The 455571-nt window shown below is 69.4% G+C and carries 431 protein-coding genes, 4 tRNA genes, 15 pseudogenes and 2 riboswitches (2 of these 452 cut by a window edge); of the genes and pseudogenes, 250 read left to right on the top strand and 200 right to left on the bottom strand.

All coding sequences use genetic code 11. The features are described 5' to 3' along the window. Positions 1 to 195, top strand: the 3' portion of a protein-coding gene (locus QE416_RS05690) for a DUF1990 family protein (RefSeq protein WP_267788951.1). It extends 300 nt beyond the left edge of the window; only the last 195 of its 495 coding nucleotides appear in the window; the start codon falls outside the window, past its left edge; the stop codon is at positions 193 to 195. A gap of 71 nt (positions 196 to 266) precedes the next feature. On the opposite strand, the gene QE416_RS05685 is transcribed toward QE416_RS05690, so the two are convergent. The 6 genes from QE416_RS05685 to QE416_RS05660 are packed head-to-tail and all read right to left on the bottom strand — an operon-like array spanning position 267 to position 3362. After that, the gene (locus tag QE416_RS05685) at positions 267 to 1121 is read right to left on the bottom strand and encodes an Asp23/Gls24 family envelope stress response protein (protein WP_307314288.1); all 855 of its coding nucleotides are present in this window, start codon (positions 1119 to 1121) and stop codon (positions 267 to 269) included. Between the two features lie 19 nt (positions 1122 to 1140). Next, a complete protein-coding gene (locus QE416_RS05680; RefSeq protein ID WP_307314284.1) occupies positions 1141 to 1728 on the bottom strand; it encodes a hypothetical protein in 588 nt (195 codons plus the stop codon). After that, positions 1725 to 2306 (bottom strand): DUF6286 domain-containing protein, encoded by a 582-nt coding sequence (locus tag QE416_RS05675; protein ID WP_267788946.1) that lies wholly within the window; start codon positions 2304 to 2306, stop codon positions 1725 to 1727. The genes QE416_RS05680 and QE416_RS05675 overlap by 4 nt, the downstream gene beginning before the upstream one ends. Further along, entirely contained in the window at positions 2306 to 2698 is a 393-nt protein-coding gene (locus QE416_RS05670) for a hypothetical protein (protein WP_267788945.1), read from the bottom strand. The genes QE416_RS05675 and QE416_RS05670 overlap by 1 nt, the downstream gene beginning before the upstream one ends. Beyond that, complete coding sequence (locus tag QE416_RS05665) at positions 2695 to 2883, bottom strand: DUF2273 domain-containing protein (protein WP_103207258.1); 189 nt, start codon at positions 2881 to 2883, stop codon at positions 2695 to 2697. The genes QE416_RS05670 and QE416_RS05665 overlap by 4 nt, the downstream gene beginning before the upstream one ends. Beyond that, complete coding sequence (locus tag QE416_RS05660) at positions 2880 to 3362, bottom strand: Asp23/Gls24 family envelope stress response protein (protein WP_267788943.1); 483 nt, start codon at positions 3360 to 3362, stop codon at positions 2880 to 2882. Before QE416_RS05660 ends, QE416_RS05665 begins: the two co-directional genes overlap by 4 nt. Before the next feature lie 300 nt (positions 3363 to 3662). Between QE416_RS05660 and fdhD the strand changes: the two genes are divergently transcribed. Next, a complete protein-coding gene (gene fdhD, locus QE416_RS05655; RefSeq protein ID WP_307314276.1) occupies positions 3663 to 4553 on the top strand; it encodes a formate dehydrogenase accessory sulfurtransferase FdhD in 891 nt (296 codons plus the stop codon). A 60-nt stretch (positions 4554 to 4613) separates the two neighbouring features. Continuing rightward, positions 4614 to 6938, top strand: coding sequence for an FdhF/YdeP family oxidoreductase (locus tag QE416_RS05650; RefSeq protein ID WP_307314274.1), 2325 nt, complete (start codon positions 4614 to 4616; stop codon positions 6936 to 6938). 123 nt (positions 6939 to 7061) lie between these two features. Here QE416_RS05650 and QE416_RS05645 read toward each other — a convergent pair whose 3' ends face one another. Next, positions 7062 to 8057, bottom strand: coding sequence for a glycerate kinase (locus tag QE416_RS05645; protein ID WP_307314270.1), 996 nt, complete (start codon positions 8055 to 8057; stop codon positions 7062 to 7064). 223 nt (positions 8058 to 8280) lie between these two features. On the opposite strand from QE416_RS05645, the gene purL reads away from it, so the two are divergent. The 4 genes from purL (at position 8281) to QE416_RS05625 (ending at position 12721) form a co-directional block, all read left to right on the top strand. Continuing rightward, entirely contained in the window at positions 8281 to 10620 is a 2340-nt protein-coding gene (gene purL, locus QE416_RS05640) for a phosphoribosylformylglycinamidine synthase subunit PurL (RefSeq protein WP_307314267.1), read from the top strand. A 48-nt stretch (positions 10621 to 10668) separates the two neighbouring features. Beyond that, positions 10669 to 10806 (top strand): hypothetical protein, encoded by a 138-nt coding sequence (locus QE416_RS05635; RefSeq protein ID WP_307314266.1) that lies wholly within the window; start codon positions 10669 to 10671, stop codon positions 10804 to 10806. 154 nt (positions 10807 to 10960) lie between these two features. Next, on the top strand, positions 10961 to 11953 hold the full coding sequence (locus QE416_RS05630) for a hypothetical protein (protein ID WP_307314264.1): 993 nt from the start codon (positions 10961 to 10963) through the stop codon (positions 11951 to 11953). A 33-nt stretch (positions 11954 to 11986) separates the two neighbouring features. Beyond that, positions 11987 to 12721 carry a hypothetical protein gene (locus tag QE416_RS05625; protein ID WP_307314262.1) on the top strand — a complete coding sequence of 245 codons (735 nt, stop codon included), beginning with the start codon at positions 11987 to 11989 and terminating at the stop codon, positions 12719 to 12721. Positions 12722 to 12846: 125 nt separating this feature from the next. Here QE416_RS05625 and QE416_RS05620 read toward each other — a convergent pair whose 3' ends face one another. After that, positions 12847 to 13074 (bottom strand): DUF3253 domain-containing protein, encoded by a 228-nt coding sequence (locus tag QE416_RS05620; protein ID WP_307314261.1) that lies wholly within the window; start codon positions 13072 to 13074, stop codon positions 12847 to 12849. 80 nt (positions 13075 to 13154) lie between these two features. Between QE416_RS05620 and QE416_RS05615 the strand changes: the two genes are divergently transcribed. Next, the gene (locus QE416_RS05615) at positions 13155 to 13886 is read left to right on the top strand and encodes a YqjF family protein (RefSeq protein WP_307314260.1); all 732 of its coding nucleotides are present in this window, start codon (positions 13155 to 13157) and stop codon (positions 13884 to 13886) included. 88 nt (positions 13887 to 13974) lie between these two features. On the opposite strand, the gene QE416_RS05610 is transcribed toward QE416_RS05615, so the two are convergent. The 4 genes from QE416_RS05610 to QE416_RS05595 all read right to left on the bottom strand — a co-directional run bounded on the left by QE416_RS05610 (position 13975) and on the right by QE416_RS05595 (position 18032). Next, complete coding sequence (locus tag QE416_RS05610) at positions 13975 to 14880, bottom strand: glycine betaine ABC transporter substrate-binding protein (protein WP_103207288.1); 906 nt, start codon at positions 14878 to 14880, stop codon at positions 13975 to 13977. A 137-nt stretch (positions 14881 to 15017) separates the two neighbouring features. After that, positions 15018 to 16022 (bottom strand): proline/glycine betaine ABC transporter permease, encoded by a 1005-nt coding sequence (locus QE416_RS05605; protein WP_307314257.1) that lies wholly within the window; start codon positions 16020 to 16022, stop codon positions 15018 to 15020. Then, complete coding sequence (locus tag QE416_RS05600; RefSeq protein ID WP_307314256.1) at positions 16022 to 17341, bottom strand: glycine betaine/L-proline ABC transporter ATP-binding protein; 1320 nt, start codon at positions 17339 to 17341, stop codon at positions 16022 to 16024. The genes QE416_RS05605 and QE416_RS05600 overlap by 1 nt, the downstream gene beginning before the upstream one ends. 385 nt (positions 17342 to 17726) lie before the next feature. After that, positions 17727 to 18032 (bottom strand): chorismate mutase, encoded by a 306-nt coding sequence (locus QE416_RS05595; protein WP_210075684.1) that lies wholly within the window; start codon positions 18030 to 18032, stop codon positions 17727 to 17729. An 80-nt stretch (positions 18033 to 18112) separates the two neighbouring features. On the opposite strand from QE416_RS05595, the gene QE416_RS05590 reads away from it, so the two are divergent. After that, positions 18113 to 19237, top strand: coding sequence for an AI-2E family transporter (locus QE416_RS05590; protein ID WP_307314252.1), 1125 nt, complete (start codon positions 18113 to 18115; stop codon positions 19235 to 19237). A gap of 638 nt (positions 19238 to 19875) precedes the next feature. Here QE416_RS05590 and QE416_RS05585 read toward each other — a convergent pair. The 5 genes and pseudogenes from QE416_RS05585 to QE416_RS05565 all read right to left on the bottom strand — a co-directional run bounded on the left by QE416_RS05585 (position 19876) and on the right by QE416_RS05565 (position 23800). Further along, the gene (locus QE416_RS05585) at positions 19876 to 20445 is read right to left on the bottom strand and encodes a beta-propeller fold lactonase family protein (protein ID WP_307314251.1); all 570 of its coding nucleotides are present in this window, start codon (positions 20443 to 20445) and stop codon (positions 19876 to 19878) included. Positions 20446 to 20716: 271 nt separating this feature from the next. After that, positions 20717 to 20971 (bottom strand): annotated as a pseudogene (locus QE416_RS05580) (beta-propeller fold lactonase family protein); the annotation flags it as partial. Between the two features lie 108 nt (positions 20972 to 21079). After that, entirely contained in the window at positions 21080 to 22366 is a 1287-nt protein-coding gene (locus tag QE416_RS05575; RefSeq protein ID WP_210075679.1) for an adenylosuccinate synthase, read from the bottom strand. A 302-nt stretch (positions 22367 to 22668) separates the two neighbouring features. Next, complete coding sequence (locus QE416_RS05570; RefSeq protein ID WP_307314247.1) at positions 22669 to 23253, bottom strand: TetR/AcrR family transcriptional regulator; 585 nt, start codon at positions 23251 to 23253, stop codon at positions 22669 to 22671. 3 nt (positions 23254 to 23256) lie between these two features. After that, positions 23257 to 23800, bottom strand: a pseudogene (locus QE416_RS05565) (hypothetical protein). A 192-nt stretch (positions 23801 to 23992) separates the two neighbouring features. On the opposite strand from QE416_RS05565, the gene QE416_RS05560 reads away from it, so the two are divergent. Then, positions 23993 to 24739, top strand: coding sequence for a Pr6Pr family membrane protein (locus tag QE416_RS05560; RefSeq protein WP_307314244.1), 747 nt, complete (start codon positions 23993 to 23995; stop codon positions 24737 to 24739). Positions 24740 to 24768: 29 nt separating this feature from the next. Here QE416_RS05560 and QE416_RS05555 read toward each other — a convergent pair whose 3' ends face one another. From QE416_RS05555 to QE416_RS05530, 6 genes are read right to left on the bottom strand one after another with little or no spacing between them, the layout of a single operon-like run. Then, complete coding sequence (locus QE416_RS05555) at positions 24769 to 25581, bottom strand: inositol monophosphatase (RefSeq protein WP_307314241.1); 813 nt, start codon at positions 25579 to 25581, stop codon at positions 24769 to 24771. Next, complete coding sequence (locus QE416_RS05550; RefSeq protein WP_307314239.1) at positions 25578 to 26300, bottom strand: glycerophosphodiester phosphodiesterase; 723 nt, start codon at positions 26298 to 26300, stop codon at positions 25578 to 25580. The genes QE416_RS05555 and QE416_RS05550 overlap by 4 nt, the downstream gene beginning before the upstream one ends. Then, entirely contained in the window at positions 26297 to 27382 is a 1086-nt protein-coding gene (locus tag QE416_RS05545; RefSeq protein WP_373458838.1) for an ABC transporter ATP-binding protein, read from the bottom strand. The genes QE416_RS05550 and QE416_RS05545 overlap by 4 nt, the downstream gene beginning before the upstream one ends. Continuing rightward, positions 27379 to 28200 (bottom strand): ABC transporter permease, encoded by an 822-nt coding sequence (locus QE416_RS05540; protein WP_210075666.1) that lies wholly within the window; start codon positions 28198 to 28200, stop codon positions 27379 to 27381. The genes QE416_RS05545 and QE416_RS05540 overlap by 4 nt, the downstream gene beginning before the upstream one ends. Next, positions 28200 to 29147, bottom strand: coding sequence for an ABC transporter permease (locus QE416_RS05535; RefSeq protein ID WP_307314237.1), 948 nt, complete (start codon positions 29145 to 29147; stop codon positions 28200 to 28202). Before QE416_RS05535 ends, QE416_RS05540 begins: the two co-directional genes overlap by 1 nt. Continuing rightward, positions 29147 to 30385, bottom strand: a complete 1239-nt coding sequence (locus tag QE416_RS05530; protein WP_307314236.1) for an extracellular solute-binding protein — start codon at positions 30383 to 30385, stop codon at positions 29147 to 29149. Before QE416_RS05530 ends, QE416_RS05535 begins: the two co-directional genes overlap by 1 nt. A 114-nt stretch (positions 30386 to 30499) precedes the next feature. On the opposite strand from QE416_RS05530, the gene QE416_RS05525 reads away from it, so the two are divergent. Both QE416_RS05525 and QE416_RS05520 read left to right on the top strand, forming a co-directional pair. Continuing rightward, positions 30500 to 31252: a DeoR/GlpR family DNA-binding transcription regulator gene (locus QE416_RS05525; protein WP_307314235.1), complete on the top strand. Its 753-nt coding sequence runs from the start codon at positions 30500 to 30502 to the stop codon at positions 31250 to 31252. A 40-nt stretch (positions 31253 to 31292) separates the two neighbouring features. Further along, the gene (locus QE416_RS05520) at positions 31293 to 31964 is read left to right on the top strand and encodes a peptidylprolyl isomerase (protein ID WP_307314233.1); all 672 of its coding nucleotides are present in this window, start codon (positions 31293 to 31295) and stop codon (positions 31962 to 31964) included. A 48-nt stretch (positions 31965 to 32012) separates the two neighbouring features. Here the strand turns inward: QE416_RS05520 and QE416_RS05515 are convergent, their stop codons facing one another. Then, on the bottom strand, positions 32013 to 33251 hold the full coding sequence (locus QE416_RS05515; RefSeq protein WP_307314231.1) for an alpha/beta hydrolase: 1239 nt from the start codon (positions 33249 to 33251) through the stop codon (positions 32013 to 32015). Between the two features lie 65 nt (positions 33252 to 33316). On the opposite strand from QE416_RS05515, the gene QE416_RS05510 reads away from it, so the two are divergent. The 5 genes from QE416_RS05510 (at position 33317) to QE416_RS05490 (ending at position 38765) form a co-directional block, all read left to right on the top strand. Next, positions 33317 to 33904: a TetR/AcrR family transcriptional regulator gene (locus QE416_RS05510; RefSeq protein WP_307314230.1), complete on the top strand. Its 588-nt coding sequence runs from the start codon at positions 33317 to 33319 to the stop codon at positions 33902 to 33904. 84 nt (positions 33905 to 33988) lie between these two features. Further along, positions 33989 to 35431 (top strand): argininosuccinate synthase, encoded by a 1443-nt coding sequence (gene argG / locus QE416_RS05505; RefSeq protein ID WP_210075656.1) that lies wholly within the window; start codon positions 33989 to 33991, stop codon positions 35429 to 35431. 183 nt (positions 35432 to 35614) lie between these two features. Beyond that, positions 35615 to 36220, top strand: coding sequence for a TetR/AcrR family transcriptional regulator (locus tag QE416_RS05500; protein WP_307314227.1), 606 nt, complete (start codon positions 35615 to 35617; stop codon positions 36218 to 36220). Next, a complete protein-coding gene (locus QE416_RS05495) occupies positions 36217 to 36831 on the top strand; it encodes a hypothetical protein (protein WP_210075652.1) in 615 nt (204 codons plus the stop codon). The genes QE416_RS05500 and QE416_RS05495 overlap by 4 nt, the downstream gene beginning before the upstream one ends. Then, on the top strand, positions 36828 to 38765 hold the full coding sequence (locus QE416_RS05490) for a YhgE/Pip domain-containing protein (RefSeq protein ID WP_307314224.1): 1938 nt from the start codon (positions 36828 to 36830) through the stop codon (positions 38763 to 38765). The genes QE416_RS05495 and QE416_RS05490 overlap by 4 nt, the downstream gene beginning before the upstream one ends. Positions 38766 to 38837: 72 nt before the next feature. On the opposite strand, the gene QE416_RS05485 is transcribed toward QE416_RS05490, so the two are convergent. Both QE416_RS05485 and QE416_RS05480 read right to left on the bottom strand, forming a co-directional pair. Beyond that, positions 38838 to 40280: a cell wall metabolism sensor histidine kinase WalK gene (locus tag QE416_RS05485; protein ID WP_307314223.1), complete on the bottom strand. Its 1443-nt coding sequence runs from the start codon at positions 40278 to 40280 to the stop codon at positions 38838 to 38840. Further along, positions 40280 to 41002, bottom strand: coding sequence for a response regulator transcription factor (locus QE416_RS05480; RefSeq protein WP_307314221.1), 723 nt, complete (start codon positions 41000 to 41002; stop codon positions 40280 to 40282). The genes QE416_RS05485 and QE416_RS05480 overlap by 1 nt, the downstream gene beginning before the upstream one ends. A gap of 133 nt (positions 41003 to 41135) precedes the next feature. On the opposite strand from QE416_RS05480, the gene QE416_RS05475 reads away from it, so the two are divergent. The 3 genes from QE416_RS05475 (at position 41136) to QE416_RS05465 (ending at position 44038) form a co-directional block, all read left to right on the top strand. Continuing rightward, on the top strand, positions 41136 to 42602 hold the full coding sequence (locus QE416_RS05475; protein ID WP_307314220.1) for an ABC transporter permease: 1467 nt from the start codon (positions 41136 to 41138) through the stop codon (positions 42600 to 42602). A 31-nt stretch (positions 42603 to 42633) separates the two neighbouring features. Beyond that, complete coding sequence (locus tag QE416_RS05470; RefSeq protein ID WP_267788880.1) at positions 42634 to 43341, top strand: ABC transporter ATP-binding protein; 708 nt, start codon at positions 42634 to 42636, stop codon at positions 43339 to 43341. A gap of 154 nt (positions 43342 to 43495) precedes the next feature. Next, positions 43496 to 44038, top strand: coding sequence for an SRPBCC family protein (locus QE416_RS05465; protein ID WP_307314216.1), 543 nt, complete (start codon positions 43496 to 43498; stop codon positions 44036 to 44038). Between the two features lie 7 nt (positions 44039 to 44045). On the opposite strand, the gene mnhG is transcribed toward QE416_RS05465, so the two are convergent. From mnhG to QE416_RS05430, 7 genes are all read right to left on the bottom strand, one after another. Next, entirely contained in the window at positions 44046 to 44426 is a 381-nt protein-coding gene (gene mnhG, locus QE416_RS05460) for a monovalent cation/H(+) antiporter subunit G (protein WP_115916374.1), read from the bottom strand. Next, the gene (locus QE416_RS05455) at positions 44423 to 44689 is read right to left on the bottom strand and encodes a monovalent cation/H+ antiporter complex subunit F (RefSeq protein WP_103207366.1); all 267 of its coding nucleotides are present in this window, start codon (positions 44687 to 44689) and stop codon (positions 44423 to 44425) included. The genes mnhG and QE416_RS05455 overlap by 4 nt, the downstream gene beginning before the upstream one ends. Then, the gene (locus QE416_RS05450) at positions 44686 to 45300 is read right to left on the bottom strand and encodes a Na+/H+ antiporter subunit E (RefSeq protein WP_210075634.1); all 615 of its coding nucleotides are present in this window, start codon (positions 45298 to 45300) and stop codon (positions 44686 to 44688) included. The genes QE416_RS05455 and QE416_RS05450 overlap by 4 nt, the downstream gene beginning before the upstream one ends. Continuing rightward, positions 45297 to 46853, bottom strand: coding sequence for a Na+/H+ antiporter subunit D (locus QE416_RS05445; RefSeq protein WP_115916378.1), 1557 nt, complete (start codon positions 46851 to 46853; stop codon positions 45297 to 45299). Before QE416_RS05445 ends, QE416_RS05450 begins: the two co-directional genes overlap by 4 nt. After that, on the bottom strand, positions 46850 to 47431 hold the full coding sequence (locus tag QE416_RS05440) for a Na(+)/H(+) antiporter subunit C (protein WP_307314210.1): 582 nt from the start codon (positions 47429 to 47431) through the stop codon (positions 46850 to 46852). The genes QE416_RS05445 and QE416_RS05440 overlap by 4 nt, the downstream gene beginning before the upstream one ends. Then, a complete protein-coding gene (locus tag QE416_RS05435; RefSeq protein ID WP_210075630.1) occupies positions 47428 to 50355 on the bottom strand; it encodes a Na+/H+ antiporter subunit A in 2928 nt (975 codons plus the stop codon). Before QE416_RS05435 ends, QE416_RS05440 begins: the two co-directional genes overlap by 4 nt. Before the next feature lie 95 nt (positions 50356 to 50450). Then, positions 50451 to 51500 (bottom strand): LacI family DNA-binding transcriptional regulator, encoded by a 1050-nt coding sequence (locus QE416_RS05430; RefSeq protein WP_307314205.1) that lies wholly within the window; start codon positions 51498 to 51500, stop codon positions 50451 to 50453. 77 nt (positions 51501 to 51577) lie between these two features. Between QE416_RS05430 and QE416_RS05425 the strand changes: the two genes are divergently transcribed. From QE416_RS05425 to QE416_RS05405, 5 genes are all read left to right on the top strand, one after another. After that, positions 51578 to 52819 carry a sugar MFS transporter gene (locus QE416_RS05425; RefSeq protein ID WP_307314202.1) on the top strand — a complete coding sequence of 414 codons (1242 nt, stop codon included), beginning with the start codon at positions 51578 to 51580 and terminating at the stop codon, positions 52817 to 52819. A gap of 203 nt (positions 52820 to 53022) precedes the next feature. Continuing rightward, positions 53023 to 53718: an endonuclease NucS gene (gene nucS / locus QE416_RS05420; protein WP_103208530.1), complete on the top strand. Its 696-nt coding sequence runs from the start codon at positions 53023 to 53025 to the stop codon at positions 53716 to 53718. Positions 53719 to 53761: 43 nt separating this feature from the next. Further along, positions 53762 to 54466 carry an HAD hydrolase-like protein gene (locus QE416_RS05415; protein ID WP_307314198.1) on the top strand — a complete coding sequence of 235 codons (705 nt, stop codon included), beginning with the start codon at positions 53762 to 53764 and terminating at the stop codon, positions 54464 to 54466. After that, positions 54459 to 55652 carry a hypothetical protein gene (locus QE416_RS05410; RefSeq protein ID WP_307314195.1) on the top strand — a complete coding sequence of 398 codons (1194 nt, stop codon included), beginning with the start codon at positions 54459 to 54461 and terminating at the stop codon, positions 55650 to 55652. Before QE416_RS05415 ends, QE416_RS05410 begins: the two co-directional genes overlap by 8 nt. A 52-nt stretch (positions 55653 to 55704) precedes the next feature. Further along, entirely contained in the window at positions 55705 to 57768 is a 2064-nt protein-coding gene (locus tag QE416_RS05405; RefSeq protein ID WP_307314192.1) for a bifunctional lysylphosphatidylglycerol flippase/synthetase MprF, read from the top strand. A gap of 63 nt (positions 57769 to 57831) precedes the next feature. Here the strand turns inward: QE416_RS05405 and QE416_RS05400 are convergent, their stop codons facing one another. Then, the gene (locus QE416_RS05400; RefSeq protein WP_056225145.1) at positions 57832 to 58038 is read right to left on the bottom strand and encodes a cold-shock protein; all 207 of its coding nucleotides are present in this window, start codon (positions 58036 to 58038) and stop codon (positions 57832 to 57834) included. A 321-nt stretch (positions 58039 to 58359) separates the two neighbouring features. Here QE416_RS05400 and QE416_RS05395 point away from each other — a divergent pair. From QE416_RS05395 to QE416_RS05370, 6 genes and pseudogenes are all read left to right on the top strand, one after another. After that, a pseudogene (locus tag QE416_RS05395) lies at positions 58360 to 58452 on the top strand (hypothetical protein); the annotation flags it as partial. 155 nt (positions 58453 to 58607) lie between these two features. After that, positions 58608 to 58970, top strand: a complete 363-nt coding sequence (locus tag QE416_RS05390) for an FCD domain-containing protein (protein WP_307317997.1) — start codon at positions 58608 to 58610, stop codon at positions 58968 to 58970. 49 nt (positions 58971 to 59019) lie between these two features. Then, on the top strand, positions 59020 to 59448 hold the full coding sequence (locus tag QE416_RS05385) for a GNAT family N-acetyltransferase (RefSeq protein WP_210075616.1): 429 nt from the start codon (positions 59020 to 59022) through the stop codon (positions 59446 to 59448). A 4-nt stretch (positions 59449 to 59452) separates the two neighbouring features. Continuing rightward, positions 59453 to 60757, top strand: a complete 1305-nt coding sequence (locus QE416_RS05380; RefSeq protein WP_307314189.1) for a sensor histidine kinase — start codon at positions 59453 to 59455, stop codon at positions 60755 to 60757. Continuing rightward, positions 60754 to 61431, top strand: a complete 678-nt coding sequence (locus tag QE416_RS05375; protein WP_267788860.1) for a response regulator transcription factor — start codon at positions 60754 to 60756, stop codon at positions 61429 to 61431. Before QE416_RS05380 ends, QE416_RS05375 begins: the two co-directional genes overlap by 4 nt. Before the next feature lie 214 nt (positions 61432 to 61645). Beyond that, a complete protein-coding gene (locus QE416_RS05370) occupies positions 61646 to 61978 on the top strand; it encodes a hypothetical protein (RefSeq protein WP_267788859.1) in 333 nt (110 codons plus the stop codon). Here QE416_RS05370 and QE416_RS05365 read toward each other — a convergent pair. Together QE416_RS05365 and QE416_RS05360 are read right to left on the bottom strand one after the other, a co-directional pair. Further along, positions 61965 to 62963: an endonuclease/exonuclease/phosphatase family protein gene (locus QE416_RS05365; RefSeq protein WP_307314185.1), complete on the bottom strand. Its 999-nt coding sequence runs from the start codon at positions 62961 to 62963 to the stop codon at positions 61965 to 61967. The two genes, QE416_RS05370 and QE416_RS05365, sit on opposite strands and share 14 nt — an antisense overlap. 83 nt (positions 62964 to 63046) lie before the next feature. Next, positions 63047 to 63313, bottom strand: coding sequence for a GlsB/YeaQ/YmgE family stress response membrane protein (locus QE416_RS05360; protein WP_210075605.1), 267 nt, complete (start codon positions 63311 to 63313; stop codon positions 63047 to 63049). Between the two features lie 226 nt (positions 63314 to 63539). Here QE416_RS05360 and QE416_RS05355 point away from each other — a divergent pair, with 226 nt between their 5' ends. Further along, complete coding sequence (locus QE416_RS05355) at positions 63540 to 64949, top strand: ferric reductase-like transmembrane domain-containing protein (protein WP_307314181.1); 1410 nt, start codon at positions 63540 to 63542, stop codon at positions 64947 to 64949. Positions 64950 to 65412: 463 nt separating this feature from the next. Here the strand turns inward: QE416_RS05355 and QE416_RS05350 are convergent, their stop codons facing one another. Next, positions 65413 to 66204 (bottom strand): hypothetical protein, encoded by a 792-nt coding sequence (locus tag QE416_RS05350; protein WP_210075601.1) that lies wholly within the window; start codon positions 66202 to 66204, stop codon positions 65413 to 65415. A gap of 162 nt (positions 66205 to 66366) precedes the next feature. Between QE416_RS05350 and QE416_RS05345 the strand changes: the two genes are divergently transcribed. Next, positions 66367 to 67428 (top strand): DUF3800 domain-containing protein, encoded by a 1062-nt coding sequence (locus tag QE416_RS05345; protein WP_307314178.1) that lies wholly within the window; start codon positions 66367 to 66369, stop codon positions 67426 to 67428. Between the two features lie 97 nt (positions 67429 to 67525). Here the strand turns inward: QE416_RS05345 and QE416_RS05340 are convergent, their stop codons facing one another. Continuing rightward, on the bottom strand, positions 67526 to 67765 hold the full coding sequence (locus tag QE416_RS05340) for a hypothetical protein (protein ID WP_210075596.1): 240 nt from the start codon (positions 67763 to 67765) through the stop codon (positions 67526 to 67528). 164 nt (positions 67766 to 67929) lie between these two features. On the opposite strand from QE416_RS05340, the gene QE416_RS05335 reads away from it, so the two are divergent. Next, the gene (locus QE416_RS05335) at positions 67930 to 68118 is read left to right on the top strand and encodes a hypothetical protein (RefSeq protein ID WP_210075595.1); all 189 of its coding nucleotides are present in this window, start codon (positions 67930 to 67932) and stop codon (positions 68116 to 68118) included. Between the two features lie 128 nt (positions 68119 to 68246). Here QE416_RS05335 and QE416_RS05330 read toward each other — a convergent pair whose 3' ends face one another. Then, positions 68247 to 68558, bottom strand: coding sequence for a helix-turn-helix transcriptional regulator (locus QE416_RS05330; RefSeq protein ID WP_210075593.1), 312 nt, complete (start codon positions 68556 to 68558; stop codon positions 68247 to 68249). A gap of 82 nt (positions 68559 to 68640) precedes the next feature. Here QE416_RS05330 and QE416_RS05325 point away from each other — a divergent pair, with 82 nt between their 5' ends. From QE416_RS05325 to QE416_RS16465, 5 genes and pseudogenes are all read left to right on the top strand, one after another. After that, a complete protein-coding gene (locus QE416_RS05325) occupies positions 68641 to 69585 on the top strand; it encodes an AAA family ATPase (RefSeq protein ID WP_307314172.1) in 945 nt (314 codons plus the stop codon). Positions 69586 to 69620: 35 nt separating this feature from the next. Next, complete coding sequence (locus QE416_RS05320; protein ID WP_307314171.1) at positions 69621 to 72008, top strand: S8 family serine peptidase; 2388 nt, start codon at positions 69621 to 69623, stop codon at positions 72006 to 72008. A gap of 316 nt (positions 72009 to 72324) precedes the next feature. Then, the gene (locus QE416_RS05315; protein WP_210075586.1) at positions 72325 to 72828 is read left to right on the top strand and encodes a hypothetical protein; all 504 of its coding nucleotides are present in this window, start codon (positions 72325 to 72327) and stop codon (positions 72826 to 72828) included. A 187-nt stretch (positions 72829 to 73015) separates the two neighbouring features. Next, positions 73016 to 73651 carry a hypothetical protein gene (locus tag QE416_RS05310; RefSeq protein ID WP_307314168.1) on the top strand — a complete coding sequence of 212 codons (636 nt, stop codon included), beginning with the start codon at positions 73016 to 73018 and terminating at the stop codon, positions 73649 to 73651. 83 nt (positions 73652 to 73734) lie between these two features. Then, positions 73735 to 73977, top strand: a pseudogene (locus tag QE416_RS16465) (recombinase family protein); the annotation flags it as partial. Here QE416_RS16465 and QE416_RS05305 read toward each other — a convergent pair. Then, positions 73858 to 74562 carry a hypothetical protein gene (locus QE416_RS05305; protein WP_307314166.1) on the bottom strand — a complete coding sequence of 235 codons (705 nt, stop codon included), beginning with the start codon at positions 74560 to 74562 and terminating at the stop codon, positions 73858 to 73860. The pseudogene QE416_RS16465 and the gene QE416_RS05305 overlap by 120 nt on opposite strands. A gap of 346 nt (positions 74563 to 74908) precedes the next feature. Continuing rightward, positions 74909 to 74995 (bottom strand) — tRNA-Leu (locus QE416_RS05300). Positions 74996 to 75149: 154 nt separating this feature from the next. Between QE416_RS05300 and QE416_RS05295 the strand changes: the two genes are divergently transcribed. From QE416_RS05295 to pknB, 7 genes are read left to right on the top strand one after another with little or no spacing between them, the layout of a single operon-like run. After that, positions 75150 to 75887, top strand: a complete 738-nt coding sequence (locus QE416_RS05295) for a DUF3662 and FHA domain-containing protein (protein ID WP_267788854.1) — start codon at positions 75150 to 75152, stop codon at positions 75885 to 75887. Continuing rightward, the gene (locus QE416_RS05290; protein WP_307314160.1) at positions 75884 to 76423 is read left to right on the top strand and encodes an FHA domain-containing protein; all 540 of its coding nucleotides are present in this window, start codon (positions 75884 to 75886) and stop codon (positions 76421 to 76423) included. The genes QE416_RS05295 and QE416_RS05290 overlap by 4 nt, the downstream gene beginning before the upstream one ends. A 9-nt stretch (positions 76424 to 76432) precedes the next feature. Then, entirely contained in the window at positions 76433 to 77671 is a 1239-nt protein-coding gene (locus QE416_RS05285; RefSeq protein WP_210075575.1) for a PP2C family serine/threonine-protein phosphatase, read from the top strand. Further along, complete coding sequence (locus QE416_RS05280) at positions 77668 to 79071, top strand: FtsW/RodA/SpoVE family cell cycle protein (RefSeq protein ID WP_267788851.1); 1404 nt, start codon at positions 77668 to 77670, stop codon at positions 79069 to 79071. The genes QE416_RS05285 and QE416_RS05280 overlap by 4 nt, the downstream gene beginning before the upstream one ends. A gap of 49 nt (positions 79072 to 79120) precedes the next feature. Beyond that, a complete protein-coding gene (locus tag QE416_RS05275) occupies positions 79121 to 80575 on the top strand; it encodes a penicillin-binding protein 2 (protein ID WP_307314155.1) in 1455 nt (484 codons plus the stop codon). After that, positions 80572 to 82347: a protein kinase gene (locus QE416_RS05270; protein ID WP_267788848.1), complete on the top strand. Its 1776-nt coding sequence runs from the start codon at positions 80572 to 80574 to the stop codon at positions 82345 to 82347. The genes QE416_RS05275 and QE416_RS05270 overlap by 4 nt, the downstream gene beginning before the upstream one ends. 31 nt (positions 82348 to 82378) lie before the next feature. After that, positions 82379 to 84079 (top strand): Stk1 family PASTA domain-containing Ser/Thr kinase, encoded by a 1701-nt coding sequence (gene pknB / locus QE416_RS05265; RefSeq protein WP_267788846.1) that lies wholly within the window; start codon positions 82379 to 82381, stop codon positions 84077 to 84079. Here pknB and QE416_RS05260 read toward each other — a convergent pair. Genes QE416_RS05260 through QE416_RS05250 form a run of 3 tightly spaced genes read right to left on the bottom strand, consistent with a single transcriptional unit; the run spans position 84051 to position 85653 of the window. Next, complete coding sequence (locus QE416_RS05260) at positions 84051 to 84707, bottom strand: aminodeoxychorismate/anthranilate synthase component II (RefSeq protein ID WP_307314151.1); 657 nt, start codon at positions 84705 to 84707, stop codon at positions 84051 to 84053. The genes pknB and QE416_RS05260 overlap by 29 nt on opposite strands. Continuing rightward, positions 84704 to 84859, bottom strand: a complete 156-nt coding sequence (locus QE416_RS05255; RefSeq protein WP_267788844.1) for a hypothetical protein — start codon at positions 84857 to 84859, stop codon at positions 84704 to 84706. Before QE416_RS05255 ends, QE416_RS05260 begins: the two co-directional genes overlap by 4 nt. After that, positions 84859 to 85653, bottom strand: a complete 795-nt coding sequence (locus QE416_RS05250; RefSeq protein WP_267788843.1) for a class E sortase — start codon at positions 85651 to 85653, stop codon at positions 84859 to 84861. The genes QE416_RS05255 and QE416_RS05250 overlap by 1 nt, the downstream gene beginning before the upstream one ends. 54 nt (positions 85654 to 85707) lie before the next feature. Between QE416_RS05250 and QE416_RS05245 the strand changes: the two genes are divergently transcribed. Then, positions 85708 to 85947, top strand: coding sequence for a cell division protein CrgA (locus QE416_RS05245; protein WP_210075563.1), 240 nt, complete (start codon positions 85708 to 85710; stop codon positions 85945 to 85947). 51 nt (positions 85948 to 85998) lie between these two features. On the opposite strand, the gene QE416_RS05240 is transcribed toward QE416_RS05245, so the two are convergent. Both QE416_RS05240 and QE416_RS05235 read right to left on the bottom strand, forming a co-directional pair. Beyond that, positions 85999 to 86673: a rhomboid family intramembrane serine protease gene (locus QE416_RS05240; RefSeq protein WP_307314147.1), complete on the bottom strand. Its 675-nt coding sequence runs from the start codon at positions 86671 to 86673 to the stop codon at positions 85999 to 86001. A gap of 270 nt (positions 86674 to 86943) precedes the next feature. Next, positions 86944 to 87501, bottom strand: a complete 558-nt coding sequence (locus tag QE416_RS05235; RefSeq protein ID WP_210075561.1) for a peptidylprolyl isomerase — start codon at positions 87499 to 87501, stop codon at positions 86944 to 86946. 100 nt (positions 87502 to 87601) lie between these two features. On the opposite strand from QE416_RS05235, the gene QE416_RS05230 reads away from it, so the two are divergent. Further along, positions 87602 to 88174 carry a hypothetical protein gene (locus QE416_RS05230; protein ID WP_056225083.1) on the top strand — a complete coding sequence of 191 codons (573 nt, stop codon included), beginning with the start codon at positions 87602 to 87604 and terminating at the stop codon, positions 88172 to 88174. Beyond that, positions 88171 to 88644: an aminoacyl-tRNA deacylase gene (locus QE416_RS05225; protein ID WP_307314143.1), complete on the top strand. Its 474-nt coding sequence runs from the start codon at positions 88171 to 88173 to the stop codon at positions 88642 to 88644. The genes QE416_RS05230 and QE416_RS05225 overlap by 4 nt, the downstream gene beginning before the upstream one ends. 3 nt (positions 88645 to 88647) lie before the next feature. On the opposite strand, the gene QE416_RS05220 is transcribed toward QE416_RS05225, so the two are convergent. Further along, entirely contained in the window at positions 88648 to 89079 is a 432-nt protein-coding gene (locus QE416_RS05220; RefSeq protein WP_210075556.1) for an NUDIX hydrolase, read from the bottom strand. Positions 89080 to 89155: 76 nt separating this feature from the next. On the opposite strand from QE416_RS05220, the gene QE416_RS05215 reads away from it, so the two are divergent. Further along, entirely contained in the window at positions 89156 to 90418 is a 1263-nt protein-coding gene (locus tag QE416_RS05215) for an acyltransferase (protein ID WP_307314139.1), read from the top strand. Between the two features lie 60 nt (positions 90419 to 90478). On the opposite strand, the gene QE416_RS05210 is transcribed toward QE416_RS05215, so the two are convergent. The 9 genes from QE416_RS05210 to dnaA all read right to left on the bottom strand — a co-directional run bounded on the left by QE416_RS05210 (position 90479) and on the right by dnaA (position 100635). After that, positions 90479 to 90551: transfer RNA gene (locus QE416_RS05210), tRNA-Ala, on the bottom strand. 13 nt (positions 90552 to 90564) lie between these two features. Next, positions 90565 to 90638, bottom strand: a tRNA-Ile gene (locus QE416_RS05205). 65 nt (positions 90639 to 90703) lie between these two features. Beyond that, positions 90704 to 91105, bottom strand: a complete 402-nt coding sequence (locus QE416_RS05200) for a DUF3566 domain-containing protein (RefSeq protein WP_103207439.1) — start codon at positions 91103 to 91105, stop codon at positions 90704 to 90706. Further along, entirely contained in the window at positions 91102 to 93732 is a 2631-nt protein-coding gene (gene gyrA / locus QE416_RS05195) for a DNA gyrase subunit A (RefSeq protein ID WP_267788836.1), read from the bottom strand. The genes QE416_RS05200 and gyrA overlap by 4 nt, the downstream gene beginning before the upstream one ends. Positions 93733 to 93768: 36 nt before the next feature. After that, entirely contained in the window at positions 93769 to 95808 is a 2040-nt protein-coding gene (gene gyrB / locus QE416_RS05190; protein ID WP_210075551.1) for a DNA topoisomerase (ATP-hydrolyzing) subunit B, read from the bottom strand. Positions 95809 to 95927: 119 nt separating this feature from the next. Continuing rightward, positions 95928 to 96416, bottom strand: a complete 489-nt coding sequence (locus QE416_RS05185) for a DUF721 domain-containing protein (protein WP_246078171.1) — start codon at positions 96414 to 96416, stop codon at positions 95928 to 95930. Next, on the bottom strand, positions 96409 to 97563 hold the full coding sequence (recF, locus tag QE416_RS05180) for a DNA replication/repair protein RecF (protein ID WP_307314132.1): 1155 nt from the start codon (positions 97561 to 97563) through the stop codon (positions 96409 to 96411). The genes QE416_RS05185 and recF overlap by 8 nt, the downstream gene beginning before the upstream one ends. A gap of 47 nt (positions 97564 to 97610) precedes the next feature. Beyond that, a complete protein-coding gene (gene dnaN, locus QE416_RS05175) occupies positions 97611 to 98762 on the bottom strand; it encodes a DNA polymerase III subunit beta (protein WP_141377057.1) in 1152 nt (383 codons plus the stop codon). Positions 98763 to 99213: 451 nt separating this feature from the next. Continuing rightward, complete coding sequence (dnaA, locus tag QE416_RS05170) at positions 99214 to 100635, bottom strand: chromosomal replication initiator protein DnaA (RefSeq protein ID WP_267788831.1); 1422 nt, start codon at positions 100633 to 100635, stop codon at positions 99214 to 99216. A 295-nt stretch (positions 100636 to 100930) separates the two neighbouring features. Here dnaA and rpmH point away from each other — a divergent pair, with 295 nt between their 5' ends. The 6 genes from rpmH to rsmG are packed head-to-tail and all read left to right on the top strand — an operon-like array spanning position 100931 to position 104001. Continuing rightward, the gene (rpmH, locus tag QE416_RS05165) at positions 100931 to 101068 is read left to right on the top strand and encodes a 50S ribosomal protein L34 (RefSeq protein WP_013584598.1); all 138 of its coding nucleotides are present in this window, start codon (positions 100931 to 100933) and stop codon (positions 101066 to 101068) included. Between the two features lie 8 nt (positions 101069 to 101076). After that, complete coding sequence (gene rnpA, locus QE416_RS05160; RefSeq protein WP_115916435.1) at positions 101077 to 101415, top strand: ribonuclease P protein component; 339 nt, start codon at positions 101077 to 101079, stop codon at positions 101413 to 101415. Next, complete coding sequence (yidD, locus tag QE416_RS05155; RefSeq protein ID WP_307314125.1) at positions 101412 to 101768, top strand: membrane protein insertion efficiency factor YidD; 357 nt, start codon at positions 101412 to 101414, stop codon at positions 101766 to 101768. Before rnpA ends, yidD begins: the two co-directional genes overlap by 4 nt. Before the next feature lie 2 nt (positions 101769 to 101770). Next, positions 101771 to 102844 (top strand): membrane protein insertase YidC, encoded by a 1074-nt coding sequence (gene yidC, locus QE416_RS05150; RefSeq protein ID WP_210075540.1) that lies wholly within the window; start codon positions 101771 to 101773, stop codon positions 102842 to 102844. 15 nt (positions 102845 to 102859) lie between these two features. Continuing rightward, positions 102860 to 103363, top strand: coding sequence for a R3H domain-containing nucleic acid-binding protein (locus QE416_RS05145; RefSeq protein ID WP_210075538.1), 504 nt, complete (start codon positions 102860 to 102862; stop codon positions 103361 to 103363). An 8-nt stretch (positions 103364 to 103371) separates the two neighbouring features. Next, positions 103372 to 104001, top strand: a complete 630-nt coding sequence (gene rsmG / locus QE416_RS05140; protein ID WP_210075536.1) for a 16S rRNA (guanine(527)-N(7))-methyltransferase RsmG — start codon at positions 103372 to 103374, stop codon at positions 103999 to 104001. A gap of 260 nt (positions 104002 to 104261) precedes the next feature. Here the strand turns inward: rsmG and QE416_RS05135 are convergent, their stop codons facing one another. Then, positions 104262 to 104438, bottom strand: a complete 177-nt coding sequence (locus QE416_RS05135) for a transposase (RefSeq protein WP_373458837.1) — start codon at positions 104436 to 104438, stop codon at positions 104262 to 104264. A gap of 87 nt (positions 104439 to 104525) precedes the next feature. After that, a complete protein-coding gene (locus QE416_RS05130; RefSeq protein ID WP_307314120.1) occupies positions 104526 to 104900 on the bottom strand; it encodes a VOC family protein in 375 nt (124 codons plus the stop codon). A 3107-nt stretch (positions 104901 to 108007) separates the two neighbouring features. Here QE416_RS05130 and QE416_RS05125 point away from each other — a divergent pair. The 3 genes from QE416_RS05125 (at position 108008) to QE416_RS05115 (ending at position 110324) form a co-directional block, all read left to right on the top strand. Beyond that, positions 108008 to 108925, top strand: a complete 918-nt coding sequence (locus QE416_RS05125; RefSeq protein WP_307314118.1) for a ParA family protein — start codon at positions 108008 to 108010, stop codon at positions 108923 to 108925. Beyond that, positions 108925 to 109896 carry a ParB/RepB/Spo0J family partition protein gene (locus QE416_RS05120; RefSeq protein WP_307314115.1) on the top strand — a complete coding sequence of 324 codons (972 nt, stop codon included), beginning with the start codon at positions 108925 to 108927 and terminating at the stop codon, positions 109894 to 109896. The genes QE416_RS05125 and QE416_RS05120 overlap by 1 nt, the downstream gene beginning before the upstream one ends. Positions 109897 to 109976: 80 nt before the next feature. Next, positions 109977 to 110324, top strand: coding sequence for a tryptophan synthase subunit alpha (locus QE416_RS05115; RefSeq protein ID WP_210075527.1), 348 nt, complete (start codon positions 109977 to 109979; stop codon positions 110322 to 110324). Positions 110325 to 110575: 251 nt separating this feature from the next. Here the strand turns inward: QE416_RS05115 and trxA are convergent, their stop codons facing one another. From trxA to QE416_RS05095, 4 genes are all read right to left on the bottom strand, one after another. Then, positions 110576 to 110899 carry a thioredoxin gene (gene trxA / locus QE416_RS05110; protein WP_056225032.1) on the bottom strand — a complete coding sequence of 108 codons (324 nt, stop codon included), beginning with the start codon at positions 110897 to 110899 and terminating at the stop codon, positions 110576 to 110578. Between the two features lie 62 nt (positions 110900 to 110961). After that, complete coding sequence (gene trxB / locus QE416_RS05105; RefSeq protein ID WP_210075525.1) at positions 110962 to 111948, bottom strand: thioredoxin-disulfide reductase; 987 nt, start codon at positions 111946 to 111948, stop codon at positions 110962 to 110964. 74 nt (positions 111949 to 112022) lie between these two features. Further along, positions 112023 to 113621 (bottom strand): murein biosynthesis integral membrane protein MurJ, encoded by a 1599-nt coding sequence (gene murJ, locus QE416_RS05100; protein WP_307314109.1) that lies wholly within the window; start codon positions 113619 to 113621, stop codon positions 112023 to 112025. Then, positions 113618 to 115864 carry a DUF6049 family protein gene (locus tag QE416_RS05095; protein ID WP_307314106.1) on the bottom strand — a complete coding sequence of 749 codons (2247 nt, stop codon included), beginning with the start codon at positions 115862 to 115864 and terminating at the stop codon, positions 113618 to 113620. Before QE416_RS05095 ends, murJ begins: the two co-directional genes overlap by 4 nt. A gap of 107 nt (positions 115865 to 115971) precedes the next feature. On the opposite strand from QE416_RS05095, the gene QE416_RS05090 reads away from it, so the two are divergent. The 7 genes from QE416_RS05090 to QE416_RS05060 all read left to right on the top strand — a co-directional run bounded on the left by QE416_RS05090 (position 115972) and on the right by QE416_RS05060 (position 124119). Beyond that, a complete protein-coding gene (locus QE416_RS05090; RefSeq protein WP_307314104.1) occupies positions 115972 to 117486 on the top strand; it encodes a methyltransferase in 1515 nt (504 codons plus the stop codon). A 54-nt stretch (positions 117487 to 117540) separates the two neighbouring features. Further along, on the top strand, positions 117541 to 118968 hold the full coding sequence (locus tag QE416_RS05085) for a CCA tRNA nucleotidyltransferase (protein WP_307314103.1): 1428 nt from the start codon (positions 117541 to 117543) through the stop codon (positions 118966 to 118968). Positions 118969 to 119168: 200 nt separating this feature from the next. Beyond that, positions 119169 to 119729, top strand: coding sequence for a hypothetical protein (locus QE416_RS05080; RefSeq protein ID WP_307314099.1), 561 nt, complete (start codon positions 119169 to 119171; stop codon positions 119727 to 119729). Positions 119730 to 119852: 123 nt separating this feature from the next. Continuing rightward, positions 119853 to 121139 carry a GAF domain-containing protein gene (locus QE416_RS05075; RefSeq protein ID WP_307314094.1) on the top strand — a complete coding sequence of 429 codons (1287 nt, stop codon included), beginning with the start codon at positions 119853 to 119855 and terminating at the stop codon, positions 121137 to 121139. Positions 121140 to 121217: 78 nt separating this feature from the next. Beyond that, positions 121218 to 121742 carry a hypothetical protein gene (locus QE416_RS05070; protein ID WP_307314092.1) on the top strand — a complete coding sequence of 175 codons (525 nt, stop codon included), beginning with the start codon at positions 121218 to 121220 and terminating at the stop codon, positions 121740 to 121742. A 276-nt stretch (positions 121743 to 122018) separates the two neighbouring features. Then, complete coding sequence (locus QE416_RS05065; protein ID WP_307314089.1) at positions 122019 to 123569, top strand: aldehyde dehydrogenase family protein; 1551 nt, start codon at positions 122019 to 122021, stop codon at positions 123567 to 123569. A 160-nt stretch (positions 123570 to 123729) separates the two neighbouring features. Next, on the top strand, positions 123730 to 124119 hold the full coding sequence (locus QE416_RS05060) for a DUF779 domain-containing protein (RefSeq protein ID WP_115916462.1): 390 nt from the start codon (positions 123730 to 123732) through the stop codon (positions 124117 to 124119). Between the two features lie 373 nt (positions 124120 to 124492). On the opposite strand, the gene QE416_RS05055 is transcribed toward QE416_RS05060, so the two are convergent. From QE416_RS05055 to QE416_RS05045, 3 genes are read right to left on the bottom strand one after another with little or no spacing between them, the layout of a single operon-like run. After that, positions 124493 to 125254, bottom strand: a complete 762-nt coding sequence (locus tag QE416_RS05055; RefSeq protein WP_307314085.1) for a hypothetical protein — start codon at positions 125252 to 125254, stop codon at positions 124493 to 124495. Next, on the bottom strand, positions 125251 to 125586 hold the full coding sequence (locus tag QE416_RS05050) for a type VII secretion target (RefSeq protein WP_307314082.1): 336 nt from the start codon (positions 125584 to 125586) through the stop codon (positions 125251 to 125253). The genes QE416_RS05055 and QE416_RS05050 overlap by 4 nt, the downstream gene beginning before the upstream one ends. Then, a complete protein-coding gene (locus QE416_RS05045; protein ID WP_307314080.1) occupies positions 125583 to 125975 on the bottom strand; it encodes a YbaB/EbfC family nucleoid-associated protein in 393 nt (130 codons plus the stop codon). Before QE416_RS05045 ends, QE416_RS05050 begins: the two co-directional genes overlap by 4 nt. Before the next feature lie 93 nt (positions 125976 to 126068). On the opposite strand from QE416_RS05045, the gene QE416_RS05040 reads away from it, so the two are divergent. After that, on the top strand, positions 126069 to 126884 hold the full coding sequence (locus QE416_RS05040) for a hypothetical protein (protein WP_307314078.1): 816 nt from the start codon (positions 126069 to 126071) through the stop codon (positions 126882 to 126884). A 477-nt stretch (positions 126885 to 127361) separates the two neighbouring features. Next, positions 127362 to 127469, top strand: a pseudogene (locus QE416_RS05035) (DUF779 domain-containing protein); the annotation flags it as partial. On the opposite strand, the gene QE416_RS05030 reads toward QE416_RS05035, so the two are convergent. From QE416_RS05030 to QE416_RS05010, 5 genes are all read right to left on the bottom strand, one after another. Next, positions 127470 to 128075 (bottom strand): response regulator transcription factor, encoded by a 606-nt coding sequence (locus QE416_RS05030; RefSeq protein ID WP_307314077.1) that lies wholly within the window; start codon positions 128073 to 128075, stop codon positions 127470 to 127472. Further along, complete coding sequence (locus tag QE416_RS05025; protein WP_307314075.1) at positions 128072 to 129181, bottom strand: sensor histidine kinase; 1110 nt, start codon at positions 129179 to 129181, stop codon at positions 128072 to 128074. The genes QE416_RS05030 and QE416_RS05025 overlap by 4 nt, the downstream gene beginning before the upstream one ends. Positions 129182 to 129200: 19 nt before the next feature. Further along, positions 129201 to 129998 (bottom strand): ABC transporter permease, encoded by a 798-nt coding sequence (locus QE416_RS05020; RefSeq protein WP_307314073.1) that lies wholly within the window; start codon positions 129996 to 129998, stop codon positions 129201 to 129203. After that, positions 129995 to 130930, bottom strand: coding sequence for an ABC transporter ATP-binding protein (locus tag QE416_RS05015; RefSeq protein ID WP_307314071.1), 936 nt, complete (start codon positions 130928 to 130930; stop codon positions 129995 to 129997). The genes QE416_RS05020 and QE416_RS05015 overlap by 4 nt, the downstream gene beginning before the upstream one ends. A 99-nt stretch (positions 130931 to 131029) precedes the next feature. Then, entirely contained in the window at positions 131030 to 131860 is an 831-nt protein-coding gene (locus QE416_RS05010; RefSeq protein WP_307314068.1) for a bifunctional 2-polyprenyl-6-hydroxyphenol methylase/3-demethylubiquinol 3-O-methyltransferase UbiG, read from the bottom strand. A gap of 102 nt (positions 131861 to 131962) precedes the next feature. Between QE416_RS05010 and QE416_RS05005 the strand changes: the two genes are divergently transcribed. Next, positions 131963 to 132904 carry a RimK family alpha-L-glutamate ligase gene (locus tag QE416_RS05005; RefSeq protein ID WP_210075501.1) on the top strand — a complete coding sequence of 314 codons (942 nt, stop codon included), beginning with the start codon at positions 131963 to 131965 and terminating at the stop codon, positions 132902 to 132904. Positions 132905 to 133008: 104 nt separating this feature from the next. Continuing rightward, positions 133009 to 134211: an O-acetylhomoserine aminocarboxypropyltransferase/cysteine synthase family protein gene (locus tag QE416_RS05000; protein ID WP_307314062.1), complete on the top strand. Its 1203-nt coding sequence runs from the start codon at positions 133009 to 133011 to the stop codon at positions 134209 to 134211. A 511-nt stretch (positions 134212 to 134722) separates the two neighbouring features. Here QE416_RS05000 and QE416_RS04995 read toward each other — a convergent pair. After that, a complete protein-coding gene (locus QE416_RS04995) occupies positions 134723 to 135784 on the bottom strand; it encodes an LLM class flavin-dependent oxidoreductase (RefSeq protein ID WP_267788776.1) in 1062 nt (353 codons plus the stop codon). A 123-nt stretch (positions 135785 to 135907) separates the two neighbouring features. Between QE416_RS04995 and sfnG the strand changes: the two genes are divergently transcribed. The 8 genes from sfnG to QE416_RS04955 all read left to right on the top strand — a co-directional run bounded on the left by sfnG (position 135908) and on the right by QE416_RS04955 (position 146148). Next, on the top strand, positions 135908 to 137038 hold the full coding sequence (sfnG, locus tag QE416_RS04990; protein ID WP_210075494.1) for a dimethylsulfone monooxygenase SfnG: 1131 nt from the start codon (positions 135908 to 135910) through the stop codon (positions 137036 to 137038). Positions 137039 to 137268: 230 nt separating this feature from the next. Further along, entirely contained in the window at positions 137269 to 138900 is a 1632-nt protein-coding gene (locus QE416_RS04985; RefSeq protein WP_307314056.1) for an ABC transporter substrate-binding protein, read from the top strand. Between the two features lie 119 nt (positions 138901 to 139019). Beyond that, positions 139020 to 140093, top strand: coding sequence for an ABC transporter permease (locus tag QE416_RS04980; RefSeq protein WP_210075490.1), 1074 nt, complete (start codon positions 139020 to 139022; stop codon positions 140091 to 140093). Between the two features lies 1 nt (position 140094). Beyond that, complete coding sequence (locus tag QE416_RS04975) at positions 140095 to 141177, top strand: ABC transporter permease (RefSeq protein WP_307314052.1); 1083 nt, start codon at positions 140095 to 140097, stop codon at positions 141175 to 141177. Then, a complete protein-coding gene (locus tag QE416_RS04970; RefSeq protein ID WP_307314051.1) occupies positions 141174 to 142865 on the top strand; it encodes an ABC transporter ATP-binding protein in 1692 nt (563 codons plus the stop codon). The genes QE416_RS04975 and QE416_RS04970 overlap by 4 nt, the downstream gene beginning before the upstream one ends. A 502-nt stretch (positions 142866 to 143367) precedes the next feature. Beyond that, positions 143368 to 143694: a dihydrofolate reductase family protein gene (locus QE416_RS04965; RefSeq protein WP_307314050.1), complete on the top strand. Its 327-nt coding sequence runs from the start codon at positions 143368 to 143370 to the stop codon at positions 143692 to 143694. 556 nt (positions 143695 to 144250) lie between these two features. Next, entirely contained in the window at positions 144251 to 145768 is a 1518-nt protein-coding gene (locus tag QE416_RS04960) for a hypothetical protein (RefSeq protein WP_307314048.1), read from the top strand. Positions 145769 to 145890: 122 nt separating this feature from the next. Continuing rightward, entirely contained in the window at positions 145891 to 146148 is a 258-nt protein-coding gene (locus QE416_RS04955) for a hypothetical protein (RefSeq protein WP_307314046.1), read from the top strand. Positions 146149 to 146265: 117 nt separating this feature from the next. Here QE416_RS04955 and QE416_RS04950 read toward each other — a convergent pair whose 3' ends face one another. Both QE416_RS04950 and QE416_RS04945 read right to left on the bottom strand, forming a co-directional pair. Continuing rightward, the gene (locus QE416_RS04950) at positions 146266 to 147366 is read right to left on the bottom strand and encodes a hypothetical protein (protein WP_307314044.1); all 1101 of its coding nucleotides are present in this window, start codon (positions 147364 to 147366) and stop codon (positions 146266 to 146268) included. Then, positions 147363 to 148532 (bottom strand): hypothetical protein, encoded by a 1170-nt coding sequence (locus QE416_RS04945; protein WP_307314043.1) that lies wholly within the window; start codon positions 148530 to 148532, stop codon positions 147363 to 147365. Before QE416_RS04945 ends, QE416_RS04950 begins: the two co-directional genes overlap by 4 nt. A gap of 190 nt (positions 148533 to 148722) precedes the next feature. Here QE416_RS04945 and rpsF point away from each other — a divergent pair, with 190 nt between their 5' ends. The 10 genes from rpsF (at position 148723) to QE416_RS04895 (ending at position 156377) form a co-directional block, all read left to right on the top strand. Continuing rightward, positions 148723 to 149115 carry a 30S ribosomal protein S6 gene (rpsF, locus tag QE416_RS04940; protein WP_058622540.1) on the top strand — a complete coding sequence of 131 codons (393 nt, stop codon included), beginning with the start codon at positions 148723 to 148725 and terminating at the stop codon, positions 149113 to 149115. A gap of 5 nt (positions 149116 to 149120) precedes the next feature. Next, on the top strand, positions 149121 to 149648 hold the full coding sequence (locus QE416_RS04935) for a single-stranded DNA-binding protein (protein WP_251509016.1): 528 nt from the start codon (positions 149121 to 149123) through the stop codon (positions 149646 to 149648). A 101-nt stretch (positions 149649 to 149749) separates the two neighbouring features. Further along, a complete protein-coding gene (gene rpsR / locus QE416_RS04930) occupies positions 149750 to 150004 on the top strand; it encodes a 30S ribosomal protein S18 (protein ID WP_055832386.1) in 255 nt (84 codons plus the stop codon). 10 nt (positions 150005 to 150014) lie between these two features. Next, the gene (rplI, locus tag QE416_RS04925; RefSeq protein ID WP_307314040.1) at positions 150015 to 150467 is read left to right on the top strand and encodes a 50S ribosomal protein L9; all 453 of its coding nucleotides are present in this window, start codon (positions 150015 to 150017) and stop codon (positions 150465 to 150467) included. 226 nt (positions 150468 to 150693) lie between these two features. After that, positions 150694 to 152064: an adenosylhomocysteinase gene (locus QE416_RS04920; protein WP_307314038.1), complete on the top strand. Its 1371-nt coding sequence runs from the start codon at positions 150694 to 150696 to the stop codon at positions 152062 to 152064. Further along, the gene (locus QE416_RS04915; protein WP_267788757.1) at positions 152061 to 153365 is read left to right on the top strand and encodes an amidohydrolase family protein; all 1305 of its coding nucleotides are present in this window, start codon (positions 152061 to 152063) and stop codon (positions 153363 to 153365) included. Before QE416_RS04920 ends, QE416_RS04915 begins: the two co-directional genes overlap by 4 nt. Beyond that, positions 153355 to 153786: a cupin domain-containing protein gene (locus tag QE416_RS04910; RefSeq protein ID WP_307314035.1), complete on the top strand. Its 432-nt coding sequence runs from the start codon at positions 153355 to 153357 to the stop codon at positions 153784 to 153786. Before QE416_RS04915 ends, QE416_RS04910 begins: the two co-directional genes overlap by 11 nt. Positions 153787 to 153899: 113 nt before the next feature. Then, the gene (locus QE416_RS04905; protein WP_307314032.1) at positions 153900 to 154766 is read left to right on the top strand and encodes an ABC transporter substrate-binding protein; all 867 of its coding nucleotides are present in this window, start codon (positions 153900 to 153902) and stop codon (positions 154764 to 154766) included. A 4-nt stretch (positions 154767 to 154770) separates the two neighbouring features. After that, positions 154771 to 155637 carry an amino acid ABC transporter permease gene (locus QE416_RS04900; protein WP_307314030.1) on the top strand — a complete coding sequence of 289 codons (867 nt, stop codon included), beginning with the start codon at positions 154771 to 154773 and terminating at the stop codon, positions 155635 to 155637. Then, a complete protein-coding gene (locus QE416_RS04895; protein ID WP_307314028.1) occupies positions 155634 to 156377 on the top strand; it encodes an amino acid ABC transporter ATP-binding protein in 744 nt (247 codons plus the stop codon). The genes QE416_RS04900 and QE416_RS04895 overlap by 4 nt, the downstream gene beginning before the upstream one ends. Before the next feature lie 188 nt (positions 156378 to 156565). Here the strand turns inward: QE416_RS04895 and QE416_RS04890 are convergent, their stop codons facing one another. Beyond that, the gene (locus QE416_RS04890; protein WP_307314026.1) at positions 156566 to 158263 is read right to left on the bottom strand and encodes a chaplin family protein; all 1698 of its coding nucleotides are present in this window, start codon (positions 158261 to 158263) and stop codon (positions 156566 to 156568) included. Between the two features lie 78 nt (positions 158264 to 158341). Then, complete coding sequence (locus tag QE416_RS04885) at positions 158342 to 159400, bottom strand: hypothetical protein (RefSeq protein ID WP_307314024.1); 1059 nt, start codon at positions 159398 to 159400, stop codon at positions 158342 to 158344. Positions 159401 to 159991: 591 nt separating this feature from the next. Here QE416_RS04885 and dnaB point away from each other — a divergent pair. From dnaB to QE416_RS04870, 3 genes are all read left to right on the top strand, one after another. Next, positions 159992 to 161359 carry a replicative DNA helicase gene (dnaB, locus tag QE416_RS04880; protein WP_103207564.1) on the top strand — a complete coding sequence of 456 codons (1368 nt, stop codon included), beginning with the start codon at positions 159992 to 159994 and terminating at the stop codon, positions 161357 to 161359. 44 nt (positions 161360 to 161403) lie between these two features. Next, positions 161404 to 162882, top strand: coding sequence for an ATP-binding protein (locus QE416_RS04875; protein WP_307314023.1), 1479 nt, complete (start codon positions 161404 to 161406; stop codon positions 162880 to 162882). Between the two features lie 678 nt (positions 162883 to 163560). Continuing rightward, complete coding sequence (locus QE416_RS04870; RefSeq protein WP_307314020.1) at positions 163561 to 166716, top strand: ATP-binding protein; 3156 nt, start codon at positions 163561 to 163563, stop codon at positions 166714 to 166716. 43 nt (positions 166717 to 166759) lie between these two features. On the opposite strand, the gene QE416_RS04865 is transcribed toward QE416_RS04870, so the two are convergent. Further along, complete coding sequence (locus tag QE416_RS04865; RefSeq protein WP_307314017.1) at positions 166760 to 167026, bottom strand: hypothetical protein; 267 nt, start codon at positions 167024 to 167026, stop codon at positions 166760 to 166762. 788 nt (positions 167027 to 167814) lie between these two features. On the opposite strand from QE416_RS04865, the gene QE416_RS04860 reads away from it, so the two are divergent. The 4 genes from QE416_RS04860 to QE416_RS04845 all read left to right on the top strand — a co-directional run bounded on the left by QE416_RS04860 (position 167815) and on the right by QE416_RS04845 (position 173597). Then, a complete protein-coding gene (locus QE416_RS04860; RefSeq protein WP_307314014.1) occupies positions 167815 to 169467 on the top strand; it encodes a zf-HC2 domain-containing protein in 1653 nt (550 codons plus the stop codon). 247 nt (positions 169468 to 169714) lie between these two features. Beyond that, the gene (locus QE416_RS04855) at positions 169715 to 170971 is read left to right on the top strand and encodes a hypothetical protein (protein WP_307314012.1); all 1257 of its coding nucleotides are present in this window, start codon (positions 169715 to 169717) and stop codon (positions 170969 to 170971) included. 470 nt (positions 170972 to 171441) lie between these two features. Then, positions 171442 to 171615: a hypothetical protein gene (locus QE416_RS04850; protein ID WP_307314009.1), complete on the top strand. Its 174-nt coding sequence runs from the start codon at positions 171442 to 171444 to the stop codon at positions 171613 to 171615. 452 nt (positions 171616 to 172067) lie between these two features. Continuing rightward, positions 172068 to 173597 carry a CoA-acylating methylmalonate-semialdehyde dehydrogenase gene (locus QE416_RS04845; RefSeq protein ID WP_307314007.1) on the top strand — a complete coding sequence of 510 codons (1530 nt, stop codon included), beginning with the start codon at positions 172068 to 172070 and terminating at the stop codon, positions 173595 to 173597. Positions 173598 to 173701: 104 nt separating this feature from the next. Here the strand turns inward: QE416_RS04845 and QE416_RS04840 are convergent, their stop codons facing one another. Continuing rightward, the gene (locus tag QE416_RS04840; protein WP_307314004.1) at positions 173702 to 175222 is read right to left on the bottom strand and encodes a PucR family transcriptional regulator; all 1521 of its coding nucleotides are present in this window, start codon (positions 175220 to 175222) and stop codon (positions 173702 to 173704) included. Positions 175223 to 175348: 126 nt separating this feature from the next. Between QE416_RS04840 and QE416_RS04835 the strand changes: the two genes are divergently transcribed. The 3 genes and pseudogenes from QE416_RS04835 to QE416_RS04825 all read left to right on the top strand — a co-directional run bounded on the left by QE416_RS04835 (position 175349) and on the right by QE416_RS04825 (position 178017). Beyond that, positions 175349 to 176680, top strand: a complete 1332-nt coding sequence (locus QE416_RS04835; protein ID WP_307314002.1) for an aspartate aminotransferase family protein — start codon at positions 175349 to 175351, stop codon at positions 176678 to 176680. Between the two features lie 4 nt (positions 176681 to 176684). After that, positions 176685 to 176945 (top strand): annotated as a pseudogene (locus QE416_RS04830) (hypothetical protein); the annotation flags it as partial. 97 nt (positions 176946 to 177042) lie between these two features. Then, positions 177043 to 178017, top strand: coding sequence for a Glu/Leu/Phe/Val dehydrogenase (locus QE416_RS04825; RefSeq protein ID WP_307313999.1), 975 nt, complete (start codon positions 177043 to 177045; stop codon positions 178015 to 178017). A 3-nt stretch (positions 178018 to 178020) separates the two neighbouring features. Here the strand turns inward: QE416_RS04825 and QE416_RS04820 are convergent, their stop codons facing one another. Further along, complete coding sequence (locus tag QE416_RS04820) at positions 178021 to 178761, bottom strand: FadR/GntR family transcriptional regulator (protein ID WP_307313996.1); 741 nt, start codon at positions 178759 to 178761, stop codon at positions 178021 to 178023. 149 nt (positions 178762 to 178910) lie between these two features. Here QE416_RS04820 and QE416_RS04815 point away from each other — a divergent pair, with 149 nt between their 5' ends. The 6 genes and pseudogenes from QE416_RS04815 to QE416_RS04790 all read left to right on the top strand — a co-directional run. Beyond that, positions 178911 to 180422: an ABC transporter substrate-binding protein gene (locus QE416_RS04815; RefSeq protein ID WP_307313993.1), complete on the top strand. Its 1512-nt coding sequence runs from the start codon at positions 178911 to 178913 to the stop codon at positions 180420 to 180422. 33 nt (positions 180423 to 180455) lie between these two features. Further along, positions 180456 to 181388, top strand: a complete 933-nt coding sequence (locus QE416_RS04810) for an ABC transporter permease (RefSeq protein ID WP_307313991.1) — start codon at positions 180456 to 180458, stop codon at positions 181386 to 181388. Then, positions 181388 to 182278, top strand: coding sequence for an ABC transporter permease (locus QE416_RS04805; protein ID WP_307313988.1), 891 nt, complete (start codon positions 181388 to 181390; stop codon positions 182276 to 182278). The genes QE416_RS04810 and QE416_RS04805 overlap by 1 nt, the downstream gene beginning before the upstream one ends. Continuing rightward, positions 182278 to 184032 carry an ABC transporter ATP-binding protein gene (locus tag QE416_RS04800; RefSeq protein WP_307313984.1) on the top strand — a complete coding sequence of 585 codons (1755 nt, stop codon included), beginning with the start codon at positions 182278 to 182280 and terminating at the stop codon, positions 184030 to 184032. Before QE416_RS04805 ends, QE416_RS04800 begins: the two co-directional genes overlap by 1 nt. Next, positions 184029 to 185438: an amidase gene (locus QE416_RS04795; RefSeq protein WP_307313981.1), complete on the top strand. Its 1410-nt coding sequence runs from the start codon at positions 184029 to 184031 to the stop codon at positions 185436 to 185438. The genes QE416_RS04800 and QE416_RS04795 overlap by 4 nt, the downstream gene beginning before the upstream one ends. 62 nt (positions 185439 to 185500) lie before the next feature. Next, a pseudogene (locus QE416_RS04790) lies at positions 185501 to 185903 on the top strand (DnaB-like helicase C-terminal domain-containing protein); the annotation flags it as partial. Positions 185904 to 186396: 493 nt separating this feature from the next. Here QE416_RS04790 and QE416_RS04785 read toward each other — a convergent pair. Beyond that, entirely contained in the window at positions 186397 to 187509 is a 1113-nt protein-coding gene (locus tag QE416_RS04785; protein ID WP_307313979.1) for a site-specific DNA-methyltransferase, read from the bottom strand. 170 nt (positions 187510 to 187679) lie between these two features. On the opposite strand from QE416_RS04785, the gene QE416_RS04780 reads away from it, so the two are divergent. Together QE416_RS04780 and QE416_RS16460 are read left to right on the top strand one after the other, a co-directional pair. After that, positions 187680 to 187952, top strand: coding sequence for a hypothetical protein (locus QE416_RS04780; protein WP_307313976.1), 273 nt, complete (start codon positions 187680 to 187682; stop codon positions 187950 to 187952). 67 nt (positions 187953 to 188019) lie between these two features. After that, on the top strand, positions 188020 to 189312 hold the full coding sequence (locus tag QE416_RS16460; protein WP_373458836.1) for a DNA adenine methylase: 1293 nt from the start codon (positions 188020 to 188022) through the stop codon (positions 189310 to 189312). Here the strand turns inward: QE416_RS16460 and QE416_RS04775 are convergent. Both QE416_RS04775 and QE416_RS04770 read right to left on the bottom strand, forming a co-directional pair. Beyond that, positions 189309 to 190376, bottom strand: coding sequence for a phospholipase D family protein (locus QE416_RS04775; protein ID WP_307313973.1), 1068 nt, complete (start codon positions 190374 to 190376; stop codon positions 189309 to 189311). The two genes, QE416_RS16460 and QE416_RS04775, sit on opposite strands and share 4 nt — an antisense overlap. A gap of 559 nt (positions 190377 to 190935) precedes the next feature. After that, positions 190936 to 191391, bottom strand: a complete 456-nt coding sequence (locus tag QE416_RS04770) for a VOC family protein (RefSeq protein WP_307313970.1) — start codon at positions 191389 to 191391, stop codon at positions 190936 to 190938. Between the two features lie 98 nt (positions 191392 to 191489). On the opposite strand from QE416_RS04770, the gene QE416_RS04765 reads away from it, so the two are divergent. From QE416_RS04765 to QE416_RS04750, 4 genes are all read left to right on the top strand, one after another. Next, positions 191490 to 192485, top strand: coding sequence for a YafY family protein (locus tag QE416_RS04765; protein ID WP_307313967.1), 996 nt, complete (start codon positions 191490 to 191492; stop codon positions 192483 to 192485). Between the two features lie 144 nt (positions 192486 to 192629). Next, positions 192630 to 193949, top strand: a complete 1320-nt coding sequence (locus QE416_RS04760; protein WP_307313963.1) for a hypothetical protein — start codon at positions 192630 to 192632, stop codon at positions 193947 to 193949. Between the two features lie 185 nt (positions 193950 to 194134). Then, on the top strand, positions 194135 to 194539 hold the full coding sequence (locus QE416_RS04755; RefSeq protein ID WP_307313960.1) for a hypothetical protein: 405 nt from the start codon (positions 194135 to 194137) through the stop codon (positions 194537 to 194539). A 1-nt stretch (position 194540) separates the two neighbouring features. Continuing rightward, a complete protein-coding gene (locus tag QE416_RS04750) occupies positions 194541 to 194768 on the top strand; it encodes a DUF2283 domain-containing protein (protein ID WP_307313957.1) in 228 nt (75 codons plus the stop codon). A 164-nt stretch (positions 194769 to 194932) separates the two neighbouring features. On the opposite strand, the gene QE416_RS04745 is transcribed toward QE416_RS04750, so the two are convergent. Next, complete coding sequence (locus tag QE416_RS04745) at positions 194933 to 196009, bottom strand: alkene reductase (protein ID WP_307313954.1); 1077 nt, start codon at positions 196007 to 196009, stop codon at positions 194933 to 194935. Positions 196010 to 196172: 163 nt separating this feature from the next. On the opposite strand from QE416_RS04745, the gene QE416_RS04740 reads away from it, so the two are divergent. Next, positions 196173 to 196325: a hypothetical protein gene (locus QE416_RS04740; protein ID WP_307313951.1), complete on the top strand. Its 153-nt coding sequence runs from the start codon at positions 196173 to 196175 to the stop codon at positions 196323 to 196325. 85 nt (positions 196326 to 196410) lie between these two features. Continuing rightward, a complete protein-coding gene (gene pdxH, locus QE416_RS04735; protein ID WP_307313948.1) occupies positions 196411 to 197052 on the top strand; it encodes a pyridoxamine 5'-phosphate oxidase in 642 nt (213 codons plus the stop codon). A 280-nt stretch (positions 197053 to 197332) separates the two neighbouring features. On the opposite strand, the gene QE416_RS04730 is transcribed toward pdxH, so the two are convergent. Further along, positions 197333 to 197740: a hypothetical protein gene (locus QE416_RS04730; RefSeq protein ID WP_307313943.1), complete on the bottom strand. Its 408-nt coding sequence runs from the start codon at positions 197738 to 197740 to the stop codon at positions 197333 to 197335. 265 nt (positions 197741 to 198005) lie between these two features. On the opposite strand from QE416_RS04730, the gene QE416_RS04725 reads away from it, so the two are divergent. After that, on the top strand, positions 198006 to 199163 hold the full coding sequence (locus QE416_RS04725) for a GTPase family protein (RefSeq protein ID WP_307313940.1): 1158 nt from the start codon (positions 198006 to 198008) through the stop codon (positions 199161 to 199163). Here QE416_RS04725 and QE416_RS04720 read toward each other — a convergent pair. Further along, positions 199150 to 200055, bottom strand: a complete 906-nt coding sequence (locus QE416_RS04720; RefSeq protein WP_307313936.1) for an N-acetylglucosamine-6-phosphate deacetylase — start codon at positions 200053 to 200055, stop codon at positions 199150 to 199152. The two genes, QE416_RS04725 and QE416_RS04720, sit on opposite strands and share 14 nt — an antisense overlap. On the opposite strand from QE416_RS04720, the gene QE416_RS04715 reads away from it, so the two are divergent. Continuing rightward, complete coding sequence (locus QE416_RS04715) at positions 200003 to 200317, top strand: hypothetical protein (RefSeq protein ID WP_307317996.1); 315 nt, start codon at positions 200003 to 200005, stop codon at positions 200315 to 200317. The two genes, QE416_RS04720 and QE416_RS04715, sit on opposite strands and share 53 nt — an antisense overlap. On the opposite strand, the gene QE416_RS04710 is transcribed toward QE416_RS04715, so the two are convergent. The 7 genes from QE416_RS04710 to QE416_RS04680 all read right to left on the bottom strand — a co-directional run bounded on the left by QE416_RS04710 (position 200275) and on the right by QE416_RS04680 (position 207216). Further along, positions 200275 to 201045 (bottom strand): glucosamine-6-phosphate deaminase, encoded by a 771-nt coding sequence (locus tag QE416_RS04710; RefSeq protein ID WP_307313933.1) that lies wholly within the window; start codon positions 201043 to 201045, stop codon positions 200275 to 200277. The two genes, QE416_RS04715 and QE416_RS04710, sit on opposite strands and share 43 nt — an antisense overlap. Then, entirely contained in the window at positions 201042 to 202802 is a 1761-nt protein-coding gene (locus QE416_RS04705) for a copper homeostasis protein CutC (protein WP_307313931.1), read from the bottom strand. The genes QE416_RS04710 and QE416_RS04705 overlap by 4 nt, the downstream gene beginning before the upstream one ends. After that, on the bottom strand, positions 202799 to 203809 hold the full coding sequence (locus QE416_RS04700) for an asparaginase (protein ID WP_307313927.1): 1011 nt from the start codon (positions 203807 to 203809) through the stop codon (positions 202799 to 202801). The genes QE416_RS04705 and QE416_RS04700 overlap by 4 nt, the downstream gene beginning before the upstream one ends. A gap of 35 nt (positions 203810 to 203844) precedes the next feature. Further along, positions 203845 to 204711 carry an amino acid ABC transporter permease gene (locus tag QE416_RS04695; protein WP_307313924.1) on the bottom strand — a complete coding sequence of 289 codons (867 nt, stop codon included), beginning with the start codon at positions 204709 to 204711 and terminating at the stop codon, positions 203845 to 203847. Next, a complete protein-coding gene (locus tag QE416_RS04690) occupies positions 204708 to 205352 on the bottom strand; it encodes an amino acid ABC transporter permease (RefSeq protein WP_056224894.1) in 645 nt (214 codons plus the stop codon). Before QE416_RS04690 ends, QE416_RS04695 begins: the two co-directional genes overlap by 4 nt. A 78-nt stretch (positions 205353 to 205430) precedes the next feature. Further along, on the bottom strand, positions 205431 to 206384 hold the full coding sequence (locus QE416_RS04685; protein WP_267788709.1) for a glutamate ABC transporter substrate-binding protein: 954 nt from the start codon (positions 206382 to 206384) through the stop codon (positions 205431 to 205433). Positions 206385 to 206445: 61 nt separating this feature from the next. Next, on the bottom strand, positions 206446 to 207216 hold the full coding sequence (locus QE416_RS04680) for an amino acid ABC transporter ATP-binding protein (protein WP_307313917.1): 771 nt from the start codon (positions 207214 to 207216) through the stop codon (positions 206446 to 206448). Between the two features lie 150 nt (positions 207217 to 207366). Here QE416_RS04680 and QE416_RS04675 point away from each other — a divergent pair. Beyond that, positions 207367 to 208440, top strand: a pseudogene (locus tag QE416_RS04675) (ROK family protein); the annotation flags it as partial. 150 nt (positions 208441 to 208590) lie between these two features. Here QE416_RS04675 and QE416_RS04670 read toward each other — a convergent pair. The 3 genes from QE416_RS04670 to QE416_RS04660 all read right to left on the bottom strand — a co-directional run bounded on the left by QE416_RS04670 (position 208591) and on the right by QE416_RS04660 (position 210474). After that, complete coding sequence (locus tag QE416_RS04670) at positions 208591 to 209523, bottom strand: nuclear transport factor 2 family protein (protein WP_307313914.1); 933 nt, start codon at positions 209521 to 209523, stop codon at positions 208591 to 208593. 237 nt (positions 209524 to 209760) lie between these two features. Next, positions 209761 to 210114, bottom strand: a complete 354-nt coding sequence (locus QE416_RS04665) for an SdpI family protein (RefSeq protein ID WP_307313912.1) — start codon at positions 210112 to 210114, stop codon at positions 209761 to 209763. A 57-nt stretch (positions 210115 to 210171) separates the two neighbouring features. Beyond that, positions 210172 to 210474 (bottom strand): hypothetical protein, encoded by a 303-nt coding sequence (locus QE416_RS04660; protein ID WP_307313909.1) that lies wholly within the window; start codon positions 210472 to 210474, stop codon positions 210172 to 210174. Between the two features lie 79 nt (positions 210475 to 210553). On the opposite strand from QE416_RS04660, the gene QE416_RS04655 reads away from it, so the two are divergent. Next, positions 210554 to 210691: a hypothetical protein gene (locus QE416_RS04655; RefSeq protein WP_307313906.1), complete on the top strand. Its 138-nt coding sequence runs from the start codon at positions 210554 to 210556 to the stop codon at positions 210689 to 210691. 32 nt (positions 210692 to 210723) lie between these two features. Here QE416_RS04655 and QE416_RS04650 read toward each other — a convergent pair whose 3' ends face one another. Beyond that, positions 210724 to 211509, bottom strand: a complete 786-nt coding sequence (locus QE416_RS04650) for a hypothetical protein (protein ID WP_307313903.1) — start codon at positions 211507 to 211509, stop codon at positions 210724 to 210726. A 94-nt stretch (positions 211510 to 211603) separates the two neighbouring features. On the opposite strand from QE416_RS04650, the gene QE416_RS04645 reads away from it, so the two are divergent. Next, on the top strand, positions 211604 to 212263 hold the full coding sequence (locus QE416_RS04645; RefSeq protein WP_307313899.1) for a HEAT repeat domain-containing protein: 660 nt from the start codon (positions 211604 to 211606) through the stop codon (positions 212261 to 212263). 9 nt (positions 212264 to 212272) lie between these two features. Here QE416_RS04645 and QE416_RS04640 read toward each other — a convergent pair whose 3' ends face one another. Both QE416_RS04640 and QE416_RS04635 read right to left on the bottom strand, forming a co-directional pair. Beyond that, the gene (locus QE416_RS04640; protein WP_307313897.1) at positions 212273 to 213307 is read right to left on the bottom strand and encodes a serine/threonine-protein kinase; all 1035 of its coding nucleotides are present in this window, start codon (positions 213305 to 213307) and stop codon (positions 212273 to 212275) included. Further along, positions 213304 to 213567, bottom strand: coding sequence for a DUF6458 family protein (locus tag QE416_RS04635; RefSeq protein ID WP_307313894.1), 264 nt, complete (start codon positions 213565 to 213567; stop codon positions 213304 to 213306). Before QE416_RS04635 ends, QE416_RS04640 begins: the two co-directional genes overlap by 4 nt. Positions 213568 to 213704: 137 nt before the next feature. Between QE416_RS04635 and QE416_RS04630 the strand changes: the two genes are divergently transcribed. Beyond that, complete coding sequence (locus tag QE416_RS04630) at positions 213705 to 214367, top strand: ArsR family transcriptional regulator (protein WP_307313891.1); 663 nt, start codon at positions 213705 to 213707, stop codon at positions 214365 to 214367. Between the two features lie 90 nt (positions 214368 to 214457). On the opposite strand, the pseudogene QE416_RS16455 reads toward QE416_RS04630, so the two are convergent. The 4 genes and pseudogenes from QE416_RS16455 to QE416_RS04615 form a co-directional block, all read right to left on the bottom strand. Continuing rightward, positions 214458 to 214682, bottom strand: a pseudogene (locus QE416_RS16455) (RCC1 domain-containing protein); the annotation flags it as partial. A 289-nt stretch (positions 214683 to 214971) separates the two neighbouring features. Further along, positions 214972 to 215301 carry a hypothetical protein gene (locus QE416_RS04625; protein ID WP_307313889.1) on the bottom strand — a complete coding sequence of 110 codons (330 nt, stop codon included), beginning with the start codon at positions 215299 to 215301 and terminating at the stop codon, positions 214972 to 214974. A gap of 21 nt (positions 215302 to 215322) precedes the next feature. Beyond that, positions 215323 to 215553 carry a hypothetical protein gene (locus QE416_RS04620; RefSeq protein WP_307313886.1) on the bottom strand — a complete coding sequence of 77 codons (231 nt, stop codon included), beginning with the start codon at positions 215551 to 215553 and terminating at the stop codon, positions 215323 to 215325. 90 nt (positions 215554 to 215643) lie between these two features. Then, positions 215644 to 216135: a hypothetical protein gene (locus QE416_RS04615; RefSeq protein ID WP_307313884.1), complete on the bottom strand. Its 492-nt coding sequence runs from the start codon at positions 216133 to 216135 to the stop codon at positions 215644 to 215646. 606 nt (positions 216136 to 216741) lie between these two features. Here QE416_RS04615 and QE416_RS04610 point away from each other — a divergent pair. The 3 genes from QE416_RS04610 (at position 216742) to QE416_RS04600 (ending at position 219762) form a co-directional block, all read left to right on the top strand. After that, a complete protein-coding gene (locus QE416_RS04610) occupies positions 216742 to 217941 on the top strand; it encodes an acyltransferase (RefSeq protein ID WP_307313881.1) in 1200 nt (399 codons plus the stop codon). 9 nt (positions 217942 to 217950) lie between these two features. Then, positions 217951 to 218097, top strand: coding sequence for a hypothetical protein (locus tag QE416_RS04605; RefSeq protein ID WP_210076720.1), 147 nt, complete (start codon positions 217951 to 217953; stop codon positions 218095 to 218097). A 177-nt stretch (positions 218098 to 218274) separates the two neighbouring features. After that, positions 218275 to 219762, top strand: coding sequence for an SDR family oxidoreductase (locus QE416_RS04600; RefSeq protein ID WP_307313879.1), 1488 nt, complete (start codon positions 218275 to 218277; stop codon positions 219760 to 219762). Between the two features lie 158 nt (positions 219763 to 219920). Here the strand turns inward: QE416_RS04600 and QE416_RS04595 are convergent, their stop codons facing one another. Both QE416_RS04595 and QE416_RS04590 read right to left on the bottom strand, forming a co-directional pair. Continuing rightward, positions 219921 to 220328 carry an NUDIX domain-containing protein gene (locus tag QE416_RS04595; protein WP_307313877.1) on the bottom strand — a complete coding sequence of 136 codons (408 nt, stop codon included), beginning with the start codon at positions 220326 to 220328 and terminating at the stop codon, positions 219921 to 219923. Positions 220329 to 220498: 170 nt separating this feature from the next. Then, the gene (locus QE416_RS04590; RefSeq protein ID WP_210076725.1) at positions 220499 to 221140 is read right to left on the bottom strand and encodes a TetR/AcrR family transcriptional regulator; all 642 of its coding nucleotides are present in this window, start codon (positions 221138 to 221140) and stop codon (positions 220499 to 220501) included. Positions 221141 to 221214: 74 nt separating this feature from the next. Between QE416_RS04590 and QE416_RS04585 the strand changes: the two genes are divergently transcribed. From QE416_RS04585 to QE416_RS04575, 3 genes are all read left to right on the top strand, one after another. Next, the gene (locus tag QE416_RS04585) at positions 221215 to 221847 is read left to right on the top strand and encodes an N-acetyltransferase (RefSeq protein ID WP_307313872.1); all 633 of its coding nucleotides are present in this window, start codon (positions 221215 to 221217) and stop codon (positions 221845 to 221847) included. A 103-nt stretch (positions 221848 to 221950) separates the two neighbouring features. Next, entirely contained in the window at positions 221951 to 222583 is a 633-nt protein-coding gene (locus tag QE416_RS04580; RefSeq protein ID WP_307313868.1) for an acyl-CoA synthetase, read from the top strand. Continuing rightward, positions 222580 to 222945: an amino acid transporter gene (locus QE416_RS04575; RefSeq protein WP_267788682.1), complete on the top strand. Its 366-nt coding sequence runs from the start codon at positions 222580 to 222582 to the stop codon at positions 222943 to 222945. The genes QE416_RS04580 and QE416_RS04575 overlap by 4 nt, the downstream gene beginning before the upstream one ends. A gap of 3 nt (positions 222946 to 222948) precedes the next feature. Here QE416_RS04575 and QE416_RS04570 read toward each other — a convergent pair whose 3' ends face one another. The 5 genes from QE416_RS04570 to QE416_RS04550 form a co-directional block, all read right to left on the bottom strand. Further along, entirely contained in the window at positions 222949 to 223986 is a 1038-nt protein-coding gene (locus tag QE416_RS04570) for a zinc-dependent alcohol dehydrogenase family protein (RefSeq protein WP_267788680.1), read from the bottom strand. A gap of 324 nt (positions 223987 to 224310) precedes the next feature. After that, on the bottom strand, positions 224311 to 227661 hold the full coding sequence (locus QE416_RS04565; RefSeq protein WP_307313862.1) for an OmpL47-type beta-barrel domain-containing protein: 3351 nt from the start codon (positions 227659 to 227661) through the stop codon (positions 224311 to 224313). Positions 227662 to 228045: 384 nt separating this feature from the next. Continuing rightward, positions 228046 to 229425, bottom strand: coding sequence for an adenylosuccinate lyase (gene purB, locus QE416_RS04560; protein ID WP_307313861.1), 1380 nt, complete (start codon positions 229423 to 229425; stop codon positions 228046 to 228048). A 27-nt stretch (positions 229426 to 229452) separates the two neighbouring features. Next, positions 229453 to 229959, bottom strand: a complete 507-nt coding sequence (locus QE416_RS04555) for a low molecular weight protein-tyrosine-phosphatase (RefSeq protein WP_210076739.1) — start codon at positions 229957 to 229959, stop codon at positions 229453 to 229455. 34 nt (positions 229960 to 229993) lie between these two features. Next, on the bottom strand, positions 229994 to 230398 hold the full coding sequence (locus QE416_RS04550; RefSeq protein ID WP_267788675.1) for a phage holin family protein: 405 nt from the start codon (positions 230396 to 230398) through the stop codon (positions 229994 to 229996). Positions 230399 to 230531: 133 nt separating this feature from the next. On the opposite strand from QE416_RS04550, the pseudogene QE416_RS04545 reads away from it, so the two are divergent. The 5 genes and pseudogenes from QE416_RS04545 to QE416_RS04525 all read left to right on the top strand — a co-directional run bounded on the left by QE416_RS04545 (position 230532) and on the right by QE416_RS04525 (position 235729). Then, a pseudogene (locus tag QE416_RS04545) lies at positions 230532 to 231609 on the top strand (histidinol-phosphate transaminase). A gap of 98 nt (positions 231610 to 231707) precedes the next feature. Beyond that, complete coding sequence (locus tag QE416_RS04540; RefSeq protein WP_307313854.1) at positions 231708 to 232838, top strand: thiamine pyrophosphate-dependent enzyme; 1131 nt, start codon at positions 231708 to 231710, stop codon at positions 232836 to 232838. After that, complete coding sequence (locus tag QE416_RS04535) at positions 232835 to 233812, top strand: alpha-ketoacid dehydrogenase subunit beta (RefSeq protein WP_307313851.1); 978 nt, start codon at positions 232835 to 232837, stop codon at positions 233810 to 233812. Before QE416_RS04540 ends, QE416_RS04535 begins: the two co-directional genes overlap by 4 nt. A 113-nt stretch (positions 233813 to 233925) precedes the next feature. Further along, entirely contained in the window at positions 233926 to 235254 is a 1329-nt protein-coding gene (locus tag QE416_RS04530; protein ID WP_307313848.1) for a dihydrolipoamide acetyltransferase family protein, read from the top strand. A 145-nt stretch (positions 235255 to 235399) separates the two neighbouring features. Further along, on the top strand, positions 235400 to 235729 hold the full coding sequence (locus QE416_RS04525) for a hypothetical protein (protein WP_307313845.1): 330 nt from the start codon (positions 235400 to 235402) through the stop codon (positions 235727 to 235729). A gap of 69 nt (positions 235730 to 235798) precedes the next feature. Here QE416_RS04525 and QE416_RS04520 read toward each other — a convergent pair whose 3' ends face one another. Beyond that, positions 235799 to 236710, bottom strand: coding sequence for a LysR family transcriptional regulator (locus QE416_RS04520; protein ID WP_210076750.1), 912 nt, complete (start codon positions 236708 to 236710; stop codon positions 235799 to 235801). A 232-nt stretch (positions 236711 to 236942) separates the two neighbouring features. On the opposite strand from QE416_RS04520, the gene QE416_RS04515 reads away from it, so the two are divergent. Further along, on the top strand, positions 236943 to 238055 hold the full coding sequence (locus QE416_RS04515; protein WP_307313844.1) for a PrpF domain-containing protein: 1113 nt from the start codon (positions 236943 to 236945) through the stop codon (positions 238053 to 238055). Positions 238056 to 238112: 57 nt separating this feature from the next. Next, positions 238113 to 239471 (top strand): SLC13 family permease, encoded by a 1359-nt coding sequence (locus QE416_RS04510; protein WP_307313841.1) that lies wholly within the window; start codon positions 238113 to 238115, stop codon positions 239469 to 239471. A 367-nt stretch (positions 239472 to 239838) separates the two neighbouring features. Here the strand turns inward: QE416_RS04510 and QE416_RS04505 are convergent, their stop codons facing one another. Beyond that, entirely contained in the window at positions 239839 to 241284 is a 1446-nt protein-coding gene (locus QE416_RS04505; protein ID WP_307313839.1) for an MFS transporter, read from the bottom strand. Positions 241285 to 241461: 177 nt separating this feature from the next. Here QE416_RS04505 and QE416_RS04500 point away from each other — a divergent pair, with 177 nt between their 5' ends. The 15 genes from QE416_RS04500 (at position 241462) to rpsN (ending at position 255395) form a co-directional block, all read left to right on the top strand. Next, complete coding sequence (locus tag QE416_RS04500) at positions 241462 to 242358, top strand: MetQ/NlpA family ABC transporter substrate-binding protein (protein ID WP_307313836.1); 897 nt, start codon at positions 241462 to 241464, stop codon at positions 242356 to 242358. Then, complete coding sequence (locus QE416_RS04495; protein WP_307313834.1) at positions 242355 to 243380, top strand: methionine ABC transporter ATP-binding protein; 1026 nt, start codon at positions 242355 to 242357, stop codon at positions 243378 to 243380. The genes QE416_RS04500 and QE416_RS04495 overlap by 4 nt, the downstream gene beginning before the upstream one ends. Next, positions 243377 to 244036 carry a methionine ABC transporter permease gene (locus tag QE416_RS04490; protein WP_307313831.1) on the top strand — a complete coding sequence of 220 codons (660 nt, stop codon included), beginning with the start codon at positions 243377 to 243379 and terminating at the stop codon, positions 244034 to 244036. The genes QE416_RS04495 and QE416_RS04490 overlap by 4 nt, the downstream gene beginning before the upstream one ends. A gap of 496 nt (positions 244037 to 244532) precedes the next feature. Beyond that, complete coding sequence (locus QE416_RS04485) at positions 244533 to 247139, top strand: putative Ig domain-containing protein (protein WP_307313828.1); 2607 nt, start codon at positions 244533 to 244535, stop codon at positions 247137 to 247139. A 251-nt stretch (positions 247140 to 247390) separates the two neighbouring features. Further along, positions 247391 to 248389 carry a metal ABC transporter solute-binding protein, Zn/Mn family gene (locus tag QE416_RS04480; RefSeq protein WP_307313826.1) on the top strand — a complete coding sequence of 333 codons (999 nt, stop codon included), beginning with the start codon at positions 247391 to 247393 and terminating at the stop codon, positions 248387 to 248389. Then, the gene (locus QE416_RS04475) at positions 248386 to 249201 is read left to right on the top strand and encodes a metal ABC transporter ATP-binding protein (protein ID WP_141378000.1); all 816 of its coding nucleotides are present in this window, start codon (positions 248386 to 248388) and stop codon (positions 249199 to 249201) included. The genes QE416_RS04480 and QE416_RS04475 overlap by 4 nt, the downstream gene beginning before the upstream one ends. Beyond that, on the top strand, positions 249198 to 250058 hold the full coding sequence (locus tag QE416_RS04470) for a metal ABC transporter permease (protein WP_307313824.1): 861 nt from the start codon (positions 249198 to 249200) through the stop codon (positions 250056 to 250058). Before QE416_RS04475 ends, QE416_RS04470 begins: the two co-directional genes overlap by 4 nt. 90 nt (positions 250059 to 250148) lie before the next feature. Next, complete coding sequence (locus tag QE416_RS04465) at positions 250149 to 250562, top strand: Fur family transcriptional regulator (RefSeq protein WP_103207737.1); 414 nt, start codon at positions 250149 to 250151, stop codon at positions 250560 to 250562. Next, the gene (locus QE416_RS04460) at positions 250543 to 251577 is read left to right on the top strand and encodes a permease (protein WP_307313823.1); all 1035 of its coding nucleotides are present in this window, start codon (positions 250543 to 250545) and stop codon (positions 251575 to 251577) included. The genes QE416_RS04465 and QE416_RS04460 overlap by 20 nt, the downstream gene beginning before the upstream one ends. Further along, a complete protein-coding gene (locus tag QE416_RS04455) occupies positions 251570 to 252427 on the top strand; it encodes a DUF1980 domain-containing protein (RefSeq protein WP_210076776.1) in 858 nt (285 codons plus the stop codon). The genes QE416_RS04460 and QE416_RS04455 overlap by 8 nt, the downstream gene beginning before the upstream one ends. After that, positions 252417 to 253841: a hypothetical protein gene (locus tag QE416_RS04450; RefSeq protein WP_307313821.1), complete on the top strand. Its 1425-nt coding sequence runs from the start codon at positions 252417 to 252419 to the stop codon at positions 253839 to 253841. Before QE416_RS04455 ends, QE416_RS04450 begins: the two co-directional genes overlap by 11 nt. Next, positions 253841 to 254539 (top strand): DNA-3-methyladenine glycosylase, encoded by a 699-nt coding sequence (locus QE416_RS04445; RefSeq protein ID WP_307313819.1) that lies wholly within the window; start codon positions 253841 to 253843, stop codon positions 254537 to 254539. The genes QE416_RS04450 and QE416_RS04445 overlap by 1 nt, the downstream gene beginning before the upstream one ends. 139 nt (positions 254540 to 254678) lie before the next feature. After that, positions 254679 to 254915, top strand: coding sequence for a 50S ribosomal protein L28 (gene rpmB, locus QE416_RS04440; protein WP_055832508.1), 237 nt, complete (start codon positions 254679 to 254681; stop codon positions 254913 to 254915). Then, a complete protein-coding gene (gene rpmG / locus QE416_RS04435; protein WP_013584775.1) occupies positions 254915 to 255085 on the top strand; it encodes a 50S ribosomal protein L33 in 171 nt (56 codons plus the stop codon). The genes rpmB and rpmG overlap by 1 nt, the downstream gene beginning before the upstream one ends. Positions 255086 to 255089: 4 nt before the next feature. After that, positions 255090 to 255395 carry a 30S ribosomal protein S14 gene (rpsN, locus tag QE416_RS04430; RefSeq protein ID WP_022878196.1) on the top strand — a complete coding sequence of 102 codons (306 nt, stop codon included), beginning with the start codon at positions 255090 to 255092 and terminating at the stop codon, positions 255393 to 255395. Positions 255396 to 255476: 81 nt separating this feature from the next. Here the strand turns inward: rpsN and QE416_RS04425 are convergent, their stop codons facing one another. Further along, positions 255477 to 256928, bottom strand: coding sequence for a LuxR family transcriptional regulator (locus QE416_RS04425; protein WP_307313817.1), 1452 nt, complete (start codon positions 256926 to 256928; stop codon positions 255477 to 255479). A 397-nt stretch (positions 256929 to 257325) separates the two neighbouring features. On the opposite strand from QE416_RS04425, the gene QE416_RS04420 reads away from it, so the two are divergent. Together QE416_RS04420 and QE416_RS04415 are read left to right on the top strand one after the other, a co-directional pair. After that, positions 257326 to 257613 carry an HU family DNA-binding protein gene (locus tag QE416_RS04420; RefSeq protein ID WP_013584778.1) on the top strand — a complete coding sequence of 96 codons (288 nt, stop codon included), beginning with the start codon at positions 257326 to 257328 and terminating at the stop codon, positions 257611 to 257613. A 77-nt stretch (positions 257614 to 257690) separates the two neighbouring features. Then, complete coding sequence (locus QE416_RS04415; protein ID WP_307313814.1) at positions 257691 to 259673, top strand: cytochrome c oxidase assembly protein; 1983 nt, start codon at positions 257691 to 257693, stop codon at positions 259671 to 259673. Between the two features lie 14 nt (positions 259674 to 259687). Here the strand turns inward: QE416_RS04415 and QE416_RS04410 are convergent, their stop codons facing one another. Further along, positions 259688 to 260767: a hypothetical protein gene (locus tag QE416_RS04410; RefSeq protein ID WP_267788620.1), complete on the bottom strand. Its 1080-nt coding sequence runs from the start codon at positions 260765 to 260767 to the stop codon at positions 259688 to 259690. A 42-nt stretch (positions 260768 to 260809) separates the two neighbouring features. Continuing rightward, positions 260810 to 261643, bottom strand: coding sequence for an NAD(P)/FAD-dependent oxidoreductase (locus QE416_RS04405; protein WP_307313811.1), 834 nt, complete (start codon positions 261641 to 261643; stop codon positions 260810 to 260812). A gap of 52 nt (positions 261644 to 261695) precedes the next feature. On the opposite strand from QE416_RS04405, the gene QE416_RS04400 reads away from it, so the two are divergent. Both QE416_RS04400 and QE416_RS04395 read left to right on the top strand, forming a co-directional pair. Beyond that, a complete protein-coding gene (locus tag QE416_RS04400) occupies positions 261696 to 262181 on the top strand; it encodes a MerR family transcriptional regulator (protein WP_267788617.1) in 486 nt (161 codons plus the stop codon). A gap of 9 nt (positions 262182 to 262190) precedes the next feature. Beyond that, positions 262191 to 263564 carry an ATP-dependent RecD-like DNA helicase gene (locus QE416_RS04395; protein ID WP_267788616.1) on the top strand — a complete coding sequence of 458 codons (1374 nt, stop codon included), beginning with the start codon at positions 262191 to 262193 and terminating at the stop codon, positions 263562 to 263564. A gap of 21 nt (positions 263565 to 263585) precedes the next feature. On the opposite strand, the gene QE416_RS04390 is transcribed toward QE416_RS04395, so the two are convergent. Further along, a complete protein-coding gene (locus QE416_RS04390; protein ID WP_210076792.1) occupies positions 263586 to 264239 on the bottom strand; it encodes a heme oxygenase (biliverdin-producing) in 654 nt (217 codons plus the stop codon). Positions 264240 to 264426: 187 nt separating this feature from the next. Here QE416_RS04390 and QE416_RS04385 point away from each other — a divergent pair, with 187 nt between their 5' ends. The 5 genes from QE416_RS04385 to QE416_RS04365 all read left to right on the top strand — a co-directional run bounded on the left by QE416_RS04385 (position 264427) and on the right by QE416_RS04365 (position 269719). Continuing rightward, complete coding sequence (locus tag QE416_RS04385; RefSeq protein WP_307313807.1) at positions 264427 to 265698, top strand: serine hydrolase; 1272 nt, start codon at positions 264427 to 264429, stop codon at positions 265696 to 265698. A gap of 7 nt (positions 265699 to 265705) precedes the next feature. Continuing rightward, positions 265706 to 266614: a DMT family transporter gene (locus QE416_RS04380; protein WP_307313805.1), complete on the top strand. Its 909-nt coding sequence runs from the start codon at positions 265706 to 265708 to the stop codon at positions 266612 to 266614. A 70-nt stretch (positions 266615 to 266684) separates the two neighbouring features. Beyond that, on the top strand, positions 266685 to 267014 hold the full coding sequence (locus QE416_RS04375) for a DUF3140 domain-containing protein (RefSeq protein ID WP_210076798.1): 330 nt from the start codon (positions 266685 to 266687) through the stop codon (positions 267012 to 267014). 88 nt (positions 267015 to 267102) lie between these two features. Then, positions 267103 to 268101, top strand: coding sequence for a magnesium/cobalt transporter CorA (gene corA / locus QE416_RS04370; protein WP_141378021.1), 999 nt, complete (start codon positions 267103 to 267105; stop codon positions 268099 to 268101). Between the two features lie 91 nt (positions 268102 to 268192). Next, on the top strand, positions 268193 to 269719 hold the full coding sequence (locus QE416_RS04365) for an amino acid permease (protein ID WP_307313801.1): 1527 nt from the start codon (positions 268193 to 268195) through the stop codon (positions 269717 to 269719). 336 nt (positions 269720 to 270055) lie between these two features. On the opposite strand, the gene QE416_RS04360 is transcribed toward QE416_RS04365, so the two are convergent. Together QE416_RS04360 and QE416_RS04355 are read right to left on the bottom strand one after the other, a co-directional pair. Beyond that, on the bottom strand, positions 270056 to 271237 hold the full coding sequence (locus QE416_RS04360) for a 4-hydroxybenzoate 3-monooxygenase (RefSeq protein ID WP_307313799.1): 1182 nt from the start codon (positions 271235 to 271237) through the stop codon (positions 270056 to 270058). Between the two features lie 164 nt (positions 271238 to 271401). Then, positions 271402 to 272154: an IclR family transcriptional regulator gene (locus QE416_RS04355; protein ID WP_307313797.1), complete on the bottom strand. Its 753-nt coding sequence runs from the start codon at positions 272152 to 272154 to the stop codon at positions 271402 to 271404. Positions 272155 to 272244: 90 nt separating this feature from the next. On the opposite strand from QE416_RS04355, the gene pcaH reads away from it, so the two are divergent. The 9 genes from pcaH to QE416_RS04310 all read left to right on the top strand — a co-directional run bounded on the left by pcaH (position 272245) and on the right by QE416_RS04310 (position 278112). Then, positions 272245 to 273057, top strand: coding sequence for a protocatechuate 3,4-dioxygenase subunit beta (gene pcaH, locus QE416_RS04350; RefSeq protein WP_210076814.1), 813 nt, complete (start codon positions 272245 to 272247; stop codon positions 273055 to 273057). Further along, on the top strand, positions 273054 to 273611 hold the full coding sequence (pcaG, locus tag QE416_RS04345) for a protocatechuate 3,4-dioxygenase subunit alpha (RefSeq protein ID WP_307313795.1): 558 nt from the start codon (positions 273054 to 273056) through the stop codon (positions 273609 to 273611). Before pcaH ends, pcaG begins: the two co-directional genes overlap by 4 nt. Beyond that, a complete protein-coding gene (locus tag QE416_RS04340) occupies positions 273601 to 274971 on the top strand; it encodes a lyase family protein (RefSeq protein WP_307313793.1) in 1371 nt (456 codons plus the stop codon). The genes pcaG and QE416_RS04340 overlap by 11 nt, the downstream gene beginning before the upstream one ends. Beyond that, the gene (locus tag QE416_RS04335; protein ID WP_307313791.1) at positions 274968 to 275741 is read left to right on the top strand and encodes an alpha/beta fold hydrolase; all 774 of its coding nucleotides are present in this window, start codon (positions 274968 to 274970) and stop codon (positions 275739 to 275741) included. Before QE416_RS04340 ends, QE416_RS04335 begins: the two co-directional genes overlap by 4 nt. Further along, positions 275741 to 276121: a 4-carboxymuconolactone decarboxylase gene (gene pcaC, locus QE416_RS04330; protein WP_267788601.1), complete on the top strand. Its 381-nt coding sequence runs from the start codon at positions 275741 to 275743 to the stop codon at positions 276119 to 276121. Before QE416_RS04335 ends, pcaC begins: the two co-directional genes overlap by 1 nt. A gap of 84 nt (positions 276122 to 276205) precedes the next feature. After that, positions 276206 to 276595 (top strand): ester cyclase, encoded by a 390-nt coding sequence (locus QE416_RS04325; protein WP_307313786.1) that lies wholly within the window; start codon positions 276206 to 276208, stop codon positions 276593 to 276595. A 134-nt stretch (positions 276596 to 276729) separates the two neighbouring features. Continuing rightward, positions 276730 to 277014: a hypothetical protein gene (locus tag QE416_RS04320; protein WP_210076823.1), complete on the top strand. Its 285-nt coding sequence runs from the start codon at positions 276730 to 276732 to the stop codon at positions 277012 to 277014. Continuing rightward, complete coding sequence (locus tag QE416_RS04315; protein ID WP_307313782.1) at positions 277011 to 277448, top strand: BLUF domain-containing protein; 438 nt, start codon at positions 277011 to 277013, stop codon at positions 277446 to 277448. The genes QE416_RS04320 and QE416_RS04315 overlap by 4 nt, the downstream gene beginning before the upstream one ends. A gap of 40 nt (positions 277449 to 277488) precedes the next feature. Further along, positions 277489 to 278112: a Pr6Pr family membrane protein gene (locus QE416_RS04310; RefSeq protein ID WP_267788597.1), complete on the top strand. Its 624-nt coding sequence runs from the start codon at positions 277489 to 277491 to the stop codon at positions 278110 to 278112. On the opposite strand, the gene QE416_RS04305 is transcribed toward QE416_RS04310, so the two are convergent. Together QE416_RS04305 and QE416_RS04300 are read right to left on the bottom strand one after the other, a co-directional pair. Then, the gene (locus QE416_RS04305; protein WP_267788595.1) at positions 278107 to 278811 is read right to left on the bottom strand and encodes an SGNH/GDSL hydrolase family protein; all 705 of its coding nucleotides are present in this window, start codon (positions 278809 to 278811) and stop codon (positions 278107 to 278109) included. The genes QE416_RS04310 and QE416_RS04305 overlap by 6 nt on opposite strands. A 20-nt stretch (positions 278812 to 278831) precedes the next feature. Next, positions 278832 to 279416, bottom strand: coding sequence for a YdeI family protein (locus QE416_RS04300; protein WP_267788593.1), 585 nt, complete (start codon positions 279414 to 279416; stop codon positions 278832 to 278834). Positions 279417 to 279541: 125 nt separating this feature from the next. On the opposite strand from QE416_RS04300, the gene QE416_RS04295 reads away from it, so the two are divergent. Continuing rightward, positions 279542 to 279898, top strand: coding sequence for a hypothetical protein (locus QE416_RS04295; RefSeq protein ID WP_267788592.1), 357 nt, complete (start codon positions 279542 to 279544; stop codon positions 279896 to 279898). Between the two features lie 193 nt (positions 279899 to 280091). Next, on the top strand, positions 280092 to 280853 hold the full coding sequence (locus tag QE416_RS04290; RefSeq protein ID WP_267788591.1) for an SDR family NAD(P)-dependent oxidoreductase: 762 nt from the start codon (positions 280092 to 280094) through the stop codon (positions 280851 to 280853). On the opposite strand, the gene QE416_RS04285 is transcribed toward QE416_RS04290, so the two are convergent. The 3 genes from QE416_RS04285 to QE416_RS04275 all read right to left on the bottom strand — a co-directional run bounded on the left by QE416_RS04285 (position 280780) and on the right by QE416_RS04275 (position 282327). Further along, complete coding sequence (locus QE416_RS04285) at positions 280780 to 281505, bottom strand: DUF6611 family protein (RefSeq protein WP_307313774.1); 726 nt, start codon at positions 281503 to 281505, stop codon at positions 280780 to 280782. The two genes, QE416_RS04290 and QE416_RS04285, sit on opposite strands and share 74 nt — an antisense overlap. Positions 281506 to 281731: 226 nt before the next feature. Then, the gene (locus QE416_RS04280; RefSeq protein ID WP_307313772.1) at positions 281732 to 282004 is read right to left on the bottom strand and encodes a hypothetical protein; all 273 of its coding nucleotides are present in this window, start codon (positions 282002 to 282004) and stop codon (positions 281732 to 281734) included. 249 nt (positions 282005 to 282253) lie between these two features. After that, positions 282254 to 282327 (bottom strand) — tRNA-Gly (locus QE416_RS04275). Positions 282328 to 282565: 238 nt separating this feature from the next. On the opposite strand from QE416_RS04275, the gene dcd reads away from it, so the two are divergent. After that, a complete protein-coding gene (gene dcd, locus QE416_RS04270) occupies positions 282566 to 283171 on the top strand; it encodes a dCTP deaminase (RefSeq protein ID WP_210076838.1) in 606 nt (201 codons plus the stop codon). A gap of 58 nt (positions 283172 to 283229) precedes the next feature. Here the strand turns inward: dcd and QE416_RS04265 are convergent, their stop codons facing one another. Next, entirely contained in the window at positions 283230 to 283994 is a 765-nt protein-coding gene (locus QE416_RS04265; RefSeq protein ID WP_307313769.1) for a MarR family winged helix-turn-helix transcriptional regulator, read from the bottom strand. 108 nt (positions 283995 to 284102) lie between these two features. Between QE416_RS04265 and QE416_RS04260 the strand changes: the two genes are divergently transcribed. Then, positions 284103 to 284624 carry a MarR family winged helix-turn-helix transcriptional regulator gene (locus QE416_RS04260; RefSeq protein WP_307313766.1) on the top strand — a complete coding sequence of 174 codons (522 nt, stop codon included), beginning with the start codon at positions 284103 to 284105 and terminating at the stop codon, positions 284622 to 284624. Positions 284625 to 284731: 107 nt separating this feature from the next. On the opposite strand, the gene QE416_RS04255 is transcribed toward QE416_RS04260, so the two are convergent. Further along, a complete protein-coding gene (locus tag QE416_RS04255; RefSeq protein ID WP_210076844.1) occupies positions 284732 to 286102 on the bottom strand; it encodes an MFS transporter in 1371 nt (456 codons plus the stop codon). A 127-nt stretch (positions 286103 to 286229) separates the two neighbouring features. On the opposite strand from QE416_RS04255, the gene QE416_RS04250 reads away from it, so the two are divergent. From QE416_RS04250 to QE416_RS04230, 5 genes are all read left to right on the top strand, one after another. Beyond that, positions 286230 to 287984 (top strand): DEAD/DEAH box helicase, encoded by a 1755-nt coding sequence (locus QE416_RS04250; protein ID WP_267788585.1) that lies wholly within the window; start codon positions 286230 to 286232, stop codon positions 287982 to 287984. Between the two features lie 492 nt (positions 287985 to 288476). Next, positions 288477 to 290351 carry a molecular chaperone DnaK gene (gene dnaK, locus QE416_RS04245; RefSeq protein WP_103207881.1) on the top strand — a complete coding sequence of 625 codons (1875 nt, stop codon included), beginning with the start codon at positions 288477 to 288479 and terminating at the stop codon, positions 290349 to 290351. Between the two features lie 10 nt (positions 290352 to 290361). Then, positions 290362 to 290976, top strand: coding sequence for a nucleotide exchange factor GrpE (locus QE416_RS04240; protein ID WP_116239535.1), 615 nt, complete (start codon positions 290362 to 290364; stop codon positions 290974 to 290976). A gap of 11 nt (positions 290977 to 290987) precedes the next feature. Next, entirely contained in the window at positions 290988 to 291968 is a 981-nt protein-coding gene (locus QE416_RS04235; RefSeq protein ID WP_307313764.1) for a DnaJ C-terminal domain-containing protein, read from the top strand. Positions 291969 to 292059: 91 nt separating this feature from the next. Beyond that, a complete protein-coding gene (locus QE416_RS04230; RefSeq protein WP_056224717.1) occupies positions 292060 to 292497 on the top strand; it encodes a heat shock protein transcriptional repressor HspR in 438 nt (145 codons plus the stop codon). Positions 292498 to 292656: 159 nt separating this feature from the next. Here QE416_RS04230 and QE416_RS04225 read toward each other — a convergent pair whose 3' ends face one another. After that, positions 292657 to 293250, bottom strand: coding sequence for a hypothetical protein (locus QE416_RS04225; protein WP_210076852.1), 594 nt, complete (start codon positions 293248 to 293250; stop codon positions 292657 to 292659). Positions 293251 to 293410: 160 nt separating this feature from the next. Between QE416_RS04225 and QE416_RS04220 the strand changes: the two genes are divergently transcribed. The 4 genes from QE416_RS04220 to QE416_RS04205 all read left to right on the top strand — a co-directional run bounded on the left by QE416_RS04220 (position 293411) and on the right by QE416_RS04205 (position 300033). Then, on the top strand, positions 293411 to 295138 hold the full coding sequence (locus QE416_RS04220) for an ABC transporter ATP-binding protein (protein WP_307313760.1): 1728 nt from the start codon (positions 293411 to 293413) through the stop codon (positions 295136 to 295138). Then, the gene (locus tag QE416_RS04215; RefSeq protein ID WP_307313758.1) at positions 295135 to 297306 is read left to right on the top strand and encodes an ABC transporter ATP-binding protein; all 2172 of its coding nucleotides are present in this window, start codon (positions 295135 to 295137) and stop codon (positions 297304 to 297306) included. The genes QE416_RS04220 and QE416_RS04215 overlap by 4 nt, the downstream gene beginning before the upstream one ends. 196 nt (positions 297307 to 297502) lie before the next feature. After that, positions 297503 to 298759, top strand: coding sequence for a glycosyltransferase (locus QE416_RS04210; RefSeq protein WP_373458835.1), 1257 nt, complete (start codon positions 297503 to 297505; stop codon positions 298757 to 298759). Between the two features lie 5 nt (positions 298760 to 298764). Then, complete coding sequence (locus QE416_RS04205; RefSeq protein ID WP_307313757.1) at positions 298765 to 300033, top strand: glycosyltransferase; 1269 nt, start codon at positions 298765 to 298767, stop codon at positions 300031 to 300033. A 130-nt stretch (positions 300034 to 300163) separates the two neighbouring features. On the opposite strand, the gene QE416_RS04200 is transcribed toward QE416_RS04205, so the two are convergent. Then, complete coding sequence (locus QE416_RS04200) at positions 300164 to 300421, bottom strand: hypothetical protein (RefSeq protein ID WP_307313753.1); 258 nt, start codon at positions 300419 to 300421, stop codon at positions 300164 to 300166. 87 nt (positions 300422 to 300508) lie between these two features. Between QE416_RS04200 and QE416_RS04195 the strand changes: the two genes are divergently transcribed. Both QE416_RS04195 and QE416_RS04190 read left to right on the top strand, forming a co-directional pair. Next, the gene (locus QE416_RS04195; protein ID WP_210076859.1) at positions 300509 to 301516 is read left to right on the top strand and encodes a GlxA family transcriptional regulator; all 1008 of its coding nucleotides are present in this window, start codon (positions 300509 to 300511) and stop codon (positions 301514 to 301516) included. A 795-nt stretch (positions 301517 to 302311) separates the two neighbouring features. Continuing rightward, the gene (locus QE416_RS04190) at positions 302312 to 304510 is read left to right on the top strand and encodes an ATP-dependent Clp protease ATP-binding subunit (RefSeq protein ID WP_307313751.1); all 2199 of its coding nucleotides are present in this window, start codon (positions 302312 to 302314) and stop codon (positions 304508 to 304510) included. A gap of 364 nt (positions 304511 to 304874) precedes the next feature. On the opposite strand, the gene QE416_RS04185 is transcribed toward QE416_RS04190, so the two are convergent. After that, positions 304875 to 305459: a nitroreductase family protein gene (locus QE416_RS04185; RefSeq protein ID WP_210076863.1), complete on the bottom strand. Its 585-nt coding sequence runs from the start codon at positions 305457 to 305459 to the stop codon at positions 304875 to 304877. 159 nt (positions 305460 to 305618) lie between these two features. Beyond that, positions 305619 to 306980: a glucose-6-phosphate dehydrogenase gene (locus QE416_RS04180; RefSeq protein WP_307313748.1), complete on the bottom strand. Its 1362-nt coding sequence runs from the start codon at positions 306978 to 306980 to the stop codon at positions 305619 to 305621. Positions 306981 to 307093: 113 nt separating this feature from the next. On the opposite strand from QE416_RS04180, the gene QE416_RS04175 reads away from it, so the two are divergent. From QE416_RS04175 to QE416_RS04165, 3 genes are read left to right on the top strand one after another with little or no spacing between them, the layout of a single operon-like run. Next, on the top strand, positions 307094 to 308875 hold the full coding sequence (locus QE416_RS04175; RefSeq protein WP_307313746.1) for a glycoside hydrolase family 15 protein: 1782 nt from the start codon (positions 307094 to 307096) through the stop codon (positions 308873 to 308875). Between the two features lie 40 nt (positions 308876 to 308915). Then, entirely contained in the window at positions 308916 to 309662 is a 747-nt protein-coding gene (locus QE416_RS04170) for a hypothetical protein (protein ID WP_307313742.1), read from the top strand. A gap of 15 nt (positions 309663 to 309677) precedes the next feature. Continuing rightward, positions 309678 to 310058 carry a VOC family protein gene (locus QE416_RS04165; RefSeq protein ID WP_307313740.1) on the top strand — a complete coding sequence of 127 codons (381 nt, stop codon included), beginning with the start codon at positions 309678 to 309680 and terminating at the stop codon, positions 310056 to 310058. An 8-nt stretch (positions 310059 to 310066) separates the two neighbouring features. On the opposite strand, the gene QE416_RS04160 is transcribed toward QE416_RS04165, so the two are convergent. From QE416_RS04160 to QE416_RS04140, 5 genes are all read right to left on the bottom strand, one after another. After that, positions 310067 to 311224: a hypothetical protein gene (locus tag QE416_RS04160; RefSeq protein WP_307313738.1), complete on the bottom strand. Its 1158-nt coding sequence runs from the start codon at positions 311222 to 311224 to the stop codon at positions 310067 to 310069. 131 nt (positions 311225 to 311355) lie between these two features. Next, on the bottom strand, positions 311356 to 312489 hold the full coding sequence (locus QE416_RS04155; RefSeq protein ID WP_307317858.1) for an ABC transporter permease: 1134 nt from the start codon (positions 312487 to 312489) through the stop codon (positions 311356 to 311358). Between the two features lie 5 nt (positions 312490 to 312494). After that, positions 312495 to 313379, bottom strand: a complete 885-nt coding sequence (locus QE416_RS04150; protein ID WP_307317856.1) for an ABC transporter ATP-binding protein — start codon at positions 313377 to 313379, stop codon at positions 312495 to 312497. A 271-nt stretch (positions 313380 to 313650) separates the two neighbouring features. Further along, positions 313651 to 314328: a response regulator transcription factor gene (locus QE416_RS04145; RefSeq protein ID WP_210076878.1), complete on the bottom strand. Its 678-nt coding sequence runs from the start codon at positions 314326 to 314328 to the stop codon at positions 313651 to 313653. Continuing rightward, complete coding sequence (locus QE416_RS04140; RefSeq protein ID WP_307313737.1) at positions 314321 to 315580, bottom strand: sensor histidine kinase; 1260 nt, start codon at positions 315578 to 315580, stop codon at positions 314321 to 314323. The genes QE416_RS04145 and QE416_RS04140 overlap by 8 nt, the downstream gene beginning before the upstream one ends. Before the next feature lie 144 nt (positions 315581 to 315724). Between QE416_RS04140 and QE416_RS04135 the strand changes: the two genes are divergently transcribed. Next, positions 315725 to 316297 carry an NADPH-dependent FMN reductase gene (locus QE416_RS04135; protein WP_307313735.1) on the top strand — a complete coding sequence of 191 codons (573 nt, stop codon included), beginning with the start codon at positions 315725 to 315727 and terminating at the stop codon, positions 316295 to 316297. A 257-nt stretch (positions 316298 to 316554) separates the two neighbouring features. Here QE416_RS04135 and QE416_RS04130 read toward each other — a convergent pair whose 3' ends face one another. Continuing rightward, complete coding sequence (locus QE416_RS04130; protein WP_307313733.1) at positions 316555 to 317400, bottom strand: exodeoxyribonuclease III; 846 nt, start codon at positions 317398 to 317400, stop codon at positions 316555 to 316557. Between the two features lie 354 nt (positions 317401 to 317754). Here QE416_RS04130 and pyrE point away from each other — a divergent pair, with 354 nt between their 5' ends. Beyond that, positions 317755 to 318333, top strand: coding sequence for an orotate phosphoribosyltransferase (pyrE, locus tag QE416_RS04125; RefSeq protein WP_210076888.1), 579 nt, complete (start codon positions 317755 to 317757; stop codon positions 318331 to 318333). A 443-nt stretch (positions 318334 to 318776) separates the two neighbouring features. On the opposite strand, the gene QE416_RS04120 is transcribed toward pyrE, so the two are convergent. The 3 genes and pseudogenes from QE416_RS04120 to QE416_RS04110 all read right to left on the bottom strand — a co-directional run bounded on the left by QE416_RS04120 (position 318777) and on the right by QE416_RS04110 (position 320051). After that, the gene (locus tag QE416_RS04120) at positions 318777 to 318920 is read right to left on the bottom strand and encodes a hypothetical protein (protein ID WP_307313731.1); all 144 of its coding nucleotides are present in this window, start codon (positions 318918 to 318920) and stop codon (positions 318777 to 318779) included. Between the two features lie 18 nt (positions 318921 to 318938). Continuing rightward, positions 318939 to 319770 (bottom strand): annotated as a pseudogene (locus tag QE416_RS04115) (HAD-IIA family hydrolase). A 110-nt stretch (positions 319771 to 319880) separates the two neighbouring features. Continuing rightward, positions 319881 to 320051 (bottom strand): CsbD family protein, encoded by a 171-nt coding sequence (locus QE416_RS04110; RefSeq protein ID WP_210075832.1) that lies wholly within the window; start codon positions 320049 to 320051, stop codon positions 319881 to 319883. Between the two features lie 191 nt (positions 320052 to 320242). Between QE416_RS04110 and QE416_RS04105 the strand changes: the two genes are divergently transcribed. Further along, on the top strand, positions 320243 to 321190 hold the full coding sequence (locus tag QE416_RS04105; protein ID WP_307313729.1) for an SDR family NAD(P)-dependent oxidoreductase: 948 nt from the start codon (positions 320243 to 320245) through the stop codon (positions 321188 to 321190). Positions 321191 to 321331: 141 nt separating this feature from the next. Here QE416_RS04105 and QE416_RS04100 read toward each other — a convergent pair whose 3' ends face one another. Next, on the bottom strand, positions 321332 to 321967 hold the full coding sequence (locus QE416_RS04100; protein ID WP_307313727.1) for a metal-dependent transcriptional regulator: 636 nt from the start codon (positions 321965 to 321967) through the stop codon (positions 321332 to 321334). Between the two features lie 9 nt (positions 321968 to 321976). Further along, positions 321977 to 323308, bottom strand: coding sequence for an Nramp family divalent metal transporter (locus tag QE416_RS04095; protein WP_307313726.1), 1332 nt, complete (start codon positions 323306 to 323308; stop codon positions 321977 to 321979). 222 nt (positions 323309 to 323530) lie between these two features. On the opposite strand from QE416_RS04095, the gene QE416_RS04090 reads away from it, so the two are divergent. Continuing rightward, a complete protein-coding gene (locus QE416_RS04090; protein ID WP_307313725.1) occupies positions 323531 to 324238 on the top strand; it encodes an RNA methyltransferase in 708 nt (235 codons plus the stop codon). A 212-nt stretch (positions 324239 to 324450) separates the two neighbouring features. Continuing rightward, the gene (locus tag QE416_RS04085) at positions 324451 to 325695 is read left to right on the top strand and encodes a monooxygenase (RefSeq protein WP_307313723.1); all 1245 of its coding nucleotides are present in this window, start codon (positions 324451 to 324453) and stop codon (positions 325693 to 325695) included. 70 nt (positions 325696 to 325765) lie between these two features. Here QE416_RS04085 and QE416_RS04080 read toward each other — a convergent pair whose 3' ends face one another. Continuing rightward, entirely contained in the window at positions 325766 to 327094 is a 1329-nt protein-coding gene (locus tag QE416_RS04080; protein ID WP_267788548.1) for an MATE family efflux transporter, read from the bottom strand. A gap of 104 nt (positions 327095 to 327198) precedes the next feature. Between QE416_RS04080 and QE416_RS04075 the strand changes: the two genes are divergently transcribed. Together QE416_RS04075 and QE416_RS04070 are read left to right on the top strand one after the other, a co-directional pair. Continuing rightward, entirely contained in the window at positions 327199 to 329178 is a 1980-nt protein-coding gene (locus tag QE416_RS04075) for a M13 family metallopeptidase (protein ID WP_307313721.1), read from the top strand. Between the two features lie 48 nt (positions 329179 to 329226). Next, on the top strand, positions 329227 to 330192 hold the full coding sequence (locus QE416_RS04070; RefSeq protein WP_307313719.1) for a serine hydrolase: 966 nt from the start codon (positions 329227 to 329229) through the stop codon (positions 330190 to 330192). A 6-nt stretch (positions 330193 to 330198) separates the two neighbouring features. Here QE416_RS04070 and QE416_RS04065 read toward each other — a convergent pair whose 3' ends face one another. Continuing rightward, positions 330199 to 331404 (bottom strand): MFS transporter, encoded by a 1206-nt coding sequence (locus QE416_RS04065; protein ID WP_267788542.1) that lies wholly within the window; start codon positions 331402 to 331404, stop codon positions 330199 to 330201. Then, a complete protein-coding gene (locus tag QE416_RS04060) occupies positions 331401 to 331925 on the bottom strand; it encodes a helix-turn-helix domain-containing protein (RefSeq protein ID WP_307313715.1) in 525 nt (174 codons plus the stop codon). Before QE416_RS04060 ends, QE416_RS04065 begins: the two co-directional genes overlap by 4 nt. A gap of 154 nt (positions 331926 to 332079) precedes the next feature. Between QE416_RS04060 and QE416_RS04055 the strand changes: the two genes are divergently transcribed. After that, a complete protein-coding gene (locus QE416_RS04055) occupies positions 332080 to 332355 on the top strand; it encodes a hypothetical protein (RefSeq protein ID WP_267788538.1) in 276 nt (91 codons plus the stop codon). A 14-nt stretch (positions 332356 to 332369) separates the two neighbouring features. After that, the gene (locus QE416_RS04050) at positions 332370 to 333260 is read left to right on the top strand and encodes an FHA domain-containing protein (RefSeq protein WP_307313713.1); all 891 of its coding nucleotides are present in this window, start codon (positions 332370 to 332372) and stop codon (positions 333258 to 333260) included. A gap of 216 nt (positions 333261 to 333476) precedes the next feature. Here the strand turns inward: QE416_RS04050 and purU are convergent, their stop codons facing one another. Next, on the bottom strand, positions 333477 to 334358 hold the full coding sequence (gene purU / locus QE416_RS04045; RefSeq protein ID WP_094735542.1) for a formyltetrahydrofolate deformylase: 882 nt from the start codon (positions 334356 to 334358) through the stop codon (positions 333477 to 333479). 119 nt (positions 334359 to 334477) lie between these two features. Then, a complete protein-coding gene (locus tag QE416_RS04040) occupies positions 334478 to 335632 on the bottom strand; it encodes a zinc-binding alcohol dehydrogenase family protein (RefSeq protein ID WP_307313709.1) in 1155 nt (384 codons plus the stop codon). A gap of 46 nt (positions 335633 to 335678) precedes the next feature. Here QE416_RS04040 and QE416_RS04035 point away from each other — a divergent pair, with 46 nt between their 5' ends. Both QE416_RS04035 and QE416_RS04030 read left to right on the top strand, forming a co-directional pair. Next, on the top strand, positions 335679 to 336251 hold the full coding sequence (locus QE416_RS04035; RefSeq protein ID WP_307313706.1) for a TetR family transcriptional regulator: 573 nt from the start codon (positions 335679 to 335681) through the stop codon (positions 336249 to 336251). A gap of 43 nt (positions 336252 to 336294) precedes the next feature. Then, complete coding sequence (locus QE416_RS04030; RefSeq protein WP_307313705.1) at positions 336295 to 337632, top strand: nitrate/nitrite transporter; 1338 nt, start codon at positions 336295 to 336297, stop codon at positions 337630 to 337632. Positions 337633 to 337728: 96 nt separating this feature from the next. Here QE416_RS04030 and QE416_RS04025 read toward each other — a convergent pair whose 3' ends face one another. Beyond that, positions 337729 to 338481, bottom strand: coding sequence for a GntR family transcriptional regulator (locus tag QE416_RS04025; RefSeq protein ID WP_307313703.1), 753 nt, complete (start codon positions 338479 to 338481; stop codon positions 337729 to 337731). Between the two features lie 86 nt (positions 338482 to 338567). Between QE416_RS04025 and QE416_RS04020 the strand changes: the two genes are divergently transcribed. The 5 genes from QE416_RS04020 (at position 338568) to QE416_RS04000 (ending at position 343742) form a co-directional block, all read left to right on the top strand. Continuing rightward, positions 338568 to 339527 (top strand): ABC transporter substrate-binding protein, encoded by a 960-nt coding sequence (locus QE416_RS04020; RefSeq protein WP_307313701.1) that lies wholly within the window; start codon positions 338568 to 338570, stop codon positions 339525 to 339527. Between the two features lie 52 nt (positions 339528 to 339579). After that, on the top strand, positions 339580 to 340560 hold the full coding sequence (locus QE416_RS04015; protein WP_307313700.1) for an iron ABC transporter permease: 981 nt from the start codon (positions 339580 to 339582) through the stop codon (positions 340558 to 340560). Then, positions 340557 to 341615: an iron chelate uptake ABC transporter family permease subunit gene (locus QE416_RS04010; RefSeq protein WP_307313699.1), complete on the top strand. Its 1059-nt coding sequence runs from the start codon at positions 340557 to 340559 to the stop codon at positions 341613 to 341615. The genes QE416_RS04015 and QE416_RS04010 overlap by 4 nt, the downstream gene beginning before the upstream one ends. After that, a complete protein-coding gene (locus QE416_RS04005; RefSeq protein WP_307313697.1) occupies positions 341612 to 342394 on the top strand; it encodes an ABC transporter ATP-binding protein in 783 nt (260 codons plus the stop codon). The genes QE416_RS04010 and QE416_RS04005 overlap by 4 nt, the downstream gene beginning before the upstream one ends. Before the next feature lie 661 nt (positions 342395 to 343055). Continuing rightward, on the top strand, positions 343056 to 343742 hold the full coding sequence (locus tag QE416_RS04000; protein ID WP_307313693.1) for a GNAT family N-acetyltransferase: 687 nt from the start codon (positions 343056 to 343058) through the stop codon (positions 343740 to 343742). 34 nt (positions 343743 to 343776) lie between these two features. Here QE416_RS04000 and QE416_RS03995 read toward each other — a convergent pair whose 3' ends face one another. Together QE416_RS03995 and QE416_RS03990 are read right to left on the bottom strand one after the other, a co-directional pair. After that, complete coding sequence (locus tag QE416_RS03995) at positions 343777 to 343986, bottom strand: multidrug transporter (RefSeq protein ID WP_307313692.1); 210 nt, start codon at positions 343984 to 343986, stop codon at positions 343777 to 343779. 4 nt (positions 343987 to 343990) lie between these two features. Further along, on the bottom strand, positions 343991 to 344803 hold the full coding sequence (locus QE416_RS03990) for an SDR family oxidoreductase (RefSeq protein WP_307313690.1): 813 nt from the start codon (positions 344801 to 344803) through the stop codon (positions 343991 to 343993). Positions 344804 to 345074: 271 nt separating this feature from the next. Between QE416_RS03990 and menC the strand changes: the two genes are divergently transcribed. From menC to QE416_RS03965, 5 genes and pseudogenes are all read left to right on the top strand, one after another. After that, the gene (menC, locus tag QE416_RS03985) at positions 345075 to 346208 is read left to right on the top strand and encodes an o-succinylbenzoate synthase (protein ID WP_307313688.1); all 1134 of its coding nucleotides are present in this window, start codon (positions 345075 to 345077) and stop codon (positions 346206 to 346208) included. Next, positions 346205 to 346906 carry a hypothetical protein gene (locus QE416_RS03980; protein ID WP_307313686.1) on the top strand — a complete coding sequence of 234 codons (702 nt, stop codon included), beginning with the start codon at positions 346205 to 346207 and terminating at the stop codon, positions 346904 to 346906. The genes menC and QE416_RS03980 overlap by 4 nt, the downstream gene beginning before the upstream one ends. Positions 346907 to 346964: 58 nt before the next feature. After that, positions 346965 to 348354: pseudogene (locus QE416_RS03975) on the top strand (glycine--tRNA ligase). A gap of 144 nt (positions 348355 to 348498) precedes the next feature. Next, positions 348499 to 349509 carry an ATP-binding cassette domain-containing protein gene (locus tag QE416_RS03970; protein ID WP_307313684.1) on the top strand — a complete coding sequence of 337 codons (1011 nt, stop codon included), beginning with the start codon at positions 348499 to 348501 and terminating at the stop codon, positions 349507 to 349509. Then, positions 349506 to 350309, top strand: a complete 804-nt coding sequence (locus QE416_RS03965; protein ID WP_116239503.1) for an ABC transporter permease — start codon at positions 349506 to 349508, stop codon at positions 350307 to 350309. Before QE416_RS03970 ends, QE416_RS03965 begins: the two co-directional genes overlap by 4 nt. On the opposite strand, the gene QE416_RS03960 is transcribed toward QE416_RS03965, so the two are convergent. Then, on the bottom strand, positions 350306 to 353158 hold the full coding sequence (locus tag QE416_RS03960; RefSeq protein WP_307313681.1) for an AAA family ATPase: 2853 nt from the start codon (positions 353156 to 353158) through the stop codon (positions 350306 to 350308). The two genes, QE416_RS03965 and QE416_RS03960, sit on opposite strands and share 4 nt — an antisense overlap. A gap of 164 nt (positions 353159 to 353322) precedes the next feature. On the opposite strand from QE416_RS03960, the gene QE416_RS03955 reads away from it, so the two are divergent. Further along, entirely contained in the window at positions 353323 to 357780 is a 4458-nt protein-coding gene (locus QE416_RS03955; protein ID WP_307313678.1) for an SCO7613 C-terminal domain-containing membrane protein, read from the top strand. A 61-nt stretch (positions 357781 to 357841) separates the two neighbouring features. Here the strand turns inward: QE416_RS03955 and QE416_RS03950 are convergent, their stop codons facing one another. From QE416_RS03950 to QE416_RS03940, 3 genes are read right to left on the bottom strand one after another with little or no spacing between them, the layout of a single operon-like run. Then, complete coding sequence (locus tag QE416_RS03950) at positions 357842 to 358279, bottom strand: hypothetical protein (RefSeq protein ID WP_307313675.1); 438 nt, start codon at positions 358277 to 358279, stop codon at positions 357842 to 357844. An 8-nt stretch (positions 358280 to 358287) separates the two neighbouring features. Beyond that, positions 358288 to 359001 (bottom strand): hypothetical protein, encoded by a 714-nt coding sequence (locus QE416_RS03945; RefSeq protein WP_307313673.1) that lies wholly within the window; start codon positions 358999 to 359001, stop codon positions 358288 to 358290. Between the two features lie 43 nt (positions 359002 to 359044). Then, on the bottom strand, positions 359045 to 359368 hold the full coding sequence (locus QE416_RS03940; protein WP_307313671.1) for a hypothetical protein: 324 nt from the start codon (positions 359366 to 359368) through the stop codon (positions 359045 to 359047). A gap of 383 nt (positions 359369 to 359751) precedes the next feature. Between QE416_RS03940 and QE416_RS03935 the strand changes: the two genes are divergently transcribed. After that, positions 359752 to 359982: a hypothetical protein gene (locus tag QE416_RS03935; RefSeq protein ID WP_307313669.1), complete on the top strand. Its 231-nt coding sequence runs from the start codon at positions 359752 to 359754 to the stop codon at positions 359980 to 359982. Between the two features lie 239 nt (positions 359983 to 360221). On the opposite strand, the gene QE416_RS03930 is transcribed toward QE416_RS03935, so the two are convergent. Continuing rightward, positions 360222 to 360797, bottom strand: a complete 576-nt coding sequence (locus QE416_RS03930; protein WP_307317853.1) for an HhH-GPD-type base excision DNA repair protein — start codon at positions 360795 to 360797, stop codon at positions 360222 to 360224. A gap of 512 nt (positions 360798 to 361309) precedes the next feature. Continuing rightward, the gene (locus QE416_RS03925) at positions 361310 to 362641 is read right to left on the bottom strand and encodes a glutamyl-tRNA reductase (protein WP_307313668.1); all 1332 of its coding nucleotides are present in this window, start codon (positions 362639 to 362641) and stop codon (positions 361310 to 361312) included. A gap of 100 nt (positions 362642 to 362741) precedes the next feature. On the opposite strand from QE416_RS03925, the gene hemE reads away from it, so the two are divergent. The 5 genes from hemE (at position 362742) to QE416_RS03900 (ending at position 366479) form a co-directional block, all read left to right on the top strand. After that, positions 362742 to 363779, top strand: coding sequence for a uroporphyrinogen decarboxylase (gene hemE, locus QE416_RS03920; protein WP_307313666.1), 1038 nt, complete (start codon positions 362742 to 362744; stop codon positions 363777 to 363779). Beyond that, positions 363776 to 365284, top strand: coding sequence for an NAD(P)/FAD-dependent oxidoreductase (locus tag QE416_RS03915; RefSeq protein ID WP_307313665.1), 1509 nt, complete (start codon positions 363776 to 363778; stop codon positions 365282 to 365284). The genes hemE and QE416_RS03915 overlap by 4 nt, the downstream gene beginning before the upstream one ends. A gap of 111 nt (positions 365285 to 365395) precedes the next feature. After that, entirely contained in the window at positions 365396 to 365797 is a 402-nt protein-coding gene (locus QE416_RS03910) for a hypothetical protein (protein ID WP_307313663.1), read from the top strand. Positions 365798 to 365800: 3 nt separating this feature from the next. Beyond that, positions 365801 to 366211, top strand: a complete 411-nt coding sequence (locus tag QE416_RS03905; RefSeq protein ID WP_307313660.1) for a phage holin family protein — start codon at positions 365801 to 365803, stop codon at positions 366209 to 366211. After that, entirely contained in the window at positions 366201 to 366479 is a 279-nt protein-coding gene (locus QE416_RS03900; protein WP_307313658.1) for a hypothetical protein, read from the top strand. Before QE416_RS03905 ends, QE416_RS03900 begins: the two co-directional genes overlap by 11 nt. Before the next feature lie 338 nt (positions 366480 to 366817). On the opposite strand, the gene QE416_RS03895 is transcribed toward QE416_RS03900, so the two are convergent. Beyond that, positions 366818 to 367606, bottom strand: a complete 789-nt coding sequence (locus QE416_RS03895; RefSeq protein ID WP_307313656.1) for a DUF4239 domain-containing protein — start codon at positions 367604 to 367606, stop codon at positions 366818 to 366820. A 137-nt stretch (positions 367607 to 367743) separates the two neighbouring features. Here QE416_RS03895 and hemQ point away from each other — a divergent pair, with 137 nt between their 5' ends. From hemQ to QE416_RS03865, 6 genes and pseudogenes are all read left to right on the top strand, one after another. After that, positions 367744 to 368415: a hydrogen peroxide-dependent heme synthase gene (gene hemQ / locus QE416_RS03890; RefSeq protein WP_267788499.1), complete on the top strand. Its 672-nt coding sequence runs from the start codon at positions 367744 to 367746 to the stop codon at positions 368413 to 368415. Continuing rightward, on the top strand, positions 368412 to 369413 hold the full coding sequence (hemC, locus tag QE416_RS03885; RefSeq protein ID WP_307313653.1) for a hydroxymethylbilane synthase: 1002 nt from the start codon (positions 368412 to 368414) through the stop codon (positions 369411 to 369413). The genes hemQ and hemC overlap by 4 nt, the downstream gene beginning before the upstream one ends. Beyond that, a complete protein-coding gene (locus tag QE416_RS03880) occupies positions 369410 to 370225 on the top strand; it encodes a uroporphyrinogen-III synthase (RefSeq protein WP_307313651.1) in 816 nt (271 codons plus the stop codon). Before hemC ends, QE416_RS03880 begins: the two co-directional genes overlap by 4 nt. Next, the gene (hemB, locus tag QE416_RS03875) at positions 370222 to 371205 is read left to right on the top strand and encodes a porphobilinogen synthase (RefSeq protein ID WP_307313649.1); all 984 of its coding nucleotides are present in this window, start codon (positions 370222 to 370224) and stop codon (positions 371203 to 371205) included. The genes QE416_RS03880 and hemB overlap by 4 nt, the downstream gene beginning before the upstream one ends. Before the next feature lie 74 nt (positions 371206 to 371279). Continuing rightward, positions 371280 to 372630: pseudogene (hemL, locus tag QE416_RS03870) on the top strand (glutamate-1-semialdehyde 2,1-aminomutase). A 75-nt stretch (positions 372631 to 372705) separates the two neighbouring features. Beyond that, on the top strand, positions 372706 to 372837 hold the full coding sequence (locus QE416_RS03865) for a hypothetical protein (protein WP_267788495.1): 132 nt from the start codon (positions 372706 to 372708) through the stop codon (positions 372835 to 372837). Here the strand turns inward: QE416_RS03865 and QE416_RS03860 are convergent, their stop codons facing one another. From QE416_RS03860 to QE416_RS03810, 11 genes are all read right to left on the bottom strand, one after another. Beyond that, positions 372838 to 373107, bottom strand: coding sequence for a hypothetical protein (locus QE416_RS03860; protein WP_307313645.1), 270 nt, complete (start codon positions 373105 to 373107; stop codon positions 372838 to 372840). 17 nt (positions 373108 to 373124) lie between these two features. Beyond that, the gene (locus QE416_RS03855; RefSeq protein WP_307313642.1) at positions 373125 to 373685 is read right to left on the bottom strand and encodes a hypothetical protein; all 561 of its coding nucleotides are present in this window, start codon (positions 373683 to 373685) and stop codon (positions 373125 to 373127) included. Then, entirely contained in the window at positions 373685 to 374203 is a 519-nt protein-coding gene (locus QE416_RS03850; protein ID WP_141378282.1) for a hypothetical protein, read from the bottom strand. Before QE416_RS03850 ends, QE416_RS03855 begins: the two co-directional genes overlap by 1 nt. Before the next feature lie 38 nt (positions 374204 to 374241). Beyond that, entirely contained in the window at positions 374242 to 374589 is a 348-nt protein-coding gene (locus QE416_RS03845) for a hypothetical protein (RefSeq protein WP_141378281.1), read from the bottom strand. Between the two features lie 2 nt (positions 374590 to 374591). Next, positions 374592 to 375941, bottom strand: coding sequence for a TNT domain-containing protein (locus QE416_RS03840; protein WP_307313640.1), 1350 nt, complete (start codon positions 375939 to 375941; stop codon positions 374592 to 374594). Beyond that, positions 375938 to 376252, bottom strand: coding sequence for a hypothetical protein (locus QE416_RS03835; RefSeq protein WP_056224595.1), 315 nt, complete (start codon positions 376250 to 376252; stop codon positions 375938 to 375940). The genes QE416_RS03840 and QE416_RS03835 overlap by 4 nt, the downstream gene beginning before the upstream one ends. 5 nt (positions 376253 to 376257) lie before the next feature. Then, positions 376258 to 376659 (bottom strand): YbaB/EbfC family nucleoid-associated protein, encoded by a 402-nt coding sequence (locus QE416_RS03830; protein ID WP_267788486.1) that lies wholly within the window; start codon positions 376657 to 376659, stop codon positions 376258 to 376260. Positions 376660 to 377029: 370 nt separating this feature from the next. Further along, positions 377030 to 377350, bottom strand: coding sequence for a hypothetical protein (locus QE416_RS03825; RefSeq protein WP_141378278.1), 321 nt, complete (start codon positions 377348 to 377350; stop codon positions 377030 to 377032). Positions 377351 to 378351: 1001 nt separating this feature from the next. Next, complete coding sequence (locus tag QE416_RS03820) at positions 378352 to 379665, bottom strand: TNT domain-containing protein (RefSeq protein ID WP_307313636.1); 1314 nt, start codon at positions 379663 to 379665, stop codon at positions 378352 to 378354. Continuing rightward, positions 379662 to 379976 carry a hypothetical protein gene (locus QE416_RS03815; protein WP_307313634.1) on the bottom strand — a complete coding sequence of 105 codons (315 nt, stop codon included), beginning with the start codon at positions 379974 to 379976 and terminating at the stop codon, positions 379662 to 379664. The genes QE416_RS03820 and QE416_RS03815 overlap by 4 nt, the downstream gene beginning before the upstream one ends. 5 nt (positions 379977 to 379981) lie before the next feature. Then, entirely contained in the window at positions 379982 to 380386 is a 405-nt protein-coding gene (locus tag QE416_RS03810; protein WP_307313631.1) for a YbaB/EbfC family nucleoid-associated protein, read from the bottom strand. Between the two features lie 83 nt (positions 380387 to 380469). On the opposite strand from QE416_RS03810, the gene cofD reads away from it, so the two are divergent. Continuing rightward, positions 380470 to 381435, top strand: coding sequence for a 2-phospho-L-lactate transferase (gene cofD, locus QE416_RS03805; protein ID WP_307313630.1), 966 nt, complete (start codon positions 380470 to 380472; stop codon positions 381433 to 381435). Between the two features lie 58 nt (positions 381436 to 381493). On the opposite strand, the gene QE416_RS03800 is transcribed toward cofD, so the two are convergent. From QE416_RS03800 to cofG, 6 genes are all read right to left on the bottom strand, one after another. After that, entirely contained in the window at positions 381494 to 382567 is a 1074-nt protein-coding gene (locus QE416_RS03800; protein WP_307313629.1) for a CU044_5270 family protein, read from the bottom strand. Next, the gene (locus QE416_RS03795; RefSeq protein WP_267788479.1) at positions 382560 to 383141 is read right to left on the bottom strand and encodes an RNA polymerase sigma factor; all 582 of its coding nucleotides are present in this window, start codon (positions 383139 to 383141) and stop codon (positions 382560 to 382562) included. Before QE416_RS03795 ends, QE416_RS03800 begins: the two co-directional genes overlap by 8 nt. Positions 383142 to 383229: 88 nt before the next feature. Beyond that, positions 383230 to 383865 (bottom strand): 2-phospho-L-lactate guanylyltransferase, encoded by a 636-nt coding sequence (gene cofC, locus QE416_RS03790; RefSeq protein WP_307313628.1) that lies wholly within the window; start codon positions 383863 to 383865, stop codon positions 383230 to 383232. An 88-nt stretch (positions 383866 to 383953) separates the two neighbouring features. Then, entirely contained in the window at positions 383954 to 384964 is a 1011-nt protein-coding gene (gene fgd / locus QE416_RS03785; RefSeq protein WP_307313625.1) for a glucose-6-phosphate dehydrogenase (coenzyme-F420), read from the bottom strand. Further along, complete coding sequence (locus QE416_RS03780) at positions 384961 to 386454, bottom strand: NAD(P)/FAD-dependent oxidoreductase (protein WP_307313623.1); 1494 nt, start codon at positions 386452 to 386454, stop codon at positions 384961 to 384963. The genes fgd and QE416_RS03780 overlap by 4 nt, the downstream gene beginning before the upstream one ends. Next, the gene (gene cofG, locus QE416_RS03775) at positions 386451 to 388952 is read right to left on the bottom strand and encodes a 7,8-didemethyl-8-hydroxy-5-deazariboflavin synthase CofG (protein WP_307313619.1); all 2502 of its coding nucleotides are present in this window, start codon (positions 388950 to 388952) and stop codon (positions 386451 to 386453) included. Before cofG ends, QE416_RS03780 begins: the two co-directional genes overlap by 4 nt. Positions 388953 to 389072: 120 nt before the next feature. On the opposite strand from cofG, the gene QE416_RS03770 reads away from it, so the two are divergent. Then, entirely contained in the window at positions 389073 to 389462 is a 390-nt protein-coding gene (locus QE416_RS03770; RefSeq protein ID WP_103208103.1) for a hypothetical protein, read from the top strand. Between the two features lie 159 nt (positions 389463 to 389621). Here the strand turns inward: QE416_RS03770 and QE416_RS03765 are convergent, their stop codons facing one another. The 3 genes from QE416_RS03765 to QE416_RS03755 all read right to left on the bottom strand — a co-directional run bounded on the left by QE416_RS03765 (position 389622) and on the right by QE416_RS03755 (position 392603). Further along, complete coding sequence (locus tag QE416_RS03765; RefSeq protein WP_210075931.1) at positions 389622 to 390440, bottom strand: TSUP family transporter; 819 nt, start codon at positions 390438 to 390440, stop codon at positions 389622 to 389624. 76 nt (positions 390441 to 390516) lie between these two features. Then, positions 390517 to 391335: an ABC transporter permease subunit gene (locus QE416_RS03760; protein ID WP_267788471.1), complete on the bottom strand. Its 819-nt coding sequence runs from the start codon at positions 391333 to 391335 to the stop codon at positions 390517 to 390519. After that, positions 391332 to 392603, bottom strand: a complete 1272-nt coding sequence (locus QE416_RS03755; protein WP_307313613.1) for an ABC transporter ATP-binding protein — start codon at positions 392601 to 392603, stop codon at positions 391332 to 391334. Before QE416_RS03755 ends, QE416_RS03760 begins: the two co-directional genes overlap by 4 nt. Positions 392604 to 392712: 109 nt before the next feature. Here QE416_RS03755 and QE416_RS03750 point away from each other — a divergent pair, with 109 nt between their 5' ends. The 3 genes from QE416_RS03750 (at position 392713) to QE416_RS03740 (ending at position 395041) form a co-directional block, all read left to right on the top strand. Further along, a complete protein-coding gene (locus QE416_RS03750; protein WP_307313608.1) occupies positions 392713 to 393801 on the top strand; it encodes an enoyl-CoA hydratase/isomerase family protein in 1089 nt (362 codons plus the stop codon). A 92-nt stretch (positions 393802 to 393893) separates the two neighbouring features. Beyond that, the gene (locus tag QE416_RS03745) at positions 393894 to 394820 is read left to right on the top strand and encodes a DnaJ domain-containing protein (protein WP_267788467.1); all 927 of its coding nucleotides are present in this window, start codon (positions 393894 to 393896) and stop codon (positions 394818 to 394820) included. A 38-nt stretch (positions 394821 to 394858) separates the two neighbouring features. Then, a complete protein-coding gene (locus QE416_RS03740; protein ID WP_210075941.1) occupies positions 394859 to 395041 on the top strand; it encodes a DUF5302 domain-containing protein in 183 nt (60 codons plus the stop codon). Positions 395042 to 395104: 63 nt separating this feature from the next. Here QE416_RS03740 and thiD read toward each other — a convergent pair whose 3' ends face one another. The 10 genes and pseudogenes from thiD to QE416_RS03690 form a co-directional block, all read right to left on the bottom strand. Then, on the bottom strand, positions 395105 to 396541 hold the full coding sequence (thiD, locus tag QE416_RS03735) for a bifunctional hydroxymethylpyrimidine kinase/phosphomethylpyrimidine kinase (RefSeq protein WP_307313606.1): 1437 nt from the start codon (positions 396539 to 396541) through the stop codon (positions 395105 to 395107). After that, positions 396538 to 397215: a thiamine phosphate synthase gene (locus QE416_RS03730; protein WP_307313604.1), complete on the bottom strand. Its 678-nt coding sequence runs from the start codon at positions 397213 to 397215 to the stop codon at positions 396538 to 396540. The genes thiD and QE416_RS03730 overlap by 4 nt, the downstream gene beginning before the upstream one ends. After that, positions 397212 to 398021 (bottom strand): hydroxyethylthiazole kinase, encoded by an 810-nt coding sequence (gene thiM / locus QE416_RS03725; RefSeq protein ID WP_307313602.1) that lies wholly within the window; start codon positions 398019 to 398021, stop codon positions 397212 to 397214. The genes QE416_RS03730 and thiM overlap by 4 nt, the downstream gene beginning before the upstream one ends. Further along, positions 398013 to 398104, bottom strand: a riboswitch (TPP riboswitch). It overlaps the preceding gene by 9 nt. A gap of 53 nt (positions 398105 to 398157) precedes the next feature. After that, entirely contained in the window at positions 398158 to 399426 is a 1269-nt protein-coding gene (locus tag QE416_RS03720) for a hypothetical protein (RefSeq protein ID WP_307313599.1), read from the bottom strand. 94 nt (positions 399427 to 399520) lie between these two features. Beyond that, positions 399521 to 400843 (bottom strand): S8 family serine peptidase, encoded by a 1323-nt coding sequence (locus QE416_RS03715; RefSeq protein WP_210075951.1) that lies wholly within the window; start codon positions 400841 to 400843, stop codon positions 399521 to 399523. Further along, positions 400840 to 401259 (bottom strand): hypothetical protein, encoded by a 420-nt coding sequence (locus QE416_RS03710; RefSeq protein WP_210075954.1) that lies wholly within the window; start codon positions 401257 to 401259, stop codon positions 400840 to 400842. Before QE416_RS03710 ends, QE416_RS03715 begins: the two co-directional genes overlap by 4 nt. A 293-nt stretch (positions 401260 to 401552) precedes the next feature. Further along, positions 401553 to 402218, bottom strand: a pseudogene (locus tag QE416_RS03705) (SDR family oxidoreductase). A 72-nt stretch (positions 402219 to 402290) separates the two neighbouring features. Further along, positions 402291 to 403631, bottom strand: a complete 1341-nt coding sequence (locus QE416_RS03700) for an HNH endonuclease signature motif containing protein (protein WP_307313594.1) — start codon at positions 403629 to 403631, stop codon at positions 402291 to 402293. 687 nt (positions 403632 to 404318) lie between these two features. After that, the gene (locus QE416_RS03695) at positions 404319 to 404675 is read right to left on the bottom strand and encodes a GntR family transcriptional regulator (RefSeq protein ID WP_210075959.1); all 357 of its coding nucleotides are present in this window, start codon (positions 404673 to 404675) and stop codon (positions 404319 to 404321) included. A 3-nt stretch (positions 404676 to 404678) separates the two neighbouring features. Next, the gene (locus QE416_RS03690) at positions 404679 to 406271 is read right to left on the bottom strand and encodes a D-alanyl-D-alanine carboxypeptidase family protein (RefSeq protein WP_307313589.1); all 1593 of its coding nucleotides are present in this window, start codon (positions 406269 to 406271) and stop codon (positions 404679 to 404681) included. A gap of 37 nt (positions 406272 to 406308) precedes the next feature. Continuing rightward, a riboswitch (TPP riboswitch) is annotated at positions 406309 to 406419 on the top strand. On the opposite strand from QE416_RS03690, the gene QE416_RS03685 reads away from it, so the two are divergent. The 3 genes from QE416_RS03685 to QE416_RS03675 all read left to right on the top strand — a co-directional run bounded on the left by QE416_RS03685 (position 406411) and on the right by QE416_RS03675 (position 409276). Beyond that, positions 406411 to 407046, top strand: a complete 636-nt coding sequence (locus QE416_RS03685) for an ECF transporter S component (RefSeq protein WP_307313586.1) — start codon at positions 406411 to 406413, stop codon at positions 407044 to 407046. Its footprint overlaps the riboswitch before it by 9 nt. Further along, positions 407046 to 408494: an ABC transporter ATP-binding protein gene (locus QE416_RS03680; RefSeq protein ID WP_307313583.1), complete on the top strand. Its 1449-nt coding sequence runs from the start codon at positions 407046 to 407048 to the stop codon at positions 408492 to 408494. The genes QE416_RS03685 and QE416_RS03680 overlap by 1 nt, the downstream gene beginning before the upstream one ends. Continuing rightward, a complete protein-coding gene (locus tag QE416_RS03675; protein WP_307313580.1) occupies positions 408491 to 409276 on the top strand; it encodes an energy-coupling factor transporter transmembrane protein EcfT in 786 nt (261 codons plus the stop codon). Before QE416_RS03680 ends, QE416_RS03675 begins: the two co-directional genes overlap by 4 nt. An 81-nt stretch (positions 409277 to 409357) precedes the next feature. Here QE416_RS03675 and QE416_RS03670 read toward each other — a convergent pair whose 3' ends face one another. After that, positions 409358 to 409852: a GNAT family N-acetyltransferase gene (locus QE416_RS03670; RefSeq protein WP_210075969.1), complete on the bottom strand. Its 495-nt coding sequence runs from the start codon at positions 409850 to 409852 to the stop codon at positions 409358 to 409360. Positions 409853 to 409976: 124 nt separating this feature from the next. Between QE416_RS03670 and QE416_RS03665 the strand changes: the two genes are divergently transcribed. From QE416_RS03665 to QE416_RS03650, 4 genes are read left to right on the top strand one after another with little or no spacing between them, the layout of a single operon-like run. Beyond that, the gene (locus tag QE416_RS03665; RefSeq protein WP_307313576.1) at positions 409977 to 410960 is read left to right on the top strand and encodes a hypothetical protein; all 984 of its coding nucleotides are present in this window, start codon (positions 409977 to 409979) and stop codon (positions 410958 to 410960) included. A gap of 46 nt (positions 410961 to 411006) precedes the next feature. Continuing rightward, positions 411007 to 411768, top strand: a complete 762-nt coding sequence (locus tag QE416_RS03660) for an SDR family NAD(P)-dependent oxidoreductase (protein WP_307313573.1) — start codon at positions 411007 to 411009, stop codon at positions 411766 to 411768. Continuing rightward, positions 411765 to 412541, top strand: a complete 777-nt coding sequence (locus QE416_RS03655) for an enoyl-CoA hydratase/isomerase family protein (protein WP_307313570.1) — start codon at positions 411765 to 411767, stop codon at positions 412539 to 412541. The genes QE416_RS03660 and QE416_RS03655 overlap by 4 nt, the downstream gene beginning before the upstream one ends. Then, the gene (locus QE416_RS03650; RefSeq protein ID WP_267788445.1) at positions 412538 to 413368 is read left to right on the top strand and encodes an NAD(P)-dependent oxidoreductase; all 831 of its coding nucleotides are present in this window, start codon (positions 412538 to 412540) and stop codon (positions 413366 to 413368) included. The genes QE416_RS03655 and QE416_RS03650 overlap by 4 nt, the downstream gene beginning before the upstream one ends. 162 nt (positions 413369 to 413530) lie before the next feature. On the opposite strand, the gene QE416_RS03645 is transcribed toward QE416_RS03650, so the two are convergent. Continuing rightward, entirely contained in the window at positions 413531 to 414388 is an 858-nt protein-coding gene (locus QE416_RS03645) for an HAD family hydrolase (RefSeq protein WP_307313568.1), read from the bottom strand. 264 nt (positions 414389 to 414652) lie between these two features. On the opposite strand from QE416_RS03645, the gene rlmN reads away from it, so the two are divergent. Next, a complete protein-coding gene (gene rlmN, locus QE416_RS03640) occupies positions 414653 to 415936 on the top strand; it encodes a 23S rRNA (adenine(2503)-C(2))-methyltransferase RlmN (protein ID WP_307313565.1) in 1284 nt (427 codons plus the stop codon). A gap of 28 nt (positions 415937 to 415964) precedes the next feature. Here rlmN and QE416_RS03635 read toward each other — a convergent pair whose 3' ends face one another. The 5 genes and pseudogenes from QE416_RS03635 to QE416_RS03615 all read right to left on the bottom strand — a co-directional run bounded on the left by QE416_RS03635 (position 415965) and on the right by QE416_RS03615 (position 422008). Further along, positions 415965 to 416579 (bottom strand): class F sortase, encoded by a 615-nt coding sequence (locus QE416_RS03635; protein WP_307313563.1) that lies wholly within the window; start codon positions 416577 to 416579, stop codon positions 415965 to 415967. An 11-nt stretch (positions 416580 to 416590) separates the two neighbouring features. Next, positions 416591 to 417598, bottom strand: a pseudogene (locus tag QE416_RS03630) (glycosyl hydrolase family 8); the annotation flags it as partial. Continuing rightward, positions 417598 to 418503: a DUF4397 domain-containing protein gene (locus QE416_RS03625; protein ID WP_307313561.1), complete on the bottom strand. Its 906-nt coding sequence runs from the start codon at positions 418501 to 418503 to the stop codon at positions 417598 to 417600. The pseudogene QE416_RS03630 and the gene QE416_RS03625, both read right to left, overlap by 1 nt. A 47-nt stretch (positions 418504 to 418550) precedes the next feature. Then, positions 418551 to 420479 carry a hypothetical protein gene (locus QE416_RS03620; RefSeq protein ID WP_307313558.1) on the bottom strand — a complete coding sequence of 643 codons (1929 nt, stop codon included), beginning with the start codon at positions 420477 to 420479 and terminating at the stop codon, positions 418551 to 418553. A gap of 53 nt (positions 420480 to 420532) precedes the next feature. Continuing rightward, entirely contained in the window at positions 420533 to 422008 is a 1476-nt protein-coding gene (locus tag QE416_RS03615; protein ID WP_307313555.1) for a glycosyltransferase family 2 protein, read from the bottom strand. 331 nt (positions 422009 to 422339) lie between these two features. Between QE416_RS03615 and QE416_RS03610 the strand changes: the two genes are divergently transcribed. Further along, positions 422340 to 422477, top strand: coding sequence for a hypothetical protein (locus tag QE416_RS03610; RefSeq protein ID WP_307313554.1), 138 nt, complete (start codon positions 422340 to 422342; stop codon positions 422475 to 422477). Between the two features lie 90 nt (positions 422478 to 422567). Here QE416_RS03610 and QE416_RS03605 read toward each other — a convergent pair whose 3' ends face one another. The 4 genes from QE416_RS03605 to QE416_RS03590 form a co-directional block, all read right to left on the bottom strand. Then, positions 422568 to 423278 carry a FadR/GntR family transcriptional regulator gene (locus QE416_RS03605; RefSeq protein WP_210076007.1) on the bottom strand — a complete coding sequence of 237 codons (711 nt, stop codon included), beginning with the start codon at positions 423276 to 423278 and terminating at the stop codon, positions 422568 to 422570. Between the two features lie 77 nt (positions 423279 to 423355). Continuing rightward, a complete protein-coding gene (locus tag QE416_RS03600; protein WP_210076009.1) occupies positions 423356 to 424789 on the bottom strand; it encodes a GntP family transporter in 1434 nt (477 codons plus the stop codon). 35 nt (positions 424790 to 424824) lie between these two features. Next, positions 424825 to 425724: an NAD(P)-dependent oxidoreductase gene (locus QE416_RS03595; protein WP_267788425.1), complete on the bottom strand. Its 900-nt coding sequence runs from the start codon at positions 425722 to 425724 to the stop codon at positions 424825 to 424827. A gap of 27 nt (positions 425725 to 425751) precedes the next feature. After that, a complete protein-coding gene (locus tag QE416_RS03590) occupies positions 425752 to 427191 on the bottom strand; it encodes a four-carbon acid sugar kinase family protein (protein ID WP_307313552.1) in 1440 nt (479 codons plus the stop codon). Between the two features lie 164 nt (positions 427192 to 427355). Here QE416_RS03590 and QE416_RS03585 point away from each other — a divergent pair, with 164 nt between their 5' ends. From QE416_RS03585 to QE416_RS03565, 5 genes are all read left to right on the top strand, one after another. After that, positions 427356 to 428231 (top strand): ABC transporter ATP-binding protein, encoded by an 876-nt coding sequence (locus QE416_RS03585; RefSeq protein WP_307313550.1) that lies wholly within the window; start codon positions 427356 to 427358, stop codon positions 428229 to 428231. Beyond that, complete coding sequence (locus QE416_RS03580) at positions 428228 to 429031, top strand: ABC transporter permease (protein WP_307313549.1); 804 nt, start codon at positions 428228 to 428230, stop codon at positions 429029 to 429031. The genes QE416_RS03585 and QE416_RS03580 overlap by 4 nt, the downstream gene beginning before the upstream one ends. A 151-nt stretch (positions 429032 to 429182) precedes the next feature. Next, positions 429183 to 430196: an aldo/keto reductase family protein gene (locus tag QE416_RS03575; RefSeq protein ID WP_267788420.1), complete on the top strand. Its 1014-nt coding sequence runs from the start codon at positions 429183 to 429185 to the stop codon at positions 430194 to 430196. A 797-nt stretch (positions 430197 to 430993) separates the two neighbouring features. After that, complete coding sequence (locus tag QE416_RS03570; RefSeq protein ID WP_307313547.1) at positions 430994 to 432628, top strand: DUF4407 domain-containing protein; 1635 nt, start codon at positions 430994 to 430996, stop codon at positions 432626 to 432628. Next, positions 432628 to 433107, top strand: a complete 480-nt coding sequence (locus tag QE416_RS03565; protein WP_307313546.1) for an NUDIX domain-containing protein — start codon at positions 432628 to 432630, stop codon at positions 433105 to 433107. Before QE416_RS03570 ends, QE416_RS03565 begins: the two co-directional genes overlap by 1 nt. 512 nt (positions 433108 to 433619) lie before the next feature. Here QE416_RS03565 and QE416_RS03560 read toward each other — a convergent pair. Further along, a complete protein-coding gene (locus tag QE416_RS03560) occupies positions 433620 to 434594 on the bottom strand; it encodes a zinc-binding dehydrogenase (RefSeq protein WP_307313545.1) in 975 nt (324 codons plus the stop codon). A 105-nt stretch (positions 434595 to 434699) separates the two neighbouring features. Here QE416_RS03560 and QE416_RS03555 point away from each other — a divergent pair, with 105 nt between their 5' ends. Then, on the top strand, positions 434700 to 435269 hold the full coding sequence (locus QE416_RS03555; protein WP_307313544.1) for a TetR/AcrR family transcriptional regulator: 570 nt from the start codon (positions 434700 to 434702) through the stop codon (positions 435267 to 435269). A gap of 17 nt (positions 435270 to 435286) precedes the next feature. Here the strand turns inward: QE416_RS03555 and QE416_RS03550 are convergent, their stop codons facing one another. After that, positions 435287 to 435601 (bottom strand): YbjQ family protein, encoded by a 315-nt coding sequence (locus QE416_RS03550; protein ID WP_210076028.1) that lies wholly within the window; start codon positions 435599 to 435601, stop codon positions 435287 to 435289. A gap of 144 nt (positions 435602 to 435745) precedes the next feature. Here QE416_RS03550 and QE416_RS03545 point away from each other — a divergent pair, with 144 nt between their 5' ends. The 5 genes from QE416_RS03545 (at position 435746) to QE416_RS03525 (ending at position 441324) form a co-directional block, all read left to right on the top strand. Then, on the top strand, positions 435746 to 436375 hold the full coding sequence (locus tag QE416_RS03545; RefSeq protein WP_307313542.1) for a GntR family transcriptional regulator: 630 nt from the start codon (positions 435746 to 435748) through the stop codon (positions 436373 to 436375). Continuing rightward, positions 436372 to 437898 (top strand): MmgE/PrpD family protein, encoded by a 1527-nt coding sequence (locus QE416_RS03540; RefSeq protein WP_307313541.1) that lies wholly within the window; start codon positions 436372 to 436374, stop codon positions 437896 to 437898. The genes QE416_RS03545 and QE416_RS03540 overlap by 4 nt, the downstream gene beginning before the upstream one ends. Positions 437899 to 438025: 127 nt before the next feature. Then, positions 438026 to 438925 carry a methylisocitrate lyase gene (gene prpB / locus QE416_RS03535; protein ID WP_307313539.1) on the top strand — a complete coding sequence of 300 codons (900 nt, stop codon included), beginning with the start codon at positions 438026 to 438028 and terminating at the stop codon, positions 438923 to 438925. 36 nt (positions 438926 to 438961) lie between these two features. Further along, entirely contained in the window at positions 438962 to 440146 is a 1185-nt protein-coding gene (locus QE416_RS03530; protein WP_307313537.1) for a bifunctional 2-methylcitrate synthase/citrate synthase, read from the top strand. After that, a complete protein-coding gene (locus tag QE416_RS03525) occupies positions 440146 to 441324 on the top strand; it encodes a thiolase family protein (RefSeq protein WP_307313535.1) in 1179 nt (392 codons plus the stop codon). Before QE416_RS03530 ends, QE416_RS03525 begins: the two co-directional genes overlap by 1 nt. A 183-nt stretch (positions 441325 to 441507) precedes the next feature. On the opposite strand, the gene QE416_RS03520 is transcribed toward QE416_RS03525, so the two are convergent. Beyond that, a complete protein-coding gene (locus QE416_RS03520; RefSeq protein ID WP_267788408.1) occupies positions 441508 to 441945 on the bottom strand; it encodes a GNAT family N-acetyltransferase in 438 nt (145 codons plus the stop codon). A gap of 144 nt (positions 441946 to 442089) precedes the next feature. On the opposite strand from QE416_RS03520, the gene QE416_RS03515 reads away from it, so the two are divergent. Further along, positions 442090 to 442701: a Type 1 glutamine amidotransferase-like domain-containing protein gene (locus tag QE416_RS03515; RefSeq protein WP_307313532.1), complete on the top strand. Its 612-nt coding sequence runs from the start codon at positions 442090 to 442092 to the stop codon at positions 442699 to 442701. Between the two features lie 127 nt (positions 442702 to 442828). On the opposite strand, the gene QE416_RS03510 is transcribed toward QE416_RS03515, so the two are convergent. Next, positions 442829 to 446578 (bottom strand): choice-of-anchor I family protein, encoded by a 3750-nt coding sequence (locus QE416_RS03510; protein WP_307313530.1) that lies wholly within the window; start codon positions 446576 to 446578, stop codon positions 442829 to 442831. 160 nt (positions 446579 to 446738) lie between these two features. Between QE416_RS03510 and QE416_RS03505 the strand changes: the two genes are divergently transcribed. The 3 genes from QE416_RS03505 (at position 446739) to QE416_RS03495 (ending at position 449613) form a co-directional block, all read left to right on the top strand. Beyond that, positions 446739 to 447476: a VIT family protein gene (locus tag QE416_RS03505; protein WP_267788404.1), complete on the top strand. Its 738-nt coding sequence runs from the start codon at positions 446739 to 446741 to the stop codon at positions 447474 to 447476. An 80-nt stretch (positions 447477 to 447556) separates the two neighbouring features. Continuing rightward, positions 447557 to 448735: an acyl-CoA dehydrogenase family protein gene (locus tag QE416_RS03500; protein WP_103208230.1), complete on the top strand. Its 1179-nt coding sequence runs from the start codon at positions 447557 to 447559 to the stop codon at positions 448733 to 448735. A gap of 89 nt (positions 448736 to 448824) precedes the next feature. Continuing rightward, positions 448825 to 449613, top strand: coding sequence for an enoyl-CoA hydratase-related protein (locus QE416_RS03495; RefSeq protein WP_307313525.1), 789 nt, complete (start codon positions 448825 to 448827; stop codon positions 449611 to 449613). Between the two features lie 4 nt (positions 449614 to 449617). Here the strand turns inward: QE416_RS03495 and QE416_RS03490 are convergent, their stop codons facing one another. Further along, positions 449618 to 450145, bottom strand: a complete 528-nt coding sequence (locus tag QE416_RS03490) for a MarR family winged helix-turn-helix transcriptional regulator (RefSeq protein WP_307313523.1) — start codon at positions 450143 to 450145, stop codon at positions 449618 to 449620. Between the two features lie 136 nt (positions 450146 to 450281). Here QE416_RS03490 and QE416_RS03485 point away from each other — a divergent pair, with 136 nt between their 5' ends. The 3 genes from QE416_RS03485 (at position 450282) to QE416_RS03475 (ending at position 453619) form a co-directional block, all read left to right on the top strand. Beyond that, positions 450282 to 451058, top strand: a complete 777-nt coding sequence (locus QE416_RS03485) for an electron transfer flavoprotein subunit beta/FixA family protein (RefSeq protein ID WP_307313521.1) — start codon at positions 450282 to 450284, stop codon at positions 451056 to 451058. Next, complete coding sequence (locus tag QE416_RS03480) at positions 451058 to 452023, top strand: electron transfer flavoprotein subunit alpha/FixB family protein (RefSeq protein ID WP_307313520.1); 966 nt, start codon at positions 451058 to 451060, stop codon at positions 452021 to 452023. The genes QE416_RS03485 and QE416_RS03480 overlap by 1 nt, the downstream gene beginning before the upstream one ends. Before the next feature lie 279 nt (positions 452024 to 452302). Next, entirely contained in the window at positions 452303 to 453619 is a 1317-nt protein-coding gene (locus QE416_RS03475; protein ID WP_307313517.1) for a cytochrome b/b6 domain-containing protein, read from the top strand. 127 nt (positions 453620 to 453746) lie between these two features. Here QE416_RS03475 and QE416_RS03470 read toward each other — a convergent pair whose 3' ends face one another. Beyond that, positions 453747 to 454316 carry a TetR/AcrR family transcriptional regulator C-terminal domain-containing protein gene (locus tag QE416_RS03470; protein ID WP_307313515.1) on the bottom strand — a complete coding sequence of 190 codons (570 nt, stop codon included), beginning with the start codon at positions 454314 to 454316 and terminating at the stop codon, positions 453747 to 453749. A 65-nt stretch (positions 454317 to 454381) separates the two neighbouring features. Between QE416_RS03470 and QE416_RS03465 the strand changes: the two genes are divergently transcribed. Together QE416_RS03465 and QE416_RS03460 are read left to right on the top strand one after the other, a co-directional pair. Then, the gene (locus QE416_RS03465; protein WP_307313513.1) at positions 454382 to 454978 is read left to right on the top strand and encodes a biotin transporter BioY; all 597 of its coding nucleotides are present in this window, start codon (positions 454382 to 454384) and stop codon (positions 454976 to 454978) included. Further along, a protein-coding gene (locus tag QE416_RS03460) for an energy-coupling factor ABC transporter ATP-binding protein (RefSeq protein WP_373458834.1) crosses the window boundary here: on the top strand, positions 454975 to 455571 show its 5' portion. Its footprint extends 108 nt past the window's final position; 597 of the gene's 705 nt are visible here — the first part of the coding sequence; it begins with the start codon at positions 454975 to 454977; its stop codon lies off the right edge, out of view. Before QE416_RS03465 ends, QE416_RS03460 begins: the two co-directional genes overlap by 4 nt.

Here is a 455571-nt window from a genome sequence, read left to right as displayed (position 1 = left end):
GGCACGCTGCCGGGACATCCCGAACGGGGTGAGGAACGCTTCACCCTCACGCTCATGCCCTCCGGCGAGGTGGTTTTCGCCATCGCCGCGTTCTCGTCACCGGGGCGCTGGTTCACGCGCCTCGGCGCTCCGGTCGGTCGGCGGGTGCAGTCCTGGATGACGCAGCGCTACCTGCGCGCGCTCGACGCCCGCTGACCCCGCGCTCGGTCCGCCGTATACGCGCCGAAGGCCCCGCCGAAGCGGGGCCCGTGGCTCTCCGGCCGGGGTCAGGAGCGAGGACGCTCGCCGTCGGCGACCGACCGCACGCTGTCCGTCGCGGGGGTCTGCTCGCCGGCACGCACCTCGTCAGCGGCGACCGCGATGTCGATCGCGGCGTCTTCGAGAGCCTCGGCGACGACGTCGCTCACGTCCGTGCGATCTCCGACGGATGCGCCGGGACGCTCGGGCTCGAGGCCCTCGGTCACGCGATCCGCGGCGACGAAGTCGGACTCCGCGTCGGCCGCGACGACGCGCTCGCGCGCTTGGCGGGCCGTCTCGCCCACGGCGGCCGCGGCTCCCGCGGCGACGTCCTTCGTCTGCGATACGGCGGCGTCGATGGTCTCGGAGGCACTGGCTGCGAGGTCCTTCGATTTCTCGCGTGCGGCGTCGACGGCCGCCGACGCGCGACCCGCGACATCCTTCGCCCTGGCCTTCGCGTCATCGACTGCTTCCGAAGTGCGGGCGGCGACGGCATCCGCCCGCTCTTCCGCTTCCTCGACGACGTCGCGATCGAACGGCCCGAAGACCCCGGTCACGACGACGTCGACGGCGATGGTGCCGCGACCGAGCGGCTCAAGGGCCGACTTCACCGCGGTGCGCACGGCACCTGCGACGTCTCGCAGTTTGTGCGGGTAGTCGATGACGAGCGAGATGGTCGCGGTGACCGAGTCGCCACGACCGGTGTCGATCTTCACCCCCGGAGCGGCGCTGGCGAGACCGACCCGCTCACGAACGGCATCCGAAGCTCGTCCGACCAGGCTGCCGAGCGAGTGAACCCCCGGAACCGCGCCTGCGGCGGTCGCCGCCAGGGTCGCCGCAGCATCCAGGTCGGGCGGGTCGATGGTCGCATCGATGGTGGTCATGACGGCTCCTCGTGGGGTGTCAATGAACGCGAGTGTTGTCGCGTGCGAGCCGAGCGCGAAGGCCCGAGTGGATGGAGATGTAGGCGCGCAGATTCTGGCCCGTGATCGCGGCCAGGTTCGTGACCAACGTGTCGACGTGCTCGGCGACCTCGCGTGGCGAGGTGTTCTGGCGCGGCGTCACGGCCACGTGCAGCACGGACTGCTTGCCGACCTCGCCAGCGGTGATGCGCGATGAGAGGATCTCGTCACGCTCGCCCAGCGCGTTCTTCAGCGCTTCGGAGGCGAACCCATCCGTGACCGTGACGCGTCCCTCGTCGCTCGCGCTGCCGGTGGACTGCAACGGTGCGTGGCGGCGACCGCGCACGGCGGCCGAAGCGATCAGGACGAGCAGGATCACCAGCACCACGATCGCGGCGACGGCGCCCCAGCCCGCGGACTCACGGCCCAGCGACTCGAGCCAGCCCTGGAATCCGCCCATGACCGAGGTCCAGGCGTCCGTGCCGCCCGGGAGCAGCCCGACGGCGAGGGCGAGAGCGGCCAGGCCCAGCAGCACGACGGCGACCAGGAAGAGAAGGAAGCGGTTCAGACCGCGTCGCGTCGCGTTCATCGGGACTCCTCGGTGTCGGGTCGGTGCACGCGCAGGTGCGTGCGCACGGCGGGCGAGAGCTTGTACGAGGTGACTTCTTCGTCGACGATGCGCTGCAGTTGCGCCTCGTCGACCGGGATGCCGACCGGGGGACGAACCGTCACGTCGACGGAGCGGTGGGCGACGCCCACGACGATGTCCTCCCGGGCGATGCCCGACTCGTTGCTGAGGTGCTGGGCGAGGGCGGATGCCACGACGCCGTTGTCGACGACGACGGCACGTTCTCCCCATGACATCTCGTGGCGCGAGAGGCGGCCGGGCTTGAGCGCGAGGACGAGAACGATCAGGCCCACGACGGCGAGAACGACCCCGCCGACGATGAAGGCGACCGGCATGAGCGCGGTCGGTGCCGCGACGACGGCGTTCAGCGCTTCACCGGGGGCGACCAGCAGGGGCTGGGCACCGGAGAGGCTGAGGATGATCTCGACCGCGGCGTACGCGAGGGCGACGATCAACAGCGCGACCACGACGAGCATGGCGGTGGTGCGGGGCGAGTGGGTCTCGCGACGCACGACGGTGCGGAGCACGGTGTCAGTCATCACAGCACTCGCTTTCGCTGAGGGGTGGAGGCACCCGAGATGGTGAGGTCGACGCGCGAGATCTCGCGCCCGAACAGGTGGGCCAGACGCGAGCGCAGCTCGGTCTGGGCGACGCGCGCGGCCTCCAGCACCGGAGTCGCGGCGCGCACGGCCTCGGTGTCGTCGAGGCGGGGGACGGGGAACGGGGTCGTCACGCGCACCGCCGCGGTGTCGCGGGCCGAGACGATCTCGACGCGGACGCTCTTGGCATCCACTCCGACGATGTCGGCGGCGGCCCGCTCGGCCGTCTTCTGCAGTACGCGGTCGGAGATGGTCACCCGACCGGCGGGGAGGCCGGGGCCGGCAACCGCGGTACGGTTGCCGACCCCGGGGGAAGCGGTGACGGTGGTCACGATGTGCTCCGACCCTTGAAGGCGTTGACGATGTTGCCGAAGTCGAGTTCACCCGCCGTGATGCGAGCGACGACCACGCCGATCGCCATGAAGAGGGCGACGAGGATGAAGCCCCAGAAGCCGAAGATCAGAGCGCTGAGGGCCAGTACCAGGCCGGCGAGAGCGCCCTTGGTGGAGGCGCTCACTGGACGCGCTTTTCGTTGCTGTCGTCGTCGTTGTTATCGTCGCCCGGGATGTGGACGTCGTTCACGTCGACGTTGACTTCGACGACCTCGAGGCCGACGAGGCGGGTGATGGCACCGGCGACGCGGGTACGGACCTGGTCGGCGACCTCCTGGATCGGGGCGCCGTACTCGACGACGATCGTGATGTCGGCGGCGGCCTGCGTCTCGCCCACCTCGACCTTGACGCCCTGCGTCAGATCGGTGGCGTTGATCGCGTCACGGATGGCGCCGAGCGCGCGGGCTCCGCCGCCACCCAGGGCGTACACACCGGCGACCTCACGGGTCGCGATGCCGGCGACCTTGGCGACGACGCCCTCGGCGATCGAGGTCTTGCCCTCGACGGGAGTGTCCTGGCCGCGGCCGTTGAGCGGACGGTTCACGCGCGACGCCGACTGGGGGACGTTCTGCGCAGCGGGGGTGGTGGGGGCGTTCTCAGCCATGTCCGTGCCTTTCGAATGTCTGGACCCGGGTGTCCGGGGTGGGCGCTTCGGCCTACATGACTAAGACGTACCGGGTCGAGGAATCGTCACGTCGGACTTGAAAAAGTTCCGCGATTCTGTATTCGAGTGAATGCGGATAGCCGGAAACCGCAGGATCTCGAGGGTGTGCACGCTCTCATAGCTGGCTCATGCTGGCATCCCTTCGACCGGTTGATTCGTGGCGAAAGAGCCCCCGCGGTGTCGTAGGCCCGGCGTACGCTCGACCCATGTCCCCCTCCAGCTCTCCGGTTCGGTCCTGACATGGGCCGCCTGACCGCCTCGCGTCGCGTGACGCGCCTCACGCTCGACGGCGTGAACAGACAGAGACCGGATGCCGTGGCCGTCGAGGAACCGCTCGAGATCCGTGTCGCCGGCACGCCCCTGGCGGTGACGATGCGCACGCCCGGGCACGACGTCGAGCTCGCGGCCGGTTTCCTCGTCTCGGAGGGCGTGATCAGCCGGGGCGAGGACTTCGCCCGCGCGATCCACTGCGGCGGGCCGGGCACCGGGGGCGCCGACGGCAACACCTACAACGTCCTCGATCTCACCCTCGCACCGGGTGTGGCCCTGCCTTCCCCCGACATCGCGCGCTCCTTCTATACGACGAGCTCGTGCGGGGTGTGCGGCACCGCCTCGATCGAGGCGGTCGAGAAAGTGTCGACGTACGACGTGTCCACCGACCCCTTGTCCGTCTCGGCACACGAGGTCGCCGCGTTCCCCGATCGCCTGCGCGAGCAGCAGAAGACCTTCGACAAGACCGGCGGCCTGCACGGTGCGGCCTTGTTCGAGGCGACCACCGGAGAGCTGCTGGTCGCCCGCGAAGACGTCGGTCGCCACAACGCCGTCGACAAAGTCGTGGGCTGGGCCGTACTCCACGATCGGCTCCCGTTGCGCGAAACGGTGCTGCAGGTCTCGGGCCGCGTCAGCTTCGAGCTCGTGCAGAAAGCCGTCATGGCAGGCATCCCGATGCTCTCCGCCGTCTCGGCGCCGTCGTCTCTCGCGATCGAACTCGCCGAGCGCGCCGGGCTGACCCTCGCCGCCTTCGTGCGCGGCAACAGTATGAACCTCTACACGCGCGCCGACCGTGTCCGTGTACCCGAGCCCGCGGCGTCCACAACCCCCTCCACCCAGAAGGTGGCGAGCGTACGCTGACGACCAGCGCTCGGTGTGTAGATGCCACCGACTCGGCGCCGAGATCCACGGAGGGTGAACATGGGTGAATCGTTCGGACTGATGACCGAGGAACCGCGCCAGGGCGGCCTCGGCCCGCGCATCGACGGCGAGTGGTCGAGCACCGGTCCCTACGAGCACCCCGCGGCCGGCTGGGGCGCGGCGCTGACCGTCGGCAAGGTGCTGCTCGAACAGCGCCAGCCGGTCGCCGGCACCAAGGCCATGTTCACCATGAACCACCCCAAGAGCGGCTTCGACTGCCCCGGGTGCGCGTGGCCCGACGACAAGGGCGTCACTCTCGACATCTGCGAGAACGGCATCAAGCACGTCACGTGGGAGATGACCCATAAGCGCGTCGGCAAGGAGTTCTTCGCCGAGCACTCGGTGAGCGAGCTGTCGCAGTGGAGCGACTTCGAGCTCGAGGACGCCGGTCGCCTCGTCGGCCCCATGGTCTACGACGCCGAGACCGACCACTATGTGCCCATCTCGTGGAACGACGCGTTCCGCATGATCGCCCACGAGATCACCGCACTGGACTCCCCCGACCAGGCCGCGTTCTACACCTCCGGCCGCCTGAGCAACGAGGCGTCCTTCCTCTACCAGCTGTTCGCGCGCGAACTGGGCACGAACAACCTCCCCGACTGCTCGAACATGTGCCACGAGGGGTCTGGCCGCGGGCTCACGGCATCCCTCGCCACGGGCAAGGGCACCGCCGACCTCGAGGACTGGGAGAACGCTGACGCACTGTTCATCCTCGGCGTGAACGCCGCCTCGAACGCCCCGCGCATGCTCACGAGCCTCGCCGAGGCGATCGACCGCAGCGCGCAGATCGTGCACGTCAATCCGCTGCGCGAGGTCGCCGGCACCCGCACGATCGTTCCGCACGAGATCGTCGACATGGCGACGTTCCACAGCACACCGACCAGCACGATGAACCTTCAGGTGCGCCCGGGCGGCGACCTCGCGCTGATCCGCGGCATGGCCAAGGTCGTGTTCGAGGCGTCCGAGACCGACCCCACCGCCCTCGACCAGGCGTTCCTCGATCAGTACACGACCGGGCTCGATGCCTACCGCGCACTCGTCGAGGCGACGAGCTGGGACGAACTGGTCGAGCAGGCCGGCCTGACAGAGGCCGAGATCCGCGCAGCCGCCGACGTCTACCTCGCCTCGAGGGCCTGTGTCATCAGCTGGTGCCTGGGCGTGAGCCAACACCAGCACGGCGTCGACACCGTGCGCGAGATCGTCAACCTCCTCCTGCTGCGCGGCAACGTCGGCCGCAAGGGCACCGGTCCCTCCCCCGTGCGCGGCCACAGCAATGTGCAGGGAAACCGCACGTGCGGCATCAACCACAAGCCCACCGAGGACTGGCTCGCCAAGCTCGACGAGGTGTGCGGCATCACCTCACCCCGCGAGCCCGGCCTCGACACGGTGCACACGGTGGCGGCCCTGCACCGCGGCGACCTCAAGGTCTTCCTCGGCATGGGCGGCAACTTCGTCCGCGCCGCTCCCGACACCACGCTCACCGCCGAGGGCATGAGCCGGTGCGAGTTGACCGCGCACGTGAGCACCAAGCTCAACCGCAGCCACCTCACGCACGGCAAGAAGGCCCTGATCCTTCCGTGCCTCGGCCGCACCGAGCGCGACGAGCAAGAGACGGGGCCCCAGTCGATCTCGACCGAGGACGCCATGAGCTCCGTCATGCTCTCGCTCGGATCCCGCAAGCCCGCGTCGCCGCACCTGCTGAGTGAGCCCGAGATCATCGCGCGCATCGCGCGAGCGACCATGCCCGATTCGGCGACGCCGTGGGAGTGGTACGTCGGCGACTACGACCGCATCCGCGACACGATGGCCAAAGTTCTGCCCGGGTTCGAGGGATTCAACGAGCTCGTGCGCCAGCACTACGGCTTCCGAATCCCCCAGCCGGCTCGCGAGCGCGACTTCCAGACGCCGTCCGGCAAGGCGGAGTTCTCGGATGCCGAGCTGCCCAATGTCATCCCCGAAGAGGCCGACGTGCTGGTGCTGCAGACCATGCGTTCGCACGACCAGTGGAACACCACCATCTACTCGGCCGACGATCGCTACCGCGGCGTCCGCAACATCCGCGAACTGGTGTTCATGAACCGACGCGACATGAAGGAGCGCGGCATCGCCGAGGGCGACCTCGTCGACATCGTCGCCACCTCTCGCGACGGCTCGGTCCGCAGTGTCACGGCGTTCCGCGCGCTGGAGTACGACACCCCGCGCGGCAGCGCCGCCGGGTACTTCCCCGAGTTGAACGTGCTGCTCGGCCCGGACGACTACAGCCGTCAGAGCGACCAGCCGCTGATGAAAGACATCCGGGTGCGGATTGCGAAGACCGGAGGCTGACGCAGGGTTCGCGCGACAGAATCGGACCGTCGCCCGAGAGTCATCCGGTTTCGGCAGTGGCCCACGACGCAGACGCGTCGATCCGCTACCGAGACCACCGGGGCGCGGGCCCGCAGCGACGACTCAGAGGTCGAGTTGCCAGAGGGCTTGCGTCGTCGTGACGCGCAGTGCGTCGGCAGGGTCGGTGAGGGCGTGCTCGGCGCCGACGACCTCGCTCATCGAGAAGACCCGCGAGCCGGCGGCATCCGCGGCGACGACCCCCGCGATGACGATGGCCGGCACCCGGTGGCGCGCGGCGACCGAGAGCACGTGCCCCGGCCCCTTGCCTGCGATGCTCGTCGCGTCGAACGTGCCCTCCCCGGTGAGGGCGAGATCCGACTCGGCGAGCGCTTCGCTCAGCTCGAGCGCCTGCGCGACGTAGGCCGCACCGTCGACGACCTCTGCACCGGCCGCGAGGAGAGCACCCGACAGACCACCGGCGGCCCCCGACCTCGGCACGATCGAAACGTCCAGTCCGAAGCGCTCGGCCCAGTCCGCGGCATCCGCCCGCAATCGCTCCGTCAGGCGCTCGACGAGTGCCGCGTCGGCGCCCTTCTGCGGACCGAACACCTTGGCCGCGTGGACGAACGTCGTGGTCGTGTCGGTGAGCACCGTCACCTGCCCGGGAGCGAACGGCACGTGGTCGCCCAGCGCCTCGATCGCGCCGCGGCCGCCGTCGGTCGCGGCGACGCCGCCGGTCCCCACCACGATCCGGACCGACCCCGAGTCGAGGGCGAGCCTGATGAGCTCGCCGACGCCCCGTGTCGTCGCGCCCCAGGAGTCGTTGGCCTCCGTACCCCCAGCGAGGACGAGCCCGGATGCCGCCGCCGACTCGATCACGGCGGCTCGGCCGTCGAGCCGCCAGGCGGCACGCACGGGTTCGCCGAGCGGTCCGGTCACCTCGTCGGAGACGTTCGCCCCGCCCAGGGCGTCGAGAGTACCGTCTCCCCCGTCGGCCATCGGCACGATCGCGATCTCGGCGCCGGGCCACCGCTCGCGCACAGCCAGGGCCATGGCATCCGCCGCCTCACGCGCGGTCAGCGTGCCCTTGAACTTGTCGGGGGCGATGACGATGCGCATGGTCTTTCCTCCGCTGACTGCGGACGGTGCAGCCCCGTCCATCTTGCCCGAGCCACCTCCACACCTCGGCGATCCGCACATCCTCAGCCCGAATGCGGGGAACCCGGCTGACTTTCCGCGGATCGCTGAGGTTATGCCCCCGGCTGCCATCGACCCCGGGCATGTCGGTGGACCCAACTAGACTGACTCCCGTCCGGCCCCTGCGATCTTGGAGCTCAGCCGCGTGACCACCCCGAACCCCGCCGCCCGTACCGCCCTCGCCGATACGGTTGAGAACGCGATCGCCACGCCCGAGAAAGAGCAGCCGTACGGCGCCCTCGGCCTCAAGAGCGACGAGTACGCCCAGATCCGCGAGATCCTGGGCCGTCGCCCCACGAGCGGTGAGCTGGCGATGTACTCGGTCATGTGGAGCGAGCACTGCTCCTACAAGTCGAGCAAGATCTATCTCCGTCAGTTCGGCCAGAAGGTCAGCGACGAGATGAAGACGCGCCTCATGGTCGGCATGGGCCAGAACGCCGGCGTGGTCGACGTGGGCGACGGCTGGGCGGTCACCTTCAAGGTCGAGTCGCACAACCACCCCAGCTACATCGAGCCCTTCCAGGGTGCGGCGACCGGCGTGGGCGGCATCGTCCGCGACATCATCTCGATGGGCGCGCGCCCCGTCGCCGTCATGGACCAGCTGCGCTTCGGCGCCATCGGCCACCCCGACACCCCGCGCGTCGTGCACGGCGTGACCAGCGGTATCTCGTTCTACGGCAACTGCCTCGGCCTGCCCAACATCGGCGGCGAGACGGTGTTCGACGCCGTCTACCAGGGCAACCCGCTCGTCAACGCCCTCGCGGTCGGCGTCATGCGCCACGAAGACATCAAGCTCGCCAACGCCACCGGCGTCGGCAACAAGGTCGTGCTGTTCGGTGCCCGCACGGGCGGCGACGGCATCGGCGGCGCCAGCATCCTGGCATCCGACACCTTCGCCGACGGCGGACCCACCAAGCGTCCCGCGGTGCAGGTGGGCGACCCGTTCGCCGAGAAGGTGCTCATCGAGTGCTGCCTCGAGCTCTACCGCGACAACCTGGTCGAAGCCATTCAAGACCTCGGTGCCGCGGGCATCTCGTGCGCGACGAGCGAGCTGGCCGCCAACGGCGACAGCGGCATGAAGGTCGAACTCTCGAAGGTGCTGCTGCGCGACCCCTCGCTGACTCCCGAAGAGATCCTCATGTCGGAGTCGCAGGAGCGCATGATGGCGATCGTCGCGCCCGAGAAGCTCGACGCGTTCCTCGCCGTCGTCGGCAAGTGGGACGTCGAGACCAGTGTCCTCGGCGAGGTCACCGGCGACGGCCGCCTCGTCATCGACTGGTACGGCGAGCGCATCGTCGACGTCGACCCCTCGACCGTCGCGGTCGATGGCCCCGTCTACGAGCGCCCGGTCGCTTACCCCACCTGGATCGACGCCCTGCAGGCAGATTCCGCCGCAAAGCTCTCTCGGGCGACGGATACCGAGACCCTTCGCGACCAGTTCACGACCCTCGTGGCGAGCCCCAACCTCGCCGACACCTCGTGGATCACGAACCAGTACGACTACTACGTGCTGGGCAACACGGCGCTGAGCTTCCCCGACGACGCCGGCATGATCCGCGTCGACGAAGAGACCGGCCTCGGCTTCGCGATCGCCACCGACTGCAACGGCCGCTATAACCAGCTCGATCCGTACAACGGTGCGAAGCTGGCGCTGGCCGAGGCGTACCGCAACGTCGCCGTCACGGGAGCTGTGCCCACCGCCGTCACCGACTGCCTCAACTTCGGCAGCCCCGAGAACCCCGAGGTCATGTGGCAGTTCAGCCAGGCCGTCGAGGGTCTGAGCGACGGCTGCCTCGAGCTCGGCATCCCGGTCACGGGCGGCAACGTCTCGTTCTACAACCAGACCGGCGACCAGCCCATCCATCCGACCCCCGTGGTCGGCGTCCTCGGCATCATCGACGACGTCGCCGCGCGCATCCCGAGCGGCTGGCAGGATGCCGGCGAGAACCTCTACCTGCTGGGTGTCACCGCCGATGAGCTCGACGGCTCGCAGTGGGCCGGCACGATCCACGACCACCTCGGCGGGCGCCCGCCGAAGGTCGATCTGGCACAGGAGCGCAAGCTCGCCGAACTGCTGCAGGCCGCGGGCTCGCAGTCGCTCGTCTCGAGCGCGCACGACCTGTCGTCGGGCGGCCTCGCGCAGGCCCTCGCCGAGGGCGTGATGCGCTTCGGCGTCGGCGCGCGCGTCTGGCTCACCGAGCTCATGGAGCGCGACGGTGTGGATGCCACGGCCGCCCTGTTCAGCGAGTCCACCGGCCGCGTGCTGGTCAGCGTCCCCCGCGAGGAAGACGTGAAGTTCCGGGGCCTGTGCGACGGCCGCGGCTACCCGGTGCTGCGCATCGGCGTGACCGACGTCGAGCCGGGCACCGAGGCATCCCTCGAGATCCAGGACGTCTTCACCGTCCCCGTGTCGGAGCTGCGCCGCCTGTCGACCGAGACGCTGCCCGCCGTCTTCGGGCCGACCGTCTCGGAGCCGGTGGTCTGAGGCCTCCCGCCCCACCCCCGCCCCCGGCACCTCGAGAGGAGACGCGCGATGACCGATGACGACGACGACATGACCGTGTTCAGCGACCAGCGTCAGAAGCGCGTCAAGATCACCGCGTGGATCGTGATCGGCGCGCTCGTGCTCACCGGCGGCGGCGCCACGGTGATCTCGCTGATCCTCGGCTGAGGCCGCCCGATCCTCGCGTGAGGAGCCACTTCCTGCCGCGGAGAGCCGCCGGGGCGACGGAGCGGCCCCGCACGGTGGTGCACGCGGGCTGACCGCTGCGGGTTCCGGCCCGACGCCCAGCCCGCTGTCGGAGGCCCGGCATAGCATGGGGACCGTGGAACCGCTGATGGCCCTTCTGGTCGACTGGTGGTGGATCGGCCCGGCAGCGGCCGGTGCGGGCACCGTCGGCTGGCTCGGCGTGCGCCGTTCGCGCCAGCACGCGCTTCCCGCCGGTGCGACGACCACGACCGGTCGAGCCGTCCGCGCCTGGTCGACGCGTCCCCTCGGCAAAGCCGCCGCGCGCCGCCTCGAACTCGACGCCGCCGTGCTCGACCTCCAGGTCGCGCGCACCGCCGTCACCCGCGGACGCGCCGACGTCAAGGTCGCCGACGCCGAGGTTGTCCGCGCCCAGGCCGAGCGGGCGGCATCCCGGGTCTCGTCCGACGCCGTCTCCGCGGCTCGCGGCCGCCTCACCGACGCGCAGCGCGACTTGCGGGCCGCGATGGCCGAAGTGCGCGCCCGCCGCGCCGGGGTGAAGGCCGCCAAGGCGATGCTGCCGGCGATCCGCTCGGGCAGCGCGCCGCTGCCCGTCGCCCGTCTGCTGGCCGAGCACGACGCGATCCTCGCGCGGTGGATGGCGTACGAGACCGACCCGGGTCTCGCCATCGACTATCCGCAGATGAGCGACTCCCGCTGGCCCCTTCTCGCCGACTTCCTGCGCGCGCACGAGAAGGCGCAGTGGCTGCGCCCCGCGTCGGTGCAGACGCGGCTCGAGCCGGCCGACTTCCTCGCCTATCGCGACGCCGTGCGCCGCGCCTCCCACGCCTTCGACCGCGCCGAGCGGGCGGCGCGCCGCAACGAGGGCGAGCAGCCGAGCGTCGAGGGCAACGACGCATGGAGTCGCATGGCATCCGATCTGGCCGAGACGGCCCAGCGCGCCCTCGCCCGCTCGATGGAGTCGATGGGCCGCGCGGCCGCCCGCAACTGGAGCGAGCGCGGTGCTAGACGCGCGCAGAAGAAGACTCCGGATGCCGGCGGCCCCCCGCCGCGGTCCGGTCCGGTGTGGCCTCCTCCCGCACGCGATCGGCCGCCCACGTCGTCTTCCTGAGAACCGCTGGGAGGAGCGGCGTAGCATGACGCTGTGGAGCACTTCTGGACCTTCGCCGGTAGCTACTGGTGGCTCGTCTTCCCCCTCTTCGGGATGACGATGGGAGCCGTCAACGCGCGCGTGAAGCACCGCGAAGTCACCGCCCGCCGCCGCCACCGGGAACAGCTCGAGCTGATCCGCGCACAGGGTGGCGCGGTCGCCGTCGCACCCACGAGCACCGTCGCCGCCGATGGACAGCAGCGCATCATCGCGGCACAGGATGCCGTCACCCACCGCTGGCTCGAGTACGAGCTCGACGCGTCCAAGCTCATCTCCTACCCCGCGATGAGCGACGGGCGTCAGCCCCTCACCGCCGCGTTCCTCCGGGCCAAGAAGGCGGCCGACAATCTGCGTCCCGACGACGGCGAGACGCTCACGCCCGAACGGCTGCGCGAATACCGCGACGCCGTCACCGACTACGAGGTCGCGTTCGAGGTGGCCGAGCGCGACGCGCGCCGCGTGAAGGACGCGGCCTTCACCCCCGACGAACGCAAACGCCTCGACACCGCGAAGCAGTTGCTCACCGTCGCGACCGACCAGGCCGCCACCCCGAACGAACGCCAGCTCGCCTACAAGCGCGTCCGCGAAGAGCTCGACGGACTGATCCTGCTGTCCAACGAGGCCGTCGACGTGCTCGAGAAGAAGGTGGCCCTCGAACTCCCGCGAACAGCGACCGCGCCCCCGGCATCCGCGCCCCCGGCCGAGACCGCGCCCGGCTCGGCCGCCTGACCGCGCTCGCGTCCGGGGGCTGGTGCGCCCCGAAATCGGAGAACCGCAGCAGAATCGGATGCCGAGACCCCTGGCATCCGATTTCAATGCGAATCTCCGATTCCACGAAAGCCGCAGCACACGCCTCAGCGCGCGCGACGGATCCGCACCGGCCCCCGGGCGGTGGTGACGTCGACGACCTCGCCCCTCTGGGTCACCTCGACCTCGCCCCGCTCGACCAGCGAGTGCGCCGCATCGCGTGCGGGCTGCATGAGGTCGCGCCAGTCGTCGCCGCCGACCGCGCGGGCGGCCTCCGACGGGCAGATCGTCTTGCTAGCGTCGCGCGCCGCGAGCAGTTCGCGGATGGATGCCACGAGCCGAGGATCTGCACCAGATGACGGGGCCATCTGTCCAGTGTCCCTCCGCGCCGGGGCGGCAGGGCCAGAATGACCCGGTGATCACCGAGCGCCACTCCCCCGACCTGCCCGGACGCGCCGTCATCGCGCAGCGCTGGAATCGCGCCGTCTTCGTGCACTGGCGCGTCGATCCGGCCGAGGTCGCGCCGCTCCTGCCGCCGGGTACCCGCCCCGACGTGCACGACGGTTCCGCGTGGGTGGGTCTCGTGCCGTTCGTGCTGAGCGAGTTCCGGTTCCTCCCGCTGCCGCCGGTGCCGCTTCTCGGGACCTTCACCGAGATCAACGTCCGCACCTACGCCGTCGACGATCACGGCCGCCGCGGGGTCGTGTTCCGCACACTCGAGGCCGAGCACCTCGCTCCCGTCCTCGCCGCGCGCGCCCTATTCGGCCTGCCGTACCGCTGGGCCCGGACGGGGGTGCGCACCGAGGGCTCGCGCATCGAGTTCCGGTCTCGGCGCCACGGGGCGCGGCATCCGGCGACCCGGGTGCGGGCGACCCTCGGCACGGACACGGTCGACACCCCCTTGTCGCGTTTCCTCACCGCCCGCTGGGGCTTCCACGAGCGACACCTCGGCCGCACGATCTGGGCCGCGAACGCGCACGAGCCCTGGCCGCTCGTCAGCGCCGAGCTCGACGTGCTCGACGACGACCTCGTCGCCGATTCCGGCTTTCCCCAGCTCGCTGGACGCACGCCCGATTCGGTGCTGGCGATGCCCGCCGACCACCCCGGCTTCATCACGCGTTTTACGAGAGCTCACGCGATCGAGTGAACCCGCGGCCAACGGGCCCATACGACGAAGCCCCCACGACGACGCCCCCTTCACCTCGAGGGCGAAGGGGGCGTCGTGGAGCGAGAGGTCAGTCGCGCTGCGTCGAGAACGCCGAGGGGTTCTTCTCGAGCCAGGCGTCCACGGCCTCGGCCTCGCGGCCCTCGCCGTACTCGTTGACCACGAGGTCTTCGAGCGAGCCGTACTGCTCGTCGTCGAGCTGGATGCCCTTGATCAACTCAGCGGCATCCGGGTACTTCTCTTCGAAGCCCGAGGTGCCGAGGAAGTGGAGGGCCTCGGGTTCGCCCATGAGGCCCTGCGGGTCTTCGAGGTCCTTGACGTCGTAGGCGTCATTGGCCCAGAACGGACGCCACAGCGTCACGGCGATGTCCTTCTTCGCCGCGATCGCGTTGTCGAGCTCGGTGAGCATCGCCGCGGTGGAGGACGTCACCAGCTCGAACTCGCCGTCGAGACCGTAGCCGGGAAGCATGGTCTCCTGCGTCTGGGTGGTGAGGCCGGCACCCGGCTCGATGCCGTAGATGCGGCCGTCGAAGCGCGCGGCGTTGCCCTTGAGCTGGTCGATCGAGTCGATGTCGACGTAGCTCGGCACCGCGATCGTGAGCTTGGCGTTGTCGTAATACGCGCCGAGGTCCTCGATCTTGTCGCCATAGCGGTCCATGTACGACTTGTGCGTGAGCTCGGGCCAGGCCGACGGGTAGATGTCGACGTCGCCCTGGGCGAGACCGGTGTAGAGCGGGCCCGCCTCGGTAAGGGTCTGCATCTCGACCTTGTAGCCGAGCTTGCCGAGCTGGTCTTCCAGCAGGTAGGCCGTGCTGAGACCGTCGGTCCACGAGGGTAGGAAGCCGAGCGTGATCGTGCCCTTCTCGCCGCCGTCGCCCGAGCCGCCTTCGGCCATGTTCCCGCTGGCGCAGCCGCCGAGCAGCAGGGCGCCCGCGGCGCCGAGGGCGAGAGCAGAGGTGAGGTGTCGCTTGTTCATTGCTGTGTTCTCTTCCGTTTCGTATGTGATTCCGTGGGTGCTTCCCCGGGTGAGGGGTCGTTCGCTGTCGCCGAGAGCTCGCCTGTGCGACGGAAATCGACCCCTCGCGCCGGAGAACGAGGGAGGGATGCCGGGACTCAGCGCCCCGACGACACCGGCGCGCGACGCGGCGAGGCCTTCTCGCGCTCGGCCTCGCTCGCGGCATCCGCCGAGGTGGTGTCGACGTGCGATGCCGCAGTGGCTCCGGCGGTGACGGCCGCGGCGGAACGCACGGCCCGGCGCCGAGCCAGCACGCCCAGCAACGAACCGCGGTTGTCGGCCCGGTTGCCGAGGGCAGCAGTGAGCCGGTCGAGGTACACGGCGAGGACGACGACGCTCAGGCCCGCCTCGACGCCCTTGGGCAGGTTGACCGTCGAGATCGACTGCACGACCTCTTTACCCAGGCCGTCGGCCCCGACGATGCCGGCCACGACCGCCATCGACAGCGCGAGCATGATGACCTGGTTGACGCCCGCCATGATCGTGGGCATCGCGAGCGGGAGCTGGATGCCGCGGAGGATCTGCCCGGGGGTGGCCCCGAACGCGTGTCCCGCCTCGACGGTCTCGGAGTCGACCCCGCGGATGCCGAGCTCGGTCAGACGCACCCCCGGGGGCAGAGCGAAGATGACGGTGGAGACCACGCCGGGTACGACACCGATGCTGAAGAACGTGATCGCCGGGATCAGGTAGACGAAGGCGGGCATCGTCTGCATGAAGTCGAGGATCGGCTTGAGCACCGCGCGGACGGTGGCGTTGCGTGCCGACCAGATCCCCAACGGCACCGAGATCGCCACGGCCACGATGGTGGCCACGAGAACGAGCGCCAGCGTCTGCATCGCCGTGACCCACTGGCCCATCGCGAGGATCAGGGCGAAGCCGATCACGGTCCCGAGAGCGAGCTTCCACGAGCGCAGGAGCCACGCGAGAGCCGCCGCGACGATGATGACCACGACGATGGGAGCGGCAAGCAGCACGTCGCTGAGCCCGCCGACGAGAAAGCGCACGATGAGGGCGACGACGTCGAACAGGCCCGAGAGGTTGTCGCGGACCCAGTCCACACCGGCATCCACCCATGAGCCGACCGGAATGCGGAAACCATCCATCAGCGCACCTCCTCGGTCTCGGATGCCGGGACCCCGGCATCGACGGGGGTCCCGTCGAGCGCCGCGTCGATCTCGGCGGAGGGAAGGGGCTGGGGCAGCACGGTGATCTCCTCGGTGGCGGTGGGACCGGGGCCGAGAGCGGCGAGCAGCGTCACGCGCGGGATGACTCCCGCGAGGCGACCGTCGGCGTCGAGGACGGCCAGGGGAAGGGGCGATTCGACCGACGGCACGAACAGGTTCATCAGCACGTCGTCGACGCCGACGCTCTGCGGCAGCGGCTTGAGCTTGCCGAGCAGCGAGTTCTCGCCGGCACGCACGAGCTTGATGGCATCCCGGTCGGTGATGATGCCGAGCGGCTTGCGATCGCGATCGGTGACGTAGACGGCCGACATGTAGGCGTCGCGCATCTGGCGAAGCGCCGTGCGAGGGCCCGCGGAGGCGTCGACACGGGGGCGCGGGCGCTCCATGACGTTGCCGGCGGTGAGCACGCGAGCGCGGTCGACGTCCTGCACGAACTGCTCGACGTAGTCGTTCGCCGGGTCGGTGAGGATGTCCTCGGGCGTGCCGATCTGGACGATGCGCCCGTCGCGCATGACGGCGATGCGGTCACCGAGGAACATCGCCTCGTTGAGGTCGTGGGTGATGAAGACGATGGTCTTCTTCAGCGTCCGCTGCAGCTCGAGCAGCTGCTCCTGCATCTCGCGGCGGATGAGGGGATCCAAGGCGCTGAACGCCTCGTCCATCAGCAGGATGTCGGTGTCGGCGGCGAGAGCGCGGGCGATGCCGACGCGCTGCTGCATCCCGCCGGACAGAGCGGAGGGCAGCTTGTCGCCCCAGCCCTCGAGGCCGACGAGCGCGAGGATCTCGTTCGCCTTCGCGAGGCGCTCGGCCTTGCCCACGCCCCGGAGCTCGAGGGGGTACGCGACATTCGCCGCGACCGTCCGGTGCGGCAGGAGCGCGAAGTGCTGGAAGACCATCGCGAGGCGGTCGCGTCGAAGCGAACGCAGGCGCGAGGCGCCGACGCCGGTGAGGGCGTCGCCCTTCACCTCGACGGTGCCGGCGGTGGCCTCGTGCAGGCCGTTCAGCATGCGGATGATCGTGGACTTGCCGGAGCCGGAGAGACCCATGATGACGAAGATCTCGCCGGGGAGCACCTCGAAGCTGGCGTCGATGACGGCGGCGGTCCCGTCGTCGGCCACATCTTCGCGACGGGCGCCGGAGCGGAGCTTGTCGACGGCGGCCTGAGGGGCGCGGCCGAAGACCTTGAAGAGATTCTTGGCGGCGAGAGCGGGCGCCGCGGAGGCAGGCGGATGGGTCACTGTGTGCACCTCAGCGGCCTCGGGTGGCCGCAGCGGTCACGCCCGGGTGGCAGCCGTCGGCGCTCTCCGGGGGTGGAGCACGTCAGCGTCGGATATCGGATCCGACGCTCAGGCCGCCGACCGTACGCTCGCCGGGCCGACTCCCCCGAGTCGTCACCGGCGACCGCGGACTGGTCTGGTGGGCGGTCCGAAATCGGACCTCCACCAACGTTTCACGGTGATGGAATCCCTGGCAAATCGCCCGTGAGCTTGCGGTCTCGGTTGCCCTGTGGCACGCGTGCGCGTGTGGGGGAGACGCTGATGACACCCACGACGGCCGACGCCGCGATGCGGGCCCGGGCGTGTCGCCGACCCCCTGCGCGCCTCCGCGGCGAGGGAGGACGCGTCAGTCGGCGTCCGGCTGCGCCGCGGCCGACCGGTGGTGCCGGATGACCTCGGCCACGACGAAGTTGAACCACTTCTCCGCGAACGCGGGATCGAGGTCGGCCTGCTCGGCCAATTGCATGAGCCGCGCGATCTGCTGCTCTTCGCGAGAGGGGTCGGATGCCGGCATCCCGTGCTTCGCCTTGAGGACGCCGACCTGCTTGGTGCAGCGGAAGCGCTCCGCCAACAGGAAGATCAGGGCGGCGTCGATGTTGTCGATACTGCCGCGGAGCCCCTGCAGAATCGTCGAAGGATCGGCCTCGGTCATGTGTCCTCCTCAATCGCTCCGACCCTACCGGTCGACGCAGGCGCCCGAGGACGACTCTCAGGGAGTCCTACAGTGTGAGCATGAGCCGATCCACGCGCCCCGACCCCACCGCCGAAGGCGCAGACGCCGGGGCCGCGACCTCGCGCGACAAGCCGGTCTGGTCCGCCCTCTCGCGCCCCTACGCCGCCGGGTTCTTCCTGACCCTCGGCGGCTTGACGGCGATCCTGCTCGGACTCGCCCTGTCGAACCTCTCGACGGTCCTCGTCTACATCGCGATCGCCCTGTTCGTGGCCCTGGCCCTCGACCCGCTCGTGCGCTTCCTCGTGCGCCGTGGGCTCGCACGCGCGTGGTCGATCGTGATCGTGTTCGGCGGACTCGCCGTCATCCTCGCCGGCGCCCTGTGGTTGCTCATCCCGCCGGTGGTGCGCCAGATCGAGCAGTTCGTCGGCGACATCCCGACCTTCGTGAACGACCTCATCGACAGCGACGCCGTGCGGTGGGTCGAGAACAACTTCGGCGACAGCCTGGGTGACGTCCTCAAGGAGGTGCAGGGCTTCGCCACGAACCCCGCCAACATCGCCGCGATCGGCGGTGGCCTCCTGCAGGTCGGTGTGAGCATCGGCACCTTCATCTCGGGTGCGATCATCGTTCTCGTCTTGAGCCTGTACTTCTTGGCATCCCTGCCGAAGATGAAGAACTCGCTCGTGCGCCTGACCCCCGCCCGCAGCCGCGAGACGGTCGCCGACATGACGGGCCAGATCACCGACTCGGTCGGTGGCTACCTCGCCGGCATGGTCGTGCTGGCGTTGTGCAACGCGGTCTTCGCCTTCATCGTCCTGACGATCCTCGGCCAGCCTTTCGCGGCGCTGCTCGCCGCGCTCGCGTTCGGCATCACGCTCATCCCGCTGGTGGGCTCGGTGCTGTTCTGGGCGACCGCGACGGTCTTCACGCTCATCGTCAGTCCGACCTCCGGACTCATCTTCGCCATCGTCTATCTGGTGTACATGCAGATCGAGGCATATCTCCTCACGCCCCGCGTGATGAACCGCACGATCTCGATCCCGGGTGCCCTCGTCGTGATCGGCGCCCTCGTCGGTGGCACGCTGCTCGGCTTGCTCGGAGCGCTCGTGGCGATCCCCGTGACCGCCTCGGTCCTGCTGATCGTCAAGCAGATCGTCATCCCGCGACAGGATGCCAAGAAGTAGAGCGGCGCGGCGCCGCCACCACGCATAAACGCTCTCCGCGCGCAGAAACACGCCGTCCTCGCGTTTCCGAGCGCTGATCGCGTTTATGCGTGTCGGTAGGCGCGAAACCCGGCGCGACCCGGATGCCGGGCAGTGCCGCCCAGCGGCGCCGCTCCCCACGCAGAAACGCTGTCCGCGCGCAGAAACACGCTGTCCTCGCGTTTCCGAGCGCTGATCGCGTTTATGCGTGTCGGTAGGCGCGAAACCCGCCGCGCCCCGGATGCCGGGCAGTGCCGCCCAGCGGCGCCGCTCCCCACGCAGAAACGCTGTCCGCGCGCAGAAACACGCTGTCCTCGCGTTTCCGAGCGCTGATCGCGTTTATGCGTGTCGGTAGGCGCGAAACCCGCCGCGCCCCGGATGCCGGGCAGTGCCGCCCAGCGGCGCCGCTCCCCCACGCAGAAACGCTCTCCGCGCGCAGAAACACGCTGTCCTCGCGTTTCCGGGCGCTGATCGCGTTTATGCGTGTTCGATGCGCGTGATGGGACCGCCGCCGGGCCCTCGCCGCGTGACGCCCCACGCAGAGACGCCGCGCTCGTGAACGCCGAACCCCCGCGCAGACGGACGCGAGGCGCATTCGCGCGCGGCCCGCACGCACCCGCTCAGCGCATCGGCAGCAGGCGCGTCGGCGACGGCGACGGGGTGCGGTGGCGAACCCGGCCCGGGATGCCGGTGCGGGTGTCGAGCGGCAGCGACACGATCTCGTACGCGAGCTGGCCCGCCACGAGCAGCGTGTCGTCGACGACCACGTGATGTCGGGGCCAGTGCGTCCCCGTCTCGGCGAGAGCGAGCAGCTGCAGCTCCTCACCGTGACCGCGGACCGACAGCACACCCACGGTGTCGCTGCCGCGGACCCCGGCGTAGATCGTGGCCCCGTCACGGCTGGCCGAGAGCTCGGCGGCCGTGTCGGTGTCGAGGGTGCCGAGAAGCGGCTGGCCCGAGAGCACGTGCCAGCGCCCGGCGCGGTCGGCCCCCAGGACGAAGACCTCGCAGCTGAGCTCGGTCACGACGTACAGATGACCCGAAGGATGCCAGAGCCCGTGCCGCGGGCCGCTGCCCTTCGGGAGGACGACCTCTTGCACGAGACGCAGGCCGTCGTCGACCTGGCGCCAGAACCGCACGAGGTCGAATCCCATGTCGGTCGTCGCGATGAGACCTCCGGGAAGGAACACCGCCTGGTGGGCTCGCGAGACGCGTGCCCCGGCGGCAGCCTCTTCGGACTCCGCGTCGGTGAGGGGGAACGTCGTCGTAGTCCGGGACGAGGTGGGAGTACTCGTCGCCCGCGGCCTCTCGGAGCGCGCGAGCGGCCGCCGCGAGGTCGGGGACGACGGCGCCCGACACCCGGGCACCGGTGGAGATGCTGCCCTGCTCGGACGAGGATCCGTGGGGATCGGCAGCTTCGGCGCAGATCACCGGGCCCGACGGTCGGCCCTGTGCGTCCAGCGCCATGCGGACGATGCGTCCGTCGCCCCAGCAGCTCGCGATCAAGAACGACGCGTCGGGCGAGACTGCGACGTGGCAGACCGCACCGCCGGCCTCGACGGGCGGGCCGAGAGGCGTCAACCGCGTATCGCTCGTACGGCGGAATGCCTGGACAGTACCGTCGAACTCGACGGCGGCGTACACGATGTCGTCGTTGGAGGGGTGGGCGGCCACCCACGACGGCGACCCGGGTACCTCGGCCGCGGTCGCGACCATGCCGAGGAGGCCACCGGCACCGAGCGCGTCGCGCTCCCCCCGCCTGCAGGATGCCGATGCCCTCCGCCGACCCGGTGTCGGGGGCGTAGGCGCCGACCCAGAAACGCATCAGTCGATCAGGTCGTGACGCACGATCACCTGGTCGCGGGCCGGGCCCACGCCGATGACGGAGATGCGCGTGCCGCTCATCTTCTCGAGCGCCAGCACGTAGTCCTGCGCGTTCTGCGGCAGGTCGTCGAACGTGCGGGCGGTGGAGATGTCTTCACTCCAACCGGGGTAGTACTCGAGGATCGGCTTCGCGTGGTGGAAGTCGGTCTGGTTCACCGGCAGGTCGTCGAACCGCTCGCCGTCGACGTCATAGGCGACGCACACCGGGATCTGCTCGAGACCGCCGAGGATGTCGAGCTTGGTCAGCACGAGGTCGGTGATGCCGTTGATGCGCGTCGCGTACCGCGTGATGGGGGCGTCGTACCAGCCGACCCGGCGCGGGCGACCCGTGGTCGTGCCGAACTCGAAGCCCCGTGAGCGCAGCCAGTCGCCGCTCTCGTCGAACAGCTCGGTCGGGAACGGACCCGAGCCGACGCGGGTCGTGTAGGCCTTGACGATGCCGACGATCCGGTCGAGCCTGTTGGGGCCCACTCCGGAACCCGTCGATGCCCCGCCGGCCGTCGCCGACGACGAGGTGACGAAGGGGTAGGTGCCGTGGTCGACGTCGAGCATGGTCGCCTGCCCGCCCTCGAAGACGACGACGTCGCCCGCTTCGAGCGCGTCGTTGAGAAGCAGTGACGTGTCGGCGACCATGGGACGCACGCGCTCGGCGTACGCCAACAGGTCTTCGACGATCTCGTCGGCCGTGATCGAACGACGGTTGAAGATCTTCACCAGCAGGTGGTTCTTCTGGTCGAGTGCCCCTTCGACCTTCTGCCGCAGGATGTTCTCGTCGAAGAGATCCTGCACGCGGATGCCGACGCGGTTGATCTTGTCGGCGTAGGCCGGACCGATTCCACGACCGGTGGTGCCGATCATGCGCTTGCCGAGGAAGCGTTCGGTGACCTTGTCGAGGGTGCGGTGGTACTGCGTGATGATGTGCGCGTTGGCGCTGATCTTGAGGCGGCTCGTGTCGAGGCCGCGCGCGTTGAGAGCCTCGAGCTCGTTGAAGAGCACCTCGAGGTCGACGACGACCCCGTTGCCGATCACGGGGGTGACCCCCGGGGACAGGATGCCGCTGGGCAGCAGGTGCAGCGCGTACTTCTCGTTACCGATGACCACGGTGTGCCCGGCGTTGTTGCCGCCGTTGAACTTCACCACCCAGTCGGTTCGTTCACCGAGCAGATCGGTGGCCTTGCCCTTACCTTCGTCGCCCCACTGGACGCCGACGATCACGATTCCGGGCATGTGCGCTCCTCGCGTCTGATTCCGGCGGTACACCCCATCCTATCGAGCGGGTGCGACACGCCCCGCGCGAAAGCTGCGGACCCGAGGTGCGCATGATGTCGCGCCACGCGATCGACGCGCGCGCGGAGCCGGTGCGAGCACCGGGGCATGCATCAAGACGAGGAAAGTCCCACCGTGGATGCGGATCGTGCGGCCTCCGCGGGCGCAGCCACCGACAAGAAGAGGTCACAGGGACGTGAACCGCCGGTAGTCGGTCGGGAGTTCGTCATCAGCCGTGCGTTTTGCACAGCATCCGCGCACCCTCACTCGCCCAGGCTGTCGAAATGCCGCGTGAGCACCCTCTCGGCGTCGTCGCCAGGGTCGCGGGAAGCGTTCCACAACAGATGAAGCGCGAGCCCGTCGAGGAGCGCGTGGAGCCGAGCCGTCTCGAGATCCAGATCGACGTCGGTTGCCAGCAGGCCCGCCTTCGACATGCCTCCCAGCGCCGCCGCGCACACGCGACCGACACCGTCATGGAGGTCTCTGGCATGTCCCCGCATGGTTTCGTCCGTCTCGGCCAGCCGGCTCAGCTGCATCTGCACCACGAGTTCGGTCCGCCGTACGTCGTCGAGAGGGAGGAGCTCCTTCATCGCCTGCAGAGCGCGCTCTCGGGCGGTGCCCGTCACAGCACTCAACCGGGTCGTGACGGCGTGGCGTATCCGTTCGAAGCAGAACTGGCGCAGAGCATCTTGCGTCGCGAACGCGCGCCGCAGGGATGCGGTGGCGATCCCGGCTTCATCTGAGACTTTCCTCACCGAGAGTCCGGTCAGGCCCTCGCGTTCCAGAACCCGGAACGCGGCCGCCGCAATCTCGTCGTTGCGGGCGTCATGGTCGATGAGGCGGGGCATAGTTCATCTTGCCTCCGCCGCGCGGGCACGTTTCGGCCAGAGGGAGTAACTGATCGCCCAGAGCAGGTCGACGACGACGATGACTCCGAGGACGGGGAAGATGCCGAGCAACTCGGCCGTGCGGGCGGGATCGGCGACCACGACGATAAGCCCCCCGAGGATGGCGGCCGTGATCACGGCGGCGAGGAGCGTACGGGCCACGTCTTTCCAGCAGGCGACCGCGTACGCCGCGCCCGACAGCGGCGCCGGCCGCGGCAACCCCACGAAAGCGCGCGGCGAATCTGGCATCCATCCACCCGATCATGCGGTGTCCGTAGGCAATGGATATCCCGATGTAGAGACCGGCCAGGCCGTGGTGCCAGGAAGCGGTTCCGCCGCGGAGAAGATCGACCGTCACGAGCACCAGCAGGACCACGTCGATGATCGGAGCGGCGATCAGCAGGGCTCCTCCGAGCCTGGGGCGGCGAAGGACGTATCGAGCAGTCAGGCCCGCGAGGATCGCAATCCAGAAAGCCACCTCGCAGACGAGGATTGCCACCAGAATCATGATCGCCTTTCCAGCATCTTTGCATTGTTAGCACGAGCGTACTAAATAAAAGGCGCATTTCGCGACCCGAACAATGCAGCCGACGTGCGGCCGGACGCCCCAGATGATGGGGATGCGAGGCCGCGAGAGCCGAGACGCGACGGCTGTCGCAACCCCTCCCCGCGGCATCCGGGCTCTGATTAGCCTGGGGCGATGCAGAGATCGCGCGGATGGGCGACCGGGTGGAACGCGGCGCGCGTGACCGTCGCCGTACTCATCCTCGTCGCGGTGGGAGCACAGTTCGCATCGTCGACGGCCGAAGCCGTTGCGCGCGGCCGCGATGTCGCGACGGTGGTCGCCAACTTCTTCAGCTTCTTCACGATCCTCTCCAACGTCTCGTCCGCGATCGTGATCGCGTGGCTCGGCGCCCGTTTCTTCGCACGCGGCCGTCGTGTCGAGGTCGATCCGCCCGCCCTGGCGACGGCCCTCGCGTTCGTGTCGACCTACATGATCGTCACCGGCATCGTCTACAACCTGCTGCTACGCGGCATCCCCCTGCAGCCTGAAACGGTCGCCTGGTCGAACGAGATCATGCACGTGTGGGGCCCGCTCTTCCTGCTCTTGGACGTGCTCGTCGGGCCCGGCCGGAGGCGCCTGCCCTGGTCGGCGGCATTCGCGGCAGCGATCTTCCCGGTCGCCTGGATCGTGTACACGCTGCTGCGCGCGCCGCTCATCACCAACCCGACGACCGGCGCGCCCTTCTGGTACCCCTACCCGTTCCTCGATCCGAGTACCGGGGGATGGGGCAGCGTCGCGGTCTACATCGTGGTCATCGCCGTGGCCATCATCGCTCTCGCCTTCGGCGTCGTCGCGATCGGTCGGGCACGCGGCATCCGGAGACCGCGCCTCTCCGATGTCGGGGCAGACGTCCGTGGACGTCATGCCGCCGGCCGCCGGTGAGAAGCGTCCGACGGGGAAGGTCGACACGATCAGCCTGGACGGTGAGCGCGCGGCAGGGCCAGAGCCCGTGACCACAACACGGACATCTCCTCGGCCACGAGCCCGGATGCCACGAGCACACCGCCGTGGCGGGGGAAGAGCGATCGGCGACCGTCCTCGTCGCGCACCTCGGCTCCGGCCTCGTGAGCGATGAGCACCGCGGCGAGGTGATCGATCGGGCTGAAACGGTGCACCAGGGCGGCGCATCCGCGGCCGGCGGCCGGCCCGAGGAGCGTCAAGGTTCCCGAGCCCATGACGCGGAGAGTGCAGAATGCCGCGGTGAGCGAGAGCGCGAGGGCGTCCATCCCGGGCCAGGGCTCGTGGCCCGCCAGCTCGGTGCCGACCACTCCCCCGCGCAGTCCTGCCCGCTCCGGCAGGAACAGCGGCATGCCATCGCGTCGAGCGCCCTGCCCGGCGACCGCATCGAACACCGCGTTCTGCCACGGCTCTGCCACAACGCCGACGAGCGGCTGATCGTCGACGGCGAGCGCGAGCGAGAAGGCGGTCCAGGGAACGCCGTTGGCGAGATTGGTGGTTCCATCGACGGGATCGAGGTACCAAGTCGGTACACCTGTTCTCGCACTGCCCCCGTACTCCTCCCCGACGAACGCATGGTCGGGGAAGCGGCCCAGCACGACCTCGCGCACTCTCCTCTCGATCGCGCGATCGAGCTCGGTGACGAGGTCGGCCGGATGCGCTTTGGCGTGCACCGCCGTCACCCGGTACGCACGCGTCTGGTCGATCGCCCATCGCGCGAGCTCCATGGCCAGTTCGTGGGCCGCCGACAGATCTGACGGGTTCATCGTCTCGGCTCCTTCGTCGCGGATGCCGATCGCGCAGCGATCATCGCCCGCAGTCGATCGAGGCGGTTGGTGGTGACGGTGTCGATTCCGAGGTCGAGCGCCCGGGCGAGGTCGCTCTCGTCGTCGATCGTCCATGCGGTCACCGGCAGGCCCAGGTCGTGAACGGCTTCCACGAACCGGTGATCGACGAGCGGAAACGGCGCGTTGATGAGAACCGGCGACAACTCCTCCAGGTCGAGTGCCACCGGGGGCTGCTCGTGGGCCCACGGAAGCCAGATACGCGCGTCGGCGTCCCTCTCACGCAGCAGCCGCATGGCCGCGAGGTCGCCGCACCAGTCGACGACGACGCCCGAGGCCGCGACGACCGCATGGGCCGCGGCGGCCGGGCGCACGGCATCCATGTCGATCACCAGGCGGCTGTCGGCGTCGGCGAACAGCGGCAGCACCTCGGCGAGGAGGGGCGGGCGGTGGTCGGCGTCACCGAAGGCCGCCAGCTCGGCGGTGCGCACCGTCTCGATCGCGCGCGGGTCTCCCCACAACCGGGCGAGGGTGGGGTCGTGCAGCACGACCACGTCGCCGTCGGCGGTGAGCCGCACGTCGATCTCGACGACGGCCGCGCCCTTGGCGAGGGCCGACCGCACCGCCGGAAGGGTGTTCTCGCGCAGGGCCCACGAGTCTCCGCGGTGCGCGCAGGCGCGGGACCCGGCGGGACGCGTCATGCCGTCACCCCCGCCCGGCGCTCGACGAGACGACCGTCGCGGTACACGAGCGCCGAGGCGATCGACGCATACCCGCCCGCTCCGACCTGGGGCGGCACCCCCGGCACGAAGGCGTCGAGGGTCGCGTCGTCACGGCGCAGCCGCACCCGGTGGAAGTGGCCGTGCGGCACGACGCGCTCGACGCGCGCCGGTCGCGCGCCGGGCCGGGCGTCGAGCGTGAAGACGACGTCTTCGGGCCGCACTCCCACGACGGCGGACCCCTCGACGATGCCGACGCCGTCGAACTCGCCCTCGATCCGGTTGAGCGATCCGATGAAGGTCGCGACGAACTCGGTCGCGGGCCGCTGGTACAGCTCTCCGGGCGCGCTGAACTGCTCGACGCGACCCGCGTTCATCACGGCCACGCGATCCGAGATCGACAGGGCCTCTTCCTGGTCGTGCGTCACGACGACCGTGGTGATGCCGAGCCTCTGCTGCAGGTCGCGGATCTCTTCGCGCACCTTGACCCGCAGTTTCGCGTCGAGGTTGCTGAGCGGCTCGTCGAGCAGCAGCACCTCGGGCTCCTGCACGAGCGCACGGGCCAGGGCGACGCGCTGCTGCTCACCGCCCGAGATGCGCGGCGGGCGCGAATCGCGGTGGTGCAGCAGGTTCACCAGCTGCAGCACGGCGTCGACGCGCTCGGCGACCTCGGCGCGCGGGAGGCGGCGCAGCCGCAGCGGATAGGCCACGTTCTTGGCCACGGTCATGTGCGGCCACAGCGCGTAGTTCTGGAACACCATCGCGCTCGGTCTCTTGTCGGGCCCGAGCCGGGTCACGTCGCGGCCCGCCATCTCGATGCCGCCCGCGTCGGGGGCGAGGAAGCCGGCGATCATGCGCAAGGTCGTCGTCTTGCCGCATCCCGACGGCCCGAGCAACGACACCAGCTCGCCCCGCTGCACCGTGAGATCGAGGTCGTCGATGATGGTCCGCCCGCCCAGGGTCTTGCGCAGCGAGGTGAGACGCAGCCCCTCGGAGGGGTCGGAGGCGCCCGCGGGGGCGACAGAGGTCGGATCGACCGCGATGGTCACAGCATGCTCCTTCATTTGAGCTGGAATCCTTCGGCCAGCTGACCGCCCATCACGTGCTTGCGCACGGCGAGCAGCAGCACCACCGAGGGGATGGCGAGCAGGATCGAGAACACGGCGGCGACCTGCTTGGGGAAGTTGAGGACGAGGGAGTACATCTCGGTCGGCATCGTCACGATGTCGGGGGCACCGACGAGATAGGTGCCCTGGGCCTCGTCGAAGGCGGCGAGGAAGGCCATGACACAGCCCACGAGGATGCCGGGCAGAGCCATCCGCAGCGTGACGGTCACGAAGACGCGCACTCGCGAGGCGCCCGCGTCGCGCGCCGCCTCTTCGAGCGACCGGGGCACCGACGCGAACGCTGCGGCCGGGATCCACGTCATGAAGACGATGGTGCCGAGCAGCTGCACGACCACGACCCCCGCGACGGTGTTCATCAGGCCGAGGGCGTAGTACAGCGAGGCGAGCGTGGCGAACAGGCCCATCTTCGGAAAGGCGTTCGTGGCGAACAGGCCGATCAGGAACAGCCGCCGCCCGGGGAACTCGAACCGCGCGAACGCGTACGCCGCCGGCAGGCAGATCACCGCCGCGACCACGACCACGATCGGGGTGATGGCGAGGGAGCTCTGGATCGACGACGCGAGCTGCGGGTCGGTCAGCACGGTCGACCACCAGCGCAGCGTCCATGAGTCCGGCAGCAGGTGCGGATACGTCCACGTGTCGGCGAAGGCGTGGGCGCCGAGCCAGACGAGCGGCCCGAGCACGAAGACCAGCAGGACGACGGCGAACAGCACGGCGGCCGAGGTGCGCAGGGCCGCGGCGAGCACGCGGGGCATCAGACCTTCCCCTCACGACGGGCGGTGCGGAAGTTTGCCCACACGTACAGGGCGCCGATTCCGGATGCCGCGGCGAAGACGACGAAGGCCATGACGATCGACTGTTGCGGTTCGTTGTACGACGTGAACGAGTTCGCCAGCGCCACCCCGAGCATCGTCGGGGCATTGGGGCCGGTGAAGTACGGCACCGTGTAGGAGCCGATCACCCCGATCGCGGTGAACGTTACGGCGATGACGATGGGCACCGCGCTCATCGGCACGAGGACGGTCCGCACGATGCGGACCGTTCCGGCCCCGGCATCTCGGGCTGCCTCGATCATGGCATCCGGGATCGACTGCAGACCCGACGTGATCATGAGCACGGCGAAGGGCAGCGACGTCCACGCCGAGCCGATGACGACGGCGACGGGGGTGAACGCCCACACCGGCGCGTCGAGGCCGACCGCCGCGAACAGGCTGGTCAAGAAGCCGTCGGCCGAGTAGAAGGTCAGGATCGCCCACGACGCGATGACGACGGGGATGAACAGCGGCACGATCGCGACCGCCGAGAGCAGCCGCGCCAGGAACCCGCCGTGCAGGCGCAGGAAGAGGCCGATGCCGCCGGCGAGCACGAGCACGATCACGGTGCTGGCCAGGGTGACGCCGAGTGTCAGGCCGAGGTTCTGCCAGAAGTCGTCGGCGCCGAACACGTCGCCGTAGGCGGCCAGCGTGGGCATGGCGCCGTCGGCGCGGTGGACGTTCTGCCCCACCGCGGCGATGACCGTGTTGAGACCACCGGTGAACCCGACGCTGAACGCGAGCGCGGTGATCACCGGCACGCCCACGAACAGGGCGATCACGAGCACCGGGGGAAGCGCGAGCAGGAAGCCGGCCGCCGCCGTCCGCCGAGCCGGATGGGCTCGACGGACGGCGGGGCGCGCCACCCGTTGTGCGGTGGCGGCGGTCATCACTTGCCGGGGACCTTCTGGGCCCACGCCTTGTTCATGTCGGCCGCGTTGGCCGCGAAGTACCCGGGGCGCAGGTTCGCGATGTCGGCGTTCGCGAACGTGGACTGCACCGACGCCGGCAGCTTGTCGAGCGAGATCACGGGGTAGCCCGAGATGCTGTCGGCGACGAGCGCCTGAGCCGTGGGCGAGAGCACCCAGGCGAGCAGCTTCTGGGCATCGGCCTGACGCGGCGACGCCGCGGGGATGCCGAGGTAGCTGGCGCCGCCGGTGAACGAGGGGTCCGAGATCTGGGTGTAGGCGATGTTCGAGGGGATCTGGCCGTTCTTCACGCCGGTCACGAACTGATCGCTCCACACGGGCGCCATCGAGATCTGCCCGCTCGACAGCAGGTCGAGCACCTGGCTGTTGCCGTTGGGGTAGACGCCCTTCTGGTAGACCGACGCGTTCAGGCCGGCGAGCGTGGCGAACCCGGTGCTCCACTCGCTCTCCAGATCGGGGGCGGCCTCGGTGGCGAGCTTGGTGCGGTCGTCCGCCGAGATGCTCTGGTCGAGCACGGTCGTCACGAACGAGGCGCCGCTGCCGCCCGTGCTGGGGGCGCAGTAGGTGAAGCGACCGGGGTTGGCCGCGATCCAGGCGAGCAGGTCGGCGAGGGTCTTCGGCGGGGTGGCGACCGTCTTGGTGTCGTAGGCGAGCACGACGCTCGATCCCCGGTAGGGCACGCCGCCGTTGCCGCCGGCCTGCACGAGAGCTGCGGGTACGTCGGAGAGCGCGGGCACCTGGTCGGCGGTCACGGGGGTGAGCAGACCCGATGCCGCGACCTGGGTCACGAAGCCCGCGTCGACGAGGTCGTAGCCGGGGTCCTGGTGCTGCACCGTCGCGGCGGTGAGCTTGGCCACGGTCTGCTGGTCGTGTGCGCCGTGCAGGTCGAAGTCGACCTTGACCGTGTAGCCGGGGTTGTCCTTCTCGAACGCGGGGATGAGCGTCTTCTGCCAGAGGTCCTGGATGTTGGTGTCGGCGCTGAGGAAGACGGTGAGGGTCTTGTCGGACCCGTCGGACGACGAGCCGTTCGAGCCGCTCTGGCTGCAGCCGGCCAGGGCGAGCCCGACGGCCGCGACGGCGGCGAGGGAGGCGATCAGGCGAGGACTTTTCACGGGGTTCTCCTGTGAGAGGAAGGGGTTCGGGTGCGTCGTCCCGTCGGTGGCGAGGACGAACGGTGTCACGCTAACTCGGCCGCTCATTTGTGGCGTAGCGTCGCGGGGAGGTTTCATATGAGCATCCGCAGCCGTTCAATCGGCGTTAATGTGAGCGCAAATGAGCATCGAGAGAGTGTGATCGACCTCAAAAGGAGTGCTGTGCTGACCCATCAACGCGAGGCGGCGATCCTCGAACGACTCGAGGCCGTCGGGAGCGTGACCGTCGACGAGCTGTCCCGCCTGCTCGACGTGAGCGGGACGACCATCCGTCGCGATCTCGAACGTCTCGAGCTGGGCGCCCGGCTGCGCCGTGTGCACGGCGGAGCGACCGTCGCCCGCACCCGGGAGCCGGGCGCGGACGGCGAGCTCGACGACGACACCCGCGAGAAAGAGGCCATCGCGCGCGCCACGGCGGGCTCGATCGCCGACGGTCAGGTGGTGCTGCTCGACATCGGCATCACCACGCTGCGACTGGCGCGGCACCTGCGCGGGCGACCGGTCACGGTCATCACGAACAGCCTCGCGGTGCTCGACGCCCTGCGCGACGACGACGTCGTGACACTGGTGCTGCTGGGCGGCATGATCGGCGCCAAGACGCGGACGCTCATCGGCCCGCTCACCGAGGAGTCGCTGGCCCGTGTGCACGCCGACGTCGCCGTGATCAGCAGCACCGGGATCAAGCCCGAGGGGGCCGTCGTGACCGACCTGACGCACGAGGCCAGCATCAAGCGGCGCATGCGCGAGGTCGCCGACCGGTCGATCCTCGTCGCGAACACGTCGAAGTTCCCCGGCAGCGGCTCGTACCGGATCGCGTCGCTGTCCGACTTCGATGCGATCGTGACGACCGACCGGGCGGATGCCACGACCCTCGCCGCCGCCGCTCGTGCGGGTGTCGAGATCGTCCGGGCGTGACCCGCAGCGCAGGTACGGCTCGAACCCTTACCCTGGTCGCGTGCGTACCCGACTGATCTCGGCGGCCCTCGCCGCCTCCGCCCTCCTCCTGCTCACCGGTTGCGCGAGCGCCCAGACGGCGCCCGCGACCGAAGCCTCGATGAGCGCCCCGTCACCCACGACCGCCGGCTGCGCGTACACGGCGTCGGGCCAGGCCGCCGCGCCCGCGACGGCGCCGCCGTCCGACGCCCGTCCGGCCGCATCGGTGAGCGCGGTGCTGCAGACCTCGGCGGGCGACATTCCGATGACGCTCACCGGCGAGCGCACGCCCTGCACCGTCGAGAGCTTCGTGTCGCTCGCCCAGCAGAACTACTTCACCGACACGACGTGCCATCGCCTGACCACGTCGGGTATCTACGTACTGCAGTGCGGCGACCCCACGGGCACCGGCATGGGCGGCCCGGGCTACCGGTTCGGCGACGAGCTCGACGGCACCGAGACCTACCCGGCGGGCACGGTCGCCATGGCCAACGCCGGCCCGAACACGAACGGTTCGCAGTTCTTCCTCGTCTACAAGGACTCGCCGCTGCCGGCGAAGTACACCGTCTTCGGCACGCTCTCGCCCGAGGGCCTCGCGGTCGTCTCGAAGATCGCGCAGGCCGGGGTCTCGGGCGGCGGCGCCGACGGCGCCCCGGCGACGGCGGTGAAGATCTCCGGCGTGACGATCGGCTGAGGCCGTCGGGCACCGGCGGCCCACCGGCGCTCTCGTGCGTCGGCCGCGTCAGCCGTCGTGACGCTGGAGCCAGTCCAGCGCGAGCTGCCGACTCGCCTCGGCCGAGGCGGTCAAGGTGCCCGTGGTGTCGCCGGTGCCGTGTTCCAGGCCCGGGTACTCGACGTACCTGTTCGTGATGCCGCGCTCGGTCAGCAGCTCGGCGAAGACCCGGGTGCGGTCGGCGAGCACGAGATGGTCACCGGTGCCCTGATAGATCAGGGTGGGCGGGGATTCCGCCGTGACGTGGGTCGCCGAATCGGTGAAGCGGTAGCGGTCGGGGTACTGCGCGGGAGGACCTCCCACGTACCACTGCTCGACCTGGCGAGCGATCGCGGTGGTATCCCCGATCCCGGTGAGATCGACCGCGGGGTACCCGGCGATCACGGCACGCACGGTGGGCAGCGCAGTCCCCGGCGGGGAGCAGCTCGACGCGAGGGTGTGGTCTGCCGACATGTACGCGGCGTTGACCGCGAGGTTGCCGCCGGACGACAACCCCAGCGTCGCGATGCGATCGGGATCGAGATTCTGTGTGCGGCCGTCGCCGGCGATCCAGGCGAGCGAGCAGCCGATGTCGTCGACCTGCGTGTCCCACGGGTGGTACGTCGACGAGGCGAGACGGTAGTCGACGTCGAGCACCGCGTAGCCGTGCTCGGGAAGGTAGCCCGTGTAGGCGTTCGGCCCCCGGGTGCCGGTCGAGAACCCGCCTCCGTGTATCGAGACCACGACGGGCCACCCCGCTCGTGGTGCCGCGCCCGGCGGAAGGTAGAGATCGGCCTGGAGCGTGGTGCTGCCCGCCGTTCCGAGCGTGACGGTGCGGCTCGGGCCGCTGTCGAGCCCGGTGAACGGGAGCACGGGCAGCAGTGGGCTCACCCCGAGCCCGAGCGAGCCGATCGAGACGGCCAGCAGCGCGGTGGTCGCGACCACGCCGACCGTTCCCGCGGTTGCGGTGGCGGTCAGCCAGAACGGAAGGCGGCGGATGCCGGGCCGCGACCGCCAGAGGACGACCGCGCACACGAGGCCGACCAGCGCGACGACGAGGTTCCAGATGCCGAGCGTGTCGCGCAGCAACCCGAAGACGAGCACCACGTACTGCGTCAGCTCCGTCTGGAGCAGCCAGATGGTCCACGGCACCGGGACGATTGCGAGCAGTTGCGCCAGAACCGTGTAGCCGATCGCGAGGAAGGCGAGGCAGGTCAGGATGACGCGGGCGGTACGGGACCGCACTCCATGCTCGCGGGAGGTCGTCACGGATTCACCGTAGCAGAACGAGTCGGTACCGTTCCATTAATGCGAACGGTCGCTAGAGTGGGCGCGTGGACCAGGCGGTGAAGATCAGAGGAGCCGCGCGGCCCCGAGCGGCGACCACCGATGCGATCCGCGACGCCTGCGTGGCCGAGCTCACCGAACGCGGGTATCACGCGCTGTCGATGGAGAGCGTGGCGAGGCGCGCCGGCGTGGGAAAAGGCGCCCTGTACCGCCGATGGCCCGACCGGGCCGCGATGGTGGTGGCCGTCGTCGAAGAGATCACGCGCATCCTCCGCCCCGACCTGGCTTTCGATGACGACGACCTCGAGAGCGACCTGACGCTCTTCGCGGCATCGGTCGATCGGTGGCTGCACGACCCGCGCATCATCGCCGACCTCGTCTCGGTCGGGGTGCGCGACGCCGACTTCTCGACCGCCCTCACCGCCGCGGTCGCGGCGGTCCTGGGACCCACGCGAGAGGCGCTGCGCGAGCGGGCCGCACGACGCGGCGATCCCGATCCCGCCGACGCCATGGCCGACATCACGGGTGCGGTCTTCTGGCGGCGCGCGGTGATGCATCAAGATCTGACCGACAGCGACGTGGCGCAGCTCGCACGGCGCGCAGCGCGCGGCGCGACGATGCCGCAGGTCGACTGACCTCGCACATCACCCTCGAGGCCGGCCACGACCACCTCGCGGTCGAGTCGGGGCGTGGCATCCGTCCCCAATAGAATCGAGGGCATGTCCAAGGTCTTGCAGTCCCTTCCCGTCGGCGAGCGCGTCGGCATCGCCTTCTCGGGAGGTCTTGACACCTCGGTAGCCGTCGCGTGGATGCGCGACAAGGGCGCCATCCCCTGCACGTACACCGGCGACCTCGGTCAGTACGACGAGGACGACATCGCCTCGATCCCCGGTCGCGCCACGCAGTACGGTGCCGAGGTCTCGCGTCTCGTCGACTGCAAGACGGCACTGGTCGAAGAGGGCTTCGTCGCCCTGGCGTGCGGCGCGTTCCACATCCGCTCGGGCGGACGCACGTACTTCAACACCACGCCGCTCGGTCGCGCCGTCACGGGCACGCTGCTCGTGCGCGCGATGAAAGAAGACGGCGTCGACATCTGGGGCGACGGCTCCACGTACAAGGGCAACGACATCGAGCGGTTCTACCGCTACGGCCTTCTCGCCAACCCCGCCCTGCGCATCTACAAGCCGTGGCTCGACGCCGACTTCGTCACCGAGCTCGGCGGCCGCAAAGAGATGAGCGAGTGGCTCGTCGCCCACGACTTCCCCTACCGCGACAGCGTCGAGAAGGCCTATTCGACGGATGCCAACATCTGGGGCGCCACGCACGAGGCCAAGACCCTCGAGCACCTCGACGTCTCGCTCGAGATCGTCGAGCCCATCATGGGCGTGCGCTTCTGGGACCCCGCGGTCGAGATCGAGACCGAAGACGTCACGGTCGAGTTCGAAGCGGGTCGCCCGGTCGCCATCAACGGCACGCGCTTCGCCGATCCCGTCGAGCTCGTGCGCGAGGCGAACACGATCGGTGGCCGCCACGGCCTGGGCATGAGCGACCAGATCGAGAACCGCATCATCGAGGCCAAGTCGCGCGGTATCTACGAAGCTCCCGGCATGGCGCTGCTGTTCCTGACCTACGAGCGGCTGGTCAACAGCATCCTGAACGAAGACACCCTCGCCACGTACCACGAGCAGGGGCGGCGCCTCGGTCGCCTCATGTACGAGGGTCGCTGGCTCGAGCCGCAGTCGCTCATGCTGCGCGAGTCGATCCAGAAGTGGGTCGGTTCGACGATCACCGGTTCGGTCACCGTGCGCCTGCGCCGCGGTGAGGACTACACGATCCTCGACACCGTGGCATCCGGAATGTCGTACTCGCCCGAGAAGCTCTCGATGGAGCGCGTCGGCGACGCCGCCTTCGGTCCCGTGGACCGCATCGGTCAGCTCACCATGCGCAACCTCGACATCGCCGACTCGCGCGCGCGTCTCGAGCAGTACGCCGCGATGGGCCTGCTGGGCGGTCCCACGGGTGAGCTCGTGGGCGATGTCGCCGCCGGTGGCGCGCAGGGCATCATCGAGTCGGCCGCCCCGCTCGACGCGGCCGGCGAGCGCCTGGCCGAGGCGACGGATGCCGCGGGCGAGGCCGCCGCGTTCGACTCCGGCACCGACTGACACGCACCACCTCGACGGAGCCCGCGACGCCTCGGCGCCGCGGGCTCCGTCGTTCTCGGCCGTCCCCTTCCGACGCACAGCGAGCGAGGGACCACGATGCGGAGCACAGGGCCGCACCCGTGAGCGAGAGCCGACGACGATAAGTTGCACACACGCGTGCACTTTCGGCGTACACTTGCCTCCGTGAGCACCCCCACCCGCCGCGACGCCGTCGAGAACCGCGCCGGCATCCTCGACGCCGCCACGGCCGCCATCGGCCACGACCCGCGCGCCTCGATCGACACGATCGCCCGCCGCGCCGGCCTCTCGCGCCGCGCCCTGTACGGCCACTTCGACGACCGCAACGCGATCGTGCGCGAGGTCATCGCCGCGGGAGCGGCCCGCTTCAACGACATCGCGGCCCGTATCGACGATGCCGATTCCCGCGTGGCGCTCGCGCGCCTGGCATCCGAGCTCTGGCGCGAAGCCGCTCATGTGCAGGCCGCGGCCGCCCTCGCCCTCGACGACGCCCACCTCTCCGAGACCTCCGACGCCCTCGCACCGCTGCGACGTCGCATCGACGGGATCGTGCGCCGGGGGCAGGAGGCCGGAGAACTTCGGACCGATCTTCCCGCGGCCACCCTCGCGCGCCTTCTCGAAGAGACCGGCCGCATGGTCGTGTCGCGGGTGGATGCCGGTTCGTCGACGGCCCGCTCGATCGCGGTATGCGCGGTCCTCAGCATCGCGGGACTCTCGTGGACCGAAGCCCGCACCCTGCTGGAGCAGCACCCCGACCTGGAGGCGCAGTGAGAGTCGTCCTGAACGCCGTCGCGAAGGGCCGCGCGCACAGTGCCCTGCCGGAGACGTCGACCTCGTACGAGACCGGCCGCGCGACCCTGGTCGTCGCCGAGACCGAGCAGCGCCCCACGGTGCTGGGCCTCGTGGCATCCGGTCGCATGAAGGTCGACAGCGGCACCGTGACCCTCGACGGTCGCTCCGACTCCTCGGGCATCCGCCGCCGGGTCGCGCTCGTCGATGCCCCCGTGGTCTCGGAACCCGAGTCGAACGTCACCGTCACCGGGGTCGTCGCCGAGGAGCTGATGTTCGCCGGCCACGCCCCGAATCCGTTCTCCGCCGCGCGCTGGCTCGAGGGCATCGGGCTCGAGTCGCTCGCGAACGTGGCCATCGGCAACGTCGAGCCCGCAGCCCGGGTGCGCCTGCTGCTCGAACTCGCAGCCCTCCGCAAAGACGTCGAGGGGCTCGTCCTGGTCGCCCCCGACCGCCACGGCGGCGAACCGCTCGCCTGGTGGCGTATCGCCGAGGAGTTCGCCGAGCGCGGGTACGCCGTGCTCGTGGTCGCGGGCCACGCCTCGAAGACCATGATCGACGCCCTCGACGAGACGGTGGAGGCCGCCCGATGAAGATCCCGCAGATGATCACGGCGGAGCTGCGCCGCCTCACCTCGACCCGCATGTCGGTGATCGCCCTCATCGCGTTGCTCGCGGTCCCCATCCTGTACGGCGGCCTCTACCTCTGGGCCAACCAAGACCCCTACGGCAATCTGTCGAACGTCCCCGTCGCCCTCGTGGTCGACGACCAGGGGGCCGACGTCAACGGTCAGCAGCGCAATCTCGGCGACGAGGCCGCCGAGCAATTGCTCGACAGCGACACCTTCGAGTGGCACCGCGTGTCGCCCGACCAGGCCGACGCCGGCCTGCAGGCGGGCGACTTCGACTTCGTCGTGACCCTGCCGGCCGACTTCACCGAGGCCGTCGCCTCGCTCTCGAGCTCGACGCCCCGTCAGGCCGACATCGAACTGCGCACGAACGACGCCAACAACTACCTCGCCTCTACGATCGGCACCCAGGCCGTGGCCCGCATCCAGTCGTCGGTGGCGAAGAAGGTCGTCGACGAGGCCGGTCTGACGCTGCTCGACGCCCTGAACACCATCCGGGTGAAGCTCGTGGATGCCACGAACGGGGCGACCCAACTCGTCGACGGTCTCGCGAGCGCGAAGAACGGCTCGTCGCAGCTCTCGACCGGCTCGACCACCCTGGCCGAGGGCGCCGCGAAGCTGGCCGACGGCAACGCGCAGTTGTCGGCGGGCGCGAATCAGCTGCGCGACGGAACCGTACAGTTGCGCGACGGCTCCGCCCGCGTCGCCGACGGCGCCCAGCAGGTGGCCGGAGGCGTCGACCGCCTCGACGCGGCGGCCCGCCAGGTCGGCTCCGTCGCCGGCGACGCGGCGTCGCAGCTCCCCCAGGCGCGCACCGACATCGCCAAGGCCCTGGCCGACGCGGGGCTCGACCAGGCCCGCATCGACCAGATCCTCACGCGTCTCGACCCCGTCGGAGATCGCCTCGCGGCCGCCAACTCGCGCGTGCAAGACACGGTCACGCAGATCGACCAGCTCGACGACGGCGCCCGCCAGGTCGCCTCGGGAAGCGCCACCCTGGCCACCGGTGCCGCCAGCGCCGCCGACGGCGCCTCGACGCTGGCCGACGGCGCCGCGACCGCGGCATCCGGAGCCTCCCAGCTCCGCGACGGATCCGCTCAGCTCCGCGACGGCGCGACCCAGCTCGACGATGGCATCGCCCAGCTCTCGACGGGTGCGACGCAGCTGCGCGACGGCCTCGCGGCGGGTGTGAACCAGATCCCGGACTCCGATCAGGCCACTCGCCAGGCACAGGCCTCGGCCATCTCTGACCCCGTCACGGTCGGCTCGACCTCGGTCACCAAGGCGCAGAACTACGGTGCGGGGCTGGCCCCGTTCTTCGCCGCGCTGGCCGGATGGATCGGCATCTACGCACTGTTCCTCATCGTCAAGCCGGTGTCGAAGCGCGCGGTCACGGCGCTGCGTTCGCCCTTCCGCGTGACTCTCGCGGGCTGGCTCACGCCCGCGGGGCTCGGCGCCCTGCAGATGGTGGGACTGTTCACGATCCTCGCCTTCGCGTTGCAGTTCTCGTTCGCGAACCCCTGGGCGGCCCTCGGCATCCTGCTGTTCGCCTCGGCGACGTACGCGGCGATCGTTCTCGCGCTGAACGTCTGGCTCGGGTCGGTGGGGCAGTTCCTCGGACTCGTGCTGATGGTGTTGCAGCTCGTCACCGCCGGAGGCACGTTCCCGTGGCAGACCCTGCCCGGGCCCCTCGCCGCCCTGCACCACGTGCTGCCGATGGGATACGTCGTGGATGCCATGCGGCAGGTCATGTACGGCGGAGACGTCTCGCGAGTCGGCCAAGACCTGCTGGTGCTCGGCGCGTGGATGGTCGGCGGCGTGCTGATCGCGGCGATCGGCGTCACGCGGATGACGCACCACCGCACGCTGCGCGACCTGCAGCCGAGCCTCATCGGCTGACGCGTCTCGCGAACCCGTCGCGGGGCACGCCATGTGACGCCGGGACCACCTGCCTCCCCCCGGCGCCCGAGCTCACACCGGAAGCCTCACCTCGAACACCGTCCGCCCCGGCCGACTCTCCACCGAGATCGACCCGCGGTGGGCGGTGACGATGGCCTCCGCGATCGACAGTCCGAGGCCCGTGCTCCCGGCATCGCGGTTGCGGGAGTCGTCGCCGCGTGCGAAGCGGTCGAACAGCCGCCGGGCGACGCCCGGATCGATCCCCGGGCCGGTGTCGGTCACGCGCAGCACGGCTTCCGCACCTTCGCGCACGAGCGACAACGTCACCGTCGTGCCCGCCGGCGTGTGCGTCTGCGCGTTGCGGAGCAGGTTCGCGACGACCTGTCGCAGGCGGTTCTCGTCGCCCGTGACCGAGATGAGGTCGTCGTCTGCGACATCGAGACGCCACTCGTGCGTCGCATCCGCCGCCTGCGCATCGCTCACGGCGTCGACGGCGAGCAGGGTCAGCTCGACCTCTTCGCGTCTCAGGGGCTGGCCGGCATCCAGTCTCGCCAGAAGCAGAAGGTCGTCGACGAGGGATGCCATGCGCTCGGCCTCCGACTCGATCCGGTCGAACGAGCGGGCCTGGGTCGGCGTCATGGGTGCGTCCTCGCCGAGCGAGAGCTGCGCGTAACCGCGGATGCTCGCCAGGGGCGTGCGCAGCTCGTGGCTCGCATCGGCGATGAAGCGTCGCAGCTGGTCCTCGCTGTGCTGCCGCGCCGCGAGGGAGGACTGCACGTGCCCGAGCAGGTCGTTCAGCGACGAGCCGACGCGTCCCACCTCGTTGTCGACGCGGGTGTCCGCCGGAGCGACCCGATCGGGGATGTCGACCGCGCCCGCGCTGAGCGACAGGGTCGACACGCGCTGCGCGACCGCGGCGACACGGTCGAGCGGTCGCAGGCTCCGCCGCACGAAGAGCGACAGCCCCAGGATCGCGACGATCAGCGTGACGGCTGACACCGCGACGAGGATGACGGTCAGCGCCGAGGTGGTCGCGGTGACATCCGCCTGGGAGCTGCCGACGAACACGGTCGCACCGTCGTTCTCGGCCGCGGCGACGCGGAACGCCCCGAGGTCGCCCCCGAGGTCGACGGTCGTCGGGGTCCGGTCGGTCGGCACCGCCGATCGCAGCAGCGCGACCTGTTCGTCCGTCAGCGCGACCACCGTGCCATCCGAGCGTGTGTAACTCGAGACGAGGACCCCGCCCGCACCGTCGACCACCGCTTGCAGGGTGCCGATGCGCGGCGCCGGGGCACCGGCATCCCGCTGAGGGGGACGCTCCCCGCCGAAGGGCCCGCCCGAGCCGTCGCGCCCCACGGCGAACGACAGACCCTCGCGCACCTGCTGGTCGAGCCGGTCGAGCGTGAAGGAGCGCAGTGCCACGACGGTGGCGACACTCATCACCAAGAAGGCGAGGCCGACGAGCACGCTCGTCCCCACGACGAGGGTGCGCCGCAGCGTCCATCGAACGCGCATCAGACGGTCTTGATCGAGTACCCCACACCGCGCACAGTGTTGATCAGCGGGTCGCCGAGAGTGTCGATCTTCTTGCGCAGGTACGAGATGTAGATCTCGACCACGCTGCCGTTCCCGCCGAAGTCGTAGCTCCACACCTGGTCGAGGATCTGCGCCTTGCTGAGCACGCGTCGCGGGTTCTGCATGAGGTAGCGGAGCAGGTCGAACTCCCACGCGGTGAGCTTGATCGGGATGCCGCCGCGCTCGACCTCGTACGACTCCTCGTCGAGCGTGAGGTCTCCGACGCGCAGCCGCGGATCGGCGTCGGCGACGACCGCGACGTGACGGCGGGCCATTCCCCGCAGCCGCACGACGACCTCTTCGAGGTTGAAGGGCTTGGTGACGTAGTCGTCGGCCCCGGCCGAGATGCCCGCGATCCGGTCCTCCACCGCGTCTTTCGCCGTGAGGAACAGCACGGGGGCGTCGTTGCCCGCGGCGCGGATACGGGTCAGCAGCTCCATGCCGTCGAGCCCCGGCATCATGATGTCGAGCACGAGCAGGTCGGGGCCGAACTCCCGGATCGTGCCGAGCGCTTCCTGACCGTTCGCGGCGGTGCGGGCGTCCCACCCCTCGTTCTCGAGCGCCATCCGCAGCAGGTCGCTGAGGTTCGCCTCGTCGTCGACGATCAGGGCCCGGACGGGGGAGCCGTCGGGGCGGGTGAGGGGCGCGGGACGGGATGCCATGACAGCCAGCATGCACGCTTCGAGACGCCGCCGTCGCTCGACATATCTCCTTCATAGGAACGGTGAGGCAGCGGTGAGGGTGCCGTTCTTACGGTCGACGCAACGGCCGCACCCCGCGTCCGGAAGGAGAAGCATGTACGGCACCTACCTGCGGCGCGAACTCGCCGGCCGAAAGAAACAGACCGTGATCGTCGCGGTCGGGCTCGCGATCGCGATCGCCCTCGTCATCGTCGTGAACGCCCTCTCAGCGGGCGTCCGAGATGCCCAGTCGCAGGCGCTGTCGTCGGTGTACGGAGTGGGCACCGACCTCACGGTGACCGGCGCGCAGTCCGAGCCGGGCCAGGGCGGCGGCTCGCGCTTCGACTTCGGCGCCGGCGAGGGAGCGAGCGCCGACGGCACCACCACCCTCAGCCAGTCGCGGCTGATGACCGACATGCGCCGCGGCACGCTCGACGCCACCGCCGTCTCCACGGTCTCGAGCCTCGAGGGGGTGTCGGCCGCCACCGGTGCACTGGCACTGACCAACACGACCTTCTCGGGCCAGGTCCCCGATCGCAGCGCGCAGTCGGGCACCGGATCCGGCCCGGGGCAGGGCACGGGCGGAATGGGCGCTCCTCCCGCGGGCGGACCGGGTGGCGACGGCGGCAGCGCCTTCGGCGTCGACTCCTTCAGCGTGCTCGGCGTGGACCCCGCGGCATCCGTCGGCCCGCTCTCCTCGGTCACCGTGGCCGAGGGCCGCGCGCTCACCTCGGCCGACGCCGACACCGACGTCGCTGTCGTCGACGCGACCTACGCGGCGAGCGCCGGGCTCTCCGTCGGCGGCACGGTCGAGGTCGCGGGCACGGCGATGCAGGTCGTCGGGATCGTCGCTTCCGCTTCGGCTGACGCCGACACCGCCGCGAACGTCTACCTCCCCCTCGATGTCGCACAGACCCTCGCCGGCACGGGGGATGTCGTCTCGACGGTGTACGTGCAGGCCGCGTCGGCGGATGCCATCGACGCGGTGCAGAGCGAGATCGCGGCCGCGCTGCCCGAGGCCACCGTCAGCTCGCAGTCAGAGCTCGCCTCGAGCGTCTCGGGATCGCTTTCGAGCGCGTCGACCATGATCACGAACCTCGGCACCTGGCTGTCGGTCGTCGTGCTGCTGGTCGCCCTTGCCCTGGCGGTGCTCTTCACCATCTCGGGCGTCGCGCGGCGCACCCGCGAGTTCGGAACGCTCAAGGCGATCGGCTGGTCGAACGGCCGCATCGTGCGTCAGGTCGCGGGCGAGTCCCTCGTGCAGGGACTGATCGGCGGGGCCGTGGGACTGCTCTTGGGTCTCGGCGGCATCCTGCTCATCGACGTCATCGCGCCCACGATCTCGGTGGCCGCGGAGACGACCGGTCCCGGCGGCCAGGGCGGACCCGGGGGCCCAGGCCCCGGCGGCTTCGGCCAGGCCGCGGCCCAGGCCACCGACATCGTGCTCAGTGCTCCCGTCACCCCGGTGGTCGTGGTCGCGGCGGTGGGGATCGCCGTTCTCGGCGGGGTCCTCGCCGGAGCCTTCGGCGGATGGCGAGCCGCTCGCCTCAGCCCCGCCGCCGCCCTCAGATCCGTCGCGTGAGCGGCATCCCCCATCTTTCGAAAGAGACATCATGACCCTCACCGCTCCCCCCTCCGTCGCCACCGCCTACCGACTCGACGGCGTCACCCGCACCTACCGCCAACGCGATCGCACGGTGCAGGCACTGGCCGGGGTCGACCTCGAGATCACCGTGGGCGACTTCGTCACCATCCAGGGACCGACCGGCGGCGGCAAGTCGACGCTGCTGCAGATGCTCGGGGCCCTCGACCGGCCCTCGAGCGGGTCGATCGTGCTGGGCGAGCTCGACATCGCGCGGGCGTCGAACGCGCAGCTGGCGAAGCTGCGCGCCGAAGAGATCGGGTTCGTGTTCCAGGGGTTCAACCTCATCCCGACGCTGACCGCCGCCGAGAACGTCGACATGGGCCTCGAGCCCCTCGGGCTGGGCCGCGACGAGCGCCGCGGCCGGGTGACGGCGGCCCTGACCCGCGTGGGCCTCGCCGACCGCGCCGATCACCGCCCCGGGGAGCTCTCGGGCGGTCAGCAGCAGCGCGTCGCGATCGCCCGGGCCGTTGCAAAGCGGCCCCGCGTGCTGCTCGCCGACGAGCCCACCGGCAACCTCGACGAGCGCATGCGCGACGAGATCCTCGACGTGCTGCAGGAGCTCAACGCCGAGGGGCTGACCCTGGTCGTGGTCACGCACGACTCCGCCGTCGCCCGCCGAGCCCGCCGTCGCTTGCGCCTGGCTCAGGGCACCGTAACCGACATCACCCGCGGCTGAGATCCCCGTACCGCGCGCGAGGGGCCGAGAATCGCGGCCGGGACAGGGCCCCGGCAATGATTTCCGGCCCCTCATGCGCGGGCAGCGCGTCAAGGGGAGCGGGCCAGAACCCCGCGGCGGCCTACAGTCGGATGCACGCCGACCGGAGGATGCCATGGCCGCCCGCAACACGCGTCTGATGCGCTGCACGCCCGACGACCTCTTCGCCGTCCTCTCCGACGGCTGGCTCTACCCCGTGTGGGTCGTGGGAGCCGCGCGGATGCGCGACGTCGACGAACAGTGGCCGCGCGAAGGATCGCGCATCCATCACTCGCTGGGCGTGTGGCCCGTGATGATCCACGATCAGACCGAGATCGTGGAGTGGGATCCCCCTCGTCTACTGCGACTGAGGCCGGAGGCCGGCATCCTGGGGCGAGGAGTCATCCGCATCGACGCCCGCCCCCACGGCGACGGCACGGCGGTGACCATCGTCGAGGAGCCGGTGTCGGGAGCCGCGTCGTTCCTGCCCCGCGCCCTGTGGAAGCCGATGCTCGTCGCACGCAACCAGGAATGCCTCAACCGCTTGGCGTTCTTGGCCGAGGGGCGGCGCGAGGAGCGCGAAGCACGCGAGCTCGACCACCGCACCGAGACACCCGACCCCGCCGAGGGCGTCGCCTCACCGCAAGCGCAGCAAGACGTCCGCGAGGCCGGGATCTGAGCGGGACTCAGCTCTCGGGGCGGGACTCCGCCCCGGTCGAACCGGGCTGCTCCGTGCTGTGGTGCAGTTCGTCGATGTAGAGGTTCTCTTCATCGGTCGTCCGGTTGCGGTAGGCCGCCCGACCGACCATGTGCGCGGCGAGGGGCGCCGTCGCGAACTGGATGAGCACGATCGGGATGCCGAAAGCGAGCGCCTCCCACGTGCCCGTCGCCAGCGCGACCGCAGAGACGATGAGAAGCACGCCGAGCACCTGCGGCTTGGTCGCCGCGTGCAGGCGCGTGGGCACATCGCGCCACCGCAGGAGGCCGATGGTCGCGGTGAGGCAGAGGATCGCACCGAGGAGCACGAGGACGAGCGCCACGGTGTCGAGAACGCCGTCGAGGGTCATCTCGGGTTCTCCTTCCGCGCGACGAAGCGGGCCACGGCGATCGAGCCGAACACGCCCACGGCCGCGATGATCAGCATTGCGGGCAGCGAGCGCGTGTGGTGATTGATGACCATGTCGGCGCCCAGGATGCAGAGCACCTCGGTGAGCAGCACGTCGGCGGCGACCGCACGGTCGAGGATCGACGGACCGATCACGAGACGGATCAGCGCCAGCACCGCGGCGACGGCGAAGACGACGAGGATGACCACGACGAGGATGTTCACAGTAGCGTCCTCCCATCGCGCGGCGTCTCGGCCCCGTGGCGGGCGTCGACGTCGGCCTCGGCGATCTTGGCGCGCAGCTCCTGCAGCTCTTCCTTCGAGCCCACGGCACGCGTGATGCGGGCTTCCCACCCGAGCACGACGCGGCGCTGGTGCTCGGCATCCGCGTCGCTGCGCACCCCGATGGTGTGCAGGAACAGCGTGCGGTTCTCGCGATCGACGTCGACGATGAGCGAGCCCGGGATGAGCGATGCCGTGACGGCGGTGTGCGCCATGATCACATCGTCGTCCACCCGAAGGGGCACGGCGATGATGGCCGCACCGGGCTGCCGCCGAAAATCGAGCACCTGCCACGCGACGATGAGGGAGCCCTTGATGACGGCGCCGAGGAAGGTGACGACGAAGACGAGGCCGTACCAGAGGTTGATGCGACCCGACAGCTCGACGGGAGGAAGGCGGAAGACGCGGGTGACGAAGACCGCCATGACGAGACCCGTGAGGAAGGCGAGCCAGGTGAACTGGCCCCACAGCAGCATCCACAGCGCGACCAGCCAGACCAGGAACGGAAGCTGGTGCAGGAAGAGCGACACCTGCGAACGGCGGGACGGGTTCATCTTTGACCCGCCTGTTCCTGGACCTGGACGAGGCTGACCCCGTCGGTGATGTCGACGCCCGCCCGCAGGCACATGTCGAGCAGCGGTCCGGCGAACACGGTCAGCGACACGGTGACCGCCACCATGCCGACGGTGGCGAGCGTCATGATCTTCGGCGTCGTGCGCCGCTCGGTCGAGATGGCGGCGGCGGGCGCGTTGCCGAGGTACGCGATGCGCTCGGTCGTCTCGGCCGAGTCGTCGTCTTCGCGCCAGAACGAGAGGTTCCACGCGCGCATGAGCGCGTACAGCGTGAGGATCGAGGTCACGATACCGCCGACGATCAGGACCATCATCACGGGTGTTCCCACCTGAGCCGCGGCGTCGAACAGCGCGTACTTGCCGATGAAGCCCGAGAACGGAGGCAGGCCGCCCAGGTTGATCGCCGGGATGAAGTAGAGCACCGCCAGCAGTGGCGCCGCGCGCATCAGGCCCTTCACCTTCAGGATCGAGGTACTCCCCGCCCGGCGCTCGATGAGGCCCACCGCGAGGAACAGCGTCGTCTGCACGATGATGTGGTGGACGATGTAGTAGATCGTGGCCCCCACCGCGAGCGGCGTGTTGATCGCCAGACCGAAGATCATGTACCCGATGTGGCTCACCAGCGTGAACGACAGGATGCGCTTGAGCTCGGCCTGCGCGACCGCGCCCAGGATGCCGACGATCATCGTCGACAGCGCGACCATCATCAGCAGGAAGTTGAGGTCGTTGTCGACGAACAGCTGTGTCTCGGTGCGGATGATCGCGTAGACGCCGACCTTGGTCAGCAGGCCCGCGAACACCGCCGTCACCGGCGCGGGAGCCGTCGGGTACGAGTCGGGCAGCCAGAACGACAGCGGGAAGACCGCCGCCTTGATCGCGAAGGCGAGCAGCAGCATGAGGTGCAGGATCGTCTGCGTGTCCTGAGGCAGCAGCGACATTCGCTCGCTGATCTGGACCATGTTGACCGTGCCGAGCGCGCCGTAGACCATCGCGATCGCGGCGAGGAAGAGGATCGACGACACCAGCGACACGACGATGTAGACGACGCCGGTGCGGATGCGCGACTCGGTGCCGCCCAGGGTGATGAGCACGTACGAGGCGACGAGAAGGATCTCGAAACCGACGTACAGGTTGAACAGGTCTCCGGCGATGAAGGCGTTGAAGATGCCCGCGCCGAGGATCAGGTACGCCGGGTAGAAGATCGAGACCGGGGTGTCCTCGTCGTTGTCGGCCGCGCCCTGGCCGATCGAGAACAGCAGGACCGCGAGGAGGACGATGCTCGTGACGACCACCAGCAGGGCCGCGAGCACGTCGACGTAGAGCACGATGCCGAACGGGATGTCCCACGCGGCGATCGCCACCGCGATGGGCCCGCTCGTGTCGACGGTGACGAGCAGGACCGCACCCAGCACGAGGACGGCCGCGAGGGAGGCGACCGACACGACGATCTGCGTCTTCTTGCGTCGTCCGAAGATGAGGTTGATCGCGGCACCGATGAGCGGAATGCCGACGAGCAGGGGCACGAGGGCGCTCACGAGCGATCACCGTCCTGGGGGTCGCGGGGGGCGTCGAGCGGCGACTCCGATTCACGCGACACCGCGACCCGGTCGACCGGAGCGTCGTCGACCAGCTGCGAGAGATCGCCCTGGTGCAGCACGCGGATGGGCGAGGCCACATCGCCGACGAAGTCGGTGGTGACGTCTTCGTCGTCGGAACGGGCCTCTTCGTCCATCGCGTCTTCGGGCTCGTCGGCCGCGCGGGTGCGCAGAGCCACGTCATCGGCGTCGTCGATGACCGTGTCGGCCTGACCGAGCTGCCAGGAGCGGTAGATGAGCGCGAGCAGGAACGCCGAGATGCCGAACGTGATGACGATCGCGGTGAGCGTCAGGGCCTGGGGCAGCGCGTCGGAGATGTCCGCGGCATCCGTCTGCCCGCCGTCGTAGAAGGGGGCCCGGCCGGGCGCGCCCATGACGATGAGGAGCAGGAGGTTGGCGGCGTTGCCGAGCAGCAGGAAGCCGATCAGCACGCGGGTCAGGCTGCGCTCGAGCATCGCGTACACACCGCACGCGAAGAGCACGGCCATGACGATGACGAGAACGAAGGAGATGGTCATGAGGGCGCCATCTCCGCATCTTCCGGGTGCTGCGACTGCCGGTCGACCTCGGCGCCGAGGCTGCGGAGCACGTCGAGCACCAGACCGATCACCACGAGGTAGACGCCCACGTCGAAGATCGTGCTGGTGACGAACTCCCAGTGCCCGATGATCGGCAGCTCGCCCTCGAAGGTGAAGCTCTGCAGCGGCGCGAACCCGAACACCATCGGCACCAGGGCGCACAGCACGGCGATCGCCATGCCCGCACCGAGCAGGCGTCCCGCGTCGGTCGGCGCGGCGGCGCCGAGCTCCCAGCGGCCGCCGGCGATGTAGCGCATGACCAGGCCCATTCCCGCGACCAGGCCTCCGGCGAAGCCCCCGCCGGGCAGGTTGTGGCCGGCGAAGAGCAAGTACAGCGACACGATCATGATCGAGTGGAACAGCACCCGGATGATGATCTCGAGCAGGATCGAACGGTTCTCGGGCTGCACCTTGGAGCCCGAGATCAGCCACGCGCGCGGGGCGCCGGTCTCGCCCACGCGTCGAGCGCGCACGCCGCTGTCGGTCTCGACGAGGGGTCGACGGCGGCCCAGCCCGACGCGAGAGCGCGCGGTGCCCGATCGGCGCGCGAGGTTGTCGCTGCGGTTGGTGATGAAGACGAGGGATGCCACGCCCGTGGCGGCGAGGACCAGCACCGAGAGCTCGCCCATCGTGTCCCAGCCGCGCAGGTCGACCAACGCAACGTTGACGACGTTGCGTCCGTGGCCGATCTCGTAGGCGAGGGGCGGCCACTCGAGGGAGATGGGGAGGTCTTGACGTGCTCCGGTCGCCACGATCGCGACGAGGGCCATGGTGAGCCCCACGCCCGCGCCGAGGATCGCTCGGGCGATCGGGGCCACCGACTCGTTCTGCTCCCCCATGCGGGCGGGGAGGCGCCGCAGCACCAGCGCGAACACGACGAGGGTCACGGTTTCGATGAGCACCTGGGTCAGCGCGAGATCGGGGGCGCCGCTGGTCGCGAAGAGCACCACCATCCCGAGCCCCGTCACCGAGACGAGCGCGACCCCGGTGTAGCGCTTTCGGGCGCGGACGGCCAAGATGCCGGCGGCGATCATGACAGGTGCCGAGATCAGCTGCGCGGGAGACTGCCAGGCGTCGAGCTGCGCGCGCCACTCGCGCGAGGCCAGTAGGGCCGTGCCCTCGGCGACCACGAGCACCACGAAGATCGTGCCGACGTAGAACGGCAACGAACCGCGCTGGAAGCGGGCGGTCACCCACTCCGAGGTGTGGTCGATCGCGCGGAGGGTGCCGTTGTACGCGTCGTTGGCCGTGAAGGGCAGCACACGAGGACGCTTGTGCAGCTGTGTCTTGCGCACCACCCAGAACACGCCCGCGCCCAGCGCCAGGGTGCCGAGCGAGATGAACAGCGCCGGCTCGAGCCCGTGCCAGAGGGCGAGGTGGTACGGATACTCGGGCGAATCGACCCCGGCCGTCGCCTCGGGGAGTCCGTCGGCGTAGGGAGCGAGCCAGTGGTCGACGATCGGCGCGAGGAACCCGAGGGCCAGCGTGGTCGCCGACAGCAGCACGGGAGCCGACAAGAACCCGATGGGCGGGTCCGGCCACTCGGTCGTCTCGACGTCGCGCTTGGTCCCGTACGCACCCCAGAGGAATCGGATGCCGTAGGCCGCCGTGAGCGCGGAGCCCAGGACGATGCCGACCAGGGCGACGATCCCCCACACCGCTCCCCCCTCGGCCTCGTGCAGCAGAGCGGTCAGCGCCGTCTCTTTCGCGACGAATCCGAGGGTGGGGATCACACCCGCCATGGAGAAGATCGCGACGAACGACGCCGTGGCCATGACCGGCGCCTGGCGGCCGAGGCCGGAGAGCTGGCCGATGTCACGCGTGTTGAGCTGGCGGTCGATGACACCGACGACGAGGAAGAGGCACGACTTGAACAGGGCGTGGCTGAGCAGGAGCGCGACGCCGGCGAGAGCGGCATCTCTCGTTCCGTATCCCAGCATCACCGTGAGAAAGCCCAGCTGGCTCACCGTGCCGAAGGCGAGGATGCGCTTGAGGTCGCGTTCGCGCAGCGCCTGGAAGCCACCGAGCAACATGGTGAAGACCCCGAGCGCGATGAGGGTCGGTCGCCAGAACGGGGTGTCGGCGAACCCGGGAGCGAGACGGGCGATCAGGTAGATGCCGGCCTTCACCATGGCCGCAGCGTGCAGGTACGCGCTGACCGGGGTGGGCGCGGCCATAGCGCCGGGGAGCCAGAAGTGGAACGGGAAGATCGCGGACTTGCTCAGGGCGCCGACCAGCAGCAGCAGGACCGCGATGTCGACGACCGCGCCCGTGGGAGGGTCGGCGAGGATCGCCGACAGGCTGGACGTGCCCGACTGGACCACCATGAGCACCACGCCGATGAGCATGACGAGCCCGCCGAGGGTCGTGACGAGCAGCGCCTGCAGCGCGGCACGGCGACTCGCGGAACGGCTGTGGTAGTAGCCGATCAGCAGGTACGACAGGACGCTCGTGGCCTCCCACAGCATCACCAGGACGACGAGATCGTCGGTGAGGACCAAGCCGTACATCGCACCGGCGAACCCGAGCAGGACCGCCGAGAACTGCCCCACGCCCCGCGTCTTGCCGCGGAAGTACCAGCGGCAGTAGAGCATGACGAGCGCCCCGACGCCGGTGACCACCAGGGTGAGGAGCCACCCCAGCACATCCATGCGCATCGACAGCGACACGTTCAACGCGGGGATCCACCGGTATTCCTCGAAAGGAATATCGCCCGAGAAGACCGCGGGGGCAAGGACCACGGCGTGGGCGAAGGCAAGGGCGGGGAGCACCGCGGCAACGTAGAACGCGCGGGCGCCGATGCGCGAGACGAGCCACGGCAGAAGAAGGGGGACGGCCGCGAAGGCGCCGAGGAAGATCAGCACGGTCGGGCCTCCTCGGGGTCGACGGGCGGATGCCCGGGCTCTCGGGGTGTCGTGACTATTCTATGCGGAGCATGAGAGTCCCAGCATCCGCGGCGTCATGTGGTACGCGGCGGGCCGGTCGTCGTTCCCTCTCGGAAGGCGCACCGCAGGTCGAGCCCTGAGGGCGTCTCGTCCTCGAGCATCGCCGCCACGGCCTCACCGGCAGCGCGGCCCTTCGCGGTGGCGGGCTGCACCAGGGTGGTCAGCACGTGCGGGGCGAGGCCGTCGACGACGACCCCGTCGAACCCGGTTACGCTCACGTCGTCGGGCACTCGCAGACCCGCTTCCTCGGCGGCGCGGATGACCCCGGCCGCGAGCAGGTCGCTCTGGGCGATGACCGCCGTCGGGCGGTGGTCGGGATCGGCGAAGATCGCTCGACCGGCGATGCTCCCCTCGTCGATCGAGCTGGTGGCGGCGGCCACGGCGGGAGCGTCGGGGAACACCTCCCGGGCCCCGGCCAGCCGGTCGGCGGTGACGTCGACCCGGACGACGGCTTCGTCGGAGATCCAGCCGCGGCGCCGAGCCGTGTCGGTGGGCAGGGTGACGATCACGACGTCTCGGTGACCGAGCGCCTCGAGGTGGCGCGCGGCCTTGCGCTGCGCCTCGGTGTTGTCGAGCAGCACCTGGGGCACGCCCTCGCCCGCATCGCCCTCGACCACGACGACCGGGATGCCGCGGCCCTTCACGATCTCGAGGGAGTCGCGCATGCGCGGGCTGCAGCCGATCAGCACCGCGGCGTCGATGGGAGCGGTGTGCAGCGAGGGTTCGCTCACCGTCTCGCCGTCGTCGCGAAGCAGCAGCAGCGCCGCCCCCAGGCGGGAGACGCCGTCGGCCAGACCGTCCATCATGTGGGTCGTGACCGGGTCGAGGAACGCCGTACCGAGGTGCTGGTCGAAGACCACGCCCACGATGCCGGAGCGTCCGCGACGAAGGGACGCGGCGCGCGGATCGGGCCCGGTGTACCCGAGGCTCTCGGCCGCCGCGAGCACTCGCGCGCGGGTCGCCTGCGAGGTCGGCGTCTTGCCGCTGAAGACGACGGACGCGGTCGACGCCGAGACGCCGGCCTCTCGGGCGACGTCGCTGATGGTCGCGCGACGGTTGCTCACGGGCCGATCGTACTCGCCGACGCGGGCGTCGCCGAATCGATTCGATGCGTGTCGAATCGATTCGGTACAGTGGCCGCATGCACTCGACGCTCACCCGGTCCCAGCTCGTCCGCTGGCACATCGCGATCTGCGCCATCTTCCTCGCGAGCGGGCTGAGCATCTCGACGTGGGCGTCGCGGGTGCCCGCCATCCGCGAATCGCTCGGCATCGAGAACTCCGGCGTCGGGCTGCTCCTGCTCGGCATGGGCGTGGCATCCATCATCGGTCTCTCGATCGCGCCGGCTGTCATGGCCCGCATCGGCGCGCGCACCGGCATGCTCGTCGCCCTGCTGCTCGTCGGCATCGGCCTCATGATCATCGGCTTCGGGGCCGACTCGCTGCAGTTGTTCGGGGTCGCCCTCGTGGGCCTCGCCCTGTTCGGGTTCGGCAACGGAACGGTCGACGTGATGATGAACGTCGAGGGAGCAGCGCTCGAGAAAGCCACCCGGCGCACGATCATGCCGCTGCTGCACGCCTTCTTCAGCTTCGGCACCGTCATCGGCGCGGGTCTGGGATTCGTTGCCGTCAGCCTGGGCATCCCCGTGGTCGCGCACTGCGCGGCGATGGGCGTGGTCATCATCGTGGTGGCCTTCGTGTCGGTGGCCAACGTGCCGCGGGCCGAGGTCGCGATGGACGCCCCCGCCGCCGAGGAGCGCGCCCACTGGCGCGAGCGTCTCGCCGTCTCGCTGCAGGCTTGGCGCGAGCCGCGTACGTACACGCTCGGGGTGATCATGCTGGGCATGGCGTTCGCCGAAGGCAGCGCCAACGACTGGCTCCCCTCGGCCGTGGTCTACGGCCACGGAGCCCCCGAAGAGGCAGGTCCTGCCGTGCTCGCGGTGTTCTCGGTCGCGATGACCGTGGGCCGCATCGCCGGGGGCCCCGTCGTCGACCGCCTCGGCCGTGTGCTCGTGCTGCGGGTGCTCGCCGGCACCGCCGCCGCGGGTCTGTTGCTGTTCATCCTCGCGCCCTACGGTCCCCTCGTCTTCGTGGGTGCGGCTCTGTGGGGCCTCGGCGCCTCGCTCGGCTTCCCGATCGGCATGTCGGCCGCCGCCGACGACCCCGCCAAGGCCGCCTCCCGCGTGGCCGCCGCGGCGACCATCGGCTACGTGGCGTTCCTGTGCGGCCCCCCGATCCTCGGGTGGATCGGCGACCACATCGGTCTGCTCAACACGTTGCTCATCGTGGTCGGGCTCATCGTGGCATCCGGTCTCTTCTCGGGCGCGGCCAAGCCCCTCGCCGTCGAGAACGAGCGGGCCGCAGAGCCGGCGCGCCGCGATTAGGCGACGCGGCCCCCAGCGGCCGCTGCTGCGTCGATGACTCCGGCCGCCTCGACGCGCATCTCGCTGTCGCGACGACGGCGCGGAACACTCGGGGTGACGCGACCCGTCGGACGAGCTACCCGGGGGCGGCGGCGCACCGCAGCCACGGCACGGTCTCTCTCGACGGCGGTGTGACGATCGTCTCGAGTTGCGACAATGGAGTCGTGCGCCTCGTCATTGCTCGTTGCTCCGTCGACTACACCGGTCGCCTGAAGACACATCTCCCCCTCGCGACCCGACTCATCATGGTCAAGGCCGACGGTACCGTTGCGTTCCATCGCGACGTCCAACACGCGCCCCTGAACTGGATGAGCCCGCCGTGCTCGCTCACCCTCGAGCAGCCCGACGAGGCCGACATCGAAGACGGCGTGATCGAACGCTGGCGCGTGACGCACGCGAAGAGCGGCGACGCACTGCTGGTGCGCATCCACGAGGTCATGCACGACACCGCCCACGACCTGGGCCTCGACCCCGGGCTCATCAAGGACGGCGTCGAGGCCGATCTGCAGCGCCTGCTCGCCGAGCAGGTGTCGGTGGTGGGTGAGAACCTCACGCTCGTGCGCCGTGAGTACCCCACCGCGATCGGCCCGGTCGATCTGCTGCTGCGCAATGACGACGGCCACGGCACCGTCGCGATCGAGGTCAAGCGTCGCGGCGACATCGACGGCGTCGAGCAGCTCACCCGCTACCTCGAGCTGCTCAACCGCGATCCTCTGCTCGCCCCGGTCACCGGCGTCTACGCCGCGCAAGAGATCAAGCCCCAAGCGCGCGTGCTCGCCACCGACCGCGGCATCCGGTGCCTCGTCCTCGATTACGACGAGATGAAGGGCGTGCAGTCGGGCGCCCCGCGGCTCTTCTGACGCGGCGAGCGCCGCGCGCGGGCAGCGCCGGTAGCGTGGACGCATGCCTGCACGCTCTCCCTTCTCCTGCGTCCTGTGGGACGTCGACGGAACCCTCGTCGACGCATCGGAGGGAATCCTCCGCCGGTTGACGATCACACTCGAGCACTTCGGACGCACGCCCCCCGTGCGGGGAGAGCTGTCGCACTGGATCGGTCCGCCGATGTTCGAGTCGTTCCAGGTGAACGTGGGGATGACTCCCGAGCAGGCCACCGAAGCCGTCACCTTCTACCGCGGGCTGAACAAGAGCGAGGGCTACACGGTGAGCGCGCGCCTGTACCCGGGCGTCGAACAGCTGGTGCACGACCTGCACGCGGCGGGCATTCCGCAGTCGACGGCGAGCTCCAAGCCCGAAGTACAGGTGGTCGCCCTCATGGACCACTTCGGCCTCGCTCCATCACTCGAGGCCATGGTCGGAGCCACCCTCGACGAGCGCACCCTGAGCACGAAGGCCGACGTCGTGCGCGAGGCGCTGCGCCGTCTCGAAGCCGCCGGGGCCGACACCTCGCGCCCCATCCTCATCGGCGATCGACACCACGACGTCGAGGGAGGGGTGGATGCCGGGGTGCCGGTGATCTTCGTCCGGTGGGGCTTCAGTTGGCCCCACGAGGCGGACGGCGCCCAGGCTGCCGTCGACGAGATCGACGAACTGCGTGCTCTTCTGCTGATCGACGACTCGTCGGGACCGGGCACCTCCGTCGGTGTCTGAACTCGAGGGGGTTGCCCCCGCGACGATCGCCCTGCTGGCGGCCGCACTCACCGTGGCGGCCATCGTCATCGCCGTGCGGCTCTGGCGCAGATCGCCCCGTGCTCGCGCCGCGGCCGCCCAGTCCGTGAGCGATGCCGCCGAGGCGCTGCTTCGCCTCGACGACGCCGTCATCGAACTGGAGCTGGCCTTCCGGGCCGCGGACGCGGTAGATGCCATCGACGAACCGACCGAGCTCCGCCGCGCCCGGACCGCCGCCCTTCGCACGCGCGATCGCGGGTTCGCCGACGTCTCGCGCCTCGAGACCGACACCGGTCTCGCTGTCCGGCGACGCGACGAGGCCCGCCGGTTACGCGCCCAGCTGGACGACCAGAGCGAACGCGTCGCTCGCACCCGCACGCAGCTCGAGGAGTGGGCCCGCACGCACCGGAGCGCGGCCGCGCTCCTGGCCGCCGCCCGCGGCCGCCGCGCACGACTGATCGAAACGACGGGCGACCCCGAGCCGCTCCTCTTCGTACTGCGCGAACGTTTCGCCCCCGAAGACCGCGACGATGCCGAGGCGGCCGGGCGGGCGGCATCCGACGCCCTCCGCGACGCCGACGACGCCATCGAGCGCGCCGCCTCCGAGCCGGACGGCCGCCACCTCTTGGACGCCTCCGCCGCCCTCGCCCGCGCCGAAAGACAGCTGCGCGCCGTCGAGGACGCGCACCGGGTCGCGATGCAGGCCGCCGAGAACGCGGCGACCGAGATCACCGCGGCGCGAGCCGAGATCGCGGCAGCGACGCAACTGGCGTCTCGCCGGCCCGGCGAAGCGGCACCCGACGCCGCTGAGCGCTTGGACGCCGCCGCACGAGACCTCGAAGCCGCGGCGACCGACACGGCCCGGCGACCCCGGCGCGCCATCGCCATCGTGGCCCGGGTACGCGAGCGAAGAGACGAAGCGCTGAGCGAGGCGATGACCCCGCGGCAACGCCTCGAAGCCGCACGCGCCGCTCTGCCGGGAACCCTGGCCTGCGCCCGCGCCGCCCTCGCCGTCGCCGACGCGCGCGACTCCGAGGCCCCGATCGCCGATCGCCTCCGGCTCGAAGACGCCCGCCGTCACCTCGCCGCCGCCCGCGCGGCGACCGATGCCGAGCAGGCTCTCGCCCACGCCCGCGCCGCGTGGCACTCGGTGTCCCGACCGAGCTGACCACCGACCCCGGTCCGCCGTCGCGCGACCCCCGTGCCCTATCGTGAGCGGCATGGGGCAGAACACGATGCGCCGACGGGTGCCGCAGCTCGCGCGCCGCCTGCCGGCCACGATCATGCTGGTCGGCATCCTGCTCGCCACAGGCGTCGCGACCGGCGCGCTCTGGCAGCCGTTCACCGCCTCCGACGCCTTCGACACGCTTGCGTACGGCCTGCCCGCCCTCGAGGCCGGCCGGTGGTGGACGCCGATCACCGGCACCTTCGTGATCAGCGCACCGTGGCTGTACCTCGTCGGCCTCCCGACCCTCGTCGGGATGGGGTTCCTCGAGGTCCGTCGCGGCACGCGCGTCGCGAGTGCGTACTTCGCCGTGGGCCAGCTCTTCTCGATCTTCGCCGCGTCCCTCTTCCTGTGGCTCGCGGCCTTCTTGTCGTGGCCTTGGGCGCAGGCACAGGCGATGACGCTCGATGTGGGTCCCTCCGGCGGTGTCTTCGCCTGCGTGGCGGCGGCGCTCGCGCTCCTGCCCTCCCCGTGGCGCCTTCGCGCGTGGACGGTCCTCATCGCGGGTCTCGCCCTCACCTTCCTCTACTACGGCTCACTCCCCGATCTCGAGCGCGTCCTCGCCGTCGCCCTCGTGCTGGGAGTCGACAGGTCGCTGCGCCCGCAGCGCGTGAGCGTGCGCGAGCAGCGCCTCATCGCGTTCGTGGTGCTGTGCGCCCTCGGCGCGTTCGAGATCCTGGGCTATCTCGCCCCGATGACCGGCCCCTTCGGTTCATCGGCGGCGGCCTCGGGCTCGTGGGTCGACGTAGCGGTCAATACGCTCGTCGTCCTCGTGATCGCCACAGCCCTCCGCCGCGGTCGACGATGGGCCTGGGTCGTGGTGATGCTCTACAGCGCGCTGAACCTCCTGTTGGTTCTTCTGCTCTTCGGCGTCCTCCTCCTGGAGGGTCTCACCCAGATCGAAGCGGATCTGGATGCCGACTTCACCAGCGTCCTGGCCTCCTCGGCGCTGTGGCTCGTGGCATCCGTCTACTTCTTCCTCGTGCGGGCGGCCTTCCGCGCCCGTCCGCGCGCGGCGCTCGGCGACTCCCCCGCTCCGTCGGTCGCCGAGGTGAAGAACGAACTGCACGCGACCGGCGGCGGCACGCTGTCCTGGATGACGACGTGGGACGGCATGTCGTACGCGCGCTTCGGCCGGGGCATCGTCGCCTACCGGCGTCGCTCCGGCGTCGCTCTGGCTCTCGGAGATCCCCTCGGTCCCGTCGGCACGCGCGCTCAGACCGTCCGCTCCTTCGTCGACGCCGCCGAAGCCGCCGGACTCGCCCCGTGCTTCTTCAGCGCGGGCGAGGCGACGGCCGATGCCGTCCCGGACGGATGGCGACGCATCGTCGTGGCCGATGACACGGTGGTCGATCTGCCCGGCCTGCAGTTCACCGGCAAGGCCTGGGGCGCGGTGCGCACCTCGCTCAATCGCGGCGAGCGCGAGGGCATGACCTTCCGCCTCTCGAGGCTCAGCGACGAGACGTGGGGGGTGCGACAGCAACTGCGTGCGATCTCGGAGAGCTGGGTCGGAGACAAGGGCCTGCCCGAGATGGGGTTCACCCTCGGCACCCTGCACGAAGCGGCCGATCCCGAGGTGCGTATCGCCCTTGCGGTCTCACCGCAGGGCGATGTGGACGGCTTCCTGTCGTGGCTGCCGATCTACGGCGAGGACGGGATCCGCGGCTGGACGCTCGACCTGATGCGCCGCCGCGACGGCGGCTTCGGGCCGGTCATGGAGTACCTCATCGGCGCATCCGCCCGCGAGTTCTCCGCCGAAGGAGCCCAGGTCATGTCCCTGTCCGGCGCCCCGCTGGCCCACGAGTATCCGGCGGATGCCGGCGCGATCGCCGACCTGCAGGACCGCATGGCCGCGATGCTCGAGCCCGTCTACGGCTTCGCCTCGTTGCACCGGTTCAAGCAGAAGTTCCACCCGCGCTACGAGACGATGTACCTGCTCTACCGCGACGAGGCCGATCTCACGCGAATCGGTGCCGCCCTGACGCGGGCGTTCCTTCCGCACGCGACGCTGGGGCAGTTCGCCGCCGCGGGCGTCGACCTCGTGCGTCACGAACACTGAAGGCCCCGGCCGACACGCGGAACGCGCACGACCGGGGCCGGACCGACCGGAGCCGGTGGAGGATCAGAGGGGGCGGATGTTCTCCGCCTGCAGGCCCTTGGGGCCCTGGGCGACCTCGAACTCGACGCGCTGGTTCTCTTCGAGCGAGCGGTAGCCGCCCGACTGGATCGCGCTGTAGTGCGCGAAGACGTCCTGGCTGCCGTCATCGGGCGCGATGAAGCCGAAGCCCTTTTCCGAGTTGAACCACTTGACCGTGCCCTGCGTGCTCATTCGTTCTGCCGTTTTCCGCTTGAGCCGGCGCCGAGCGCGCCGGTCTGTGCCCCCACGGTAACCGCCGGGGTCTGTTCTCGCACGGGTCCGTGACACAAACGTTGCGAGGCGCGAGATACGCGGAAACACGCCGTAAGCCCATACGACGCCCGGGCTGAGCAAGGCTCGAAGCCCGGGCGTCGACGGATCCCCCCGGATATGTCACGCGAGGCGTGACGGCGATCACTTTACCGGCGCGGGGGCCCGCGCGCGACACGAAAACGAAGAATCAGCAACTTCTTCCCATGTGCTGTGGTAACCGGAGGCCCTAAAATCCGGCTGATGGATAGTCGTCGGCGTGCTTCCGCCCTCGTCGACGAGGCCTACCGGGCCCTCGGCGAGGCGATCGTCGATGGTCGACTCCAGGCCGGCGACCGCCTGCGCGACGTCGAACTGGCAACCCTGATGGGGATCTCCCGCACCCCCGTGCGCGCGAGGCACTCCAGCGGCTCGAGCGGATCGGACTCGTCGAGGTCGCAGCCAACAGATACACCCGGGTTGCGGCCCTCACCGACCGTGCCCGCAACGACATGCGCGAGTACGCCGCGCACACCATCGCGGCCGCGATGCACGTCGCCCTTCCCCGATGCACCGATGAAGAGCTCCTCGACACCGCACGCTTCGTCGAAGAGATGCGTTCCGCCGAATCTTCGGAGCAGTACGTGCGCGCGGTCATGGATCTGGCCTCGCACCTCGTGGCCGTTTCACGCAATGTCGTCTTCCAGAAGACCTTCCTGCAGCTCGATCTCGTCCTCCGCCGCAACCTCGAGGGGTGGACGAGCGTCTCCGACGGCACCCGCGAGACGCTCTTCCGCCATTTCCACGACCAGGTCGCGCGCCGCGACACCAATGGCGCCACGTGGACGTTCCTCGCCCTGCACGGTTTCGCCTGACCGCACAAGAGCCGCGACCGACTCCGCCCGCGCCCGTTAGCGTGACGCCATGCCCCACATCGAGCTGCGAGACCTTCGAAACCACGATCGGGATGCCGCTTTCCAGGCGGTGTCGGCGAGCACCTCCGCGTGGCCCCGAGCGGCGTTCGCGGATCGCGAGGCCTTCGACGCATGGGCGGCGGACGACAAGGTCGACGCGCACGTCGTCGTCGAGGACGGCTCCGTGGTCGGGGTCGCCGCGGCGCTCGACGTCGACGGCGACCGCGAGATCCTCCTCGCCGTCTCTCCCTCCGCGCACGGCGACGCTCCCACCGAAGCCCTGCGTCTGCTCACGGCCCGCGAGGCGGAACGCCCCCTCTACGCGTGCGTCTCCGCCGACGACGAACCCTCGCACGCCGTCCTCGCCCGCATCGGTTTCGTCGAGCACGGGCGCGACGGCGACGACGTGGTCTACGTGCTGCCGCCGACGTTAGAGTGACGCGGTGCCGACGAGTGACGAAGATGCGAACCCCCGGATGGTGGATGCCGAGGGCTTCACCCGCGTCCTGAACCGTCCCCGGGCGATGGTGGCCTTCGTCGTCATCGTGTTCCTCGTCACCGTCGTCCAGGCGCTGTCCGACCCTCTCTCCGCCGTCCTCCAGGGCGACATCGTCTGGGATTACCGCATCCCGTTCGGTGTGGTGATCGCGCTCGTGATCGCCGGGTGCGCCGCGCAGAGCGCCTTCCTGCTCCTGTCCGCCCGGTTCCCCCTCGTCGCCGTGCTGGGGACGACTGCCTGCTACCTCGCTCTGGTCGCCGGGCTCGAGATCCCGCGCTGGCTCGGCGCCCTCCCCCTCGTCGTCGGCGTGGCCGTGTTCTTCCTCGCCGCCCAGAGGCGCGCCGCGGCGGCCATCGGGTGGACGCTCGCGGTGATCGGCGCAGCCGTCGGCATCCTGTCCCTCTGGTCGACGTCCACCGGGGCGCCGCCCGCCGTGGCGTGGAGCTTCGTCCTGAGTTCCGGGCTCGCCTTCGCCGCCCCCGTGGCCGGTGCCGCAGCACTCGGAATCTGGTGGGCTCGGCGCATGAACAGCCTGCGGCGAGCGCGCGCAGAACTCGCCGCCGCCGCAGCCGAGCACGAGGCCGAGCTCGAGAGGGCGCGCATGCGCGAGCGGGCGCGCATCGCCCAAGAGCTGCACGACGTCGCCGGTCAGCATCTCGCCGGTCTCCTCTCCCTGGCTGACGCGGCGGTCGACATCGACGTGCTCGACGCCGATCAGGCCGCCGCCCTCATCGCCGAGATGCGCGCAGAGGGCCGTTTCGCCTCAGCCAGCCTCTATGCGGCGCTGCGCGACCTGCGCGCCGAGAGCGACGCGCGCGCCGAACCGACCCTCGACCTCCGCTTTCTCGACGAGCTGCTCGACTACTGGTCGTCGCGGGGGATGCACGTGGTCGCCCGCGTCCACGCGGCCGTCGACGACCTCCCCGCGATGGTCTCCACGACCGCCTACCGCGTCGTCCAGGAAGCCCTGACCAACGCCTGCAAGCACGCCCCCGGCGCGCCCGTGTCGGTCGACGTGCGCGTCTCGCCGACATCGATCAGAGTGGCCGTCGGCAACGAGGCCGGCCGGGCCTCCGCGCCCTCCGATCTCCCCGCCGGACTCGGGTGGGGCCTCACGGGAATGGCCGAGCGCGTCGACCTCCTGCACGGTTCCCTCACCGCGGGCCCCGTCTCGACGGGCGGATGGGCGGTCATCATGGAGGCACCTCTGACGGCCTACGAACCCACGACCCCCCTTCTGACGCCGTGACGACGGCCGGCAACGACATCCGGGTCCTGATCGTCGACGACAACCGCACCGTGCGCCGCGGCATCCGGCTCCGGCTCGAGAACGCCACGGGCATTCGCGTCGCGGGCGAGGCATCCAACGGCCGCGACGCCGTGGTGCTCGCCCACGCGGAGCGCGCCGATGTCGTGCTCATGGACCTGCACATGCCCGGCATGAACGGAATCGAGGCCACGCGCCTGATCACGGCGGACGAGCAGGGCGGATGCCGCGTGATCCTGCTCACGAGCGAGGTCTCCGACGCGTTCGTCGTCGACGCCATCGAGGCCGGCGCGAGCGGCTACCTGCTGAAGGGGCACGACAGCGATCAGCTGCTGCCGGTCATCCGCGGGGCGGCGGCCGGAACGGCCACGATCTCTCCCCGCGTCGCCCCGAGACTGATCCGCGAACTGCGCGAAGCGCGGAGCGCTCCCGCCGAGCCGGAGCAGGTGGCTCTGCTGACGGCCGCGGAACGCAGGGTCGTGGGGTTGCTCAGCAGCGGAGTCACCTCGACCGACGACATCGCGAAGAGACTGAGCGTCTCAGTGAACACGGTCCGCAGTCAGACCGCCTCGGCGCTGCGCAAGCTGGATCTCGACGACCGCACACAGCTCGCCCTCTGGGGAGTGCGCAACGGGCTTCCACGCCCCCGGTCGTAGTCCGATCGGATGAAATCGCCGGACCCCTTCCCCTCCGCCACGTGTGCCCGGGCCGGCCGCGGCGAGCGCCCGATGTCGATCGGGGGCACACTGAGGGCACAGCGTGAGGGGACTCCGCTGCCGCATTCCGCGCGGGGTCGAACTTGTTGGGGGCGGCCCCGCGCGGCTCGCGGCGATCGTTGACCTCGCGGCGATGCCGTGTTGGGGTGGAGCGATGACGAGCGAATGGGCGTGGAGCATCTTCACCGTCGTCGGCGCGATCCTGTGGTTCTGGTCGATCCGGCTGACACTGCGGGCCTACCGCGACGAACGCCTGCCGATGTGGGCGAATCCCCGCAATGCTCCGGGTCGCGCCGTCGCGGCCCGTGCCTTCGGGACGGGCCTCGCGATGTTCGGGGCCGGTATGACAACGGGCGCCGTCGACACGGGGCCCTGGACCGCCGCGGTCCTGGCGGGTGCGTTCTTCGCCGTTGTTTTCGTCGCCCCCTACGCGATCTCGGTCGCCGTCCACAATTCCCGTGTGGACCGAGGTGTCACTGCGGCGTGAGCGTCGCGACGATGGGGCGGTGATCAGTGCCCGCGTCGTCGAAACCGTCGAGGACGGCGAAGCCGTTCACCCTCCACGCCGAGCCGACCAGCACATGATCGATCGGCGCGGCGAGGCCGACGGGCAGCCGCACGGGCCAGGTTCCCGCGGCGGCCGAACCCGCTTCGGCGGCGGCATCACGGCATCCGCCGATCGTCGCCCCGTCGACGCCGAGACCGGCGAAATGATCGACCGTGGAGTTGAGATCGCCCGCGACGATGACGTCGCTGTCGGTGCACCTGTCCGCGATCCATCCGAGGCCGAGCTCCCAGCGATCGGTGACGCCCGGCAGGGGTGGCATGGGGTGGGCCGCGACGAGGATCGGACCCGAGCCGTCGACCGACCTCCACACCCCGCTCGGCAGGCCGACCGTGGAACCCGCGTCGGCGTCGAGCTCGTACTCACCGAGAGCGCGGGAGATCAGAATCGAGGTGGGGATGACCTCGCCGTCCGGTGCCGCCGCGACCGTGTCGTGCGCCATCGAGATGCCCTCGCGATCCAGGATGATGGCTACCTCGGCCGCCGCGATCGCATCGGTCTCGGGGAGGCTGACGACGTCGGCACCGGTCTCACGCACCATCCGGGCGATGGTCTCGGGCGTGACCGAACCGCCGTACGTGTTCCAAGCCGCGATCGTGAGCTCCCCCGGCTGCACGGGCGCTCCCCCGCCGCGAGCGAGCAGCACCGCCCCGTTGCCCACGGACGCCATGGCGAGCGCGATCGAGAGGGCGGCGGCCACTCCCCATCGCCGACGCCAGACCGCGACGCCTGCGACCAGCAGGGCGGCGACCCCGAAGCCCAGAGCGAGCAATGCGCGCAGCGAGATCGCGTTGGCTACGAGAGGCAGGCGATGGATGCCGACCCCTTGCGGCCACACCACGACAAACGCCGCCACCGATCCCCCCGCGAGAGCGAGGAGGAAAGGGAAGCGGCGGTGTTTCGGCATCCCGCCCAGTAAAGCGGGTGACGGCCGAAGACGCGGAAAGGCCCGGGGCGCGGTCCAATCGCCCCGGGCCTTTCGCTGCAAGGTCAGCGCGCGGCGCGACGACCCACGATGAGGCCGTAGATGAGCAGAACGATGATCGAGCCGCCGATCGCGAGCAGCCACGTCTGGATCGAGAAGAAGTCCTGCAGCGGAGCGTTGAAGAGCAGACCACCCAGGAACCCGCCGAGCAGAGCGCCCACGACGCCGAGCAGCAGCGTGATGAACCAGCCGCCACCCTGCTTGCCGGGGAGGATCAGCTTGGCGATGGCGCCGGCGATGAGGCCGAGGAGAAGAAATCCGAAGAATCCCATGATGTGTTCCTTTCGCGAGTGTGAACCGATGCCCGCTCGAGGCGGGACTCTCGTTGCATCCAGCTTCCTCTCAGGAACGAGATTCGGGGGGTGGGTTGCGTAAGACGCGCATTTCTGGTGCAGTCGCGCGTCCGCGCGAACGGCGTCGTCCGGCCGGCGATCGACCGAGCACGGGATGCGAGACTGGAAGAGGCCGGCGCGCCCCGTCCCGACCGGAGGACGCCCCATGAGCAGCACCACCCGACCGTATGGTTCACCGTCTCTCGGCACGACGCAACGGGACCGCGACCGTTCCGTTCGCCGACGAGAGCGTGCCGAGCTCGCTCTGATCGCCCTCTGCTGGGTCTCCGTCATCGTCGCCGTGATGCTGTTCCTGGGGTCCGGGCGACCCGCGCAGGTGACCGATCTCGCGAGCGTGGTCACGGCCGCGGGGATCGTGACGGGCCTCATCGGCACCGACCTGCTGCTGCTCATGCTCGTGCTCGCCGCCCGCATCCCCTGGGTGGACCGCACCTTCGGGCAGGACGCCGCGATGAGGTTGCACCGCCGCCTCGGCAAGCCCGCGGTGTACCTCGTCTTGGGCCACGGCGCGCTGCTCACCGTGGGCTACTCCCTCCGAGACGGTCTGTCGCTCTGGCACCAGACGCTGTCCCTCTATTCGGGGGCCGACATGCTCCTGGCGCTGCTCGGCAGCTGCCTTCTGGTTCTCGTCGTCGTGACCTCTCTCGTCGTCGTGCGTCGCCGACTCGCGTACGAGGCCTGGCACACGATCCATCTCGTCAGCTATGCCGCCGTTCTGGTGGCGGTGCCTCATCAGCTCTCAGCCGGCCAAGTTCTCTCCGGCAGTACGCCGCAGAGCGTGTACTGGATCTGCCTCTACGTTCTGGCGTTCGGCTCGATCGCGTGGTTCCGCTTCGCCGCCCCGCTGCTCGCCACGGAAGAGCACCAGCTTCGAGTCGCCGGCGTCGAGACCCTCGCCCCGGACGTCTTCTCGATCCATCTCTCCGGCCGCGACCTGCCGCGGCTGGGCGCCCGAGGTGGGCAGTACGCGATCTGGCGCTTCTGGAGTCGCGGCACGTGGTGGCACGCACACCCGATCTCGTTCTCCGCGGTGCCGACCGACACGAGCGTCCGCCTCACCGTGCGCGCGCTCGGCCGCGGAACGGAGCGTCTCGCTCGGCTGCGGCCCGGAACGAAGGTCTCCGTCGCTGGCCCGTACGGGATCTTCACGGATGCCGCCCGCACCGCCCCGCGCCTGGCCGTCGTCGCCGCCGGGATCGGCGTCACCCCCGCACGTGCGCTGCTCGAAGACACCGGACTGCGCCCGGGCGAGGCGACGGTCGTTCTGCGTGCGACCGACCGCTCGCAGACCTTCCTCTGGGACGAGACGAGAAGCCTCGTCCAGGACGCCGGCGGCGCGGTCGTCGAGATGATCGGCAGCCGGCCCGCCGAGGAATCGTCGTGGATGCCGCTCGAGGCGATCGAGCGAGGGGCGACCATCGCCTCGGTCTTCCCCGAACTGCAGGAGTCGGACCTCTTCGTCTGCGGGCCCGCAGAATGGGCGGATCTGGTCGTCCGCGACGCGAGGGCCGCGGGCGTGAAAGACCGGCAGATCCATGTCGAGAGATTCGTGTGACCGTCACGCCCCGAACGTGCAAGAAGGGCCCCGGAGTAAATCCGAGGCCCTTCTTCGTTGTGTGCGCCTCCTGCGCTCCTACTGCAATCGGGAGCGCCACACTGCCCACCTCGGGAAGCTACGCGCTCAGGCAGGCGCGGAGCGCGCCTCACGAGACCGACCAGCCTTGCCGGTCGACAACCCAAGACCGAAGCGGTTGAGTGCAGAGGTAAATGCCGGCATCGTCGCCGACTATGCGGCCAAGATGCCCGTCCGCGCCATCGCTCGGAAGTACGGAATCAACGAGTGGACGGTGCACCACCGACTCAAGCGGACGGGGGTGATGAAGCGTCCGTACGCCATCCAGCCGGACACCGTCAATGCCATACTGCGGCTCCATACGGCGGGGCGCACAAACGTTGCCATCGCCCACTCGGTTGGTGTCTCCGAGACGTCCGTCCGCAACATACTCAAGAGACACGCGTCAGAGCTGTAGGAGGCTTGCTGGGAACCCTTTGATAGGGAGCGGAGCCTTCGCCCTCACTGCCAGGAGATGCGGGTTAGCCTTCCCGCCGTAGTCGAAAGGAAACGCTGCCTTGGCGACGGTGCCGACCCGGTCAGCAACGACGTCAAGGATGCGAAGGGTCTGCAGTTGGGTCAACCGAACTCCTCGGGTCATATAGGGCGCTTCGCTTACGAGACCTAGGGCGGCCTCGTCAGCTGTCGCAGGGGCGTCAATCTTCAGAAGTGCGACGTGCGCCTGAAAGTCGGCCTCACCGGCGGGGGTGCGAAGGTCTCCACGAAGATGCGTGAGTTTGTTCCTGATCCAGAGCACCGCCTTAATGTCCGGTGGCGCGACATCGATGCCGATGTAGTGACGGTAGAACAGCTCACACTCCGGCCACTTCCACGAGTTCTCGGTTCCGCGGGAACTGAGGGAAGCGCCAAAGCGCCGAAGAACCGCATTCGCCATGGCGTCCAGGAAGACCTCGTAGAGCGCGCAGGCATCCTTGATGACAGCGCTGGACAGCTGCCAGAAGTATTCGTCGGGCCACACACCGACGGCTTCCTGGAAGAGTTCAGCGACCAGCCCCTCATCGTGCTGCTCGGGGTCGAAGATCGCATCAGCACGCGCCTCGGCCGCGGCCCACTGAGCGTCGAGCCACTCACTCATACCGTGGTTCGTAGCAATCAGGAACGCTCGAACTTCTTCCTCCGGCATTCGCCACACGGAGTACTCCGCGGAGACGTCGTGCGAGGGGATGTACGTGACCATGACAGGCAGCGTACGGCTCGGCTGTGATCCCGCGCAGCTATTGTCGCTAGACACGTCGAGCATGCTCCCCGGGGTCATCAACGTCAGGGCCTAGGACTCCGGCCGGCGTACCCGCCTGGGCAAGCTACAAAGCCGGAGCAGCGCTCGGATCATCATCCGACCATGATGAGTGGCATGGATCAGTCAACGCAGCCCACCGTCATCGCGTGTGACGAGTCTGGTTCCGAAGGGGACAATCTGCTCGACGCTCGTGATCCCGCTTTCGTGCTGGCGAGCACCAGTCTGAGCATCGCTGACGCAGACGCACTCATGGATAGACTGCGTCGCGATATTCCGAGCCAGGCGCCTGAGTTCAAGTCGAAGATCGCATTACGCCAGAGGCACAGACCCGCACTCCTAAACGCCCTCGACAGTCTGGCTGACGCAGGGAACATCCATCTGGTGGACAAGTCCTACTTCGTCACTGCAAAGCTCGCCGATGTTCTGCTCGCAGGTGACTTCGTGGACATCGGCCTGCATGGCCGCGCACGCGCCGACTATCTAGCCAGCAACGCTGCGGCCGCAGTGGGCAGTCAACGGTGGGATGCCCTGCTCGCGTCTTTCGCGACGCTGCTAAGAGGCTATCGGCGCGCTGGGACCGAACGGCCCGCGCCGGATACGTTCTTCTCCGCCCTACGTGATGCGCGTGCGAACTGCTGGGACGGAACGACGGGCGTGATGCTGCATCGCATGTGGGCGGACCGCCTAAAGGTCATCGAGCTGGCCGCCGCGCCGGCCGCAGCGATGAGAGAGATCGATCCCATGTGGCCCTCATTGGTAGCCGTCGCCCAGGCCTGGACGATCCGTCTTGGGGATGTGCCGCTTGAGTTCGTCGCCGACAATTACGGCAGCATCGGCCCGGACTCAGTTGACGAGCTGATAGCTGCTGCTGGACGCCCGTTCCCGGTGCTCGGCCTTTGGCATCCCGGAGCAGATTTGCGTGGTGTCAGGTTCGTCGACTCGCGGAGCGATTCACGAGTGCAGGTCGCAGACATACTCGCCGGCGTAGGAGGGGAGATTGCCCGACTTGCATTTGCCGGCGTGTTTGACGATCCGCTGCAGATCCACGCGCACCCACTCTTGGACGCGAACGTAATGTGCGCCACTGGCTCACCCATCGACGCGCTATCTGAGCGCCGAGATTCCCCCTACCTGGAACAGTACCTACGCCAGAGGGGAGGCTAGTGAAGGTCGATACCTACGGCTGAAATCCCAGATGCTCTAGGAAGTTTCTCTTTCACACCACCATCGCCACGGACGCTCAGGCGGTCTCGAAGCTGGCCTATTCCTCGACTTCCACGATCTCGTACTCGGGATCTTCCTCTCCGTCTTGCGGGTAGTCACCGGGGTTAGAGAGGTGGAGAACTTCGGCGCCGGTGTGGAAGTTGTTGAGCTGGTCGGCAGCGTAGGCCTCAGCTTCGGCCTCCGTCTCAAAGATGGCGTCCTCGTCATCGAAGCCGTCATCGTCCCATTGAACCCTGAAGCCCATCTGACACCCTCCAGTCCTCAGCGAAGACGACATGCGTTATGCGTTGCCATCCTCACGTCAACGTAGGGCCCCGAGACAGGCCGCAGCAACTGGCGGCAGTTTCACACAGCTCGCTCCATCAGGATCCGGGTCTGCTGCACGGATAGGTGACATCTGATCTGGCTTGCCTGGGAAGGCGGGCCTGGAAGGATGCCATCGTGCCCAAGGCCTATCCGAAGGAGTTCCGCGACGACGTGGTGCGCGTCGCGGAGAACCGTGAGCCCGGCGTGACAATCGAGCGGATCGCCGCCGTGCAACAGACCCACACTCCGGCGCATGTATTCGGCCTGCTCCGGAGGGCGCGTCAGCAGGCTGACCGCCCAGTCAGGACGAGTCCGCGCAGCTGATCCTGATCAGTTGCGCGAGCGTCTCGGACGTCTGGCAGGTCACGCGGCTCGGATCCGTCGCGGCCAGCACAGACGTCACCACCCCGAACTAATCGGGGCTATCCGCGCCGGCAAGGCGCCAGAGTCCCTCACCGAGCGTCCGGGTCCGACTTCGGTTCAACCGAACTCAATCTCGCCGTCCTCAGGCGACCCGTCCGACGACGGACGACGTCGCTGATGTCAAGGTCGAGGGCTACGGCCAAGGCCGCGACCGTGAAGACGCCTGGGTTGGCGCTGCGTCCGTCCTCGATCTTCTGGATGGTCGACGCGTTCACCCCGGACCGCGCCGCCAGTTCCGCACGGGATAATTTGGCTTGCTCGCGTGCTCTGCGCAGCGCCGCGCATAGATGCTCCGAGCGATGCAAATTGAGCATTTTTTCACGTCGAAGGCGGCCGGACACGTACGCAATATTAGTACTTTTTTCCCATACCATGAACCGAAAGTGTTAGACTGCGAACATGGCTGGGCGTCACCTGAGGGACATGATCTCCGCATACGGGGAGAGGGACGATCTAAAATTCCGTCGCGCCGCCCAGGCGATAATTCAGGAAGAGGAAGCCAAGCGGCACAACGTCCTCGCCCGAGAGCTGCGAGGGATCCTCGCAGCCAACAGCGCGCTAGCCGTCACCGAAGAACCGGCACTTCCTGAGGTACCCGTCGACCGCGACTCGTCACTGCCACTCGCCTACACCAGCCGGCCGGACGCCATGCTGACTGACCTCGTCCTCGGTGAGCAGCCAGCAACATCGCTGAAGGCGCTTCTGAACGAGGTACGACAGTGGTCTCGGCTAGACAAGATGGGCCTCCCTCGCCGAAACCGTCTTCTGCTGTCGGGGCCGCCGGGCTGCGGGAAGACAAGCACGGTCGAGGCGCTCGCGGGTGAACTCGGTCGCCCACTCGTCACCGCGCGTGTAGAAGGGCTCATCTCCAGCTACCTCGGCGAGACCGCAGCCAACCTCAACAACCTGTTCGAGTTCGCCAGCTCTGGCCCGTACGTTCTCTTCCTGGACGAGTTCGACAGTCTGGGCAAGCGGCGCGACGACCCGAGCGACCACGGCGAACTTCGCCGCGTCGTGAATGCAGTCCTGCAACAGATTGACCGCTACGCCGGTCCGTCACTGATTGTGGCGGCCACGAACCATTCCGGCGTCCTCGACTCGGCCCTGTGGCGGCGATTTGACACCATCGTCGAACTTCCTCTGCCCACCGCAACCGAGATCGCCGAGCTACTCAGCCGGCTCCTCCCCGAGCTGTCCCTCGACGAAATACGCGGATTGGCGGACGAGTTGAACGGCCGTCCTCATGCTGCGGTCGAGTACTTCGCGTACTGGGTACGACGTTCTGCCGCCCTTGACGATGCAAGCACCCCCGACCCCGTGCACCTCCACCGCGCCCTATCTGAAACGCTTTCGCGGCCGTGGATGTAACGCACGGCGACCGAGGGATGCCATAGCATCCTGGCGTGGCCGACCATCTCCCGCTTCCTTCTCCGCTAACCCTCGACGGCGCCAAACGCCGCGAGGGCTTCCCTGACGGCGGCGGAGACTTCAGCCGCCGCGGACAGGCCACGACCCTGCGGGGAATCCTCGAGGGGCTCGAGTCACATTCGCCGGGGCTGTTCTCATTGAGCACCGATGACGATGTCGAAGACGACGGTATCGACGCTGACGATCTCGGCCGCCACGTGTTCAAGATCACCGGCAAGATGCCGTTCTCGACCTCCGGGCTCGGAGGATGGGAGCACAAGTTCGTACAACTTGCCTTCGCCCACGACCGCGCCTTCTACGCACTGAGCGATGCGGACTCCCGCGCGATACTCCGCACACTCATCGAGGGATACAACGAGGACCCCGAAGACTTCACCACGTCCTCCAAGGCGTGGCTGGACGCACTGGACAACATCACCGGCATCGAGCTGTACGGACGCGAAGACCGTACCGCGCCAGACCTTCGCTTCCCCGAGGTCGACGACGTGACCACCGTCGACGTCAGCATCTGGCCCACGTCCGTCGCCTCCCGTGGAGCACTGAAGGTCGCCAAAGAGCGCCTCGACGAGGTCGAGGCGCTGATCACCTCCGACACCGACGGACGCGTCCGCGTACTGCTCAGCGACGCGTCGAACCCGGATCGGATCCACCTGCGTGCGCAGGTGGATCGGGCGACACTAGACGCTCTGCTCAATCACTCGCTCGTCGAGCGCGTCCGAGGCCCATTGGCCATCGACGTGCGCGCGGAAGATCTCAGCACGGCGCCCCGCCCGACGGACAGCATCACCCCCGCCGGGGCGCCCATCGGCGTGATCGACGACCTCGTGTCGACCGCGAACCCCTGGATGCACAATGTCGTGCGGGCGACCCGTGACTTCCCTTCCTCAGGCGCGCTCGGCACCCCGACCACCCACGGCACGCACGTCGCTGCCATTGCCGCATGGGGAAGGGTGGCCGACCTCCTCGGTGGCACCGTGGACCGTGACCCGCGACCGATCTATGCAGCCCGAGTAGCTCACAGCAACGCGCAGGGACAAGCGGAACTCGCCGACGAGCCAACCCTGCAAGTCGAAAGTGCCATGCGCTGGCTCGCCTCCGAGAACGTACGCATCGTGGTCTTTGCGTACGCGCAGGCGTACGCCGACTCAGGGGCACTCCCGGCGGACCTCTCCGCAGTCATCGACATGCTCGCCCGAGAGCTCGACATGGTGGTCATCGTCAGCGCCGGCAACCTCACCGCACTGCCCTCTGGGACGCACTGGAAGACCGACTACCCCCAGTACCTGGAAGGCGAGAACGCGCGTATCGCCGCGCCGGGAACGGCCGCGCTGGCGCTTACGGTCGGGTCGATTGCCCACACTGACCAGGTCGACGTGTCGCGCTTCCCGGGCGGCGTCGGCATTGCCCCCGCAGGGAAGGGCGCACCCTTCTCCCGCACCGGGCCTACCGGCACAGGCCAGCAGAAACCTGAGTTCGGCGGGTACGGCGGCAGCTGGGCATGGAACCACGACACCGACGCCCTCCTCATCAACGACGCAAACGTCTCCGCCATCTCGCTTACGCCCGCCAGTGGAGGCCGCCTCTTCAGCACCGTGGCGGGCACGAGTTATGCTGCGCCGCACGTTGCGAACGAGATCGCGAAGATCGCCACGCGCTATCCGGCGGCCGGAGCCAATCTGTTGAGGGCGCTGACCGCTCTCTCCGCCGAGCCGCCGCACCACATGCCCAGCGTGCAGCACGCCGCGTACGGTGTCCCGCGCGCGGAGAACGTGCTCGAAAGCGAGGGCAGTCGCGCAATCCTCGTGCACGAAGGAATCATCGACGGAAACGCCTACCAAGTGATCGAGCTGCCCGTCCCGGAGCAGTTCGCGTCGGGTGCGTGGGAGCGGGAGCTGCGGGTGGCGCTCGCCTTCGACCCCGCAGTCCGCCGCAGCCGACGCGAGTACATCTCGTGCCACATCGACGTCGATTTCGTGCGCAACATCTCCCTCGATGAGATCAAGGAGATTTGGCGCCGCCAACCCACACGCGCGGATCGCCTGCGAGGTGCGGCGTTCCGAGACCTGCCCACGGGCCGGGAGCGACCAGGCCTTCTGCCCGGGGTGCAGTCAGTCAACTCCGATACCGTCTTCTGTCGCAGGTACCGTACGGTGGGGAACGCGTGGAGTGTGGACGACGAGACGTACTACCTCGTGTTGAGCCACACCTACAGTCCCTGGACGGAAGCTCAGAAGAAGGAGTACCCGACACAGGACTACGCCCTCGCGGTCGAGTTCCTGGCCGTCGGACAGCCACAGCTGGACTTGCACTCCCTGACGCAGGCTCAGCTGAACGCGCGAGTGCGGGGACGGGCTCGCTCTTGACTCATCAGGCCACCCCCTGGGGCTCGGATCCGTCCGCGTCCTTCAACGATCACACCGCAGGCGACTATTCGGTGAGGGAGAGTGCCCGAGGTAAGCGGCTCACCTTCCGCGGGACGTGCCCGTGGTGCGCTGGCTCCGTCGAGTGTCCCGTCGATCTTCAGCTGGTCCCGTCCAACGACGCCGGAGCATTCGTCGCTCAGGGTGCGAGCGAGTTGGTCCTCGTGATCGAATGCACGTGCACCGAACCCCACCCAGGACGACCCGATGGGCAGACGGGCTGTGGGCAGAGCTGGACCGTCGTGGTGGAGAAGGCAGCATGACCTATCGGGTGGTCAACGTGCGCCGCGCTACCGCAGATGAACTGGCCGCACGGAAACGGCTGAAGGAGATGGCGGCTAACCAGTTGCCGTCCGTCCGCAGCGCTGCCGAGAAATGGCGTAACGGTGTCGGGCTATCCGGCGGAGCCATCACAGTCGCGGGACTGATAGCTGCGCCTGAAATCGTGAAGGACGCCACCGCAACGCAACTGCAGCAAGGCGTCTGGCTCCTCGGCGCCGCCGTCGGCCTCGTGTTGGTGGCGATGGCGTGCGGCCTGCGTGCCTCATTCGGGTGGCCGGCGTTGCGCAACATCGCCACCGCTGACGCGTTACGAGAGTGGGAGCTCCGCGAGGTCACACGAAGTATCTGGTATCTGCGTGCCTCGATGATCGTCAGTATCGGGGCGGTGGTGGTGATCGCTCTTGCGGGCGCCGTCCTGCTGTTCGGTCTGGACTTGGCGACCTTCCACCTCACCGAGCCGGCTCCTGCACCAACGCCCTAACTCATCAGACCTGATGAAGTTTGGTCACGTGTTCTCGTGAGTGAACGCGGTGAGTCAGCGAGGTGAGACCTCCGGTTTGAGCCGGACCGATGAGATGGACCGGCTACCTGCTCGGGCCTCGGCACTCGACGACGAACTAGAGGCTCCCACGAGTGAGTACGAAGGCATCCATCAGAGCATTAGCGACTTGAAGCGCGACCTCAGACTTGCACAACGCTACAAGCGTGACCTGCAGAGTGCCGGCAACTCGTACGAGAAGAAACAGATTCACAACGACTGTCGGAGCCGCCTTGGCGATGGAAGCCCCTCGAAGCTGATCTCGCAGCTCGGTAGGGAAATCGATCGCTTGGGACGCGATGCTTCCAAGCTCGACCCTCGGCTTCGAGACATCGCCCGCAGAGGGTCGCTCGAGGTACACGCGATCGTCATCGACGGCAGCAACTTGGTCTACCGGGACGGGAAGCTAATCGGTCTCTTCGCGCTCCGCGCGCTGTGCGCGGAACTCGTCGACAAGTATTCAGTCACGGTCGTATTCGACTCGTCGACCCGACGGAGGCTGGGGCTCCTTGATGACGGCGCCTTGCGTGCGCAGCTTCCTGGACCATCGGTGCATGTTACCGCTCCCGCCACGAGCACAGATAAGACTGTTCTTGATTTGGCTGCGGAACCCACCATCTTCGTCATCAGTAATGATCGCTTCGCCGAATATCTCGAAAAATCGGCAATACGCGATGGTCGGATAATTCGGCACGAGATCCTCGACGCGCGCGCAATCGTTCGCGACATCGGGCTTGACCTTCGTTACACCGCACGGTTGCGATAGGTGCGAACACGAGGCTAACCTTCGTTTCCCACCTCACCCATCGGCTACCTCAACACGCTCGACCGCATTGACGGGAGAGAGAGATCCGCTCCATCACCATCGATCCCGAGCGTGCCTCATTCGTAAAGCTCGCGTTCGAGCTCTACGCCTCGGGAAAGTACTCCCTCGACGACATCACGACCGAGCTGGCGGATCGTGGGCTCAGATCACGGCCCACCGCCACGCGCCCGGCCGCACCGATCGTCGTTTCCAAGGTGCAGCGACTTCTCCGGGACCGTTACTACCTCGGCGAGATCGAGTACAAGGGTGAAACGTACGACGGGCGTCACGAGCCTCCGATCGATTCCGAACTGTTCGAGAAAGTTCAGACGCTGCTCGACGCCCGGAACAAGTCCGGCGAGAGGCGCATCAAGAACGACCACTACCTGAAGGGCACCATCTGGTGCGGACGGTGCCGTCTCGAAGACCGGATCATCAAACGCATGATCATCATGCGAGCCACCGGTCGAAACGGCGGCGAGTACGCCTACTTCTTCTGCCGGGGCGTCCAAGATCACACCTGCGATGCACCGTACTCCAACATGGAGCGGGTCGAGCGCGCCATCGAGGCGCACTACAAGACCATCCGTTTCAGCGGCGAGTTCATCGCCGCTGTGCGAGAGGGCCTCGAATCCGCTGTCGCCGACAAGGCCCGCGCCCAGCAACTGCTGCGGCAACAGCTTGAGAGCCAGCTTCGCCAGCTTGCGGTGAAAGAAGAGAACCTCATCGACCTTGCCGCTGACGGCGAGCTGCCGACCGCCCGCATCAAGGTCAAGCTGCATGAGATCGGCCGCACCCACACCAAGCTCACAGCACAACTCGACGCGGTCGAACTCGACCTTTCGGGAGGACTGGCGTACATCAATGCGCATCTCGACCTGCTGTCGGATCCACAGGAGCTGTACCGCCGAGCATCGGATGAGACGAGGCGCCAACTCAACCAGGCGTTCTTCCAGCGCATCTACGTCGTCAACGACGAAGTGATCGGTGACGAGCTGACTTCGCCGCTCGTCGAGCTTTTGGCCGCTGAACGCGGCTGGACGGCCCTACAAGCCGGACAGAGCCTTGAAACGGCCCCGGTTGGGGCAAGAGCCGAGCAGGCCCGCAGAAGCCCGGAAACAGCCGAAAAGGCCACCCCGAGGGGTGACCCTTTCGTTGGAACCGTAGGTGACTTACTTACCGCCCTGCAAAGCCAGGGCGATTGCAGTAAGCCTCCTATGGTGCGCGAGGGGGGACTTGAACCCCCACGCCCTTGCGGGCACTGGCACCTGAAGCCAGCGCGTCTACCTATTCCGCCACTCGCGCGTTGCGCGGCATCGAGGATGCCACGCGACCAACTTCCCGAGAATATCACGGCGGCCACCAGGTCACGAAACGCGGCTCCGAAGCCCGCGTCCATGACCTCCCCAGCCGCGCTGACTACGATGTGCCTACTGGTCTGCCTGCCTGAAGGAGTCTCGTGGGGCTACTCGACAGTTTTGAGAAGGGTCTCGAACGCGCCGTCAACGGTGCGTTCGCCAAGACCTTCCGCAGTGGCATCCAGCCGGTGGAGATCGCGTCCGCTCTGCGCAGCGAACTCGACAAGAAGGCCGTCGTCGTCACGCGTGAGCGCATCCTCGCGCCGAACACCTTCGCAGTGCGCCTCTCCCCCGCCGACGACGAGAAGATGAGCGCGCTTGGCTCGACCCTGGTCGCCGAGCTCGACACCCTGGTGAAGAAGCACGCCCGCACTCAGGGCTACTCGTTCGCCGGCCCCGTCGCCATCTCGATCGAGCGCGACGGCTCCCTGTCCACGGGCACGCTGCGCGTGGACTCGCAGACCACCGAGGGCCAGGTCGCCTGGCGCGGAGTCGTCGACATCGACGGCACCCGTCACCCGCTGACATCCGCCCGCACGGTGATCGGTCGCGGCAGCGACGCCGACATCACGATCCCCGATGCCGGGACGAGCCGCAAGCACGTCGAGATCCTGTGGGACGGCGAACGCGCCATGGTGCGCGACCTCGGTTCCACCAACGGCACGACCCTGAACGGTCGCAAGGTCTCCGAGGCCGCTCTTCCGCCCGATTCGACGATCTCGATCGGACGCACCAATATCGTGTTCCGTGTGGTCGCTCAGGCCCAGCCGCCGCGACGCTCTTCGGCGTCCGACGCCACGAGCATCTTCGACGTCCGGGAACGGGGACCCCTTTCATGAGTCAGCTGACTCTCCTCCTTCTGCAGGGCGGTTTCCTCGTCCTGCTGTGGTTCTTCGTGTTCGGCGTCGTGTACTCGCTGCGCGCCGACCTCTTCGGCGTCAAGGTGCGCAAGCTCCCCGAGCCCTCGGCATCCGCTGCCCCGGCGGCAGCCGCTCCCACCTCCTCGCCCGACGCGGTCACCACGCAGGTCAAGCGTCCCGCCGCTCCCGCCCCCGCGCCCGCCGGGGGGCTCGCGACCACGTCGGCGGTCTCGCGCATCGTCATCACGAGCGGCCCCAAAGCCGGGCTCGAGCTGCCGCTGGGCACCGAGCCGCTGACGATCGGCCGCTCCAGCGAGTCGGGTCTCGTCATCCGCGACGACTACACCTCCAGCCATCACGCCCGCCTCGTGCTGTGGGGGGAGCAGTGGATGCTGCAAGACCTCGATTCGACGAACGGCACCTCGCACGACGGCGTCCGCGTGGCAGCGCCGGTACAGGTCAAGGTGGGTGCTCCGATCAAGGTCGGCGCCACGACGTTCGAGTTGAGGAAGTAACCCTCACCCATGGTCTTCCAGGGCTCGAGCGCCGCCATCTCCCACACGGGCAAGGTGCGCTCCAACAATCAGGACTCCGGCTACGCCGGGTCCAACCTCTTCGTGGTCGCCGACGGCATGGGCGGTCACGCGGGCGGTGACGTCGCCTCGAGCCTGGCGATCGGCCGTCTGACCGAGCTCGACCAGCCCTTCGGCTCCCCCGCCCAGGCCGAGCACGCCATCCGTGATTCCCTCGCCGACACGGCGGCGGAGCTCATCGACACCGTGGCGCGCCGCCCGGAGCTGGCCGGCATGGGCACCACGGTGAGTGCTCTGGTCATGGTCGACGATTACGCCGTCATCGGCCACATCGGCGACTCGCGCATCTACCTGTACCGGGACGACACGCTCACGCAGATCACGGCCGACCACACCTTCGTGCAGCGCCTGGTCGACTCCGGTCGCATCACGCCCGAAGAGGCGCGGTACCACCCCCGTCGATCGGTGCTGATGCGGGTGCTCGGCGATATGGATCCCGATCCCGAGATCGACAGCTTCATCATGCCGACGCAGGACGGCGACCGCTGGCTCCTGTGCTCCGATGGTCTCTCGGGCGTCGTCGACGACGCGCACACGGCGAAGACCCTCGCTCTCGGACTGCCCCCCGCTCGGACCGCCGACGCTCTGCTCAAGCAGGCTCTCGATGGCGGTGCGCCCGACAACGTCACCGTCGTCCTCGTCGACGTCGGCGGGCAGCACCCGGTCTTCATCGGCACCCCGACCATCGTCGGCTCCGCCTCGAACCCCAGCGGAGTGGTCGTCCCCGCGGCGCGCCCCGGCCGATCCGGCTGGCTCCACCACGCCCGTCAGGTCGCGAACGAGCCGACGCATTTCGAGCCGGCGGCCGAGTTCCTCGAGGAGCTCATCGAAGAGGACCGCCGTCGTGCCCGCCGACGCCGTTTCGGCTGGCTCGCCGCCCTGATCCTCGTCCTCGCCGCCATCGGCGTCGGCCTGTTCGCCGGGTACAACTGGACGCAGACCCTCTACTACGTCGGCGCCGACAGCGACTCGGTCGTGATCTATCGCGGTATCCAGCAGTCCATCGGCCCGATCTCGCTGTCGACGGTCTACCAGGACACGAACATCCCGCTGGACGGACTGTCCGACTTCGATCGGCAGACCGTCAAAGCCACCATCTCGGCCCCGTCGCTCGGAGACGCCGAGAAGATCGTCGAACGCCTGCGTCCCGCGGCGGAGGGAAGCGGATGACCGATCAGAAGCTCACCCGATCCGGTGACTCCGTGTCCACCGACACGGCCGTCATGCGCGCGCTGAAGAAGATCCGCGTCCCCGCCAAGCAGCGCAATCGCGAGCTCGGTCTGCTCCTGTTCGCGATCATCGTCTACGGCGGCGCCGTCGTGCTGGTCCAGCTCGGCGTGAACAACACGGTCGAGACCGGCTACCTCACGATCGCCGCGATCCCCGCTGTGCTCGCCCTCGTGATGCACGTGGTGCTGCGCCTGCGCGCCCGCGACGCCGACCCCTTCGTGCTGCCGATCGCCACCGTCCTCACGGGTCTCGGTATCGCGATGATCTACCGCATCGACCTCGCCGAGAAGGCGAGCGGGTGGGATGCCACGGGCAACCGCCAGATCGCCTGGGCGGCCATCGCGATGGTCGCAGCCCTCGCCGTGCTGATCTTCGTGCGCAACTACCGCGTGCTGTTCCGGTACACCTACCTCTTCGGCCTCGTGGGCATCCTGCTCCTGCTGCTGCCGTTCGTGCCGGGCCTCGGCACCGACCAGAACGCCGACGTGTGGGTGTCGCTCGGCTTCGTGTCGTTCCAGCCGGGCGAGCTGGCCAAGATCTGCCTGGCGATCTTCTTCGCCGGGTACCTCGTGCGCACGCGGGAGAGCCTCACCTCGACCGGTACGCGCTTCCTCTTCATGACCTGGCCGCGCGCGCGCGAACTCGGCCCGGTGCTGATCATCTGGCTCGTCTCGCTCGGCATCATCGTGCTCCAGCGCGACCTCGGTACGGGCCTGCTGATCTTCGGCATGTTCGTGGCGATGCTCTACGTCGCCACGGGCAAGACGAGCTGGGTGCTGATCGGCCTCGTGCTGGTCGCGAGCGGCGCGTTCCTGGCATCCCGAGTCCTCCCCTACGTCAACGGCCGCTTCGCCAACTGGCTGAGCGCCTTCGACCCCGAGGTCATCAACCGCGACGGCGGCAGCTACCAGCTCGTGCAGGGTATCTTCGGCCTCGCGCACGGCGGCCTGTTCGGCACCGGGCTCGGCCAGGGTCGTCCCTACATCACCCCGCTGTCGCAGAGCGACTACATCGTGCCGAGCCTCGGCGAGGAGCTCGGCCTGGTCGGCCTGTTCGCGATCCTCGCGCTCTACATGGTGTTCACCAGCCGCGGCATCCGCATCGGCCTGGCCGGTCAGGACGACTTCGGCAAGCTGCTCGCCACGGGCTTCTCGTTCACCATCGCCCTGCAGGTGTTCATCATGGTCGGCGGCGTCACCCGCGTGATCCCGCTGACCGGCCTCACGACCCCGTTCCTCGCGGCCGGCGGCTCGTCGCTGATCGCGAACTGGATCATCGTGGCGTTCCTTCTGCGCATCTCCGACGCGGTACGCAGCCGCCCCCGGGTGGTGATCGGTTGATGAACCGCCCGTCCACCGCCGTCGACGCCCCGATCCTGGAGGAGGCACCGTGACCAAAGAGCTCCGACGCCTCAGCATCGTGATGCTGGCGATGTTCCTGGCCCTGTTCGCCTCGACGAGCATCATCCAGGTCGCTCAGGCCAACTCGCTGACCAACACCACGGGCAACACCCGCGCTCTCTACGACTCGTACCAGATCCAGCGTGGATCGATCATCGCCGGCGGCACCGCGATCGCTTCGTCCGTGCCCTCCGACGACGTCTACAGCTGGCAGCGTCAGTACACGGATGCCGCGATGTGGGCTCCCGTGACCGGCTACATGAACCCCGTGCTCGACGCGAAGACCCAGATCGAATCCGCTGAGAACAGCGTGCTCAGCGGGTCCGACTCGAACCAGTTCTTTTCCCGCATCGACCGGGCCATCACCGGTCAGGCCCCACGCGGCTCGAACGTCGAGCTCTCGCTCGACCCGAACGTGCAAAAGGCCGCCTGGGACGCGATGGGTGATCTCCAGGGCGCCGTCGTCGCGATCGAGCCGTCGACCGGCCGCATCCTCGCCATGGTCTCCAAGCCCAGCTACGACACCAACACGCTCGCCTCGCACGACACAGATGCCGTGAACGCGGCGTACGACCAGCTCGTGGCCGACACCTCGAAGCCTCTGGACAACCGTGCCATCGGGGGCAACCTCAACCCCCCGGGCTCGACCTTCAAGCTCGTCGTGGCCTCTGCCGCCCTGGCATCCGGTCGCTACACGCCCGACTCGACGTTCCCGAACCTCGCCGCGTACACGCTGCCCCAGTCGACGAACGTCGTCAGCAACGCCGGCGGCGGCACCTGCGGCGGGGGCGACACCGTGACGATCGCAACCGCTCTGCGGCTGAGCTGCAACATCCCCATGGCCGAGCTCGCCGTCGAACTCGGCGACGATGCCATCCGCGCCGAGGCCGAGAAGTACGGATTCAACAAGTCGTTCAGCATGCCGCTCGAGTCCACCCCCTCCACCTACCCGGCTTCGCCGAACGCCCCGCAGACCGCGCTCAGCGGCTTCGGCCAGGGCGACGTGCGCGCGACGCCCCTGCAGATGGCGATGGTCTCGGCCGGCATCGCCAACGGCGGCGTCGTGATGAACCCGCGCATGGTCGACCGCGTGATCGAGCCGAACCTGTCGGTCAAGGACGAGGCGAGCAGCAGTGAGTTCGGGCGGGCTCTCGAACCCTCGATCGCCGCGCAGATGGTCACCATGATGACGGCGAACGTCCAGGACGGCGCAGCATCGAATGCAAGAATAGACGGGGTCGCAGTGGCGGGTAAGACCGGCACGGCGGAGAACGATTCCCGTCCCTACACTCTCTGGTTCACCGGCTTCGCACCGGCGGACGACCCCAAGGTCGCCGTCGCCGTGGTCGTCGAAAACGGTGGAGGCCAGGGGCAGAACGGGAGCGGCAACGAGATCGCCGCCCCGATAGCGAAGAAGGTCATGGAGGCGGTGCTGGGTAAATGAGACCGACGCAAGGTGTGACCTTCGGAGGACGCTACGAGCTCGATTCGCGAATCGCGATCGGCGGTATGGGCGAGGTCTGGGAGGCGACGGATCACGTCATCGGACGAACCGTCGCGATCAAGATCCTCAAAGACGAGTACATGGGCGACCCGGGCTTCCTCGAGCGCTTCCGCGCCGAGGCCCGCCACGCCGCCCTCGTCAACCACGAAGGCATCGCCAGCGTGTTCGACTACGGCGAGGAAGACGGCAGCGCCTTCCTCGTGATGGAACTCGTCCCGGGCGAAGCCCTGTCGACGATCCTCGAGCGCGACGGCTCTCTCTCGACCGACAAGACTCTCGACATCGTCGCCCAGACGGCCGCAGCCCTCCAGGCCGCGCACGCCGCGGGTCTCGTCCACCGCGACATCAAGCCGGGCAACCTGCTCATCACGCCGGACGGTCGTGTGAAGATCACCGACTTCGGCATCGCGCGCATCGCCGATCAGGTGCCGCTCACCGCGACCGGCCAGGTGATGGGCACGGTGCAGTACCTCTCGCCCGAGCAGGCGTCCGGTCACCCGGCGTCGCCGGCCACCGACACGTACTCGCTCGGAATCGTCGCCTACGAATCCCTCGCCGGCAAGCGCCCCTTCACGGGCGAGTCGCAGGTCGCGATCGCGATGGCGCAGATCAACGAGCAGCCCGCTCCGCTCCCGCCCACCGTGGCGCAGCCGGTGCAGAATCTCGTGATGGCGATGATCGCCAAGAAGCCCGACGACCGTCCGGCCTCCTCTGCCGCCGTCTCGCGCGCCGCCACTGCCCTGCGTCGCGGCGACCTCGCCGCGGCCGCCGCGGCCGTCCCGGCGATCGCGACGGGCGCTGCCTTCGCCGATGACGCGACGCAACTGCTCACGGCCGGCGGACAGACCTCCGCCACCACGCGCCTCATGCCCGCCTCCGCGGCCGCGACCTCTCTCCTCACCGAGGAGCACACCGAAGAAGACCCCGCGCCGCAGAAGAAGAAGCGCAGCCCCTGGACGTGGCCGCTGGTCGCGCTCATCGCGCTGCTGGCTCTGGTTCTGATCGGCACGCTCTTCACGCTGCTGTCGAATCAGGGCGATCCGGACGCCGTTCCGGCGAGCCCCTCGGCCTCGGCCTCGACCCCGGTACCTCGCCCGTCGTCGCCCTCGCCTGCCCCGTCGCCCTCGAACACTCTCGTCGACGTCGACGCTCTCAACCTCATCGGCAAGACCTGCGATGAGGCCCGGGAGCTTCTGCGCGACGCGAACCTCGGCGCCACCTGCGCCACCGGCAACGCCGCAGCGAGCGCCGATCAGGTCGGCAAGATCTACGTGGTCGACCCGACCGGACGCAACCCGCAGGGCACCAACATCGAGGTCACGGTCTACGGCGAGGAGACACCGCTCTCCACGCCCGGCACTCCGACCCTGCCCGGTACCTCGGTCACGGCCGGCAGCGACATCCAGATCTCGTGGCAGCAGTACTCCTGCCCCTCGGGAACCGGATCGGTCACGTCGTACAACTTCACCGCGACCAACGGCACCTTCGACACCAACGGTCAGTCGACCGCGTCGTTCGCGCCCGACGCGCGTAACGCCAAGCTGACGGTCAGCAACGCCCCCGGTCAGACCCTCCGCGTGACGTACACCGTCAGCTGCTCGGGTACCGACCGGACGGCCGGCCCCTCGGGCGAGGCCTCCGCGACGATCTCGGGCGGCAGCTCGGCATCGCCGACGGCGACGCCCGCGGCCGTTCCGACCGTCAAGCCCTGATCCCCCATACCCCACGCCAGGAGCTCCACCCGTGACCACTGAGACGCGCGTCCTTTCCGGGCGCTACCGCGTCGACGACCTCATCGGTCGCGGCGGTATGGCCAGCGTCTACCGCGGGTACGACCAGACACTCGGCCGCACGGTCGCGATCAAGGTCCTGAAGGCCGACCTGGCCGGCGATGCGGCATTCCGCACGCGCTTCCGTCTCGAGGCGCAGGCGGCCTCGCGCATGGCTCACCCGACGATCGTCCGTGTGTTCGACGCGGGCGAAGACGTCGAGACCGGGGAGGACGGCCACGAGCGTCCGGTGCCGTACATCGTCATGGAGCTCGTACACGGTCGCCTGCTCAAGGACGTCATCGCCGCGGGCCCCGTCCCCACCGACGACGCCCTGCGATACGTCGATGGCATCCTGGAGGCTCTCGAGTACTCGCACCGCGCCGGTGTCGTCCACCGCGACATCAAGCCCGGCAACGTCATGATCACCGACTCCGGTCGTGTGAAGGTCATGGACTTCGGCATCGCCCGCGCGGTGTCCGACTCGTCGTCGACGGTCGCCGAGACCACGGCGATCGTTGGGACCGCGGCGTACTTCTCGCCCGAGCAGGCCAAGGGCGAGTCCGTCGACGCGCGCGCCGACCTGTACTCCACCGGCGTGGTGCTCTACGAGCTGCTCACGGGGCGCACGCCGTTCCGCGGCGAGACCCCGGTGGCCGTGGCCTACCAGCACGTCAGCGAGGCCCCCGTCCCGCCGAGCGAGATCGTCGAGACGGTTCCTCGGGCTCTGGATGCCATCGTGCTCCGCGCCCTGGCCAAGGATCCGTTCCAGCGTCCGCAGGACGCCGCGAGCTTCCGCGAAGCACTCGACGAGACGGTCGACGGCAAGGGACCCACGAAGCGCCAGATGTCGGCGCTGTCCAACGAGCTGTACGGACCCAACCCGCGTCAGGCGGCCGAGACGGCCCGCTCGTTGCGACAGCTCAGCACCGACACGACGATGCGTCGCACCCAACCCGGTCCTCCGGTGGCCTGGATCTGGGCCGGCGTCACCGTCCTCGCGGTGCTGCTGGTGGCGGTGCTCATCTGGGTAATGCAGATCCAACCGAGCGACGACGTCCCCACCAGTGCCTACACGGTTCCCGACGTCGTCGACATGTCGTACGACCGTGCCGTCGAGACACTCGAAGCTCAGCAGCTGACCACCAGCCGTGTGAACGAGTCCGATGAGAAGGTCGCTGCCGGAAACGTCGTGAGCACGGTCCCCGAGGCCGGAACCAACGTCACCTCGGGTCAACGGATCACGGTGTACGTCTCCACCGGCCCCGATACGGCGAAGGTGCCGACGCTCGACGGGATCACCGAGAGCGAGGCGCGTACGTCCCTGCAGAAGGCCGGTCTCACGGTCGGTTCGATACGACGCCAGGACGACCCCGCCCTGGCCGCGGGAACGATCATCTCGTCGAGCGTCCAATCGGGCTCCGAGGTCGCGAAGGGCACCACGGTCAACCTCGTGGTCGCGAGCGGTCAGGTCGTGATCGTGGACTACACCGGCTACACCCTCGAGGCTGCGCAGCGCGAGTTGGAGTCCGACTCGAAGCAGCTGACGGTGAAGACTCAGCAGGATCCCGGATGCAAGGCGGCTACGCCCCCGACGGTCAAGACGCAGTCGCTGGCCCCGGGCGAGGTCCCCGTGCACAGCGAGATCACGCTGACGGTGTGCGCGGGTTCCTGATCCCGCGGGGGTGAAGCAGCAAGCCGCGCGCGGCGGCTCCCGGTAATCCGGCGTTCTCGAGCCAGCGGCCGAGCAGAAGGTGGCCGCCTTCGGTGAGCACGCTCTCGGGGTGGAACTGCACCCCCTCGATCGGCGCGGTTCGGTGGCGTACACCCATCACCACGCCGCTGTCCGTCTGCGCGGTGATCTCGAGCTCGGCCGGGAGCGAGTCCGGCTCGACCGCGAGGGAGTGATACCTCGTGGCGACGAATCCCGCGGGGAGGTCCTCGAAGACGCCCTGGCCTCGATGCCGGATGACGCTCGTGATCCCGTGCAACAGCTCTGGCGCATGCCCCACACGGGCACCGAAAGCCGCCGCGATGGCCTGATGACCGAGGCAGACCCCGAGCAGGGGGATGCCGGCGCCGAACGCCGCGCGGACCACGGCGATGGAGTGCCCGGCGTCGTCGGGGTGCCCTGGCCCCGGGGAGACGAGGATCGCGTCCGCGTCCCTCGCCGCGCGCTCGGGTAGCCCAGACTCTCGCGAATCGAGGAGGACGGTCTCGGCACCCAGATCGCGAAGGTAGCCGGCGAGGGTATGGACGAAGCTATCGCGATTGTCGACGACGACGACGCGCCAGGGCCTCACTCGACCGTGACCTCCTGGGGGTAGACGAGGTCGCTCACCCAGGGGAAGACGTAGAAGAACAGGCCGTAGAGCACTACCGCGACCAGCACCAGGAGGATCAACAAGCGCACCCACCAGGGACCGGGGAGGACGCGCCACAGGGCTCCGTACATCAGGATGCTCCAGAGGTCAGGGACGCCGGCGGACCGGCGTCGGTCCGCGGGGTGAAGGACTCGAAGACGCCGTAGCCGATCGCACGCTCCGAGAAGCCGTAGCGCGGGCTGCAGGTGGTCATGGTGATGAGGCGGTCCGTCGCCTCGATCTGCGGCTGCTGCGGCGTGGGCAGCAGGACATTCACACCGTCGGGGCGCACGTACTCGATGTTTCGGAAGCGGTAGGTGAACCAGCCGACCTCGGTCTCGACGACGATGGCGTCACCGATACGCAGCGAAGGAAGGTCGGCGAAGGGCGCGCCGTGGCTGCCGCGGTGGCCGGCGATGGCGAAGTTGCCCACCTGTCCGGGCATCGCGGTGTCGGGGTAGTGGCCGAGACCGATCGGGTCGAGCGTGCGCGAGGAGCTGACTCCTCCGGCCACGGTGAAGTGGTAGTCGGGTCCGAGACGCGGAATGTAGACCACGCCGAAGCGTTCCGCGTCTCCCGGCTGCTCCAGGGCGGGCGGGTCCGCGGTGGGCGGTGCTGCCGGCCGCGCCGGAGTCGTCGTGGTGGCAGAGGGGGCGGGCGGCGGAGGATCGGCGTTCCATTGCTCGCTGAGCTCTTTGCCCTGATCCTTGAACTGCGCGCCGATGATGGCGTCGCCGATCCAGAGCTGCCACACGACGAAGAGGAGCACGAGGACGCCGGCGGTGACCAACACATCGCCGATCACCCCGATGACGGACACCCGGCGACGCGGCGCGCTCCCGCGCCGTGATCCCCGACGGGTCTGCGGCTGGTCGACGGTCTGCACGGGGGCAGTCTAGTTCCGCGGGATCACGCGTGCCTGACCGTTAGACTGTCCCGCATGGCTCGAATTGGCAAAGGCGAAGACCCGATCGCTGAGCGCAACGAAGGCGGATCGGCTCCGAACCCCGTGTGGTTCCTGCCCATCATGATCGGCCTCATGCTCATCGGCCTCGTGTGGGTGCTGGTGTTCTATCTCAGCAACTCACAGTTCCCGATCCCGGGTATCGGTCCGTGGAACCTCGTCATCGGCTTCGGCATCGCCTTCGTCGGGTTCCTCATGACCACGAAGTGGCGCTGACTTACACACGTGTAATTCATCCCCACCTGTGGACGGGGCTGTGGATAACTCTCAGACGTAGAAGAGAGCCGGGATTGCCAGCAGGGCGATCAATAGAGCGCTGAACCCGACCAGCAGACCGATTTGCAGGCGCTTCTGCGCCGCCGCACGGGTGCGTGCATAGATCAGCCCCACTCCCGCTCCGGTGACGAGACCGCCGAGGTGGGCCTGCCACGAGATGCCCACCGCCGCGAGGGATCCGGCGAAGTCGCCCGACCCGATGGCACCGATGGCCGCGATCACGAACGGCCAGGCGAAGTTGATGGCGATGAGCAGGGCGATGACGCGGATGTCCGCCCCGATGTGCCTTCCGATCACCAGGAGGGCACCGAACAACGCGAAGATCGCGCCCGAGGCACCGACCGTGGACACGCCGGGGGCGAGGAGCGCGACCGCAACGGATCCGCCCAGCGCGCCGATCAGATAGAGCGCGAGAAAACGACCGCGGCCGAGCAGGGGCTCGAGGCTGCGCCCGATGAACCAGAGCGCGAGCATGTTCAGGCCCACGTGGAAGAAGCCGCTGTGGACGAGGGCGACCGTCAGCAGGCGCCACGGCTCCAGCACACCCAGTTGAGGCACGAGGTAGAGGCTGTTGAACGCGAGCAGGTTTCGCACGACCCCGCCCACACCGGGGATCAGACCGATGACGTAGGCGAGTCCGGTGACGGCGATGATGCCCAGCGTCATCTGCGGTCTGCCGGACGCGACCAACGACACGGGACGCGATGCCCAGCGACGCTGGGCTTTCTTCTGAGCAGGGGTTTGCGAGGCGCGCTGCTGCGCCATGCACTCGGGGCAGATGACTCCGACGGCGGCAGGTGTACGACACTCCGAGCACACGGTGCGCATGCACCGCTGACACAGCACGAAGCTCTGCCGGTCGGGATGCCGATAACAGAAGTTGTCGCTGTTACGACGGAACTCGTCAGTTGTGGACACCCGCCGCCGCCTGGAAGGTCAGACCGAGACGACGTCGACCGACTGGAGCACGACGGGCTCGATCGGGCGGTCGCCCGCAGCGGTGGGAACGGCGGCGATCTTGTCGACGACGGCCTTCGAGGCCTCGTCGGCCACCTCACCGAAGATGGTGTGCTTGCCCTGGAGCCACGGAGTCGGGTCGGTCGTGATGAAGAACTGCGATCCGTTGGTGCCCTCGGGCTGGCCGGTGATGGCGTTGCGGCGCAGACCGGCGTTGGCCATGGCGAGCTTGTAGGGCTGGGTGAAGTCCAGCTCGGGGCTGATCTCGTCGTTGAAGTTGTATCCCGGTCCACCGATGCCCTGACCGAGCGGGTCGCCGCCCTGGATCATGAAGTTGGGGATGATCCGGTGGAAGATGACGTCCTTGTAGAGAGGGCCCTCGCCCTTGGCGCCCGTCGCCGGGTTCGTCCACTCCTGGGTTCCGTCGGAGAGTCCGACGAAGTTGCGGACGGTACGCGGAGCGTGGTCGCCGAACAGGTTGACGACGATGTCGCCGTGGTTGGTGTGCAGGGTCGCTACGGCGGTGTGGTTGGCCATGGGTACATTCTCTCAGAGTTATCTGCAAGGGTCGGCGGTGCCGGCGACCCGTTCTGGCAAGATGAACGAACGTACATCCCATCGATAGGGAGGATGAGCCGTGGGCCTCAGCCGCAAGAGCAAGAAGGAACTGCGCAAGCTCCAGAAGCACGCCGCAAAGGTGTGGGAGTCGCAGCAGGTGCTGCTGGGCGAGAGCGGGAAGGTCGCTCGAGAAGCCGGCCACCAGCTCGGTCGCTTCAGCCGCGAAGATCTCGTCCCCGCCGTGCAGGACGGGTACAACAAGTACGCCGCTCCGTACGTCGACAAGAGCGTGAAGTACAGCAATCGCTTCCTCAGCCACAAGGTCGTTCCCGCGGCCGGTGCCGTCGTCGGCGGAGCGATGTCGGTGTGGGACGCCGCGGGCGACACCCGTGACCGCCTCGCGAAGGGCCGTGGTTTCGAGCTCGACACGCACAAGTACGCCAAGCGCGCCGAGAAGTACGGCAAGCAGGCGTCGAAGCGTCTCGCCAAGAAGCTTCCCTCGCAGCACGACGGCATCGGTGCCGGTGGCGTCATCGCCATCATCCTCGGTGTGGTCGCCGCCGCGGGCGTCGCCTACGCCGCGTGGCAGACGCTGCGCGCTGACGATGAGCTGTGGGTGGCGGACGACCCGCTGCGCGCACCCGACGCGTGAGCGATCCCACCATCAGAGTCCGAGAGGCCGCGCGAGAGCGCGGCCTCTCGGTCGATGTGCGTGAGCGTCCGGCGGCGTCGAGCCTCGACGAGGCGGCCGAGCTGCTCGGCATCCCCTCTGCATCCATTGTGAAGACGCTGGTCGTCAAGCGGTCCGACGACACGTACCTGTTCGCTCTCGTACCCGGTGACCGTGCCATCTCTTGGCCGAAGCTGCGTGCGGTGGTCGGGGTCAACAAGCTGCGCCTCCCGGAGCCCGAGCTGGCCCTCGCCGCCACCGGCTACGAGCGAGGCACCATCGTCCCCATCGGCAGTATGACCGACTGGCCGGTCTTCGCCGACGAACGCATCGTGGGCACGCGCATCGCCATGGGAGCCGGAGCGCACGGTTACAGCGTGTTCGTCGAGGCCGATGAGCTCATCGCCTCTTACGGCGCAACCGTCGCCGACATCACGGCGGAGCGCGCCTGACGCTCAGGAGCCGAGGAGGCCTGCCATCCGCAGGGCTACGTCGACGAGCTGAACACGTCGAAGCTTTCGCGTGGCCGCGAGGGTGAACCACTCGGCCCTGTCGGTCGATCCGTCGGTCTCGAATCTCAGCCGGCCGCCCACGACGCGCGCGCGGTAGACGATCCGCAACGCGTGCAGCGGACCCGTGGCTCCGCCCGCGAGCCGGGCTTCGGCCGGAATCACCCGAGAATGGATGCCAAGCAGGTCGTCGACGACGACGCGGAACCCCGTTTCTTCGCGCACTTCGCGGCGCACCGCGTGGGCGGGGTCTTCACCGTCCTCGAGGCCCCCGCCGGGAAGGGTCCACGCCCCTCGCCGGCCGTCTATCCAGTGGGCGAGCAGCACACGGTCGTCGGCGTCGGTGACGACGGCGTACGCGGCCACGCGCATGTCCATGACCAGACTCTAGCGAGGGTGCTCACCCGCGTGTCGGAGTTGACGGTGAGGGACCGGTACCCGCCACGATGGTGCCATGCATACAGCGCTCTCGACGACGACGACGGATATCTCGCGCCGCGATCTGACTCTGGATCTCGCCCGTGTCACGGCCGTGTGCTTCGTGGTCATCGTGCACTTGCTGCAGGTCGGGGTGGGGTGGGGCCCCGACGGCTCCCTCGTCACCTCACGGCCCGCAGAGATGCAGCCCTGGTTCGATACCGCGACCTGGTTCGGACAGATCATGCCGCTCTTCTTCGTCGTCGGCGGATTCGCTTCCGCGGCGGGGTGGGCGACGTGGACGGCCCGCGGCGGTGATGCCCTCGGCTTCGTGCGTTCGCGGACGCTGCGGCTGGCGCAACCGGCTCTGCCCCTGTTCCTCTTCGTCGCGGTCGTCCTGGTCGCCGCCACCGCCATCGGGGTCGATCCGTCGCTGGTCGCCGCCGCCGTCGTCGGAGTCGGGATGCCGCTGTGGTTCCTGGCCGCATACCTGTTGTGCCAGGCGGTGGTCCCCCTCGCCGCTCAGTGGCATGCGCGGGCCCCTCGGGGAACCCTCGCGGTGCTTCTGACCGCGGTCGTGGCGGTGGACGCCCTACGGTTCCTCTCCGGGGTGGAGGAACTGGGCTACCTCAATCTCCTGTTCGTCTGGCCCCTCATCCAGCAGCTGGGATTCTGGTACCGCGACGGGTGGTTCGATCGCCGCTCGGCGGTATCTCTCCTCGCCCTCGCGACCGCCTGCTACCTCGTGGTCGGCGCCGTGGTCGTGTGGGGGCCCTACTCCGACAACATGCTGGCGAATCTCAACCCGCCCACTCTTCCCCTCGTGCTGTTCGGCCTCGCTCAGGCGTGTCTGCTGCGTCTGGCGAAGCCCGCGCTCACCGCGCTCATGCGCACGCGCCTCGCGCAGGGGGTGGTGTTCGCGGTCGGATCCCGCCTGATGACGGTGTACCTGTGGCACCTGCCCGTCATCCTCATCATCTCGGGGATCGCCCTGCTCATCCCCGGCGCAGCTCCCGCACCCGCGAGTCCGCAGTGGTGGGCGACGCGCCCCCTGGTCTTCCTGGCGACGGCGATCGTGCTCGGGTTGCTCTCGTTGATCCTGATCCGATTCGAGGCGCTGGGCGACCTTCCGCCGGCACCGGGATCGGTCATCCTGGCGATCGCGTGGTTCTGCGCATTCCTCCCGCCCTTCGCCGTGACGCTGCAGGGGATGAACACGGTCCTCGCGGTCGGCGGAGCGGTCCTGTACACGGCATCCGTCGTTCTGCTCCGAAGAGGGAGGCGACGACGCGCCTCGTGAGAGCGACGGCGGAAAAGAAGAAGAGCCGGTCCCGATGGACCGGCTCTTCTTTCTCGATTGTGGAGCCTAGGAGATTCGAACTCCTGACATCCTGCTTGCAAAGCAGGCGCTCTACCAGCTGAGCTAAGGCCCCGCGAGGGAAGGGGTGGGGCTACCAGGACTTGAACCTGGGACCTCTTCATTATCAGTGAAGCGCTCTAACCGCCTGAGCTATAGCCCCGTCTCGCTGACGTGATGTCAACCTCGAAGACTTTACCGGACTCGCGAGGTTTTGACGAATCGACGTCAGTTCGAGGTGAACCCGACGAGAAGGCCGCCGGTGACCTTGACCGCCAGGTTGTAGATGCCCGCCATCACGGCGCCCAGCACCGTGACGATGACGAGGTTCAAGATGGCGATGATGGCCGCGAACGCCATCACCTGGGGAAGGCCGACGTACTGGGAGAGGGTCGCACCGCCGTCGGTGAAGCTGGTGAAGAACTCATCGAGCTTCGTCAGCAGTGTCGCCGAGACGACGAGGTAGATCAGGAAGTACGAGACCACCGTGACGATGGCCAGGGCGACCGCCGCCAGGAACGACAGCTTCACCGCCGACCAGAAGTCGATGTACACCAGGCGCAGTCGGACCTGCTTGGCGGGGGTCTTGTGAGTCGACTTCTTGGCGAGCTTGTCGGCTACCGTGCTCATGCGTCAGTACTTTCCTCGGGGGTCTCGGAGGAGGAGGCGTCGGCCTCGTCCGCGGGGGAAGCGGCGGGCTCCGTGGTCGTCTCCGTCGTCTCGGTCAGGTTCCGCTCTGCGTTTCGGGCGATGGCGATGATCCTGTCATCACCTCCGGCTCGTGCGAACACGACACCCATGGTGTCGCGCCCCTTGGCGGGGACCTCGGCCACGGCAGAGCGTACCACCTTGCCGCTGGCAAGAACCACGAGGACCTCGTCGCCCTCCGACACCATCATTCCGCCCGCGAGAACGCCGCGATCATCGGTCAGACGAGCCACCTTGATGCCCAGACCACCGCGGTTCTGCATGCGGTACTCGGTGACCGCGGTGCGCTTGGCGTATCCGCCCTCGGTCACGACGAAGACGAATTCGTCGTCCTTCGCCACCGATGCCGAGAGCAGGCTGTCCCCCTCGCGGAAGTCCATACCCTTTACGCCTGAGGTCGACCGACCCATCGGTCGCAGCGCACTGTCGGTGGCGGAGAACCGCAACGACTGTCCGAGGCGGCTGATGAGCAGGATGTCATCGCCCTCGTCGACCAACATGGCGCTGACCAGCTCGTCCGCACCGCCCTGTTCGGCCTCGTCGCCCTCTTCCGCGACCTGGCCGCGGAGCTTGATGGCGATCACACCGCCCTGTCGGTTGGTGTCGTACTCGTCGAGGCGGGTCTTCTTGACGAGACCGTTGCGGGTCGCGAGCACGAGGTACGTCGCGACGTTGTAGTCGCGGATGTCGAGGATCTGCGCAATCTCCTCATCGGGCTGAAGGGCGAGCAGGTTCGCGACGTGCTGACCCTTGGCATCCCGGCCGGCCTCGGGGACCTCGTAGGCCTTCGAGCGGTACACGCGACCCTTGTTCGTGAAGAACAACAGCCAGTGGTGCGTCGTGGTGACGAAGAAGTGCTCGACCACGTCGTCTGCGCGCAGCTGCGCGCCCTTCACACCCTTGCCGCCGCGATGCTGCGAGCGGTAGTTGTCGCTGCGTGTGCGCTTGATATAGCCGTCGCGGGTGACCGTGACGACCATCTCCTCTTCTGCGATGAGGTCTTCGATCGAGACGTCGCCGTCGAATCCGTGCAGGATCTCGGTGCGACGGTCGTCGCCGAAGCGATCGGTGATCGCCGTGAGCTCGTCGCGGATGATGGTGCGCTGACGGGCGGGGGTGGCGAGGATGTCGTTGTAGTCCGCGATCCGCGCCTCGAGCTCGGTGGCCTCGTCGACGATCTTCTGACGCTCGAGGGCCGCGAGTCGACGCAGCTGCATGTCGAGGATGGCCTGCGCCTGGATGTCGTCGATGTCGAGAAGCTTCTGCAGGCCCTCGTTGGCATCCTGAGCCGTCGGCGACCGACGGATGAGCGCGATGACGTCGTCGAGCGCGTCGAGCGCCTTCAGATAGCCGCGCAGGATGTGCATGCGCTCCTCGGCCTTGCGGAGGCGGTACTGCGTGCGACGCACGATGACCTCGACCTGGTGGTCGATCCACAGGCTGATGAAGCCGTCGAGAGACAGGGTGCGGGGCACGCCGTCGACGATCGCGAGCATGTTCGCGCCGAAGTTCTCCTGCAGCTGCGTGTGCTTGTACAGGTTGTTCAGCACGACCTTCGCGACGGCGTCGCGCTTGAGCACGACGACCAAGCGCTGACCGGTGCGCCCCGAGCTCTCGTCGCGGATGTCGGCGACGCCCGTGATCTTGCCCTCGCGAGCGAGGTCGCCGATCTTGACGGCGACGTTGTCGGGGTTCACCTGGTAGGGCAGCTCGGTGATCACGAGGCACGTGCGGCCCTGGATCTCCTCGATGTTGACGACGGCCCGCATCGTGATCGAGCCTCGGCCGGTGCGGTAGGCGTCCTTGATGCCGCGGGTGCCGAGGATCTGCGCACGCGTCGGGAAGTCGGGGCCGGGAATGCGCTCCATCAGCGCTTCGAGCAGCTCCTCGCGCGTGGCATCCGGGTTCTCGAGGGCCCAGAGGGCACCGGACGAGACCTCGCGCAGGTTGTGCGGGGGGATGTTCGTGGCCATGCCGACCGCGATGCCGACCGAACCGTTGACGAGCAGGTTCGGGAAGCGCGCGGGAAGGACCGTCGGTTCCTGGGTCTGACCGTCGTAGTTGTCCTGGAAGTCGACGGTCTCTTCTTCGATGTCGCGCACCATCTCGAGCGCGAGAGGAGCCATCTTGGTCTCGGTGTATCGGGGCGCGGCCGCACCCTGGTTGCCGGGCGAACCGAAGTTGCCCTGACCGAGAGCGAGGGGGTAGCGCAGAGACCACGGCTGCACGAGGCGCACGAGGGCGTCGTAGATGGGGGCGTCACCGTGCGGGTGGTAGTGACCCATCACCTCGCCGACCACACGGGCGCACTTCGAGAACGACTTGTCGGGACGGAAACCGCCGTCGTACATGCCGTAGATCACACGGCGGTGCACGGGCTTGAGGCCGTCACGCACATCGGGCAGAGCGCGCCCGACGATGACGCTCATCGCGTAGTCGAGATAACTCCGCTGCATCTCGAGTTGGAGGTCGACCTGGTCGATCTTCCCGTGGTCGTGCGCCGGCTCGCCGCGGACGTCGTCGGATTCGGGCGTGATGTCGTCAGCCATGTCTTCTCAGTTCCGTGATGAATGCGTCGTGCGAGATCAGATGTCGAGGAAGCGGACGTCTTTGGCGTTGCGCTGGATGAAGCTGCGTCGCGACTCGACGTCCTCGCCCATGAGCACCGAGAAGATCTCGTCGGCTGCGGCGGCGTCGTCGATCGTGACCTGCTTCAGCGTGCGCGTCTGCGGGTCCATCGTGGTCTCCCACAGCTCGTGATCGTTCATCTCGCCGAGACCCTTGTAGCGCTGGATGCCGTTGTCCTTGGGGATGCGGCGACCGGAGGCCTGTCCGTCGATCAGCATCGCGTCGCGCTCGCGGTCGCTGTACGCGTACTCGTGGGGGTGGTTCGACCACTTCAGTCGGTACAGCGGCGGCTGAGCGAGGTAGACGTAGCCGGCCTCGATGAGCCCGCGCATGTAGCGGAACAACAACGTGAGCAACAGCGTCGTGATGTGCTGACCGTCGACGTCGGCATCGGCCATCAACACGATCTTGTGATACCGCGCCTTGGCCATGTCGAAGTCTTCGCCGATGCCCGTGCCGAAGGCCTGGATCATGGCCTGGACTTCCTTGTTGCCCAGGGCGCGGTCGAGACGCGCGCGCTCGACGTTCAGGATCTTGCCGCGCAGCGCCAGGATTGCCTGCGTGTGCGGATCGCGACCCTGCACCGCGGAGCCACCGGCCGAGTCACCCTCGACGAGGAAGATCTCGCTGATCGAGGGATCCTTCGAGGTGCAGTCCTTCAGCTTGTCGGGCATCGCGGCCGACTCGAACACGCTCTTACGGCGAGCGGTCTCGCGTGCCTTGCGCGCGGCGAGGCGCGCGGTCGCGGCGTCGATCGCCTTGCGGATGATGTTCTTGGCCTGACCCGGATTGCGGTCGAACCAATCGCCGAGCTTGTCGCCCACGACCTTCTGCACGTAGGCGCGCGCCTCGGTGTTTCCGAGTTTGGTCTTGGTCTGACCCTCGAACTGCGGTTCCGACAGCTTGACCGAGATGACCGCGGTGAGACCCTCGCGGATGTCGTCGCCGGTGAGGTTGTCGTCCTTCTCTTTGAGGAGGTTGTTCGCGCGGGCGTAACGGTTCACGAGCGTCGTCAGCGCGGCGCGGAAACCCTCTTCGTGAGTGCCGCCTTCGTGGGTGTTGATCGTGTTCGCGTAGGTGAAGACGTTCTCGGTGTATGCGGTCGTCCACTGCATCGCGAGCTCGAGGGCGATCTTTCGATCGGTGTCCTCGGACTCGACCTCGATGATCTCGTCGTTGACCACGTCGGCCTTGCGCACGCGGTTGAGGTGCTCGACGTAGTCGACGAGCCCACGCTCGTAGAGGAACGTGTCGTGACGGGCTTCGGTGACCTCTTCGCCCGGTTCGCCCTCCGTGATGACGGACTGCGGACGCTCGTCGCGCAGGCTGATGCGCAGGCCCTTGTTGAGGAAGGCCATCTGCTGGAAGCGCGTGCGCAGGGTGTCGTAGTCGAAGTCGATGGTGTCGAAGATCGTGGCATCCGGCCAGAAGGTGATCGTCGTTCCCGTCTCGTCGCTCTCTTCGTCCTTCGAGAGCGGAGCGAGCGGCACACCGCCGTCGCGGAACGACTGACGCCACACGTGCCCCTGGCGCCGGACCTCGACCTCGAGGCGCGTGGAGAGGGCGTTCACGACCGACGAGCCGACACCGTGCAGACCGCCCGAGACGGCGTAGCCGCCCCCGCCGAACTTTCCGCCGGCGTGCAGCACGGTGAGCACGACCTCGACGGTGGACTTGCCCTCGGTGCGGTGCATGTCGACCGGGATGCCGCGGCCGTTGTCGACCACGCGCACGGCGCCGTCACCGAGGATCGTGACCTGGATCGTGTCGCAGTAGCCGGCCAGCGCCTCGTCGACGGAGTTGTCGACGATCTCTTGCACGAGGTGGTGCAGACCGCGCTCACCCGTGGAGCCGATGTACATACCGGGACGCTTGCGAACGGCCTCGAGGCCCTCGAGCACCTGGATGGCGTCCGCCCCGTACTCGTTGGGAACCTTCTTCGCCGCGGCGGGGACTTCGGGTTCCTCGGAAACGCTGTCGGGGTTTTCGGACGTCATAGGTACGCGCGCTCCAGATCGATTCGTCGGAACTCCCATCCTATCGCGGAAGGGCTCTCGAAATGGCTTGTACGCCCCTACGCGGGGATAAATCGCGTCGAGCCGGGATCGACCATGACTCAGCCGTAGGTATCGCGCGGACCGCGGCCTGGAACGGCTCTGGGCCCCCATTTCCACGAGGGGACGTCCGGGCCTACGAACCGGATCGCCTCGACACCGGCCTCGGGGAAGCGCCGAAGGATCTCCGACAGGATCTGCGCGCGCATGAACTGCAACTGCTTGGCCCACGCCGTCGAATCGGCCTGAACGGTGAGCGTTCCGTTCTCGAGGGCCACCGGGCGCGTGTGCGCCGCGGTGTCGGCTCCGGCTACCTGATCCCACGTGCGCACGAGGTCCTCGCGCGAGAGCTGGGGCTCCCACCCCGCCGACTGGGTCAGCGCCGAGATCACATCGCCCAGACCGCGCGGGTCGCGGCCCGGGCTGAAGGGAGCGTTCTCGCCGTCGTCCGCCCGACGACGACGCTTCTTCTTGCGGTACGGAGAGGGCTCGAGCCCACGAAGCCGCAAGTAGGTCGACATCGTTTCGGGGATCTCGGCGTCGTCACTCACCGCGGGGCTCCTCGATGCGGCCCGCCTCGACGCGGACGACGTGTGCCCGCAGGACATCGGGCACATCTTCTTCGACGGCCGAGGTGACGATGACCTGCTCGTAGCCACCGGCCAGCTCGGCCAGTCGGGTGCGGCGGCCGGCGTCGAGCTCGGCGAACACGTCGTCGAGGATGAGAACCGGGTCGCCCAGACGCGACTCGGCGCGGAGGAGTTCGGCGGATGCCAGGCGCAGAGCGAGCGCGACCGACCACGACTCTCCGTGCGAGGCGTAGCCCTTGACCGGCAGACCCCGAACGCGCAGCACCAGATCGTCGCGGTGCGGGCCCACGAGGGTCAGACCGCGCTCGAGCTCGGCCGAACGCTTCGCCGCGAGGGCTGCCCGGAACTGATCGGCCAGGGGCTCGCTCGATCGCGCGCCGTCGACGGCATCCCCCTCTTCGGGGTCGCCGCCGCCCACGGAGAGCGCCCACGACAGCCGCGGTTCGTGGTCGGCGCCGGCGATCGCTGCATAGGCCGTGGCCACGGGATCGGAGAGGTCGGATGCCAGCGCGCTTCGCGCCTCGATCACCTCGGTGCCCAGGGTGACGAGCTTGTCGTCCCAGACGTCGAGAGTGCTCAGCGCCTCGCCGCGGAGTCCCCGAGCGCGCGCCGACTTCAACAGGGCGCTGCGCTGGCGGAGCACGCGATCGTAGTCGGCGAGCACTCCGGCCATGCGCGGGGTGCGCTGGACGATGAGCTGATCGGCGAACCTGCGGCGGGCGGAGGGGTCGCCTCGCACGATCTGCAGGTCTTCGGGGGCGAAGAGGACCACCTGTGCGTACCGGGGGAGCTCGGAAGTGCGGACGTTGACGCCGTTGACGCGGGCCTTGTTCGTGCCCTGGCGGTTCAGCTGCAACTCGAGCAGGACGCTGCGCTCACCGTGGGCGAGCCGGGCGCGCACGATCGCGGCATCCGTCCCGTCTTTCACGAGAGGGGCGTCGTTGGAGACGCGGTGCGAGCCGAGAGTCGCAAGATACGCCACCGCCTCGACCAGGTTCGTCTTGCCTTGGCCGTTGCGGCCGACGAACACGTTGGCCCCCGGGGAGAGCATGACATCGGCTTCCGCGTAATTGCGGAAGTCCTTCAGTCCGAGCTGCTCCACGATCACCGAGTCAGACTACCCGCCGCCTCCGACACGGCAGCGTGGGTTGCCGCTCAGCGCAACAGCAGGTTGGGCTGCAGGAGGTACTTGAACGTCCCCTCGCCGCCCTTCTCGACCGACGTCTGCGGGGTGACCAGCACGGGGCTGAGCTTGTTCGCGTTGTCGCTCGAGGTGAAGGTGATGCGCGTGAATTCGCTGCGGACGGCACCGAGCGATTCGATGAGGTACTGCGGATTCAGGCCGAGAGTGACCTCGTCGCCCACGAGCGTCGCGTCGACCGACTCGGTTGCGCGCGCCTGCTCGGTACCGGCCGCGTCCATCGAGACACCGTCGGGGCCGAAAGTGAAACGCAGCGGCGCGGAGCGATCGAGCACGAGGGCCACGCGACGGACCGCTTCGACGAGCTCGGCGGTGTTGACCACGCTGTGGTGTTCGGTCTGCGCGGGGAAGAGCCGGCGCACGGGCGGGAAGTTGCCCTTGATGAGCAACGACGTGACGGTCTTGTTGCCCGACGAGAAAGCGATGATCTCGCGGTCGCCCGAGCCCGAGAAGGCGATGGAGATGTCGCCGCTGTGGGCGAAGGTCTTGCCGACTTCCTGCAGCGTACGCGCGGGCACGAGAGCGGAAGTGGTCTCATCAGATGCCACGGCTCCGCCATCCCACGGGATCTCGCGGAGCGCGACGCGGTAGCGGTCGGTTGCGACCAGGCTCAAGCGGGTGCCGGAGACCTCGAGCTGCACGCCGGTGAGGACGGGGGTCACGTCGTCGCGCGAGGCCGCGAACGCGACCTGTGCGATCGCCGTGGCGAACTCGTCCGCGGGAACGAGACCGGACTCGCCCGTGACCTCGGGGATGGCCGGGTACTCCTGCACGGGCATGGAGGCGAGCGTGAAGCGCGCGGAGCCGCAGGTCAGCAGGATGCCACCGTCGTCGTCGACCGTGATCTGGATCGGAGCGTTGGGCAGACGGCTCGCAATGTCGCTGAGGAGTCGGCCGTGCACCAGGATCGTGCCGGGCTCGTCGACGGTCGCCTCGATCGTCGTGCGCGCCGAAGCCTCGTAGTCGAAGGCGGCGAGGGTGAGTCCCTGTTCGTTGGCCTCGATGAGCACACCGGCCAGGATCGGCTGCGGGTTTCGCTGGGGCAGGAGCTTGACCACGAACGAGACGGCTTCGCTGAACACATCGCGATTGACGTGGAACTTCACGGGTGCTCCCTTGACGGCGGGTATGGCTTACCCATGCTAGTGCCCCCTTGCGGTGACGCCCGCCGAGCGACGTCCCCACGGCAAGGTCATCGAATCTCTCTTAACAAAGAACTTGGATCTTCATCTTGTTAACAGCTGTGGAGAGTGTGGATAACTCGCGACACGCTTGTTAACAGCAGGGAACCAGGGGTCTGTTAACTGTGGACGAGCTGCGGAGAGCCTGTCGAGTTAACACCGGTCGTCGCGACGACCGCCTCCTGCTCCTCCACAGCGTTAACGCCTCAGTGCACAGATCATCCCGAGGAAAATCGAGTTATCCACAGGTTTTCCACACTGTGTAGAACCACCCCGGAAACACCCCGTGAGAGACGCTCCACGCCCGGTCAGGGGCAGAAAAAGCGAAGGGGCCCGAGCCACCGGTGGTGGTCGGGCCCCTTCGGGAGACAGGCGCTCAGCGCATGCGGCCGAGCTGGCTGGTGATCTCCGAAACCTGATTGAAGATCGATCGACGCTCCTTCATGAGGTCGCTGATCTTCTTGTACGCGTACATCACGGTCGTGTGATCGCGGTTCCCGAACAGCTGCCCGATCTTGGGGAGCGAGAGGCTCGTGCGCTCACGGCAGAGGTACATCGCGATCTGACGCGCGGTGGCCACCGCCTGCGAGCGGCTCGAACCGTAGAGGTCGTCGACCGACAGCTTGAAGTACTGCGCGGTCGCCGTGATGATGTCCGTCGGCGAGATCACGTTCGCGTCGTCCTGGTCGATGATGTCGCGAAGGACCGTCTGGGCGAGCGACATGTCGAGCGTCGAGCGATTCAGACTGGCGAACGCGGAGACACGGATGAGGGCGCCCTCGAGCTCGCGGATGTTCGACGAGACGACCGTGGCGATGTATTCGAGCACGTCGTCGGGAATGAGAAGTCGTTCGCTCTGCGCCTTCTTACGGAGGATCGCGATGCGCGTCTCGAGGTCGGGCGCCTGGACGTCGGTGATCAGACCCCACTCGAAGCGGCTGCGCATGCGGTCTTCGAAGCCGGTCAGCTGTTTCGGCGGCAGGTCGCTCGTGATGACCACCTGCTTGTCGTGGTCGTGCAGCGTGTTGAACGTGTGGAAGAAGGCTTCCTGCGTTTCGGCACGGCCCTGCAGGAACTGGATGTCGTCGATCAGCAGGATGTCGACGTCGCGATAGCGCGCCTGGAAAGCCGAGCCCCGGTTGTTGGCGATCGAGTTGATGAAGTCGTTCGTGAACTCTTCGCTCGAGACGTAGCGGACCCGGATGCCGGCGTACATGCTCGCGGCGTAGTCGCCGATCGCATGCAGGAGGTGGGTCTTGCCGAGTCCCGAGTCGCCGTAGATGAAGAGCGGGTTGTACGCCTTGGCCGGCGCTTCGGCGACAGCGACCGCCGCGGCGTGCGCGAAACGGTTGGACTGGCCGATGACGAAGTTGTCGAAGGTGTACTTCGGGTTGAGGCGGGTGTCGTTCCGTGACGCCGGGACGATCGGCTCGGGAGCCTGCTCGTTGATGGTCGAGAGCGCGGGTGCCGCCTGCGGGCGCTCTTCCCGCGGAGCGGCGGAGGAGCTGCGCTGCGTCTCGATCACATCGGGGTTCACGACGACGCGGAACGTGCCGATCTGAGGATCTTCTCCCTGCACGTGGGCGAGTGCCTCGAGGATCGGCGTGCGCATGCGCTTGTTGAACTGGGCTGCCGTGAGGTCGTTCGGCACGTCGAGATAGAGGGTTCCCCCCATGACGCCCTGCGGAACGGCGAGGTTCAGGAAGCCGTGCAGCTGCGGGGTGACGCGGTCGTCGGTGAGAAGCTGGTCCAACACGGATGACCAGACGGGTACATCCGGTGCTTCGTGCAGAGACATAGCCCCTCCGGGGTCTTGACGCGACGGGTGATCGACGTGTCGCGTCGAACCTGTGGATAACTTCCGGGGCCACGCTAGTTCGAGGCCCTGTCGGAGCAAAATCCACTGTAGGACGCGGCCGCGTGTCTTTTCCACGCTTGTGTACAACGCCTGGGGATAATGGGCGGTCGCGTTCTCGGTTTGAGTTAACGCCGCGCTCGACGTAGCCTTAGTCGGTTGACTTATGCCTATACGGCAGTCCCGACCCCCGTCCCCGGCAGAAGAGCATCGGGCGACATCACCTCCGGAGTGACCCATGAGCAAGCGCACCTTCCAGCCCAACAACCGCCGCCGCGCCAAGAAGCACGGCTTCCGCGCCCGCATGCGTACGCGTGCCGGCCGTGGCATCCTGGCCGCACGTCGCGCCAAGGGCCGCACCGAGCTCTCGGCCTGACGGACCCGGTGCTCGCGAAGCCGAACCGACTCACCCGCGGATCGGACTACAAAGCCACGGTCCGACGGGGCACTCGCTGTGCCGGAGCGCACACCGTGACCTACGTCGGAACCTCGGCTGAGACCGATTCGCCCCGGTTCGGCTTCATCGTGAGTCGACAGGTCGGCTCCGCAGTCACCCGCAACACCATTCGACGCCGCCTCAAGGCGGTGTGCGCCGAGGCGCTCCCGTCTGTTCGCGGGGGCGCCTCGATTGTCATCCGTGCGCTGCCCTCGGCCGCGACCGTCGACTATCCGACGCTCCGCGCCGAAGTGGTGCGATGCCTCGAACGAAAAGCATCGGTATGAGTGCCTCGACTCTCCCGACCTCGTCCACGGGGGCCGGTCGGCTCACGGCCGACGGTGTCATGGCATCCATCCCGCTCCTCCCCCGCAATGCGGGGCTGGCGCTGTTGCACGCGTATCGAGCGACGATCTCGCACGTCTACGGCGACGTGTGCAAGTACTACCCGTCCTGCTCCGCCTATTCGGTGGGTGCCGTGCAGCAGCATGGACTCGTGAAGGGCATCGCGTTCACCGCGGCCCGTCTCGCACGCTGTCATCCCTGGGCTCAGGGTGGCATCGACGACGTCCGTCCTCATCGGGCCTTCCGCCACGAACTCACTCGGCACGGATTCGTCGTGCCCTCCCGAAAGGACTGATCGTGCAATTCGATCTCATTGGGACCATCCTCTGGCCACTGAAATGGGTGGTCGAACTCGTGCTGGTGGGGTGGCACGCCCTTTTCACCGCGTTGGGCATGGCTCCCGCGGCCGGCCTCACCTGGGTTCTGTCGATCGTGGGCCTCGTGCTCATCGTGCGCGCCGCCCTGATCCCGCTCTTCGTGAAGCAGATCAAGAGCCAGCGCAAGATGATGGAGATCGCTCCCGAGCTGCGCAAGGTGCAGGAGAAGTACAAGGGCAAGCGCGACCAGCTGTCCCGCGAGGCGATGAGCCGCGAGACCATGGCGCTGTACAAGAAGCACGGAACGACGCCGGTTTCGAGCTGCCTGCCCCTGCTTGTGCAGATGCCGATCTTCTTCGCGTTGTTCAGCGTGCTGAACGACGTGTCGAAGCACGCCGCGAGCGGTATCGGCGGTGTGGGTCTGCTGACTCCCGAACTGACGACCGAGTTCTACGACGCGCGCCTGTTCGATGTGGCGTCCATGCACGTCAACCTGGTCACCGCATGGGGCCAGGCCGATGGCCAGGTCACCGTCGCGATTCTGCTGACGCTCGTCGTGCTCATGATCGGCTCGCAGTTCTTCACGCAGCTGCAGATCATCTCGAAGAACCTGTCGCCCGAGGCCAAGACCGGTCAGGCGTACCAGATGCAGAAGATCATGCTCTACATCCTGCCGCTGGCGTTCATCTTCTCGGGTGTGTTCTTCCCGCTCGGTGTCGTCATCTACTGGTTCGTGAGCAACCTGTGGACGATGGTTCAGCAGTTCGTGGTCATCCGCGAGATGCCGACTCCCGGTTCCGACGCCGCGAAGGCTCGCGAGGAGCGCTTGGCGCGCAAGGGCAAGGCCATCGATTCGTCGGGCAAGGTCGTTCCCATCGAGAAGTACCGCGCTGAGCAGCAGCGACTGCTCGAAGAGACCGAGAAGGCTCGTGCGGCCCAGCCGAAGCGCCAGCAGCCGGTGGGCAAGCAGCGCGCGAAGAAGCAGCAGTCCACGAAGAACACCGGCGCCGCGGGTGGATCCGCTGGCAACGCCGGTTCCGCACCCGCCTCCTGAGAACCGGAGATCACGATGACGACGTCCGATCAGATCGCACCCGAGCAGACTGCCGCCACCGAGGAACAGCTCGAGCAGGAAGGCGACATCGCCGCCGACTACCTCGAGGGCCTTCTCGACATCGCCGATATCGACGGTGACCTCGCCATGGACGTGCGCGCAGGACGCGCCTACGTCTCTGTCGAGGCCGAGGATGCGGCGGCTCTGTCGACCCTCTCGCACCCCGACACGGTGCAGGCTCTTCAGGAGCTCACGCGTCTCGCGGTGCAGAATGCGACGGGCCGGTTCTCACGGCTCATCCTCGATATCGGTGGATCCCGCGACGCGCGCCAGCGTCAGCTCGAGAACCTCGTCGATCGGGCGATCGCTCGTCTCGATGAGGGTGCGTCTCAGGCATCGCTCCCGGCGATGTCGAGCTACGAGCGCAAGCTGGTGCACGACATCGCGGCCGATCGCGGTTTCTCGTCCGAGTCCTTCGGTGAGGGCGCCGATCGTCACACCGTGCTCCGCCGCGGCTGAGCCTCAGGATGCCGGAACAGCTCGAAAGTGAGCCGAGTGCTGCATCGACGCTCTTCGGTGTGAATCTCGAGAAGGCTCGTCGCTTCACCGAGAATCTCGCGGTCCACGGCGAGGAACGTGGGCTCATCGGCCCGCTCGAGGTGCCGCGACTGTGGACGCGTCACATTCTGAACAGCGCTATCGCGGCGCCGTTCTTCGAGGGTCGCGCCGTCGACGTGGGCTCTGGTGCCGGCCTGCCCGGGCTCGTGCTCGCCATCGCCCGACCGGACGTCGAGTGGACGCTCATCGAGCCCATGGAGCGCCGTACGGCGTGGTTGTCGGAGCAGGTGGCCGAGCTCGAATTGGAGAACGTCACCGTCGCGCGTATGCGTGGCGAGGAGTGGGCTGAGGGTCGAGTGTTCGACGTGGCGACAGCTCGTGCGGTGAGTGCTCTGCGGACCCTTCTGCCGTTCACCGCTCCCCTGGTGCGTCCCGGCGGTCGTCTGGTCTTTCTCAAGGGCGCCAATGTCGGTGCCGAGGTCGAGGCCGCCTCGAAGCAGGTGCGCAAGTACGGCCTCAGCGATGTTTCTGTCGAAGTCGTCGGCGAGGGTGTCCTCGAGGAGCCGACGCGGGTCTTTCTCGCCACCGTCAGTCGTTGACCTTCCAGTTCGCCATTCACCTCAGCGAGCGGCATCGGCTCATGCTGTTTCCTATGTAATTCCTATGGATACTTGCCCTCTCGCCTCACCGGCGGCCTGACTTCAGCCGGCTGTCTCGTCCGTGTCGTGTGCGTTCGCGCCACGAGTAGACGCAGGTGAATGACGGTCGAAGTCTTGCTCGCGGATCGCCTGGGGTTCCGCGGTGTTCTCGTTTTATCGGTGTCCCAGGTTCCGGTGACAGCCGTCCGATAATGCCAGGTTCACACCGTCTGCCATAGGACGAACAGTTGCGATAGGTCCCGCCAGGCGATCCCGCACCGGTAACGGTAGATGATCGCCTCGACCATCAGCCTCGCGTCGGAGAACTTCCGCCCCGGCCGACCGGTGGGACGGGGAAGCATGTCCTCAATCGACGACCACAGAGCATCCGAAAGCACGTGAGTCCGCGATATCAGCCGAGCGTCTCAGACATCCCTAACGGATCGCGGTGGGCTCGCCCCGTCAGCGACACGTCACGCCCGCCACTACTGGTTGCTGAGGGCGATCCGGTTACCCTCGCTGTCAGCCAGCTCTGCAACAATCAGGCCGTCGGCGACTTCTGTAACGGGGTACAGCACCGATCCACCGAGCTTTTGCGCCCTCGCTACCACTGCTTCGACGTCGTCCACCGACACGTAGACGCGAGTGCCATCGATGGATGGAACGTACGATTCGCCCTGCATCAAAGCGATGACCGCGCTCGCTGCGTCCGAATCTTCATCGAGGATGCAACACTGATGACCGTCGAGGACCGTCCGCCGCACCGAGGCACCGAAGAGACCGCGGTAGAAGCGTTCCGCGCGTTCCAAATCCTCTGCCGGGATCTCAACGTAGGTCGCTCTTACGTGAACCCTGGTCATGCCCACGACCATAGTGGAAGCAACCAGGCGCTGGCAGGGCATAACCGCACGGAGGCGTCCACCCGATGCCGCACAGCGGAAACGTTTATCGGACACGCCCTTGTCGTCAATCGGCTCCTCTGCCGCTGTCGCGCGGAGAGCGGCCGCCACGCCGTGGCAATCTGCCTGCCGTTGTGCTGGCGGCCTCTTCACGGCGCCACATATGGTTCGCAGCCGGCAGCGATTGCGGGAGTGAGGCGTAGGGCGCGCGATCGGCATGAGGCGCGGCGACCCGTGGCGGGTTCTCGGGATCAGGCGCTGGGCCATCAGACCCACTCGGGTAAATCGGCTTACGCATCTTCACGGGTGAGGGAACGGGTCATTGACTGGCTTTGGTGATGGTTCACATGGGGCAGGGGACTCTCCCCCACCCGTGGCAACAGCCTGGCTTGGACTCGGAGGCTATTGGTGGTCGACGGCGGGGATTGCGATACTGCGGCGAAGTGGGCTCCCCCGGCGCGCTGTCGGTCGGACTGTCCGGTGCGCCGGTGTCGTTTGGTGTCACGATAGATCGTCCGTACGTATGGCAGTGGCGTTAGGTGGTAGCGCTGCGGAAGCGGCCAGGAGCCGCCAGGCCCGGTGCAGCGTCAGTGGCGCGCGATGGTCGGGCCCGAGGTATCCGGGAGAGCGTGGGGATGCGTGAGGCACACGAGGTGTTTCACGTGAAACGTCAACTACTGCTGATTGGCTTGAGTGGGGAGGTTGAGGCGGCGGGGTTGTTCGTCTACGAAGTTCGGCCGAGTGAAGGTTCTGCTCCATTCGCGGCACGTTCGCGCACGTCGTTCCAGCGTCTGGCTTGGGCATCCAGTTTCCGTGCTGACTGCAGATGGAAAGGTTGATCAGGCGGCCCCGCTCCGTCGTGCTGTTTCACGTGAAACATCGGCACTGCCGCACCTGGGTAGCGGCACCATGGTGTGACTCGTCCGTGGGGTCGAATTGCGGTGCCGCAGGACACCCTCGATAGCGACCTGCGTCACCGACGGTGCATTGCAGTGCCGCGGGCGGCGACCCGTTTCCTCCTCCCCGCCGGATTGTCGCCGAGTTTGCCGTATCAGTCCCCTCTTCGTGGATGTTTCACGTGGAACATCGGATCGCCGTACCTGGGTAGGGGAGATCCGGTGTGACTTGTATGTGGGCTCGGGACGCGGTCCCGCAGGAAACCCACGATGGCGAGCCGCTTCACCGTTGGGTGCATTGCAACGCTGCGGCGGGTGGCCCGCTTCTCCCTCCCCTGCCCGGGTCTCGCCGATCTCACCGTGTTACCCCCCTCTCCTCAGCCGTTTCACGTGAAACACCGGCATCGCCGGACCTGGGTAGCGGCAATCTGGTGTGACTCGTTCGTGGGGTCGAGTCGCGGTCCCACAGGAGACCTTTGATGGTGAGCCGCTCCATCGACGGCGCATTGCAATACTGCGGGCGGTGGCCCGTTTCCCGCTCCCCCGCCAGGTTCTCGCTGAGCTTGCCGTGACAGTCCCCTCTTCGGAGATGTTTCACGTCAAACACGCCCTGTCGCGAGGGCAGGGGGCTCGTGAACTCAAGGCCTACAGGTAGTGCCGTGATCCGCGCGGAGTTGGAGCGCGGACGAAACGTGAGGGAAGCTCGAGCCCCGCCGGACTCTGTTCCGAGAACTGCCACTCGTCCTAGTTTAGGAAAGGCGCGTAACGCGGTCGTAAGAAGACGCCGAGGCTGCTGAAAGCGAGAACATCGAGCGAGTTGCGCGGCGGTAAGACGAGTTCGACATGCCGCTCGGTTGCCCCCGGACGGATAGCGTGCGGTCATCGATCGGAGACCACTGTGTCGCCCCTCTGCGGGCGACCATGAGCGGTCGCATGGCCCGACAGTTGGCAGAAGTATGTACGTTTTGACGGGATCTTCCGTAGATGGGGCGCTTACGTTCTCGCGCAAAGTCCCGTAGGCGGATGCGGGTGGGCGTTCTGCCGTGAACTGCCACGGGCGTAGGGCTCTGCGTGGACTGCCGGCACTCGCTGGTGACAGCGGGAGTCTTCCGTGTTGCTACCCAGTTGTTGCTGCTGCGCTGCCGCGAAAAGGGACGGGCCTCCATCCGCAATCTCGCTTACACGCAGAACCTGACCCGGCGTCCGCTGCGAGGCTGACGTTGCCTGGGGGGCGCAGCGACAGAGTTCCGACCGCGGGGTCGGTGCAGAAGGGTGGGCTTCGCTGCGTCCTCGCTTGTGAACCGAACGTCTATGGGTGACCCCGGCGCGTCTGCGCGGAGTGAAGATCTGGGTGCGTACGGCTGGTCGCTCGCTCGCCGCCGGTTGCTGCGAGAGTTGAGCGGGAGCGGGCGGGTGCAGTACGTGAATCAATCACCGACGAAGAGGTCTCGCCTCCCGTATCCCCTATCTCGCTCGCTTACGCCCATGCGAATTCGGACCCCAGTCGATCCAATGCAGCGCTGGCACTGGTTCTTGATTTCACAGCGCGCTTCGACTGAGGGGGTGCGCGCACGCCAGCTGCGCAGTCATGGAGACCATCCGACGACCGGCGCGTGATAACGCGCTACGAGGCACTGCTTAGTACCTTGAACCGACCGTGAACGCGCGCTGCCACTAGACGATCCGCCTTTGTCTCGGTGCGACGTTGGTGAGCGGCGAACTCTCCAGGGTCGCATTCCTGAGGTGGAGACACGCGTTGAGCCCGCTTGGATCCTCGCGGAAGAGTTTCACGTGAAACACAATCGCTAGCCCCTGACGGCTGAGTGTAAGCGGCTGAAGAGTAGCCAGCTGACCCAGCTCCGAACTCGTGTCGCGGAACGCTGGGCTGTCCTCCGACGATTCTCGTCACCGCACCGGATGGCGCGAAACGATGGAGCAGTAGGGCGGACTCAGTGTTTCACGTGAAACATGACGACAAGGCGTGGCGGAAGATCACGCCAAAAACGGACACCCTGCACCCGGGTGCCCCCTCATGAGCTCGCGGGACTGTGACCCGGGGACTGATGCGTGTGCAGCGATGAAAGGTCCGGCGTGCCCAGTCGCTGCCCCTGCCATCACACACCGGGCGCGCGGGTAGACTGGGCGAGTTGCCGACGGAGAGGTGCGTTTCACGTGAAACAGTCCGATGAGGCGCCCGCGTCGTCTTCGTTCGACGACTCCCCGATCGCACGAGAGATCGCGAATCTCTCCGCCCGTCGACGGACTCTCGAAGAGACGTCCGTTGAGCTGTCGGGTCGTACGCGTGTGTTCACTGTGTCGAATCAAAAGGGCGGGGTCGGTAAGACCACGACGGCTGTTAACATCGCGGCGGCGCTGGTGTCGGTCGGAGCTCGTGTTCTGGTCGTCGACCTCGATCCCCAGGGCAACGCGTCGACGGCACTCGGCGTTGCGCATAGCGCCGATACCCCGAGCGTGTACGACGTGCTCATAGATGAGTTCCCTCTCGCGGACATCATTCAGACCAGCCCGGAGTCCCCCGACCTCTTGTGCGCACCCAGCACTATCCATCTCGCCGGCGCCGAGATCGAGCTCGTGTCGCAGGTCGCGCGAGAGCATCGCCTCCGCGGAGCACTACGTGATTACCTCGATCGCGATGAAAATCGTCTCGACTTCGTGATCATCGATTGCCCCCCATCTCTCGGGCTCCTGACCATCAACGCCTTCACTGCCGCCGACGAGGTTCTGATTCCCATCCAGTGCGAGTACTACGCGCTCGAGGGACTCAGTCAGCTACTCGGTAGCGTGCAGATGATCCAGAAGCATCTGAACCCGGGCCTGCATGTCTCGACCATTCTGTTGACGATGTACGACGGACGAACCCGGTTGGCGCAACAGGTCGCCGAAGAAGTCCGCTCGCACTTCACGGACGAGGTCTTGAACACCGTCATCCCCCGCTCGGTACGCGTCTCGGAGGCTCCGAGTTTCGGACAGACCGTCATCGCGTACGATGGCCAGTCAGCGGGCGCCATTGCCTACCGCGAGGCCGCGGTGGAGATCGTCGCTCGCGACACCACGAAGAAGGGTTCCTGATGGCCAAGAGGACCGGTCTGGGCCGCGGTATCGGCGCCCTCATCCCCACCATGGAGCCGTCGGAGGCGCGGCCCGTCGACGTGTTCTTCCCCGACGGGAACGTCAAGGGCAAGGACGCTCCCGTCGAGACCGTCGGCGAGCAGACGTCCGACTCGTCCCTCGTCGCGGTGCCCGGCGCGCGCCTCGTCCACATCGATCCGAAGTCGATCGTTCCCAACCCGCGCCAACCACGTACGCACTTCGACGCTGACGATCTGGCGGAGCTCATCCACTCCGTCCGTGAGTTCGGAGTTCTGCAGCCGGTTGTCGTGCGGGACAAGGGCGACGGCACCTACGAGCTCATCATGGGTGAGCGCCGTACTCGAGCGTCTCGCGAGGCGGGGCTCAAGACGATCCCGGCTGTGGTGCGCGAGACCGAGGACGAGTACCTCCTCCGCGATGCCCTCTTGGAGAACCTCCACCGGTCGCAGCTCAATCCGCTGGAAGAAGCTTCCGCCTACCAGCAGTTGCTCGAGGACTTCGGCATCACGCAGGAGGAGCTCGCGACGCGTATCGGTCGCTCCCGCCCGCAGATCAGCAATACCATCCGTCTGCTGAAGCTGCCGGTGCCCGTGCAGCAACGCGTCGCTGCGGGTGTCCTGAGCGCTGGGCACGCTCGTGCCATCCTTTCGCTGGACGACCCCAAAGAAATGCAGAAGCTCGCCGACAAGATCGTCAACGAGGATCTCTCGGTGCGGGCGGCCGAAGCCGCGGCCAAGATGCCCGGCGTTGCACCCGTGCGCCAGAAGCCCCGGGCCGGGTCGCAGCAACTGGGTCTGGACGCCATCGCCGATCGGCTCGGTGATCGCTTCGATACCAAGGTGCGGGTCTCGCTGAGTGCAAAAAAAGGCCAGATCAGCATTGATTTTGCAAGCATTCAGGACCTCAATCGCATTCTCGCGACGTGGGGCGAAGAGGGCTACACAGGCTGAGCGCTCGCTGGGGTGCTTCTCTCGCGGTCAGCGAACGGGTTCCGAGGCCCGATGTCACAGGCTCGACGTACGCTGGAACGGTGACAGCGAACGACGACAACCCGCGCCGTCGCGCTAGCCTCGAGCTTCTGCGCGCGGAGGCCTCCGACGAACTCGCGGTTTTGATCCACGAGCGCCTGCGCGGGGGTGAAGACCCGTGGGACTTCATGGAAGACCTACCGAGTGTCGACGAGCTGGTCGTGCTCATTCTGCGGGCTGACAACATCTCGGAGAACGGCGGCGTCCGACCCACCCGCGCACGCAACTACCGTGTGCTCCGGCAGATCGCTCTCGACTACCCCGCACTCACGAAGGCTGTGTGGCGCATCCTGGGCGATGAAGAGCCGCACCGGCGCTGGGATGCCAGCGCCCGTCTCGACGCCTCCTGAGGGGCCTCAGGCGCCCGTGTGGGCCGCACCCATCATCTGACCCACGAGGACGTGCTCCGCACCCCAGTAGTCCTGGCATCCCGATCTCGTCCGAGGGTGATCGCGCGGCGACCCGCAGCGGTGAGAGTGTCGTGTCTCACCGTCTGAACGCTCGATGCCCCTGCTGCAGGCGCCCTTCTTCGACAACCCTGCACCCATAACGCGAACGTCCCCGGCACCAGAAGGCGCCGGGGACGTTCAGACGAGAGATCTCAGCCGAGGAAGGCGGCGAGATCCTGCTCGAGCGCGTACTTGGGCTTCGCACCGATGATGGTCGTCTTGACCTCGCCGCCCTGGAAGACCTTCATCGCGGGGATCGAGGTGATCTGGTACTTCATCGCAAGGTCGGGGTTCTCATCGACGTTGAGCTTGAGAACGGTGATCTTGCCCGCGTTCTCGTTCTGGATCTCGTCGAGCACGGGGGCGACCATGCGACACGGTCCGCACCACTCGGCCCAGAAGTCCACGAGAACGGGTCCGTCGGCCTGCAGGACGTCCTGCTCGAACGTTGCGGAGGTCGTCGCCTTGGCAGTCATTGCATTTCTCCTTAGATGAAAGCGTCAGTTGGTGAAAACGCCGGTGAGCTCGGTTTTGTTCCTCAGACGACCGCGGCGTCGGGGAGGCCCTCGATGGGGCTCTCGGCGACGGCGGGCTCGCCGGCCTCACCGCGCGCGGCGAGGAAGTGCTCCACGTCGAGTGCGGCGACGGTGCCACTGCCCGCGGCCGTGATGGCCTGCCGGTAGGTCGGGTCGATGACGTCGCCGGCGGCGAAGACACCCTCGACCGACGTGCGCGACGAACGGCCGTCGACCCAGATGGTGCCCTGGTCGGTCAGCTGCAGCTTGTCGTGGACGAGGTGCGTGCGGGGGTCGTTTCCGATCGCGACGAACAGGCCGTCCAGTGGCAGCTCGCGCGTGGAGTCGTCGACGGTCGAGCGCAGGCGCACGCCGTTGACGGCCTCGTCGCCGAGGATCTCGTCGACGGCGCTGTTCCAGATGAACTCGATCTTCGGGTTCGCGAACGCGCGCTCCTGCATGATCTTCGAGGCGCGGAGGGAGTCCTTGCGGTGGATGATGTAGACCTTCGACGCGAACTTCGTCAGGAAGTTGGCCTCTTCCATCGCGGAGTCGCCACCGCCGACCACGGCGATGGTGCGGTCACGGAAGAAGAAGCCGTCGCAGGTGGCGCACCACGAGACGCCGCGGCCGGACAGGCGGTCTTCGCCCTCGAGGCCGAGCTTGCGATAGGCCGACCCGGTGGCGTAGATGACAGAGACGGCCTCTTCGACCTTGCCGCTACCGAGGGTGATCTTCTTGACGGGGCCGTCGAGCTCGAGCGATACGACGTCGTCGTATAGGACCTGGGCGCCGAAGCGCTCGGCCTGCGCCTGCATCTTGGCCATGAGGTCGGGACCCTGGATGCCGTCGGGGAACCCGGGGAAGTTCTCGACCTCGGTCGTGTTCATGAGATCGCCGCCGGCTTCGACGGAACTCGCGACGACGAGGGGCTCGAGGTTGGCTCGGGCAGCGTAGATGGCGGCCGTGTATCCGGCCGGGCCCGATCCGATGATGATGACGTGACGCACGTTTGCGCCTTCCTCTCGTTGATTCCGTCGGATGAAACCCATGGTAGCCGCGGGGTATTCCGCAGCCCCCGGGGCTAGCGCTTGGGGAGGAACCGCCGACCGAGCGCGAGCGCCGGGGCGAGTTCGGGGGTGCGGAAGAGGGCCAGGATGCCGATGTACACGGCGAGGACGACCATGCCCAGCACCGCGGCACCGGCGATTCCCGCCGGGACGCTGCTCGTCATCCATCCCTCGGGTCCGCCCAGAAGGATCAGGGCTCCCCATCCGGCGGCCGCCGCGGGGATCGCGGCCAGGGCGAAACGCCCGAGCGCCGGGAGCCAGGAACCGGTGCCGATTCCCGAAAGCCGACGGCGCAGCAGGAACGTCGCCACGATCACCTGCACGATGCTCGCGAACGACTGAGTAAGGGCCACCCCGGCGGCGAGATCCGACCGGTCGATGACCGCGCCTGCCGCGATGGCGCCGCCCGCGACGAGCGCACACTGCAGCAGCGTGAAGAAGAAGGGGGTGCGCGTGTCGTTGTAGGCGTAGAACGTGCGCTGTACGACGAACAGCACGGCGAGGGGCACGAGGCAGACCAGGAAGCACCAGAGCACGGGTGCGGCGGCGAGAGCCTGTTCGGGACTCTTCGTGAAGATCCGGCTCGCGGGAACGGCGGCCACGGCGAGGGCGGCGGTGGCCGCCACGATGAAGAGCCCGAGCGTGCGGATACTGCGTGTGATGTCTGCCCGTACCTCGTCGTCTCGTCCCGCGGCGGCGTGTTCGCTGAGCTGCGTGAAGTAGGGCGTCCCGATTGAGAGCACGATGATCGAGTACGGCAGCATGAACAGCAGCCAGGCGTTCTGCGAGGCGAAGATGGCGGGGTCGTCGCCGGATGCACCCGAGAGCACATTGGACTGCACGATGCCCGCGAGCTGGCCGGCGACGACCATCAGGAATGTCCAGCCGGCGAGCCGGCTGATGTGCCGGAGCCCCACACCTTTCCAGCGGAAATCGGGTCGGAGCGTCAGGCCCGCTCGTCGCCAGAAGAACATCAGGACGGCCGTTTGGACGACGATTCCGCCCGTGGCGGTGGCCGCGAGGAGGGCGATCATCGACGGCGTCCAGGCGTCAACGTTCTCTTGAGGCCCACCGAACAGCAGGACGAACGCTCCGAATCCGGCGATCGAGACGATGTTGTTGACGATCGGCGCCCACGTGTATGGGCCGAAGACGCGGCGAGCGTTGAGGATCTCCCCCAGCAGTGCGTACAGGCCGTAGAAGAAGATCTGCGGCAGACACCAGTAGGCGAAAGCGGTCGAGAGGGCCAGCTGATCGTCGGTGAACTTGCCCGCGTAGACATGCACCAGAAGAGGCGCCGCGATCATGGCGAGAGCGGTGGCGCCCAGCAGTCCGACGGTTCCGAGCGTGAACAGCTTCGAGATGAAGGCTTGTCCCCCGTCGGCGTGCGCGGCGGCCTTGACGATCTGCGGGACGACGACGGCCGTCAACAGGCCGGTCGAGATGATCGCGTAGATGTTGTTCGGCAGCTGGTTGGCGACCGCGAAAGCGTCACCCGCGCTGCTGATCGAACCGATGGCCGCGACGAGCACGACGGTGCGCAGCACGCCACTGACGCGGGACACGATGGTCCCGGCTCCGATGAGCACGCTGGCTCGGCCGATGCTGCTCACGGGCGTGTCTCCTGCTCGGTGTCCGACGCGATCGCGCGGGGTGTCTGCTCGTCGGTCTCGTTGTCGTCGGCGTCCTCCGCGGGGCTGCGGCCGTCGGCATCCGGATCTTTCAACCCGATCCCATCGACGGACTCGTCGTCGTCCGGGGCTTTCGGCGAGGCCTCCTCGGCACGCAGCCGGCGTCGACGGGCGATGGTGCGGATCACCCCGAGGCTCAGGAAGCCGACGATCAGCGCGATGACGACCACGATGCCGATGTTCTCCCACTCGGCGCGCACCTCGACGTCGACGGCCTGGGGCGAGCCGATCGGTACGCCCGTGGGGCTGTAGAGCTGAAGGTCGACGCTGACCTCTCCGTTGGCGATGCGGGCTTCGACGGGGACCTCGACGCGGGTGTTGGCGGAGGCCTGGGCGTCGATGGTCGTGTGATCCTGCACGCGCAGGCGCACGTCGTTGGTGCGCACCGCCATGACGACCGTGACGGGCCAGGGCAGATCGTTGCGGACCCACGGGCGCAGGGGGGCGCTGGAGCTCACCAGTCGGAAGTCGGACGACAGGATGCCGACGGAGTCGAGCGTCGTGCGCGTCGCGGCGCGGTGATCGGAGACGGCCTGACGGGCGGCATCCCCCGTCCAGGACACGTTCGTGACCTGGAGGAGCTCGGCGCGTTCGCGGCCGGTGAGGAGCTCGGGCTGATCGAGGATCGAGGCGAAGCGGTCGATGCTCTGCTCGTCGCCGAGCAGATCGCGGACCTCGTCGACCCGAGCCGTGTCGATGGTGGGGGTGCTGAGGGAGACCTCGGATGCCGGGAGGGCCACCACCGCGCGCAGGGTCGATGCGGTGAAGCCCGGGGCGGTCGCCGCGAGGCCGAGGGTCGCGCGGAGGCTGACGCGAGAGCGATCGGTGCCCCGGTCGAGGACGGCCAGGACCGGCTGATCGCCGGTGGCGGCGCGTGCGATGGAGAGGTACGCCTGGGCGGCCGCGAGCGAGGCGCCGCGGCGTGTGCTGTCGTTCTGTCCGGCCGCGTCGGCGAGGGCGCGCGAGACCTCGGCGTCGTAGACGGGGGTGGATACCCCTCCGACGCGGGCGGAGGCCTGACGACCGCCTCCCGAGACGCTCGTGGACGGGACGAGGACGTGGGCGGGGTCGTCGGCGCTGCCGAGGGTGCCGAGGGCGGCGACGGTGTCCGAACCCGCGGATCCGGTGGCGGGCCAGTAGACGTTGGGCGTGGCGACCCCGATGTCGAGCAGCGTCGACAGCGACGGGAACGTCGGCTGACCCGGCGTCGAGCTCGCAGCCGGTGCGGGGGTCGATACCGCCGAGACGGCCGGAGCCGGCTGCACGAAGTCGGCTGCGGCCATGTAGTTCTGCAGCGACGTGGGCGTCAGCGGGGCCGTCAGACCGGCGTGCAGCTGGGCCGCGACATCGGAGTCGCCGAACTGCAGGGCGAACCGGTCGTTGGGCAGGGCCAGCAGTCGCTGCAGCCACGACACCGCGGTGGGCGGGGCCGCCGAGCCCAGCACGCGGATCGCGGCGGGGATGGCGGGGTCGACGGCCAGGGTCGCGGCGGTGCCGTCGACCGCATCGAGCTGCGCCGACAGAGCGCCGTCGACGGCCGTGAGCTCGGCCAGTTCGTTCGCCGTCAGCAGCCCTCGGGTGAGGGGCGCCGCGGTGATCGGCACGACGAGCGCGATCGGCGTCTGCGCGCCGGCCTCGGCGGGGACGACGACCACGCTGGGGGCGGTCAGTCCCGCACTGGTCGCCAGCACGGGGTAGACCCCCGCCCCGCGGTTGGCGAGAGCCGGATCGGTGCCCGGTGCCGTGAGCGTCGTGGTCGACTGGGCGCCGGAGGCGGTGGCATCCAGTGTTCCCACGGCGATCTGCTGAAGAGCGATGCCCGAGGCATCACCGCTGAGCCAGCGGTCGATCGACGCGTCGTCGGCGAGGGGGGCGGACCCGAGGGAGAGGGTGACGGGCCCGGCGGTCGTGGGCGAGGTGCCGGCCGCGACGGTGACGACGACCGACAGGGCATCGCCGGGGCGCAGGATGCCGTTCGCCGAGGGCGCCGCGGTGAGCACCGACGGAGAGGTCGAGGCCGACGGCGACGGGCTGGGCGTGGCCGCGGAGGCGGCGGTGGCCGGGAGTGCGATGCCCGCGACGAGGGCCCCGGCGGCCAGGGTCGCCAGGAGCCGGCGCGTGAAGGAGCGCCGCGGCACGGGTGCGCCCGAAGGCTGGGAGGTCACGGTCATACGAGCGTCGGCGGAACGAGGGGGCCTCGCACCGCCTGCGAGTCTAGGCCCGCGTACCTACAAGCCCCCCGATAGCCTCGCGCAGACGATTGAATGGACCGGTGCTTCCCGAACCCGATCCTCAGCTGTGCCAGGCCCTCGCCGACGACCTTCGCGCGGCGGATTACACCAGTGCGGCCCTCCGCGACGCGTGGGGGGTGCAGGCCGACGACGCCGTCGCCCGCGGGCTCCGCCGCCCCGCCACTCGGGCGCTGGGCGAGCGCGGTGACGCCCTCGCGGTGCTGGGGCGCCTGTGGGGTCTCGGGCTGCCGGTACCCCGCGGAGACGCCGAAGCGGCCCTCCCCACCCTCCGTGTGGACGGGGCGGCGGCTCTCGGGCTGTTGGAGATCTCGGGGGATGCCGTGACCCCCGCCGCGCTCGTGCGGCCCCAGGCCTTCGCCGACGACGAGGGCGAGGTCGAGTGGTGGATCGCCAGCGACCTCGACGAGGCTGCTCTCGAGGGTCCTCTCCCCGAGGACCACGTGCTGGGCGTGGGCGGAGCGTCGCAGACCCTCGCCCGTCTTCAGCTCACCCGAAGCGCACGCACGGCCCTCGATATCGGCACGGGATGCGGTATCCAGGCACTGCGCCTGCGCCGGCTCGTCGACCACGTGGTGGCGACCGACATCTCCGAGCGCGCCCTGCGCTTCACCCGGCTCAACGCCCTCGTGAACGGTGTGGACGGGATCGAGACCCGCCGGGGATCGCTGTTCGATCCCGTTGCCGGCGAGACCTTCGACCGGGTGGCATCCAATCCCCCGTTCGTCATCACACCGCGTGTCGCCGGGGTTCCCGCGTACGAGTACCGCGACGGCGGAATGGAGGGCGACTCGCTCGTCGCCGCGGTCATCTCGGACATCGGTGAGCACCTCGCACCCGGCGCGGTGGCGCAGTCGCTGGGCAACTGGGAGTACCGCTGGGGCGAGTCGGGGCTCGATCGCGTGCGCGGATGGGTCGGACCGTCGCTCGACGCGTGGGTCATCGAGCGCGAGGTGCTCGACCCCCTCGCCTACGCCGAGCTGTGGGTGCGCGACGGCGGTACGGTGCCCGGGACCCCCGCCTACGCGCGGCTCATCGACGCGTGGCTCGAGGACTTCGCGAGTCGCGGGGTGACGGGTGTCGGGTTCGGGTACGTGCTGTTGCGCAGACCTCTCGCCGGTGGACCTACGCTCGCGCGCTACGAGCGCGTATCGGGTGGCGGGGAATCGGCCTTCGGGCCGCACCTGTCGGCATCCCTCGCCGCGCACGACCGAGCTGCGCTGCTCGACGACGAGGGTTTGGCGGCGAGCGTGCTGCGCGTCGCCCCCGACGTCACCGAGGCACGCCACCACCGTCCGGGCGAGGAGGACCCCTCTGTCATCGAACTGCGTCAGGGCGGTGGCTTCGCACGAACGCTCGAGGTCGACCCGGGGCTCGCGGCCCTCGTCGGCGCATGCGACGGCGACCTGGCGGTGGGCGCTCTCATCGATGCGATCGCCCAATTGATGGAGGTGGATGCCGAGGCCCTGCGCGCGGATCTGCTGCCGCGCGTGCGCGAGTTGCTGGTGACGGGGTTCGTGGGCTTCGCAGACGACTGATCCACCGCCCACCTCGCTCGGTGGCGTCCAGCGGCCCCGGATAGGCTCGAAGGCATGCTGAACATGGCTGAGGGTCTCGCGCGCCTCGAGGAGCTCGCCGCGCATCCCGTGGTCGCCGAACTCTCCCGCGTCTTCGCCGACGCCGGTCGCGACCTGGCGATCGTGGGGGGTCCCGTGCGCGATGCCCTGCTGGGCCGCGTCACCCACGACTTCGACTTCACGACCGACGCCCGCCCCGACGAGATCCTCGCGCTGGTGAAGCCCGTCTCGTCGGTGCAATGGGACGTGGGTCGGGCCTTCGGCACGATCGGTGCCCGGGTGAAGGGCGAGCAGGTCGAGATCACCACGTATCGCGCCGACAGCTACGACGGGGTCACCCGCAAGCCCACCGTCGCGTTCGGCGACACCCTCGAGGCCGACCTCAGCCGTCGCGATTTCACGGTCAACGCGATGGCGCTGCGGGTTCCCGCCCGCACGCTCGTCGACCCCACCGGCGGCGTCGAAGACCTGGTCGCGGGGCGCCTGCGCACCCCCATCGACCCGGCCGTGAGCTTCGGCGATGACCCGTTGCGCATGCTGCGCGGGGCTCGCTTCTCGTCGCAGCTCGACTTCGCCGTCGACCCCGACACCCTCGATGCCATCCGCGAGCTGCGCGGTTCCCTGCAGATCGTCAGTCCCGAGCGGGTACAGGCCGAACTCGTGCGACTCATGCAGACCGATGACCCGGTCCGCGGCATCCGGGTGCTCGTCGAAACCGGTCTGATCGAGGAGTTCTTGCCCGAGGTGCCGGCGCTGCGCCTCGAGGTCGATGAGCACCACCACCACAAGGACGTCTACGAGCACTCGTTGACGGTGCTGCGCCAGGCCATCGCGCTCGAGAAGCAACGACACCCGGATGCCGCGCCCGACGTGCCCCTGCGCCTGGCAGCGCTGCTGCACGACATCGGCAAGCCCGCTACCCGACGACTCGAGGCGGGCGGCGGTGTGACCTTCCACCACCACGACATCAAGGGCGCGCGCATGGCGCGCAAGCGCCTGCAGGCCCTGCGCTTCGACGCCGCGACCACGACCGTCGTCTCGCGCCTCGTCGAGCTGCACCTGCGGTTCTTCGGCTACGCCGAGGGGGCGTGGACGGATGCCGCGGTCCGCCGCTATGTGCGCGACGCGGGCGATGAGCTCGAGCGTCTGCACATCCTCACGCGTGCCGACGTGACCACCCGCAACAAGCGGAAGGCCCAGCGCCTGGCATCCGCGTACGACGACATCGAGGCCCGCATCGCGGCGCTCCGCGAGCAGGAGGAGATCGACTCGATCCGCCCCGAGCTCGACGGCAACCGCATTCAAGAGGTGCTCGGGTTGAAGCCGGGTCGCGAGGTGGGCGAGGCGTATCGCTTCCTGCTCGACCTGCGACTCGACGAGGGCGTGCTCGGCGAGGACGAGGCCGAGAAGCGCCTGCGGGAGTGGTGGGCGGCGCGGGGCTGAAGTCGCGTTCGAGGTTTTCGCCGGTGGGCGGGACCGTTGCGCGGAGTTCTTCGGTGACACGCCGACGGTGACGGACCGCCGGCGGCGGGTCGGTCGCGCGGTCCGCGCGACGGTACGGGCCGCGGGGCACTCGTCCGTTCCTCTGGGATTGACGGCGTTTTCCGGGCGTCGGGAACGGTTTCCCTCGGCAGGCTGGAGCGATGGATGCCACGAGCTACGTGTTCCACGCGCGGGTCGGTCTCGCGGAGGGGACGTCGACGCTCCTCCCGCTGAGCGATCTGGCCAAGATCGCCCCCGAGGCTCACCGAGACGCCCTCGCGAAGTACGACGACACCGCGGAGCGGCAGCGGCTGCGCGACACCGTCATTCCCGGCCTCGACCGGACGTGGACAGAGGTCGTCTTCCTTTCCCCCGTCCACCCGCATGCGATCTGGCAGGCGTGGCTCGAGATCCGGGGTCGTCGTCGGCCGCCGGCGGAGTTCTGGGCCATTCCGGCCGCCGATCTCCCCGAGGGCAGCGTCGTGGTGGACCGCACGCTCACCGCCACGGGCGATCCGATCGACCCGCGTGAGGTCCTGCCGTTCGATCGCGCGTCCCATCGAGCTGTTCTGACGACGACCCGGAAGAATCGCGCCTGGCTGGAGGAATGCGCGCGCCGAGGGGTGAGCGGGGCGTGGTTTCATGGCATCCCGCATGTCCTGGCGCCGGGGCCGGTTCCGCTAGATCGCGCGCACGTCGTGTCGTGGGAGATGGCGCCGTAACGGGGCGGGGCACTCGACGACCGCCCCGGAGGATCGAGCGCGCCCCGCTGAATCGGACCCTCCCGCCGGCGCGACACCCGACCTACACTGGGACCCACCTCCGTCACCGCCGATGGGAGTCCCGTGCCCTCTCCGTGGTCGCGACCGGCCGTATCCCCCGAGACCTCGGGGCTGCTGATCGCGCGTGCCCACGAGGAGCTCGTCGCCGGCAATGACGACCGCCGACTCGCTGACGTTCGACCGCTCGTGCAGGAGTCGTGGCGAAGGTCTTTGGCATCCCTCGTCGGGCCCGAAGGTCTTCCGCCGCTCGATCTGCCCAGCGGCGAGCTGGACGCGTACCGCCGCGCTCACCCGCTCGCCGGGGTCATGGACATGGTGCGCTCGCTGCTCCTGCCCGGGACTGCGGAGGAATCGGGAGTGGTCGTGGCGGTGGGAGACGCCGCGGGCCGGCTGCTGTGGGTCGAGGGCGATCGTCACATCCGTGCCCTGACCGGCGACATGGGGTTCGTGGCGGGGGCGAATTGGGCGGAGGATGCCGTGGGCACCTCGGCCCCGGGGACGGCCCTGACCCTCGACAGGTCGGTGCAGATCCGCGGCGCGGAACACTTCAACCGGCTCGTGCAGCCCTGGTCGTGTACCGCGGCGCCCGTTCACGACCCCGAGACGCGCCGGCTGCTCGGCGTGATCGACGTCACCGGAGGGCCCGAGGCGGTGACTCCTCAAGCGCAATTACTGGTGGATGCCACGGCTCGGGCGATCGAGAGCGAGATCCTCGTGGCGAGACTGCGCGCGCGGCAGACTCCTCCCCCGCGTCGATCGGCGCCGGCGAGGGCCCTGCTGCGCATCCTGGGTCGAGACCGTGCCCTGCTGGAGGTCGGCGGCGCGTCCGTCGAGCTGAGCGCGCGGCACGCGGAGATCCTGCTACTGCTCGCCGTCCACCGCGAGGGTCTGTCCGCCGAGGCACTGAGTGAGGCGGTGTACGGCCACGCTGCCGTCGAGACGCTGCGGCCCGAAATGGTGAGGCTGCGGCGCGTGCTCGCCCCGGTGGCGCCGCGCCTCGTCCCCACCTCGCGGCCCTACCGGCTTCCCGTGGGCCTCGAGACGGACGCGCAGCACGTGCTGTCGCTGCTCGATCGCGGGGCGCACCGGGTGGCGCTCGCGGCCTATGCGGGCTCGGTGCTCCCCGACTCCGAGGCTCCGGGGGTGGTCGAGGTGCGTGAGTCGGTGCGCTCGACGCTGCGTGAGGCGCTGATCGCCGAAGCAGGGGTGGATGTGCTTCTCGCCTACGCCGAGACCGCCGACGCGCGCGACGACGAGGAGGTGCTGCGCTTGTGTTTGAAGCTGGTGCCCGCCCGCTCACCCAAACGCGCGGGTCTCGTGGCCCGGCTGGCGAGCCTCGAAAGCGCGTGACACTCCGTGCTCCCCCGCGCCACCGGGGGATTTGCTGAGAGCCTCCCCGATGTCGGAGGCCCTCGTTACGCTGACCATATGGACGAAAAAGCTCTCGACATCTTCTCGGCAGCTCGCGCCCGTCGCGACGTGGGGCGCATCCGCGAGGCACTCGCCGAGGTCAAGGCGGGCGACGTCGCCCGCGTCATCGTCCGCTCGCCCCGCTACGGGCTCTACGCGCTCGAGGGCACTGTGCGCATCGGCGTCGGCGGGCAGCCGCTCGTCGGCGACGTCATCCTCGCCACGAGCGCCGAGATCCAGCGCATCGACCTCGGCATCGAGGCCCCGCAGCCCGCGCTCGAGGCCGACGTGGTCGACCCCTCGACGCTCCCCCACGGCACCCCCGTGCGCGTCACTTTCCTCACTCCCACGCACCAGACGTTCGCGCTGACCGGGCCCATCACCGCCGGCAACGACCGCTTCCTCCTCGTCGGCAGCTGGATCGTCGCCGACGACCGCGCGATCGCGCCACGCGTGCAGAGCATCGAGCGCCTCGACGACGTCGACCTGCACGCGGTCAACGTCCCCCCGCTGCGTTCGGTGCTCGCCGACGCCGACGCGTAGTCGCGCGGCTGCGCCGAGTCTTCGACGCGCAGAACGGATGCCACGGCCTCGGGGTCGTGGCATCCGTCGTTTCGCGGGGTGCGGTGAGGTCGCGAGATCACGTGATCTCGCCGACATCACCCGTCTTGTCGTGTGTTTTCGTCCAGGTCACGTGATCTCGCGCCCTCCGCGGCCACGACGACCCCGTGCAACCCGATGCAACCTCTCCCGGCGTACCGTCGGCGCATCGCCGCCCGAAGCCGACGCGGCGACTCATGACCGTCGAAGGAGACACGCATGACCATCGTCGAAGAAGGCGTCTCGAGCGTCTACGCCGCTCCCGGAACCCGCGGGGCCGTCGCCGAGTACCGTTCGCGGTACGGGCACTACATCGGCGGAGAGTGGGTCGAACCGCACAGCGGCGAGTACTTCGAGAACATCACCCCCGTCACCGGCAAGCCGTTCTGCGAGGTCGCTCGCGGCGACGCGCACGACATCGACCGCGCGGTCGAGGCGGGGTGGAAGGCGTTCGCGTCGTGGAAGAAGACCACCCCGGCCGAGCGCGGCGTCATCCTGAACAAGATCGCCGATCGGATCGAAGAGAACCTCGAGAAGATCGCCGTCGCCGAGACGTGGGAGAACGGCAAGCCGGTACGTGAGACGCTCGCGGCAGACATTCCGCTGACCGTCGACCACTTCCGCTACTTCGCCGGGGTGCTGCGGGCGCAGGAGGGATCGCTCAGCCAGCTCGACGAGAACACCGTGGCGTACCACTTCAACGAGCCGCTGGGTGTGGTGGGTCAGATCATCCCGTGGAACTTCCCGATCCTCATGGCCGCGTGGAAGCTGGCCCCCGCTCTCGCCGCGGGCAACTGCGTCGTGATCAAGCCGGCAGAGCAGACCCCGGCATCTCTCCTGTTCCTCTTCGACATCATCGGCGACCTCCTGCCGGCGGGTGTCGTGAACATCGTGAACGGCTTCGGCATCGAGGCGGGAGCACCGCTCGCCCAGCACAAGCGGATCCGCAAGATCGCTTTCACCGGCGAGACCACGACCGGCCGCCTGATCATGCAGTACGCCTCGCAGAACCTCATCCCCGTCACGCTCGAGCTCGGAGGCAAGAGCCCCAACGTCTTCTTCGAAGACGTCGCTCTGCACAACGACGACGCCTATTACGACAAGGCGCTCGAGGGTTTCACGATGTTCGCGTTGAACCAGGGCGAGGTGTGCACGTGCCCCTCGCGCTCGCTGATCCAGCGGTCGATCTACGACCAGTTCCTGGGCGACGGCCTAGAGCGCGTCAAGAAAGTGCGCCAGGGCAACCCGCTCGACCCCGAGACGATGATCGGCGCGCAGGCCTCGAACGACCAGCTCGAGAAGATCCTGTCGTACATCGACATCGGCAAGCAGGGCGGTGCGAAGCTGCTCACGGGCGGGGAGCGGGTCGACCTCGGCGGTGACCTGTCGGGCGGGTATTACGTCGCGCCGACCGTGTTCGAGGGCACGAACGACATGCGGATCTTCCAGGAGGAGATCTTCGGGCCGGTGCTGTCGGTCACGTCGTTCGATGACTTCGACGACGCGATCTCGATCGCCAACGACACGCTGTACGGCCTGGGCGCCGGTGTTTGGAGCCGCAGCGGCGACACCGCCTATCGCGCGGGCCGGGCCATCGAGGCCGGGCGCGTCTGGACGAACACCTACCACCAGTACCCCGCGCACGCGGCGTTCGGTGGGTACAAGCAGTCGGGCATCGGCCGCGAGAACCACCTCAAGATGCTCGACCACTACCAGCAGACGAAGAACCTGCTCGTGTCGTACGCCGACGGGGCGATGGGCTTCTTCTGAGCTCCCTCCGGAATGTCCCGCTTCGCGCGAGCTCGACGGACTGAACTCGCACGAAGTGGGACACGCAGCGTGGCGGACGGTATACATGTCCCACTTTGTGCGGATCGGGTTCGCGATCTCCGCACGAAGTGGGACATGCCTCAACGAAGGACGGGAACGGATGCCAGAACTCTCCCGCGTGGACGTGACGGATGCCGCTGCCGCGCTGCTGCGCGAGCTGACGGTCAAGCACGGGCCGCTGATGTTCCACCAGTCCGGCGGGTGCTGCGATGGCAGCTCCCCCATGTGTTACCCCGTGGGCATGTTCCTCACCGGTCCTAGCGACGTGCACCTCGGCGACATCGAGGTCGGACTCGACGACCCCGTCGAGGTCTACATGTCGGAGTCGCAGTTCGAGTACTGGAAGTTCACGCACCTGACGATCGACGTCGTTCCGGGACGCGGCGCCGGCTTCTCGGTGGAAGGACCGACGGGCATGCGGTTCCTCATTCGGTCGCGGATGCTGACGGAGGAGGAGGCGGTGGCGTTCGGGGTGGGCGCGTCGTCGTAATGCCAAAGGAGCAGGTCCTCACCAACCCGAGGCGCTTCGTATGTCGCTTACCATCGCGTTAGTCGCGAGCTGCCGGACTCATGACGCAGCCGTACTCCTGCGCCGACCAAATGCGAGAGGGGCCGAGGGACCGGCACAACCGGCCGCACGACCCAGCAATGCATGAGATCGCGCCGGATGAAGGGAGCGGTAACGATGTTCAGCCCCTTTGTCGTAGGCAATCGCCAATGCGGTGTGCCCCGGCAGTAGCCGGATCTCGCGGGGCACCCGATCGCGAGTTGCTGAATGCAGGCATAGCAACGCAGAACGCCGAGGTCGCCGCATACTCAATTGGCGGGAGGAACGGCGGCCAAGGCCCGATCGAGAAGCGGAGTCACGCGGCGGGCACACTCCCGTCGATGGCCGAGGATGCCCGGTCGACGAATTCCCTGATCGTCTTGGCAAGATCCACGTAACTTCCGGCGGACGTCACGAGGTCGCGGATGAATCCGGAGAGAAGGGCGGTCCATTTGGCCGATTTCACCGCCAGTTGGGCGGCCACTACCGGTGTTGCCGCCCCCAAGGTTCCTGCAACCAGCGCCAGCTCCTGAACGACGAACCCGACGAGGTCTGCGATCACGTCGCGGACGACATCGTGTACCGCCTTGATGATCCCAGCAAGTAACTCCGCCGCAATCCCAAGTCCGGAGCACAGTTCAGCGCACCTGTGCAATGACGACGTCAGGGACGTAAGCAACGCTCGGTAGGCGTCAGCAGCGGCCCCGTCGAAGTCGCCCAGGTCGCTAACGTAAAAACGCAGCGAGTCTGACGACCCAGTGAGTCGACCCGCGATGTTCTGCCAGGTCTCGGCGAAACCGGCGACCTCGTGATGGTCGCCGGTGAGCTCGTTCAGCCAGTCGTTCAGCGGCCACATATGTTCGAGAAGCCATCCAACGCCGAGCGAGACGAGGGTCGCGATCGGGTTTACGACCGCGTCGACGCCAGACGCGAGGATCGAGCCCCCGGCAAGTGATGCCCCAATCCAATCGCCCCCCGAGATGGACTCGACGAGGAGAGATCCATCTTCGAACGGACCAATGCCGTCGGCGAGACTGCCTGCTTCCGGTAGTGCGATCAGCGCATTTGTCTCCGTCACGTGTATACACCGCCGTCAATTTTCGCTCGGAGAGTTTCTAGCTCGTACACGAAGCGGTTCTCGAGGTCCTCGAAGTCGTCGGCCATCTGCGTTGCTGCGGTTGCAGCTCTCCCCAGGGCGCGCTCAACGGATTGGAGGGCACCTGTAGCGCTCAAGCCGAGGAGAGTCGTCGGGGTGGCGGCAAAGGCACAAATGATTCCGAAAGCCTGCCCTCCGAGAGAGACATGCCCTGCCGCCGAGGCTGCTTCAGCAACGTCGCTCGACAGCGCCGCCACTTTACGAGCGTGCTGCCGCAGGAAATCCGGATCTACTCGAATACGATCGTCGCTCACCCTGCATCCTCTTGCTTCGCTTGTGGGCGGTACCGTTCAGCATTCGTGCGAAGGCCAGCGACCGTTGGCGCGTCGGGTCCGAGAGCATCCGTAGCCAGGGCGATACTGCGACGTGTCGCTTCCTCGTAGCCCTCGTCGAGCCCCTGAAGGAGCAACGAACGGACCCGATCGGGACCCAATACGAACGCCTGGTGAGTGAAGCCGACATCGAGCAACCGTCCGTTGGCATCCACTGAAACGTTTACCTGTCCACCTGGGGAGGAGATTTCGACGCGTATCGCCTCGATGTCCGATGCGAGTTGCTGCATCTGCTCCGCCCGACGCTGGCTCAGGGCCACCTGCCTGTCGAGCTTGAGTAGCGCTTCTTTCACTTCTGCAGAGTCCGTCACTCAGCCCTCCTTGAATGTCGTGCTCAACACCATAGGGTCTCCCGCGCCACAGACGGAGTCTCGTCTTGACACCGCAGCGGGCAGAATGACCCCGTGCACGCTGACATCGACTTCACGCCGCTCACGCATCCGACCGATCCGCCGGCGAGGACAGACCCGACGGCGAACGCCGTCGCTCGTCTAGCCCTGGCGAACGGCTGGCAGTACTACACGCATGCGGTCGAGCAGCAGCTGCCCGGGGTGGTCTTTCGCGAACCGAATGGCAGGTCGCGATTCTCGCAGCGCGCCGTCAACATCGTGCGCATCCCCGGCACTCCCATGATGGAGATCGGTGACAGCTTCTACACGGAGGTCGCTGTGGGGAACCAGTTCACTCAGCGGTGGGGGTATCTTGCTGTGGACGTCGGCGTCGCGATGCCCTCCGTCACGATGGAATCGCGGTCGAACTTTGCCCAGAGCCCTCTGCCGGCAACCCCGGCCGGGGCTCTAGCGGACGAAAGTCGTAGCGGCCTCCGCGTAGAGGCAGCCCCCGGAGCAGAGTTTGCGGCTGACGCGCTCCTGACGCCCGAGGTCGTCGAGGCGTTGGACAACGGGTCATATCCGTTGGATGTGGAACTGAACGGACGGTGGCTGTTTCTGTACGCCCCTCGCTCTCTTTCGACGGACGACGCGCAGTCATGGAAGCACACTCTTCGTACAGCGCAGCTACTCATGGACCGTGTTCGTGAGACCTTCCCGATGGACGCCTCGTCCTCGGGCGCTGAGGTACACCAGTTCGGCGCGCCCGTGACGCCCATGCAGTCGCGGGGCAGCCGTGTGAACCGTATGCGAGTCACGTGGTACCTACTGGCCGTGGTCGCCGCGATGGGGGTTGCGGGGGGTGCCGCGCTGCTTTTTGGCGGCCGATGACATCCAGGGCGCCGAACGGGGCTGTGCAGTCCCCTCCACCTTCGGAAGGTTTTGCGCCCCCGCTCACGCCCCTTAGTTGCCCGGATCGTGTAGCTCAGAGGCATGACGGACGGCTGCTCGGTTAGGGCGTACTCGCCGTCCTTCCGTGAGGTCGCGCGGCCGGGGATGGCCTCCCACGGGACGCTGCCGTGCTCGACGAGCGCGTCGAAGCGGAGGCCTCTGCCGAGCAGGGCGGTGACGATCTCGCCGAGGCCGTGATTCCACTCGCACGTGCGGGTCGACGTCAGCGGCGCCGAGACCTCGACGTACGTGCTGTCGTCCCCCTCGAGCGGGTTGTCTGCTCGAAGTACGGAAAGATCGCGCGAGATCGGGGAGCTCCTCGTTCAGGGCTCACAGGATCGGGTGTCCCTCCCGGATGTGAAGGGTCCCTCCGGGCGTCGGGAGCTCGGCGACGACCCCCGCCCATGACGTCGTTCCGGGCGTGGCGCCGGGTTCTCGGTCGAGGGACCGACGGGCATGCGATTCCTCATTCGGTCGCGGATGCTGACGGAGGAGGAGGCGGTGGCGTTCGGGGTGGGCGCCTAATCAGAGCCACCCCCGCTCCACAGCGACCCGCACGGCATCCGCCCGATTCCGCCCGCCGGTCTTGCCGATCGCGCTCGACAGGTGGTTCTTGACCGTGCCCTCCGACAGGTGCACGGTGCGGGCGATGTCGGCGATCGAGCCGCCGTCGCGCGCTGCGGCGAGCACGTCGGTCTCGCGTTCGGTCAGGGGTGAGTCGCCCTGGGCGAGCGACTCGGCGGCGAGCTGCGGGTCGACCACGCGCAGACCCTCAGACACCCGCCGCACCGCATTCGCGAGTTCGGCCGCCGGGGTGTCCTTGACGACGAAACCCGAGGCGCCGGCCTGCATGGCCCGCGCCAGGTACCCGGGGCGCCCGAAGGTCGTGACCATGAGGGCGCGGCATCCGGGAACCTCCGAGCGCAGGAGGGATGCCGCAGCGATCCCGTCGAGGCCGGGCATCTCGATGTCGAGCAGGGCGACGTCGGCGTCCGACGACCGCGCGGCCTCGACGACCTCGTCTCCGCGTCCGACCTGGGCGACGACCTCGATGTCGGGCTCGAGTCCCAGGAGGGCGGCGAGGGCCCCGCGCACGAGAGCTTGATCGTCGGCGATGAGCAGTCGGATCACCACGCCACCTTCACTCGGAACCCGCCGAGGTCGCTGCGACCGATCGTCAACCGCGCCCCCGAGGTCTCGACGCGTTCGCGGAGCCCCGTCAGTCCCGAGCCGGTGGATGCCGTGGACGCCGGGCCGCAACCGTCGTCGGCGACCTCGACGGAGCGGTTGTCGAGTCGCACGCGGCAGGCACTCGCGCCGGAATGGCGGACCACGTTGGTCACGGCTTCTCGAACGACCCAGCCGGCGAGTTCACGCCGGTCGGCGGGAACCTGGTCGGTGGAGCCGGGGAGGTCGGCGGACACTCCCGCGCTCTCGAGCGCTGCTCGCGCCGCGGCGAGCTCGCCGCTGATGCTCACGCCCCGGTAACCGTGGACCGTCGCCCGCACGTCGGCCAGCGCTCCCCGCGACAGCTCCTCGATCTGGCCGATCTCGTCACGGGCGGCCGGGGAGCCGGCATCCATCAGTCGTCCCGCCAACTCGGCCTTGACGGTGATCACGGTGAGCGAGTGTCCGAGGATGTCGTGTACATCGCGGGCGACTCGTCCGCGTTCGCGCTCGGCGGCGAGTTCGGCGATCTGCTCCTGCGCGTCGCGGAGGCGTTCGAGGGTCGAGATGTTCTCGACGAAGCTGAACATCATGATCGAGATCGAGAGGATGATCGCCGAGTTCACGACGTTCGACAACGCGTCGGCGCCCATCGCCTCGCCGACGACGAACGACAGAGCGCTGAGGGCCGGGACGAACAGCCAGGTCGTCCGTCGGCCCATCGCCGAGACGGCGAACGCGACGCCGACGAACGTCCACATCCAACGGATGTCGGCGCCGAGCCACGGCAGCAGCGCGAGGCTGAGTGCGAACAGCACCACGGTCGGCGCCACCCGGCGCAGGCGCGACGCGGTGGCACGGGCGTAGGGAACGGTCGCCATGAACGCGGCCGCGAACACGACCACGATCGCGGTGCCGACGAGGTGACCCGCGACGCTCGGACCCTCCCACAGTTCGACGAGCACGGGAAAGGTCCAGATCAACGAGATCGATGCCCCGATGAACCAGCCGCGTCGGAACGGACGGCGGCCCGGAACGCGGGTGCGTTCCGGGCCGGTCGTCGTGCTCACCTCGTTCACCCTAGGCGCGTCAGCCGCGACGCGTGTCGCGACGGAAGAAGTACACGGTTCCGGCGACGAACACCGCGAGCCAGACCACCGCGTTGATCAGGGCGCCGAGATCGAATCCGTCACCGGTGAGGGGCGAACGGGCGAGCTCGCCGATGCCGTACACCGGCGTCAGCTTGCCAATGACCTGGAGAAAGTCGGGCATCGAAGACAGCGGAAAGAACAGACCGCCGAGGAACGACAGCAGCACCACCGCGAGGCTCGTGATCTGCGCCGCGTTCTCGCCCGGCACCATGTACCCGACCATGAGCCCGAGCGTCGTGAAGACGGCGCCGGCGAGCACCCAGGCCGCCAGGCCCGTGACGATCCACTGCGCCGGGGCGAGCTGAACACCGGCGCCGGCGGCGACCGCGTACGTCGCGATCACGGCGATGAGGCCGAACATCATGCCCGCGAGCATCTTCACCACGACGTTCGCGACGGGGTTGAGGGGCGTGAGCCGCAGCTGGCGCGACCAGCCCTGCGCTCGCTCGACCGCGACCGATGCCCCGGTCTGGGTCGCCGACATCATGGTTCCGTACATCGCCATCGAGACCATGATGTACGCGGCCACCGACACTCCCCCGGCCGCCAGCGGGGTGTCCGTGAGCGCCACGTCGAGCGTCTGGAACCCGACGATGAAGAACATCAGCACCGGGAACGCGACGGTGAAGAGGATGCTCCGAGGATTCCGCAGCTTGCGCACCAGCTCGATGCGCAGATAGGTCAGGGTGAAGCCGCCGAAGGCGGGGACCGGGCGGTCGAGGGCGATGGCGGTCATCGAAGTGATCCATTCAAGGCGAGGTCGGATGCCGAGGGCTCGGCGGTGAGAGTCAAGAAGACGCTCTCGAGGTTCTGCGCGGTGATCTCCAGATCACGCGCCGTGGTCGTGCTGAGCAGGTGCCGGGCGAGGGCGTCGGAGTCCCGCGTGCGCACCGAGACGCGCTCGCCGTTGGCCTCGACCGAGTCGACGCCGGGCAGCGCCGCGAGCGCCGTGAGGTCGGCATCCGGAAGCGTCGCCTGAACCACACGACCCGAGACGAGGTTCTTGATCTCGGTGGTGCTGCCGTCGGCGACGATCTGACCGCCCCGCATGAGGATGATGCGGTCGGCGTACTCGTCGGCCTCGTCGAGGTAGTGCGTGGCGAACATCACGGTCCGTCCGCGCGCGGCATCCGCTCGAATCGCGCTCCAGAAAGAGCGGCGCGCTTCGACATCCATGCCGGTGGTCGGTTCGTCGAGGATCAGTAGGGCGGGGTCGCTCACCAGCGCCATCGCGAAGCGCAGTCGCTGCTGCTCGCCGCCCGAGCACAGTCCCACCTTGCGTCGTGCCAGATTCCGGATGCCGGCACGCTCGAGCGCCTCGTCGACGGGACGTTTCTCGGCTAACAGGCTCGCCGTGAGCTCGACGGTTTCGCGCACAGTCAGGTCTTTCAACAGTCCGCCCGACTGGAGCACGGCCGAGACGAGACCGCGGGCGACGGCGCCGCGAGCGGTGTGACCGAAAACCTCGATGCTGCCGGCGTCGGGATCGGTCAGTCCCAGGATCATGTCGATCGTGGTGGTCTTGCCCGCGCCGTTTGGGCCGAGGAAGGCCACGATCTCGCCCGGTCGGATGGTGAGGTCGACGCCGCGCACGGCGTGGACGGAGCCGAAGCTCTTGACGACGCCCCGTGCGGCGATCGCGGCGGGGGTGGGGGTGGAGGAGGTCATGTGTTCATGCTGGCCTCGGGTGGTCCACGGCACATCCGTCGCCCGTCACCATTCGGGGGTGACGTTCGTCATGGGTGGCGTTCTCGCCAGCACCAGCGGTCACGCCACCTTCGTGGCCCTGATCGTGTAGCTCAGCGGCACGACCGACGGCTGCTCGGTCAACGCGAACTCGCCGTCGGGGCGCCGGTTCATGCGGCCGGGAAGCGCCTCCCACGGCACGCTGTCGTGCTCGACCAAGGTGTCGAGGCGCAGGCCGCGCTCGAGCAGCGCGGTGACGATCTCGCCCAGGCCGTGGTTCCACTCGTAGGTCTTCGTCGACGTGAGCGGTGCGGCCACCTCGACGTACGTGCTGTCGTCGTCCCACTCCAACGGGGTGGCCTGCTCGAAGTACGGGAACGCCAGCGACAAGCCCGGCAGGTCCTCGTTCATCGCCCACAGGACGGGGTGCCCCTCGCGGATGTGGAGCGTCCCGCCCGGTGCGAGCAGGTCGGCCACGACTCCGGCCCACTCGGAGATCGACGGCAGCCAACACAGAGCGCCGATGCCCGTATAGACGAGGTCGAAGGCTCCACGGGGAAGGACGTCAGCGGCATCCCGAACATCCGATCGGACGAAATCGACCTCGACGCCCGCCTCAGCGGCCAGCCGACGGGCCTCGGTGACGGCGTTCTCGGAGAAATCGAGTCCCGTCACCTTCGCGCCGAGGCGGGCGAGCGACAGGGTGTCGGTGCCGATGTGGCACTGCAGGTGCACCGTTCGCTTTCCCGCGATGTCGCCCAGCAGCGGCCGGTCGAAACGCACCACGTCCGACAGCGCTTCGGTGTCGTCGATGTAGCGTGCGATTCCGTATCCTGAGCCATCCCGGGCAGCGTGCAGCGTCGCGCGCTCGTCCCAGTTGGCGCGGTTGGCGTCGATGTAGTCGGAGGTCATGGCATCCCCTTTCCGAGAGACGAGCCTAGGGATGACACGACCCGGTGTCGCTACGTGACGCGGAGTGGGCGCGATGTCGGGGGTGCGGGTTAGCCTGGCGGCATGTCGGGCAAGGTCTATGTCATCCACGAGAATCCCCAGTGGATCCCGCCGTTCGCGGCGGCATTCGAGGCAGAAGGGGTGCCGTTCGAGGAGTGGCTCCTCACCGACGGGTCGATCGACCTCGCGGTCGAGCCTCCCGAGGGCGTGTTCTGGTCGCGTCTGAGCGCATCGGCGCACACGCGCGATCACGCGCACAGCAAGGAGTTCGGCCGCGCCGTTCTCCGCTGGCTGGCGTCGTGGGGTCGAACCGTGATCAACGGCGCAGACGTTCTGGAGCTCGAGGTCAGCAAGGTCGCTCAGCATGCGGCTCTGCGGCACGCCGGCATCGACGTTCCGCGCACGGTCGCCGTGTTCGGCACCGACGACCTCGTTGCCACGGCACGCGACTTCGGTGAGCCCTTCATCAGCAAGCACAATCAGGGCGGCAAGGGCCTCGGCGTGCGGCGCTGGGATTCGGTCGACGAGTTCGCTGCGTGGGTCGGCAGCTCCGACTTCGAGCCCTCCCCCGACGGCATCACGCTGCTGCAGGAGCTGCTGGTCGCCCAGGCCCCGTTCATCACGCGCGCCGAGTTCGTCGCCGGCGAATTCGTCTACGCCGTGCGGGTCGACACCAGCGCGGGCAGCTTCGAGCTGTGCCCCGCCGAGGCGTGCGCGGTTCCGGGTGCCGACGGAGTCGAGCCCGAGCCGCTGTTCCGCCGTCGCGACGACGTCGATCCCGTCCTGATCGATCGCTTCCTCGCCTTCCTCGCGGCCGAGGGCGTCGGTATCGCCGGTATCGAGTTCATCGAGACGCGCGACGGCCGCACCGTGACCTACGACGTGAACACGAACACGAACTACAACCCCGACGTCGAGGCCACCGCGCCTCGCTCCGGACCGCGCGAGATCGCTCGCTGGCTCGGCTCGCTGCTCCCGCAGGAAGTGGTCGGTTCGCGTGGCTGAGGCCGCTCCCCCGCACTCCGAGTGGGACGGCTTCGGCTTCGCCACGCGGCAGGTGCACGCGGGCGAGATCGAAGACCTCACGCACGGCTCGCGCATCACGCCGGTTGCACCTGTCGGCGGCCTACCGATTCGACTCCTTCCAGGAGGCGACCGATCGGTTCGCCGGCGCCGATCTGGGCCACCTGTACTCGCGGAACGCGAACCCGACCAACCAGGTAGCGGAAGCCCGCCTGGCTTCCCTCGAGGGCGGGTCGGGCGCGATCGTCGTCGGCTCGGGCCAGGCGGCGATCACTATCGCCCTGTTGGGTCTCGCGGGCAGCGGCGAGCACATCGTCTCGACCGCGAGCATCTACAGCGGCACCCGCGTGCTCTTCGACCGCACGTTCGCCCGCATGGGCGTGACCGTCGAGTACGTCTGGGACCCCACCGACGAAGCGGAGTGGGACGCGCTCATCCGTCCCGAGACCAAAGCGATCTTCACCGAGACCCTCCCGAACCCCAAGAATGACGTCGTCGACATCGACGCCGTCGCCCGGGTCGCGCGGCGCCACGGCATCCCTCTCGTGGTCGACAACACCATCGCGACGCCGTTCCTCATCCGCCCCATCGAGCACGGGGCCGACATCGTCGTGCACTCGGCGACGAAGTTCCTCTCGGGGCATGGCGCCAACCTCGCCGGCGCCGTGGTCGACGGCGGCACCTTCGACTGGGCGGCATCCGACCGTTCCTACCCCGCCCTCACCGACACCGCCATCGCCGGTCATGCCTCGTTCGTCGAGGCATTCGGGCCGCGTGCGTTCGAGCTGTCACTGCGGTTCGGCATCGCGAACGACACCGGTCCGGCGCTTTCGCCCCTGAACGGTTTTCTGCTGCAGCAGGGCATGGAGACGCTGTCGGTGCGCATGCGCCAGCACCTCGCCACGGCCCGCACGATCGCCGAGTGGCTCGAGGATCATGCGGCGGTCGAGAGCGTGGACTACGCCGGACTCCCGTCTCACCCGCAGCACGCGCTCGCCGTGCGCGACTACGACGGTCTCTCGGGCTCGGTGTTCTCGTTCACCGTGCGTGGCGGGCGTCCCGCCGCGGAGCGCTTCTTCGACGCCCTACGCCTCTTCAGTCGCATGACGAACATCGGTGACACCCGGTCGATGGCGCTCCACCCCGCGACGACCACTCACCTGGGCTTCACGCAAGAGACGCGCGACCGCCTCGGCATCGGCGACGGCCTCATCCGCCTGTCGATCGGCCTCGAAGATGCGGAAGACCTCATCGCCGATCTCGAGCAGGCCCTTCGCGCCGTGGCGTAGAGCGCACGGTCACGCGGGTGACGGCATCCATCCGTCTGTCCCGTTGAGTGTCCAAAACACCCGGAGAGTTTCGGAATCCGTCCGGGTTTCTTGGACACTCAACAGGCGTGCGGCCATCCCAGGCGGTGCCCTTTCCCCTCGAGTGTCCGAAACACCCCACGAAGGCGTCGGCGCGCTCGGGGTCTTTTGGACACTCACATGCCCGGCGGCCTGGTGCCGGCCCGGCGTGCCGACGCACGGGCGCGCCGACGCATTGCCGCGCCGACGTGCGGGGGCGGCGTGTCAACCCACGGGGTGCGGGCGTGTCGGCATCGCTCGCCGAGCAAAGCCCGGGCAGGGACGGTGAACGGAATGCGCCACCTCCACCGGGTTGAATGTCCAAAACACCCGGAGGTTTTTCTAATCCGTCCGGGTGTTTTGGACACTCAACAGGGGGTGCGCAGACCCGGGCCCGGCCCGCGCCAGGCCCCGCCCGACCTGCGCCGGACGTTCGCGCCGTAACGCCCCCGCGTCAGGCGTCGCGCTGCGCCTCGAGCCGGCGCACGCGCGGGATCACCTCGGCGGCGAACCGCTGCATCTCGGGCAGGTGCGGCGAGAACTGCAGCAGCAGCGTCGAGACGCCGACGTTCGCGAACTCCACGATGCGCTCGGCGACCTGGTCGGGCGTGCCGACGAGGTTCGGCCGCAGGCCGCGGTTCGACACCGAGTACTCCTTGAGGTCGACCTGGGTGTCGAGCTTCGACTTGCTCACGAAGTCCTGGTACGAGCCGTAGGCCGCTCCCCCGCGCACGTCAGTGATGCGGTCGATCTCGGCCTGCGCCTCGTCTTCGGTGTCGCGCACCACGGCATACGCCGCCATGCCGAAGGCCTCGAACGGCGTCGCTCCGGCCTCGGCGCGCCGGCGGCGCATGTCGGCGACTTTCGTCTCGAGCTCCTCGAGGGTTCCGCCGTGCGTGAGGTACGCGTCGGCGAAGCGCGTGATCGCCGTGCGGCCGGCTTCGCTCTCGCCGCCGGCGTACAAGCGCGGCTGCACTTGCGGCTTGGGCTCGGTATACGTGCCCTCGGTGCGGTAGTACTCCCCCTCGTACGCGAAGGGCGTCTGCGACCAGAGACCGCGCAGCACCTCCACCCACTCGATCGTGCGCGCGTACCGGTCGTCGTGCGCGCTGAAGAGCCCCTCGTACTGCTTGGCCTCTTCTGCCCACCACGCCGACACGACGTTGAGGGTGAAACGGCCGCCGCTGATCTCGTCGATCGTCGCGGCCTGCTTCGCGGTGTGGAACGGGTTGTGGAAACCCGGACGCACGGCCGTCATGAGCTCCAGCGACGACGTGACCGCGGCCAGTCCCGCCGTCACCGCCCACGCGTCGAGCGACGGAGCCTCGACGCCTTTGATGTCGTTGAGGTTGAGCTCGGGAATGAGCGTGAGGTCGAACCCGCCCTCTTCCGCAGCCCGCGCGATGTCGGCGATGTGGGCGAACGACACGGGGGTCTGCTCGTCGTCGACGTTGCGCAACCATCCGCCGAAGATGGGGGTCCAGTAGCCGAAACGCACGCGCTGGGGGGAGGTCATGGCTCCATCCTTACCCGGCGACCGTCGCCCGGTGTCACGCGACGAAACGGTCCGTCATATGTCGTTGACCGATGCCCGAAGCGATGCGAGGTTGGCCGGGTTCCGATCCGCGAGGAGGACCCCATGACCGATTCCACTCCCACCCACGAGCCGCTCAAGTTCGCCTACTGGGTGCCCAACGTCAGCGGCGGGCTCGTCATCAGTTCGATCGAGCAGCGCACCGACTGGGGCTACGACTACAACGTGAAGCTCGCGCAGACGGCCGAGCGCGTGGGATTCGAGTACGCCCTCAGTCAGGTGCGCTACGCCTCGAGCTACGGCGCTGCTCAGCAGCACGAGTCCACCTCGATCAGTCTCGCTCTGCTGCTCGCGACCGAGAAGCTCAAGGTCATCTCGGCCATCCACCCGGGCATCTGGCATCCGGCGGTTCTGGCCAAGTTCATCAACACGGCCGACCAGTTCTCGCACGGCCGGGCCGCCGTCAACGTCGTCAGCGGGTGGTTCAAGGACGAGTACACCGACCTCGGTCTTGAGTGGCTCGAGCACGACGAGCGCTACGAGCGGGCAGCCGAATTCATCCAGGTGCTTCGCGGCTTGTGGACGCAGGAGAAGTTCTCCTTTCACGGCAAGTACTACGACATCACCGATTTCACGCTGCGGCCGTTCCCGTACGAGGTGCCGGGCCGGGCGCACCCCGACATCTTCCAGGGCGGCAACTCCACGGCCGCGCGCTTCAACGGTGGCGCATTCTCGGATTGGTATTTCTCGAACGGCAAGGACTTCGACGGGTTCACCGAGCAGTACGACGACGTCACCCGCATCGCGGCGGAGCACGGTCGGCGCACCCGGTTCGGCCTGAACGGGTTCGTCATTCAGCGAGACAGCCGTGCCGAGGCGGAGGCGCAGCTGCGCGAGATCATCGCCCACGCCGATTCGGGCGCGGTCGAGGGGTTCCGCAAGAGCGTGCAGGAGGCGGGTAACGCGACCGCGGACAAGAAGGGCATGTGGGCGGACTCGAGCGTCGACGACCTCGTGCAGTACAACGACGGTTTCCGCACGCAGCTCTTCGGCGACGCGCAGCAGATCGCCGAGCGGATCATCGAGTACAAGAAGCGTGGCGTCGACCTGTTCTTGCTGGGGTTTCTTCATTTCCAGGAGGAGCTGGAGCTCTTCGGCGAGACCGTGATCCCGATCGTGCGCGAGCTCGAGGCGGATCTGATCAGGAGCGGCGACCCCGTGACCGCGGCGCGATGACGCGTATTCCGTAAGGCGTATACGGCGCCGGACGTCGCGGTGGGTGACGGGGTCGGCGGCGAGGCGGTGAGTGCTTTGCTTCCCCGCGGGCCGGAACTCAGTCGCACGTTCGTTGAGTTTCGGTCTCGTAAATATGCGCGCAAGGGCTTTGTGAGCGGCGGGAATCGGACTTAGATGTCCGAAGGAATGCGGCATTTGTCGCAATCAACACTTCAGAGCAGAGGTACAACATGACACTGCACAACAGTGGCCGCGGCCGACTCGGCCTCGCTCTCGGCGCGCTCGGTGCGTCGACCCTCGTCCTGGCAGGCTGCACGACCACGACCGGAGGCGGCTCCTCCGACGGCGGCTCGACCGACCCGCTCGTCATCGGCACCACCGACAAGATCACCTCGATCGACCCGGCCGGCTCGTACGACAACGGCTCGTTCGCCGTCATGACGCAGATCTACCCCTTCCTCATGAACAGCCAGTACGGCACGTCGGAGGTCACTCCCGACATCGCCGAGTCGGCCGAGTTCACTTCGCCAACCGAGTACACGGTCACGCTCAAGTCGGGCCTGAAGTTCGCGAACGGTCACGACCTGACCTCGTCCGACGTGAAGTTCTCGTTCGACCGCCAGGTCGCGATCAACGACCCGAACGGTCCCGCATCGCTGCTGGGCAACCTCGACAGCGTCGCCACCCCCGACGACACCACGGTCGTCTTCACCCTGAAGAACGGCAACGACCAGGTCTGGCCCCAGATCCTCTCGAGCCCCGCCGCGCCGATCGTCGACGAAGAGGTCTTCTCGGCCACCGCCGTCACCTCCGACGACACCATCGTCGAGGGCAAGGCCTTCGCCGGTCAGTACACGATCGACTCGTACAAGCCCAACGAGCTCATCTCGTACAAGCCGTACGCCGATTACATGGGGTCGCTGCCCAAGGCCGCCAACGGCGGCATCTCGACCAAGTACTACGCCGACTCCTCGAACCTCAAGCTCGACGTGCAGTCGGGTGCGATCGACGTCGCCTACCGCAGCCTGAGCGCGACCGACGTCGCCGACCTGCAGAAGGACGACGCGGTCAAGGTCGTCGACGGCCCCGGCGGCGAGATCCGCTACATCGTCTTCAACTTCGACACCATGCCGTACGGCACGAAGACGGCCGACGCCGACCCCGCCAAGTCGCTCGCGGTCCGTCAGGCCGCCGCCGACCTCGTCGACCGCCAGGCCATCGCGACCGACGTCTACAAAGACACGTACTCGCCGCTGTACTCCTACGTGCCGCAGGGTCTCGCGGGTGCCAACGAGGCGCTCAAGGACATGTACGGCGACGGCCAGGGCAAGCCCGACGCCGCCAAGGCCAAGGCGACCCTCGAGGCCGCCGGTCTCACGACGCCCGTCACGCTGAACCTGCAGTACAACGGCGACCACTACGGCCCTTCGTCGGGTGACGAGTACGCCGCGGTCAAGGCACAGCTCGAGAAGGACGGCCTGTTCACGGTCAACCTCGCGCAGACCGAGTGGGTGCAGTACACGAAGGACCGCAAGGCTGACGCCTACCCCGCTTACCAGCTCGGTTGGTTCCCCGACTACTCGGATGCCGACAACTACCTCACACCGTTCTTCTCCAAGGACAACTTCCTGCTGAACCACTACGACAACGCGGACGTCCAGAAGCTGCTCGTCGACCAGGCGACGCAGACCGACAAGACCACGCGTGAGTCGGAGATCGGCGAGATCCAGGACAAGGTGGCCGCCGACCTCTCGACGCTGCCGCTGCTCCAGGGCAAGCAGGTCGCAATCGTGGGCTCGAGCGTCGAGGGCGCCGTTCTCGACGGGTCCTTCAAGTTCCGTTACGCACCGCTGCACAAGTAAGACCGAAGCGGCGCCTCGCGCGATTGCGCGCCCGGCGACCGAGGGTCACGAACCCTCGGTCGCCGGGCGAGAGCGGAGCAATGAGGCGCCGTTCCCCCTGTGAGTGAGGTCTCTCCCGTATGGTCACCGCCGTCGACGCTGCCGACATCGCCAAACCCGTCGCTCCCAAGGGTGGAGGACTGTGGCGCTACATCCTGGTCCGTCTACTCCTGATCATCCCGACGGTGTTCATCCTCGTCACCGTGGTGTTCGTGCTCATGCGCATCACGGGCGACCCGATCACCGCCGCCCTCGGCGGTCGCCTTCCCCCTGATCAGCTCGCGGAGCGCATCGCGCAGGCCGGCTACGACCGCCCGCTGATCGTCCAGTACTTCGAGTACATCGGCGGGATCCTCCGCGGTGACTTCGGCACCACGCTCACCGACAACCGTCCGGTGATCGAGATCCTGCTGCAGTACGGATCCGCCACCCTCGAGCTCGCGATCTACGCGCTCTTCGTGGCGCTGCTGATCGGCATCCCGTTCGGTCTGCTCGCCGCCTACAAGCGCGACCGCTGGCCCGATGCGACCCTGCGTATTGGGGCGATCCTCGGGTATGCGACGCCGATCTTCTTCGTCGGCCTGCTGCTGAAGCTCGTCTTCTCGGTGTGGCTGAGCGTTCTGCCGGTCGCCGGGCGTGCGAGCACCCGCACCGAGTTGAAGTTCGCCTCGATCGAGAACCCCACCGGCATCTACCTGCTCGATGCGATCCGTCTCGGCGACGGCGCTGCCGCGGGAGACGTGCTGATCCACGCGATCCTGCCGGGCGTTGCTCTCGGCATCCTGACAGCGGGGATCTTCCTCCGCCTGGTCCGCACGAACGTGATCGGCACCCTGGGCGCGCAGTACGTCACCTCGGCGCGCTCGCGCGGCGTGGGGGAGTACCGCCTGGTCACCAAGCACGCGTACCGCCCCGCGCTCATCCCGATCATCACCGTGATCGGCCTGCAGATCGCCCTGCTGCTGTCGGGCGCGGTGCTGACCGAGACGACCTTCGAGTGGAAGGGCCTCGGCTTCATGCTCAGCGAGTACCTGAAGGCGCGCGACTTCGTCGCCGTCCAGGGGATTGTCGTGATCATCGCCGTGCTGGTCGCCTTCACCAACTTCCTGGTCGACGTCATCGCGGCGATCATCGACCCGCGAGTGAGGTACTGACATGTCGGATGCCGTGACCCCCACCCTCTCCGACGACAGCGTGACCGTGCGCAAGGTGCCCCTGCGCGACCGCCTTCCGGTGATCTCGCACCTTCGCCGCAGCGTCGGGCTGCAGCGCACCATGCTCGTGCTCGGCCTCGTCATCACCACTGTCTTCCTGCTGACGGCGCTGTTCGCCCCGCTGCTCGCGCCCTACGGGTTCGCGCAGCAGGAGGCGGACGGCGTCAAGTTCGGCACGCAGCAGGCACCGAGCGCGATGAACCTGCTCGGCACCACCGTCGGCGGCTACGACGTGCTCTCGCGCGTGATCTGGGGAGCGCAGACCGCCCTGCTCGTGATCCTGTGCGCGATCGCGTTCTCGATCTTCTTGGGGATCTTCCTGGGTCTCGTCGGCGGCTACTTCGGTGGCTGGCTCGACCGCATCCTCGTGGTGCTGTGCGACGCGATCTACGCCTTCCCCTCGCTCCTGCTCGCGATCGTCATGTCCATCGCGATCACCAAGGGCCAGTCGACACTGTGGGGCGGCATCCTCGCCACCGCCATCTCGATCACCGTGGTCTTCGTGCCGCAGTACTTCCGCGTCATCCGCGCCGAGGTGGTGCGGGTCAAGGCCGAGCCGTTCGTCGAGTCGGCGCGCGTGATCGGTGTGCCGACCGGTCGCATCCTGCTGCGTCACGTGCTGCGCAACTCGACCCGTTCGCTGCCGGTCGTGGTGACCCTCAACGCCTCTGAGGCGCTGCTGACCCTCGCGGGCCTCGGCTTCCTCGGCTTCGGCATCGAGGCGACCGCCGCCGCCGAGTGGGGCTACGACCTCAACCGCTCGGTCAGCGACGTGACCAGCGGCATCTGGTGGACCGCCATCCCGCCGGGAGTCGCGATCGTGCTCGCCGTGCTCGGCATCACCCTCGTCGGCGAGAGCCTGAACGACCTCAGCGACCCGCGTCTGCGCACGCGTCGCCGCGCCGGTCGCGCGCCCGCCCCCGTCACCGCGGTCGACCCGTCGACGGCTCCCGCCGAGGCTCGTGCCACGGCCGATCCCGCCGGGCCCCCGGCATCCGCCCCCTCCGATGGGAGCCCCTCATGACCGGCACCACCGCCCCCGTCGCCCGGATCGACGACCTGCGCGTCACCTTCGCCACCGACGGTGAGCCGGTCTCGGCGATCAACGGGATCTCGCTCGAAGCCCACGCCGGTGAGGTGCTCGCGATCGTCGGCGAGTCGGGCTCGGGCAAGACCGTGACCGCGAACACGCTGCTGGGGCTGCTCCCCGAGACGGCGACGCTCTCGGGCGCCGTCATCGTGCGCGGCCGCGACGGCGACCAGACCGACATCGTGCACGCGACCCGCGCTCAGCTGCGCGAGATGCGCGGGCGCGACGCCGCGATGGTGTTCCAAGAGCCCTCGACCGCGCTCAACCCCGTCTACACGGTGGGGTGGCAGATCGCCGAGGGGCTCCGCGCCCACGAGAAGCTGTCGAAGGCCGAGGCGAAGACCAAGGCCGTCGACATCCTGCGCCGCGTCGGCATCCCCGATCCCGAGAAGCGCGTCGACGACTACCCGCACCAGTTCTCGGGCGGGCAGAAGCAGCGCGTGGTCATCGCGATGGCGCTCGTCCTCAACGCCGGGCTCATCATCGCCGACGAGCCGACCACGGCCCTCGATGTGACGGTGCAGGCCGAGATCCTCGATCTGCTGCGCACCTGCCGCGACGAGTTCGGCGCGACGATCGTGCTCATCACCCACAACATGGGCGTCGTGGCCGACCTCGCCGACCGCGTCATCGTCATGTACCGCGGCGACATCGTCGAGCAGGCGCCCGTGCGGGAGCTCTTTGCGGCCCCTCGCCAGGCGTACACGCGCGAGCTGCTGGCCGCCGTCCCGCACGTCGGCCGCGGCAAGAGCGCCCGCCAATCGCTCGAGACCGCCGCGCCGACCGCGCCGCCGGCGGGCAGCCTGGTCGTCGCCGAGAAGGTCGAGATCGGCTACCCCGGTCGCTTCGGTTCGCCGGGGGTCGTCGCCGTGAAGGGCGTCGACTTCTGGATCGGTCCGGGCGAGGTGCTCGGCCTGGTCGGCGAGTCGGGCTCGGGCAAGACGACGATCGGTCGCGCGATGGTGGGTCTCACCTCGGTCGTCGGCGGATCGCTCAAGGTCCTCGGCACCGAGATGAACGGCGCGAAGCCCCGCACCCTGGCGAAGACGCGCCCCGATATCGGGTTCGTCTTCCAGGATCCGGCCACGAGCTTCAACCCGCTGCTCACGATCGCGGACTGCATCGCCGAGCCGCTCGTCGTGCACCGCCGCGTGGCGGGCGCCCGCGCCGCGCGTACCCGGGTGAACGAGCTGCTGGATGCCGTGCAGCTCCCGACCGCGTTCGGCGACCGCTACCCGCACGAGCTGTCGGGCGGTCAGCGCCAGCGCGCCTCGCTCGCGCGCGCCCTCGCGCTCGACCCGAAGCTGCTCATCGCCGACGAGCCCACCTCGGCGCTCGACGTGTCGGTGCAGGCCCGCGTGCTGCAGTTGTTCGCGCAGTTGCAGGCCGAGTTTGGCTTCGCGTGCCTGTTCATCAGCCACGATCTCGCCGTCGTCGATGAGGTCGCCGACCGCGTCGTCGTGCTGCAGCGGGGTGTGATCCGCGAGCAGGGCACGACCGTCCAGGTGCTCACCGAGCCGCGAGACGACTACACCAAGCGCTTGCTGGTGTCGCTGCCCGTGCCCGACCCGGTCGAGCAGGAGAACCGTCGAGAGCTGTGGCGGTCGACCCGCGGGGTCTGACCGCAGCCGCCGCATTGCCGGGCCCGCCCCGTGCGGGCTCCCACGTGGACACCGCGATCGTCACGCTCGCTGTCGACGAGGGGGAGTGGGAGAAGTGGACCTCACCGTGATGCACGCTCTCACTCGACGAGGGATTGGGAGTGTGCCGAATGCTCCGCTGCACCCGGATCATCCACGGGGTGAACTCCGGGCTTACGCTCGCGTACATTTTGCGACGGCGTCGTCTTCGGCGGCAATCGCGGGACTCGGGGAACTGATGTGGCTCACGGACCCCGAACCTCGCGCATGTCGGTGAGGAGTCGGCCGGCCTGCTCTCGTGTGGAGAGCTTTTACGCGACTGTCGACACTCTGGTGATGAGCCGCGCCACGTTCGACACGGTCTCGGCGTCCGCCGAATGGCCGTTCGCTGACAACGCCTCATCGTGCTCAGTACGACACTGGTCGCGAGTACGCACATGAGCGTCGTGCGCGCCTTCGAGGAAGCGCGAGTCGCCCTCGGGGAGTGGGGGCCGGGCGTGTTTACATCGACGGCGGGAGAACGATTCAGTCCTTCCTCTCAGCCGGCCTCGTCGACAAGACCACCGTCTCGATAGCTCCCATCCTTCTCGGTCGAGGGAGCCGCCTCGTCGCCGAGCTCGATAGCGACGTTCGCCTGACCCTTCGCGGCCACCACGCGACAGAAGGGCGTAAGAATCTCGTTCTCCATCTCCATCTTCGGCACCCGCAACCGGCGCCGCAACTCGACCAGTTCCTCGTGCTCATCGGACATCAGACCCGGCTTGCGACCAGAGTCGACGGCGTCCCTCAGTTGCGAAGCACGACTCGCTGATCCCGAGTTTGCGAGCGGTCTGGCCAACGGGTTTGCCCATGGGCGACCACAGCCAGGGCTCGATGTCGCAACTCCGGCGGGTGGGCAGCTGCAGGTCACTGACCCCCCTCCGAGGCAACCATCGCCTCAAAGTTGCTGTCCGGAGAAGCGGGTCAGGCTCCGTGGCGTGGGTCCCCCACTTTGTCTGCCGCCTCAGTGTCCGGAGTCGCACGCAGCTAAGGAAAACCCAGGTTCGGCGGAGAATCAAGACCACCAAGACCTGTCACCGGACCACTAGCATTTGGTCACACTGAGATAACGACCACGGTCTATATAAACCCAAAACGCTCCATTCTAGACCGTTTTAGGTGCTAAGGTCCTGGTCCGGGACTCCCCCACGTCCCCGCCCACCTGACAACCCGCGCAAGGTACTGCTGGCCCGGATACACGCGCTCTGGCAACCCTGTCCACAGTTGCGTGGGTAGCCCTACTTCACCCATGCCCTAGGAAACTAATGAATCGAACTTCACCGTCCCGGAAGCGCCTTCGCGCCCTCTCGATTCTTGCCTCGGCGGCGTTGGCATCCGTTGTCATCACAGGCGTAGTGACGCCGGATACCAGAACGGGTGCGTGGTTCACGGCCGACAAGAGCCTCTCCGGCAATCAGCTGACCGCCGCAACGCTAGGCGCCCCGGCCAATCTCGCCATCACCACTAACAGTTCAGGCGGGAACGTGGTGTCCTGGTCTTCCGCCGCATCACAGACGTGGGCTCAAGCCAATAACGTCTCTTCGGGGATCACCTACACCGTTCAGCGCACCCTGCCCAACCAGACTGCGACGACGATGTACACCGGCAGCGCGCAGTCCTACACCGACGCGTCCTCTTCGCCTTCCGCGACTCAGTTCACCCAGGTCTCAGCAGGCCAAAACCACTCCTTAGCGCTTGCGCAAGATGGAACCGTGTGGGCGTGGGGAACGGGGGACGTCGGGCAGCTTGGTACCGGTGGCACCTCGGACGCAGCGCTTCCGGTTTCAGTCCCTCTACGCGCGAAGGCTACGCAGGTTGAAGCCGCATGGGCGTACTCCCTAGCGCTCCTCGAGGACGGTTCCGTTTGGGCATGGGGACAAAATAATCATGGTCAACTGGGTGACGGCTCGACCAGAGACCGATATTCCCCAGTGCGAGTCGTATTTCCTGAAGGTGTGACCGTTGGTAAGCTTGCCGATTTGAATAACGCCGTCTATACGAGCTTTGCAATCACGCCAACTGGCACAATATACGCTTGGGGCCTGAATCAGCAATATCAATTAGGTTTGAATGACACGACAGATCGGGTGTACCCAACCGCCATTCCGGACGTTACGGTCACGGCAGTCTCGGCCGGCGTCAACCACGCAGCAGCTTTAAGTACCGGCGGTGACATCCTGACCTGGGGTGACGGCTCGAGTAAACAACTGGGCCGAAACAACTCGGTACGAACCCGACCAAGGGTGGTTTCTTTCGGGGGCCAAGTAGGGGCCAACGGGTTTAAGCAAGTATCATCCGGATACTTTTTTGTCATCGCGCAAGATTATGATGGCCGAATCTGGACCTGGGGGACAATGAGCGACAACGTTTCGCCCGAACGAACCGATCCAGAGGTCATTACTTCTGGCGGATTCGACTTCATCGAAGCTGGACGGACCAGCGCATGCGCTAAAAAGATCAGTTCCGAGATGCTGTGCTGGGGATCTAACAAGAGCGGCCTCCTGATGGACGGCACGACGACATCGAGCGCAAACCCCGTTTCGGCAACATCTGCCACCTCAAAGAACCTCACCTCGCTCAGCATCTCGAACTCTCTCGCGCTAGGCACGACGCAACCCTCTCAAGGATCCGGTACAAATATCTGGACATGGGGCACCGGCCCTCGTGGGAATGGTGACGGGGGTGCAGCAACGGCTGCATCCCAAGTTCGTGGCCCCGGGGATTGCCCCTCAGGTCTGACTCTCAGGAGTGGCTACTGCACGCCGCCCTCCGGTACGCAGTACTCCGTGACCTACACCTACGCCGGGTGGAAGTCTGGCGTAGCCCGGGCCACAACCAACTATTGACAACCCGGGCTTCTGATAGTCGGTTAAGTACGCCTCGGCTCGGGACCGAATTTTCCGAGACTTCGCGGTCTCAGCCGCTCCACGTGATCAATCGGTAGAAGTACCTGACATACCCTGTCTGAATGGCTTACCCCACCGAACCCCGAGAGTACAAAACGTTCCACGAACTGGACCCTTCCCAGATCGTTCATCTACGTCATGTCGGCGAGGATGAAACTGCCGAACCCGAATACGTTGATGCCGCGTATCAGGGTGGCGCGGGCGGAAACCCGGTAACCGGAAAGTTCTTTGTACCTGCGGAGGGACGCACGATTACCGTCAGCGAAGCTCAATACGTGGCGTGGTCCCGCCACACAGGTCGACACGGCTGGCGCAAGTAACAGCCAACGTCGTACGCCCGTTCGACGGTTCAGCGATCCACTCCGCGGCTGCCTCTGCGTGTCTTAGTGCGGTGACTCGTGCAGGATGCGCGTCCTCAGCCGAAACCGGGGTGACCCTCATCGCCCGAGCACGACCGACAGCACCCAGAACCCGCCGATAAACACGACGACCGCGATCGATACCCACGAGATCCCTCGTTTCAAGCGCCGCCCTTCGCGGGCGACGCCGGCGGGTGGCGGGGTGAGCGAAGGCACGCTCTGGGCCGCGGGGCCGGATGCCGTGGTGCCGCCGTCCGCAGCACCCGCGGACGAACCGGCGAGCCGCTCATCGCGCCACCGCGCCCACTGCGCGAGCTTCTCGTCGATCGCGTCGACCGTGGCGTACAACCACCGCCAGGTCGCGGCATCCAGGGTCACCAGGTCGCGCTTGGCGTAGAGGAAGAGCCAGTCATCGACGATCTCGACGTCGAGCGCCGCGGCGTTGTCGATGAACCGGGCCATGACATCGGGGGTGAACAGGTACAGCGCGTCGCGCTCGTATCCCTCGGGGCAGTACAGGGCGAAGTGCTGATCGAAGTCGCCTTCGAGGCTCAGCCGCTGGTCGCGACCGAACGTGATCGGCAGGTTCGAGCCGCCGAACAGACCGTTGTTGCCCACGGCATCCAGCACGATGTGGGGGAGCGGGGTGTCGAGCCGCAGCGCGACGTATCCCCAGCGGTGCGTCTGCTTGTTCTTCCCCGACCCGGTCTCGTACGTGTAGTTGGCCACCTCGAGAGCGCGCGGCTGCGCTCGCCGCATCACGTCGTGCAGCTCCTGATTGCGGCCGAGGTCGAAGATGATGCCAGGGCGCCGGGGGTTCGAGAATCCCGGATGCCACGTCATGTCATTCGCGCTCGCGAAAAGGCTCAGCCGGTAGCGACGTGCCGCGGAGCCGCCGACCGCGCGCACGAAGGCCCACACCAGGAATCCGACGATGGCGAGAACGAGGACGAAGGGGAGCAGCGCGACAGGGTTGCCGCTGCCGCGGGTGAAGGCCGTCGCGACGATCGACCCGAGGGTCGGGACGATGATGAGCGCGGCCACGATCCCGACGAACGCGAAGACGATGATCGTGAAGGCGCGGCTCTGCAGCATCCCCTTCTCGCGCAGAGCCTTGCTGAAGGCGCGGACCTTCGTTCGCTCGATCGGCTGGGTCAGCGCGGTGGTGTCGACGGTCATGACGACTGCGCCAAGAAGACGAGGAAGCCGACCGCGAAAAGCACGACCGGCACGACGACGAAGGCCCCGGCCACGACGAGCAGCGCGATGAGCCACGCTTTGCTGCGCTTCAACCGCTGACCGGGAGGGGCGACCCCGACGGGCGCGGGGGTGAACGTCATCGGCGCGGGTGCGAGTGCTCCGGCCGCCGCGGGCGTCCCGGCCCCCGCTGGCACCGCGACCCCCGCCGCCGCCGGTCGACCCACCGGAGCGTCCGCCCGCAGCCGGTCGTCGCGCCACCGCGCCCACTGGTCGAGCTTGTCGAGCAGCGCCGAGACGACCGCGAACGCCCACGCCCACCGGGCCGGGTCGGTCGTCGAGAGCTCCTCGGGCGAGTAGAGGAACATCCAGTCGTCGACGATCTCGACCTCGAGTGCCGAGGCGTTGTCGATGAAGCGTGCCATGACGTCGGGGGTGAAGAGGTACAGCGCGTCGCGCTCGTAGCCCTCGGGACACGAAAGCTGGAAGTACCTGTCGAAGTCGCCCTCGAGGCTCAGGCGCTGCCCGCGCTCCCAGAGGCCGAGTTTCACGCCGTTGCCCACGGCATCCAAGACGATATGAGGAAGAGGCACGTCGAGCCGGATCGCGATGTATCCCCAGCGCGAGGTGTGCGTGTTCTTGCCGTCGCTCGTCGTGTACGCGTAGTTGCCGATCTCGACGAATCGCGGCTCGCGTCCGCGCAGGATGTCGTAGCCCGTGCGGTCGCCGCCGATACCGAACAGCACACCCGGCAGCGGGGGAGCGGGCACCGCGGGGACGTACTCCATGCCCACGTCGCGGCCGAACCCGGCGAGCCGGAGCCGGCGGTCCTCCTGCGTCCGCTGGGTCTTCTGCCCCACGAACCAGGCCAGGGCGAGCCCGCCGAGGCCCAAGCCGATGGGGATGAGGAAGAGGACGCCCAGGATGATCGATCCCTCGCGCAGGAACGGCGACAGCACGACCGCGAGCACGATGATGACGACGCCGACCCCGCCGATGAACGCCAGTGCGATGGCGTAGGCGGCGATCGCCGCGCCCGTCCCGGGGAGCTTCCCCTCAGTTCGGAGCTGCGCCGTGAACGCCTTCGCGGCCCGCGGGTCGGGCGGCGTCAGCAACGCTCGCGCGTCGAATGGTCGGATCCCTGCCATGCGGCCCCCCGCCGTCGTCTGGTCACGTCCACGCTACCGAGGTCCGATTCCCCGGGGCCACCGGCATCCGTTAGACTACGAAGGTTGTCCGGCTACGCCCATGCGCGTGTAACCCCGTGATGACGTGCAACACACCCTCCTGCTGCCGGGAAATGCCCGTCAGCCGTTCTAGTCCGAAGGAGGTGGGTTAGTGACGCACCAGTACGAACTCATGGTCATCTTCGATCCCGAGGTCGACGAGCGCCAGGTCGCTCCGAAGCTCGACGGATTCCTCAAGGTCATCACGGCCGATGGAGGAACCATCGACAAGATCGACATCTGGGGCCGCCGTCGTCTCGCCTACGAGATCCGCAAGAAGAACGAGGGCATCTACGCCGTCGTCAACTTCGTCGCGACCAGCGAGGCCACGAACGAGCTCGACCGTCAGCTGAAGCTGAACGAGCAGATCATGCGCACCAAGGTCCTCCGTGCCGAAGAGGCGATCGCTCAGGTCGCCGCCGAAGCCAAGCGCTCCGAGGAGAAGGCCGCTCGCAAGGCTGCCGCTCCCCGCAAGGTCGAGTCCGCCGAGAAGGCTGCGAAGTAACGACGATGGCCGGCGAAACCGTCATCACCGTTGTGGGCAACCTCACGGCCGACCCCGAGCTGCGGTACACGCAGAACGGGCTGCCGGTCGCGAACTTCACCATCGCGTCGACTCCCCGCACGTTCGACCGTCAGGCGAACGAGTGGAAAGACGGCGAGGCGCTGTTCCTGCGCGCCTCGGTGTGGCGCGAATTCGCCGAACACGTCGCCGGTTCGCTGACGAAGGGCAGCCGTGTCATCGCGACCGGTCGCCTGAAGCAGCGTTCCTATCAGGACCGCGAGGGCAACAACCGCACCTCCATCGAACTCGAAGTCGATGAGATCGGCCCCTCGCTCCGCTACGCGACCGCCCAGGTCACCCGAGCCGCCGGTGGCGGTAACGGTGGCGGCGGTGGTGGCGGTCAGCGCGCGCAGGTGCAGCAGTCGAACGACGAGCCGTGGTCGACCCCCGGCTCGAACAACGGCGGCGGCAACAACAGCGGCGCTGACGCGTGGAGCACTCCCGGCTCCTACGGCGACGACACCCCGTTCTGATCTTCGCCCCGCTCTCGAGCGAGACGACCCCCGAAATTCCGGATGCCGTGCCCCGGTCCTCGTGACTGGAACGGCGTCCGAACCACACGAAAGAAGGAAGCATGGCTGGAAAGGCCACTGGCGACCGCCGCAAGCCGCGGAAGGGCGCAAAGAACGCAGCCCCCGCGAAGGCGATCCGCGTCGGCGTCATCGACTACAAGGACGTCCCCACCCTCCGCAAGTTCATCTCGGAGCGCGGCAAGATCCGCGCCCGTCGTATCACCGGTGTCTCCGTGCAGGAGCAGCGTCTGATCGCCCGCGCCATCAAGAACGCGCGCGAGATGGCTCTTCTGCCCTACGCCGGCGCCGGCCGCTAAGGAGCACCCGATGGCAAAGCTGATTCTCACGAATGAGGTCACCGGGCTCGGTAGCGCCGGTGATGTTGTCGAGGTCAAGAACGGGTACGCCCGTAACTACCTCATCCCGCAGGGCTTCGCCGTGTCGTGGAGCCGTGGTGGCGAGAAGCAGGTCGCGTCGATTCGCGCCGCTCGCGAGTCCCGCGCGATCCACGACCACGAAGATGCTGTGGCCCTGAAGAACTCGCTCGAGTCGAACACCGTCAAGCTCGCCGTCAAGGCCGGCAACGAGGGTCGTCTCTTCGGTTCGGTCAAGCCCGCCGATGTCGCCGACGCCGTCAAGGCCGCCGGTCTCGGTGAGCTCGACAAGCGCAAGATCCAGATCACCTCGGCGATCAAGTCGGTCGGCCAGCACGAGGCGACCGTTCGCCTGCGTGACGACGTCACCGCCGTGATCACCCTTCAGGTGGTCGCCGCGAAGTAATTCGCGACGCACGATTCGGCCCCGCTCCTGCTTCGGCAGGGCGGGGCCTTTTCGTGTTTCCTGGGGCGGGGCGGCTGATCCCGCCGCGAGCGCCGGGTGCGTCCCCGGGCGGGGCGCTTCCCGAGGTGAGGCCGGGGGCGGTTCGGGGTGGGTTCGCCGGGCGCATGCGACGACGGAGGGCCCGACTGTCCGAAGGTGCGAGCCCGGCGACCCTAGGCTGAGTGCCGTGACCGACCCTCGCGCACCCGAGCGCATCGTCCGCCGTTTTGCGCGCTTGTCGAACCTCATGATCGCCGGGCGCCCGTTCGCGGTGACCGGGACCGGTGCCGATGCCCTGCATGATCTGCTGGCGCGGCTCGGCGGCATCCCGAGCCCGATCCCGGATTCGGGGCGCATCGAGTTCGACCTGGATGCCGATCGCGTGCTGCTCGACGGCAAGCCGCTGCCCGAACGCGGAGACGCCGCCGGACGCGTCGCCTTCGCACGGCAGCACATGCCCGTCGCCGCCGCCCTTGCTGAGAGGCTCGACCTGACCGGTCTCCATGTCGGTGTGGCGATGGTGCTGGAGCCCAAGACCGCGGTGCTCTCGCTTCTGCTGCGTGAGCGGGGTGCCGAGGTGTCGGTGTACGCGCATCCCGACGAGACCGACGTCGCGGTCGCAGACGAGCTTCGAGCTCAGGGTTTCGCCGTGACCGCAGACCCGGCGCTCGCGGGGCCGGACGAGCGCGCCGAGGCGCTGGCCTTCCTCCGCGCGGGGCTCGACGTGCTGCTCGACGACGGGGCGCACCTGGTCCGCCTCGCGCACGAAGACGACCCGGCGCTCGTGGACGGGTGGATCGGTGCGTGCGAAGAGACGACGAGCGGCCTCACGCCCCTTCGTCGGATGCAGGATGCCGGCACCCTCCGCTGCGCCGTGATGGCGGTCAACGACGCGCGCACCAAGACGATGTTCGACAACCGCTACGGCACGGGGCAGTCGTGCGTCTTCGCGATCGCCGACCTGCTCGAGGAGCGGGGGATCGCGCTGACCGACCAGCCCGCGCTCGTGCTCGGCTACGGGCCCGTCGGTCGGGGAGTCGCGGCGCACCTGCGCGCGCTGGGGGCCGAGGTGCGCGTCGCCGAGACCGACCCCGTCCGCGCGCTCGAGGCGCGGCACGACGGGTTGGTCACCGGCCGAGCGCTCGAGCTGGCCGGGGGCGCGCTGGTGGTCTCGGCGACGGGCGTCCCCTCGACGGTGACGCCCGAGATCGCCGCCGTCGCGCGCGTGATCGCGGTCGCCGGAGGAGTGCCGGGAGAGGCGTCGGACGCGGGCGACGCGCTCGTGCTGGGCGGCGGGGGAGCGGTGAACATCACCGCCGCCGAGGGCAACCCCATCGAGATCATGGACCTGTCGTTCGCCGTGCAGCTCGCGGCCCTGGGGGAGCTGCTCGAGCGGCGTCCGGAGCCCGGTGTGCACGCGCTCGGCCCCGAGGTCGACGAGCTCGTCGCCCGGACGGCGCTGGCCGTGCGAGGTGCGGGGATCGACCCGCCGCGCGACCTCGATCCCGACGGTGTGGACGACTGGCGTTCGCCCCGCTACCGGGACTCCCGCTCATGAGTGTCGTGCTGTACTCGGCAGCGCTCGTCGTCCCCGTGACGGCGCCGCCCATCCCCGGCGGGGCCATCGCGGTGGCGGGTGGGCGTATCCGCCACGTCGGCGACCGCGAGTGGGTGCGCCACGAGCTGAGCGCGCGCGGCGTCGCGTTCGACGAGGTGCACTGGCCGGGGGTGCTGACCCCGGGACTCGTGAACGCGCACTCGCACCTGCAGTACACGGGCATGGCCGAGGTCGGTCGGGGCTCGTACGCGGGCTTCGACGACTGGGACGACGCCTTCACCCCCGTCTATCGCGCCGGTCACGACTGGGCGGCGGATGCCAGGGCCGGCGCTCTGCAGATGATCGCGGCCGGGACCACGGCGGTCGCCGACATCGTCACCGACGTCGAGGCGGCCTCGGCGCTGCACGACGCACGCCTGCACGGCATCACCTACTGGGAGGTGATGAGCTGGACGAACGCGGCGTGGGCCGAGCGCGGTCGCGCCGAGGTCGAGGCGCGGCTCGACGCCCTGCCCTCGCCCCCCGGGACGGGGCTCTCGCCGCACGCGCCCTACTCGCTCGACGTCGAGCCGCTGCTCGAGATCCCCGACATCGTGCGCGAGCGCGGGAGTCGGCTGCACCTGCACCTCGGCGAAGCGGCCTTCGAACGCGAGCACGGCGAGGCGGTGCCGTGGCAGCTGCACCGACCCGCGAGCTTCCGCGCCCTGCGCGACGAGGGCTTCGGCACGGGGGCGACGGAGTTCGTCGATGAGCTCGGCGTTCTCGGTCCCGACTGCCATATCGCGCACGGGGTCTACATGACGGCACGCGACCGGGCGATCCTGCGCGCACGCGGGACGACCGTCGCCCTGTGCCCTCGGTCCAATGCCGTCATCGGGCTCGACGAGCCGCCGGTCGCCGCGTATCTGCTCGAGGGCAACGCGCTGGCCGTGGGCACCGACTCGTTGGCATCCAGTCCCTCTCTCGACCTCTTGGCCGACGTGTCGGCGCTTCACCGCATGGCGCGCGCGCAGGGGTACGCGAACCGCGACCTGTCGGAGCTTCTCCTTCGCGCGGCGACCCTCGGCGGAGCGCACGCGATGGGGCTCGACACCGGGCCCGCCCGAACCGGGTACCTCGCCGTGGGGGCGGTGGCGGATCTGGCGTTCTTCGACGTGCCGGTGTCGGAGGTCGATGACACGATCGAGCGCCTCGTCGTCGACGGCGAGGGGCGTGCCGCCGCCACCTTCATCGACGGCGAGGTGCGCTCGGCATCCGCCGCCTTCACCCGAGAGACCGGAGTATCCGCCGATGACCGCTGAGCGTCCCGCCACCGCCGTCCTGCTCGATCTCGAACCGCACGCCGAGGGCGGCTGGTTCCGCCGCATGTGGACGGGGAGCGTCGAGGTCGAGACGCCCGCCGGCACGCGGCCCGCGGCCACCTGCATCCATTACCTGCTCACCGCGGGAGAAGAGAGCGCGTGGCACGTCGTGACCAGCGACGAGGTGTGGCTCTGGCACGGGCCGGGAGCCCTCGAGCTCTCGCTCGGCGGCAGCGGCGACCAGCCCGGAGACGCCCGCACCGTGACGCTCGGACCCGACCTCGCCGCGGGGCACGTGCTGCAGTACACCGTGCCCGCGGGGGTCTGGCAGGCCGCCCGGCCAGCGGGGAGCGCCGAGGTCGTGGTCAGTTGCGTGGTGTCTCCCGGCTTCAGCTTCGCCGATTGGCGCCTCGCCGAGTAGTCGCTTCCCGTGTCGCCAGGTTTCACCGGCGACATCCCCGAAACATGCGCTCGGTACGCTGTGCACATCACAGCACTCCGGGGATGACCCCGATACGTCCACGAGGAGAAATCGTGACCGCTTCCGCACGCCTGCGCCGCGTCGCCGCCCTGACCGCCCTGGCCGCCGCCACGGTCGTCGCCCTGACGGCCTGCGCGTTCGCCCCCTCCGGCTCCGACGCCGGCGCCGCCCCCGCGACCGAGGGCGCCCTGCAGACCGTCGCCGCGGGCAAGCTCACCATCGCCACCGGCGAGCCCGCCTTCTCGCCCTGGGTCGAGAACGACGACCCCGCGTCGTGCGAAGGCTTCGAGGCCGCCGTCTCGTGCGCCGTCGCCGAGAAGCTCGGCTTCACGAACGACGACATCGTGTGGGTGCGCTCGAACTTCGACAGCGCGATCGCCCCGGGCCCGAAGGACTGGGACCTGAACGTGCAGCAGTTCTCGATCACCGAGCAGCGCAAGCAGGCCGTCGACTTCTCGTCGCCGTATTACACGACCACCCAGGCGGTCGTCACCACGGGCACCTCGCCCGCGGCCTCCGCCACCACGGTCGCCGAGCTGAAGAACATCCCCGTGGGCGTCATGAGCGCCACCACGAGCTACCAGGTGGCCGCCGAGCAGCTCGGCACCGGCAACCTCAGCGTCTTCAACTCGAACGACGATGCCGTCGCCGCCCTGCAGTCGGGCCAGGTCGACGCGATCGTCGTCGACCTGCCGACCGCGTTCTACCTCGCCGGGGCCGTTCTCGACAACGGCAAGGTCGTGGGTCAGCTGCCCGACTCCTCGGCCGGTGGCGACGAGCTCGCCTACGTGCTGCCCAAGGGCTCGGCGCTGACTACTCCCGTCAGCGACGCGATCGACGCGCTCCGGGCCGACGGCACCCTCGACCAGCTGCAGCAGAAGTGGCTCGGCGGCACGGCCGCCGCGCCCGTGCTGAAGTAACTCCGTGGCATCCCCCTCATCCGACACCGCGTGGCGGCCGAGCGAGCTCGAACTCGCCCGGCGCGCCACGCGGCGTCAGCAGTCGACGAAGTCGGTGCTGATCGCCCTGATCAGCTCGGTGGTGTTCGTCGTGGTCGTCGGGTGGGCGATCCTGTCGAGCCCCGGTTGGGAGGACGTGCGCCGCAGCTTCTTCGACCTCGACATCGCGATCAAGAGCTTCCCGTCGATCCTCGCGGGGCTGTGGGTCAACATCCAGGTGCTCATCGTCGCCGCGCTCGCCGTGGCGGTGCTCGGCACGACCCTCGCGGTGCTGCGCTCGCTGCGGGGTCCGGTGTTCTTCCCGCTGCGCGCGCTGGCCACGGTGTACACCGACCTGTTCCGTGGCATCCCCCTGCTGATCGTGCTGTACCTGGTGGGCTTCGGCCTGCCCGCACTGGGCGTGTTCGGGCGGGTGCCGGTGGTGTTGTGGGGAACCATCGCGATCGTGCTCACCTACTCGGCGTACATCGCCGAGGTGCTGCGCGCGGGCATGGAAGCCGTGCACCCCTCGCAGCGGGTCGCCGCCCGCTCGATGGGCCTGACTCACAGCCAGACGCTGCGGATCGTCGTGATCCCGCAGGGCGTGCGGAAGGTCGTGCCGGCGCTGATGAACGACTTCGTCTCGATGCAGAAAGACGTCGGCCTCATCTCGGTTCTCGGAGCGGTGGATGCCGTGCGCGCGGCGCAGATCTCGGCGGCCGAGTACTACAACTTCACGCCGTACATCGTCGCGGCGCTGCTGTTCGTGGCCATGGCGCTGCCGATGATCCGCCTCACCGACTACGTCTCGGCGCGGTTGGCGAAGCGCGAACAGATGGGCGGGATCGTATGAGCGTCCTCGATGTCCGCGGGGTGCGGAAGGCGTTCGGAGACCATGTCGTGCTCGACGGCATCGACCTCGATCTCGCCAAGCACGAGGTCGTCGTGCTGATCGGGGCCTCGGGTTCGGGCAAGTCGACGCTGCTTCGCACCATCAACCTCATCGAGCGGGTCGACGACGGACAGATCCTGCTCAACGGCGACGATCTGACCGACCCGACCATCGACCAGGATTCCGCCCGGTCGCGCATCGGCGTGGTGTTCCAGCACTTCAACCTCTTCCCGCACCTGCGCGTGATCGACAATGTCACGCTGGCGGCGCGGAAGGTGCACGGGATGCCGAAGGCCGAGGCCTACGCGCGCGGCACCGAACTGCTCGAGCAACTGGGTCTCGGCGCGAAGGCGCGGGAGTTCCCAGATCGCCTGTCGGGGGGCCAGCAGCAGCGCGTCGCGATCGTACGCGCGGTGATGACCGATCCCGAGCTGCTGCTGCTCGACGAGATCACCTCGGCCCTCGACCCTCAGCTGGTCGGCGAGGTGCTCGACCTGGTTCGGGTTCTTCGCGACCGCGGCTCGACCATGCTCATGGCGACGCACGAGATGTCGTTCGCGCGAGAGGTCGCCGACCGCATCGTGTTCATGAAGGGCGGGCGGATCGTCGAGCAGGGCACTCCCGCGCAGATCCTCGATGCTCCGCAGAGACCCGAGACGATCGCTTTCCTCGAGCGCGAGCGTCGGGGCGGCGCGCTCTAGCCTGAGCGAACCGGCAGCCCTGTGTCGGTCGACGGGCCAGTCGACGGCCCGACGAGCTCAGCCGTCGACACCGGACCGTGAGCCGGTGCGAGGGTTCGCGCCTGCCCCGGCCCGGGCACGCCGCGACACCGGATGCCGGCCCGAGGGCGTGGCATCCGGTGTCGCGTTCTGTGGTTGAACGCTCCGGATCAGGCGATCGAGCGGCGGCGACGCAGCAGCAGACCGGCTCCGAGGAGCAGGGTCAGCAGACCTGCGATACCGAGCCCGGCGGCCGTCGAGCCGTCCGTTCCCGTCACGGCGAGGGCGCCGCGTGCGGTGCCCGTTCCGGTGGCAGCGAGGGCGCTGACCGAACCGACCGAGGCGGGCGAGCCTGCCACGGTGACGGTGCCGTTCGTGCCGTCAGTGCCGTTCGTTCCCGGTGTTCCGGGCGTTCCGGGGGTGCCGGGCGTTCCGGGCGTTCCCGGGGTTCCGGGGGTGCCGGGGGTGCCGGGCGTTCCCGGGGTTCCGGGGGTGGTGGGCGTTCCGGTGGTGGAGTCGGTGGTGGTGCTGTCACCGATCACCGAGACCGCGTTGCCACCGATGGTGACGGGGATGTTGATCGGCAGGCCGATCACGTTGCCGCCGCCGATGCTGCCGGTGCCATCGGTGCTGGTGCCGCCGGTCGAGCCGGTGGTGCCGCCGGTGGTGGTGGCGTCCTTCGAGGTGCTGTCGCCGATGCCGGAAACGGCGTTGCCGCCGATGGTGACGGGCGCGTTGATCGGCAGGCCGATCACGTTGCCGCCCCCGATGGCGTCGGTGCCGTCCGTGCCGGCGTCACCGGAGCCGCCTCCGGTGGTGCCGCCGGTGGTGGTGGCGCCGTCGGTGACGCTGTCGCCGATGCCCGAGACGGCGTTGCCGCCGATGGTGACGGGCAGGCCGACCGGGAGGCCGATGACGTTGCCGCTGCCGATGCCGTCCGTGCCGTCGGTGACGGTCGTGCCGGTGCCGGTCGAGCCGGTGGTGCCGCCGGTGGTGGTGGCGCCGTCGGTGACGCTGTCGCCGATGCCCGAGACGGCGTTGCCGCCGACCGTGATGGGCACGCCCACCGGGAGGCCGATGACGTTACCGCCGAGGATTCCGTCCGTTCCGTCGGTCACGGTGCTGCCGGTCGAGCCGGAGCCGCCCGTGGTGCCGCCGGTGGTGTCGGCGTCGTTCGAGACGCTGTCACCGATCACCGACAGGGCGTTGCCGCCGACGGTGACGGGCAGGCCGATCGGGGCGTCGATGACGTTGCCGCCGAGGATTCCGTCGCTGCCGTCCGTGACGGTGCTGCCGCCGGTCGAGCCGGAGGTGCTGCCGCCGGTGGTTCCGGCGTTCTCGGTGCTGCTGTCACCGACCACCGAGATCGCGTTGCCCCCGACCGTGACCGGGGCCTCGATCGAGATGACGCCCTGGTTGCCGCCGACGATGCTGTCGCTGCCGTCGGAGCTGGTGTCCGTCGCGGAAGCCGCAGCTTCGGGCGCGGGCGCCGAGGTGTCGGCATCCGTGCTGCTGCTGTCTCCGATGACCGAGACGGCGTTGCCGCCGACCGTGACGGGGACGTCGATCGATACGAGCCCCTGGTTGCCCGAGCCCACGCCGTCACTGCCATCGGTGATGGTGACGGGAGCGGGAGCGGGGGCGGCGGGAGCGGAGGTGTCGGCACCTTCGCTGCTGCTGTCTCCGATCACCGAGACGGCGTTGCCGCCGACGGTGACCGGAAGGTTCACCGAGACACCGACCTGGTCGCCCGAGAGCAGACCGTCGACGCCTGAGGTGTCTGCGGCATTGGCGATGCCGGCTCCGAGGACGGCGAGGCCGCCTCCGACGAGCGTGCCCAGAAGGACACGCGAGTAGATCTTGCGCATGAGAGTTTCTCCTGTAGATGAATGAGGGTGCGCGAAAGCGCGGGGTCGTCTGCCGTGCGATGCACGGTGCGACCGTCCTCAGTCAGGAGAGACGTCGGTGCCGAAGACCGGGGTGCCGGGCAGATCGTCGTCGACGACGTTCCGGCGGTCGAGAAGAAGCGGAGCGGCGAAGAGCTTGCCGCCGTCGGTTGTTGCGGCGTTCGCGCCGCCCGCGCCGGAGTTTCCGGATGCCGAAGAGCCCGAGCCCGTGCTGGCGCCCAGGTCGACGTGAACGTCGGTCGGCAGGGCCTGGAGAGCGTTCTGTGCACTCGCGAGGGCCGCGGGGGCGTCGCCGCCCGTGGCGGCCGCGAAGAGCGTTGCTACCGGGCCCGAGGGGGGCGTGCGGGGTGACGACGAAACCGGGGAGGGACCCGTCGAGGGGGTACCGGGCACTGTCGCAGCAGAGTCTGCCGCCGCCTCGACCGGCAGGGGCTCGAGGGGTAGCGCGTCGACGATCGGGGGGGTGGCCTCGCCGCCGGGATCCGTCGGGATGCCCGGAATCGCGGGGATCACGGGAGAGATCGGGGGGAGGGTGCCGACGATCACGGGGAGCGCCGCGTCGACCGCGTCGGTGACACCCGAGATGAGATCGTCGAGGCCGACCGCGTGGACGACATCACCGACGACGGGGACCGACTGGACGGTCTCGACCACGGGGGTGACGACCCCGCCCACGACGCCCGAGCCGGCGATGTCGGTGACCGCGTCTCCCGCGGTGCCGACAGTGCCGCCGACGGTGGTGTTCGCGGTGTCGACGACCTCGGAGACGGTGCTCGACACCGTGTCCGTGGTGGTCGTGACCACCTCGGCGACGGGGGCGGGTGCGACGTCGGTGACGACTTCGGTCACGGGAGCGACGGTCTCGGTGACGTGCTCGACCGTGGGTGAGACGACGGTACCGACAACGTCGTCGACGGTGTCGGTGACCTGGTTGACCGTCGAGCCGATCGTGCCGAGCAGTCCGCCCGAGCCGTCATCCGCCGAAGCCGGGGAGGCCGAAAGAGCGACCGAGAGAGCTGCGGCTCCGAGGGCGGTGGACACGCCGACGAGGAGCAACCGCAGCAGGTGCGGTGCCCCCCGATCGGACGCGTTCTCCATGATTCGCCCCCCAAAGGTGAATCTCCGAAACTCTTGGGCGGCGACGCTACGCCGCGATTCACCCGGGGGGAAGGGGGCGGGTGAAATCTAGGTAGTTCCCTGGGAACGGGCTGGTGACGGGCGACACGCCGGGCGGTGAAGAAAAATTTGACAGCGAGGGCCTTTGGTCGATACGCCATCGGCGAGTTATCCCCCGAGTTGTACACATGTGAATGCTTCTCGAGGGAACCTTCAACGTTCACTTCACACGGGATTTCCCCAGGAAACCTGTGGATAGATAAAACCCAGATCAGAGCCCTGTAAATACTTACAATTCGGACCCATCCACCGAGTTCTCCACAGCACTTGTGCACAGATCTCGCGGCGTTTCCCGCAGGCTCTCCACAGAGTTATCCACAGGCTCGTTTGCGTGTGGAGAGCGTGGTATCTACCGTGGGTGCAGCCCCTCGGGCAGCTGAATCACGTTGCCGCGCGCGTCGATGTCGGACGTCGGTGATTCCATGCTGCCGAGGCCGCCCCGAGCCCCGTTTCCGCGAACGCTTCATGCGCGCGCGAGGCCCGGTCAGGGGTGCCCGAACTGAAGGAGAGCCCGTGTCGATCGCCGATATCGCCGAAGAACGTCTCGGAAAAGCGCCGCGCCCCGAGCGCACGCCCCCGCACGACACGCTCGCCGAGCAGAGCGCGCTCGGCGGCATGCTGCTGTCGAAAGACGCCGTGGCCGATGTGATCGAGTCGTTGCGAGGCCCCGACTTCTACGTGCCGAAGCACGAGCTGATCTTCGAGGCCATCCTCACCCTGTACTCGCACGGCGAGCCCACTGACGTCGTCGCCGTCACCGACGAGCTGATCAAGACGGGCGAGCTCCAGCGCGCCGGGGGAGCGGACTACCTGCACACGCTCACCTCGATCGTGCCAACCGCCGCCAACGCCGGCTACTACGCCTCGATCGTCGCCGAGCGCGCGATGCTGCGCCGCCTGGTCGAGGCCGGTACGCGCATCGTGCAGATGGGCTACGCCGGCGAGGGCGACCCGGTCGAGCTCGTCAACAGCGCCCAGGCCGAGATCTACAACGTCTCGGGCGATGACAGCGCCGAGGACTACATCCCCCTGACGACGGCGGTGGATGCCGCGGTCGAAGAGATCGAGGCCGCCCGAGGCCGCGACGGTTCGATGACGGGCATTCCCACGGGCTTCGCCGGCCTCGACCAGCTCACCAACGGTCTGCACCCCGGCCAGATGATCGTGCTCGCCGCACGCCCCGCCATGGGTAAGTCGACCCTCGCGCTCGACTTCGCCCGCGCCGCCGCGATCAAGTCGAACGCCCCGTGCATCTTCTTCTCGCTCGAAATGGGTCGCAGCGAGATCGCCATGCGTCTGCTCAGCGCCGAGGGCCAGATTCCCCTGCAGAGCATGCGTAAGGGAACCCTCGACTCGCGCGACTGGACCACGGTGGCCTCCACCCGCGGTCGCATCAACGACGCGCCCCTCTACATCGACGACAGCCCCAACATGACGCTGGTCGAGATCCGCGCAAAATGCCGTCGTCTCAAGCAGCGCGAGGGGCTGAAGATGGTGGTCATCGACTACCTGCAGCTGCTCACGAGCGGTAAGCGCGTCGAGTCGCGTCAGCAGGAGGTCAGTGAGTTCTCGCGTGCGCTGAAGCTGATGGCGAAGGAGCTGCAGGTTCCGGTCATCGCCCTGTCGCAGCTGAACCGTGGTGCTGAGCAGCGCGCCGACAAGAAGCCAGCCCTGTCGGACCTTCGTGAGTCGGGCTCGATCGAGCAGGATGCCGACATGGTGGTGCTGCTGCACCGCGAGGCCGCCTACGAGAAGGACTCACCTCGTGCGGGTGAGGCCGATTTGATCGTGGCGAAGCACCGTAACGGTCCGACGGATACGATCACGGTGGCGTTCCAGGGGCACTATTCGCGGTTCACGGATATGGCGCCGGGGATGTGATGCAGGCGAATGATAAGTTCTTGCGGTTCTAGGTTGACGGGTAGATGGCCGGGCTGACTGAGGACCAGAGCCTGCTCGCGAGATTGTGCGCCGCTCCCTCTGAGGCGCCGTGGCTTGAGTTCAAAGAAAACAATGTCGAGCCTCGCGAGATCGGCGAATACATCTCTGCGCTGGCAAACGCGGCGGTTCTGGCAAATCGAACCCACGCCTACATGGTTTGGGGTGTGCGAGACGCCGACCACGCAGTTGTGGGTACATCGTTCGATCCGTTGTCTGCCAAAGGTGCGGGGAACGAAGACTTGATCCCGTGGCTCGCGCGCGGGCTCGACCCTCAGGTCTACTTCCACTTCCGAAAAATCGAAACCGGCGGCGGTGTGGCCGCCGTCATCCTCGAAATTGATGCGGCCCGGTCTCGTCCGATCGCGTTTCGGTCGGATCGTTACATACGGGTCGGGAGCTACAAGAAGAGTCTTCGCGACTACCCGGAGCATGAGGCGCGACTGTGGGAGGCGTTTAGGGGGACCACTTTCGAGACCGGTGCTGCGAAGTCGGGACTCAGTGACGAGGAAGCCATCGGGCTCATCAGCCACGGTTCGTACTTTGATCTCTTACGGCTCCCGCTTCCGGAGACTCGCCGCGGCGTCGGGGATCAGCTTGCGGCCGAGGGGTTCTTCGTTCGATCTGAGTCAGGCACATCCGTCACAAACCTCGGAGCGCTCCTGTTCGCTCGCGATCTTGGACGGTTCCCTTCGGTGGCCCGTAAGGCGACCCGGTTGACGGAATACCGGACGGCGTCGCGAGCTGCTGCGGTGCGCAGTCAGGACGGGCAGCGGGGTTACGCGGCGGGGTTCGAGGGGCTCATGGAATACATGTCCGCACTCCTTCCCCGCGAAGAGATCACTGTGGGAGGGCTTCGGCACGAAGTGCCGCGCTACCCAGACCCTGTGATTCGCGAGCTCGTGGTCAACATGCTCATCCACCAGGACCTCACGATCTCAGGCAGTGGTCCGATGATCGAGATCTTCCCCAATCGGATCGAGTTCACGAACCCCGGCGAACCGCTCATCAACATCCGTCGCTTCCTCGGGGGAAGACCCCCATCCCGCAATGAGGCCCTCGCGTCCTTCATGACTCGGGCGAGGATCTCTGAAGAACGTGGTTCGGGTTGGGAGAAAATTGCTACCGAAGTTGAGCTTCATCAACTGCCCGCGCCGAAGATCAGCGTTGAGGCAAGGCACACGAAGGTCACGGTCTTTGGGCCGCGCAGCTTTGCGGAGATGACTCGCGAAGAGCGCGTAGACGCGATCTACCTGCATGCTCAACTCCGCTACGCGTCCGGCGAGCCCACTACTAATTCTTCCGCCCGCGAACGGTTCCGAATCGCTGACGCGAATAGTGCGCAAGTGTCGCGAGTTTTGCGCGATGCGCTAGCAGCTGGACTCATCGTGATCGAGGACCCGACGGCGGGCGCAAAGAGTCGGCGGTACTTGCCCTTCTGGGCGTTGAGTGATGGGGATCAGTGACTCTTGTTTGACGCTCGCGGCGCCTGGTTGGTACCGATCCCCGCGGCCTACTCTAGATAAGACCCTCTGATCAGCCATTTGTCATCATCTTGGCTGGTCCCACTTGTTTGACCGGTGTTTGACTGGGGCTGTTGTGGGATGGCGCGGCATCCGCCTTCGACGCGGTTGAGAGCCGGCGTGGGCTCGGTGAGGATGGCGCTCGCGGGTGTCGTCGAGAAGACGGTCGGGTTTCCGCGCGCTCATCGGTGGCGACGCAGCCGTCGGGATTGCGGATCGGCGACCTGATCGGCATCGAAGGCACGCAGCTCAATCTGATCGAGAATCCCGGCCCCTCGCCGTGAGCTGCGCGCTTGAGAGAATCGCACTAGGTGGCGTTGGAACTCGTCGACATCCTTCCGGTTCTGATCGGCGCGCTGCCGTGCCGCGATCAAGGCCGGTGGTGGATTGCCCGCGACGGAAAGCGTGTCGAGGTGATGTGCGGGTGACGAAGTGGGGGCTGGTGCGAAGCGGGGTAGCGTGAGGCGCTGTGGCGATGAGCCCTGCTCGAGACGTCACATGCATGCGAGTGTCGGGGCTTGCCCGTCGCGAAACTTTTGGCGAGCGTGCAGCCAGGGGGAGGCGAGAATGAGCGGTTCTGGGGGTGCGGATAGCACCGCGGGCTTTCGGTATCAGCATCTTGTGACGATCGAGGCGCTGCTCGATCAGTTCGACGCAAACCCCGAGGGTGATTGGCTCGTGGGCGTCGATGTACGCGGACAGGACTCTGCGGACTTCGCTGTCCTGCCTGCCCCCGGCGCCGAACCTCAGCGCGCCGTCCAGGTCAAGGCATCATCGCCGACATCATCGACACAGCTGACGCTTCCTAGTGTCATTTCCATTCTGTCCGCGCTCTTCGTGGAGCATCCTCACAGCGCGCAGTACGAAATCCGCACCAATCGTCGACTCACCGGTCCTGCGTCCCGCGTCGAGGCTTCGCTAAGAAACGGCAAACCGGTCGACGGATTGGATACCAGCCGTGCTCGTCTCTCGATTCTCCGAGTTGCCGAGGACGAGACGATCGAATCGCTCTCCGCGTGTTTGCGTGCGCGTGTCCTCAAATATCGCGCCGGCGTGCACGCGGAAGTCGCGGGAAACATCACACAAATGGTGATCTCACGCATGCGGGACCTCGTTGATGAAAAAGCGACTTCTGCGCAAGACCAGTACATCACCGCGCAGATGGTGGGGGAGATCCTCAGACTTCCCGGTCAGCAGCTGGCGCAGGTTTCGGGAGGCCGGCAGTTCGGTCGGATGCTGGGCGTGCCGGTCGGCGAGGTTATCAGGCGTGGCGTCGTGGACGATTTTTTGGACAGCCATCTAATCGGCGCGTCGGCCGCCACTCCTCAATTGGCGGTTGTAACCGGCCCTTCAGGCGCGGGGAAGTCCAGCGCGGTGAGCGCCTGGGTGACGCAACGAAGTGAACGGTACTTCTGTGTCGTCTGGCTGTCCGCTGGGTCCGAACAGCTCTTGCAATCGCAGCTCCCCACGCTCCTCGAGCAACTTGGTGAGTCGTGGGATTCGACTCGGCCAGCGTCGGAGGCACTCCGGGAGACCCTCAGCCGGATACCGTTCCCCTGGCTGCTCGTCCTTGACGACGTAGCTTCGTTGGAGGCCGTCGCCGACTGGATACCACTGTCCGGATACGGCGACGTGGTCATAACCTGTCAGGACAGCACGTGGCCCCGCTCGCACGCGCCATCTCTCCGAATCGACGGTTTCACCGAGAGCGAATGTGCCGCATTGATCTCTCGCAGGCTCGGCAGCCGCGCGAATTGTGCGCCGCTTTCATCGGAGAGCGCCGAGAGGTTGGCGGACGCCATGGGGCGGTGGCCACTTGCGCTCGATATGGCGTGCCACTGGATAGCCCGTCGCGGCGGAGACCTAGGAAACCTCAACGCCTATCTCGACCGTCTCGATGAGGTCGATCTCAACGAGAAGCAGTCCGTGCCGGTTTACTATCCTCGGACTGCTGTCGCGGCGATTTTGATGACGTGGGACGAACTCAGTGAGCCTGCTCGCACCATGCTCGTAATGGGCATCCTGTGCGGAGGCGAAGACGTCCCTCTTCAGGCGCTCGGTCACGCGTGCAGCCACCTTCCCGGGATAGGCGAGTTCGAGCTCGAAAGCGTTCTTGCCGAGCTTGCGAGCGCGTCGATCATCACACGGTTTAGAAAGGACTCGCGTGGCCTCGGGGCGACAGAACATGACCGCATCGCGGTCCACGATTCGCTGCTCCTCGTCAGCGAGGGTCGCCTCGCGTATCCCGCCGCATACTTGAAGCTGCTGAACGATGTTCTGGCCAAACAGTTGAAAGAATTGCGTGAGATCGGACGGGTCCAGGCGGCGGTGTCTTACCTGCCCGCCAGCGTCAGCGTGCTGGCGAAAGCTGCCGTGGTCGCGAAACTCGATGAGCAACTTCCCTTTGCTCCTGCGATGCATAACGCCGGCGATCTGCTCCTCCTGACTGGTTCTCCAGCCCATGGAGCGGTCTGGCTCCGTCAGGCCGTGCGGGTGTACGCGGCGCGTATCGAGGCGAATGTCGAACCCGATCCGGTCCTTATTGAGTACTACCTGGCCAGCGCCGCGAGGTTCACGGTCGCACTCCTGCAGATCCCCCGCATCGACCTTGTGGAAGGCGTCGTACTGGATATCCTTCCGGTCGCGGAGAAATATCGAGAGTCTGCTCGCACCCTTTCCGCGCACGCCGCGCTCAGTGCGTTGGAGGATGCTCTCGTGCGGACAGGCTCTGCAGGCAATGATCTGGAGAAGCGGCTGCGACTTCTCCAACTCGAGTTCCGAGACGACGACGATCGCGTACTTCCCGGAACGGTTTTCGATCACTGGGTGATGAGCCTCGCCGCCGCTGCCGACGCAGCCGCGACTTCAGCGCGCCAGGAGCGGTGGAGCGAGGCCCTGGATTCGTTCCTCGTGGCAGCGAACGCAGCTCAGGATAAAGGGGTGTTGCAGTACGACATTGTGGAGACCGGCATCACCGTGGGGACCGCGCTGGTGGCGAGTTTGCGGCAACGGGGACTAGCCAAGAGGCCGGTGAGGTGGAGCGCCGCCTGGGGTCGCTTCATGGAATGGCGGGGTGCGCTTGAGAATGTCGCCGCGCATCAGCAGGCTCGTTTCCAGATTCTTAGAGGGCTCGTGGATGCCGACCCTGACCTCGCTGAGCTTAGGCAGTCGCTGCTCGTCATCCAACAGCATCAGAACGCGCCATTGCGGCCGACGGACGTGGAGATCTGGCGTGCTCAACTCGCGCTTGTCGAAGAGGAACGGGTGCAGCGGCTGCCGTGGCAACCATTACGAGGAGACCACCTCGAGGACATGAACATCCATGTCTTCCGCACTCGCGATGGTGGAGACGAAGTCCTGGTTTGGTTCTTCCTCACCGCAACCGGGCCGCCGGGAGCGGCCTTTTTGAATGTCAGCGCGACGATGAACAGCGGCCGTGGCTGGGAAGATCCACAGCCGGCAGCGATGGAGGCGGCGGGGTTTCCGCGATTTGCTCCTTCGCAGTCGGTGCCCGCAATTGCCGAAGGGTGGACGGCCGTCATCGACGACAACGAGTTGACCGTCACTGATGCTGACGGCATCCCGTGGCTGAGAACCGATCATCGGGGGGACCACACTCCAGCAGGCTGGCACGGCCGCGTCCGCGAGGCTCGCTATCTTCACCTCGTCTACGGTGACGTCGGTGATTTTGCTTCCCAGCGACTCGACGAATTTCTGCACCAAGCCCTCGTTCGAGTGCGTCGGAAGGGGTGGCGCTGGTGGCGCAAGCGATTCTGACCAATTGTTCACCTTCGAGCAGGATGACCGGGACGAGCACTGACTAATTCTTCGCCGCGGCGACGTCACGCTTGAATCCTTCCTTCTCGCCGCCCTCGACCCCGCGAGCAGCTCGTTCATGTGCAGCATCCGGGTCGACAACGTCGATGAGCGGAACCGGCGCATCACTTCGGCGGGTGTCGTCGAGAAGACGGTCGGGTTTCCCGCGCGCCATCCGGTGGCGACGTGGCTGTCGGGATTGCGGATCGGGAACCTGATCGACATCGACTTCATGCAGTTGAACCTTTTCGACAGTGGGGCAGACGGCCACTCTCAGCTACATGGTCAAGGTCAACATCAATGTGACCGCCAACGACAAGCACGTCAACGTCGTCGTGGGCTCCGCGGACGTACCCCCCCCGGCGTGACCCCGCCGACGTCTAACTGCGTCACGGGCACCACCGATCCGGATTGCACGACGACACACACTCCCGTCGTTCCAACCACACAGCACCTCGCGGCCACGGGACTCGACGAAGGCTGGAAGCCGCTGGCAGCGGGAGGATCCCTCGCGCTGCTGATCGGCGTCCTACTTCTGGCCTCGTACCGACAGCTCCGGCGATCATGACCCGCCGCTAGCACTGCGCTCATCTAGCGCGCCAGGAGAGTCGTGTTGCCACAGCACCTTGTCGTAGCAACACGACTTTCCCAGAGGGGGTAGACCTACAGACAAGAGTGGCCCCACCCGGGTAGCGGGTGGGGCCACTCTTCGGAGGAGTCAATGGATGGGCACGTGGTCATGCAGGCGAGGAAGGAGCCTGCACGGGTTCTGTGCGGGGAAGAGGATGCCGCGGGAGTGACGCATGGGTCGCTCGTCATGCGATGGATCGACGATCAGGATCTCTACCGCGAGCACGTCCCACAAAGATTTCGGCCCTTGCTAGGCTCGTGCTTTTGGTTCGAAGGTGAACGGGCGGAGGTCGTATGTCGGAAAGTGAGCCGAGCGACCGATCCCTCATCGCTCGAATTCGGCAGGGGGACGACGAGGCTGTCGCTCTCCTGTGGCGTCGGCACCGCCTGCCCGTCACGAAGCTCGCTGCGGTGGTGTCATCCCACTCCATGGCGGATGATCTCTCGTCGGAGGCATTCGAGCGGACCATTGCCGCATTGCGTCGAGGTTCGGGCCCGGACGAACTCGTCCGCCCTTACCTGTACACCGTCGTGCGTCATCTCGCATCGAGAGAGCACCGCTACAGGCAGCATTTCGTCGACGACGTAGAGCTCGATTCCGTCGTCGGAGATATAACCGACGGCGACCCGGCTGCCATGATGGCGTCTCGCTTCAGTGCGTCCACGCTCGGGCGGGCCTTCCGAACCCTGCCGGAGCGCTGGCAGGCCGTGCTCTGGTACGTGGATGTCGAAGGTATTCCCCCGCGCCGGGCTGCTTCCGCCATCGGGTTGAAGCCGGGGGCGACGTCCTCTTTGCTCTACCGCGCTCGACGATCATTGCGGGCGGCCTGGATGCAGGCTCACCTCGAACTCGAACGGTCCCCGGAGGAGTGCCGCAGGGCCCTCGCCGTGTTCGGTGCCGTCCAGGAAGGCACCGCGTCCGCTCGAGATCGACAGGCGTTCGAGAACCACGTGACGACCTGTCGCCGTTGTTCGGCCCTCGTTGACGAGGCGCGCGCCGTCGTGGGGCTTCTGCCGTCCTTGCTGCTGCTCGTCGGAGGAGCCGCGGCCGTGGCAGCAGCGGGCACGAGCTTCGATCGTGCCGTCGTGGCGCAGAGATCCTCGAGTGGGCGTGCAGTCAGCTCTCGACGATCGTTGGCCATCGCCGCGTCGATCGTCGTCCTCGTCGGGGGTGCATCGGGGGCGGGCGCGGCGCTGACGGGGGCCTTCGATTCTTCGGAAGTGTCTGTCGCGGCGAACGAATCGGTGGCTTCGGGACCGCTCCTCAGCGAGGAGCTACCCCACGCCCTCGACACGCCCCTTCCCGAGGAGCCGGTCGCTCCGAAGGCGGATGCCGATGGACCGGTCGTGGTCGAGCTGGATCCACCCGTCCCAGCCCCCTCACGGACGACGCTGACGCTCCCGAATGTCGGCGTCACGCCCGTGGCCGGCTCAGACGTGCCGTCCGGGTCGGAACCGGCGCCGGGACGACACTCCGCCCCTCCTGAATCGACCCCCGAACCGACCACTTCCTCTGCGCCACAGGCCCCGACGGTGGACGATGCGTGGGAGCCCGCGGCGACCGAGGCGCCTGCCATCGAGGGACGAGGAACGCCGGGAACCCGCGTACGCGTTTGGCCCCAGGGGCGACCGGATGCAGCAGCCGAGACCGAGGTACCGGCGTCGGGCCAGTGGTCGATCAAGATCGATGATCTACGACCGACTGATGCGGGGGTAGCCGCGGTGACGATCGACTCCCAAGGGAGGACGTCGACGGTCGTGTCATCCGCGCCCTTCGCGTTCGTCCCGCTCATTGAAGCGCCGGCCGCGGGCACGGTGGTCGGGACGGATCCCGTGGCGTTGATCGTCCGTGGGTGGAAAGCAAGTCCACTCGTCATCCGTCTCGACGGTCGAGAACTCGCTGCCGGTTTGGAAATCCCTGCATCCGGTGTCCTGGAGCGGCGGATCGGTCGGTCGACAATGTCGGGCCTGGTCGGTCTGGCCCCGGGGGTTCACGAGCTTGAGGTCGCCTACCAACGGCTCCACGAGAGCGCCGCAGAAGCGACGCGCGTGACATTCCTCGTCAGGCCTTCTGCGGAGTAGCTGCGTTCGGCAGCCTGCATTCCTTCGGCGCTGACAAGCATTCCGCCGAGGCCGCGGACCAAAGCAGAACTCCCGAAATCTTTTTGGGAGATCGCGTGATGAAACGCGCTGACTCGACTCTTCCAAGCGAGTCCCGCACAGCTTTCGTCGATGCGGGATGCGAGATCAGTTCTGCATTGGAGTCACCGTGACCTTGTTCCCGTCGAAAGTCAGACCGCCCGCATGGACGCGCACGTCGTTGGCCGCTATGGCCGCTATCGCCGTACTTGTCGCCTCCTTCAGCCTCTCGCCCTCGGCGTCGGTGGCCGCGACCGCCCGGGCCACAACGGCATCGATCGACTCTCTCGACTTCACCAGCGCCACGGTGAAGAACGGCTCGTCCGCCGAGATCCGCGGCACCTGGTCGCTACCCGACAACCCCGCTACCCCCGCAGGATTCACACTCACCCTGCCCCCGGAGCTCACGGGCCGCTCGGACGCGTTCCCGCTGGTCGATCCCGCGGGGGCGGTCATGGGCCGCTGTCTCGTGGATCAGGCCACCCTGGACTGCAGTTTCGACGCGGACTATCTGAGTGCGCACCCCGAGAACCTTCACGGAACGTTCTTCTTCTGGGTGACGGTGCAGAACGAAGCCTCGGAGGAAGGGACCGTCGTCTACAACATCGACGGCCACACTCTCAGCGTCCAGGTGGAGCCATCACCTGACCCGGGTCCCGGGACCGGTACCGAGGTGTGCACCCAGGGGTGCGCCTTCACGGGCCGCGACAACGGCAAGTGGGGCCAGTACGACGCCGTCACCGGCACGATCGTCTGGGTCGTTCAGGTGGGGTCGGGTCGGAGCGGATTCTCCGGTGGCGAAACCGTCAAGGTGTCTGATGTCCTCGCAGAGAATCAGGAACTCCTCGGCGAGATGAACGGGGTGCAGTACGCCGAACTGTGGTCGTCGTCTCGCCTGGTCACGGGCGCCAATGGGTGGGAGTTCCCCAGCTACTGGGCGCCCGTCGACCGTTCCACCTACGCGGCGACGCCGGACTCCGTGACGTTCACGGCGGAAGCTGGGCACTACTACGACGTCCGCTTCGCCGCACGCGTCACCGATCAGGGAGTCGCTGGGAGCTACACGAACCGCGCGAACATCAGCATCGGGGCAGGAAACGACGCCTCCGTCACCGGTCAGGTCGTGCGCCAGGGCGGTGGCGGGACGGGAGGCGGCCAGGCTTCGACCCCTACCGTCTCGCCGACCCCTACCGTCTCGCCGACTCCGGCCGTGTCGCCGACTCCGACCGCCTCACCGACCCCCACCGCATCGCCGGTGGCGCCGTCGTCGGCGTCGACGTCCGAACCGATCGGACTCTCGGCCCACACCGGAGGGTCTGCAGCAATGGAGTCACGGTTGATGGGACTGCTCGTCTTCGCGGGGCTCACCGCTCTGGGGGCCGCCATAGCGCTTGCCGCCTTCCTGACCTACCGGTCTCGCGAGCCTCGTCGGAGAAGTGGAAGGTGACGGGTCGTCCACCCCGCCGCCGGCGTCAGTGGGGGATCGTCGGAACGCTCGCGGCCGCGGGAATCGGTGCCATGGTCTTCGGACTGCTCGGCGGCTGGCACAGCGGTACGTCGACCGGGGCACGGGACCTCACCGGAGTCGAGGTCGCCTTCGAGCCGGGGGTGACGCCACCCCCTCTCGCGGAATCGGAGGCCGTCGATGATGAGGGGACGCGTCTGCGCGTCCCCTCCCGGGGGCTCGATGTCGCTCTCGGTTCCTTGGATTCGGTCGACGGAGATATCACTCCGCCAGGCTTCACTTCGGCGTACGTCGTGCGCGACCGGAGCGTTGCGCTAGATCATGCCGAGACGGGTACGGTCATCTTGGCCATGCACGCTCTCGCGCGCGGGACAGCGCCGGGTAATGCGCTCTCAGACCCGACTACTCACGCGCCGACTCTCAGAGCGGGAGACATCGTCGAAGTCGCGTCGGTGACTTACGCCGTGGACGAGGTGCGTCGCATCCCGAAGCCCGATCTCGCCCACGACGAAGACCTGTGGACTTCCGGTCCCGCACGCTTGATCATGATCACCTGCCTCCCGCGCGAGGGGGGAGCATCACTCGACAATCTGGTCGTGGTCGCACACGCCGTTTCGCAGGGATGATCGCCGACCCGCGCGGGCGGGCGCGCTCCCGTGCGAGAGCGAGCGGTGGCGCAGCCCTCGCCGCACCCTCGCGCCTTTCGTCAGTCAGGAACCGTCGGAGGGTCTCAACCTGGGCGTTCGATGCCGCTCAGCAGAACCTCGATCGAGAAGTCGCGCCGTGCCGTCTCGTGGGGATCGTGCCGAGGGCCACAGCGCCCAGGCCGGGGTAGCCCTTTAGCGGGTTCCGTACCTGGGTGGCCGACCACGTCGAGCTGTTCCGCTGAGGCGCCCGCGCCGGGAGGGGGCGGGCGCGGAAACTCCGCGCGGTCTCCGGTGGAGCCTGTGCCCCACCTCTTCCTCGCCGACATCCTGTCGAGCACGCGGCATCCGCTTCGACCGAACGGCAGGCGCGGCCGAGCCGCCGCTTTCGTACTGTCGTCCTGCGCCGCACGGCGCCGATCGAGGAGGACAGTATGGGCAGTGAGTCGCTAGTCGACGTCGCGGTGGTTTCGCATTGGATCGATGGGGCCGAGCGTGCGTCGACCTCGGGCCGGACGGCTCCGGTCTACAACCCCGCGACGGGCGCCGTACAGGCAGAGGTCGCCCTGGCGAACCAGGCCGAGATCGACGCCGCGATCGCGTCGGCCGAGGCGGGGTTCCGCATCTGGTCCGAGTACTCGATCGCGAAGCGACAGGCGGTGCTGTTCGCGTTCCGTGAGCTGCTGAACGCCCGCAAGCCCGAGCTCGCCCGTCTCGTGACCTCCGAGCACGGCAAGGTCGTCTCGGACGCGATGGGGGAGATCCTCCGCGGCCAGGAGGTGGTGGAGTTGGCCACCGGCTTCCCGCACTTGATCAAAGGTGCGTTCAGCGAGAACGCCTCCACCGGTGTCGACGTCTACTCCCTCAAGCAGCCGTTGGGCGTGGTCGGGGTGATTTCCCCGTTCAATTTCCCCGTCATGGTTCCGCTGTGGTTCGTTCCGATCGCGCTGGCCGCGGGGAACGCGGTGGTGCTCAAGCCATCCGAGAAAGACCCCTCAGCCGCGTTATGGGTGGCGAAGCTGTGGAAAGAGGCCGGTCTCCCCGACGGCGCGTTCACCGTCCTGCAGGGGGACAAGCTCGCCGTGGACGGCCTGTTGAGCAGCCCGGTGGTCCAGTCGATCTCGTTCGTGGGGTCGACCCCGATCGCGCAGTACATCTACGAGACCGCATCCAAGAATGGAAAGCGGGTGCAGGCGCTGGGTGGTGCGAAGAACCACATGCTCGTCCTCCCGGATGCCGATCTCGACCTCGTGGCCGACTCGGCCGTCAACGCCGGGTACGGTGCGGCGGGCGAGCGGTGCATGGCCATCAGCGTGGTCCTCGCGGTCGAACCCGTCGCCGACGACCTCGTCGCCAAGATCACCGAGCGCATCGCGAAGCTCCGCATCGGCAACGGCGCGGGGATGGACGGTGTGGAACCCGATATGGGACCCCTCATCACCGACGTGCACCGCGACAAGGTGTCGAGCTATGTCGACATCGCCGAGCAGGACGGCGCCAAGATCGTCGTCGACGGCCGGAACATCGCCGTGGAGGGCCACGAACACGGCTTCTTCTTCGGCCCCACTCTGATCGACGGGATCCCCACGACGTCGCGGGCCTACACGGAGGAGATCTTCGGACCGGTCCTCTCCGTCGTGCGCGTCTCGTCCTACGAGGAAGGCCTGGAGCTGATCAACAGCGGCGAGTTCGGCAACGGCACCGCCATCTTCACCAACGACGGCGGCGCCGCCCGCCGCTTCCAGCGCGAGGTCGAGGTCGGAATGATCGGCATCAACGTCCCGATCCCCGTGCCGGTGGCGTACCACTCGTTCGGCGGGTGGAAGAAGAGCCTGTTCGGCGACGCGAAGGCGTACGGCGTCCACGGGTTCGACTTCTTCACCCGCGAGAAGGCCGTCACCAGCCGCTGGCTCGACCCCGCCACCCACGGCGGCATCGATCTCGGGTTCCCCCAGAACACCTGAGTCCGTCATGCGCCGGTCGCGACCCGAGGCAGGGTCGCGGCCGGCGCATCCGTTGTTGTGCCGGGGCCCGAGATCTCGTCGCGGGCTGTCGGCCGCGGCATCCGTCAGTCCGACGTCAGGCGCAGTGCGTTCCAGAGTTCTGCCCGCCCGCCGAACTGGTCGAGGTCGAGTCCCAGGCGCTCCGCGGCGCCGTCGACGCGGGAGCGCAGGGTGTGGCGATGGATGCCGAGGGCGGCGGCCGCCGTACCCCACGATCCGTTGTGCGCGAGCCAGACCTCGAGGACGCGCCGCAGCTCGGGGTCGTCGGCGAGGGGGAGCAGCATGTGCCGTGCGACCTCGTGCGCCCGGGTCTGCTCGAGATGGCCGAGGATGCCGGCGTCGGCGAGCTCGTCGAAGAAGACGATCGGGTGCCGGGCCGATGCCCGATCGCCTGCCCGGCGCGCCTCGACGAGCGCGACGGCGAACTGATCCCATTCCACGGGTGACGACACCCCGCCCGTGGGGTGGTGGGGTGCGGCCGCGGCGAACAGTCCCGCGTCGTCGCCGTCACGGAACACGGCGACGACGTGGTCGCCCTGTTCCGCGAAGAACAGGGCACCGGGCCGCTTCTCGGCCAGGACCTCGAGAGCGGGGATCAACGGGTGCGAGTCGAGCCGCTGCTCGGCGTCGAGCACCGCGAGGCGGGCGACGCGGAGGGGCGCTGCCGGCAGTCGCCCCCACAGGTGCTTCACCGTGTCGCCCGCGACGTCGGTGACGCCGGCCGCCAGGAGCTCCAGGATGCCGCTGCGCAGGCGCCGACGCGCGCTGTCGAGCGTGCTGCTCTGTTCGAGCGAGATGCTGGCGAGAGCGATGACACTGTCGACGAGGTCTTGGCTGGCGCGGTCGAACGTCTCGCTCGAGATGCCGACGGCGAGGACGCCGCGGAGGTTCTCGTGCTGCCCGAGGGTCTGCAGGGTGACCTCTCCCACTCCGCCGAGGCTGACGCGGGCGGCGGCGGCGCGTCGCCGCGCGAGGGCGGCGGTGGTCGCAGCCCGCACCGGCTCCTCGAGGGCGGCGGGTATGCCCTTCGTCTCGGTCACGAGCACGAGGGCGCCGGCGGCATCGAACAGGGCGACCCAGGTCTCGAGCGCGCGTTCCAGCTCGCGCAGGATGGCGCTGAGTCCATCGGGTCGGAGAGCCGCCCGAGCGACGCGGCGCTGCGCGAGCAGCGAGCGCTCCAGGCGGGCCCGCTCGTCGGCTGCCGTCGCGTCGGAGACGGCTTTGATCACACCCATGAACGGCGTCCGACGTGAGACCTCGATGAGCGGCAGGCCGTGCTGCGCGCACGCGCTGACCAGCTCGGGCGGAACGCGTTCCAGCAGGATTCCCACGGATACGCCCAGGGCGCGCACGCCCAGCGCGACCAGTCGCGACACGTAGTGGTCGGCGTCGGCGTTGTGCGGGGGAAGGAAGGGCGCGCCGTCGGTGAGCAGCAGGCCTCCCGGCTCGAGCCACGGCGTGGGGTCGGGGAGGTCGGAGTTGTGCGCCCAGGCCAGCGGCGCGTCGAGAGCGGCGTCATCGACCGCGGCCAGCGGCGTCAGGAGGAAGGCGGGCTCGGCCATGAGGGAGCGCAGGTCGGCGGGCACGCGGTGGCCTTTCTGTCTCGATGCCGGATGGTCGAAAGGCTGGCGTCGCGAACGACATCTCGGCATCCAATGCTCTCACTCTCGTCGCGATGATGGAGGCAACCGCAGCCGATCACCGGAGGACCCATGACTTTCGTCGCCGACCCCCTCGCCTCGCCGTCCAACGCCGACATCTCGAAGGCCGACCGCAGCCGCGTCTTCCACTCGTGGTCGGCGCAGGGGTCGCTCTCGCCGATGCCGATCGCGTCGGGTTCCGGATGCGTCGTGTGGGATGCCGAGGGCAACGAGTACCTCGATTTCTCGAGCCAGCTGGTGAACGTGAACATCGGTCACCAGCATCCGAAGGTCGTCGAGGCCATCCGCGCGCAGGCCGAGGTGCTCACCACCGTGGCCCCCGCCCACGCGAACGCCACGCGTGCCCGGGCGGCAGAGATGATCTGCGAGCTCGCGCCCGCCGGCTTCGAGAAGGTCTTCTTCACCAACGGTGGGGCGGATGCCAACGAGAACGCCATCCGCATGGCCCGGCTCGTCACGGGTCGCGACAAGGTCATCTCGCGCTACCGGTCGTACCACGGCAACACGGGAGCGGCGATCGTGGCGACGGGCGACTGGCGCCGCATCCCCAACGAGTACGCGCGCGGCCACGTGCACGTGTTCGGTCCCTACCTGTACCGGTCGGAATTCTGGGCGACCACCGAGGAAGAGGAGTGCACTCGAGCGCTGCACCACCTCGAGCGGGTCATCCAGGCGGAGGGCGCGGCCACGATCGCCGCGATCCTGCTCGAGACCGTGCCCGGCACGGCGGGTGTGATGACGCCTCCCGCGGGCTACCTCGCCGGTGTGCGCGAGATCTGCGACCGCTACGGCATCGTCATGATCCTCGACGAGGTCATGGCCGGCTTCGGTCGCACGGGGGAGTGGTTCGCGTTCGAGGCGCACGGCGTCACGCCCGATCTCATCACCTTCGCCAAGGGCGTCAACTCCGGGTACGTGCCGGTGGGGGGCGTGATCATCTCGGATGCCATCGCGCACCACTTCGACGACACGGTGTTCCCCGGGGGCCTCACGTATTCGGGTCACCCGCTCGCCGCGGCCAGCATCGTCGCCGCCCTCGGCGCCATGCGCGAGGAGGGCATCGTCGACAACGCCAAGCGCATCGGCGCCGAGGTCATCGGCCCGCGTCTCGCCGAGCTCGCCGAGCGTCACGAGATCGTCGGAGAGGTGCGCGGCAGCGGCGTGTTCTGGGCGATCGAGCTCGTCTCCGACCGCGAGAGCCGCACGCCCGTCACGCCCGCGACGATGGGCGCGATCAAGGCCGCCCTGCTGAGCCGCGGTCTGCTGCCCTTCATCGCCGACAACCGCATCCACGTCGTGCCACCGTGCGTCGTCACCGACGCCGAGGCCCACCGCGGCCTCGACATCATCGACGCGGTGCTCGCCGACGTCGCCCTGGCGTGACGACATGACATCGGCCATCGCCCCTGCGTTCTCGCTCCACGGGATGGTGGAGTCCCCCGCCGCGGCCATTGCCTCGCGCCTGCACCGATCGAGCACCGGTCGCGGCGGTCCGCTGAGCGATGCGCGCGCACAGTTCGACGCCGCCAGCCGGCTCATCGGACTCGACCCGGCGCTGCACGCCGTGCTCTCGGTGCCGCAGCGCGAGCTGACCGCCATGCTGCCCGCTCGTTTGCCAGACGGGCGCACCGTGATGGTGGCGGGTCACCGCGTGCAGCACTCCCTGGCGCGCGGTCCGGGAAAGGGCGGTATCCGCTTCAGCGCCCGCGCCGGACCTCGACACCGTGCGGGCACTTGCGATGTGGATGACGTGGAAGTGCGCGCTGTTCGACCTGCCGTTCGGCGGGGCGAAAGGGGCGATCGCGGTCGACCCCATCGGTCTGGAGCCGGCGGAGTACGAGCGCCTCGTCCGCCGGTACGCGCGGGCCATGGCCCCCATCACGGGAGCAGACACCGACATCCCGGCGCCCGACGTGGGATCGGGAGCCGCGGAGATGGCATGGATGATGGATGCCGCCCCGGCGCACGGCGCCGGGTGGGGTGCCGTGACGGGCAAGCCGCTCGCCCTCGGCGGCTCGCAGGGCCGGGCTGCCGCGACGTCGCTGGGCGTGGCATCCGTCGCCCTTCTCGCCCTGGAGCGCGCGGGCATGGATCCGCGCGACGCCACGGCCGCCGTGCACGGCTTCGGCAAGGTGGGTCGGGGCGCGGCGCTGGAGCTGGCGCGAGCGGGCGTGCGCGTGGTCGCCGTCGCCGACGTCCGCGGCGGGCTCCGCGCCGACGACGGACTCGACATCGCGGCGCTCGCGCAGCACGTCGACCGCACCGGGAGTCTGATCGGCTTCGCCGAGGCGGACGCCATCGGTTCGGTCGACGTGCTCACGGAGCCGGTCGACCTGCTCATCCCGGCGGCGGTCGAGGGGGTCATCACCCATGAGAACGTCGACCGGGTGAAGGCCCGCATCATCGTCGAGGGAGCGAACGGTCCGATCACCTCGGCGGCCGAGACCGCGCTGCGCCACCGTGGCGTAGACGTCGTTCCCGACCTGCTCGCCAATGGCGGGGGCGTCGTCGTCAGCTACTTCGAGTGGGTGCAGGCGCGCCAGGGCTGGTGGTGGGACGTCGTCGACGTCGAGGAGCGGCTCGCGCAGCGCATGCGCGCCTCGTGGCAGCTCGTGGCCCATCGGGCGACGGCCGACGGTGTGGACCTGCGCACCGCAGCGACCGCGGTGGCGGTGGAGCGGGTGGCGGCGGCCGTCAGGGCGCGCGGTTCGGAGGGCTGAGCCTCAGATGACGGTCGAGACGGCCTCGCGTTCGGCGGGGGTGAGGTCAGCCTCGTAGAACCGGTAGATGCTCTCGACGCTGGCCTGTCGCGCGGCCGGGGCGTCGCGCGCCCCGATGATCTTCACGAGCTCGGCTCCATCGGTGACGCTGCGGCGCAGCAGCGCTCGCGGTTCGCTGTCGGACGCGATGCGGCCTCCCATGAGGTCGGTCATCGTGTCGCTGACCACGCTGCCGCACACCGCGATGAGGCTGTTCGCCGCCGCCTCGCGGATGGTGTCGTGGAACGCGCGCACCAGCCTCGGGTAGGGCGATATGTCGTCGGAGTCGGCGCAGTCACGCATGCGCTGCAGGTTGTCCTGGATGCGCGCCATCTGCTCGATGGTGTGATGTTGTGCGGCGAGATAGCTCGCTGTGCCCTCGAGGAACAGACGGAACTGCAGAAGTTCGGCGCGACTGGTGGCCTGGCGCGACAGTTGACCGAGGGACTTCTCGAGCAGGCGCGGTGTGAACGCCGCGATCACGGGGCCGCGCGGGTCGCCCGGCCGTGACTCCACCAGCCCGGTCGCCTGCAGCACGCGCAGGGCCTCTCGCACGGTGGCTCGGCTGACCGAGAAGTCCTCCATGAGACGGCGTTCGCCGGGCAGGCGGTCACCGGCCTGCAGCTCGCCGGAGTCGATCGCGGCCTCGATCTGCTCGACGATGCCCTCGTACGCGCTGACCTTCTGGACGGGCGTGAACGCCACTTCGCCTCCTCGATTTCAGCGAAGAGCGCCCCGTGTAAACACTCTGTTTCCTGGCTTGCCCCGCTGGGTTCCCCGATCCTATCGTTCGACTACTGGTCAGACCAGTAGACCGTTCCTCCCTCTTTCCGTAGACACCCAGGAGTAAACCCGTGACTCTTTCTGCTCGACGCTCCGGTGCCGCGGTGGGCGCCGCAGTAGCCCTCGCGCTCGCTCTCACCGCCTGCGCGGGAGGCACCGCCCCCGCCGACGGTTCCGCCCACGACCCGGTCGTCACCATCGGGCTCACGGGCGAACCGACCAACTTCGACCTCACGACCACGTCGGGCGCCGCGATCCCGCAGGTGCTCCTCAACAACGTCTACGAGACGCTGGTCTCGATCGATCAGCAGGGCGAGCTCGTCCCCCAGCTCGCCACCGCGTGGACGGTCAGCGACGACGGCCTGACCTACGACTTCACCCTCCACGACGGCGTGACCTTCTCCGACGGCGCGACGTTCACCGCCGATGACGTGAAATTCTCGCTCGAACGGGTCAAGACCGACTGGACCATCAACCAGGGCAAGATGGCGCTCCTCGACAGCGTCGAGGTCGTCTCGCCCACCGAGGCCCGCGTGAAGCTCACCAAGCCCAGCAACTCGTGGTTGTACTCCCTGGCCGGCACCGTCGGCATCATGTTCGACACCGACGGCGTCGCCGACCTCGCCAACACCCCTGTCGGCACGGGCCCGTTCACGATCACCGAGCGGGTGCAGGGCGATCACATCTCCCTCGCCGCGCGTGACGACTACTGGGGCGGGGCGCCCGCGATGCGCGACATCACGCTCCGCTACTTCGCCGACGCCACCGCGAGCACCAACGCGTTGCGCGCGGGCGACGTCGACATGCTCTACAACATGCAGGCGCCCGACCTCGTCTCGCAGTTCAAGACCGACCCCACCTTCCAGGTGCTGCAGGGATCGTCCAACGGCGAGATCCTGCTGGGTCTGAACAACCGGGCCGCACCCTTCAACGACGTGCGCGTGCGTCAGGCGATCGCCTACGGCATCGACCGACAGGCGGTTCTGGATGCCGCATGGGCGGGCTACGGCGAGCTCATCGGCGCGATGGTACCCCCCACCGACCCGTACTACGAAGACCTCAACGACCTGTACCCGTACGACCCCGACAAGGCGCGCGACCTGCTCGCCGAGGCCGGGGCCGAGAACCTGTCGATCACGTTCAAGGTGCCCACGCGTCCCTACGCCACCGCCGTGGCCGAGGTCGTCGTCTCGCAGCTCGCTCAGATCGGCGTCACCGCGAAGATCGAGACCCTCGAGTTCCCCGCCGTCTGGCTCGACGAGGTGTTCACCAAGGACGACTACGAGATGACGGTCATCCTCGCGGTCGAACCGCGCGACATCCTTACCGTGTTCAACGATCCCAATTACTACATCGGCTACGACAACTCCAAGATCTCCGCCCTGGCTGCCGCCGCAGACGCGGGCACCAAGGAGGAGTGGATCGACGGCATGAAGAAGGTCGCCAAAATCACCGCCGAAGACGTGGCATCCCTGCCGCTGTTCCTCTTCCCGAACATCGTCGTGGCCGATGCCGCGTTGAAGGGCATCGCGCCCAACGCGGTGACCGAGTCGCTCAACATGACCAAGCTCGCCTGGAACTGACCCCACCCGATTCGATCCTGAAAGGGGGCGACCGTGCCTCTCCGTCTTCTCAAGCTCGCAGGGACCTTCCTGGCCACCGTCTGGGTGTCCACGATGCTGGTCTTCCTGCTGCTGCGGGTCATGCCGGGGGACCCGGCCACGGTCGCCCTCGGGACCGACGCCACCGCCGAACAGCTCGACGCCTGGCGCGCGCAGTACGGCACCACGGCGCCGCTGTGGGAGCAGTACCTGCAGTGGATCGGGGGAATCGTCCGGGGCGACTTCGGCACCTCGTACGTGACGCAGGCGGCGATCGGGCCGACACTCGTCGAGCGGGCTCAGGTCACCCTGCTGCTCGTCGCGCTCGCCATGGTCGTGGCGCTCGTGGTGGCCGTGCCGCTGGGCACGTTCTCGGCGATGCGTCACGGCAAGGCCAGCGGCGGGGCGGTTTCGGCCTTCTCGCAGATCGGCGTCGCCCTCCCGAGCTTCCTCGTCGGGATGCTGCTGATCGCCGTCTTCGCCATCCAGCTGCGGTGGCTGCCCTCCGGTGGCTGGCGGTGGGGACCGGACGTGTTCCGGTACGCGATCCTGCCCGTGCTCGCCCTCGGGTCGGTGCAGGCGTCGATCCTCACCCGGTACGTCCGCTCGGCGGTGCTGGAGATCAAGGGCGAGGACTTCCTCCGCACCGCCCGGTCCAAGGGGCTCACGGCCAACGCCGCCCTCATCCGCCACGGCTTGAAGAACGCCAGCGTTCCGGTGCTGACGGTCGTGGGCGTGCAGCTCGCGGGCCTTCTCGTCGGTGCGGTCGTGGTGGAGCGGGTCTTCGCGATCCCCGGCCTCGGCAGCTACCTGGTCGACGCCGTGGCCAACCGCGATCTGCTGGCCGTGCAGAGCATCGTGCTCCTGCTCGTGCTCGCGGTCGTCGTCATCAACTTCGTCGTCGACGTGGCGTACACCTCGATCGACCCCCGTCTTCGGAGGGCCTAATGTCCACCACCTCACTCACTGCCCGTCCCGAAGCGGGAACGACGCCCGAAGCGGCTGTCCCCGCTCGCCGCGAGCGCCGATCGCTCGAGCCGGGCCTGCTCATCGGCGGCATCCTCATCGCCCTCGTGGCGCTCACCGCACTGGTCTCGCTGGTGTGGACGCCCTACGACCCGACCGTGGCCGTGGCATCCGATCGCCTGCAGACCCCCTCGGGCGCGCACTGGATGGGCACCGACCGCTACGGCCGCGACGTGCTGTCGCAGGTCATGGCCGGAGCCCAGATCACGATGCTCGTCGGCACGATCGCCGTCGCCATCGGGTTGGTCATCGGCGCGCCCCTCGGCATCCTGGCCGGTATGCGCCCGAAGCGTGCCGGGGCGCTCGTGATGGGCGGGAGCGACGTGCTCATGGCCTTCCCGGGGCTGCTGCTGGCCATCGTGTTCGGCGCGATCTTCGGCGGCGGCACGGTCACGGCGATGGTCGCCCTGGGCATCGGCTCGGCGCCCGCCTTCGCCCGGGTCGCCCGTGCCGGCACCATGCAGGTGATGTCGATGGACTACGTGTTCGCGGCGAAGGCCGCCAACCGTTCCGAGGTCGCGATCGCCGTCCGGCACGTGCTGCCGAACATCGGCGGGATGCTGATCGTGCAGTGCTCGGTGAACTTCGCCATCGCGGTGCTCGCTGAGGCGGGACTGTCGTTCTTGGGGCTCGGGACCATGCCGCCCACCCCGTCGTGGGGCCGCATGCTGCTGGATTCGCAGCAGTTCCTCGGCACGAACGACTACCTCCTCGTCTTCCCGGGCCTGGCGATCGCCATCGCCGTGCTCGGGTTCAACCTCTTTGGCGACGGTCTGCGCGACCGGCTCGATCCCAAACTCAGGAGTCGTTGATGTCCACTGTTGTGCAGACGGGCCCGGTGGCCGCCCCTCCCGTCGGGGGTCGCGCCGTCGAGGTCACCGACCTCACCATCCGCTCCGGCGACCGCCCCCTCGTGTCGGAGCTTTCGTTCCACATCGAGCGCGGAGAACGCGTCGGCCTGATTGGGGAGTCGGGTTCCGGTAAGTCGCTCACCTCCCTCGCGGTGATGGGCCTGCTTCCCACCAACCTCCGCGCGGAGGGTGCGGTCCACGTCGGCAGCGACCCCCGCAACCTCATCGACCTGGGTGAGCGCGAGCTCGCCGGCATCCGGGGCACGCGCTCGGCCATGGTCTTCCAGGAGCCGATGACGGCGCTCAACCCGCTCATGCAGGTGGGTCCGCAGATCGCCGAGGCGATGATCGTGCACGGCACCCAGCGCGACCGCCGCGCCGCGAACGCCCGCGCGCTGCAGTTGCTGCAGGACGTCGGCATCCCTTCTCCTGCCGAGGCCGCCCGGGCGTACCCCCATCAGCTGTCGGGTGGGCAGCGCCAGCGCGTGGTGCTCGCGATCGCCCTGGCGAACGACCCCGAACTGCTGGTGTGCGACGAGCCCACGACGGCGCTCGACGTCACGGTGCAGAAGCAGGTGCTCGACCTGGTGCTCGCGACCGTCAAGCGCCGCGACACGGGCCTGCTCTTCATCACCCACGACCTCGCCGTGGTGGGTGAGACGTGCGAGCGGGTGCTCGTGATGAACAAGGGCGAGGTCGTGGAGCGCGGCACGATCGATCAGATCTTCACCCGCCCGCAGCATCCCTACACGCGGGGGTTGCTCGCGGCATCCGACCTCTCGGCCACGGACGACGAGGGCAAGCTGTTCACGGTCGCCACCGCGGCCGGCTACCGCCCGGGCCACGCGCTGCCGCGCATGAACGCCGACGACCACACCGCGAAGAAGACGGTGGACGACGTGGTGCGGGTCGAGAACCTCACCCGCGTCTACACGTCGCCCCGCACGTCGTTGTTCACCGCTCCGCGCGAGGTGAAGGCGCTCAACGGCGTCTCGTTCTCGATCGCGGCGGGTGACCGGTTCGGCATCGTCGGCGAGTCGGGTTCGGGCAAGTCGACGCTGCTGCGGTTGCTGTCGGGCCTCGACCAGCCCACCTCGGGCGACCTCGAGGTCGTGGGCCGGAGCCTGGTGAAGGCCGGGGCGAAAGATCTGGCCGAGCTGCGCCGCAATCTGCAGATCGTGTTCCAAGACCCGATGGCCTCGCTCGACCCGCGCATGCGCATTCGCGACATCGTCGCCGAGCCGCTGCTCAACGCCGCCAACCTCGAGAACGGCACGGCGATGAACGCCAAGGAGCGGGCGGATGCCGTGGCCGAGATGATCGAGGCGGTGGGCCTGCCGCGCGATGCGGTGGAGCGATTCCCGCACCAGTTCTCAGGAGGGCAGCGTCAGCGCATCTCGATCGCGCGGGCACTGGTCTGCCGCCCACGCATCCTCGTCGCCGATGAGCCGGTAAGCGCGCTCGACGTGTCGGTGCGCGCGCAGGTGCTCAACCTGCTCGCCGACCTGGTGGACGAGTACCGTCTGACCCTGATCTTCGTCTCGCACGACCTCCATGTCGTGCGGTACCTGTGCGATCGCGTCGCCGTCATGCGCAAGGGCGAGATCGTCGAGCAGGGTCCCACCGAATCGGTGTACGCCGCCCCTCAGCAGGAGTACACGCGCGTCCTCATCGACGCGACTCCGACCATCAGCCACGTGCAGGAGACGCGATGACCTCGCAGCCAACCATCACCCCCACGATCGAGATGACCGGCGCCGCGCTCGCGGCCGGGTACGCCTCGGGGGAGTTCACCCCGGTGGATGCCGCGGAGTCGGTGCTCGCCGACATCGCCGCCCGCAACGGCGAGATCAACGCCTTCACCGATCTCGACCCCACCCAGGTGCTCGACGTTGCGGCCGCGTCCGCCGCGCGATGGGAGCGGGGGGAGCAGCGGGGTCCGCTCGACGGGGTGCCGGTCACGGTGAAAGAGAACTTCGTGCGCGCCGGGATCCCCGCACATGCGGGTGTCGCCGGTCACGCAGGTGTCGTTCCCGAGCGAGACTCGCCCGCGGTGGAGCGGCTGCTCGAGCAGGGCGCGGTCATCGTCGGCTCTACGACCATGCCCGACTGGGGCATGCTCTCGTCGGGGGTGTCGAGCCTGTCGGGTATCACGCGCAGCCCGTGGAACCCGGCGTGGACGGTCGGCGGCTCGAGCTCGGGCGCGGGGGCTGCCGCCGCGGCCGGTTTCGGCGTCGTGCACCTGGGCACCGACATCGGCGGTTCGGTGCGCCTGCCCGCCGCATGGACGGGGGTTGCCACGCTCAAGCCGAGCAACGGTCGGATCCCGCTCGACAACCCGTACTTCGGGCGTTCGGCCGGTCCCCTGGCCCGCACCGTCGCCGACGTCGCGCTGGGCATGCACGCCGTCGCGCGTCCCGACGAGCGCGATTACACCTCGCTTCCGGATGCCGACATCGACTGGTTCGACCTCGACACCGACGTGCGGGGTCGCCGCATGGCCGTGCACACCGACCCGGGAACGGGCATGCCCGTCGACCCGGAGGTGAAGGCTGCCGTGCTGCGCGCCGCGGACCTCTTCTCGGATGCCGGAGCCGAGGTCGTGGAGCTGCCGGCGTTCATCGACGACGGCATCCTGCGCGACATCGACGACTTCTGGCGCATCCGCTTCTGGCGCACCTACCTGGGCCTGTCGCACGAAGCGAAGACCGCAGTGCTTCCGTACATCGCCGAGTGGGTGCACCCCGGATCCGATATGAGCGGTCGCCGCGCCCTCGAGGCCTACGAGACGTTCGGCGAGCTGCAGAAGCGCACGGTCGCGGCGACCTCGGCGTTCGACGCGGTGCTAGCGCCCGTTGCGCCGGTGGCGGCGTTCCCCGCCGAGTGGCCGATGCCCTGGGGGTTCGACGCGCGTCTCGCGATGCCCCACATCGCGTTCACGTTGCCCTACAACATGTCGGGTCAGCCAGCATCATCGGTGAACTGCGGGTTCACGGCGGATGGGCGGCCGATCGGGTTGCAGATCTCAGGGCGGCGGTTCGCCGATCTGGAGACCCTGCAGCTGACGGCGTGGTTCGAGGCGGCGCGGCCGGCGGACGCGGTGCCGGTGTTCCCGAGCTGATCGGGCTCAGCAGTACGGATGCCGCGGTCTCTCGCTCCGGCGGAGGTCCGCGGCGATCATCGTTCGAGATTCGCGCGAAGTGCCGTCGCCTCAAGCAGCGCGAGGGTCTGAAGATGGTGGTCATCGACTACCTGCAGTTGCTCACGAGCGGTAAACGGGTCGAGTCGCGTCAGCAGGAGGTCAGTGAGTTCTCGCGTGCGCTGAAGCTGATGGCGAAGGAGCTGCAGGTTCCGGTCATCGCCCTGTCGCAGCTGAACCGTGGTGCTGAGCAGCGCGCCGACAAGAAGCCGGCCCTGTCGGACCTTCGTGAGTCGGGCTCGATCGAGCAGGATGCCGACATGGTGGTGCTGCTGCACCGCGAGGCGGCGTATGAGAAGGACTCGCCGCGTGGCGGGTGAAGCGGATCTAATTGTGGCGAAGCACCGGAACGGTCCGACGGACACGATTACCGTGGCGTTTCAGGGGGCATTAATCGTGGTTCACGGGTATGGCGCCGGGGATGTAACTCCGAGGCTCACTGCTTCCAGAACCCCAGCGTGCACAGCAGAGCGGTACCCTCGTCGGCGCCCGTCGGCGGGTCGATGGCCGGCGGGATTACACCCCACTGACGCTACTCGTCGGTGTGCGGGGTGACGTGCTCGTTCATCTCATCGTTTAGCTCGGGGGAGAGGTGGAACGGGACGCCGAACTCCTTCGCGATCGACCGCGCCTGCGACGCGCGATACATCGCGGGGTGCGCGAAGCCGTCATCGGCCGGGTAGTCGCCTCAGCTGAGATGGGACGTGTCAGTGAAGCCGCCCGGCAAGTTGGCATCGGCGTACGGGTCGCCGTCGGCGGTCGCACGTGCGGCGTTCACTTGGACATCCTTGCCCAGTCGTGAGCATGCCGCCCGATGATGCTGAGCAGCCGCTCGTTCCGCGCCTCCCGCGGCCTCACGGGGGCTCGTTTCGTTCAGAGCTCAGCCGACGGCCGACCTCACGGTAGCTCGCTCTTGAGTGGGCAGTTGACTGACGCGGGCGATGTCGCAGGGGGCCAGTCTGTTCTGTCCCAGTACGGAGTTCAGCCGCGGCACGGCGAACGTTTCGACGGTCTGTCTGCTCCGTTCTATTCCGACCCAAGAACGCCCCAAAATCTGAGCGGCGACTGCCGTCGTCCCGGAACCGAGGTAGTAGTCGAGCACAAGGTCGCCCGGGTCGGTCGCGACCTCGATGATCCTCTCCAGTAGAGAGATCGGTTTCGGAGTATCGAACGCGGGACGACCTGGAAACTGACGCAGCAGAGCTTTCTTCGCCGAGGAGGTGTCGCCTACTTCGGCAGCTGCCCAGATCGTGAACGGGGCAAGACCGGCTGATTCAAACTCGTATTTCTTCAGACGGGGCTTACCGTGACCGCCGCGAGGCCAGTACACCCTTCCTTCCTGGTCGAGCTGCGAAAGACGTTCAGCAGAAAACGTCCAGCAGCGCCCCTCGGGGGGGTCATGGCGCGTCCCTGCCGGAGTAATCACGGTATAGAACTGGCTCCTCGTCGCGTGGCCCGCCTGGACCGTCATGGGTGCAGAACGCCATGGTCCCCTTGGATCGTTGTCGGGGTTGGCGAAGGCGCCGCCGTCTGCGAGCCCGTTTCTGACTTTCTTCCAAGCCTTGGGTCCGCTCGGAGCGTAAACATGGATGTAGTCGTGCATCGAGCTGAAGGCGGTCCGGTTGTCCCGGGTCAGCCGCTTCTGCCAGATGACCGTCGCAACGAATGCCTCTCTACCGAACACTTCGTCGAGAACTACTCGAGCTCTGTGCTGTTCGGAGTCGTCGAGATGTAGCCATACGCTTGCCTCGGGAGACAGGAGAGGTCGCAGTGCGGTGAGATTTGCCCGGAGCGCCTGCAACCAGTCATCGGACCCCTTTCGATCGCTGTAATACTCGAACCGCTCCCCCGTGTTGTAAGGCGGGTCGAGGTAGCACAGCTTGACGCCACCGAGGTAGCGCTCGCCACGAGAGCCGTTCGCGAGGAGTTTCAGGGCGTCCTCGGCCTCCCCGATAAGAAGAAGACCGTCTGCCGAACTGCCGCGGGTGGTCATCGAGTAGGTCTGCGTTGAGCCCGCCGGCTCTGAGGCGGACAGGTGAGGTCGCGCTCGCTTTGCCCGCGGTGGCCGCGACCCGATGATCTCAGTAGTCACAAAACTCCTTACATGTTTCAACATACTTGATATACGCTTCAAGTAACAGGAGCGAGATGGAAGTTCAACGTGTGAGCGCCGACATCTTTGGGCGTGGATGCCGGCTGCCCGTTGCGCTTTGGATACTCCGACGCCAGCAGCCCCGGTTCTACCAGTCTGAGCCGCCGGCTAGTCTCGGCGCGCCAACCGCGGTCAGACAGGAGTTGGAGCGGTTGGCGCGGGCGGGACTGCTCGAGGTGGAGAAATCGGACAGGGAGAACAGGGTGTACTACAGTCGCACGGCGAGTCCGCTGTGGCGAGTGTTCGCAGAGGCCGCCGACGTGATCGACGGGGAGCGAGGCTGACGACTTGCATAGCTCGAACCTAGGTGCGACCTCAGACATTGGTCAGCCGCCGTTGAGGGGAACGCAGGTGGGGGATGCGCTGCGGCCTGTCCAGTACCTGGGCAATAAGTCTCGGTACCTCGATCGGATTGTGGGGGTCGTTGGCACGCTCGTTCGCGAAGGTGACACGGTCCTGGATCTGTTCGCCGGTTCAGGCGTCGTATCCCGAGCTCTGGCGAATAGCTATCAGGTCACGTCCGTCGACGTGCAGGCTTACTCGGCCACGCTCACCGACGCGCTCTGCTCACCGGTCAAGTACGGAACTGGCGCTCGACGCGAGATTGTTTCAGTCGCGCACGACTGGGCCGACAGCTTGCCGGCCCCTGTGGCCCGCCTTGTCCGTCTAGAAACGCAGATCATGGATGCCGCGTCAGAGGACCCCAGTGGGTTTGTGCTTCTGTCGGAGGAAGGTTCGACAAGCAGTCTCACCGCGACGAGGCCCGATTTAGCTGACGCCAAGGTCGCCGCGCGGGACCATCTGCTTGCCGCCGGCGCAGTTCTCACCGCGAACTACGGCGGAGTCTACTTCTCCTATCGTCAAGCCCTTGAACTCGATGCGATCCAAGCTGCAATACGCCATGTACGGGGTTTGCCCGGGGGCTCAACTCTCGTTGCGGCGCTGCTCAGCACTGCTAGCAACGTCGTAAGCACTGTTGGTGGCCATTTCGCTCAACCCCTTAGGCTTCGTGGGCGTGACGGAAAGCCTAAAATGTCTGCAATATCGAAATCCCTTTCCTTCAGGGAGAAGAGTGTCTTTAACCTTTTCGACATTTGGCTGGAAAAGTACGGTGCAGTGGAGCCAAGCAAATTTCGTTGTAGCGTAGTCACTTCCGACTATCGTGATGTAATTGCGAGTGTGGACCGCGGAGTATCCGCTATATACGCCGACCCCCCATACACTCGCGATCACTATAGCCGTTTTTATCATGTGCTAGAAACGATTGCTCTAGGGGATAATCCAGGAGTTGCGTCTAAGCCTGGCACCACCACTCCAAGTCGGGGGCTGTACCGACTGGACAGGCACCAGTCGCCCTTTAGCATTCGATCTCAGGCGAATAGAGCCTTTGCTGAGCTTTTCGAATATGGGCAACGAATTGGCGCTCCGATGGTCCTCTCATACTCCCCTCAGGGAGGGGGTACGACCGCACGCCCCGAGACCCGGGTCGCGACAATCGATAATCTTGTCAAAATGGCCGAGTCCAGCTATGCACGTGTCGAGGTAATATCCATCGGGTCGTCGGTGCACAGTCGGTTCAACCGAACCGACCTTCATGGCACCGTTCCTGCAGACGCGGAAATGCTGCTGGTCGCAAGACCTTAGAGAAGAGCCTCGTCGACTGCCCACAACGGCGAGTCGTTCCAGATTACGCGCAAATCCGCGACGGTAGTCCGCACTCTCCGTTTCTCGCGGCTCGGACCGTCCCAACGCGTGTCGAGGAACGTGGAAGCGCTCGCGTATCCATCCGACCCAGGGAGCAGCAGCTGGTAGAGAAACTGGCCTGTCTCAAGCCGTACGAAAATGCCTATAGGCGGCGATCCCGCCGGGTATGCCAAACCGGTGGCTGCCGCAAGTTCAAATCGGTAATTCATGCTGGCGACTTCGACGCTGGGTCGGCTTTCGATCTCGCCGATGGTTCCGCCCGAGTCCACGTTTCGAAGGATTATGCGCCGTTGTGATCCAACTTTTGCGCCGAAGAAAGTTTCGTAATTGTACCGGTCAAAATTGGCCTGCTTCCAACGGGACCCAGCCGCAGGGATCTCGGCGACAAGAACTTCATTGGTGTCAACGGCAGCGCGGCTCGGTGGGCGCGTCGACTGGTTCCGCGTGTTGACGCGAAGACTGCGTTCATCGCCGTCGTTCAGCGCGACTTGAGCAGTGACTCGTGCGTCCGAGAGTGGAAGAAGAGACTTTGCGTTGTTTTGGATGAAGGAATCGATTTTAGTGAGGACGGACGCAGCTTCGTCGCCATACAGCCGCGCCACGAACATTGCTTCCCAGTTGGAAAGAAGTCCACCCATTGTCAAGTTGCCCGATCCTACTATCAAACTGAGGTGGTCGGTATGTTCGAACCATGCCATCTTGGGGTGGAATAGCGAGGGGGTCGGGCTCAGGAAGGCCCTGGTCTGCAGTCGCGGGTTCTCGGTTTCGATCTCCCGAAGCTTTGTGATTGCTCGGGAGTCGGTTACGGCATCTGTGCCAACAATGAGCCGAAAGTCTGAAGAAGCCATCATGTCTTCGAAAACGGGGTCTTGCAGCAGGGTCCGGGCACCGGCCGTGGTCGCCCAGGCGAAGATGCCTCCACCTCGCAATGCCCCCATCGATTCGAGCAGTAGGTGCTCGAGTAGATTGCCCCCCGGCGCACTCGGTATTTGTAGTTGGAACATCTTCCCCACCTTGTCTGTTGACGAGCACACTATCGAAACGGATGACTCCGACGCATCTCGAACAAGTCGATGAGCCTGCTAGGACTGCGTTCTTCTTGTTGAAGAGCGAGGTGGAATCGGCATCGAGTCGAGGCTTTTGCCCGGTGGAGTGATTGCTCGTGGCAAATGAGCCGAAGGGATCACCGCGAACAGGAGTCGCAAAGCCTTGACTGCAAACAAGAGGAGGCGTCGGGGGCGAGCAGTTCAACCGGCGGCCCTTCTCGTCAGCGGAGCGAGGGCCTGGGTGGTCTGCATCTCGCCAGTGCCCTCCGTCAAGGGGTAGCGGTGTGTCGCGGTCACGCGGAGACCGACGGACTCGGGCCGGCACTGTTCTCTGCGGCGGCTGGGGCGCCCCCCGTCGCGCGTCGTAATCCGCGGAATTTCTGTGTTGAGAATTATCCGGTCGCCGAAGGTACGGCCCAGGGCTTGACAGAAGTCGCTTGTGGGGTCGGCGGTGGCTCGCGTTGCCACGTCAGGCGGGCGGCGGTGACGCGCATTGCGTGCAGGCCACGACCACACGTCACTCGGCGGTGACCGACGCGCTCCACGTCACGCCGAAGCGGCCGATCAGCATGCCGAAGCCCGCGCTCCACGCTGACGCGGCGAGCGGCTCGACGATCGTGGCATCCGTCGACAGGGTGTCCCAGTAGACCTGGAGCTCCTCGAGGGTGGGGGTGCTGATGGAGACGAACAGCGACTGGTCGGTGACCGTCGTGTTGTTCTCGCGGTGGGTGGAGCCGGGTGCGGCGATGCCGCCCTCGGTCCGGCCGGGGATGTCGTAGCCCATGATGCGGAAGCCGTTCTCGCCGGCGACCAGGCCGAAGACGACCTTGTCGGAGCCGGGGATCTCGGCCGGCATGCCGAAGTCGGCGTAGGTGTTGACGACGAGGTGGCCGCCGAAGACGGACTGGTAGAACTCGAACGCCTGACGGGCATCGCCGCGGAAGTTCAGGTGGGTGGTGGTCTGCACGGGCATGTCTGCTCCTTGATGAATGGGCCGGGATCGGCTCGTGAGATCACGCTCCCATCCGTATAGGTCGGTTTCTGTCCTAGACCGCGACTACCGTCAGATGCATGGCCACGACGTCGCGATTGCTCACCCTGCTGTCGCTGCTACAGGAGCGGCGGGACTGGCCGGGGTCGGTACTGGCGTCGCGGCTGGACGTCAGCGACCGCACGGTGCGGCGCGACATCGATCGACTCCGTGAGATGGGCTATCGGATCGAGACGACGATGGGCCCCGACGGGGGGTACCGCCTCGACGCGGGCGCGGAGATGCCACCCCTGCTGTTCGATGACGATCAGGCGCTCGCGGTGGCGATCGCGCTGCGAGCGGCTCCCGCATTGGGTGCGGGCATCGGTGAGGCGGCGGTGCGCGCTCTCGCGACGATGCGGCAGGTGCTGCCGTCACGGCTGCGGCATCGGCTCGACTCGGTGGAGGTGACGACGGTGGGTCGCCCGGGGGAAGCGCCGGTTGCTGCCGTGCCGCTCGAGGTTCTGCTCACGCTCGCGCAGGCGGTGCACGACCGGGTCACCCTGCGCTTCGACTACCTGTCGAGGGGCGGCGGTGAGGCCCAGCCTCGGCGGATCGAGCCGCACCACCTCGTGGCATCGGACGGGCGGTGGTACCTGCTCGGGTGGGATCACGAGCGGGAGGATTGGCGGCTCTTCTCGGCGGATCGCGTGCGACCCCGGGTGCCGCACGGCGCTCCGTTCGTGCCGCGGGTTGTGCCGGGCGGGGACGTGGACGCGTTTGTCTCGGCGCGGTTCAAGGGAGCGAACACCAACGGGTGGCCCTGTCGCGGAACGGTGCTGTTGCACGCTCCGGTGCGGGACGTGCTGCCGTTCGCGGGCGACGGTACGGTCACCGCTGTCGATGATGAGCGCTGCACCCTCGAGGTGGGGTCGTGGTCGTGGGGTGCGCTCGCCGCGTCGTTCGGGAGGTTCGAGGTGGCGATGGAGGTCATCGGGCCTCCGGAGCTGGCGGAGGCGTTCGCGGTGCAGGCAGAGCGGTTTGCACGTACGGCGTTCGTGGCGTCCACGAATGGCTCCGGAGAGCCGCAGGAATAGGTCTGGCCGCCGCAGTCGATGGCCGCGCCTCGGACGTACATGTGCAGTCCTCGATTGTGAGATGCTGCCCCCAACCGGAATAGGGGCACGGGAAAGTGGGACAGTGGGCATGTCGAAGTCAACGACGACAACAGGCGGTGCGCGATGAGCGACCTTGAAGGCCGGGCAGAAGAATTCGACGACGTGGAAGTCATCAGTGACGGTGATGGGCTTGTGTTCGTAGGTGAGCCCACGCAGGTGGCAAAGTTCGTCGCCGCTTCGGGGCTACCGTCGACATCATTCGACATCGCGAAATTGACGCCGTCGGTTGCCGCCGGCGCAGCCGTCTTGAACGCAGCAGCAGATATCTCCGCAAGCGCGGGCCGGTGGGTGAAGCTCACGGAAGAATCAGCCAAGGCGGCCCGACTTCTGCCCGTGGTGCAGAACTCGAGCACCAAGTTCTGGCACGCAACAACGCGCGGTGACAAAGGTCGGTTCGTGAAGAACTTGCAGTTCGTCACCAAGCCTGGGTCTCCGCTGGCCAAGCCGGGCGCTCTCCTGACGAATCCCGCCATCCTGGCCGGCGTTGGCGGCATCATGGCGCAGTACGCCATGCAGCAGACGATGGAGGAGATCACCGACTACCTGGCCAAGATCGACGCCAAGGTCGACGATGTCCTCCGTGCACAGAAAGACGCTGTGCTCTCGGAGATGATCGGCGTTGAGATGTTGATCGATGAGGCAATCGTCGTTCGTGACACGGTCGGCAGGGTGTCCGAGGTCACGTGGTCGAAGATTCAAAACTCGGCCTCGACGATCGCTCGCACGCAGGCCTACGCCCTACGCCAGCTTGACGCTATCGCCGACAGGATCGAGCGGACGGCGAAGATCGGCGATCTCGCTGATCTGGCGAAGGAGGCACAGTCTTCGGTTGCCGAGTGGCTGAGCGTCGTCGCCAAGTCCTTCCAGTTGCAGGAAGCGCTCGGAATGCTCGAGCTTGAACGCGTGCTCACGGCCTCGCCTGAGGAGATCGATGAGCACCGCCTTGCCCTGCAGACGGCACGCCAACGGCGCCGCGAGGTCATCGTGCAGACGACTCGTTCACTGCTGACACGCATGGACGCGGGAGCCGAGCGCGCCAACGCCAAGGTGCTGCTCAATCCCTTCTCTGCAGGAGCGGTTGTGCAGGCCCGGAACGACGTTGCGGAGGGCATCGGCGAGTTTCACGCGCGCTTGGGGCTCGCCGGGCAACAGAGCGCCGTGGAAGCGCGCAGCTGGGTCAGCGCGGCGGTGGACGTGCGAGACGACGTCTTCGAAGCCGGTGCGGACGGGGCGCAGGCCGTCGGCCGCTTCGGCGGAGAGGCGCTCGACAACGCGCGTCAGTCGGCCGGTCGTTGGGCCGAAAAGCTGGCGAAGCGCCTGCAGAGGGAGGACGATACTCCCGACGATCAGGGACGCCCTCCGTCCGGTGCGATCGGCAGCTGAGCGCGAACACGGAACGCGAGTCAGAACTCATGACCCAGCCCCTCCGCGACGCCATCAACGTCACCCTCGACGGCTGCGTCCATCACGAAGCGGGCTTGCCGTCAGATGCCGAGTCCTCGGTGTTGTGAATCGACGAGCTGCGCCGCTCCGACACCCTCTTCCACGGTCGCGTCACTTACGAGCTGATGGAGAGCGCGGGGCGCGGACCGGAATTGGGGGAGTGGCCTGACTGGATGAACGCCAGTGAGATCGCGCTCTCGGAAGTGATGGATCCGATGCGGAAGATCGTGGCATCCGGGGCTCTCGATGAAGTTGAGTGGAACGCCGAACTGGTCCGGGGCGACGCGGTCGAGGCCGTCCTGCAGCTCAAGGATCAGCCCGGAGGGGGTGTCTCACCTGGTGGAGTGAAGTTGCCGGCGGTGCACGGGCTCATCGACGATTACACGTTTGTCGTGCACGCATGGTTCCAGACGCGGGTCGGGGCTGCTCGACGGCGTCGACCCGTATTCACGCAGGGATCCGGAAAGAACAAGACCCGCGTCGTCGTGGACAACAAGACCGGCAATATCATGACCGTGACGAAGGGCTGAAATGAGAGTCACTTACGACGCCGAAGCGGACGCCGCGTACATCACGATCGCCGCCGGCATCGCCGAAGGAGCGGCGACGCAACAGCTGCATTCCATGGCCACTCCGGGAGGCCTCGGCGAGATCATCCTCGACTTCGGCAGCGACAACCGACTGCTCGGCCTCGAAATCCTCAACGCCAGCCTTGTTCTCCCGCAGAACGTCATCGAATCCGCAAAGTCCCCCGCCTAGCTGTAGCACCCACGCACGTGACGTTGCGGGAGGTGGTATCTCGTTGGCGGGGTGCCCGCATCTTGGTGCCCTTTCGCGTCGGGTGGAGCCGGGCGCTACCGACCGGCCTGACGCAGAAGGGCCCCGCGCGAACGAATTGCGCGAGGCCCCAGAAGCACAACGGCTTACGCCTGCAGGAACGGGTAGTCCGTGTACCCGCGCTCGCCGCCGCCGTAGACGGAGGCCTGGTCGACCTCGTTCTCGTCGGCGCCCTGCTCCCACCGCGTGACGAGGTCGGGGTTCGCGATCGCGGGGCGGCCCACGGCGACGAGGTCGGCGATGTCGTCCTCCACGACCGAGACGGCCTCATCACGCGTGGTCACGCTCGAGAAGCCACTGTTGATGATGAAGGTGCCACCGAACGCGCGCCGCAGATCTTGGATCAGCTCGCCGGCGGGGTCGGCGTGCAGCACGCTCAGGTAGGCGAGGCCCAGGGGAGCGAGGCCCGCCACGAGCGCCTCGTAGGTGGCGCGGGTTTCGGCGTCATCCTTCTCCCACACGTCCTGGATGTTGTGCGCGGGCGAGATGCGGATGCCGACACGCGTGGCCCCGACCTCGGCCACGACGGCCTGCGCGACCTCGATGACGAAGCGGGCGCGGGCCTCGGGCGATCCGCCGTAGCCGTCGGTGCGCTGGTTCGAGGCGGGGGAGAGGAACTCGTGCAGCAGGTAACCGTTGGCGCTGTGCAGCTCGACGCCGTCGAAGCCGGCATCCACGGCCTTGCGGGCGGCGGCGACGAACTCGTCGCGGACCGTTTCGAGCTCGGCGGTCTCGAGAGCGTGCGGGGTGGCGTAGGCGACCTTCGTGCCGTCGGCCAGGCGCGTCTCGCCGTCGATCGCGATCGCCGAGGGGGCGACGATGCGGTCGGTGCCGGTGATCTCGGGGTGCGTGACGCGTCCGCCGTTCATGAGCTGCATGAAGACGGTGCCGCCCTCGGCGTGCACGGCATCGGCGACCTTGGCCCAGCCCGCGGCCTGAGCGTCGGTCACGATGCCCGGCTGACCCGGGTACGCGCGCGACTCGTCGCTCGGGAAGACACCCTCGGTGACCAGCAGGCCGATGCCGGCGCGCTGCGCGTAGTACTTCGCGACGATCGGACCGGGAACTCCGTCGGCGCCGGCGCGCAGGCGTGTCATCGGGGCGAGCGACACGCGGTTGCGGACGCCGATCTCTCCGACGGTGGTGGGGGCGAACAGGCTCATGGGTGTCCTTTCGAGGGGGAACAGGGCCGTGCCTCGTAACCCGACGTGCGCAGCGGATATTCCACATGCGCAGGGGGACGGCGTGTCGGGCGGCGGGCTTGAGGTTTCACGGAGGGTTTCGGCAGGATCGGGGCATGAACTCGACGACCCCGAAGAAGCGATGATGGCGCGCGCTCCGTGGGACCGGCCCGGTGAATCAGCGGCCACTCGACGGCTCCGCATCGCGATGTTCTTCAGCGCGGTCGTGCTCGTCGTGGCCGTCGTCGCGATCCTCGTGTACTTCGTCGTGCGGTCGGCGGGGATCGCGGGGCTCTGACGCCCGAGCGAGGTCGAGCAAGCCCCCGCGCGTCCGGGGGCGCCGCCCTACGATGGGGCTCCACCACCCACCGGAGGACCCCGCGATGACCGAGAACCCCCTCGCCCACCGGCTCGACTACGACCTCGATGCTCTCGACGACGGCGCGCTGGCGGCATCCCCCCTCGATCTCTTCCGACGGTGGCTGGCCGAGGCGGCCGATCAGCCCGAGCCGAACGCGATGGTCGTCTCGACGGTGGATGCCACGGGTGCACCGACCTCGCGAACGGTTCTGCTGCGCGGCATCGACGATGACGGAGCGCTCGTCTTCTTCACCAACCGGCAGTCGCGGAAGGGCCGCGCGCTCGCCGCGAACCCGGCGGTGTCGATCCTGTTCCCCTGGTACGCGCTGCAACGCCAGGTGATCGTTCTCGGGACGGCGACGCCTCTGCCCGCCGAGCGGGATGACGCGTACTTCGCGTCGCGGCCGCGCGGCTCTCAGCTGTCCGCGTGGGCGAGCCACCAGTCGGAGTCCGTGGCATCCCGAGCCGCTCTCGAAGAGCAGATGGGAGAGGTCACCGCCCGGTTCGCCGACGACGCGGTCGTGCCGCGGCCTCCGCACTGGGGCGGGTATCGGGTGGAGCCGCGGGAGATCGAGTTCTGGCAGGGGCGGCGGTCACGGCTGCACGATCGGGTTGTGTTCGCGCGGGATGGGGACGGGTGGGTGGGGCAGCGGCGGCAGCCGTAACACGGCGACATTCGGACTAAGGGAAGATACGGACCCGCGACCTATCCGGCCGTCTCGAACGAAGAGGCCGGCAGTTTGAGAGCCACCGGCTATGCAGGGCGCGTGCGCGGAAAGACGTGCAGACGTCCGCAGCACGTCATGTTGTCTCCACGTTCAGAGCAGTCCGTTCGCGCCATGAAGCGAGTGCTCAAGGCCAGCTATTAAATCGGTTGCTGATCACCGCCTACCCCACCGGCAGCAGCGTCTGCTGACGCGTCTCACGTTGAAGCCATCCCGAGGTTCACGCGGCTTCGGCGGTCATCTTGCGGAATGCGGGCAGAACGTCTGCAACCTCCCACAGCTCGCGTGACAGCCGCCTGAACAACTGTTCACCTTGTTGGGCCCACTTGATGCACGGTGCATCTGTGCGCCAGCCGGTCTCAAAATCGAAGCCTTGCTCCCAGACCGAGAGCCAGGATCGAAGGTCGGCTTGCAAGCTTGTCGAAACGTCCCATAGTGCTGGGTCGGTGGGGGCGCCATCGATCCAGAGCGGAAAAACGCAACCGAAATCGGGTTCGAGGATCAGCACAGGGAGGGCTCCCTCTCTACGGCGTTGCGCTTTTCTCAGCGCCGACTCATCCGTCGCGTACGCGGGCACTTCAAGCTCCATCCAAGTGGCCGGATCGATGATCGTCCTCGAGCCGCTCATACGAACACAGTAAATATTGCGGCCTGAGCCCAACAGTCCCGACGTTCGGATCGCCGCTGGCCGATCGGTCGGCCACCGCGACAGGGTAGAGACCTGCGACGGTCGCGATTGCATGACCGGGTCGTGTTCACGCGGGACGGGGACGGGTGGTCCTCCCCTCGCGCAAGGGTCACCGTCAGAAAGCCCGCAACGGGCCCCGCCCCGTAGATTCGATCCATCCCGCAACCGCGGGTCGCGCAGTGAGTCACCGGGGGTAAGCCACACCATGGCGAAGAAGAACGCCGACACACCCGACCTCGATCAGAAGGCCTTCATCGAGGCGAGCTCCGAGGCGAAGTCGCGCTACGGCCGGTTCAACCTCGCGATCGTCGGCGCCTCGGGCGTGGGCAAGTCCTCCCTCGTCAACGCCGTCTTCGGGCGCGACTGGGCGAAGGTCGGGCGTGGGCTGCCGGTCACCCGCGGCGTGCATTTCTACAGCGACGAGTCCCTGGGCATCTGGGACGTCGAGGGGTTCGAGATCGGCTCGCCCATCCCGCCCGACCAGCAGCTGCGCAACCACCTCGATGCGATCGCCGCCCACCCCGGCGACCACCAGATCTCGGTCGTCTGGTACTGCGTGAAGGCCAACGACGACCGCCTCACCCCGGCCGACATCGCCATGATCCGCGAGCTCGACGCGCGGGGGCTGCCCGTGATCCTCGTGCTGACGAAGGTCGACTGGATCAAGAACCCGATCACCGGGCACCAGAGCGTCGCGAAAGACGTCGAGGCGTTCGTCGACTGGCTCAACGACCCCGTCGACGCGAACACCGGCGAACGGCTGCGGATCCCCTACCGGCAGGTCATCCTCACCTCGACCCGCGACAAGCACGGGAAGGGGAAGGGGCACGGCCTCGGTGACCTTGTCACGCAGACCCTCGAGCTCGCCCCCGAGCGCGACAAGGACGCCTTTCGCATCGCACAGCGCCTCAACCTCCCGTGGAAGCGCGAGATGGCGCGCCCGATCATCGCCGCGGCGGCCGCAGCGGCTGCGGGAGCGGCATCCGTTCCGCTTCCTGTCTCGGATGCTGTCACGCTGGCGCCGATCCAGCTCACGATGATGGGACGCATCGCCGCGATCTACGACCTCGAGGTCAAGACGATGCTCTCGGCCGGAGCGCTGGCGCAGTTCGGCGTGCAGGTCGCCGGTCGCGCGCTCGCGACGAGCTTCCTCAAGCTGATCCCCGGCGCCGGCATCGTCGTGAACGCCGCGGTGGCGGGCGCGTTGACCGCGGCGACCGGCGAGAGCTGGCTGAAGATCTGCGAACTGCTGCACACCGGCAAGATCGACGTGCGCAAGCTGGATCAGGAATGGGCGAAGTACGCGCCGAACTTCATGGACGTGGCGAAGAAGCTACTCGAGCGGCGGGTCATGAAGCGCTGAGCCACACCCGCTGCACGCGCCAGTCGACGTCCCACGCGACGAGGTCGGCGCGCATCCCCGGCTCGAGCAGCCCGCGTGAGGAGTCGCCCAACGCCGCAGCGGGCACCGCGGTCGCCGCCCCCACGGCATCCGAGGCGCTCAGGCCGAGGTCGACGACAGCCGTGCGCACCGCGAGATCGAGGGTCAGCGTGGACCCCGCGATGGTGACGCCGTCGTCGAGCAGCGCGCGGCCGTCGGTGACGCGTACGTCGAGCTCACCCAGTCGGTACGCGCCATCGGCGTGGGCGGCGGCGGCCATGGCATCCGTGATCAAAGCCACCCGCTGCGGCGCCGCGGTCAGCAGCAGGCGCGCGACCGAGGGGTGCACGTGCACGCCGTCGAGGATCAGCTCGAGCGTCACGCGCTCGTCTTCGAGCGCGGCGGGCACGGGACCGGGGTGGCGGTGGCCGATGGCCGGCATCGCGTTCAGCGCGTGGGTAAGGAGGGTAGCCCCGCGGTCGATCGCCTCGCGCGTGAGGCCGTAGTCGGCCTCGGTATGACCGATCGCCACGCGGATGCCGCGGGCGACGAGCTCCGTGATCGCGTCGAGCGCCCCGGGGAGTTCGGGGGCGAGGGTGACCTGGCGGATCAGGCCGGGCTCGGCATCTCGCACCAGTTCGAGGAACCGTGCATCGGGCGAAGCGAGCGCGCCGGGGTCGTGCGCTCCGCGTCGGGCGGGCGACAGGCAGGGCCCCTCGAGGTGTACCCCCAGAATTCCGGGATCGGACCGGCGCGCGAGCTCGACGGCGGAGAGCTGCCGACGCAGAACGTCGAGCGGAGACGAGACCAGGCTGATCAGGGTGGCCGGTCGTGCCGTGGCCGCGGTGGGCGGCGACGCCGGCGGTGATGGCATCCGCTCCGTCGTCGAAGGCGTGCCCGCCGCCCCCGTGCACGTGCAGGTCGATCAGGCCGGGGGTCAGGGTCGCCCCGCCCAGGTCGACGCGCTCGGCGGCATTCGGAGCGGGCCCCGTGCCCACCTCGACGATCAGGCCGTCACGCACCCGCACCCAGGCGTCGGGCAGGTCGCGCCGGGCGTCGACCACCCGAGCGCCGGTGAACAGCACGTCGGCGGTCATGTCGTGGCGATCTCGCGGTGGTCCCAGGCGAAGCGGTAGTAGTCGCGGTGCTCCAGCTGCGAGGCGGCGGCCTCATCGACGATCACCACAGCCCGGCGGTGCAGCTGAATGGCGGATGCCGGACACGACGAGGTCAGCGGACCCTCGACCGCCGCGGCGACGGCGGGGGCCTTCGACTCGCCGAACGCGAGCAGCACGAGCGCTCCCGCGTCGAGGATCGTGCCGATGCCCTGGGTCAGGCAGTGCGTGGGCACGTCGTCGATGCTGTCGAAGAACCGCGCGTTGTCGGCGCGGGTTGCGGGCGTGAGCGCCTTGAGACGGGTGCGCGACGCGAGCGACGAGCCCGGCTCGTTGAACCCGATGTGCCCCGTGCGGCCGATGCCGAGGATCTGCAGGTCGATCCCGCCCGCCGCGGCGATAGCGGCCTCGTAGCGGTCGCCGGCCTCGGCCAGTGGACCGTCGTCGTCTCCCGGCACACGCACGAGCGCGGGGTCGAGTCCGAGCGGGCCGACGATGTCGCGGTCGACCACGGCGCGATAGCTCTCGGGGTGCCCGGCGGGCAGGCCCACGTACTCGTCCAGCGCGAAGCCGCGCACGGCAGAGAGGTCGAGTGAACGCTCGGCCAGGGCCGCCCACACCGGGAGGGGCGTCGAACCGGTCGCCAGTCCCAGTGTCGGGTCGACGCGGCGACCCAGCGCGGCGACGATCAGGTCGGCGGCGATGCGGCCGGCATCCGCCTGGTCTTTCACGATCGCGATCTCGGTCACGCGCGGGTCTCCGTTTCGAGGGGGGTCGGCTCAGCCAGGATGACAGGCGCGGTCCACGAGCGGACGACCTCGGGTCGCTGCGCCGCTTCGAAGGCCAGCATCGCGGCTCCGATCCGGCCGGCGTGCGTGCCGAGGGCGGCGGTCGTCAGGCGCGGCGCCTCGCGCCACGCGAGAGCCGCAGAAAGACGCTCGCGGAGGGGCTTGAGAAACGCGTCACCGGCCTGCGCGACGCCGCCGCCGAGCACGATCACCTCGGGATCGACGAGCAGCGTGAGGGTCGCGAGCCCGGTGGCCAGGGCGTCGAGCCCCTCCGACCAGACGCGTGCGGCGACGGGATCCGTGTCGATGCGGGCGATGATGGCCGCGGCATCCGGAGCCTCCCCGTCGGACACCGGGGCGCTCGCCGCGTACCGCCGGGCCAGCCCCGCGCCCGAGAAGTACACCTCGAGGCAGCCGCGCTGCCCGCACGCGCAGAGCTCGCCGCCCGGCACGACCGGGATGTGCCCCAGTTCTCCGGCCCCCGAGATGGCCCCCTCGACCGCGCGGCCGTCGGAGGTGAGGGATGCCGCGACCCCGGTGCCGATCGCGGCGAAGACGACGTTGCGCGACCCGGCGGCGGCGCCGTAGGCCCGTTCGGCCGCACCGGCCGCCCGCACATCGTGGTCGACGGCGACGGGGAGCCCGGTGGCATCCGACAGGAGCCGGGCGAGGGGGACGTCGGTCCATCCGAGCGTCGAGGCGTAACGGACGGTGCCGGTGGCGCTGTCGATGAGACCGGGGCTCACGACACCCGCACCCACGACCGAGCGGCCCAGGCTCTCGGCTCCCGCGATGAGATCGTTGAGGAGCTCGGCGATGCGCGTGACCGTCTCGGCTCCCGAGCCGCCGGTCGCGACGCGGGAGCTCTGCAGCACGTGCCCGTCGATGTCGACGAGGGCGCCCTTGGCGGAGGTGCCGCCGATGTCGACCGCGATCACGGCCGGGTGCGACGCGAGGGTGTTCGCTGTCACGGCGAGGACCGTCTCGCGGATCGCGGACTCGTCGGTGACGAGGTGCCCGCGGCCGGACTCTACCTGCGCGCGCAGGTGCACCTCGCGGGCGCCGGTGCGCTCGAGGAGCGCCGCCACGTTGTGGGCCCGGACCGAACCGCCGACGAGCACCGCCGGCATCCGGGTGCCCTCCGACCGCGCGCGGAGCCCGGCGAGCACGTCGGCTCCCTCGCTGGCCGTGGCCTTGCCGCCCGAGGTGAGCACGCGGACGACGCCGTGGTGGGCGAGGGTGTCGTAAGCGTCGAACAGGTCGGCGGTGTCGTCGAAAGCCTTGTGGAAGGTGATCGGCACCTCACCAGCCGCCGCGCGGATCGCATCGAGAGCCTGTTCGTCGACGTGCCCGTCGGCGGTGAGTGCCCCGAAGACGATGCCCACGGGCACGCTGCTGGTCCGAGCGAGGACGGCGATGGCGCGCGCGTCCGTCTGCATCACGCGCAGCTCGTCGGCGGAGTACACGAAATCTCCGCCGCGCGAACGGACCATGACCTGCACGCCCACACGCTGCACCGAGGCGAGGACCGACTCGATCATCCCGAAGCTGGGGGTGGTGCCGCCCTCGAGCAGGTCGGCGCAGAGTTCGACGCGGTCGGCGCCCGCGCGCTCGGCGGCGAGCACCCCCGCGAGATCGTCGACACAGATCTCCACGAGGGCGCGGGCGCCCGCGGGGGACTTCTGGACGAGGGATGCCGGGCCTGCGGCGGTCGTCACGGTGCGGTGTCCGCAGCGATCGAGGCGTCGAGCCAGGCGCGGACGTCGCCGCCGACCTGGATCGACCCGACGGGAACGCCGCCACCGAGGATCGGCAGGTCGACGAGGTCGCCCGCGCTCGAGATGTCGGCGCCGAGCGCCTCGAGGACGGTGAGGGCGACAAGGGTCGTCGCGCGGGGGTTGCCGTCGAGGATCTTCATCGACACCGCCGCACCGTCGGCAGTGGCCATGCCGATCACGCCCTCCGCGCCGCCCTTCGACAGCAGCCCCGGCACCCGCAGCATGGCGTCGGTGTTGGCGTGGTGGTCGCCGCCGACGAAACGGGGGAAGGAGCGCATGGCATCCGCCACCCTCCGCTCCGGCGTGCCGGGGGCAGCCGTCACGAGAGCGCGGAAGATGCGGGCGATGCCCAGCGGCGAGACGCTGAACAGCGGAGCGCCGCACCCGTCGACGGCGTCGTACGCCACCGTGTCGCCCGAGAGGCGCTCGAGCGTCGACCGCACGAGCTGCTGCAGGGGGTGCGAGGGGTCGAGGTAGGTCGCGGTGTCCCACCCGTTGACCGCGCACGCGAGGAGCATCGCGGCGTGCTTACCGGAGCAGTTCATGCGCACCCGTGAGCGCTGCTCGCCGTCGCGGATGAGGCGTTCGCGCGTGGGCTCGTCTTCGGGCCAGTCGACCGGGCACGCGAGGGCGCTCTCGTCGAGGCCCGCACGGGTCAGCAGGTCGCGAACGACGTCGACGTGCACGTCTTCGCCGGTGTGGCTGCCCGCGGCGATGGCGAGATCGGCGCCGTCGATGTCCGCACCGGCGAGTAGGCAGGCGAGGGCCTGCACGGGCTTGACCGTGGAGCGGGGCAGGATCTGCTCACCGCTTCCGGTCTGCCAGGCCACCGATCCGTCGGCCGCCAGGGCCGCGATCGACCCGAGGTGGCGGCTCTCGACGACACCTGAGCGGATGACGACGGCGAGGTCGGCCAGCGGGGAGGGGACGGGGGGAAGGGACGTCATGGGTGGTTCTTTCGATGCCGGGGCGGAAGGGCGGGTCAGCGGTCGACGGGGGCGTTCGGGGTGGTGAGACCGGCCGGAGCGACCTTCGCGGGGGTCGCGAGGCTGCGGCGGCCCGGTCGCTTCTGCAGGCGGGCGGCGAGACCCGAGAGGCCGCCGTTGAGCGCGAGGAAGATCACGGTCACGACCACGAAGGTCTGGATGAGCAGGCCGTTGAAGCTCGACAGCACCTGGCCGCGGTACAGCAGCTCGGTGAACGCGACGATGTAGCCCAGCGAGGTGTCCTTCAAAAGGCTCACCAGCTGCACCACGAGCGAGGGCGCGACGAAGCGCAGGGCCTGCGGAAGGACCACCTTGCGGTCGACCTGCCAGCGGGTCATGCCGAGGCTGAGACCGGCTTCGGCCTGCCCGCGCGGGAGGGCGAGGACGCCCGCGCGGATGATCTCGGCGAAGGCTGCGGCATTGGCGATCGTGAGCGGGATGACGAGCTTCCACAGCACCGGGAAGTTCAGGCCGAGCTGGGGAAGGCCGAAGAGCATGAGGTAGATCAGCAGCAGCACGGGGACCGTACGGGCGATCTCGATGTAGGCGGTGCAGAGCCAGCTGATCCAGCGGACGCGGCTGAGGCGCCCGAGCGCGAGCAGCAGGCCGAGCACGAAGCCGAACACGGCGGTCAGGGCAGCGGCCTGCAGCGTGCCGAGCAGACCGACGCCGAGGTACTCCCAGATCGCGATGTCGAGGAACGGCAGCCAGCGGTCGCTGTCGAGCTGGCCCTTCGACGCGAACTGCACGAGGGCGAGGGCGATCAGACCCAGGATGACGACGGCGCTGACGACCGACCAGATGAGGATGCGTCGGCGGGTGCGGGGCCCCGGCTCGTCGTAGAGCGAAAGGGTGGAGGTCATCGGCGGATCCTCAGCTTCTTCTCGAGGCGGCCGGCGGTGAGGCCGATCGCCAGCGCGAGCACCATGTAGATGAGCCCCGCCGCGGTGAAGATCAGGATGGGCTGAGCCTCGACGAGGTTGAGCTTGTTCGCCGCGCTCGTCAGCTCGACGACGCCCACCGCGGCGGCCAGGGCGGTGTTCATGGTGAGGGCGATCATGACGTTGCCGATCGGTTGGATCGCGGCCCGCAAGGACTGGGGGATGACGAGCACGCGCAGCGTCTGACCGAGCGAGAAGCCCAGCGCCCGGCTGGCCTCGATCTCGCCCCGGCTCACGGTGTTCACTCCGCTTCGCACGGCCTCGGCGACATACGCCGCTTCGTAGAGAGTGAGCACGATGATGGCCGTCGGGGTCAGGGGCAGGAGGAATCCGGCATCCGGCAAGGCGAAGACCGCCAGCACCAGCAGCACCAGAAGCGGCACGTTGACGAAGAACTGCACGTAGGCGAAGGCGGCCCAGCGCAGCACCGGCACGGGGCTGATGCGCGCGGCGGTGACGAGCGTGCCCAGCACGATCGACCCGATGCCGGCCGAGACGGCGAGCAGGATCGTCGTTCCGAGCGCTTGCGCGATCGGTCCGGCGCTCGAGGCGAAGAAGTCCATGGGGTCCTCAGGAGAGCGGGAGGGAAGAGGGAGACCGGCGCCCGTCATGTGCGGAACGGGCGCCGGTCGGTCGGTGGCTCAGGAGCCGGGAACGCTGCCGATCGCGGGGGGAGTCGGAGCGCTCGTCTCGACTGCCGAGCCCAGGGTGGCGTCCCAGATCTTGGCCCAGGAGCCGTCGTCCTGGATCTTCTTCAGCCAGTCGTTGATGAACGACTTGAACTGCGCGTCGTCCTTCTTCAGGCCGATGCCGTACGCCTCGCTGGTGAAGGGCTGGCCGACGACCTTGATGCTCTTGTCGTCGATGGCGTGGCTCGCGAGCAGGGTGAAGTCCTGCACGTACGCGTCGCCGCGGCCCTGGGTCAGGGCCTGGAGGGCCTGCGGGTCGGTGGCGAAGCTCACGATGGTCGCGGTGGGCTGCTTCTCGGGCACGGCCGTGACGGCCGGGGTGTTCGCGCCGACGATGACGGTCTTGCCGCCCAGGTCGTCGATGCCGTTGATGTCGGTGTTGTCGCTGCGGACGGCGACGGCCAGACCCGACTCGAGGTAGGGGCCCGCGAAGTCGACCTGCTCGGCGCGCTTCTCGGTGATCGTGTACGTGTTGAAGACGACGTCGACGGTGCCGTTGGCGAGGAGGGCCTCACGCGTCTCGGATGCCGGCGGGACGATCTCGACGTTGGGCTCGCCCAGGATGTAGATGGCCAGCATCTTCGCGAGGTCAGCGTCGAAGCCCTGGACGTCTTCGGGGTTGGTGGGGTCCTGCTGCGACAGCAGGGGAGCGTCGAGGGCCTCCGCGACGATGAGCTTGCCGCGCGCCTTGATCTTGGCCATCGTCGAGTCCGGGATGAGGGCCGCGGCGTCGGCGACGGGGGCGTTGGCGTAGACCTCTTCGAGGCTGCTGGCCTTGGCCGAGGCGCTGGGGTCGGACCCGGGGACGGCCGCAGTGCCGGACGAGCACGCGGCGAGAGACGCGACCGTGGCCGCGGACGCCAAGAGGACGAGGCCTCGGCGAAGGATCGAGCGAGAGGAGATCACGGGTACTGCCTTTCGGTTGCTGGTGCGTGCGGCGCGAGCCGCGTCGGGGGCGGGGAGGATGTCAGTGGGCGAGGATCTTCGACAGGAACGCCCGCGCGCGGTCGCTCTCGGCGCGGGTGAAGAAGCGCTCGGGGGTGGTGTCTTCGACGATGCGGCCGTCGTCCATGAAGATGACGCGGTCGGCAGCACGCCGGGCGAAACCCATCTCGTGCGTGACGACGACCATCGTCATTCCTTCTTCGGCGAGCGAGGTGATCACGTCGAGCACCTCGCTGACCATCTCGGGGTCGAGGGCCGAGGTCGGCTCGTCGAACAGCATGAGCTTGGGCTTCATCGCCAGCGCGCGGGCGATCGCGGCGCGCTGCTGCTGACCGCCGCTGAGCTCGCCGGGAAAGCGGTCGGCCTTGTCGGCGATGCCCACGCGGTCGAGCAGGGCGAGACCCTCTTCGCGTGCCTTCTTCAGCGGCACCTTCGACACGATGCGCGGGGCCAGGGCGACGTTGTCGAGCACCGTGCGGTGCGCGAACAGGTTGAACGACTGGAAGACCATGCCCACCTCGGCGCGAAGGTCGGCGAGACCGCGGCCTTCGCTCGGCAAGGGCACGCCGTCGATCGTGATGGTGCCCGAAGTGATGGTCTCGAGACGGTTCAAGCACCGGCAGAGGGTCGACTTGCCCGAGCCCGACGGGCCGACGATCACGACGACTTCGCCGCGGGCGACGTCGAGATCGATGTCCTTGAGCACGTGGTGGTCACCGAAGTGCTTCTGCACCTCGCGGACCGCCACGAGGGGCGCCGCCACCGGGGCGGAGGGTGATGCGGGCGTCGACACGGGCGCAGATCCTTCCCGCGGACTCGCCGCGATGTCGGGTACAGCCGACGCGGGAGGAGATTTCCGCGTCGTTGGTGAAATCAAACTAACGACGCCATGTTACAGAGATAATTCGAGACAGATACTCCAAGTTTGGACTAAGCTGCAGGGGTGCAGCCTCAATCCGTCGCCCTGCCGTCCTTCAGCTCGCAGACCCTCGCGGTGCTGACGCCGTTGCGCACGGGCGCCGCACGATCGCGCGCTGAGCTCGCCGCACACACGGGGCTGTCCCCCTCGACCGTCACGGCACGCGTGGATCCGCTGATCGCGTCCGGTGTCATCGTCGAAGACGGCACCGACGACTCGCGAGGCGGTCGCCGACCCCGCCGTCTCGCCATCCGCGGCGACCTCGGCACGGTCGCCAGCATCGATCTCGGAGTCGAGCGCAGCACGGTCGGGCTCGTCGACTACGCCGGCGCCCCCCTCGCCCATCACCACCTCGTGCTGGATCTGGCGGAGGGTCCGGATGCCGTTCTGCGCCGCGTCGCAGAAGAGCTCGGCGCGCTGGCGAAGGCGAACGGCGCCCCCACGGTGACGGGCGCCGCGATCGCGCTGCCCGGGCCGGTGTCGGCGGAGACCGGCCGGCTCGTCGCGCCGTCGCGTATGCCCGGCTGGCACGACGTCGACGTCGCCGCCCTTCTCTCCGAGGTCCTCGGAGTGCCCGCCCTCGCCAGCAACGATGCAAATTGCATGGCGGTCGGCGAGCTCGTCGGTGGCGACCCCGAGGCGCTCAACCAGGTGTTCATCAAGGCCGGGTCGGGCATCGGTTCGGGGGTCGTCGCCGGAGGACGGCTCTACACGGGCAGGAGTGGGGCGGCCGGTGACATCAGCCACGTCACCGTGCCCGGGGCCGCGCCCGTTCCCTGCTCGTGCGGGCGCGTCGGCTGCCTGGATGCCGTGGCGAGCGGATCGGCTCTCACCCGCGCGGCGCAGGAGGCCGGACGCGACGTCTCGGATGTCGAGACCGTGATCGATCTGGCCCGTAACGGAGACGCTCTCGCCACCGGCCTGTTGCGCGAGGCCGGCAGTATGACCGGCGGAGTCCTCGCCACGATCGTCAACTTCTTCACCCCCGACCGCCTCGTCGTCGGCGGCTCGCTGAGCGCATCCGACGTCTTCATCGCCGCGATCAAATCCAAGCTCTGGGCCGACTGCCTGCCGATGGCGACGGAGAAACTCGAGGTCGCCGTGCCGCGTCACGCGCGCACGGGCGGCATCCTCGGCGCGGCGCGGCTGTTCCTCGACGCGGTGTTCCGGGACCGAGGCTGCACGCTCGTCGTTGCGGGTCTCGGCCCGCTCCTAGCCCGCGAGGGCCGCGTCTCCGTCGTCGCAGCCTCAGCCCGCCGAAACCACGTCCCAGTGCTCGCGGATCAACCCGCCGTCGACTCGGAACAGATCGGAAGCCAGCAGCGGGTCGTCGGGCTTCGCCCCGACGGCTTGCGAGAACGTCCAGACGATGTCGCCGTCCGACAGCGAGATGACCGACTGCTGCGCCGGGAACTGCACCCCGCTCGAGAAGAACTGCTTCAGTGCGGCGGTGCCGTTCGGGGCGACCGAGTTGTGTTGCAGATAGGCGGGGTCGAACGCGCGATCGAGGATCGATACGTCCTTGTCGCGGAACAGCGTGTCATACGCCGAGACGGCGAAGAGGCGGTTCTTCTCTTCCTGCTGCTCGGTCGGGGGCGCGGTGGGCCGCGACGGGCGGCGTAGGTCGCTGAACATCGTGTTCGTGTTGCCGCTGGCCGGGGTGCCGGTGGGAATCGCCTGGTCGAGCGACCAGTGCTCGACGATCTTGCCGTCCCGGAGGCGGAACAGGTCGACGGCCGCGTCGCCGCGGCGCTCGTCGCTCGGGTCGGGGGCGATCTGCCAGTGCACCGCGACCAGGTCTCCATCGGAAGCGGGGTGCTTGATCACGGCCTGCGCGCCGGGAATGCGGTCCCGGTCGGCCGCGAACTGGGTGAGGAGCCCCTCGGGGCCCGAGGCTGATCCGCTGCCGTGGGTCACGGCATCCGGAGCCACGAGCTGACCCGCGATCGCCCGAGCGAACGGGCTGTCGGGGTCGGTGAACGTCGTGGCGAAGAGCGTGCGGATGAGGCACGCATTGACCTCCTCGGCGCCGACGTCCTGTCGGTCGACGGCCGTCGCCGTGGACGCGGGGGCTCCGGTCGGCGAAGCATTGGCGGGCGCGGCCACGACGAGAACGCCGACGAGGGCTGCCCCGGCGACCAGGGCGGTCGCGCGGGTGATTCCGGGGGTGAAGGGGGACATGATCTTCTCCTACGCAGTGCGGATCGATGTGTCACCGTTGCGTCGACTCGTGGTCCTCTCGGCGACGGTGACCGGTGGAGACGCGAGCACGCGGTCGGCGGCTCGGCGCGCAGCGGCAGGATCGCAAGATTTCGCCACGCGCACACCTACGCACCTGATCGTCAGGTACTGACCCCGAGGTTGGATTCGTGGCGACGGCGGTCGAAGCTGGGCGGATTCATCAGCACCGCCGGCCGCTCAGACGTTGCGCGGCTCGCGGTCGGACGCCACCCGGTTGGCCGCACGACTGCCCAGGATCCCGCCCACGACGAGTCCCGCGATGATGACCACCGCCGTCAGGGCCGGATCGGCGTCCGCAAGAGCCGGGGCCGCCATCGGCAGAACCGCGACACCGACGGCCGCGAGGGCGAACACGGCATAGGGCAGCAGCGCGGCGCGGTGCCCGGCCCTCCACGCGGCGTCGCTCTGCTGGATGGCGGGAAGCCGGATGCCGACTCCCCAGCCCCTCGGGATGACCCCGCGCCCGCACAGGGCGAGGATCGGGATGAACGCGAGACCGACGACGGCGAGGACGATCGCCCCTGTGCTCATGGTGGCAGGATACGCCCGACATACACTCGCCGTCGTACGCTCCACATCATGTCCTCGTCAGCTCGCGCCCCGCGGCTCCTGCGTGCGTTCCGGGATCGCCGGGGCCTTCTGCTGGCGATCGTGGTCCTCGTCGTCGCGGTGGTCGCGGGGGCGAGTCTCACCAGCGCCAAAGATCACGCCGTGCACGATGCCGTCGCTCCCGTCGAGTGGCGCGAGGCCCCGGACGCAGCGGCGCCAGGGAGCGAGATGCGCATCCGTCTGCAGCGCGACGGCAGGGCGGAGGTCGTCGACGCCCCGCGCGGAGACGTGACGCGTCAGGACCGTGACGAGGCGCGGCAGAACCGCAACGGCCGTCGGCACCTGTGCTTCGCGCCCTCGGGGAAGGGCGTCTACACCCGGGCCCGCCACGTGGGAGGTCGTCGGCGAGTGGGGGATCCGGGTGCAGTTCGACGACTCGTCGCTCATCCTGCGCGCGGGCAGGGGCGGCTCCATCCTGCGCGACCCCGACTGGAGCAGCCCGCGCATGACCGCGTGCGGCGAGAACGGTAAGACCTGGCGGTTCGCGCGCGTCGACTGAGCACGGTGGTCCGCACCGTAGGCCGGATGCGGTCAGCCTTTCGGGACCTCGATGTTCACAGGCTCGCCCCACGCCGTGAACTGCTGCATCGTGGTGGTCTCGATACCGCCGAACGACCCCGTCTCTTGAATGGCGACGACGCGGTGTCCCTCGCCGAGCCACACGGTCATGTCTTTCACCACTACACCGGATGCCGAGAAGGAGCCGTCCGCACGTACCCGCCACGCGCGCACCTCTGTGCCGTCGGGCAGCGAGACGGTGTCTTGATCGGATTGCACCGTCCAACCGGGAGCGGCCGCGAGCAGCGCCGCGGCGGCCGAGGGATCGGCGAACGCGCGGTACGTCTGACCGATCGTGGCGGCGATGACCGCGCGGTAATCGCCGCTCGTCGGGTCGGCGCGCACCCAGGTGCCGTCGAAGCTCACCCACGCGTCGGCGGGCGTGAGCACGAAGTCCTGCGTGCCTTCGGAGCCGGTGACCGATCCCGCGGTCGCGGGTGCGTCACCGAAGACGAAATCGGCCTCGCCCGTCAGATCGGCCGACTGCAGATGCAGGTGGCCGCTGCCCGCGGCGCGGGAGTATGCGACCACGCACCCCGACAGCGCGTCACCGGTGACCGTCGCGTCCGCGATGAGATCGACGTCGTCGCACTCACGCGGTGACGAGACCGCGGGAACACCGCCGGGCGTCTGCGACGCGATCGCGGTGGGCGTGGCGGAGGCAGCTCCGGGGTCGCCGATCGGCGCGCACGCAGCGAGCAGCAGAAGGCCGACCGAGGCGAGAGCGAGCCCGGAGGCCTTCGTCGACGTTCGTCCCATGGCATCCACTTTAGGAAGACAGCGGTCGGGCGGGCCACCGCACGGCCCACACCGCCCCGGGCCGTGAAACGCTGGATCCGAAGGAGGGATCGCCATGACCGACCCCACACCCGCCGACCGGCTGCGCGCGGCCCTCGAGCACTCCGACGCCTCGGCCCGGCTGCAGGCGGCACTCGCCGCGGGGACACGCCCCGACGATCGCTACATCGACGTGCTCGTGGCGCGGTGCGCGGTCGAGACCGACTTCTTCGTACGCGACATGCTGACCTGGGCGCTCACGCGTCACGACCCCGCGCGCACGGTTCCGGCGCTGCTTCCCGAGGTGGGGTCCGAGATCCCTCAGGCGCGGAGCCAGGCCCTGCACACGCTGTCGAAGATCGGCGACCCGATCGCCTACACGGCGATCACGCGGGCGGTGCTGCGCGACAGACACCCCGAGGTGGCCCGGGCGGCCTGGCGGACGGCATCCGGTCTCGTTCCCGACGACCAGCGCGAAAGCCTCGCCGACGAGCTGTCGACGCAGTTCGGCCGGGGCGATCACGACACGCAGCGCAGCCTCAGCCGGGCGTTCGCCGCGATCGGCTGGCGCGCCGAGCCCACCGTCGAACGCGCGGCGGCCTCGCCGTACGACGTCGTCAGCGCGCACGCGCGCGCCACGGCGATCATCATGGACGACCCGGATGCCGACTTCGCCGCCGCCGCTGTCGAGGCCCGCCGTCTCGTGGCTCAGCGCGCGCTTGCGGTCGAGGAGTGAGCCTCGAGCTCAGTGGTAGTGCGTGACCCACGCCCACAGCGGCGGTCGGCGTCGTCGCGCGGACGTCTCCCGGGTCTGATGGACGGCGGCCAGAGCGGTCATGGGTTCGAGGTCCGCGGGGGTGGCGGCGCTTTCCACGGGCGCGGGACCGCTGCACAGCTCGGCCGCGAGGTCGGCCACCTCGCTCGCGGTCGGACGCCCCTCGGGGTCGGGGGCGGTCATGGCGGTGAGCAGCACCTCCCAGCCGTAGCCGAAGCGCTTCGGGACTTCGGGGTCGTAGTCGAGGGGCCCCAGCACGAGCTCCTGCATCGCCCCGCCACTGAGCGGGCCGTCGGCCGTGAGCATCTCCTCCGCGAGCAGACCCAGGGCGTAGATGTCGGATGCCGGGGTCGCGGGGTCGCCGCGCAGTCGCTCGGGCGGGAGGTACTCGGCATCCGGACGCGCCGGAGCGGTGGCGGGTCGGGCGCCGAGCACCTGGGTGACGCCGAAGTCGGCGAGAACGGCGGTGAAGGGGCGCGAGGCGGCGCGCTCGGGGCGTAGCAGCACGTTCGACGACTCGAGGTGCTGGTGGACGATGCCGACGTCGTGGATGACAGCGAGTCCGTCGGCGATGTCGTGCAGAAGGCCCGCCGCGAGATCGGGGGCGAGCGAGCCGTGGTCGTCGAGGTGCTGACGCAGCGTGGGCCCGGGAATGAACTCCATGACGAGGAGCCCGTGTCCCTCGCCGGTGAGGTGCGCGTCGTAGAGCGTCACCAGCGACGGGTGATCGAGGGCCGTGAGAATGCGCGCGGCCGCGAGCCGATGCCGGGGGTGGGCGGGCTCGTCCGGGTCGAGCGGGAAGACCTTCACCGCGACGTCGCGCGCGAGCACGTCGTCGCGAGCCCGGTATACCGTTTCCTCGCGGTCGGCGCCGAGGCGTTCGATCAGGCGGTATCGCCCACCGAACGCGCCGTCGAGCGACGGCAACGTGGGCGTCTCGCTGCCCATGGCGTGCCCGCCCGGGGGACGATTGCGGTGAGGGGGGAACTCAGACAGTGTCGTCACACGAGAGGGTCGCCGTTGTCGCTGGTGCGACGGGTGGTGACGCGCTGGCCGCTGGCGGGATTGATCGTCGAGCGGCTCACCGACTCGGTGGAGCGACGGCGGAACACCAGGACCAGGCTGATCAGGAAGACCACCACGCCCGCCGCCATGAGGATGTACCCGATCGTCTGGAGATTCGCCACGCCGCCGAGGTCGAGGTTGACCGCGAAGGCCAGGATGGCGCCGATCACGAAGAGGGCGATGCCGCTGCCGATGCCCATGGGAACTCCCTCGTTGCTGTGCTCGTCTAGGGGCGGCGGCCGATGAGGCGGACCTTCACCGGTGCCGATCGCTCACACGCTACTGAGCGAGCGGTTTTCCCCGCGACCGATGGCGCGGCGCATTCTCGGGGTGCATAATGGACGACCTTCAGCGACGGATCGACGCTTTCGCGGCGCTCGGGGGCCGCGGTCGACTTCAGATTGTCGACCTTCTCGCCTTCGGTGACATGTCGTCGAGCGAGATTGCGATGGCGCTGGGTATGAAGTCGAATCTCGTGGCTTTCCGCACCAATGTGCTGCATGAGCGCGGAATCGTTCGCCGCGTTCGTTCGGAGTCCGACGGCCGCCGCACGTATTTGCAGTTGATTCCCGAGGCGTTCTCAGCTCTTGCGGCCGCGGACGCCGCCGTCGAAGGTCGGGTCGTCTTCGTCTGCACGGCCAATTCTGCGCGGTCGCAGCTGGCGCAGGCGATCTGGGCGGAGCACAGCGGCATCCCCTCCGCCTCGGCAGGAATGCACCCGGCCGACCGCGTGAACCCGGGCACTCTTGATGCGGCGACCCGCCACGGCATCTCTCTGGATCCGGATGCCGTTCCCCGCGCGCTCGAACAGGTGGCCCGCCCCGGCGACTTCCTCATCAGCGTCTGCGACCAGGCGCACGAGCAGATGAAAGGCCGCGACGACGTGCATTGGTCGATTCGCGACCCCGCGAAGAGTGGCAGCGTCGAGGCGTTCGACATGACGGTCTCCGAGCTGCGCGCGCGTATCGGGCGAGTGGCCGCGCAGCCCGTCGCGGCGTGAACCTGAGGCGTTACATCGGTCACGGAACCGCCCGCACGGGTTGGTGTCCCGACGGCGGTTGAGGTGCGGGGTGATGGTCTGGCGTTTCGAGCCATCACCCCACGCCACAAGGTCACCGCCGGTAGTCAGGGCTACGGCGCTGTTCTCTCCAGCTGAGACAGCGCTGACGGTGATATCCGCCACGGCGGTGGGGTGCACCCCGAGGAGGGCCAGTGAGGAAGACCCGGAAGTTGCCTCGACTTGTTCGGCTTTCGCTCGAAGGGGAACGGAGACCGGGAACGTAGCGTCTTCAGCGCCGCCGGTGTGAGACGTCATTCGCCTTGGCCCACGTCTGCGACAACGCGGACGACCACGACACCAGGTTGGCTTTCGAGCTGTGGCTGTCAAGATCTTCCACGTCACATGAGTCGGAACGGGAAAAGCGCGAGGGTGGGCGAGAAGCGCGTCATCTACCTTCGGAGAGGTGTCGTCTCCCCTCAGCGGGCCGCCCGGGTGCGGTTCCGGGGGGAGCAGAAGTGGGTCCTTGCGCAGTGCGACGGCGAAGGCGCGCTCCTGCCGGGTCGAACGCGCGGACGCCAGCCGGTGCTGGCGCCCGCGCGTGGGATCAGGAGGGGAAGGGCGCGCCGGCCTGGATGGCGTTGACGACGAGGCTGAACGACACGGTCTTGCCTTGCGCGGTGTTGTCCGTGTTTTCGGGAAGAAAGGCGCGGAGCTTGATCACGGTGGTGTCGCCGGCGGCGAGTGAGGAGGTGCTCGGGATGGCCTTCCCGCTCATCGATCCACCGATGCTGCCCTGGGTGGACCAGGTCGCGCCGCCGTCGAGGCTGTACTGCACGTAGACAGACTTGGAGAAGTTCGTCACCTCGGAGGCGTTGATCGTGGCCTTCCAGTCGACCGCTGCCGTTCCGGTGTTGCGGACGTTGATGTTGAACATCTGGGCCTTGGTGCCGAGGTCCTAGTACGCAATCGGGAGGACGTTGGTGAACGCCAGTGCGGCGACAGAGTTCGAGTCGTCAGCGAAGTTGCCGATGGCAACCGTGCCGGCGGCGAGGGTGTTGTCGGTGACGGTTTTTTCAGCGGTGAAGTATGCGCCGGTGGCGACCGTGCTGCCGAGGCCGATGGTGAGCAGGGCGAGCGACGCGGCGAAGAGCTTCTTCTTGGAGAAGGAGCGCTTGGGAATGGACATCAAGACTTCCTATTTACCGCGATGAGTGGTGGATAAACCTGCGGAAACACCTGCGGGATGAGAAATGCGCGTAGGCAGCGCGGGGCTTCATTACGAGGACGGAGCGCCGGCCTGGATTCCATTCACATTCAATGTAAAGGTGAGCTGCGTGCCTTGGATGCTGTTGGATGCGTTGGATGGAAGCCAGACGCGGAATCCGACCACTTGATACCTGCCGGCCGCGATCGGGGACGGCGACGGTATCTTCGTTCCGCTCAGCGCGCTGACGCTCACCGCATCCGACCAGGCGCCATTTCCGATCTGGTACTGAATTCGGGCCTGGCTGGCCAGGGCGTTCGACGAAGTGAGGCTGTAGGACGCGTTCCAGTCGATGTCGACGGTTCCCGAGTTGTCGACGAAAACAAGGAAAGTCTTCGCCTTGCTGCTGATGTCGCTATCGGCAATGGGGATGAGGTTGGTGACGGATACCGCTGCGGAGCCCGAAGTCATTTCTCCGAGCTTCACGGTCGCGGAACTCAACGTGTTGTCGCTCACCGTCTTGTTGGCCGTGAACCATGCGCCCGTGGCGGCTGTGCTCCCCATGCCTACGCTCAGCAGAACAAGTGACGCGAGAAGGATTCTGCGCCGAGTGAAGGCGCTGGGACGAGGAGGCATACGTTTCCTTCGGAGCTGGGTGGGGAGGGCCCCGATAGGGGGCGGTGTTCATGACAAGGTCTGCTGTGCCGCTGGATGAGGGGGCGGGGAGACACCCCGTCCCTGGAGCTCGTTCCCCGCTCACATCGGGAACGAACGGTGCCTTACCGTAGTAAACGGATCAAAACGGACTTGGATGCACCATAGCCCACGTAAGTAGCCTGCGACAAGACGCTTCTGTGCGTGGCCGGTATCCGGGCCGCGGTGGTGCGCGCAAAACCCCACGGATCGGGCCCTTTCCGTTGACTTGCCACGTCCACTGTGACGAGCTCGTTACCTCGGGCCTCGAGTGATCGACGCGCAGCGTGGTGGATCCTCATAGGCGGGGATCGGTTCCGGACGGGATTCGGCCGCGTGCGAGGGATGCCGCTGCCGTCAAGCCTCGGCCCCTTTCAGGCGTTTCTTGACACTCGACGAGTACCTTCTACGGGTCGGTGTGGACTCGTGCGCCCGCACGGGTCGCTGACCGCCGGCGCGAGCGACGACACGGAGGCGATGACCATCAGCACGATGACGGCACCCGCACCCCTCGTCACCCCCACGGCATCCCGTCCCGCGAACCCCGCTCGCCACCTGCCGTCGCTCACGGGGCTCCGCTGGGGCACGGCCATGCTGATCTTCGGCCACCACCTCATGGCGGTGGAGTACTTCGGTGGGACGGCGGGAACGGTCTGGGCGTTCCTCTTCGAGGCCGGGAAGACCGGCGTCACCCTCTTCTTCATCCTCTCGGGCTTCGTGCTCGCGTGGGGCTACAAGCCGCGGCAGAGCGCCGGATCGTTCTACTGGCACCGCTTCGCGCGCATATACCCCCTGCACGTGGTCGGCGTCGTCCTCGCGATGATCGCCGCGTCGACCCTCGTGCCCGAGATCCGCACCGACGGCGCGGCGCCGCTCGTCGCGAACGTCTTCCTCGTCAACGGCTGGGTGCCTGACTGGTGGCAGGCCGGCAACCCCGCGAGCTGGTCGCTCGTGTGCGAGGCCTTCTTCTACCTGAGCTTCCCGTTCCTCATCCGCCCCCTCGTGCGCCTGTCGAGCCGCGCGCGGGGCGTCGTGGTCGTGGCATCCCTCGTGCTCGTCGCCCTGGCCCCGCAGATCGCCGCGGTGTCTCCGGTGCCGATGGCGGCGGCATCCACTCCCCTCCTGCGCCTGCCCGAGTTCGTGCTGGGCGTCACCCTCGCGCTGGTGCTGAAGAGCGGGGCATGGATGCCGCTGAAGCTGCGCTACACGGTCCCGCTCGCCGTCGTGGGCTACGCCCTGTCGGAGGCGCCTCCGATCCCGGGCACCGACATCCACCCCGGTCTCGCCGCGACCGTCGGGTCGTTCGCTCTGCTGGTGGCCTCTCTCGCCGCCGCCGACGCCCACGGGCGGTCGACGTTCCTCGCGCGTCCGCTGTGGCAGGAACTCGGTCGGGTGTCGTTCGCGTTCTACCTCGTGCACCTGCTCGTGATCGCGTCGGTGTCGTCGTCGTGGCCCGACGGTCACCCCCAGCTGCCCTGGCGGCACGCGGTGCTGCTTGCGCTCGCCGCTTTCGCGATCGCGCTGGCGATCGCGTGGGTGCTGCACCGGGCGGTCGAGATCCCGGCGCAGAAGTGGCTGCTGCGGTACGACCGGTCGCGCCATGTGTCGGAGGGCACGGGCGCTTCGGTCGGGGGAGAGGCGCGCGCGTCGACTGCCGCTTCCCCCGCCTCCCGCTAGGCTCGCAGGATGTTCGGGGCGCACATGTTGATCCTCCTGCTCACCTGGGGTGTGGCCCTGGTCGCGATCGGCGCGGTGCTGTACGTCGCCGTGCGTCTCGCGGTGCTGCACGCGCTGAAGGCGCACACCCGCTGGGTCGAGTCCGGGCAGCGCTGACGAGGCGCCCGACCGCTCTGGGGGGCCTGCGTCGAGAACAGGGGATTCGCTGAGAACAGGCCGTTTCACGGCGAATCGTCCTGTTCTGGTGGCATCCCCTGTTTTCGTGAAGCGGCGGTCCGGGCCGCGACACGCCCGGCCCACCGATCGTCCAGATTCGCCTCGGTACACTTCCCTGTGCCCGAAACACAGCTGAACCCCGACCGCGATGCCGCGCGGGCGGTATCCATCGATCCGACCGAGCTCGAGATCGCGCTGCGCGTCATCGACGCCGCGTCCTCGCTCGACCCCGAGGATCCCGCGTACATCGCCCTGCGCCGCCAGACCGGCAAGCTCTACAAGGACGTCAAGCGCCAGTCGCGCAAAGAGAAGCGTCAGCGCATCGCCGAGGCTGACCGCGCGGTCGTGGCCGCGACCGCCACGGGCGCCGCCGACCGCATCGACGACGAGACGCGCGGCATCCCGCTGGCCGCTCGCACGTCCATGCCCTTCGCCGGAGAACTCATCAAGGCCCGCGCCTGCTACATCTGCAAGCAGGATTACACCCTCGTCGACGCGTTCTACCACCAGCTCTGCCCCGACTGCGCGGCCATGAGCCACGCCAAGCGCGACGCCCGCACCGACCTCACCGGCAAGCGGGCCCTGCTCACCGGCGGCCGCGCGAAGATCGGCATGTACATCGCGCTGCGGCTGCTGCGCGACGGCGCGCACACGACCATCACCACGCGCTTCCCGCGCGACGCGGTGCGCCGCTTCTCGTCGCTGCCCGACAGCGCCGAATGGATCCACCGGCTCAAGGTCGTCGGCATCGACCTGCGCGACCCCGCCCAGGTGATCGGGTTGGCGGAGTCCGTGGCATCCGAGGGTCCTCTCGACATCCTGATCAACAACGCCGCGCAGACGGTTCGGCGCTCTCCGGGGGCCTACAAACCCCTGGTGGATGCCGAGCTCGCACCGCTGCCGGACGGGCCCCTGCCCGAGTTGGTCACCTTCGGCCACACGAACGACGCCCACCCGCTCGCCCTCGCGCAATCCGTGTCGGCGCACCCGATCCTCGCGTCGGCCGCGCGCACCGCCGACGAGCTGACCGCCGAGGCGATGGCCGCGGGGTCGTCGTCGCTCGAGCGTCTGGCCGCCGGTACGGCCATCGACGCGGGTGGGCTCGTGCCCGACGAGGACCGCATCAACAGCTGGACGCAGCACGTCGACCAGGTCGAGCCCCTCGAGATGCTCGAGGTGCAGCTGGCCAACATGACCGCGCCGTTCCTGCTCGTCAGCAGACTGCGCCCCGCGATGGCGGCGTCGACCGCGCGCCGCAAGTACATCGTCAACGTCTCAGCGATGGAGGGCGTCTTCGGTCGCGGGTACAAGGGCCCCGGCCACCCGCACACGAACATGGCCAAGGCCGCACTGAATATGCTGACGCGCACGAGCGCGCGCGAGATGTTCGAGTCGGACGGCATCCTGATGACCGCGGTCGACACCGGCTGGATCACCGACGAGCGCCCGCACTTCACCAAGGTGCGCCTCGCCGAGGAGGGTTTCCACGCCCCGCTCGACCTCGTCGACGGCGCGGCGCGCGTGTACGACCCGATCGTGCGCGGTGAGGCCGGCGAAGACCTGTTCGGGATCTTCCTGAAGGACTACAGCAAGGGCAGCTGGTAAGGCGCCGCGGGGTGGGCGCGGGGCGTGCCCGGCGCCCGCTCCGGTGCCGCGCCCGGTCCGGCTCGGTCCGGCCCGGTTGAGTGTCCAAAACACCCGGACGACTTTCGAATCCGTCCGGGTGTTTTGGACACTCAACGCGCGTCCGGGTCGCGAGGGCCTCAGGCGGGCAGGAAGTACTCGCGGGCGAGAGGGGCGATCTCGAGACCGGATGCCGTGGCCGCGGTGACCCAGCGGAGCTCGGCGATCTCGGCATCCGGTGTCGGCTCCTGCTCGCCGATGTCGACGCGGAAGACCTCGGCCACGACCTCGAAGCCCGGTTCGTTCGCCGCGCTCGCGGCGTAGGAGCCGAGGGGTTCGAGCAACGCGGGGTCGACGCGCAGGCCGACCTCCTCAGCCAGTTCGCGCGCGAGCGTCTCGGCGGGCGTCTCGCCGACCTCGGGCTTGCCGCCGGGCTGCATGAACGCCGTCGTGCCGGCCTTGCGAACGAGCAGCAGGCGCCCCTCGGCGTCGGTGATGACCGCGGCCGAAACGTGGATACGGCGCGGGGAAGTGGCATCCGGGATCACCTCGGCACGCTAGCACCCGGGAGCCGCCCTCCCGGCGCGGAGGGGGCGTGGGCATAGGCGTTGAGTCGGCGTGGGCGTGGGCATAGGCGTTGAGTGTCCAAGAAACCCGGACGTTTTGCGGAATCGTCCGGGTGTTTTGGACACTCGAGTGGGAGTGGGATGTCTCGCCCTCATCGCTCGGCGGTGTCCGGTCGGTCCTGAGCGGCCTCCCGACCGACGAAGGCGGATGCCAGCACGTCGACGACGTCGTCGAGGGCCTGCTCGTCGTGACTGCTCAACCACCACTCGACCAGCCCGTCGACGCTCGCGCGGAGGGCGGCGGCGACGATCGGCGTGGGGGTGTTCAAGGTGCGCCCGGTCGCGTCCGACCACCGCTCGATGCTCTGGGCGATGGCCCGCACGCTCGCCTCGATCTCGCTCTGCGCCGCGGCGCGCAGTTCGGGATGGGCGCGGGCGGATGCCGTGAGCTCGCTCACCACGCGGTACTCGCTCTCGTGGCGGCGGAGATCGCGGGCGAGGCCGTGCAGGGAAAGGCGCACGGCCTCGGCGAACCCGTCCAGCGGCAGGTCGTCGGCCCAGACCGCGTCGAGCGCGCGCTGCGACGCGCGGTGGAGCACGGCCTCGACGAGGGCCTGCTTCGACCCGAAGGCGTAGGTGACCACACGGTGGGCGACGCCCGCGCGCTCGGCCACCCGTCGCAGGCTCAGCGCGGATGCCCCCGCATCGGCGACGACCGAGAGCGCGGTGTCGAGCAGGCGCTCTCGACGCTCCTCGAGGGGAAGGTAATCACGAGTGGGGGCCTCGGTGTTCACGGCGTTCTCCAAGCGATCGGGGCGGTCGAGTCTCGCATACTGAATATATCCACCCGGACCAATTGGAGGTCGAGATGACCGAACTGCACGTCACCCCCGCTCGCGAAGCCGACCTCCCCGCCGCCGCGGCCGTGCTCGCGCACGCATTCCGCGACGACCCCGTGATGGCCGCGATCGTGCCCGGAGGGCGCCGCCTCGAGCGGCTCACCACCCTGTTCACGGCCATGCTCCGCGGTGCCCCCTTCGAAACCGGCAGCGTCGACCTCGCCCGCCGCGCCGGCGGCGACGAGATCCTCGGGGTCGCCGCGTGGGAGGGCCCCGGCGCGCCGTCCCTGCCCTGGCGTCAGATCCCCGGGTACCTGTCGGCGCTCGGCCTCGCCGGTGTCGTCCGGGCCGCCGCCCTGTCGTCGCGGTTGGCCCGCCACCGTCCTCGCTCACCGCACTGGTACCTGGCGCAGATCGGCGTCTCGCCGAAGGCTCGAGGACTCGGCGTCGGCGGCGCGCTCCTGCGCTCCCGGCTCGAGACTCTCGACGTCACGCGAGAGGCCGCCTACCTCGAGTCGTCGACCCCCGACAATCGTCGGCTTTACAGCCGCCTCGGCTTCGAAGAGATCGCCCCGATCCGCGGCATCCGCGGGGCCTCTCCGATGGCGATGCTGCGCCCGTCCGCTCCCGCCCGGCAGGCGGTGCCCGCTCGAGCGGTCTGACGAGGGGCCCGGGTAAGCGTCTCGACGTCGAGCGTCCACGAAGTCCGCTCAGGCGCCGAGGAATAGACTGGATGCCATCGACACCGTCTCTCCGGGACCCTCCGTGACCACTCCTTCTTCCGAGCGAGCCTTCGACGTTCGCCACGTGCAACTCGCGCGCGCCCTTTTCGCCGCTCTCGCCGCGGTGATGGTCACCTTCTCGTCCGACCATTCCGCCCCTCTCGGGCTGGGCGTGTTCAGCGGATTCGCGATCGCGACCGGACTCGTCTTCGCGCTGTCGGTGTGGCTCGTCCACCCGCGGGGTGAGCGCCTGACGCCCGCCCTGCTCGCGGTCGTCTCGCTCGTCGCGGGCATGGTCGGCAGCGTCGGCAGCTGGCGCACGACGGGCGTGTTCTTCGGGGTCGTCATCGCCTGGGCGCTGCTCTCGGGCGCCGTCGAGCTGGTCGGCGCCCTGCGCCAACGAAAGACGGTCGGGGCCGCGGGCGCGCGCGACGGCGTGCTCATCGGCATCCTGAGTCTCGTGCTCGGAGTCGTGCTGATGCTCCCGATCCAGCAGTACGCGCTCGACTACAGCATCGCCGGGGCGGGTTCGTTCACGCTGACCGGTATCACCATCGCCGTGGGACTCTTCGGCGGGTACGCGGCGGTCGTCGCCGTGTTCCTCGCGATCGCGGGGTTCTCTCCGCGTCGCCCCGAGCCCGTTCCGGCCGTACCCTCCGAGGAGGCCGCGTCATGACCGACAAGCCCACCACCCGCCGCGATCTGATGAAGCCCGTCCAGCTTCTCGGTCTGGCTTTCATCGCCGCGCTGTTCGCCGGCTTCGTCACGCTCATGTCGATGGGTTTCTTCCAGACGCGTCCCGCCGACGAGATCCAGCGCGCACTGATCGTGGCGCTGGTCGCGGCCGGCGCGACGTTCATCGTCACTCTGGTTTCGCTCGCGCTGTTGCTGCTGGTGGTCGACCCCACCAAGGTCACCTCGACCATCGATCGCCCGCTGCTCCTGCCGAAGGATGCACCGGATGCCGACTCCTCCAGTGCCCCGACCACGCCCGAGGCTCCGCGCGCCGACGACGGCCCCGTCGAACCCCGGGCGTAACGCCTACCGACGCGGGTCGATCATCGTCATGCCCGCGGGGGAGGCCGAGTCCATCGTGGGGAGCAGACCGGCGGCGTCGTCGAGTCCGACGACCCGCTCGATGAGTTCCTGCGGGCGCAGGGCGCCGCTCTCGATGAGCGACAGCATCTCGGGGTAGGCGACCGCGGCCATGCCGTGGCTGCCGAGCAGGTCGAGCTCCCACGCGATCACGCGCGCCATGGGCATCGGGGTCTCGCCATCGGCGGTGGGCAGCAGGCCGATCTGCACGTGCCGGCCGCGACGGCGAAGGCTCAGCACGGCATCGCGGGCCGTCTGCGCGCTGCCGACGGCGTCGACCGAGACGTGACTGCCGCCGCCGGTGAGCTCGTGCACGGCTGCGGCGATGTCGGAACCGTCGGCGAGTAGCGTGTGCTCGGCACCGAGTCTCTCGGCGGCATCGAGGGCCGCGGGGGTGCGGTCGACGGCGATGACGCGCGCGCCGAGGGCGGCACCGATCATCACGGCGCTCAGCCCGACCCCGCCCGCTCCCACGACGGTGATCCACTCGCCGGCCTGGGCCCTGGCCCGACCGGTCAGCGCGCGATAGGCGGTGGCGAAGCGGCAGCCCAGGGCCGCGGCGGCCTCGAACGAGACGTCGTCGGGAATGCGCACGACGTTGGTGTCGGCCGCGCGCAGCACGACGCGCTCGGCGAAGCTGCCCCACTGCGTGAAACCGGGCTGCTGCTGGTCGGGGCACACCTGCGCGTCGCCGCCGCGGCACCACTCGCACACGCCGCACCCCATGACGAACGGCACCGTGACGCGGTCTCCGACGCTCCAGCGGTGCACGCCCTCGCCGACCTCGACGATCACCCCCGCGAGCTCGTGTCCCGGCACGTGCGGGAGAGCGACATCGTCGTGCCCGACCCACGCATGCCAGTCGCTCTTGCACAGGCCGGTCGCGTGCACCTCGACCACGACCCCGCCCGCCGGCGCGCTCGGTTCCTCGACCTCGCGCACCTCGAGGGCTTCGGCCAGGGCATCCATGATCATCGCGCGCATGGCATCCATTCTCCCGCGTGTGCCCGGCGCTCCCGCGCTCCGTGCGGTCGCTCACCTCGGGTGAGTCGTCGCGCGGCGGGCGGTGACGCCGCGTTCGCCCCTTGAGTGTCCAAAACACCCGGACGTTCCGAAATTTTGTCCGGGTGTTTTGGACACTCAAGTGGGTAGGCGGCGCGCGGCCTGCGCGGCGCGCGCTGCCTTCGCTGGGCGGTCGGTGACGCGTCGTCTGCCCGTTGAGTGTCCAAAACACCCGGACGTTCCGAAATTTCGTCCGGGTGTTTTGGACACTCGCGAGGTGCGCGGCGGGGGAACGCGCGCACCCGGTCAGGCGCGGCGGCGGCGTGCCCCGAGCAGCGCGGCGCCGAGAGCCGACAGAGCCAGGGCCAGGATGCCGAGAACCACGGGCGCCTCCGAGCCTGTGACGGCGAGACCGCTGGCGGTGCCGCCGTCCGAGCTCCCCGGCCCGCCGATCGTTCCCGCGGGAGCACCGGGCGTGCCGGAGCCCGTGCCGGGGCCCGTGCCGAAACCGTCGCCGTCGCCCGGGGCGGTGCCCGCTCGCACCGTGACGGTCACGGACTGCACCTGTTCGCGGTTGCCCGCCACATCGGTCGAGCGGAACTGCACGACGTGGTCGCCGGCGCCCGTGAGGGTCATGCGGGAGCCGGCGGTCCATGTGGTTCCGTCGAGCGAGTACTCGGTCAGGGCAACGCCCGAGGTGGCATCCGTCGCCGCGAACACCACCGTGGCTTCGGTGGGGGCCAGAGCCTGGAACACCGCGGCCGGCTGCATCAGGCGCCGCAGGGTCGAGGGCTCCTCGACCGAGGCCGCGGTGGTCGGGGCGGCGGTATCGATGCGGACGGGCAGGGATCCGGCGACCTCGGGCACCTCACGGCCGTTCCACAACGCGCGGTAGTCGACGGTGTGGTCGCCGTCGGCGGTGATTGTGAAGTCGAGGTCGTCGCTCCACGCCCCGCTGTCGAGGCGATGCTGCACGACGACGTCGCTGTTGCCGTCGTGGTACAGCGAGACCGAGACGGGAGCGGTGGTGTGCCAGCCCGAGGCGTTCGGGGCCGTCTTCACTGCCGGGTCGATGTGCACGATGCCGCCGGCCTCGGGCACGAAGATCTCGGGGATCTTGAGATACGACCCGGGGGTCGCGAAGGTGAGGCGCAGACCCGTGGCGAGGACCTTCGGGAACGACAGCGTCGTCTCGGTGCCGTTCGTCACGGTGGGCGCGTCACCCGTGAGAGGCAGCAGCTTCCACTGGTTCTCGTGGTAGTCCCGGTACTCCAGCGAGACGCCGGCGATCGATCCCTCGATGTTCGTGAAACGCACCTCGTTCAGGCGGTGGATCTCGAACGTCTCCATCGTGAAGGTCGCGGTGTCCTTGTAGCCCGCGTCGGTCCAGGTCGACCATGCCGTCCCCAGTCGGCCGTCGCACGCGTTCGAGGCGGGCATCGTGGCCCACTTCGTCTGGTGGAAGGATGCCGACACCTGGGCGTCGCCGCCGCGGCACACGTTCGCGGCCGAGGCGTCGCCCCACACGTCGACCTCCGAGATCGACTGCCACGTGTTCGCCTCGCTCGTCAGACGCAGTCGCAGAGCGCTCGCTGCCGGAAGCGTCCGGGCGTTGATCACGGCCGTGGGGGCCGGGGTGCTGGCATCCTGAGCGAGGGTCGCCTCGACCGCGGTGTCCTTCCACGCGCCGGCCGGGTCGCGGTACTGCACCTGGATGCGCGAGGGCCAGGTCGCGGTCGAGCCGTCCTTGTACGTGTGCACCACGATCGAGTCGAAGGTGCGGTCCGTACCCCAGTCGAACTGCAGCCAGCTGTCGCGCGGATAGCCGTTGCCGGTCCAGTCGTCCCAGCCCTTGGCCGTGGGATTGTCGTCGGTGAGCGTGCCGACGAGGTCGTTGCGGCTCGACGCGGTGACGGTCGCCTCGGGGGCGATGTCGGCGACGCCGGGCTCGGCGACGGTGATCGTGCGCTGGAACGTGCGACCGGCGGTGAAGCTTGCGTCGGCGGCGAGAGTGCCGGTGATGGTCTGGGGGCCGAGCGCGCTCGTGTCGATCGTCGACCACGTGACGGCGACCGGGGCGGTGCCGGCGGAGGTGGTGATGGGGACGCTGGCCGGCAGCTGCGGGGTGGCGCCACGTCGGACGTTCTGGGGGAGCGCGGCGGTGTCGGCCTTCCAGGTGCCGTGACCGAAGCCCTTGTCATCCCAGTAGGAGGCATCCCAGCCGTCGCCGTAGCGCGCGGGATCCTCCGCCGCGGGGTTGTGCATCTCCAACCGGCCGTTCTCGCCCACGGTGAGCGGGAGCCAGACGTAGGTCGAGTCGGACTTTCCCTCGTTCCAGCGATCGCCCATGTAGACGAACTTGCCGGGCTCGAGCTCGAACACGTTCGTCGTCTGCGAGCCGAAGGTCGAGCGGCGCACGTCGCCGATCGAGAGCAGGCCGTCGCCCCCGTCGGGGATGGCGTCGTACGAGACGGTCTCGTTCACGTCGTTCGCATCGACACCGCGGATCCACGTGCCCATCAGGTTCTTCGTGGTGTAGTACGTCTGCGGGTTGGGTGCCCAGCCGGTCGCCCCGGAGGTGACGACGCTGTAGGTGCCGTCGCGCTCGAAGATCGCGGGGGCCTCGAGGTGGCCGCATTCCTTGACGATCTGGAAGTCGGTGCCGCGCTTCGGCGCATCGGGCGTACCGTCGGCGAACACGTAGGGGTACCGGCCGTCCTCGGAGTACTGGTTCACGTCGAGGGTGTCGCGGTCTGTGGTGTGCGTGACGTTCGTGTAGCTGTCGTCGAGCGCGGCGATGTAGAGGCTGTAGTTCTCCTCCGACGAGTACGAGATGTACGCCTTGCCGTCGTCGTCCTGGAACACCGTCATGTCGCGCGCCTGACCGGGAACCGCGTACGGCGTGCACGCCTGGTAGTCGGTGCGGTTGGGCATGCGGAAGGCGCCCGTCATGCGGAAGGGCCCCGCGGGGGAGTCCGAAACGGCGACCGCCGCCATCGATCGGGCATAGGTGCTGCCGCCGGGTTCGATGCGTCCGTCGGCGTGCCACCACATGACCCACTGACCGGTCTTGTCGTTGTGCAGCACCTTCGGGCGCTCGAAGATCGCCGTGTAGTCGGAGTTCTGCGTCGAGTTCAGGTGGTAGGCCAGGGCATCGATCTTCTCGGTGCGGGGCTGGCCGTTCTCGTCGACGGTGTCGTAGAGGTCCTCGAAGTAGGGCGTGAGCAGGTCGTCGCGCGTCGAGATGCTGCGCAGGGCGTCTCCGAGGTTCGTCCAGTTCTTGGCATCCGTCGACCGGTAAACCGCCACGCCGGGGCTGTTCCAGTAGCCGTTCGTGCGGTCTTCGCCGTACCAGTAGTAGACGGTCTGGCCGTTCTCCTCGGTCGTGACGACCTGCCCGCCGTGCGCCTGGATGTGCCGGCCGTCGGTGTCGAACCACTTCGGCTGGAAGTAGTCGGTCGCGCCGGAACCCGGATCAGCGAGCGGCTGGAAGGTCGTATACGTGGCGGGTGGGTCGATGCGGGGGACGCCGTCGTTCGGATCGGTCGGGACGCCGGCTGCCGCGCTCGCCGCGAGGGGGGATGCCAGGGCGGTGGCGAGCAGAGCGGCCGTGGCGGCGGCCAGCAGGCGTGAGGTGAGCGGGCGTCGAGGCGTCATTGCGTCTGTTCCGATCCGCGCCGCGACGGTGCGGCGCTGGGCGACCCGGGGGTCGAGGGGATGTTGACGTCAACACTATGGGCCGGCGGTGCGCGGCGTCCAGGGGGATTTGCGTGGACGCTGGCCGGGGGCGGCGCATCGCTCGCCGCCCGCGCACCCACGTCGAGTGTCCAAAACACCCGGACGTTTTCAAATTTCGTCCGGGTGTTTTGGACACTCAACAGGACGGCGGGCGACGCGACGCGCGGAGCCTGGCGCGGGGACACGCGAAGGCGCGACGCGGCCCCACGTCACGACGTGAGTGTCCGAGAAACGCCGTCGGCGCGGGGGCCGACGCGGCGTGTCTTGGACACTCGACGGAGGGGGCGCGTTCCCCGCAGCGCGTTACAGCGCGTCGACCACCCGCGACGCCAGCCCCGCGTACGCGGCGGGGGTCAGCGCGAGCAGGCGCTCTTTCGCGGCGTCGCCGATGTCGAGGCCGCGCACGAACTCGGCCAGCTCGGCCCCGCCGACGCGGCGGCCGCGCGTGAGGTCCTTGAGCAGCGCGTAGGGGTCGGTGATCTGCGAGCGGCCCGCGGCGATCTCGGCGCGCACGACCGTCTGGATCGCCTCGGCGAGCACTTCCCAGTTCACGTCGAGGTCGGCCAGCAGCACGTCTTCGGCGAGCGAGATCTCGGTCAGGCCACGCTGCAGGTTGTCGAGCGCGAGCAGCGAGTGGCCGAAGGCGACGCCGATGTTGCGCTGGGTCGTCGAGTCGGTGAGGTCGCGCTGCAGGCGGCTCGTCACGAGAGTGGATGCCAGGGTGCCGAACAACCCGCCCGCGATCTCGAGGTTCGCCTCGGCGTTCTCGAACCGGATCGGGTTGATCTTGTGCGGCATGGTCGATGACCCGGTGGCGCCCGCGACGGGGATCTGGGTGAAGTACCCGAGCGAGATATACGTCCAGATGTCGGTGGCGAGGTTGTGCAGGATGCCGCCGGCGTGACGGGCACGGTCGTAGAGCTCGACCTGCCAATCGTGCGACTCGATCTGCGTGGTGACCGGGTTGAAACCGAGGCCGAGCGACTCGATGAACTCACGCGTCAGCGACGGCCAGTCGACGTCCGGCTCTGCGGCGACGTGCGCCGACCAGGTGCCGGTGGCTCCCGAGAACTTCGCGAGGTACTCGCCGGCATCCAGTTGACGGATGACGCGCTCGAGGCGCCACGCGAAGACGCCGATCTCTTTGCCCATCGTGGTGGGCGTGGCCGGCTGGCCGTGGGTGCGCGAGAGCATCGCGGCGTCGCGGTGCTGCTTCGCGAGCTCGGCGAGTGCGGCCGTGACCGAACGGAGCTTGGGCAGCCACACGCGTTCGACCGCGCGCTGCACGGTGAGGGCGTAGGCGGTGGAGTTGATGTCCTCGCTGGTGCAGGCGAAGTGCGTCAGCTCGGCGAGGGCGGTGAGGCCGAGGGTGTCGAGGCGGTCGCGCACGAGGTACTCGACGGCCTTCACGTCGTGGCGGGTGACCGCCTCTTTCTCTTTCAGCCACGCGATCTCGTCGGCGCCGAACTCCTCGTACAGCGCGCGCAGGCGGGTCCGGTCGTCGTCGGAGACGGGAGAGGTGCCGAACAGCGAGCGGTCGGTGAGTGCGAGGAGCCATTCGACCTCGACCTCGACGCGGGCGCGGTTAAGCCCGGCCTCCGACAGGTAGTCGCCGAGCTCTGCGACGGTGGCGAAGTATCGGCCGTCGAGGGGGCTGAGGGGCTGCGGGGGCAGAGAGGACACGGGTCTCCCGGGGATCGCGCGAACGGGTCAGCCCGCGGAACGGATGGCGGGCTCGAGCTGTCGGAACAGGGCTCGGCTTGCGCGTTCGATCATACCGAGCACCTCGTCGAACATCGGGGCCCCGGCGTAGTACGGGTCGGGGACGTCGAGGGTCTCGGCATCCGTCAGGAAGGACTGCAGCAGCGCGATCTTGTCGGCGTCGTCGTCGTCACGCGCCCACCCGCGGAGCACGCGTTCGTGGCTGCGGTCGAGGGCGACCACGAGGTCGTTGCGCTCGAAGTCGGCGTACTGGAACTGGCGGGCGCGGTGCGACGAGCCGTCGTAGCCCAGGCGCTCGAGGGCCGCGAGGGTGCGGTGGTCGGCGCGTTCGCCGACGTGCCAGTCGCCGGTGCCGGCCGACGTCGACGCGATGTGCGCTCCGAGACCGGACGTGTGGGCGATGCGGCGGAACACCACGTCGGCCATCGGTGAGCGGCAGATGTTGCCGCTGCAGACGAACACGACGCGGAACGGCGCGTCGGGGTTCGCGGTCATCCCTCCATCATGGCGGTGATGAGCCCCGCGCGCATCAGCGGCGTTCGCGCTCCTCGCGCCGCGGGCGCAGGATGCCGCCGAGCACGGCGTTGATGATGCCGATGACGAGCGCCGCGACGACCGTCAGCCAGAACTCGCCGGTGCGCAGGCCCCAGTCCCAGTTCTCGGTGATGACGCCCGTGAGCCACAGCAGGAAGCCGTTGATGATCAGCGAGATGAGCCCGAGGGTGAGGATGTAGAGCGGGATCGCGACGATCTTGACCACGGTGCCGATGATCGTGTTCACCAGGGCGAAGATGAGCCCGACCAGCAGCAGCGTGAGCAGCACCTGGAACCACTCGCCCGGCGCGAACGGGATGAGCCGCACCTGCAGGGCGGGCAGCAGGGTGACGATCCAGATGGCGAAGGCGTTGACGGCGACGCGGACGACGAAGCGCATGCCCCCATCGTGGCACGCACCCGCTGGAGCACCACGGCCTTGTGGAGAGCTCGCGGCTCTCCCCATCGTGGGGAGGAGCGGGTCGGAAAAGTCGGACTGACGCGCGCGGCGGGCCCCCGGTTAGGCTCGCGGGGTGAGTGAAGAGCCGGTTCTGCCCCGTATCCGCCCCGAGATCGCCGCCCTGCCCGCGTACCGCCAGGGGCGACAGGCCAGCCCCGACGCCTTCAAGCTCTCGAGCAACGAGAACCCCTTCGAGCCCCTCCCCGGCGTCCTCGATGCGGCCGTCGCGGCGGGAGCGTTCAACAGATACCCGGATGCCACGGCCGCACGCCTGCGCGAGCGTCTCGCCGCGCGGTACGGCGTCTCGCCCGACGAGGTGCACGTCGGTGCCGGCAGCGTCTCGGTGCTCGCGCAGCTGCTGCTGGCGACCTCGGGCCCCGGCGACGAGGTCGTCTACGCCTGGCGCTCGTTCGAGGCCTACCCCTCTCTGGTCGCCGTCGCGGGCGCGAAGAGCGTGCAGGTGCCGTTGACGGCGGACTCGCGTCACGACCTTCCCGCGATGGCCGCCGCCGTCACCGAGCGCACGCGCCTCGTGATCGTCTGCAGCCCCAAACAACCCCACCGGCCCGACCGTCGGCTACGACGAGTTCGCCGCCTTCGTCGACGCCGTGCCGCGCGACGTGCTGATCGTGCTCGACGAGGCCTACGCCGAGTTCGTCACCGACCCCGATTCGGTCGAGGGCAGCCGCGTGCGCGCCGTGCTCAACCGGCCGAACGTGGTCGTGCTCCGCACCTTCTCGAAGGCGTACGGTCTCGCGGGTCTGCGCATCGGCTACGCGATCGGCCACACCGGCGTGCTGGACGCCGCGCGCAGCACCGCGATCCCGCTCTCGGTCACCGCGGCCGGCGAGGCCGCGGCGATTGCGAGCCTGGATGCCGAGAGCGAGCTGCTGCACCGCGTGAAGGTCATCGCCGAGCGCCGCGACCGGCTGGTCGACCGCCTGCGCGAGGCCGGGTGGGACGTCCCCGACGCGCAGGGCAACTTCGTGTGGCTCGCCGCCGGCGACCGCACGGTCGAGGTCGCGGCCGCCTTCGAGGAGGCCGGGCTCATCGTGCGTCCGTTCCCGGGCGACGGCATCCGCATCTCGATCGGCGAAGAGGAATCGCTCGACCGCGTGGTCGAGGTCGCCGCGGCCGCCGCCGTGCGCTGACCCGCGGGGGCGCCTTTGTCGATCGGGCACGTCGGATTCCGGCATCCGTTGTGCACCTCATGCGGTCGCGCGCATGGGTCGCGCGTTAGCGTGGGACCATGACCCCGCTCGACGATCCCGCTCTCGTGCGCGTTCTGGCAGCCGACGGCACGCTGGCGCCCACGCCCGCGGCCGAGCGCTACCTGCCGCTCATCGACGCCCTCAGCGACGCCGAACTCGAGACCTTCTACCGCGACATGGTGTCGATCCGCGCCTTCGACGTGCAGGCGACCAACCTGCAGCGTCAGGGCCAGCTGGCCCTGTGGCCGCCGTCGTTCGGGCAAGAGGCGGCGCAGGTCGGCTCGGCTCGCGCGGCCCGCGCGCAGGACCACATCTTCCCCTCATATCGCGAGCACGTGGTCACCCGCATTCGCGGCGTCGATCCGCTCGACATCATCCGGCTCATGCGCGGACTCACCCACGGCGGGTGGGACCCCACCGACCCGAAGAACGGCAACACGCACATCTACACGCTCGTACTCGGCGCGCAGACGCTGCACGCCACGGGCCTCGGCATGGGACTCGTCTTCGAAGGCAAGTGCGGCACGGGCGACCCCGAGCGCGACGAGGCCGTCATCGTCTACTACGGCGACGGTGCCTCCAGCCAGGGCGACGTGCACGAGGCGATGGTCTTCGCCGCGAGCTTCCAGACGCCCGAGGTGTTCTTCCTGCAGAACAACCAGTGGGCCATCTCGGTCCCCGTCGCCACGCAGTCACGCTCGCCGCTGTACAAGCGCGGCGAGGGCTACGGCATCCCGAGCACCCAGGTCGACGGCAATGACGTGCTCGCCAGCTACGCCGTGTCGAAGACGGCGCTCGACGAGGCTCGTGCCGGCGGTGGCCCGCGCGCGATCGAGGCGATGACGTACCGCATGGGCGCGCACACCACGAGCGACGACCCCACGAAGTACCGCACCTCCGACGAGGAGCAGTCGTGGGGCCGGCGTGACCCGATCGCCCGCATGCGCGCGTTCCTCGAGGCCCGCGGGGCGTCGCAGCAGTTCTTCGACGACGCGGATGCCGAGGGCCGGGCGCTCGCCGACGACGTGCGCGTGCGCACGAACGAGCTGGGCTCGATCCCGCGCGCCCACATGTTCGAGAGCGTGTACTCCGAGGCGCATGCGCTCATCGAGGAGGAGCAGCGCTGGCTCGACGACTACGAGGCGTCGATGGAAGGGGGCGCGCAGTGACCGAGAATCTCCCGATCAGCCGGGCTCTCAACGCCGGCCTGCGTCGCGCGCTCGAGACGAACGACCGCGTCCTGCTCATGGGTGAGGACATCGGCCCCCTCGGCGGCGTCTTCCGCGTCACCGAGGGCCTGCAGAAGGACTTCGGTCCCCGCCGCGTCATCGACTCGCCGCTGGCCGAGTCGGGCATCGTCGGCACCGCGATCGGGCTCGCGATGGGCGGCTTCCGGCCGGTCCTCGAAATCCAGTTCGACGGCTTCGTCTTCCCCGCGTTCGACCAGATCACCTCGCAGCTGGCGAAGATCACGAACCGCCACGAGGGTGCCGTGCAGATGCCCGTCGTCATCCGCATCCCCTACGGCGGGCACATCGGCGCGGTCGAGCACCACCAGGAGAGCCCCGAGGCGTACTTCACGCACACCGCAGGGCTCCGGGTCGTCAGCCCGTCGAACGCCAACGACGCGTACTGGATGATCCAGCAGGCGATCGACTCGCCCGACCCGGTCGTGTTCCTCGAGCCCAAGGCGAAGTACTGGCAGAAGGGCGAGGTCGACCTCGAGGCCCCCGCGCTGCCGTTGCACGCGAGCCGGGTCATTCGCCGCGGCACCGATGTGACCCTCGTCGGTCACGGAGCCATGGTCACGACCCTGCTGCAGGCCGCAGCTCTCGCCGAGAGCGAGGGGACGAGCTGCGAGGTCATCGACCTGCGCTCGCTCTCGCCGGTCGACTACGGCCCCCTGCTCGACTCGGTGCGTCGCACGGGCCGCATGGTCTACGCGCAGGAGGCGCCGGGCTTCACCTCGCTCGGCTCAGAAATCGCCGCGACCGTGATGGAGAAGGCGTTCTTCGCGCTCGAGGCGCCCGTGCTGCGCGTATCGGGCTTCGACGTGCCGTTCCCGCCCGCGAAGCTCGAGGGCACCTACCTGCCCGATGCTGACCGCATCCTCGAGGCCGTCGACCGGTCTCTGGCCTACTGACCCGCTCTTCCTCTCCCCGCCATGAACCGCGAGACTGCATCTCGCTGACGAAACAGCGACAACCTGCCACCGTTTCGTCAGCCGATTGCCGTCTCGCGAGCAAAGGACACCCCGTGACCGAGCAGACCTTCGTTCTCCCCGACGTCGGAGAAGGCCTCACCGAGGCCGAGATCGTGCAGTGGCGCGTCGCGCCCGGTGACAGCGTCGCCGTCAACGACGTGATCGTCGAGATCGAGACCGCGAAGTCGCTCGTCGAGCTGCCGTCGCCCTACTCGGGGACGGTCGGCGAGCTCCTGGCATCCGAGGGCGCCACCGTCGAGGTCGGCGCCCCGATCATCACGATCGGATCGACGGGTGCCGGCACCCCGGCGCCCGCGGCCCCGGTCAGTGTTCCCGAACCCAGCGACCCCGGCGGAGCGGTGCTCGTCGGCTACGGCACCGGTGGGGCGGTGTCGTCGCGTCGTCGCAAGCCCGCCGAGCGCCCCGTGAAGGCCTCGGTCGGCGTGGTCGCCAAGCCTCCGATCCGCAAACTCGCGCGCGATCTGGGCGTCGATCTCTCAGCCGTGACGCCGAGCGGACCCGCGGGTGAGGTGACCCGCGACGACGTCGTGAAGCACGCCGAGCAGGCGAGCGTCTTCCGCAACATCGAGACGCCCGCGTGGGGCGCGGTGCGTGAGGAGACGATCCCGGTGTCCGCTCCCGCGGCGCCCGCGCCCGTGGCATCCGCCCCTGCCTCCGACGCCCGCGAGGAGTCGATTCCCGTCCGGGGCGTCCGCAAGGCGACCGCGAACGCGATGACCTCGAGCGCCTACTCGGCGCCGCACGTGTCGGTGTGGGTCGACGTCGACGCGTCGCGCACCATGGAGCTCGTCAAGCGTCTCAAGGCCTCACCCGACTTCGCCGACGTCAAGATCTCGCCGCTGCTGATCATGGCGCGCGCCGTGATCTGGGCCCTGCGTCGCACGCCGATGATCAACGCCGCGTGGGTCGACACCGAGGACGGCGCGCAGATCTCGGTCCGCCACTACGTCAACCTCGGCATCGCCGCGGCGACCCCGCGCGGCCTGCTGGTGCCGAACATCAAGGACGCGCAGTCGATGAATACGCGCGAGCTCGCCAAGGCGCTCGAGCACCTGACGCTCACGGCGCGCGAGGGCAAGACGAGTCCCGCAGACCAGACCGGCGGCACGTTCACGATCACCAACATCGGCGTGTTCGGAGTGGATGCCGGCACCCCGATCATCAACCCCGGCGAGGCGGGCATCATCGCGCTCGGCGCGATCCGCCAGAAGCCGTGGGTCGTCGACGGCGAGGTGCGCCCCCGCTGGGTGACCACGGTGTCGGGCTCGTTCGATCACCGCGTGGTCGACGGCGACGGGATCTCGCGGTTCATCGCGGATGTGGCATCCGTGCTGGAGGAGCCGGCGCTGCTGCTCGACTGAGTTCGCGGATACGGTCCCCGGCGCAGCCGGAAGTCTGCTCGAATAGACGGCTGCTCACACCGGGCGATGTGTCGCGCGCCCGCCTCGAGACCCCGGGAACCGCGCATGTCGCGCACCTGAATAACGCCGGAGCGTCGGATGCGACGTGCTCTCGGGCACGGGACGCGAGTTCTTGCGCAGCCCCCGCGGCACCGGCTTCCTGTACGTGCGCGAGAGCTTCCTCGACCGCATCGAGCCGCCCTTCCTCGACCTGCACGCGGCACGCTGGACGGGCCCCGACAGCTACGTCGTGCGCGACGATGCCCGTCGGTTCGAGAACTGGGAGACCAACTACGCCGGCAAGATCGGCCTCGGTGTCGCCGCCCGGTACGCGGCGGGCTGGGGGCGCGACGGGATCGGGCCTCGGCAGCACGGCATCGGTCCCCGACGATTCGCCGTGATGAGGCCGCCCGGCCGGCGAGAGTCAGGGCAGTGACGGGTGCTCCCCGGCGATGTTCGACGTCATCCGGCCGCTCGACGTCTGCGCCGCTCCGCGCGGCGTGCCTCACCCTGTCGTCAGGTGCTCGCGGGCGACCTCGACGAGGATCTGGTGCATCGCGCGCTCGCCCGGGGGTCGTACGCGGTCGCTGCGGTGGGCGACGACGACGCGTCGTGAGGGCGCTTCCTGGCCCAGGCTGACGATCCTCACGTCGGGCCGCGCGGACTGCACCGCGGTCCGTGGGGCCAGGGCTACGCCGAGTCCGACGCTGACCATCGCGAGCGCCTCCTGATAGTCGTTCGCCTCGAAGGCGATCGTCGGAGTGAACCCGGCTGCGCGCGAGCTGCGTTCCAGCACTTCGGCGACCGGATGGTCGCGTTTGCGAACGATCCACTCGTCGTGTCGCAGCATCGACATGCTGACCTGTCGGGCTCGGCCGAGACGGTGATCTTGCGAGACGACGAGCACGGTGGGGTCCTCGAAGAGCGGGGTCACCGACAGGTCGGGTTCGTCGATGCGGTTCCATTCGTAGTCCCACAGCAGCGACAGGCCGATGGTGTTCTCGAGCAGGGACGCCACGAGCTCGTCGAACCTCGCACTCTGCACGTCGAGCCGGACCTGCGGATAGTCACGGCGGAAACGGCTGATGGCGATCGGCATGAGCGTGCTGCCGATGGTCGGGAAAGTCCCGACCGCGATCCTTCCGCGGCGAAGGCCGGCGAGCTCGCCCAGTTCCGATTCGGCGGCTTGCAGACGGCGGAGGATGTAGCGAGCGTGCCCCGCGAGGAGGGCCCCGGCCTCGGTCGCGATCACGCCGCGGGGCTGCCGGCGGACGAGCGGCTGGCCGACCTCCTGTTCCAGGCGCTGCAATTGCTGCGAGAGAGCCGACGTGGAGTAGCCCAGCGTCTTCGCGGCAGCCGTCAGGGAGCCGCTGTCGAGGATGGTCACGAGCACGGAGAGGCGACGAACGTCGAGCATGGAACCTCCGACTTTTGTGTGCAGCCTCCCGGCCTTCGGTAAATGTGCGTTAAGCAAACCTACACGCATAGCAGTGCGCTGAGGCCGTCGTCACAGTCCATATCCACTCGCAAAGAGCGTTTTTGCCGACCCAGGGAGGGTTAAGCAAGACAGTACCCCAATGAAGCAAGTGCCTGTTTTTATGAACCTTCGCTCGGACGAGTATGGAGCCCGATCCACCGAGGAGGCTTTGATGCTCGACATTCCTGCGACGCTCATGCGAGGCGGAACCAGCAAGTGCTGGGTCTTCCGCCGAGACGACCTGGAACGGGTCGGCGCCCCGATCGACGAGGTGCTCCTGCGCTTGTACGGTAGCCCCGACGGACGGCAGATTGACGGGATCGGCGGCGGCACCTCCACCACCAGCAAGGCCGTCATCCTCGCACCCAGCCGGCGCGACGACGCCGACATCGACTACTCCTTCGCCCAGATCGGACTCGCCGATTCCCGCGTGGACTGGTCGAGCAACTGCGGCAACTGTTCCGCGGCGATCGCGCCGTATGCATTGCACGCTGGATGGCTCCGGCCGAGAGGAGAACGAACGGCCGTCCGCATCCACAACACCAACACGGGCCAGCTCATCGTCTCCGACGTGCCCACGCCCGGCGGAAACTTCTCCGAGTCGGGAGACGCGCGAATTGCGGGCGTCCCCCACGCGGGGCTCGCGGTCACGCTGTGGTTCGTCGATCCGGCTGGTCGAACGACGGGCAGCCTGCTCCCCACCGGTCGGACGGCCGAGTCGATCGGCGGCGTGCCGGTGACGCTCATCGACGCGGGCGCGCCGGTCGTCGCCGTGATGGCCGCATCGCTCGGGCTCAGCGGGTTCGAGAGCCCGGCCGACATCGACAGCCGCCCCGACCTCCTGGCCCGGATCGACGGCATCCGGCGCGAGGCGGCGGTGCGCATGCGTCTGGCCACGACTCCGCAGGAGGCGGCGAAGGCGATTCCGAAAGTCGCACTCGTGTCCGCTCCGCGCGGAGACGACCACGATCTCGGCGTGGTCATGATGTCGATGGGAAAGACCCACCCCGCCCTGGCGATCACCGGCAGCGTCGCCCTGACGCTGGCCGCGACCACGGAGGGCACCGTCGTCCATCGACTCGCCGCATCTCGCGAGCCGGGGGCCGTCTCGTTCCGGACGCCGTCAGGCGTCATCACCACCCAGGCGGGGCGCCGAGGCGAATCGCCGGCGGTCGGCGTCGTGCGCACGGCACGTCGACTCGCCGATGCGTCCGTCACGCTGCCGACCGAACAACTCGTCGGCTTCGCCCCGGCCCTGGCCGAAACCGCCGTTCTCGTTCCATGATCAATTCGGCGGACAACCGGTAACGCGGACGTTCGCCTCCATCCTCGGGAGACAAAGATGTCACCAGAACTCATTTCCATCCTCGCCCTCTTCGCGATGGTCGTCATCGCGACGCTTCGTCCGATCAACATCGGCATCCTGGGCTTCATCGGCACGTTCCTCGTCGGAACGCTCGTCCTCGGACTAGACGAGAAGCAGATGCTGGCGGGGTTTCCCGCCGACCTCTTCCTCACGATCGTCGGCGTGACCTATCTCTTCGCCGTCGCCAAGCTGAACGGCACCGTCGACCTCATCGTCGACCGTGGGGTGCGTCTCGTCCGGGGGCGCACCGCGCTCGTTCCCTGGGTGCTGTTCGGCGTCGCCGCACTCCTGACGGCGATGGGAACCTTCCCGCCTGCCGCGGTCGCTCTCGTCGCCCCTGTCGCTCTCAGTTTCGCGGCGAAGCACGGGATGGATCCCCTGCCGGTCGGAATGACAGTCGTGTACGGCGCGCTTGCCGGTTCGCTATCGCCGATCTCGGTGCTGGGGCTTCTCGTGAGCGGCATGGTCGGAGACGTCCCTGGGTTCTCCCCGATCGTGCTCTTCGTCACGGCTTTCGTGTACTCGACGCTCATCGCGGTCCTCACCCAGGTGTTCTTCGCTTACAAAGCCCGAATCACCGGTTCTCGACACAGCGCCTCAACGGCCGACGGATTCGTTGGGACGGGCGGTGCGGTCCGCGGCCCACGTGTGCCGGCCACCGGCAACATCTCGGTCGATAGCGTGTCGGGGGGCGCGACCATGACACTGACCGAAACCTTGCAGACCACGCGCCTTAGGGTGACACCCGCCCAGGTGCTGACCCTTCTCGCGCTCGTTTCGCTGGCCGTCGGCGCGATGGTCTTCCACCTCGACATCGGCATCCTCGCGCTCGTCGCGGGAACGATCATCGCCTTCATCGAGAAGCGCCACCTCACGGCGGCCGTCGAGGGCATCAGCTGGTCGACCATCCTGCTGGTCGCCGGAATGATCACGTACATCAGCATCGTCGAGGAGGCCGGTGCGATCGAATGGGTCGCCAGCGGCATCGGCAGCCTGGGTTCTCCCCTGATCGGCGTGCTCATCCTGTGTGTCATGGCCGGCATCGTCTCCGCCTTCGCGTCGTCGACAGCCGTCATCGCCATCTCGATCCCGATGCTGCTGCCTCTGATCGAGAGCAGCCCGGTCGCAGGAGGCATGGCGATCTCCGCGGTGGCCATCGCCGCGAAGGTGGTGGACGTCTCGCCCTTCTCCACGAACGGCGCACTCGTCCTCGCGAACGCGCAGAACGTCGATCCGGCCGCCTTCTACCAGCGGATCCTCCGCTACTCCGCGGTCATCGTGCTCGTCGGGCCCCCGCTGGCGTGGGGGGCACTGGTCGTACCCTTCTCGCTCTGACGATTGCAAGCTGTGCCGGGTGGCTGCTGACGCCACCCGGCTCCGTCATCGACGGCGAGATGCGCGATGATCCGTGCCGCCGACGCCGAAGACCCCGGCTGGGTTCCTCCCACGCGAACACGGCCTCCCAGGCTGCGTTCGTCGAGATCGGCGACAACGACGACGCGCCGGCTGCGCGGCACGGTCTGCACCGCCGTTCACGCATCGGTGCGCGCACCTCCAGCGCAGAGCGCATGCGGGAGATCTTCGCCGAGCACGAGGTGATCGTCGAGGCGGTGATCGCCCCGGTGACGCTGAAGCAGCATCGGCGGCGGCGCTCGACCACGCCGAGAAGGCGCGCGCGATCACCTTGGCGCGCTCGCTCGCCTCATTTTCCGGGCAGGGAAGGCCGCTTCTCGATCGGCGTCGATCGCGTGGGAATGAGCAGCGCCAGCACCAGCGCGACCGCCGCGGCTCCGATTCCCAACAGGAACGACACCTGGAACGCCTGCGAGGTCGGGACGCGGGTGTCGCCGTCGCCGGTCGAGAGGGTCGCGAGCACGACGCCGACGATCGCGGCGGCCGTGCTCGTCCCGAGCGAGCGCGCGAGGGCGTTCAGGCCGTTCGAGGCGCCCGTCTCGCTCGGCGGCACGGCACGCATGATGAGCATCGGCATGGCGGCGTAGCCAAACCCGATGCCGAAGCCGATCAGGACGTTCGCGACGACGAAGTGCCAGACCTCGGTCGAGAAGATCAGGCTGAAGCCGTACGCGAGGATAAGCGAGATCGAGCCGGCGACCAGCAGCACCCGGGGGCCGATCGTGCGGGCGAGGGTGCCCGAGATCGGCGAGAGCACCATCATCACGAGGCCCGACGGCATGACCACGAGACTCGCGGCCAGCAGTGACAGGCCGAGTCCGACGCCGGTCGCCACCGGCAGCTCGAGCATCTGCGGGTAGGCGACGTTCGAGGTGAACAGGGCGAAGCCCATCGCGACGGATGCCAGATTGGTGAGCAGCACGGGGCGGCGGGCCGCGACCCGCAGGTCGAGCAACGGGTTCTCGACACACAGCTCGTACCAGCCCCAGACGAGCAGGATCAGGATGCCGCCGATGGCGAGGCTCAGCGTCAGGGGCGACGTCCAGCCCCACGAGTTACCGCGCGAGACGGCCAGCAGCACGCCGATCAAGCCGATCGCGAGGCCGACGGCGCCGAGGTAATCGAAGCGCCCCGCGGTGCGGAGCACGCTGACGGGGACGATCCAGAGGATCAGGACGAAGACGAGCGCGCCGAGGGCGCCGGCGATCCAGAACAGCCAGTGCCAGTCGGTGTTCTCGGCCACGAGCGCGCTGATCGGCAGACCCAGGGCGCCGCCGACGCCGAGGGTCGCGCTCATGAGCGCGATCGCGCTGTCGACGCGGTTCTCGTGCAGAACGTCGCGCATGATCGAGATCCCCAGCGGCACCACGCCGACGACCGCCCCCTGCAGGGCGCGACCGATGATCATGCCGATGATCCCGGTCGACAGTGCGGCGACCACCGAACCGAGCATCATCACGACCAGCAGCACCAGCACGATGCGGCGCTTTCCGTACATATCGCCCAGGCGGCCGGCGATCGGGGTGATGACGGCCGCAGCCAGCAACGTCGAGGTCACGACCCAGGCGGTGTCGTCGCGCGAGGCGTTCAGCAGCTGCGGCAACTGCGACTGGATGGGCACCACGAGGGTGAACATGAACGACGAGCACAGGCCCGCGAGGGCCAGGATCGCGACGACCAGACCCTGAGGGCTGTTCCGGGACAATCTCTTACGCGCGTTTTCATCCCGTGACATCGCCCCCCAGGCTACGCCCGCACTGAGAGCCCCGGGCTGCGCTCCGCGGGTAGGCGGCGGTCGGGGATCCTCGCCGATGCCTCGGCATCCACCCAATCCATTACCCCGCGTGACAGCCCGTTACCGGCCGTAACGTCTTGACTTCGGCATCCGCTGTGTCCGTGGTGGCCTGGAGCTATGACTTCTCGCACCTCCCGCCTGGCCACGATCCTCGGCGCCTCCACCGCAGCCCTCCTCCTCACCCTCACCGGCTGCGCCGGCGGTGCCCAGGGCGGTGACGAGTCCCGCCTCGTGCTCGGAGCCGACGACGGCAACGAGGCGCACTGGACGGTGCTGAAGCAGAAACTGGCCGACGAGGGCATCGACCTCGAGGTGCGCACCATCAACGACGGCGTGCAGCTCAACCAGGGCGTCCAGGACGGCGAGCTTGACGGCAACCTCTTCCAGCACCTCATCTACCTGTCGCAGTTCAACGTCGAGAACAACGGCTCGCTCGTGCCGGTCGGCGCGACCGCGGTTTACCCGCTCGCGCTGTACTCCGAGCAGTACACCGACGTGAAGGACCTGCCCGAGGGCGCGAAGGTCGCGATCCCCAACAACCCGACGAACCTCGCCCGCGGCCTGCTCAACCTGCAGACGGCGGGGCTGCTCACCCTGAAGGACGGCGGCAACGCCCTCTCGACCCCGGCCGACATCGTCTCGACCAAGGTCGAGCTGCTGCCGGTCGACACGAACCAGACCGTGACCGCGCTCAAGGACGGCAGCGCTCAGGCCGCGATCGTCAACAACACGCAGGCGCAGAAGGGCGGGCTCGGCGACGAGCTCATCATCTTCAAGGAAGACCTGAACAACCCGCAGCTCGCGCCCTACATCAACGCCTTCGTCACCCGCGACGACAAGAAGGACGACCCCCGCTGGGCCAAGCTCGTCGCCGCGTACCACTCGCCCGAGGTCGAGGCCACGGTCACCGAGCTGAACCAGGGCAACCTGCAGTTCAAGACCGAGTGGACCGCCGCGCAGCTGCAGGACGAGCTGACGAGCCTCGAAGACGCCCTCAAGGCCCAGAAGGGATGACCGCGGTCATCGAGCTGCGGGGCGTCACCAAGAGCTTCCGCACCGATCGCCGCTCCACCACCACCGCGGTCGACGACGTGTCGTTGACCGTGGAGGAGGGGTCGATCGTCGGCGTCATCGGATACTCCGGAGCCGGCAAGTCGACCCTCGTGCGCCTGCTGAACGGCCTCGAGCAGCCGACGTCGGGCACCGTCGAGGTGCTCGGCGTCGACGTGGGAGCAGCGTCCGAGGCGAAGCTGCGCGACCTGCGGCGCCGCGTCGGCATGATCTTCCAGCAGTTCAACCTGTTCACCTCCCGCACGGTGGCGGCCAACGTCGCCTACCCGCTCAAGGTCGCGGGCTGGAAGAAGGCCGACCGCGACAAGCGCGTCGCCGAGCTGCTCGACTTCGTCGGCATCGGCGACAAGGCGAAGCAGTACCCGCGGCGCCTGTCGGGCGGGCAGAAGCAGCGCGTCGGCATCGCCCGCGCGATCGCCACCGACCCGCGGATCCTGCTCGCCGACGAGGCGACGAGCGCCCTCGACCCGCAGACCACGGCCGAGGTGCTCGACCTGCTGCGCGAGATCAACCGACGCCTGGGCATCACCATCGTCGTCATCACGCACCAGATCTCGATCGTGCACGAGCTGTGCGACCAGGTGATCGTGATGGAGGGCGGCCGCGTCGTCGACAGCGGCGACACGTACCGCGTCTTCGCCCACCCGCGCGCCGAGCTGACCAAGCGCTTCGTCGCGGCGGTCACGCAGGGCGTCCCGTCGGGTGAGGCGCTGGCGGCACTCGCCGCGGGCGGCGGCGACCTCGTCAGCGTCGAGGTGAACGAGTTCTCGAGCGAAGACGTCTCCGAGGTGTTCCACCGCCACGGCGCGCGCCACTCCGTGGTCTATGGCGGAGTCACCGACGTGCTCGGCAAGCAACTCGGCACGCTCACGTACCGGGTGCACACCGAAAATCTGGATGCCGTCGTGAACGAGCTGCGTACGCATACCGACGTCGTCGTTCCCACCGTGGAGGCCCGCGCATGAACAAGTGGGACACCCTCACCCCGGTGCTGCTGCAGTCCATCGGCGAGACCGTCTACATGGTCGCGGTCTCGCTGCTCATCTCGGGCCTCGCGGGCCTGGTCATCGGCGCGCTGCTGTACGCCACGCGGCCGGGCAACCTGTTCGAGAACCGCGTGGTCTTCGCCGTCGCGAACCTCGTGATCAACCTCATCCGCCCGATCCCCTTCATCATCTTCCTCACCGCCGTGGCCCCGGTCACGCGCGCGGTGACGGGGACGACTCTGGGGACGGATGCCGCGATCGTGCCCATCACGATCATGGCCACGGTCGTGATCGCCCGCGTCGTCGAACAGAACCTCGTGGCGGTCGACCCGGGCACCGTCGAGGCGGCTCGGGCCGTGGGTGCGCGCCGCATCGGCGTGCTGTTCGGCGTCGTCATCCCCGAGGCCCTCGCCCCGCTGATCCTCGGCTACACGTTCATGTTCATCGCGGTCGTCGACATGTCGGCGATGGCCGGATACATCGGCGGCGGCGGCCTCGGAAACTTCGCCATCATCTACGGCTATCAGCAGTTCAACCAGCAGGCGACGTGGGTGACCGTGGCGATCATCGTCGTCATCGTGCAGGCGGGCCAGCTGATCGGCAACGCGCTCGCGCACCGCATCCTGCGCCGCTGACGCGGATCGGCTCGCACGGCGCGGCGCTCGCGCCTCGGCATTCCGGCGGCTGCCCACACACGCCGCTCTGCCTCACGGCGGGGCGGCGTGTTCACGACACCGGGCACAGAACACCGGATGCCGGGGACTCGGCGCGCATATCCGTCGCTCGGGCGGTCGAGGTCACGGTCGCGGCCTCGTGCCCATTGCGTTCCGTCCGATACCGTTTCTTTCCGTATGGTACCTTTCGTTGGTCTACATCGGTCCGCGGCTGCCCGAGGTCTCGGCGCGAGCGGTGAGGGGTGGGCGCACTCGCGTTGAGTTACCGCAGTCAATGAGTCCAGATGAGAGGTCGGACGGGATGTCTAAGAGTTTGAGGTGGGGGCGACCGGTGCTGGCCGGGGTCCTGGTGGGGGTGCTCGCACTGTCTGTTCCGACAGCGGCCTCCGCAGCGGACGTCACTAGCATTCCGGTCGGCAAAGGACCGTTGTCGGTGGCGGTGTCCAAGGATGGGGCTGTGGCATACACCGCCGACTTGGATAATAAGACGGTGTCGCGGATCACAGATCTGGCGGCTGCGACTCCGAAAGTCGTGAGCATCCCCATTGGTGTGGGCCCCCGCGCGGTGGCGGTTTCTCCGGACGGGAATGCGGTTTTTACGGCCAACTCCGACGCGAACACCGTGTCACGGGTCACCAATCTGACCGCAGTGACGCCGACCGTCACGAATATCCCGGTCGGCACGAGACCCTGGTCGGTCGTTGTGTCCCCCGACGGCGCGGCCGTGTATACCGCCAACGTGGGCGATAGCACTGTGTCGCGCATTACGAATCTGACTGCAGCGACTCCCACTGTCGCGAGCATTGGGTTAGGGAAAGGCGCAGTATCTGTGGCGGTATCTCCCGACGGGGCTACTGTCTACACGGCCAACGGCCGCGACAACTCGGTGTCGCGAATAACAAACCTCACTTCGACGAACCCGACGGTGGCTCACATCCAGATCGGCTCGAGCGTCGACGCCGTGGCGGTGTCCCCTGATGGGGCGACTCTGTACGCTGCCAGTCCCCAGACGTTGCATCGGATTACGAACCTGACCGCCGTCACCCCGACCGTGAGCGACATCTCCATCGGGGTCCAGGCGAAGTCGTTGGCGGTCTCACCCGATGGAGCGACGGTCTACACCGCTAATCCCTTCAGCAACACGTCGACGCAGATCACGAACCTGTCCAGTGCGACCCCCACCGTGACCAGCACCGGCGTCGGAAGCTACCCCTACTCCGTCGCGGTGTCCCCGGACGGATCCGGTTTCTACACTGCGGATTACTCGGACAATGCGGTGTCGCGGGTGTCGTCGACCGCCGCGCCGGCATTCACGGCGGCCGCGCCGCCCGCGGCAACGGCGGGATCGGCGTACTCGTACACGTTCACCGCGTCGGGTAGCCCCGCTCCGACGTTCTCGGTGGCGACGGATGACACTCTCCCCGCCGGGCTGACCCTCGATGCCAGCTCCGGTGGGCTCTCGGGTACTCCCACCACTGCCGGCACGAGCACCTTTCGAGTTGTAGCGAAGAACTCCGCCGGTCAGGTGACGTCGGATCTGATCACTTTCACCGTCCGTCAAAAACCGTTGTTCACGGCGGCAGCACCACCTGCGGCGGAGCTGGGTTCGGCGTACTCGTACAGGTTCACCGCGTCGGGTTATCCTGCTCCGTCGTTCTCGGTGGCGACGGGCGACACTCTCCCCGCCGGGCTGACCTTGGGCGCCACCTCTGGTGAGCTGTCGGGTACTCCCACCGCTTCCGGGACCAGCACGTTCCGGGTGGTTGCAGAAAACTCCGCCGGTCAGGTCACAACGGATCCGATCACGTTCACCGTGCGGAAGGCGCCGGCATTCACCGCGGCCGCGCCGCCGGCAGCGACGGTGGGGACGGCGTATTCGTACACGTTCGCCGCGTCGGGCACCCCCGCGCCGACCTACAGCCTGGCATCGGGAGGCGCGCTTCCTGTGGGCTTGAGCCTGAACGCTACTACCGGCCAGCTTTCCGGTACGCCCTCCGTGGAGGGTGCGAGCACGTTCCAGATTACGGCCGCGAACTCGGCGGGGAAGGTGACGTCGGATCCGATCACGTTCACGGTGCGGAAGGCGCCGACATTCACCGCGAATACGCCGCCGGCTGCGGTAACGGGTTCAAAGTATTCGTACTTCTTCGTTGCGTCGGGTTACCCCGCGCCCACTTACAGCCTGGAGACGGGAGGCACCCTCCCCGCGGGCCTCACGTTGTATCCCGCGACCGGCGAGCTAGCGGGCATCCCCACAGCATCGGGCACGAGCACGTTCCGGATTGTTGCGACGAATGCTGCCGGCAAGGCGACGTCGGACCTGATCACATTCACCGTGCAGGACAAGCCGGTATTCACGGCGGTGACCCCTCCTGCAGCGGTCAAAGGATCGTCGTACTCGTACACGTTCACCGCGTCCGGTTCGCCCGCACCGACGTTCAGCCTGACGACGGGGGACGCTCTCCCGGCCGGTTTGACCCTGAACGCGACGACCGGTGAGCTCTCGGGCACACCCACCACTGCGGGCACGGGCACGTTCCGGGTGGTCGCAACCAACGCCGCTGGTTCCGACACGTCGGATCCGATCGCGTTTACGGTGCAGGCGCCACCGGTGTTCACCGCGGCCGCGCCGCCGACAGCGACGGCGGGGACGGCGTACTCGTACACCTTCACCGCGTCGGGCGCCCCTGCTCCGACGTTCAGCCTCGCGACCGGTGACGCTCTTCCTCCGGGGCTCACCCTGGACGCCGCCACGGGTCGGTTGGCGGGCGCGCCCACAGCTGCGGGCTCGAGCACGTTCCGGATCGTTGCGGCCAACGCTCTGGGGACCGCGACGTCGGATCCGATCACGTTCGTCGTGAGGCCGGCTCCTGCGCCCTCTCCGTCCCTCACGCCCGCGGCGGACGCTAACAGGCCAGCGGTCTCGCCGGCCGCCGCACTGGCGATCACCGGCATGGCGGGAGCGTCGGTCGCCTTCGCCGTCGCGATGGTTCTCATCTCCGCAGGCATCGTGTTCCTGTTCACCCGTCGCCGTCGCCGGGGCGCCTCGGACCCCACGCGGTAACAGCGTCAACGCCCACCTTCACAGAAGGGGCCAGCCTGCGGGCTGGCCCCTTCCTCATCGTCGCCGTCGAGATGCTCGGCGGGCAGAGGCGGGAGCGGGATTCCCGGACGTAGCGAGTCAAGAGACGTGGTGTCCGCGGTGGCCGATCGCAGAACCGAGACGTGTCATCCGGGCCGGACGTGAGGCTGAGAACCTCGTATGCGCTACACCCTCAATTTGAGAACGATTATCAGCGGCGATACGGTTTCCCTATGACCCGTCGCTTCCTCGCCCCTGTCGTCCTTGGGGCCGTCTCCGTTCTCGCGCTCGCCGGCTGCGCCGGAGGTGCTTCCTCGCCCGCATCGTCGGACTCGTCCGGAAAGATCAAGGTCGTGGCATCCACCGATGTCTACGGCTCGATCGCCCAGGCGGTCGGCGGAGACGACGTCGACGTCGCCTCGATCATCACCTCGCCCAGCCAAGACCCGCACGAGTACGAGGCGAGCGCGCAGGACCAGCTGACGCTCAAGAACGCCGGCCTCGTGATCGAGAACGGCGCCGGCTACGACGCCTTCATGGAGTCGCTCATCCAGGCCAGCGGCACCACGGCCCCGGTGCTCACCGCGGTCGAGTACAACCACGACTACCCCGGCTCGAAAGAGCACTCCGACGACGCGAGCCCGGCGCCCAGCGAGAGTGCCGACGACCATGGCCACTCGGACGAAGACGGCCACGCTCACATCGAGGGCTTCAACGAGCACGTCTGGTACGACCCGCACACGGTCGAGGACCTCACCGAGGCCATCGCCGAGCAGCTCGGAACGCTCGCCCCCGAGCACGTGGCCGACTTCAACGCGAACGCCGAGGCCTTCACCCAGCAGATCGCCGGCCTCGAGGACTCCCTCGACGCGATCAAGGCGAAGGATGCCGGTAAGAAGATCTTCGTGACCGAGCCGGTGCCCGTGTACCTGACCACGGCGGCGGGCCTCGACAACGCGACGCCGAACGAGTTCAGCGAATCGGTCGAAGAGGGCCAGGACGTCCCGCCCGCGACCCTGCTCGAGTCGCTGCAGCTGCTGGACTCGGGCCAGATCGGCGTCATGATCGTCAACCCGCAGACCGGTGGCGCCGAGGTGACGCAGGTGCAGAACGAGGCGAAGGCCAAGAACATCCCCGTGATCGAGTTCACGGAAACGCTCCCCGAGGGTCAGACTTACATCTCGTGGATGCAGAGCAACATCACGGCGTTGTCCGACGCGCTGGCGGCGTGAGCGCGGCCGCACCGCTGCGCGTTCGCGGCGCCGCCCTCGAGAGGGGTGGCCGTGAGCTGTGGGCCGGGCTCGACCTCGAGGTCGAGCCCGGCGAGCTCGTCGCCGTGCTCGGCCCGAGCGGCTCGGGCAAGACGACGCTACTGCGCGCGATTCTGGGGCTCGAGCGGTTGAGCTCCGGCTCGATCGAGGCGCTCGGAGCCCCCGTGCGCCGCGCCGGTAACCGCCGCATCGGCTACATCCCGCAGCAGCGTCCGCTCCCGCGCGAGACGCCCCTGCGCGGCCGCGACATCATCGGCCTCGGGGTGGACGGGCACCGGCTCGGCCTGCCGCTGTCGCGAAAGAAGGACCGCGCGCGCATCGACGAGTTGCTCGAGGCGGTGGGGGCCACCGCCTTCGGTGACCGGCCGGTGGGTCTGCTCTCGGGCGGAGAGCAGCAGCGCCTGCGCGTGGGCCAGGCTCTCGCGGACGACCCCGCCCTACTGCTCTGCGACGAGCCGCTCACGAGTCTCGACCTGGCCAACCAGCAGGCCGTCGTCCGACTCATCGACCGTCACCGCCGCGAGCGGGACGCGGCCGTCCTGCTGGTCACGCATGACATCAACCCGGTGCTCTCGCGCGTGGACCGCATCCTCTACATCGCCAACGGTCGCTTCACCCTCGGCACACCCGACGAGGTGCTCACGACCGAGACGCTCTCGGCCCTCTACGGCGCCCCCGTCTACGTCGTGCGCGCGGGCGGTCAACTGATCGTCGTCGGGGCGCCGGATGCCGACGAAGCCCACCACCATCACCACGACGAGGACGACGCATGAACTGGTCCGACGTCGGCAACGCCCTGTTCGGCGGGGTGAGCCAGTACGGCGCGATCCTCGAGCTCGTGCAGAACTCCGTGTACGCGGGAGCCGTGCTCGGCCTCGTCGGCGGACTCATCGGCGTCTTCGTCGTGCAACGCGACATGGCCTTCGCCGTGCACGGCATCAGCGAGCTGTCGTTCGCCGGCGCCGCCGTCGCCCTGCTCGTCGGTGTCGATGTGGTCTCGGGATCGATCGTGGGCTCGCTCATCGCGGCGGCTCTCATCGGAGTGCTGGGCGCCCGCGCGCGCGATCGCAACTCGATCATCGGCGTGCTCATGCCGTTCGGTCTCGGGGTCGGCATCCTGTGCCTGTCGCTCTACAACGGACGCAGTGCCACCCGCTTCAGCCTGCTCACCGGCCAGATCGTGTCGGTGCAGAGCGAGCAGCTGGGGTGGCTCGTCGTGATCGGCGTCGCGGTGTTGGTCGCCTTGCTGCTCATCTGGCGCCCGTTGCGCTTCGACTCGCTCGACCCGCAGTCGGCCGCGGCCCGCGGCGTGCCGACCACGGCGGTGTCGCTCGCGTTCATGCTGCTGCTGGGACTCATCGTGGCGGTCGCCGTGCACATCATCGGTGCCCTGCTCGTCATGGCGCTGCTGGTGACTCCGGCCGCGGCGGCGATGCGGGTGGCATCCGGTCCGCTGTCGGTGCCGCTGCTCGCGGCGCTGTTCGGTTTCGTCTCGGCCGTGGGCGGGGTGCTCCTGGCCGTAGCCGGGACGCTGCCGGTGAGTCCGTACATCACGACCATCTCGTTCGCGATCTACCTCGCGTGTCGTCTGGTGGGTGCGCGACGCGACCGGACGACCCGCGCCCTCTGAGCCGTCCGGCCGGGGCGGGAAGGGCTCCCCCCCCCGCCGACTTCGAGCACGCCCAGCCGATTCACCGATCCCCTCGCTAGACTCGCGGCCATGGTCCAGCGCAACACGTGGCAGCGCGAACGCGTGCGGGAGGCCCTGTCCGGAGCCCCCGGTTTCGTCAGCGCCCAGTCGCTGCACGCGACCCTGCGCGACGAGAACACCGGCATCGGGCTGGCGACGGTCTACCGCACGCTCGCGGGTCTCGCGGCCCGCGGTGACGCCGACTCGCTGCAGAGCCCCGACGGCGAGAACCTCTTCCGTGCCTGCGAGACGCGCGGCCATCATCACCACCTGATCTGCCGCTCGTGCGGCAAGGCCGTCGAGATCGCCGCGACCGACGTCGAAGAGTGGGCACAGCGCACCGCCGCCCAACACGGGTTCAGCGAGGCCGAGCACGTCGTCGACATCTTCGGCATCTGCACCGATTGCGCCCGCGCCCGGGCTCGTGAGCGTGGCGACGAATAGTCGCACCACGGCTCCCACGCCGCAACGCTCGGGCGCCTCCCGCACCCTCGTCGCGCTCGGCCTGGGTGTCGTCGTGGTCACGGCGCTGTTCCTGGTCGACGCCTTCGCCCCCACGTTCTTCGCACAGCCGTTGCCGACCCGCGCGCAGGACGGTCTCACCCTCGCTCTCAGCGTGCTCATCGAGTCGCTGCCCTTCGTGGTCCTCGGCGTGGTGCTGTCGATCATCGTGCAGGTGTGGGTGCCCCCGGGAGCGATCGAGAGATGGATGCCGCGCGCGCCCTGGGCGCGCCGGGCGGTGCTGTCGCTGCTGGGGATGTTCATCCCCGTCTGCGAGTGCGGCAACGTGCCCTTCGCCCGCGGTCTTCTCATGCGCGGCTTCGGAGTGAGCGACACGCTGACCTTCCTGGTTGCGGCCCCGATCGTGAACCCGATCGTCATCATCAGCACCCACGCGGCCTTCGGATTCAGCGACGGCATCCTGATGGCGCGCCTGATCGGCGGGTACCTGGTCGCCAACCTGATCGGCTGGCTGTACAGCCGGCATCCCGATCCCGACAAGCTGCTCACCGAACGCTTCCTCGAGACGTGCGAGATCGTCGTGCAGGAGCGCGGCGACCGTGGTCGGCGCACCCTCGCCCAGTTCGTCGTCGAGCTGCGCTCGGTCATGCCGGCCCTCATCATCGGCTCGCTGCTGGCCGGAGCAGTCCAGGTGCTCATCCCGCGGAGCGCCCTGCTGGCCATCGGGTCCGACCCGGCGCTGTCGATCGCCGCGATGATGGCGCTGGCGATCGTGGTGTCGCTGTGCTCGAACGTCGACGCGTTCTTCGCGCTGTCGTTCGCCTCGACCTTCACGCCCGGATCGATCGTGGCTTTCCTCGTGGTGGGGCCGATCATCGACCTGAAGATGATGGCTCTGCTGCGCACGACCTTCTCGACGCGCGTGCTCGTGGGCATGACGGTCGTCGTGGTGCTCTTCGCCTTCACACTCGGAACGGTGGTGAACCTCCTTGTCTAGAACGGGTGCTCTCGCCACGCGCTGGCTCGGGGTGGGCCTGACCGCGTGCCTGTCGATCACGACCATCACGCTGTGGGCCACCGGCCGTATGGCGCTGTACATCAACCCCGATTCGGCGTGGTTCGCCGTTGGCATGGCCTTCCTGGCGCTGGTCGGCTCGATCGCCTCGTTCGCCCTGCCGCTCGGCGCCGAGGCCGACCACGGACACGATCACGAGCACGGCCACGCCCCCGCCGCGGCCTCCGCCCGGCGCGAGGCGTTCGCGCACGCCGATCACGAGCACACCGATCCGCTCGACGCGCACGATCACGCAGCCCACGATCATCTCGCGGCCCGTCCGCGCCTGACCCCCGGCGGGATCGCGGCGTTCACCGGCGGCGTGCTCGCCTCGGGTGCGGTGATCGCGGTGCTGCTGACTCCCGCGGCGTCGCTGTCGACCGAGCTCGCGGTGTCGCGCGACGTGGGAGCCCCGCCGCTGTTCGCCGGCTCCGACGTGGTGACCCTCGCCGCGTCGGGCGACACCTCGAAGTTCGGCATCGGCGACTGGTCGGCGGTCTTCGCCCACGCCACCAACCCCGAGACCTTTGACGGAAAGCCCGTGACCCTCACGGGCTTCATCACCCCGGCCAACGACGGATCGAGCTTCGACCTCACCCGACTCGTCATCACGCACTGCGTGATCGACGCGCAGACCGCCCGCCTGCCTATCGCGGCCACCACCGACGCCCCCTCGACCGGGCAGTGGGTGACCGTCACGGGCACGGTGCGTTCGAGCGGCGACGGCAAGCTCGCGGTGCACGCCGACCAGGTCGCGGCCATCGCTGAGCCCTCGGACCCGTATGAGTACTGATTCCCGTCGCGGCGGCGACTCCCGGCGCTCGCGCACGCGTCGGCGGCGCGGGCGCGGCTTCGCGATCGCCTTCGCCGCGATCCTCGTCGCTCTCGTCGTCGTCGGCGGCCTCGGCGCAGTGGTGGCCGTGGCCCAGGGGCCGCGCGTCACGGACGTGCAAGTCGATCCGGCGGCCGCCGTCGCGGCATCCGGCTCCCGGGTGATCCTCACCACGACCCAGTCCCTCGAGAAGGTGGACGCCTCGCAGGTCCAGGTGGACCCGGCGACCCCGTTCACCGTCGACACCTCGGGTCGCAGCGTCGGCGTGCGTTTCACGCTGCCGCTGCGCGACGACACCGACTACACGATCACCGTCAACGGCGTGAGCGGCCTCGGCGCCGGCCCCGCCTCGACCCTGACCGAGTCGTTCCGCACCCCCGCCCTGCAGGCCTACCTGATGCAGCGCGGCACGCCCGAGGGCGACACCATCTTCCGCACCGACCTGCAGGGGCAGGCGGGTCTGCCCGTGTTCGTGCACCCGCACATCGAGGACTTCCGCGCCACCGCCAACCACCTCGTGATCTCGGTGCGCGACGGCGACACCCCGCGGGTCATCGTGACCGACCCCGACGGCAAGAACCAGCGCGACATCGCCCTCCCGGGCCCCGGCTACGTCACCAACCTGCAGTCGGCCGACCGGGGCGAGCGCATCGGATTCACCTTCTCGGATGCCGACCTGGGCGCTGCCGGGGGACGCGAGAGCCGTCTGTTCACGGCGTCGGCGGCCGACGACGCCCCGCCCGTCGAGGTGGGGCTGAACGGCGGCGACGTGCGCATCGCCGACTACCGTTTCGTGCCCGACACCGACAGCATGCTGGTGCTGACCTTCGACTCGCGACTGCTGCTGACCGACGCGCAGGGCGGTAACGCCGCGCCTCTCGGCAGCGCCGTCTCGATCGACGGCATCGCGCGCGGATCGTCGGTCGCGATCGTGGAGCGCCTCGAGGGGATCCGCGAGATCAACCTCACCGACGGCTCCGAGCAAGCGCTGGTCGACCCCGTCGATCCCCCCGGCATGGCGGGGCGCGCGACGCCCCTGCCCGGGGCGGGCACGGGCACGATCCGATCGTTCGCCGACATCAGCTCCGACGGGGTCTCCCGTTCCACGATCGTCTCGCACGTCGACACCGACGGAACCGTCCGTCAGCTGCTGAGCGTGCCGGGCTCGGACACCGTGCTGCAGACCTGCGTGTCTCCGAGCGGCCGCTACGCCGCCGTGCTCGTGGCTCCCCGAGCCGTCGACAACCCCTTCGACCGGTATCAGCTGCCGCTTCCGCAGCGTCTGCTCACGCATCTCGTCGAAGTCGACAGCGGCCAAGAGGTCGTGGCGCTGCAGGGCTTCGACCTCTCGTGGTGCCAGGTTCCCCCGCAGTGATGCGACCCGCGACCCGCGCCGACCTCGTCGACCTGCCGGTCGAGGCCGCGCCGCGGCTGCTCGGCGCCGTGCTCGAAACCGAGGTCGCCGGCGAGCGGGTCCGCGCGCGCGTGACCGAGGTCGAGGCGTACCACGGCCGCGGCACGGGCGACCAGCCCGATCCGGGCTCGCACGCGCGCATGGGACCGACCGCGCGCAACGCCACCATGTGGGGCGAGCCCGGTCACCTGTACGTGTACCTGAGCCACGGCATCCACTCGTGCGTCAATGTCGTCTGCGGCCCCGAGGGCGTCGCGGGTGGAGTGCTGCTGCGCGCCGGAGAGATCGTCGAGGGTGCGGACATCGCCGAACGCCGACGCCTCGAACGCCGCGGGGCCGTGCGCTCGTCGCGCGATCTCGCCCGCGGTCCCGGGCGCTTCGCGGACGCGGTGGGTCTTCGGCATCCGATCCACGACGGCATCGACGCGGTCACCGGCGAGATGTGCGCGGGCGCGCGAGCGCGGTTGCTCCTGCCCGACGCGCCGCCGCCGGGCGTTGCGATCGGGCCGCGCGTGGGTGTCGCGGGCATCGCGGGCACCGACGCCTTCCCCTGGCGCTTCTGGATCGAGGGGGATGCCACGGTCTCGGCGTTCCGATGGGGGCGGGGCGCGGCCGAGGCGGCTGCCCGTCAAGGCGACACGCCGTCCGTGCTAGACTGACCCCTTGTCTGCGCGCACTCCAGCACGCAGTTCGCATCCCTCACTCTCGAACGTGGGCTTCGGCCGCGCTCGGACGGGGTGCAGACAAGGGATCTTGGGTGGCACCGTCCGGTGTCACGGTACAGAAGGAGACATCACCATGGCAGCAGTGTGCCAGGTGACTGGAGCGGTTCCCGGCTTCGGTCACAACATCTCGCACTCGCACCGCCGGACGAAGCGCCGCTTCGACCCGAACGTGCAGAAGAAGACCTACTTCGTTCCGTCGCTGGGTCGCAACATCAAGCTCAACGTTTCGGCGAAGGGCATCAAGGTCATCGACGCTCGCGGCATCGAGTCCGTCGTCCGTGACCTGCAGGCGAAGGGCGTGAAGCTGTAATGGCGAAGAAGGCTCAGGACGTTCGTCCGATCATCAAGCTGCGTTCGACCGCCGGCACGGGGTACACCTACGTGACGCGCAAGAATCGCCGCAACAACCCCGACCGCATCGTGCTGAAGAAGTACGACCCCGTGGTCCGCAAGCACGTCGACTTCCGAGAGGAGCGCTAAGCACATGGCTAAGAAGAGCAAGATCGCGCGCAACGAGCAGCGCAAGGTCGTCGTCGAGCGCTACGCCGCGAAGCGCGCCGAGCTGAAGAAGACCCTGGTCGACCCCAACGCGACCGACGAGGCCCGCGAGGCCGCCCGCGTGGGCCTGCAGAAGCTGCCCCGCAACGCGTCGCCCGCGCGCGTGCGCAGCCGCGACGTCATCGACGGCCGCCCCCGTGGTGTCCTCACGAAGTTCGGCGTCTCGCGCGTCCGCTTCCGTGACATGGCCCACCGTGGCGAGCTGCCCGGTGTGACCAAGTCGTCCTGGTAAGCACCAGACACCCGTTCGAAGGGCGGGGGTTCCGAGAGGAGCCCTCGCCCTTCGGCGTTTCCGGTGAGCGCCGCGCGCCCTTCAGGCGTCGACGGAGTTCAGCTGCTCGATGGCCTCGGTGCGACCGCTGACGCCGAGCTTGAGGTAGATCGACCGCACCTGGCTCTTCACCGTGTTGAGCGAGACGCCGCGCTCTCGCGCGATCTCGGCCAGGCTGAGGGGGCTTTCGAGCAGGAATGCCAGGGCGCGCTCCGTCGGTGTGAGGCACGGGGTGGCGTACGCCGGGGCGCTCTCGTTGTCGGGCGCCGCCACGCGGGCGAGGATCCCCTCGAGCGAGGTCATCAGGTGCCGCAACTCCGGGTTGTGAGCGACGACGCCCTCCATCAGTTGCCGTGTCTCGTCGTGCGGGAGCATGAGGAACGGAGTCGCCCAGGTCCCCGTGCGCTGCATGATCAGCAGGGCCGACTCCATGCTCTGGTGAGCGCGGCGGGAGTTGCCGAGCCGCTGCTGGGCGAGGGCGCGGCGCAGCAGAACCGGTGTGAAGGTGCGCAGGCAGTGGTCGGTCTCGGATGCCACGCAGGCGTCGGTCTCGAGCAGCAGCTCGCGCTCCCGCCCGAGACGCAGCAGGGCCGTGGCTCGCTGCATCGAGAAGCAGATCCCGTGACCCTCGGGGTTGTCATAGGGCGCGAGGACGGCGAGAGCCTGTGCGTCATCGCCCTGCGCGACGTAGAGGTCGGACAGGATGCACAGCAGGAAGTGGCGCACCATGCGGTGGCTCGCGCTTCGCAGGCCCCCGTGGAGCAGTTCGCGGGCCTCGGCCCGCCCGTCGGCGAACTTGTGCCGGAGGAGCTTGACCATCACTCCGGCGGCTCGTGCCGTGTACGTCCAGTACGGGTCGTCGCGCTGGGTGAGTGCCATCGCCGAGGGGACGGCGGCGAGGCGTTCGACGTCGCAGCGCGCCGACGAGGTCAGGATGTCGGCGAGGAAGAGCAGGTAGGCGGCCTCTTCCACGGGCCATCCTTCGGCCGCGAAGATCTCCTGCGCGCCGGACGAGGCTTCTTCGGCCGCGGTGTACTCGCCGTTGATCGCGTGCCCCAGCGCGATGACCGTCAGTGCCCGATACCGCAGAGCGGGTGTGTCGGCGAAGAGGAGCGCCTCGGCGCCGAACCGGGCGGCGTGCTGCGCCGAGCCGATCGCCGCGCAGTACTCGCCCGCGCTGGCCAGCAGCAGAGCCCGGCCGCGGGAAGAGAGGGCGGCGGGGCGTTTGAGGCGCACTTCGTCGAAGTACAGACGCACCACGCCTACGCCGTCGACGAGAGCGTCGCGCCGCGCTCGCGCCGCCAGCAGCGCCCCCACCGTCTGTGCGGAGGCGTCGGTCCACATCGCGGGTGGGGCCGGGGTCTCGGCCTCGGCCAGCAATGCGAGATGACGGGTGATCGGGATGCCGTGGCCCGGTGCCAGCCGGATCGCCGTCGTGACGACCGCGGCGTGGAGGGTCGCGCGCACGTCGATGGAGGATGGGGTTCCCGACATCGCACCTCCGTTTCGCGAGCACCGCATGGCAGTTTGGATCCGTTCTATGGTATTTCATACCGTTTCGTGAATTACCTGATCGGGTACCCTCGAGCGCCGGTCGACTCTCGGGGTACCGCGGCTCGCGCGCGGGGAGCGGGCCTCGGTCGCGCGCTCCCCGTTTTCGGGCGAGGTGCAGGGCCGCCGACGTACGAGGGCGCCGCGCAGCTGCCCCGGTCGCCCCCTCCGCCCCGTCGACGCCGCGACACGCCGGCGCGAAAGGGGGAAAATCCGTCAGAATCCGCGTAATTCCGCGGTTCGGTTGATACTGTCGAGGCGGTCTCCCGACCACCGAGGAGGATTTTCCCCTCGTCCGCGTAACGAGAGGCGACTGAGACGTCGCCTGGAGGACAACCACATGGCTGACAAGTCCATCACCAAGACCGAGCTCGTCGCGAGCATCGCCAGCGCGACCGGGCAGAGCCAGTCCGCCGTGTCGGGCGTGCTCGACTCCCTCTTCTCCACCGTCTCCGAGGCGGTCGCCAAGGGCAGCAAGGTTTCGATCCCCGGCTGGATCGCCTTCGAGCAGGTCGCGACGTCGGCTCGCACGGGCCGCAACCCCCAGACGGGCGAGGAGATCTCGATCCCCGCCGGCAAGCGCGTCAAGGTGACCGCGGGCTCCAAGCTGAAGGCCGCCGTCAAGTAAGACGACGTCGAATCACAGAGGGGGGTTGCCACGCGGCATCCCCCCTCTGTCGTTCCCGCGCGACGTAGGCTGAGGGGGTGAATCCCCGCCTGCTCCGCGTCGCGGGACCCGTCATCCTGGTCGTGGTCTCGCTCATCGCCGTCGCGGTGGGGCTCGCCTACGGTGGAGGAGCCGCGCCCACGCAGCTCGCCGACCCGGGTCCGGTCGTGCGGTGGGGTCTGCCGATCGCCACGGTCGTCGTCAACCTCGCCGCCGCCACGATGGTCGGCTCGCTGGTCCTGGCGCTCTTCGCCCTTCCTGCGGGGGAGCGACCGTTCGAGATCGCCCTCGACACGGCATCCATCGGCGCTGCCGTCTTCACCGTCTCGGCGGCGACCACGGGGTATCTGACCTTCCTCAACGTCCTCAACGCGAAGCCGACGCTCGACGCGGTCTTCGGCCAGCAGCTCGGGCGCTTCCTCGTCGAGAGCTCGATCGGGCAGGCGTGGCTGATCACCACGATCGCGGGCGCCGTGCTGACCGTGCTCACCTTCGCCGTGCGCTCGTGGATCCCCACGCTCGTGGTCGCGATCCTCGCCCTCGCCTCGCTGATCCCGATGGGAACACAGGGACACGCCGGCGAGGAGGCGAGCCACAACGCGGCCGTCACCTCGCTCGTGCTGCACATCATGGCCGCCGCCGTATGGCTCGGTGGTCTGATCCTGCTCGTCGTGGTCCGCCCCGCGATGTCGCGAGGCCAGTTGCAGACCACGCTGCTGCGCTACTCCTCGATCGCCCTCGTCGCCTTCATCGTCGTCGCTATCTCGGGGACGGTGCGTGCCTCGATCGGTCTCTTGGGACTGCAGAACCTCTGGTCGGCGTACGGCGTGCTCGTACTGATCAAGGTGGGCGCCCTGATCGCGATGGGCGTGCTGGGCGCGTGGTACCGCCGTCGTCTCATCTCGCGCATGGCCGAGGAGCCCGGTTCCCGCCGCTTCTGGAGCGTCATCACGCTCGAGCTCGCCTTCATGGGCATCGCCAGCGGTGTCGCCGCCGCTCTCGCGCGCACGCCCCCGCCCGTGCAGCCCCCGCTCGTGGGGCAGACCCCGGCCGAGGTCCTGACCGGTGCGCCGCTGCCCCCCGACCTGACGATCGAGCGCTGGTTCACCGCGTGGGACATCGACCTGCTGTGGACGCTCGTAGTGGCTTTCGGAGTGTTCTTCTACCTGGCGGGCGTCTACCGGCTGCTGCGCCGCGGCGACTCGTGGCCGATCTACCGCACCGTGCTCTGGTGCCTCGGCATGCTGAGCGTCTTCTGGGTCACCTCGGGCCCCATCAACGTGTACCAGGACTACCTGTTCAGCATGCACATGATCGGGCACATGCTGCTGTCGATGGCGATCCCGCTCCTGCTCGTGGCGGGGGCACCGGTGTCGCTCGCTGCCCGCGCGATCCGCAAGCGCACGGACGGGACGCGCGGCGGTCGCGAGTGGATCCTCTGGGCGGTGCACAATCCGGTCGCGAAGGTGCTGACCAACCCCTACGTGGCGGCGGGCCTGTTCATCGGATCGCTCTGGGCGTTCTACTACACCGACCTCTTCCGCTGGTCGCTGTACGACCACGTCGGGCACATCTGGATGGTCGCTCACTTCCTGGTGACCGGTTACCTCTTCGTGCTGAGCCTCATCGGCATCGATCCCGTTCCGTACCGTCTGCCGTACCCGATGCGCCTGCTGATGCTCATCGCGATCATGGCGATGCACGCCTTCTTCGGCATCGCGATCATGATGAACTCGGGTCTGATGGTGGCCGAGTGGTTCGGGGCGATGGGGCGCACCTGGGGGGCGACCCCGTTGCAAGACCAGTACGTCGGCGGTGGTGTCGCGTGGTCGGTGGGCGAGATCCCCACGCTCGTGCTCGCCATCGCGGTCGCCATCCAGTGGAGCCGTAGCGACGAGCGCCAGCAGCGCCGACGCGACCGCCACGTCGACCGCGTCGGCGACGTCGAGCTCGACGCCTATAACGAAGAGCTGCAGCGACTGGCCGAGCGTGACGCGCGGGTGGCGTCGCGGGGCAACTGACCCGTTCGCCGGGCTCAGTCGGACGAGCCGCCGACGAGGATCGAAGCGGTGCCGTCGGGCAGCACCGTGATCTCGCCGTCGACGCGGAAGGCAACGTCTTCTTCGACGGTGCGCACGCTGCCGTCGAAGATCGAGCGGATGTCGACCACGATGTGCGCCACGGCCTTCGCTGAGGGGATGCGCCACCCCGCCCCGTCGGGCACGACGGTCACCACCGGCTGCTCGACGATCGACCAGGTGGGGGCGTCATCGATGCGGTTGCGCACGGTGAAGCCGAAGGGGCACCCGGTCGGCTGCAGCACTTTCTGCTGGGCGCACGTGGTGAGGAAATCCTCGACACGCGACTGAACGACCGAGATGAACTCGTCGGTCGGCTGGGCCTGGACATCGACCGGGATGCCGGCCAGCGGCGCGTCGGCGAGCACGGCGACACCGGGAGTCGCCGAGATGGCGGTGTCGACGTTCACCGAGTAAAGCCCGGGTGAGAACACCAACAGGGGGACCGCGGCCGTGGGGTCCACGTCGGCGCCGTCGACCGAGACCTGACGTTTGTCGACCTCGAAGCCGTTGACGGCGAAACGCATCGACCCGTCGACCGTGAGTTTCATGACCGACAGCGGGCTCCGGGCGAACCGCCAGCGGGGGAGGAGGCCCTCGTTCGTGTCGTGCTGGATCGCGAAGGTGGTCTGTCCGCCGTAGCCGCCGGCCGTGTAGCTCACGGTGATCTGCGTCTGCTCGCCGTTCGTGCTCTCGCCGGTGATCTCGGCATCCGTCAACGCGGTGAGCGCATCGGGGCGCAGCAGTGCCTCGGAAGCGGTGGCCGGGAGACCCGCGGACTGCAGCTCGGCGGAATCGACGGCCACACCGGGGAGCGCGAGGGCCTCCGCCGTCCGGTGGTCCTGAAGCAGCTCGAGGTAATGCTGGACGAACGCGCGGGGGCTGTAGAACTCGCGATAGAGCGAGGCCGCGCCCGCGCCGAGGGCGGCGATCAGCAGGACGCCCACGAGGGTGATTCCGGCGATGGCGCGTCCTGGGCGCGCGCGCACGCCGCGAACGCCTTCGGGCGTCGCGGGGCCCCCGCCTGCGGTGTCCACGCCTCCAGTGTAGGAAAGGCTCCTGTGGAGGCGCCCCGCACGTCAGTCCATGACGAGCGACTGCACCACGGCCACCGCGGCGAGCTGACCGCTCGAAAGGGCCGCGGCGAGCGAGAACATCGGCCCCGGCAGATGGTCGGGGTGCGCCAGATCACCCACGGCGTAGACGTTCTCGACGCTCGTCCGGCCGAACGGATCGGTGCGCACGGCCCCCGACTCCCGCAGCTCGACGCCGAGTGCGACGAGGAAGTCCGCGCGCGAGCTCCAGGTGGGCGCGACGAAGGCCCCGGCGACTTCGAGCACCGAACCGTCGGCACGTGCGAGGGCGAGTCCGTCGGCGGTCCCGTCGACGCGGACGACGGTGGCGGGGTCGACGAGATGGACCTCGGATGCCACCGGCTCCAGCATCCGCCCGAGCACGGCGGCGTGGTCGCTGCCGTTGACGATCGCGACCGGACGGCCCGCGAACTCGTGGCCGTGGCAGAACGGGCAGTTCGCGACGCGGTCGCCCCACTGCTCGTCGAGCCCGGGGATGGCGGGGAGCCGGTCGGCGACCCCCGTGGCGAGGATCACGGCGTGGGCGCGGAGACGCTCGGCGCCGACGTTGACCGTCAGGGCGTCGTCTTCTCTCACGACGGCCGAGACGGCGGCATCCCGGATCTCGACGTCGGGGTAGGCGGCGATCTCGTCGCGGCCGAGGCGTCGGAGCTCGGCGGGGTCCCGCCCGTCGTTGGTCAGCAGGTTGTGCGCGTGACGGACGCTGCCATTGCGGTAGTCGCCCGAGTCGAGCAGCAGCGTGCGCCGGTGCATGCGCCCGAGGGTGAGGGCCGCCTGTAGGCCGGCGGGGCCGCCTCCGATGATGATCGCGTCGTACACGACGTGCTCCTTTCCGCTTGCTTTCCGGACCATCCTGTGACTTCATGTCGACATGAAGTCAAGTGGCGTGCGCGCGGGCGAGTCGATCGGTGAGGCGGCAGCGCGGTTCGGTCTCGAGACGCACGTGCTGCGGCACTGGGAAGACGAGGGGCTCCTGCGTCCGACCCGGGATGCCGCGGGCCGACGCCGCTACGACGAGGCCGACAGCGTGCGGATCGCGGTGATCCTGCGCAACAAGGCGGCGGGGCTCTCGCTCGAGCAGATCCGCGTGCTGCTCGACGACGGAGCCCCCGACCGCCACCGGGTGCTCGAAGAGCACGTCGCCGAGCTCGACCGCCGCGCTGCCGACATCGCCCAGGCTCGCGCCATGACCGAGCATGCCCTGCGCTGTCGCTCGCACGACATCACCCAGTGCCCGCGGTTTCGCAGCCACGTCGCCGACGTGCTCTCGGGAGAGGCGCGCTGGCTGCTCGTCCACACCGAGCCGACGGGCGGGCCCATCCCCAGCCCGCCGCCCGAGTCGACCCGTGCGAACTAGCATGGGCCGGTGACCACGCCGCCCCTTTCCGCCGAGCAGCAGGCGCTGTTCCGGCTGATCGAGGACACCCGGGAGCACGTCTTCGTCACCGGCCGCGCCGGCACGGGCAAGTCGACCCTGCTGCAGCATCTGGCGTGGAACACGAAAAAGCAGATCGCCGTGTGCGCTCCCACCGGGGTGGCAGCCCTCAACGTCGAGGGTCAGACGATCCACTCGCTCTTCCGTCTGCCGATCGGGCTCATCGCGAACGGCGACATCGATCAGAACGACGCCACTCGAAAGCTCCTCAACGCCATCGACACCCTCGTCATCGACGAGATCTCGATGGTGAACGCGGATCTCATGGATGCCATCGACCGCTCGCTCCGCCAGGCCCGCGGTCGGCGGTCGGAGCCGTTCGGCGGCACGCAGATCGTGATGTTCGGCGACCCGTACCAACTCGCTCCCGTGCCGCCGCGCGGCGATGAGATGCGGTACATCCGCGACCACTACCGCTCCTTCTGGTTCTTCGACGCCAAGGTGTGGTCGGGCGAGGCTGCCAGCGACGGTCTCATCGACATCGGGCGCCACGGCGCCGACCTGCACGTCAACGAACTCGTCGAGATCCACCGGCAGTCCGACCCGGGGTTCAAGCAGCTGCTCAACGCCGTGCGGTACGGGCGCGTGACGGCCGAGATGGCCGGCATCCTGAACACCGCCGGTGCCCGCACGCCCCCGCACCCGGCCGACGGCGAGCACCCGATCATCACCCTCGCGACCCGCAACGACCGCGTCAACACCATCAACCGCCGGCACCTCGACGAGTTGATCGGTCGCACGCAGACGGCCAACGCCGAGATCTCGGGCGATTTCGGTCGGGGCGAGGCGAACTATCCCGCCGAGATGGAGCTCACGCTCAAGGTCGGCGCACAGGTGATGTTCCTCCGAAACGACGCGGCGCAGTTCGGCGAGGCTCCGCGCTGGGTCAACGGCACGATCGGCACCGTGACCCGCATCGCCGGAGACAGCGTCCGGGTCGAGGTCGACGGTACCGCGCACGACGTCGAACCGGCCGTGTGGGAGAGATACCGCTACGCGTACGACCCGGGGACGAAGAACCTCTCGCGCGAGATCGTCGCCGAGTTCACCCAGTTCCCGTTGAGGCTGGCGTGGGCCGTGACCATTCACAAGTCGCAGGGCAAGACCTACGATCGCGCGGTCGTCGACCTCGGTGCGGGTGCCTTCGCCCCCGGGCAGACCTACGTCGCGCTCAGCCGCTTGACCTCGCTCGACGGCCTGTACCTGACGCGTCCGCTCAAGCCCGGCGACATCCGTGTCGACGAGGACGTGCGCCGCTTCATGAAGCAGGCGTGGTTGAGCAGGCAGGCGGCCGCGCAGGCCTGAGCGGTCACCCGCCGACCCGGGTCACGCGACCTGGCCGGCCTTGGCGCGCGTGAGGTCGGCGAACAGTTCGGTGGTGAAGCGGTAGGCCACGAGCACCTCGGCGATGACGCGCTCTTTCTCGCGATCGTCCCAGGGGGCGGCGTCGAGCTGCTCGCGGTAGACGGTCTTGAACGCCTTGGGGTCGGCGATGTCGCCGAACAGCAGGAAGCCGATGCCGTTGGTCTCGAAGCCGAAGCGGCGTCGCATGAGCCGGCCGATCGAGGGCCCGCCCGACAGGTCGCCGAGCAGGCGCGTGTAGTGGTGGGCGACGAAGCCGCCGGGCCACGTGGCGGCCACGCGGCGGATGCGCGAGACGTAGGCCTGCGTGGTCGGCAGTGGGGTGATCCGCTCGCGCCAGTCGTCGCCGATGAGGAAGCCGAGGTCGGCCTCGAGGGCGGGGAGGCGGGAGTGGCGCCCCTGGAGGAACACGGATGCCACGGGGTCGCTGCGCATGCGACCGGCGGCCTCTTCGAGAGCGGCGTAGATGAACCAGTGCTGGGCGATGAGGGCGATGTAGTCGTCGCGCGTGCCGGCACCGGTGAGGAGGTCGGTCATGAACCCGTCGCACTCGTGGGGCGAGTGCGCGTCGCTGGAACGCTCGCGCAGAGCTGTCGAGAACGGGACGACGGCGTTCATGCGGCCATCTTACGCACAGAGTTAGGTTTACCTAACCCCCATTTCGCCCAGAAACTCCTCTCACCCGGCCCGTCGTGATGCAGACGTGACGGTAACGGGTGCGCAAGCGCCGCTTTCGTTCAGGTGCCATGTGTTTGAATCTTTGGAGCGGGTGCTTCGTCGCGCGCGGAAATGCTGGGGGTTTCACATGCGGGCATGGCGTCGTTCCGCGGCCGTGGCGATCGCGGGAGCGAGCGTTCTCGCCGTCGTGCTGAGCGGGTGCTCGCCGCAGGGTTCGGTGTCGATCAACGTCCCCACCCAGGTGGATGCCCCTCTGCCCGAGGCGACGGTGACCGAACTGCAAGCGGCCGTCACCTCGGCCATGACCGCGACGGGGTCCACCGGTGCGATCGTCGGCGTGTGGGCGCCCTGGAGCGGTACGTGGGTATCGGGTCTGGGAACGCAGGGGCCCGGCGGTGCGGAGGTCACCGCAGACCTCGGGTTCCGCGCGGGCGATGTGACCGGCGCGATGACGTGCGACGTGCTGTACCGCCTCGCGGCCGACGGCACGCTGTCGATGAGCGACCCCGTGACGACCTGGGTCAGCAACCTCCCCGGCTACGACGACATCACCCTGCGTCAGCTCTGCGACGGCACCTCCGGCCTCGCGTCGTACACCTCGGTGCTCGACGGGGTCACGGCGAACAACCCCGAGCGCGTGTGGAACCCGCGCGAGCTCATGACCTACGGCATCGCTAGCCCGCGCACCAACGCCCCGGGCGCAGCCTTCGCCGATTCGGCGACCAACTTCGTCCTCGCCGGTCTCGCGGCCGAGCGCGCCGCCAACGAACCGATCGCTCAGCTCATCGCCGAGCGCGTCACCGAGCCGCTCGGACTCGACGCGACCGGTCTGCCGAACCCGGCTCCCGCCGACCCCGCCGACGCGTCGCTGCGCGGATATTGGTCGCAGCAGAACGCCGAGGGTGCCTGGAACTGCACCGACCCGCGCGACTACACGGACATGTCGTCGAGCTACGGCGGTGCGGCCGCGGGCGCGGTGACGAACATCACCGACCTCGGTCGGTACGCGCAGGCGCTCGCCACCGGAGCGCTCCTGCCCGCCGGAAACGACCGGTTCGCCGCCCCCGTGCCCGTCGGCGGCGACCAGCCGACGTGGTTCACCTCGGCCGGCGGCGCCTTCCAGGCCGGCTCGCTGATCGGGCAGTACGGTTCGATGCCCGGCTATCTGGTGGGGGCGTTCGCCGACCCGACGACCGGGATGTCGGTCGCGGTCGTTCTGAACAATTCCGGCGGCGACAAGACCACCGGCGCCTGGCTGGCGTGGGAGCTCGCGGCGATCGCCTCGAAGGCTCCCGCCGCCCAGGGGCAGACCGCACCCCAGGCGGGGCTGCCGTGGACCGCCGAGCAGATGCGCGACAACATCAACAGCAAGGCCATCTGCGCCGCTCCCGCCGGATGACCCGGCGATGACCGCGCGCGGCGGGCAGGGGTCGGCCGCCTCGCTCGTACTGGTCGGTCTGGCGTGTCAAGAGGTCGGCGCCTCGTTCGCCGTGATGCTCTTCCCCCACACCGGGCCGCTCGGCATCGTCATGCTGCGGCTGCTGTTCTCGGCCGTGCTGCTGCTGGTCATCGCCCGCCCGCGCCTGCGCGGACACACCGGTTACGCGTGGCGCTCGGTCATCGGATTCGGCGTGGTGCTGGCATCCATGAACGGGCTCTTCTATCTCGCGCTGCAGCGTCTGCCCCTCGGCGTGACGGTGACGATCGAGGTGCTCGGGCCCCTCACCCTGTCGATTCTCACCGCGACGGGGGTCGCGCGGTGGGTATGGGCGGGGCTCGCGCTCGGCGGCGTGGCCGCGCTCGGCGCGGGAGGCTGGGATCGCCTCGACGCGCTCGGCGTGCTGTTCGCCTTGGGCGCGGCGGTGAGCTGGGCGCTGTACATCCTCGCGTCGGCGCGGGTCGGCCGGGAGTTCCCGCGGCTCGACGGTCTCGCGCTCGCCATGGCCGTGGGCGCCGTGATCGCCCTGCCGTTCGGAATCGCCCAGGCAGGCTCGGCCCTTCTCCGGCTCGACATCCTGGCCATCGGGGCCGCGGTCGCGCTGCTGTCGTCGACCATCCCGTACGCTCTCGAACTCGTGGCGCTCCGGCGCCTGGCGGCCTCGGCGTTCGCGATCCTCATGAGCCTCGGGCCCGCCACCGCTTCTCTCGCCGGGTTCCTCCTGCTCGGCCAACACCTCTCGTGGCTCGAGCTCGCCGGGATCGCGCTCGTCATCACGGCCAGCATCGGTGCGGTGCTCGCCGCGGCCCGTCGCAACGCCGGGGCACGGCATCCGGGACCGGACTCCGAAGAACCCCTGAGCGAGCCCGTCGGCTGAACGGATGCCATGACCCCGGCGCCGACGCAAGGGGTCTGTCCTGCTCCTGGGCGATGGCGAGGATGACGTGATGAGCGACGACCACGAGCAGACCGCGAAGGACTTCGACGAGGCGGTCAACATGACCGCGAGCGAGCTGAAGAAGTGGCTCGACACGGACGAATCCAAATCCGTCGGACAGAAGAAGGACGGCGGCGAGTCGACCGGCCACGAGAGCGGGCGTCACATCGTGCGCATCCTCGAGAAGAAGAAGGCCGACCTCACCGACGACGACTACGCCCACATGCGGAAGGTCGTCGGGTACGTCAAGCGGCACAGCGCGCAGAAGCCGAAGGGCGACGTCACCGACACCGACTGGCGGTACTCGTTGATGAACTGGGGCAACGACCCGAAGAAGTGAGCGGCGCCGGGGAACGGCCCGTATACATCGCGTAAGGATCGCGCGTCGTCGGGCCCCGCGTCATAGCCAGGCGGGGTACAACGGAACCATGCCCATCATCGACAGCGCCGTGTACGTCGACGGACACCGGATCGAGAACCCCGCGAGCCTCGACCAGACCTTCGAGTACATGGAAGCTCACGGAGGCATGGCGTGGATCGGGTTGCTCCGCCCCGCGCCCGAGGAGCTCGAGCGCGTCGCCGCCGAGTTCTCGCTGCACCCCCTCGCCGTCGAGGACGCCCTCGCCGGGCACCAGCGCGCGAAGCTCGAGCGGTACGGGGGCAACCTCTTCGCGGTTCTGCGCCCCGCCCGCTACATCGACGAGACCGAGACCGTCGAGTTCGGCGAACTGCACGTGTTCATCGGCCCCGACTACGTGGTCACGGTGCGGCACGCAGAGGTGCCCGACCTCGCGGCCGTGCGCAAGCGGCTCGAGAAGAACCCCGACCTGCTCGCGCGGGGGCCCGAGGCGGTGCTCTACGCGATCCTCGACGAGGTGGTCGACCAGTACGACCCCGTCGCCCGCGGCCTTCAGAACGACGTCGACGAGATCGAGGACCAGCTGTTCGGCGAGGGCGGTGCCGATCTGACGCAGCGCATCTACGAACTCGCGCGTGAGGTCATCCACTTCCAGCGGGCGGCCGAGCCCCTGCGCGACATGCTCGAGGCGCTGCTGCGCGGCGCCGACAAGTACGGCGTCGACCTCGAGCTCCAGCGGTCGTTGCGCGACGTGCTCGACCACGTGCTGCGGCAGTGCGAGAAGCTGACCGCCCTCCGGGCGATCCTCGACAACGCCCTCACCGTCAACGCGACGCTCGTGACGCAGCGCCAGACCGAGACCTCGCTGAAGCAGAACGAAGAGGTCAAGAAGATCTCGGGCTGGGCGGCGATCCTGTTCGCCCCGTCGCTCGTGGGCGGCATCTACGGCATGAACTTCAAGAACATGCCCGAGCTGGACTGGACCTTCGGTTATCCGATGGCCCTCGCGCTCATGGCCGCCACCTCGGTCGGTCTGTGGTTCGCGTTCAAGCGCAAGCACTGGCTCTGACCCGTCGCGCCGGGTCGCGGCATCCGGTCCGGGATGCCGACATGTCGGCGCGCTTGCTGGACAGACGCTGCGCAATTCGCACGATGGGTAGGTGACCGACTCCTCCCCCCGCTCGAGCGACGCCGCAGAGCCGCCCCGCACCACCTCGACCGTCCAGCTCGAGGACAGCGGCTATCACAAGCGCCTCACGTCGCGTCAGGTGCAGATGATCGCGATCGGCGGCGCGATCGGAACGGGCCTGTTCCTGGGTGCTGGCGGTCGCCTGGCGCAGGCCGGCCCCGCGATCGTGCTGTCGTACGCCGTGTGCGGTGTCTTCGCCTTCTTCATCCTCCGCGCGCTCGGCGAGCTGGTGCTCCACCGGCCGACCTCGGGGTCGTTCGTCTCGTACGCGCGCGAGTTCTTCGGTGAGAAGGCGGCGTTCGTCTCGGGCTGGTTCTACTGGATCAACTGGGCGACGACCACGATGGTCGACATCACCGCCGCCGCGCTCTACATGAACTTCTTCGGCAAGTACGTGCCGTGGATCGCCGCCGTCCCGCAGTGGGTGTGGGCGCTCGCCGCGCTCGTCACCGTGCTGGCTGTCAACCTGGTGTCGGTGAAGGTGTTCGGAGAGCTGGAGTTCTGGTTCGCTCTCATCAAGGTCGCCGCCCTCGTGGCGTTCCTGCTCGTGGGCATCTACTTCGTCGTCTTCGGCACCCCCACGGGCGCCCCCACCGGGTTCTCGCTCATCGCCGACAACGGTGGGTTCTTCCCCAACGGCATCCTCCCCGCGATCATCCTCATGCAGGGCGTGGTGTTCGCGTACGCCTCGATCGAGCTGGTCGGTACCGCGGCCGGCGAGACGAAGAACCCCGAGAAGGTCATGCCGCGCGCGATCAACTCGGTCATCTTCCGCGTCGCGATCTTCTACGTCGGCTCGGTGCTGCTGCTGGCCCTGCTGCTGCCGTACACGGCGTACACCAAGGACGAGAGCCCCTTCGTCACCTTCTTCGGATCGATCGGCGTCCCGGGTGTCGACGTGATCATGAACCTCGTGGTGCTCACCGCCGCCCTGTCGTCGCTGAATGCGGGGCTGTACTCCACGGGCCGGATCCTGCGCTCGATGGCGGTCGCCGGATCGGCGCCGAAGTTCGCCGCGCGCATGAACAAGGCGGGCGTCCCCTACGGCGGCATCGCGATCACCGCGGTCGTCGCCCTGCTCGGAGTCGCGATCAACTACGTCAACCCCAGCGACGCCTTCGAGACCGTGCTGAACGTCGCCGCCGTCGGCATCCTGGTCACCTGGGCGACGATCATCCTCTGCCAGATGAAGTTCAAGCGCCTCGCCGACCGGGGCGAGCTCGTGCGGCCGAAGTTCCGCCTGTTCTGGGCGCCCTACACGGGGTACGCGACGCTCGTCTTCCTCGCGATCGTGCTCGTGCTGGTGTTCATCGACTCTCCCGCGACGCTGCTGGTGGCGGTGCTCGCGAGCCTCGCCATCACGATCGGCTGGTTCGCCTGCCGCAAGCGCATCGCCGAGCTCGCCGCCGAGCGCGAGGGCTACACGGGCACGGTGCCGGTGGTGCCGAGCCCCTTCCCGCAGCCGCGCGAGAAGAAGGCGCGCGACACGAAGCGCTGAGCCCGCGGGCTCTCGGCGCGGCGCTCGGGCTTCAGCTCGGGCGCCGCACTCGTTCATGGGGGCGTGTTCACCTCCGTTGAGTGTCCAAAACACCCGGACGTTTTCGATTTTGGTCCGGGTGTTTTGGACACTCGAGAGGGGGTGGGGCGCCGGATGCCGGCATCCCGTCGCTCGCGTTCAGGCGCGGGGCGTCGCCAGCCCGCGCCCCGGACACGACACGCTGAGTGTCCAAAACACCCGGACGTTTTCGATTTTGGTCCGGGTGTTTTGGACACTCGAGAGGGGGTGGGGCGCCGGGGCACGGGGCGGGGTTCGGGGTTCGGCTCGGGCGGAGGGTCAGGCGTCGGAGGGCCAGCCGCAGTAGGCCTCGGCGAGGTAGGCGCGGCCGTGCTCGGACTCCACGACGGTGCGCAGTTCGCCGATCTGGCGTCGACGGTCGAAGTCGGTGGCATCCGGGGCCACGTGCAGCAGGCTCGTCATCCACCACGAGAAGTGCTGCGCCTTCCAGATGCGGCGGCTGGCGGTCTCGGGGTATGCGTCGAGCAGGCGCTCGTCGTTCTCGAGCAGCAGCGCCTCGAGGGCGGCGGCGAGCAGGCGCACGTCGGCGATCGCGAGGTTCATGCCCTTGGCGCCGGTGGGCGGCACGGTGTGCGCGGCATCTCCGACGAGCGCGACGCGGCCTCGGCGCAGCTCGTGCGCGACGAAGCTGCGGAAGCGCAGGACGTCGCGCTGGAAGATCGGGCCCTGCTTCAAGGTCGTGCCGGGCACGCGCCTCTGCAGCTCGTCCCACAGCTGGGCCTCGGAATACGCGTTCGTGTCGGTGTCGGGGTCGCACTGGAAGTACATGCGCTGCACGGTGTCGGAACGCTGGCTGACCAGGGCGAAGCCGTCGGGGGAGTTGCTGTAGATCAGCTCCTCGCTCGAGGGTGGGGCCTCGCACAGGATGCCGAACCATGCGAACGGGTACTCGCGGAAGTATCCGCCGGTGCTCGAGCCGGTGACTGCGGCGCGAGCGACGCTGCGCGAGCCGTCGGAGCCGACGACGAAGTCCGCCTCGATCTCGAGGGGCTGCCCGTCGGCGTCACGCGCGATGACGCGGGGGCGGGCGGTGCCGGCGTCGTCGACGCGCTCGGCCGTGACGCCGAAACGAAGATCCTGCCCGGCGTCGAGCCGCGCGGCGATCAGGTCTTTCAGCACCTCGTGCTGCGGGTACAGCCAGACGGCACGGCCGACGGATGCCGCGAAGTCGATGCGGTGACCCTCGCCCTCGAAGCGCAGTTCGACGCCGTCGTGGCGGTGCCCCTCGGTGCGGGCACGCGAGGCGGGACCGAGGGTGTCGAGCAGTTCGACGGTGCCCTGCTCGAGGATGCCGGCCCGGATCGTGCTCTCGATGTCGTCGCGCGAACGCTGGTCGATGACGACGGACTCGATGCCCGCTCTGTCGAGCAGGTGCGAGAGCAGGAGCCCCGCGGGGCCGGCGCCGACGATGGCGACGCGGGTACGGACGGTGGTGGTCATGGCGTCTCCTTCGACGGTGGCTGTGTCGATGGTGCCCCTCGCTCCGCCGCCGCGCCGCGGTGTTCTCATTGAACGGGATGCCGCTCACGCCTGCGGCGAGTCCGCTCCCGCCGCCTCTTCGTCCCGCGGACGACCGAATCCATCCCCGCGCGAAGAGGGCCGGGTCAGCGGCGGTAGCCGAGGGCGCGCTCGGTGTCGCGGGCGGCGCGGTGCAGCTCGACCAGGGCGAACGGGGTCTCGGCGTCGCGGGGGAGCACCACCGACAGGGCGGCGATCACCGACCCCGTCTCATCGCGCACAGGCACGGCGACTCCCGTCGAGACGCTGTCGACGTAGCCGGGGGCGATGACCCGGCCCAGGCTGCGGATCTCGGCGAGCACGCGGCGCAGGGCCGCCGGGTCGACGATCGTCTCGGGGGTGACGGCGCGCAGGGGTCCGGCGAGTACGCGCTCCCGCAGATCGTGGGGGGCGAAGGCGAGGAGGACGAGACCCGACGACGACGCGTGCAGGGGAAGACGCCCGGCGATGCGCGTGATGTTCGCCCCCGAGTCGGGGGCGCTGAGCCGCTCGAGGAAGAGCGCTTCCTCCTGTTCGAGGATCGCCAGCTGCGTGTGTTCGCGCACGCGCGTCTGCACCCGCTCCATCGCCGGCAGCGCCGCCTGGCGCAGGCGCAGTGCATGAGAGGACCGCGTGGCCAGTTCCCAGAGGCGCATGCCCACGCGGATGCGGCGCTCCTCGTCGCGCTCGAGCAAGCCGGCATCCACCAGCTCGTTCACGATCCGATGCGCCGACGAGCTCGGCAGACCCGCCCGCCGTCCGATGTCGGACGTGGTCTGCGCGGTGCGCGTGGGGGTGAAGGTCTCGAGGATCCGCACCAGGCGGTCGGTCACCGAGTCGCCCGAGGGGGAGTTCGCCATGGTGTCAGGATGCCACGATTCCCATTCAGCGGGAACCGCTCGCCACCGCTGGGGACGGTGCCGGAGCATTGACTGGTCGAAGGAGACCCCATGTCGAACCCTCCCGCCGCCGCCCCCGAATCGCTGCTGGCCGCACCCGATCAGGCCACGCAAGACGAGATCGTCCGCGAGATCCGCGCCCGTCACGCCGAACTCGACGCGCTCGACGCCGCGGGCACGCATGTCGCCGCGACCGCCCACGACTTCCCGGCGTATCGGTCGAGCGTGCTGCGGCATCCGACCAAGAATCCAAAGCTCGTCGACCCCGAGACGATCGAACTGTTCTCGCCCGCGTTCGGACAGCGAGACGTCGCCGCGATCGAGTCCGACCTCACGCTGCAGCACGCGGGCGAGCCGCTGGGGGAGCGCATGAGCGTGCAGGGGCGCCTGCTCGATTCGTGGGGCCGGCCGGTGGCGAACCAGCTCATCGAGATCTGGCAGGCCAACGCCGCCGGGCGCTACATCCACCAGCGCGACCAGCACCCCGCCCCGCTCGACCCGAACTTCACCGGCGCCGGGCGCGCGGTCACGAACGACAACGGCGAGTACCGGTTCACCACCATCAAGCCCGGGCCCTACCCGTGGAAGAACCACCGCAACGCGTGGCGGCCCGCGCACATCCACTTCTCGGTGTTCGGCTCGTCGTTCACGCAGCGGCTCGTGACGCAGATGTACTTCCCCGGTGATCCGCTCTTCGCGCTCGACCCGATCTACAACTCCATCCACCGTCAGAAGGACCGGGACGCCCTCGTGGGCGTCTACGACCACGACCTGACCTCGCCCGAGTGGGCGACGGGCTACCGCTTCGACATCGTGGTCGACGGACCCGAGCAGACCTACTTCGAGCAGGAGGGCGACGAGTGATCCCCGCCAAGACGCACCGCGCCACCCCCGGCCAGACGGTCGGACCGTTCTTCGCCTACGGCCTCGAGTTCGACAAGCAGCATCAGGTCGTCTTCCCGCACTCGCCCGGGGCGATCGTGCTGAGCGGCACCATCCTCGACGGAGCGGGAGCGCCGATCCCCGACGCCCTCATCGAGATCTTCGGGGCAGATGCCGACGGCTCGGTGCCGCGCGCGCGAGGCGCGTTCCGCCGCGACGATCACACGTTCACCGGCTTCGGCCGCGCCTTCACCGACGACGAGGGGCGCTACTCGTTCTGGACGCGGGAGCCGGGCGGCATCCGGGGGCGCGCGGGATTCTTCGCCGCGATCGTGTTCGCGCGCGGCCTGCCCGACAAGCTGCACACCCGCATCTACTCGCCCGCCGACCAGGACGCTCTCGCCGCCGACCCGCTGCTGTCGTCGCTCGCGGACGACGAGCGCGCTAGCCTCGTGGCGACCCGGACGCCCGACGGGTACCTGTCGCACGACATCCGACTGCAGGGCGAGAACGAGACGGTGTTCCTTGCGTTCTGATCCCCTTCCACGCATCGACCTCGGGCTGCTCTCGCCGGTGAGCGTCGGTCACGACGCGCTGCTGTCGGACGGGTTCGTGCTGTCCACGATGATCCGCGTCGAGTGCGCGCTGGTCGCGGCGTACGTCGAGGTAGGGGCCGCCCCGCGCGGGGCGCGGGTCGAGATCGACCACGTCTTCGGGATCGACGAGAAGGGTGGCGCGTCCCCGCGCGGGATCGACGTCGACGCCCTCGTCCGCGACGCGGTCGCCGGGGGCAACCCCGTGATTCCGCTCGTCGGCGCGCTGAAGGCGCAGGTGCCCGCAGAGCATCGAGCGTGGATCCACCGCGGGGCGACGAGTCAGGACATCCTCGACACCGCGCTGATGGTGGTCGCGCGGCGCGCGGTCGAGCAGACGCGTCGCTCGGTCGCGAACGCGGCCGTCTGGGCCCGACAGCTCGCCACCGCGCACGCCGACGAGGTGTCCGCGGCCCGTACCCTCACCCAGCACGCCGTGCCCACCACGATCGGTGCGCGCGCCGCGATCTGGGCGCGCGGACTCGAGCGCGCCGTCGTGCGGCTGGATGCCCTCGTCTTCCCCGCGCAGCTCGCGGGTGCGGGAGGGACGCTCGCGTCGTTCGTCGAGATCACCGGATCGACGGATGCCGCCGACGCCCTTCCCGCGGCTTTCGCCCGGGCCCTCGAACTCGACGCCCCCGACGCGCCCTGGCACGTGGCGCGTTGGCCCGTGACGGAGATCGGAGACGTCCTCGTCCAGGCCATCGATGCGCTCGGCAAGATGGCCGCCGACGTCGCGACGCTCAGCCGCACCGAGATCGGCGAGGTCTCGGAGGGCGTGGGCGGAGGATCGTCGGCGATGCCCCAGAAGCAGAACCCCGCCGAGGCGGTGCTCATCCGCTCGGCCGCCCTGCGCGCACCGCACCTGGGTGCGACCCTGCACCTCGCCTCGGCCCTCGCGGTCGACGAGCGCCCCGACGGCGCCTGGCACTCCGAGTGGCCGACACTGCGCGAGCTGCTCCGGCTCGCGGTCGGCGCGTCGGCGCACGGATCGTCCCTGCTCGCGCACCTGCGCGTCGACGCGGCCGCTGCCGCCGCCACCGTCGGTCTGACCGGCGGGCGCATCGTCAGCGAGCGCCTGCGGGGAGTGCTCGTGCCGCTCATCGGTGCCGAGCGCTTCGCAGCCTTGCTCGATGGTGACGACGACCTCGCCCCGCGTCTGCGAGCGCTGCCCGAGGCGGCCGGTCTCGACGTCGACACGTTGCTCGACCCGGCTCGGTACCTCGGCCTCGCCCCCCGCCTCGCGCGTGGCACGGGTCACGCGGGCGGCGGCACGGCACGCAGCAGGGGAGTCGACGCATGAGCCTCGTTTCGCTGACCGAGCCGGTCGGACCCGCCGACGCGCCCCTCGTGGTGCTGGGGCCGTCGCTGGGCACCTCGACGATCCTCTGGGAGGACGTCGTGCCCCTCCTCGCCGACGACTACCGCGTCTGCGCATGGGACCTCCCCGGCCACGGCGCGGGGCCCCGGGTGCACGAGGCGTTCACCGTCGGAGACCTCGCGGATGCCGTGGCCGCCGCCGTACCCGAGGAGACGTTCCTCTACGCCGGGGTGTCCCTGGGCGGTGCGACGGGGCTCGAGCTCGCGCTGCGGCACGGCGAGCGTCTTCGAGGCGCCGCGATCGTGGCATCCGGAGCCGTCCTGGGAGAACCCGCGTCGTGGACGGACCGGGCGGCGCAGGCCCGGGCGCAGAGCACGTCGAGCCTCATCGTCGGCTCGGCCCAGCGCTGGTTCGCCCCCGACTCGATCGCGCGGCGTCCCGAGTTGACCGGGCGTCTGCTGCATGTCCTTCAAGATGCCGACGACGACGGCTACGCGCGCTGCTGCGAGGCGCTCGCCGCGTACGACGTGCGGCCCGTGCTGGGCGAGATCCGCGTCCCCGTGCTCGCCGCCTGGGGGTCGTTCGACGCCGTCGCCCCCGAGGCCAAGGCGGTCGAGATCGCCGAGGGTGTGGCGGACGGCCGTGTCGCGCGCATCGACGACGCCGGCCATCTCCCGCCCGCCGAGCAGCCCGAGGCCGTGGCGGCGCTGCTGCGGTCGTTCTTCGTATCTGCGACCGGAAAGGACGCCTGATGCCCACCGACCAGGAACGCCACGACCAGGGCATGGCCGTTCGCCGTGCCGTGCTGTCGGACGAACACGTGGACCGCGCGACGGCGGCGACGACCGAGCTCACCGCCGACTGGCAGGACTTCATCACGCGCGTGGCCTGGGGCGACGTCTGGTCACGGCCCGGTCTGGATCGCCGCTCCCGTTCGGTCGCGGTGCTGAGCTCGCTCATCGCCCACGGCCACCACGAAGAGCTCGCGATGCACCTGCGGGCGGCACTGCGCAACGGCCTCACGATCGACGAGATCCGCGAGGTGATCCTGCAGTCGGCGATCTACTCGGGTGTGCCGGCGGCCAACACGGCGTTTCGCATCGCGACTCAGGTGTTCGCCGAGGACGCGTGAGAGGTCGAGAGTCGTTGGAGCCAGGGACGCTCCCCCTCTCGCTCGGACGGGCCGGGTCCCCGGCATCCCGCCGATAATGGGGGAGTGGAGGTCTGGGAGACGCGAGAGTGGTTCGCCGACTACCTCGACGCCCTCAACAGGCACGACCTTGAAGCCGTCCGTGGGTTCTTGCACCCCGCGGTGCGCCGTGCGCACCTGCCCGCGGGGGCCGAGGCGTGGATCGCCGATCTGGCGGAGCTGCTGCACGGCTTCCCCGACTGGCAGTGGAAGCGCATTCAGCTGATCGTGGAGGACGACCGTCTGGCGGTTCATCTGCGGGGCGGGGGAGCGCACACCGGCGCGTTCGCGCACGTGATGCCGACCCGCCGACGCGTGAACATCGCCTCGTTCGCGATGTACCGCATCGAGAACGGGCGGATCGCCGAGGCGACCGGCACCGACGATTCCGCGCAGATCCGCGCCGCGTTGGTCTGACGGGGACGCGGCCGTTCGACGCCTCCGCCCGGTGGCTCGTCCGTCGGGCGATCTGTCAAGGGCGCCTCGATGTCGGAGGGGGCCGGTACGGTCGCATTCGCCCGTTTCCATCCCGGGCAGAAAGAGGGGCGACCATGGTGTCTCACGACCGCCCCGGCGCCGGAGTCGTCTGGGCTCGCGTCGAAGACGGCTTCCACGTCGGCAGTAAGAGCGGGGTGTTCCTCGGCTACATCGACCGCCAGAGCGGCGGCGGGTACCTGGCGTACAACGGTCGCTCGCGCCTCGTCGGTCGCTTCGAAGCCCTGACCGCCGCGATGGCCGCCGTGACCAACGACCAGCCCCCGCACGACGCCGAGATCACGCTTCGCGAGGTGCGTGTCCCCGCGCCGCGGTCGATCGACGGCGGGAGGGCCTCGTGAACTCCGACCTCGTGTCCATCTCGTACGTCAGCGCGGCGTCCGATCCGTTCGACGACGACCGCCTCAAGGACCTCCTCACGCAGAGCCGCCGGTCGAATCACGAGCACGATCTCACCGGCATGCTGCTGTATCGCCGCGGGCGTTTCTTCCAGGTGCTCGAAGGGCCGCAGGATGCCGTGGACGAACTCATGACGAAGATCCGACGCGACCCGCGGCACACGGACGTGCGCGTGCTGCTCTCGGAGCGCATCGACGAGCGCCGCTTCACGGAGTGGACGATGGGGTACGAGCCGATCGGCGTTCCCACGACACCCGCGCCCGAGGGCTTCCGCGACACCTTCGACGACCTCGAGGCCGACGACGAAGACGCGAGCATCCGCGCCGTGCGCGAGCTCACCGTGTGGTTCCGCGCGCGGACGGCGAACGGCGCCTGACGCAGTGGCCGGTCCGGGGCGCGCACGGTAGCGTCACGGGGTGACCTCCCACCCGGCAACCGTGCGTTCCTTCGCTCGCGTCGTCGCCGGCGCGATCGTGCTCGTCGTGGTGCTGTTCGCCTACGTGCTGCGGATCGCGGCGGGCGACGCCAACCCCCTCGACTACTTCGGATACTTCACCAATCAGACGAGCAGTCTGACGGCGCTCGTGCTGATCGCCGTCGGAGGAATCGGTCTGGCGAATCGAGCCCTGCCGTTCCCGCTCGCTCTCGCGTGGGCGATCGGCGCGGCCTGTCTGATCGTGGTCGGAGTCGTCTACAACGCTCTGGTGCCCGGAACGGGGTCTGCCCCGCCGTGGGTCAGTGCGGTGTTGCACGCCGTGTTCCCGGTCATCGTCGTCCTTGACATCGCGACGGCTCGCGACCGGCCGCGGCTCGCGTGGCGGCACCTCTGGTGGGTACTGCCGTACCCGCTGCTCTGGATCACCGTCGTCCTCGTGCGCGGGGCGACCGACGGGTGGGTTCCCTACGGGTTCCTGCTGCCCGAGCGCGGCCTCGCTTCGCTGGTGCTGCACATCGTCGGCATCCTGGCTCTGCTTCTCGTCGCGGCGGCGGGGGTCTGGGCGCTCAGCCGACGGCGGTTTTCGCGAGCGTCGCGGTCATAGGGGCGGATCGAGGGCGCCCAGCGCGGCATCCATCTGCTCTGCCAGGTGCGCGTACCCGGTGTCGTTCGGGTGCAGGCCGTCGCCGGCCATCCAGCTGTCGGCGGAGTCGGCGTAGTGCCCGTCGAGCCAGTGGCTCGCCCCCTCGATGTGGTCGGCGCCGATGCGCGCCGCGGCGTCTTCGACCCAGCCCGCGATGACGTCGACCGACGCCGGGCGGTCGGCGGTGTACCAGAAGGGCTCGACGACGACGATCCGTGCGTCGGGCAATCCCTCGCGCAGGCGCTGCAGGTCGCTCTCGATCGTCTCGCGGATGCGCTCGGCCGCGCGGTCGTAGCTGAAGTTGTCGTTCAACCCCATGGTGACGAAGACGAGGTCGGGGTCGTCGGCGATGACCTGGGCGGGGATGTCGTCGAGTCCGGGCCCCATCGAGGCGCGGCGGTTGACGAAGCCGAGGCCGTTCTCGCTGCGGTTGATCTCGCGCCAGCCGCGCTCGGCCGACACGATCGTCGACCAGCGCTTGTCGTTCGAACTCGCGCCCGTGCCGCGTGTGTACGAATCGCCGTAGAACGACACGACGGGTCCGGTGGCGGCGGGTCCGGTGGCGGCGGGGGCGGATTCGGTGGCGGGTGCCGCGCAGGCGGTCAGCCCGAGAACGAGGGATGCCGCTGCGGTCAGGCCGAGGAGTCGTCGCGCGCGCATGAGCCCATTCTCGGCGGTGATCAGTCCTTCCGGGCCGGGGGAGCCGGATCGGCGGCGAGGCGTTGCACGTGGCGCGCGATCCTCTTCGCCCGGGTCGCGGGCGTCGTCGCGGTGACGACGGGATGCAGCACCGAGTAGCGCTCGGCCTTGGTCAGCGCCTCGAAGGCGCGCGCCGCGACGGGCTCGGCATCCAGGGCTTCGCGCAGGTCTGCCGGGATCTCGATCGCCGCGGATCCCTCGTAGGCGCGCTCCCACCGCCCGTCGGCCTGAGCGCGTGCGATCTCGTCGGCCCCGCGGGGCCGCATGCGCCCCTCGTCCGTCAGGCGGGCGACGTGATCGACGTTCCGCTTCGACCACATCGAGCGGGCGCGGCGCGGGGTGAAGTGCTGTCGGAAGGTGTCGGCATCCCGGGACTGCTTTCGCCCGTCGATCCACCCGCTGCAGAGGGCCTCGTCGAGGGCGTGGGCGTAGGTGAGGGACGTGGGCGAGGTCGTGCCCTTCTTCGCGAGCACCAGCCACACACCATCGCTGGTGTCTTCGTGGGCGTCGAGCCACGATCGCCAGCGCGCGGCGTCGTCGACGATCAGCTCGGGGGCTTCGGTCATGATCGTGATCCTCTCAGCCGGCTCACCGGACCCTAGCGCGGACCTCCGACACGAGCGCCCTATCGGAGCGCGCGCCCCGGGGCAACCGGCCCCCTCCGATGCGCTCGAGAGGAGAACATCGCTGAATGCGCAGTGTGACCTATGCCGGTGAGACCGTGACCACGACCGATGACGTGGCGGAGGCGCTCGTGCAGCTCACCGCGTCGATCGCCGCCGAAGGGCAGGCGGAGGCGGTGAGCATCCCGATCGTCACCGAAGGCGGCGAAGAAGAGGCCGAGCTGGTGATCGGCGTCGGCAACGACGTGCTCAGCGCCCCGGCCGACTGGGAAGGTCAGGAGCCCGACTTCTCGTGGGCGGCCGGAGAGCTGCGCCAGCACAAGCGTTTTCCGCAGGCACCGGCCATCGCGGTCGAGCAGCCGGCCGACGATACGAACCCCGACGCCTTCTGGGACCCCGACCTCGACGGATTCACCCGCGCCTGACCCGGCTCCCCGGGCCCCCGCACCCGCGGGGGGAGCTCGTCAAGCCCGCCTCGCCGGCCGCGCGCGAACGTAGCGTGGGCCATCCGCATCGGACGCGACCGGTTCATCGCCCCGATGCGTGAGCCCCGGACAGTTCGGGCGGCCCGCCGTTTCGTGGAGCCGCCCGAACGCTCGGCACCGGGAGGATGGGCGCATGCTGCACTCTCTGGTCACCGGCGCCTCACGCGGAATCGGGCGCGCGATCGCCGTCGCCCTGAGCGCCCGCGGAGATCGGGTCGCCGTCCACTACGGTCAGGACCTCTCGGCTGCCGAGGAGACCCTCGCGCTGCTGCACGGCGACGGACACGTCCTCGTGGGAGGAGACGTCTCCGACCCGGAGACCGCGGAACGCATCGTCGACGACGTCCTCCACGCGTTCGGACGCATCGACGTCCTCGTCAACAACGCGGCCCTCGCCCCGAACCCCTCGACCTCGCACCCCATCGCGACCGTCGACTACGCCACCTGGCACCGCACCTGGGAACGCATGGTCCAGGTCGATCTGCAGGCGCCCGCCAACCTGGTCTTCCTCGTCGCGCGCTCCCTCATCGAACGGGGGCTCCCGGGGTCGATCGTGAACGTGGGCTCGCGCGGCGCCTTCCGTGGCGAACCCGAGTTCCCCGCCTATGGGGCGGCGAAAGCGGGGCTGCACGCGATGGGGCAGTCCCTCGCGGTGGCGCTCGCTCCGCATGGCATCGCGGTCACGAGCGTCGCTCCCGGGTTCGTCGGCACCGACCGGCAGCAGGAGAAGCTGGCCGGAGCGGCGGGCGCCGGCATCCGGGATCAAAGTCCCTTCGGCCGCGTCGCCACTCCCGAAGAGGTGGCGGATGCCGTGGTGTACCTCAGTTCGCCGGGTTCGCAGTGGGCGTCGGGTGCGGTGCTCGATCTGAACGGGGCGTCGCACCTGAGGACGTGAGACCGGTCCCGCGCGGGAGGAAGTGAGCGGCGGGTCGGGGCCGAGGATGGCGGCTCTCGTGGACGACGCGGGACTCCGCCGCGGGGGTGTGCACGACGAGGGCTATCGAGGCGGGTTCCGCCTGCGCCGCGAGCGCCGCGTAGACGTCGCCCCAGGTGAGCGTCACGTATCGGTGTGTCCGATCGAAGGCGGCCCGTCGACCGGCGTCGGCGAGACGTTCGGCGTGATCGCGGAGCGGCGAGGGGTCGACCATCCACGTCCCGGCACCGCTGATCCGCCAGGACTCGCGGACGCGCCGCGCGAAGGGGCGGCTTCTCCATGCCAGCCAGGCCCACGGCACGAGCCACACGACGGCGCCGAGTGCCACGCTTGCCGCGACGGAGCTGGTGTGATGCGCGGCGGCGGCCGCGGCGATGCCGCAGAAGAAGCCGACGTAGGGCCAGATCACCGCCGCGTTCCACACGAGTCGCTCTTCGGGCCTGCCGTCCGGGGGGAGCACCTGCAGGTGCTCGACGACGAGCCCGTGACCGCTCAGTCGCCGTTCGTAGAAGCCCCAGGTTCCGCTCGCGTGAAAGGGGAAGCCGTTGTTCGTTCGCACACGACGATGCTGCGCTCGACGCATCGGCGCGGGGAGGATCCTGACGATACCCATGCGCCCCGCCGACTCGTCGACACGGGCGAACGACTGTCTCCACAGCTGTGGATAACTTTGTGGAGAGCGTGTGTGGAAACCGTCGCAGCCTGTGCAAACACGTGTGGATAAGGCCCGGATTCGTTAACGTGTTCGAAACTACACGCGCGTAATTCCGCGGCGCCGGTCGTCTCCGGAGGTTCCGAGCCCTGTGGAAAGTTCCCCTCTAGGTGCCGCGCCCGCGGGCTCAGCCGAGAAAGGCGAAGAGGAGCCGGACGAACCCCCACGCGCACATCGTGACCCAGAACAGCGTCCACCCGAGCAGGGTGTAGCCCCAGACGGCCTGGCCCACGCTCATGCGACCACGGCGGAAACGGACGCCGAGCACGATGCCGACGACGAGCGCACCCGCGACGACCAGAGCCGCGATCTGCTGCTGCCAGACGATGATCAGCGGGAGCGCGAGGATGACCGCGAACGCCGCCGCGTCGTAGTTGACGCCGGAGGACGCCGCCTGCACGCCCTTGCAGCACGAAGAAGGCGACGAGCGCCAGCGCGATGACCACCACCTGCAGCCATCCGAGCGCCTTCACCCAGAACGGCAGGCCTCGATCATCCGTAGCATCCGGATGACGTTCCGCGACCTCTGTCATGGCGTTTCCCCCCTCGTCGCGTCCAGTCTGCCCGTGCGGTGAACGGCCGAGGGGGAGGGGTTGACGGGGGAAAGACAAAGCCCTCCCGAACGGCCTGAGGCCGCCCGCGAGGGCTGTGGAGGGGCTGACGGGAATCGAACCCGCGCTATCTGCTTGGGAAGCAGATGTTCTGCCATTGAACTACAGCCCCGTGCGCCTTGCGGCAGCTCGGCCAGCATAACAGCGTCTGCGTGGCATCCCTCGGCATCCGGGATGATCACGCGATTCGAGCGCGGGGTCGGCGCCGTCGAGACCGCGGGAGATTCGCGAGGACGCACACGTTCGTCGCCCATCGCACGCGGTCTCGACAAACGGATGCGGTTTCGACACCGCCCCTCGGCGCCGAAACCCGACCGACGTGACACGGGCCCCGCCTCTAGGCTGGGGCCGTGCTGCTCTCCGATCGCGACATCCGGGCCGAACTCGACGCGAAGCGCCTCGGCCTCGAGCCCTTCGACCCGGCCATGGTCCAGCCCTCGAGCGTCGACGTGCGTCTCGACCGCTACTTCCGGTTGTTCGACAACCACAAGTACCCCTTCATCGACCCCGCCGAGAACCAGCCCGAGCTCACGCGTCTCATCGAGGTCGAGCCCGACGAGCCGTTCATCCTGCACCCGGGCGAGTTCGCCCTCGGGTCGACGTTCGAGCGGGTCAGTCTGCCCGACGACGTCGCCGCGCGCCTCGAGGGAAAGTCGTCGCTCGGGCGTCTGGGGCTGCTCACCCACTCGACCGCGGGGTTCATCGACCCCGGGTTCTCGGGCCATGTCACGCTCGAGCTCTCGAACGTCGCGACGCTGCCGATCAAGCTGTGGCCCGGGATGAAGATCGGGCAGGTCTGCTACTTCCGGCTCACCTCGCCGGCCGAGAACCCGTACGGCTCCGGGCCCTACGGCAACCGGTACCAGGGACAGCGCGGCCCGACGGCCTCGCGCTCGTCGCTGAACTTCCACCGCACCGACGTCGGCTACACCGACGCGGGTTCCGCGGGACGCTGACCGAACGACGACGCGGCGGGCTCCCGAGGGAGGTCCCGCCGCGTCGTGTTCTCGATGATCATTCGGATGCCGCGGACTCGCGCCCACGGGTGAACCCGGCGTCGAAACCGCGTTCGTAGGCGCGCTCGACCGCCCGGTGTCCGCGGCCGTGTCCGCGCTCGTGCCGGTGGCCGTGGTCGCCGTGGCGGGGGTCGCCGCCCTGCGGGGAGCCGTCGGATGTGCCGTCGCCGTCGGGCCGGTGCCCGTCGGTGTGCCCGCCGTGGCGGGGGCCGAAGCCGTGGTGGGCGTTGCCGCCGTCTTCGCGCCGGTGGTCGCGCTCGCCGCCGCCGAAGCGGGGGCCGCCGCGCATTCCGGGACCGAAGCCGCGGCCGGACCCGGGGCCGAACGGGCCGGGACCGAAGCCGAAGCCGCGGGGGCCGCGCCGGCCGGCGTCCTCCTCGAGGCCGAGGGCCCCGGAGATCGCGTCGAGGGCGGCGGTCAGGCGCGCGATCTCTTCGGCCGGAACCTCGGCGAGAAGCGCCTGGCGGTCGGCATCCACTCGATCGAGGATCTGGCGCCCCTCGTCGGTGAGCGTCCAGCCGTCGCCGGCGGGGGCGATCCATCCCCGGTCGGCGAGGGCGCTGATGCGCTTGCCGCCGCGGGCGATGCGGTCGCTGATCCACGGGGCGTCGAGGCGTCCGTCGATCACGGAGAGGACCGCGACGGTCTTCGGGTGCAGGTCGCTGTCGCGCAACTGCGCGAACAGGCGGTGGTGCAGCGCGTGGCCGACCGTCGTGAGGCGATGGGCGAGGCTGCGGGGATCAGAAGGTGCGGGGGTGTTCATGGGGGAGTCCTTTCGTGGGCGGTCGATCCGCCATTGCATGTCATGTGACAACGAATGTACTGTGACATGCATTCCCGATGCTTGTCAAGAGACATGTAAAATTTCCGCATGGCCACCGACCCCGCCGACGAGATCGCCGCCGCCCTCGGGCGCCTGCGCGGACGACGCCCGAGGCCGCCGTTCCCGGCCGAGGCGCACCACCACCCGCACGGCGACCACGGTGGCGGGCACGGCGGGCCCTGGGGCCGCGGCGCTCCGCCGTGGGCCGCCGATCCCTCGCACGGACGCTTCGGCGGGCCGGCGCGCCTGCGCATGCTCGACGCCCTGGTAGCGGCATCCGGTTCGCTCTCGGTCAGCGAGATCGGCGAGGCCGTCGGCGTCGACCAGCCGCGCGCTTCGCGCCTCGTGCAACAGGCCGCGCAGATGGGGCTGGTCGCGCGCGAGCCCGACCCCGACGACGCTCGTCGCACGCGCGTGCGCCTCACTCCCGAGGGCGAGAGGCTCGTGTCGGGTTTCCGGGGACGAAGGCGGGATGCCGTGCGCTCCGCACTCGAGTCCTTCAGCGACGCCGAGCGCGTGGAGTTCGCCCGCCTCTTGGCGAAGTTCGCCGATTCCTGGCCCCGCGACTGAGGTCGCGGCATCCGGATTCTCGACGATGGATCACGCGGTCCGCGCGAGATCACCCGACCGGGACCACGCGCACCGTGTGATCTGGCGGAGCTCCGTGCCGGCGCGTGTCAGGCGATGACGGCGGGCTTCGCCTTCACCGGGATCAGCAGCAGCAGCCCCGCGCCGAGGATCAGCACGATGCCCAGGATGCCGAGGCGCGTGTCGCCCGTCAGCCCGACGAACAGCGCGAACAGGCCCGGGGCGAGGAACGACACGGCGCGACCGGTCGTGGCGTAGAGGCCGAAGATCTCGCCCTCGCGCCCCTCGGGGGCGACGCGCGCGAGGAACGACCTGCTCGCCGACTGCACCGGACCGACGAAGGCGCACAGGCCGAGGCCCACGATCCAGAACGCGGTCTGCGAGGTGCCGATGAACAGCACCGCGCTGCCGAGCACGATGAGTCCGATGAGCGAGGCCATGATGACGCGCTTGGGCCCGAACCGGTCGTCCAGGCGTCCGGCCGCGAAGGTGCTGATGCCGGCGACGACGTTCGCCGCGACGGCGAAGTAGAGCACCTGCGTCGAGCTGAAGCCGAAGACCTGCGCGGCGATGATCGCCCCGAAGGTGAAGACGCCCGTCAGCCCGTCGCGGAACACCGCGCTGGCGACGAGGAACACCAGGACCTGTCGGCTGTCGCGCCACAGTGATCGCAGCGTGGCCCACAGCAGAACGTAGGAGCGGAAGAAGCTGACCTTCACCCGGCGCTCGCGGGCCGGGATCTCGGGTACGCGCAGCAGCACCGGAATCGCGAAGACGGCGTACCAGAGGGCGGATGCCACCACCGCCAGGCGGATGTTCCAACCGCCGTCCTTGGTCACGGCGAGGAGCCCACCGGCATCCGGATCCCCGAAGCTCTGGATGAACAGCACGAGCAGCAGGATCAGCAGCACGATGCCGCCGACGTAGCCCATGCCCCACCCGAAGCCGGAGACGCGGCCGATGTTCTCGCGGGTCGAGACCTGGGTGAGCATCGCGTAGTAGTTGACGCTCGCGAACTCGAAGAAGACGTTGCCGACCGCGATGAGAGCGGCCCCCAGCACGAGGAAGTGCGGAGTGCCCTCGACGAACACCATCGCCGCCATCGCGATCACCACGAGTCCGGTGTTGATGCCGAGCCAGAGCTTGCGACGGCCGGTGCCGTCGGATCTCTGGCCCAGGACGGGGGCCACGAGCGCCACCACGATCCCGGCGATCATCAGGGCGACGCCGACGAGGGTGGCGTTGTCGGCGAGGGCGCGCACGAGGGCGGGGTCTTTGTCGTTGCCGTCCGCGGCGGCCACGATCGCGGGGTCCACGAAGAGCTGGCTCGCCAGATAGGTGCTGAAGACGAAGGTCGTGACCACGGCGTTGAAGGCCGCGGAGCCCCAGTCCCACAGGGCCCAGGCGAGCACGGGACGGCGTGCGGAGACGTCGGTCGGGGTGGCGGCGGGGGGAGGCATGGGGGTCACGGTAGGGCCCTTCGGTGAACACCCGGTAAGGCCGGGATCAGGCCACGCCGTCGTCGACGTGCGCGTTCAGGTTAGACCCCGGCCCGCGCGTGGGCGCGGAGGAGACTACCGTGGAGTCATGGCATCCGAAACCCCCGTCGACTCCGCTGAGGCGGAGACCACCCCCGAAAAGCTCACCTTCGCCGATCTGGGACTGGATGCCGCTGTGCTCAAGGCCCTGAAGGACGTCGGGTACGAGACCCCCTCCGCGATCCAGGCGGCCACGATCCCGGTCCTGCTGCAGGGTCGCGACGTCGTCGGCCTCGCCCAGACCGGAACGGGCAAGACCGCTGCCTTCGCGCTGCCGGTGCTGTCGCAGATGGAGACCGGCCACAAGAACCCGCAGGCTCTCGTGCTCGCTCCCACCCGTGAGCTGGCCCTGCAGGTGTGCGAGGCGTTCGAGAAGTACGCCGCCCACATCAAGGGCGTCTCGGTGCTCCCCGTCTACGGCGGTCAGGGCTACGGCCAGCAGCTGTCGGCCCTGCGCCGCGGCGTCGACATCGTCGTGGGCACCCCCGGTCGCATCATGGACCACCTCGACAAGGGCACCCTCGACCTGAGCGAGCTGAAGTACCTCGTGCTCGACGAGGCCGACGAGATGCTCAAGATGGGCTTCGCCGAAGACGTCGAGACGATCCTCGCCGACACGCCCTCGACCAAGCAGGTCGCGCTGTTCTCGGCGACCATGCCGGCGCAGATCCGTCGCATCTCGGCGCAGTACCTCAACGATCCCGAAGAGATCACGGTCAAGACCAAGACCGCGACCTCGACGAACATCACGCAGCGTTACCTGATCGTCTCGTACCAGCAGAAGATCGACGCCCTCACGCGCATCCTCGAGGTCGAGAACTTCGAGGGCATGATCGTCTTCACCCGCACGAAGAACGAGACCGAGACGGTCGCCGAGAAGCTGCGCGCCCGCGGCTACACCGCCGCCGCCATCAACGGCGACGTCGCCCAGGTGCAGCGCGAGCGCACGGTCAACCAGCTGAAGTCGGGCAAGCTCGACATCCTCGTCGCCACCGACGTCGCCGCCCGCGGCCTCGACGTCGACCGCATCAGCCACGTCGTCAACTACGACCTTCCGATCGACACCGAGTCGTACGTGCACCGCATCGGCCGCACCGGTCGCGCCGGTCGTACCGGTGACGCGATCAGCTTCGTCACCCCGCGCGAGCGCCGCATGCTCACCGCGATCGAGAAGGCCACGCGCCAGCCGCTGACCGAGATGTCGCTGCCGAGCGTCGACGACGTCAACGCCACGCGCCTGACCCGTTTCGACGACGCGATCACCACCGCCCTCGAGGACACCGCGGCCATCGCGACGTTCCGCGACGTCGTGGCCCACTACGTCGCTCACCACGACGTGCCCGAGGCCGACGTGGCCGCAGCTCTCGCCGTGGTCGCCCAGGGCGACACCCCGCTGCTGCTCGAGGCCGAAGCCTTCCGTCAGCAGCGTTTCGACAACGACCGGCCCGCGCGCGAGGGCGGTTCGCGTGACGGCGGTTCGCGTGACGGCGGCCCGCGCCGCGACACCTCCGGCCGCTTCGCGACCTACCGCATCGCGGTCGGTCGTCGTCAGCGCGTCGAGCCGCGTCAGATCGTCGGCGCCCTCGCGAACGAGGGGGGTCTGCGCCGGGGCGACTTCGGCGCGATCCAGATCCGCCAGGACTTCTCGCTCGTCGAGCTCCCCGCCGACCTGTCGAGCGACACGATCGGCCGCCTCGCCGACACGCGGATCTCGGGTCAGCTGATCGACCTGCGCCTCGACCAGGGCGGGCGCTCCGCCAAGCGCAGCGACCGTCCCCAGCGCCGCGACCGCGACCGCGACTGAGCCCCGGCATCCGTTCGACGCCCCCGCTACCTTCCGGTGGCGGGGGCGTCGTCGTCTTCGGGCCAGCGACCCCCGCGACGTGCGCGCCCCGTCGCGAACCGGGCCATGTCCCACTTCGTGCTGGCTGGGGCCTGGCAGAGAGCCCATTTCGGGACATGGTCTGCGCAGAAGGGGACAGGGGGGCCGGGAGACCGGGTGCTCGGCGTGGACCGTGTCCCACTCGAGCGCCGTCCGCGCCACCGTTTCGGCACACGGCCTGCACGCATCGAGACACGGGCGCTCGGGATGCCGGTGCCCCGCGGCCGCGGAACGCGGAGCGCACAGCGCGCCGGGTGGTACGGCATCCGGAAGTTGAGCCAATTCATATCAACTCTTCTTGACGACCCGGAGGGCGTGCGTTAGCCTTGAGTCATCGCGGCTCAACCCGCGCAGAGACTTTCATCCAGAACCCCGAGTGCGGCAACGGCCGTGCTCACAAGCAAGGAGACACATATGCCCCGTGCAGTGGGAATCGACCTCGGTACGACCAACTCCGTCGTGAGCGTGCTCGAGGGTGGCGAGCCCAAGGTCATCGCCAACGCCGAGGGTTTCCGCACGACCCCCTCGGTCGTCGCTTACACGAAGGATGGCGAGGTGCTCGTCGGCGAGACCGCCAAGCGCCAGGCCGTCACCAACGTCGACCGCACCATCTCCAGCGTGAAGCGCCACATGGGCACCACCTGGACCTTCGACGTCGACGGCAAGAAGTGGACGCCGCAGGAGATCTCGGCCCGTATCCTCCAGAAGCTCAAGCGCGACGCCGAGGAGTACCTCGGTGACAGCGTGACCGACGCCGTCATCACGGTGCCCGCGTACTTCAACGACGCCGAGCGTCAGGCCACCAAAGAGGCGGGTGAGATCGCGGGCCTCAACGTGCTGCGCATCATCAACGAGCCCACCGCGGCAGCCCTCGCGTACGGCCTCGACAAGGGTAAGGAAGACGAGCTCATCCTGGTCTTCGACCTCGGTGGTGGAACCTTCGACGTCTCGCTGCTCGAAGTGGGCAAGGATGACGACTTCTCGACCATCCAGGTGCGCGCCACCTCGGGCGACAACCGCCTCGGTGGAGACGACTGGGACCAGCGCGTCGTCGACTACCTCATCAAGCAGTTCAAGGACACGACCGGCGTCGACGTCTCGGGTGACAAGATCGCCCTGCAGCGTCTGAAGGAAGCGGCCGAGCAGGCCAAGAAGGAGCTGTCGAGCTCGACCTCGACCAGCATCAACCTGCCGTACCTGTCGCTCACCGACTCGGGCCCCGTCTCGCTCAGCGAGACGCTCACCCGCGCGAAGTTCGAGGACCTCACCAAGGACCTCCTCGACCGCACCCGCAAGCCCTTCTCCGACGTCATCCGCGAGGCCGGCGTCAAGGTCGACGACATCGCCCACGTGGTGCTCGTCGGCGGCTCGACCCGCATGCCCGCGGTCGCCGAGCTCGTCAAGAAGGAGACGGGCAAGGATGCCAACAAGGGCGTGAACCCCGACGAGGTCGTGGCCGTGGGTGCAGCCCTGCAGGCCGGTGTCCTCAAGGGCGAGCGCAAGGACGTCCTGCTCATCGACGTCACCCCCCTGAGCCTCGGCATCGAGACCAAGGGCGGCATCATGACCAAGCTCATCGAGCGCAACACGGCCATCCCGACCAAGCGCAGCGAGACCTTCACCACCGCCGACGACAACCAGCCGTCGGTCGCGATCCAGGTCTTCCAGGGCGAGCGCGAGTTCACCCGCGACAACAAGCCGCTCGGTACCTTCGAGCTCACCGGCATCGCCCCGGCCCCCCGCGGCATCCCGCAGGTGGAGGTCACCTTCGACATCGACGCGAACGGCATCGTGCACGTCTCAGCGAAGGACAAGGGCACCGGCAAGGAGCAGTCGATGACCATCACCGGCGGTTCGTCGCTGCCGAAGGAAGACATCGAGCGCATGGTGCGCGAGGCCGAAGAGAACGCGGCCGACGACAAGAAGCGCCGCGAGTCCGCCGAGACCCGCAACCAGGCCGAGACCCTGTCGTACTCGATCGAGAAGCTGATCAAGGAGAACGAGGACAAGCTCCCCGCCGAGGTCAAGACCGAGGTGCAGGGCGATGTCGACGCACTCAAGACGGCTCTTGCCGGCGACGACGACGACGCGGTCAAGACCGCGTTCGACAAGCTGAACGCCAGCCAGGGCAAGCTCGGCGAGGCCATCTACGCCTCCTCGCAGGCCGCGGGCGAGCAGGCCGACCCCAACGTGGGCCAGCCCGGCAACGGTGAGACGCCGAACCCCGAGGAGGACGTCATCGACGCCGAGGTCGTCGACGACGAGCCGACCGACGAGAACAAGAAGTAAGCGATAGAACATGGCACACAAGGACGACGAACAGCCCACGGGCTCGGGCGCCGGTCCTGACGAGACGGGGCCGGAGGAGAACACCTCCGGCCCCGCGCCGTCGGGCGAGCAGTCCGAGACGCAGGAACCGGATGCCGAGGGCCTGACCATCGACGACATCCTCGGGGCCGAGCAGACGCCCGAGGCCGCCGCAGAGGGGGCTTCCTCCGACAAGGAGGCCTCGCTGCTGATCGACCTCAAGCGCCTGCAGGCCGAGTACGCCAACTACCGTCGGCGCACCGAGGAGCAGCGCGAGCGCGAGATCGAGCGCGCCAAGGGTGAGGCCGTGAAGGGCCTGCTACCCGTCATGGACGACCTCGACCGCGCCGCCAAGCACGGCGATCTGGTCGAGGGCACCCCGCTCGCGGCCATCGGTGACAAGGTGCGGGCCGTGGCCGAGCGCCTCGGCGTGGTCTCGTACGGCGCCGTCGGCGACGTGTTCGACCCGCAGCAGCACGAGGCGATCTTCCAGGCCCCGACTCCGGGCGTGACCGAGACGACGATCCTCGAGGTCGTCGAGGTCGGCTACCGCCTCGGTTCGGTCGAACTGCGACCGGCGAAGGTCGTCGTCGCCGTGCCGGCCTAGGAGGAGGACGAATGGCGAGTCAGGACTGGTTCGACAAGGACTTCTACAAGGTCCTCGGTGTCGACAAGAGCGTCAGCGCTGCCGATCTGAAGAAGACGTACCGCAAGCTCGCGCGCCAGTACCACCCCGACTCGAACCCGGGAGACGCGAAGGCCGAGGCGAAGTTCAAAGAGATCAGCGAGGCCTACTCGGTGCTCAACGACCCCGAGCAGCGCGAGGAGTACGACCAGATCCGGGCCATGGGCTCGGGGGCGCGCTTCTCGGCTCCCGGGGCCGGGGGCGGGGGCGGCTTCGACGACGTCTTCAGCCGCTTCGGCCAGGGGCGCCAGGCGCCGTCGGGCGGCTTCGACGACTTCTTCACCATGTTCGACCAGCAGGGCGGCGGCTTCGGCTCCGGCCGGTTCGGTCAGACGACCGGAGGGTTCCGCGGCTTCGGCGGCCCGCAGAAGGGCGCCGACGTCACCGCGCGGACGACGCTCGACTTCGTCACCGCGGCCAAGGGCGAGACCATCACCCTCGCGGGTGAAGACAACGTGCCGTTCAAAGTGAAGATCCCGGCGGGCGTCTCGGACGGGCAGAAGATCCGTCTGCGCGGACGGGGGCGCAAGTCGCCCGACGGCGGCGAGAGCGGCGACATCGTCGTGACCGTCGCGGTGCGTCCGCACCCGGTGTTCACGAGGGACGGACTCAACCTCCGCCTCACCGTGCCGGTCACCTTCACCGAGGCGGCGCTGGGCGCGACCATCGAGGTGCCGACGCTGGGGGGCGACCCCGTCCGCCTGCGCGTCGCCCCCGGAACGCCGTCCGGCCGCGTGCTGCGCGTCAAGGGACGCGGGATCGAGACCACGAAGGGCTCCGGCGACCTGCTCGCCGAGGTCCAGGTCGCGGTTCCCACTCATCTCGACGACGCCGCTCGCGAAGCCCTCGAGCGGTTCCACGAGCTCGAGCCCAAAGAGAACCCCCGCGCCGACCTGATGGCCAAGGCGCGATAACACCGCGCGCGTCGCCGAGGTTCTCGGCATCCGATACGACAGGATGCCGAGAACCCGGCACCGCACCCGGCACGACGAAAGAGGTGAAGACGTGTCCGAGAGAGAGATCGACGAAGACGCTCCGATCTTCGCCATCGCCGCCGCCGCCGAGCTGTCGAACATGCACCCGCAGACCCTGCGGCAGTACGACCGGCTCGGTCTCGTCGTGCCCGCGCGCACACAGGGCGGGTCACGGCGGTACTCGAGCCGCCACGTGCAGCAGTTGCGCGAAGTCGCACGGCTCTCGGGCGAGGGCATGAGCCTGCCGGCCATCGCCCGCCTGCTCGCCCTCGAGGAGCGGGTGCACGAGCTCGCCCGCCGTGTGAACGACCTCGAACGTCAGCTCACGATCGAGCGGCAGTCCCGCCCCGGGGCCCGTGTCTTCGCGGCCGGGGCGACCGGATCGGTCGTGACCCTCCGCCACGGAGCCCGCGTGCGCCGCGCCACCGACATCGTGCTGTGGCGGCCGCGCGACATGCACGGCGACTGACGCGCCGTCTTCTTCTCGGTCTCTCCCGAGCTGTCGGCCGATAACACCCGTCTTGCTCGGTCGGTACGACGACACAGGGGTGCGCCTCGGTAACAGGGCGGTTCCGCCGAGATCTCCCCGTGTCGAACGCGACGCCCGTTCTCCGGACGGTTCCCCGGGTCAGGCCGGGTCGAGTCGCAGGACCGTGGGCGACTCGCCGAGCTTCATGTCGTCGACCACCCGGATCGTGCGCGCCACCTCGTCGACCGACGCGATGACCGTGCCGAAACGCTCGCGATCCGAGCACACGGCCGTCACGGTGACGAAGTGCGAACCCGTGTCCCACGTGTAGGTGGCGAACGGCGGCGTCTTCGGATCGCTCGGGAGCGGCATCGCGAGCTTCTCGCCCACACCGAGATGGGGGTTTCGGAACGACTCGGTGTCGTCGTACTCCATCGGCATCATCGCGCGCGCCGTTCGCAGCTGGGGCGTGGCCTCTTGCAGCTGCGCCATCACGACGAGCAGCTCGGGGTCGCTCTTCCAGACCCAGACGAGCACGCGCCCGGCCGCGCGGCGCATGAGAAGGGGCGCCGCCTGGCTCAGGATCCAGGCGAACGCACCGCCGCCCGGCTTCGGAGCGGCGCCGGCGGCCTGATTGGCCTGGCTCAGCAGCATGCCGATCGCGGCCTTCCGGTGGCGGCGGCCGCGGAAGCCGAGCGAACCCGTCACGGGCACCCAGAGGTCGGCGGGGGCGTCGGCCTGCAGTCGGGACATGCGATCAGCCTACGATCCGGCGCCGGGGAGCGGGATGCCGACTTCCGGCGTTCGCGGCGGGAGAACGCCCCCACACCGGAGCGGGTGGCCGTTGTCGGAGGTCGGTGCCAGTCTGGGTCCAGCGGTCATGGCGACCGCGTCGATCTCTTCGGAGGGCTTCGTGCTCGGCAAACTTCTCATCCGCTATCTCTCGCGTTATCGCTGGTTGCTGGTCGCCATCCTGGTGTTCCAGGCGGCGTCCGCGATCGCGACGCTCTATCTCCCGCGCCTGAACGCCGACATCATCAACCTCGGCGTCGCGCGCGGTGACACGGGCTTCATCTGGTCGCAGGGCGGGCTCATGCTCGTGATCTCGCTCGGGCAGATCGTGGCATCCGTGATCGCCACCTACTTCGCCGCGCGGGCCGCGATGGCCGCGGGCCGTGACATCCGCCTCGATGTGTTCGAGCGCGTGAGCGGCTTCTCCGAGCGCGAGCTGTCGCAGTTCGGCGCGGGCTCTCTCATCACGCGCAACACCAACGACGTCCAGCAGGTGCAGATGCTGGCGATGATGGGCGCGACCATGCTCGTCAGCGCCCCGCTGCTCGCCATCGGCGGCATCGTCATGGCCCTGCAGCAAGACGTCGGTCTCAGCTGGCTGATCGCCGTGGCGGTGCCCGCGCTGCTCGTGGCGGCCGGGCTCATCATCGCGCGCATGGTCCCGCTGTTCCGCAGCTACCAGACCAAGCTCGACGCGGTGAACCGCGTCATGCGCGAACAGCTCACGGGAGTTCGCGTCGTGCGGGCCTTCGTCCGTGAGCGCATCGAAGAAGAACGCTTCCGCGAGGCCAACACCGACATCCTCGTGGTCGGCCGCAAGGTCGGATCCCTGTTCGTGCTGCTCTTTCCTCTGGCGATGCTCGTCCTCAACGTCACGGTGGTCGGCGTCATCTGGTTCGGCGGCATCCAGGTCGACGCCGGAGGGGTCGAGATCGGAACGCTGTTCGCCTTCATCCAGTACGTGGCGCAGATCCTCGGCGGGGTGCTCATGGCGAGCTTCATGACCGTCATGATCCCGCGCGCCGCCGTCTCGGCCGAGCGCATCGGCGAGGTGCTCGACAGTCGTTCGACGCTCGAGCGTCCGGCGAATCCCGTCGAGCGACTGCCCGAACCCGGCGCGATCGTGTTCGACGACGTCGCCTTCGCCTACCCGGGCGCGGAGTCTCCCGTCGTCTCGGGGATCAGCTTCACGGCCCGACCCGGCGAGACCGTCGCGATCGTCGGCTCCACCGGTGCGGGCAAGACGACACTCGTCTCGCTCATCCCACGCCTGTTCGACGTCACGTCGGGTGCCGTGCGCGTCGGCGGTGTCGACGTTCGACAGGCCGATCTCGACGTGCTGTGGAAGAGCATCGGGCTCGTGCCGCAGCGGCCCTTCCTTTTCAGCGGCACGGTCGCCTCGAACCTGCGGTTCGGGCGTGAAGAGGCCACCGACGACGAGCTCTGGCATGCCCTCGACATCGCTCAGGGTCGTGACTTCGTCGAGGCGATGGAGGGCCGGCTCGAGGGGCGCATCGCACAGGGCGGGACGAACGTGTCGGGCGGTCAGCGCCAACGCCTCGCGATCGCGCGAGCCATCGTGCACCGCCCCGCGGTGCTGGTGTTCGACGACTCGTTCTCGGCACTCGACCTCAGCACCGACGCTCGATTGCGACAAGCGCTGTGGAAAGAGCTGCCCGAGGTGACCAAGATCGTCGTGGCGCAGCGCGTGTCGACCATCACGGGCGCCGACCGCATCGTGGTGCTCGAAGACGGTCGCATGGCCGGTCTCGGCACGCACGACGAGCTGCTCGCCACGAGCGCCACCTACCGCGAGATCGTCGAGTCGCAGCTGGGGGTCGAGGCATGAGCACTCCCGACACCCTCACCGAAGAAGAGCGCGCCGAGGCAGAACTCGCCGAACAGGCGCGACTGAACTCCGGCAGCTGGGACAGCGTCGCGCCCGGGAAGGCCTCGAACTTCGGCCCCAGCTTCCGCCGCCTCGTCGGGCTTCTGCGGCCGCACGCCGCGGCCTTCATCTTCGTATCGATCCTCGGCGCCCTCGGCGTCGTCCTCGCGGTGCTCGCACCGCGCGTGCTGGGGGATGCGACGAACATCATCTTCGAAGGCGTCGTCTCGAAGGGCCTCGCCCAGCAGTTCGCCGCCGGCACCTCGCAGGTCGAGGTCGTCGACGCACTGCGCTCCGCCGGTCAGAACGACATCGCCAACATCGTCGGCGCGATGGACGACTTCTCCGTGGGGGCCGGGGTCGATTTCGACGCGCTCCGACGCGTCATCGTGACGGTGCTCGCGATCTACGTCGGCTCGTCGCTGCTGTCGTGGATCCAGGGCTACGTGATCAACGTCATCATGGTGCGCACCATGTGGCGCCTGCGCGAAGACGTCGAGGCGAAGATCAACCGCCTGCCGCTGTCGTACTTCGACCGGGTCCAGCGCGGAGAACTCATCTCCCGCGTGACCAACGACATCGACAACATCACGCAGACGATGCAGCAGTCGCTCTCGAGCGCCCTGACCTCGGTGCTGACCGTTGTGGGCGTGCTCATCATGATGTTCACGATCTCGTGGCAGCTCGCGCTCGTCGCCCTCGTCTCGCTGCCGCTCATGGCGGTCATCTTCGGCGTCATCGGGCCGAAGTCGCAGAAGGCCTTCGGCGAGCAGTGGAAGAAGGTCGGTCGCCTGAACGCCCGCGTCGAGGAGTCCTTCTCGGGTCACGCCCTCGTGAAGGTCTACGGCCGCGAGAAGGACGCGCGCGAGAAGTTCGAGGCCGAGAACGAGGAGCTGTACCGGGCGAGCTTCACGGCGCAGTTCCTCTCGGGCATGATCATGCCGGGCATGATGTTCGTCGGAAACCTCACCTACGTCGGCATCGCCGTGCTCGGCGGACTGATGGTGGCCGGCGGGCAGATCCGCCTCGGTGACGTGCAGGCCTTCATCCAGTACTCGCAGCAGTTCACGCAGCCGTTGTCGCAGCTGGGCGGAATGGCAGCGGTCGTGCAATCGGGCACCGCCTCGGCCGAGCGCGTCTTCGCGCTTCTCGACGCCGAGGAGCAGGACCCCGACGCCGCGGACGCCCCGACCCACGTCGACGGACGCGGTGTCATCGAGTTCCAGAACGTCCGGTTCTCGTATACGCCGGAGCGGCCGCTGATCACCGACCTGTCGTTCCGGGTGGAGCCCGGGCAGACCGTGGCGATCGTCGGCCCGACCGGTGCGGGCAAGACCACTCTGGTGAACCTCATCATGCGGTTCTACGAGCTCGACGGCGGGCGCATCCTGCTCGACGGGCAGGACATCGCCGAGCTCCGACGCGACGACGTGCGTTCGCGTACGGGCATGGTGCTGCAGGATCCCTGGCTCTTCGCCGGATCGATCCGCGACAACATCCGCTACGGCCGCGAGAGCGCCACCGACGACGAGATCATCGAGGCCGCCGTGGCGACCCGCGTCGACCAGTTCGTGCACTCGCTCCCCGAGGGGTACGACACCGTGCTCGACGAGGACGCAGCCAACGTCTCGGCGGGCGAGAAGCAGCTCATCACGATCGCGCGGGCGTTCGTCGCGCGCCCGTCGGTGCTGATCCTCGACGAGGCGACCTCGTCGGTGGACACCCGCACCGAGCTGCTGCTGCAGCAGGCGATGGCCGCGCTGCGCCAGGGGCGGACGTCGTTCGTGATCGCGCACCGCCTGTCGACGATCCGCGATGCGGACCTCATCCTGGTAATGGAGCACGGCGACATCGTCGAGAAGGGCACGCACGACGAGCTCATCGCGCTCGAGGGGGCGTACTACCGCCTCTACCGTTCGCAGTTCGAACAGGCCACGACCGACCTCGACCCGGTCTCGGCGGAGGGGCAGCGCGACGGCGACCCGCAGCGCTCACCGGCGACGGATGACGCCGTGGTGGTCTCGGCGATGGCGGTGGCGGCATCCGAGGTCCCCGCCGCGGCGGGCACCGATGGTCCGCCGCGTCCGGCGCAGGGCATTCCCGCCTCCGAGCCCCGACCCGACGAGTGACGTCACCGCTTCGCGTCAGCTCTCGAAGCCCGCTCGGTTCCGCGCCGGGCGGGCTTCGTCGTCCGTCCGGGATCCGGGGGACCATCGGCGCCACCCGTGAAGTGGCCCGGGGCCCCCGAAATTCGCTCGGGTACAGTGGGGAAGCGCATGCACCTTCCCCTCGCCACGACCGCCGCATAGATAGGCCTCACCCCTCGTGACCACTCCTGCGACGCCCGCCGATCCTCCCGCGCCCGCCGCGTCGACCGACTCCTCGACCGCGCCCGAAGCGGTGCCGACCCCCGATCGGCCGCTGCGGATCCTCATCGGCGCCGACACCTTCCTCCCGCACGTCAACGGTGCCGCCCGCTTCGCCGAACGTCTCGCGGCGGGTCTCGTCGCCCGCGGACACGAGGTGCACGTCGCGGCCCCCAGCGCGCAGCACGGCAAGGTCGGCACCGGCACAGAGGTCATCGAAGACCAGCCGATGACGGTGCACCGGCTGCCCTCTCACCGTTTCCTGCCGCACGACTGGCTCACCTTCGTGTTTCCGTGGCGCGCGAAGCACTACGCCCGCATCCTGCTCGACGAGATCAAGCCCGATGTCGTGCACATCCAGTCGCACATCATCATCGGTCGCGGTCTCGCCCGCGAGGCGCGCAAGCGCGGCATCCCGGTGATCGCGACGAACCACGTGATGGCCGAGAACATCCTCGATTTCACGACCCTGCCCGACGCGCTCGACCGCCTCTTCGTGAAGCTGGCCTGGGCCGACGCGGAGCGCACGTTCAAGATGACGCGTGCGGTGACGACCCCCACCCGCAAGGCGGCCGACTTCCTCGAGTCGACGATCGACATCTCGGGCGTCATCCCCATCTCGTGCGGTATCGACCGCTCCAACTACCGGCCCGACTTCACGCCGCGCGACGCCAACCGCATCCTGTTCGTCGGACGGCTGACGACCGAGAAGCACATCGACGTCGTGCTGACGGCGTTGTCGCAGCTCGACCCCGCTCTCGATGCCACCTTCGACATCGTCGGCGGCGGCGACCAGCGCGCCAAGCTCGAGACCCTCGCGCAGCAGCTCGGAGTCGCCTCGCGGGTGACGTTCCACGGCCACGCCTCCGAAGAGGACCTGCGCACGCTGTACTCACGGGCCAGTGTCTTCGCCATCGCCTCGATCGCGGAGCTGCAGTCGATCGCCACGATGGAGGCCATGGCATCCGGCCTGCCGATCGTCGCCGCGAACGCCGTGGCCCTCCCGCACCTCGTGCACGAGGGAGACAACGGCTACCTCTTCGAGCCGGGCAATGCCGAAGAGCTCGCCGCGCGCCTGACCGACGTGCTCAGTGCGGCTCCCGACGAGCGGAGGCGCATGCAGCAGGCGTCCCTCGATGCCGTCGCCGTGCACGACATCAACCGCACGCTCGACACCTTCGAGGCGCTGTACCGCGGTCGACCGCTGCCGGAGTAACACCCGTGCACGTCGTGATGTTCGCCGACCAGCACCTCGAGTCGCTCGGCGGCGCGCAGGTGTCGATGCGGTTGCAGAAGCGCTTCCTCGAGCGCGCGGGTCACGTCGTCACGGTCGTGGCGCCGCGCCTGCATCGACCGGCCGACCACGACGCGGCCTACCTCGATCTGCCGTCGATCGCGATCACCCCCGACCGCGAGTACGCGCTGACCTGGCCGGGCGCCCGGACGGACAGATTCCTGGATGCCGAGATGGGCGCGCGGCTCCCGGTCGACGTCGTGCACGTGCAGGCCGACTTCTGGGGCGCGTTCATCGGCCACCGCTACGCCGCTCGCCACGGCCTGCCGGTGGTGCACACCATGCACAACCGTGTCGACGTGGGGATCGAGGCGACCGCGCCTTTCCCCGGGCTCGTGCTGCGCGCGCTCAACGCCTGGGCGCGGCGAGTGCTTCCGGACGCCGTCGGGTCTCGCGCGAGCGCGCCGACCTCGGACGGCTCGGTCGCGTCTGTGCGAGGTCGGCGAGCGGCGCCGAGTCCGGCGACCCCGCGCCCCGCCGACGGGTGGGCGTTCCTGCGACAGCTCGCCCGCCTTTCGCGAGCCGTCACCGCCCCCTCCGGCCACTTCGCCCGCCGCCTCGAGACGCACGGCGTCGCCGATGCGGTCGACGTCATCTGGAACGGCATCGACGACGATGTGCTCGACGCGGCGCTGAGCGCCGAGGCGGGGGGTCGCCGGCCCGGCCGCCCGCGGTTCATCTGGCTCGGCCGCATGAGCCCCGAGAAGCGCCTTCTGCCGTTCCTCGAGGCGGTCGTCGCCTCGGGAATCGACGCCGAGGTCGAGATCGTCGGCGGCGGGGCTCAGCTGCGCGCCGCGCGACGACTGATCGAACGGTCGTCGCCCGTGGCCTCGGTGATCTTCTCGGGCCGTCTGCCCTACGCCGAGACACTCCGGCGTCTCGGCGATGCCGACGTCGTCGTGCAGACCTCGATCGGGTTCGAGACCCAGGGCATGACGGTGTTCGAGGCGGCCTCGCTGGGGACCCCCGCCGTGGTGAGCGACCCCGACATCGCCGCCGAGCTCGGCTCGGGCGTCTGGGCGGTTCGGGATGCCACGGTCCCGGCGCTCGCGGAGGCCCTGCGCCGTGCCGCGGACGACGTCGCCGCCGGCTCACCGATCGTGCCCGATCCCTCCATCGCCGAGCGGTTCCGCCAGTCCTCGCGCACGGCAGCGATGGTCGACGTGTACGCTCGCGCGGTCGCCGCGGGACGCTGAGACGACCGGTCCGAGCGGATCGGAAGACCCCGCACGCGCGCGGACGGAGCGTGTCGCGACGCGCCGGGGTGCCGGCATCCGGGATCGGGGTGTGTTTCCCTGTCTGCGACCGTGCGCGCGGCGGTGGCCGTCACGGTGTGGGCGCGACGGCGGGGCCGGTCGCGGCGTGCCGGGTCTCGGGGGCTGCCACCCGCAGCGTCTCGAGCGGCGCCTGGTTCTTCGCCGCGCGGGGCTCTTGCGGGGCCTCGCCCCTCGCCGCGCGGGGCTCTCGCGGATCCGCACGCCGGGGGTCCGTGGGAACCCGGCCGTAGCCGTCGGTGCGGACGAGCCACACGGTTCCGACGATGCCGGCCAGAGAAAGGATGCCGAGGGCGATGAAGTAAGCCATGGCAGGAAAGCTACGGGTAGAGGAATGGTGCCCACGAGTGGCATGATGGACGCCTGTCGTCAGATTTCTGCCACACCGGAGGTTCGCATGCGCTCGGTCGCCGTCGTCATCCAGCCCGGGTTCGCCCCGTTCGAGTTCGGTCTCGCCTGCGAGGCGTTCGGCTTGGACCGCAGCGATGACGGCATCCCGAACTTCGACTTCCGAATCGTCGCGCCCGACCCCGGTGTGGTGCCGTCGAACATCGGGTTCTCGGTCAACGTCGAACGCGGACTGGATGCGGCCGCCGACGTCGACATTCTCGTGCTCGCGCCGATACCGCGCGCGCAGTGGGGAGCCGTCGACCCGCGCGTGATCGAGGTCGTCCGTCGGGCGCACGAGCGCGGCGCGTGGCTGCTGAGCGTATGCAGCGGGTCGTTCGTGATCGCGGCATCCGGGGTCCTCGACGGCAAGCGGGCGACGACGCACTGGCGCTACGCCGACGTCATGGCGCGGATGTACCCCGAGATCGAGGTGGATCCCGACGTGCTCTACGTGCAGTCCGGGAACATCATCACCAGTGCCGGCACCGCCGCCGGGCTCGACGCGAGCCTCCACCTGCTGCGTCAGGAGCTGGGCTCCGAACTCGCCAACCGCATCGCCCGTCGTATGGTCGTGGCGCCCCAACGCGACGGAGGCCAAGCGCAGTTCATCGCCTCGCCGATCCCGATCGATTCCTCGCTCTCGCTCGCCCCGGTCACCGAGTGGATGCTGCAGAATCTGGATGCCGAGCTCTCGGTCGATCGGCTCGCGGCGCGCGCCCACATGTCGCCGCGCACCTTCGCTCGGCGGTTCAAGGCGGACCTGGGGGTGACCCCGGCCGCGTGGCTCGCGCGTCAGCGTCTGCTGCACGCCCAGCGGATGCTCGAGCAGACCGACCTGGGCCTCGATCGGATCGCCGCGGAGTGCGGTTTCGGCTCGGCCGCGGTGCTGCGCCAGAACTTCGCCCGCACGATGGGGCTGACCCCCACGGCGTACCGCGCGCGTTTCTCGTGCGGCGAGCCCGTGGCATCCGGGGCTGATGTTCCCGCGCGGGATGAGGAGCCGATCCCGGCCTGAGTTCGCCGGGTTGGGTTCCGGTCTTCACGGGTCCCGGCCGGGGTCCGGTGCGCCGGCCCGGACGGGTGTCCCGGGGCTGTGCCTCGGCCCGGTGTGCCTGCTCGGTGTCCCGGTGTCCCGGCCTGGTGTCCTGGCCTGGTGTCCCGGCCCGGTCTCCCGGCCGGTGGTCCGGTGCGCCGGCCCGGACAGGTGCCCCGGTTCTGCGCCTCGGTCCGGTGTGCCTGCTCGGTGTCCCGGCCCGGGGTCCTGGCCCGGTGTCCTGGTGGTCCGGCTCGGTGTCCTGGTGTGCCTACCCGGTGTCCCGGGGTCCTGGCCCGGTGTCCTGGTGGTCCGGCTCGTGGCACGGCCGGTGGCCCGTCTCCGGTGGGCCAACGGCCCGACGGCCCGTGCCGTCGTGCGGAGTTCGCGGCCGACGCCTGTTCCGGCGGGCGCGGTGGCGGCGTGTTGGACGGAACTCCGCGCGACGGTCCGCGGTGCCGTGTGCGGCGGGGTGTGGCTTGTGCCCGAAGCCGAGCCGCGGGGCAGGGCCGTCGGGCGGAGAACGACGCCGACACGCCGTTTCGCCGCCGCCCCCACCGGCGTGGCGCGGCAACGCTCCGCATGACGGCCCGTCTCGGCCCGCACGTCGACCTCGACGTCGACCTCCGCCTCGACCTCGACCTCGACTGGGTCCTCCCCGTGTCACGACCCCGTCTCGGGTGCCCCGACCCCCATTGCCCCGCGACTTCCCCGCTGCTAAACTTGAGTCAACGCAGCTCAACTTTTGAGGCGGCGAACAGACTTTCAGGAGAACACATGAACGCCACACAACAGCCGGGGCAGGAGGACGCGCGCAGCGCCCTCGAGCAATTCGGCATCAACCTCACCGACCGGGCTCGCCAGGGCAAGCTCGATCCCGTGATCGGGCGCGACGGCGAGATCCGCCGCGTCAGCCAGGTGCTCACCCGGCGCACGAAGAACAACCCCGTGCTCATCGGCGAACCCGGCGTCGGCAAGACCGCCGTCGTCGAGGGGCTCGCGCAGCGCATCGTCGCGGGCGACGTCGCCGAGAGCCTCAAGAACAAAGAGCTGGTCTCGCTCGATATCTCGGCTCTCGTCGCGGGGGCGATGTATCGCGGCCAGTTCGAGGAGCGCCTCAAGAGCGTCCTCAAAGAGATCACCGAGTCCGACGGCCGCATCATCACGTTCATCGACGAACTTCACGTTCTCATGGGTGCGGGTGGCGGCGAGGGGTCGGTTGCGGCCAGCAACATGCTCAAGCCGATGCTCGCGCGCGGCGAACTGCGCCTGATCGGTGCGACCACGCTGGACGAGTACCGCGAGTTCATCGAGAAAGATGCGGCGCTCGAGCGGCGCTTCCAGCAGGTCTACGTCGGCGAGCCCACGGTCGAAGACACCGTGGCGATCCTGCGCGGCCTCAAGGAGCGGTACGAAGCTCACCACAAGGTCGCGATCGCCGACGCGGCGCTCGTGGCCGCGGCATCCCTGTCCAACCGCTACATCCCCTCGCGTCAGCTGCCCGACAAGGCCATCGATCTGATCGACGAGGCCGCCTCGCGGCTGCGCATGGAGATCGACTCCGCGCCGCTGGAGATCGACGAACTGCGCCGACACGTCGACCGCCTCAAGCTCGAGGAACTGGCGCTGAAGAAAGAGAAGGACGACGCGTCGAAGGAGCGCCTGGCGACCCTGCGCGAGACCCTCTCCGCCGAGCAGGCCAAGCTCGACGACCTGCAGGCCCGGTGGGAGCGCGAGCGCGCGTCGCTCAACCGCGTCGGTGATCTGAAGACCCGGCTGGATGCCGCTCGCGTCGACGCCGAGCGCGCGCAGCGCGAGGGCAACCTCGAGCGGGCATCGCGACTCCTCTACGCCGAGATCCCGGCTCTCGAACGCGAGCTCATGGTCGCCGAGCGCGAAGAACCGGCGGGCGACCGCATGGTCAACGATCAGGTCACCGACGAGGACATCGCGGCCGTCATCGCCGCGTGGACGGGGATTCCGGTGGGGCGCCTGCTGCAGGGCGAGACCGAGAAGCTGCTGCACCTCGAGCGCGAGCTCGGCAAGCGCCTGATCGGACAGAAGGATGCCGTGAAGGCGGTGTCCGACGCGGTGCGTCGCTCGCGCGCGGGCATCAGCGACCCGAATCGCCCGGTCGGCTCCTTCCTCTTCCTCGGCCCGACCGGCGTCGGCAAGACGGAGCTGGCGAAGTCGCTCGCCGACTTCCTCTTCGACGACGAGCACGCCATGGTGCGCATCGACATGTCGGAGTACGGCGAGAAGCACTCGGTCTCGCGCCTGGTCGGTGCCCCTCCGGGGTATGTCGGGTACGAGGCCGGCGGGCAGCTCACCGAGGCCGTGCGTCGGCGCCCCTACAGCGTCGTGCTGCTCGACGAGGTCGAGAAGGCGCACCCCGAGGTGTTCGACGTGCTGCTGCAGGTCATGGACGACGGTCGCCTGACCGACGGCCAGGGTCGCACGGTCGACTTCACCAACGTCATCCTGATCCTGACCTCGAATCTCGGGTCGCCCATCCTCATCGACCCGACCCTGTCGATCGACGCCAAGCGCGAGCAGGTGCAGGCGCTCGTGCGCCAGGCCTTCAAACCCGAGTTCGTGAACCGCCTCGACGACATCGTCATCTTCCAGGCGCTCAGCCAGGACGACCTCGCACAGATCGTCGAGCTCGCGGTCGACGCGCTGCACAAGCGCCTGCGTGAGCGGCGGCTGAGTCTCGCGGTCACACCCGATGCCCGGTCGTGGCTCTCCGAGCGCGGCTACGACCCGGTGTACGGTGCCCGGCCCTTGCGCCGTCTGATCCAGACCGAGATCCAGAACCGCCTCGCCATGGCGATCCTCGCCGGAACGGTGCGTGACGGCGACGTCGTTCGGGTCGATGTGGCCAGCGACGGCGACTCGCTCGTGCTCGTGAGCACCGGCCCCGCGCAACCGGAGCCGGGCGACGACGACGTCATCGAGGCGGAGATCGTCGAGTAGCGGGAGCGAGGGGGGATGCCGCGTCGAGGGCGTGGCATCCCCCCCCTCTGCGTTCGAGGATGCGGCGCGTCTCCCGCTCGCTCGACGTCCCATGCATGAGCGCCGTTTCCCGCTCTTCCCCCCCGCCCGTGCATAAACGCGCTCTGCTCGCAAAAACGCGAGCAGAGCGTGTTTCTGCGCGCAAATAGCGTTTATGCGGGCGGGGGGCGGGGGGGGGAGACGGCGACCCGGTCCCGGTTGCCCCGCGGGGCAGCCCGGACTCCGGACCAGCCGCGCCGCGCGAACGAGAACGCTCCCCGCCCGGAGGGACGCCGTACGAGGGCGGTCCTCCCGGCGGGGAGCGTCGGAGGGCGGATGCCGTGGCTCAGTCGTCGACGAGCAGCGACTCCTCGACCGTGCGGCGCTGGCGCGGCGCGAGCTCGCGCTGACGCAGGCCCTCTTCGGCGGCGTCGACGTCGCCCAGGGCGCCCACCGCGATCACGGTGACGGGGGTGAAGCGGGCGTCGATGTCGAACGCCGCGCGCAGGTCGTCGGCGACGAAGCCGCCCATCTGGTGGGTGGCGAGGCCCTCGGCGTGCGCCTGCACGGTGAAGTGGGCGGCGGCCTGTCCGCTGTCGTACAGAGCCCAGGTACGAGCCTCGCCGTCTTCTGTCTCGGTCTCGGCGAGCACGACGAGAAGAGCGCCGGCCGCGGGAGCCCAGGCCTGGTTGAAGCCCATCAACGAGGCGACGACGCGCTCGTGCGCGGCGGTGCCCCGGCGCGCCACGATGAAGCGCCACGGCTGGAAGTTCATGCCCGAGGGAGCCCAGCGGGCGGCCTCGAGGGCGGAGCGCAGGGCTGACTCGTCGATCGGCGTCTCGGGGTCGAAGACGCGGGTGCTCCAGCGCTCGGCGAGGACGTCGAGGATGGGGGCGTCGGTGGGGGCGGTGCGGTCGAGGGTGAGAGACATGGGGACTCCTGAGAACGAGGGCTGATCCGGGACGCCGTTGACCCGAACCATTGAACGCCATGAGACGGCGAAGTGTTCCCGTGTGAACCTATAGGTCTGCCATGAGCCGCCGGTCCGCAACCGGCGGCGCCGAGGCCCCGGTGCGCGCGGCGGCGTCGGTCAGGCGTTCCACGACGCGGGACCGGCGGTACCCGCCGGGTACTCGTCGAGCGGGACCTCGCCCTTGCGCCACGCGTCGATGACCGGCTGAACGATGCGCCAGCACTGCTCGGCCGCATCGCCGCGGACGGCGAGCATGGCGTCCCCATCGAGGATGCCGGAGAGGACTTCGCCGTAGGCCTTGAGGGCGCCCTCGCCGAGGTGGGCGGAGAGGTTCACGCGCTCGAGGTCGAGAGGGTCGTCGGCGCCGTTGATGTTCAGGCCCAGGCTGATCGTGTCGGGCCCGAGCGAGAACACCATCTGGGAGGGCTCGCTCTCGCCGATGAACCCGTCGGGAAGATGCCGGACGGGCTTGAACGTGACGGTGACGGCCGGGTCTCCCGCACCGAGTGCCTTGCCCGAGCGCAGCAGGATCGGAACGCCCTGCCAGCGGGCCGTGCGCACTTCGACGGTCATCTCGGCGAGCGTCTCGGTGTCGCGCGAGGCATCGACCCCGGGCTCGTCGACGTACGACGAGAAGTGGCGGTCGCCCACGTCGCCCGCGGTGTAGCGCGCGCGGCGCGAGTTCGCGACCGGGTCGTCGTCTTTCACGTGGGTCGCGCGCAGCACCGCCGAAGTCGCATCGCGCAGATCGAGTTGATCCAGGGATGCCGGGGGCTCCATCGTGACGAAGGCCATGACCTGCAGGAGGTGGCTCTGGATCATGTCGACCAGGGCACCGGCCGCGTCGTAGTAGCCGGCGCGGCCCTCAAGGCCCAGGGCTTCGGGGAAGTCGATGCGGATCGAGGCGATGTCGTCGGCCGACCAGACGCTCTCGACGATGCGATTCGCGAATCGCGTGCCCAGCAGGTTCAGCACGGTTGAGCGGCCCAGGAAGTGGTCGATGCGGAACACCTGGTCTTCGGGCACCAGGCTCGCCAGCTGCGTGTTCAGCGTGCGGGCGCTCGCCTCGTCGGTGCCGAACGGCTTCTCGAGGGCGAGGATCGTTCCCTCGGGGATCGTCACGTCGCTGAGCGCGAGGCACGCCTTCTCGGTGACCGCCGGGGGCACCGCGAAGTACAGGGCCGGTCGGCCCTCGGCGTCGTCGAGCAGCTTCTGCAGATCGGCGGCCGTCGTGATGTCGGCTCGAGAATAGGTCGTCTCCGAGACGGAGGCGAAGGCGTCGTCGGCATCCATCGTCTGGAAAGCCTTCTCGACCACCTCGCGCCAGTGCTCGTCGGTCCAGTCCTCCATGCCCGCCCCGTGCAGACGCACGGACCGGTTCGGCTCGCGCGAGAGCAACTGGCCGAGGGCCGGGAGCAGCAGTCGCGAAGTGAGGTCGCCCGAAGCGCCCAGGATGATCAGGGTGGTGTCCGCAGCCATGGGGTCACCGTAGCGCTCGCCCCCGACATCGCCGTGCCGCTTGCAGCGGGCGCAGGGAAGTCACTAGCGAGATCGATCGACACGATGTCGGCGGTACCTGCCACAATCCGAGGGTGACGACTCCGATCGAGGACTACGCGGTCCTCAGCAACTGCCGGTCCGCCGCTCTCGTCTCCTCCGCGGGGAGCGTCGACTGGTTGTGCCTGCCGCGGTACGACAGCGGGTCGATGTTCGGCGCCCTTCTCGGCGATGAGTCCCACGGTGCCTGGACGCTGCGTCCCGCCGACCCCGAGGCGCGGGCGACCCGGCGGTACGACGGCGACACCTTCGTGCTCGTCACGCGGTGGGAGACCTCGACCGGCATCGCCGACGTCTACGACGCCATGCCCGTCGACGAGGGCGTCGAGGCCCTCATCCGCCGCGTAGTCGGGGTCTCGGGCGAGGTCGATTTCATCAGCGAGGTGCGTCTGCGCTTCGACTACGCCCGTGCGGTGCCGTGGGTGCGTCAGATCGGCGGCGGCGACGAGCACGTCGTCCTCGCCGCGGCCGGCCCCGATTCGGTGACGATCCGCGGACCCCGCCTCATCGCCGTCGACACCGCCCACCGCGGCCGTTGGACGACGGAGCCGGGCCGAAGCGTCGACTCCGTCCTCGCCTGGGGCCCGTCGTGGCAGGAGCCGCCCGCCGCCTTCAACGTCGAGGCGGCGCTCGAGCGCACCCGCGAATGGTGGGCCGCGTGGGCCGACCGCGTGCAGGCCGCCGGTACCCACGCGGCGCTGGTCACGCGCTCGCTCATGGTGCTGCGCGCCCTCACGCACTCCGAGACGGGCGGAATCGTGGCGGCGGCGACGACTTCTCTCCCCGAGGCCTTCGGCGGTTCTCGCAACTGGGACTACCGCTACGTCTGGCTGCGCGACGCCGCTCTCACCCTCAGCGCCTACATCGACCACGGCTACCTCGATGCCGCGCACCGCTGGCGCGACTGGCTGCTGCGCGCGATCGCGGGCGACCCGTCCGACGTGCAGATCATGTACGGCATCGCGGGGGAGCGCGACCTGCCCGAGCGCGAGATCCCCAGCCTTCCCGGCTACGGCGGCGCGGCCCCCGTGCGCATCGGCAACGGCGCGGTCGACCAGTACCAGGCCGACGTCATCGGCGAGGTGATGGTCGCGCTCGAAGCCGCGCGCAACGCCGGCGTCGAAGAGACGACGTTCTCGTGGTCGCTGCAGCGGGCGCTCCTCGACCAGTTGGCGACCGAGGTCGACCGCCCCGACCTCGGGATCTGGGAGATGCGCGGCGAACCCCACTTCTTCACGCACTCGCGGGCGATGGTGTGGGCGGCGTTCGACCGTGGCATCCGGGCCGTCGAAGAGGGCGGGCGCGACGGCGACGTCACCACGTGGCGCACCCTGCGCGATCGTGTTCGGGCCGACATCGACGCCCGCGGTGTGCACGCGGGCGGTTGGTTCACGCAGCATTTCGACACCGACGAGGTCGATGCCTCGCTTCTCGTGCTGCCGCAGGTGGGTTTCTGCGCCTACGACGATCCGCGCATGCTCGCCACCGTCGCCCGCATGGAACAGACCCTCATGCCGGACGGATGGCTGCTGCGTTACCGCACCACGGGCGTGGACGGCCTGACCGGCGACGAGCATCCCTTCCTCGCCTGCTCGTTCTGGCTGGTGGGGCAGTACGCCCACAGCGGCCGCCGCGACGAGGCCGTCGCGCTCATGCACCGGCTGACGGCCGTTGCCAACGATCTCGGCCTGTTGTCCGAGGAGTACGACCCCACGACCGGTCGTCAGGCCGGGAACACCCCGCAGGCGCTCTCGCATCTCGCCCTGGTGGGGGCGGCCGACGCCCTCGACGCCACGGCGCCCCACCGAGAGGCCTGAGCCCGCCCCGACCGCACCGGCGCGGCCCTAGAGTCAACGCATGGACGACGACGTCGAGCTGCGCCGGCTGCGCGAGCGCGTGTACGGGGCCGAGGGGGCGTCCGCGACCCCCGCGATGATCGAGCGTCTCGCCGAGCTCGAGGAGCGGGTCCGCCGCTCCGGCTCCTCCGCCGCACCCGAGTCCGCGGGTTCGACGCCCGCCCCCGTCGCCATGCGCTCCGTCCTCGGAGCCGCCGCCCCTCTCGAGGGTCCCTCGACCCCCGGAGTCGCCGCCCCTGACGAGGATCTCTCGACCCCGGATGCCGCCCCCTTCACGCCCCGGCGCGTTCTGCGCCTCGTGCTCCTCTCCGTCGGCGCTCTGGCTCTGCTCGGTATCGGCATCGCGATCGGTGCGAGCGTGGCCCCCACCATGGCCGCGACCCCCGATCCCGCGTCGGCGGCCTATCCCGAGCTGACCTTCCCGCAGACGATCGAGGACGTCATCTCGGCCGACATCCTGCGCGACAGCGGGATCGACGCGGGGAGCACGCGCTACATCGCGACGGTGAGCGACTTCCGCATCTACCTCGCCCAGCCCGACGACGGCGACGGACGCTGCATCGTCGCCTTCACCTCCACCGACAATCGACCGTGGTCGGCCGGCTGCGCGAGCGGGGCACAGGAGGGAGCCGCGATCTTCGGGGTCGACGAGACCCTCACCGTCGCGATCGGGGATCCCGATGATTCCGATGTCACCGGCATCCCGATCCGTTTGTCACCGAGTGTCACGGCGTACGTGACGCAATAGCGAAGGAGAACGACGATGTTCCACGCCGATGGCGCCTACTCCGGGTTCGCGGTCGACGACCTCGAGGCGGCGCACCGTTTCTATGCCGACACCCTCGGACTCCGCGTCGAGGTGCTCGAGGGATCGGGCTTTCTCGCGCTGCATCTCGGTTCCGGGGGACGCGTGCTCGTCTACGGCAAGCCCCACCACCAGCCGGCCTCGTTCACGGTGTTGAACTTCCCCGTGGCCGACGTCGAGGCGGCCGTCGACGACCTGCGCTCCCGCGGCGTCGACACGAAGATCTACGACGACGCCGACTTTCCCACCGACTCCCGCGGCATCATGCGCGAGGGCGGTCCGCTGATCGCGTGGTTCCGTGACCCGGCGGGCAACGTCCTCGCCGTCCTCGACGAATGACGGATGGCTCAGCCCATCGCGCGGAGGTCGGTTCCGGTGGCATCGAGGCGGAAGGACTGGTCGCGGTAGTCATCGCGCAGTCCGAACGATATCTCGGGCGCCTCGACGCTGCGGTTGAAGGTCGGGCTGTCCAGGTCGGTGTCGGTCGTGCGGTGGATGAACACCGATCCGCCGTCTGTCGGTAGCCCGCTCTGGGCCGAAGCGTTCTCGATGGCCGGCCAGATGCGGTCGAGAGCCACGTCGGACCACGAGAACTGTTCCTCGGCGAGCTGGGGCTGGCTGCTCGCGGGCCCGTCGTGGCTGACGCGGCCCCCGCGGTAGGTCCACTCGTCGGTCTCGATGGCGCCGGCACGGACCGGGGCGTTCACGATCACGGCATCCGCGATCACGGTGATCGACACCACTCGATCGTGACCGATCGCCTCCTCGAGCGACCTCTCGGCGCTGAGGAGGGTGTCGGGCCGGCGCATGTCGACGCTCCACCGTCCCTCCGACCACGCGTCGACGGTCAGGCCGAGACCCTCTCGGAACGGCAGCAGAACGGCACCGGCGGCGAGGGCCGCGACCACGGCGAACACCGCGAGTCGAAGGGGACGTCCGCGGCGGCCGATACCGATGAGAGGCCCGCGGCGACGGCCTTTGTCGATGCGCGTTCCCGGAGGGATCGATCGGACCTCGACCTCGGTACGTGTCGGGATGACGATGCGCTCGATCTCGGCGGGCGAGAGTTCCCCGTCGACGAAGGCGACCTCGGGGCCGCCCTCGAGCAGGATCGCGACATCGCGTTCGACACCGGACTGGTAGGCCGGCAGCTCGATCAGCGGGACGATCGTGCGGATCGTGGTCGCCCACGCGTCGCCGGTGAGCGCGACCACCGTCACATCGATGTCGCAGACCGGCTGCTCGTTGATGAACGTCCCGGTCTGGCGAACCGAGTCGATGCGGGCGCGTCCCAGGCGGCGGGCGTCGCGAGCCTCGTGGACGGCGGCGGCAGAGGGGAACGACGCCGAGAGACCGCTCGCCAACCGGGTGATGGTGATCGCGAGGATGAAGACCGTGAGCGCGATGCCGAAGATCGGCATCCCGGTGTCCGGATTTCCGAGCAGGGCGACGATCAGAGCCCCGATCACCACTCCCAGGGCGGCGGAAGCAACAAGGCGAAGCACCTGAAAAGCCTAGACGTCCCGGGTGAGCGTCGGGAAAAGGGGGCGGGATGCCGTGGCTCCGGGATCCCGCAAAAGGGCGGGGGTCACCGTGGCCACGGCAACCCCCGCCCGGCTGACCGGACCCGAACCGGTCAGCCCCGCAGAGCCTCGCCGAGCTTGACGCGCGCCCCCGTGCGCAGCAGCGAGTTGCGGTAGATGCGGGCGGCGACGCCGATCGCGAGCACGCACGAGGCGAGCAGAACGAGGAGCGAGAGCACGGGTTCCCACCACTGCGCGTCGCCGAGGTACATGCGCAGCGGCATCCCCACCGGAGCCGAGAACGGCACGTACGACATGATCGTCAACACGACGGGGTTGTCGTTGAAGAAGATCACCAGGAAATACGGCGCCATGATCAGCATCGTGATCGGGGTGGTCGTCGCTCCGATGTCCTCCTGCCGCGAGACCATCGCGGCGGCCGCGGCGAACAGCGCCGCCAGCAGCACGAAGCCGAAGAGGAAGAAGATCGCGAACCACGCGATCGGGGCGCCGAGGGCGTCGAGCACCCCCGCTTGGCCGGTGACGGCGAGTCCCACGACCGCGACGGCGGCGAGCAGCACGATCTGCGCCATCGCAAGGATCGTGTTGCCGAGCACCTTGCCCGCCAGGAGCGCCCGCACCGGAATCGCCGAGATGAGGATCTCGACCACGCGCGTCTGCTTCTCTTCGACGACGCTCTGCGCGATGGTGCCCCCGAAGGTCGTCGCGGCGATGAGGAAGACGAGGCCGAAGGCCAGCGCGATGAAGTACCGCAGCACGTCGGCGGCGGTCGAGCCGGGGTCGAGCCGGTCGACCGGCGGGGTGTCGCTCAGCATCTGCAACAGGGTCGAGGGGACGCTGTCCTTCACCACGACGGTGAAGTCGAACGCCGAGTCCGACGAGCCCGAGATCAGGGCGGCATCCACCGTCCCGTCCGCCACGAGAGCGCGAGCGGCGTCGTCGCTGTCGGCAACCGTCACCTCGAGTCCGTCGAGGCCCGACACATCGCCCTGCGTCTGCGAGGTGACGGCGACGGGGATGCCGCTGCCGCTGGCGTTCGAAGCGGTGAAACCGCCCCAGAGCACCGACGCGAGGGCGGCGACGATGAGGATTGCGGTAGAGATGACGAATGCCTTGCTGCGCAGCTTCGAGCCGATCTCCCGCTCGGCGACCAGCCAGATGCTCTGCACCTCGCCGGGCGCGCGGTGCGGTGCGGTCTTTCGTGCCGGTGCCGGCGCGGTGGTCACGGTGCTCACTGGATGACCTCCTTGAAGATCTCGGCCAGGGTGGGCCGCTGGGGGGAGAAGCTGGCGACGTCGCCGCGTCCGACGGCTTCGCGCAGAACCCGCTGGGCGACGAGGTCGTCGTCGGCGTCGAAGAGGGCGTAGCCGCCGTCGAAATCGATCACGCGCACGCCGGGCTCGTCGCGCAGCCACCCGGTGTCACCGCGCGAGACCAGCTCGTACCGGTGGGTCGCGTGCTCGGCGCGGAGGCCCTCGCGGCTTCCCGCCGCCCGGATCGTGCCGTCGGCGATGATGACGAGGTCGTCGCAGAGACGCTCGACCACGTCGAGCTGGTGGGAGGAGAACAGCACGGCCGCGCCCTCGGCGGCCTTCTGCTGCAGGACGCCGGCGACCACGTCGACCGCCAGCGGATCGAGACCCGAGAAGGGCTCGTCGAGGATCAGCACCTCGGGCTCGTGAACGAGCGAGGCCGCGATCTGTGCGCGCTGCTGGTTGCCGAGCGAGAGCGTTTCGATGAGGTCGCCCAGGCGCTCGCCGAGTCCGAGGCGCTCGAGCAGGGCCGTGGCTTTGGCATTCGCCTCCGTCTTGCCGAAGCCGTGGAGCCTCGCGAGGTAGGCGATGTGCTCGGCCACCTTCATCTTGGGGTACAGCCCGCGCTCCTCGGGCATGTACCCGAAGCGACGGCGGTCGGAGGCGGTGACCGGGGCGCCGTTCAGCTCGACGGTGCCGGCGTCCTTGCCGAGCACGCCCAGAGCGATGCGCATCGTCGTGGTCTTTCCCGCGCCGTTGCCGCCGACGAAACCCGTGAGGCGCCCGGGGGCGACGTCGAAGCCCACCCCGTCGAGCACGCGGCGTCCGCCGTAGCTCTTGGTGATGCCGTCCAGATGGAGCACGATGCATCCCTTCTTCTCGATGTCTCCCACGCTAGGGATCCGGATGCCGCGTCGCCTCCGCCCCGGGACGGTTCTGCGTGTCCGCCGCACGGGGGAGGACCACTCCACCGCGGGGCTGCGGCAAGGCGCCCAGATCATCCTCGATCGCCGAGATGACTCGCGGCGGCGGTACGGCGCCCGGTCCGGCGGGCGCGGCGGTTCGGCGGGCGCGGCGGTTCGGGCACGGCGCGCAACCCGACCGGCCCCGGCCAGGCTGGCGCCCGCGCCGCCGTCAGGCCAGACCGTGCCGGTGGGCCAGCACCACGGCCTGCACGCGGTCGCGCGCGCCGAGCTTCTGCAGCAGGTTCGACACGTGCGTCTTGACCGTCGCCTCGCCGATGAACAGGCGCGCGGCGATCTCGGCGTTGCTGAGCGCCTCGGCCACCAGCCGCAGCACTTCGCTCTCGCGCTCGGTGAGAGGCTCGGTCAGACGCAGCGGCTCGATCGTCTCGGAGGAAGCGGATGCCGGCACCTCGGCACCCTGTGATGCGAAGCGCTCGATGACCCGGCGCGTGACCTCGGGTGCGAGCAGCGCGTCTCCGGCCCCGACGATGCGCACCGCCGAGACGAGCTCTTCCGGGCCCGCGTTCTTGAGCAGGAACCCGCTGGCCCCGGCGGCCAAGGCCGAGAAGAGGTAGTCGTCGCGATCGAAGGTCGTGACGATGAGCACCGCCGCGTCGGAGGCGGGGTCGGCGGTCAGCTGGCGAGTGGCTTCGAGGCCGTCCATGCCGGGCATCTGCACATCCATGCAGATCACGTCGGGCCGCAGGCGCGCCGCCGCCGCGAGTGCCTCGAGCCCGGATGCCGCCTCGCCCACGACCTCGATGTCGGGCTCGAGCGACAGGATCGTGCGGAAGCCGGCGCGCATCATGGCGTGGTCGTCGACCAGCAGCACGCGCACCTCAGACATGTGCCACCCCCGCCGGCGTAAGGGGCACGCGCACGCGCACGAGGTAGCCGCCGCGCGAGCGCGGCCCGATCTCGATCGTCCCGCCCGAGACGGCCGCGCGTTCGCGCATGCCGAGCTGCCCGAGCCCCGGCGTCGATGAACCGCGGCGTCCCGTGTTCGAGATCTCGAGCTCGACGGCATCCGTCTCGAACCTCAGGCGCACGTCTGCGCTGGCATCCGGCCCCGCGTGGCGGCGCGCGTTCGTCAGCGCCTCCTGCGCGATGCGGTACAGGTTCACCTGCACGAGGGGAGGGGGATCGCACGCGGGATCGCCGACGACGGTGAAGGTCGAAGGGAGCCCCGCGGCGGTGGCGTCGTCGACGAGGGCCTGGATCGAAGTCAGCCCGTGAGTGGTGGGCGCGGTCTGGGGGGCAGCGTCGCCGTCGGGCGTGCGCAGGGTCTCGAGAAGCTGGCGCAGCTCGTGCAGCGAGGCGCGCGCGGAACTCTCGACGCTCGCCAGGGTTTCGCGAGCGGCGTCGGGGTCACGCGTCAGGAGCGACCGGGCGACCCCCGCCTGGACCCCCATGAGCGAGACGTGGTGGGCGACGACGTCGTGCAGTTCGCGCGCGATACGAACGCGGTCGAGGGCGACGGCCTGCGCCGCGGTCACCTCGCGCTCGGTCTCGAGCTCGGCGGTGCGTTCCTCGAGGGCCGCGCGCTCGCGCATCTGCTGGTGCGAACGGTCGCCGAAGTAGTACGCACCCCCGAAGAAGAGGGCGTTGATCCCGATCATCAGCAGTTGGTAGGCGACGAACGGCGAGAAGGCGCCGGCGCGCGAGAACGCGCCTCCGGTGATCCCCTCCACCGGTTGCGTGGCGTCTTGGAACATCACCACGAACAACCAGGCGAACATGCCCACGATGATGGCGACGCGCACGATCGTCGCGCGGCGGCGGCTCGTCTCCCACGCGCCGACCGTGTACAGCGCGATGAACATGGCGATGTTCCCGGCGTAGATCTCGGGGATGCGGAGGGTCACGGCGAGGAAGTACGCGAACGATACGATCACGGCCACCACCGACGGCCAGCGCCGACGCAACGCGATGGGGGCGGCGAGCACGAACACGTAGCCCACCGCGAGGGCGAGCGAGGCCTGCTTGTCGCCGTAGAGGCCCGACACCGACGACAACACCGCGCTGAGCAACCCGCCGAGCAGCAGCACGACCGCGAGCACGATGTCGTTCCGCTGTTGCGCGCGCGTGATCCGTGGCATCCCTCCACGCTAGAGGCGACCTGCGACACCTGCATCCCCCGCACGGCGGAGTCAAGAGGAGGGGGAATACAGGTTCGACCGTGATGCTTGCACGTGAATGAATCAGGGCGCTCGGCGCCCCCGTCGTCCAGAAAGAGGATCATCGTGACCGACTACACGATCGGCTACATCGTCGGCAGCATCTCCAGCACCTCGATCAACCGCCGTCTGGCGAAGGCACTCGAGAAGGTCGCCCCCGAGGGCGTGACCCTGAAGGAGATCCCGATCAAGGATCTGCCGTTCTACTCGCCCGACTACGACGGGGACTTCCCGGAGGTCGCGACGGAGTTCAAGAAGGCGATCGAGGACGCCGACGGCGTGTTCATCGTCACCCCCGAGTACAGCCGCTCGATCCCGGGTGTGCTCAAGAACGCGCTCGACTGGTCGGCGCGCCCCTACGGCGAGGCGTCGTTCAACGACAAGCCCACCGCCGTCATCGGCACCTCGCAGGGCGGTATCGCCACCGCCGCCGGTCAGCAGCACCTGCGCGCGGTGCTCCTGCACTACAACGCCCTGGTCCTCGGCCAGCCCGAGGGGTACATCCAGTCGACCCCCGGCCTGTTCGAAGAGGACGGCACCGTCACCGACGAGGGGACCGCCGCGTTCCTCCGCTCGATCATCGAGGCGCTGGTGACGCTGGTCCAGCGCACCGCTCCCGCCGAGGTGCCCTCGGTCTGACGCTCCCGCACGGCGGGGTCGGGGTTCGCTCCGGCCCCGCCGTCGTGCGTCGCGGGGTGCACTCCTCGCGCACCATGCGTTCTCGAGGGGATCGGGTACCGCGGCGGCCCCGCAGAATCGGGTGGATGCAGCGGACGCGGGTCATCCGGCGCCTGAGCTCCGAATCTGTCGCCGTGGGTTCGAGTCCGGTGCCTCGCGGGCACGCCGATCGACACACCTGCGCGGGTGGATGCCTCCGGATGCCGCGACCTCGGCGTTCAGCCGAAGATCATCGGCAGGTCGTCATCGTCGTCGGCGTCCGACAGCTCGAGGTCGGCGACGACGGGGACGTGGTCGCTGGGGACCTCGCCCTTGCGTTCGTTGCGATGGATCTCGGCGCCGTGGACGGCGTCGGCGAAGGCGCGCGAGCCGAGGATGAAGTCGATGCGCAGACCCTCGTTGCGCGGGAAGCGCAGCTGCTTGTAGTCCCAGTAGGTATAGCCGGTGGGGATGAGCGGTCGCACCACGTCGGTGAGCCCCGCTGTCTCGAACGCGGCGAAGGCCGCCCGTTCGACCGGCGAGACGTGCGTGCTCGCACCCTGCACGATCGTCGGGTCGCCGTTGTCGTCGTCGGTCGGGGCGATGTTGAAGTCACCGGTCAGCGCGAGGGGCAGGTCGGGGTCGGCCGCGAGGGTGTCGGCCGTGTACTGCCGCAGCTTGTCGAGCCAGTCGAGCTTGTAGGTGAAGTGCGGGTCGTCGAGCCCGCGACCGTTGGGCACGTACAGGCTCCACACGCGGACGCCGTTGACGGTGGCGCCGATCGCGCGGGCCTCCTGCGGGAGGTCGGGCCCCTCTTTGCCCTTCTCGAACCCGGGCATGCCGGGGAAGCCGATCTCGACGTCCTCGAGCGGCTCACGGCTCGCGATCGCGACGCCGTTCCACTGGTTCAGCCCGTGCGCGGCGACGTGGTAACCGGCCTCCTCGAAGGCGGCGTACGGGAACTGCTCCGTCTTGCACTTGATCTCCTGCATCGCCAGCACGTCGATGTGCTCGCGCACGCAGAACTCGACGGTGCGGGTGACGCGGGCACGGATGGAGTTGACGTTCCAGGTGGCCAGGCGCATGGCATCCAGCCTACTTTCGTGCGCCGACATCGCCGTGCGGGCGAGACGGTCGCGGCCCGTCGCGCGGGGTCGGTGGCCGACATGCCGTTCGGGTCGCCGATGGGGCGGCGTGCCGGGGCCGAACTCCGCGGGACGGCGGGCGGCGCGCCGGAGCGGTTGAAGGACCGTCGTGCGGAGTGTGCGGGCGGCGTGCCGGGTCGGTCGGTGGGCCGTCGTGCGGAGTGTGCGGGCGGCGCGCCGGGTTCGCCGCTGCAGGGGCGGAGTGCCGGGCGGAATCTCCGCACAACGGATGCCGCAGACCCGCGCCCGGCAGCGGCCCGGTCCGCGGCGGGGCAGGGCAATAGAATCGACGCCGTGACCACCGCCTCCACGCCCGAGCTCGAAGCCGACCGTCAGGCCCTCATCGGCCTCATCAAGGACGAGGCGGTGTTCCACGGCGACTTCACCCTCTCGAGCGGCAAGAAGGCGACGTACTACGTCGATATGCGCAAGCTCACCCTCGACCACCGCGCCGCCCCCGCGATCGGCCGTCTGGTGCTGGACCTCGTGAAGGACCTCGACGGCGTCGTCGCCGTCGGCGGCCTCACGCTCGGCGCCGACCCCATCGCCAACGCCGTCATGCACGAGTCGGTGCACGCCGGAACCCCGCTCGACGCGTTCGTCGTGCGCAAAGAGCCCAAGGACCACGGCCGCGGTCGCCAGATCGAGGGCGCCGATGTCGAGGGCAAGCGCGTCGTCGTCGTCGAAGACACCTCGACCACCGGCCAGTCCGCCCTCAAGGCCGTCGAGGCGTTGCGCCGCGCTGGTGCCGAGGTCGTCGCTGTCGCCGTCATCGTCGACCGCAAGACCGGAGCGCAGGCAGCGATCGAGGCCGAGGGCCTGCAGTGGCTGGGATCCATCGACCTCGACGACCTGGGCCTCGCCCCGCAGTAAGCAGTCCCGCTCCGCCGGACCCTTGGCCGGTGCGTCGGGGCGTCGCCGCGCTGTTACGAGAACAGGGTGGTGCGACGAGAACAGGGCGTTTCGTGGGGTTTCGTCCTGTTTTGGTGGCATCCCCTGTTTTGGTGACGGGGTGGTGGATGCCGGTCCCTGGGCGCCCGGCCGGGGTGCAGCCGCCGGGGGCGTCGCCGCGTTGTTACGAGAACAGGGTGGTGCGACGAGAACAGGGCGTCTCGTGGGGTTTCGTCCTGTTCTGGTGGCATCCCCTGTTTTGGTGACGGAGATGGCGGATGCCGGCACCCCGGCGCCCGGCCAGAGCGCAGCAGCCGACCGCGTCGGCGCGCCCCGCGCCGGGACCCGCCTGAGCCCGACCCGCCTCAGCCCGACCCGCCTCAGCCCGACCCGCCTCAGGCCGACCCGTCTCAGCCCGACCCGCCTCAGGCCGACCCGTCGCCCGGCCCGTCGAACGGGTCTCGCCGCCCGCCGCCGCGACGCGAACGGCGCCACTGCACGATGAAGGCCACGAGCGTTCCCGCCGTGATGAAGAAGGCGACGATCAGCCAGAGCGTACGGTCGTCCATGGTGTCTCCTCGTCGGGGTCAGAGACCCGCTTCGAGGCCTTCCTCGCCGTCGGCGAGGTCGGACTCGAGGGGCTCCTGGCGCACGAGCTCGGCGACCGAGCCGAGAATCTCGTCGGGGCGGAAGGGGTAGCGCTCGATCTCTCGCTGGTCGCTGATGCCGGTCATGACGAGCACGGTGTGCAGCCCGGCTTCGATGCCGGCCACGATGTCGGTGTCCATACGGTCGCCGATCATGCCGGTGTTCTCGCTGTGCGCACCGATGCGGTTGAGGGCCGAGCGGAACATCATCGGGTTCGGCTTGCCGACGATGTACGGCTCCTTGCCCGTGGCCTTGGTGATGAGCGCGGCGATGGCTCCGGTCGCGGGCAGCACGCCCTCGGTCGAGGGGCCCGTGGCATCCGGGTTCGTGGCGATGAAGCGGGCGCCCCCGCGGATGAAGCGGATCGCCTTCGTGATCGCTTCGAAGGAGTAATTGCGGGTCTCGCCCACGACGACGTAGTCGGGCGTGGTCTCGGTCATGATGAAGCCCGCCTCGTGCAGGGCGGTGGTCAGCCCCGCCTCGCCGATGACGAAGGCGGATCCGCCCGGGCATCTGCGACCGGAGGAAGTCGGCGGTGGCCAGAGCCGAGGTCCAGATCGAGGACTCGGGCACGACGAGACCGGACGCCCGGAGTCGGGCGCTGAGATCACGCGGGGTGTAGATGGAGTTGTTGGTCAGCACGAGGAACGGGGTTCCCTCGGCCCGCCACTGGGCGAGCAGTTCGGATGCCCCGGCGATGGGCGTGTTCTCGTGGACGAGAACGCCGTCCATGTCGGTCAGCCAGCACTCGATATCGCCTCGGGTCCGCATGGGGCCCAGCCTAGACCCGGCTACCGACACGCTCCCAGGGGTGGTGGTGCGCGGACGAGCGTGGGCGGGCCCGACCCGAAGTCGTGGCCCGCCCGACCGCGGATGCCGACTTACTTGAAGGTGTCCTTCACGTCTTCGCCGGCCTTCTTCGCGTCGGCCTTGACCTGGTCGGCCTTGCCCTCGGCGGCGAGCTTGTCGTTGTCGGTGGCGTTGCCGATCGCTTCCTTCGCCTTGCCCACGATGTCCTGAGCGGCGTTCTTGATCTTGTCGTCGAGACCCATGATGTGACTCCTCTTCGTCGTCTCGGCGTCGGCGGCGAGGGGATCTCGTCGCGACGGAGCGGGTTGCTCACGGATGAGACGCACCCCGAGCGCGATTCGTCACGCGACGTCGCGAAAAACTTCTCGCCGCGGGTATTCCGTTCACGGAATGCACCCGTGACGGACGCGCCCGATCTCGTTAGGGTCGAAGGGTGACGCGAACCGAATGGGACCCCGAGAACCTCCCGAACCTCTCCGGGCGGTCCTATCTCGTCACGGGCGCCACTCGCGGGCTCGGCTTCTTCGCGTGCGAGCAACTCGCCGCCGCCGGCGCCCACGTGCTGCTCACCGGCCGGAACCCCAACAAGATGTCCGCGGCCAAGGCGGCCATCAAGCGTTCGACTCCGGATGCCAGCATCGAGACGCTTCTGCTCGACACCAGCAACATGGGCTCGGTGCGGGCCGCGGCCGCCACGGCCCGCGCGCGCGGGCGGCTCGACGGGCTCCTTCTGAACGCCGGCATCGTCCACCCGCCCAAGGAGCGCCAAACCGCCGGCGGCCACGAGCTCGTCTTCGCCACGAACGTGCTGGGCCATTTCGCCCTGGCCGGCGAGCTGCTCAAACCCCTCGCCGCTGCCCGCGGCCGCATGGTCTGGGTGGGCAGCATGTCGACGTCGCTCTGGCGGCACGTGCCCACCGATCCCGAGCTGCGCGAGGGCTACTCGCCGTGGCGCGCCTACGTGCAGTCGAAGGCCGCGACGACCGCGTTGGCCCTCGAGGCGCAGAAGAGGCTCCTCGCCCACGGCGTTCCGATTCAGAGCCTCGTGGCCCACCCCGGCTACTCGACGAGCGGCCGCACGCGCGGCGTGCGCGGCGTCAACGAGCCGAGTCGGCTCACGCGCTTCCTCGACAACCTGCAGGCGCCGATCACCCAGTCCAAGGAGCAGGGGGCCTGGGCCCTCGTCCGCGCTCTCGTCGACCCGTACGCCGAGGGCGGCGCGATGTACGGACCGGCGCTCGTCGCCCGCGGAGCCCCGCGCGTGGCGACCCCGGCCCGCCGGACGCGGGGCAGCGAGCTCGGTGCCGACCTGTGGCGCGCGTGCGAGACGGCGACGCACGTGCGCTGGCCCTTCGATCGGGCTCGGCGCGCGGCATCCTGAATCCGGCCCTGGGCCACCGCTGAGCGGAGGAGGATCGACGGAGAACCTCGCTCGGGTCCTCGTCTCTCCGGATCCCCTCCCGTGCACCGGCCGCGACTTGCGCGAGATGTCTGCGGCGCACGCCGGGCGAGCCCCCGACCCTCAGCGCGTGAGCCAGACCGAACTGCCCGCGCCGGCCGGCAGCGTCACCTCGACGCCGTCCGCGCGCACGACGTCGTCGCTGAGGACTTCGAGCTCGTGCCCGACGTCGATGCCGTTCTCGACGAGCGCCCGCAACAGTTCGGGGTCGCGGTCGCTCACGCGAAGAACGCGTCCGGCGTGTCCGGTCGACGCCTCGGCGAGGAGCACGAAGGGCTCGCGGTGCACCGAGCCGTCGGCATCCGGGATCGCGTCTCCGTGGGGATCGAAACGCGGGCGGCCGAGTCGTTCGTCGATCCCCTCGAGCAGGCGGTCGCTCAGGGAGTGCTCGAGCACCTCGGCTTCGTCGTGCACCTCGTCCCACGAGTAGTCGAACTCGCGTACGAGCCAGGTCTCGATGAGGCGGTGCCGGCGGATCACGCCCGCTGCGCGGAACCCGCCCGCGGGGGTCAGCGACACCGGTCCGTACGGCCGATGCGTGACCAGACCCTGCGCGGCGAGCTTCTTGACCATCTCTGTCACGCTCGAGGGGGCCAGGCCCAGCACGCTCGCGAGCTGCGAGGGCGTGATCGGGCTGTCCTGCCACTCGGTGTGGTGGTAGATCGCCTTGAGATAGTCGTCGGCCACGGGCGATTCCACAGCGTCAGCCTAACCGCCGGTGAAGACCAACCACAGGAGCAGGGCGTTGAGGGCGATGAGGAACACGGATGCCAGCACCCCGGCCGCCGTGGTCGCCGCGCGGTTGCGATAGTCGCCGAGCACATCGCGTCGACGGGTCAGGGCCACGAGCGGGACGAGTGCGAACGGGATGCCGAACGACAGCACGACCTGGCTGAGCACGAGCGCGAGGGTGGGGTCGACGCCGAGGGCGAGGATCACCAGCGCGGGGACGAGAGTGACGAGCCGGCGGGCGAGCAGGGGGATGCGCGCGTGCAGGAGCCCCTGCATGATCTCGGCGCCGGCGTAGGCGCCGACCGAGGTCGAGGCGAGACCGCTGGCGAGCAGGCCCACCGCGAACAGGGTGGCCACGAGCGGGCCCAGTCCCGCGCGCAGAGCCGCGTACGCGCCTTCGAGGCTGTCGGTGCCCTCGACCCCGGCGAGGTTCGCGGCGGCGAGCAGCAGGATCGCGAGGTTGACGGTACCGGCGACGGCGAGGGCGATCGTGACGTCCCACCGGGTCGCTCGCAGCAGGCGCGGGGTCGAGATGCCTCGGGCTTCGGCGAGGGCATCGGCGCGGGTCTGGGCGGTCGCGTCGGCGAGGGGGTGGGTGCCGTCGCCGCGCGTGGCCGGATCGGCCCCCGCGGGTGCGAAGCGATCGCGGGCGAGGGCGGAGTGCGCGTAGATCGCGTGCGGCATGATCGTCGCGCCCAGGATCGAGGCGGCCAGCAGGACGGAGGTGCTGCCCTCGAACCGCGGAACGAGACCCGCGATGACCCCGGCGGGCTCGGGCGGGGCGAAGAACAGCCCGAAGGTGAAGCCGACGGCGATGATCAGCAGCAGCCCGATGAGCACCGTCTCGAAGACCCGTGCTCCGCGCCGTGTCTGCACGAGCAGGAGGCACATCGAGATGACTCCCGTGATCGCGCCTCCCCACACCAGGGGGATGCCGAAGAGCAGATGCAGAGCGACGGCACCACCGATGACCTCGGCGACATCGGTGGCCATCGCGACGAGTTCCGCCTGCAGCCAGTACGCACGACGCGCCCAGGGCCGGCGGATGCGGTGCCCGAGCGCCTGCGGGAGGCTCTCGCCCGTGACGATGCCGAGCTTCGCGGAGAGGTACTGGATCAACCAGGCCATGACATTGCCGAGCACCACGACCCAGACGAGCAGGTAGCCGAAGGTCGCGCCCGCGGTCATGTTGCTCGCGACGTTGCCCGGATCGAGGTAGGCGACGCCGGCGACCATGGCCGGTCCGAGCAGCCAAAGTGCGCGCCCGGATGTGTGGCGGCGATCCACGGCATCCATATTTTTCGGCATCCCGAAACCGTAGCAATATTTCGGGCGACCGAAAAGTGGCGACCACGGTGTGGCGATCACCCGTCGGGCGCGAGGCGGTCCCGGACGCGGCCGGTACGAGGCGCGGCCTCGCGCCTGTGCCCTCGACCCGCGGCGGACGAGAGTGCGTCGCGGTGGGCGGCCTGTCCGCGGGGGAGGGCGCCCGGCGAGGGGCGGCGAGCAGCGCGCGGGTAGCCTGAGGACGTGACGCAAGCCGACGAGACCGCGCCGGCGCCGACCGACGCCGCCGAGCCCCGATCCGCGCATGCCGACGATCCGGCGCCGCGGCCGGACGACGTCGCAGCGGCACCCGCGCACGGCGTCGGTCCCTGGCCCGGCGGCCCGGACGCCTGGCCCGACGACCCTCGTTACGACCGCGAGCTGCTCGAGAACGGCGACACGCGCAACGTCGTCGACGTCTACCGCTACTGGAGCATGGACGCGATCGTGGCCGACCTCGACGACAAGCGGCATCCGTTCCACGTCGCGATCGAGAACTGGCAGCACGACCTCAACATCGGCTCCATCGTGCGCAGTGCGAACGCGTTCCTCGCGGCCGAGGTGCACATCGTGGGCAAGCGCCGCTGGAACCGTCGCGGCGCCATGGTCACCGACCGCTACCAGCACGTCCGGCATCACGAAGACGTCGCCGCCTTCACCGCCTGGGCGCGCGAGGCGGGACTCCCGGTGATCGCCGTCGACAACGTCGAGGGGTCGGTGCCGGTCGACCGTGCCGAGCTCCCCGAAGCGTGCGTGCTGCTGTTCGGTCAGGAGGGTCCCGGGCTGTCGCCCGAGGCGATCGAGGCGGCCACCGGCGTGGTCGAGATCACCCAGTACGGTTCCACGCGCTCGATCAACGCCGCGTCGGCCGCCGCCGTGATCATGTACGAGTGGTGCCGCCGCTGGGCGTGAGCGGCGCCTTCGTGACGCCACCGTGTGAAACGCGGGGTCTTTGTCGGTAACGCGCTGCCGCTGGGCGGCGCGACGGTTGTTTACTGACGGCACCCGGTTGCAAGACCCGCGGGGAGGAGGAAGCGCCCCGCCGCGAGTCGCGCAGCCTGCCCTTCGCCGGTGGCAGCCGGTGAAGGACGCGACACCGAATCACACTCCTGGAAGGAATGACCATGACGACCACGGATTCAGCGACGACGGACCTGGCGGACCGCTGGCGGGACGCACCCGCTCCACACGATAGCGCCGGCTGGATCGCGCGCGCCCGCGAGGTGGCCGACATCTTCGCCGCCGACGCGGTCGAGCGCGATCGGGCGAATCAACCCCCGTTCACCGAGGTCGCGCTCCTCAAGGCATCGGGCCTGGTCACGCTGCTCGGCCCCCGCGCGCACGGCGGCGCCGGCGAGACGTGGGAAACGGCGTACAAGGTCATCCGCGCGGTGGCCCGCGGCGACGGCTCGATCGGCCAGCTGCTCGGCTACCACTACCTGTGGGCGTGGGCGGCTCGGCTCGTGGCGACCGACGCCCAGATCGCCGCGGTCGAGGCGCTGTACACCTCGAACGCCTTTCTCTTCGGCGGGGCGGTCAACCCGCGCGACTCCGATCTCGTCATCCGCGAAGACGGCGACGATCTGATCTTCTCGGGGCACAAGTCGTTCTCGACCGGCGGCCGAGTCTCCGACCTGACGGTGCTCGAGGGCGTGCTCGAAGGCACAGACACCCATATCTTCGCCATCGTCCCCACCGCGCAGGAGGGCATCGTCTTCGCCGGCGACTGGGACAACCTCGGCCAGCGCCTCACCGAGTCGGGGTCGGTCGAGATCCGCGACGTCCGGGTGCCGTGGGCGGATGCCGCGGGCTTCGTCGACAAGCAGTTCCAGCCGCTCGTCTACAACACCCTCAACGTGCCGGCCATCCAGCTCGTCTTCGCGAACTTCTACCTCGGCATCGCACAGGGAGCCCTCGAGACCGCCGCGGCGTACACGCGCGACCGCACCCGGCCGTGGCCGTACGGCGGAGACGACAAGCAGCGTGCGACCGACGAGTGGTACCTGCTCGAGGGGTACGGGACGCTGCAGTCGAAGCTGTGGGCAGACGAAGCGCTGCTCGACGCGGTGGGCGCCGAGATCAGCGCCGTCCTGCACGCTCCGCGCGAGGAGCTGACCGAGCACCGTCGCGGAGAGATCGCGGTGCGCATCGCCGCCGGAAAGCTGCGGATCGTCGATGACGGTCTCGAAGTGGCCTCGAAGGTCTACGAGCTCACCGGGGCTCGCGCGACGTCGAACGCCGTGGGCCTCGACATCTTCTGGCGCAACCTCCGTACGCACAGCCTGCACGACCCCATCGCCTACAAGAAGCGCGAGGTCGGCGAGTACGTGCTGCTCTATCAGATGCCGGTCCCCACCTGGTACACGTGATTTCCGGGGGCGGGGCGCCCACCGGCGTCCCGCCCCGCGCTCCGTCGAGGCCGGGGCCGGCCACAGGACGTCAGGCGCCTGCCGTCATCCAGCGCCGCCCGCGCACCCGCAGTCCGAGGGTGAGCGCCCGCGCCACCATGTAGACGCCGAAGAACGCCGCCGCCAGCCACGCCAGACCGACGGCCCCACCGCCGGCGAACAGCGCCACCAGCACGAGCGCCGGCGCGTAGGGCACGAGGTTCAACAGTCCCGCCAGAGCGAGGTAGCGTGCATCGCCGGCCCCGATCAGCACGCCGTCGAGCACGAAGACGAACCCGGCCAGGGGCTGTGCGACGGCGAGCACCAGCAGCGCCGGTTGGATGAGCGCGGCGATCTCGGCATCGCCCGTGAAGATCAGGCCGATGACGCCCGAGGCGGCGGCGAGCACCGCCCCCACCGCGACGCCGAACCAGATGCCCCAGGCGCTCGTGCGCGAGAGCACCCGGCCGACCGCATCGGTGTCGCCGGCGCCCAGGGAGCTGCCGATCAGCGCTTGGGCCGCGATCGCGAGGGCGTCGAGGGCGAACGCCGCCGTCGAGAAGATGGTGAAGGCGATCTGCCATCCGGCGAGCTCGGCCGAGCCGAGCCCCGTCGCCACGGCGACCGTGGCCAGGAACGCCGCGCGCAGGCTGACCGTGCGCAAGAAGAGCCACCCGCCCGAGCGGACGGTGCTGCCGAGGCTCTCGCGCTGGAACCCGAGGGATGCCGTGTGCACCTGCGCCAGCCGCCGCGCGACGAGCACGTAGGCGCCGACCATTCCCCACTGCGCCACGACCGTGCCGATCGCCGAACCCGCGATGCCCCATCCGAAGCCGTAGATGAACAGCGCGTTGAGCAGCGCGTTGGCGCCGAAGCCGAGGCCGGCGATCCAGAGCGGAGTGACCGTGTTCTGCATGCCGCGCAACAGGCCGGTGGCGGCGAACACCACGAGCATGGCGGGCAGACCCCACATCGAGATCGCGAGATAGGTGCGCGCGTTCTCGGCGACATCGGGCGCGGCGCCGAAGAGGTCGACGATCCCGGGGGTCGCGAGAGAGCCGGCTGCGGCCAGGAGGGCACCCAGGCAGAGCGCGAGCCACATGCCGTCGATCCCGACGCGCACGGCCCGGCCGTACTCGCCCGCACCGTAGCGCCGCGCGACCGCGGGCGTCGTCGAGTACGCCAGGAACACCATGAGCCCGACGATCGTCTGCAGCACGGCCCCGGCGATCCCGAGGCCCGCGAGGGGAGCGACACCCAGGTGGCCCACCATCGCCGCGTCGACGATGAGAAACAGCGGCTCCGCGACGAGCGCGCCCAGGGCAGGCAGAGCGAGCCGCAGGATCGAGCGGTTCAGCGTCGCGGGCTGCGGGGTCGTCACGGTCCGAGCCTAGGGCGGGCCTCCGACACCGCCGCGGCGGCGCACCCGCGAGGGGCTCGGGCCGTTTCGAGCCCGCATGCATATCGGACACATATCCTGTCTCCATGACCGACACCCCCCGCTCCGGTCTCGCGCTCGACGAGCTCAGCGACGAGATCCGCCCCCAGGACGACCTGTTCCGCCACGTGAACGGCAGCTGGCTCGAGCGCACCGAGATCCCCGACGACAAAGCCCGTTGGGGCTCGTTCCACCTCATCGCCGAGCAGGCCGAGGCGGACGTGCGCACCATCGTCCAGGAGTCGCAGGATGCCGAGCCGGGCAGCGAAGCCCGCAAGATCGGCGACCTGTTCGCCAGCTTCATGGACACCGACCGCATCGAGGCCGCCGGTCGCGAGCCGCTCGCCGCGCAGCTCGACCGTGTCGACGGCGTCGCCGACATCCCCTCCCTGCTCCGGCTCATCGGCGAGCTCGAGCGCGACGGGATCAGCGGCCTGCTGACGCTCTTCGTCGAGCCCGATCCGGGCGACCCGACCCGCTACGTGCCCGTCGTCTACCAGGGCGGCATCTCGCTGCCCGACGAGAGCTACTACCGTCTCGACAACTTCGAAGAGACGCGGACCGCCTACCGTGCGCACATCGAGCGGATCCTGGAGCTCGCCGGAGTCGCCGAGGCCGCGGCATCCGCCGATCGCACTTTCGCCCTCGAGACCGACATCGCCGCGCACCACTGGTCGCGCGAAGACAGCCGCGACTCGGTGAAGACCTACAACCTGAAGACGTGGGACGACACCTTCGCCCTCGCGGGGATCGACCTCGAGCCGTGGCGCGCGGGGGTCGCCCCGGGGCACGACGAGGCGCTCGCCGAGGTCGTCGTCTATCAGCCGAGCTTCATCGAGTCGCTCGGCGCCCTGCTTGTGGAGGAGCGCCTCGAGGACTGGAAGGCCTGGCTGCGATTCAAGGTCGTGCACGCGGCCGCCGCCTTCCTCTCCGAGGCCTTCGTCGCCGAGAACTTCGCGTTCTACGGCACGCAGCTCACCGGCGTCCCCGTCAACCGCGAGCGCTGGAAGCGCGGCGTCAGCCTCGTCGAAGCGGCGCTGGGCGAGGCGATCGGAAAGGTCTACGTCGAGCGCCACTTCCAGCCCGCGGCGAAGGACGCGATGGACGGACTCGTCGCCAACCTCATCGAGGCGTACCGCCGCTCGATCCAGCGCCTGTCGTGGATGACGGACGAGACGCGCGAGCGCGCCCTCGCCAAGCTCGATACCTTCGTGCCGAAGATCGGTTACCCGGTCCGCTGGAAGGACTACTCCGAGCTCGAGATCACCGCCGACGACCTCGTGGGCAACGTCCGCCGGGCGCACGTGTGGGAGCACGACCGTCAGCTCGCCAAGGTCGGCCAGCCGATCGACCGTGACGAGTGGTACATGACCCCGCAGACGGTCAACGCGTACTACAACCCGCTCATGAACGAGATCGTGTTCCCCGCGGCCATCCTGCAATACCCCTTCTTCGACGCCGACCGTGACGCCGCGGCCAACTACGGCGGGATCGGCGCGGTCATCGGACACGAGATCGGGCACGGCTTCGACGATCAGGGCAGCCGTTTCGACGCCGACGGGTCGCTTCGCGACTGGTGGACGGATGCCGATCGCTCGGCGTTCGAGGAGCGCACCAAGGCCCTGATCGCCCAGTACGAAGCGCTCGTCCCCCAGGGGCTGAGCGAGGAGCACCACGTCAACGGCGCCCTCACCATCGGCGAGAACATCGGCGATCTCGGAGGGCTCGGCATCGCGATCGCCGCGTACCGCCTGTTCCTCGAGAGCCAGGGCGAGACCGATCTGAACGGACCGGTCGTGGACGGGTACACCGGAATCCAGCGGTTGCTGCTCAGCTGGGCGCAGATCTGGCAGCAGAAGGGTCGGGATGCCGAGACCATCCGCCTGCTCACGATCGACCCGCACTCGCCGAACGAGTTCCGTTGCAACCAGATCGTGCGTAACATCGACGCGTTCTACGACGCGTTCGAGGTGACCGAGGGCGATGCCCTCTGGCTCGACGCCGACCAGCGCGTCACCATTTGGTGAGGTCCTGTTTGTTGCTCTTCTGACGCGGAAGGAGCCACGCTCGTGGGCATGCCCCCGGTTCCCGAGTCCGCCCCGCCCGACCCCGTCGGCGGGCCGGTGGAGTCGTCTCGTCGCGACGCCCCGGCCCTCCGCGGAGCCGGACGCAAGGGACCGAAACGTCTGCCGCGTCGCGCCGCCGCGGGGCGTCGGTCGTTTACGGCGACCCTCCGCTCCCTCGACGAGCTCGCCTCGTCGGGCGCCAAGGTGTCGGTGCGCATCGACGACCTCGACGGGGGCTCGACGGAGGTGCTGGCGGGCGACGACTTCGTCACTCTTCCCGTCGGCGGCCTCGGTGTCGTTCCGTTGCTCATCGAGGCCGCGGCGTCGTTCGAGTCCGGCCGTCTCGACCCGCTCGAGATCATCGATCGGGCGACCGTCCACGGCGCGGCTCATGGCGGGGTCTGGCAGCACCTGAAGGCCCCGGCACTGCCCCTCGCCGACGTGGCGGTGCTCGCGGCTTCCTCCGGCGACGCCCTCGCCGTCAATGCCCTGCTGCACCGGGTGGGCCTGCAATCGGTGCGGGCGCGCGTCGAGCAGCTGCGGCTTCGCCGCACGGCCCTGCTCGACCGTTTCCGCGACGACCGCGGCCCCGACGACGCCCCCCACCTGGCACTGTCGACGGCTCGCGAGATGGCGCAGGTGTTCGCGGGGCTCGTGAACTCCACGATCGTCTCGCCGCAGGTCAGCGCGCAGGTCGCGGAGTGGCTGAGTCTGAACCACGACCTGTCGCTCGTGGCATCCGCCACCGGCCTCGATCCTTTCGCGCACGAGAACGACCAGCACGGGCTGCTGTTCATCAACAAGACCGGGCGTGCCCCGGGTGTCCGCGCCGAGGCGGGGGTGCTCGGCGGACCCCGCGCCGGAATCTCGTACGCGCTGATCGTGAACTTCGACGACCTCTCGATCGCCCACCGCCTGCGTGCGCACGACGCCTTCCGCGTGCTCGGCGTCGAACTGATGGAGTACGTGTACTGAGGGTGATCAGGCGGTTCGCACGCGCCACACGCTGCGCGAGCAGGCCGCGAACACCGTCGCCAGCACGATGATCGCCGCGCACCCGAGAAGCACGGGGGTCGCTCCGAGCTCGTGCGCCAGGGGCCCGACCAGGATCTCCCCGAGCGGGACCGCCACGAACGATCCGACCATGTCGTACGAGTACACGCGCGACAGCGCCTCGCGCGGAACCTGCGTCTGCAGCGACTGATCCCATGCGATCGCGAACAGCTCGATCGCGGCCCCTCCGACGGCGAACGCGCCCACGAGGAGCGCGAGCGTCGGTTGCACCGCGAGGACCGCGACCGGAAGGGCGACCAATGCCATGCCCGCGACGCCGAGACCGAGGGCGTGGCGCGGGCGCCATCGCAGGGCGATCACGGCGCCCACCGCGAGACCGGCGGTCTGTGCAGCGACGACGAGTCCCCATCCGCCGCGACCGAAGGTCTCGTCGGCCACGAGAGGGCCGAGCACGGTGGTGGCCCCGACGAACGCGGCGTTGAGCACGGCGAACTGCAGCACGACGATCCAGATCCACCGGCGGCTCGCGAACTCGCGCCACCCCCCGCGCAGGTCGGCCCAGACCGATGCCGCCGCGCCGGGGTCGACGGCATCCGTTCTCGCGGGAAGGCGCAGGCGGGTGAAGAACACCGCCGCGACGGCGAAAGCCGCAGCGTCCATCGCCAGGCCCCACCCGGGGCCGACCGCGGCGACCACCACCGCACCGACGGAGGCGCCGACGATGCCGCCGCCGTTCAGACCGAGACGCAGCAGAGCGTTCGCCGGCCGCAGCAGGGCGACCGGAACGGTGTCGGGGACGAGGGCGGCCGCCGCCGGAAGGCTCACCGCCGCGACGGCGCCGTTCACGACGCTGAGCAGGATGAGGATCGGGATGCCGGCGGTTCCGGTGAGCACGAGCACGGCGATCGTGCCCTGGGTGGCGGCGGCCGCCAGGGAGGATCCCACCAGTACCGCCCCGCGGGGGAGGCGGTCGGCGAGCACGCCGCCGAAGAGCAGCATCGCGACGTTCGCGACCGAGCGGGCGGCCACGACGAGACCCAGGTCGGCGGCCGACCCGGTCAGATCGAGCACGGCGAAGGCGAGGGCGATGGGTGCGACGGCGTTGCCGATGATCGCCGTGGTGCGTGCGGCGAGCAGCCAGCGGAACGGCGCGTGGGCGAGGGGACCGGTCATCGGGGGTGCCGGAGCGGGAAGAGGGCGGTCGTCATCGACACCGGTCGCGTCCCGGCGGTCCGCGGAGGTCGGGCCGCGGCATGCAGGAGAGCCGATGCCTCGCCGATGTGCCGGACGATGCGGGCCCAGACCTGCGGGTCGACCCAGAGCTCGGCATCCGCGGTCAGAGCCGGCCCATCGATCCGGGCGCGTGCGCGGCGCCGGAGCTCGTCGATCAGCGCTTCGACGTACTCCTCTTCGCTCTCGGGCGAGCGCTCGCCGGTGTGAGCGTCGGGATCGTATCGTCGGGACGAGCTCTCGTGGCGGTATCGCCGTGCCTCTCCGCCGCGCAGCCGCACCACCTCGACGACGCGGATCAGACCCGCCCGCTCGAGTACGCGCAGGTGGTAACTGGCCGACGCCTGCGAGACGCCGAGTTCGCGCCCGGCCTCGGCGGCGCTCATCGCCGCGCCGGTGAGCAGCGACAGCAGGCGCAGGCGCAGGGGGTGCGCGGTCGCGCGCAGCTCGTCGATCCGGGACATCCCGCCATCGTGGCGCGTCCGACCGCGACCGTCAAACGTCTCTTTGGGGGTCGGGCAGATGGTCCCGCACCTCGCGCCCGAGCGCAATCCCCGCTGTCGCGCCCCGACCCGCTGGGACGCTGGTGGCCTCGAAGCGAAAGAAGGGACCGAAGCCATGTCGGACACCACCCCCGCGAGCGATCCGTTCGCCAGTTCCACCGGGCCCGAGGCGCACTCCATCACCGACTGGACCGACCTCGGCCGCGAGATGTGGTCGTACCTGACCGGTCGCGGCGCCGCCGTGAACTACTCGTTCGTCGACATGACCGTCGAGGTGCCGCGCGACATCGGCCCCGACGCTCCCCGTGCGACCTGGAAGCTCAACGGCACCCTCCGCGTCACCACGAGCGACGACACCGCGGCCGGGTCCGACCCGTACCGCGGCAACTGAGGGGCGGCGCCGTCATGGTGCGCCTCGACATCGACCTCGCCTTCTCGGAGCACGAGGGACAGGATGCCGACACCCCGCCGTTCGAGGGTACGATCACGGCCGCGGGCACCGAGGTGCGCATCGTCGTGAGCGACCCCTCGCGGCTGCCCGGCAACGGCCGACGCACACTCGCCGAGCTGTCCACGGTGGCCGACGCCCTGGCATCCCGAGGCATCTCCGTGCGGCTCGAGGGCCCGGACGGGCCGATCCTGCACCTCGGGGACGTGAAGAAGAGTGCTCTTCAGCGGGCGATCACCGGGTCGCGCCACATGCGGCTGGGGTCGGTGGGGGCGGTCGCGCCGCTGCTCACCCGCCGCAACAAAGGGCGCGCGTTGACGTTCCCGATCCCGCCCGAGGCGCCGCTGCCGCTGGTGCCGACGGTCAATCGCACGGTGCGACGGCGCATCACGACGACGCACTACACGCCCGGATCCGGCCGCCCGCGCCTGATCTTCGCGGTGGGCGACGCGACGTGGGACGGCTCGCGCCCGCGGGAGTTCGACCTGTTGCCCACCACCACCGTGATCGGGTCCGGCGAGGGCGCCGACCTGCGGTTGCCCGGCCTCGCCCCGGTGCACGCCGAGATCCGGCACGAGGGCGACGACGAGTACGTGCTGTACGGCTTCGACGCCGTGGGTGGCGGTGGGGCGCGCGAGCAGGGCCCCGGACGCGATCGCGGAGGCCGGATTCTGCGCACCGGAGCGCGCATCGAGCTCGGCGACTGGCGCCTGGCGTTCTTCCGCGCCGAGTTCGCCGACCACGGCCGTCCGTACGGCGGACGCCAGGGCGGCGAGTTGTCGGATCAGCGCAAGCAGCCGCCGCGCGGCGGCACCGGCCCGCTCAGCCGGGCGACCGACCCGGAGTGATCGCGGGCGCGTGAGGGGCCGTCCCGCGGCACTCCCCGACGCCGAGACGGCATCTCGCTGACGAAACCGTTGCAGCGTGCAACGCAGCTGTCAGCGAGATGCCGTCTCGCGATGCGTCGGAGCGCCTGAGTCGCGTGCGCGGGCGTTCGGCGGCACGCGTCGGCCGACCCGCCTGCGGCGAGCCGAGCGCCGCGGCCGCGTCCCGGCATCCGGGGTCTAGAAGACGATCGTGTGGTTGCCGTGGCGGATGATGCGGTCCTCGGCGTGCCAGAGCACGGCCCGAGAGAGCACCTGGCGCTCGACGTCGGCGCCGCGACGCGCGAGCTCGGCGGACGAGTCGGCGTGCGTCACGCGGACGGTGTCCTGCTCGATGATCGGGCCCTCGTCGAGATCGCTCGTGACGTAGTGCGAGGTCGCGCCGATGAGCTTGACGCCGCGCTCCTTCGCCTTCTTGTACGGCTCCGCGCCGATGAAGGCCGGCAGGAACGAGTGGTGGATGTTGATGACCGGCACGCCGATCTTGTCGAGGAAGTCCGGCGAGAGGATCTGCATGTAGCGCGCCAGCACGACGAAGTCGACGTTGCCCACGAGCAGCTCGAGGATGCGGGCCTCGGACTCCGACTTGTCGGGACCGGGCGTCGAGGGCACGTGGAAGAAGGGCACACCGAACGAGCGCACGTCCTCGGCGGCCGTGGTGTGGTTCGACACGACCATGGGGATGCTCACCGGCAGGTCGCCGCGGCGGTGGCGCCAGAGCAGGTCGAGAAGGCAGTGGTCCTGCTTCGACGCGAGGATCGCCATGCGCTTCGGCGTCGACAGGTCGGTGAGCGTCCATTCGAGCTCGAAGCCCTCGCCGAGGGTCTTCGCGAGATCGGCCTCGATGTCGGGCAGAGCCACCGACAGGTTCGGGCGGTGGAACACGACCCGCTGGAAGTACGCGCCTCCGCGAGGGTCGTCGGAGTACTGGTCGAAGGCGACGATGTTGCCGCCCTGACGGGCGATAAGCGCCGACACCGCGGCGATGATGCCGGGGGTGTCGCTGCCGTGGACGATGAGGCACGCGTGATCGGGCTGCAGGTGGGGGCTCGCGGAGACCATCGGACCATTCTGCCGTGCGCGGGTGGTGCTCGACGACCAGGATTGCGGGGGCGGCGGTGCGCGGCGACCCGGGCCGGGGGTGCGCGGCGGATGCACGCTCCCGCAACCCGGGCGTCGGGCTACAGCCGCACGACGATCTTCTGCGCCGAGACGCCCTCGCGCTGGCGGTCGAGCGCCGGCTGGACGGCATCCAATCCCGAGCCGACCACGAGGGGCTCGGGAACGGATTTCAGCGTGCCGTCGGCGAGGCCCGCGGGGAGCAGCGTGCCCCACAGGGCCGGCCCGAGGTCGTCGTCGCGCAGGCTGCTGCCCCAGATGAAGCGCGATCGCACGCCCGCGCGCCGGGCGCGCAGCGCCGAGGTCACCGACGCGAGTCCGATGCGCGCGAAGACGGCGAGACCGCCCGGCAGCAGCCGTCGTCGGCCGGCGAGGTCGGCGAGCGACACGGGCGTGCTCGCCAGGGCCAGGGCCGTGCCGCCGGTGCGACGCAGCACCGCGAGGCACGCCTCGGCCGAGGTGGGGCCCAGGGCGATCGCGCCGACCACGCGGCGTCCGGCGATCCCGGCGACCAGGTCGTCGACCGCTCCCGGCGAGTGGTGGTCGACGACGACGTCGGCGCCCAGGGAGCGCACGAGGGCGGCGTTGCGGGGCGAGGCGGTGCTGACGACGTCGTACCCCGCGGCGCGAGCGAGCTGGACGGCGTTCATGCCCACGCTCGTCGAACCGCCCCAGACGACCACCACACCGCGCTCGGCGGAGACCGGGCGGCCCGGCTCGGGCAGCGGGAGCCCGAGGTGGGCCGGCTGGAACAGCGCGCATGCGGCGGTCGACACCGCGAGGGGCAGGACGGCCGCCTCCTCGTCGCTCATGCCGTCGGGGATGGGGGCGGCGAGGCGCTCCAGCAGCACGGTGACCTCTTGGAACGCCCCCTCGCGCAGGGGGTCGCGGCCACGGTCCGTGCCGGTGGCCAATCCGAACACGCGGTCACCCGGGCGGAAACGGCTGACACCGGGCCCGACCGCGACCACCTCGCCGGCCACGTCGGAGCCGAGCACGGCGGGTCCGCGCAGCCACCGGTACGTCATGCTTCCCGTGCCCTGGATCACCCAGTCCACCGGATTGACGGCGACGGCGCGCACCCGAACGAGTACCTCGCCCTCGCGGGGCTCGGGGGTGGCGACGCTGTCGACGTGCAGCCGGGCTCGGGGGGTGCGCAGGACGGCTGCGGAGTGATTCGGCACGACGATCTCCTCGGTGATGTCAGGGGGTGTCATCACTCTATCGGTGATGACATGAACTGTCATCACTTAGGCTGGTCTCATGGCCAGATGGGCACCCGACACCCGCGAACGCCTGCGCGCCGCCGCCCTCGAGCTCTTCGAGGAGAGGGGGTTCGCCGGCGCCACCGTCCCCGACATCGTCGCGCGGGCGGGGCTCACCGAGCGGACGTTCTTCCGCCACTTCAGCGACAAGCGCGAGGTGTTCTTCGGCGACGACGAGATCCCCGCCCTCGCGACCGCCATGCTGGCCGCAGCGCCCGCGGGTCCGCCGCCGTTCGCGGTCGTGTGGGGTGGCCTGCACGTTCTCGCCGTCGAGAGATTCGAGCCGCGACGCGAGCAGATGAGGTCGGCTCGCCGTCTCATCCGCGACGAGCCCGCTCTTCGTGAGCGCGATCTGCAGAAGCAGGACGCCCTGCGCGAGGCGATCGCCGCCGGGTGTCTCGCGCGGGGTGTCGATGCACTGACCGCCCGCGTCGTGGCCGGCATCACGGTCGACCTGCTGCAGACGGCCCTCGACGAGTGGCTCGGCGACGACGACGTCGCTCCGCTGACGGCGCACCTGGCGCGGGTGCGCGAGCGGATGCGCGCTGTTCTGGCCGACCCGGTCGAGTAAGTATCCCGGCCCCGGTGTCGGAGGTCGCCGATAGCCTGGACTCGTGACCAACGCCCTCCGCCTCGACCGGCCGGGGTGGCGTACCTGGGTGCTGTGGGGCGTCGGGGTGCTCGCCTACGTGGTCTCCATCGTCAACCGCACCTCCCTGTCGGCGGTGGGTGTCGACGCGGCCACGCGCTTCCACGCCGACGCGTCGGCGCTGTCGATGTTCGCCGTCATCCAGCTCTTCGTCTACGGCGCGATGCAGATCCCCGTCGGCCTGCTGCTCGACCGCTTCGGCGCGCGGCCCATGATCGCGATCGGCATGGTGCTGATGGCGGCGGGTCAGCTCGTGATGGCCTTCGCGGATGCCGTGGGGATCGGCATCCTGGCCCGTGTCCTCATCGGCGCGGGGGACGCCGCGATCTTCCCCAGCGTCCTGCGAGTGATCGCGACGTGGTTTCCGGCGCAGCGGGCGCCGCTGCTCGTGCAGTTGACGGGCATCATCGGTCAGTTCGGCCAGATCATCGCGGTGGTGCCGCTCGCCGCGCTCCTGCACGCCACCAGCTGGAGCGTCGCGTTCGGCAGCGTCGCGGGTCTCGGCGTGCTCTTCGCCGTGCTCACCTTCGCCATCATCCGCAATCGCCCGCCCGAACGTCGCGCCGACCCGGTCGACACGACCGTCGACACCCAGACGGGCGCGATCAAGGTGGTGCGATCCTCGGCCGACCTGCGGCAGGGCTTCCGCGAATCGTGGGCGCATCCCGGCACGCGTCTCGGGTTCTGGTCGCACTTCGCCACCCCCTTCGCGGGAACGGCCTTCATGCTGCTGTGGGGCTTTCCCTTCCTGACCGCGGGCGAAGGACTGGCGCCGGCGACCGCGTCGCTGATCATGACGACGCTGGTGCTGTTCGGCATCCTGTGCGGGCCCGTGATCGGCGCGCTGTCGAGCCGGCATCCCACGCGCCGTTCCCGGTGGCTCGTGCTGCCGGTGATCGTCTTCCAGGCGGTGGTGTGGGTCGCCGTCATCGCCTGGCCGGGGCCGGCGCCGGTGTGGCTGCTCGTCGTGCTGATGTTCGCCCTGTCGACCGGCGGACCGGCGTCGATGATCGCCTTCGATCACGCGCGGACTTTCACCCCCAGCCATCGACTGAGCACGGCGACCGGCATCGTGAACGGGGGCGGGTTCCTCGCGGCGCTCCTGGCGATCCTCTTCATCGGCGTCGCGATGGACCTACAGGGCGCCGGTACGCCCGACACCTACTCGCTCGACGCGTTCCGCATCGCCTTCCTCGCACAGGTGCCCCTATGGCTGGTCGGGGGCGCGGCGATCGTCGTCGAACGCGGTCGGACGATCCGCCACGTGGGCGGCGTCGACAAGCTGCGTCCGTCGGATCGCTGACGTGCCGCCCGGCGCGCCGGGGACGCGGCGGGCGATGCGGATGCGGCACCACGCCGGGGATCGATCTCCGGGGCCGCCCTTCGTGTCACCGGGGGCTTACTCGCCGTCGACCCGGCCGAGCGTACGGGCCCATGCGAGTGCGTCCTCGGACGCGCCGTCGGCCGACAGGTGGTCGCCGAGGAGGTAGGCGGCCGTATGGTGCGCGCGCAGCTCCGTGAGCACGGCGTCGGGGTCTCCCTCGGCGACGAGGTCGACGACGCGTTGGTGCCGTGCCGCGCGCTCGAGCAGAGATTCCGCCCCCGCTTGAGCGTGACGGTTCAGCCGCATGAGGATGGCGACGGGTAGGGCGATCGCGGCGTAAGCGGCGTTCAAGTGGTCATTGCCTGCCAGGGCCACCAGCGCCGTGTGAAACTCCAGGCCGTCGCGGGGAGCGCTCTTCTCGTCGCCGGCACGCGCGCTCTGCTGCATGGCGTGCATGGCCGCCCGCAGGCGCGCGAACGTGTCGCCGGTCGCGGGAACCCCCTGGCGCACCGCGAGGGTCTCGAGCTGTTCGCGCACGGTGGTCACGTGGAAGGCGTCTTGCAGGGTCAGCTGCACGACGCGGCTCCCCGCGCGCGGCACGTGGACGATCGCGCGTTGACTCTCGAGTGCGCGGAGGGCCTCACGAAGAGACTGTCGTCCCACGCCGATCTCCGCGGCGAGCGAATGCTCGGTCACGTGAGCGCCCATCGCGAGTCGTCCGTCGATGATCCGGGCGCGCAGTTCTGTCGCGGCGATCGCGGTGACGCTCTCGGGGCCGTCGATGACGCCGCCCTCTCGACGTCCCCGTCCCGGGGTTGTCCGCTGCATCTGGATTCCTCCCGCCACAACCCCTCTGCTCCGATGGGTTAGGGTAGCCTTACTCAGTCGACCATGACGCATCAAGGATACCTCTCGTGACCTCGAAACGCTCCCTCGTCTCTCTTCTCTCCCTCGCCTGCGTTGCGTCTCTGACGCTCACGGGCTGCACGGCTGCGGCCGGCGGCGGTTCGTCGGCAGACGAAGGGGGCCGTACCGTCGAGACGGTCCTCGGACCCGTGACCGTGCCCGAGGCGATCGAGTCGGTGATCGTGCTGGAGGGGCGCCGCGATCTCGACATCGTGCTGTCTCTCGGCCTGCCCCTCACGGGATATCCGTACGAGGCGGCCAGCACGCTCGACCTGGAAGCACCCGTTGCGCACGCGCTCTCGGGCGCCGCGGGGGCGTCGCCGATGTTCCTGGCAGAGGAGATCAACCTCGAGGCGATCGCGGAAGCCGCGCCGACCCTCATCGTCAGCCGCGTCGACGACGTCGAACCGATCCTCGACGAGCTGCGAGCGATCGCCCCGGTCCTGGCGATCGGCGATCAGAGCACCAGCTCGTGGCAGGACGATCTCCGTCTCGTCGCCGAGGCGACGGGGACGCAGGATCGTGCCGCGGAGCTGATCGCGCAGTACGACGCACGTGTGGCGGAGGTGTCCGAGGCGTACGCGGATGTTCTCGCGTCTCAGACATTCGCACCCGTCAACATGCACTCGGACGGCAGCGACACGCGCCCGAACCGACTGCTGTCGACCGTGCTGCGTGATCTCGGCGCGACACCGTCCGCCGCGTTCGCCGAGGCGATTCAGAGCGGCGAAGGCGTCGAATTCTCGCCGGAGCAGCTCGTGTCGACGTGGAGCGACGCCACGGCGGTCGTGGCGTTGGTCAACGATGCCGCGTACTGGGGCGAACTGCAGACCGACTCGTTGTGGACGCAGCTCCCCGCGGTCGTCGGCGGCCATGTCGTGCGCTCGGACAAGCAGACCCACGAGGGCGCCGCGCTGACCGCGTTGCACAGCCTCGATGTCGTCGAGTCCCTGCTCGCCACCTTCTGAGCGCAGAGTCCTGGACGTTCTGTCGGGCGGCACGGCCCGCGCCGCGCTCCTCGTGGGCGCGGCAGCGGTCGTGATCGTCGTGTGCCTCACCCTCGGCCTGACGGTGGGCTCGAGAGACCTCGCCCCGGCGGCGGTGTGGCAGGCGCTGCTCGGGGGCGCCGACGCCGAAGCCCGGGCGATCGTGCAGGATCAGCGTCTGCCGCGCACGCTGATCGGGATCGTCGGGGGCGCCGCTCTGGCGGTCGCGGGTGTCGTCATCCAGGGCCACACCCGCAATCCGCTCGCCGATCCCGGTCTGCTCGGGATCACCGCCGGCAGCTCCCTCGCCGTCGTCGCGGGCATCGCCCTCGCCGGACTCACCACACCGACCGGTTACCTCGGCGCGGCCTTCGGTGGCGCTGCTCTGGGCACCGTCGTGGTCGTCGTCATCGGACTCGCGGCGAGCCGCCGCAGAGACGCGTCACCCGCCTCTCTGGTGCTCGCGGGAACGGCCGTCTCGGCGCTGCTCGGCGCGATCACCGGAATCGTTCTGCTCCTAGACTCCGCCACGCTCGACCTTTTCCGGTTCTGGACGGTGGGCTCCCTGAGCGCGGGGCGAGGCCTCGACGTGCTCGCGGCCGCGCTCGTGCCCCTCGCGGTCGGCGGCCTCCTCGCCGGCGCTCACGCGCGTGCGCTCGACGTGCTCGCGCTCGGCGACGACATCGCGGCGGCACTGGGACGCCGCCTCCTTCCGACGCGGCTCCTCGGTTTCGCCGCCGTGACCCTGCTCGTCGGCGGGGCGACCGTCGCCATCGGCGCGCTCGGATTCGTCGGACTCGTCGCCCCGCATCTCGCGCGACGCCTGGTCGGTGTGACGCACACGCTGCTCCTGCCCGTCAGTGCGATGCTCGGTGCACTGCTCGTCGTCGTCGCCGACGTCATCGGTCGCGTCATCGTCCACCCCGCAGAACTCCCGGTGGGTGTCGTGGTCGCCGTCATCGGCGCTCCGGCCCTTCTCGTCATCATCGTCCGCACGCGAAGGGCGTACTCGTGAGCTCCTCCACGATCGTGCGAATCGGTCCCTTCTCTCAACAGATCCACCGGCGAACCGTCGTGGTCTGCGCCCTCTTCTTCGCCGGTGCGGTTCTTCTGGCCGGTGCCGGGCTGGCCCTCGGCGACTACACGCTCTCGCCCGGGGGCGTCATCGCCGCCCTCCGAGGAGAGGGGAGCGCCCGTGATCACCTCGTCGTCAACGTCATCCGTCTTCCCCGCATCGTGCTCGGCGTCGTCGTGGGCGTGTGCCTCGCCGTCGCCGGGGCGGTCGTGCAGACCACGGCGCGCAACTCTTTAGCGAGCCCTGATCTGCTCGGTGTCTCCGCGGGCGCGGGTGCCGGCGCGGTCGCCGCGATCGTGCTCGGCGGCACGAACGCCGCCGGAGTCGGGGCGCTGGATGTCATCGGAACCCCGATCGCCGCGCTCATCGGCGGAACCCTCGCCGCCGCTCTCGTCGGCCTCCTCCTCGGTTTCACGGGCACCACGGGTCTGTCCCCTCTGCTCGCCGGTGTCGGTGTCTCCGCGCTGTTCGGAGGACTGACGAGCTGGATGCTCACCACAGCGAGCATCGACGACGCCGCCCGCGCGAACGCGTGGCTCGCAGGCTCGCTCGGCGGCCGCGGGTGGGCGGAGGCCGCCGCCGTCACCGTCGCCGCCGTCGCCGCCCTGGTGCCCCTCGTCGTCCTCTCCTCGCGGCTCCCCGCGCTGGAGCTCGGGTCCTCTCTCGCCACCTCGCTCGGTTATCGCGTCCCGGCGTCGGTGGCGATGCTTCTCCTGCTGGCGGTGGTCCTGACCTCCGTCCCCGTGGCCGCCGCGGGCCCGATCGGCTTCATCGCCCTGGTCGCGCCCCATCTCGCCCGCCTCGCGTGCCGCACACCGCGACCGCCCTTGGTGGCGAGCGCAGTGGCGGGAGCCGCGCTCCTGCTCGCGAGCGACCTCGTCGCACGACTCGCGCTCGCCCCGCTCCTTCTTCCCACGGGTGCGGTCACCGCCGTCGTCGGCGCCCCGTTCCTCATCTGGCTGCTCGTTCGCTCGAGGAGAGATCTCACGCAATGACCACCGTCTTCACCGTTCGCGATCTCGTCCTCACCTTCGGGGACCGTCCGGTACTCAACGGCATCGACCTGGAGATCCCCGCCGGTCAGGTGACGGCCATCATCGGCCCGAACGGATGCGGAAAATCGACCCTCCTGCGCAGTCTCAGCCGGCTCGGGCCGGCGGTCGAGGGTGAGGTGCTGCTCGAGGACACGCCGATCGCCCAGATCCCGCATCGCGTCTTCGCGCGCCATGTCGCCCTTCTGCCGCAGGCCCCCATCGCGCCCGAGCAGTTGACCGTCATCGATCTCGTCTCGCGGGGGCGCGACCCGCACCGGCGCTGGTACGACCAGTGGTCACGCGTCGACGAAGACCTCGTGCTCGATGCGCTCGAGCGCACCGGCCTGCGCGACCTGGCGAATCACCCCCTTCAGACCCTCTCCGGCGGGCAGAGGCAACGCGCGTGGATCGCGCTCGCACTGGCCCAGCGCACCCCCGTCCTCCTGCTCGATGAGCCCACCACCTACCTCGACATCGCGCACCAGCTCGAAGTGCTCGACACCGTTCGACGCCTGCACAGCGAGGGTGTGACGGTGGTCATGGTGCTCCACGACCTGAGCCTGGCCGCCCGCTACGCCGACCACATCGTCGCCATGCGAGACGGTCGGGTCGTCGCGACCGGAGCGGTGGAGAGCGTCATCAACCGGGACGTCGTGCGCCGGGTCTTCGACGTCGAGTGCACGATCCTGGCGGATCCGAACACCGGGCGCCCCGTGGTCGTGCCGCACTCGGCCGTGTGACGACCGCCGCTCGTCGGACGCGGCGAGTGAGGGACCTCCCACCGCGCGACGATCTTCGCCTTCCCGCAACTCCGCGGATCCACGTGGCGAACACCCCGGTGCCCTGCGCCTGAGCGGGGTTCCGGCGCGACCGGTCGATCGCCTCCGCAGCTCGCCGGTGGGCCGGTCGACCTCGCGGGCGCGCTCGGCGGGTCGAGATTCCCCGGCGCCTCCGCGATTCGCGCCAGGTCAGTTCATCGCGCGGTCGTCGGGCTGACCTTGTGCGAGTCGCCGAGCGCGCAGCTCCGTGCGCCCGGCAGCGGATGCCGGGAGCCTTGCGTCGCGTAGCCTCGGGGATCCGCGCGCCCGGTAGTGGATGCCGGGAGCCCTGCGTCGCGCGTAGCCTCGGGGATTCGCGCAACTTCACCCACCACCCGGGACTTCGGGCTGACATCATGCGTATCGCTGAAGATATGACGCCGCACGCCGCCCCGCTCGGGCCGACGAGACCCACCTCACGAAAATGCCTCGGATGCCATCCGACGGCGGGTCGAGAACGTGGATGCCATGTCGTGTCCTCTCGTCGATGACCCACTCGTTCGTCTCCATCGGTGAAACGCATCGCCGGGCGAGAACGTCACGCTCCCCTCAGACGCGAGGCGGACGGTGTCAGACTCGGAGCATGAGCGCCATCGACATCCGCACTCTCGACACCGTCGCCGGCATCCACGAGGCCGCGCGGGTGCTGGACGAGGTGTGGGGTGAGCAGGGCACCATGCCGGCGAACATCCTGCGCGCGCTCGAACACGCCGGCAACTACGTCGTGGGCCTCTTCGACGGCGACCGCATGATCGGGGCGTCTGCGGCCTTCTTCGGTCCCCCCGCCGAGCGCACGATGCACTCGCACATCACCGGCATCGTGCCCGGGCAGCAGGGGCGCGGCCTCGGCCGACACCTCAAGGAGCACCAGCGGGCCTGGGCGCTCGAGCGCGGGGTCGGGCGCATCACCTGGACGTTCGACCCGCTCGTGGCTCGCAATGCGTATTTCAACCTCGCCGTACTCGGCGCTCGCGCGACGGAGTACCTCGTCGACCACTACGGGGCGATGGCCGACGCCGTGAACCGCGGCGACGAGTCCGACCGGCTCATGGTGTCGTGGGCGCTCGCCGAGCCGCCCGCGCCGACGCCGACGGATGCCGAGATCCAGGCCGTCGTGGCCGTGCCCGACGCCATCGAGCATCTGCGCCGCAGCGACCCCGTGGCAGCCGCCGGGTGGCGCCGGCGCGTGCGCGACGACCTCCGCGAGCACCTGGCATCCGGCCGCCGGATCGGCGGTTTCGACCGCCGCGGCTACCTCATCGTGGGGTGACGCGCGGGGCCCGATCGGCTCGGCCCCCGCGCGATCACTGCTCGGTGATCGGGGTGTCCTTCTCCGCCGCCGGATCGCCCTGGCCGGGGCCGGGACGCACGGCCGCATCGTCGCGCACGTCGATGCGGGTGACGCCGTCGTGCTCTGTGACGTCGAAGCGCGGTGCCGCGTCTTCTTCGGTCGCCTTCGGGGCGGTCGTCAACTGGTCGTGACGGTTCTCTTCGAAGCTCTTCTCGTCGCTCATCGCGTCACTCCTGTCCTGCCGAACGCCAGGCGTCCGACTCCATGTGCGAGCCCGCCTGCGGGCCCATGTGCAGCATCCCGCCGTCGACGACCCAGCTCGCACCGGTGACGTACGAGCCCGAGGGCGACGCGAGGAAGCGGATGACGTCGGCGATCTCCTCCGGTTTGCCGGGGCGGCCGAGCGGGATGCCGGGGCGGTGGATGCGATCGGCGTCTTCGGCCAACATGTCGTTGATGGGGGTGGCGATCTCGCCGGGGGCGACCGCGTTGGCGGTGATGCCGTACTGGCCCAGTTCCAGCGCCATCGTCTTGATCAGACCGCCGACGCCGTGCTTGGCGGCGACGTAGGGGGCGGAGCCGACGCGCGGCTGGTGCTCGTGCACGCTCGACACGACGATGAGCCGTCCGCCGTTACCGGTCTTCACCATGCGTCGGGCGGCGGTGTGCAGGGCGAGGAACGCTCCATCCAGATTGAGCGAGATGTCGGTGCGCCAGGTGTCGAAGTCGAGGTCGAGGAAGCTGCCGCCGATGCCACCGCCGGCGTTGTTCACGAAGACGTCGAGGCCGCCGAGCTCGTCGGCCATGGCGTTCACGGCATCCGGCACCGCGTCGAAGTCGGTGGCGTCGAACTGTGCGACGATCGCGCGCACGCCGCGCTCGCGCACGGCCGCGGCGGTCTCTTCGGCGCCGTCCTTGTCGGAGTGGTAGGTGACCGCGACGTCCATGCCGGCGTCGGCGAGGGCGAGGGCGGTGGCCGCGCCGATGCCCGAGTCGGAGCCGGTGACGATGGCGTGGCGGGGGGTGAAGTCAGCGCTCATGCGCCCGACCGTACGCGCGCGGAGCCGCGCGGGCCTCGGCCTTGCCAGGCTCGGGCGCGGGCGTTACGGTCGCGCTCCCCGCCGGCCCCGCGCTCCCCGCCGGCCCCGCCGCGGCCCGCCTCCCGGCAGCCGCGCGGGCGAAACTCCTGAAGAGATCGGCGCCGGCGGATCGCTCCGTCCCCGAGGGGCGGCCTGAGCGGCGATCTTTCAGGAGTTTGGCTCGCCGCGAGCGCGCCCCCGGCTCGCGCGGCCGCCCCGTTAGCCTGCCGTCATGCCCCTCACCCGCGCCGCCTCGCCCGTGACCCTGGATGCCGTGGAACTCCGCGTCCTGCACCTGCCCCTGGTGTCGCCGTTCACGACGTCGTTCGGCACCGAGGCCGTGCGCGAGGTGATCGTCGTCACGGCGGAGACGGCCGACGGTGTGGGCTGGGGAGAGGTCGTGACGATGGCCGCGCCCCTGTACTCCAGCGAGTACACGGCGAGCGCGTGGGACGTGCTGAGCCGCTACCTCACCCCGGCCCTGCTCGAACGCCGCACTTTCGCGCCGGAGGAGGTCCCCGGCATCCTGGCCCCCTTCGTCGGGCACCGCATGGCCAAGGCGGGCCTCGAGCTCGCGGTCATCGACGCCGCGCTGCGCGCCGAGGGCCGCAGCTTCGCCGACTACCTCGGCGCCGAGCGCGACCGCGTGCCCTCCGGGGTGTCGGTCGGGATCCAGCGCGACCCCGCCGCCCTCGTCGACACCGTCGGCGAGTACCTCGACGAGGGGTACGTCCGCATCAAGATCAAGATCAAACCCGGACGCGACATCGCCGATACGGCCGCCGTGCGCGGGGCCTTCGCCGACATCGCGCTGCAGGTGGACGCGAACTCGGCCTACACGCTCCAGGATGCCGACACCCTGGCCGAGCTGGACCGATACGGCCTGCTGCTCATCGAGCAGCCCCTGCAGGAAGACGACCTCGTCGACCACGCCGCCCTCGCGAAGCGGCTCACCACTCCCGTCTGTCTCGACGAGTCGATCGTCTCGGACAAGGCGGCGGCGGATGCCCTCGCCCTGGGCGCCGCGGCCATCATCAACATCAAGGCGGGCCGCGTGGGCGGGTACCTCGAGGCCGTCGCGATCCACGATCGTGCCCGCGCCGCCGGCATCCCGGTGTGGTGCGGCGGCATGCTCGAGACGGGCATCGGGCGCGCGGCCAACGCCGCGCTCGCCGCCCTCCCGGGCTTCACGCTCCCGGGCGACATCTCGGCATCCGCCCGCTTCTACGAGCGCGACATCGTCACCGAGCCCGCCGTCATCGAAGACGGCCACGTGCGCGTACCGACCGGACCCGGCCTGGGCATCGAGATCGACGAGGCGGTGCTCGACGCCTTCACCGTGCAGCGGGAGCGCGTCACGCGATGAGCGCCGGTCGCGAGGGGCTGAGCGAGACCGACCGCGACGACGTGCCGTGGGGACGACCGCCCGTCAGCGGCATCCCGATCCCTCCGTTCGCGGATGCCACGGAGCACCGGTCGTACGTGCGGTCGCTTCAGACGTTCCTCCTGTTGCTCGACGTGGGCGAGCCGTCGGCCGCGACGATCGCGCTCGCCGCAGCGCTGGAAGCGGAGCTCCCGCGGAGCAGGAGCGAGGTCTCGCCGCAGCTGTCGCCGCTCTCGCTCGGGGTGAGCGTGTCGACGTTCTTCCCGGCCCCCTGGACGCCCGAGACCCTCGCCCGCGCTCTCGAGGGGTTCGCGTACGGCACCCCCGTCGGACGCCGCGGCGCGTGGCGGTGGGGCGGCGATCCCGACTACGAGGCGGTCCGCGCCGGGGAGGGGTGGGCCGTCCGACGCCACGAGCGCGGCTCGTTCAGCGAGGCGACGTTGCCGGAAGAGGGCGATCTCGTGCTCCTGTGGATGGACATGTTCCGCAACCGCTTCCCCTATCCGATCGCCCACATGCCCTCGTCCGACGCGCAGACGCCCGAGGCGCTGGCCGCGGCGGCCCGGGCGACGCTGTCCGCCCACGCCGCGAACGTCGCGATGCCGTACCTGCGGACGTGGCGCGGGACGCGCGAGGCGGCGACGGCCGAGCGGCCGGGAGAGACCGGGCCGCTTCGATAAACTGGATGCCGCGCACTCGCGCTCGATCCCCACAACTTTCCCGACCATTGGAGCCACCGTGGCCGAACAGTCCCGCCTCGACAAGGTCATCGCCCTCGGCCCGCCATCGCGGGTTCGTCTTCCAGGCCGGTGAGATTTACGGCGGTTCGCGGTCCGCGTGGGACTACGGTCCCCTCGGCACGGAGCTGAAGGAGAACATCCGTCGGCAGTGGTGGCAGACCTTCGTCCGCGGTCGTGGCGACATGGTGGGCCTGGACTCGAGCATCATCCTGCCCAAGCGCGTGTGGGAGGCCTCAGGGCACGTCGCCACCTTCACCGACCCGCTGGTCGAGTGCCTGCAGTGCCACAAGCGCTTCCGCGCCGACACGATCATCGAGGACTTCGAGGCGCGTAAGAACCGCAAGGCCGAGAACGGTCTCGCCGACGTCCCGTGCCCCAACTGTGGCACCAAGGGCCAGTACACCGAGCCGAAGTCGTTCTCGGGCCTGGTCAAGACCTACCTCGGCGTCGTCGACGACGAGTCGGGCCTGTACTTCCTGCGCCCCGAGACGGCGCAGGGCATCTTCGTGAACTTCTCGAACGTGCTCACGGCATCCCGCCGCAAGCCCCCGTTCGGCGTCGGCCAGGTCGGCAAGGCGTTCCGCAACGAGATCACGCCCGGAAACTTCATCTTCCGCACGCGCGAGTTCGAGCAGATGGAGATCGAGTACTTCACCCCGCCGGCCGAGGCGAACGAGTGGTTCGAGCACTGGGTCGAGGCCTGCTGGAACTGGTTCATCGAGCTCGGCATCGACCCCGAGAACATGAAGCGCTTCGACGTCCCCGAAGACGACCGCGCGCACTACTCCGCCGGCACGATCGACGTCGAGTACCGCTTCGGCTTCCCGGGCAAGGAGTGGGGCGAGCTCATGGGAGTCGCCAACCGCACCGACTACGACCTCAAGAGCCACTCCGAGGCCTCGGGCCAGTCGCTCACCTTCTTCGACCAGGCCTCGGGCGAGAAGTACACGCCCTACGTGATCGAGCCCTCGTTCGGTCTGACGCGCGCGATGATGGCCTTCCTCGTCGACGCCTACCGCGAAGAAGAGGTGCCCAACGCCAAGGGCGGCACCGACACCCGCACGGTGCTCAAGCTCGACCCGCGTCTCGCGCCCGTCAAGGTCGCCGTCCTACCGCTCTCGCGCAACGAGCGTCTGTCGCCATTGGCCCGCGAGGTCGCCGACACGCTCCGCGCGGCCGGCTGGAACATCGACTTCGACGACGCCGGCGCCATCGGCCGCCGCTACCGCCGCCAGGACGAGATCGGCACGCCGTTCTGCGTCACCGTCGACTTCGACTCGCTCGACGACAACGCCGTGACCGTGCGCGACCGCGACACGATGGGCCAGGAGCGCATCGGCCTCGACGCGCTGCAGGGCTACCTGGCCGAGCGCCTGCGCGGAGCCTGACCCGCGAGAACGAGAGACCGGATGCCGTGGCCCGAGGCCGTGGCATCCGGTCTCTCGTCGTTTCGGGGAGTCGTGACAGCGCCGTGACAGCGCTCCCGCCGCCGTGACAGCGGTGCGGCAGAGCCTCCGGCGCATCCTGTCGTCATGACCACTTCCTCCACCCGCACTCCGGCCGTACGAGCCGAGGGGCTCGTCAAGACGTTCGGCTCGAACCGCGCCGTCGACGGCGTCGATCTCGTCGTCGAAGCCGGCACGGTCTACGGGGTCCTCGGCCCCAACGGCGCCGGCAAGACCACCACCATCAGCATGCTCACCACGCTGCTGCGGCCCGACGGCGGCCGCGCCGAGATCTTCGGCCACGACGTCGCCCGCGAACCGCACGTCGTGCGCCAGCTCATCGGCCTGACCGGGCAGTTCGCCTCGGTCGACGAGAAGCTCTCCGCGACCGAGAACCTCATGATCTTCGGGCGCCTGCTGGGCCTGTCCCGCGGTGATGCGCGCCGCAAGGCGAGCGAGCTGCTCGAGGAGTTCGGACTCACCGAGGCCGCATCCCGGCCGCTCGCGAAGTTCTCCGGCGGCATGCGTCGCCGGCTCGACCTCGCGGCATCCCTCATCGCCCAGCCGCCGCTGATCTTCCTCGACGAGCCGACCACGGGCCTGGACCCCCGCACCCGCGGACAGATGTGGGACACGATCCGCCGGCTCGTGGCATCCGGATCCACCGTCGTGCTCACCACGCAGTACCTCGACGAAGCCGACCAGCTCGCCGATCGCATCGCCGTCATCGACCGCGGACGCGTCGTCGCCGAGGGCACGGCCCTCGAGCTCAAGGCCTCCGTCGGCCAGGCCTCCCTCGTGCTGCGGTTGAAGCCGGGTTCCGACCTCGACGCCGCGCGAGCGACCGTCGGACGAGTGCTGGATGCCACGGCCATCGTCTCGCCCGAGGCCGCGCGCCTCACGGTGCCCATGTCCGACCCCGACCGGGTCACCGACCTGCTCGTGGCGTTCCGCGAGGAGGGGCTGCACCTGAGCGAGTTCAGCGTGCAGCAGCCCACCCTCGACGAGGTCTTCCTCACCCTCACCGGCTCGGGTGTGCCGACCGACGACACCGCCGCGCGCGAGAGCGCCGACGACCTGGAAGGAGCCCGCTCATGAGCGCCCTCACCGCCACCCGCGACCTGCCCCGCACCGCGAGCCTCGCGCAGACCCTGCAGAACACCGTCACGATGGCCGGCCGCGGTCTGCTGAAGATCCGCCGCACGCCCGAGCAGCTGATCGACGTCACGGTGCAGCCGATCCTGTTCACCCTGATGTTCACGTACATCTTCGGCGGCGCCATCGCGGGAGACGTGCAAAGCTACCTGCCGATCATCATCCCCGGCATCCTCGTGCAGACCGTCATCACGACCTCGGTCGTCACCGGCACACAGCTGCGCGAAGACATGGACAAGGGCGTGTTCGACCGCTTCCGCTCCCTGCCGATCGCGCGCATCGCGCCGCTGTCGGGGGCGCTGTTGGCCGACACCGTGCGCTACGCCATCGCCACGGTCCTGACCTTCACGATGGGCTTCATCATGGGTCTGCGTCCGGCCGGCGGCATCTGGGCCGTGGTCGCCGCGGGCCTGCTCGTCATCGCCTGCTCGTGGGCGATCAGCTGGATCTTCGCGTTCTTCGGTGTCATCGCGCGCAGCGCCTCGAGCGTGCAGGGCATCTCGATGCTGATCCTGTTCCCGCTGACGTTCCTGTCGAACGCGTTCGTGCCCTCGAACACCATGCCGTCGTGGCTGCAGTGGTTCGTCGACGTGAACCCGGTCTCGCACCTCGTCACCGCGGTGCGCGACCTCGTCAACACGGGCACGGCGGGCTCCGACGTGATCATCTCCCTCGTCGGCGCGGCGGTGATCGTCGCGGTCTTCGCCCCGCTCACGGTGCGCGCCTACATGCGTAAGGCCTAGTCGAGCAGCGCGAGAAGGGTCTCGGCATCCACGTCCGAAAGAGCGGGACGGATGCCGACAGCGGGCGCCGGGGTCACCTCGGCGCCCGCTGCCATGCGCTCGCGCACCCACACGGCGAAGGGGGCGCGTTCGTCGGCGCCCCCGCGGACGGCGTCCGCCCGGGCGAGCGCCTCCTCGGCGCGGTCGAGGCGGTCGACGGCCGCGTTCCACCCCGCCACCGTGAGGAGCACGATGGCGATGATGGGATGATCCCGCGAGTCGACGGCGCGCATGAGCCCCGTGCGCAGGGCTTCGCGGGCCTCATCGTGTCGCCCCAGGAGCAGCAGAGCCTGGGCTCGTTGCGCGTCGATCCACGCGAGGAACTGATCCGGGATGCCGGGTTGCCCGGCCAGGTCCATGCGTTCCATCTCGCGCAGGGCTGCCTCGCCGTCGTCGGCGGCGATCTCGATCTGGGCCGCGGTCATGCGCGCCTGCCCCAGCGCGCGGACGGATCCATCCGCCGTCGCCGCTCGATCGATGTCGGCCGCCCGCTGCCGGGCGTGGTCGAGACGGCCGAGCCGGAGCAGGATGCCGACCGCCTGGGCCTCCTGCTGAAGAAGATCCGGCGTGGAGGTGAGGCCGCGGATCGCGTCTTCCGAGCGGTCGATGACCGCCAGCGCCTCGTCGAGACGATCGGCGAGCACGAGCCACTCCGAGCGCAGCTGGCTGGCGAAACCCGTGCCCCACGGGTCGCCGATCATCTCGAACATCTCCAACGCCTTCGCGCTCTCGACGCCCAGCACATCCATGTCGCCGGCGTTCTGCGCGGCTCCCGCGCGCAGAGCGTGCAGGATCGCGCGCGACCACGGGGGAGCCTCGGCGAGCTCGTCATCGCTCACGTCGACGTGCCAGGTGCGGGCGTTCTCACCCTCTCCCGCGAGGATCACGGTCGCAGCCAGCCGCAGCAGCGGGGCCACCAGCGCCGTCACCTCGGAGGGGTGCGCCGACGCCGCGGCTTCGAGCTCGGTGCGGCGGGCAGCATACGCCTCGCCGGTCACGGTCGCGGATCGACCGGGCTCGGGGAAGGACGCGGAGAAGAGGGCGAGCGACTCGACCACCACCCGGGCCTCGCTGTCGAGCGGGGCATCGGGGTCGGCGAACTCTCCGACGGCACGGCGCAGATCGTCGCCGCGTTCGCGCACCGCCCACGGCCACAGCAGGCTGCGCAGCAGCGGGATGCCCTCTCTCCGGTCGCTCGAGTCGACGTAGGTGCGCAGGGCTGCGGCCAGGTTCTCGTCGTTCGCGTCGAACCAGGCGAGGGCTTCCCGCAGCCCCGGCCCGCGTACGTTCTGCTCCCATCGTGCAGCGAGCCGGGTCAGGACTCCAGCCGCTCGCGCGCGGAACGACGCCTCGTTCCCGTCGTCGCGCAGGCGTTCGAGGCCGTACTCGCGCACGGTTTCGAGCATGCGGAACCGACCCTCGCGTCGGACGAGCAGCGAGCGGTCGACGAGGGCGTCGAAATCTGCGGCATCCCTGTCGAAGGCGCGAGCCACGGGGGCAGCGTCGGCCGCTCCGATCCCGTCGGCGAAGACCGCGGCGACCTGCAGGGCGGTGCGCTCGCCGTCGCTGAGGGTGTCCCAGCTCCAGTCGATCAGCGCGCGCAGGGTGCGGTGCCGCTGCGAGCTGAGCCTCGGCCCGTTCGACAGGAGCGCGAAACGGTCGTCGAGGCCCTCGTCGATCTCGGTGAGGGTCAGGGTGCGCGACCGTGCGGCGGCGAGCTCGATCGCCAGCGGCAGCCCGTCCAGGCGTCGCACGATGCGCTGTGCGGTCTCGCGCTCGTCGTCGTCGGGAACACGTCCCCGCGCCGACCGCACACGCTGGGCGAAGAGCGCGTCGGCGTCCGCCGGGGGGAGCGGCCCGAGGTCGACGAACGCCTCGCCGGCGATGCCCAGCGGTTCGCGACTCGTGGTCAGCACGCGCACTCCCGGGCTCATGCGCAGCAGATCGAGGGCCGCCTCGGCAGCCTCGTGGATGACGTGCTCGCAATTGTCGAGCACGATCACGACGCGTCGACCGGTGACGGCCTCGGCCACACGCTCGGCTGCGGTCAGGGGTGCGCCCGCCGATTCGGGGAGGCGGATGCGACGACCCACCGCACCCGCGATCGCCGTCCATACGTCTCCCGCGGCGGCCGGGGCGAGCTCGACGACGATCGAGTCGGCGACCGCGCGCGCCGTCTCGACGGCGAGGGTGGTCTTACCCGCGCCGCCGGGACCGATGAGGGTGACGAGACGATCGGTCGTCAGACGTTCGCGGATGGCATCGAGCTCGACCTCGCGACCCACGAGGGCGGTGAGGGCCGCGGGCGTGACATCGGCAGCGGGGAACGGCCCTGTCGCGGGCGCGGGCGCGGCGGCGACCAACCGCTCGGCGTGCGATCGGTCCTCGAGCAGGTCGCGGACGAGCCAGTCGAACCCGTCGTGCGGGGTCCACACCTCACCGTTCCACAGGGCCAACGCTTCCCGCGCCGGTGCGGCATCGCTCGTGGCACGCGCCTGAGCGACGAGATCCTGGAAGCGCGTGATGTCGATCTCGGTCCGCGGCAGGTCGAGTCGATAGCCGCCGGGGGTCGACGAGACCGCGCCGGCGGGGAGCGTCCGACGCAGACGCGAGACGAGGGATTGAAGAGCGGCGCGGGGATCGTCGGGGGTGTCGAGGCCCCAGATGTCCTCCGCCAGCGCCCGGTAGCCCACCGTGGTGCCGGCGTCGACGGCGAGGCGCAGCAGGAGCGACTGCTGCCCGCGGCCGGGCACGGTGGCGTCTCCCTCACCCGTGTCGACGCTCAAGCCGCCGAAGAACCGCACCCGCACGGTGTCCACCCTAGGTCGCGCAGCGGCTCGCGACGCGGTGGGCCCGTCTTCACGATGTGCCCGGTGGAAGTGGTGCGCCTGGGGAGGAGGGTCCGCCGTGGACAACCCCGGCAGAGACCCCGCACTTCGCTAGCCTGGTCGACGACCGACGCCGAGGGGGCACGATGACGGAAGTCGACGGTGGGGCACAGCTTTCCGGGTTCGCCTGGCCGCCGGGGCCGGGCGCGCTCGTCGACACCTCGCGCTGCCCTTCGTGCTTCGCGGCGATCACCGTTTCGCCGTGCGCCTCGTGCGGCCTGAACCTCTCCGATGGGCGCACCGCGCGCGTGCTCGAGCTCTCGCAGCGGATCGTCGCCCTCGTCGATGAGCGCGCCGACGTCCTCATGCGGGTGCATCGCGACGCCGAGGCCGCGGCCGTTCGCGCAGAAGAGCAGCGGATGCCGGCTGCCCGGTCGGAGCCTGATCCGGTGTTGCCGCCTCCGGTGGCGGCTCTTCCTGCTGATTCCATCGGGGCAGGGCCTTCGGCCGTCATTGCCGCACCCGCCGCACCCGCCGCACCCGCCGACGTGTCCTTTGCGCCGCCGTCGGGGCCCGCGGTCGTCCCGCAGCCACCGGCCGCTGCGGAGGTCGTCCCCCCGGGCGTGCCTCCGTTCGCCGGCATCCCTCCCGTGGCACCGAACGCGCCCGCCCCTGCGGAGCCGTCCAAGCCCCGCCGATCGAGCGTCCAGGTCTTCCTGCTGTCGGTCGGGGTGGTGCTGCTGGCGGTCGCGGCGGCTTTCTTCCTCACCGTCGCGTGGATCAGCGGTGGCCTCGTGCTGCGCTCGGCCATCATCGGGCTCGTCACCGCCGCCATCATCGCCGCGGCGTCGCTCCTGCGCCGACGCGGCCTCGGCGCCACCGCCGAGGGCATCGCCCTGCTCGGCATCGCCTTCGTCGCTCTCGACGTCTGGGCCGTTCGCGCCAACGATCTGGGCGGAGCGGCCGCCCTCGAACCCAGCGTGTACTGGGGTGCGACGACGGTGGCCGCGGGTGCCGCGTTCGTCGGCTGGGCGCGGCTGTCGCTGTTGCGCGCGCCGCTCTCGGCCGCGGTGGTGGCCCTGGCCGTCGGCCCCGCCATGCTCGTCGCCGGCGTCCTCGAGCGTGACGCTGCCCTCGGCTGGTACGGCTGGGGCCTCGTGCTGCTGCTCGTCGCTCTCGCGGCGCCCTTCGCGCCGCTCCTCGCGCGGGCTCCTCGCCCGGAGCTGACCGTCGAGATCGCGGTGGTCCGGGGGTTGGCGGCCCTCGGCACGGTCGTCGCCCTCACGGCCGCCCTGGTCGTCGACCCCCGATCGACGGCGCCCCCGGCGATCTTCAGCGCCGTGCTCGCCCTCGGTCTCGCCCTCCACGCCTGGTCGTTCGCGCGTCGAGGTGCTGCGAACCTCGCGCCGACGGCCGCCGTGGCCGCCGTCGTCGTTCTCGGAGTGGGAGTCGCGGCCACGGTCGTCCGGGCGGCGGACGCCACCCTGTCGGTCACCGTGCCGGTGCTCGTCGCGGCGGCGATCGGCCTCGTGCTCGACGCCGCAGCCCGGCGCACCGGCCCCGGCCTCGGCCGGACGACCGTCGTCACTGCTTCTCGGGCGGCGGCGATCGCCGCAGGCGTCGCCGCGGTCCTCCCGCTGGTCGGGGCGCTGACCACCGTCGGGGCACTTCTTCGGCAGGCGGCTGTCGTTTTCGGGCGATCCGCGGTTCACGTCGATGCCCCGGATGCCACTGGCACCTCGGCCGTGATCGCGCTCGCCGCCATCATCGTGCTCGCCCTCGGCGTCTGGCGGCTGTCGGGATCGTGGGCGCAACGCCGTACCCCCTGGCTCGTCGCCGCGGTGGGCGTCGCTCTGCTCGCGGGGCCCCAGCTGCGGGTGCTGGTGCTGGTGGTCGCCTGGTACGTCGCGCTGGCCGTGCTCGCCGTCATCGTCCTCCGACGTCGTCGCGGCGACCTCGCCCTCGCGGCCGTCGGCGGATCCCTGTCTCTCGGCACCGGGTGGCTCCTGTCGTTCTCGTCCCCGCTCGCGTGGGGGCTGGCCACTGTCGTGGTCGCCGCCGTGCTCCTGTCCGTCGCCCGAGTGCATCCCGGTCTCCGGGTGCCGTCCACGGTCGCGGTCGTGCTGTTCCTATCGGGCAGTGCCCTGCTGGTTCCCGGAGCGTTGAGCGCCGGGGCCGACCTCGTCATCGACGGCGCTACTGCGCTGACGGTTCCTCTCGCGGTGGCATCCGTGTGCCTCGTCGCCGTCGTGACCTCCTCCGCCCGACGCTCCGGTCTCGACGATGCGCAGCGAAGCGCGGGCGTGGTCGCCGCCCTCGCGGTGATCGTGGTGGTCGCCGGGCCCGCGCTCCTGTTCCGCACGGGCACCGCGACCGATGTCTGGCTGCTCGTGTCGGCGCTGGTCGCCGCGGGCGCGTCGGCGGCCGTCCTCACTCCGCCGTATCGGTCGTGGCGCGTCGCGCGGCCTGTCGCGGCGCTGATGACGCCGCTGCTCGTCGCGGGGGCGGCGGGTTCCGGGCTCCGACTCATCGACGCTCTGCCTCTCGTACCGGCAATCGTCTACGCCTCGATCGCCCTGGTCACCGCCGCGGGGGCGCTGCGCTTCCTCGGTGACGACCCGTCCACGCGGGCCTGTGTCGACGTGGGAACGGCGTTCGTGGCCGCTCTGTCGATCGTCGTCGTCCCGTCGCAGGGCGCCCGGTGGGTCCCGCTGCTGTTCGCGGCGGTCACCGTCGTGCTGTGGGCGACCGACGCCGACGGTCTGTTCCGCTCTCGCGGCCCGCGCCGACACGTTATCTGGCTCGCCCTCATCCTGGGCACTCTCGCGCTCTGGACGCGATTGGTCTGGCAGCAGACCGACACCGTCGAGCTCTTCACCGTGCCCGTCGGCGTCGCGGTCCTCGCCATCGCCGCCGGTCAAGAGCGGGCTCGGCGTCTGGTCGCGGGTCGTTCCGTCGCCGCCCCCGCGGTGATCGCCGCCGCGGGCGCCACCGTCGCCCTCGCTCCCAGCGCCCTGTCCGCTCCCGACGACCTCGTGCACGTCCTCGTGGTCGCCGTCGTCTCGGTCGCCGTGCTGATGGCCGGGGCCTGGATCCGCCCTCCCCGCACTCCCGACGAGCTCCCCGTCGCCGTGGGCGCCGCGGGGGCTCTTTCCCTCGTGCTTCTCACGGCCATGCAGCTCGTCCACTCCGCGGATCGAGGCGGCGTGGGCGTCGGCGACCTCGTCCTGCTGGTGGCCGCGGTCGCGATCGGTGCGGCGGCGATCGGGGTCGCGCGACGTCCCGCGCAGTGGGCACCGCCGTCGGCTCGGCACACCGTCGTGGCGGCCGCGGTGCTTCTCGCGCTCGGATCGACCGTGCTCGTCGCCGTCGACGCCGGTCCGATCGTGCGCATGGTGGCCGCGGTGGTCCTGCTCGGTGCGGTCGGCGTCACGGCGCTGCGCGTGCGCCACCCGTTGGTCGGGGTGCCGCTTGCGATCACCGCGCACTCCGGGGCGGCGCTCGTCGCCCTCGTCGGTGTGGGCGCGGATGTCCGGCCCATCGAGTGGGCGACCGTCCCGCTCGCACTCGTGTGGATCGCCGCCGCCGTCGACCGCCGTCGCCCGGTTGCCGCTGCCCCGGTGCTGTTCGCCGCAGGAGGTCTGGCGGTCGGCCTGCTGCCCTCAGCGGTGCTCGCCGACGCGTCATTGGTGCGCACGATCGGCGTCACGATCGCAGCGATCGCCGTGTTGGTCGTCGCCATCCTCGTGCTCCGTGACGCGCTCGCTCCGCTGGCGGCCCCGGCGATCGCGGTCGCCTCGCTGAGCCTGGTGGTCGCTGCGTCTCTCCGCGCCCTGCACGAACTCTCCACCGCGCTATTCGACGTCTGGATGCTCGCGGCGACGCTCCCGCTCGTCGGCGTCGCGGTTCTCGTGCGTCTGCGGCGTCCGGACGTTCCGGCCTCCGTGCCCACCGCCCTGGCGATCGCCGCCCCCGCCGTTGCCGTCGCACTGACCGCCGCTCGGCTCTCGGCCACGGCAGAAGGTCCGCTGCGGCTGGTCGCGACCCTCGTCGCCGTCCTGGCCCTCGGGCTGTGGTGGAGCCGTGCGATCGTGTTGTGGACGACGACCGGTCTGTCGGCCGTCCTCGCGCTCGTGGCGCTCGTGCTCGGCAGCGCCGACCCCGTCGAAGCAGCCACGGTGCCGTTAGCCGCGGCGCTGCTCGTCCATGGCATCCGCACGCTGCGTCTGCGTCCCGAGCTGCGCACCTGGCCCGCGCTGGGCGTCGGCCTGGCGCTTCTGCTGGTCCCTTCACTGCTGTTCGACTTCTTCGGGGCCAACGCGCTGTGGCGCATCCTCGCCCTCGGCGTCGTCGCCCTGGCAGTGTTGCTGGTCGGCACACGGTTCCGTTGGCAGGCTCCCGTGTTGCTCGGCGGGGTCGTGCTGATCGTCCACGCCGTCGCCCAGCTCTGGCCGTGGATCACCTCGCTCTACGAAAGTGCTTCCGGCCTCTGGTGGCTGTGGCTGGGCATCGCCGGTGTGCTCCTCATCGTGATCGCGGCGACGTACGAGCGCCGCATCCGCGAGGTGAAGGCGGTGGCGCTGGCGATCCGCGCGCTCCGCTGAGCTACGCGCCTCTGGCGCTCAGGCTAGGAGCCTGCTCGCGTCCTCCGATGGAGCCGAGGTGTCAGATGAGCGGACCGTGCGAGGCGAGGGGGGCGCTCGACGACGGCGTCCGCCAGTTGGAGCGGCAGAGGACGACGAGGATGGCGGTGATCACCACCGCGTAGATCGCGACGGCGGTCCCGCCGGGGTCTGCTAACACCGTGCAGGCCGGCAGCACCAGCATGAAGCCGCCGACGATCAGGGAGACCAGGACCAGCGCTCGATCGATGGACGCGCCGCGTTCGGTCTGCGCACCCCGGCGGGCGAGGACGAACGAACGGGCCGCCACGATGGCGAAGAGCACCGCGACGAGCAGATTGCCCGGCAGGGCGAGGAAGGCCGCGCCGACCGAGGCGACCCACACGTCGAGGGCGACGAGCAGCATCACGAGCGTGATGGGTACGAGGACGGCGGCGACGATGCCCCGCCAGAGGGCGGAGCGGGCAATCGCAGTCCTCACGTCGGCGCTCACTGGCTCGCGAACCCGGGCCAGGCGGTCGCGCGCTCGGCGACGCCGTCGATCTGGCTCTGTGCGGCGCTGATCGCGTTGTCGAGCTGGACGTTGGCGCTGATGATCTGCACGAGGGCCGCGGCGATCGCGGTGACCATCGCGATGATCGCCGCGGGAGCGGTGACGATGCCCGCCAGGCATCCGATCCCGGCGATGAGTCCGCCGATGAGCGTGCCGAGAGTCGTGTACATGAGCGTCGTGAACACGTCGAGGCCGCCAGCGAGCTTCTCGAGCGAGGCGGTCACCGGGGTCGAGATGGCGGACTCGAACCCCGTGAGCGTGGTGCGCTGCGCGGCGACGGCCTGCTGATACTTCTGGGCGCCCTTACCCGCCCACTCGTCGTCGGTGGCGAGGGAGCTGGGATCGATCCGACGGGTCAGGTTGGCCAACTCCGACGCGGCGTCCGTGCGCCACCGGCCGATCATCGATCGCAGCTCGGCGCGATCGCCGGGGCGGCGGTAGGGATCGCTGATGACCTGCCAGAGCTCATCCGCCCGGTCCATGAGCCAGTTCCAGGCGTCGTGCACCGCGTCCGCGGCCCAGCGGAAGGCAGCGGGGACGCTCGCCAGAATGCTGTTGACCGTGGAACGGGCCTCTTCGAGGTGACGCTCGATGTCGCGAACGAGTCCGCCCCACTCGGGGGCGGTCGAGCCGCCGGTGACCGTTGTCATGTGCTCCTCCTGCTGCCGCTCCGACCGTGTCGGGAGCTGTCTGTCAGTACTGCGCTTCCCAGAGACCGGTGGTCGTGCTGACGATGTCCTCCTCGTTTCTGAGGAACAGCTCCCGGACGTTGCGCAGCTCGGTGGCGCCGGCCGTCGCTGTGGCGGAGCCGTCGCGTAGATACGCGCTCACCGCGTCGACGACCGCTCCGTAGCTCGCGAAGAGCGCGTCGCCCTTCCAGCAGAACACGGCGTCGGTGGAGCGGAGATTCGCGACGGCGTTCGCCGCAGTGGACAGCTTCTCGCCCACCTCGTCCCAGACGGTGGCGTCGCCCTGCAACGCGTCGGCCGCGACGGCGATCTGATTCGGATCGGCCATGTTCACTCCCCTCGGGTGAGCATACGGACGAGTTCGACCGGGTCGGCCAGCTCGGTGGCGTAGACGTCGAGCGGGGTTCCCGCGAACAGCCCCTGAGGTGTGTAGTCCTGGGCAGCTGCGCGCGCGTTCGCCAGGGGGCGGCGCGCAAAGCGGAGGTCACCTCCTCGCCGTCGGCGGAGCGGAGCCAATCGCGGTTGAACTCGAGTTCGCGCAGGTCGTCGCCCGGCCCGAGCACCACGTGCACGTGGCCCTCGCGATCGCTCGCGGTCGTCGCCCGCGAGGCGCGCTCCCGCACGATGTCGAGGCTCTGTCGCAGACGCTCGGAGTAGTCCTCGAGGAACCGGTTGACATTGCGGTGCAGTGCGTCGCCGTCGGCGTCTTCGATGAGGCGTTCGATCTCTCCGCCGGTGCGCGTCGCGGTCAGCGTGGAGCGGGTGGGTACCGTCGGCGCCTCGGAGCCGAAGGCCTGCGTCCACGCGCCGAGCCGTTCGGAGGCGGCGGTGCCGACCGTCGTGAGCACCGCGGTGGCGAGATCGTCGGGGGCGATGGCCGTGCGCCAGAACGTTCCGATCTCGATCTCGGGAATATCGTCGGCCCACCGTACGGCGATCTGACGGTGCGGGTCCTCGGTCACGGTTGTGGTGTCGGCGCCCAGTGCGGCCCTCATCTGGTCCGCTTTGCGCGTCACCTCGTCATGGAGCGCGAAGAGCTGCTCGTCATCTGTCGACATGGTCCCCCCCACCTCTGGTCGCACGGGCCGCCCGACCCTGGCCGCACCCTCACAGCGTTTCAACCTAGTCAGAGACGGGGGCCAAGGCGAGCCGTATGAGAGAACCCTCATCGAAGGGCCGGTTCAGCGGGCGGCCTCTTTCGCCGCCGCCTTCGCCGCCCGCTTGTGCTCGCGCACCTTGGTGAGCGACTCCGGGCTCACGATGTCGGCGACCGACCGGAACGACCCCTCCTCGCCGTAGGGTGCCGACGCTTCGCGCCATCCGGCTCCGTCGAAGCCGCGCTGCTTGCCGAGCAGGGCGAGGAAGATCTTCGCCTTCTGCTCGCCGAAGCCGGGCAGCGCCTTCAGACGCTTTAGCACGGTCCTGCCGTCAGGGTCGTCGCGCGTCCAGAGGTTCTCGGCCTTGCCGCCCCAGTCCTGCTCGATCGCCGCGCACAGCGCCTGCACGCGCCCCGCCATCGACCCGGGGTAGCGGTGCACCGCGGGCGACTGCGAGAACGCGGCGGCGAAGTCGTCGGGGTCCTGGTGCGCGATCGCGCCGGCATCCATCGACCCGGTGCGCTCCTGGATCTTCAGCGGTCCGGCGAACGCGGTCTCCATCGCGACCTGCTGGTCGAGCAGCATGCCGATCAGCAGAGCGAGCGGGTTGCTCGACAGCAGTTCGTCGGCGGCGGGGTCGTCGGTGATGCGCAGGCTCATGTGCTCATTCTCGCGCGTCTCGACGCGGGCGGGCGAGAGCGCATCTCGCTCCCGAGTCGGCGTCAGGTCGCCACCGCTACGTCGGCCGGATGCCGTTTCGTCGCCCGCCGCGGCTGCGTCGGGCTCGGCGATCCATTTCCGTGCGAAGGGAACGGCATCCATCGCTCCGAGGTCGGCGGTGACCTCGGAGATCTGTTTCTCGAAGTGCGAGACGCTGCCCGGTTTCAGCCGCTTCACGAGCGACCCGTCGACCCGACGGATCACCGTCTCCGACACGGACGGCGCGTCTTCCTCGATCTGCAGCAGCCCCAACACGAGCGTCGCCGCCCACCGCGGAGCGTTCCCGCGCCGACGTTCTCCCGCGACGACGTAGACCTCGGATGCCGGTGTGCTCACGGCATCCATCCTGCCCGACGCGCGCGTTTCGACGAGGGATCCGGCTCCGACGCAGCCGGCGCGGAGACCCGCTCCCCGCACCGAGGACCGCGGCACGATGAGGGGCGGGAGGGCCCTCAGCCCGCGTCGGCGATGTCGCGACGCTCGGCGGCCGCGGGGTCGGCGACCTCGATGCCGAACAGCGCCGAAAGAGCGTCGATGTACTCGTCGGCGCGGCCGGTCTCTGCGAGTTCGTGCGCCCGGGTGGTCGGGGTGTGCAGCAGCACGCCGACGAGGTGACGAAGCGCCTGCTCGGTCTGACCGCCCTCGTCGCCGCGGGCGCGCACGCGGGCGACCTCGGCGTCGAGCACGCCGAAGACGTGCGCGCGCAGGGCCACGACGGCGGGGGTGATGTTCTTGCGCTCGCCGACCGAGGCGAAGCGGCGGGCCGCGTCGCGCACGAGATCGCGTGCCGCGTCGGTCGCCTGAAGCTCTTCGAGTGGGGCGTGCAGGCGGATCGTCTCGAGGTCGAGCAGGTCGACGCCCGGGACGGTGGCGACATCGGGGTCGACGTTGCGGGGGAGGCCGAGGTCGATGACGAGGCGGCGCGCCGCGTGATCGACGGGGCACACGCCCGCGGCGCCGTCGACGGCGGTCGCGTAGGCCCCCCGACCCGCGGCGAAAGTGGCGGCGCTCAGTACGTGGTTCTCGCTGGTGGTGCAGGTGATCACGAGGTCGGCGTGGGCGACCGCGCTCGGGAAGGTCTCTGCCGAGACCGCCCGCAGGCCGTGCTTGATCGAGAACTTCGCGGCCCGGCCGGAGGGCGAGTATACCGAGATGTCTTCGGCGCCCTGATCGCGCAGGGCGGCGACGGTGGCAGCCGCGTACGCGCCGGTGCCCACGAGCAGCACCCGCTGGGTCGACCAGTCGGCGATGCGACTGTCGGCGAGTTCGAGGCCCAGGCGTACCAGGGAGCGTCCGGCGCGGCCGATCGCGGTGGAGTTCTTCACACCGCGCTGGGCTTCGGACGCCCGCTGGAACAGTCGCTCGAGCTCGGCGGAGGTGGTGCCGAGCTGACGCGATTCGTTGAGAGCGCGTCGGACCTGACCGGCGATCTCGCCTTCGCCGACGACGACGGATTCGAGCCCGGATGCCACCGAGAACAGATGCTCGGCCACATCGCTGCCACCGAGGACGGTGTAGGAGCCCTCGAGCTCGCTGGCCGGAACGCCGGTCGCGGACTCGATCGCCGCGAGGGTGGCCTCGATACCCAGGGCGACCGCGGCGGTGACGGGCTCGTCCATGTCGACGTACGCCTCGAAGCGGTTGCAGGTCGCGACGACGACGGCGCCCTGGACGCACTCGTCGTGCTCGGCGATCAGGGGGGCGACGGGTGTCGCGGGTACGCTGAGCCGCTCGAGGAGATCGAAGGACGCGGTCTTGTGACTCGCGCTGACGCACAGCAGCACGAATATATTCTACGCCCGCGTTCCTCGGGGTATTCCGGGCGGCCTCTCGACGTCAAGGCATCCCCCGTGTTGTCCAGGCGCGGGTGGAAGGATGGATGCCATGGCCTCCCTCGACGCGCCCCTGCTCCGTGCCCTCCGTGGCGACCGTCCCGAGCGGCAGCCGGTGTGGTTCATGCGTCAGGCGGGGCGCTCGCTGCCCGAATACCGGGAGCTCCGCGTGGGAACCCGCATGCTCGACGCGTGTCTGACCCCCGACCTCGCGGCGGAGATCACCCTCCAGCCCATCCGCCGTCACAACGTCGACGCGGCCATCTTCTTCAGCGACATCGTCGTGCCCCTGCGTCTGGCCGGCGTCGATGTCGTAATCGAGCCGGGTCGCGGTCCGGTGTTCGCCGACCCCGTGCGCACCGCGGACGACGTGGCGCGGATCACCGCGATCGACCCCGACGAGGTCGCCGCCGCGGCCGAGCCGGTCCGCGAAGCCGCCCGCCGCGTGACCGCCGAGCTCGACGACGCGGTTCCTCTCATCGGCTTCGCCGGTGCTCCCTTCACCCTCGCTGCGTACCTCGTCGAGGGTGGGCCGAGCAAGGAACACCTGCGCGCCCGCGGCATGATGCATGCCGACCCCGAGTCGTGGCACCGCCTGGCCGGCTGGCTCTCGAAGGTCTCGCGCGCCTTCCTCGACGCGCAGATCGCCGGCGGCGCGCAGGCCGTGCAGCTCTTCGACTCGTGGGCGGGGTCGCTGTCGCCCGCCACCTTCCGGGAGTTCATCGCTCCGCACTCGCACGCGGCACTCGAGGGCATCGAGGTGCCCCGCATCCACTTCGGTGTCGGCACCGGTGCCTTCCTCGACGACATGCGCCTGGGCGGTCTCGCCGACGCGGTGGGTGTCGACTGGCGGATGCCGCTCGATGAGGCGGCAGCCATCGTGGGCCCCGACGTCACGCTGCAGGGCAATCTCGACCCGGCGTTGCTGGGGGCTCCGTGGCCGGTGCTCGCCGCCCATGTCGACGACGTCCTCGCCCGCGGTCGTGCGGCGCGCGCGCACATCCTGAACCTCGGTCACGGCGTGCCGCCCGACACCGACCCCGAGGTGCTGACCCGCATCGTCGCCCGCGCACACGGCGAAGACGCGTGAGCGAGCCCCTCGGTCGCCTCGTCCGGCACGCCCATGAGACACGGATCATCGTCGTCGGCGGTGGCGTCTCGGGCCTCGTCGCGGCGCGCGAGTGCGCGAAGGTCGGCCTGCAGGTCACCGTCCTCGAGGCCTCCGAGGTCTTCGGCGGGGTCCTGCGCACCGCCGAGGTCGGCGGGATGACGCTGGACGTCGGCGCCGAGAGCTTCGCGACACGCGGCGGCATCGTGCGAAAGCTCCTCGACGAGCTCGACCTGTCCGACGACATCGTCTCACCCAATCCCGCGGGCGCGTGGGTCGCGGGTGTGCCGGGAGTCGGGGCGGCGCCGCTTCCGAAGGGCGGGGTGCTCGGCATCCCGGACAATCCCTTCGCCCCCGACGTGCGACGCGTCATCGGCTGGTCGGGTTCGTGGCGTGCGTACCTGGATCGGCTCCGTCCCCCGCTGACGATCGGTCACGCGCACAGCCTCGGCAAGCTCGTGCGATCGCGCTTGGGTGCCCGCGTGCTCGACCGCCTGGTCGCGCCGGTCACGAGCGGGGTCTATTCGGCCCGCCCCGACGACATCGACATCGACCTGGCGGCCCCGGGACTGAACGCGGCACTGACGCGGACCGGGTCGCTCACGGGCGCGGTCGCCGATCTCCGTGCGAGCCGTGCCGCCGCGCGGCCCGCCGATCAGCCGGCATCCGGCGTTCCCGTCGTGTCGGGCAGTGCCGCGAAGACCCCCGCCCCGGGTGGCGCGGTCGAGGGGATCGCGGGAGGCATGTCCCGCCTGGTCGACGCCCTCGTCGCGGGCCTGCGCGAGAACGGCGTCGAGCTCCGCACCGGGGTCTCCGCCCGTGCGTTGAGCAAGACCGTCGACGGCTGGACGGTCGCGACCTCCGCCGACGACGAGCCGCTGGCGGCCCGGGCCGTGATCGTCGCCCTTCCCGAGGGGCCCGCGCGCGAACTGCTGGCGCCCGTCGTTCCGGGCCTCGAGGTGGGCGGCCCGGTCGCCCCCGTCGTCGAGGTGGTGACCCTGGTCGTCCATGCCCCCGCGCTCGACCCGGCTCCGCGCGGAACGGGCGTCCTCACCGTTCCCGGAAGCCACGTCGCCAAAGCGCTCACGCACTCCACGGCGAAGTGGGATTGGGTTCGGGATGCCGCTGAGCCCGGCATCCACGTCGTGCGCGTCTCGTTCGGAGCACAGGGCGAAGAGCCCGCGACCGCGGCCCTCGACGACGAAGCGGCCGCAGCCCTGGCCCTCTCGGAGGCCTCGGCGATGCTCGGCGTCGAGTTGTCGGCATCCGCTCTGCGCGATGCCCATCGGGTGCGCTACGTGCAGTCGCAGCCCGCCGCGACCATCGGACGGGCGGCCGAGACCGCTGCCGCGCGGGGCGCCGTGCGCGCGGTGCCGGGTCTCGGCGCGACGGGCGCGTGGATCTCGGGCACGGGCCTCGCTCAGGTCATCCCCGATGCCCGCGACGAGGCCGACCGCGTCCGCAGCGACGCGCTCTGGTCCACTTGACGCGATCGCCACTCGACCATGCCGCGCCGCCTGTCAAGGGTGGATGCCGATCGCGGCATACGTGACTACTGTGAGATTCGACCAGCACTGGATCGAGCGTGAGGAGACCCCATGAGGGGCAAAGCAGCACTCGTCGTCGGACTCGTGGCGGGCTACGTGCTCGGTGCACGCGCAGGCCGCGACCGGTACGAGCAGATCAAGACTCAGGCCGCCAAGGTCTGGGACCAGCCCGTCGTCCAAGGACAGGTCGAGAAGGTGAAGGCGTTCGGCGTCTCCGCTCTCAAGTCCGTCCCCGGCGTGGTGTGGAAGGGCGCGAAGTCGGTCACCGGCGCGGCGTCCGGTTCCGGCACCGTGCAGGAGCGCGCCGAGCGCGCGGGACGCGCCGCGAAGCAGTCGGCCCACGAGGTGGCCGATGTCGTCGAGGATTCCGTCGACGACGCCAAGCAGGCGGAGAAGGCGGCCACCACGCGCGCGCAGGCGGCCAAGAGCGGCTCCACCTCGTCCGGGAGCTGACGCATGACCACTCCGCGCGGATTCCGCGATCGTTCCGACGACAGTCTGTTCACCCTCATCGGCGACATCCCCGATTTGGTGCGCAATCTCGTCGTCGCCGAGATCAACGGCGCGAAGGCGTGGGCGCAGCGCACGGCGAAAGACGCCGGGATCGGCGCCGGATGGTTCGTCGGCGCCCTGATCGTCGTCTTCTGGGCCGTTCCGGTCTTCTTCGCGTTCGTGATCGCGGGGCTGTCGTCGTGGTGGCCCGTCTGGCTGTCGGCGCTCGTCGTCTTCGGCGTGATGATCGTCGTCACCGCGATCCTCGCCCTTCTGGGCTACCTGCGCTTCAAGAAGCTCTCGAAGCGCGAGAACCCCGGCAAGGCCATCGCCGAAGACGTCCGAATCGTGAAGGAGGCCCGCGATGAGTATTGATCGTCCCGTCCCCGTTCCGCGTACCGCGGTGCCCCTCGGCATCACCGACCCGGTGCAGTCGGCCCGCGCCGAGCTCAAAGCCGCCCTCGCGGCCATCGAGGTCAAGGCCAACGCCCCGCGTCGCGCGAGCGAGGCCGTCGAGCGCAAGGTGCAGGAGGTTCGCGAGAAGGCTCAGCAGAACCCCGGTGCCGCGGCCGCCGCCGTCGCGGGCGTCGCCGCTCTGGTCGGCCTGGCCGTCTGGGGCATCGTCCGCGCCTACACGCGCTGAGATCGTCCGAAGCGGCCCGTCTCCCTCCGGGGGTCGGGCCGCTTCGTGATTCCGGGGGCCCGGGCGTGGCCGTCCTGCGGACTTCGTCCGCGACGCGCCGGTACGAGGGGCGGTCCCGCGGTGTGTCGGCCGTGGTCTCCGCGGGACGGTTCACGACCGGATGCCGTGACCCCGGCAACCCAGGGGCTACCCGAGCCCGGCCGTCCTGCGGACTTCGTCCGCGACGCGCCGGTACGAGGGGCGGTCCCGCGGTGTGTCGGCCGTGGTCTCCGCGGGATGGTTCACGACCGGATGCCGTGACCCCGGCAACCCACCGGTTACCCGACGCACGGCCCCGCCTACGGTTCGTTCGCGAAGAGCCCCTTCAACAGGTCTTCGAAGTACTCCGGTGTCACGGCGATCGGGCCCGCGTAGGCGTGGTCGAATCCGGCGATCGCGTACAGCAACAGGGCCACGAACAGCGCGAGCATGCTCGACATCAACAGGTGCACCCGGAGGTTTCGCACCTCGATCAGGCCGAGGAGGATCGCGTTGAGCACCGCACCTACGCCCAGCACGATCCACAGCACACTCGGCAGCGCGAGGTGGGTGAGCGCGATGCGGTCGCGGCGGTTCTCCACCAGCAGCTGGAACTGATCGAGGGACTGCTGCACGTAGAGCGTCTCGGCGGCCGTCGTCGGCTGCACGGCGCCGATCGCCCGCTGCATGGCCGATACATTGGCATCCGTCTCGGCGGGGATCTCCAGACGCCGCTGTCGGGGCCAGTCCAGGTCGATGACGTTGCGGGCGTACTGGGTGATCTGGGCCTGCAGTTCGTCGCCTTGCGGGTCGGGGAGCAGCGCCGCGGTGCGGTACAGCGAGGCGAGCGACGACGACTCCTCGAGCACGACGCCGTCGACCTCGGTGAAGTTGCCGTAGGCCGCCGTGGCGATGAGCGCGAGGGTCACGCCGTAGAAGACGCCGTAGACGCCCACCGCGTAGCTGAGCACGCGGTCCCACTCCTCACCGCGCGGTGCTGCCCGGCGTACCCACCTCCGCAGGGCCAGCAGGATCGCGCACGAACCTCCCACGACCAGGACGATGAACAGCGGCAGCCCCAGATACATGGGAAGGTCGTACAACCACATCGGCAGGCCTCTCGAAGGGCGTACCCCGACGCCGTCGTCGCACAGTACCAACGGGGAAGCGGCTTGCGCACGTGGCGGTGGTTCGTCGGCGAGTCAACCGGTTTGGACCGCCGCCCCGACCGGACGAGACTGGGAGTATGTCCGACGACAGCTCCTCCTCTGTGTACACGTTGTGGGCGGTTTTCCGCCGCGATCCCGAAAACGCGGTCACCGCCACCGACGCGACCGAACTGGCCGATCTCGTCTCGCTCATCGAGGCCGACGGCGTCACCGTGCGCGGTTTCTACGACGTGAGCGGCCTGCGCGCCGACGCCGACCTCATGGTCTGGTTGTACGGCGAAGACCCGCAGGCCCTTCAGCGCGACCTGCGGCGCCTCCGCCGCACCGATCTGCTGAAGAACCTCCTCCCCACCTGGAACGCGATGGGCGTGCACCGCGACGCGGAGTTCAACCGCTCGCACGTGCCCGGCTTCCTCCGCGGTATCGAGGCGCAGCAGTGGCTGTGCCTGTACCCCTTCGTGCGCAGCTACGAGTGGTACCTCCTGCCCGAGGCCGAGCGCCGCGAGATGCTCATCGAGCACGGCAAGAAGGGCTCGGCGTACAAGGGCGTCATCGCCAACACGGTGGCGTCGTTCGCCCTCGGCGACTACGAGTGGCTCCTCCCCATGGAAGCGGACGTCCTCACCGACCTCGTCGACATGATGCGTGACCTGCGGTACACAGAGGCCCGTCGCCACGTGCGCGAGGAGGTGCCGTTCTACACCGGTCGGCTGGTCACTCTCGACGAGATCCCCGAGATCCTTCAGTGACCGCGCCCCTGCGTCTCGGCACTCGCCGCAGCAACCTGGCGATGACCCAGTCGCAGATGGTCGCCGATGCCGTCTCAGCGGTATCCGGTCGTCCCGTCGAGCTGGTGCCGATCGTCTCGGAGGGCGACGTCAACCGCGCCTCGCTGTCGCAGCTGGGCGGACGCGGGGTGTTCGCGAACGGTCTGCGCGAGGCGCTCGCCGCGGATCGCTGCGACTTCCTCGTGCACTCGCTCAAAGACCTGCCGACCCAGCAGCCCGACGGTCTGGTCATCGCGGCGACGCCCGCGCGGGCAGATGCGCGCGACGTGGTCGTCACCCGCGACGGCACCCCGCTGGGCGCTCTCGCCGCCGGTGCGCGTGTGGGCACCGGCTCGCCCCGTCGTATCGCCCAGGCGCTGCGCCACAACCCGGGAGTCGACATCCACGACATCCGCGGCAACGTCGACTCGCGTCTCGCGCGGGTGCGCGATGGAGAGCTGGATGCCGTGATCCTCGCGGCCGCGGGCATCTCGCGGCTCGGCGGCGACCTCGGTGGCCTTCTCGCCGAAGAGCTCGGTCTGTCGGAGTGGCCGACCGCTCCGGGACAGGGCTCGCTCGCCGTCGAGACCCGCGACGACATCGATCCCGAGATCTACGCCGCTCTCGCCCGGTTGGACGACGAACTCACCCGCGTGGCCATCACGGCCGAGCGCACGGTCCTCTCGGCGCTCGACGCCGGGTGCAGCGCACCCGTGGGCACGCACGCCTCGCTTGTCGAGGGCGACCTGCGTCTGCGCGCGATCGTCTACGCGCTCGATGGGACACAAAGGATCGGCGTAGACCGGACGGTGCGTCTCGACCCGGGGTATGGTGGGGACACTACGGGCAGTGGCAATGGAGCTGATGCTGCCGACGACGGGGGACCGATCGCGCAAGCGACGCGAACGGGCCGAGAAGCCGCGCGTCGGTTGCTCGAACGCGGGGCGGCCGACCTGGTACCACGAGAGTCGACCACATGAACGAAGGCCACCAGCACACGCCGAACCCCTCGACGGGCAGCGTGCCGAAACCGCTTGCCGGTCGACGCGTCCTCGTTCCCCGAGGAGGCCCCTGGGGCGACGGCGTCGCCGCGAGCCTTCGACAGCTCGGCGCCGTGCCCGTCATCGCGCCGCTGATCAACTTCGCACCCACGAACGATCAGGCGACCCTCGACGAGGCCCTCGCCGATCTCGCCGCCGGCGCCTTCGACTGGCTGACGCTCACGAGCGCCACCACCGTCGACGTGCTGTACGCCTACAAGGCGGTCATCCCCGCCGAGACGAAGGTCGCGGTCGTCGGTGAGACCACCGCGGCCGCTATGCAGGCCGTCGGCTACCACGTCGATCTCGTCCCCGAGCGCGACAACTCGGCCCAGGGCATGGCCGAGCAGATGATCGAGCTCGAGACCGAGCCGCGGAAGGTCCTCACCCTCCGAAGCGAGATCGCCAAGCCCGTGCTCACGCGCCTGCTCATCGAGGCCGGGCACGATGTCCGCAGTGTCGTCGCCTATCGCACGGTCGGGGTCCCGGTCACTGAGAAGATCGCCGGCGACGTGCAGTCGGGGCGCATCAACGCGATCCTCGTCACCAGTGGCTCGGTCGCCGAGCAGGTCGTCGAGCAGTTCCCCGAGGTTCCGGCATCCACCGTCATCGCCGCGATCGGTCCGCGCACCGCCAAAGACGCCAAGCGCGCCGGACTCAGCGTCGACGTCGTGGCCGAGACCCAGACGGTCGACTCCCTCATCGACGCCGTCGCCCGCTTTCCCCTGAACATCGACGAATCGACCCCATGAGCTTTCCCGAGCACCGCCCGCGGCGTCTGCGCCGCACCCCCGCCGTCCGTCGTCTCGCTCGAGAAACGCACCTCGTGCCCTCGCAGCTCGTGCTGCCGATGTTCGTGCGCGAAGGACTCACCGAGCCGAGCCCGATCGGTTCGATGCCGGGCATCGTGCAGCACTCGATGGACTCGCTCCGCCGTGCGGTCGCCGAGGCGGCCGAGCAGCGCATCGGCGGGGTCATGCTCTTCGGCGTGCCCGAGACGCGCGACGCCGTGGGCTCCGGGGCCGACGACCCGAACGGCATCCTGAACCTCGCCACCGAGGCCGTGGTGGCCGAGGTCGGCGACGCGGTGGTCGTGCAGACCGACCTGTGCCTCGACGAGTTCACCGATCACGGCCACTGCGGCGTGCTGCGCGATGACGGCGCCGTCGACAACGACGCCACTCTCGAGCGCTACACGGCGATGGGTCTGGCGCAGGCGCGCGCGGGCTCGGCCATGCTGGGCCTGTCGGGAATGATGGACGGCCAGGTCGGTGCGGTGCGTGAGGCGCTGGATGCCGAGGGCTTCACCGACACGCTGATCCTGGCCTACTCGGCGAAGTACGCGGGCGCGTTCTACGGCCCCTTCCGCGAGGCCGTCGACTCGCAGCTGAAGGGCGACCGCCGCTCGTACCAGCTCGACCCCGGCAACGGCCGCGAGGGCGTGCGCGAAGCGCTGCTCGATGTCGAAGAGGGCGCCGACGTCGTCATGGTCAAGCCGGCCCTGCCGTACCTCGACGTGCTCGCCGACGTGAAGGCCTCCGTCGACGTCCCCGTGTGGGCGTACCAGGTGTCGGGCGAGTACGCGATGGTCGAGGCCGCCGCCGCCCACGGCTGGATCGATCGCCGGGGCGCGATCATGGAGAGCCTGCTCGGCATCCGCCGTGCCGGTGCCGACGCGATCCTGACGTACTGGGCGGTCGAGGCCGCCCGCTGGCTGCGCGCCGAGCTCTGAGCCCTGTCTTGCGGGGTCGTCGGGTGGCCGTGAAGCGCCCGGACCCGACCCCTTTCCCCGTGCTGCCCGGAAGAATGGATGCCATGACCGATCTCAACGACCAGTGGTTCGCCCGCGCGAAGGACGTCATCCCGGGGGGCGTGAACTCGCCCGTTCGCGCGTACGGCTCCGTGGGTGGCACGCCGCGGTTCGTGCAGTCGGCCTCCGGCTCTCGGATCACGGATGCCGCGGGTCGCGAGTACGTCGACCTCGTCGCGTCGTGGGGCCCGGCGCTCCTCGGTCACGCGCACCCCGAGGTGGTCGGGGCGGTGCAGTCCGCGGCATCCCGTGGTCTGTCCTTCGGCGCCCCGACGGGGGCCGAGGTCGAGCTCGCCGATCTCGTCGCACAGCGCGTGCAGGTCGGCGACCTGAAGCCGATCGAGAAGGTGCGCCTGGTCTCGACCGGCACTGAGGCGACGATGACCGCCATCCGCCTGGCGCGCGGTGTCACCGGTCGCGATCTGCTGATCAAGTTCGCCGGGCACTACCACGGGCACTCCGACGGGCTGTTGGCTGCGGCGGGCTCGGGCGTCGCCACGCTCGCGCTGCCCGGATCCGCGGGTGTTCCCGCTCCGATCGCCGCGCAAACGCTCGTGCTGCCGTACAACGATCTCGACGCGGTGCGCGAGGTGTTCGAGGTGCACGGCGAGAACATCGCCGCGATCATCGTCGAGGCCGCCTCGGCCAACATGGGAGTCGTTCCGCCGCTCCCCGGCTTCAACGCCGCGCTCGCCGACATCGCGCACAGCCACGGCGCCCTGTTTGATCATGGACGAGGTGCTCACCGGTTTCCGCGTGCACCCCGCCGGATTCTGGGGCCTGCAGGCCTCGCAGGGCGAGCGCTATCTGCCCGACATCCTCACGTACGGCAAGGTCATCGGCGGCGGCATGCCTCTGGCCGCTCTCGCCGGTCGCGCCGAGATCATGGACCATCTGGCGCCCCTGGGCCCGGTGTACCAGGCGGGAACGCTGTCGGGGAACCCGCTGTCGGTGGCTGCAGGCCTCGCGACGCTCCGCCTCGCGACGCCCGAGGTCTATGCGGCGGTCGACGCCGCGGCCGCTCAGGTGTCGGAGGCGCTGGACGCCGCGCTGACGGCCGAGGGCGTCGTGCACGCCGTCCCGCGCGCGGGGTCGCTCTTCGGCGTCGCGTTCCTGCCCGAGGTACCCCTCGACTACGCCACCGCCCTGACGCAGCAGTCGTACCGCTACGCCCCGTTCTTCCACGCGATGCTGGATGCCGGCGTCTCGCTGCCCCCGAGCGTGTTCGAGGCCTGGTTCCTCACCGCCGCCCACGACGACGTCGCCCTTGACCGCGTGCTCGAGGCGCTGCCGGTGGCGGCGAAGGCGGCCGCGGAGGCGCTGGATCCGACGCTGCTCGCGCAGTAGGGATCATCCCCGAGGGGGATGCGTTTCGTCCTTTGCGATGATGCGCGGGGCAGGCCCGGTCGCGAGGCTGGAGTCATGCTCCCCGCACGCACTCAGCCCACCGCCTTCTCGTCGCTGCTGTCGCGGCTCGCGTCGTGGTGGCCCACCTCCATGGCCCCGCGGCGTCGGCGCGCGACGTGGCAGCCGTGCCCGCGCGGCCAGGTCTGATCAGCGCCAGGTCCAGCTGAGCAGGGCCGAAAGGGCCCGGATGCCGGCCTCGCTGACGTCGCCGTACTGGCTCGCTATCGCGCGGACGGTGCGGTCGGCCCACGCGGCGAGATCCGTGGCGTCGGCGCCGGGGGTCACGGCATCCATTCGCTCGATCAGGCCCTCGACACGGTCGCGGAGGGCTCGGTCGGGGACGGATTCGGGATGCCGGCCGGGGACGGCGGAGCCGTCGGCCCAGATGTAGGCGGTGAGGGCGGTGTCGAGGGTCATGGTGTCTTCTGAGCGGTCTAGAACGGAGAGGTCTGCGGTACTACGAAGGGCCAGCGCCAGGTGAGGGCGTCCAGGGCGTCATCGGAGAGGCGGGGCATGATCAGCCCCAGACGGGCTCGGACGCGGCCGAGGAGCCCGTCATCGGAGGGCGCCACCTCGTGGAAGACGATCGATGCGGAACCGCGGACGAACGCGGCCAAGACCGGCTCGAGCGCCGGGAAATCTTTCGGGAATCGCGCCGCCACAGGGGCGACGTCGTCGATTGGTTCCGGCGTCACGCCCCACCCGGTGAAGAGCACGATCGCCTCGCTCAGCTGTGCATCGTCGACGACGGGCGCTGACGCGATGCGCTGTTCGGGGAAGCGCGCTCGGGCGTCGACGACCGTGGCGGGATTGCGGAACCTGCTGTTGGCGGTCCACCAGGTCTGGCAGAAGTCGCACCGGTACAGGAAATCGTCGGGCGACGTCGCGACGATGAAGGCGGGCTGACCTTCGCGCATCGCCAGGTCGAGGCACGCGGGGCAGCCGAGGGGTTTCGGCTGCTCCGGGTCGTGAATGCGGGCGGAGAAAGATCGCATTAGGACTCGGTGTGGGCGCCGCTCTCTTCGTCGAGGAAGAAGAATGGCTCCACGAACTTGCCCGGGGTGGTGATGGTTGACGGCTCACCAGCCTGTGCCAGCTGCAAAAGCTCATGCACGGCGGCGACAAGGGCATCGAGAGTCGGAGGGAGATCAGCCCTCGGGTCCGGCTCCGCCAGTTGCTCGACGATGACCACCGGACGACCGTCCGGGAGACGGGTGTGGGCCACCTCGAGGAGGACGACCTCCGGGGGAAGAACCACCTCCTGCTCCGCGGGATGCGCGGAGAACGCCGCGATGTCGCGTCCGGTACGGCTGACGATGGCGGCAATCGCGGGCGTGGAAAAGTTCTCGGTCGCGATCCGCGGGTCTTTACTGGTGGCGGTGACGCCACGGGTCCATCGAGCAGGCGCGAGCTGCGGGACCGAGGGGAGTCCGTGGAACACGATTCCTGTGTAAGTCGGTAGCTTCTCGAGCGCTTGCAGGAAGCGCGTCGCCGCTTCTGCGGGATCGAACATGAGTGCTCGTGTTTCGTGCGTGTTCGTCAGCGGTGCGGCTACAGCCCCAGCGACCGGCGCAATTCGTCGTCGAAGTTGCGCGTGACGCGTTCGGATTCTGCCTTCTCTCCGGGAGTCAGGCGCACCCCCGGGCGATGCGTCCTGCGTACTTGTTCGAGGATGAAGGCGCACGCCTCCGACTCCGATGCGAAACGCGCCAGTTCAGACCACTGGCCACGATCCTGCGCCCCAACCGCGAAGGAGGACGGCCCGTCTTCCCGGAGGATCAGATCACCGGTAACAGGATCGCCGTCGCCCACGCGTGGGTGTTGAGGGCTCGAGATGGGAGCAGAGCCGAACTCATCGCGGAGCAGACCGCACAACTGCTCGAATGTCAGGTCTTGCATGCTCAATTCTCGACTTTCGTGAGGTACCCGTGTTCCTCAAGCCACTGGACGGGCTTCGGGAGGTGGAACTGAACGCCTCCACCGGGCTGCTCGAACCATGGCGCGATGGCACCGGCGCGCGGCATCCCGGACTCTTCGTCGAAGGGCTTGGTCACCCGGTACTGGAAATAAGGCTGACCGACCGAGTCCGGCGGGATCGCTCGCTCCGGGAACGGCGTGCCCGAAGGCGACGTGTATCTACCGTACGGCTCGCCGTAGCGGTCCATGATGTAGCCCTCGGGGAGGTCGACTTCCTTCGGGGCCCTCCCCGCCGACAGGTCGAACCCGTCATCCGGCGGGTAGCGCCATCCGCCCGTCGATTTGTCGTAGTTGACGCTTTCAGGGTTCCAGTACTTCTCAACGAACTCAGACTCCGAGAGGTCGCCGAAGCGCTGATATGAATCGGGGATGTTGGTGTGCCCCGGGGTTGCGTCGGTGACTTCCGAGGGACCGAGGTGATCCGATGGATTCCGGGCGACCGGCGGCGGATCGGGAAGCGGCGAGGTCGGCTCGTGCGGGTGTGCGGAAGGCGCGTCGGCGGCGGGCCTGCCGCCGGCGGCACGGCGGGGCACCTTCTCGAGGAGACTCGCCCCCTTGCTCATCAGCGCCCGCAACTCGTTCAACAGGTCCCCGAGCTTGCCGCACGAGCGCAGCAGGCCGGTGAGCTTGCCGCTGATCTTGGCGGTCCAGCTCGCAACGCGGGAAGAGACCTGGCTGATGATCCAGGGGGTGGCGAGGCCCACGGTGACGACGGCTTCGGTGGCCCACGAGATCGCCGAACCGACGAGCTGCGAAAGGATGTCGCGGACGAGGTCGTGGACGACCTGGACGATCGTGGAGGCGATCTGCAGTCCGGTGGCCATGGCGCCCGCCCATAGGCCGGAGGCGCGGATGTGGGCGGCTGCGTCGGTCTGGAACCGGCGGTAGGCCTCGATCGCTTCGCCGGCCATGTCGTCGAGGTCGCTGACGACGCGGTCGAGGTAGTCGGCGGAGCTGTTGAGCTGGTTCTGGACGTTGGTCCACGTCTGCGAGAACCCGGCGACGGCGCCGGCATCGCCCGTGAGGTCGTTGAACCAGCCCTTGATCGGCTCGAAGTGGTCGATGAGCCAGCCGAGGCCGGCGGCGATGAGCGAGCCGAGCGGGTCGATGGCGGTGGCGACGGTATCGACGACGGTGCTGAAGGCGGCGAGGCCGCCCTCGACCCAGTTGCCGGACTCGATGGCGGATGCCAATTGGGTCCCGGAATCGAGGAGCCCGGCGCCGCTGAACGGCGTCGCTGTGTCGACCGGACCGGCGACGAGCGCGTTGCTCACAGGCCCGTCTCCAACGCGCGGATCGACTCGAGCACCTTCTGCTCGTACGCGTCCATGTCGCTGCCGACCCCGACGATCTCGGTGGCGGAGCGGCGCACCATGTCTTCGGCGGCACCGATCAACGACCGAGCGGCGTCGGCCACCATCGTCGCGGGCGGCACGAGGAACGAACACAGCACCCCGAACGCCTCGGCGTTCAATCCGCCGGACGATCCTGCGTCACGGGCGACGGAGATGTCGGATGCCACGGCGCTCAATCGCGAGGCGTGCGAGCCGATGAGCTCGGAGTCGACGGCGATGCGATCGGCCACGCGCGTCAGACCCGGAAGCCCATGGGCTGGGCCGGGGGCTCACGATCGAGTTCACCCGCGAGGTGACCGACGATCGGAGAATCAGCCCCGAACGCGACCCGGGTGATCTCCAACGCCTGCTCGCCTGCCAGCACCTGAGCGCGCCCGGCGGTCTCGACGATCAGTTGCTCCAGCGCATCGGGACGCAGCTCGTACGCCGCATCGGCGAGGCGGATACCGGCCAGTCGACCCGCTGCGTCGACGGTCACCGTGACCTCGCGACGCGGAGAGGTCGCCGAAGCGCGGACCGCGTCGATGTCCGCCTGCACCTGCTGCGCCTGCGCTGCCCGAACCTGCGCTTCGGCCACCTGCTGCTCGATCCGGGCGATGGCCGCCTCGGCTTCACGAGAGGAGAAGAGGTCTGTCACTCGGGTGATCGTAGCCCTCAAGTCCATGACCTGGGTCAAAGATGTGAGAACTTTCATTTTCGCGCCGTTCGTGCTGGCGCCATCTGGGTGAGGTGTCTCAGTCTTCTATGCGCGCTTCGGGGAATGCCGCTCGAGCGGCATCCGGTGACACGGGGTTCTGGTAGCGCTGCGTTCCGATCCACCACGTCCGGCAGAAGTCACACCGATACAACAGGTCGGACGGAGACGTGGCGAGGACAAATCGCGGTTGATACGGCTTTCCGGAGTGCGACAGACAGATCTGGCATCCAAGATCATTGCCCATACACAACTCCTTTCACGTTTCTGTCTGAGGCTGGCTGCGCCGCTCATCACGCCTCGACCGAACCGGTCAGCGCAGATTGAGAAAGCCCCAGCGCCAGCCGATGGCCCTGACCGCGTCTCCCGACAGTCCAGGAAAAAGCTCCTGGATGCGCGCATGCAGCCGGTGCCGCAGCGACTGGTCGAACGGGCCCACGTCATGAAGGGTGATCGCTTCAGAAACTGCCAGAATCCGGCGGATCTCCTGCTGCAGAGAGAGCGCCTCGCGCGGACATGTCGTGATCACTGACGAAGGGTCGTCGACCGGCATGGGTGAACGCCCCTCACCGATATAGCGCACCAAGGCGTCGCTGATCACCGTCTGGTCAACGGCGCGGGCAGCCTCGGTCATGCGGGCGATCGTACCCCGGGCCCATCACCGGTAAAACCGACGGGTGAGCAGGCCAGGTCGGGGTGGAAGACTGAACCAATGCTTCCTCCCCCGCCCCGTGTCGTCGTGCTCGCCGGTGGAGTCGGGGGGCGAAGTTCACCCTCGGCGTCCGCGCCGCCCTTCGCCGGCTGAAACGCTCCCGAGGCCACCGTCGTCGTTAACACGGGCGACGACCTGTGGCTCTCGGGTGTGAAGCTCCTTGTCCACCTTCAGGGTATACGAGGAGAAAGCCGGCGACAGGCATTCCGGGGGAATGCTGCGTTCCTGGAACGTGACCGACGCAGGGGAAGCAAACTTTCCTGTGTCTTCCTCTGGCCTGGCAGGTGATATTCGGGTGATCATTTCCCTTCGGAAAGAACTTCCGATGCGGGTCTTATTGGCCGCGAGGTGTCGAACCCGCCATCAGGCGGCCATGTCCACTCCGGGTATCCGTTCTCATAGAAACCCCGGAGATGTGTATCGACAAAATTCCGCCCCGCGGTCGGCAAGGCCAGCGGGCGGCAGGCAGTGGCCTTGCTTGATCCTCGGCCTGAGGCATGCGACCGTCTGGGCGGTATTTTCAGTCGGAGATGGCTCCGCTCGCGGCCTTCCACTCCCGAAGACGCTGTTCCCGCCGCGCGCGCTGTCTATCTCCACTTGCGAGTGATTCTCGCTCCTCCTCCGGTGAATATGTAGGCGTCACGCCCAGTCCGGGCTCGAGATCTTGCCACGCCCACGCGCAGGCATCCGCCTCGCTGGCGAACGTCAGTTCCTCCCCCGCCTCGTTGAGGACAGGGCGCGCTATAGTCCGTAGGTCACCCCGCGTGGCAGTGAATCGTCCGCCCTCATGCTTTACGAGACAGATGACCGTAGGGATTGGCTTGCCGTCATGAGCTAAGGAAATGATCCGCGGCACCCCCTCGACGCCCACTCTCTCTCTCACGAGTTCTTTCAATTTTTCGTAATCCACTATTCGCTCTTTCCTACTTCGGCTTCAAGTAGCCGGCTTCAATCCACTTCGATATTCCGCCAGGAAAATAGAATTGAGTCCCTCCGCCGGGCTGCTGGAAGTCTGCTTGAATGTTCCCCACTTTGACTTCCTCGGGGAGTTCCTTGAGGACGATGAGCTCGTGTGTTTTGAAGCTTGGTGCGAGGCGATCTGGTGGGAGGCTTTGAGTAACGAATGCTGTGCCCGGAGGGGACGCGTACTCACCGATGTCCTTCAGGATCGGAGCCGGAGTAAGGCGCGTTATCGTATCGTTCTTGCTGAGTACCGTGCTGGCCGGGTCTATGGGGAGCGAGGTATCGAAGCCGTTTGATTCTGGCCATCTCCAATCCGCGTGACCCTCTCGAGTGAAGCGCCGCAAGTGAGTATCGATGAACGAATTTCCGTCGAGGTTCCCGAATGGTCTGTAGTCAGGCAGATGCGCATTTGCCGCCCACTGTTTCATATCACTCACAAGCTGGTCTCGACGTGGGTCCAGCCGACGCACACCCGGTAGGGCGACAACGGCTTCTTTCGCGTTATGAACTGCGGTCTTCCCCTTGTCTAGCACTGCGGAGAACTTCTCGGCGACCTGAGCCATTAGCGCCCGCAGCTCCGTCAGCAGATCCCCGAGCTTGCCGCACGAGCGCAGCAGACCGGTGAGCTTGGAGCTGATCTTCGCGGTCCAGCTCGCTACGCGCGACGACACCTGCGCGATGATCCAGGGGGTGGCGATGCCGACGGTGACCACGGCCTGTGTGGCCCACGAGATCGCCGAGCCCACGAGCTGCGACAGGATGTCGCGCACGAGGTCGTGAACGACCTGCACGATGGTCGACGCGATCTGCAGGCCGGTCGACATGGCTCCGGCCCATGACGCGGAGGCGCGGATGTGGGCGGCAGCGTCGGTCTGGAACCGGCGATATGCCTCGATCGCCTCGCCGGCCATGTCGTCGAGGTCGGTGATGACGCGCTCGAGGTAGTCGGCGGAAGCATCGAGCTGGTTCTGGACGTTGGTCCATGTCTGCGCGAAGCCGGCGACCGCTCCGGCGTCGCCGGTCAGGTCGTTGAACCAGCCCTTGATGGGCTCGAAGTGATCGATCAGCCAGCCCAGGCCCGCGGCGATCAGCGAGCCGAGAGGGTCCATCACGGCGGCGACGGTGTCGGCCACCGCTCCGAACGCTGCAAGCCCGCCCTCGACCCAGTTGCCTGACTCGATCGCCGCGACGAGTTGAGTCCCGGAATCGAGCAGACCCGCCCCGCTGAACGGCGTCGCGGTGTCGACGGGGCCGGCGATCAGGGCGTTGCTCACAGGCCCGCCTCCAGTGCCCGGACGGTCTCGAGCACCTTCTGCTCGTAAGCCTCCATGTCGCTTCCCACCCCCACAATCTCGGTCGCTGAGCGTCGCACCATGTCTTCGGCGGCGCCGATCATCGACCGTGCGGCGTCCGCGACCATCGTGGCGGGTGGAACGAGGAACGAGCACAGAACGCCGAAGGCTTCCGCGTTCAGCCCGCCCGAGGAACCCGCGTCGCGGGCGACGGAGATATCGGATGCCACGGCACCCAGCCGAGACGCGTGCGCGCTGATCAGCTCGGCATCGATGGCGATGCGATCGGCCATCGGACTCAGACCCGGAATCCGGCGGGCGGTGCGGACGGCGGCTCGCGATCGATCTCTCCCGCGAGCCGCTCGACGATCGGCGAGTCCGCACCGAAAGCGGCGCGCGAGATCTCCAACGCCTGCTCGCCGGCGAGACGTTGGGCCCGCCCGGCCGTCTCCACGATCAACTGCTCCAACGCGTCGGTGCGCAGGTCGTAAGCCGCGTCGGCGAGGCGGATGCCGGCCAGTCGACCCGCGGCATCCACGGTCACGGTGATCTCCCGACGCGGCGACGTCGCCGACGCGCGGACGGCGTCGGTGTCGGCCTGCACCTGTTGCGCCTGGGCTGCCCGAACCTGCGCTTCGGCCACCTGCTGCTCGATCCGGGCGATGGCCGCCTCGGCTTCACCCGAAGAGAAGAGGTCTGTCACCCCGCGAGCGTAGTCGTTCTCCTCATGAGCGAGCAGCACCATGTGAACAATTTCATCCGCCCCGCGGGTGAAAGACTGAACCAATGCTTCTCTCCCAGCCCCGTGTTGTCGTGCTCGCCGGTGGAGTCGGGGGGTCGAAGTTCACCCTCGGCGTCCGCGCCGCCCTTCGCCGGCTGAACGCTCCCGAGGCCACCGTCATCGTTAACACGGGCGACGACCTGTGGCTCTCGGGCGTGCGGTTGCAGCCCGACGTCGACTCGATCACCTACGCCCTCGCCGGGGTGAACGACACCGAGCGCGGCTGGGGTCGCGCGGGCGACACCGAACGCGTCAACGAAGAACTCCAGGCGTGGGGCGCGGGCTGGCCGTGGTTCACGCTCGGCGACCTCGACCTCGGCACCCACCTGGCCCGCACCGGGTGGCTTCGTGACGGACACACCCCGACCCAGGTGCTCGCGCGCATGGCGGAACGGTGGCCGCTCGGCATCCGGGTGCTCCCCATGACCGATAGCGAGGTCGACACCCACGTGCTGCTCGAGGACGGCGGGCGAATGCACTTCCAGGAGTGGTGGACGCGCCACCGCGCCCAACTCACGCCCCGCGCCTTCGAGAACCCCGGGATCGCGGATGCCGTGCCCGCCCCGGGCATCGCCGAGGCGATCGCGGGGGCCGATGTCGTCCTCATCGCGCCGTCTAACCCCGTCGTGTCGATCGGGCCGATCCTGGCGGTTCCCGGAATTCGGGATGCCGTCCGGGAGACGTCTGCGAAAGTCGTCGGCGTCTCGCCGATCATCGGCGGGCGGGTCGTGCGCGGCATGGCCGACGTGTGCCTGACGGCGATCGGGGTCGAGACCTCCGCCGCGGCAGTCGCCCGGCACTACGGCGCACGGTCGGCGGGCGGCGTGCTCGATGCGTGGCTGCTCGCGGAGGAGGATGCGGCTGCGGCCGCGGACGTCGAGGCCGCCGCTATCCGCGCGGTGGTCGCCCCGTTGTGGATGCGAGACGAGGCGACCTCGGCCGCGATCACCGAGGCGGCACTGGGGGTCTGAAACGCGACGGTCACACTGAGCGTGGGCGGAAGCAGCAGGTCTGCAGGCCCCAATCCCCTCACCCCCCGCACAGGCTCGTACCCTCGGGCGCCGCGTCCACGACCGTCGTGGTCACGGCGCTGGAGCCGGTGGCCGTCCCCGCTGGCAAGTCGGCGACCGGATGCAGGAGAACCTGCCGTTCGCCGATGAACGCCCCGGTCTCGGGATCGATGATGATGTCCTGGCGGAAGCCGCCCTCGGTCTCGTCGCGGCCAATCGCGGTGCCGGTCCGGCCGTTCAGCGTGGCCTGCTGCTCGGTGATCGTGACGCCGGGGATGAGTGCTGCGGTGTCGTAGAAGACCGAGCGCAGTTCGGCCGAAACGGTTCCCGAGCGGAGGCGATCGGCGATCCACACCAGGGCCTCTCCATCGCGCGACGGTCCGGCAGCCCCGTTGTCCTGATAGATCTTCTGGAGCAGTTGCCGTGGGTCGCGAGGGAGCGCGGCGGCGGTGTTGGCATCGAGGGTGACGACGGAGTAGCCGCTCTCGGTCTTTCCTCCCGGGAACGCTTGACGTGCGTCGTGTTCGAGGCCCCCTGCCTCAGCGGCGAACGTCTCCGAGCGGGGGCCGAACGTCTGCACGGGCTCACGCGCGCACCGAACCTCGATCCAGTCAGCTGATCGGTCGGCTGGCACCCAGAGGGCTCGCAGGTCGCGTTCGAGAAACGTCGTCAGGTCGCCGTCCCGGAGGTTGCCGTCGTTCTCGCGGCGGGCCTCCTCGGCATCCGCCTCGGTGGTGCCCATGGCGGCGTACAGAGCGTCGGTGCGCACCTCGAGGTACTGTCCCGGACCGACGACGGGGTCCGTCACGCTGCGTGCCGCCGCGGCGGCTGAGCCCAATACCGCCGCTGCGGCGGGGTCCGCACCGACCGGGGCGCCGAGGGCGCCGCCGAACACGAGCACCCCGGTGAGGGCGCAGGTTGCCGCCACAGCCGAACCGACCCAGATCCACCGCTGGCGTGGATGACGGCGAGCGGGGGGAGCGGCGGGCGCGTCGATTGCGCGTAACAGCGCGGCGCGGCCGCGGATCACGTCGTCAGGATTCCGCTCGGGAACGTCGGCCCGGACGCGGTTCAGCAGCGAGATCTCATCCACGGTGGTGCTCTCTTTCTCGGCTCGGAGCCGGGGTGATGTGCGGGGTGATCGCAGCGCGGACCTTTCGCCGCGCGCGGCTCAGACGTGAGCGGACCGTTCCCAGGGGAATGTCGAGGGCTTCGGCGATCCCCGCATAATCGAGGTCTCCGAACGTATGGAGCAGCAGCACGTCACGGTCGCCGCGTGACAGGTCGGCGAGCGCGGTGCCGAGGTGCGGGGCGAGTCCATCGGCATCCATCCGCTCCTCGGCGGTCTCGATGTCGTCGACGTGCACTCGTGCGATGTCGGCCGCGAGCATTCCTCGCCAGGCCCGGGCCTCGAGGCGCGAGTGCTTCTGCATCAGGACGGTGGCGATACCGAGGAGCCACGGGCGCGCGTCGAGGCCACCGGTGAACGAGGCCCGACGCGCGAAGGCGACGAGGAACGTCTCGGACGTCACGTCTTCGGCGAAGGCTACGCCGAGGCGTCTGCCGACGTAACGGTGCACCACGCGCTGGTGCCGGTCATAGAGATCGGCGAAGACGGCCCCGTGTGTCAGGGACCGCACGATGATGTCGCCGTCGTGGGTGCTCACACTGGGTATTGTCCGATTCGCGGAAAAGGTTCTCGATTCGCTCGTCGGATTTCGGGAATGCGGTCGAACGCTCGGACACCCAGCCCGCTCAGGCCGCTGCCGCCGCCAAGACCGCCGCCGTCCGCGGCCCCACGCCCAGCGCCACGGCCTCGGAGAGCTGCGCGGCGGTGTCGACGTCGCGGTGCAGCGTCGAGTCGCGCGCGACGCTCAGGTCGGTGCAGCCGAGCAGGCGGTGGCGTGCGGCGGAGTCGGGACCGAAGGCCGAGACCCACACCGCCCCGGCGCGTGCAGTGATGAGCGTGGAGCCCGTGCCCTCGGCATCCGTGACCAGACCTCGTTCGACGGATGCCGCGCGCTCGAGCGCGGCGTCGAGATCGGCGGGCCGCAGGGCGGGGACGTCGCCGAGCAGGGCGGCGCGGGGCGAACCGACACCCGCGACGGCTGCCCCCAGAGCAATGGCTGCGTTGAGACCGCGGGTGTCGCCCTCGGGCACGACTTCGACGGTGCGCGAGCGGCGGAACTCGGCGCGGACGCCCTCGTCGTCGGTGACGACGATGACGCGTGACACCAGGTCGGCGGCGGCTGCGGCGGTGATGGTGTCGAGCGCGATGGCGCGCGCGAGGGCCTCGCGGTCGGTACCGACGTCGGTGAGACGCGTCTTGCCGACCGCGGCGGGTTTCACCGGGACGACGATCGTCCAGCCGGAGGTGTCGGGGGTGCTCATTGCCTCCATTGTGTGCCGAACCCCCGACATTTCCGCGCGGGGGTAGCGGGGTGCCGCAAAAGATGCACGGCCCGCCCCGCCGCCCGCCTCAGCTGAACCGCTTGCGCAGGCGAGGGAGGATCTCCTCACCGTACATGCGCAGGAACTCCTCCTGGTCGTGGCCGGGGTCGTGGAACACGAGGTGGCGGAAGCCGAGGTCGACGTACTGCGCGATGCGCTCGACGTGCTCGTCGGGGTCGGTCGAGACGATGAAGCGCGACGCCGCCCGCTCGATCGGCAGTTCGTTCGCGAGCCGCTGCATCTCGATGGGGTCGTGGACGCTCATCTTCTCTTCGGCGGTGAGGGCGAGCGGCGCCCAGAAGCGCGTCTTCTCCATCGCGGTGTCGTGATCGGGGTGGTACGACACCTTCACCTCCATGAGGGTGTCGACGTCGTCGCGCGTGCGGCCCGCCTTGGCGAGGCCGTCGTCGAGGGCGGGGAGGAGCTTGTCGGTGTAGAGCTCGGGATCCTTGCCGCTCGTGGTGATGTATCCCTCGGCGATGCGGCCGGCCAGGCGCGTGGCGGCGGGGCCCGAGGCTCCGATGTAGATCGGCACCTTCTGCTCGGGGCGGTCGTAGATCGTGGCGTCCTTGACCGAGTAGTAGGTGCCCTCGTAGGTGACGCGTTCGCCGGCCCACAGCTCGTTGATGATCGCGATCGCCTCTTTGAGTCGCTGGAAGCGCTCGGGCGGCTCGGGCCACTCGAGACCGAGCGTGACCTCGTTGAGGGCCTCGCCCGTCCCGACGCCGAGCACGACGCGGCCGGGGTACATCACGCCGAGGGTCGCGAACACCTGCGCGATGACGCCCGGGTGGTAGCGGAAGGTCGGGGTCAGCACCGAGGTTCCGATGATGACGCGCTCGGTGCGCGCACCGAGGGCACCGAGCCAGGGGAGGGCGTTGGGGGCGTGACCGCCGTCGTGCATCCACGGCTGCAGGTGATCGGAGAGGAAGACGGAGTCGAAGCCCATCTTCTCGGCGAGCACCCCGAAGTCGAGTAGCTCGTTCGGCCCGAACTGCTCGCTCGAGGCCTTGTAACCGAATCTGAGGGGAATGCTCATGGGTGGCTCCTCTTATGTGTCAGCTGCGCACGGGGCTGTGCGCCGGGTTCGAACTCCGACCCGTCGGCGCCGGTGAGGCGCTCGCGGAACGCCTGGACGGTGCCCGGCCACAGCAGGGTCAGCCGCCCCGAACGCTCGTCGACGTACCAGTTGCGGCATCCGCCGGTCATCCAGGGAGTGGATGCCGCGGCGGCGGCGATCTCGTCTGTGTAATCCGCCTCGGCCTCGGGGCGGACGCGCAGCACCCGGTCGGGGCGGCGGTCGCGCTCGGCGAGAGCGCGCACCACGTAGGCGGCCTGCTCCTCGGCCATGAGCACGGCGGAATTGTGCCCGAGGCTGGCATTGGGGCCGTTGAGGACGAAGAGGTTCGGGAAGCCCGCGACCACGGTGGAGCCGAACGAGGTCATGCCCTCCGACCAGTGCTCGGCGAGGGTCGTCTCGTCGCCGCGGACGAGATCGGCGTAGGGCTGCTGGGCGGCGGCGAATCCGGTGGCGAGCACGAGCACGTCGGCCTCGTGGGTCTCTCCGCCGGCGGCGGTGAGCGTGGAGCCGTCGACGCGCGAGAGGGCCGTCGGCTCGAGGGTCACGGCCTCCGAGGCGACGGCGGGGTAGAACGCGTCCGAGAGCAGCACGCGCTTGCAGCCGAAGGCGTAGTCGGGGGTGAGCGCCGCGCGCAGTGCAGGGTCGGCGACCTGCGCGTGCAGGTGTGCGACGGCGGCATCACGGGCGGTGGCGGATGCCGCGGCGTCGCCCGAACGCGAGGCGAAGCGCTGCTCGCCCTCGGCGTAGAGCTCAGCCCGTAGTCGCGCGAGGGCTCCGGGATTCTCGGCGAGCCGATCGCGCTCGGCGGCGGGGATGTCGCCGCCGCCGCGGGGCATGATCCAGGCCGGCGTGCGCTGGAACAGCGTCACGTGGGCGGCGGTGCGGGCGAGTTCGGGCACGAGCTGCACGGCGCTCGCTCCGGTCCCCACCACCGCGACGCGCATCCCCGTGAGGTCGGCGTCGTGGTCCCAGCGAGCCGAATGGAACAGCGGCCCGGGGAATGACTCGAGCCCGGCGATGGCGGGGACGTTCGGCTCGGTCAGCCGACCGCACGCGAGGACGAGGGCACGGGCGACGAGCGGCTCGGCGCCGGTGTCGATGCGCCACACTGCGTCCTCGGCATCCCACCGCGCTCCGAGCATCGGGGTGCGAAGACGCAGTCGATCGCCCAGGGCTTCGCTTTCGGCGACGCCGCGCAGGTAGTCCTGGATCTCTCCGCCGGGGGCGAAGGTGCGAGACCATCGCGCGTTCGGGTGGGCGGCGAGGCTGTACAGGTGCGCCGGCACGTCGCAGGCGACACCCGGGTAGGTGTTGTCGCGCCAGGTGCCGCCCACGTCGTCGGCGCGTTCGAGCACGACGAAGTCGTCGCGCCCGGCGCGGCGGAGGGCACCGGCCATGGCGAGGCCGGCGAACCCTGCCCCGACGATCGCGGCGTCGAGGATCCTCACGCGCGCGGCCCGTCGGCGGGGAGGGCGTAGCGGGTGCCCCCGCTCGTTTCGATGTACGGGGCGGACGGGTCGGGCAGCGGCACCGCCACCCGGTAGTCCGTCGTCCGCAGTCGGAAGGGACGCATGAGGCTTCGCGCGATGCGCTCGGCTGCGGAGACCGGCAGCTCGAGCCCGTGCTCGATACCGGTATCGGGCAGGACGCGTCCGTCGTAGAGCGTTCCGCCCAGGTCGTCTCCGCCGGAGCGCAGCAGCGCGGCCGCCGTCTCGCGACCGACGCGGGTCCACGGGATCTGCACGTGCGAGATGCTCCCCGACAGCGCGAGGCGCGACACGGCGACCATCGCACGATGCTCGTCGACCGGGCTGCGGCCCTCGACGAGCGCCACGTCGCCGCCGGGCAGGGGAATCGGTACGAACTCGGCGAAGCCGCCGGTCTCGGCCTGGATCTCGCGCAGGCGCCGCAGATGCGCGATGCGCTCCTGGGCGGTTTCGACATGCCCGTAGAACAACACCGACGTCGAGCGGAACCCCGACCGGTGAGCCGCGGTGATCCCCTCGATCCACCTGTCGATCTCGAGATCGAACGGTGCGACGAGGGCGCGCACACGCTCGCTGAGGACCTTCACGCCCGTACCCGGAACGGTGTCGACCCCGGCCTCGCGCATCGCTGCGAGGGCACCGTCGAGACCGAGACCCCCGCGCTCGGCCAGGTCGCGGACATCGGCGGGGCGATAGGCGTGGACGTGGATGCCGGGAGCTGCGCGCTTCACCGTGCGCACGAGGTCCAGGTAGGCGGCGGGATCTTCGGCGGGCACGAGCGAGCCCTGGATGCAGATCTCGGTGGCCCCCAGGGCCGCGGCGTCGGCAGTGATCTCCGCTGCGTCCTCGAGATCGAACTCGCCGCTGCCCGTACGGCCGGCGCGCCGGAACCCCGTCGAGGTGAGGTTGCGGTTCTGCACGAGGGTCACGGGTTCGCCGACGGTGTACCGGCGGGCGTCATCGGCGGCCGCGGTGAGCTCGTCGAGCTCAGCGCCTTCCGCGCGCAGGAGTCGTACCCAGTCGTCGTCGTCGAGATCGGAGGCTCGGGATGCCGCCCGCTCGGCCAGCCGCTTCACCCCGGGGTCGTGGTCGGGGGCGCCCCCGCGAGCGGAAGAGGATTCGCCACGAGAGGAGGCTTCGGCGCGAAGGGATCCTCCCGCTGCGGAATCTCCTTCCGTCGAGACGTCGTCCGCGCCCCTCGCGCGGGCATCGGTGCCCTGCGGGATCACGTCGGCCGCGAGCCCCGTGGCATCGGCCAACGCCAGAACCGGCTCGCGAAGCGCCGGGTCGAGCCAGCGAGCGGCATCCGCGACGTACTCGGGGTGTGCGGTGAGACGCTCGCGCAGGTAAAAGCCGCGGGTCGCGGTCTGGGCGGCGAGGTCGTCGATCTGCGGCCACGGTCGCTCGGGGTTGACGTGGTCGGCGGTGAGGGGCGAGACCCCGCCCCAGTCGTCGATGCCCGCCTCGATCAGCAGCCCCAGCTCGCGCGGGTCGGAGAGGTTCGGCGGGACCTGGATGCGCATATCGGCGCCGAACACGAGCCGCGCGACGGCCACCGCGGCCAGGTAGTCGTGCATGTCGGCATCCGGCGCGCCCTGCATCGCGGTGCGGGGCTTCGCACGGAAGTTCTGCACGATGACCTCTTGCACGTGACCGTGCCGGTCGTCGATCTCGCGCAGGGCGACGAGCGACTCGGCGCGGTCGCGCACGGTCTCGCCGATCCCGACGAGAATGCCCGTGGTGAACGGGATGCCGGCGGCCCCGGCGTCGTCGATGACCTTCAGGCGCAGCGCCGGGTCTTTGTCGGGCGAGCCGAAGTGCACCTGCCCGGGCTCCTCGTACAGCCGGCGCGAGGTGGTCTCGAGCATCATGCCCATCGACGGCGACACCGGGCGGAGGGCGGCGAGCTCGTCGGGGTGCATGACGCCGGGGTTGGCGTGCACGAGCATGCCGGTCTCGGCGGTGATGAGTCGGGCGATGTGCGCGACGTAGTCGATGGTCGAGGCGAAACCGTGATCGTCCAGCCAGGCGCGGGCTTCGGGCCAGCGCTCTTCCGGGCGGTCGCCGAGGGTGAGGAGCGCCTCTTTGCAGCCGAGAGCCTGACCCTGGCGCACGACGGAGAGCACCTGCTCGGGGCTCATGTACGCCGGCTTTCGCAGCAGGCTCAGCTGACCGGGGGTGTCGACGAAGACGCAGTAGTGGCACCGGTCGCGGCACAGCGTGGTGAGCGGGACGAACACCTTGCGCGAGTACGTGATGACGCGGTGGCGCCCGGCGCGGTCGAGACCCTCGTCGCGCAGGGCCGAGGCGACGCGCAAGAGCGCAGGGAGCGGGGCGCTCAACAGCGCCTCGGTCTCATCGACGTCGGGGCGGTGACCCGACGAGATCGCCGCCAGAAGGTCGTCGATCGAAGCGCCTCGGGCCGGTGCGACTCGCGGCGCAGCGCTGCCCGTGCTCATTCGTCCAGGCTATCCCGCACCTCCGACATACGGGCCGCCTCGACGCGCACCGGGTGATCGTTGCGCTCCTGTGAGGTGAGGGAGGGGTGGGGGCTGCCGGACGCTGGCAGGATGGAAGGCATGGTGACCCTGCTGCTCGACTCGACGCAGCTCGAGGTCGTGCTCTCGCCGACCGAGCGTGCGATGTCTTTCCGCAAGAGCAACATCGTCGTCCCCCGTGAGCACATCGAACGGGTGCAGCTCACCGACGACGCGTGGACCTGGATCCGCGGTGTCCCGAACCCCGGGATCAACCTGCCCGTCGCGGTCGGCGCGGGTACCTGGAAGTCGGCCGGTGGGAACGACTTCGTCATCATCCGGGGTCGCAAGCCCAGCGTGGTCATCGACCTCTCCGGTCATGACGAGTTCGAGCGCCTGGTGCTGACGACGAAGCACGGGGTCGCGTTGCTCAAGGCGTTGCGTCTCGACGTGGCATCCGAACCCGAGAACGTCGCCGACATCGTCCGCTGACGCCCGCGCCGGCCGGCGCCCGTGCTCCCAGCTCTCTCTCTCCCTCTCTCTCCGCTCGTTGAGTGTCCAAAACACCCGGACGAATTTCTCAAGCGTCCGGGTGTTTTGGACACTCAACGGGTACCACGACGCCTGAGACGCAGCTTCCGCGAGCCAGCGCTAGGACGTGAACTGCACCACGGTGTCCCACGCGAGCTTGACGATGAGGATCGACAGCGTGACGAGGAACACGATCCGCACGAAACCGCTGCCCCGCCGGGTCGCCATGTGAGCGCCGATGAAGCCGCCGGTGACGTTCATCGCGGCCATCGCGAGCCCCAGCACCAGCAGGATCTCGCCGTGGACGCCGTACACCGCGAGGGCGGCGAGGTTCGTGGTGAGGTTCGCGATCTTCGCGTTGACGCTCGCCTGCAGGAAGCCGTAGCCCAAGACGCTCACGATGAGGATGACGAAGAACGAGCCCGTTCCCGGCCCCAGGATGCCGTCGTAGAACCCCACCGCGAGACCGATCGCCGCCGCCCGCCAGGCGATGGCCACCGCCTTGTCGTGCCGCGGTTCGTGGTGCAGGCCCATCCGGGGCTTGAGCAGGGTGTACAGCGCGACCGCGATCACGGCCACGAGGACGATCGGGGTCAGCACCTCGCGGGGGACGAACCGCGAGAGCGCGGCGCCGGCGGTGGAACCCGCATACGCCCCCGCCACGAGGGGGATCAACAGGACGAGCTGCACCCTGATCTTGCGCAGGTACACCCAGCTCGCCGAGAGCGTTCCGAAGAACGAGGACAGCTTGTTGGTGCCGAGGATGAACGGGGTCGCGACGTCTTTCGGAACGGCGATCACGAGCGCGGGGAGCTGGATGAGTCCGCCCCCTCCGACCACCGCATCGACCCAGCCGGCGACTCCCGCGGCGATCAACAGCAGCACGAGGGCGGCCACCGAAACGGGGAGCCACTCGGCGATCACCGGTCCATCGAGCACGGTTGATTCTCACTGACCCCGCAGCAGCCGACCAAATGCGGGGACGATGAGCGCACTCGTCGCGGGTGCGCCCCGCTCAGTCGATGTCGCGGCGCCAGGTCGTGAAGAAACCGATGACGAGGAAGACGACCGCGTACCCCAGCAGAACGAGGCCACCGACCCACCAGTCGAGAGCGCTGTTGTTGCCCGTGCCCATGGTGCCGAAGATCGTCTGCCCCACCAGGGCGTCGCTCGCGGCGCTCGGGAACCACTTGACCACATCGCCGAAGCCCTCGACGAGCCCGCCGATGGTGCGCACGATCGGTTCGATGAACAGTGTCACGGCCAGCACGATGACGATCGCGGCGACCTGATTGCGCACGACCGTGCCCACGCCGATGCCGATCAGGGCCCAGAGGGCGAACGCCAGCAGCATGCGCCCGATCAGCACCCACGTGTCGGAGGAGCCGAGCTCGGCGTCGATACCGAAGACGCTCAGCACGCCCGCGCCGGCGGCGACGGCGGCGATCGAGCCCAGGATGCCGTAGAGCAGCCCGACCACGATGCCGATGACGAATTTGCCGACGAGGACGACGCCGCGGCGCGGGGTCGACAGGAAAGTCGGGGTCAGCGTCTTGTGGCGGAACTCGGTGGTGACCATGAGCGTGCCGATGAGCAGCGGGAAGACGTAGCCGACCGCGGTGGCCGAGCTGTAGACGAGAGGCGGAACGCCGGCGCTCGACATCAGGGGGCCACTCGCTCCGGTGAGCTCGCCCGAAGCGAGCCCTCCGAAGACGAAGGCGAGGGCGGCGGCGGTGAAGCCGACGTAGGCGACGAGCACGATGCCCAGCACCCACCAGCCGGCGGTGCTGAACTGCTTGGTGTACTCGGAACGCGTGGCGGCGACGAGGCTCATCGCTGCACCTCCTGGTCGGCGGGCGTCTTCTCGGACGGGCTCTCGGGCCGGTCGCCGGAAGGTGTGGGCGCGACGATGTCGATCACACCGGTCGAGGCCACGGCGTAGGACTGGCGCGGACCGGCCTCAGACGTCAGGGGCGTCTCGGCCGCGGTGCGCAGCGTGCGGGGTGGGGCGATGACGGCGACGAGGGCGGTGGAGGGACGCGCGTCGTCGTGCGGGGCCGGTGCCTCGGAAGAGAGATCGTCGTGGCTCACCGCGGGGGCGGGTGCGCCGGTCGGTGCGGGGAAGGCGTCGAGACCCGTCGCGGGCGCCGGGGTCGCGGCATCCGGGATCGATTCGGTTGCGGGGACCGCACCCGCGCTCTCGTGCACACGCACCCCGCTCACGAGCTCCAGGAAGATGTCTTCGAGGCTCGCGCCCTTGCTCTGCAGGTTCGACAGGGCGATGCCCGCGCCGGCGGCCAGGCCGCCGATCTCGACCGGGTCGTGGTGGCGGATCGTGAAGCCGTTGCGCAGCAGCTGGTACCCGATGCCGCGCTCATCGAGCACGCGCGACAGAGCCGCTCGGTCGGGGGAGTCGACGACGGTGGCGTACTCGTCGGGGTCGGCGAGGTCTTCGATGCCGCCCTGGAACACCAGACGGCCGCGCGAGATGATCAGCAGCGCGTCGACCGTCTGCTGGACTTCGGCCAGCAGGTGCGAGGAGATGAGGACGGTGCGCCCCTCTTCGGCCAGGTGGCGCAGCAGGGAGCGCATCCAGCGGATGCCCTCGGGGTCGAGGCCGTTCGAGGGTTCGTCGAGGACGACGACGCCCGGGTCGCCGAGCAGTGCCGTGGCGAGCCCGAGGCGCTGGCGCATGCCGAGAGAGAAGCCGCCGACCCGTCGGCCCGCGACGTCGGCGAGACCGACCAGACCGAGCACCTCGTCGATGCGGGAGGCCGGCAGCCCGGCGGCGCGGGCGTACACCTTGAGGTGGTTCGCGGCGGAACGGCCGGGGTGGAAACTCGAGGCCTCGAGGGCGGCTCCGACGGTCTGCAAAGGCGACGACAGCTCGCTGAAATGCTTGCCACCGATCGTCGCGGTGCCCGAGGTGGGGCGCACCAGCCCCAAGAGCATGCGCAGCGAGGTGGTCTTGCCGGCGCCGTTGGGACCGAGGAAGCCGGTGACCTGCCCGGGTTCGATGCGGGCGGAGAGATCGTCGACGGCGGAGATCGAGCCGAAGCGTTTGGTGAGCCCGGCGAGCTCCAGCACCTGTCCGTCGGGCATACGGCACCTTTCGTTCTGCGTGCGTTCTTCCTATCTTCCCCGATCCGGGGGCGAAAACACAGTTATCCACAGCCGAGGGCGCGGCGGACCGGCTGTGTAACGTGGCACCGTGCACGCACAGCGAACCGAAGACGTCAGCGCGGGCGACACCGCTGCCGACAGTGTCCTGGTCGGGGGTCGCGGTGGCCTCGGTCATCTGACGCTGAACCGTCCGAGGGCGATCAACGCCCTCGACCTCGAGATGATCCGCGCCCTGAACCTCACGCTCGACCGCTGGGAGCAGAACACCGACGTCGACGTGATCCTGCTCGACGGTGCCGGCGATCGTGGATTCTGCGCCGGCGGGGACGTGCGGGCGCTCCACGAGATGGTGACGGCGGGCCGCGTCGACGAGGTGCACGCCTTCTTCCGCGAGGAGTACGCGCTCGACCATCGGATCGCGATCTCGCGCAAGCCCGTGGTCGCGATCGCCGACGGCGTCTGCATGGGCGGCGGCATAGGCCTGGCCGGTCACGCGGCCATCCGCATCGTGACCGAGCGCTCGAAGCTCGCCATGCCCGAGACACGCATCGGGTTCACTCCCGACGTGGGCGGATCGTGGTTGCTGGCTCGAGCCCCCGGCCGGCTGGGCGAGTACCTCGCTCTCACCGGCGGGACGATGGATGCCGCCGACGCGGTGTACGCCGGCTTCGCCGACCACATGGTGCCGACCGCGCATCTCGAGGCGCTCTACGAAGCACTCGAGAACCGCGCCGATCCGTCGAGCCCCACCGAGCTGGTGCTGCTGTTCGATGAGACCCCGGAGCGCTCACGGCTCGAGGACGCCCGGGAATGGGTCGACGACGCCTTCGCGGCCGACGACGTCTTCGGCATCCTGGACCGCCTTCGTCGGCGTCCCGAGGTCGAAGCGCACGAGACGGCCGAGCTGCTGGCCTCGTCGGCGCCGACCGCGCTCGCGGTGACGCTCGAGGCGGTCCGTCGAGCTCGCGAGCTGCCCTCGCTCCGCGCTGCCCTCGCGCAAGAGTACGGACTGGTCATGTGGTTCGCCCTCACGCAGCCCGACCTCGTCGAGGGGATCCGCGCGCAGGTCGTCGACAAGGACCGGTCGCCGTCGTGGTCTCCCGCGCGACTCGACGACCTTCCTCCCGAGCGCGTCGCCGAGGCCTTCGCCTACGCGCCCGAGCCCGCGCTGTGGTGATCGAGGCCTGACCTCGCCGTCCGGGCCGCACTCAGCCGCAGCGGGTTAGCCTGAGAGGCGCCGCGTCCTCGCGGCAGAACGGATGAACGCACGTGTTCGACAGTCCTATGTCGTCCTCGGCATACGAGGTGCTCCGCGTCGCGGCCGACATCGACGAAGAGGGCCTGCGCCGCGCGTATCGCGTGCGTCTACGCGAGACGCACCCCGACACCGGGGGCGACGCCGCGTTGTTCGTCCAGGTGCAGCGCGCGTGGGAACTCGTGGGAACGCCCGAGGCGCGCAGCGCCTACGACCGGGGCCGCGGGACGGCTCCCGGGGAATGGGGCGGCGGGGTGCCGGCATCCGCTCCCTCCCGTCCGAGCGACACGCGTCCGCGCGCACGCTCGCACGGCCAGCCCGGCGGGTGGCGACGCGAGCGCTATCTCGGACTCATCCGCGAGTGGGTGGGGCGCGGCGTCGAGATCCCCGACCCCTACGACCCGGCACTCGTGCGCTCGGCTCCGCCCGAGATCCGGCACATCCTCGCCGACGCGCTCGCCGAAGAAGAGACCGCGCGCCTCGTCTCGGAACTGGGCATGGGCTACACGGTGTGGCACGACGTGTTCGCCGATCGCGACGGGCGCGACCCGGAGCAGAAGCTTGACCACCTCGTGCTCGGACCCAGCGGCCTCTACGCTCTGCTGAGCGAGGACTTCGGCGGCCCGGTGGGCGTGCGGCGCGGCGAGATCACCGGAGCGAACGTCATCGGCTCCCCGGTGACCGAGCTCGTGTCGCGGGCGCGTGTGATCGCGCGAGCGGCCGGCGTCCGCTTCAGCGGAGCGATGGTGGTGCTTCCCGACGACGCCGTGCTCGATGCGATCACCGAACTCGGCAAGGTGCGCGGAACGCCCGTGGCCCTGGTCACGCGCAGCGCCCTCACCACTCTGCTGCGTCGGGGGATCACGGGGGGTCGCGAGGTCGGCGGCACCGAACTGTTCGATATCCGCACCAGGTTGCAGCAGCGCGTGCGGCACGTCTGATCAGCGACAGGTCGCCGCTACCTGCCTAGGGTGGAGTCATGAGTACCGACGAGACCTCGGGTGCCTCGGCATCCGACGACATGAAGCGCAAGTTCAAAGAGGCGCTGGAGAAGAAGAACGGCCAGCACCGTTCGGGTCAGGCGCACCTCGACGGCCACTCCGCCGTGCAGGGCACGCACGGAGCGGTCACCAAGCGGGAGTTCCGCCGCAAGAGCGGCTGAGGCCTCCGCCCATCGTCACCCGAGGTGTCGGGGACCCCTCTCATGAGCGGCGTCCCCGGCACCTCACGCGCGTTTCAGGGGCGCTTCGAAGAACGCCAGCTCGAGCGACATGGATCGGTCGTACGCCGTGGCCATCTCGTGCCGGAGGGGAACGGATGCCGATCGTGCGGCGGCATCCGCGATGCGCGCCGCCTCGGCGGATGACACGGCGAACGTCTCGTCTCCGTAGGCCGTGAGCCAATCGGCGTACGGATGATCGGCGGCGAAGGTGCCCCGCCAGCGCACGCCGATGTCGGTGTACAGGACGAAGCAGGGCAGGATCGCGGCCACCAGCACCGCGTACGACCCGGCGGCCGCTGCCGCGTGCAGGTGGTCGGTGTAGGCCCAGGTCGCCGGGGCTGCCTCGAGCCCGGCCGGATCGACGTGCGACTGGTGCAGCGCCGCCTCCTCGACCAGGCACGACACCGAGGCCGTCGCCCAGAACCGCTGTTCGTCGACCGTAGGAGCCAGAGCCGCCGCGCGGGCGAGCACGCGGGCGTACTCGCGCAGGTACAGCAGATCTTGCCCGAGGTACCAGGCGAACGCGTCGCGGTCGAGATCCCCGGATGCCAGACCCCGCACGAACGCGCACGCATCGACGTCGGCGCGGATCGCGGCGGTGGCATCCCACCGTGCGCTGCTCCAGGATCGGTCGAGGTCGATGTGCGGGCGCAGCTCGTGCAGGTGATCGATCGGGCCGTTGCCCCGGCCGACGTGCAGCGCCTCGGCGTGTTCGAGGGCGCCGGTGAGCCAGCGCTTCGCGCGGGTCAGGGCGTCGGGCCAGGGCATACCGTGCGCGGCGAGGGTCGCCATGGCCGATGACAGCGAGCAGCCGGTGCCGTGGGTGTGCGGGGTGTCGACGCGGCGGCCCGCAACCTCGTGCACACCGGTGGCGTCGACGATGGCATCCGGGCACTGTCGGCCGTCCAGGTGGCCGCCCTTGAGGAGGACCGCGGTGTCGGCCGTGGCGGCGAGCTGTTCGGCCTGAGCGACCGCGGCCTCCCATGTCGTCGCGACGGGTTCGCGCACCAGCACCGCGAGCTCGGGGAGATTGGGGGTGACGAGATCCGCGTGACGGCAGAGCGCGCGCACGGCGTCTTCGGCGTCGGGGTCGAGCAGCCGGTCGCCGCTCGTGGCCACCATGACCGGGTCGAGGACGACGACAGGTGGTCGCGTGGCGGTGAGCCAGCGTTCGACGGTGGCGATGACCGCGGTCGAGCCGAGCATGCCGATCTTCACCGCATCGATCTCGACGTCGTCGCTGACCGCGCGGAGCTGCTCGTCGAGGAAGGACGTCGGCGGTACGTGGACCGACCGGACGCCGAGGGTGTTCTGCGCGACCAGGGCGGTGACGGCGGCCATGCCGTACCCCCCGAAGGCGGCGATCGACTTCAGGTCGGCCTGGACGCCCGCCCCACCGGTCGGGTCGGTGCCGGCGATGCTGAGGACACGGGGGATCATGCCCCGGCCTTCCACGCGGTGCGCAGGTCGCGCACGGTCGCGCGCGGGTCGTCGCTCTCGCTCACGAGCGAGACGACGGCGACTCCCGCGGCACCGGTCCGACGCAGGGCCGTGACGTCCGCGATGCCGATGCCCCCGATCGCGACGCACGGGAGGGGAGCGGATGCCGCGAGCTCGCCGAACCCGTCGATGCCGAGCGGTCGCGGGTGGTCGGGTTTCGTCGAGGTGGCACGGATGACGCCGACGCCGAGGTAGTCGACGGTGCCCGCGGGCAGCGCCTCGGCTGCGGTGAGGTGCGCCGGGGTGTTCGCCGTCCATCCGATGAGGGCGTCGGGTCCGAGCAGCGCGCGCGCCGCGTCGACGGGCAGGTCGCTCTGGCCGAGATGGATGCCGTCCACCCGGGCGTTGTCTCGCCGGGTGCCGGGTTTTCGGCCCAGGCGCTCGCGCGCGGCGAGGACGACGTCGAGGCGGTCGTCGACGACGAACGTGCAGCGTCCCGCGATGACGTCAGCGAGGTCGAGGGTGCGGGCGAACAGTTCGCCACCGCTCGCGACCTTGTCGCGCAGTTGCACCACGCTCACGCCCGCGGCGACGGCCTCGTCGACGATGTCGCGCAGGCGCGCGAACGGCACGCGGTGATCGGTGACGAGGTGCAGGGACAGGTCGGCGGTCATCGCGTGACCTCGGTGTCGACGCGGACGCGTCCGTCGAGGTCGGCCGGCTCGATCGCGGCGAGCTCGTCGAGGAAGGCCACCGCGAACGATCCGGGCCCTCTCGTTCGGGATGCCGCCCGCTCCGACGCCACGGCCCAGATCACGCTGGCGGTGAGAGCCGCGTCGAACGCGGGGGTGACGGCGAGCAGGCTCGCCATCGCGGCGCCGAGGGCGCAGCCTCCGCCGGTGACCTTCGTCAGCAGGGCGCTGCCCCCGCTCACGCGCGCCGTGCGGGTGGCATCCACGATGAGGTCGGTCTCTCCCGAGACGGCGACGGTGCCGCCGGTGCGGATCGCGAGGGAGCGTGCGGCGTCGAGGGCGTCTTCCGCGGAGTCGGTGGCGTCGACCCCGCGGCCGCCAGCGCCGGCTCCCGCGAGGGCGAGGATCTCGGATGCGTTCCCGCGGACGATCTCCGGGTGCGCGTCGAGCAGCTCGTGCGCGAGGGCGGTGCGCACGGGCAGGGCGCCGACGGCGACCGGGTCGAGGACCCAGGGTGTTCCCGCGGTGACGGCCTCTCGGGCGGCATCCCTCTGCTCGCTCGTGGGGGTCCCGAGGTTGACGAGAACTCCGCCGGAGATCCCGGCGAACATCCCGGCCTCTCCGGGGATGTCGCACATCGCGGGCGAGGCGCCGAGAGCCAGGAGTGCGTTGGCGGTGAAGTTCGTCACCACCGCGTTGGTGATGCACTGCGTGAGCGGCGCGGCCTCGCGGAGTGAGCGCAGCGCTTCGGTGGGGGTGGATGGAGACGACGACGTGCGAACGACCATTCGCGACATCCCTTCGCTAGTACGAACTAGATCAGGTTCGACGGGTGTGTTCTCAGCCCTGGCGGGCACCCCGTGTCACTGCCTGGCACGCTAGCAGGTCGTCGGCCTCCGGATGCCGTGGTTCGTTCGCCGCGCTTCAGTCGTCGCGTGAGCCCGCGGCGGCGTTCTCGGAACGCGGTGCGGTCTCGTCGTCGTCCTCGAGACGCGGTGCGATGGGGCCGCCGAGGCCGCGTCGCTCGTCGCGGCGATCGGAGCGTGAGCCCGATCCCATGCCCCCGGCGCCTCGGCTGCCGGCGGCGCCGGCCGTGCCGCCGGCAGCCGTGCCGCCGGCTCCACCGGTGGAGGCCGAGGTTCCGGCTCCGCGGCTGCCCGCCGCGGCGGCGTTCGCGCCGGTTCCGGACGTACCCGTGCCGCCTGTGGCACCGCCGACCAGGGAGCCGGTGCCCGAGCGTGCGCCGAGTCCGGCACCGGTGGTCGAGGCGCCGCTCTTGCCCAGGAGGCCCCCGCTGCCGCTGATCGGGCGTCCGGCAGCCGCGGTGCTCGCGCCCCTTCCAGAGCTCAACCGGCTCAGCGCGGCGGCGCCACCGCCCCCTGCGATCAGTCCCGCCGAGAGGCCCGAGCCGAGGCCTGCGCCTCCGCCGGAGATGCCACCACCGGGGAAGGAACCCCCGATCGAGCCGGGGCCGGAGATGTATCCGGGCAGGGTGCCGATGCCGGAGATGGAGCCGTCCGGCGTTGGCGGGGTGTAGTGCGGGGGGACGAGGCTGAGGTCGAGACCGGGACCACCATCATGGGATGTACCGGGCTCGGGAATGAGGTGGGGCGGGATGGGGGTGGGCAGTGGGTAGCCCTCGTCCGGGTCGGGGTTGCGCGGGACGGGGATGCTCTGTCCACCTCCGCCTCCACCGCCGGTTTGCCAGCGGCTGTCCGTCCCTTCCGAGCTTCGAGTTGCGTCGGACGGGGGGTCCTCCTCGGTGAATTCGCGGGGACCCGCGGTGAAGGATGCCACGGGCGGGGCGGGCGGTGCCATGCTGTTCATCGTCTGGCTGATGGACGTGAAATCGGCCTTCGCTTGCTCCTCGCGTCGTTGAGCGAGGAAACCGTTGAGGGCCTGCACAGCGCCCTCGCCCGCGATCAGAGAGATCGGTCCGAGGAGCAGGGTCGTGCCGACCGCCGCTCCGCGAACGGCGAACTCCTGACCGGGCGACAGCGCCTCGTCCGGAAGAGCTGCGAGCTTCTCGCGCGCCGCCTGTCGAAGGCCGTTCGCCTGGTTCAGGGCGTCCGCCAGCGTTCCCTCCAGGTACGCCATTTGCTCGCCGATGGTCTTCGCACCGGCGCGGAACATCTTCTCCGCAGCTCCTGCCGCGTCACCCTCGATGCCGGGAAGATCTGCGGCAGCAGCCACAGCATCTCGAAGCGTGGCTAGCTTTTCGACCAAGTTCACAGACGCGGGGACGTCGAACGGGTCTCCAGCTTCGGCCAGGTTTGTCAGAGCCCGCTCATACGGACCGGTCATGAGCATCTCCATTTCGACGGTTCTTACGAGATATCAGGACCGTGACGACCGCCCCGGCCGCTACAACGATGCCGACCACGATCCCGATAACGGTCGGGAGCGCGGATGAGGACGGCATCGCTCTCTGCGCTGCGTCTTCGTCACCACGAGGTTGTGGGAGGTCCGACGAGTTTGCCGTCGGCGTCTCTTCTACGGGGAAAGCGAACCCGCGCGCGGCAGCTGCCTGAAGCTGTTCGTCGGTTGGCTTCGTGCGCCCGTCATTGATCAGGAGGTTCTCGTCCGGGTAGGTTGTGGGGTCCGTCGCCAGAAGCCGTGCGGGCCACGCGAGCCCGTACCCAAATCCACTGGCCGCGTCGTTCACAAGGTCGTGAGCTTTGTTCCCAGTGTTTCGCAGAAGCCCCTGCACCAGTTGATCGGGCGTGGCGGTCGTATATCGCTGTTTCGCCAGCGCGAGCATGCCCGCGACAAGTGGGGCAGCGAAGGAAGAACCCGACGCGACCCCGCCCGTTCCCCAGCCAGCTCGACCACTGCCCACGGTCCCGACGTGCTCGCCGGGCGCGACGAGCGTGGTCCCCTGGAAGACGAACGGCTTCGCGTCTGTGGAAGGAAGCTGGCCTTGCTCGTCTACGGCCGATGCCACAATGACGCCTCGATACTCGCGTAGCCCTGTCGCCGAGGTCGTGTTGGGATTTGGTCCCGACCCCACGAGAATCACACCTTTCGCTATGGCGTTGGCGATGACGTCGGAGTCGGACGATGATGTGCCACCCGCGATGGAGCTGATGACGATGTCCGCGCCGTCGTCGATGGCGCGTTGCACTCCCAGCCCCAGCGGGGTCAGTTGCCCCCCATGCTCGGCGGCGGTGCACTGGTCGGAATCAGTCTCAGTGCCATAGCTGAAGAACGTGACAGCTGCATCCGGTGCAATACCGCGCACTCCATCGGGCCCGGTGCCGTTCCCGATGATCTGCGCAACGACGGTGGTGCCGTGGATGGCGTCTTCTGTCGGATCGGTCGTCGTCGAGGAGGACGATTCAGCGCACAACGGCCGCGGGTCGACGACCAAGTTGCGGCCCTCGAAGACGGGGAGATTGGGGTTGATATTGGCGTCGATGACGGCGATCTTCGCGCCGGCGCCTGTCCACCCTTCGGTGTGAATGGCCGCCATGCCATAGGCGTCGTACCACCAGTTGTCCTCGGGTGCTGCGCTGGCAGCGAGCGAGGGGGCGAGGGCCAGGGCGGCTGAGACGGCGACAGCAGTGACGCCGCGGACCCACCGATTGCGTGGCAATGTGTTGCCGGTCACGCGCCGAACCCCGAACGCGCATCCGATGATGAATCCGCGGACGTCGGGGGTGTGGAGGGGGCGGAGGTTGCGGAGCCGGACGATGTGGGGGGAGGGCTGCTCGCGATGTCGTCGATCAACGCCGTCATCTCGCGCGCTTTGCTGTCGCTGATTTGGTCGTGATCTTGAAGCATGACGACCGCCTGTGCGAGCGCGTCGGCATTGCGCAGGGCGAACTCACGGACCTCCTGCACTCGTGCAGCGATCTCCTCAGCGACGCTCTCTAGCTTCTTCGTATACGCCTCGGGAGCGTCCTCTTCGCGGTTGCCGTGAACGACGGTGATCGCCGCATCGTTGGGCAGGTCGTCGCTCGCCTGTCGGATCCGCGAGACGTGGTAGTCGCTCACTCCGTCGTCGACTCGGATCATTCCGACCATGTCCAGGTTCCTCTCGCGCGTGGCACGAACGGGGCCCGACCACTGGCGAGAGCGTCGCCCCCCGGTTTCGCTTGCGACTCTATAATCGCGCATCCGCGGGAACGTGCAAGTCGGTTATCCACAACCGCCGACGCCCTCGCGGGGCCCGGTCTAGCCGGGCGTCAGCTTTGACCCCGGTATCTGCGGTCTCGCCCGACCTGCTCCCCAGAGAGCAGCGGTTCCGCCGTGCAAGCCGCGCCTCGGGAGCGGGCTATCCGACGCGGTCAGCCTCGGGAGCGGGCTACCGGACGCGGTCAATAGCGCGCAGAGAACCCGCCGTCTGCATGCAATAGCTGACCGCTGATCCAGCGACCCTCGTCGGAGAGGAGGAAGGCCGTGACACGCGCGATGTCGTGGGGTGTTCCGAGCCGACCCAGGGGATGGTGTGCGGGCAGCTGGTCGCGGGTGGGGCCGTCCATCCATCCCGTGTCTATGGGACCCGGATTCACGACGTTCGCGGAGATACGTAGCGGACCGAGTTCGCGTGCGGCCGAGATGACGATCCGATCGAGAGCCCCTTTCGAGGCGCCGTAGGGCAGATTGCCGGTGGTGTGATCGCTCGTGAAAGCGATGATCGCCCCACCGGTGGCGTCGACCTGTCGGGCGAACGCGGCGATCATCAGGAGAGACGCGCGGGCGTTCACTGCGGTATGGCGATCGAAACTCTCGGCAGTGGTGTTGAGAATGCCGGATTCGATGTCGTGAGCATGGCTCAGCACCAACGCCTGTATCGGCCCGCGGTCGCTCGACACGCGCTCGACGAGACGTGTGGGGCCCGAGGTGCTTGCGAGATCACACGGGTAGTCGCCGTCGACAAGGTCGCTCGTTACGACGTCCCATCAGTCGTTTCTGAGCCGGGGCACGATACCCGCGGCGATGCTGTCAGCTCGCGCTGCTCCGGTTACCAAAGCGAGAGGCATGGGGCCGAGCGTAACGGCCATGCAATCCCATGCCCGCGCGCAGATTGAGCTCGTCGGGCTCGCGATGGCGCGTCAGAAAGGTGGGGGCATCCCATCATCGTCGGGGTCGGGTGGGGGCGGGTCATCGGGGAGGAATCGGACGGCGGGGGAATAGGGGAGGGGCTCGTCGGCGTAGGTGCGACCGGTCGGGCTGGTCCAGTGGAGGATCCCGCCGGGATGCTGTGTCACGGTCCACCGGGTGAACTGCTTCTGAGTGTGGTGGCGTTGGCAGAGGTGGGCGAGATTGGCGACGTCGGTGGGGCCGCCGAGCGCGTAGTCGCGGGTGTGGTCGACTTCGCAGCGGATGGCGGGGACGGTGCAGCCGGGCCAACGGCAGTGGCGGTCGCGGGCGCGGACGTGACGGTCTAGGGCGGTGGTGCGCTGGTAGGTGTCGGTGTGCAGGACCGCCCCGGTGATCGGATGAGTGACGACCCGGTCCCAGGGGACGGTGGTGGCATCAGCCAAGGTTCGGGCTGTTTCGGCGTCGATGGGGCCATGTCCGATGAGCTCGGCGGGGTCGTAGTTCTCGCGGTCGGGCGTCAACATCGTCAGCGCGGGCACGATGACTTGCACGCGGGCGCGGATGGCGCCGAGGGTGCCGGGGCCGTCGTCGGTGCGGGTGGGGTCGGCTCCGGGGGAGCCGGTGAGGAGCAGGTCGGCGAGGATGTCGGCCCGTAGCTGCGCGGTCGTGCGCTCATCGGCTGACGCGTCGGGGCCGTCGAGGCGGTGATCGATCAGGGCGCGGGCCTGGTGGGTGAGTCGGTCGTAGATGCCGACCGCCAGGACCGTGGGAAGGGTCGCGACGAGGTCCGACATCCCGTCGTGCCCGGTGGTGATGCGCACGCAACGGGTGTCGCGGCCGCGGCGGTGGCGTTCAGTGAGGGTGGTGGGATGCAGTCGTTCGGCGAGGACGGCGAGGCGCGAACGCAGCCGGCCCGGGCTAAGACCCTCGGCGGTGGTGACCGCGAGCGCATCGAACTCAGCCCGTACGTCGACCGGGAGAGGGGAGCCGATGTCGAGGATCACCCCCACGTGGGCGCGGGTGAGGACCCCGCCTTCCCAGGCGGAGAGCGTCTCGGGGTAGTCGTCGACGAGGGCCATGGCGCGACCGATCTGGGTCTGCACGGTGCGGTCGGAGATGTTCTCTGCCGCGGCGATCTCGGATGCCACCTCGCGCAGGGCGAGCTCTGCGGCGCGGGAAGACGCGCAGAGGCCTGCCATCACGTCGAGGGCGAGGTGACCGGCTTCGGCGAGGGCGCGGGTGCGGGCTGCTTCGGCGTGGGCGACTGCGGCGCTGGCGCGTCGGACCTCGTCGACGAGGGTCGACAGGAGGCGTGGCCTGCCGGGGTTCGTCGGAGAGGTGTCATCGTGCATGTGTGCATGCTAACGGTGACCTCCGACATCGAAGTGTGTAGAAAATCCCAGATGGGGATAACTTCTTGGGTTGCCCGCCTGGGGAGGAGCGTGGTCCGGCGAAGCGGGCCGGGCTGTCGAGGAAGCGTGCGATGTAGACCGCCTCGACTGGTGTTCACGACAGGCTCATCAACCTCGTGGGAGCGCCTCGATCGGTGGCCCCGACGACCCCAACCGCCCCGGGTGAAAGCGGGTGGCGGACGGGGCGTGACTGGCCGTTCCGACGGATTCAGCCACTGGGTACGAAAGCGACCGTCGGCTCCGCGTAGCCAGCGCCGCACCACGGCGCGTGGCCCCCATCGATCGCGCAGCACCGCCCGTACGAGCTCGATCGTCTTCTCGGACGTCACCCCGACGTGTCGCACCGCAGCGCGTCTGTCGCCCCCACCGATTGCGCAGCACCGCCCGCACGAGCTCAAGCGCCTTCTCGGGCGTCACCCCGAGATGCCGTAGCGCAGCGCGTCTGCCGCCCCCAGCGATCTCGCAGCACCGCCCGTACGAGCTCGATCGCCTTCTCGGACGTCACCCCGACGTGCCGCACCGCAGCACGTCTGTCGCCCCCACCGATCGCGCAGCACCGCCCGCACGAGCTCGATCGCGCGCTCGGACATCACCCCGAGGCGGCGCACCGCAGCCCATCGGTCGCGCTCAACGGTCCCGCAGCGCCGCCCGTACGAGCTCGACCGCGTCGTCCGCCGACACCCCGAGGCGCCGCACGGTCTCGACGTATGTGCGCGCGGCGCCGGCGGCTCGAGCGGATGCCGCGTCGGCCCCCTTCACGAACGTGCCGGCACGACCGCGGGTTTCGACGTACCCCGCCTCCTCGAGCTCCCGGTACGTGCGCGCCACCGTGTTGGCGGCGAGGCCGAGCTCGGTCGCGAGCGCTCGCACCGGCGGCAGCCGCGTCCCCGCGACGAGCTCGCCGGCCTCGATCTGCGCGATGACCTGCGCCCGTACCTGCTCGAACGGCGGCGTCGAGGAGGTGGCATCCACGGAGAGTCTCATGGCTCAGTCGTTCAGACCGAAGAGGTCGAGCGGGTGTGTGAGGCGCCACCAGGGGCTCGGCGGCTCGATCTCGCCGGTGAGCTTCACATCGACCGTGTCGGCGTCGACCGGTCCGGTCGCGGTCAGCGTCCCCACGGTCGAGCCCGCCGTGGTGGTGTCGCCGAGGCTGAAGGTCGTCGAGGTCTGCGCCGCACCGCCGTTCCACAGCACGACCGTGGCGTCGGACTCCGTCACGAGATCGATGTCGGGACCCCACAGCGTCTCGGCCTTGCCCACCAGTGTGCCGGCCGGCACCGACGGCTTCGGCTGCAGCTCCTGCTCGATGCGGGCGAAGAGATCGCGTGCCGCCTGATTACGGCTGTCGGGGCCGGGCTGACCGAGCACGGCGGCGTACGCGCGCACGGTGGCGGTGCCCACGGTGATGTCCTTCGCCACCAGCAGGTTCCACGCATCGAGCGTGCCCGTCTTCACCCCGATCACTCCGGGGTCGGCCAGCAGCGCGTTGCCGTTCTTGAACGTGCCGGCTCCGGGCAGGGTCAGCTCCGGGGTGCGCACGATCTCGGCGATCACGGGATTGGCGAGCGCCCGCTCGGCCAGTGCGATGAGCGCGGCCGGGGTGGCGGTGTTGCCGGCTTCGATCCCGGTGGGGTTCACGATCGTAATGCCCTCGATGCCCCGCTCCGCGAGGTACTGGGTCGCGGCGGCCGCGAACTCGGCATCCGTCCCGAAGAGGTCTGTCGACAGGCGCTGCGCGTAGTTGTTGGCGGAGGCGATGAGCATGCCCTGCAGCATCTGCAGCTGGGTGAGGCTGCCGTCGACGGGAACGTCGAGCGACGACTCCCCGCGGGCCCGGTACTGCCAGTAGTCCGCGCTGTCGGCCTGCGTGAAGGTGTAGCTCTTGCCCTGTTCTCCCGGGGCGAGCGGCAGTCGATCGAGAACGACGAGTGCCGTGACGACCTTGGTGATGCTCGCGATCGATTCGGGAGCGCTGGCCGACGACGACAGCGTGTCGGGGATTCCGTCGAGCGCGATCGCCGCTTCGCCCTCGGCGGGCCACGCCGGAACCGCCGCCGGAGCAGCGATCGGCTGCACGGCGACCGCCCGGGTCGTCGGCATGACGGCATTCAGCGGCCAGAGCAGCGTCGTCGCGGCGTAGGCGGCGATGATCAGCACGAAGAGCAGCGTGGGGATGATCGTTCCGGGGCGCAGCACCGGCCGACGCGCACCCGCGAGCAGGTCGACCGAGCGCGAGGTGGCCCCCGAGACGACGAACGTCGGGGTCGGTCGCGGGGCTCCCGCTTCGTCGGGATCGACCCAGAGCAGCGCCCCGAGCGCGACCGGCAAAGGCGTGGCGCGAGCCTCACCGGAGGAGACCTCGGATGCCGGGGGCTCGCCCACCGCGGCATCCGCCACCGCGCCACCCTGCTCCGCCTCCCCCGACCGCAGGGCAGGGGACGTGGCATCCGGAAGCTCGAGGGCGGGGCCGAGCTCGCCCGTCGTCGACAGAGCGGGGCCGAAGTCGCCGGAGGTCGCCGCGCGAGGCGAGGAGTCCTGGGCACGCAGCGCACGCCGTGAGGCCGGGGTCTGCTCGTGCACCCGCCCACGCTACCCCGCGACACCCCTCTATACTCATCACGACAACCACGGGAGTCCGGTGAGCCGGGCTGAGAGGAAGCGAATCCACGCTTCGACCGTCGAACCTGATCCGGATCATGCCGGCGCAGGGAGGAGAGAAATGCACACGTCCACGTCTGCCCCCGCGAACCGTTCATCGGTCGCCGCGACGAACCGCTTCTCGTGGCGCGTCGTCGACATCGTCGTCGCCGCCGTCCTGGGTGTTGCGATCGGCCTGCTCTTCTGGGGCTGGAACACCGTCGGCGGCCTCTGGTTCACCGCGATGGACGGCCTCACCCCGGGTCTCGGCGGGATCGCCGTCGGCATCTGGCTGATCGGCGGCGTCATCGGCGGCCTCGTCATCCGCAAGCCCGGGGCGGCGCTGCTCGTCGAGCTGATCGCGGCGATCGTGTCGGCGCTCATCGGCAACGTGTGGGGCGTGACCACGATCTTCTCGGGCCTGGCCCAGGGTCTCGGCGCCGAGCTGATCTTCCTCGCCTTCCTCTACATGCGTTTCACGCTGCCCGTCGCGATGCTCGCGGGTGTCGGCGCCGGTGTCGGGGCCTGGGTGCTGGAGCTGTTCCTCACGCCCAACATCGTGAAGTCGCTCGAGTTCAACCTCATCTACCTCGGTACCCTCGCCGTCTCGGGTGCCCTGCTGGCCGGTCTCGTCGGCTGGCTGCTCGTGCGCGCCCTCGCCGCCACCGGGGCGCTCAGCCGCTTCGCCGCGGGCCGGGAAGCGCGTCGCGACGTCTGATGCGGGGCCCCGCACGCGTCGACGTCGAGGGCTGGGGCTGGCGCTACGCCGGTCGGAGGCTGCCCGCCACGCGCGAGGTCGATCTCGTCATCGAGCCCGGAGAGCGCGTGCTGCTGCTCGGGGCCTCGGGAGCCGGCAAGTCGACCCTGCTCGCGGGGCTGGCGGGTCTGCTCGGCGGCGCCGACGAGGGTGAGGTCAGCGGCCGGATCCTCGTCGACGGGGGCGCGCCCGAGGCTCAGCGCGGGCGCATCGGCCTTGTGCTGCAGGACCCCGAGGCGGGCATCGTGCTGTCGAAAGTGGGCGACGACGTCGCTTTCGGCTGCGAGAACCTCGGTGTCCCGGCTGTCGAGATCCCGACGCGGGTGGCGGAGGCCCTGGCATCCGTGGGGCTCGCCGTCCCCCTCGACCGCCCCACGAAGGCGCTGTCGGGTGGGCAGAAGCAGCGTCTGGCCCTGGCGGGGGTTCTGGCGATGCGACCGGGACTGCTGCTCCTCGACGAACCCACCGCCAATCTCGACCCCGAGGGCGTCGCCGAAGTCCGCCGCGCCGTAGAACGGGTCGTCGCGCGCGAGGGCACCACCCTCGTGCTCATCGAGCACCGCACCGCCGTCTGGGCCGACCTGATGACCCGCGTCGTCGTCCTCGCTCCGGGTGGTGGCGTGCTCGCCGACGGCCCTCCCGACCGCGTCTTCGCCGAGCACGGCGAGGCGCTCGCCGCGGCGGGGGTGTGGGTGCCGCAACGCCCGGTCGACCTTCCCGTACTCGAGCCCGCCTCGACACCGGATGCCGTTCTGCGGGCGTCCGCGCTGTCGACCGGGCGTGAGAGGCACACGGTCGTCGCGTCCGGGCTCGACCTCGCCCTTCCGCGCGGTGCCGGAACCGTGATCACGGGACCGAACGGCGGGGGAAAGTCCACCCTCGCGCTGACCCTCGCGGGGCTCCTCCCCGAACTCGCGGGCGAGGTCGTCGCCGCCGAGGAGCTCTCGGCGCGCGGGGGTCGCCGCCCCTCTCGCTGGAGGTCGACGGAGCTGCTGACCCGCATCGGCACGGTCTTCCAGGAGCCCGAGCACCAGTTCCTCGCCTCGACCCTGCGCGACGAGCTCGCCGTCGGACCCCGCGCTCTGCGCAAGGCACCGGCCGAGGTCGACCGCATCGTCGACGAACTGCTGGAGCGTCTCGATCTGGCATCCCTCGCGCTTGCGAACCCGTTCACGCTGTCGGGAGGCCAGAAGAGACGACTGTCGGTGGCCACGGTGCTCGCCGCCTCTCCCGCCGTCCTCGTTCTCGATGAGCCGACCTTCGGCCAGGACCGTCGCGGTTGGATCGAGCTCGTCGCCTTGCTCCAGCGGGAGATCGAGCGCGGGCGCACGGTCGTCGCCGTCACCCACGATGCGGACGTGGTTCGTCACCTCGGGCAGCACCGCATCCGGCTGGGGGACGCCGCGTGACCGCCCTCGCCGTCGAACGCCCGCGGACGGCCTGGCTCGACGGGGTGAACCCCGTGACCAAGGTGGCGATGGTGCTCGTGCTCGCGGTTCCCCTGCTGGTCTCGATCGACGCGGTGAGCGCGGGGACGGCCCTGATCCTCGAGCTGCTGTGCGTACCGCTGACGGGGGTGGCCTACGGAACCGTCCTGAGACGTCTGGTGCCGGTGATCGTCTTCGCCCCCGTCGCCGCGGTGAGCATGTTGCTTTACGCCCGGCCGGGCGGAACCGTCTACGGCACCTTCCTCTTCGCCACGGTCAGCGACGACTCCATCGCCCTGTCGCTGGCCGTACTGGTGCGCGTCGTGGCCTTGGCCATGCCGATCATCCTGCTCTTCGCCCGCACCGACCCCACCGAGCTCGCCGACGCCCTCGCGCAGGTGGCGAAGCTGCCCAGCCGTTTCGTGCTGGGGGTGCTCGCGGGTGCCCGCACGGTCGGGCTGTTCGTCGACGACTGGCGCACGATGAGCCTCGCCCGCCGCGCCCGGGGCCTGGGCGACCGCGGGGCGATCCGGCGTTTCTTCTCGATGGCGTTCGTGCTGCTCGTCTTCGCCGTGCGTCGCGGCACGAAACTGGCCACCGCGATGGAAGCCCGCGGGTTCGGGGCCGACATCGAACGGACGTGGGCGCGTCCGTCGACACTCTCGTCTCGGGATGCCGTGGCCCTGGGCGCCTCGGTCGCGCTCATCGTCGTCGCCCTCGCGGCGGCGGTGCTGTCGGGGGCGTTCCGGGTGGTGGGGACGTAGGTCCCCGCCGGGGTGCCGATGACGTCGCGAGGGTGGGCGACGACGCGGTGCGTCGTGGGCTCTCGACGCGGAGCGGACGGCTCAGAAGACGTACTCGAAGCAGAGCGAGCGCGGCATGGTCTCGAGATACGGCTCGTATACGGGGATCGGCGTGAACCCCGCGGCGGCGTACACGCGCAGCGACTCGGGCTGCATGCGCCCGCTCTGCAGGATGACGCGTCGTGCGCCAGCGCGTCGGGCCAGGTCGACGACCTCGGCGGTGAGCGCCGAGCCGATGCCGCGTCGACGGCCCGCGGGCACGACGACGAGGCGTTTGAGCTCCCATTCGTCGCCCAGGCGGCGCAGGATGACGTGCCCGAGCGGGGTGTCGTCCGCGTCGATCGCCAAGAGGGTGGCGACGACCTGCTCGGCGTGGACGGCGAGCGCCTCGGCGCGCTTCGCGGCGACCTCGGGGGAGTCCTCGGCATCGGCGTCGCGATACCGCTCGTCGAGGTCGGCGTCCAAGACGCCTCGGAGCGCCACGGCGCGGGGGTCGTCGACATCCACCCTGTCGATGCGGAAACCGGGGAGATTCACCCGTCGAGCCTAGGCGTGCGCGGGAACCACGCGGTGCGGAGGGACGGTACGGCGTGGAGCAGGACGTTCGGATCCTGGGGAAAAGGAATGCGCGCCGGAGACGAACGGTTCCGACATCGACAGAATGAGCACGGGGGATGCCATGGGATTGTCGTTCGGGATACTCGCGGTGAGTGTGGCCGTCGCGGGCGCCGTGATGTTCGTCGCCATGCCGCGCTGCGGAACCCCGGGCCCCACGACGCTCTTCTTGCGGTTCGCCGCCGTCGCGGGGGTGACGGCGGCCGGTTCCAGCGCGATGTACTTCATCTACGGCGCGGGCGGTGGCATCCTGACCCTCGTTCTCGGGGACGTGGGGATGATACTCGCGCCCGCCCTGCTCATCATCGCGCTGAGAGCCCTCGAGGGGCGGCGCGCGCGGAGGATCTCGGCGGTGATTCTCGCCCTCGTGCTCGTCGTCGCCGTGGTGACCGCCACGGTGCCGCTCCCGAACTCTCTCGCGGTGAAGGCCGTCGCCCTCGCCACCACCTGCGGCGCGTGCGCCTGGGCCGCCGCCCACTCTCGTGTCGAGCCCTTCGGCCCCCTTCGCGTGATCGCGCTGGCGACCGCTCTGTTCGCCGTCTATTCGCTGTCGCGTGCGATGGTGGGCGTCGTCATCGGCTGGGACTCGCCGCTGTATCGCTACGCCTTCTCATTCGCCCCCGCGACGATCCTCGGCGCTCTCGCCGTCGTCGCGATCGGTGCGGCGGTGGTGCGCGTGCGTTTCGGTCCGCGCGTCGAGACGGAGCCCGTGCACTGTCCGGCGGGGGCGACGGTCGTCGTGGGCGATTGGAACCTGGCATCCGCCGCCTATGGTCCCGATCGCATGCGGGGGCTCGTCGCCGACCTGCGCTCCGCCGCACGCGATCTCGATCCCGGCGCCGCCGACGTGCCCCGCGGGACCGAGACCATGGTGCCCGATGCGGTCTCGGCGCTCGGCGCACGCCTGCGGAACGTCTACGGGTGGGAGCCCGAGCAGACCATCCTGCTCGTGGACGGCACCGCCACCGGGGCGATCCGCACGCAGCGGGGGCGCTCCGCGAGGAGGAAGAGAGGCTCGTCGCGGTCCTGAGTCTCGACTAAAGTGATACTCGGTTTCAGCTTTCGAAGGAGAACGCATGGATATCGCAGGAGCATCCGCCCTCGTCACCGGCGGTGCCTCGGGACTCGGTCTCGCTACCGCGCGCCGGCTCACGGAGGCCGGAGCCCGTGTCACCGTCGTCGACCTGCCGTCGTCGAACGGCGCCGCGATCGCCGAGGAGCTGGGCGGGTCCTTCGCCGCCGCCGATGTGACCGATGCCGAGCAGATCGCCGCCGCGGCAGCTCTCGCCGCCGAGGCCGGGCCCCTACGCGTCGTCGTGAACTGCGCGGGGATCGCCCCACCGGCCAAGGTGCTCGATCGCGACGGTGCCCCTTCTTCTCTGCAGGATTTCGAGCGCGTCATCCGCGTCAACCTCATCGGCACCTACAACGTCATCGCGCAGGCGTCCGCCGTCATGGCGAAGACCCAACCGACCGGGGGCGGCGACCGCGGCGTCATCGTGAACACCGCGAGCGTCGCGGCCTTCGACGGACAGATCGGTCAGCCCGCGTACTCGGCGAGCAAGGGCGGCGTGCACGCCATGACGCTCCCCATCGCCCGTGAGCTCGCGCGCCACGGCATCCGGGTCGTGACCATCGCCCCCGGCATCATGGAGACGCCGATGCTCAAGGGCCTGCCACAGGCGGCGCAGGACTCCCTCGGGCAGCAGGTGCCCTACCCGTCGCGCCTCGGCGCCCCCGACGAGTACGCGCGCCTCGTGCTCGCGATCGCCGACAACGGCTACCTCAACGGCGAGACCATCCGACTCGACGGCGCGATCAGAATGGCACCGAAATGACCGACGGCATCCTGCTCCACATCGAGGACGGGCTCGCCCGCGTCACCTTCGACCGCCCCGCCTCGCTCAACGCGATGGACTTCCCCATGGCCGCGCGCTGGCGAGAGGTCGCGCACGAGGTCACCTCCGACCCCTCCGTCGGAGCGGTGATCCTGGATGCCACGGGCCCCGCGTTCTGCGCGGGAGGCGACGTGGTGGCCATGGCGACTACCGGTTCGTCGGGCGCCGAGGTGACCGAGACCGCTCGGGCGATCCACGACGGTATCCGCACCTTCGCCGAAGCGCCGCTGCCGATGGTCGCCGCCGTCCAGGGCGCGGTCGCCGGCGGCGGACTCGGGCTCATGCTGACCGCCGACTACGTCGTCGCGAGCGAGAACGCCCGCTTCGTCAGCCGCTACGCCAACATCGGGCTGACGCCCGACCTGGGTGTGTCCACTCTGCTCCCCGCCGCGATCGGCCAGCGTCGCGCGCTGCAGCTGCTGCTGCAGGACCGCATGCTCGATGCCGCGGAGGCCCGGGAGTGGGGTCTGGTGGCCGAGGTCGTGGCATCCGAAGCGCTGAGCACCCGCGTCGAGGAGATCGCGCGCTTCTGGCTCGACGGCGCGACCGCGGCGTTCGGGCAGGCGACGCGGTTGGTGCGCGTGGGCGCCGGACGGTCGTTCGGTGAGAACCTCGACGACGAGGCCGCCACCATCGGCGCCGCCTTCGATACCCCCGAGGCGCAGGCGCGGGTTGCCGCGTTCGCCGCCGCCTCCACGAAAGGACGCTCGTGACGCTCTCGGGAAAGACCATCCTCATGTCGGGCGGGAGCCGCGGGATCGGCCTCGCCATCGCGCTGCGCGCCGCCCGCGACGGCGCGAACATCGCGATGCTCGCCAAGACCGACACCCCGCACCCGAAGCTCCCCGGCACCGTGCACACCGCCGCGGAGGAGATCCGCGCGGCCGGCGGGCAGGCGCTGCCGATCGTGGGCGACGTCCGCGACGAAGCCTCGATCACCGAGGCGGTTCTTCGCACCGTGGGCGAGTTCGGCGGGATCGACATCGTCGTCAACAACGCCAGCGTGATCGATCTGTCGGGCTCGTTGGACCTCGCGACCAAGAAGTACGACCTCATGCAGGACGTCAACGTGCGCGGGACGTTCCTGCTGTCCCGGGCCGCGGTGCCCCAGCTGAAGGATGCCGAGAACCCCCACATCCTCTCGCTGTCGCCGCCGCTGAACGCCACGCCCAAGTGGCTCGGCGCGCACACGGGCTACAGCCTCGCGAAGTTCGGCATGACGATGGCGACCCTCGGCCTGGCGTCGGAGTTCGCGAGCGACGGGATCGCCGCGAACACTCTCTGGCCGCGCACGACGATCGCGACCGCGGCTGTGCAGAACGTCATCGGCGGCGACCGCCTCATGGCCGTCTCGCGCACGCCCGAGATCTACGCGGACGCCGCGTACGAGGTGCTGTGCGCTCCGTCGCGCGAGGTGACCGGGCAGACGCTGATCGTCGAGGACGTGCTCGAGCGCGCCGGAGTCACCGACTTCGGCAAGTACGCCGCCGTGCCGGGGACCCCGGACACGGCGCTGTACCCGGACATCTTCCTCGATTGATCGCGGGGTCATCCCCCGCATAAACGCCGTTCGCGCGCAGAAACGCGCTGTGCTCGTGTTTGCGTGAGCTGATCGCGTTTCTGCGCGCGTGAGGGCGGCCGGAGGAGCGAGTCAGCCCCGCGGGCGGAGGAGGCGGGGCGATCTCGGGGAGGTGAGCCGGACTCAGATCAGGCCCAGGTCCTCGAACGCATTGTGCACGCCGTCGTCGAGCACCGCCGTCGTCACCCGACCGGCGAGGCGCTGCAACTCGGCGGGGGCGTTGCCCATCGCGACGGGGGTGCCGACGACCTCGAACATCTCGACGTCGTTCCAGCTGTCGCCGATGCCGATGGCATCCGCCGCCGACAGGCCCAGCTGGGAGAGCACCGCGGTGATCGCGGAGCCCTTGGTGACGCCGGCCTGACCGATCTCGCCGTTCGAGCCGCCGGGAAGGGGGATCGAACCCGGGATGACGTGGAAGTCTTCGCCCAACTCCGCCGCCGCGTGGGCGACGGTGTCGGTCGAGGGGCTGACGAACACGGCCTTGGCGACGGCGTCGCGGTCGACCTCGGACACCGGGCGGGGCTCGCGCCACAGCGGTTGTTCGGGCGGAAGGCCCTGCGCCTCGAGCTCTGCCGCGCGATGCTCGTGGCGCTCGCGCCGGTACTCCGTCATCACGGGGCCCATCCCGGGGCTCGCGTACACCCCGCCGTGCGTCTGGAGGAAGTAGTGGATGCCGTGGGCTTCGAAGTACCGCTCGAGCTCCTCGACGGCCCCGCGGGGCATGGGGCGTTCGACGATGGGGGCGTCTTCGCCGGGATCGCCGCCGCGGGTCGCGTACGCACCCCCGTTCGTGATCGCGCCGTCGAAGCCGATGGCCAGCACCTCGGGGTGGATGTCTCCTGCGGAGCGACCGGTGCAGAGCCACACGAGATGGCCGTTCTCGCGCGCCGTGCGCACGGCGGTCACCGTCGAGGGCGCGATCACCGAGCCGTGCTCGAGGATCGTTCCGTCGACGTCGAGGAAGGCGATGCGGGTCATGTGCACTCCAAGGGGGATCGGTCCCGGACCGTGGGGAGCCGGGGCGATCTGGCAGGGGGCTGAACGTCGAGGCGGTGTCGTCGTCACGGTCGACGGTGTGAAAACCGTATCGCGACCCCGCTCGAGCGGCGCGGCGCATGCCGTCCGCACGATCGCGGTCGGCGGCCCCGCCCGGACTCCCTCCGGTTTGTCTCGCGTCGTGCGGGCTCGCCGGCTCTCCGCGCGCCCAGCCGCGGCGCAGATGCGCCCGGTACCCTGGAAACCATGACTGATCAGCCCCCCGTGCGCACGACGACGCCCCGCCCGGTGCGCCCCGAGGGAGCCCCGGCGAACACCGGCATCCGCCAGGTGCGCCCCAAGACCGAAGGATGGCAGCAGGCCAAGGACGAGACCGGTCGTCCGCTGCTGCAGTTCGCCAGCCCCAAGCGCGGCAAGCCGCCGGTGCACCTCGCCGACCTCACGCACGACGAGCGCATCGCCAAGCTCAAGGAGCTCGGCCTCCCCGGCTTCCGCGCGAAGCAGCTCGAGAAGCACTACTTCACCCACTACACCTCCGACCCGGCCGACATGACCGATCTGCCGGCATCCGGTCGCGAAGAGCTCGTCGCCGGAATGCTGCCGCCGCTGCTCACCGAGGTGCGCCGGCTCGAGACCGACCGCGGCGACACCATCAAGTTCCTCTGGAAGCTGCACGACGGCGCGCTCGTGGAGTCCGTTCTCATGCGCTACCCCGGGCGCATCACGCTGTGCGTGTCGAGCCAGGCGGGGTGCGGCATGAACTGCCCGTTCTGCGCCACCGGCCAGGCGGGACTGACCCGCAACATGTCGGCGGCCGAGATCGTCGAGCAGATCGTGCGCGCCAACGCCCTCATCGCCGCCGGCGGCCTGGGCGGCAAGAAGAGCTCTGACCACTCGCTCGACCGTGTGTCGAACATCGTCTTCATGGGCATGGGTGAGCCGCTCGCCAACTATGCCCGCGTCATGCAGGCCGTGCGCGTCATGGTCGACAAAGACCACGGGCTCGGCATGAGCGCCCGCGGCATCACGGTGTCGACCGTCGGTCTCGTGCCCGCGATCAAGAAGCTCGCCGACGAGGACATCCCGGTGACCTTCGCGCTGTCGCTGCACGCGCCCGACGACCACCTGCGCGACGAGCTCATCCCGGTGAACTCGAAGTGGAAGGTCGACGAGGCCCTGGATGCCGCGCGCGCCTACTTCGACAAGACCGGGCGCCGCGTGTCGATCGAATACGCCCTGATCAAAGACATGAACGACCACGCCTGGCGTGCCGATCTGCTGGCCGACAAGCTCAACGCCCGCGGCCGGGGCTGGGTGCACGTGAACCCGATCCCGCTGAACCCGACTCCGGGCTCGATCTGGACGGCATCCGAGGTCCCCGTGCAGAACGAGTTCGTGCGCCGCTTGAACGACGCCGGCATCCCGACGACCCTCCGCGACACCCGCGGCAAAGAGATCGACGGGGCGTGCGGCCAGCTCGTGGCGACCGAAGAAGACGAGGCGGCCGCCGAGGCGACGCCCGTCGGCTGAGCCCCGTCCCCGACCGACTCCCGCCGCTTCAGCCGGCTACGGCCGTGACGACCAGGTTGTCCACGTAGTGGCCGGTGGCCGGGTCCCACGCCCCCGCACACGTCACGATCCGCAGTTCCGGGGTGGGGACGGGAGCGTAGATCGACGCGGTGGGGAAGGTGTCCTTCTCGACGGTCTGCAAACCGGTCACGACGAAGGTCGCCGTCGTGCCGTCGCTGCGCGATATCGACACCCGGTCTCCGGCTTCGAGCCGCGGGAGGTCGAAGAAGACGGCGGGGCCCGTGGGTGAATCGACGTGCGCCGCGATCACCGCAGGTCCCACGGCTCCGGGCAGCACGCCCTTCTCGTACCATCCGACCGCGTTGTAATCGGTGGGGGCTTCGATCCACCCGTCTGCTCCGCGATCCAGACCGACGAGGTCGGAGTCGACGCCGATGGCGGGAATCGAGATGTGCGTGGGCGTCGCGGTAGAGGCAGCGGGCGCTGAGACCGGGTCCTGCAGCCCCGCTGCGGCCCCGCGCGCGTCGCCTGCGGCGGCGGCGCCCCCGCTGGTCGCGCCCGCCGCCGCCCCCCGTCGTCGCTCAGCGGCGGGCAGCCGCCGAGCACATCGTCGCTCAGCATGGCCGTGGTCAAGGCGTTCCATGCGTCGCCGTAGTACGTCGGCGTGCTCGAGGAGGTCTCGGTCATGCGCGAGAGGTCCGCGCGCGCGGCCTCGTCGCGATCGCCGCCGGCGAGGGCTGCGGCTCGAGCCGCGTAGGCGCTCGCGTGCCGATCGCCGGTGACGCCCCCGCCACCGGAGTCCAACTCGGCGGGCAGCACCTCATCCGTGGGGAGCGCGTCGGCCATCCGACCCGCGAGGGCACGGTCAGCGGGATCGCACGACTCCGCGAAGCGGATCGGCGTGCGAACGGCGTCGTATCCGTACCGCGGCTCGCCGCCGCCGCCCGCGGAGCCGGCGATCGCTACCGTGCCGTCGTCGGCGACCGTTGCCCAGTTGGTCGGCAGGGGATTCGCATCGAGCAGAGCCGCGGTGGCTGCGCGACTGCCCTCGGCCAGTTCGTCCCACCGGGTGTCCCCCGACGCGTCCGACAACACCGCGTATGCGGCCGGCGATGCGTAGGAGGGGTTGTAAGCGTGCGGCGTCGAGGTGGCCCACGGCCCCGGCAGCAGGATGCGGCCGAGGGCGGTGGTCGCGGTCATGCGATCGAGCAGCGCCGTACCCAGCTCGACTCCTCGCTCGCGGAGGTCGTCGCGTCCGAACTCGTCGCCGGCCAGCACCAGGGCGCGCGCGGCGTCGAGGTCGGCGTCGGAAGCGGGCTGATCGTCGACGACGGAGCCGTCCTTCCACTGCCAGGACAGCAGCAGGTCGTCGCGCTGCAGGTTGTCGACGGTCCAGTCCCAGATCCGGTCGAACTGCTCCTCGTCGTCGGCGGCCACGGCCAGGAGCAGGCCGTACGCCTGCCCCTCACTCACCGTGTCGCCACCCTGATCGGTTCGCACGACGCGTCCGTCGTCGACGTAGGTGGACAGGAACGCGGATGCCGTGGCGACGGTACGCTCGCGGGCGTCGGAGACCTGCTGCGCCGGCGCGGTGCATGCACTGAGCGTCACGACGCAGACCGCGGCGACGACAGCGGTCGCGAGGGTCTTCCTCCCGCGCATCATGCGGTGCCCTTCGAGGACCGACGGCGCAGCACCACCATCGTCGCAACGAGTCCGCCGAGGAGTGCGACGACGCCGCCGATGAGCCCAGCGGGCGCCGCGGACTGCACCGCCGTGCCGCCGCCGCCCGTGTGGATACCGCCGGTGGGCATGTCGGCGAGAGTCGCCGAGTCGGTGACCGTCCGGGCGGTCAGCGCGCCCGCGGCGTCGTCGAGCACGAAGATGGTCGAGACGCTCCCCGCGGGAAGGGCGACGGCGGAGGATGCCGTTTCGTCTGCGCCCGAGAGCTCGAGGTTCCAAGAGCCGGCGGGCACGGCGGCGTAGCCGGTTGCGGAGCCGGAGGTCACGGCCTGCGCGATCGACCGGCCCTCCGCCGTGTCGACGTCGACGCGGGGCTCGAGCGTGGACGCCTGCACGACGCGCACGCGTGCCTGGCCCTCCGCCGGGGCGGAGAGGTCGTCGTCGAAGACGGTGGTCTTCAGCTCGGCGTTGCGCCCGTATGCCGCAACGGTGATGGGCTCTCCCGCCGACACCTCCACCGACTGCTGCACGACGGGTTCGGAGTCGTCCGTGGCGTCGGAGGGGACCATCGACACGACGTACGTTCCCTCGGCGAGAGGGATGTAGTCGCTCACCGCGCCGTACGAGACGTCGTCGAGCTCGTAGACGACCGCACCGCCGGCCAGCGCGGTCATCTGCACGTCGACCGATTTGGTATCGGGCGAGAGATGCGCGACCCGGGCCCAGCCGCTCGGTGCGGCCGGTGCGGCCGGTGCGGCCATCGCCGCGGGCGCCGTTGCGACGCCCAGGGCCAGGGGGAGTACGGCTGCGGCGGTCAGGGCAAGGCCGCGCAGGCCGATCCGAGACCGACGGGCGGGACGGGGGGAGGGGGAGGAGATGGTCATGGCGGATCCTTTCTTCGGGGGGAGGGGGATCGAACGGGTGAACGGGATCATGAAGCGGGACGGGGGAGCAGGTCGGTGGGTTCGTCGGGTGAGAACGTCACGATCACCCCGGCGTCCCCTCGCTCGACCGAGACCGGGCGCAGAGGACCCGCGAGCGACGAGAAGAACCGCACGACTTCGTCGGCGCCGGGAGCGTCACCGCGTGCGTCCTGACCGGCGAACGAGCTCACGACGAGCTGCCGGTGGACGCCCGAGGGGTCGCCTCCCAACTGTGCGATGTCGGCGATATCGACGCGACCGGTCGCCGCCAACTGGCCCAGCGTGAGCAGGATGCGGCCGTCCACGATGCCGGAGGTGAGCAGGTCCTGCTCCGGGCCGGGCACACCGACGTCGGGGTTCTGCAGGAGCTGCTGACCGGCGACGGATCGGGCGGCGTAGAGCCCGTCGTCCGAGGCCTGGGCCAGTGCCGCCTGGTTGCGATCGACGAGGCGCACGTCGACTTGTTGCGCGCCCTCGCCGAAGGACGCCACCACCACGCTGTTGTCGATCGCCTGCCGCACCGTGGGGAACTCGGTGGGGAACGTGCGCATCGAGTCCGTGGTGACGACGTAGTCGTAGTCGCGCCACCCGTCGGGAGCGAGCCGCTGCACGTCGGTGTCGGTGTCGGCCTTGTAGTACCAGACCACGTTCTCGCGGTCGAAGCCGGCGTCGACGAGATCGACCCACATCGCGTCGTCGACGAGCATGCGCGCGTCTCCCGGGGCGTTCTGGGTCATCCATGTCTCGGCGTCACGGAGGGGGCGGTCGAGGTCGGCGAGCAAGAAGCCCCGGAGCTGCGCCGCCCACAGCGGCCCGGCCGCGAGGAGCGCGACGATCAGGCCGGAGGCCAGCGCGACACCCGTGAGGCGCTGCAGCACGGCGTCCGCGCGCAGCGTTTCGACGGCCCGTTGGCCCATGCCGGCCACGACGATCGCGGCGAACGGCAGCAGCATGATGACGTACGGCACAGGGAGGTAGCCCCCGCGGAACATGAACGCCGTCAGCGCCAGCAGAGTGATCGCCCACGGCCTCAGGCGACGAACGAACAGCGCGGCGACGGCGGCGGCCAGCGCGGTCACGATGAGCACGGCGTCGAGCTGCCACCACAGACCGATGGTCCGCGACATGAGGCTCTCGGGATCGAAGAGCGATCCGCTGCCCTCTCGCGACGACAGCTGGAAAGCGAGACCGTCCCACAGGCTCACCCGACCGGGTGCCGGGGTCACCTCGCCCTTCACCAGCGCGAACGCCACGTAGGTCAGACCGATCAGGGCGAGGACGGAGGCCGCGACCGACACCGTGTACCGACGCGTCGTCCGGTCGGCGCCCCGCCACATGAACCAGGCCACGAGCGGAAGTGCCAGCAGGTAGGTCTCTTTCGTGAGAACCGCCACACCGAAGGCCGCCGCCGCACCGGCGTAGCCGATCAGCTGGGCGCGCCGACTCATCGCGAGCAGCAGCGCACCGAGCAACCACGCGGTCGCGATGTTGTCGAGGTACACCTGACGGTGGAACTGCACCGCGAGCGGCGACAGCAGGAAGATCGCCACGGCGACGGATGCCGTGAGCCGGGCGAATCCGATGCGGCGTACGAGGCACCACAGCAGCACCGCGGCGATCGCGGTCGCAACCAGCATCGCCTCGCGGGCGGCGATCACGGCGACGTCGTATCGGTCCCACGCGTCGGTGAGCCCGGCCCACGCCGCGATCTGGATCCACCCGAGCGGCGGATGGTCGTACCAGTACGTGTAGTGAGTCAGCTCGCCGAGATTGCCGAGGCTCCACGCCTGGGCGGTGTAGGTGCCCTCGTCGTCGATGCGCTGGGGTGAGCCGCCCAGGTTGAGGGCATTGACCAAGATGCCGATGAGCAGCGGAGGCACAAGCCACGCGGCATCGACCAGACGCTCGCGCCACCGCGATCGTCGGGTCTCTGACACCCGCTCCGCTCGACGAGAGGCGGGGGCAGGGGACGTGCGATCGAGGATGGAGGTCATCGGTTCACCGCCACCGTCGTGGTCACGAGTTCGGACGTCGCGGCCGGGGCCGCGGCGGCATCCCGGTGCGCACCCGTGTGCTCGGTCTTCTCCCAGCTGCCGTCGCCCTTGAGCTGGCGAACGACCGAGCGCACGGCCGCGGCGGCGAGGAACACCTGGTAGGGAACGAGGCCGAGGACGAGACGGACGTAGTCGCGCACGCGCACTTTCTTGTCGTAGACGCGTCCGAACTCCGTCAGCCCGGCAGCCTCCGCGACGAGGGTGATCACCGTCGGCACCAGGGGGAGGAACGTGATGAGGGCGACGGGCGTCGGCACCTTGACCAGCAGGATGAACGCGATCGAGATGGGGATCAGCAGTCCGGTCGCCGCCTGCAGGAACGGCATGTTCAGCAGGTAACGGGCGTACATGCGCTGGCGCAGGGTCGGCAGTGCCTTCCATTCGCCTTTGCCGAGCACCTGCAGGAAGCCCTGGTTCCAGCGCGTGCGCTGCTTGTAGAGCGACTTCAACGTGGGCGGGGTCTCCTCACGCGTGACGTATTCGGGGTTGTAGGCGACGACGACCTTCGCGCCGTCGCTCGACAGGCGCACGCCCAGTTCGCAGTCCTCGGCCAGGCACTGGTCGTCCCAACCGGCCGACCACTGCAGCCGCTCGCGAGTGACGAAGACGGTGTTGCCCCCGAGCGGGATGAACTTCGACCGGGCGTGGAAGTGCAGACGCGAGCGGAACCAGAAGTAGTACTCGAGCACGTTGCGCAGCGACCACCAGCTCGTCTCGAAGTTCATCAACTGCACGCCGCCCTGAACCACGTCGGCACCGGTCTCCTGGAACTTGGAGTCGACGACGGTGAGCAGACTGGGGTGCACCTCGTCTTCTGCGTCGAACACGCCGACCACGTCGCCGGTGGCGATCTGCAGGGCGCGATTGAGCGCCTTGGGCTTGTTCTTGGGGACGCTGTCATCGACGACGACCTTGATGAGGTCCGGATGCCGCGCTGCCGCCTGGCGGACCACGAGCTCGGTGCCCGGGTCGTCGTGCCCGACGATCGCGATGATCTCGAAGTCGGGGTGATCCTGTTGCGCGAGGCGATCGAGGGTCTGGCCCATGACCTCTTCCTCGTGCCGGCCGGGGACGAGGAGCGTGAAGCGGTGTCGAGCGGGTCGCGGGGACGAGCTGAACTGCGTCGCCCGCAGGTCGTCGGCGGAGCGCCAGGCGTGCAGCATCCACCACAGCGTCGTCGTGGCGACGACGGTCAGGCCGAGCGCGAGCACGATGACGCCGCTGTAGCCGAGCCATTCCCCGATCGACCAGTCGGGAAGGAACCCGCCGGGGGCGGAAGTACCGGGCTGGACGGGGATGACGGTGTCGGTGACGCCGGTCGAGCCTTGACCGGGGGCGGGGGCGACCGGCGTCAGCAGGGGATCGGGCGTCGGGTTCGGGGCGGTCTGCGAAAGGAGGGGGGACTGCAGCAACGACAAAAGAACCTCCAGCGTCCACGTGGACGGTTCGAGGGCGGTAAGGGGAGTTGCGCGACGACCGGGGGCGAAAACGTCTCGCACAGGTGGTTCGGGGGCAGGCGGGGGGAATGGTTTGGACGGCACAGGGGATTGCCAGGCTCGGAGGTAGAGGCCGTACCCCGATGTCTCGTTCGGAGACGAGAACGGACACCTTCTCGATGTCACCGTCGAACCGCGGGTCGTTCATGGCGCAGGGGCCCGGCCCGCAGCTCATCGAGACTCCCGTCGGGGGGGGGTCGCCGTCACGGTGCTCGGAAGAGATGCCGCCTCCCCGCACGGCGCCCCGGTGACCCACACGGTGTGGGCCGCTCAGACCGGGGGAAGGGTGCGCGGCTCCCGGCCGATCGAACTCGACATCGTCGAGGGGCCGACGGTCGCGGTCACCGCGTGGCTGGTCGACGTGGATCCGACCAGCCCGGGCTGAGCCTGCTCCCCGGCTCGCCTCGCCCGGCGGGGAATCCATGAGGGCGGCGCTGCACCGGCGTCCGCGATGCCGCAGGCCGCGACGGCGGCCTCAGCGGGCGCGGCCTGCGCCCAGCACGTGCGTGCGAAGGTCGTCGAGTGTCTGCTGCATGTGCTGGTCCATCGCGCGGCGCGCGCCCTCGGCGTCGGCGTCGCGCAGCGCCTCGAGCACGTGCTCGTGCTCGGCGATGGCGTTGTGCTGGATGACGCGGACGGCCGACGTCTGTGCGCGGCGCTCCGAGAGCACCTCGGTGAGGGGAGCGAACATCACCGTGAGGAACGGGTTGCGCGATGCGGCGAGGATGCGGTCGTGGAACGACAGGTCGGCGGCGACGAAGGATGCCAGGTCGTCGGCCTCGTGAGCGTCGCGCATCGCCGCGAGGTCGGCGGCGATGGCCTCGACCTCGTCGGGGCGTGCGCGCTCGGCCGCGAGGGCGGCCGCACCCGTCTCGAAGATGCGGCGGAGCTCGATCAGCTGCTCGGCGGCCGAGGCGTCGCCGGTCGCGGAGGTGGCGGCGAGCACGGCGCTGAGCGAGGTCCAGCGCGCGAGCGGCTGGACGAACGATCCGCGTCCGCTCTCGACGCGCACGACGCCGCGCGCCTGCAGGGTCTTGATGGCCTCGCGCACGGTCACCCGGCTGACGTCGAAACGCTCGCCCAGCTCGGGTTCGCTGGGCAATACCTGATCGGCGACGAGGCGGCGCGCGACGATGTCGTCGAACAAGCCGTCGACCACCTCGTCGACACGTGAGCGTCGTGCCATGGCATCCCCCTTCCGCTCCAACCTAATCGCCGGGCCGGGGAACTCTCGTCCCCGACCCGGCGTCGATGCCGAATGCCTCAGCCCGCCAGGGCGAACACCGCCCAGGTCAGCAGGAAGCCGGCCACACCCAGGATGGTGGTCAGCACCGTCCACGTGCGCAGGCCGTCGGCGACCGTGAGGCCGAGGTAGCGCGTGACGATCCAGAAGCCCGCGTCGGTGACCATCGACAGGCCGAGCGAGCCGAAGCCCACGGCCACGGCGATGGCGGCGATCTGCACCGGGCTGTACCCGGCCTCGGCGACGCCGGCCGACAGCAGGCTGGCCGTGGTGACGATGGCGACGGTCGCCGAGCCCTGCGCGGCGCGGAGCGCGAGCGTGATGAGGAACGCCGCACCCAGCAGAGGGACGCCGAGGTGTTCGAGCGTGACCGACAGGGCGGTTCCGATGCCCGAGGCCTGCAGCACCGCGCCGAACACGCCGCCGCCGGCGACGACCAGCAGGATCGACGCGATCGGGGGCATGGAGCTCTCGAACACCTCGTTCGTGCGGGCCAGACCCCAGCGGCGACGGACCGGCAGCACGAAGAAGGCCACGATGACCGCCACGAGCAGGGCGAAGGCCGGGGTGCCGATGAAGGTGGCGATGCCACGACCGCTCGATCCGGCCGGCAGGCTGAGCGAGAGCATCGTGCCGACGAGGATCTGCACGATCGGAAGGGCGATCAGGGCGACGACGGTGCCGGTGCTCGGCGGCGCCATGACGGTTCCGTCGGCGCGGCGCGACTCGATGACCGTGGAGGTCTGCCCGAACTCCGCCATCTGGGTCGCGACCCGCGGTGCGAGGGCGTACTCGGTGCGGTTCATGATGCGCGCGACCCAGAAGCACAGGAAGCCGAGAACCGCGCAGATGGGCAGGGCGATCGCCGTGACCAGGCCCAGGTCGGCACCGAAGACACCGGCACCCGCCACGATGCCGGGGTGCGGCGGGACGGCCACGTGCACGGCGAGCATGAGACCGAACATCGGCAGACCGAACACGATCGGCTTGACACCCGCGATCTTGCTGAAGGCGTAGAGGATCGGCACGAGCACGATGACGCCGACCTCGAAGAACACCGGGATGGCGACCACGAACGCCACGATGGTCAGGGCGATCGCCACGCGGCGCGGCCCGAGGCGGTCGGTGAAGCTCTCGGCGAGCTGCTGCACGCCGCCCGACACCTCGATGAGGCGGCCGAGGATGGCGCCCAGCGCGATGATGATGAGCACCTTGCCCATGGTCGAGCCGACGCCGTTCGCGACCAGGGTGAAGACGTCACCGGCGGGGATCTGCGCCGAGATCGCCACGACGACGCTCGTGATGAGCAGCGAGACGAACGCGTGCACCTTGAACAGGATGATGAGCACCAGCAGCAGGGCGATGCCCGCCGCGGCGATGGCGAGCAGCGGACCGGTGCCGAACTCCACCGCCGGGGCGATGGGCGGGGTGTCGGCCGTGAGGATGGGAAGCATGGCGGGATCTCCTTCGATCTCGGGTGAACGTGTCGTCAGCCGTGACGACGTTCGGGGGCGACGGCGCGGATGACGGCGGAGTCGTCGTTCGAGCCCAGGCCCTGGGCGCGACCGCTGAGGTAGAGCTGCTCGGCGGCGGCGGCGACCGGGGTGGGCAGGCCCACGCGACGCGCGGCGTCGCCGACGATGCCCATGTCCTTGACGAAGATGTCGAGAGCGCTCAGCACCTCGGCGCCTTCCTCGTCGTACGCCTGGAGCATGCGCGGGCCGCGGTTGCCGAGCATGAACGACGCGGCGGCACCGCCCATGAGGGCCTCGAGCGTCTTCTCGGGATCGAGTCCCAGGGCGTCGGCCAGGGCGAGGGCTTCTGCCGCGGCGGCGATGTGCACGCCGCAGAGCAGTTGGTTCACGGTCTTCAGCGCCTGGCCGTCGCCGGCGTTGTCACCCACGATGGTCAGGGTGGATGCCAGGAGCTCGAGCACGGGTGCCGCCTTCTCGCGCGCGGCGGGGGAGGCGCCGACGACGATGAGCAGGTCGCCCTGACCGGCGCGCACGGGACCGCCCGAGAGCGGCGCGTCGACGAGATCGATGCCGTCCGCCTCGAGGCGCTCGGCGACGGGACGGATGCCGGCGGTGCCGACGGTGCTGGTGAGGATGACGACCGATCCCGGGCGCAGTGCGGGCGCGATGCCGCTGTCGCCGAAGAGCACGTCGTCGAGCTGGTACTGGTCGCGCACCGCGAGCAGGACGGCGTCGGCCTCGGCGACGGCCGCGCGGGCGGAGGGGAACGGAGTGACGCCCTGCTCCTCGGCGAGGGCGAGGCGCGACGGGGCGATGTCGAAGCCGTGGACCGTGAGTCCGGTGGCCAGGCGGGTGGCCATGGGCAGGCCCATGGCTCCCAGCCCCAGGACGGCGACGGTGGAGGTGGTGGTCATCGGAGAGCTCCTTTGCGTGCGGATGGGTCAGCGGCCGGTGACGGCCGCGGGCGTGCGGGTGAGGGTGGACACGACCTGGGCGAGGGCGTCGTCGTCACCGACGTTGCCCGCGAAGACGACGTACGGGATGCCGGTGGCCGGGCCGTCGGCGGGCTCCCAGAGCGAGATGATGCCGGGCAGCATGGGGCCGCGCACCGTGGCCTGGCGCATCGCGAGCCCGTGGGCGGCGACGTCGCTGGAGGTGATGCCTCCCTTCGCCACGACGAAGCGCGGCCGGGTGCGGGCGACGACCTCGCGCACGACGTCGACGACGGCGGCCGACACGGTGCGGGCGATCCGCAGACTGTCGTCGGCGGTCGCGGCGGTGGTCACCGTGCGGGTCGTGCTGATGACGACGTCTGCGCCCTCCAGCTCGTCGACGACGCGGTCGGCGATGGCGCGGAGGTAGGCGGGCGCGCCGTCGGCGTCGAGCACGCGGGCGACATCGATCTCGATGTCGGTGAGGTCGGGGTTGGTCTCGCGCAGGCGGGAGAGCTGGCGGGTGGTGACGGCCACGTGCGAGCCCACGACGATCAGCCCGCCCCGGTCGGTGCCGCCGTCGGGGTAGATCTCGGCAGCCGTCAGCGGCTCGCGCCTCTCGCTGCCGATGCGGGCGCGCACGAAGGGCGGTCCCACGCGTGAGAGCAGGGTCTTGCCGCGCCGACGTGCCTCGATCAGACCGAGCGAGATGAGCCGCAGGTCGTCTTCGGTCACGACGTCGCACACGATCGGGGTGAGGTCCACGGCATCCTGGATCGCGTCCGCGACGGCCGTCGCGCCCGCGCGGATGGTGCCGAGGTCGAGCGCGATGACGGCGTGGGCCGGGTAGCGACCACCCGACTTCTCCTCGACCCAGGCCGCGAGGTTCGAGCTGCGGTAGCCGAACGTCGCGTCGCGGGCGAACTCCGTCTCGCCGATCGGTTGCAGGTCCTCACCGTCGCGCATGTAGTGGACGCCGCCGACGGTGATGCGACCGGCGTCGGGAAAGGCGGGGACGATCACGACCCCGTCGATCGGTGCGCCGCCCGCCGCCGCGACGGCGGCGGCGAGGGTGTCGGTCTCGAGCGGGAAGTGCCCGCGCAGGGTGGAGTCGCCCCGGCTGACGAATTCGACCTCCACTCCCGCGGTGGCCGCGGCGGCGAGGGCGTTCTGCGCCACCTCGAGGTTGCGCAGGCGAGCGTCGTCGTCGCCGAGGCTGCGGGCGTTGGTGAGCACGTAGACGGCCGGGGCCTCGGTGGCGAACACCGCGGCGAAGTCGTCGATCTCCCAGCGGGTGAGCACGGGCAGGTCGGCGACCGACTGCGTTCCCGTCGGATCGTCATCGAGCACGACGAGGCGGGAGCCGAGCGCCTCGGAGGCCGCGCGCACCTCGGCGGCGCTCATGGCGGCAGGGGCGGGGAATGCGCGGAGGGCGTGCGCTTCGTTCATCGTCTCACTCCTTCGTGGTGTGACCATCAGCGGTCAGGCGTCAGCCATCATATGGCTTCGAGTGTCGGATGCCAAGACCTGTTCGCCGCGTATCCACCGATGGATGGATGCCGTTTCCCCGGCCCGTCGTGCCGGTCCGCCCCGCTCGCCGCCAGACTGGGGACATGAGCGAGAACGTCGTGCGGGTGGAGAACCTGCGCAAGACCTATCGAGGGGGCCTCGAGGCGTTGCGCGGGGTGAGCTTCGACATCCGCCGCGGCGAGACGTTCGCGCTGCTCGGCCCCAACGGTGCAGGCAAGAGCACGGTCATCGAGATCCTCGAGGGCTACCGTGACCGTACGAGCGGCGAGGTGCGCGTGCTCGGCGTCGACCCGCACCGCGGCGGTCTCGACTGGAAGGCGCGGCTCGGCATCGTCCTGCAGAACACCGGTGAGGCCCCGACCGCGTCGGTACGCGAGCTGCTGGCCCACTTCGCCGCGTTCTATCCGCGGCCCCGCGACGTCGACGAGGTGATCGCCGCGGTGGGGCTGAGCGAGAAGGCGAAGGTGTCGGTGCGCAAGCTCTCGGGTGGTCAGCGTCGCCGCGTGGACGTCGCCCTCGGCATCGTCGGCCGACCCGAGCTGCTGTTCCTCGACGAGCCGACCACGGGTTTCGACCCCGAGGTGCGGCGGCAGTTCTGGGACCTCATCCGCGAGCTGCAGGACGAGGGCACCACCATTGTGCTGACGACGCACTATCTCGACGAAGCCGCCGAGCTGGCGGAGCGCGCAGCGATCATCGTCGGCGGGCAGATGGCATCCGTCGGTCGTGTCGACGAACTCGGGGGACCGTCGGCGCGTGTGCCCTTCGTGCGGTGGCGCGAGGGTGGCGAGGTGCGCGAGGAACGCACGCAGGACCCCGGGGCCGTGGTGGCGGAGCTGTACGCCCGCCTCGGCGAGCCCGAGCGGCTCGAGGTCGTGCGTCCGAGCCTCGAAGACGTGTACCTGTCGTTCCTCGGCGACGAGGCGCGTCGTATCACCGCGGCCGGGGGCGTCGCGTGAGCCGCGTGCTGCGGCTGGGCGCCGCGCGCATCGCCTTCGAGGTGCGCTCGTACTTCCGCCAGGGCGACTCGGTGTTCTTCACCTTCCTCTTCCCCATGATGATCCTGCTGATCTTCGCCGTCGCCTTCGACGCTCAGACCTTCGGTCCGCCCGGAGACGAGGTGGATGCCGCGCAGTTCTACCTCCCCGCGATGCTCGCCGCGGGCGTGCTGCTGTCGGGCTTGCAGAACATGTCGATCGACATCGCGATGGAGCGCAGCGACGGCACCCTCAAACGCCTCGGCGGCACCCCGCTGAGCCCCGTGTCGTACTTCATCGGCAAGCTCGGTCAGGTCCTGGTGACCGGCCTCCTGCAGTCGGTGCTGCTCATCGTCGTCGCCGCGGTGTTCTTCGGCGTGCCCCTGCCGACCGAGCCGGAGCGCTGGCTGACCTTCGCGTGGGTGTTCCTGCTGGGGGTGACCACGTGCGCGATCCTCGGCATCGGCCTGTCGGCGCTGCCGCGGACCGGGCGCAGCGCCACAGGCGTCGTCATCCCGATCGTTCTCCTGCTGCAGTTCATCTCGGGCGTCTACATCAACTTCGCAGCCCTCCCCGAGTGGCTGCAGAACGTGGCGAGCATCTTTCCGCTGAAGTGGCTCGCGCAGGGCTTCCGCTCGGTGTTCCTGCCCGAGGGGTTCGCCGCGGCCGAGCCGTCGGGCTCGTGGGACCACCCGCTGATCCTTTTGGTGACGGGACTCTGGCTGGTGCTGGGGCTCGCGCTCGTGCGTCTGACGTTCCGGTGGATCCGGAAGGACGCGTGACGGCGAACCCGCCCTCGCACCCCTCACGCATAAACGCTTCCCGCGACCATAAACACGCTGTGCTCGCGTTTCCGTGCGCGCGAAGCGTTTATGCGTGAGGGGGAAGGGATGCCGCGGCCCCGGTGCCGGTGGCCGGGTCTAGCGTGGAGGGATGGTCGGTTATCGCTATCTCGGAAACAGTGGATTCAAGATCTCGGAGATCACCCTCGGCAACTGGGTGACCCACGGCTCGCAGGTCGGTGACGACGCGGCGATCAAGACGGTGCACGCGGCTCTCGACGCGGGCATCTCGACGTTCGACACCGCCGATGCCTACGCCAACGGAGCTGCGGAGACCGTGCTCGGAAAGGCCCTCGAAGGGCAGCGGCGCGAGTCGCTCGAGATCTTCACGAAGGTCTACTTCCCCACCGGCCCGAAGGGGCCGAACGACACCGGGCTCAGCCGCAAGCACATCATGGACTCGATCAACGGATCGCTCGAGCGCCTGGGCACCGACTACGTCGACCTCTACCAGGCCCACCGCTTCGACTACGAGACCCCGCTCGAAGAGACCTTCCAGGCCTTCGCCGACGTCGTCCGCCAGGGCAAGGCGCTGTACATCGGGGTGTCCGAGTGGACCGCCGAGCAGCTGCGCGAGGGTCACGCGCTCGCCAAGCAGCTCGGCATCCAGCTCATCTCGAATCAGCCGCAGTATTCGATGCTGTGGCGCGTGATCGAGGGCAAGGTCGTGCCGGCCAGCGAAGAGCTCGGCATCTCGCAGATCGTCTGGTCGCCCATGGCGCAGGGCGTGCTGAGCGGCAAGTACCTGCCCGGTCAGCCGGTGCCCGAGGGCTCGCGCGCGACCGACGAGAAGAGCGGCGCGACCTTCATCAAGCGGTTCCTGAACGACGACACCCTCGAGGCCGTGCAGCGCCTGAAGCCCATCGCCGACGAGGCGGGTCTCGCCATGCCTCAGCTCGCGATCGCGTGGGTGCTGCAGAACCCCAACATCGCCGCGGCCCTGGTCGGAGCCTCGCGCCCCGAGCAGCTCGTCGACACCGTGAAGGCATCGGGAGTGACCCTGGATGCCGACACCCTCGCCGCCATCGACGAGGCGCTCGGCGACGCGGTGTTCTCCGACCCCGAGAACACGTACGAGGTGTCACCCAAGGAGCGCGTGGCCTGAGTCGAGCGCGGGCGGGGCGGGCTTCGGCTCCGCCCCGCCCTTCGTGTTCCGCGGAACCGGCTCGTTTTGCGCGGAAACGCTTCCTGCGACGGGAAACGCGGTGTGCTCGCGTTTCTCGTCGCGTACTGCGTTTATGCGTGAGGGGGCGGATGCCGCGGACGCGGTGCCGGCGTCGGTGCGGGTCGCGGCGTCGGTGCGGGCTGCGGCGTCGGCGTCGGCGTCGGCTTCGGTGTCCGCGGTACCGGCTCGTCCCGCGCGGAAACGCTTCCTGCGACGGGAAACGCGGTGTGCTCGCGTTTCCCGTCGCGTACAGCGTTTATGCGTGAGGGGGCGGATGCCGCGGACGCGGTGCCGGCGTCGGTGCGGGCTGCGGTGCTGGCCTGGGCGTCGGCTTCGGTTTCGGCGTCCGCGGAACCGGCTCGTCCCGCGCAGAAACGCTTCCTGCGACCATAAACGCGGTGTGCTCGCGTTTCTCGTCGCGCATGGCGTTTATGCGTGAGGGGCGGATGCCGCGGCTGCGGTGCTGGCCTGGGCGTCGGCTTCGGTTTCGGCGTCCGCGGAACCGGCTTGTCCCGCGCGGAAACACTTCCTGCGACGGGAAACGCGGTGTGCTCGCGTTTCCCGTCGCGTACAGCGTTTATGCGTGAGGGGGCGGATGCCGCGGCGGCGGTGCCGGCTTCGGCGCAGTGCCGCGGGGGTGATGGCAGGTGTCCGGCCGGCGCGGAGCGGTGGCGGCGCCCGGCTGCGCCTCAGGCCCCGCTCAGGAGAGAACGGTGCGGGCGTCGTACCCTGTGCGAATGTCCTTTTCCGCTCACCGGCCCGGCCGTTTCGGCTCCGACGGCCGTATCGAGTTCACGACGGACGAGGAACGCGAGCAGTATCTCGACGACATCCTCGCCGCGCAGAACGCGGCGAACCGTCCCGCCGAACCCCAGGATCACACTGCCGAGCCGTGGGGCGCGCCGCCCGCCGACGACGACCCACGCTCCTCCATCGCCGCCGACCCGAGCGATACCGATCCGCTCGACGTGGACGTCGACGCCGCCGACGCCCGCGACACCGTCGTGATCGATCGCGCCGGGCGTGCGCGCGCCGACGACGAGACCGCGGTCCCGTCCGACGAGGCGCCCGAGCCCGCGGCATCCATCCCCGTGGCATCCGAACCGCGCCAGCCCCGTCTGCGCCGACACGACCCGCGCCGCCCGCGCCTGTCGCTGATCCGCCGCATGGCCGTGCTCGGCGGCGCCGACAACGACGTGCTCGACGAGGTGCCCGAAGAGGTGCCGCGCTTCGTGCAGATGTTCCTCGTGCTCGCGGGAACCGCTCTCGTCTCGTCGCTGTCGATGATGTTCGCGCTGCTGACGGGCGTGCGGGTCAGCCTCTGGCTCGCGATCCCCCTCGCGATCGTGTGGGGCCTCATCATCTTCAACCTCGACCGCTTCCTCACCTCCACGATGCGTTCGACGAAGAACATCTTCCGGCTGCTCGGTCTCGCCATGCCCCGCGTGATCATGGCCGCTCTCATCGGCATCGTCGTGGCCGAGCCCCTGGTTCTGCAGGTGTTCCAGAACGACATCGTGCGCGAGGTCAACTCCACGAACGTCACGCAGGCCCTCACGGACCAGGATGCCGTCACCAACGGCCCCGAGAAGCAGGCGCTCGACGCCGCGAGCGCGCAGGTGTCGGCGCTCGAGAACCAGGCGGCGACCGGCATCGTGACCGGCACCTCGTCGACCTCGGCCGAATCCGCCGCTGCGCAGCAGAGCGTCGACCAGCTCACGCAGCAGCTCGCCGCCCAGCAGAGCGTGATCGACCAGGCGCGCGCCGTGTACCAGTGCGAGCTCACCGGCCAGGGCGCCGGAACGGTTCCCGGCTGCACCGGTGTCGCCGGCAACGGCGCGAGCTCCGATGCGGCGCAGGCGCAGCTCGCACAGGCGCAGTCGGCATACGACTCGCTGTCGACCCAGCTCGCGCAGGCGCAGTCGACGCTCGCCGCGGCGAACTCCGCCGGCGCCGAGGCCGCCGCGTCGTCCGCCGACCAGAACAAGCAGCAGGCCGAAGACCAGCTGCCCGCCGCTCGCGCCCAGTACGACTCGGCGCTCACGGCGTACAACGCGAGGGCGTCGTCGGTCGCTGACGGCAATGCGGGAGCGGTGGGTCTGCTGAGCCAGATCACGGCCCTCGAGCGCCTGTCGGATCGCGAGCCGACGCTGCGCTGGGCGCACTATCTGATCGCAGCGCTGTTCTTCATGATCGAGCTGCTGCCCGTGCTGGTGAAGGTGCTGACCGGCTTCGGCGGCCCTTCGCTCTACGAGAAGGCCGAGAAGATGCGTGGGCAGATCGCCCTCGACCGGGTGTCGGCCCGCACCTTCCGCAGGCGCGCCGACATCATCGCCGACGAGGCGAACCGCGTTCCGGCGACCGTCTCCTGATGGTCGTGTGGAGCGCGGGACTTCTGCTGTACCGGCTCGCGCCCGAGCCGCAGGTGTTCGTCGCGCACATGGGCGGCCCGTTCTGGGCGAAGAAGGATGCCGGCGCCTGGTCGATCCCGAAGGGCGAGTACGACCCCGACACCGAGGGGGCGCTGGATGCCGCCCGCCGCGAGTTCCGCGAGGAGCTCGGGGTCGATGCGCCCGAGGTCGAGTGGGCCGAACTCGGCACGTTCGCGTATTCGAGCGGCAAGAAGGTGGTCGTGTTCGCGGGTGACGGCGCCGGCTTCACGGCATCCGACTTCGCTTTCGGCACTTTCGAGATGGCGTGGCCACCCCGCTCGGGCAAGACCGCGACGTTCCCCGAGGTCGACCGCGCCGAGTGGATGGGGCTGGATGCCGCTCGCGAGGCGCTCGTGAAGGGGCAGCGCCCCGCGATCGAGGCGCTCGCCGTCGCCCTCGAGGGCCTGGGTGGCGATTGAGGCGCTCCCCGCTGGGGGTGAAGGTCGTGCGTAACTCCTGAGAAGCCGCGGCGCAGCCGGATATCCGCGCCGGTTCTCCCGGCGAACAGGCGGCCCGCTCCGCGCTTCTCAGGACCTGTGTACGCCCCGGCCATCCCCGGCGCGTGCCGCCTCCTTCGCCCCTGCCGCCGCTACCCGCGTGCCACCCCTCGGCCGCGCACGCCGCGGCGGCCGCCTCGCTCGGGCCGTGGAATGGTGCGTAACTCCTGAACGGAGGCGGCCCCGTCTCCTCGGCGCCCCGGGATACAGGGCACAGCGCCCGGCGTGCGCCGTTCTCTCAGGAGTTGCGCGCGGCGACCCTCCCCGCGCTGCCGCTCCGCCCGGGGGCTCCGCATCGCCTTGGGCGCCCGCGCCCCGAACGCACGAGTGTCCAGAACACCCGGACGTTTTGAAAAATCGTCCGGGTGTTCTGGACACTCAAGAGGGGCTCGGGCCCGCGCGCCGCGGGACGCGAGCCCCGCGGCGCGACGCAATTACGGGCGGATGAGGATCTTGCCGACGCGGGGCGCGTCGCTCGCGGTGACGGCTTCGACGATGTCGTCGAGACCGAAGGTGGCGGCGACGGGCAGGGTCAGGGTGCCGTCGGCGAGGTAGCGCGACAGCTCGCCGAAGAGGGCGCCGCGGGTCTCGGCATCCATCGTCTTGCTGACGACACTGCCCCAGAAGCCCTTCACGGTGGCCTGGCGGAAGATGAGGTCGCCGGCGCCGAGCTCCAGCTTGCCCGCGCCCATCGAACCGAAGATCACGAGGGTGCCGTTCTCGCTCAGCAGCGAGAGCACCTGGCCGGCGGCGGGGCCACCGACGGAGTCGACACCCGCGACGACCCGTCCGTCGCCCACGAGGGCGAGGGCCTGGTCGCGCCAGTCGTCGGCGTCGGTCGACACGACGTTGTCGATGCCCTGGGCGGCGAGCTCCCCGACGGCGCTCTGACGGCGCACGAGGCCGACGACGTTGACGCCGCGCGCCTTCGCGATCTGCGCGACCATACGGCCGACGGCGCCGTTGGCGGTGTTCTGCACGATCCAGTCGCCGGCCTTCAGGTCGAGCGAGTGCAGCAGGCTGATGGCGCTGAAGGGCATCGAGACGAGCTGCGAGGCGACCTCGTCGCTCAGGCCCTCGGCGACGGGGATGAGGCCCGCGGCCTTGGCGACGACCTGCTCGGCCCACACCCCGAACGTGCCGCCGGTGGCGACGCGCTGGCCGACGGTCAGGTTCTCGACACCCTCGCCGAGCTCCTCGACGACGCCGACGGCCTCGGTGCCGGCGCGGGCGGGCAGCTCGGGCTTGAAGCCGTAGGTGCCGCGGATGGTCCACAGGTCGTGGTTGTGGATGGGTGACAGGAGCACGCGCAGGCGCACCTCGCCGGGGCCGGGGGTCGGGTTCTCGACCTCTTCGACGCCGACGACGTCGGCCGGCTCGCCGAACTGGTGGTGGATGACTGCGCGCATGGATTCCTCCTGTGGTTATTTTGTAACGACCGGTCTAATATAGACCTCGGGCCTGCGAATGCAACCCAGAAAACGTCAAGTGGCGAGGGAGAGAACATGGGCAGGATGCCGAGCTTCGAGCGCTCCGCCGTCGTCGACGCCGCGCGCGACGTCTTCTGGCGCCGCGGGTACGCCGAGACGGGCATCGCCGAGCTCGAAGAGGCCACGGGCCTCACCCGCTCGAGCCTCTACAACGCCTTCGGCAGCAAACGCGGACTCTTCGACGCCGTCCTCTCGGCATACCTCGACGACGTCGTGCGCACGCGCCTCCGCCCCCTCGGCGGGGGAGACCCCGGCGCGCTCGAGGCCTACGTCGACGAGATGCGTTCGGCCATCGAGGCCGACGCCCCGCGCGCGCGGCTCGGCTGCCTGCTGCTGAACGCGGGTTCGTCTCCGCTGGCGAGCGACGACGCCGAGGTGCGCACCCTCGTCTCGGACTACGCCGCCGAGATGCGCGCCGCGATCCGCTCGGCGGTCGCCGACCGGCGTCCGGATCTGACCCCGGATGCCGTGGACGCCCTCGCCGCGGTGTGCGCCTCGCTCGTGGTGGCCGGCCTCACCCTCGCGCGCGCCGATCGGGACGCGGCGCTGGCGACCCTGGCATCCGTCTCCTTGACCCTGGAGTCGTGGGGCTGAGCCGGCACCCGGCGGTGTCAGCCCAGCTTCACGGCCGTGCCGTAGGCGACGACCTCCTGGAAGTTCTGCGCCACCTCGCTCGTGTCGAAGCGCATGGCGATGACGGCGTCGGCCCCGACGGCTTCGGCGGCCTCGACCAGGCGCTGCTTTGCTTCGTCGCGACTGTCCTGCAGCTGCTTGGTGAGGCCCTGGAGCTCACCGCCGAAGATCGACTTGAGTCCGGCGCCGAACTGCACGCCGATGTTGCGGGCGCGCACGGTCAGGCCGGTCACCTCGCCGTACACCTCGACGATCTGGCGGCCGGGGACATCGTTCATGGTCGTGACGAGCATGCGCCCAGTGTCGCAGGTGACGGGCCGCTCCGCGAGGGGTGAATCGAGCCGCTCTGTGTATACCCAGACGGCATCCAGGAGGCAATAAATCTCCGTTTCGCTCGCTGATTGCATACACTGGAGCAATGACGGCGAGGGGGCAGCATGCGGGCGGGTGATCGTGCCTACGCGACCCTCCTCGACGAGATCCAGACCGGCACGCTGTCGCCGGGGACCGTCCTCGCCGAAGTGGAGCAGTCCACCCGCCTCGGAGTCAGCCGCACGCCTCTTCGCGAGGCGCTGCGCCGGTTGGCATCCGACGGCCTCGTCGCCCAGGCCTCGGCCCGCGTGACCGTGGTCGCCGGCATCGACGCCGACGACATCCGCTCGCTCTTCGACCTGCGTCGGGCGCTCGAGACCGAGGCGGCGCGACTGGCCGCCCGGCGCGGCGATCGCGGGGAGTTCCGACGCCTCGCGACCGAGTTCGCCGCCGTCGACACCACCGACGCCGACGCGTACTACGCCCTGATCGCCCGCTTCGACGCCGCGATCGACGACGCCGTCGACAACGCCTATCTCTCCGCCGCGCTCCGGAGCGTGCGCACCCACCTCGTGCGGGTGCGGCGCATGGCGCGAGACAACCCCCTTCGCCTCTCGGCCTCGGCCGGGGAGCATGAACTGATCGCGAGAGCGATCGGCGCCGGCGACCCCGAACTCGCCGCCCACGCCGCCCATGTGCACCTGCACAACGCCCTCACCACCATCCTCGAAGCCCTCACGGAGGACCCCTCATGACGATCACCCACCACGTGCGCGTGCACCGCAGCGACGAGAACCTCGCCCGTGAGGGCCAGCTCGCCTGGGCGCTCGCCCGCGTCGCGGTCGACCCGGTGGCCGTCGACGACGACGTGGTGGACATGATCGTCAACCGCCTCATCGACAACGCGGCCGTCGCCGCCGCCTCGATCACCCGTCAGCCCGTGAGCGCTGCGCGTCAGCAGGCTCTCGACCACGCCGTCTCGATCGGCGGCTCGGGTGCCACGGTCTTCGGCTGCCTGCTCGAGCGGCGCACGAGTCCCGAGTGGGCGGCGTGGGCGAACGGCGTGGCCGTGCGCGAGCTCGACTACCACGACACCTTCCTCGCCGCGGACTACTCGCACCCCGGCGACAACATCCCGCCCGTGCTGGCCGTCGCCCAGCACACCGGTCGCGACGGCATCGCCCTCGTGCGCGCTCTCGCCACGGCCTACGAGATCCAGATCGACCTCGTGCGCGCCATCTCGCTGCACAAGCACAAGATCGACCACGTCGCCCACCTCGGCCCCGCCGCGGCCGCCGGCATCGGCACCCTGCTCGACCTCGACCAGGAGACGATCTACCAGGCCATCGGCCAGGCGCTCCACACCACCACGGCCACCCGTCAGTCCCGCAAGGGCGAGATCTCGACGTGGAAGGCGCACGCGCCCGCCTTCGCCGGCAAGATGGCGATCGAAGCCGTCGACCGCGCGATGCGCGGCGAGACCAGCCCCTCGCCGATCTACGAGGGCGAGGACGGTGTGATCGCCTGGATGCTCGACGGCCCCGACGCGTCCTACGACGTGCCCCTGCCCGGCGAGGGCGAGAGCAAGCGCGGCATCCTCGACTCGTACACGAAGGAGCACTCGGCCGAGTACCAGGCGCAGGCCTGGATCGATCTGGCCCGTCGCCTCGGCACGGAGCGCCCCGAGCTGCGCGAGCCCGCCAACGTGGCATCCATCGTCCTGCACACGAGCCACCACACGCACTACGTGATCGGCTCCGGAGCGAACGACCCGCAGAAGTACGACCCCACCGCCTCGCGCGAGACGCTCGACCACTCGATCCCGTACATCTTCGCCGTCGCCCTGCAGGACGGCGCGTGGCACCACGTCGACTCCTACACCCCCGAGCGCGCGGGCCGCGAAGACACCGTCGCGCTGTGGCACAAGGTCACCACGGCCGAGGATGCCGAGTGGACGCGCCGCTACCACTCCGACGACCCGAACGAGAAGGCCTTCGGCGGTCGCGTCGTGATCACCCTGACCGACGGGTCGGTCGTCGAAGACGAGATCGCCGTCGCCGATGCCCACCCGCTCGGCGCCCGGCCGTTCGCGCGCGAGGACTACGTGCGCAAGTTCCGGCTGCTCGCCGAGCCCGTGCTGCTGCCCGACGAGATCGAGCGCTTCCTCGAGCTCGTGCAGCGCCTGCCCGAGCTGACCCCGGCCGAGGTGATGCAGCTCACCATCGTGGCGAAGCCCGGCGTGCTGGCCCTGGCGCCCGCGCCGAAGGGGCTGTTCTGATGCGCGGGCCGTGCGTAACTCCTGAAGTCTGCACGGTCGGGGGCTTCGGCTCCGTGTCATTCCGCGGGTGCTGCGTCGCTGTGCCGCGATTCCTCAGGAGTTGTGCACACCCGGCGGAGGAGAACTGATGCTCTACGCCCAGACCACCGCTCAGCAGAAGCGTCGTGCGCTGCGCGAGAAGCTGGCATCCGGTGAACTCGTCCGGATGCCGGGAGCCTTCAACCCGCTGTCGGCCCGACTCATCGAGCGCAAGGGCTTCGACGGCGTCTACATCTCGGGCGCGGTGATCTCGGCCGACCTGGGTCTGCCCGACATCGGCCTCACGACCCTCACCGAGGTCGCGGGTCGCGGTCAGCAGATCGCGCGCATGACGGAGCTGCCGGCGATCATCGACGCCGACACCGGGTTCGGCGAGCCGATGAACGTCGCCCGCACGATCCAGACCCTCGAAGACGCGGGGCTTGCGGGCACCCACATCGAGGACCAGCTCAACCCGAAGCGCTGCGGCCACCTCGACGGCAAGAGCGTCGTGGACGCCGACACCGCGATCAAGCGCATCCGCGCCGCGGTCGATGCCCGCCGCGACCCCGACTTCCTGATCATGGCGCGCACCGACGTGCGGGCGGTGGAGGGACTGGATGCCGCCATCGACCGCGCGAAAGCCCTGGTCGACGCGGGCGCCGACGCGATCTTCCCCGAGGCGATGCGCGACCTCGCAGAGTTCGAGGCGATGCGCTCGGCGCTCGACGTGCCGATCCTGGCGAACATGACCGAGTTCGGCAAGAGCGAGCTGTTCTCGACGCAGCAGTTGCGAGACGCCGGGGTGAACCTGGTGATCTGGCCGGTGTCGCTGCTCCGACTCGCGATGGGCGCGGCGGGCCGCGGCCTCGACGCCCTGGCATCAGAGGGTCACCTTCGCGACCAGCTGGGCGAGATGCAGCACCGCGCCGACCTGTACGACCTCATCGACTACGAGGGCTACACCCGCTTCGACGCCGACGTGTTCGATTTCACCGTCGAACGCTGACGCGGCCGCACACGAGCACGACTCAAGGGAGAGACGATGACCGACATCAAGAAGGGCCTCGCCGGGGTCACGGTCGACGAGACCGCCGTCAGCAAGGTGAACCCCGAGACCAACAGCCTGCTGTACCGCGGTTACCCCGTGCAGGAGCTCGCCGCCACCCAGCCGTTCGAAGCGGTCGCGTACCTGCTGTGGAACGGGGAGCTTCCGGATGCCGCGCAGCTCGCCGACCTGCGCCGGACCGAGCGTGCGCACCGCGCGTTGAGCGACGACGTCCGCGCCGCGATCGACCTTCTGCCCACGAGCGCCCACCCGATGGACGAGGTACGCACGGCCGTGAGCGTGATCGGCGCGCGGGAGACCGCGGGGATCTCGAACGTGATGGATGCCGTGGGCACGCCCGAACAGAACCTCGAGCGCTCGATCCGCCTGTGGGCGCAGCTGCCCGCCGTGGTCGCGTACGGTCAGCGTCGCCGCCGTGCAGAGGAGCTGGTCGAGCCCCGCGACGACCTCGACTATGCGGCGAACTTCCTCTGGATGACCTTCGGCGAGGAGGCCGACGAGGTCGTCGTCGATGCGTTCAACCGCTCGATGATCCTGTACGCCGAGCACTCCTTCAACGCCTCGACCTTCACCGCTCGTGTGATCGCCTCGACCCTCAGCGACCTCTACTCCGCGGTCGTCGGCGCGATCGGCGCTCTCAAGGGTCCCCTGCACGGCGGGGCGAACGAGGCCGTGCTGCACGTGTTCACCGAGATCGGCTCGGCCGAGAACGTCGGGCCGTGGCTCGACACCGCCCTCGCCGACAAGCGCAAGATCATGGGCTTCGGTCACCGCGTCTACAAGCGCGGCGACTCGCGCGTGCCGACGATGAAGGCCGCCCTCGACACGCTCGTCGAGCACTACGGTCGTCCCGACGTCGCCGCCCTCTACGACGCGCTCGAGTCGCAGTTCGTCGAGCGCAAGGGCATCTACCCGAACCTCGACTACCCCTCGGGCCCGGCCTACGACCTGATGGGCTTCGACACGCTCACCTTCACCCCCCTCTTCGTCGCCGCGCGCGTGACCGGCTGGACCGCGCACATCCGCGAGCAGCAGGCGTCGAACGCCCTCATCCGCCCCCTCTCGGAATACGTCGGTCCCGACGAGCGCCACGTCGAGGGCTACGTCCCGGATGCCGCCGACGTCGAGGCCCAGGAGCGCCCCGAGGAAGCGGCCGGCTGATGTCGTCTCCGAAGATCGTTCTGGTCTCGGGCGCCCGCACGCCCATCGGCTCGTTCGGCGGAGCGCTCTCGGGCGTGGACGCCTACGAGCTCGGCGCGGTCGCCGTCACCGAGGCCCTGCGTCGCGCCGGCGTCGAGAAAGGCGCGGTCGACGAGGTCGTGATGGGCTGCATCGCCCAGAACGGGCCCGATGCCTACAACGCCCGTCGCGTTGCGCTCGCCGCGGGCCTTCCCACGCGCGTGCCCGCTTTCACGGTGAATCGCCTCTGCGGTTCGGGTCTGCAGGCGATCTGGTCGGCCGCCCAAGAGCTTCGCTGGGGCGGGATCGACGTCGCCGTGGCCGGTGGCGACGAGAGCATGTCGCGCACGCCCTTCCTCGAGTACGGTGCCCGCGGCAACGCACGGCTCGGCGATCGGCAGCTCCTCGACGGCACGCTCGCGATCCTCACCGACCCCTTCAGCGGCCGGCACATGGGCACGACGGCCGAGGTCGTGGCATCCCGATACTCCGTCTCGCGGACGCAGCAGGACGCCTTCGCCGTCGAGAGCCAGCGCAGAGCGGCGACGGATGCCGCGCGCGCGGCCTTCGCAGAAGAGATCGTGCCCGTGACCACCGGCGGCCGCACGCCCGTCGAGGTCTCGGTCGACGAGCACCCGCGTCCGGGTACGACCCTGCAGGCCCTCGCGGACCTGCGCCCGGCGTTCGAGAAGGACGGATCGGTCACGGCCGGCAACTCCTCGGGCATCAACGACGGCGCCGCGGCGACCGTACTGATGCGCGAGGACGACGTGCGCGAGCGCGGTCTGTCGGGGCTCGCGACGCTCGAGGCCGTGACCACCGCCGGCGTCGACCCCGAGATCATGGGCTACGCGCCCGTCATCGCGCTGCAGCGGCTGTGGGAGCAGACCGGGCTCACGCCGGCCGACGTCGACGTGATCGAGCTGAACGAGGCCTTCGCCGCCCAAGCGGTGGCGGTGATCCGCGACGCGGGCCTCGACCCCGAGAAGGTGAACCCCTACGGCGGCGCGATCGCCCTCGGCCACCCGGTCGGTGCGACGGGCGCGATCCTCACGGTGCGCGCGGCCCTCGATCTGCGCCGTCGCGACCTGGAGTACGCCGTCGTGACGATGTGCATCGGCGGCGGACAGGCCCTGGCCGCGCTGCTGCGGCGGTACTGAGTCGGGTTTCGCCCTCACCGGGCGGGCCGTCCCGCGGAGTTCGTCGGCGACATGCCGGGTCGGCGGGCTGGTGGGCGGCGTGTCGGCCGTGGGGTCCGCGGGACGGCCCGCCCAGGGCGATGCGGGCCGCGGGCGGGGGCCATCAGGTGTGCGCCGGGCGGGGTCGAATGTCCTACTGGAGGGTCACGCCCGCGGTGCTCGACGGACCAGGAAGACGTCGACCTCGTCCTCGGAGTCGAGGGTGAATCCGGCGCGCTCGTAGAGGCGGCGGGCGGGGCTGCCCTGCAGCACGTTCAGGCGCGTCGGGCCGTCCCACGGTTCCGCCAGCACGCGAGAGAGGACCTCGCCGCCCACGCCCCGACCCTGCAGAGCGGATGCCAGGTAGAAATGCTCGATCCAGCGCGACGCCCCGTCGGTGCGGACGGTGAGAGAACCGGCATCCGCCCCGTCGACGACGATGATGCGCGTGTGTTCGGGACGGAACCCGGTGCGCAGGCGCTCGCGGACGCGATGCTCGTCGAAGCGGCCGAGGCGCTCGAGGTCGGCGCGCAACACCTCGGCGCGCAGCTCGACGAGCCAGGTGATGTCGGCGGGCACGCTCGGCCGGAGGCGGATGTCCATGCGTCGAGTCTAGGAATCGCGACGTGGACGGGCCCGCGATACTGGGCGTATGAGCGTGTTCCTTCTCGGTGGCGGGCGCGCTGCGGCGACCTGCTGCGTCCCTTCGTCCGCGAGGCGCGCGAGCGCGCCGGCGAGCGCGCTCCGGTGATCGCGCTGCTGCTCGTGCTCGAGGCCGAAGACGACACCAGGATCGCCCTCCACCGCGCCATGTTGGACGCAGCGCAGGCGCTGCCCGCCGAGATCCGCGTCAAGACGATCGTCGAGGGCGAGGTCTTCGATGCCTCGGCGCTCGCCGCCGACGCGCTGTTCGTCGGCGGCGGCCTCACCCCGGCCTACCTGGATGCTTTCGCGCAGATCCGGGATGCCGTGATCGAGCGTGTCCGCGAGGGGATGCCGTACGCCGGGTTCTCCGCCGGCTCCGTGATCGCCGCCGGTCCGGCGCTGGTCGGCGGATACCGTCTGGGCGGGGTCGAGGTCGTGTCGGAGAACGCCGGCGAGGAACTCGACGAGCTCGAGGTCCGCGCGGGCCTCGGACTGCTGGACTTCGCCGTCGATGTGCACGCCGCCCAGTGGGGGACCCTTTCTCGTCTGGTCGCCGCGGTCGATGCCGGGCTCGTCTCCGACGGCGTGGCGATCGACGAGCACACGGCCCTGGTGATCTCGGCACAGGCGGCCCCGGCCGTCCGCGGCGGCGGGCAGGTCTGGCGCGTGGAGTCCTCGGCATCCGGAGTCCACGTCCAGGTGCTCCGCGCCTGAGGCGCCGCGCTCGTCGCGAGCCGCCGGGATCTGTCTCTCGCGCGAGTCCTGACGCGGCGGAGTCCGGCGATTCCTGCACGCAACGGCCCCCACCCCGAGGGGTGAGGGCCGTTGCGGAATCCGCGCGTCAGGCGGTGCGGCGGCGACGCAGGGCGAAGGCGAGACCGCCCGCGACCACGAGGAAGCCGCCCGCGAGGGCGATGCCCCACGGCGCTTGCGCGCCCGTCGCCGCCAGGGCCCCCTTACGGACCACCTCGACCGCGAGAGCGGGGAGCACGGTGCCGTCGGCGCGCTTGATGACCACCGTGTGCGCCCCGGGTTCGAGAGTCGCGGGCACGTTCACGCGGAAGGTCACGGTGCCGGAGGCATCGGCGGCCGGGATGCCGGTGATCACGATCGGCGTGCTGTTGAGCGTGGCCGTCAGCTGCTCGCCGGCGTTCAGCCCCGAGACGGTGACGGTGAACGACCCGCCCTGCTCGACGCGCGCCGCGCTCGCCGTGATGCGCGCCGAGGTCGACGGCGAAGCCGTGGGGCTGCCGGTGGGCTGACCCGTGGGGTTGGCGGTGGGCGTCGGCTTCGGCGTGCCTTCGTCGACCGGCGTCGAACCGACCAGGTACGCCCGGCCGAGAGGTGAGGGCGCGATGGTCTTCTTCGCGGTGAAGAAGTCGACCGTGGCCTGCAGGTCGATCTGGCCCGAGTCGGCCTTGTTCGTGCCCTGCGCGAAGACGCCGAAGTTGTCGCCTCCCGCCGCGAGGAACGAGTTGGTCACGACGCGGTACGAGGTCGTCGCGCCGATGGGCGTTCCGTTCAGTGCGATCGACGAGATCCGCGAGCCCTCGGCCGCCTTCGGGTCGTACTGGAAGGTGAAGCCCTTCGAGACGCCGAGCGCGAGCACCGGGCGAGCCGCACCCGACGGCTGCCATTGCTGCTCGAGCACCTGCTTCAGCTGCGCGCCGGTGAGCGACAGCGTCACCAGCGTGTTGCCGAAGGGCTGCACGTTGGCCGCCTCGCGGTACGACACGGAGCCGTTGTCGGAGCCGTAGAGCAGGTCGGCCCGCAGACCGCCGGGGTTCATGAACGCGATCTGCGCGTCCTGCCCGTTGAACGAGGGGTTCTCGCTCGTGGCCCAGAGGTACACGTCCGCGACGGTGTTGCCGAGCGTGGAGTACGCACCGCGATCCTCACCACCCGAGCTGTTCTTCGCGCGCGTGATGTCGGCGGTGATTGTGCCGACCTCGACCTTGCCCTTCGTGTCGGCGGTGGCCTTGGCATCCGCGACGATCTTCGCCGCAGCGGCCTGGGGGTAGGCGATGTACTGGCCCACGGTGGAGTCGTAGAGCGAGCGCACGCCGGGCGCGATCGAGACGAGCTTGCCGGTTGCATCCAGGTCGATGTCGAGCGTGCCGAGGTTGGTGCCGTACGAGCCGGTCTGGATGACCGAGCGACCCCCGATGGTGCACGAATACTTCTGGTGCGTGTGCGCCGAGACGATCGCGTTGACGTCGGCGGAGGCACCGCGCACGACGGCGCCGAAGTCGCTGGATTCGGTCGCGATCGTGGTGCAGTCCGTGCTCTCCGAGCCGTCGTGGACCAGCACGATGACGATGTCGGCACCTGCCGCGCGGGCGTTCTTCGCCTCGCGGTTCACGGCCTCGGTCTCGTCGCCGAACTCGATGTCGGTGATCTTCGAGGGGTCGACCATGCCGGCCGTCTGCGGAGTGACGGTGCCGACGAAGGCGACCTTCGTGCTGCCGACCTGCTTGATCGTGTAGGGCTTGAGGGCGGGGGTGTTCGTGCCCTTCTTGTAGACGTTCGCGCCGAGAGCGAAGTCGCTCGATGCTCCCGTGTTGCCGCCGTAGGTGGGAATGACCCGCTCGGTCAGATCGGCGAAGCCGCGGTCGAACTCGTGGTTGCCCACCGCGCTGACGTCGAGCGTCGCGGCTTTGAGGGCCTTGATGGTCGGGGTGTCCTGGTCGATGAACGACTCGAAGGCGCTCGCGCCGATGTTGTCGCCGGCCGAGACGAACAGGGTGTTCGGGTTCTGCTGGCGGTACTTCTCGACGGCGCCGGCGAGCACCGCGGCCCCGGCGACGCCACCGGTCTCCTGCAGCAGGCGCCCGTGGAAGTCGTTGATCGTGAGGATCTGCAGGTCGGGGGTCTTCGGCTTCGTCGGACGCACCTCGAACACGGTCGTGGTGCCCGAGACCTCGTTGCCCGTGACCAGCAGCGGCACGCCGGTGGGCGAGCGCAGGGCTGACACGAAGGTGATGCCCTCGGGGCCGAGGTCACCGGACGCGGCGAAGTCGATCGTGTCGTCCGCCTTCGTGGTGTTGACGTTGCGGTTGTTGACGTAGGTGACGTAGCTCGCCTTCGTCGGGTCGGTGATGTCGTAGACCATCACGCCGCCCGCGCGCTCGAGGCCGATGAAGGCGTAGGTGCGGCCGTCTACGACGCCGATGGTGACGTTCTCGGGCTCGGGGCCCTTGTCGTCGCTGCGGTCGTCGAGGGTGTTGTTGTCGTTCGAGACGTTGAACAGCTGCGGGGCGACGTTCTTGAGCTTCTGCTCGAACTGGTCGCCCGAGTCGAAGACGAGAGCGCCCTTGGTGTCCCAGATCGAGAAGGAGCGCCCGCCGTAGGCGTAGAGCTCGCTGTAGCAGCCGTCCGCTGTCTTGCCGAGGTCCGTGACGACCTTGAGGCGACCGGCGGCGTCATTGGCGGTCTGGCCCGCGAGCGGGCTCGAGGTGCAGATGGGCGCCAGGCCGTTCTTGCCGAAGGCGTTGATGCGCGCCTCGTCGTCGAAGGAGCCCCACTTGCGCCCGTCCCCTTCGTTCGCGGTGACGAGGTAGGTCGTGGCCTTGCCGTTGGTGTTCGCCGAGTACGAGGCGATTCCGTCGGGCATGTAGAGGCCCTTGAGGCCGGCGACGGGGCGGATGCTCTCGGCGGCCGTCGTGCCGTCTTTGTCGCTCGGGTCGAGTCCGACGACGCTCCAGTCCTTGTACCCGAGGGGCAGGATGCCGGTCACCTCGGCCTTCGTCAGATCCACCGTCGCGACGGCGTTGTTCTCCTGCAGGGTGACGTAGGCCACCGTGCCGTCGGTGGTGATGTACTCGGGCTCGAGGTTGCGCGAGACGCGGTTGGTCGACAGGGTCGCGGCATCCTGGCCCGGGGCGGCGACATCGGGGCCGAACACGCGCACCTTGGAGTCGAGCGTCTTGCTCCCGCCGGGCTCGAAGGCGCGGAAGCCGGCCGTCTTGACGGCGCTCTGCGCGGGGGCGGACAGGGCGGACGACAGCGCGATGACGCTGACCGAACCCTCGGGGTCGACCGAGAAGTCCGCCGCCGGTTCGCCCTCATTGGCGACGACGGCGTAGGAGCCGTCCTTCGAGAAGGTCACCATGTCGGGTAGAGCACCGACGGTGACCTCGCCGAGCTTCGCGCTCGCGGCATCCGTCTTGTTGGCGTCGAAGAAGACGAGGTGACCGGGGTCGGTCTTCGTCTTCGCTTCGAAGGCGATGACGCCGAGGCCGTCGTCGCGCACCGCGACCGAGTTGGCGACACCGTTCGACGAGATGTCGAACAGTTTGACCGGCTTCTTGGGGTCGCTGTTGTCGAGCACGGTCACGGTGCCGGCCTGCGCGTTGACGACGAAGAGGCGGTCGCGGTAGGCCTGGACGATCTCGGCCGCGGATTCCTTGTAGACGCCGGTGTCGTACGAGCCGACCGGGGTCACGCTGATCGCGGCGTCGGAGACGCTGTTCGAGACGGGCTGCGAAACGATCGCGGCGGATGCCGCGGTGGTACTCGACAGGGCGAGAGCGCACACCGCCGCGGTCGTCGCGGTGAACGCGGCGGCGCGGCGAAGGAAGGTCGAAGGCATGGCTGTGTCCTCGGATTCGGGTGGGGGAGCGACCCGCGCGGGCGGCGCGATCCTGTGGATTTTGCCTGGAGTTCGTGACGACCCGGTGAACGGGGAGGGAACGCGACGGCCGTGAACCGTCATCGGCCCGTCGGGACGGACGCGGTCGTACGCTCGTCGCATGACCGAGAACGCGCCCGCGGCGACGCCCCCGGGGCCCCACTCCGATGAGCCCCATCGCCAGGGGCTCTCGCAGAGACTGAACTGGTTGCGCGCCGGCGTGCTCGGCGCCAACGACGGCATCGTCTCGACGGCCGCGGTCGTGGTCGGTGTCGCGGGGGCCATGAGCGACACCGGTCCGGTGCTGATCGCGGGCCTCGCCGCCCTCGTCGGTGGGGCCATCTCGATGGCGCTCGGCGAGTACGTCTCGGTCTCGAGCCAGCGCGACAGCGAGCACGCCCTCATCCAGAAAGAGAGGCGTGAGCTCGCCGATGACCCCGAGGCCGAACTCGCCGAGCTCGTGGGCATGTACGAGGCCCAGGGGCTCTCGCGTGACACGGCGACGCGCGTGGCGAACGAGCTCACGGCATCCGACGCCCTCAAGGCCCACCTCTCGGTCGAGCTCAACATCGACGCAGAGGATGTCGTGAGCCCGTGGGCCGCGGCCTTCGCCTCGGCGGTCGCCTTCACCATCGGCGCGCTGCTGCCGCTCGCGACGATCCTGCTGGCGCCGGTCGAGATCCGCGTACCTCTCACCTTCGTCGCCGTCCTCATGGCGCTCGCCATCACCGGCTACGTCGCCGCGGTCCTCGGAGGAGCGCGGCGCGGGCGGGCGGTGCTGCGCACGGTGGTTGGCGGTGCGCTCGCGCTCGCCGCGACCTACGCGGTCGGCGCGTTGTTCGGGGTCTCCGCCTCGTAGTCGGTACCTCTATCAATTAATAGGACGTCCAGGTAATCTGAGGGGAGCGACGACGCCGTCGCTTTCCGAAGGAGAGCCGCATGGACACCACCCCTGCTCCCGCGCTCGACGCCCCGTCGACCGGCACCCTGAGTTCCGACGAGCGCGATGCCATCCTCGACGCGGTGCGCGACTTCGCGGCGACCGAGTTCGCCCCGCGCACCCTCGAATGGGATGCCGAGAAGCACTTCCCCCGCGACGTGCTGCGCCGCGCGGGGGAGCTGGGTCTCGGCGGCGTCTACGTCAACGACGACGTGGGCGGCGCCGGGTTGTCGCGCGTCGACGCGGTGGCGATCTTCGAGGAGCTCGCCTACGGCGACCCGACGGTCACGGCCTACATCACGATCCACAACATGGTCGCGTGGATGATCGACACCTACGGCACCGCCGAGCAGCGCGAGCGGTGGCTGCCGTCGCTGGTGGCCATGGAAGATCTCGGCGCCTACTGCCTCACCGAGCCCGGCGCCGGGTCCGACGCCGCGGCCATCACCACCTCGGCGATCCGGCACGGCGACACCTACGTGCTGACGGGGGTCAAGCAGTTCATCTCGGGCGCGGGCGAGGCGTCGGTCTACGTCGTCATGGCTCGCACGGGGGAGCCGGGAGCGCGCGGCATCAGCGCCTTCCTCGTGCCCGCCGACTCCGAAGGACTCTCGTTCGGAGCGAACGAGAAGAAGATGGGCTGGAACGCGCAGCCCACCCGTCCCGTCATCCTCGACGAGGTGCGCGTGCCCGCCGAGAACCTCCTCGGCGGCGAGGGACGCGGCTTCTCGATCGCGATGAACGCCCTCAACGGCGGTCGCCTGAACATCGCCACGTGCTCGATCGGCGGGGCGCGCTGGGCGCTCGATCGCGCGATCGCCTACGTGCACGAGCGTTTCACCTTCGGCGAGGCCCTCGCCGAGAAGCAGTCGGTCGTGTTCGCGGTGGCCGACATGGCGACCGAGCTCGAAGCCGCACGACTGCTCGTGCGCGATGCGGCGTCCGCCCTGGATGCGAAGACTCCGGACGCCGCGACCCGGTGCGCCATGGCGAAGAGGTTCGCGACCGACGTCGGCTTCCGCGTCGCCAACGAGTCGCTGCAATTGCACGGCGGATACGGCTACCTGCAGGACTACGGCATCGAGAAGGTCGTTCGCGATCTGCGTGTGCACCAGATCCTCGAGGGGACGAACGAGATCATGCGGCTCATCGTGGGTCGCAGCGTCCTGGCCGCGTGACGCGCGCGGAGGAAAGGCCCGGGCGGATGTCGGCGGGTCGTGCGAGCATGCCGGTGCGGGCTTCGCCGCGCCGATGAGACGGGAGTGACATGACGGATCACGATGCAGGGTACGAGACGATCCGCGTCGAGCAGCGCGCACGAGTCGGGTGGATCACCCTCGATCGCCCCGAGGCGCTGAACGCGCTCAACACACGGACCATGACCGAGGTCGTCGCGGCTGCCGAGGCGTTCGACGCCGACGAAGGCGTCGGCGCGATCGTGGTGACCGGCAGCGAGAAGGCCTTCGCGGCCGGGGCCGACATCAAAGAGATGGAGCAGAAGTCGGGTCTCGACATGATGCTCACCGACCACTTCGGCGCCTGGGCGCGCTTCGCCGCCGTCCGCACGCCCGTGATCGCCGCGGTCTCGGGGTACGCCCTGGGCGGCGGGTGCGAGCTCGCTCTCATGTGCGATGTGATCCTGGCATCCGATCGCGCGAAGTTCGGCCAGCCCGAGGTGCAGCTCGGCGTGATCCCGGGCATGGGCGGCACCCAGCGGCTCGTCCGCGCGCTCGGGTACTACAAGGCCGCCGAGCTCGTGCTCACCGGACGCATGATCGACGCCGCCGAGGCCGAGCGCGCTGGACTCGTCTCCCGTGTGGTGGCGTCGGCCGACCTGCTCGACGAAGCCGAGGCGGTCGCCCGCACGATCGCAGAGAAGCCGCTCCCGGCCTTGTACGCGGCCAAGGCCGCTCTCGACGTGGCCCTGGAATCGACGCTGGCCGAGGGCGTGCGCTTCGAGCGGCAGGCGTTCGCGGCGCTGTTCGACACCGCCGATCAGAAGGAGGGGATGGCGGCCTTCCGCGAGAAGCGGTCGCCGTCGTTCACGCACCGATGAGCGCTCAGAGCGGATCGGGCACCGGCGCGGGGTCGGCGAAGTCGCCGGCGCCCTTGCGGAAGCGCGCGATGATCCGCACCAGTGCCGTCGCGTCATCGTCGTCGAGGCCCAGATCGGCGAACACCTCGTTCAAGGCTGTCGTGGCGTCGTCGACCCGTCGACGCCCGTCCTCGGTGAGCGCGAGCAGGGCCGCACGCCCGTCGGTCGGGTGCGGTTCACGCGTCACGAGCCCGTCTCGAGCGAGGCGCTCGACCGTGTTCGTGACGCTCGTCGGGTGCACCTGGAGGCGCGCGATCGCGCTGGCCATCGGCATCCGGCCCTCTCGCGTGAAGGCGAGCAACCGCAGCATCTCGAACCGCGAGAACGACAGGTCGAAGGGCTTGAGCGCACGATCGATGGATGCCAGGAGCAACTGGTGCGCGCGGATCACCGAGGTCACGACCGTCATGCCGTCGGCGGCGTCGTCCCACCCGTGTGCGAGCCACTGGCGCTTGGCCTCGGCGATCGGGTCGACCGGTAATCGTCGCGTCATCGGTCCTCCTCGCGTTTCACGGTACCGCTCGCCCGCGGGCCGCGCTGCCCGGCGGCGGCTGAGCCCGTCGGCGCTCCGAGTCCGGCCGCTGCCGCGGGGCGGCGGCATTCGTCCTCTCACCGAAGGAGCATGATCGATGAAGATCGTGGTGCTGATCAAGGAAGTCCCCGATACCTGGGGTGAGCGTCGCCTCGACCTCGAGACCGGGCTCTCCGACCGTGCCGCGTCGGCCCCGGTGCTCGACGAGATCGACGAGCGCGCGGTCGAAGCCGCCCTCGCATACGCCGACGCGAACCCCGGCACCGAGGTCGTGGTGCTCACGATGGCTCCGGCCTCGGCCACGGCGACCGTGCGAAAGGCGCTCGCGATGGGCGCGACCTCGGCCGTGCACGTCGTCGACGACGCCCTGCGCGGTGCCGACCTGCTGTTGACCGCCGACGTGCTCGCGGCAGCCATCCGGCGCACGGGGTTCGACCTGGTCATCGCGGGCAACCTCTCCACCGACGGCGGTGGGGGAGTCGTTCCGGCGATGGTCGCCGAGGTGCTCGGCGTGCCGCAGCTCACCGCGCTGTCGAGTCTCGAGGTGACCGACGACACCGTGTCCGGTGACCGCGTGAGCGATGCCGGGACGATGCGGGTGTCGGCGTCGCTTCCCGCGGTGGTCTCGGTGACCGAGGCGCTGCCCGAGGGGCGGTTCACGACGTTCAAGGGCATCATGGCCGCGAAGAAGAAGCCGTACGAGACCCCGGATGCCGTCGAGTTGGGCGTCGAGGCCGAAGACCCGGCGCAGGCCCGGTACATCATGCTGTCGGTCGCCGAGAGGCCGCCGCGAGAGGCCGGGACGAAGATCGTCGACGAGGGCGATGCCGGCGAGAAGCTCGCGGCCTTCCTCGTGGCCGAGGGGGTGGCGTGATGAGCACTGCTCTCGTGCTGCTCGAGGTGCTGCCCTCGGGAGCGCTGGCGGCCTCGTCCCCCGGGCTGCTCGTGGCCGCGGACGCGGTGGGAGAGCCGGTCGCGGTGATCGCGGCCCCCGCCGGGGTGCTCGACCGCGCCGCCGGGGAGGCCGCGGAGCTCGGGGCGGTCCGCGTCCTCTCCGCCGAGGTGGACCCCGCCCTGCTGACCGGCCCGGTCGTCGACGTGCTCGCGGCCGCGGTGGCAGCCGAGAGCCCCGACCTGGTGCTCGCCTCGAACGCCATCGAATCGCGTGATGCGGTGGCCCGCCTCGCGGTGCGGCTGCGCCTGCCCCTCGCCACCGACGTCGTCGGCGTCGCTCGAGACGACCTCGGGGTGGTGGCCCACCACTCGGTGTTCGGCGGTGCCTTCACCGTCGACGGCGCGCCCACCTTCGGGCCCCTCGTCGCGACCCTGCGGCCCGGGGCGGTCGAGGGGCGCCTCGACGCGCAGCCGCTCGCCGTGCGAGACCTCGAGGTGCCGGCATCCGCGATGCCCTCCGCGCGCGTCGAGGCGTTCTCCGAGACGACCGCTCCCTCGAGCCGGCCGGAGCTGCGCGGCGCGGCGACGGTCGTCGCCGGGGGCCGGGGCGTGGGATCGAAAGAGGACTTCGTCCTCGTCGAGCAGCTCGCCGACGCCCTGGGCGCTGCCGTCGGCGCCTCGCGCGCGGCCGTCGACGCGGGGTACGTACCCGCGACCGCGCAGGTCGGGCAGACGGGGGTGTCGGTCTCGCCGAGGCTGTACGTCGCCCTGGGGATCTCGGGTGCGATCCAGCACCGCGCGGGCATGCAGACCGCTCGCACGATCGTCGCGATCGACAAGAACCCCGAGGCGCCGATCTTCGACATCGCCGACTTCGGTATCGTCGGAGATCTGTTCACCGTCGTCCCGCAACTCATCAGCGCGCTCGAGGCTCACAAGAAGTAGATGGCGTCCACACCCCGCACTCCGCGTCGCGGGCTGCCGCGCGTCCCCGGTGGGGAGCCCTGGCCGCTCGCGGGCTCGGACGCGCCCTCGACGTCTTCGCCTCACGATGACGCGGACGGCCCCGCAGCGGCCGTCGAGAAGCGCGGCGCCGGCTCGCCCGCAGCGGATTCGAGTTCGTCCACGGGAATCGGGTCGGAGGCACCGTCGCGCCCGGATTCGGTGCACGCGTCCGAATCCGTCGAGCTCGCGAGCCCTTCGCTCGGTCCGGAACAGCAGAGCGTGACGTCGGACGCCGCGGCGACCGGCGTGCGCCGAGGTCTGCCGCGCGAGCCCGGCGGGGAGCCCTGGCCTCCGGCATCCGGCGCTGCATCCGGTGCGCGCTCGGCGTCGGATTCGGGCGTGCGCAGCGGAATCGGGTCGGAGGCGCCGTCGCGCCCGGATCCGGTGCACGCGTCCGAATCCGCTGGGGCGTCTGCGGTGACAGCCCCCGCCGAGCCGGCTGACGGCGCGATCGGCGCGACCTCGGTGCCCGTGCCCCCGGCCGAGGCGCCCGGGGCCCTCGCGCACCCGGCCCCGCGGCCGCCCCTCACCGTCGCACGCACCGTCTGGCCCGGCGCCGCGGCCCGTCGCTCCGCGACTCGCGCGGTACCCGGCGCGAAGCCCCGGGCAGCCGCCCTCGGCGACTACTCGCCCGTCCAACTGCTCGGATCGACCGCCGTTCTCGGCGTCTTCGCACTCGCTCTCGTGGGCATCGTCGTGCTTCTCGCGCGATTCGTGCTCGCGATCGGCCCCGGGCGGGAGTTCCTCGCGGCATTCCCGGGCGAGTACCACCTGCCCGCATCCGCTCCGGTGGGGCTTCCGGCGTGGCTGAACTGGTCGCACTTCCTCAACAGCTTCTTCCTGCTGCTGATCATCCGCACCGGGTGGCAGGTACGCCGGGAGAAGAGGCCCTCGGCCTTCTGGTCGCCGCGCAACAACAAGAAGCGCCGCATCAGCCTCGCGCTGTGGTTCCACCAGGCGCTCGACATCCTCTGGATGGCGAACGGCGTCGTCTTCGTGGTGCTGCTGTTCGTCACCGGGCAGTGGATGCGGATCGTGCCGACGTCGTGGGAGGTCTTCCCCAACGCGCTCTCGGCCGCGCTGCAGTACGCCTCTCTCGACTGGCCCACCGAGAACGGCTGGGTGAACTACAACAGTCTCCAGCAGCTGTCGTACTTCGCGATCACCTTCGTCGCCGCGCCTCTGGCGATCGTCAGCGGTGTGCGTCTGTCGGGCGTGTGGCCCAAGAACGCCGAGAAGCTCAACCGTCTGTACCCGGTCGAGTGGGCGCGCAAGGTGCACTTCCCCACGATGCTCTTCTTCGTGGCGTTCATCATCGTGCACGTCGCCCTCGTCCTCGCGACCGGCGCCCTGCGCAACCTGAACCACATGTACGCCGCGCGCGGGGCGGTCGATCCCGAGGCGTTCGTGAGCGATCCCACCGGATTGCTGATCTTCGCGGCATCCCTCGTCGTGATGGCCGCGGCCTGGGTGGCCGCGCGCCCCGCGGTGCTCGTGCCGATCGCGCGCCTGTTCGGCGAGGTCAAGCAGCGCTGACGTTGCCGCGGGTCGCCGTCCCGGGATGACGAGCCGGTGGGCCAGATCACGAGCCGATGCGCGGCATCTCGGGTCGTCTCGGCGAACGCGGGTGGTCCCTGCAACTCCCCTGGTGGCCGCTCGGGCCTCAGACGCGACCGCTCGCGCGCAGCCCCGCGGCGATGAGATCGAGGCCGAAGGCGAAGTCGTCCGCGGAGGATGCAGCGGTGAAGGGCCTTTCCCGTGCTCCCTCTCGGGCCCCGGCGCTGTCGTACTGCAGGCGCTGCTGCTCGTGCCAGACGAACCCGAGGACGTAGTGCAGCACCGTGGTGGCGACCCGCCGAGCGGTGTCGGGGGCGAAGCCGTCGGCGGCGACCGCCTCGGTCAGTCGGTCGAGCGCGAGGGTCGAGCCCAGGCCCAGAGCGAGCGTGCTCGAGACGACCTCGGCGCCGTCGCGGTAGGCCAGTAGGGCATCGCGCAGGGCACCGGCCCGAGAGCGGAGGTCGTCGGAGGTGCCGGATGCCATGCGCCCCACGATCCGATCGGACAGCTCCGCGAGCAGGGACTGCTTGTTGGGGAAGTGCCAGTACAGGGCGCTGGCCTGCACGTCGAGGGCGGTTGCGAGGCGACGCATCGTCAGGTCGGGGAGGCCGTGGTCGTCGAGGATCCGCAGGGCGGTGCGCGCGACGTCGTCGGCCGTATGTCCTCGCGGTGCCATGAGTCTGAGTATAGTGAACGCCGTTCAGGTGAACAGTGTTCAGGTACCCGATCCGAAAGGCTCCCATGCGCCGCTCCCTCGATGCCACCGACCTCGCCCGCGTGGCCGTCTTCGCCGCCCTCATCGCCGTTCTCGGGCTCCCCGGGAGCTTCCCGGTCTTCGGCGGGGTACCGATTACCGCACAGACCCTCGGGGTCATGATCGCGGGTGCCGTCCTCGGCCCGGCGCTCGGCGCCCTCTCGGTCACGGTGCTGCTCGCCCTCGTCGCGGTGGGCTTCCCGCTGCTCGCGGGCGGACGCGGCGGTATCGCCGTCTTCTTCGGGCCCACGGCGGGCTACGCGCTGGGGTGGATCCTCGGGGCGGCGGTCATCGGCCTCGTGGTGCACGCGGGCGGACGGCGGCCCGTCGTCTGGCGTACGGGTCTGGCCATGGTCTCGGGCGGGATCGTCGCGATCTACGCCGTCGGCGTCCCCGTGCAGAGTCTCGTGACCCGGCTGCCGCTCGGTGAGACGGCGCTGGCGAGCCTGGTCTTCGTCCCCGGCGACCTGCTCAAGGCCGCTCTCGCGACGGTCGTGGTCTCGACCCTCGTCCGCGCCTACCCGCGGGGCTTCCGGCGTGACTGGGGCGCTCCGGTGCGCCCCGCGGCGATCGCCCGCGCGTGAGGCCGACGATCCGCGGAGGAACCGTCCGCTGCTCTCGCCTGGCCGCACGCCTCGACGGCCGAGACGTCCTCCGCGACGTGACCCTCGACCTCGATGCCCGCACGATCGCCGTGATCGGCGACAACGGCTCCGGCAAGTCGACCTTCGCCCGCGTCGTCGCGGGGCTCGTGCCCCGGTCCTCGGGCGCGCTCGAGGTGCTCGGAGCGGATCCGGCGACGGATGCCGCGACCCACCGCCGCCGCATCGCCCTCGTGCTGAGCAACCCCGACGCGCAGATCGTGATGCCGGTCGTGTCCGATGACGTCGCCTTCTCGCTGCGTCCCGAGCGCCTGCCGAAGCCCGAGCGGGCGGCGCGCGTGGCCGCGGCCCTCGAACGGTTCGGTCTCACCGACCTCGCGGACCGTCCCGCCTCGGACCTGTCCGGTGGGCAGAAGCAACTGCTCGCGCTCTGCGGCGCCTTCGTGCGCGACCCCGCGCTGGTCGTCGCCGACGAGCCCACGGCCCTCCTCGACTCACGCAACGCCCGCCGGGTGGCCGACCATCTGCTCGGAGACGGACGCCACCGCGCGCTCGTCGTCACCCACGATCTCGCC

This window comes from Microbacterium sp. SORGH_AS_0421 (genome assembly GCF_030818635.1).
Lineage (GTDB): Bacteria > Actinomycetota > Actinomycetes > Actinomycetales > Microbacteriaceae > Microbacterium.
This window is presented reverse-complemented; position numbering and strand designations above follow the sequence as displayed.

Excerpts from the sequence above, each read along its gene's own strand:
- thiD (WP_307313606.1), bottom strand. The coding sequence starts at position 396,541 with ATGATCCCCCGTGTCCTCAGCATCGCCGGCACCGACCCGACCGGTGGG.
- QE416_RS04765 (WP_307313967.1), top strand. The coding sequence starts at position 191,490 with ATGGCCACGACGTCGCGATTGCTCACCCTGCTGTCGCTGCTACAGGAG.
- QE416_RS04185 (WP_210076863.1), bottom strand. The coding sequence starts at position 305,459 with ATGTCTCTCACCCTCGACCGCACCGCCCCCACCGACGCCCCCATCCTC.
- rpmB (WP_055832508.1), top strand. The coding sequence starts at position 254,679 with ATGGCAGCAGTGTGCCAGGTGACTGGAGCGGTTCCCGGCTTCGGTCAC.
- dnaK (WP_103207881.1), top strand. The coding sequence starts at position 288,477 with ATGCCCCGTGCAGTGGGAATCGACCTCGGTACGACCAACTCCGTCGTG.
- rlmN (WP_307313565.1), top strand. The coding sequence starts at position 414,653 with ATGACTGATCAGCCCCCCGTGCGCACGACGACGCCCCGCCCGGTGCGC.
- QE416_RS04945 (WP_307314043.1), bottom strand. The coding sequence starts at position 148,532 with ATGGCAGGGATCCGACCATTCGACGCGCGAGCGTTGCTGACGCCGCCC.
- QE416_RS05675 (WP_267788946.1), bottom strand. The coding sequence starts at position 2,306 with ATGACTGACACCGTGCTCCGCACCGTCGTGCGTCGCGAGACCCACTCG.
- QE416_RS05475 (WP_307314220.1), top strand. The coding sequence starts at position 41,136 with ATGTACGGCACCTACCTGCGGCGCGAACTCGCCGGCCGAAAGAAACAG.
- QE416_RS03685 (WP_307313586.1), top strand. The coding sequence starts at position 406,411 with ATGCACACGTCCACGTCTGCCCCCGCGAACCGTTCATCGGTCGCCGCG.
- QE416_RS03665 (WP_307313576.1), top strand. The coding sequence starts at position 409,977 with ATGAGCACGGGGGATGCCATGGGATTGTCGTTCGGGATACTCGCGGTG.
- QE416_RS05245 (WP_210075563.1), top strand. The coding sequence starts at position 85,708 with ATGGCTCGAATTGGCAAAGGCGAAGACCCGATCGCTGAGCGCAACGAA.
- QE416_RS04625 (WP_307313889.1), bottom strand. The coding sequence starts at position 215,301 with ATGTTCAACATCAACGTCCGCAACACCGGAACGGCAGCGGTCGACTGG.
- QE416_RS04465 (WP_103207737.1), top strand. The coding sequence starts at position 250,149 with ATGGTCCAGCGCAACACGTGGCAGCGCGAACGCGTGCGGGAGGCCCTG.
- QE416_RS03680 (WP_307313583.1), top strand. The coding sequence starts at position 407,046 with ATGCGGGGCCCCGCACGCGTCGACGTCGAGGGCTGGGGCTGGCGCTAC.
- QE416_RS05130 (WP_307314120.1), bottom strand. The coding sequence starts at position 104,900 with ATGACCAGGGTTCACGTAAGAGCGACCTACGTTGAGATCCCGGCAGAG.
- QE416_RS05685 (WP_307314288.1), bottom strand. The coding sequence starts at position 1,121 with ATGACCACCATCGATGCGACCATCGACCCGCCCGACCTGGATGCTGCG.
- QE416_RS04785 (WP_307313979.1), bottom strand. The coding sequence starts at position 187,509 with ATGACCACCCGCGGCAGTTCGGCAGACGGTCTTCTTCTTATCGGGGAG.
- QE416_RS03530 (WP_307313537.1), top strand. The coding sequence starts at position 438,962 with ATGACCGACATCAAGAAGGGCCTCGCCGGGGTCACGGTCGACGAGACC.
- QE416_RS03760 (WP_267788471.1), bottom strand. The coding sequence starts at position 391,335 with ATGAGCCTCGTCGCCGCCACGCGTTCCGAGTACACCAAGCAGTTCAGC.
- QE416_RS05425 (WP_307314202.1), top strand. The coding sequence starts at position 51,578 with ATGCACTCGACGCTCACCCGGTCCCAGCTCGTCCGCTGGCACATCGCG.
- QE416_RS04505 (WP_307313839.1), bottom strand. The coding sequence starts at position 241,284 with ATGTCACGGGATGAAAACGCGCGTAAGAGATTGTCCCGGAACAGCCCT.
- QE416_RS03700 (WP_307313594.1), bottom strand. The coding sequence starts at position 403,631 with ATGCACGATGACACCTCTCCGACGAACCCCGGCAGGCCACGCCTCCTG.
- QE416_RS04110 (WP_210075832.1), bottom strand. The coding sequence starts at position 320,051 with ATGGGTCTCGACGACAAGATCAAGAACGCCGCTCAGGACATCGTGGGC.
- QE416_RS04260 (WP_307313766.1), top strand. The coding sequence starts at position 284,103 with ATGGCCACCGACCCCGCCGACGAGATCGCCGCCGCCCTCGGGCGCCTG.
- gyrA (WP_267788836.1), bottom strand. The coding sequence starts at position 93,732 with ATGGCTGACGACATCACGCCCGAATCCGACGACGTCCGCGGCGAGCCG.
- QE416_RS03710 (WP_210075954.1), bottom strand. The coding sequence starts at position 401,259 with ATGGTCGGAATGATCCGAGTCGACGACGGAGTGAGCGACTACCACGTC.
- QE416_RS04255 (WP_210076844.1), bottom strand. The coding sequence starts at position 286,102 with ATGCCTCCCCCCGCCGCCACCCCGACCGACGTCTCCGCACGCCGTCCC.
- QE416_RS05340 (WP_210075596.1), bottom strand. The coding sequence starts at position 67,765 with ATGTCGTCTTCGCTGAGGACTGGAGGGTGTCAGATGGGCTTCAGGGTT.
- QE416_RS04950 (WP_307314044.1), bottom strand. The coding sequence starts at position 147,366 with ATGACCGTCGACACCACCGCGCTGACCCAGCCGATCGAGCGAACGAAG.
- QE416_RS04845 (WP_307314007.1), top strand. The coding sequence starts at position 172,068 with ATGGGCAGTGAGTCGCTAGTCGACGTCGCGGTGGTTTCGCATTGGATC.
- QE416_RS05360 (WP_210075605.1), bottom strand. The coding sequence starts at position 63,313 with ATGGGATTCTTCGGATTTCTTCTCCTCGGCCTCATCGCCGGCGCCATC.
- QE416_RS05480 (WP_307314221.1), bottom strand. The coding sequence starts at position 41,002 with ATGGCATCCCGTCCCGCGCCCCTCACCCGCCCCGACGGCTCCCCCGTC.
- QE416_RS04390 (WP_210076792.1), bottom strand. The coding sequence starts at position 264,239 with ATGAACGCCGTCGTCCCGTTCTCGACAGCTCTGCGCGAGCGTTCCAGC.
- QE416_RS04760 (WP_307313963.1), top strand. The coding sequence starts at position 192,630 with ATGAGCGACCTTGAAGGCCGGGCAGAAGAATTCGACGACGTGGAAGTC.
- QE416_RS04985 (WP_307314056.1), top strand. The coding sequence starts at position 137,269 with ATGACACTGCACAACAGTGGCCGCGGCCGACTCGGCCTCGCTCTCGGC.
- QE416_RS04400 (WP_267788617.1), top strand. The coding sequence starts at position 261,696 with ATGAAGTCAAGTGGCGTGCGCGCGGGCGAGTCGATCGGTGAGGCGGCA.
- QE416_RS05485 (WP_307314223.1), bottom strand. The coding sequence starts at position 40,280 with ATGCGCGTTCGATGGACGCTGCGGCGCACCCTCGTCGTGGGGACGAGC.
- QE416_RS05555 (WP_307314241.1), bottom strand. The coding sequence starts at position 25,581 with ATGAACCCGTCAGATCTGTCGGCGGCCCACGAACTGGCCATGGAGCTC.
- QE416_RS03585 (WP_307313550.1), top strand. The coding sequence starts at position 427,356 with ATGAGCGAGAACGTCGTGCGGGTGGAGAACCTGCGCAAGACCTATCGA.
- QE416_RS05570 (WP_307314247.1), bottom strand. The coding sequence starts at position 23,253 with ATGCCCCGCCTCATCGACCATGACGCCCGCAACGACGAGATTGCGGCG.
- QE416_RS04500 (WP_307313836.1), top strand. The coding sequence starts at position 241,462 with ATGACTTCTCGCACCTCCCGCCTGGCCACGATCCTCGGCGCCTCCACC.
- QE416_RS05540 (WP_210075666.1), bottom strand. The coding sequence starts at position 28,200 with ATGCCCCGCGTGCTCGCCGCGGCCCTGCGCACCTCGGCCGCCGTGCTG.
- QE416_RS05285 (WP_210075575.1), top strand. The coding sequence starts at position 76,433 with ATGGTCTTCCAGGGCTCGAGCGCCGCCATCTCCCACACGGGCAAGGTG.
- QE416_RS04995 (WP_267788776.1), bottom strand. The coding sequence starts at position 135,784 with ATGACCTCCCCCCAGCGCGTGCGTTTCGGCTACTGGACCCCCATCTTC.
- QE416_RS04320 (WP_210076823.1), top strand. The coding sequence starts at position 276,730 with ATGGTGTCTCACGACCGCCCCGGCGCCGGAGTCGTCTGGGCTCGCGTC.
- QE416_RS03980 (WP_307313686.1), top strand. The coding sequence starts at position 346,205 with ATGAGCGCCGGTCGCGAGGGGCTGAGCGAGACCGACCGCGACGACGTG.
- QE416_RS03465 (WP_307313513.1), top strand. The coding sequence starts at position 454,382 with ATGCGCCGCTCCCTCGATGCCACCGACCTCGCCCGCGTGGCCGTCTTC.
- pcaC (WP_267788601.1), top strand. The coding sequence starts at position 275,741 with ATGCCCACCGACCAGGAACGCCACGACCAGGGCATGGCCGTTCGCCGT.
- QE416_RS05470 (WP_267788880.1), top strand. The coding sequence starts at position 42,634 with ATGACCCTCACCGCTCCCCCCTCCGTCGCCACCGCCTACCGACTCGAC.
- QE416_RS04975 (WP_307314052.1), top strand. The coding sequence starts at position 140,095 with ATGTCGGATGCCGTGACCCCCACCCTCTCCGACGACAGCGTGACCGTG.
- QE416_RS03990 (WP_307313690.1), bottom strand. The coding sequence starts at position 344,803 with ATGAGCGCTGACTTCACCCCCCGCCACGCCATCGTCACCGGCTCCGAC.
- QE416_RS05080 (WP_307314099.1), top strand. The coding sequence starts at position 119,169 with ATGGATGCCACGAGCTACGTGTTCCACGCGCGGGTCGGTCTCGCGGAG.
- QE416_RS04495 (WP_307313834.1), top strand. The coding sequence starts at position 242,355 with ATGACCGCGGTCATCGAGCTGCGGGGCGTCACCAAGAGCTTCCGCACC.
- QE416_RS04470 (WP_307313824.1), top strand. The coding sequence starts at position 249,198 with ATGAACTGGTCCGACGTCGGCAACGCCCTGTTCGGCGGGGTGAGCCAG.
- QE416_RS03955 (WP_307313678.1), top strand. The coding sequence starts at position 353,323 with ATGACGGAAGTCGACGGTGGGGCACAGCTTTCCGGGTTCGCCTGGCCG.
- fgd (WP_307313625.1), bottom strand. The coding sequence starts at position 384,964 with ATGAGCATTCCCCTCAGATTCGGTTACAAGGCCTCGAGCGAGCAGTTC.
- QE416_RS04980 (WP_210075490.1), top strand. The coding sequence starts at position 139,020 with ATGGTCACCGCCGTCGACGCTGCCGACATCGCCAAACCCGTCGCTCCC.
- QE416_RS05085 (WP_307314103.1), top strand. The coding sequence starts at position 117,541 with ATGCTGAACATGGCTGAGGGTCTCGCGCGCCTCGAGGAGCTCGCCGCG.
- QE416_RS04050 (WP_307313713.1), top strand. The coding sequence starts at position 332,370 with ATGGTGCGCCTCGACATCGACCTCGCCTTCTCGGAGCACGAGGGACAG.
- QE416_RS03485 (WP_307313521.1), top strand. The coding sequence starts at position 450,282 with ATGAAGATCGTGGTGCTGATCAAGGAAGTCCCCGATACCTGGGGTGAG.
- QE416_RS04745 (WP_307313954.1), bottom strand. The coding sequence starts at position 196,009 with ATGAGCCTGTTCGCCCCCACCACCGTCGGAGAGATCGGCGTCCGCAAC.
- QE416_RS05020 (WP_307314073.1), bottom strand. The coding sequence starts at position 129,998 with ATGACCGCCATCGCCCTCGACCGCCCGGTCCCCGCCTTCGGCGGCTTC.
- QE416_RS04425 (WP_307313817.1), bottom strand. The coding sequence starts at position 256,928 with ATGTCGGGAACCCCATCCTCCATCGACGTGCGCGCGACCCTCCACGCC.
- QE416_RS04795 (WP_307313981.1), top strand. The coding sequence starts at position 184,029 with ATGACCTCGCAGCCAACCATCACCCCCACGATCGAGATGACCGGCGCC.
- QE416_RS03855 (WP_307313642.1), bottom strand. The coding sequence starts at position 373,685 with ATGCGATCTTTCTCCGCCCGCATTCACGACCCGGAGCAGCCGAAACCC.
- QE416_RS03900 (WP_307313658.1), top strand. The coding sequence starts at position 366,201 with ATGAGTATTGATCGTCCCGTCCCCGTTCCGCGTACCGCGGTGCCCCTC.
- QE416_RS04515 (WP_307313844.1), top strand. The coding sequence starts at position 236,943 with ATGCTCGACATTCCTGCGACGCTCATGCGAGGCGGAACCAGCAAGTGC.
- rplI (WP_307314040.1), top strand. The coding sequence starts at position 150,015 with ATGGCAAAGCTGATTCTCACGAATGAGGTCACCGGGCTCGGTAGCGCC.
- QE416_RS04895 (WP_307314028.1), top strand. The coding sequence starts at position 155,634 with ATGAGCGTCCTCGATGTCCGCGGGGTGCGGAAGGCGTTCGGAGACCAT.
- QE416_RS04510 (WP_307313841.1), top strand. The coding sequence starts at position 238,113 with ATGTCACCAGAACTCATTTCCATCCTCGCCCTCTTCGCGATGGTCGTC.
- fdhD (WP_307314276.1), top strand. The coding sequence starts at position 3,663 with ATGGGCCGCCTGACCGCCTCGCGTCGCGTGACGCGCCTCACGCTCGAC.
- QE416_RS05535 (WP_307314237.1), bottom strand. The coding sequence starts at position 29,147 with ATGACCGCCGCCACCGCACAACGGGTGGCGCGCCCCGCCGTCCGTCGA.
- QE416_RS04605 (WP_210076720.1), top strand. The coding sequence starts at position 217,951 with ATGTTCGGGGCGCACATGTTGATCCTCCTGCTCACCTGGGGTGTGGCC.
- QE416_RS04570 (WP_267788680.1), bottom strand. The coding sequence starts at position 223,986 with ATGCGCGCGATGATCATGGATGCCCTGGCCGAAGCCCTCGAGGTGCGC.
- QE416_RS04075 (WP_307313721.1), top strand. The coding sequence starts at position 327,199 with ATGACCGACACCCCCCGCTCCGGTCTCGCGCTCGACGAGCTCAGCGAC.
- QE416_RS04490 (WP_307313831.1), top strand. The coding sequence starts at position 243,377 with ATGAACAAGTGGGACACCCTCACCCCGGTGCTGCTGCAGTCCATCGGC.
- QE416_RS04300 (WP_267788593.1), bottom strand. The coding sequence starts at position 279,416 with ATGACCGAAGCCCCCGAGCTGATCGTCGACGACGCCGCGCGCTGGCGA.
- QE416_RS04555 (WP_210076739.1), bottom strand. The coding sequence starts at position 229,959 with ATGACCGCGAACCCCGACGCGCCGTTCCGCGTCGTGTTCGTCTGCAGC.
- QE416_RS04240 (WP_116239535.1), top strand. The coding sequence starts at position 290,362 with ATGGCACACAAGGACGACGAACAGCCCACGGGCTCGGGCGCCGGTCCT.
- QE416_RS03940 (WP_307313671.1), bottom strand. The coding sequence starts at position 359,368 with ATGGCCGATCCGAATCAGATCGCCGTCGCGGCCGACGCGTTGCAGGGC.
- QE416_RS04265 (WP_307313769.1), bottom strand. The coding sequence starts at position 283,994 with ATGAACACCCCCGCACCTTCTGATCCCCGCAGCCTCGCCCATCGCCTC.
- QE416_RS04610 (WP_307313881.1), top strand. The coding sequence starts at position 216,742 with ATGACCATCAGCACGATGACGGCACCCGCACCCCTCGTCACCCCCACG.
- QE416_RS04645 (WP_307313899.1), top strand. The coding sequence starts at position 211,604 with ATGACCGACCCCACACCCGCCGACCGGCTGCGCGCGGCCCTCGAGCAC.
- QE416_RS03770 (WP_103208103.1), top strand. The coding sequence starts at position 389,073 with ATGGTGACCCTGCTGCTCGACTCGACGCAGCTCGAGGTCGTGCTCTCG.
- QE416_RS04120 (WP_307313731.1), bottom strand. The coding sequence starts at position 318,920 with ATGGACGACCGTACGCTCTGGCTGATCGTCGCCTTCTTCATCACGGCG.
- QE416_RS04875 (WP_307314023.1), top strand. The coding sequence starts at position 161,404 with ATGGCCGGGCTGACTGAGGACCAGAGCCTGCTCGCGAGATTGTGCGCC.
- QE416_RS04290 (WP_267788591.1), top strand. The coding sequence starts at position 280,092 with ATGCTGCACTCTCTGGTCACCGGCGCCTCACGCGGAATCGGGCGCGCG.
- QE416_RS04000 (WP_307313693.1), top strand. The coding sequence starts at position 343,056 with ATGAGCGCCATCGACATCCGCACTCTCGACACCGTCGCCGGCATCCAC.
- QE416_RS03595 (WP_267788425.1), bottom strand. The coding sequence starts at position 425,724 with ATGACCACCACCTCCACCGTCGCCGTCCTGGGGCTGGGAGCCATGGGC.
- QE416_RS03605 (WP_210076007.1), bottom strand. The coding sequence starts at position 423,278 with ATGGCACGACGCTCACGTGTCGACGAGGTGGTCGACGGCTTGTTCGAC.
- QE416_RS04750 (WP_307313957.1), top strand. The coding sequence starts at position 194,541 with ATGAGAGTCACTTACGACGCCGAAGCGGACGCCGCGTACATCACGATC.
- QE416_RS04165 (WP_307313740.1), top strand. The coding sequence starts at position 309,678 with ATGTTCCACGCCGATGGCGCCTACTCCGGGTTCGCGGTCGACGACCTC.
- QE416_RS04355 (WP_307313797.1), bottom strand. The coding sequence starts at position 272,154 with ATGGCGAACTCCCCCTCGGGCGACTCGGTGACCGACCGCCTGGTGCGG.
- QE416_RS05545 (WP_373458838.1), bottom strand. The coding sequence starts at position 27,382 with ATGAAGGAGCATGCTGTGACCATCGCGGTCGATCCGACCTCTGTCGCC.
- QE416_RS05065 (WP_307314089.1), top strand. The coding sequence starts at position 122,019 with ATGACCATCGTCGAAGAAGGCGTCTCGAGCGTCTACGCCGCTCCCGGA.
- QE416_RS03660 (WP_307313573.1), top strand. The coding sequence starts at position 411,007 with ATGGATATCGCAGGAGCATCCGCCCTCGTCACCGGCGGTGCCTCGGGA.
- QE416_RS03970 (WP_307313684.1), top strand. The coding sequence starts at position 348,499 with ATGACCACTTCCTCCACCCGCACTCCGGCCGTACGAGCCGAGGGGCTC.
- QE416_RS04375 (WP_210076798.1), top strand. The coding sequence starts at position 266,685 with ATGAGCGACGACCACGAGCAGACCGCGAAGGACTTCGACGAGGCGGTC.
- QE416_RS04890 (WP_307314026.1), bottom strand. The coding sequence starts at position 158,263 with ATGCGCAAGATCTACTCGCGTGTCCTTCTGGGCACGCTCGTCGGAGGC.
- hemQ (WP_267788499.1), top strand. The coding sequence starts at position 367,744 with ATGTCCGACGACAGCTCCTCCTCTGTGTACACGTTGTGGGCGGTTTTC.
- QE416_RS05450 (WP_210075634.1), bottom strand. The coding sequence starts at position 45,300 with ATGAACCCGTCCCGCCGTTCGCAGGTGTCGCTCTTCCTGCACCAGCTT.
- QE416_RS03910 (WP_307313663.1), top strand. The coding sequence starts at position 365,396 with ATGAGGGGCAAAGCAGCACTCGTCGTCGGACTCGTGGCGGGCTACGTG.
- QE416_RS04720 (WP_307313936.1), bottom strand. The coding sequence starts at position 200,055 with ATGCCATCACCGCCGGCGTCGCCGCCCACCGCGGCCACGGCACGACCG.
- QE416_RS04285 (WP_307313774.1), bottom strand. The coding sequence starts at position 281,505 with ATGGGTATCGTCAGGATCCTCCCCGCGCCGATGCGTCGAGCGCAGCAT.
- QE416_RS04755 (WP_307313960.1), top strand. The coding sequence starts at position 194,135 with ATGGAGAGCGCGGGGCGCGGACCGGAATTGGGGGAGTGGCCTGACTGG.
- yidD (WP_307314125.1), top strand. The coding sequence starts at position 101,412 with ATGAGTGCCTCGACTCTCCCGACCTCGTCCACGGGGGCCGGTCGGCTC.
- QE416_RS04215 (WP_307313758.1), top strand. The coding sequence starts at position 295,135 with ATGAGCACTCCCGACACCCTCACCGAAGAAGAGCGCGCCGAGGCAGAA.
- QE416_RS04910 (WP_307314035.1), top strand. The coding sequence starts at position 153,355 with ATGACCGCTGAGCGTCCCGCCACCGCCGTCCTGCTCGATCTCGAACCG.
- thiM (WP_307313602.1), bottom strand. The coding sequence starts at position 398,021 with ATGGTCGTTCGCACGTCGTCGTCTCCATCCACCCCCACCGAAGCGCTG.
- QE416_RS05645 (WP_307314270.1), bottom strand. The coding sequence starts at position 8,057 with ATGCGCATCGTCATCGCCCCCGACAAGTTCAAGGGCACGCTGACCGCG.
- cofG (WP_307313619.1), bottom strand. The coding sequence starts at position 388,952 with ATGAGCACGGGCAGCGCTGCGCCGCGAGTCGCACCGGCCCGAGGCGCT.
- pcaH (WP_210076814.1), top strand. The coding sequence starts at position 272,245 with ATGTCGAACCCTCCCGCCGCCGCCCCCGAATCGCTGCTGGCCGCACCC.
- QE416_RS04955 (WP_307314046.1), top strand. The coding sequence starts at position 145,891 with ATGGCTTACCCCACCGAACCCCGAGAGTACAAAACGTTCCACGAACTG.
- gyrB (WP_210075551.1), bottom strand. The coding sequence starts at position 95,808 with ATGACGTCCGAAAACCCCGACAGCGTTTCCGAGGAACCCGAAGTCCCC.
- QE416_RS03505 (WP_267788404.1), top strand. The coding sequence starts at position 446,739 with ATGACCGAGAACGCGCCCGCGGCGACGCCCCCGGGGCCCCACTCCGAT.
- QE416_RS03570 (WP_307313547.1), top strand. The coding sequence starts at position 430,994 with ATGTCCTTTTCCGCTCACCGGCCCGGCCGTTTCGGCTCCGACGGCCGT.
- QE416_RS05290 (WP_307314160.1), top strand. The coding sequence starts at position 75,884 with ATGAGTCAGCTGACTCTCCTCCTTCTGCAGGGCGGTTTCCTCGTCCTG.
- QE416_RS04450 (WP_307313821.1), top strand. The coding sequence starts at position 252,417 with ATGAGTACTGATTCCCGTCGCGGCGGCGACTCCCGGCGCTCGCGCACG.
- argG (WP_210075656.1), top strand. The coding sequence starts at position 33,989 with ATGTCCAAGGTCTTGCAGTCCCTTCCCGTCGGCGAGCGCGTCGGCATC.
- QE416_RS04095 (WP_307313726.1), bottom strand. The coding sequence starts at position 323,308 with ATGCCGAAAAATATGGATGCCGTGGATCGCCGCCACACATCCGGGCGC.
- QE416_RS04445 (WP_307313819.1), top strand. The coding sequence starts at position 253,841 with ATGCGACCCGCGACCCGCGCCGACCTCGTCGACCTGCCGGTCGAGGCC.
- QE416_RS03740 (WP_210075941.1), top strand. The coding sequence starts at position 394,859 with ATGAGTACCGACGAGACCTCGGGTGCCTCGGCATCCGACGACATGAAG.
- QE416_RS05325 (WP_307314172.1), top strand. The coding sequence starts at position 68,641 with ATGATCTCCGCATACGGGGAGAGGGACGATCTAAAATTCCGTCGCGCC.
- QE416_RS04480 (WP_307313826.1), top strand. The coding sequence starts at position 247,391 with ATGACCCGTCGCTTCCTCGCCCCTGTCGTCCTTGGGGCCGTCTCCGTT.
- QE416_RS04005 (WP_307313697.1), top strand. The coding sequence starts at position 341,612 with ATGACCACCGTCTTCACCGTTCGCGATCTCGTCCTCACCTTCGGGGAC.
- QE416_RS05650 (WP_307314274.1), top strand. The coding sequence starts at position 4,614 with ATGGGTGAATCGTTCGGACTGATGACCGAGGAACCGCGCCAGGGCGGC.
- QE416_RS04770 (WP_307313970.1), bottom strand. The coding sequence starts at position 191,391 with ATGCCCGTGCAGACCACCACCCACCTGAACTTCCGCGGCGATGCCCGT.
- QE416_RS05145 (WP_210075538.1), top strand. The coding sequence starts at position 102,860 with ATGACGACGTCCGATCAGATCGCACCCGAGCAGACTGCCGCCACCGAG.
- cofC (WP_307313628.1), bottom strand. The coding sequence starts at position 383,865 with ATGAGCACCCCCGACACCTCCGGCTGGACGATCGTCGTCCCGGTGAAA.
- QE416_RS03625 (WP_307313561.1), bottom strand. The coding sequence starts at position 418,503 with ATGACCATCTCCTCCCCCTCCCCCCGTCCCGCCCGTCGGTCTCGGATC.
- QE416_RS05355 (WP_307314181.1), top strand. The coding sequence starts at position 63,540 with ATGAGCAGCACCACCCGACCGTATGGTTCACCGTCTCTCGGCACGACG.
- QE416_RS05680 (WP_307314284.1), bottom strand. The coding sequence starts at position 1,728 with ATGAACGCGACGCGACGCGGTCTGAACCGCTTCCTTCTCTTCCTGGTC.
- sfnG (WP_210075494.1), top strand. The coding sequence starts at position 135,908 with ATGACCGATTCCACTCCCACCCACGAGCCGCTCAAGTTCGCCTACTGG.
- QE416_RS05370 (WP_267788859.1), top strand. The coding sequence starts at position 61,646 with ATGACGAGCGAATGGGCGTGGAGCATCTTCACCGTCGTCGGCGCGATC.
- corA (WP_141378021.1), top strand. The coding sequence starts at position 267,103 with ATGCCCATCATCGACAGCGCCGTGTACGTCGACGGACACCGGATCGAG.
- QE416_RS05610 (WP_103207288.1), bottom strand. The coding sequence starts at position 14,880 with ATGAACAAGCGACACCTCACCTCTGCTCTCGCCCTCGGCGCCGCGGGC.
- QE416_RS04065 (WP_267788542.1), bottom strand. The coding sequence starts at position 331,404 with ATGACCGGTCCCCTCGCCCACGCGCCGTTCCGCTGGCTGCTCGCCGCA.
- QE416_RS04725 (WP_307313940.1), top strand. The coding sequence starts at position 198,006 with ATGGCGAAGAAGAACGCCGACACACCCGACCTCGATCAGAAGGCCTTC.
- QE416_RS04620 (WP_307313886.1), bottom strand. The coding sequence starts at position 215,553 with ATGTCCATTCCCAAGCGCTCCTTCTCCAAGAAGAAGCTCTTCGCCGCG.
- QE416_RS04670 (WP_307313914.1), bottom strand. The coding sequence starts at position 209,523 with ATGTCCCCCTTCACCCCCGGAATCACCCGCGCGACCGCCCTGGTCGCC.
- QE416_RS05405 (WP_307314192.1), top strand. The coding sequence starts at position 55,705 with ATGGGGCAGAACACGATGCGCCGACGGGTGCCGCAGCTCGCGCGCCGC.
- QE416_RS03755 (WP_307313613.1), bottom strand. The coding sequence starts at position 392,603 with ATGCCCGACGGACAGGTGCTGGAGCTCGCCGGGCTCACCAAACGCTTC.
- QE416_RS03575 (WP_267788420.1), top strand. The coding sequence starts at position 429,183 with ATGGTCGGTTATCGCTATCTCGGAAACAGTGGATTCAAGATCTCGGAG.
- rpsN (WP_022878196.1), top strand. The coding sequence starts at position 255,090 with ATGGCTAAGAAGAGCAAGATCGCGCGCAACGAGCAGCGCAAGGTCGTC.
- QE416_RS04695 (WP_307313924.1), bottom strand. The coding sequence starts at position 204,711 with ATGACCTCCACCCTTTCGCTCTACGACGAGCCGGGGCCCCGCACCCGC.
- QE416_RS03550 (WP_210076028.1), bottom strand. The coding sequence starts at position 435,601 with ATGCTCGTCACGACCATGAACGATGTCCCCGGCCGCCAGATCGTCGAG.
- QE416_RS03555 (WP_307313544.1), top strand. The coding sequence starts at position 434,700 with ATGCCGAGCTTCGAGCGCTCCGCCGTCGTCGACGCCGCGCGCGACGTC.
- QE416_RS03880 (WP_307313651.1), top strand. The coding sequence starts at position 369,410 with ATGAACGAAGGCCACCAGCACACGCCGAACCCCTCGACGGGCAGCGTG.
- QE416_RS04225 (WP_210076852.1), bottom strand. The coding sequence starts at position 293,250 with ATGTCCCGACTGCAGGCCGACGCCCCCGCCGACCTCTGGGTGCCCGTG.
- QE416_RS04060 (WP_307313715.1), bottom strand. The coding sequence starts at position 331,925 with ATGTCCCGGATCGACGAGCTGCGCGCGACCGCGCACCCCCTGCGCCTG.
- rpmH (WP_013584598.1), top strand. The coding sequence starts at position 100,931 with ATGAGCAAGCGCACCTTCCAGCCCAACAACCGCCGCCGCGCCAAGAAG.
- QE416_RS03480 (WP_307313520.1), top strand. The coding sequence starts at position 451,058 with ATGAGCACTGCTCTCGTGCTGCTCGAGGTGCTGCCCTCGGGAGCGCTG.
- QE416_RS05575 (WP_210075679.1), bottom strand. The coding sequence starts at position 22,366 with ATGCCCGGAATCGTGATCGTCGGCGTCCAGTGGGGCGACGAAGGTAAG.
- QE416_RS05315 (WP_210075586.1), top strand. The coding sequence starts at position 72,325 with ATGACCTATCGGGTGGTCAACGTGCGCCGCGCTACCGCAGATGAACTG.
- QE416_RS05635 (WP_307314266.1), top strand. The coding sequence starts at position 10,669 with ATGACCGATGACGACGACGACATGACCGTGTTCAGCGACCAGCGTCAG.
- QE416_RS03825 (WP_141378278.1), bottom strand. The coding sequence starts at position 377,350 with ATGACCGAGGCTGCCCGCGCCGTTGACCAGACGGTGATCAGCGACGCC.
- QE416_RS05660 (WP_267788943.1), bottom strand. The coding sequence starts at position 3,362 with ATGGCTGAGAACGCCCCCACCACCCCCGCTGCGCAGAACGTCCCCCAG.
- QE416_RS04305 (WP_267788595.1), bottom strand. The coding sequence starts at position 278,811 with ATGCGCGCGCGACGACTCCTCGGCCTGACCGCAGCGGCATCCCTCGTT.
- QE416_RS04775 (WP_307313973.1), bottom strand. The coding sequence starts at position 190,376 with ATGTTCCAACTACAAATACCGAGTGCGCCGGGGGGCAATCTACTCGAG.
- QE416_RS05465 (WP_307314216.1), top strand. The coding sequence starts at position 43,496 with ATGGCCGCCCGCAACACGCGTCTGATGCGCTGCACGCCCGACGACCTC.
- QE416_RS04740 (WP_307313951.1), top strand. The coding sequence starts at position 196,173 with ATGGCGCGCGCTCCGTGGGACCGGCCCGGTGAATCAGCGGCCACTCGA.
- QE416_RS04070 (WP_307313719.1), top strand. The coding sequence starts at position 329,227 with ATGCCCCCGGTTCCCGAGTCCGCCCCGCCCGACCCCGTCGGCGGGCCG.
- QE416_RS04730 (WP_307313943.1), bottom strand. The coding sequence starts at position 197,740 with ATGAGCGGCTCGAGGACGATCATCGATCCGGCCACTTGGATGGAGCTT.
- QE416_RS04835 (WP_307314002.1), top strand. The coding sequence starts at position 175,349 with ATGACTTTCGTCGCCGACCCCCTCGCCTCGCCGTCCAACGCCGACATC.
- QE416_RS04860 (WP_307314014.1), top strand. The coding sequence starts at position 167,815 with ATGGCGGATGATCTCTCGTCGGAGGCATTCGAGCGGACCATTGCCGCA.
- QE416_RS04055 (WP_267788538.1), top strand. The coding sequence starts at position 332,080 with ATGTCGGACACCACCCCCGCGAGCGATCCGTTCGCCAGTTCCACCGGG.
- trxA (WP_056225032.1), bottom strand. The coding sequence starts at position 110,899 with ATGACTGCCAAGGCGACGACCTCCGCAACGTTCGAGCAGGACGTCCTG.
- QE416_RS04360 (WP_307313799.1), bottom strand. The coding sequence starts at position 271,237 with ATGACCACCACCGTCCGTACCCGCGTCGCCATCGTCGGCGCCGGCCCC.
- QE416_RS04025 (WP_307313703.1), bottom strand. The coding sequence starts at position 338,481 with ATGCAGCGGACAACCCCGGGACGGGGACGTCGAGAGGGCGGCGTCATC.
- QE416_RS05305 (WP_307314166.1), bottom strand. The coding sequence starts at position 74,562 with ATGCGCATTGATGTACGCCAGTCCTCCCGAAAGGTCGAGTTCGACCGC.
- QE416_RS05390 (WP_307317997.1), top strand. The coding sequence starts at position 58,608 with ATGCGCGAGTACGCCGCGCACACCATCGCGGCCGCGATGCACGTCGCC.
- QE416_RS04665 (WP_307313912.1), bottom strand. The coding sequence starts at position 210,114 with ATGAGCACAGGGGCGATCGTCCTCGCCGTCGTCGGTCTCGCGTTCATC.
- QE416_RS03930 (WP_307317853.1), bottom strand. The coding sequence starts at position 360,797 with ATGAGCCTGCGCATCACCGACGACCCCGCCGCCGACGAACTGCTGTCG.
- QE416_RS04295 (WP_267788592.1), top strand. The coding sequence starts at position 279,542 with ATGCGCAGTGTGACCTATGCCGGTGAGACCGTGACCACGACCGATGAC.
- QE416_RS05215 (WP_307314139.1), top strand. The coding sequence starts at position 89,156 with ATGCATACAGCGCTCTCGACGACGACGACGGATATCTCGCGCCGCGAT.
- QE416_RS03850 (WP_141378282.1), bottom strand. The coding sequence starts at position 374,203 with ATGTTCGATCCCGCAGAAGCGGCGACGCGCTTCCTGCAAGCGCTCGAG.
- QE416_RS05345 (WP_307314178.1), top strand. The coding sequence starts at position 66,367 with ATGATGAGTGGCATGGATCAGTCAACGCAGCCCACCGTCATCGCGTGT.
- hemB (WP_307313649.1), top strand. The coding sequence starts at position 370,222 with ATGAGCTTTCCCGAGCACCGCCCGCGGCGTCTGCGCCGCACCCCCGCC.
- QE416_RS03965 (WP_116239503.1), top strand. The coding sequence starts at position 349,506 with ATGAGCGCCCTCACCGCCACCCGCGACCTGCCCCGCACCGCGAGCCTC.
- QE416_RS03845 (WP_141378281.1), bottom strand. The coding sequence starts at position 374,589 with ATGCAAGACCTGACATTCGAGCAGTTGTGCGGTCTGCTCCGCGATGAG.
- QE416_RS05280 (WP_267788851.1), top strand. The coding sequence starts at position 77,668 with ATGACCGATCAGAAGCTCACCCGATCCGGTGACTCCGTGTCCACCGAC.
- QE416_RS05400 (WP_056225145.1), bottom strand. The coding sequence starts at position 58,038 with ATGAGCACGCAGGGCACGGTCAAGTGGTTCAACTCGGAAAAGGGCTTC.
- QE416_RS04195 (WP_210076859.1), top strand. The coding sequence starts at position 300,509 with ATGCGCTCGGTCGCCGTCGTCATCCAGCCCGGGTTCGCCCCGTTCGAG.
- QE416_RS03520 (WP_267788408.1), bottom strand. The coding sequence starts at position 441,945 with ATGGACATCCGCCTCCGGCCGAGCGTGCCCGCCGACATCACCTGGCTC.
- QE416_RS03470 (WP_307313515.1), bottom strand. The coding sequence starts at position 454,316 with ATGGCACCGCGAGGACATACGGCCGACGACGTCGCGCGCACCGCCCTG.
- QE416_RS03905 (WP_307313660.1), top strand. The coding sequence starts at position 365,801 with ATGACCACTCCGCGCGGATTCCGCGATCGTTCCGACGACAGTCTGTTC.
- QE416_RS04800 (WP_307313984.1), top strand. The coding sequence starts at position 182,278 with ATGTCCACTGTTGTGCAGACGGGCCCGGTGGCCGCCCCTCCCGTCGGG.
- QE416_RS04970 (WP_307314051.1), top strand. The coding sequence starts at position 141,174 with ATGACCGGCACCACCGCCCCCGTCGCCCGGATCGACGACCTGCGCGTC.
- QE416_RS05235 (WP_210075561.1), bottom strand. The coding sequence starts at position 87,501 with ATGGCCAACCACACCGCCGTAGCGACCCTGCACACCAACCACGGCGAC.
- QE416_RS04915 (WP_267788757.1), top strand. The coding sequence starts at position 152,061 with ATGAGTGTCGTGCTGTACTCGGCAGCGCTCGTCGTCCCCGTGACGGCG.
- purU (WP_094735542.1), bottom strand. The coding sequence starts at position 334,358 with ATGGTCTCCGCGAGCCCCCACCTGCAGCCCGATCACGCGTGCCTCATC.
- QE416_RS04935 (WP_251509016.1), top strand. The coding sequence starts at position 149,121 with ATGGCCGGCGAAACCGTCATCACCGTTGTGGGCAACCTCACGGCCGAC.
- QE416_RS05605 (WP_307314257.1), bottom strand. The coding sequence starts at position 16,022 with ATGGATGGTTTCCGCATTCCGGTCGGCTCATGGGTGGATGCCGGTGTG.
- QE416_RS04040 (WP_307313709.1), bottom strand. The coding sequence starts at position 335,632 with ATGACACCCCCTGACATCACCGAGGAGATCGTCGTGCCGAATCACTCC.
- QE416_RS03655 (WP_307313570.1), top strand. The coding sequence starts at position 411,765 with ATGACCGACGGCATCCTGCTCCACATCGAGGACGGGCTCGCCCGCGTC.
- QE416_RS03510 (WP_307313530.1), bottom strand. The coding sequence starts at position 446,578 with ATGCCTTCGACCTTCCTTCGCCGCGCCGCCGCGTTCACCGCGACGACC.
- mnhG (WP_115916374.1), bottom strand. The coding sequence starts at position 44,426 with ATGACCCTCGACGGCGTTCTCGACACCGTGGCGCTCGTCCTCGTGCTC.
- QE416_RS04170 (WP_307313742.1), top strand. The coding sequence starts at position 308,916 with ATGGACGACGACGTCGAGCTGCGCCGGCTGCGCGAGCGCGTGTACGGG.
- QE416_RS03495 (WP_307313525.1), top strand. The coding sequence starts at position 448,825 with ATGACGGATCACGATGCAGGGTACGAGACGATCCGCGTCGAGCAGCGC.
- QE416_RS04140 (WP_307313737.1), bottom strand. The coding sequence starts at position 315,580 with ATGCCACGGATCACGCGCGCGCAACAGCGGAACGACATCGTGCTCGCG.
- QE416_RS03525 (WP_307313535.1), top strand. The coding sequence starts at position 440,146 with ATGTCGTCTCCGAAGATCGTTCTGGTCTCGGGCGCCCGCACGCCCATC.
- QE416_RS03565 (WP_307313546.1), top strand. The coding sequence starts at position 432,628 with ATGGTCGTGTGGAGCGCGGGACTTCTGCTGTACCGGCTCGCGCCCGAG.
- QE416_RS05240 (WP_307314147.1), bottom strand. The coding sequence starts at position 86,673 with ATGACGCTGGGCATCATCGCCGTCACCGGACTCGCCTACGTCATCGGT.
- prpB (WP_307313539.1), top strand. The coding sequence starts at position 438,026 with ATGCTCTACGCCCAGACCACCGCTCAGCAGAAGCGTCGTGCGCTGCGC.
- cofD (WP_307313630.1), top strand. The coding sequence starts at position 380,470 with ATGCTTCTCTCCCAGCCCCGTGTTGTCGTGCTCGCCGGTGGAGTCGGG.
- QE416_RS04130 (WP_307313733.1), bottom strand. The coding sequence starts at position 317,400 with ATGCGCCTGGCCACCTGGAACGTCAACTCCATCCGTGCCCGCGTCACC.
- QE416_RS05270 (WP_267788848.1), top strand. The coding sequence starts at position 80,572 with ATGAGACCGACGCAAGGTGTGACCTTCGGAGGACGCTACGAGCTCGAT.
- QE416_RS04825 (WP_307313999.1), top strand. The coding sequence starts at position 177,043 with ATGACGTGGAAGTGCGCGCTGTTCGACCTGCCGTTCGGCGGGGCGAAA.
- rpmG (WP_013584775.1), top strand. The coding sequence starts at position 254,915 with ATGGCGAAGAAGGCTCAGGACGTTCGTCCGATCATCAAGCTGCGTTCG.
- menC (WP_307313688.1), top strand. The coding sequence starts at position 345,075 with ATGCCCCTCACCCGCGCCGCCTCGCCCGTGACCCTGGATGCCGTGGAA.
- QE416_RS05350 (WP_210075601.1), bottom strand. The coding sequence starts at position 66,204 with ATGGTCACGTACATCCCCTCGCACGACGTCTCCGCGGAGTACTCCGTG.
- QE416_RS03540 (WP_307313541.1), top strand. The coding sequence starts at position 436,372 with ATGACGATCACCCACCACGTGCGCGTGCACCGCAGCGACGAGAACCTC.
- QE416_RS05560 (WP_307314244.1), top strand. The coding sequence starts at position 23,993 with ATGCAGAGATCGCGCGGATGGGCGACCGGGTGGAACGCGGCGCGCGTG.
- QE416_RS03730 (WP_307313604.1), bottom strand. The coding sequence starts at position 397,215 with ATGACCGCCGACCTGTCCCTGCACCTCGTCACCGATCACCGCGTGCCG.
- QE416_RS04180 (WP_307313748.1), bottom strand. The coding sequence starts at position 306,980 with ATGGCTGCGGACACCACCCTGATCATCCTGGGCGCTTCGGGCGACCTC.
- QE416_RS03695 (WP_210075959.1), bottom strand. The coding sequence starts at position 404,675 with ATGAGACTCTCCGTGGATGCCACCTCCTCGACGCCGCCGTTCGAGCAG.
- QE416_RS05530 (WP_307314236.1), bottom strand. The coding sequence starts at position 30,385 with ATGAGCGGCCGAGTTAGCGTGACACCGTTCGTCCTCGCCACCGACGGG.
- QE416_RS03560 (WP_307313545.1), bottom strand. The coding sequence starts at position 434,594 with ATGCGCGCAGTCATCCACCACCAGTTCGGCGAGCCGGCCGACGTCGTC.
- QE416_RS05220 (WP_210075556.1), bottom strand. The coding sequence starts at position 89,079 with ATGGACATGCGCGTGGCCGCGTACGCCGTCGTCACCGACGCCGACGAC.
- QE416_RS05010 (WP_307314068.1), bottom strand. The coding sequence starts at position 131,860 with ATGACCTCCGACTACATCGACGCCAACCGCGCCAACTGGGACGAGCGC.
- QE416_RS04630 (WP_307313891.1), top strand. The coding sequence starts at position 213,705 with ATGGACGACCTTCAGCGACGGATCGACGCTTTCGCGGCGCTCGGGGGC.
- QE416_RS05060 (WP_115916462.1), top strand. The coding sequence starts at position 123,730 with ATGCCAGAACTCTCCCGCGTGGACGTGACGGATGCCGCTGCCGCGCTG.
- QE416_RS04380 (WP_307313805.1), top strand. The coding sequence starts at position 265,706 with ATGACCGCGCGCGGCGGGCAGGGGTCGGCCGCCTCGCTCGTACTGGTC.
- QE416_RS03995 (WP_307313692.1), bottom strand. The coding sequence starts at position 343,986 with ATGAGCGACGAGAAGAGCTTCGAAGAGAACCGTCACGACCAGTTGACG.
- QE416_RS04690 (WP_056224894.1), bottom strand. The coding sequence starts at position 205,352 with ATGGACTTCTTCGCCTCGAGCGCCGGACCGATCGCGCAAGCGCTCGGA.
- QE416_RS04085 (WP_307313723.1), top strand. The coding sequence starts at position 324,451 with ATGACGACCACGGATTCAGCGACGACGGACCTGGCGGACCGCTGGCGG.
- QE416_RS04565 (WP_307313862.1), bottom strand. The coding sequence starts at position 227,661 with ATGACGCCTCGACGCCCGCTCACCTCACGCCTGCTGGCCGCCGCCACG.
- QE416_RS05015 (WP_307314071.1), bottom strand. The coding sequence starts at position 130,930 with ATGACCTCCTCCACCCCCACCCCCGCCGCGATCGCCGCACGGGGCGTC.
- QE416_RS03945 (WP_307313673.1), bottom strand. The coding sequence starts at position 359,001 with ATGACAACGGTCACCGGCGGCTCGACCGCCCCCGAGTGGGGCGGACTC.
- QE416_RS03815 (WP_307313634.1), bottom strand. The coding sequence starts at position 379,976 with ATGGCCGATCGCATCGCCATCGATGCCGAGCTGATCAGCGCGCACGCG.
- QE416_RS03590 (WP_307313552.1), bottom strand. The coding sequence starts at position 427,191 with ATGAACGAAGCGCACGCCCTCCGCGCATTCCCCGCCCCTGCCGCCATG.
- rpsR (WP_055832386.1), top strand. The coding sequence starts at position 149,750 with ATGGCTGGAAAGGCCACTGGCGACCGCCGCAAGCCGCGGAAGGGCGCA.
- QE416_RS04250 (WP_267788585.1), top strand. The coding sequence starts at position 286,230 with ATGGCATCCGAAACCCCCGTCGACTCCGCTGAGGCGGAGACCACCCCC.
- QE416_RS05365 (WP_307314185.1), bottom strand. The coding sequence starts at position 62,963 with ATGCCGAAACACCGCCGCTTCCCTTTCCTCCTCGCTCTCGCGGGGGGA.
- hemE (WP_307313666.1), top strand. The coding sequence starts at position 362,742 with ATGGCCTCCCTCGACGCGCCCCTGCTCCGTGCCCTCCGTGGCGACCGT.
- QE416_RS04855 (WP_307314012.1), top strand. The coding sequence starts at position 169,715 with ATGGCCGCTATCGCCGTACTTGTCGCCTCCTTCAGCCTCTCGCCCTCG.
- QE416_RS04650 (WP_307313903.1), bottom strand. The coding sequence starts at position 211,509 with ATGGGACGAACGTCGACGAAGGCCTCCGGGCTCGCTCTCGCCTCGGTC.
- QE416_RS05005 (WP_210075501.1), top strand. The coding sequence starts at position 131,963 with ATGTCGGGCAAGGTCTATGTCATCCACGAGAATCCCCAGTGGATCCCG.
- QE416_RS04805 (WP_307313988.1), top strand. The coding sequence starts at position 181,388 with ATGTCCACCACCTCACTCACTGCCCGTCCCGAAGCGGGAACGACGCCC.
- QE416_RS04145 (WP_210076878.1), bottom strand. The coding sequence starts at position 314,328 with ATGTCTGAGGTGCGCGTGCTGCTGGTCGACGACCACGCCATGATGCGC.
- QE416_RS04200 (WP_307313753.1), bottom strand. The coding sequence starts at position 300,421 with ATGGCTTACTTCATCGCCCTCGGCATCCTTTCTCTGGCCGGCATCGTC.
- QE416_RS05070 (WP_307314092.1), top strand. The coding sequence starts at position 121,218 with ATGGACGAAAAAGCTCTCGACATCTTCTCGGCAGCTCGCGCCCGTCGC.
- QE416_RS03645 (WP_307313568.1), bottom strand. The coding sequence starts at position 414,388 with ATGACCCGCATCGCCTTCCTCGACGTCGACGGAACGATCCTCGAGCAC.
- QE416_RS03600 (WP_210076009.1), bottom strand. The coding sequence starts at position 424,789 with ATGCTTCCCATCCTCACGGCCGACACCCCGCCCATCGCCCCGGCGGTG.
- QE416_RS04635 (WP_307313894.1), bottom strand. The coding sequence starts at position 213,567 with ATGGGCATCGGCAGCGGCATCGCCCTCTTCGTGATCGGCGCCATCCTG.
- QE416_RS05440 (WP_307314210.1), bottom strand. The coding sequence starts at position 47,431 with ATGACCATCTCCTTCGTTCTCGTCATCGTCATGGCCGTGCTCTTCGCG.
- QE416_RS04885 (WP_307314024.1), bottom strand. The coding sequence starts at position 159,400 with ATGGAGAACGCGTCCGATCGGGGGGCACCGCACCTGCTGCGGTTGCTC.
- QE416_RS04385 (WP_307313807.1), top strand. The coding sequence starts at position 264,427 with ATGCGGGCATGGCGTCGTTCCGCGGCCGTGGCGATCGCGGGAGCGAGC.
- rsmG (WP_210075536.1), top strand. The coding sequence starts at position 103,372 with ATGCCGGAACAGCTCGAAAGTGAGCCGAGTGCTGCATCGACGCTCTTC.
- QE416_RS03545 (WP_307313542.1), top strand. The coding sequence starts at position 435,746 with ATGCGGGCGGGTGATCGTGCCTACGCGACCCTCCTCGACGAGATCCAG.
- QE416_RS05490 (WP_307314224.1), top strand. The coding sequence starts at position 36,828 with ATGAAGATCCCGCAGATGATCACGGCGGAGCTGCGCCGCCTCACCTCG.
- QE416_RS05590 (WP_307314252.1), top strand. The coding sequence starts at position 18,113 with ATGAGCCGATCCACGCGCCCCGACCCCACCGCCGAAGGCGCAGACGCC.
- QE416_RS04575 (WP_267788682.1), top strand. The coding sequence starts at position 222,580 with ATGACCGACAAGCCCACCACCCGCCGCGATCTGATGAAGCCCGTCCAG.
- QE416_RS03490 (WP_307313523.1), bottom strand. The coding sequence starts at position 450,145 with ATGACGCGACGATTACCGGTCGACCCGATCGCCGAGGCCAAGCGCCAG.
- QE416_RS05385 (WP_210075616.1), top strand. The coding sequence starts at position 59,020 with ATGCCCCACATCGAGCTGCGAGACCTTCGAAACCACGATCGGGATGCC.
- QE416_RS04035 (WP_307313706.1), top strand. The coding sequence starts at position 335,679 with ATGGCCAGATGGGCACCCGACACCCGCGAACGCCTGCGCGCCGCCGCC.
- QE416_RS05550 (WP_307314239.1), bottom strand. The coding sequence starts at position 26,300 with ATGACGCGTCCCGCCGGGTCCCGCGCCTGCGCGCACCGCGGAGACTCG.
- QE416_RS04550 (WP_267788675.1), bottom strand. The coding sequence starts at position 230,398 with ATGCGCTTCGTCGTCCGCGTCGCCGTCAACGCCTTCGCCATCTGGATC.
- QE416_RS03935 (WP_307313669.1), top strand. The coding sequence starts at position 359,752 with ATGAGGCGTTCGATCTCTCCGCCGGTGCGCGTCGCGGTCAGCGTGGAG.
- QE416_RS04420 (WP_013584778.1), top strand. The coding sequence starts at position 257,326 with ATGGCTGACAAGTCCATCACCAAGACCGAGCTCGTCGCGAGCATCGCC.
- QE416_RS05415 (WP_307314198.1), top strand. The coding sequence starts at position 53,762 with ATGCCTGCACGCTCTCCCTTCTCCTGCGTCCTGTGGGACGTCGACGGA.
- dnaA (WP_267788831.1), bottom strand. The coding sequence starts at position 100,635 with ATGTCTCTGCACGAAGCACCGGATGTACCCGTCTGGTCATCCGTGTTG.
- QE416_RS03895 (WP_307313656.1), bottom strand. The coding sequence starts at position 367,606 with ATGTGGTTGTACGACCTTCCCATGTATCTGGGGCTGCCGCTGTTCATC.
- QE416_RS05595 (WP_210075684.1), bottom strand. The coding sequence starts at position 18,032 with ATGACCGAGGCCGATCCTTCGACGATTCTGCAGGGGCTCCGCGGCAGT.
- QE416_RS03860 (WP_307313645.1), bottom strand. The coding sequence starts at position 373,107 with ATGACCCTCGACACCGCCCTCACCGCCTACATCTGGGCCGACGGCTCC.
- QE416_RS03500 (WP_103208230.1), top strand. The coding sequence starts at position 447,557 with ATGGACACCACCCCTGCTCCCGCGCTCGACGCCCCGTCGACCGGCACC.
- QE416_RS05120 (WP_307314115.1), top strand. The coding sequence starts at position 108,925 with ATGGCCAAGAGGACCGGTCTGGGCCGCGGTATCGGCGCCCTCATCCCC.
- QE416_RS05200 (WP_103207439.1), bottom strand. The coding sequence starts at position 91,105 with ATGAGCACGGTAGCCGACAAGCTCGCCAAGAAGTCGACTCACAAGACC.
- QE416_RS04615 (WP_307313884.1), bottom strand. The coding sequence starts at position 216,135 with ATGGGGAGCACAGCCGCCACGGGCGCATGGTTCACGGCCAACAAGACG.
- QE416_RS04190 (WP_307313751.1), top strand. The coding sequence starts at position 302,312 with ATGAACGCCACACAACAGCCGGGGCAGGAGGACGCGCGCAGCGCCCTC.
- QE416_RS03635 (WP_307313563.1), bottom strand. The coding sequence starts at position 416,579 with ATGGAACGCCTTGACCACGGCCATGCTGAGCGACGATGTGCTCGGCGG.
- QE416_RS03865 (WP_267788495.1), top strand. The coding sequence starts at position 372,706 with ATGCTCCCCGCACGCACTCAGCCCACCGCCTTCTCGTCGCTGCTGTCG.
- QE416_RS04335 (WP_307313791.1), top strand. The coding sequence starts at position 274,968 with ATGAGCCTCGTTTCGCTGACCGAGCCGGTCGGACCCGCCGACGCGCCC.
- QE416_RS04700 (WP_307313927.1), bottom strand. The coding sequence starts at position 203,809 with ATGACGTCCCTTCCCCCCGTCCCCTCCCCGCTGGCCGACCTCGCCGTC.
- QE416_RS05255 (WP_267788844.1), bottom strand. The coding sequence starts at position 84,859 with ATGTACGGAGCCCTGTGGCGCGTCCTCCCCGGTCCCTGGTGGGTGCGC.
- pdxH (WP_307313948.1), top strand. The coding sequence starts at position 196,411 with ATGACCGAGAACCCCCTCGCCCACCGGCTCGACTACGACCTCGATGCT.
- QE416_RS04540 (WP_307313854.1), top strand. The coding sequence starts at position 231,708 with ATGACCCCGCTCGACGATCCCGCTCTCGTGCGCGTTCTGGCAGCCGAC.
- QE416_RS04520 (WP_210076750.1), bottom strand. The coding sequence starts at position 236,710 with ATGCTCGACGTTCGTCGCCTCTCCGTGCTCGTGACCATCCTCGACAGC.
- QE416_RS04235 (WP_307313764.1), top strand. The coding sequence starts at position 290,988 with ATGGCGAGTCAGGACTGGTTCGACAAGGACTTCTACAAGGTCCTCGGT.
- QE416_RS04585 (WP_307313872.1), top strand. The coding sequence starts at position 221,215 with ATGACCGAACTGCACGTCACCCCCGCTCGCGAAGCCGACCTCCCCGCC.